General features: G+C 68.0%; 458 protein-coding genes, 4 tRNA genes and 2 pseudogenes (2 of these 464 running past the window's edge). 149 read left to right on the forward strand and 315 right to left on the reverse strand.

The window, feature by feature from the left end; genetic code table 11:
- The 5 genes from EV645_RS07685 to EV645_RS07705 form a co-directional block, all read left to right on the forward strand.
- A protein-coding gene (locus EV645_RS07685) for an extracellular solute-binding protein (RefSeq protein ID WP_130441130.1) crosses the window boundary here: on the forward strand, positions 1-49 show its final stretch. Its footprint begins 1,574 nt before the window's first position; the window shows 49 of its 1,623 coding nt (coding positions 1,575-1,623); its start codon lies off the left edge, out of view; it ends in the stop codon at positions 47-49.
- A complete protein-coding gene (locus EV645_RS07690) occupies positions 49-1,011 on the forward strand; it encodes an ABC transporter permease subunit (protein ID WP_130441132.1) in 963 nt (320 codons plus the stop codon). The genes EV645_RS07685 and EV645_RS07690 overlap by 1 nt, the downstream gene beginning before the upstream one ends.
- Complete coding sequence (locus EV645_RS07695; RefSeq protein ID WP_130441134.1) at positions 1,008-1,895, forward strand: carbohydrate ABC transporter permease; 888 nt, start codon at positions 1,008-1,010, stop codon at positions 1,893-1,895. Before EV645_RS07690 ends, EV645_RS07695 begins: the two co-directional genes overlap by 4 nt.
- A 100-nt stretch (positions 1,896-1,995) precedes the next feature.
- Positions 1,996-2,784 (forward strand): phosphatase PAP2 family protein, encoded by a 789-nt coding sequence (locus tag EV645_RS07700; RefSeq protein WP_130441136.1) that lies wholly within the window; start codon positions 1,996-1,998, stop codon positions 2,782-2,784.
- A 38-nt stretch (positions 2,785-2,822) separates the two neighbouring features.
- Positions 2,823-4,835, forward strand: a complete 2,013-nt coding sequence (locus tag EV645_RS07705; protein WP_130441138.1) for a HelD family protein — start codon at positions 2,823-2,825, stop codon at positions 4,833-4,835.
- On the opposite strand, the gene EV645_RS07710 is transcribed toward EV645_RS07705, so the two are convergent.
- The 3 genes from EV645_RS07710 to EV645_RS07720 are packed head-to-tail and all read right to left on the reverse strand — an operon-like array spanning position 4,832 to position 8,473.
- The gene (locus EV645_RS07710) at positions 4,832-6,250 is read right to left on the reverse strand and encodes a hypothetical protein (protein ID WP_130441140.1); all 1,419 of its coding nucleotides are present in this window, start codon (positions 6,248-6,250) and stop codon (positions 4,832-4,834) included. The two genes, EV645_RS07705 and EV645_RS07710, sit on opposite strands and share 4 nt — an antisense overlap.
- Positions 6,247-7,251: a hypothetical protein gene (locus EV645_RS07715; protein WP_130441142.1), complete on the reverse strand. Its 1,005-nt coding sequence runs from the start codon at positions 7,249-7,251 to the stop codon at positions 6,247-6,249. Before EV645_RS07715 ends, EV645_RS07710 begins: the two co-directional genes overlap by 4 nt.
- Before the next feature lie 31 nt (positions 7,252-7,282).
- Entirely contained in the window at positions 7,283-8,473 is a 1,191-nt protein-coding gene (locus EV645_RS07720) for an MFS transporter (RefSeq protein ID WP_130441144.1), read from the reverse strand.
- Between the two features lie 89 nt (positions 8,474-8,562).
- Here EV645_RS07720 and EV645_RS07725 point away from each other — a divergent pair, with 89 nt between their 5' ends.
- Both EV645_RS07725 and EV645_RS07730 read left to right on the forward strand, forming a co-directional pair.
- On the forward strand, positions 8,563-8,874 hold the full coding sequence (locus tag EV645_RS07725) for an ArsR/SmtB family transcription factor (protein WP_130441146.1): 312 nt from the start codon (positions 8,563-8,565) through the stop codon (positions 8,872-8,874).
- Between the two features lie 97 nt (positions 8,875-8,971).
- Positions 8,972-11,218: an outer membrane protein assembly factor BamB family protein gene (locus tag EV645_RS07730; RefSeq protein ID WP_130441148.1), complete on the forward strand. Its 2,247-nt coding sequence runs from the start codon at positions 8,972-8,974 to the stop codon at positions 11,216-11,218.
- Here EV645_RS07730 and EV645_RS07735 read toward each other — a convergent pair.
- Positions 11,202-12,119, reverse strand: a complete 918-nt coding sequence (locus EV645_RS07735) for a Gfo/Idh/MocA family protein (RefSeq protein WP_242000266.1) — start codon at positions 12,117-12,119, stop codon at positions 11,202-11,204. The two genes, EV645_RS07730 and EV645_RS07735, sit on opposite strands and share 17 nt — an antisense overlap.
- Before the next feature lie 143 nt (positions 12,120-12,262).
- On the opposite strand from EV645_RS07735, the gene EV645_RS07740 reads away from it, so the two are divergent.
- Together EV645_RS07740 and tuf (EV645_RS07745) are read left to right on the forward strand one after the other, a co-directional pair.
- Positions 12,263-14,644 (forward strand): PQQ-binding-like beta-propeller repeat protein, encoded by a 2,382-nt coding sequence (locus EV645_RS07740; RefSeq protein WP_130441150.1) that lies wholly within the window; start codon positions 12,263-12,265, stop codon positions 14,642-14,644.
- Between the two features lie 295 nt (positions 14,645-14,939).
- Positions 14,940-16,127, forward strand: a complete 1,188-nt coding sequence (gene tuf / locus EV645_RS07745) for an elongation factor Tu (protein ID WP_130441152.1) — start codon at positions 14,940-14,942, stop codon at positions 16,125-16,127.
- A 15-nt stretch (positions 16,128-16,142) separates the two neighbouring features.
- Here tuf (EV645_RS07745) and EV645_RS07750 read toward each other — a convergent pair whose 3' ends face one another.
- Both EV645_RS07750 and EV645_RS07755 read right to left on the reverse strand, forming a co-directional pair.
- On the reverse strand, positions 16,143-16,409 hold the full coding sequence (locus tag EV645_RS07750; RefSeq protein WP_130441154.1) for a DUF4031 domain-containing protein: 267 nt from the start codon (positions 16,407-16,409) through the stop codon (positions 16,143-16,145).
- Positions 16,406-17,110, reverse strand: a complete 705-nt coding sequence (locus EV645_RS07755) for a copper homeostasis protein CutC (protein ID WP_130441156.1) — start codon at positions 17,108-17,110, stop codon at positions 16,406-16,408. Before EV645_RS07755 ends, EV645_RS07750 begins: the two co-directional genes overlap by 4 nt.
- A 109-nt stretch (positions 17,111-17,219) precedes the next feature.
- On the opposite strand from EV645_RS07755, the gene EV645_RS07760 reads away from it, so the two are divergent.
- Together EV645_RS07760 and EV645_RS07765 are read left to right on the forward strand one after the other, a co-directional pair.
- Positions 17,220-18,257: a LacI family DNA-binding transcriptional regulator gene (locus EV645_RS07760; RefSeq protein ID WP_130441158.1), complete on the forward strand. Its 1,038-nt coding sequence runs from the start codon at positions 17,220-17,222 to the stop codon at positions 18,255-18,257.
- Positions 18,258-18,330: 73 nt separating this feature from the next.
- Positions 18,331-18,546 (forward strand): hypothetical protein, encoded by a 216-nt coding sequence (locus tag EV645_RS07765; protein WP_130441160.1) that lies wholly within the window; start codon positions 18,331-18,333, stop codon positions 18,544-18,546.
- A gap of 48 nt (positions 18,547-18,594) precedes the next feature.
- Here EV645_RS07765 and EV645_RS07770 read toward each other — a convergent pair whose 3' ends face one another.
- Together EV645_RS07770 and EV645_RS07775 are read right to left on the reverse strand one after the other, a co-directional pair.
- A complete protein-coding gene (locus EV645_RS07770) occupies positions 18,595-18,915 on the reverse strand; it encodes a hypothetical protein (RefSeq protein WP_130441162.1) in 321 nt (106 codons plus the stop codon).
- A gap of 114 nt (positions 18,916-19,029) precedes the next feature.
- A complete protein-coding gene (locus EV645_RS07775; protein WP_130441164.1) occupies positions 19,030-19,374 on the reverse strand; it encodes a hypothetical protein in 345 nt (114 codons plus the stop codon).
- 109 nt (positions 19,375-19,483) lie between these two features.
- Between EV645_RS07775 and EV645_RS07780 the strand changes: the two genes are divergently transcribed.
- From EV645_RS07780 to EV645_RS07790, 3 genes are read left to right on the forward strand one after another with little or no spacing between them, the layout of a single operon-like run.
- On the forward strand, positions 19,484-19,864 hold the full coding sequence (locus tag EV645_RS07780) for a hypothetical protein (protein ID WP_130441166.1): 381 nt from the start codon (positions 19,484-19,486) through the stop codon (positions 19,862-19,864).
- Positions 19,861-20,292 (forward strand): hypothetical protein, encoded by a 432-nt coding sequence (locus EV645_RS07785; RefSeq protein ID WP_130441168.1) that lies wholly within the window; start codon positions 19,861-19,863, stop codon positions 20,290-20,292. Before EV645_RS07780 ends, EV645_RS07785 begins: the two co-directional genes overlap by 4 nt.
- Entirely contained in the window at positions 20,289-21,806 is a 1,518-nt protein-coding gene (locus EV645_RS07790) for a multicopper oxidase family protein (protein ID WP_130441170.1), read from the forward strand. Before EV645_RS07785 ends, EV645_RS07790 begins: the two co-directional genes overlap by 4 nt.
- Here EV645_RS07790 and EV645_RS07795 read toward each other — a convergent pair.
- From EV645_RS07795 to EV645_RS07805, 3 genes are read right to left on the reverse strand one after another with little or no spacing between them, the layout of a single operon-like run.
- Entirely contained in the window at positions 21,803-22,438 is a 636-nt protein-coding gene (locus EV645_RS07795) for a DUF998 domain-containing protein (protein WP_130441172.1), read from the reverse strand. The two genes, EV645_RS07790 and EV645_RS07795, sit on opposite strands and share 4 nt — an antisense overlap.
- Complete coding sequence (locus tag EV645_RS07800) at positions 22,438-22,920, reverse strand: Clp protease N-terminal domain-containing protein (RefSeq protein ID WP_130441174.1); 483 nt, start codon at positions 22,918-22,920, stop codon at positions 22,438-22,440. Before EV645_RS07800 ends, EV645_RS07795 begins: the two co-directional genes overlap by 1 nt.
- Positions 22,920-23,144, reverse strand: coding sequence for a hypothetical protein (locus EV645_RS07805; RefSeq protein WP_130441176.1), 225 nt, complete (start codon positions 23,142-23,144; stop codon positions 22,920-22,922). The genes EV645_RS07800 and EV645_RS07805 overlap by 1 nt, the downstream gene beginning before the upstream one ends.
- Positions 23,145-23,347: 203 nt before the next feature.
- On the opposite strand from EV645_RS07805, the gene EV645_RS07810 reads away from it, so the two are divergent.
- Genes EV645_RS07810 through EV645_RS07830 form a run of 5 tightly spaced genes read left to right on the forward strand, consistent with a single transcriptional unit; the run spans position 23,348 to position 26,013 of the window.
- Positions 23,348-23,674, forward strand: a complete 327-nt coding sequence (locus EV645_RS07810) for an ArsR/SmtB family transcription factor (protein ID WP_130441178.1) — start codon at positions 23,348-23,350, stop codon at positions 23,672-23,674.
- A complete protein-coding gene (locus EV645_RS07815) occupies positions 23,671-24,141 on the forward strand; it encodes an SRPBCC domain-containing protein (RefSeq protein ID WP_130441180.1) in 471 nt (156 codons plus the stop codon). Before EV645_RS07810 ends, EV645_RS07815 begins: the two co-directional genes overlap by 4 nt.
- Positions 24,142-24,144: 3 nt before the next feature.
- Positions 24,145-24,744 carry a dihydrofolate reductase family protein gene (locus EV645_RS07820; RefSeq protein ID WP_130441182.1) on the forward strand — a complete coding sequence of 200 codons (600 nt, stop codon included), beginning with the start codon at positions 24,145-24,147 and terminating at the stop codon, positions 24,742-24,744.
- Positions 24,745-24,746: 2 nt separating this feature from the next.
- A complete protein-coding gene (locus tag EV645_RS07825; RefSeq protein ID WP_130441184.1) occupies positions 24,747-25,334 on the forward strand; it encodes a dihydrofolate reductase family protein in 588 nt (195 codons plus the stop codon).
- 10 nt (positions 25,335-25,344) lie between these two features.
- Positions 25,345-26,013: a DUF6928 family protein gene (locus tag EV645_RS07830; RefSeq protein WP_130441186.1), complete on the forward strand. Its 669-nt coding sequence runs from the start codon at positions 25,345-25,347 to the stop codon at positions 26,011-26,013.
- Here the strand turns inward: EV645_RS07830 and EV645_RS07835 are convergent.
- On the reverse strand, positions 25,998-26,678 hold the full coding sequence (locus EV645_RS07835) for a peptidyl-tRNA hydrolase (RefSeq protein WP_130441188.1): 681 nt from the start codon (positions 26,676-26,678) through the stop codon (positions 25,998-26,000). The two genes, EV645_RS07830 and EV645_RS07835, sit on opposite strands and share 16 nt — an antisense overlap.
- A 131-nt stretch (positions 26,679-26,809) precedes the next feature.
- On the opposite strand from EV645_RS07835, the gene EV645_RS07840 reads away from it, so the two are divergent.
- From EV645_RS07840 to EV645_RS07900, 13 genes are all read left to right on the forward strand, one after another.
- A complete protein-coding gene (locus tag EV645_RS07840; RefSeq protein WP_130441190.1) occupies positions 26,810-27,601 on the forward strand; it encodes a thymidylate synthase in 792 nt (263 codons plus the stop codon).
- Entirely contained in the window at positions 27,598-28,053 is a 456-nt protein-coding gene (locus EV645_RS07845; protein ID WP_130441192.1) for a dihydrofolate reductase, read from the forward strand. Before EV645_RS07840 ends, EV645_RS07845 begins: the two co-directional genes overlap by 4 nt.
- Before the next feature lie 121 nt (positions 28,054-28,174).
- The gene (locus tag EV645_RS07850) at positions 28,175-29,434 is read left to right on the forward strand and encodes a toxic anion resistance protein (RefSeq protein WP_130441194.1); all 1,260 of its coding nucleotides are present in this window, start codon (positions 28,175-28,177) and stop codon (positions 29,432-29,434) included.
- Between the two features lie 31 nt (positions 29,435-29,465).
- The gene (locus tag EV645_RS07855; RefSeq protein WP_130441196.1) at positions 29,466-30,062 is read left to right on the forward strand and encodes a hypothetical protein; all 597 of its coding nucleotides are present in this window, start codon (positions 29,466-29,468) and stop codon (positions 30,060-30,062) included.
- A complete protein-coding gene (locus EV645_RS07860; RefSeq protein WP_130441198.1) occupies positions 30,059-31,495 on the forward strand; it encodes an AAA family ATPase in 1,437 nt (478 codons plus the stop codon). The genes EV645_RS07855 and EV645_RS07860 overlap by 4 nt, the downstream gene beginning before the upstream one ends.
- Positions 31,492-32,817, forward strand: coding sequence for a hypothetical protein (locus EV645_RS07865; RefSeq protein ID WP_130441200.1), 1,326 nt, complete (start codon positions 31,492-31,494; stop codon positions 32,815-32,817). Before EV645_RS07860 ends, EV645_RS07865 begins: the two co-directional genes overlap by 4 nt.
- Positions 32,814-33,815, forward strand: a complete 1,002-nt coding sequence (locus EV645_RS07870; RefSeq protein ID WP_130441202.1) for a glutamate ABC transporter substrate-binding protein — start codon at positions 32,814-32,816, stop codon at positions 33,813-33,815. The genes EV645_RS07865 and EV645_RS07870 overlap by 4 nt, the downstream gene beginning before the upstream one ends.
- Positions 33,812-34,927 (forward strand): hypothetical protein, encoded by a 1,116-nt coding sequence (locus EV645_RS07875; protein WP_130441204.1) that lies wholly within the window; start codon positions 33,812-33,814, stop codon positions 34,925-34,927. Before EV645_RS07870 ends, EV645_RS07875 begins: the two co-directional genes overlap by 4 nt.
- Positions 34,924-37,266 carry a serine/threonine-protein kinase gene (locus EV645_RS07880; RefSeq protein ID WP_130441206.1) on the forward strand — a complete coding sequence of 781 codons (2,343 nt, stop codon included), beginning with the start codon at positions 34,924-34,926 and terminating at the stop codon, positions 37,264-37,266. The genes EV645_RS07875 and EV645_RS07880 overlap by 4 nt, the downstream gene beginning before the upstream one ends.
- Positions 37,251-38,315 carry a PP2C family protein-serine/threonine phosphatase gene (locus tag EV645_RS07885; protein ID WP_130441208.1) on the forward strand — a complete coding sequence of 355 codons (1,065 nt, stop codon included), beginning with the start codon at positions 37,251-37,253 and terminating at the stop codon, positions 38,313-38,315. The genes EV645_RS07880 and EV645_RS07885 overlap by 16 nt, the downstream gene beginning before the upstream one ends.
- Positions 38,316-38,362: 47 nt before the next feature.
- Positions 38,363-39,640 (forward strand): vWA domain-containing protein, encoded by a 1,278-nt coding sequence (locus EV645_RS07890; protein ID WP_130441210.1) that lies wholly within the window; start codon positions 38,363-38,365, stop codon positions 39,638-39,640.
- A complete protein-coding gene (locus EV645_RS07895) occupies positions 39,637-40,386 on the forward strand; it encodes an FHA domain-containing protein (protein ID WP_130441212.1) in 750 nt (249 codons plus the stop codon). Before EV645_RS07890 ends, EV645_RS07895 begins: the two co-directional genes overlap by 4 nt.
- Before the next feature lie 174 nt (positions 40,387-40,560).
- Complete coding sequence (locus EV645_RS07900; protein ID WP_198681511.1) at positions 40,561-41,748, forward strand: Fic family protein; 1,188 nt, start codon at positions 40,561-40,563, stop codon at positions 41,746-41,748.
- A gap of 6 nt (positions 41,749-41,754) precedes the next feature.
- On the opposite strand, the gene EV645_RS07905 is transcribed toward EV645_RS07900, so the two are convergent.
- Both EV645_RS07905 and EV645_RS07910 read right to left on the reverse strand, forming a co-directional pair.
- Complete coding sequence (locus tag EV645_RS07905) at positions 41,755-42,210, reverse strand: hypothetical protein (RefSeq protein ID WP_130441216.1); 456 nt, start codon at positions 42,208-42,210, stop codon at positions 41,755-41,757.
- A 121-nt stretch (positions 42,211-42,331) separates the two neighbouring features.
- Positions 42,332-43,270 carry a GNAT family N-acetyltransferase gene (locus tag EV645_RS07910; protein ID WP_130441218.1) on the reverse strand — a complete coding sequence of 313 codons (939 nt, stop codon included), beginning with the start codon at positions 43,268-43,270 and terminating at the stop codon, positions 42,332-42,334.
- 214 nt (positions 43,271-43,484) lie between these two features.
- Here EV645_RS07910 and EV645_RS07915 point away from each other — a divergent pair, with 214 nt between their 5' ends.
- A complete protein-coding gene (locus EV645_RS07915; protein ID WP_130441220.1) occupies positions 43,485-43,898 on the forward strand; it encodes a guanyl-specific ribonuclease in 414 nt (137 codons plus the stop codon).
- 122 nt (positions 43,899-44,020) lie between these two features.
- Positions 44,021-44,956, forward strand: coding sequence for a glycoside hydrolase family 6 protein (locus EV645_RS07920; protein ID WP_198681512.1), 936 nt, complete (start codon positions 44,021-44,023; stop codon positions 44,954-44,956).
- A 121-nt stretch (positions 44,957-45,077) separates the two neighbouring features.
- On the opposite strand, the gene groL (EV645_RS07925) is transcribed toward EV645_RS07920, so the two are convergent.
- On the reverse strand, positions 45,078-46,703 hold the full coding sequence (groL, locus tag EV645_RS07925) for a chaperonin GroEL (protein WP_130441224.1): 1,626 nt from the start codon (positions 46,701-46,703) through the stop codon (positions 45,078-45,080).
- A 233-nt stretch (positions 46,704-46,936) separates the two neighbouring features.
- Between groL (EV645_RS07925) and EV645_RS07930 the strand changes: the two genes are divergently transcribed.
- On the forward strand, positions 46,937-47,521 hold the full coding sequence (locus tag EV645_RS07930) for a GNAT family N-acetyltransferase (RefSeq protein WP_157997026.1): 585 nt from the start codon (positions 46,937-46,939) through the stop codon (positions 47,519-47,521).
- Here the strand turns inward: EV645_RS07930 and EV645_RS07935 are convergent.
- From EV645_RS07935 to EV645_RS07950, 4 genes are read right to left on the reverse strand one after another with little or no spacing between them, the layout of a single operon-like run.
- Entirely contained in the window at positions 47,481-47,816 is a 336-nt protein-coding gene (locus EV645_RS07935; RefSeq protein ID WP_130441228.1) for an MmcQ/YjbR family DNA-binding protein, read from the reverse strand. The genes EV645_RS07930 and EV645_RS07935 overlap by 41 nt on opposite strands.
- A gap of 33 nt (positions 47,817-47,849) precedes the next feature.
- Positions 47,850-48,698: a PASTA domain-containing protein gene (locus EV645_RS07940; RefSeq protein WP_130441230.1), complete on the reverse strand. Its 849-nt coding sequence runs from the start codon at positions 48,696-48,698 to the stop codon at positions 47,850-47,852.
- Positions 48,695-49,186, reverse strand: a complete 492-nt coding sequence (locus EV645_RS07945) for a SigE family RNA polymerase sigma factor (protein ID WP_130441232.1) — start codon at positions 49,184-49,186, stop codon at positions 48,695-48,697. The genes EV645_RS07940 and EV645_RS07945 overlap by 4 nt, the downstream gene beginning before the upstream one ends.
- A gap of 49 nt (positions 49,187-49,235) precedes the next feature.
- Positions 49,236-49,976, reverse strand: a complete 741-nt coding sequence (locus EV645_RS07950) for a PASTA domain-containing protein (RefSeq protein ID WP_130441234.1) — start codon at positions 49,974-49,976, stop codon at positions 49,236-49,238.
- 119 nt (positions 49,977-50,095) lie between these two features.
- Between EV645_RS07950 and EV645_RS07955 the strand changes: the two genes are divergently transcribed.
- Entirely contained in the window at positions 50,096-50,443 is a 348-nt protein-coding gene (locus EV645_RS07955) for a PspC domain-containing protein (protein ID WP_130441236.1), read from the forward strand.
- 75 nt (positions 50,444-50,518) lie between these two features.
- Here EV645_RS07955 and EV645_RS07960 read toward each other — a convergent pair whose 3' ends face one another.
- The gene (locus EV645_RS07960) at positions 50,519-51,484 is read right to left on the reverse strand and encodes a glycerophosphodiester phosphodiesterase (protein ID WP_130441238.1); all 966 of its coding nucleotides are present in this window, start codon (positions 51,482-51,484) and stop codon (positions 50,519-50,521) included.
- Positions 51,485-51,642: 158 nt separating this feature from the next.
- On the opposite strand from EV645_RS07960, the gene EV645_RS07965 reads away from it, so the two are divergent.
- Together EV645_RS07965 and EV645_RS07970 are read left to right on the forward strand one after the other, a co-directional pair.
- The gene (locus EV645_RS07965) at positions 51,643-53,364 is read left to right on the forward strand and encodes an ABC transporter ATP-binding protein (RefSeq protein WP_130441240.1); all 1,722 of its coding nucleotides are present in this window, start codon (positions 51,643-51,645) and stop codon (positions 53,362-53,364) included.
- Positions 53,361-55,097 (forward strand): ABC transporter ATP-binding protein, encoded by a 1,737-nt coding sequence (locus tag EV645_RS07970; RefSeq protein ID WP_130441242.1) that lies wholly within the window; start codon positions 53,361-53,363, stop codon positions 55,095-55,097. Before EV645_RS07965 ends, EV645_RS07970 begins: the two co-directional genes overlap by 4 nt.
- A gap of 134 nt (positions 55,098-55,231) precedes the next feature.
- Here EV645_RS07970 and EV645_RS07975 read toward each other — a convergent pair whose 3' ends face one another.
- The 3 genes from EV645_RS07975 to EV645_RS07985 form a co-directional block, all read right to left on the reverse strand.
- Entirely contained in the window at positions 55,232-55,774 is a 543-nt protein-coding gene (locus EV645_RS07975) for an rRNA adenine N-6-methyltransferase family protein (protein WP_130441244.1), read from the reverse strand.
- Positions 55,775-55,835: 61 nt separating this feature from the next.
- On the reverse strand, positions 55,836-56,993 hold the full coding sequence (locus EV645_RS07980) for a CapA family protein (protein WP_242000268.1): 1,158 nt from the start codon (positions 56,991-56,993) through the stop codon (positions 55,836-55,838).
- 70 nt (positions 56,994-57,063) lie between these two features.
- Positions 57,064-57,348 carry a helix-turn-helix domain-containing protein gene (locus EV645_RS07985; protein ID WP_130441246.1) on the reverse strand — a complete coding sequence of 95 codons (285 nt, stop codon included), beginning with the start codon at positions 57,346-57,348 and terminating at the stop codon, positions 57,064-57,066.
- A gap of 64 nt (positions 57,349-57,412) precedes the next feature.
- Here EV645_RS07985 and map (EV645_RS07990) point away from each other — a divergent pair, with 64 nt between their 5' ends.
- Positions 57,413-58,180, forward strand: a complete 768-nt coding sequence (gene map / locus EV645_RS07990) for a type I methionyl aminopeptidase (protein WP_130441248.1) — start codon at positions 57,413-57,415, stop codon at positions 58,178-58,180.
- A gap of 415 nt (positions 58,181-58,595) precedes the next feature.
- Here map (EV645_RS07990) and EV645_RS07995 read toward each other — a convergent pair whose 3' ends face one another.
- From EV645_RS07995 to EV645_RS08015, 5 genes are all read right to left on the reverse strand, one after another.
- The gene (locus EV645_RS07995; protein ID WP_130441250.1) at positions 58,596-59,372 is read right to left on the reverse strand and encodes a GNAT family N-acetyltransferase; all 777 of its coding nucleotides are present in this window, start codon (positions 59,370-59,372) and stop codon (positions 58,596-58,598) included.
- Between the two features lie 247 nt (positions 59,373-59,619).
- Entirely contained in the window at positions 59,620-60,741 is a 1,122-nt protein-coding gene (locus EV645_RS08000; protein WP_130441252.1) for an Rv2578c family radical SAM protein, read from the reverse strand.
- A 183-nt stretch (positions 60,742-60,924) separates the two neighbouring features.
- Positions 60,925-62,094 carry an IS110 family RNA-guided transposase gene (locus EV645_RS08005; protein WP_198681513.1) on the reverse strand — a complete coding sequence of 390 codons (1,170 nt, stop codon included), beginning with the start codon at positions 62,092-62,094 and terminating at the stop codon, positions 60,925-60,927.
- Positions 62,095-62,411: 317 nt separating this feature from the next.
- Positions 62,412-63,122, reverse strand: a complete 711-nt coding sequence (locus EV645_RS08010; RefSeq protein WP_130441254.1) for a hypothetical protein — start codon at positions 63,120-63,122, stop codon at positions 62,412-62,414.
- A gap of 207 nt (positions 63,123-63,329) precedes the next feature.
- Positions 63,330-63,851, reverse strand: a complete 522-nt coding sequence (locus EV645_RS08015; protein WP_198681514.1) for a nucleotidyltransferase domain-containing protein — start codon at positions 63,849-63,851, stop codon at positions 63,330-63,332.
- Positions 63,852-64,308: 457 nt separating this feature from the next.
- Here EV645_RS08015 and EV645_RS08020 point away from each other — a divergent pair, with 457 nt between their 5' ends.
- Positions 64,309-64,662: a YciI family protein gene (locus EV645_RS08020; protein WP_130441256.1), complete on the forward strand. Its 354-nt coding sequence runs from the start codon at positions 64,309-64,311 to the stop codon at positions 64,660-64,662.
- A gap of 34 nt (positions 64,663-64,696) precedes the next feature.
- On the opposite strand, the gene EV645_RS08025 is transcribed toward EV645_RS08020, so the two are convergent.
- A complete protein-coding gene (locus tag EV645_RS08025; protein WP_130441258.1) occupies positions 64,697-65,530 on the reverse strand; it encodes an NmrA family NAD(P)-binding protein in 834 nt (277 codons plus the stop codon).
- Positions 65,531-65,600: 70 nt separating this feature from the next.
- On the opposite strand from EV645_RS08025, the gene EV645_RS08030 reads away from it, so the two are divergent.
- On the forward strand, positions 65,601-66,425 hold the full coding sequence (locus EV645_RS08030) for a TetR/AcrR family transcriptional regulator (protein WP_130441260.1): 825 nt from the start codon (positions 65,601-65,603) through the stop codon (positions 66,423-66,425).
- Between the two features lie 9 nt (positions 66,426-66,434).
- Here the strand turns inward: EV645_RS08030 and EV645_RS08035 are convergent, their stop codons facing one another.
- The 10 genes from EV645_RS08035 to EV645_RS08080 form a co-directional block, all read right to left on the reverse strand.
- The gene (locus EV645_RS08035; protein WP_130441262.1) at positions 66,435-67,397 is read right to left on the reverse strand and encodes an endonuclease/exonuclease/phosphatase family protein; all 963 of its coding nucleotides are present in this window, start codon (positions 67,395-67,397) and stop codon (positions 66,435-66,437) included.
- 57 nt (positions 67,398-67,454) lie between these two features.
- Positions 67,455-68,441 (reverse strand): ArsR/SmtB family transcription factor, encoded by a 987-nt coding sequence (locus tag EV645_RS08040; RefSeq protein ID WP_130441264.1) that lies wholly within the window; start codon positions 68,439-68,441, stop codon positions 67,455-67,457.
- An 87-nt stretch (positions 68,442-68,528) separates the two neighbouring features.
- A complete protein-coding gene (gene guaA / locus EV645_RS08045; protein ID WP_130441266.1) occupies positions 68,529-70,079 on the reverse strand; it encodes a glutamine-hydrolyzing GMP synthase in 1,551 nt (516 codons plus the stop codon).
- A gap of 9 nt (positions 70,080-70,088) precedes the next feature.
- Positions 70,089-70,286 (reverse strand): hypothetical protein, encoded by a 198-nt coding sequence (locus EV645_RS08050; protein ID WP_130441268.1) that lies wholly within the window; start codon positions 70,284-70,286, stop codon positions 70,089-70,091.
- A gap of 19 nt (positions 70,287-70,305) precedes the next feature.
- The gene (locus tag EV645_RS08055; protein ID WP_198681516.1) at positions 70,306-71,415 is read right to left on the reverse strand and encodes a cytochrome P450 family protein; all 1,110 of its coding nucleotides are present in this window, start codon (positions 71,413-71,415) and stop codon (positions 70,306-70,308) included.
- Positions 71,412-72,068: a dethiobiotin synthase gene (gene bioD, locus EV645_RS08060; protein ID WP_130441270.1), complete on the reverse strand. Its 657-nt coding sequence runs from the start codon at positions 72,066-72,068 to the stop codon at positions 71,412-71,414. Before bioD ends, EV645_RS08055 begins: the two co-directional genes overlap by 4 nt.
- Complete coding sequence (locus tag EV645_RS08065; RefSeq protein ID WP_130441272.1) at positions 72,065-73,186, reverse strand: 8-amino-7-oxononanoate synthase; 1,122 nt, start codon at positions 73,184-73,186, stop codon at positions 72,065-72,067. The genes bioD and EV645_RS08065 overlap by 4 nt, the downstream gene beginning before the upstream one ends.
- Positions 73,186-74,457, reverse strand: coding sequence for an adenosylmethionine--8-amino-7-oxononanoate transaminase (bioA, locus tag EV645_RS08070; RefSeq protein ID WP_479684496.1), 1,272 nt, complete (start codon positions 74,455-74,457; stop codon positions 73,186-73,188). Before bioA ends, EV645_RS08065 begins: the two co-directional genes overlap by 1 nt.
- A 132-nt stretch (positions 74,458-74,589) precedes the next feature.
- Positions 74,590-75,531, reverse strand: coding sequence for a zeta toxin family protein (locus EV645_RS08075; RefSeq protein ID WP_130441276.1), 942 nt, complete (start codon positions 75,529-75,531; stop codon positions 74,590-74,592).
- Positions 75,532-75,533: 2 nt separating this feature from the next.
- On the reverse strand, positions 75,534-75,938 hold the full coding sequence (locus tag EV645_RS08080) for a hypothetical protein (RefSeq protein WP_130441278.1): 405 nt from the start codon (positions 75,936-75,938) through the stop codon (positions 75,534-75,536).
- 196 nt (positions 75,939-76,134) lie between these two features.
- On the opposite strand from EV645_RS08080, the gene EV645_RS41790 reads away from it, so the two are divergent.
- On the forward strand, positions 76,135-76,278 hold the full coding sequence (locus EV645_RS41790) for a hypothetical protein (protein WP_157997028.1): 144 nt from the start codon (positions 76,135-76,137) through the stop codon (positions 76,276-76,278).
- A 100-nt stretch (positions 76,279-76,378) separates the two neighbouring features.
- Entirely contained in the window at positions 76,379-76,570 is a 192-nt protein-coding gene (locus EV645_RS08085) for a hypothetical protein (protein WP_130441280.1), read from the forward strand.
- Positions 76,571-76,671: 101 nt separating this feature from the next.
- Here EV645_RS08085 and EV645_RS08090 read toward each other — a convergent pair whose 3' ends face one another.
- The 5 genes from EV645_RS08090 to EV645_RS08110 form a co-directional block, all read right to left on the reverse strand.
- A complete protein-coding gene (locus tag EV645_RS08090) occupies positions 76,672-77,811 on the reverse strand; it encodes a tRNA (adenosine(37)-N6)-dimethylallyltransferase (RefSeq protein WP_130441282.1) in 1,140 nt (379 codons plus the stop codon).
- 20 nt (positions 77,812-77,831) lie between these two features.
- On the reverse strand, positions 77,832-78,020 hold the full coding sequence (gene bsaP, locus EV645_RS08095) for a biotin synthase auxiliary protein BsaP (protein WP_130441284.1): 189 nt from the start codon (positions 78,018-78,020) through the stop codon (positions 77,832-77,834).
- On the reverse strand, positions 78,017-79,012 hold the full coding sequence (gene bioB / locus EV645_RS08100) for a biotin synthase BioB (RefSeq protein WP_130441286.1): 996 nt from the start codon (positions 79,010-79,012) through the stop codon (positions 78,017-78,019). Before bioB ends, bsaP begins: the two co-directional genes overlap by 4 nt.
- Before the next feature lie 540 nt (positions 79,013-79,552).
- Positions 79,553-81,253, reverse strand: coding sequence for a GMC oxidoreductase (locus EV645_RS08105; RefSeq protein WP_130441288.1), 1,701 nt, complete (start codon positions 81,251-81,253; stop codon positions 79,553-79,555).
- A gap of 235 nt (positions 81,254-81,488) precedes the next feature.
- Positions 81,489-83,081 carry a succinic semialdehyde dehydrogenase gene (locus EV645_RS08110; protein ID WP_130441290.1) on the reverse strand — a complete coding sequence of 531 codons (1,593 nt, stop codon included), beginning with the start codon at positions 83,079-83,081 and terminating at the stop codon, positions 81,489-81,491.
- Between the two features lie 92 nt (positions 83,082-83,173).
- Here EV645_RS08110 and EV645_RS08115 point away from each other — a divergent pair, with 92 nt between their 5' ends.
- Both EV645_RS08115 and EV645_RS08120 read left to right on the forward strand, forming a co-directional pair.
- Positions 83,174-84,622, forward strand: coding sequence for a hypothetical protein (locus tag EV645_RS08115; RefSeq protein WP_130441292.1), 1,449 nt, complete (start codon positions 83,174-83,176; stop codon positions 84,620-84,622).
- 48 nt (positions 84,623-84,670) lie between these two features.
- Positions 84,671-85,579 carry a TIGR03086 family metal-binding protein gene (locus EV645_RS08120; protein WP_130441294.1) on the forward strand — a complete coding sequence of 303 codons (909 nt, stop codon included), beginning with the start codon at positions 84,671-84,673 and terminating at the stop codon, positions 85,577-85,579.
- On the opposite strand, the gene EV645_RS08125 is transcribed toward EV645_RS08120, so the two are convergent.
- From EV645_RS08125 to groES, 10 genes are all read right to left on the reverse strand, one after another.
- Positions 85,576-85,965, reverse strand: coding sequence for a hypothetical protein (locus EV645_RS08125; protein WP_130441296.1), 390 nt, complete (start codon positions 85,963-85,965; stop codon positions 85,576-85,578). The genes EV645_RS08120 and EV645_RS08125 overlap by 4 nt on opposite strands.
- 51 nt (positions 85,966-86,016) lie before the next feature.
- Complete coding sequence (locus tag EV645_RS08130; RefSeq protein ID WP_130441297.1) at positions 86,017-86,727, reverse strand: alpha/beta fold hydrolase; 711 nt, start codon at positions 86,725-86,727, stop codon at positions 86,017-86,019.
- Between the two features lie 118 nt (positions 86,728-86,845).
- Positions 86,846-87,952: a GuaB3 family IMP dehydrogenase-related protein gene (locus EV645_RS08135; protein ID WP_130441299.1), complete on the reverse strand. Its 1,107-nt coding sequence runs from the start codon at positions 87,950-87,952 to the stop codon at positions 86,846-86,848.
- Between the two features lie 29 nt (positions 87,953-87,981).
- Positions 87,982-89,493, reverse strand: a complete 1,512-nt coding sequence (guaB, locus tag EV645_RS08140) for an IMP dehydrogenase (RefSeq protein ID WP_130441301.1) — start codon at positions 89,491-89,493, stop codon at positions 87,982-87,984.
- A 129-nt stretch (positions 89,494-89,622) separates the two neighbouring features.
- The gene (locus EV645_RS08145; RefSeq protein ID WP_130441303.1) at positions 89,623-90,993 is read right to left on the reverse strand and encodes a hypothetical protein; all 1,371 of its coding nucleotides are present in this window, start codon (positions 90,991-90,993) and stop codon (positions 89,623-89,625) included.
- Positions 90,986-91,609, reverse strand: coding sequence for an RNA polymerase sigma factor ShbA (gene shbA / locus EV645_RS08150; RefSeq protein WP_130441305.1), 624 nt, complete (start codon positions 91,607-91,609; stop codon positions 90,986-90,988). Before shbA ends, EV645_RS08145 begins: the two co-directional genes overlap by 8 nt.
- A gap of 100 nt (positions 91,610-91,709) precedes the next feature.
- A complete protein-coding gene (locus EV645_RS08155) occupies positions 91,710-92,261 on the reverse strand; it encodes a TetR/AcrR family transcriptional regulator (protein ID WP_130441307.1) in 552 nt (183 codons plus the stop codon).
- Between the two features lie 12 nt (positions 92,262-92,273).
- Positions 92,274-92,729 carry a GNAT family N-acetyltransferase gene (locus EV645_RS08160; RefSeq protein ID WP_422386620.1) on the reverse strand — a complete coding sequence of 152 codons (456 nt, stop codon included), beginning with the start codon at positions 92,727-92,729 and terminating at the stop codon, positions 92,274-92,276.
- Between the two features lie 62 nt (positions 92,730-92,791).
- Complete coding sequence (groL, locus tag EV645_RS08165) at positions 92,792-94,411, reverse strand: chaperonin GroEL (RefSeq protein WP_130441309.1); 1,620 nt, start codon at positions 94,409-94,411, stop codon at positions 92,792-92,794.
- Between the two features lie 128 nt (positions 94,412-94,539).
- The gene (gene groES / locus EV645_RS08170; protein ID WP_130384566.1) at positions 94,540-94,836 is read right to left on the reverse strand and encodes a co-chaperone GroES; all 297 of its coding nucleotides are present in this window, start codon (positions 94,834-94,836) and stop codon (positions 94,540-94,542) included.
- Between the two features lie 213 nt (positions 94,837-95,049).
- Between groES and EV645_RS08175 the strand changes: the two genes are divergently transcribed.
- Genes EV645_RS08175 through EV645_RS08185 form a run of 3 tightly spaced genes read left to right on the forward strand, consistent with a single transcriptional unit; the run spans position 95,050 to position 97,595 of the window.
- Positions 95,050-95,631, forward strand: a complete 582-nt coding sequence (locus EV645_RS08175) for a peptidoglycan-binding domain-containing protein (protein ID WP_242000270.1) — start codon at positions 95,050-95,052, stop codon at positions 95,629-95,631.
- A gap of 10 nt (positions 95,632-95,641) precedes the next feature.
- A complete protein-coding gene (locus tag EV645_RS08180) occupies positions 95,642-96,808 on the forward strand; it encodes a class I SAM-dependent methyltransferase (RefSeq protein WP_130441313.1) in 1,167 nt (388 codons plus the stop codon).
- On the forward strand, positions 96,798-97,595 hold the full coding sequence (locus EV645_RS08185; RefSeq protein WP_130441315.1) for an AraC family transcriptional regulator: 798 nt from the start codon (positions 96,798-96,800) through the stop codon (positions 97,593-97,595). The genes EV645_RS08180 and EV645_RS08185 overlap by 11 nt, the downstream gene beginning before the upstream one ends.
- Before the next feature lie 197 nt (positions 97,596-97,792).
- Here EV645_RS08185 and EV645_RS08190 read toward each other — a convergent pair whose 3' ends face one another.
- From EV645_RS08190 to EV645_RS08235, 10 genes are all read right to left on the reverse strand, one after another.
- Positions 97,793-98,506: an alpha/beta hydrolase gene (locus EV645_RS08190; protein ID WP_130441317.1), complete on the reverse strand. Its 714-nt coding sequence runs from the start codon at positions 98,504-98,506 to the stop codon at positions 97,793-97,795.
- A complete protein-coding gene (locus tag EV645_RS08195) occupies positions 98,503-98,949 on the reverse strand; it encodes a GNAT family N-acetyltransferase (protein ID WP_130441319.1) in 447 nt (148 codons plus the stop codon). The genes EV645_RS08190 and EV645_RS08195 overlap by 4 nt, the downstream gene beginning before the upstream one ends.
- Entirely contained in the window at positions 98,946-99,995 is a 1,050-nt protein-coding gene (gene tsaD / locus EV645_RS08200; RefSeq protein ID WP_130441321.1) for a tRNA (adenosine(37)-N6)-threonylcarbamoyltransferase complex transferase subunit TsaD, read from the reverse strand. Before tsaD ends, EV645_RS08195 begins: the two co-directional genes overlap by 4 nt.
- Positions 99,988-100,437: a GNAT family N-acetyltransferase gene (locus EV645_RS08205; protein ID WP_130441323.1), complete on the reverse strand. Its 450-nt coding sequence runs from the start codon at positions 100,435-100,437 to the stop codon at positions 99,988-99,990. The genes tsaD and EV645_RS08205 overlap by 8 nt, the downstream gene beginning before the upstream one ends.
- Entirely contained in the window at positions 100,434-101,093 is a 660-nt protein-coding gene (gene tsaB / locus EV645_RS08210; RefSeq protein WP_130441325.1) for a tRNA (adenosine(37)-N6)-threonylcarbamoyltransferase complex dimerization subunit type 1 TsaB, read from the reverse strand. Before tsaB ends, EV645_RS08205 begins: the two co-directional genes overlap by 4 nt.
- Before the next feature lies 1 nt (position 101,094).
- Positions 101,095-102,021, reverse strand: coding sequence for a tRNA (adenosine(37)-N6)-threonylcarbamoyltransferase complex ATPase subunit type 1 TsaE (tsaE, locus tag EV645_RS08215; protein WP_130441327.1), 927 nt, complete (start codon positions 102,019-102,021; stop codon positions 101,095-101,097).
- Entirely contained in the window at positions 102,018-103,136 is a 1,119-nt protein-coding gene (locus EV645_RS08220; RefSeq protein ID WP_130441329.1) for an alpha/beta fold hydrolase, read from the reverse strand. The genes tsaE and EV645_RS08220 overlap by 4 nt, the downstream gene beginning before the upstream one ends.
- A gap of 6 nt (positions 103,137-103,142) precedes the next feature.
- Complete coding sequence (gene alr, locus EV645_RS08225; RefSeq protein WP_130441331.1) at positions 103,143-104,321, reverse strand: alanine racemase; 1,179 nt, start codon at positions 104,319-104,321, stop codon at positions 103,143-103,145.
- 15 nt (positions 104,322-104,336) lie between these two features.
- Complete coding sequence (locus EV645_RS08230; protein ID WP_130441333.1) at positions 104,337-104,978, reverse strand: HAD family hydrolase; 642 nt, start codon at positions 104,976-104,978, stop codon at positions 104,337-104,339.
- A 67-nt stretch (positions 104,979-105,045) separates the two neighbouring features.
- The gene (locus EV645_RS08235; RefSeq protein WP_130441335.1) at positions 105,046-106,263 is read right to left on the reverse strand and encodes a GH12 family glycosyl hydrolase domain-containing protein; all 1,218 of its coding nucleotides are present in this window, start codon (positions 106,261-106,263) and stop codon (positions 105,046-105,048) included.
- 223 nt (positions 106,264-106,486) lie between these two features.
- Between EV645_RS08235 and EV645_RS08240 the strand changes: the two genes are divergently transcribed.
- Positions 106,487-107,263 carry an META domain-containing protein gene (locus tag EV645_RS08240; RefSeq protein ID WP_242000271.1) on the forward strand — a complete coding sequence of 259 codons (777 nt, stop codon included), beginning with the start codon at positions 106,487-106,489 and terminating at the stop codon, positions 107,261-107,263.
- 5 nt (positions 107,264-107,268) lie between these two features.
- On the forward strand, positions 107,269-107,754 hold the full coding sequence (locus tag EV645_RS08245) for a hypothetical protein (protein WP_130441337.1): 486 nt from the start codon (positions 107,269-107,271) through the stop codon (positions 107,752-107,754).
- Here EV645_RS08245 and EV645_RS08250 read toward each other — a convergent pair.
- From EV645_RS08250 to EV645_RS08285, 8 genes are all read right to left on the reverse strand, one after another.
- Positions 107,703-110,630, reverse strand: coding sequence for a PIG-L family deacetylase (locus EV645_RS08250; RefSeq protein ID WP_130441339.1), 2,928 nt, complete (start codon positions 110,628-110,630; stop codon positions 107,703-107,705). The two genes, EV645_RS08245 and EV645_RS08250, sit on opposite strands and share 52 nt — an antisense overlap.
- Positions 110,631-110,753: 123 nt before the next feature.
- Positions 110,754-112,499, reverse strand: a complete 1,746-nt coding sequence (locus tag EV645_RS08255; protein WP_130441341.1) for an ABC transporter ATP-binding protein — start codon at positions 112,497-112,499, stop codon at positions 110,754-110,756.
- Positions 112,496-114,247 carry an ABC transporter transmembrane domain-containing protein gene (locus EV645_RS08260; protein WP_130441343.1) on the reverse strand — a complete coding sequence of 584 codons (1,752 nt, stop codon included), beginning with the start codon at positions 114,245-114,247 and terminating at the stop codon, positions 112,496-112,498. The genes EV645_RS08255 and EV645_RS08260 overlap by 4 nt, the downstream gene beginning before the upstream one ends.
- Positions 114,248-114,315: 68 nt before the next feature.
- Positions 114,316-115,197 (reverse strand): alpha/beta fold hydrolase, encoded by an 882-nt coding sequence (locus EV645_RS08265; RefSeq protein WP_130441345.1) that lies wholly within the window; start codon positions 115,195-115,197, stop codon positions 114,316-114,318.
- Entirely contained in the window at positions 115,197-116,606 is a 1,410-nt protein-coding gene (locus EV645_RS08270) for an NAD(P)H-hydrate dehydratase (protein WP_130441347.1), read from the reverse strand. The genes EV645_RS08265 and EV645_RS08270 overlap by 1 nt, the downstream gene beginning before the upstream one ends.
- Before the next feature lie 2 nt (positions 116,607-116,608).
- Positions 116,609-116,959 carry a holo-ACP synthase gene (locus tag EV645_RS08275; protein ID WP_130441349.1) on the reverse strand — a complete coding sequence of 117 codons (351 nt, stop codon included), beginning with the start codon at positions 116,957-116,959 and terminating at the stop codon, positions 116,609-116,611.
- Between the two features lie 124 nt (positions 116,960-117,083).
- Entirely contained in the window at positions 117,084-118,085 is a 1,002-nt protein-coding gene (locus EV645_RS08280; protein WP_242000272.1) for a LacI family DNA-binding transcriptional regulator, read from the reverse strand.
- A gap of 32 nt (positions 118,086-118,117) precedes the next feature.
- Positions 118,118-119,956, reverse strand: a complete 1,839-nt coding sequence (locus EV645_RS08285; protein WP_130441353.1) for an alpha-glucuronidase — start codon at positions 119,954-119,956, stop codon at positions 118,118-118,120.
- Between the two features lie 153 nt (positions 119,957-120,109).
- On the opposite strand from EV645_RS08285, the gene coaA reads away from it, so the two are divergent.
- Positions 120,110-121,063 carry a type I pantothenate kinase gene (coaA, locus tag EV645_RS08290; protein WP_130441355.1) on the forward strand — a complete coding sequence of 318 codons (954 nt, stop codon included), beginning with the start codon at positions 120,110-120,112 and terminating at the stop codon, positions 121,061-121,063.
- Here the strand turns inward: coaA and EV645_RS08295 are convergent.
- Genes EV645_RS08295 through EV645_RS08320 form a run of 6 tightly spaced genes read right to left on the reverse strand, consistent with a single transcriptional unit; the run spans position 121,044 to position 127,985 of the window.
- On the reverse strand, positions 121,044-122,222 hold the full coding sequence (locus EV645_RS08295; protein ID WP_130441357.1) for an MFS transporter: 1,179 nt from the start codon (positions 122,220-122,222) through the stop codon (positions 121,044-121,046). The two genes, coaA and EV645_RS08295, sit on opposite strands and share 20 nt — an antisense overlap.
- 31 nt (positions 122,223-122,253) lie before the next feature.
- The gene (locus tag EV645_RS08300) at positions 122,254-123,531 is read right to left on the reverse strand and encodes an aminotransferase-like domain-containing protein (RefSeq protein ID WP_130441359.1); all 1,278 of its coding nucleotides are present in this window, start codon (positions 123,529-123,531) and stop codon (positions 122,254-122,256) included.
- On the reverse strand, positions 123,513-124,589 hold the full coding sequence (locus EV645_RS08305) for an alpha-hydroxy acid oxidase (RefSeq protein WP_130441361.1): 1,077 nt from the start codon (positions 124,587-124,589) through the stop codon (positions 123,513-123,515). The genes EV645_RS08300 and EV645_RS08305 overlap by 19 nt, the downstream gene beginning before the upstream one ends.
- The gene (locus EV645_RS08310; RefSeq protein ID WP_130441363.1) at positions 124,582-125,499 is read right to left on the reverse strand and encodes an alpha/beta hydrolase; all 918 of its coding nucleotides are present in this window, start codon (positions 125,497-125,499) and stop codon (positions 124,582-124,584) included. Before EV645_RS08310 ends, EV645_RS08305 begins: the two co-directional genes overlap by 8 nt.
- Before the next feature lie 4 nt (positions 125,500-125,503).
- Entirely contained in the window at positions 125,504-126,703 is a 1,200-nt protein-coding gene (locus EV645_RS08315) for a cytochrome P450 (RefSeq protein WP_130441365.1), read from the reverse strand.
- Position 126,704: 1 nt separating this feature from the next.
- A complete protein-coding gene (locus tag EV645_RS08320; protein WP_130441367.1) occupies positions 126,705-127,985 on the reverse strand; it encodes an SGNH/GDSL hydrolase family protein in 1,281 nt (426 codons plus the stop codon).
- Positions 127,986-128,250: 265 nt separating this feature from the next.
- On the opposite strand from EV645_RS08320, the gene EV645_RS08325 reads away from it, so the two are divergent.
- Genes EV645_RS08325 through EV645_RS08335 form a run of 3 tightly spaced genes read left to right on the forward strand, consistent with a single transcriptional unit; the run spans position 128,251 to position 131,635 of the window.
- Positions 128,251-129,720 (forward strand): class I adenylate-forming enzyme family protein, encoded by a 1,470-nt coding sequence (locus tag EV645_RS08325; RefSeq protein WP_242000273.1) that lies wholly within the window; start codon positions 128,251-128,253, stop codon positions 129,718-129,720.
- Positions 129,717-130,934: an MFS transporter gene (locus EV645_RS08330; protein WP_130441371.1), complete on the forward strand. Its 1,218-nt coding sequence runs from the start codon at positions 129,717-129,719 to the stop codon at positions 130,932-130,934. The genes EV645_RS08325 and EV645_RS08330 overlap by 4 nt, the downstream gene beginning before the upstream one ends.
- Positions 130,931-131,635, forward strand: a complete 705-nt coding sequence (locus EV645_RS08335; RefSeq protein WP_130441373.1) for an SGNH/GDSL hydrolase family protein — start codon at positions 130,931-130,933, stop codon at positions 131,633-131,635. The genes EV645_RS08330 and EV645_RS08335 overlap by 4 nt, the downstream gene beginning before the upstream one ends.
- Here the strand turns inward: EV645_RS08335 and EV645_RS08340 are convergent.
- The 12 genes from EV645_RS08340 to EV645_RS08390 all read right to left on the reverse strand — a co-directional run bounded on the left by EV645_RS08340 (position 131,586) and on the right by EV645_RS08390 (position 142,654).
- Positions 131,586-132,914, reverse strand: a complete 1,329-nt coding sequence (locus EV645_RS08340) for a hypothetical protein (protein WP_130441375.1) — start codon at positions 132,912-132,914, stop codon at positions 131,586-131,588. The genes EV645_RS08335 and EV645_RS08340 overlap by 50 nt on opposite strands.
- A complete protein-coding gene (locus EV645_RS08345) occupies positions 132,911-133,885 on the reverse strand; it encodes an alpha-ketoacid dehydrogenase subunit beta (RefSeq protein ID WP_130441377.1) in 975 nt (324 codons plus the stop codon). The genes EV645_RS08340 and EV645_RS08345 overlap by 4 nt, the downstream gene beginning before the upstream one ends.
- Positions 133,885-134,826, reverse strand: a complete 942-nt coding sequence (locus EV645_RS08350; protein ID WP_130441379.1) for a thiamine pyrophosphate-dependent dehydrogenase E1 component subunit alpha — start codon at positions 134,824-134,826, stop codon at positions 133,885-133,887. The genes EV645_RS08345 and EV645_RS08350 overlap by 1 nt, the downstream gene beginning before the upstream one ends.
- Positions 134,827-134,830: 4 nt before the next feature.
- Positions 134,831-135,616 carry a DUF3050 domain-containing protein gene (locus tag EV645_RS08355; RefSeq protein WP_130441381.1) on the reverse strand — a complete coding sequence of 262 codons (786 nt, stop codon included), beginning with the start codon at positions 135,614-135,616 and terminating at the stop codon, positions 134,831-134,833.
- Positions 135,617-135,627: 11 nt separating this feature from the next.
- Positions 135,628-136,560 (reverse strand): phytanoyl-CoA dioxygenase family protein, encoded by a 933-nt coding sequence (locus EV645_RS08360; protein ID WP_130441383.1) that lies wholly within the window; start codon positions 136,558-136,560, stop codon positions 135,628-135,630.
- Positions 136,557-137,624, reverse strand: coding sequence for a 4-hydroxyphenylpyruvate dioxygenase (hppD, locus tag EV645_RS08365; RefSeq protein WP_130441385.1), 1,068 nt, complete (start codon positions 137,622-137,624; stop codon positions 136,557-136,559). The genes EV645_RS08360 and hppD overlap by 4 nt, the downstream gene beginning before the upstream one ends.
- A 125-nt stretch (positions 137,625-137,749) precedes the next feature.
- Complete coding sequence (locus EV645_RS08370; RefSeq protein WP_130441387.1) at positions 137,750-139,051, reverse strand: beta-ketoacyl-[acyl-carrier-protein] synthase family protein; 1,302 nt, start codon at positions 139,049-139,051, stop codon at positions 137,750-137,752.
- Entirely contained in the window at positions 139,048-140,622 is a 1,575-nt protein-coding gene (locus tag EV645_RS08375; protein WP_198681517.1) for a class I adenylate-forming enzyme family protein, read from the reverse strand. The genes EV645_RS08370 and EV645_RS08375 overlap by 4 nt, the downstream gene beginning before the upstream one ends.
- Entirely contained in the window at positions 140,619-141,050 is a 432-nt protein-coding gene (locus EV645_RS42175; RefSeq protein WP_198681518.1) for a hypothetical protein, read from the reverse strand. Before EV645_RS42175 ends, EV645_RS08375 begins: the two co-directional genes overlap by 4 nt.
- Positions 141,047-142,177 carry a beta-ketoacyl synthase N-terminal-like domain-containing protein gene (locus tag EV645_RS42600; RefSeq protein WP_130441391.1) on the reverse strand — a complete coding sequence of 377 codons (1,131 nt, stop codon included), beginning with the start codon at positions 142,175-142,177 and terminating at the stop codon, positions 141,047-141,049. The genes EV645_RS42175 and EV645_RS42600 overlap by 4 nt, the downstream gene beginning before the upstream one ends.
- Positions 142,170-142,400, reverse strand: coding sequence for an acyl carrier protein (locus tag EV645_RS08385; RefSeq protein WP_130441393.1), 231 nt, complete (start codon positions 142,398-142,400; stop codon positions 142,170-142,172). Before EV645_RS08385 ends, EV645_RS42600 begins: the two co-directional genes overlap by 8 nt.
- Positions 142,400-142,654, reverse strand: a complete 255-nt coding sequence (locus EV645_RS08390; protein ID WP_130441395.1) for an acyl carrier protein — start codon at positions 142,652-142,654, stop codon at positions 142,400-142,402. The genes EV645_RS08385 and EV645_RS08390 overlap by 1 nt, the downstream gene beginning before the upstream one ends.
- 18 nt (positions 142,655-142,672) lie before the next feature.
- On the opposite strand from EV645_RS08390, the gene EV645_RS08395 reads away from it, so the two are divergent.
- On the forward strand, positions 142,673-143,266 hold the full coding sequence (locus EV645_RS08395) for a 4'-phosphopantetheinyl transferase family protein (RefSeq protein ID WP_157997030.1): 594 nt from the start codon (positions 142,673-142,675) through the stop codon (positions 143,264-143,266).
- On the opposite strand, the gene EV645_RS08400 is transcribed toward EV645_RS08395, so the two are convergent.
- A complete protein-coding gene (locus tag EV645_RS08400) occupies positions 143,197-144,594 on the reverse strand; it encodes a class I adenylate-forming enzyme family protein (protein ID WP_130441399.1) in 1,398 nt (465 codons plus the stop codon). The genes EV645_RS08395 and EV645_RS08400 overlap by 70 nt on opposite strands.
- A 412-nt stretch (positions 144,595-145,006) precedes the next feature.
- On the opposite strand from EV645_RS08400, the gene EV645_RS08405 reads away from it, so the two are divergent.
- The 5 genes from EV645_RS08405 (at position 145,007) to murQ (ending at position 152,455) form a co-directional block, all read left to right on the forward strand.
- Entirely contained in the window at positions 145,007-147,556 is a 2,550-nt protein-coding gene (locus EV645_RS08405) for a glycoside hydrolase family 3 N-terminal domain-containing protein (RefSeq protein WP_157997031.1), read from the forward strand.
- A 10-nt stretch (positions 147,557-147,566) separates the two neighbouring features.
- Positions 147,567-148,850 carry an exo-beta-N-acetylmuramidase NamZ family protein gene (locus EV645_RS08410; protein ID WP_242000275.1) on the forward strand — a complete coding sequence of 428 codons (1,284 nt, stop codon included), beginning with the start codon at positions 147,567-147,569 and terminating at the stop codon, positions 148,848-148,850.
- The gene (locus tag EV645_RS08415) at positions 148,847-150,571 is read left to right on the forward strand and encodes a serine hydrolase domain-containing protein (RefSeq protein WP_130441403.1); all 1,725 of its coding nucleotides are present in this window, start codon (positions 148,847-148,849) and stop codon (positions 150,569-150,571) included. The genes EV645_RS08410 and EV645_RS08415 overlap by 4 nt, the downstream gene beginning before the upstream one ends.
- A 36-nt stretch (positions 150,572-150,607) precedes the next feature.
- Entirely contained in the window at positions 150,608-151,495 is an 888-nt protein-coding gene (locus EV645_RS08420; protein WP_130441405.1) for a MurR/RpiR family transcriptional regulator, read from the forward strand.
- 66 nt (positions 151,496-151,561) lie between these two features.
- Positions 151,562-152,455: an N-acetylmuramic acid 6-phosphate etherase gene (gene murQ, locus EV645_RS08425; RefSeq protein WP_130441407.1), complete on the forward strand. Its 894-nt coding sequence runs from the start codon at positions 151,562-151,564 to the stop codon at positions 152,453-152,455.
- A 134-nt stretch (positions 152,456-152,589) separates the two neighbouring features.
- Here the strand turns inward: murQ and EV645_RS08430 are convergent, their stop codons facing one another.
- The gene (locus tag EV645_RS08430; RefSeq protein ID WP_198681519.1) at positions 152,590-153,756 is read right to left on the reverse strand and encodes a low temperature requirement protein A; all 1,167 of its coding nucleotides are present in this window, start codon (positions 153,754-153,756) and stop codon (positions 152,590-152,592) included.
- Positions 153,757-153,766: 10 nt separating this feature from the next.
- Positions 153,767-155,251, reverse strand: coding sequence for a ketol-acid reductoisomerase (locus EV645_RS08435; RefSeq protein ID WP_130441409.1), 1,485 nt, complete (start codon positions 155,249-155,251; stop codon positions 153,767-153,769).
- A gap of 213 nt (positions 155,252-155,464) precedes the next feature.
- On the opposite strand from EV645_RS08435, the gene EV645_RS08440 reads away from it, so the two are divergent.
- The gene (locus EV645_RS08440) at positions 155,465-156,037 is read left to right on the forward strand and encodes a hypothetical protein (RefSeq protein WP_130441411.1); all 573 of its coding nucleotides are present in this window, start codon (positions 155,465-155,467) and stop codon (positions 156,035-156,037) included.
- Between the two features lie 73 nt (positions 156,038-156,110).
- Here the strand turns inward: EV645_RS08440 and EV645_RS08445 are convergent, their stop codons facing one another.
- Genes EV645_RS08445 through EV645_RS08465 form a run of 5 tightly spaced genes read right to left on the reverse strand, consistent with a single transcriptional unit; the run spans position 156,111 to position 160,971 of the window.
- Positions 156,111-157,202: a Gfo/Idh/MocA family protein gene (locus EV645_RS08445; RefSeq protein WP_130441413.1), complete on the reverse strand. Its 1,092-nt coding sequence runs from the start codon at positions 157,200-157,202 to the stop codon at positions 156,111-156,113.
- Positions 157,195-157,965 (reverse strand): ThuA domain-containing protein, encoded by a 771-nt coding sequence (locus EV645_RS08450; protein ID WP_130441415.1) that lies wholly within the window; start codon positions 157,963-157,965, stop codon positions 157,195-157,197. The genes EV645_RS08445 and EV645_RS08450 overlap by 8 nt, the downstream gene beginning before the upstream one ends.
- 18 nt (positions 157,966-157,983) lie before the next feature.
- Complete coding sequence (locus EV645_RS08455; protein ID WP_130441417.1) at positions 157,984-158,784, reverse strand: carbohydrate ABC transporter permease; 801 nt, start codon at positions 158,782-158,784, stop codon at positions 157,984-157,986.
- Between the two features lie 9 nt (positions 158,785-158,793).
- The gene (locus EV645_RS08460) at positions 158,794-159,732 is read right to left on the reverse strand and encodes a carbohydrate ABC transporter permease (RefSeq protein ID WP_130441419.1); all 939 of its coding nucleotides are present in this window, start codon (positions 159,730-159,732) and stop codon (positions 158,794-158,796) included.
- Positions 159,733-159,735: 3 nt separating this feature from the next.
- Positions 159,736-160,971: an ABC transporter substrate-binding protein gene (locus EV645_RS08465; RefSeq protein WP_130441421.1), complete on the reverse strand. Its 1,236-nt coding sequence runs from the start codon at positions 160,969-160,971 to the stop codon at positions 159,736-159,738.
- A 147-nt stretch (positions 160,972-161,118) separates the two neighbouring features.
- Between EV645_RS08465 and EV645_RS08470 the strand changes: the two genes are divergently transcribed.
- Complete coding sequence (locus EV645_RS08470; RefSeq protein WP_130441423.1) at positions 161,119-162,183, forward strand: LacI family DNA-binding transcriptional regulator; 1,065 nt, start codon at positions 161,119-161,121, stop codon at positions 162,181-162,183.
- Here the strand turns inward: EV645_RS08470 and ilvY are convergent.
- From ilvY to rplM, 4 genes are read right to left on the reverse strand one after another with little or no spacing between them, the layout of a single operon-like run.
- Positions 162,113-162,934: an HTH-type transcriptional activator IlvY gene (ilvY, locus tag EV645_RS08475; protein WP_130441425.1), complete on the reverse strand. Its 822-nt coding sequence runs from the start codon at positions 162,932-162,934 to the stop codon at positions 162,113-162,115. The genes EV645_RS08470 and ilvY overlap by 71 nt on opposite strands.
- Positions 162,934-164,280, reverse strand: a complete 1,347-nt coding sequence (gene glmM, locus EV645_RS08480; RefSeq protein ID WP_130441427.1) for a phosphoglucosamine mutase — start codon at positions 164,278-164,280, stop codon at positions 162,934-162,936. The genes ilvY and glmM overlap by 1 nt, the downstream gene beginning before the upstream one ends.
- Before the next feature lie 7 nt (positions 164,281-164,287).
- On the reverse strand, positions 164,288-164,809 hold the full coding sequence (gene rpsI / locus EV645_RS08485; RefSeq protein ID WP_130441429.1) for a 30S ribosomal protein S9: 522 nt from the start codon (positions 164,807-164,809) through the stop codon (positions 164,288-164,290).
- 35 nt (positions 164,810-164,844) lie between these two features.
- Entirely contained in the window at positions 164,845-165,288 is a 444-nt protein-coding gene (rplM, locus tag EV645_RS08490; protein WP_130441431.1) for a 50S ribosomal protein L13, read from the reverse strand.
- A 276-nt stretch (positions 165,289-165,564) separates the two neighbouring features.
- Here rplM and EV645_RS08495 point away from each other — a divergent pair, with 276 nt between their 5' ends.
- Both EV645_RS08495 and EV645_RS08500 read left to right on the forward strand, forming a co-directional pair.
- Positions 165,565-166,851, forward strand: coding sequence for a citrate synthase (locus EV645_RS08495; protein ID WP_242000276.1), 1,287 nt, complete (start codon positions 165,565-165,567; stop codon positions 166,849-166,851).
- Positions 166,852-167,249: 398 nt separating this feature from the next.
- Positions 167,250-167,333 (forward strand): annotated as a pseudogene (locus EV645_RS08500) (short-chain dehydrogenase); the annotation flags it as partial.
- A 341-nt stretch (positions 167,334-167,674) separates the two neighbouring features.
- Here EV645_RS08500 and EV645_RS08505 read toward each other — a convergent pair.
- On the reverse strand, positions 167,675-168,130 hold the full coding sequence (locus EV645_RS08505) for a nuclear transport factor 2 family protein (RefSeq protein ID WP_130441436.1): 456 nt from the start codon (positions 168,128-168,130) through the stop codon (positions 167,675-167,677).
- A 122-nt stretch (positions 168,131-168,252) separates the two neighbouring features.
- Between EV645_RS08505 and EV645_RS08510 the strand changes: the two genes are divergently transcribed.
- Together EV645_RS08510 and EV645_RS08515 are read left to right on the forward strand one after the other, a co-directional pair.
- A complete protein-coding gene (locus tag EV645_RS08510; protein WP_242000277.1) occupies positions 168,253-168,801 on the forward strand; it encodes a TetR/AcrR family transcriptional regulator in 549 nt (182 codons plus the stop codon).
- Positions 168,798-169,805, forward strand: coding sequence for a glycoside hydrolase family 18 protein (locus EV645_RS08515; protein WP_130441438.1), 1,008 nt, complete (start codon positions 168,798-168,800; stop codon positions 169,803-169,805). The genes EV645_RS08510 and EV645_RS08515 overlap by 4 nt, the downstream gene beginning before the upstream one ends.
- A 36-nt stretch (positions 169,806-169,841) precedes the next feature.
- Here EV645_RS08515 and EV645_RS08520 read toward each other — a convergent pair whose 3' ends face one another.
- Positions 169,842-171,524: an ABC-F family ATP-binding cassette domain-containing protein gene (locus EV645_RS08520; protein WP_130441440.1), complete on the reverse strand. Its 1,683-nt coding sequence runs from the start codon at positions 171,522-171,524 to the stop codon at positions 169,842-169,844.
- A 53-nt stretch (positions 171,525-171,577) separates the two neighbouring features.
- Here EV645_RS08520 and EV645_RS08525 point away from each other — a divergent pair, with 53 nt between their 5' ends.
- From EV645_RS08525 to EV645_RS08535, 3 genes are read left to right on the forward strand one after another with little or no spacing between them, the layout of a single operon-like run.
- Positions 171,578-172,684, forward strand: a complete 1,107-nt coding sequence (locus EV645_RS08525; RefSeq protein WP_130441442.1) for a hypothetical protein — start codon at positions 171,578-171,580, stop codon at positions 172,682-172,684.
- Between the two features lie 31 nt (positions 172,685-172,715).
- Positions 172,716-172,916, forward strand: coding sequence for a hypothetical protein (locus EV645_RS08530; protein WP_130441444.1), 201 nt, complete (start codon positions 172,716-172,718; stop codon positions 172,914-172,916).
- On the forward strand, positions 172,913-174,079 hold the full coding sequence (locus EV645_RS08535; RefSeq protein ID WP_130441446.1) for a hypothetical protein: 1,167 nt from the start codon (positions 172,913-172,915) through the stop codon (positions 174,077-174,079). The genes EV645_RS08530 and EV645_RS08535 overlap by 4 nt, the downstream gene beginning before the upstream one ends.
- Here EV645_RS08535 and EV645_RS08540 read toward each other — a convergent pair whose 3' ends face one another.
- The 60 genes from EV645_RS08540 to EV645_RS08835 form a co-directional block, all read right to left on the reverse strand.
- A complete protein-coding gene (locus EV645_RS08540; RefSeq protein WP_130441448.1) occupies positions 174,080-174,847 on the reverse strand; it encodes a hypothetical protein in 768 nt (255 codons plus the stop codon).
- Positions 174,840-175,394, reverse strand: coding sequence for a SigE family RNA polymerase sigma factor (locus tag EV645_RS08545; RefSeq protein WP_242000278.1), 555 nt, complete (start codon positions 175,392-175,394; stop codon positions 174,840-174,842). Before EV645_RS08545 ends, EV645_RS08540 begins: the two co-directional genes overlap by 8 nt.
- 20 nt (positions 175,395-175,414) lie before the next feature.
- The gene (locus EV645_RS08550; protein WP_130441452.1) at positions 175,415-176,029 is read right to left on the reverse strand and encodes a class I SAM-dependent methyltransferase; all 615 of its coding nucleotides are present in this window, start codon (positions 176,027-176,029) and stop codon (positions 175,415-175,417) included.
- Positions 176,022-176,834 carry a tRNA pseudouridine(38-40) synthase TruA gene (truA, locus tag EV645_RS08555; RefSeq protein ID WP_130441454.1) on the reverse strand — a complete coding sequence of 271 codons (813 nt, stop codon included), beginning with the start codon at positions 176,832-176,834 and terminating at the stop codon, positions 176,022-176,024. The genes EV645_RS08550 and truA overlap by 8 nt, the downstream gene beginning before the upstream one ends.
- A gap of 70 nt (positions 176,835-176,904) precedes the next feature.
- Positions 176,905-177,591 carry a 50S ribosomal protein L17, sunset domain variant gene (gene rplQ, locus EV645_RS43345; protein ID WP_130441456.1) on the reverse strand — a complete coding sequence of 229 codons (687 nt, stop codon included), beginning with the start codon at positions 177,589-177,591 and terminating at the stop codon, positions 176,905-176,907.
- A gap of 68 nt (positions 177,592-177,659) precedes the next feature.
- Complete coding sequence (locus EV645_RS08565; RefSeq protein WP_130441458.1) at positions 177,660-178,685, reverse strand: DNA-directed RNA polymerase subunit alpha; 1,026 nt, start codon at positions 178,683-178,685, stop codon at positions 177,660-177,662.
- Between the two features lie 103 nt (positions 178,686-178,788).
- Positions 178,789-179,397: a 30S ribosomal protein S4 gene (gene rpsD, locus EV645_RS08570; RefSeq protein ID WP_130441460.1), complete on the reverse strand. Its 609-nt coding sequence runs from the start codon at positions 179,395-179,397 to the stop codon at positions 178,789-178,791.
- A gap of 26 nt (positions 179,398-179,423) precedes the next feature.
- The gene (gene rpsK, locus EV645_RS08575) at positions 179,424-179,831 is read right to left on the reverse strand and encodes a 30S ribosomal protein S11 (RefSeq protein WP_130384622.1); all 408 of its coding nucleotides are present in this window, start codon (positions 179,829-179,831) and stop codon (positions 179,424-179,426) included.
- Positions 179,832-179,866: 35 nt separating this feature from the next.
- Entirely contained in the window at positions 179,867-180,238 is a 372-nt protein-coding gene (rpsM, locus tag EV645_RS08580; protein WP_130441462.1) for a 30S ribosomal protein S13, read from the reverse strand.
- A 182-nt stretch (positions 180,239-180,420) separates the two neighbouring features.
- Complete coding sequence (gene rpmJ / locus EV645_RS08585; RefSeq protein WP_008361054.1) at positions 180,421-180,534, reverse strand: 50S ribosomal protein L36; 114 nt, start codon at positions 180,532-180,534, stop codon at positions 180,421-180,423.
- Between the two features lie 33 nt (positions 180,535-180,567).
- The gene (infA, locus tag EV645_RS08590; RefSeq protein WP_012923661.1) at positions 180,568-180,789 is read right to left on the reverse strand and encodes a translation initiation factor IF-1; all 222 of its coding nucleotides are present in this window, start codon (positions 180,787-180,789) and stop codon (positions 180,568-180,570) included.
- Between the two features lie 98 nt (positions 180,790-180,887).
- The gene (locus tag EV645_RS08595) at positions 180,888-181,697 is read right to left on the reverse strand and encodes a hypothetical protein (protein ID WP_130441464.1); all 810 of its coding nucleotides are present in this window, start codon (positions 181,695-181,697) and stop codon (positions 180,888-180,890) included.
- A complete protein-coding gene (locus EV645_RS08600; RefSeq protein WP_130441466.1) occupies positions 181,694-182,140 on the reverse strand; it encodes a DUF1707 SHOCT-like domain-containing protein in 447 nt (148 codons plus the stop codon). Before EV645_RS08600 ends, EV645_RS08595 begins: the two co-directional genes overlap by 4 nt.
- A gap of 64 nt (positions 182,141-182,204) precedes the next feature.
- Positions 182,205-183,026 carry a type I methionyl aminopeptidase gene (gene map, locus EV645_RS08605; protein ID WP_130441468.1) on the reverse strand — a complete coding sequence of 274 codons (822 nt, stop codon included), beginning with the start codon at positions 183,024-183,026 and terminating at the stop codon, positions 182,205-182,207.
- Between the two features lie 26 nt (positions 183,027-183,052).
- Positions 183,053-183,625: an adenylate kinase gene (locus EV645_RS08610; RefSeq protein ID WP_198681520.1), complete on the reverse strand. Its 573-nt coding sequence runs from the start codon at positions 183,623-183,625 to the stop codon at positions 183,053-183,055.
- Positions 183,625-184,926, reverse strand: coding sequence for a preprotein translocase subunit SecY (gene secY / locus EV645_RS08615; RefSeq protein ID WP_130441470.1), 1,302 nt, complete (start codon positions 184,924-184,926; stop codon positions 183,625-183,627). The genes EV645_RS08610 and secY overlap by 1 nt, the downstream gene beginning before the upstream one ends.
- A 135-nt stretch (positions 184,927-185,061) precedes the next feature.
- The gene (rplO, locus tag EV645_RS08620) at positions 185,062-185,502 is read right to left on the reverse strand and encodes a 50S ribosomal protein L15 (protein ID WP_130441472.1); all 441 of its coding nucleotides are present in this window, start codon (positions 185,500-185,502) and stop codon (positions 185,062-185,064) included.
- A 1-nt stretch (position 185,503) separates the two neighbouring features.
- Positions 185,504-185,686 (reverse strand): 50S ribosomal protein L30, encoded by a 183-nt coding sequence (rpmD, locus tag EV645_RS08625; RefSeq protein ID WP_020388092.1) that lies wholly within the window; start codon positions 185,684-185,686, stop codon positions 185,504-185,506.
- Positions 185,686-186,285 (reverse strand): 30S ribosomal protein S5, encoded by a 600-nt coding sequence (gene rpsE / locus EV645_RS08630; RefSeq protein WP_130441474.1) that lies wholly within the window; start codon positions 186,283-186,285, stop codon positions 185,686-185,688. The genes rpmD and rpsE overlap by 1 nt, the downstream gene beginning before the upstream one ends.
- Positions 186,286-186,313: 28 nt before the next feature.
- On the reverse strand, positions 186,314-186,697 hold the full coding sequence (gene rplR / locus EV645_RS08635) for a 50S ribosomal protein L18 (RefSeq protein WP_130441476.1): 384 nt from the start codon (positions 186,695-186,697) through the stop codon (positions 186,314-186,316).
- Between the two features lie 3 nt (positions 186,698-186,700).
- Positions 186,701-187,243, reverse strand: a complete 543-nt coding sequence (rplF, locus tag EV645_RS08640; protein WP_130441478.1) for a 50S ribosomal protein L6 — start codon at positions 187,241-187,243, stop codon at positions 186,701-186,703.
- Between the two features lie 27 nt (positions 187,244-187,270).
- On the reverse strand, positions 187,271-187,678 hold the full coding sequence (gene rpsH, locus EV645_RS08645) for a 30S ribosomal protein S8 (protein ID WP_130441480.1): 408 nt from the start codon (positions 187,676-187,678) through the stop codon (positions 187,271-187,273).
- Positions 187,679-187,769: 91 nt separating this feature from the next.
- Positions 187,770-187,955: a type Z 30S ribosomal protein S14 gene (locus tag EV645_RS08650; protein ID WP_012923674.1), complete on the reverse strand. Its 186-nt coding sequence runs from the start codon at positions 187,953-187,955 to the stop codon at positions 187,770-187,772.
- 1 nt (position 187,956) lies between these two features.
- Positions 187,957-188,529, reverse strand: a complete 573-nt coding sequence (gene rplE, locus EV645_RS08655) for a 50S ribosomal protein L5 (protein WP_130441482.1) — start codon at positions 188,527-188,529, stop codon at positions 187,957-187,959.
- The gene (gene rplX / locus EV645_RS08660) at positions 188,529-188,918 is read right to left on the reverse strand and encodes a 50S ribosomal protein L24 (RefSeq protein ID WP_130441484.1); all 390 of its coding nucleotides are present in this window, start codon (positions 188,916-188,918) and stop codon (positions 188,529-188,531) included. Before rplX ends, rplE begins: the two co-directional genes overlap by 1 nt.
- A 1-nt stretch (position 188,919) precedes the next feature.
- Entirely contained in the window at positions 188,920-189,288 is a 369-nt protein-coding gene (rplN, locus tag EV645_RS08665) for a 50S ribosomal protein L14 (protein WP_012923677.1), read from the reverse strand.
- An 89-nt stretch (positions 189,289-189,377) separates the two neighbouring features.
- Complete coding sequence (gene rpsQ / locus EV645_RS08670) at positions 189,378-189,674, reverse strand: 30S ribosomal protein S17 (protein WP_130441486.1); 297 nt, start codon at positions 189,672-189,674, stop codon at positions 189,378-189,380.
- Entirely contained in the window at positions 189,671-189,949 is a 279-nt protein-coding gene (gene rpmC, locus EV645_RS08675; protein WP_130441488.1) for a 50S ribosomal protein L29, read from the reverse strand. Before rpmC ends, rpsQ begins: the two co-directional genes overlap by 4 nt.
- Positions 189,949-190,368 carry a 50S ribosomal protein L16 gene (gene rplP, locus EV645_RS08680; protein WP_130441490.1) on the reverse strand — a complete coding sequence of 140 codons (420 nt, stop codon included), beginning with the start codon at positions 190,366-190,368 and terminating at the stop codon, positions 189,949-189,951. The genes rpmC and rplP overlap by 1 nt, the downstream gene beginning before the upstream one ends.
- Before the next feature lie 3 nt (positions 190,369-190,371).
- Positions 190,372-191,235 carry a 30S ribosomal protein S3 gene (gene rpsC / locus EV645_RS08685; protein ID WP_130441492.1) on the reverse strand — a complete coding sequence of 288 codons (864 nt, stop codon included), beginning with the start codon at positions 191,233-191,235 and terminating at the stop codon, positions 190,372-190,374.
- A gap of 1 nt (position 191,236) precedes the next feature.
- Positions 191,237-191,836, reverse strand: coding sequence for a 50S ribosomal protein L22 (gene rplV / locus EV645_RS08690; RefSeq protein WP_130441494.1), 600 nt, complete (start codon positions 191,834-191,836; stop codon positions 191,237-191,239).
- Between the two features lie 50 nt (positions 191,837-191,886).
- Positions 191,887-192,168: a 30S ribosomal protein S19 gene (gene rpsS, locus EV645_RS08695; RefSeq protein ID WP_130441496.1), complete on the reverse strand. Its 282-nt coding sequence runs from the start codon at positions 192,166-192,168 to the stop codon at positions 191,887-191,889.
- Between the two features lie 15 nt (positions 192,169-192,183).
- On the reverse strand, positions 192,184-193,017 hold the full coding sequence (rplB, locus tag EV645_RS08700) for a 50S ribosomal protein L2 (RefSeq protein ID WP_130441498.1): 834 nt from the start codon (positions 193,015-193,017) through the stop codon (positions 192,184-192,186).
- The gene (rplW, locus tag EV645_RS08705) at positions 193,017-193,322 is read right to left on the reverse strand and encodes a 50S ribosomal protein L23 (protein WP_130441500.1); all 306 of its coding nucleotides are present in this window, start codon (positions 193,320-193,322) and stop codon (positions 193,017-193,019) included. Before rplW ends, rplB begins: the two co-directional genes overlap by 1 nt.
- Entirely contained in the window at positions 193,319-194,011 is a 693-nt protein-coding gene (gene rplD, locus EV645_RS08710; protein WP_130441502.1) for a 50S ribosomal protein L4, read from the reverse strand. Before rplD ends, rplW begins: the two co-directional genes overlap by 4 nt.
- Positions 194,008-194,667 carry a 50S ribosomal protein L3 gene (gene rplC / locus EV645_RS08715; RefSeq protein WP_130441504.1) on the reverse strand — a complete coding sequence of 220 codons (660 nt, stop codon included), beginning with the start codon at positions 194,665-194,667 and terminating at the stop codon, positions 194,008-194,010. Before rplC ends, rplD begins: the two co-directional genes overlap by 4 nt.
- Before the next feature lie 16 nt (positions 194,668-194,683).
- Entirely contained in the window at positions 194,684-194,992 is a 309-nt protein-coding gene (rpsJ, locus tag EV645_RS08720; RefSeq protein WP_012923688.1) for a 30S ribosomal protein S10, read from the reverse strand.
- Between the two features lie 359 nt (positions 194,993-195,351).
- Complete coding sequence (gene tuf, locus EV645_RS08725; RefSeq protein ID WP_130441506.1) at positions 195,352-196,545, reverse strand: elongation factor Tu; 1,194 nt, start codon at positions 196,543-196,545, stop codon at positions 195,352-195,354.
- Between the two features lie 74 nt (positions 196,546-196,619).
- Positions 196,620-198,731 (reverse strand): elongation factor G, encoded by a 2,112-nt coding sequence (gene fusA / locus EV645_RS08730; protein ID WP_130441508.1) that lies wholly within the window; start codon positions 198,729-198,731, stop codon positions 196,620-196,622.
- 71 nt (positions 198,732-198,802) lie between these two features.
- On the reverse strand, positions 198,803-199,273 hold the full coding sequence (rpsG, locus tag EV645_RS08735) for a 30S ribosomal protein S7 (RefSeq protein WP_130384648.1): 471 nt from the start codon (positions 199,271-199,273) through the stop codon (positions 198,803-198,805).
- Positions 199,273-199,647, reverse strand: a complete 375-nt coding sequence (rpsL, locus tag EV645_RS08740) for a 30S ribosomal protein S12 (RefSeq protein WP_130384649.1) — start codon at positions 199,645-199,647, stop codon at positions 199,273-199,275. The genes rpsG and rpsL overlap by 1 nt, the downstream gene beginning before the upstream one ends.
- Before the next feature lie 278 nt (positions 199,648-199,925).
- The gene (locus tag EV645_RS08745; protein ID WP_130441510.1) at positions 199,926-200,675 is read right to left on the reverse strand and encodes a maleylpyruvate isomerase N-terminal domain-containing protein; all 750 of its coding nucleotides are present in this window, start codon (positions 200,673-200,675) and stop codon (positions 199,926-199,928) included.
- A 3-nt stretch (positions 200,676-200,678) separates the two neighbouring features.
- The gene (locus EV645_RS08750) at positions 200,679-201,800 is read right to left on the reverse strand and encodes a nuclear transport factor 2 family protein (protein WP_242000279.1); all 1,122 of its coding nucleotides are present in this window, start codon (positions 201,798-201,800) and stop codon (positions 200,679-200,681) included.
- A 311-nt stretch (positions 201,801-202,111) separates the two neighbouring features.
- Positions 202,112-205,972, reverse strand: a complete 3,861-nt coding sequence (locus EV645_RS08755) for a DNA-directed RNA polymerase subunit beta' (RefSeq protein ID WP_130441514.1) — start codon at positions 205,970-205,972, stop codon at positions 202,112-202,114.
- Between the two features lie 68 nt (positions 205,973-206,040).
- On the reverse strand, positions 206,041-209,523 hold the full coding sequence (gene rpoB, locus EV645_RS08760; RefSeq protein ID WP_130441516.1) for a DNA-directed RNA polymerase subunit beta: 3,483 nt from the start codon (positions 209,521-209,523) through the stop codon (positions 206,041-206,043).
- A 262-nt stretch (positions 209,524-209,785) separates the two neighbouring features.
- On the reverse strand, positions 209,786-210,454 hold the full coding sequence (locus EV645_RS08765; RefSeq protein WP_130441518.1) for a hypothetical protein: 669 nt from the start codon (positions 210,452-210,454) through the stop codon (positions 209,786-209,788).
- Positions 210,454-210,924, reverse strand: a complete 471-nt coding sequence (locus EV645_RS08770; RefSeq protein ID WP_130441520.1) for a hypothetical protein — start codon at positions 210,922-210,924, stop codon at positions 210,454-210,456. The genes EV645_RS08765 and EV645_RS08770 overlap by 1 nt, the downstream gene beginning before the upstream one ends.
- Positions 210,925-210,941: 17 nt before the next feature.
- Positions 210,942-212,231, reverse strand: a complete 1,290-nt coding sequence (locus EV645_RS08775; RefSeq protein WP_130441522.1) for an MCE family protein — start codon at positions 212,229-212,231, stop codon at positions 210,942-210,944.
- Positions 212,228-213,475: an MCE family protein gene (locus tag EV645_RS08780; protein ID WP_242000280.1), complete on the reverse strand. Its 1,248-nt coding sequence runs from the start codon at positions 213,473-213,475 to the stop codon at positions 212,228-212,230. Before EV645_RS08780 ends, EV645_RS08775 begins: the two co-directional genes overlap by 4 nt.
- Complete coding sequence (locus EV645_RS08785; RefSeq protein ID WP_130441526.1) at positions 213,472-214,662, reverse strand: MCE family protein; 1,191 nt, start codon at positions 214,660-214,662, stop codon at positions 213,472-213,474. The genes EV645_RS08780 and EV645_RS08785 overlap by 4 nt, the downstream gene beginning before the upstream one ends.
- Positions 214,662-215,675, reverse strand: coding sequence for an MCE family protein (locus tag EV645_RS08790; RefSeq protein WP_130441528.1), 1,014 nt, complete (start codon positions 215,673-215,675; stop codon positions 214,662-214,664). The genes EV645_RS08785 and EV645_RS08790 overlap by 1 nt, the downstream gene beginning before the upstream one ends.
- A complete protein-coding gene (locus tag EV645_RS08795) occupies positions 215,672-216,703 on the reverse strand; it encodes an MCE family protein (RefSeq protein ID WP_130441529.1) in 1,032 nt (343 codons plus the stop codon). The genes EV645_RS08790 and EV645_RS08795 overlap by 4 nt, the downstream gene beginning before the upstream one ends.
- Positions 216,700-218,028 carry an MCE family protein gene (locus tag EV645_RS08800; protein ID WP_242000281.1) on the reverse strand — a complete coding sequence of 443 codons (1,329 nt, stop codon included), beginning with the start codon at positions 218,026-218,028 and terminating at the stop codon, positions 216,700-216,702. The genes EV645_RS08795 and EV645_RS08800 overlap by 4 nt, the downstream gene beginning before the upstream one ends.
- On the reverse strand, positions 218,025-218,843 hold the full coding sequence (locus EV645_RS08805; protein WP_130443647.1) for an MlaE family ABC transporter permease: 819 nt from the start codon (positions 218,841-218,843) through the stop codon (positions 218,025-218,027). The genes EV645_RS08800 and EV645_RS08805 overlap by 4 nt, the downstream gene beginning before the upstream one ends.
- A 13-nt stretch (positions 218,844-218,856) precedes the next feature.
- The gene (locus tag EV645_RS08810; protein WP_130441531.1) at positions 218,857-219,630 is read right to left on the reverse strand and encodes an MlaE family ABC transporter permease; all 774 of its coding nucleotides are present in this window, start codon (positions 219,628-219,630) and stop codon (positions 218,857-218,859) included.
- A gap of 115 nt (positions 219,631-219,745) precedes the next feature.
- A complete protein-coding gene (locus tag EV645_RS08815; RefSeq protein WP_130441533.1) occupies positions 219,746-220,693 on the reverse strand; it encodes an ABC transporter ATP-binding protein in 948 nt (315 codons plus the stop codon).
- Positions 220,694-220,929: 236 nt separating this feature from the next.
- Entirely contained in the window at positions 220,930-221,319 is a 390-nt protein-coding gene (rplL, locus tag EV645_RS08820) for a 50S ribosomal protein L7/L12 (protein ID WP_130441535.1), read from the reverse strand.
- Between the two features lie 67 nt (positions 221,320-221,386).
- Positions 221,387-222,010, reverse strand: coding sequence for a 50S ribosomal protein L10 (rplJ, locus tag EV645_RS08825; RefSeq protein ID WP_130441537.1), 624 nt, complete (start codon positions 222,008-222,010; stop codon positions 221,387-221,389).
- A 193-nt stretch (positions 222,011-222,203) separates the two neighbouring features.
- Positions 222,204-223,388, reverse strand: coding sequence for an MFS transporter (locus tag EV645_RS08830; protein ID WP_130441539.1), 1,185 nt, complete (start codon positions 223,386-223,388; stop codon positions 222,204-222,206).
- The gene (locus tag EV645_RS08835; RefSeq protein ID WP_130441541.1) at positions 223,388-224,197 is read right to left on the reverse strand and encodes an IclR family transcriptional regulator; all 810 of its coding nucleotides are present in this window, start codon (positions 224,195-224,197) and stop codon (positions 223,388-223,390) included. Before EV645_RS08835 ends, EV645_RS08830 begins: the two co-directional genes overlap by 1 nt.
- Before the next feature lie 52 nt (positions 224,198-224,249).
- On the opposite strand from EV645_RS08835, the gene EV645_RS08840 reads away from it, so the two are divergent.
- Positions 224,250-224,846: an SMI1/KNR4 family protein gene (locus tag EV645_RS08840; protein WP_242000282.1), complete on the forward strand. Its 597-nt coding sequence runs from the start codon at positions 224,250-224,252 to the stop codon at positions 224,844-224,846.
- On the opposite strand, the gene EV645_RS08845 is transcribed toward EV645_RS08840, so the two are convergent.
- Genes EV645_RS08845 through EV645_RS08855 form a run of 3 tightly spaced genes read right to left on the reverse strand, consistent with a single transcriptional unit; the run spans position 224,843 to position 226,968 of the window.
- Positions 224,843-225,247, reverse strand: a complete 405-nt coding sequence (locus tag EV645_RS08845; RefSeq protein ID WP_130441545.1) for a RidA family protein — start codon at positions 225,245-225,247, stop codon at positions 224,843-224,845. The genes EV645_RS08840 and EV645_RS08845 overlap by 4 nt on opposite strands.
- Positions 225,248-225,262: 15 nt before the next feature.
- Entirely contained in the window at positions 225,263-225,997 is a 735-nt protein-coding gene (locus tag EV645_RS08850) for an IclR family transcriptional regulator (protein WP_130441547.1), read from the reverse strand.
- A complete protein-coding gene (locus tag EV645_RS08855; RefSeq protein WP_130441549.1) occupies positions 225,994-226,968 on the reverse strand; it encodes a sugar kinase in 975 nt (324 codons plus the stop codon). The genes EV645_RS08850 and EV645_RS08855 overlap by 4 nt, the downstream gene beginning before the upstream one ends.
- 131 nt (positions 226,969-227,099) lie before the next feature.
- On the opposite strand from EV645_RS08855, the gene EV645_RS08860 reads away from it, so the two are divergent.
- The 3 genes from EV645_RS08860 to EV645_RS08870 are packed head-to-tail and all read left to right on the forward strand — an operon-like array spanning position 227,100 to position 230,640.
- Positions 227,100-228,404, forward strand: coding sequence for a type III PLP-dependent enzyme domain-containing protein (locus EV645_RS08860; RefSeq protein ID WP_130441551.1), 1,305 nt, complete (start codon positions 227,100-227,102; stop codon positions 228,402-228,404).
- A 1-nt stretch (position 228,405) separates the two neighbouring features.
- Positions 228,406-229,995 carry an N-acyl-D-amino-acid deacylase family protein gene (locus EV645_RS08865; RefSeq protein WP_130441553.1) on the forward strand — a complete coding sequence of 530 codons (1,590 nt, stop codon included), beginning with the start codon at positions 228,406-228,408 and terminating at the stop codon, positions 229,993-229,995.
- A gap of 12 nt (positions 229,996-230,007) precedes the next feature.
- Positions 230,008-230,640, forward strand: a complete 633-nt coding sequence (locus EV645_RS08870) for a bifunctional 4-hydroxy-2-oxoglutarate aldolase/2-dehydro-3-deoxy-phosphogluconate aldolase (protein ID WP_130441555.1) — start codon at positions 230,008-230,010, stop codon at positions 230,638-230,640.
- Here the strand turns inward: EV645_RS08870 and EV645_RS08875 are convergent, their stop codons facing one another.
- The 3 genes from EV645_RS08875 to EV645_RS42185 are packed head-to-tail and all read right to left on the reverse strand — an operon-like array spanning position 230,641 to position 233,256.
- Entirely contained in the window at positions 230,641-231,333 is a 693-nt protein-coding gene (locus EV645_RS08875; protein ID WP_130441557.1) for a DUF4097 family beta strand repeat-containing protein, read from the reverse strand.
- Positions 231,333-231,986: a response regulator transcription factor gene (locus EV645_RS08880; protein WP_130441559.1), complete on the reverse strand. Its 654-nt coding sequence runs from the start codon at positions 231,984-231,986 to the stop codon at positions 231,333-231,335. Before EV645_RS08880 ends, EV645_RS08875 begins: the two co-directional genes overlap by 1 nt.
- Complete coding sequence (locus tag EV645_RS42185; RefSeq protein ID WP_198681521.1) at positions 231,979-233,256, reverse strand: sensor histidine kinase; 1,278 nt, start codon at positions 233,254-233,256, stop codon at positions 231,979-231,981. Before EV645_RS42185 ends, EV645_RS08880 begins: the two co-directional genes overlap by 8 nt.
- A 166-nt stretch (positions 233,257-233,422) precedes the next feature.
- Here EV645_RS42185 and EV645_RS08890 point away from each other — a divergent pair, with 166 nt between their 5' ends.
- Positions 233,423-233,965 carry a hypothetical protein gene (locus tag EV645_RS08890; RefSeq protein WP_130441561.1) on the forward strand — a complete coding sequence of 181 codons (543 nt, stop codon included), beginning with the start codon at positions 233,423-233,425 and terminating at the stop codon, positions 233,963-233,965.
- Here the strand turns inward: EV645_RS08890 and srmL are convergent.
- Positions 233,952-235,073: a PheS-related mystery ligase SrmL gene (gene srmL, locus EV645_RS08895; RefSeq protein WP_130441563.1), complete on the reverse strand. Its 1,122-nt coding sequence runs from the start codon at positions 235,071-235,073 to the stop codon at positions 233,952-233,954. The two genes, EV645_RS08890 and srmL, sit on opposite strands and share 14 nt — an antisense overlap.
- A 226-nt stretch (positions 235,074-235,299) precedes the next feature.
- Here srmL and EV645_RS08900 point away from each other — a divergent pair, with 226 nt between their 5' ends.
- Together EV645_RS08900 and EV645_RS08905 are read left to right on the forward strand one after the other, a co-directional pair.
- Positions 235,300-236,337: an alpha-hydroxy acid oxidase gene (locus tag EV645_RS08900; protein ID WP_130441565.1), complete on the forward strand. Its 1,038-nt coding sequence runs from the start codon at positions 235,300-235,302 to the stop codon at positions 236,335-236,337.
- On the forward strand, positions 236,334-237,173 hold the full coding sequence (locus EV645_RS08905; protein WP_130441567.1) for a methionyl-tRNA formyltransferase: 840 nt from the start codon (positions 236,334-236,336) through the stop codon (positions 237,171-237,173). The genes EV645_RS08900 and EV645_RS08905 overlap by 4 nt, the downstream gene beginning before the upstream one ends.
- A 54-nt stretch (positions 237,174-237,227) precedes the next feature.
- Here the strand turns inward: EV645_RS08905 and rplA are convergent, their stop codons facing one another.
- From rplA to EV645_RS08930, 5 genes are all read right to left on the reverse strand, one after another.
- A complete protein-coding gene (rplA, locus tag EV645_RS08910; RefSeq protein WP_130441569.1) occupies positions 237,228-237,950 on the reverse strand; it encodes a 50S ribosomal protein L1 in 723 nt (240 codons plus the stop codon).
- A gap of 110 nt (positions 237,951-238,060) precedes the next feature.
- Positions 238,061-238,492, reverse strand: a complete 432-nt coding sequence (gene rplK, locus EV645_RS08915) for a 50S ribosomal protein L11 (RefSeq protein WP_130441571.1) — start codon at positions 238,490-238,492, stop codon at positions 238,061-238,063.
- A gap of 12 nt (positions 238,493-238,504) precedes the next feature.
- On the reverse strand, positions 238,505-239,392 hold the full coding sequence (gene nusG, locus EV645_RS08920; RefSeq protein ID WP_422386623.1) for a transcription termination/antitermination protein NusG: 888 nt from the start codon (positions 239,390-239,392) through the stop codon (positions 238,505-238,507).
- A 360-nt stretch (positions 239,393-239,752) separates the two neighbouring features.
- Positions 239,753-239,995 (reverse strand): preprotein translocase subunit SecE, encoded by a 243-nt coding sequence (gene secE / locus EV645_RS08925; protein ID WP_130441575.1) that lies wholly within the window; start codon positions 239,993-239,995, stop codon positions 239,753-239,755.
- 55 nt (positions 239,996-240,050) lie between these two features.
- A tRNA-Trp gene (locus EV645_RS08930) sits at positions 240,051-240,123 on the reverse strand.
- A 354-nt stretch (positions 240,124-240,477) separates the two neighbouring features.
- Here EV645_RS08930 and EV645_RS08935 point away from each other — a divergent pair.
- The 4 genes from EV645_RS08935 (at position 240,478) to EV645_RS08950 (ending at position 244,764) form a co-directional block, all read left to right on the forward strand.
- Positions 240,478-241,671: a pyridoxal phosphate-dependent aminotransferase gene (locus EV645_RS08935; RefSeq protein WP_130441577.1), complete on the forward strand. Its 1,194-nt coding sequence runs from the start codon at positions 240,478-240,480 to the stop codon at positions 241,669-241,671.
- A gap of 55 nt (positions 241,672-241,726) precedes the next feature.
- The gene (locus EV645_RS08940) at positions 241,727-242,761 is read left to right on the forward strand and encodes an adenosine deaminase (RefSeq protein WP_130441579.1); all 1,035 of its coding nucleotides are present in this window, start codon (positions 241,727-241,729) and stop codon (positions 242,759-242,761) included.
- A complete protein-coding gene (locus EV645_RS08945) occupies positions 242,728-243,330 on the forward strand; it encodes a histidine phosphatase family protein (RefSeq protein WP_130441581.1) in 603 nt (200 codons plus the stop codon). The genes EV645_RS08940 and EV645_RS08945 overlap by 34 nt, the downstream gene beginning before the upstream one ends.
- Before the next feature lie 63 nt (positions 243,331-243,393).
- Positions 243,394-244,764, forward strand: a complete 1,371-nt coding sequence (locus EV645_RS08950; protein WP_130441583.1) for a TrpB-like pyridoxal phosphate-dependent enzyme — start codon at positions 243,394-243,396, stop codon at positions 244,762-244,764.
- On the opposite strand, the gene EV645_RS08955 is transcribed toward EV645_RS08950, so the two are convergent.
- Positions 244,761-245,264: a hypothetical protein gene (locus EV645_RS08955; RefSeq protein WP_130441585.1), complete on the reverse strand. Its 504-nt coding sequence runs from the start codon at positions 245,262-245,264 to the stop codon at positions 244,761-244,763. The genes EV645_RS08950 and EV645_RS08955 overlap by 4 nt on opposite strands.
- A gap of 278 nt (positions 245,265-245,542) precedes the next feature.
- On the opposite strand from EV645_RS08955, the gene EV645_RS08960 reads away from it, so the two are divergent.
- From EV645_RS08960 to EV645_RS08970, 3 genes are read left to right on the forward strand one after another with little or no spacing between them, the layout of a single operon-like run.
- Positions 245,543-246,853: an NsdA family TPR-like regulatory protein gene (locus tag EV645_RS08960; RefSeq protein ID WP_242000283.1), complete on the forward strand. Its 1,311-nt coding sequence runs from the start codon at positions 245,543-245,545 to the stop codon at positions 246,851-246,853.
- A complete protein-coding gene (locus tag EV645_RS08965) occupies positions 246,850-247,494 on the forward strand; it encodes a 2'-5' RNA ligase family protein (RefSeq protein ID WP_130441587.1) in 645 nt (214 codons plus the stop codon). Before EV645_RS08960 ends, EV645_RS08965 begins: the two co-directional genes overlap by 4 nt.
- On the forward strand, positions 247,491-248,150 hold the full coding sequence (locus EV645_RS08970) for a hypothetical protein (RefSeq protein WP_130441589.1): 660 nt from the start codon (positions 247,491-247,493) through the stop codon (positions 248,148-248,150). The genes EV645_RS08965 and EV645_RS08970 overlap by 4 nt, the downstream gene beginning before the upstream one ends.
- Here the strand turns inward: EV645_RS08970 and EV645_RS08975 are convergent.
- The 10 genes from EV645_RS08975 to EV645_RS09020 form a co-directional block, all read right to left on the reverse strand.
- Positions 248,144-250,363, reverse strand: coding sequence for an FAD-dependent oxidoreductase (locus EV645_RS08975; protein ID WP_130441591.1), 2,220 nt, complete (start codon positions 250,361-250,363; stop codon positions 248,144-248,146). The two genes, EV645_RS08970 and EV645_RS08975, sit on opposite strands and share 7 nt — an antisense overlap.
- An 11-nt stretch (positions 250,364-250,374) precedes the next feature.
- On the reverse strand, positions 250,375-251,286 hold the full coding sequence (locus EV645_RS08980) for a MurR/RpiR family transcriptional regulator (RefSeq protein WP_242000284.1): 912 nt from the start codon (positions 251,284-251,286) through the stop codon (positions 250,375-250,377).
- 52 nt (positions 251,287-251,338) lie between these two features.
- Positions 251,339-252,715: a hypothetical protein gene (locus tag EV645_RS08985; RefSeq protein WP_130441593.1), complete on the reverse strand. Its 1,377-nt coding sequence runs from the start codon at positions 252,713-252,715 to the stop codon at positions 251,339-251,341.
- Positions 252,712-253,527, reverse strand: a complete 816-nt coding sequence (locus tag EV645_RS08990; RefSeq protein WP_130441595.1) for a carbohydrate ABC transporter permease — start codon at positions 253,525-253,527, stop codon at positions 252,712-252,714. Before EV645_RS08990 ends, EV645_RS08985 begins: the two co-directional genes overlap by 4 nt.
- Positions 253,520-254,449, reverse strand: coding sequence for a carbohydrate ABC transporter permease (locus EV645_RS08995; protein ID WP_130441597.1), 930 nt, complete (start codon positions 254,447-254,449; stop codon positions 253,520-253,522). Before EV645_RS08995 ends, EV645_RS08990 begins: the two co-directional genes overlap by 8 nt.
- Positions 254,449-255,621: an ABC transporter substrate-binding protein gene (locus EV645_RS09000; RefSeq protein ID WP_242000285.1), complete on the reverse strand. Its 1,173-nt coding sequence runs from the start codon at positions 255,619-255,621 to the stop codon at positions 254,449-254,451. Before EV645_RS09000 ends, EV645_RS08995 begins: the two co-directional genes overlap by 1 nt.
- Positions 255,622-255,908: 287 nt before the next feature.
- Positions 255,909-256,775, reverse strand: a complete 867-nt coding sequence (locus EV645_RS09005) for a type IV toxin-antitoxin system AbiEi family antitoxin domain-containing protein (RefSeq protein ID WP_130441601.1) — start codon at positions 256,773-256,775, stop codon at positions 255,909-255,911.
- 150 nt (positions 256,776-256,925) lie between these two features.
- Positions 256,926-257,951 carry a UDP-N-acetylmuramate dehydrogenase gene (locus tag EV645_RS09010; RefSeq protein ID WP_242000286.1) on the reverse strand — a complete coding sequence of 342 codons (1,026 nt, stop codon included), beginning with the start codon at positions 257,949-257,951 and terminating at the stop codon, positions 256,926-256,928.
- Positions 257,948-258,352 carry a MaoC/PaaZ C-terminal domain-containing protein gene (locus EV645_RS09015; protein ID WP_130441603.1) on the reverse strand — a complete coding sequence of 135 codons (405 nt, stop codon included), beginning with the start codon at positions 258,350-258,352 and terminating at the stop codon, positions 257,948-257,950. The genes EV645_RS09010 and EV645_RS09015 overlap by 4 nt, the downstream gene beginning before the upstream one ends.
- A complete protein-coding gene (locus tag EV645_RS09020) occupies positions 258,346-258,768 on the reverse strand; it encodes an FAS1-like dehydratase domain-containing protein (RefSeq protein WP_130441605.1) in 423 nt (140 codons plus the stop codon). Before EV645_RS09020 ends, EV645_RS09015 begins: the two co-directional genes overlap by 7 nt.
- A 67-nt stretch (positions 258,769-258,835) precedes the next feature.
- Here EV645_RS09020 and EV645_RS09025 point away from each other — a divergent pair, with 67 nt between their 5' ends.
- Positions 258,836-259,585 (forward strand): (2Fe-2S)-binding protein, encoded by a 750-nt coding sequence (locus EV645_RS09025; RefSeq protein ID WP_130441607.1) that lies wholly within the window; start codon positions 258,836-258,838, stop codon positions 259,583-259,585.
- A 58-nt stretch (positions 259,586-259,643) separates the two neighbouring features.
- Here the strand turns inward: EV645_RS09025 and rpmG are convergent, their stop codons facing one another.
- From rpmG to EV645_RS09045, 4 genes are all read right to left on the reverse strand, one after another.
- Positions 259,644-259,811 (reverse strand): 50S ribosomal protein L33, encoded by a 168-nt coding sequence (rpmG, locus tag EV645_RS09030; RefSeq protein ID WP_130384703.1) that lies wholly within the window; start codon positions 259,809-259,811, stop codon positions 259,644-259,646.
- A gap of 63 nt (positions 259,812-259,874) precedes the next feature.
- A tRNA-Met gene (locus EV645_RS09035) sits at positions 259,875-259,951 on the reverse strand.
- 44 nt (positions 259,952-259,995) lie between these two features.
- Positions 259,996-260,068, reverse strand: a tRNA-Thr gene (locus tag EV645_RS09040).
- Between the two features lie 122 nt (positions 260,069-260,190).
- A complete protein-coding gene (locus EV645_RS09045; RefSeq protein WP_198681522.1) occupies positions 260,191-261,132 on the reverse strand; it encodes an NAD-dependent epimerase/dehydratase family protein in 942 nt (313 codons plus the stop codon).
- A gap of 125 nt (positions 261,133-261,257) precedes the next feature.
- Between EV645_RS09045 and EV645_RS09050 the strand changes: the two genes are divergently transcribed.
- On the forward strand, positions 261,258-261,881 hold the full coding sequence (locus EV645_RS09050) for a DUF899 family protein (protein WP_130441611.1): 624 nt from the start codon (positions 261,258-261,260) through the stop codon (positions 261,879-261,881).
- Here EV645_RS09050 and EV645_RS42605 read toward each other — a convergent pair.
- From EV645_RS42605 to EV645_RS43350, 13 genes are all read right to left on the reverse strand, one after another.
- Positions 261,878-262,072: a hypothetical protein gene (locus tag EV645_RS42605; protein WP_242000288.1), complete on the reverse strand. Its 195-nt coding sequence runs from the start codon at positions 262,070-262,072 to the stop codon at positions 261,878-261,880. The genes EV645_RS09050 and EV645_RS42605 overlap by 4 nt on opposite strands.
- On the reverse strand, positions 262,045-262,920 hold the full coding sequence (locus tag EV645_RS09055) for an LLM class flavin-dependent oxidoreductase (RefSeq protein ID WP_242000289.1): 876 nt from the start codon (positions 262,918-262,920) through the stop codon (positions 262,045-262,047). Before EV645_RS09055 ends, EV645_RS42605 begins: the two co-directional genes overlap by 28 nt.
- Entirely contained in the window at positions 262,917-263,696 is a 780-nt protein-coding gene (locus EV645_RS09060) for a DUF1684 domain-containing protein (protein WP_130441613.1), read from the reverse strand. The genes EV645_RS09055 and EV645_RS09060 overlap by 4 nt, the downstream gene beginning before the upstream one ends.
- Entirely contained in the window at positions 263,693-264,778 is a 1,086-nt protein-coding gene (locus EV645_RS09065; RefSeq protein ID WP_130441615.1) for an LLM class flavin-dependent oxidoreductase, read from the reverse strand. The genes EV645_RS09060 and EV645_RS09065 overlap by 4 nt, the downstream gene beginning before the upstream one ends.
- Positions 264,768-266,645 (reverse strand): FAD/NAD(P)-binding protein, encoded by a 1,878-nt coding sequence (locus EV645_RS09070; protein WP_130441617.1) that lies wholly within the window; start codon positions 266,643-266,645, stop codon positions 264,768-264,770. The genes EV645_RS09065 and EV645_RS09070 overlap by 11 nt, the downstream gene beginning before the upstream one ends.
- Positions 266,642-267,958 (reverse strand): NtaA/DmoA family FMN-dependent monooxygenase, encoded by a 1,317-nt coding sequence (locus EV645_RS09075; protein WP_130441619.1) that lies wholly within the window; start codon positions 267,956-267,958, stop codon positions 266,642-266,644. Before EV645_RS09075 ends, EV645_RS09070 begins: the two co-directional genes overlap by 4 nt.
- Positions 267,955-268,992, reverse strand: coding sequence for an LLM class flavin-dependent oxidoreductase (locus EV645_RS09080; RefSeq protein WP_130441621.1), 1,038 nt, complete (start codon positions 268,990-268,992; stop codon positions 267,955-267,957). Before EV645_RS09080 ends, EV645_RS09075 begins: the two co-directional genes overlap by 4 nt.
- Complete coding sequence (ssuE, locus tag EV645_RS43120) at positions 268,989-270,044, reverse strand: NADPH-dependent FMN reductase (RefSeq protein WP_130441623.1); 1,056 nt, start codon at positions 270,042-270,044, stop codon at positions 268,989-268,991. The genes EV645_RS09080 and ssuE overlap by 4 nt, the downstream gene beginning before the upstream one ends.
- Before the next feature lie 9 nt (positions 270,045-270,053).
- A complete protein-coding gene (locus EV645_RS09090; RefSeq protein ID WP_130441625.1) occupies positions 270,054-271,010 on the reverse strand; it encodes an ABC transporter substrate-binding protein in 957 nt (318 codons plus the stop codon).
- A gap of 10 nt (positions 271,011-271,020) precedes the next feature.
- Positions 271,021-271,953, reverse strand: a complete 933-nt coding sequence (locus EV645_RS09095) for an ABC transporter substrate-binding protein (protein ID WP_130441627.1) — start codon at positions 271,951-271,953, stop codon at positions 271,021-271,023.
- Positions 271,953-272,705, reverse strand: coding sequence for an amino acid ABC transporter ATP-binding protein (locus EV645_RS09100; protein ID WP_130441629.1), 753 nt, complete (start codon positions 272,703-272,705; stop codon positions 271,953-271,955). The genes EV645_RS09095 and EV645_RS09100 overlap by 1 nt, the downstream gene beginning before the upstream one ends.
- Positions 272,702-273,595 (reverse strand): amino acid ABC transporter permease, encoded by an 894-nt coding sequence (locus EV645_RS09105; protein ID WP_130441631.1) that lies wholly within the window; start codon positions 273,593-273,595, stop codon positions 272,702-272,704. Before EV645_RS09105 ends, EV645_RS09100 begins: the two co-directional genes overlap by 4 nt.
- 111 nt (positions 273,596-273,706) lie before the next feature.
- On the reverse strand, positions 273,707-273,781 hold the full coding sequence (locus EV645_RS43350; RefSeq protein ID WP_355483003.1) for a putative leader peptide: 75 nt from the start codon (positions 273,779-273,781) through the stop codon (positions 273,707-273,709).
- 341 nt (positions 273,782-274,122) lie between these two features.
- On the opposite strand from EV645_RS43350, the gene EV645_RS09110 reads away from it, so the two are divergent.
- The gene (locus EV645_RS09110) at positions 274,123-275,040 is read left to right on the forward strand and encodes a M23 family metallopeptidase (RefSeq protein WP_242000290.1); all 918 of its coding nucleotides are present in this window, start codon (positions 274,123-274,125) and stop codon (positions 275,038-275,040) included.
- Between the two features lie 42 nt (positions 275,041-275,082).
- Entirely contained in the window at positions 275,083-275,775 is a 693-nt protein-coding gene (locus EV645_RS09115; RefSeq protein ID WP_130441633.1) for a hypothetical protein, read from the forward strand.
- Here the strand turns inward: EV645_RS09115 and EV645_RS09120 are convergent.
- Genes EV645_RS09120 through EV645_RS09130 form a run of 3 tightly spaced genes read right to left on the reverse strand, consistent with a single transcriptional unit; the run spans position 275,772 to position 278,062 of the window.
- Positions 275,772-276,278, reverse strand: coding sequence for a GNAT family N-acetyltransferase (locus EV645_RS09120; RefSeq protein WP_130441635.1), 507 nt, complete (start codon positions 276,276-276,278; stop codon positions 275,772-275,774). The two genes, EV645_RS09115 and EV645_RS09120, sit on opposite strands and share 4 nt — an antisense overlap.
- A 42-nt stretch (positions 276,279-276,320) precedes the next feature.
- On the reverse strand, positions 276,321-277,403 hold the full coding sequence (locus tag EV645_RS09125; protein WP_130441637.1) for a sensor histidine kinase: 1,083 nt from the start codon (positions 277,401-277,403) through the stop codon (positions 276,321-276,323).
- Positions 277,400-278,062, reverse strand: a complete 663-nt coding sequence (locus EV645_RS09130) for a response regulator transcription factor (RefSeq protein ID WP_130441639.1) — start codon at positions 278,060-278,062, stop codon at positions 277,400-277,402. The genes EV645_RS09125 and EV645_RS09130 overlap by 4 nt, the downstream gene beginning before the upstream one ends.
- Before the next feature lie 87 nt (positions 278,063-278,149).
- Between EV645_RS09130 and EV645_RS09135 the strand changes: the two genes are divergently transcribed.
- Complete coding sequence (locus EV645_RS09135) at positions 278,150-278,713, forward strand: M15 family metallopeptidase (RefSeq protein WP_130441641.1); 564 nt, start codon at positions 278,150-278,152, stop codon at positions 278,711-278,713.
- Here EV645_RS09135 and EV645_RS09140 read toward each other — a convergent pair.
- Positions 278,710-279,231, reverse strand: coding sequence for a GNAT family N-acetyltransferase (locus EV645_RS09140; RefSeq protein WP_130441643.1), 522 nt, complete (start codon positions 279,229-279,231; stop codon positions 278,710-278,712). The two genes, EV645_RS09135 and EV645_RS09140, sit on opposite strands and share 4 nt — an antisense overlap.
- A 38-nt stretch (positions 279,232-279,269) precedes the next feature.
- Here EV645_RS09140 and EV645_RS09145 point away from each other — a divergent pair, with 38 nt between their 5' ends.
- Positions 279,270-279,833: a helix-turn-helix domain-containing protein gene (locus EV645_RS09145; protein ID WP_130441645.1), complete on the forward strand. Its 564-nt coding sequence runs from the start codon at positions 279,270-279,272 to the stop codon at positions 279,831-279,833.
- Here the strand turns inward: EV645_RS09145 and EV645_RS09150 are convergent.
- Both EV645_RS09150 and EV645_RS09155 read right to left on the reverse strand, forming a co-directional pair.
- A complete protein-coding gene (locus EV645_RS09150; protein ID WP_130441647.1) occupies positions 279,800-281,341 on the reverse strand; it encodes an FAD-dependent monooxygenase in 1,542 nt (513 codons plus the stop codon). The two genes, EV645_RS09145 and EV645_RS09150, sit on opposite strands and share 34 nt — an antisense overlap.
- 65 nt (positions 281,342-281,406) lie before the next feature.
- A complete protein-coding gene (locus EV645_RS09155) occupies positions 281,407-282,015 on the reverse strand; it encodes an acyl-CoA-like ligand-binding transcription factor (protein ID WP_130441649.1) in 609 nt (202 codons plus the stop codon).
- Between the two features lie 101 nt (positions 282,016-282,116).
- Here EV645_RS09155 and EV645_RS09160 point away from each other — a divergent pair, with 101 nt between their 5' ends.
- On the forward strand, positions 282,117-283,325 hold the full coding sequence (locus EV645_RS09160; protein ID WP_130441651.1) for a TerC family protein: 1,209 nt from the start codon (positions 282,117-282,119) through the stop codon (positions 283,323-283,325).
- A 57-nt stretch (positions 283,326-283,382) separates the two neighbouring features.
- Here the strand turns inward: EV645_RS09160 and EV645_RS09165 are convergent, their stop codons facing one another.
- The 4 genes from EV645_RS09165 to EV645_RS09180 are packed head-to-tail and all read right to left on the reverse strand — an operon-like array spanning position 283,383 to position 288,230.
- Positions 283,383-284,213: a carbohydrate ABC transporter permease gene (locus EV645_RS09165; RefSeq protein ID WP_130441653.1), complete on the reverse strand. Its 831-nt coding sequence runs from the start codon at positions 284,211-284,213 to the stop codon at positions 283,383-283,385.
- Positions 284,213-285,094: a carbohydrate ABC transporter permease gene (locus EV645_RS09170; RefSeq protein ID WP_130441655.1), complete on the reverse strand. Its 882-nt coding sequence runs from the start codon at positions 285,092-285,094 to the stop codon at positions 284,213-284,215. Before EV645_RS09170 ends, EV645_RS09165 begins: the two co-directional genes overlap by 1 nt.
- Positions 285,091-286,401 carry an extracellular solute-binding protein gene (locus EV645_RS09175; RefSeq protein WP_198681523.1) on the reverse strand — a complete coding sequence of 437 codons (1,311 nt, stop codon included), beginning with the start codon at positions 286,399-286,401 and terminating at the stop codon, positions 285,091-285,093. Before EV645_RS09175 ends, EV645_RS09170 begins: the two co-directional genes overlap by 4 nt.
- Positions 286,402-286,403: 2 nt before the next feature.
- Positions 286,404-288,230, reverse strand: coding sequence for a glycoside hydrolase family 127 protein (locus EV645_RS09180; RefSeq protein WP_130441657.1), 1,827 nt, complete (start codon positions 288,228-288,230; stop codon positions 286,404-286,406).
- Positions 288,231-288,366: 136 nt separating this feature from the next.
- Here EV645_RS09180 and EV645_RS09185 point away from each other — a divergent pair, with 136 nt between their 5' ends.
- The 3 genes from EV645_RS09185 (at position 288,367) to EV645_RS09195 (ending at position 291,441) form a co-directional block, all read left to right on the forward strand.
- Positions 288,367-289,365, forward strand: a complete 999-nt coding sequence (locus tag EV645_RS09185; protein ID WP_130441659.1) for a LacI family DNA-binding transcriptional regulator — start codon at positions 288,367-288,369, stop codon at positions 289,363-289,365.
- Positions 289,366-289,443: 78 nt separating this feature from the next.
- Positions 289,444-290,622 (forward strand): hypothetical protein, encoded by a 1,179-nt coding sequence (locus EV645_RS09190; protein WP_130441661.1) that lies wholly within the window; start codon positions 289,444-289,446, stop codon positions 290,620-290,622.
- A gap of 9 nt (positions 290,623-290,631) precedes the next feature.
- On the forward strand, positions 290,632-291,441 hold the full coding sequence (locus EV645_RS09195) for a TrmH family RNA methyltransferase (RefSeq protein WP_130441663.1): 810 nt from the start codon (positions 290,632-290,634) through the stop codon (positions 291,439-291,441).
- Here EV645_RS09195 and EV645_RS09200 read toward each other — a convergent pair.
- Positions 291,424-292,218: a methyltransferase domain-containing protein gene (locus EV645_RS09200; protein ID WP_130441665.1), complete on the reverse strand. Its 795-nt coding sequence runs from the start codon at positions 292,216-292,218 to the stop codon at positions 291,424-291,426. The two genes, EV645_RS09195 and EV645_RS09200, sit on opposite strands and share 18 nt — an antisense overlap.
- 159 nt (positions 292,219-292,377) lie before the next feature.
- Here EV645_RS09200 and EV645_RS09205 point away from each other — a divergent pair, with 159 nt between their 5' ends.
- Positions 292,378-292,680, forward strand: coding sequence for a putative quinol monooxygenase (locus EV645_RS09205; protein WP_157997032.1), 303 nt, complete (start codon positions 292,378-292,380; stop codon positions 292,678-292,680).
- The gene (locus tag EV645_RS09210) at positions 292,677-293,426 is read left to right on the forward strand and encodes an isocitrate lyase/PEP mutase family protein (RefSeq protein WP_130441669.1); all 750 of its coding nucleotides are present in this window, start codon (positions 292,677-292,679) and stop codon (positions 293,424-293,426) included. Before EV645_RS09205 ends, EV645_RS09210 begins: the two co-directional genes overlap by 4 nt.
- On the opposite strand, the gene EV645_RS09215 is transcribed toward EV645_RS09210, so the two are convergent.
- On the reverse strand, positions 293,405-294,673 hold the full coding sequence (locus tag EV645_RS09215; RefSeq protein WP_130441671.1) for an AlkA N-terminal domain-containing protein: 1,269 nt from the start codon (positions 294,671-294,673) through the stop codon (positions 293,405-293,407). The genes EV645_RS09210 and EV645_RS09215 overlap by 22 nt on opposite strands.
- Positions 294,674-294,756: 83 nt before the next feature.
- Between EV645_RS09215 and EV645_RS09220 the strand changes: the two genes are divergently transcribed.
- The 3 genes from EV645_RS09220 to EV645_RS09230 all read left to right on the forward strand — a co-directional run bounded on the left by EV645_RS09220 (position 294,757) and on the right by EV645_RS09230 (position 296,976).
- Entirely contained in the window at positions 294,757-295,296 is a 540-nt protein-coding gene (locus tag EV645_RS09220) for a P-loop nucleotide/nucleoside kinase family protein (RefSeq protein ID WP_242000291.1), read from the forward strand.
- A gap of 109 nt (positions 295,297-295,405) precedes the next feature.
- Complete coding sequence (locus EV645_RS09225; RefSeq protein ID WP_130441673.1) at positions 295,406-296,089, forward strand: RraA family protein; 684 nt, start codon at positions 295,406-295,408, stop codon at positions 296,087-296,089.
- Positions 296,086-296,976, forward strand: coding sequence for an oxidoreductase (locus EV645_RS09230; RefSeq protein ID WP_130441675.1), 891 nt, complete (start codon positions 296,086-296,088; stop codon positions 296,974-296,976). The genes EV645_RS09225 and EV645_RS09230 overlap by 4 nt, the downstream gene beginning before the upstream one ends.
- On the opposite strand, the gene EV645_RS09235 is transcribed toward EV645_RS09230, so the two are convergent.
- Complete coding sequence (locus EV645_RS09235; protein WP_130441677.1) at positions 296,969-297,853, reverse strand: LLM class flavin-dependent oxidoreductase; 885 nt, start codon at positions 297,851-297,853, stop codon at positions 296,969-296,971. The two genes, EV645_RS09230 and EV645_RS09235, sit on opposite strands and share 8 nt — an antisense overlap.
- Before the next feature lie 91 nt (positions 297,854-297,944).
- On the opposite strand from EV645_RS09235, the gene EV645_RS09240 reads away from it, so the two are divergent.
- Together EV645_RS09240 and EV645_RS09245 are read left to right on the forward strand one after the other, a co-directional pair.
- Positions 297,945-298,367, forward strand: coding sequence for a MarR family winged helix-turn-helix transcriptional regulator (locus EV645_RS09240; protein ID WP_130441679.1), 423 nt, complete (start codon positions 297,945-297,947; stop codon positions 298,365-298,367).
- Positions 298,364-299,059, forward strand: a complete 696-nt coding sequence (locus EV645_RS09245) for an alpha/beta fold hydrolase (protein WP_130441681.1) — start codon at positions 298,364-298,366, stop codon at positions 299,057-299,059. The genes EV645_RS09240 and EV645_RS09245 overlap by 4 nt, the downstream gene beginning before the upstream one ends.
- Here EV645_RS09245 and EV645_RS09250 read toward each other — a convergent pair.
- From EV645_RS09250 to EV645_RS09275, 6 genes are all read right to left on the reverse strand, one after another.
- Positions 299,031-300,638 carry a purple acid phosphatase family protein gene (locus tag EV645_RS09250; RefSeq protein WP_130441683.1) on the reverse strand — a complete coding sequence of 536 codons (1,608 nt, stop codon included), beginning with the start codon at positions 300,636-300,638 and terminating at the stop codon, positions 299,031-299,033. The two genes, EV645_RS09245 and EV645_RS09250, sit on opposite strands and share 29 nt — an antisense overlap.
- 42 nt (positions 300,639-300,680) lie before the next feature.
- Positions 300,681-301,199, reverse strand: a complete 519-nt coding sequence (locus EV645_RS09255) for a YciI family protein (protein ID WP_130441685.1) — start codon at positions 301,197-301,199, stop codon at positions 300,681-300,683.
- On the reverse strand, positions 301,196-302,281 hold the full coding sequence (locus tag EV645_RS09260; RefSeq protein ID WP_130441687.1) for a hypothetical protein: 1,086 nt from the start codon (positions 302,279-302,281) through the stop codon (positions 301,196-301,198). Before EV645_RS09260 ends, EV645_RS09255 begins: the two co-directional genes overlap by 4 nt.
- Before the next feature lie 132 nt (positions 302,282-302,413).
- Positions 302,414-305,833 carry a phosphodiester glycosidase family protein gene (locus tag EV645_RS09265; protein ID WP_130441689.1) on the reverse strand — a complete coding sequence of 1,140 codons (3,420 nt, stop codon included), beginning with the start codon at positions 305,831-305,833 and terminating at the stop codon, positions 302,414-302,416.
- 87 nt (positions 305,834-305,920) lie between these two features.
- Positions 305,921-308,068, reverse strand: coding sequence for an outer membrane protein assembly factor BamB family protein (locus EV645_RS09270; protein ID WP_130441691.1), 2,148 nt, complete (start codon positions 308,066-308,068; stop codon positions 305,921-305,923).
- Positions 308,069-308,121: 53 nt separating this feature from the next.
- A complete protein-coding gene (locus EV645_RS09275; protein ID WP_130441693.1) occupies positions 308,122-308,475 on the reverse strand; it encodes a YciI family protein in 354 nt (117 codons plus the stop codon).
- A 119-nt stretch (positions 308,476-308,594) separates the two neighbouring features.
- On the opposite strand from EV645_RS09275, the gene EV645_RS09280 reads away from it, so the two are divergent.
- Complete coding sequence (locus tag EV645_RS09280) at positions 308,595-308,981, forward strand: hypothetical protein (RefSeq protein ID WP_130441695.1); 387 nt, start codon at positions 308,595-308,597, stop codon at positions 308,979-308,981.
- Here the strand turns inward: EV645_RS09280 and EV645_RS09285 are convergent.
- Both EV645_RS09285 and EV645_RS09290 read right to left on the reverse strand, forming a co-directional pair.
- Positions 308,971-309,249, reverse strand: coding sequence for a YggT family protein (locus tag EV645_RS09285; protein WP_130441696.1), 279 nt, complete (start codon positions 309,247-309,249; stop codon positions 308,971-308,973). The genes EV645_RS09280 and EV645_RS09285 overlap by 11 nt on opposite strands.
- 455 nt (positions 309,250-309,704) lie before the next feature.
- Positions 309,705-309,787: transfer RNA gene (locus EV645_RS09290), tRNA-Tyr, on the reverse strand.
- 82 nt (positions 309,788-309,869) lie between these two features.
- On the opposite strand from EV645_RS09290, the gene EV645_RS09295 reads away from it, so the two are divergent.
- Together EV645_RS09295 and EV645_RS09300 are read left to right on the forward strand one after the other, a co-directional pair.
- Positions 309,870-310,361, forward strand: coding sequence for a YajQ family cyclic di-GMP-binding protein (locus tag EV645_RS09295; RefSeq protein ID WP_130441698.1), 492 nt, complete (start codon positions 309,870-309,872; stop codon positions 310,359-310,361).
- 67 nt (positions 310,362-310,428) lie between these two features.
- Complete coding sequence (locus EV645_RS09300) at positions 310,429-311,367, forward strand: phosphotransferase enzyme family protein (protein WP_157997033.1); 939 nt, start codon at positions 310,429-310,431, stop codon at positions 311,365-311,367.
- Here the strand turns inward: EV645_RS09300 and EV645_RS09305 are convergent.
- Both EV645_RS09305 and EV645_RS09310 read right to left on the reverse strand, forming a co-directional pair.
- On the reverse strand, positions 311,351-312,598 hold the full coding sequence (locus EV645_RS09305; RefSeq protein ID WP_130441702.1) for a vanadium-dependent haloperoxidase: 1,248 nt from the start codon (positions 312,596-312,598) through the stop codon (positions 311,351-311,353). The two genes, EV645_RS09300 and EV645_RS09305, sit on opposite strands and share 17 nt — an antisense overlap.
- Positions 312,595-312,885 carry a hypothetical protein gene (locus tag EV645_RS09310; protein ID WP_130441704.1) on the reverse strand — a complete coding sequence of 97 codons (291 nt, stop codon included), beginning with the start codon at positions 312,883-312,885 and terminating at the stop codon, positions 312,595-312,597. Before EV645_RS09310 ends, EV645_RS09305 begins: the two co-directional genes overlap by 4 nt.
- 141 nt (positions 312,886-313,026) lie before the next feature.
- Between EV645_RS09310 and EV645_RS42515 the strand changes: the two genes are divergently transcribed.
- The gene (locus EV645_RS42515) at positions 313,027-313,779 is read left to right on the forward strand and encodes a helix-turn-helix transcriptional regulator (RefSeq protein WP_206751445.1); all 753 of its coding nucleotides are present in this window, start codon (positions 313,027-313,029) and stop codon (positions 313,777-313,779) included.
- Here the strand turns inward: EV645_RS42515 and EV645_RS09320 are convergent.
- Positions 313,776-314,510 carry a hypothetical protein gene (locus EV645_RS09320; RefSeq protein WP_130441706.1) on the reverse strand — a complete coding sequence of 245 codons (735 nt, stop codon included), beginning with the start codon at positions 314,508-314,510 and terminating at the stop codon, positions 313,776-313,778. The genes EV645_RS42515 and EV645_RS09320 overlap by 4 nt on opposite strands.
- Positions 314,511-314,520: 10 nt before the next feature.
- The gene (locus EV645_RS09325; RefSeq protein ID WP_130441708.1) at positions 314,521-315,300 is read right to left on the reverse strand and encodes a helix-turn-helix domain-containing protein; all 780 of its coding nucleotides are present in this window, start codon (positions 315,298-315,300) and stop codon (positions 314,521-314,523) included.
- A gap of 101 nt (positions 315,301-315,401) precedes the next feature.
- Between EV645_RS09325 and EV645_RS09330 the strand changes: the two genes are divergently transcribed.
- Together EV645_RS09330 and EV645_RS09335 are read left to right on the forward strand one after the other, a co-directional pair.
- Positions 315,402-316,268, forward strand: a complete 867-nt coding sequence (locus EV645_RS09330; RefSeq protein WP_130441710.1) for a phytanoyl-CoA dioxygenase family protein — start codon at positions 315,402-315,404, stop codon at positions 316,266-316,268.
- Positions 316,269-316,344: 76 nt separating this feature from the next.
- Positions 316,345-316,641 (forward strand): hypothetical protein, encoded by a 297-nt coding sequence (locus EV645_RS09335; protein ID WP_198681524.1) that lies wholly within the window; start codon positions 316,345-316,347, stop codon positions 316,639-316,641.
- Here EV645_RS09335 and EV645_RS09340 read toward each other — a convergent pair.
- The gene (locus EV645_RS09340) at positions 316,638-317,651 is read right to left on the reverse strand and encodes a lactonase family protein (RefSeq protein WP_130441712.1); all 1,014 of its coding nucleotides are present in this window, start codon (positions 317,649-317,651) and stop codon (positions 316,638-316,640) included. The genes EV645_RS09335 and EV645_RS09340 overlap by 4 nt on opposite strands.
- Positions 317,652-317,669: 18 nt before the next feature.
- Positions 317,670-318,203, reverse strand: a complete 534-nt coding sequence (locus EV645_RS09345) for a GNAT family N-acetyltransferase (protein WP_157997034.1) — start codon at positions 318,201-318,203, stop codon at positions 317,670-317,672.
- A 19-nt stretch (positions 318,204-318,222) separates the two neighbouring features.
- Here EV645_RS09345 and EV645_RS09350 point away from each other — a divergent pair, with 19 nt between their 5' ends.
- Positions 318,223-319,074, forward strand: coding sequence for an arylamine N-acetyltransferase family protein (locus tag EV645_RS09350; RefSeq protein WP_130441716.1), 852 nt, complete (start codon positions 318,223-318,225; stop codon positions 319,072-319,074).
- On the opposite strand, the gene EV645_RS09355 is transcribed toward EV645_RS09350, so the two are convergent.
- From EV645_RS09355 to EV645_RS09410, 13 genes and pseudogenes are all read right to left on the reverse strand, one after another.
- Positions 319,061-319,852: a hypothetical protein gene (locus tag EV645_RS09355; RefSeq protein WP_157997035.1), complete on the reverse strand. Its 792-nt coding sequence runs from the start codon at positions 319,850-319,852 to the stop codon at positions 319,061-319,063. The two genes, EV645_RS09350 and EV645_RS09355, sit on opposite strands and share 14 nt — an antisense overlap.
- 21 nt (positions 319,853-319,873) lie before the next feature.
- A complete protein-coding gene (locus tag EV645_RS09360) occupies positions 319,874-321,325 on the reverse strand; it encodes an NADH-quinone oxidoreductase subunit N (protein WP_130441721.1) in 1,452 nt (483 codons plus the stop codon).
- Entirely contained in the window at positions 321,322-322,875 is a 1,554-nt protein-coding gene (locus EV645_RS09365) for a complex I subunit 4 family protein (RefSeq protein WP_242000292.1), read from the reverse strand. The genes EV645_RS09360 and EV645_RS09365 overlap by 4 nt, the downstream gene beginning before the upstream one ends.
- Complete coding sequence (locus EV645_RS09370) at positions 322,872-324,638, reverse strand: NADH-quinone oxidoreductase subunit 5 family protein (RefSeq protein WP_130441723.1); 1,767 nt, start codon at positions 324,636-324,638, stop codon at positions 322,872-322,874. The genes EV645_RS09365 and EV645_RS09370 overlap by 4 nt, the downstream gene beginning before the upstream one ends.
- Entirely contained in the window at positions 324,635-324,970 is a 336-nt protein-coding gene (nuoK, locus tag EV645_RS09375) for an NADH-quinone oxidoreductase subunit NuoK (protein ID WP_130441725.1), read from the reverse strand. Before nuoK (EV645_RS09375) ends, EV645_RS09370 begins: the two co-directional genes overlap by 4 nt.
- Before the next feature lies 1 nt (position 324,971).
- Entirely contained in the window at positions 324,972-325,466 is a 495-nt protein-coding gene (locus tag EV645_RS09380; protein ID WP_130441726.1) for an NADH-quinone oxidoreductase subunit J family protein, read from the reverse strand.
- A 149-nt stretch (positions 325,467-325,615) separates the two neighbouring features.
- Positions 325,616-325,831: pseudogene (locus EV645_RS42620) on the reverse strand (4Fe-4S binding protein); the annotation flags it as partial.
- 181 nt (positions 325,832-326,012) lie between these two features.
- The gene (locus EV645_RS42625; RefSeq protein ID WP_242000293.1) at positions 326,013-326,240 is read right to left on the reverse strand and encodes a hypothetical protein; all 228 of its coding nucleotides are present in this window, start codon (positions 326,238-326,240) and stop codon (positions 326,013-326,015) included.
- Positions 326,237-326,770, reverse strand: coding sequence for a methylenetetrahydrofolate reductase (locus tag EV645_RS09390; RefSeq protein WP_242000294.1), 534 nt, complete (start codon positions 326,768-326,770; stop codon positions 326,237-326,239). The genes EV645_RS42625 and EV645_RS09390 overlap by 4 nt, the downstream gene beginning before the upstream one ends.
- A gap of 9 nt (positions 326,771-326,779) precedes the next feature.
- Positions 326,780-327,985 carry an RNA polymerase sigma factor gene (locus EV645_RS09395; protein WP_130441730.1) on the reverse strand — a complete coding sequence of 402 codons (1,206 nt, stop codon included), beginning with the start codon at positions 327,983-327,985 and terminating at the stop codon, positions 326,780-326,782.
- Positions 327,982-328,326, reverse strand: a complete 345-nt coding sequence (locus EV645_RS09400) for a YciI family protein (RefSeq protein WP_130441732.1) — start codon at positions 328,324-328,326, stop codon at positions 327,982-327,984. The genes EV645_RS09395 and EV645_RS09400 overlap by 4 nt, the downstream gene beginning before the upstream one ends.
- A 41-nt stretch (positions 328,327-328,367) precedes the next feature.
- Positions 328,368-329,663, reverse strand: coding sequence for a sensor histidine kinase (locus EV645_RS09405; protein WP_130441734.1), 1,296 nt, complete (start codon positions 329,661-329,663; stop codon positions 328,368-328,370).
- Entirely contained in the window at positions 329,660-330,316 is a 657-nt protein-coding gene (locus tag EV645_RS09410; protein ID WP_130441735.1) for a response regulator transcription factor, read from the reverse strand. The genes EV645_RS09405 and EV645_RS09410 overlap by 4 nt, the downstream gene beginning before the upstream one ends.
- Before the next feature lie 106 nt (positions 330,317-330,422).
- Between EV645_RS09410 and EV645_RS42190 the strand changes: the two genes are divergently transcribed.
- From EV645_RS42190 to EV645_RS09425, 4 genes are read left to right on the forward strand one after another with little or no spacing between them, the layout of a single operon-like run.
- Complete coding sequence (locus EV645_RS42190) at positions 330,423-330,932, forward strand: hypothetical protein (protein WP_198681525.1); 510 nt, start codon at positions 330,423-330,425, stop codon at positions 330,930-330,932.
- Positions 330,932-331,984, forward strand: coding sequence for a peptidoglycan-binding protein (locus EV645_RS42195; RefSeq protein ID WP_198681526.1), 1,053 nt, complete (start codon positions 330,932-330,934; stop codon positions 331,982-331,984). The genes EV645_RS42190 and EV645_RS42195 overlap by 1 nt, the downstream gene beginning before the upstream one ends.
- Positions 331,981-332,646: an ABC transporter ATP-binding protein gene (locus EV645_RS09420; RefSeq protein WP_130441739.1), complete on the forward strand. Its 666-nt coding sequence runs from the start codon at positions 331,981-331,983 to the stop codon at positions 332,644-332,646. Before EV645_RS42195 ends, EV645_RS09420 begins: the two co-directional genes overlap by 4 nt.
- Positions 332,643-333,908, forward strand: a complete 1,266-nt coding sequence (locus EV645_RS09425; protein ID WP_130441740.1) for an ABC transporter permease — start codon at positions 332,643-332,645, stop codon at positions 333,906-333,908. The genes EV645_RS09420 and EV645_RS09425 overlap by 4 nt, the downstream gene beginning before the upstream one ends.
- Here the strand turns inward: EV645_RS09425 and EV645_RS09430 are convergent.
- Positions 333,905-334,852 (reverse strand): complex I subunit 1/NuoH family protein, encoded by a 948-nt coding sequence (locus EV645_RS09430; RefSeq protein ID WP_130441741.1) that lies wholly within the window; start codon positions 334,850-334,852, stop codon positions 333,905-333,907. The two genes, EV645_RS09425 and EV645_RS09430, sit on opposite strands and share 4 nt — an antisense overlap.
- A gap of 60 nt (positions 334,853-334,912) precedes the next feature.
- Between EV645_RS09430 and EV645_RS09435 the strand changes: the two genes are divergently transcribed.
- Positions 334,913-336,097 carry an NAD(P)H-binding protein gene (locus EV645_RS09435; RefSeq protein ID WP_242000295.1) on the forward strand — a complete coding sequence of 395 codons (1,185 nt, stop codon included), beginning with the start codon at positions 334,913-334,915 and terminating at the stop codon, positions 336,095-336,097.
- On the opposite strand, the gene EV645_RS09440 is transcribed toward EV645_RS09435, so the two are convergent.
- The 4 genes from EV645_RS09440 to EV645_RS09455 are packed head-to-tail and all read right to left on the reverse strand — an operon-like array spanning position 336,073 to position 339,164.
- On the reverse strand, positions 336,073-337,005 hold the full coding sequence (locus tag EV645_RS09440) for a GNAT family N-acetyltransferase (RefSeq protein WP_242000296.1): 933 nt from the start codon (positions 337,003-337,005) through the stop codon (positions 336,073-336,075). The genes EV645_RS09435 and EV645_RS09440 overlap by 25 nt on opposite strands.
- Positions 337,002-337,766, reverse strand: coding sequence for an NADH-quinone oxidoreductase subunit C (locus tag EV645_RS09445; RefSeq protein WP_130441743.1), 765 nt, complete (start codon positions 337,764-337,766; stop codon positions 337,002-337,004). The genes EV645_RS09440 and EV645_RS09445 overlap by 4 nt, the downstream gene beginning before the upstream one ends.
- The gene (locus EV645_RS09450) at positions 337,763-338,314 is read right to left on the reverse strand and encodes an NADH-quinone oxidoreductase subunit B (RefSeq protein ID WP_130441745.1); all 552 of its coding nucleotides are present in this window, start codon (positions 338,312-338,314) and stop codon (positions 337,763-337,765) included. Before EV645_RS09450 ends, EV645_RS09445 begins: the two co-directional genes overlap by 4 nt.
- Before the next feature lie 4 nt (positions 338,315-338,318).
- Complete coding sequence (locus tag EV645_RS09455; protein WP_130441747.1) at positions 338,319-339,164, reverse strand: alpha/beta fold hydrolase; 846 nt, start codon at positions 339,162-339,164, stop codon at positions 338,319-338,321.
- Between the two features lie 130 nt (positions 339,165-339,294).
- Between EV645_RS09455 and EV645_RS09460 the strand changes: the two genes are divergently transcribed.
- The 7 genes from EV645_RS09460 (at position 339,295) to EV645_RS09480 (ending at position 346,280) form a co-directional block, all read left to right on the forward strand.
- On the forward strand, positions 339,295-340,752 hold the full coding sequence (locus EV645_RS09460; protein WP_130441749.1) for a purine-cytosine permease family protein: 1,458 nt from the start codon (positions 339,295-339,297) through the stop codon (positions 340,750-340,752).
- A complete protein-coding gene (locus tag EV645_RS09465; protein ID WP_130441751.1) occupies positions 340,752-341,267 on the forward strand; it encodes a cysteine hydrolase family protein in 516 nt (171 codons plus the stop codon). The genes EV645_RS09460 and EV645_RS09465 overlap by 1 nt, the downstream gene beginning before the upstream one ends.
- The gene (locus EV645_RS09470) at positions 341,267-341,974 is read left to right on the forward strand and encodes a GntR family transcriptional regulator (protein ID WP_130441753.1); all 708 of its coding nucleotides are present in this window, start codon (positions 341,267-341,269) and stop codon (positions 341,972-341,974) included. The genes EV645_RS09465 and EV645_RS09470 overlap by 1 nt, the downstream gene beginning before the upstream one ends.
- A gap of 272 nt (positions 341,975-342,246) precedes the next feature.
- Complete coding sequence (locus EV645_RS41795; protein ID WP_157997036.1) at positions 342,247-342,399, forward strand: hypothetical protein; 153 nt, start codon at positions 342,247-342,249, stop codon at positions 342,397-342,399.
- 518 nt (positions 342,400-342,917) lie between these two features.
- Positions 342,918-343,046, forward strand: a complete 129-nt coding sequence (locus EV645_RS43125) for a hypothetical protein (RefSeq protein WP_277876998.1) — start codon at positions 342,918-342,920, stop codon at positions 343,044-343,046.
- Positions 343,047-343,059: 13 nt separating this feature from the next.
- On the forward strand, positions 343,060-343,230 hold the full coding sequence (locus EV645_RS41800; protein WP_157997037.1) for a hypothetical protein: 171 nt from the start codon (positions 343,060-343,062) through the stop codon (positions 343,228-343,230).
- Between the two features lie 131 nt (positions 343,231-343,361).
- Entirely contained in the window at positions 343,362-346,280 is a 2,919-nt protein-coding gene (locus tag EV645_RS09480) for a helix-turn-helix transcriptional regulator (RefSeq protein ID WP_130441755.1), read from the forward strand.
- On the opposite strand, the gene EV645_RS09485 is transcribed toward EV645_RS09480, so the two are convergent.
- The 3 genes from EV645_RS09485 to EV645_RS09495 all read right to left on the reverse strand — a co-directional run bounded on the left by EV645_RS09485 (position 346,277) and on the right by EV645_RS09495 (position 349,060).
- A complete protein-coding gene (locus tag EV645_RS09485; protein WP_130441757.1) occupies positions 346,277-346,492 on the reverse strand; it encodes a hypothetical protein in 216 nt (71 codons plus the stop codon). The genes EV645_RS09480 and EV645_RS09485 overlap by 4 nt on opposite strands.
- A gap of 174 nt (positions 346,493-346,666) precedes the next feature.
- Complete coding sequence (locus EV645_RS09490) at positions 346,667-348,022, reverse strand: serine hydrolase domain-containing protein (protein ID WP_130441759.1); 1,356 nt, start codon at positions 348,020-348,022, stop codon at positions 346,667-346,669.
- A 30-nt stretch (positions 348,023-348,052) separates the two neighbouring features.
- Positions 348,053-349,060: a dipeptidase gene (locus EV645_RS09495; protein WP_130441761.1), complete on the reverse strand. Its 1,008-nt coding sequence runs from the start codon at positions 349,058-349,060 to the stop codon at positions 348,053-348,055.
- Positions 349,061-349,082: 22 nt separating this feature from the next.
- Here EV645_RS09495 and EV645_RS09500 point away from each other — a divergent pair, with 22 nt between their 5' ends.
- On the forward strand, positions 349,083-349,982 hold the full coding sequence (locus EV645_RS09500; protein ID WP_130441763.1) for an ornithine cyclodeaminase family protein: 900 nt from the start codon (positions 349,083-349,085) through the stop codon (positions 349,980-349,982).
- A gap of 92 nt (positions 349,983-350,074) precedes the next feature.
- On the opposite strand, the gene EV645_RS09505 is transcribed toward EV645_RS09500, so the two are convergent.
- Both EV645_RS09505 and EV645_RS09510 read right to left on the reverse strand, forming a co-directional pair.
- Entirely contained in the window at positions 350,075-350,431 is a 357-nt protein-coding gene (locus EV645_RS09505; RefSeq protein WP_130441765.1) for an NADH-quinone oxidoreductase subunit A, read from the reverse strand.
- A 10-nt stretch (positions 350,432-350,441) separates the two neighbouring features.
- Entirely contained in the window at positions 350,442-351,194 is a 753-nt protein-coding gene (locus tag EV645_RS09510) for a hypothetical protein (RefSeq protein ID WP_130441767.1), read from the reverse strand.
- Between the two features lie 269 nt (positions 351,195-351,463).
- Between EV645_RS09510 and EV645_RS09515 the strand changes: the two genes are divergently transcribed.
- Entirely contained in the window at positions 351,464-353,458 is a 1,995-nt protein-coding gene (locus EV645_RS09515) for a 2-oxoacid:acceptor oxidoreductase subunit alpha (protein ID WP_242000297.1), read from the forward strand.
- Positions 353,455-354,534, forward strand: a complete 1,080-nt coding sequence (locus EV645_RS09520) for a 2-oxoacid:ferredoxin oxidoreductase subunit beta (RefSeq protein WP_198681527.1) — start codon at positions 353,455-353,457, stop codon at positions 354,532-354,534. The genes EV645_RS09515 and EV645_RS09520 overlap by 4 nt, the downstream gene beginning before the upstream one ends.
- On the opposite strand, the gene EV645_RS09525 is transcribed toward EV645_RS09520, so the two are convergent.
- The 6 genes from EV645_RS09525 to EV645_RS09550 are packed head-to-tail and all read right to left on the reverse strand — an operon-like array spanning position 354,531 to position 360,232.
- Positions 354,531-355,274: an alpha/beta fold hydrolase gene (locus EV645_RS09525; protein WP_130441769.1), complete on the reverse strand. Its 744-nt coding sequence runs from the start codon at positions 355,272-355,274 to the stop codon at positions 354,531-354,533. The genes EV645_RS09520 and EV645_RS09525 overlap by 4 nt on opposite strands.
- 7 nt (positions 355,275-355,281) lie before the next feature.
- Entirely contained in the window at positions 355,282-356,430 is a 1,149-nt protein-coding gene (locus EV645_RS09530; RefSeq protein ID WP_198681528.1) for a serine hydrolase domain-containing protein, read from the reverse strand.
- Positions 356,431-356,481: 51 nt separating this feature from the next.
- Positions 356,482-357,126 carry an HAD family hydrolase gene (locus EV645_RS09535; protein WP_130441771.1) on the reverse strand — a complete coding sequence of 215 codons (645 nt, stop codon included), beginning with the start codon at positions 357,124-357,126 and terminating at the stop codon, positions 356,482-356,484.
- Positions 357,123-358,145, reverse strand: coding sequence for an alpha-hydroxy-acid oxidizing protein (locus EV645_RS09540; protein ID WP_242000298.1), 1,023 nt, complete (start codon positions 358,143-358,145; stop codon positions 357,123-357,125). Before EV645_RS09540 ends, EV645_RS09535 begins: the two co-directional genes overlap by 4 nt.
- On the reverse strand, positions 358,033-359,664 hold the full coding sequence (locus tag EV645_RS42630; protein ID WP_130441775.1) for a nitrilase-related carbon-nitrogen hydrolase: 1,632 nt from the start codon (positions 359,662-359,664) through the stop codon (positions 358,033-358,035). Before EV645_RS42630 ends, EV645_RS09540 begins: the two co-directional genes overlap by 113 nt.
- Complete coding sequence (locus tag EV645_RS09550) at positions 359,648-360,232, reverse strand: TetR/AcrR family transcriptional regulator (RefSeq protein WP_198681529.1); 585 nt, start codon at positions 360,230-360,232, stop codon at positions 359,648-359,650. Before EV645_RS09550 ends, EV645_RS42630 begins: the two co-directional genes overlap by 17 nt.
- Positions 360,233-360,395: 163 nt before the next feature.
- On the opposite strand from EV645_RS09550, the gene EV645_RS09555 reads away from it, so the two are divergent.
- From EV645_RS09555 to EV645_RS09570, 4 genes are read left to right on the forward strand one after another with little or no spacing between them, the layout of a single operon-like run.
- A complete protein-coding gene (locus tag EV645_RS09555; protein ID WP_198681530.1) occupies positions 360,396-361,394 on the forward strand; it encodes a hypothetical protein in 999 nt (332 codons plus the stop codon).
- Positions 361,384-362,580, forward strand: coding sequence for an MFS transporter (locus tag EV645_RS09560; RefSeq protein ID WP_242000300.1), 1,197 nt, complete (start codon positions 361,384-361,386; stop codon positions 362,578-362,580). The genes EV645_RS09555 and EV645_RS09560 overlap by 11 nt, the downstream gene beginning before the upstream one ends.
- Before the next feature lie 35 nt (positions 362,581-362,615).
- Positions 362,616-363,863 (forward strand): DUF445 domain-containing protein, encoded by a 1,248-nt coding sequence (locus tag EV645_RS09565; RefSeq protein WP_130441783.1) that lies wholly within the window; start codon positions 362,616-362,618, stop codon positions 363,861-363,863.
- Positions 363,860-364,417 (forward strand): ribonuclease FAU-1 family protein, encoded by a 558-nt coding sequence (locus EV645_RS09570; protein ID WP_130441785.1) that lies wholly within the window; start codon positions 363,860-363,862, stop codon positions 364,415-364,417. The genes EV645_RS09565 and EV645_RS09570 overlap by 4 nt, the downstream gene beginning before the upstream one ends.
- 185 nt (positions 364,418-364,602) lie before the next feature.
- Here the strand turns inward: EV645_RS09570 and EV645_RS09575 are convergent, their stop codons facing one another.
- Positions 364,603-365,355, reverse strand: coding sequence for a sugar phosphate isomerase/epimerase family protein (locus tag EV645_RS09575; RefSeq protein WP_130441787.1), 753 nt, complete (start codon positions 365,353-365,355; stop codon positions 364,603-364,605).
- A gap of 63 nt (positions 365,356-365,418) precedes the next feature.
- Complete coding sequence (locus tag EV645_RS09580) at positions 365,419-366,012, reverse strand: hypothetical protein (RefSeq protein WP_130441789.1); 594 nt, start codon at positions 366,010-366,012, stop codon at positions 365,419-365,421.
- A 110-nt stretch (positions 366,013-366,122) separates the two neighbouring features.
- Here EV645_RS09580 and rarD point away from each other — a divergent pair, with 110 nt between their 5' ends.
- From rarD to qcrB, 5 genes are all read left to right on the forward strand, one after another.
- Complete coding sequence (rarD, locus tag EV645_RS09585; protein ID WP_130441791.1) at positions 366,123-367,040, forward strand: EamA family transporter RarD; 918 nt, start codon at positions 366,123-366,125, stop codon at positions 367,038-367,040.
- Positions 367,041-367,096: 56 nt separating this feature from the next.
- Positions 367,097-367,579 (forward strand): RrF2 family transcriptional regulator, encoded by a 483-nt coding sequence (locus tag EV645_RS09590; RefSeq protein ID WP_130441793.1) that lies wholly within the window; start codon positions 367,097-367,099, stop codon positions 367,577-367,579.
- A 91-nt stretch (positions 367,580-367,670) separates the two neighbouring features.
- Positions 367,671-368,132 carry a cupin domain-containing protein gene (locus EV645_RS09595; protein ID WP_130441795.1) on the forward strand — a complete coding sequence of 154 codons (462 nt, stop codon included), beginning with the start codon at positions 367,671-367,673 and terminating at the stop codon, positions 368,130-368,132.
- A gap of 20 nt (positions 368,133-368,152) precedes the next feature.
- On the forward strand, positions 368,153-369,667 hold the full coding sequence (locus EV645_RS09600) for a phospholipase D-like domain-containing protein (protein ID WP_130441797.1): 1,515 nt from the start codon (positions 368,153-368,155) through the stop codon (positions 369,665-369,667).
- Positions 369,668-369,745: 78 nt separating this feature from the next.
- On the forward strand, positions 369,746-371,137 hold the full coding sequence (gene qcrB / locus EV645_RS09605) for a cytochrome bc1 complex cytochrome b subunit (RefSeq protein WP_242000301.1): 1,392 nt from the start codon (positions 369,746-369,748) through the stop codon (positions 371,135-371,137).
- On the opposite strand, the gene EV645_RS09610 is transcribed toward qcrB, so the two are convergent.
- The 21 genes from EV645_RS09610 to EV645_RS09710 form a co-directional block, all read right to left on the reverse strand.
- Positions 371,096-372,208 carry an XdhC family protein gene (locus EV645_RS09610; RefSeq protein ID WP_130441800.1) on the reverse strand — a complete coding sequence of 371 codons (1,113 nt, stop codon included), beginning with the start codon at positions 372,206-372,208 and terminating at the stop codon, positions 371,096-371,098. The two genes, qcrB and EV645_RS09610, sit on opposite strands and share 42 nt — an antisense overlap.
- Positions 372,201-372,683, reverse strand: coding sequence for a (2Fe-2S)-binding protein (locus EV645_RS09615; RefSeq protein ID WP_130441802.1), 483 nt, complete (start codon positions 372,681-372,683; stop codon positions 372,201-372,203). The genes EV645_RS09610 and EV645_RS09615 overlap by 8 nt, the downstream gene beginning before the upstream one ends.
- A gap of 7 nt (positions 372,684-372,690) precedes the next feature.
- Positions 372,691-375,036: a molybdopterin cofactor-binding domain-containing protein gene (locus EV645_RS09620; RefSeq protein ID WP_130441804.1), complete on the reverse strand. Its 2,346-nt coding sequence runs from the start codon at positions 375,034-375,036 to the stop codon at positions 372,691-372,693.
- Positions 375,037-375,162: 126 nt separating this feature from the next.
- Positions 375,163-376,386, reverse strand: coding sequence for a PucR family transcriptional regulator (locus EV645_RS09625; protein WP_130441806.1), 1,224 nt, complete (start codon positions 376,384-376,386; stop codon positions 375,163-375,165).
- 94 nt (positions 376,387-376,480) lie between these two features.
- Positions 376,481-377,503 (reverse strand): polyprenyl synthetase family protein, encoded by a 1,023-nt coding sequence (locus tag EV645_RS09630; protein ID WP_130441808.1) that lies wholly within the window; start codon positions 377,501-377,503, stop codon positions 376,481-376,483.
- On the reverse strand, positions 377,500-379,080 hold the full coding sequence (gene nuoN / locus EV645_RS09635; RefSeq protein ID WP_130443679.1) for an NADH-quinone oxidoreductase subunit NuoN: 1,581 nt from the start codon (positions 379,078-379,080) through the stop codon (positions 377,500-377,502). The genes EV645_RS09630 and nuoN overlap by 4 nt, the downstream gene beginning before the upstream one ends.
- A 5-nt stretch (positions 379,081-379,085) precedes the next feature.
- Positions 379,086-380,609, reverse strand: coding sequence for an NADH-quinone oxidoreductase subunit M (locus EV645_RS09640; RefSeq protein WP_130441810.1), 1,524 nt, complete (start codon positions 380,607-380,609; stop codon positions 379,086-379,088).
- Positions 380,606-382,477, reverse strand: coding sequence for an NADH-quinone oxidoreductase subunit L (gene nuoL, locus EV645_RS09645; protein ID WP_130441812.1), 1,872 nt, complete (start codon positions 382,475-382,477; stop codon positions 380,606-380,608). Before nuoL ends, EV645_RS09640 begins: the two co-directional genes overlap by 4 nt.
- Before the next feature lie 11 nt (positions 382,478-382,488).
- Positions 382,489-382,788, reverse strand: a complete 300-nt coding sequence (nuoK, locus tag EV645_RS09650; protein WP_130441814.1) for an NADH-quinone oxidoreductase subunit NuoK — start codon at positions 382,786-382,788, stop codon at positions 382,489-382,491.
- Positions 382,785-383,585: an NADH-quinone oxidoreductase subunit J gene (locus EV645_RS09655; protein ID WP_130441816.1), complete on the reverse strand. Its 801-nt coding sequence runs from the start codon at positions 383,583-383,585 to the stop codon at positions 382,785-382,787. The genes nuoK (EV645_RS09650) and EV645_RS09655 overlap by 4 nt, the downstream gene beginning before the upstream one ends.
- Positions 383,582-384,130, reverse strand: coding sequence for an NADH-quinone oxidoreductase subunit NuoI (gene nuoI / locus EV645_RS09660; RefSeq protein ID WP_130441818.1), 549 nt, complete (start codon positions 384,128-384,130; stop codon positions 383,582-383,584). The genes EV645_RS09655 and nuoI overlap by 4 nt, the downstream gene beginning before the upstream one ends.
- Positions 384,123-385,448, reverse strand: a complete 1,326-nt coding sequence (gene nuoH, locus EV645_RS09665) for an NADH-quinone oxidoreductase subunit NuoH (RefSeq protein ID WP_130441820.1) — start codon at positions 385,446-385,448, stop codon at positions 384,123-384,125. The genes nuoI and nuoH overlap by 8 nt, the downstream gene beginning before the upstream one ends.
- Positions 385,449-385,521: 73 nt before the next feature.
- On the reverse strand, positions 385,522-387,960 hold the full coding sequence (locus tag EV645_RS09670; RefSeq protein ID WP_130441822.1) for an NADH-quinone oxidoreductase subunit G: 2,439 nt from the start codon (positions 387,958-387,960) through the stop codon (positions 385,522-385,524).
- Positions 387,957-389,267 (reverse strand): NADH-quinone oxidoreductase subunit NuoF, encoded by a 1,311-nt coding sequence (gene nuoF, locus EV645_RS09675; protein WP_130441823.1) that lies wholly within the window; start codon positions 389,265-389,267, stop codon positions 387,957-387,959. Before nuoF ends, EV645_RS09670 begins: the two co-directional genes overlap by 4 nt.
- 2 nt (positions 389,268-389,269) lie before the next feature.
- Positions 389,270-389,998 (reverse strand): NADH-quinone oxidoreductase subunit NuoE, encoded by a 729-nt coding sequence (gene nuoE / locus EV645_RS09680; protein ID WP_130441825.1) that lies wholly within the window; start codon positions 389,996-389,998, stop codon positions 389,270-389,272.
- Positions 389,999-391,336 carry an NADH-quinone oxidoreductase subunit D gene (locus EV645_RS09685; RefSeq protein WP_130441827.1) on the reverse strand — a complete coding sequence of 446 codons (1,338 nt, stop codon included), beginning with the start codon at positions 391,334-391,336 and terminating at the stop codon, positions 389,999-390,001. It abuts the gene before it with no gap.
- Positions 391,336-392,043: an NADH-quinone oxidoreductase subunit C gene (locus EV645_RS09690; RefSeq protein WP_130441829.1), complete on the reverse strand. Its 708-nt coding sequence runs from the start codon at positions 392,041-392,043 to the stop codon at positions 391,336-391,338. Before EV645_RS09690 ends, EV645_RS09685 begins: the two co-directional genes overlap by 1 nt.
- The gene (locus tag EV645_RS09695; RefSeq protein ID WP_130441831.1) at positions 392,040-392,594 is read right to left on the reverse strand and encodes a NuoB/complex I 20 kDa subunit family protein; all 555 of its coding nucleotides are present in this window, start codon (positions 392,592-392,594) and stop codon (positions 392,040-392,042) included. Before EV645_RS09695 ends, EV645_RS09690 begins: the two co-directional genes overlap by 4 nt.
- Before the next feature lies 1 nt (position 392,595).
- Positions 392,596-392,955 carry an NADH-quinone oxidoreductase subunit A gene (locus EV645_RS09700; protein ID WP_130441833.1) on the reverse strand — a complete coding sequence of 120 codons (360 nt, stop codon included), beginning with the start codon at positions 392,953-392,955 and terminating at the stop codon, positions 392,596-392,598.
- A gap of 107 nt (positions 392,956-393,062) precedes the next feature.
- Positions 393,063-394,376: a geranylgeranyl reductase family protein gene (locus EV645_RS09705; RefSeq protein WP_130441835.1), complete on the reverse strand. Its 1,314-nt coding sequence runs from the start codon at positions 394,374-394,376 to the stop codon at positions 393,063-393,065.
- Positions 394,377-394,529: 153 nt separating this feature from the next.
- Positions 394,530-395,228, reverse strand: a complete 699-nt coding sequence (locus tag EV645_RS09710) for a demethylmenaquinone methyltransferase (RefSeq protein ID WP_130441837.1) — start codon at positions 395,226-395,228, stop codon at positions 394,530-394,532.
- Positions 395,229-395,357: 129 nt separating this feature from the next.
- Here EV645_RS09710 and EV645_RS09715 point away from each other — a divergent pair, with 129 nt between their 5' ends.
- Both EV645_RS09715 and EV645_RS09720 read left to right on the forward strand, forming a co-directional pair.
- Complete coding sequence (locus tag EV645_RS09715; protein ID WP_130441839.1) at positions 395,358-396,620, forward strand: isochorismate synthase; 1,263 nt, start codon at positions 395,358-395,360, stop codon at positions 396,618-396,620.
- Between the two features lie 3 nt (positions 396,621-396,623).
- Positions 396,624-397,241 carry an MBL fold metallo-hydrolase gene (locus tag EV645_RS09720; RefSeq protein WP_130441840.1) on the forward strand — a complete coding sequence of 206 codons (618 nt, stop codon included), beginning with the start codon at positions 396,624-396,626 and terminating at the stop codon, positions 397,239-397,241.
- Here EV645_RS09720 and EV645_RS09725 read toward each other — a convergent pair.
- The 4 genes from EV645_RS09725 to EV645_RS09740 are packed head-to-tail and all read right to left on the reverse strand — an operon-like array spanning position 397,199 to position 402,064.
- Positions 397,199-398,338: a hypothetical protein gene (locus EV645_RS09725; protein ID WP_130441842.1), complete on the reverse strand. Its 1,140-nt coding sequence runs from the start codon at positions 398,336-398,338 to the stop codon at positions 397,199-397,201. The two genes, EV645_RS09720 and EV645_RS09725, sit on opposite strands and share 43 nt — an antisense overlap.
- Positions 398,335-400,584, reverse strand: coding sequence for a xanthine dehydrogenase family protein molybdopterin-binding subunit (locus EV645_RS09730; protein ID WP_130441844.1), 2,250 nt, complete (start codon positions 400,582-400,584; stop codon positions 398,335-398,337). The genes EV645_RS09725 and EV645_RS09730 overlap by 4 nt, the downstream gene beginning before the upstream one ends.
- A complete protein-coding gene (locus tag EV645_RS09735) occupies positions 400,581-401,573 on the reverse strand; it encodes an FAD binding domain-containing protein (RefSeq protein WP_130441846.1) in 993 nt (330 codons plus the stop codon). The genes EV645_RS09730 and EV645_RS09735 overlap by 4 nt, the downstream gene beginning before the upstream one ends.
- The gene (locus EV645_RS09740; RefSeq protein ID WP_130441848.1) at positions 401,570-402,064 is read right to left on the reverse strand and encodes a (2Fe-2S)-binding protein; all 495 of its coding nucleotides are present in this window, start codon (positions 402,062-402,064) and stop codon (positions 401,570-401,572) included. The genes EV645_RS09735 and EV645_RS09740 overlap by 4 nt, the downstream gene beginning before the upstream one ends.
- Positions 402,065-402,201: 137 nt before the next feature.
- Here EV645_RS09740 and EV645_RS09745 point away from each other — a divergent pair, with 137 nt between their 5' ends.
- Positions 402,202-404,946, forward strand: coding sequence for a helix-turn-helix transcriptional regulator (locus EV645_RS09745; protein WP_130441850.1), 2,745 nt, complete (start codon positions 402,202-402,204; stop codon positions 404,944-404,946).
- Between the two features lie 122 nt (positions 404,947-405,068).
- On the opposite strand, the gene EV645_RS09750 is transcribed toward EV645_RS09745, so the two are convergent.
- Complete coding sequence (locus tag EV645_RS09750; protein ID WP_130441852.1) at positions 405,069-405,896, reverse strand: GNAT family N-acetyltransferase; 828 nt, start codon at positions 405,894-405,896, stop codon at positions 405,069-405,071.
- A 56-nt stretch (positions 405,897-405,952) separates the two neighbouring features.
- On the opposite strand from EV645_RS09750, the gene EV645_RS09755 reads away from it, so the two are divergent.
- The 4 genes from EV645_RS09755 to mptB are packed head-to-tail and all read left to right on the forward strand — an operon-like array spanning position 405,953 to position 409,864.
- Entirely contained in the window at positions 405,953-406,582 is a 630-nt protein-coding gene (locus EV645_RS09755; protein ID WP_130441854.1) for a PadR family transcriptional regulator, read from the forward strand.
- 52 nt (positions 406,583-406,634) lie between these two features.
- Positions 406,635-407,627, forward strand: a complete 993-nt coding sequence (locus EV645_RS09760) for an ATP-binding cassette domain-containing protein (protein WP_198681531.1) — start codon at positions 406,635-406,637, stop codon at positions 407,625-407,627.
- A complete protein-coding gene (locus EV645_RS09765) occupies positions 407,624-408,388 on the forward strand; it encodes an ABC transporter permease (RefSeq protein WP_130441856.1) in 765 nt (254 codons plus the stop codon). Before EV645_RS09760 ends, EV645_RS09765 begins: the two co-directional genes overlap by 4 nt.
- 51 nt (positions 408,389-408,439) lie before the next feature.
- A complete protein-coding gene (gene mptB, locus EV645_RS09770; protein ID WP_198681532.1) occupies positions 408,440-409,864 on the forward strand; it encodes a polyprenol phosphomannose-dependent alpha 1,6 mannosyltransferase MptB in 1,425 nt (474 codons plus the stop codon).
- On the opposite strand, the gene menD is transcribed toward mptB, so the two are convergent.
- The 3 genes from menD to EV645_RS09785 are packed head-to-tail and all read right to left on the reverse strand — an operon-like array spanning position 409,851 to position 413,508.
- Positions 409,851-411,491, reverse strand: coding sequence for a 2-succinyl-5-enolpyruvyl-6-hydroxy-3-cyclohexene-1-carboxylic-acid synthase (menD, locus tag EV645_RS09775; protein ID WP_130441858.1), 1,641 nt, complete (start codon positions 411,489-411,491; stop codon positions 409,851-409,853). The two genes, mptB and menD, sit on opposite strands and share 14 nt — an antisense overlap.
- Positions 411,488-412,414, reverse strand: coding sequence for an o-succinylbenzoate synthase (locus EV645_RS09780; protein WP_130441860.1), 927 nt, complete (start codon positions 412,412-412,414; stop codon positions 411,488-411,490). Before EV645_RS09780 ends, menD begins: the two co-directional genes overlap by 4 nt.
- Positions 412,411-413,508 (reverse strand): AMP-binding protein, encoded by a 1,098-nt coding sequence (locus EV645_RS09785; protein ID WP_130441862.1) that lies wholly within the window; start codon positions 413,506-413,508, stop codon positions 412,411-412,413. Before EV645_RS09785 ends, EV645_RS09780 begins: the two co-directional genes overlap by 4 nt.
- A gap of 108 nt (positions 413,509-413,616) precedes the next feature.
- On the opposite strand from EV645_RS09785, the gene EV645_RS09790 reads away from it, so the two are divergent.
- Positions 413,617-414,489, forward strand: coding sequence for a 1,4-dihydroxy-2-naphthoate polyprenyltransferase (locus EV645_RS09790; RefSeq protein WP_130441864.1), 873 nt, complete (start codon positions 413,617-413,619; stop codon positions 414,487-414,489).
- On the opposite strand, the gene EV645_RS09795 is transcribed toward EV645_RS09790, so the two are convergent.
- Entirely contained in the window at positions 414,460-415,662 is a 1,203-nt protein-coding gene (locus EV645_RS09795; protein ID WP_130441866.1) for an FAD-dependent monooxygenase, read from the reverse strand. The genes EV645_RS09790 and EV645_RS09795 overlap by 30 nt on opposite strands.
- A gap of 78 nt (positions 415,663-415,740) precedes the next feature.
- On the opposite strand from EV645_RS09795, the gene EV645_RS09800 reads away from it, so the two are divergent.
- The gene (locus tag EV645_RS09800) at positions 415,741-416,205 is read left to right on the forward strand and encodes a MarR family winged helix-turn-helix transcriptional regulator (RefSeq protein WP_242000302.1); all 465 of its coding nucleotides are present in this window, start codon (positions 415,741-415,743) and stop codon (positions 416,203-416,205) included.
- A gap of 103 nt (positions 416,206-416,308) precedes the next feature.
- Positions 416,309-417,490, forward strand: coding sequence for a PDDEXK family nuclease (locus tag EV645_RS09805; RefSeq protein ID WP_130441868.1), 1,182 nt, complete (start codon positions 416,309-416,311; stop codon positions 417,488-417,490).
- Between the two features lie 398 nt (positions 417,491-417,888).
- Here the strand turns inward: EV645_RS09805 and cds1 are convergent, their stop codons facing one another.
- Entirely contained in the window at positions 417,889-418,998 is a 1,110-nt protein-coding gene (cds1, locus tag EV645_RS09810; RefSeq protein WP_130441870.1) for an L-cysteine desulfhydrase Cds1, read from the reverse strand.
- Between the two features lie 82 nt (positions 418,999-419,080).
- On the opposite strand from cds1, the gene EV645_RS09815 reads away from it, so the two are divergent.
- Positions 419,081-419,377 (forward strand): hypothetical protein, encoded by a 297-nt coding sequence (locus EV645_RS09815; protein ID WP_130441872.1) that lies wholly within the window; start codon positions 419,081-419,083, stop codon positions 419,375-419,377.
- Between the two features lie 40 nt (positions 419,378-419,417).
- Here the strand turns inward: EV645_RS09815 and EV645_RS42200 are convergent, their stop codons facing one another.
- The gene (locus EV645_RS42200; protein ID WP_198681533.1) at positions 419,418-420,212 is read right to left on the reverse strand and encodes an SLATT domain-containing protein; all 795 of its coding nucleotides are present in this window, start codon (positions 420,210-420,212) and stop codon (positions 419,418-419,420) included.
- A 139-nt stretch (positions 420,213-420,351) separates the two neighbouring features.
- On the opposite strand from EV645_RS42200, the gene EV645_RS09825 reads away from it, so the two are divergent.
- Both EV645_RS09825 and EV645_RS09830 read left to right on the forward strand, forming a co-directional pair.
- Positions 420,352-421,371, forward strand: coding sequence for a M48 family metallopeptidase (locus tag EV645_RS09825; protein WP_130441874.1), 1,020 nt, complete (start codon positions 420,352-420,354; stop codon positions 421,369-421,371).
- Positions 421,372-421,408: 37 nt separating this feature from the next.
- On the forward strand, positions 421,409-421,885 hold the full coding sequence (locus EV645_RS09830; RefSeq protein WP_130441876.1) for a GNAT family N-acetyltransferase: 477 nt from the start codon (positions 421,409-421,411) through the stop codon (positions 421,883-421,885).
- Positions 421,886-421,941: 56 nt separating this feature from the next.
- Here EV645_RS09830 and EV645_RS09835 read toward each other — a convergent pair whose 3' ends face one another.
- The 9 genes from EV645_RS09835 to hemL form a co-directional block, all read right to left on the reverse strand.
- Positions 421,942-423,507 (reverse strand): MFS transporter, encoded by a 1,566-nt coding sequence (locus EV645_RS09835; RefSeq protein ID WP_130441878.1) that lies wholly within the window; start codon positions 423,505-423,507, stop codon positions 421,942-421,944.
- Positions 423,508-423,567: 60 nt separating this feature from the next.
- Complete coding sequence (locus EV645_RS09840) at positions 423,568-424,170, reverse strand: TetR-like C-terminal domain-containing protein (protein ID WP_242000303.1); 603 nt, start codon at positions 424,168-424,170, stop codon at positions 423,568-423,570.
- Between the two features lie 179 nt (positions 424,171-424,349).
- Positions 424,350-424,601, reverse strand: a complete 252-nt coding sequence (locus EV645_RS09845) for a DUF4229 domain-containing protein (RefSeq protein WP_130441882.1) — start codon at positions 424,599-424,601, stop codon at positions 424,350-424,352.
- 1 nt (position 424,602) lies between these two features.
- Entirely contained in the window at positions 424,603-425,577 is a 975-nt protein-coding gene (gene ccsB / locus EV645_RS09850) for a c-type cytochrome biogenesis protein CcsB (protein ID WP_130441884.1), read from the reverse strand.
- A complete protein-coding gene (resB, locus tag EV645_RS09855; RefSeq protein WP_130441886.1) occupies positions 425,574-427,160 on the reverse strand; it encodes a cytochrome c biogenesis protein ResB in 1,587 nt (528 codons plus the stop codon). Before resB ends, ccsB begins: the two co-directional genes overlap by 4 nt.
- Before the next feature lies 1 nt (position 427,161).
- Positions 427,162-427,905: a cytochrome c biogenesis CcdA family protein gene (locus EV645_RS09860; protein ID WP_130441888.1), complete on the reverse strand. Its 744-nt coding sequence runs from the start codon at positions 427,903-427,905 to the stop codon at positions 427,162-427,164.
- Between the two features lie 4 nt (positions 427,906-427,909).
- On the reverse strand, positions 427,910-428,473 hold the full coding sequence (locus EV645_RS09865) for a TlpA family protein disulfide reductase (RefSeq protein WP_130441890.1): 564 nt from the start codon (positions 428,471-428,473) through the stop codon (positions 427,910-427,912).
- On the reverse strand, positions 428,473-429,096 hold the full coding sequence (locus EV645_RS09870; RefSeq protein WP_242000392.1) for a histidine phosphatase family protein: 624 nt from the start codon (positions 429,094-429,096) through the stop codon (positions 428,473-428,475). Before EV645_RS09870 ends, EV645_RS09865 begins: the two co-directional genes overlap by 1 nt.
- 37 nt (positions 429,097-429,133) lie before the next feature.
- Positions 429,134-430,456, reverse strand: coding sequence for a glutamate-1-semialdehyde 2,1-aminomutase (gene hemL / locus EV645_RS09875; protein WP_130441894.1), 1,323 nt, complete (start codon positions 430,454-430,456; stop codon positions 429,134-429,136).
- Between the two features lie 256 nt (positions 430,457-430,712).
- Here hemL and EV645_RS09880 point away from each other — a divergent pair, with 256 nt between their 5' ends.
- Positions 430,713-432,071, forward strand: coding sequence for a lytic transglycosylase domain-containing protein (locus EV645_RS09880; protein ID WP_130441896.1), 1,359 nt, complete (start codon positions 430,713-430,715; stop codon positions 432,069-432,071).
- Positions 432,072-432,174: 103 nt separating this feature from the next.
- On the opposite strand, the gene EV645_RS09885 is transcribed toward EV645_RS09880, so the two are convergent.
- The 3 genes from EV645_RS09885 to EV645_RS09895 form a co-directional block, all read right to left on the reverse strand.
- Entirely contained in the window at positions 432,175-435,858 is a 3,684-nt protein-coding gene (locus tag EV645_RS09885) for a S8 family peptidase (RefSeq protein WP_130441898.1), read from the reverse strand.
- 158 nt (positions 435,859-436,016) lie between these two features.
- On the reverse strand, positions 436,017-436,979 hold the full coding sequence (locus tag EV645_RS09890; protein WP_130441900.1) for an LLM class F420-dependent oxidoreductase: 963 nt from the start codon (positions 436,977-436,979) through the stop codon (positions 436,017-436,019).
- A gap of 87 nt (positions 436,980-437,066) precedes the next feature.
- Positions 437,067-438,905, reverse strand: coding sequence for a S8/S53 family peptidase (locus tag EV645_RS09895; RefSeq protein WP_130441902.1), 1,839 nt, complete (start codon positions 438,903-438,905; stop codon positions 437,067-437,069).
- A gap of 247 nt (positions 438,906-439,152) precedes the next feature.
- Here EV645_RS09895 and EV645_RS09900 point away from each other — a divergent pair, with 247 nt between their 5' ends.
- Together EV645_RS09900 and EV645_RS09905 are read left to right on the forward strand one after the other, a co-directional pair.
- Positions 439,153-439,677, forward strand: a complete 525-nt coding sequence (locus tag EV645_RS09900) for a hypothetical protein (RefSeq protein WP_130441904.1) — start codon at positions 439,153-439,155, stop codon at positions 439,675-439,677.
- 94 nt (positions 439,678-439,771) lie between these two features.
- Entirely contained in the window at positions 439,772-442,906 is a 3,135-nt protein-coding gene (locus EV645_RS09905; RefSeq protein ID WP_130441906.1) for a glycoside hydrolase family 3 N-terminal domain-containing protein, read from the forward strand.
- Between the two features lie 18 nt (positions 442,907-442,924).
- Here the strand turns inward: EV645_RS09905 and EV645_RS09910 are convergent, their stop codons facing one another.
- The 3 genes from EV645_RS09910 to EV645_RS09920 all read right to left on the reverse strand — a co-directional run bounded on the left by EV645_RS09910 (position 442,925) and on the right by EV645_RS09920 (position 446,710).
- Positions 442,925-445,069, reverse strand: a complete 2,145-nt coding sequence (locus EV645_RS09910) for an MMPL family transporter (RefSeq protein ID WP_130441908.1) — start codon at positions 445,067-445,069, stop codon at positions 442,925-442,927.
- Between the two features lie 107 nt (positions 445,070-445,176).
- Entirely contained in the window at positions 445,177-446,106 is a 930-nt protein-coding gene (locus EV645_RS09915; RefSeq protein WP_130441910.1) for a GlxA family transcriptional regulator, read from the reverse strand.
- Positions 446,107-446,110: 4 nt separating this feature from the next.
- Positions 446,111-446,710, reverse strand: coding sequence for a cysteine hydrolase family protein (locus tag EV645_RS09920; protein WP_198681534.1), 600 nt, complete (start codon positions 446,708-446,710; stop codon positions 446,111-446,113).
- 192 nt (positions 446,711-446,902) lie between these two features.
- Here EV645_RS09920 and EV645_RS09925 point away from each other — a divergent pair, with 192 nt between their 5' ends.
- Complete coding sequence (locus EV645_RS09925) at positions 446,903-448,126, forward strand: aldose epimerase family protein (RefSeq protein ID WP_130441912.1); 1,224 nt, start codon at positions 446,903-446,905, stop codon at positions 448,124-448,126.
- Positions 448,127-448,193: 67 nt separating this feature from the next.
- On the opposite strand, the gene EV645_RS09930 is transcribed toward EV645_RS09925, so the two are convergent.
- Together EV645_RS09930 and EV645_RS09935 are read right to left on the reverse strand one after the other, a co-directional pair.
- Positions 448,194-449,600, reverse strand: a complete 1,407-nt coding sequence (locus tag EV645_RS09930; protein WP_130441914.1) for a sensor histidine kinase — start codon at positions 449,598-449,600, stop codon at positions 448,194-448,196.
- A gap of 63 nt (positions 449,601-449,663) precedes the next feature.
- Positions 449,664-450,578 carry a phosphotransferase enzyme family protein gene (locus EV645_RS09935; RefSeq protein ID WP_130441916.1) on the reverse strand — a complete coding sequence of 305 codons (915 nt, stop codon included), beginning with the start codon at positions 450,576-450,578 and terminating at the stop codon, positions 449,664-449,666.
- Positions 450,579-450,759: 181 nt separating this feature from the next.
- Between EV645_RS09935 and EV645_RS09940 the strand changes: the two genes are divergently transcribed.
- Complete coding sequence (locus tag EV645_RS09940; protein WP_130441918.1) at positions 450,760-452,151, forward strand: hypothetical protein; 1,392 nt, start codon at positions 450,760-450,762, stop codon at positions 452,149-452,151.
- A gap of 24 nt (positions 452,152-452,175) precedes the next feature.
- Here the strand turns inward: EV645_RS09940 and EV645_RS09945 are convergent, their stop codons facing one another.
- The 4 genes from EV645_RS09945 to EV645_RS09960 form a co-directional block, all read right to left on the reverse strand.
- Entirely contained in the window at positions 452,176-453,369 is a 1,194-nt protein-coding gene (locus EV645_RS09945) for a cytochrome P450 (protein WP_130441920.1), read from the reverse strand.
- Positions 453,370-453,404: 35 nt separating this feature from the next.
- Positions 453,405-454,106 (reverse strand): hypothetical protein, encoded by a 702-nt coding sequence (locus EV645_RS09950; RefSeq protein WP_130441922.1) that lies wholly within the window; start codon positions 454,104-454,106, stop codon positions 453,405-453,407.
- Entirely contained in the window at positions 454,103-454,894 is a 792-nt protein-coding gene (locus tag EV645_RS09955; protein ID WP_130441924.1) for a CPBP family glutamic-type intramembrane protease, read from the reverse strand. The genes EV645_RS09950 and EV645_RS09955 overlap by 4 nt, the downstream gene beginning before the upstream one ends.
- Positions 454,895-455,078: 184 nt before the next feature.
- Positions 455,079-455,260, reverse strand: partial view of a response regulator transcription factor gene (locus EV645_RS09960; RefSeq protein WP_130441926.1) — the final stretch only. The gene runs 463 nt beyond the window's last position; 182 of the gene's 645 nt are visible here — the last part of the coding sequence; its start codon lies beyond the right edge, outside the window — the gene reads right to left on this strand; it ends in the stop codon at positions 455,079-455,081.

Consider the following 455,260-nt stretch of genomic DNA (forward strand, 5'->3'; position numbering starts at 1 on the left):
GATCCGCGGCGAGCTGCAGGACGCTTTCACCGCGACAGGCGGGAAGTAATGCTGCAACGATCGTCGCTCCTCCGTAGATCCAAGACGGGTCCGCAGCAGCAGCTGAGCCTCGGCCGGCGGCTGCTGCGGGATCGCGTGCTGCTGCTGTTCGCACTGCCCGGCTGCGCGCTGATCATCGTGTTCCACTACGTGCCGCTGCTGGGCAACGTGATCGCGTTCAAGGACTACCAGCCGTACCTGGGCATCACCAGCAGCGACTGGTCGGGCTGGGCGAACTTCAGCGTGATCTTCAACGGCGACCCGGCGTTCCTGCGGGCGCTGAAGAACACGCTGATCCTCACCTGCCTGCAGTCGGTCTTCGTGTTCCCCGCGCCGATCCTGCTCGCGCTGCTGCTGAACTCGCTGTTCTCCGAGCGGATCAAGCGGATCGCGCAGAGCATCCTGTACCTGCCGCACTTCATGTCGTGGGTGATCGTGGTCGCGCTGTTCCAGCAGATGCTCGGCGGCAGCGGGTTGCTGAACAACTACTTGCGGTCCCACGACCTGGCCACCATCAACATCATCGGGAACTCCGAGCTGTTCCACGTGTTGCTGACGTCGCAGATCATCTGGAAGGACACCGGGTGGGCGACCATCCTCTTCCTGGCCGCGCTGTCCCAGATCGACTCGCAGCTGTACGAGGCGGCGAGTGTGGACGGCGCGAGCCGGATGAAACAGCTGTGGCACGTCACGCTGCCCGGACTGCGCGGGATCATCATCCTGCTGTTCATCCTGCGGCTCGGTGACTCGCTGACCGTCGGGTTCGAGCAGATCATCCTGCAGCAACAGGCGGTCGGGCGCGACGTCAGCGAAGTCCTGGACACGTACGTCTACAACAACGGCGTGCTCGGTGGCGCGTGGGGTGTCGCGGCCGCGGTCGGCCTGGTCAAGGGCGTCGTCGGCGTGATCCTCGTCCTCACCGCGAACAAGGTCGCCCACATCTTCGGCGAGCAGGGGGTGTACCAGCGATGAGTACCAAGATCGTCCAGGGCGTGCCGATGCCCGGCTGGCCGATGCGGATCTTCAAGGGACTCGTGCTGCTGGTCTTCTGCGCGGTCGTGATCATCCCGTTCGTCGGCGTGATCTCGACCAGCGTGGCGCCGAACAAGCAGATCAACGAGTCCGGCGGCCTGGTGCTGTTCCCGAAGTCGGTCAACTTCGCGGCGTACGAATCGCTGTTCGCCGGCGGCGTGGTGACGCAGGCACTGTTCGTCAGCATCTTCGTCACCGTCATCGGCACGGTGCTCAGTCTGACCGTGTCGTGTCTGCTCGCGTACGCGCTGGCGCGGCCCAGCTTCACCGCCGGGCGGCCGATCCTGCTGATCGTGCTGTTCAGCATGCTGTTCTCACCAGGCATCATCCCGACGTACCTGACCGTGAAGGGCGTCGGGCTGCTGGACAGCATCTGGGCCCTGATCGTGCCGACGATGATCAGCGCGTTCAACGTCGTCGTCCTGCGGGCGTTCTTCATGAACCTGCCGAACGAGATCACCGAGAGCGCCCGGATCGACGGCGCGGGTGAGCTCAAGACGTTCACGTACATCGTGCTGCCGCTGTCGAAGGCAGTGCTGTCGGTGATCGGCCTGTTCTACGCGGTGGCCTACTGGAACGCGTTCTTCTCCGCCCTGCTCTACCTCAACGACTCCAAGCTCTGGCCGTTGCAGCTGGTACTGCGGACGTACGTCATCAACGACACCCAACTGGGCAGCGCCGAGCTGGGCACCGAACTGCTCCCGCCGCAGGCCTCGATCCAGATGGCGATCCTGGTCGTGTCGATCGTGCCGATCCTGATCATCTACCCGTTCCTGCAGCGCCACTTCGCGAAGGGCGTTCTCACCGGCGCCGTCAAGGGCTGATCACAGCCCCGTCTCAAAGTGCCTTTCGGGGGTTGCCCAGGGCAACGCCAGGGTTGCGCCTGGGCAAACCCTGTGGGAACGGCAGGTACCGTCGAAAAGTATGGGGATCGAAGCGCTGGAGCGGGTGGGGCAGGGTGGGGAACAGCAGCAACGAGGAGTCCAGGTCTTCTGGAGGGTGGTACGGGAAGCAGTCCTGTTGGCCACCCTCTTCCTCGTCTACAGTGCGGGCCGGCAGATCGCGGCCCGGCATACCGGCTCCGCGCTCGACCATGCACACGAAGTGCTGTCGTTCCAGAACTGGCTGCACCTGCCGAACGAGGCCACGATCCAGCACTGGGCGCTCCAGTTCCCTCATCTGGTCCAAGGCGCCAACCTGTACTACGCGAGCGTGCATGCACCGCTGACTGCCGCCGTGCTGCTGTGGCTGAGCATCTGGCGGCCGAAGGCCTATTCGCATGTCCGGTGGACGATGGTGTCGCTCACCGGATTGGCACTGGTCGGTCACATCGCGTTCCCGCTGGCGCCGCCGCGGATGATGCCGGGCTTCGTCGACACCGGGCTGCGGTTCGGTCAGTCCGTGTACGGGCCGGACCACACCGGCGGGCCGACGAACCAGTTCGCCGCCATGCCGAGCCTGCACGTCGGCTGGGCGGCCCTGATCGCGCTGTCGATGATCCTGATCACCAGGTCGCGCTGGCGCTGGCTGTGGCTGCTGCACCCGATCGTCACGTTCAGCGTGGTCGTCGTGACCGGCAACCACTACTGGCTGGACGGCATCGTCGCACTGCTACTGCTCGCGGCCAGCCTGCCGTTCCTGCTTCGGTCCGGCCTGCACGCCGACAGGCCGCGCTCGCGTAATTCGGTACCACCGCGGAAGGTGCTCAAGTAACGTAGCTGGGCTCCCCCACTGCTGCCGGAGGTTTCTGCATGCCCCCCGATACGTCTGACACCCTCCAGGCCGAGAAGGACTACCTCAAGAACTCCCGGGCCGCGCTGGCCGTGATGCGGGAGAAGACCGGCGCACTGGAGATCCACAGCGCCGACCGGGTCAACCAGGAGTTCCTGAAGGCCGCCATCTACCGGCGGATGAAGGAGCTCGAGGACGACCCCGACGTACCGCTGTTCTTCGGGCGGCTCGACTACCTCGAGCCGACAGACGAGACCTTCCACATCGGCCGCCGGCACGTGAACGACACGCTGGGTGAGCCGCTGGTGGTGGACTGGCGAGCAGACATCTCGGTGCCGTTCTACCGGGCCAGCAAGACCGAGCCGATGGGCGTGGGGGTACGCCGTCGGTTCGGCTTCACACACGGCGAGATGACGGCGTTCGAGGACGAGGACCTCACCGCGAGCGGGCAGGTCGAGCAGCACAGCAACATCCTGGACGCCGAGATCGAGCGCCCGCGTTCCGGCCCGATGCGGGACATCGTGGCGACCATCCAGCCGGAGCAGGACGTGATCGTCCGGGCCGGCGTCGACGACACCATCTGCGTGCAGGGAGCGCCCGGTACCGGTAAGACAGCGGTCGGGCTGCACAGGGCGGCGTACCTGCTCTATGCGTACCGGGACCAGCTCAGTCGGGCCGGCGTGCTCGTGGTCGGCCCGAACGCGAGCTTCCTGCGCTACATCGGCGACGTCCTCCCCGCACTGGGTGAGATCGAGGCGAAGCAGACCACAGTCGAGGAGCTGGTCGGGCGGGTGAAGATCGCCGGGCCGGGGCCTGCGCTGGTCGACGTGCTCAAGGGCGACGCGCGGATGGCCGAAGTACTGCACCGCGCCGTCTGGTCGAGCGTCAATCTGCCCCAGGAGTCGCTGGTCGTGCCGCGTGGGGCGCACCGCTGGCGCGTCGCGGCGTACCAGGCCGAGGAGCTGATCACCGAGCTGCGCAACCGCGGCATCCGGTACGGCGCGGGCCGGGCGATGCTGCCCCAGCGACTGGCCCATGCGGTCCTGCTGCGCATGGAAGCGGCGGGCGACTCACCCGACGACCGGGTGCAGGACTCGGTGGCGCGGAGCCGACCGGTCAAGCAGTACGCCGAGGCGCTCTGGCCGGCCGTAGACCCTGCGAAGCTGCTGTTCCGTCTCTTCACCGACCCCGAGCTGCTGGCTGAGCACGCCGACGGCATCCTCACTGCAGACGAGCAGGCGATGCTGATCTGGGACAAGCTGCCGCGGTCCGCTGGTGCGGCCAAGTGGTCCGTCGCCGATGCCACTCTGATCGACGAGATCGCAGATCTGGTCGACCGTACGCCGTCACTCGGCCACGTCGTGCTGGACGAGGCGCAGGACCTGTCCGCCATGCAGCTGCGCGCCGTCGGACGACGCTGCTCGACCGGCTCGATGACTGTCCTCGGTGACATCGCGCAGGGCACCACACCGTGGGCCACGCCGTCCTGGGACGAGGCGTTGAAGCACCTGGGCAAGACAGGCGCCCACACCGAGGAGCTGACCGCGGGCTTCCGCGTCCCCGGCCAAGTGATCGAGTACGCCGCCCGCCTCCTCCCGACAATCGCACCGCACCTCAAGCCCCCGACGGCGGTACGACGGGCGCGTGGTGAGCTCACGATCTCCCGCGTACCGGACAGCCTCGCCGCCGCGGTCACCGCCGTACGTGAGGTGTCTGAGCGTCCCGGGTCGATCGGGCTGATCGTTCCGGACGCACTGGTGGTTGCTACCCGGAAAGCGCTGCACGGCATCCCGTTCTCGGTTCTGGGCGACGAAGACGACGTTGACGCCCACCTGGACGTCGTGCCGGCGTCGCTTGCCAAGGGTCTCGAGTTCGACCATGTCGTGCTGGTGGAGCCGGCCGGCATCGTGGCGGGTGAGGCCGACGAGCGGACCGGTCTCCGCCGGCTCTATGTCTGTCTGACCCGTGCGGTCACCTCACTGGTCGTGGTCCACAACGAAGACCTCTCCGAGGTTCTAACTGCGCATATTTAGAACCCGCGGGACCCACCGGACCGGCGCGACGAACGCCGGGACGAGCCGCCACCGCTCGAGCGGGTCCGCGACGAGAAGGAACTCCGCCGGCTCGAACCGCTGTACCAGCTGCTCCCACCGTCGTCATCCGAGCTGCTGCTCGACGAGGCTGCCCAATCGCCGACGGAGCTGCTGAGGTCCGAGCTGAACCGGCTGAAGCGTGAACCTGGCCGACGGGACCGCCAGCGCGACCGCATCTCCTCGCCACGGCGCCGGAAGTCGGAGTCCGGGAACCACCACACGCGGCCGTCGCCCTGTGACCAGTAGCCGTCGACGTACGCGGCGAGGTCCTCGGCGTGCTCCCAGTACGGCGTCGAGAGCTGCCAGCCCTTCACCATTCGGATCTGGGGCTCCTCGCCGGCCTCGTCCCGTTGCTTGCAGGCCGCGCAGACGTCGATCGAGCGAGCCGCTCCGTCCTCGGGCTTCCACTCGATCTCGTCCGTGCTCGGTCCGTGCCGCGGGTCGAAGAAGCAGGGCGCTGTCGGCTCCGGGATCGGCTTGCCGGCCCGGACCGCGTCCAGGCAGACCAGTCCGTAGCGGGCTGAGCCGAGCAGTGTCGTGACTGCCTCGATGTCCTTGTCGCCCTGTGCCTCGTCCAGCCGGTGCCGCGCCTTCTCTACCGTGTCGAGCACGTCCTTCGACAGCTTGGACTGCTGCGGCTCGGACACCGTCGGCAGCGCGGAGACCTGCTGCGACAGCGCGATGATCTCTTCGTCCAGCAGCGGCTTGCTGACGCTGAGGTGAGCCTTCTCGTCCTTCCGTCGCGTCCTGCGAGCACCCCACGCGGTCAGGCCGTACCAGAGCCCTATCACGCCGGCCAGACCACCGGCGTACGGCGCGGCGTCGACGTAGAACGGCTTGTTGACCACCTGAGCCCGCTCGATGAACCGCTCCAGCATCGGCTCGTACTCCGGCGCACAGCAGTCGACCGCCTGGTCCACCGCGTCGCCAACGAAGTACGTCGGTCCGTGGTCGGCCCGCTGTACGGCGTGGAACCCGCGTCCCGCGGACTCCGAGTTCGCATCGACGAGTACGCCGTAGACGCCCTCGACGCCGACACGGTCGTACAACTGGTCTGCGATCTCCTCACCCTCCCAGGCGAGGTTCACGTAATACCCGCTGTCCGACGTGTTGATCTTCGATGCAGGGATGACGGCGATGCGGATCGGAGCGGACGCCTTCTTGGCAGCGGCGTCGAGCTCCGCGACCTCGCTGCTCGTCAGCTCCTTCACGTCCGGGTCGACCCAGACACCGGCGTCGCCCAGGTGACTGGCGACGGTGTTCATGTACGCGTCAGGGTCCGTGGCAGCATGCGCCGGCAAGGCGGGCAGGGCCGACAGAGCGATGATGGCGAACGCGCCGAGCAGACGTTTCATCGTGATCCTCCCGAGAGGCGGTCGCGGCAGGCACTACAGACCGGGACTTCCCGTGGCTTGCCGCCGGGTGGCGTGTACATCCAGTCGGTCACGGACGTGCCGTGGCTGGGATCGAAGAAGCACGCGGCTCTGCGTGCCGGAGCAGGTGTGCCGGCGACCTTGGCCTGCGCACTGGCCAGTCGCCAACGCCCGTACTCGACCGTGGCCCGGACTTCGCGCAGCTTGTCGTCGTCAGGCTCTCCGTCGACTACGCGACCGGCGTCGGCGTACGCATCCATCGCCGCCTGCACATCCGCCGCTGTATCCACGCCGACCAGACGCACGTCCGCCGCATCCAGTTCCTCACCGAACCGCGTCACGTCCTCGCGGGCAGCCGAACGCCGCTCGGCAACGGTGTCCACCTCATCCGGCAGCACCTCGTACGACGGCCGGTAGAGCGCGGGTCCTTCGTCCTTCTTGCGCGACCACGAACGTATCGAGCGAGCGAGGAACAGAGCAGCCAGGAGCATCACCAGGACGCCCGCCCCGGCCCATAACCATCCCGGGCCTGACGACGTCTTCGGTACGTCGAGTTGGTCGAGCACTCCGTTGAGCGTGCCGACCGGATCGGAACGGCTGTGCTTGCCCAGCTCGTCGGTCAGGATCTCCGCGATCGGGGTGTCGACACCGACCGCACTCCCCCAGCTGATGGCGCCGCCGAACACCACCAGATAGATGCCGTCCGCCTGCTGGCGATCGACCAGCTGGTCGACGTACGTATGGGCTGCCGCACTCTGGTCGCCAGGACCGAGTACGGCGGCGGGCACGACCGCGATGCGAATCGCCGGGTCGTGCCCGTTCACCCGTTCAGCCAGCTCGGCGGCGTCCTTGTCCGGTACCAGCGACCGCTGCGCCGGATCGACGTACACCGGTGAGGTCTTCCAGCTGTCGACCACTGCCGCCGGATCGCTGGAGCCCGTCAGAGTGGAGGCGAGCAACAGCACACCGGCAAGCAGACGCATGGGCAGAAGCCTGCCCTACCGCAGGTCCTCGTCAGTCAGCAGCCGCTGTGACGAAGATGTCCTCGTCGCGCTCAAGCTCCTCGACCCGCTGGAGCGCAGAGTCACGCCAGAGCGCGTAGACCAGGCCGAGCACGACCAGGGACAGTGCGCTGGCCAGCACTGGCAGATAGCCGACGCCGAACGACTGGATGACCAGTCCGCCCACCACGGCCGACAGTCCGGCTCCGAGGTAGATGGCGGACGCGTTGAGCGAGATCAGCAGGCCACCGCCGAGCTCGAGCAACAGGTTCTGGATCGGCGGGTTGAAGGCCCAGGTCAGCATGCCCCACACCACCAGTGCGGCACCGGCACCCACCTCGGTTGTCAGCGTGACGTCCAGTGTCGCGAGGACTGCGGTGATGCCGATCATCAGCACGGCGAGAGTACGCAGACTGCCGAAGCGGTCCGTGATCCGGCCGCCGAGGAAATTGCCGATGACCGCGCCCACGCCGTACAGCAGAAGGAGCAGACCGGTCACATTGCCGGTCAGGCCGGCGGTGTGCTTCAGCAGCGGGACGATGTAGATGTACACGCTGAACGCGGCGAGCACTGCGAGGACTGTGATCGCCAGGATGATCTGCACGCGCCGATCAGTCACACCGGCGAAGCGTTCACGCAGGCTGACCGCTGGAGGCGCGTCGACCGTGGGCAGTGCGGCCCGCTCGGCGATAGCAACCAGCACGGCGACTGCGGTGATGAGAGCGAACACGCCCTTGTAGCCAAGGCTCGGGCCAAGCAGGGTGCCAGCAGGTACGCCGAGGACCAGCGCGAAGGTCAGACCGCCGAACACGATGGCAACTGCTCTCCCGCGCTCCTCCGGTCGCATCAGGCTCGTGGCGAACAGAGTGGCTGCCGGCGTGTACATAGCGGCGCCGAACGCAGCCACGACCCGGCCGGCGATCAGGATCGGGTAGTTGACGGCCAGCGCGGCGATCAGGTTGCCGAGCGCGGCCAGGACCAGTGCTGCGATCAGGAGCGTACGGCGCTCCCACCGGCCGGTCAGCGTGGACAGGATCGGCGCACCGATCGCATAAGACAGGGAGAACGCGGTGGCGAGCTGGCCCGCGGCGGTCAGCGAGACATGCAGCTCGGAGCTCACGTCGGGGAGCACACCGGACACGACGTACGCGCTGGTGCCGACCGCGAACGCACCGGCGCCGAGCAGGTAGATCCGTGCGGACATCGAAGGCCTTCCGGGAAGAGGTTCACTAGTTCGATCGTCATCGTACTACGATCTTCATCGAACTTCGACCGACGTCGTACTATGGACACATGGCCACAAAAGTCCTCCCGCAGCCGGAGCGGGAAGAGATCCGCGTCGAAGCGGTTCTGCAGGCGCTGGGCGAGCCTGTCCGGCTCACGATCGTCCGCGCATTGGCCGACAACCCGGCAGGCGTCTGCTGCGGTGAGATCGAGCTCCCCGTCACCGCGTCCACCCGCGCCCATCACCTCAAGACACTGCGCGAGGCCGGCGTGCTGTCCACCCACACCGACGGCACCCGCCGGATCAGCATCCTCCGCCGCGAGGACCTCGAGGCGCTGTACCCGGGCCTGCTCACGGGGATCCTGTCCGCCAAGCAGTAACCATCTGCACACACCCGGTGAACCTGCACGCCAACCGCAAGGTGGCGGTGGGGTGATCGAGGGCTGGTTGTAGAGGTGCTGCTGGCAGACTGAAGCAGTGGTGGAGCTTCGGGCGCGGTGGGCTGACCTGGTGCCCGGGTCTGCCTCCCTCGCGGACGAGCTGATCGCGCGGTACGTCGACCGCAACCGCCGCGCGTACCGCGACCAGTACCTCGGCATCGTCCTCACCGCGCTGGACTCGTTCATCCAGCTCTCCACCGACCCGACCAGCGTCCGGCTCGCGGCGTGGTTCCACCGTGCCGTGCACGAGCCGGGTGGCACGCCATCCGAAGACGCCGAGGCTTCAGCCCGGTTGGCCGAGCAGCTCCTCCCGCAGTACGGCGTACCGCCGATCCGCATCGCCGAAGTCGCCCGGCTGATCCGTCTGACCGGTGACCTCGCCGCACCACCACCGGACGCGTACGCACCACCTCGCCGCGACGCGAACGGCGACGTACTGCTCGATGCCGTCAACGCGATCCTCGCCGCCGACCCCAGCCGGTACGCCGTCCACACCGCCGAGGTACGTCGGGACGCCGGCGACCGCAAGGTCGCACTCGAGCACCGGTACGACGAAGTACGCGAACTGCTCGACGGCCACCTCTACCGCACGCAGCTGGCGCGGCAGCGACTCGGACCGGTCGCACGCGTCAACCTCGAGTCGGAGCTGGCCGGACTGGACAGCGAACTCCCCGCTCCGTGGCGTGGTTGGCAACAGGCCGCACTGACCGCGACCGCTACCTTCACCGCGATCGCCGCCGCTGTGGTCGCCATCGCCGCCTCTGGTGCGTCCTGGCAAACCCCAGCAGCACAAGACGAAGCCGGCTGGCCACCTATCGCGCTGGCTGTCCTGTCGTTCTTCAGCGCACCGATCCTGTTCCGCTGCGCCCGTAGCGCCAGTCAGCGCGCCCGCCTCATCGCCGGCGCCGTACTGGCGATCGCGGTGACCGGACTGCTCGTCGCCTGGGCGCAGGCACCTCGGACGAACGTTGCCGTTGGGGTCGGTCTCCGCGTCCCGTTGATGATCTCCGCACTGCTCCTGCTGCTGATCGCCAGCGCTGCAGCCCTGGTGGCCTCGCTGCTCCGCACCAGGACGGCCCGCTTTCTCCCGGCGCGCAACCTGGGCCAACAACTCGCGTGGCTGGCAGCACCGGTCGCGGTGGCTCTCGCGCTGCTGCTGATCATCCAGCCGCTGTCGCGCGGCTATGTGCTCAGCTCCAACGAGCGGGTCGAAGGAACACCAGGCCAAGCGGGCAAGGCGACGCCGTCCGTCCTCGACGGCAACGTCGCGTGGGTCAGTGAGTCGGTTGCCGGCACCGGCGCAGAAGAAGCGATCGGCACCCGCTACGGCATCGCGATCCCTCGTCCGAGCGGCGTGGTCGAGATGCTCGATGCGGCCACCGGCGAACTGCGCTGGCGGTACAGCCGATCCGATTCCGACGAGAAGCCGGTCATCGCTGCGACCGGCAACGGCGACTACGTCCTCGCCCAGTTCGCCGACGTCGGCTACCTCCTGCTCGACGCGAACACCGGCGAGCGCAAGGCCGCTTGGCCCGGCCGAACGCGGGACCGGTTCATCCAGCAGTCCCAACCCCTCCTGACCGGTGATCGCTCCGGCAAGCTGCACGGCGTGGACCCGAGCGGCCACGAACGCTGGACGTACGACTCGGGCGACTGCACCGACCTGGGCGCGATCGCCACGGCCGAGACGGTGGTCACGTTCGTGAGTCACACCTGCGACGACCGCCCTGACGAGATGGCTGCGCTGGACGTCCAAACTGGCAAGAAGCTGTGGACGAAGACGTCGGACACGTACCGGCGACCTGTCGTTGTCGCCGGTCTGGTTGTCGTGGCCGAGCCCGGCGGGGACGCCGACGTACCTGCCGCACTGACGGCGATCGAACCGCGGACCGGCGACGTCCGCTGGCGTTGGGAAGTGCCGAGGACCTGGTCGTGCCGCACGCTGCTCAACGGTGCCGGGAAGTACCTGATCGTCGTCGACTGCCCCGGCCCGAGCAGCCTGGAGAACCGCAGGACCATCGTCACGGCGATCGACGCGAACACCGGTCTGACCGCCTGGCAGACCCAGGCACCTGTCAGCCCACGCGTGAAGGTCACGGTGACAGCGGACGGCCGTGTCATCTCGTTGGGCCGCGGTCCGACCAGCTGCGTCGCAAACGTGATCAGCCAGACCGGCTTCCGTCAGGTCCGCCTGCCCACCGGCATCTCCTGCAACCGCGATCCGCGTGCCGTCGGGAATCTGGTCCTCACGTCCGGCACGGGCACGGTCATCGCCCTGCGCTGAGCTGCTTCTGCGCGGAGGCCAGGAGCTCGACGATGCGGGTGCCGAAGGCTACGTCGGTCGGATGGGACTCGCCTGACTCCGCTGCCACGACCAGCTCCTCCGCGGCGAGGCGGAGTGCGTCCGAAGCAAGGGTGGTGCGCTCCGGGAGCAGCGCCGTACCGGACTCTCCCCAGACTCCGGTCTCAAAGTTGCTGCCGGCCGGTGGGGCGAGCAGTGTGATGCTGCACGTGCTGGTCGCGCCGGACTCGTGCGTGAGGACCATATGGATCAGACCGTCGCCACCACCGACAGCCGTGAGCTCACCGATCGGACCGAGCATCGCGGCCAGGTTGGACAGCGCGTGCGGGCCGACGTCCCAGAGCGATCCCCACTCCTCGCGCCGCCAGACCGAGTTCGTGTAGCGGTTGCCCGGCGCATCCAAGGAGGCGAGCATCCGGCTCCAGCCGCCCTTCCAGCCCCCGGTGGCCTCCAGACCGGCGAAGAACTCGCGCATCGGCGGCTCGAACCGCTGGGTGAGGAACACGACCGACGCGATGCCCTCGTCCTCGGCCTCCTCGACCAGCGCGCGGGCGTCGTCCAGCGAGTCGGAGACCGGCTTGTCGAGCAGCAGATGCTTCCCGACGGCTGCCGCTTCGAGCGCCATCGACGCCTGAACCCTCGGCGGTACGGCGAACGCGAGCGCGTCGACGGACTCGAGTAACTCCGCGTAGTCGTCGTATGCCGCCAGCCCGAACTCACCCGCGAAGGCGGCCGTTTTCTCCGGATGCCGCCCCCAGACGCCGGCCAGCTCGACCCCGGCCGCCGCCGTGAGCCCCGGAGCGTGCGTACGCGCCGCCCACCCGCCCGTCCCCACCAGACCGAACCGCATCTCGCCCTCCAAGGCCGAAAGTGTGATCTGCACCGCAATTCCACCGGTGGAATTCGATGCCGGACGCACCTGTCGAACCGGTCAGGTGACGAGCCGATATCGCTTTGGCCACGACCCTATCCGGGAACCCCGGATCGGTCGGTAGAGGCTCCGATAGGGTGCCAGACTCCTTAGCCATGGACCTGCGCGACCAGTGGAATCGCCTGCTGCCGCACGCGCAGCCGTTGGGCGACGATCTGCTGGCTCGTTACGCAGAGCAACATCGCCACTATCACGACCAGCGCCACCTGACCGAGGTGCTGGAGACCATCGACGATCTGGCCGAGTACGCCGACGACGCGGACACGGTCCGGCTGGCGGCCTGGTTCCACGACGCGATCTACGACCCGCAGGCCGACCCCGGTGAGAACGAGGAGGTCTCGGCCCAGCTGGCCGAGCTCGAGCTGGCGGCGTACGGCGTCGAGGCCGCGCAGGTCGAGGAGATCGGCCGCCTGGTCCGGCTGACCGCGAAGCACGACTGCGCACCGGACGACCGCAACGGCGCCGTGCTCTGCGACGCCGACCTGCGGATCCTGAGCCTGCCGCAGCACCGCTACGACGAGTACGCCGCCGGGATCCGGCAGGAGTACGCGCACATCGCGGACCGCGACTTCGCCCGCGGCCGGATGACGTTCCTGCAGGGCCTCAGCGAGACGCGCCTGTACGTGACGCCGAGAGGCCACGAGGAGTGGGAGAGACCGGCCCGGGACAACCTGACCCGGGAGGTCGGGTCCCTGGGCCCTAGAGCGGCCCGACCGATCGGCGGGCTGATCCCGATCATTTACTTCGGTGCTGCCCTCGGTGCAGTCGTCGCGTCCTCGGTCCTCCTGGGCCGCGGCCTCGGTGCGGCTGCCAAGTGGCCGGCCGACCCGACCGACGCCGGTGGCTTCCCGGTGTGGGCTCCGATCGCCGGTACGGCGGTGGCGGCCGCCCTGACCTGTGCGTGGTTCCGGCGTGCTCAGCAGCGACTGGTGACCATTCCGGCCGTTGTCTTCGCTGTTGTCGGTGTGGTCGCGATCGGCTTGTGCTGGTGGCGTTGGCCGGCCGCACAGCCCGGTGCAGCCATGTCGGAGCGCTGGCCGTACCTGATGCTCGCTTCGGTGGCTCTGGTGCTGGCCGGCGCACTGCTGGCGCTGGCGCGACGGTTGCGGCTCGCACCGCCGTACGCACAGGCTCCTCCGCGGTGGCTGGGCGTCGGCGCGACCGCGATCTGCGGTGCGCTGCTGGCGTGGGTCGTCGTGTCGGCCGGTGAGCCGTTCGTGCAGGCCCGGCTGGAGACTGCCAACACAGTCAGTACGACGACCACGATCGAGCCGACCCAGCTGCCGGTGCAGCTCGACGGCACGCTGGCCTGGAGTCGCGAGGTCCCCGCGACCGGTGCGATCACGGGTACTGCGGGTGGAGTCGCCGAACTGCGGTCGGACGGCGTGGTGATGTCCGACGCGGCCACTGGCCAGATCCGCTGGCGCTACTCGCGTGCCGACGTACAGGACGCCGCATCGAGTGGTGCGAAGGGTCTGCTGGTGTCGGCGGATACCAGGACGATCGCGGCGCATCTCCCGCACTCGGAGTACCGCGAGCCTGCGGGTATCGACCTTCCGACCTACGCCGTACTGGATGCGGTCAGCGGGAAGGTGCTGACCGAGGTACACACCGACGGTACGGCGCTGGCGGTCGACGAGAACCAGCTGCTCGTGGCTGAAGGCAACTACGTCGTCGCACATGGCGTGAGCAGCCCGACGCACTGGCGGGCGCAGGTGCGCTGCAACGTGACCCAGGGCGAGCTCGTCGGCGACCAGGCGGTCGTCGTGGATGCATGCGCGGGGAACAGTGCCGTCGTACGCGGACTGGATCTCAAGACCGGTGCTCAGCGCTGGGAGGTCGACCTGGGCGCACGGATCGACCTGAGTGCGGAGCTGGACCCGTCCACGTGGGTCGGGGACCTGGTCGCCGTACCGGACACCCGTGAGGTGTCTGGTCTGATCTGGACCGGGGCAGCCGGCGGGACGCTGTACCAGTGGAGCGTCGACGTCGGCGAGGGCCGCGTCATCTGGACCACGCCGGTGCCGGGCACGCCGCGGCCGCGACTTGGATCGTCGTCGTGCGACGCGCAGCTGGCCGCAACGCACGCGTCGCTGGTGCTGGTCACCTGCCGGACCGGGAACGACCCTGGACAAGCACAGACGTACGACGTGTCGTCGTCGAGCCCGGCCGATGGCACGCCGCAGTGGCATCACCTGCTGCAAGTGCCGCCGAAGCTACAGCAACCGGAGTACCCGCGGAACGGGTTCGGGCTGCTGCCGGACGGGCGCGTAGTCACACTGATGCCGCAGCCGAACGGCAGCTGCTCCCCCGTCATGATCGGCACCACCGGCGTACAGCCGCGACCGATCCTGCCGAGTGTGAACGCCCAGCCGGTCGCGAAGTCCGAAGAGGTCACCTGCAACAAACCCGCCGTCGCCGTGGCCGCCGCCCGTCCGGTCTTCTCCGACGGCACCCGGCTCTTCGCGCTGAACTAACCCGTCGGGAATTACGTTGCCCAGGGCAGCGTTGACATCTACCGTGATGCCCATGTCCCGCGTGGTTTTCTTCGAGCACGACCTGTCAGGCACCGGCCTGACGGGCGCTCCCACGTGCGCGACGTCAGTCGATTCAGCAACCTTCACCGGTACTCGAAGCTGACCCTCCTCCTGCTGAGCAGGACCCGCGGAGGAGGGTGGCTCTCACCGGCCCCCTCCGTGTGGTGACAGCACTGAAGGGCTTGCCGGAGGGTCCTGGCTCTCATCGAATCCTCTGACATACAAGGGAAAACTCATGGCCAAGAGCCAGTTCGTGCGGACCAAGCCGCACCTCAACATCGGCACGATGGGTCACGTCGACCACGGCAAGACCACACTGACCGCCGCGATCACCAAGGTGCTCGCGGAGCGCGACCCGAGTGTCAACCGCTTCGTCGCCTTCGACGGCATCGACCGTGCGCCGGAGGAGATCCAGCGCGGGATCACGATCAACATCTCGCACGTGGAGTACGAGACCGCGACCCGGCACTACGCGCACGTCGACATGCCCGGGCACGCCGACTACGTGAAGAACATGATCACCGGCGCCGCGCAGGTGGACGCCGCGATCCTGGTCGTCTCCGCACAGGACGGCGCCATGCCGCAGACGCGGGAGCACGTGCTGCTCGCGCGCCGGGTGGGCGTGCCGTACCTGGTGGTCGCGCTGAACAAGGCGGACACCGTCGACGACCCCGAGTTGCTCGACCTGGTCGAGCTGGAGGTCCGTGAGCTCCTCTCGGAGTACGGCTTCCCGGGCGACGACGTACCGGTCGTGCGCGTGTCCGGTCTGAAGGCGCTGGAAGGCGACCCGAAGTGGACCGCCGCGATCGGTGAGCTGCTGGACGCAGTCGACAGCTACGTGCCGGTGCCGGACCGTGAGCTGGGCGAGCCGTTCCTGATGCCGATCGAGAACGTGCTCACCATCAGCGGCCGCGGCACAGTGGTCACGGGCGCGGTCGAGCGCGGTTCGCTGAAGCTCGGCGACGCGGTCGAGGTCGTCGGCCTCGGTCCGACAGTCACCAGCACGGCGATCGGCATGGAGACGTTCGGCAAGTCGCTGGAGTCCGCGGACGCGGGCGACAACGCGGCGGTGCTGCTGCGTGGCGTGAAGCGCGACGAGGTCCGTCGCGGCCAGGTGGTGGCGTTGCCGGGCAGTGTGCAGCCGCACCGGAAGTTCCGGGCGACCCTGCACGCACTGTCCACGGCGGAAGGCGGTCGGCACACCCCGTTCGCTGCGGACTACCGCCCACAGTTCTACTTCCGTACGACGGACGTGTCCGGCGGCATCGACCTCGGTGAGATCACCCTGGTGATGCCCGGCGACACGATCGACCTCGGCGTGGAGCTGGAGAAGCCGATCGCGATGAACGTCGGCCTCGGCTTCGCGGTCCGCGAAGGCGGCCACACCGTAGCCGCCGGCACCGTAACCGAAGTGCTCGACTGAACAACGGCCCCCGATCTACTCGGTCGGGGGCCGTTTCCTGTGCCGGAGCCCCGCCGCGGTGATGCGGCGGACGAGCTCTCGGCTGGACACCGGCACGGCGCCGGCGGCGATCAGGTCGTCGTACCGGTCGCTGGGTACGTCGTAGTGGTCGCGGTCGAAGCCGCGGGACGGGATGCCGGCGGTCTTCGCGAATGCGTGCAGCTCCTCGTAGGACTCGTCGCTGACCAGGTGGGACCAGACTCTGTTCCAGGCCGGCCAGGCGGGTGGGTCGATGAGGATCATTCGCGGGCGTCCTGGGCGTCGAGCAGATTGCGCCAGGAACGCACGAACCGGGAGTTCACGTACGCCTTCGTCCACGAGCCGTCCTGGCGCACCGAGGTACCGACGTGGAACCGGCGTACGCCGCTCTGGAACAGCCACGGGACATGCTCCGGCTGGAGACCACCGCCGGCCATCATCACGCCGGCCACGGCGGAGTCCGCCTTCGCCAGCTTGCACAGCTCATCCAGCCCGTGGCTGACGCCGATCGACGAGCCAGCGGTCAGTACGCAGTCCAGACCGGGCAGGGTGCGCAGTGCGCTCCACGCCCGCTGCTGCTCGAGCACGGCGTCGATAGCGCGGTGGAACGTCCACGGCGTACCGGCGAACGTACTGGTCAGTGCAGACACCGACTCGACGTCCACCTGATTGTCAGGTGTCAGGAAGCCGAGCACGAACCCATCCGCACCGGCAGACAGGTACGACTGCGCCATGGCGGTCAGCCGGTTCAGCTCGGCGCCGTCGGTGGTGAACGAGTTCTCCAGCCGCAGCATGACCCGCAACGGCAGATCGGTGACGCGGCGGATCGCACTGACCGTCGAGACCGACGGGCACAACCCGTCCGCCTCCATCGAGGCGCACAGCTCCAGCCGGTCCGCCCCACCCTCCTGCGCCGCCTCCGCATCCGCCGGATGCAGGGCGATGATCTCCAGCAACGAACCCATGCCCGCTATCTTCTCGCACCTTCGCGGAATTGGTGTTGCACTCGCCGCCAGCCTTCTGTATCGTTTTTCTAGAACGATTTAGAAGAACGATACAGAAGAGGTGAGCGAGATGGCCGGAGTGACGCTGAAGACGGTGGCCAAGGCCGTCGGCGTTTCGCCGTCGACCGTCTCCAACGCGTACAACAAGCCCGACCAGCTCTCCACCGCGCTCCGCGAGCGGATCCTGGCCACCGCCCACGAGCTCGGGTACTCCGGACCGGACGCATCGGCCCGCGCCTTGCGGAGCGGGAAGGCCGGCGCGGTCGGGGTGCTCTTCACGGACAAGCTGGCCTACGCCTTCTCGGACCCGTACGCGGTCGGCTTCCTCGCCGGGCTCGCCGAGGTCGCGGAGGAGTTCGCCACCAGCCTGCTGCTGATGCCGCTCAGTTCGACCGACATCGCCGGCGGGAGCAACGCAGTACAGCAGGCAGCCATCGACGGGGCTGCGATCTTCTGCGTCCCGGGTGGGCACCCGGCGCTGGACATCCTCGCCAACCGCGGGATCCCTGCCGTCTCGACCGATCGAGGCGACCACCCGGACCTGTCGTGGGTCGCGATCGACGAGGTAGAAGCAGCTGCACAACTGGGCGAGCACCTGACCCGGCTCGGTCACCGCGACGTCGTCGTGCTGGTCGACAACGCCGAGGCCGCCGGCGGTCGACCGGTCGAGCTGACCCTCGACGAGGTCGGGTACACCGACTGCGAGCTGCGGATCCAAGGACTGCACAAGACGATGCCGGACGCGCGGCTGCGCATCGTCTCCGGCGGACACAACGCGTTCGCGTCCGGAGTGCGCGGCGCGGAGTACGTGCTCGACTCGCAGGACCGCCCCACCGCGATCGTCGGGCTGAGCGACGTACAGGCCCTCGGCGCATTGGAAGCAATGAAGGTCCGGGGGCTCACCCCCGGTCGCGATCTGACCCTGGCCGGGTTCGACGACATCCCGGCCGCCGAAGCTGCCGGGCTGACCACGGTCCGCCAGCCGATCAAGGACAAAGGACGCGCGGTCGGACGGATCCTGCTCGACCCGTCAGCCACCGAGCGCCAAGTACTGATGCCGACGCAGCTGATCGTCCGCTCCAGCAGCGGACCGGCTCCGAAGCGCTGACAACTCCACACACCCACCTGGAACCGTCCGGTTCCCAGGTTGATCAACCACGCTCTCAGGAGGGAGCAGAACCATGACGTACTTCACCCCCGGCAACACCGCGGTCGAAAACGCCCGCAACCTCGCGCAGTCCGCTCTCCCGAACGCTCCCCAGGTACACGACGAGCCCGCCCCGCGCCGTACCGCCCCGGTCCGCACCCGGCTCAGCGCCGTACTCCGCGCCGCCGCCGAACGCGAGATCCGCCTGGCCAACCGCATCGACCCCACCTGCACCACCGCGGCCGGCTGACCAACCGAACCCCACGTCCCAGCCGGGCCGTGGGGTTCGGTCTGCTGGTCAGCTGGGATGGGTGAACGAGATCGGCTTGCCGGTGGCCTGGGCGTAGGCGATCTCCCGGCTCGTGGACTCGCCGATGTACCCGCCTGGGTTGACGACCAGAACCCGGTCGGCCAGGTCGATCTTGCGCAGGTGGAGGGCGCCGAGCGCGGCCTTCTGCTCGTCGGTGATCGACTCGTCTGCTTCGTGATTCTCGGCGGGAAAGACGCCTGGCGCGACGACGATGACACCTGCGAAGGTCAGATCACGGTTCGCCGCGCGCATCTCGTCCGCGAACCGGATAGAGCCGCAGATGCAGACAATCTCAGGTCGGTCGGGCACGGCTCAGTCCTTCGGGTCGAACGCGAAACCGTCAGTATGCGCGTAGCGGGCATGCGAGCCAGCAGTTTACGCAGCGAGACGGACACCACCACCGGCCTCCGTCGGCAGCACGACCTACGTCAGGTGGCCTAGTGGCGCGACTGCGATGCCGGCTCGTTCGCAGACCCAGTGGGGGTCCGGGCCGAGCTCTGGTTCGATGCGGAGCTCGTGGTCGTGCAGGTCGTCGCAAGCGGTGCAGCGGGGCCAGCGGACTCCGGAGTCGACCAGACGGTCCTGTACGTCCTGGGCGACCAGACCGGCGATGTGCTCGGCGCCGTCCGGCCACTGGTCGAGCCACCACTGACGACCGGCCACGGCGTCCTCCAGCAGCGACACCATCACCGCGTCGTCGAAGCCCCGCGCGGCAAGGTCGTGCAGCACCATCGCCCGCGCAGTCAGCAACACCCCTGGCTCGTTCATCGCCATTCAGAGTGCCAGACGACACCGACAAAACCCCACCGCAGCACCCGCCGACTCCGGGGGATACCTGATTGCGCTACATGTAGACACACTACTATTGTCTGTCTACATGAAGGCTTTGATGGTGCTCCGGGTGACGGCCGGGCTGCATGCGGTGGTGATCTGCCTGCAGCCGGTGTTCGCGGGGATCTACCTGGACGGTTCGCCCGGCGGGATGCGGATGCACGAGCCGACCGGACTCGCGATCGTCTTCCTGGGTCTCGCGCAGTTGCTGGTGGCAACGATCTGGTGGCGAGCCGGTGGGCGGTGGCAGGCGGCCGCAGTGAGCCTGTTGATCTGGGTGGGCGAGGTCGTCCAGGTCTCGATGGGCTATAGCCGGCAACTGGCGATCCACATCCCCCTCGGCATCGCACTGGTCGCAACCACAGTCGCCCTCGCCTTCTGGATCAACCGTCGCCGGCCGGCCGGCCGTGAGCAGGTGGCGGCATGACGGCGACCATCGACCAGCCGGTCAAGGTACGGCGTCCGCGCGCCACCCTCCAATTGCTCCGCATCACGCTCGTCGTGCACGCAGTCCTCGTGATCGCCCAGCCGATCGCCGCCGGCTACTTCCTGGCCGGCAACGTCGACGCGATGACCGACATCCACGCGACCGTCGGCGGATCCGTCTGGATGGTCGCGTTCCTCCAGACGATCGTCGCCGCGTGCTACACGATCGCGGGTCGCGGCCGGCTCTGGCCGACCATCGCGTCCGCCGTACTCGTCGTGGCCGAGTTCGTCCAGCTCACGTTCGGCTACCTGCAGAACTTCGCCGTACACATCCCGCTCGGGACCGCCATCGTGACCGCCGTCGTCTGGATGACGGTCTGGTCGTTCCGCCGCACCGCACGCCTGAGTCGCCGGGAGGCCAAGCGATGAAGATGTCCCGCCGAGGTTTCCTGGCCGCAACCGTCACAAGCGCGGCCCTCACCTTGACCAGCTGCGGACAGGAGGCGAAGCCGGCCCAGGCCGGAGAACTCCTGCGCAGCAAGGCGAAACTCCCCGCACCGTTCCAGGTCCCGCTCCCGATCCCGCCGGTCAAGAAGCCGATCCGCTCGGACGCGAAGGCCGACTACTACCGTGTCGTCCAGCGCAAAGCGAGCCTTGAGATCCTCCCCGGCCTCAAGACCGAAGTGATGGGGTACGACGGCCTGTTCCCCGGACCGACCTTCGACGTACGCAGCGGCCGCACGACCGTCGTCGAGCAGGTCAACGAGCTCGACGTGTCGACCGTCGTCCACCTCCACGGCGGCCACACGCCGGCCCCGAGCGACGGTTGGCCCCTCGACCTGATCATGCCCGCGAACGGCGGCCACACCGAACACCACATGATGGCCGGCGGCGACATGACGATGGGCAAACGCACGTACACGTACCCGAACACCCAGCGCGCCGCGACGCTCTGGTACCACGACCACACGATGGACTACACCGCACCGCAGGTCTATCGGGGCCTGTTCGGACTGCACCTCATCCGCGACGACGAAGAGGACAACCTCACGCTCCCGAAGGGTGATCGGGAGATCCCGCTCGTGATCGCGGACCGCGCCTTCGATGCCGACGGCTCGTTCCTCTACCCCGCCGCGAAGGACGGGCCGGGTGTCGAACCGGCGTACATGGAAGGGGTGGTCGCGGACGTCACGCTGGTGAACGGCGCGCCGTGGCCGGTGCACGAGGTCGACGCCGTCCGGTACCGCTTCCGCATCCTCAACGCCAGCAATGCCCGCCGGTACGAGCTTGCCTTCAGCAACGGACCGGCGAAGTTCGTCCAGATCGGCAGCGACGGCGGACTGCTCGACGTACCGCTCGAACACCAGACCGTCGTGATCGCGCCGGCCGAGCGGTTCGACGTGATCGTGGACTTCTCGCAGTACCACCCGGGCGACGAGGTGACGCTGGTCAACAAGCTCGACAACATCGCCAACATCATGCGTTTCAAGGTCGCTCGCAAGGCCGTTGACGAGAGCAACATCCCGGCCAAGCTCTCGTCGTACGCCGTGACGCCCCGGCCGACCGGCGTCGTCCGACGGGAGTGGCGGTTCCGCCGCGGCAGCGCCGGCGACCATCGGGGCTGGACGATCAACGGGAAGGCGTTCGATCCCGCGGTCATGCAGGCGCAGGTGAAGCTGGATCAGTACGAGATCTGGACGTTCGTCACCGACGTACACCATCCCGTGCATGTCCATCTCGCGCCGTTCCAGGTGCTCAGTCGCGGCGGGAAGACGAAGGTCGCGGAGTACGACCACGGCTGGAAGGACACCGTCGACATCCGCCCCGCCGAGGTTGTCGAGGTACTCGTGAAGTTCACCGCCCACAAAGGCAAGTACCTGATCCACTGCCACAACCTCGAACACGAGGACATGGCGATGATGGCCGCCTTCGAAACGATCTAGGTACGACGCAACCGCACCGCGAGCGCGACCGTGAACCCCCACCCGACGACAACCGCGAGCCGCTGGAACAACCCGCCCACAGCGACCAGCCCCGCCGTCTGGTTGAAGCCAGCACTGGCCAGGAAGAAGCAGACCAGATAGGCCATTGCGCTGAGCAACGAATACACCAACCACCTTCGGCCGTTGCCGCGGGACAGAACGATCTGCGCAACGAACAAAGCCAAGAACGCCGGCAACGAGAACCCGTCATGCAGTGCGCCGGAGGTGGTGTAGTCGGACGTCGCCGGCGTACCGAGGGGAAAGCCACTCACCGGGTCGGTCGTGAACACACCCGCGCCGAGCAGCCCGACTCCCCAGACACCGATCAGTACGGCGCCTGCGCGATGGCCGGATCGCCAGACGCCAAGGGCGAACGCCATCGTGAGCACGCCCGCGACGAGGAAGTTCAGGACCTGCACCCACCCGCCGGCACCGAGTGACAGTGAGCTGACCGGATGGCGAAGCGCGCTGTACCCGGCGCCCTTGAACGCACTCTCGAGCATGAAGACGACCACGAAGAGCGGGCCGGCAATCAGGCCGCAGGCCAACAGCCGATCCGTCAGGGTCCGGCGCTCGATGACCGGCGCGGCCATCAGCGCGCGCCTGCCGCTAATGCTTCGGCGGCCCTGGTTCGAAGGGCGGCGCGGTCTACCCCGGCGGCCTCGAGGGCGCGAGCCACGCGGCCACGTTCGGTGGCGAGGAGACCTACCAGCATGCGCATCGGGCCGATGCGGCCGCCGCCCAGCTTCGGCGCGGCGTCCATCGCCCGGTGCAGCAGAAGTTTGGTCGACTCGCCGATATGCGGGTCACGGCCTTGTTCGGGTGTTGCTTCTGGCAACAACCCCATCCGGACCGCGATCCCGGCAACGGCGAGGCTCTGCTCCCACTCGCGATTCAGCGCGGTCCGGATCGCGTCCTCGGTCAAGCCGACCTCGGCCAGTAACTGCGCGGCCGCAGAATCGTGCAGCCCCGCCAGCGCGAGCAGTACATGCTCGGCCTCAATCGTCCGGGAGCCGTCGCGGCGGGCCTCGGCGCGGGCCGACCGCACCAGGATCGAGCGAACATCGGTCGACATCAGCGCCTCCTCAGGGCAACGCCGGCGGCGAGCAGCCGCCGGGCATGTTTCTTGTGCACCGCCTGCCGGGTGACCCCCAGCACCTCGGCCACCTCGGCCCAGCTCCAGCCGGACCGCATCGCGCGCTCAACCTGGCTGTCCTCCAGCCGGTCGGCCAGCCGGCGCAACGCCACCACCGCGGCCAGCCCGGCCGCGGGGTCCTCGGGATCCACCAACTCGGTCATGCAAGCAACCTAAGTTGACAACCCCGATCTGTCAACCCAGGTTGCTAACCGCAGGTGGGTTCACCTATCGCGTGGTGGGTTCGCCGCCGGTACTCCGGGGCGCGAACCCACCACGCGATGGGTTGACCCACCCAGGGTTGACGGCGGGGGCGGGGTCTGGGTATGGTCAACGTGTTGGTTGATCAAGGGAATGGTTGATAAACATGATGGTTGATGATGATCAGCTCGATCGGTCGTTCGCGGCACTTGCCGACCCGGTCCGGCGGGCGATGATCGCGCGGCTGTCGCGCGGACCGGCCACGGTGAACGAGTTGGCCGAGCCGTTCCCGATCACCAAGCAGGCGGTGTCGCGGCACATCCAGGTGCTCGAGGCCGCCGGGCTGATCACCCGGAGCCGGGACGGCCAGCGCCGCCCGTGTCACCTGGTGCCGTCGGCCCTCGAAGCACTGACGAGCTGGATCGACGAGTACCGGCTCGAAACCGAACGCCGCTTCCGCCGGATGGAAGCACTACTGAAGGAGAACCAATGACCGGCACCGTCATCAACACCCCGACCGGGACCCCGTTCGTCGAGGTCACCCGGGAGTTCGCCGCCACGCCGGCACAACTGTTCAGGATCATCTCCGACCGCGACCTGGTCGCCGAGTGGCTCGGCCCGCGCGACCTGGACGCCACCGTCGAGGAGTACGACGCCCGCACCGGCGGCGCCTACCGCTACATCCACCGCGACGAGTCCGGTGAGTATGCGTTCCGCGGCGTCTTCCACACCGTGGAGCAGGACAAGATGATCATCCAGACCTTCGAGTGGGAAGGCGCGCCGGGCGAGGTGTGCATCGAGAAGCTGACGCTCGAGCCGACCGGGACCGGCGTCCGCTTCCACCAGCAGTCGGTCTTCCCGTCGATCGAGTCGCGGGACCAGTTCATCGAGCACGGCATGGAGCACGGCATCAACGACTCGATGGACCGTCTCGCCGAGCTGCTTGCGAAGGAGAGCTGACCGATGAGCCAGGTCGTGGTGGAAATCTCGGTGTCACTGGACGGATACGTCACCGGCCCCAACGTCGGAATCGACAACGGCCTCGGCGACGGCGGCATGGCCCTGCACGACTGGGTCTTCCACGGCACCGACGCGGATCGCGCCGTACTGGACGCCGCCTTCGAGGCGACCGGCGCGGTCGTCCAGGGGCGGAACCTGTTCGACATCATCGACGGCCCGAAGGGGTGGAGCGACGAGATGGGGTACGGCGCGAAGCCGACCGGGGAGGTGAATCCGCCGGTCTTCGTCGTCACCCACACGGCGCCCGAGAAGACCCGGCTGGGCGACCGGTTCCGGTTCGTCGGCAGCCCGTCGGAGGCGGTCGCGCAGGCCAGAGAAGTTGCTGGCGGCAAGGATGTGAACGTGATGGGCGGTGGGCAGATCTGTCACGAGGTGCTCGCGGCCGGGCTGGCCGACGTACTGCGGCTGCACCTGGCGCCCGTCGTGCTCGGGAGCGGGACCCGGCTGTTCCCGGCAGACGCCGCACCGTCGTACGCGTTGGAGCTGATCGAGGCTGTGTCGACGCCGGCCGCGCAGCACCTCACCTACCGCGTGGTGAAGTAGCCATGGGCAACGTCATCGCGACCGCAGCAGTATCGCTGGACGGGTTCGTCGCGGACACCGAGGACGGGGTCGGCCCGCTGTTCGACTGGTACAACAACGGCCCGGTCGAGGTCTACGGGACCGACCCGGGCCGGCCGTTCCACCTCAGCCAGGCGAGCGCCGACTACATCAACGCGACCTGGCCGAACGTCCGCTCGTGCGTGATCGGACGCCGGCTGTTCGACATCACCAACGGGTGGAACGGCGTACCGGCGGTCGGCGAGCACGTCTTCGTCGTCACCCACGAGCCACCGACGGACTGGCCGTTCCCGGACGCGCCGTTCACGTTCGTCAACGGCATCGAGGAAGCGATCACGCAGGCGCGCGACTACGCCGGCGACAAGGACATCAGCATCACCGGCGGCAACCTCACCGGCCAGGCCATCGCGGCCGGCCTCGTCGACGAGATCGCCTACAACGTCGTCCCGGCCCTCTTCGGCACCGGCGTCAAGTTCTTCGGCGAGTACGTCGGCCCGCAGGTCCTCCTCGACAACCCCCGAATCGTCGAAGGCGACCGCGTCACCCACCTGCACTACCGCGTCATCCGGTAGAAAGTCCCGCATGGGCGCCAAGGACTGGATGATCATGTACGCCGAAGCGGACATCGCCGACGTACTCCGTGAACACCCGCCGCAGGACCGCACCGCCACGCGGGCATTCGTCGAACGGCTCCATCCGGGCGCCAGCGTGATCTCCTTCGAGGACGGCACTCTCGCAGAGCAGTCGAATCCGGAAGACGGGACGGTGTACGCCGCGGTCTATCCCGGGCTCACCGTGCTCCTGACCGAAGAGGCTGCTCAGGAATGCCCCTCCAAGCTGCCTCAGCGGTTCATCGACGAGGCGCAGGGGCGGACGGTCTACCTGCATGCGATGCACAGCGTCGTGGGTTGGTTCGCCTACGCGGTCTGGGAGAACGGCGTACTGCGGCGGTCGCTGAGCCTGTCGCCGGACGACGGGATCTTGGAGAACATCGGCGATCCGCTGCCCTTCGAGCAGCCGTACTGGGCCGGCGAGCGGGCCGAAGAGGACGATGCCGACTGGGCCGAATTCACCAAGTTCGTGGTCGTCGACCGGCCCGTCGCGGTGAAGCAGCAGCCGTTCAACTTCAACCCGTTGGAGCTCGGCGAGGACGCGCTGAGCGCGCTGTTCGGCTTCGTGTACGAGGGGATGCCTCCGGACAACGCGCCGGACCTGGAGCGGATCGTGCTGGCGGGTTATCGCCTGAGTTGAGGGTGGTCGGCGATCACGGTCCGGGAGCCTGGCTCGATCTCGGTGAAGCCGGCGTCCTGGACCACGGGGAGACCGCTCCGCAGCAATTGCGTCCACTGCGCGGAGGTCGCCGTACGAACGGCCAACGCGAAGTCCGCCGCCTCCCACTCCTTGCGGGCCTCGTCGGACAGCGCCCACCACGCGAGTTGCGCGGCGTGACCGCATTGCGCCATCGCCTTGCCGCTGGACATTTCCAGCTCCGGATTCACCCAGAGCACAGGTACGCCGGCCTCGACCGGTGGCAGCTCCCGGGCGTCCACGAAGTCCGTCCCACTCACCTGCAGGTTGGCGATCTCAGCCGGCACCACATCAATCGGCGTCGGCGGAAACACCCGAACCTGAGCGGCCGCGGCCTCCGGCTCCTCAGCGCCAACCCCGCGGCCGTGCACGGTGATCCCCGGCAGCGCCTCGGCCCGGCGCCACTCAGCCCCACGAGACCGCTTCACGATCTTGCGGATGCGGTCGTCCTGCCAGGACGTCATCGCCTCGGCCCACTCCCCCTCGCCGAACGACCGCTCGTCCGCGAGGATCGCGAGCACCGCGCGAGCGGCCGTCTCCAAGGCGTCGGTCTGCGCCGGCCGCGCGTTCTTCTCGACCCGGACCACCAACGTCAGCACGTGTTCCACACCGCGAGTCTGCCAGTGCGGATCCCCAGGCCATCACAAAGGCCACGCACCGCGGGGCTTGAGCGGGGACACGACGGTCGGACGCAATTGTGATGGCCTGGAGATCCGCCACCCCGGTGTAAGTTGGCGCCATGCGGCAGTACCTGGACCTCTTGAGGCATGTGTTGGACAACGGGGCGGAGAAGGGGGACCGGACCGGGACGGGCACGTTGAGTGTGTTCGGGTACCAGTCGCGGTACGACCTCACCCAGGGCTTCCCCGCGGTGACGACGAAGAAGCTGCATCTGCGGTCGGTGATCGGGGAGCTGATCTGGTTCCTCAGCGGCTCCACGAACATCAAGTGGCTGCACGAGAACAACATCTCGATCTGGGACGAGTGGGCCGACGCAGACGGTGAGCTGGGTCCCGTCTACGGCTACCAGTGGCGCTCCTGGCCGACGCCGGACGGGCGGCACGTCGACCAGATCGCCAAGCTGATCGAGTCGATCAAGAACAACCCCGACTCGCGCCGCCACATCGTCAGCGCGTGGAACGTGGCCGACGTGGACGACATGGCGTTGCCGCCGTGTCACACCATGTTCCAGTTCTACGTCGCGGACGGCCGGCTCTCCTGCCAGCTGTACCAGCGGTCCGCCGATATCTTCCTGGGCGTTCCGTTCAACATCGCGTCGTACGCGCTGCTCACCCACATGGTCGCGCAGCAGACCGGGCTCGAGGTGGGCGACTTCGTACACACGCTCGGCGACGCACACCTGTACCTGAACCACCTCGACCAGGCCCGCCTGCAGCTGACCCGCGAGCCGCGCCCGCTGCCGACGCTGCAACTCGCCAAGCGCGATTCGATCGACGGCTACGAGATCGCCGACGTCGAGCTGATCGGCTACGACCCGCACCCCGGGATCAAGGCGCCCATCGCCGTATGAGCGTCATCCTGATCGCCGCGGTCGGCCGCAACGGCGTGATCGGGCGGGACAACGATCTGCCCTGGCGCATCCGCGAGGACCTGCAACGGTTCAAGCAGCTCACGCTCGGCCACACGCTCGTCATGGGCCGCAAGACCTACGACTCGATCGGCCGCCCGCTACCGGGCCGCCGTACCGTCGTCGTCACCCGCCAGCCCGACTGGTCCGCCGACGGCGTCGCCGTGGCTCACTCTCTCGACGAAGCCCTCCAGTACGACGGCACCCTGTACGTCGCCGGCGGCGGCGACATCTACCGCCAGGCTCTCCCCCGCGCCCACACCCTCGAACTCACCGAGGTCGACCAATCCCCCGAGGGTGACGTTACGTTTCCGCCGATCAGCGCGGCAGACTGGTCGGAAACCGCCCGCGACCCCCGCGACGGCTTCAGCTTCGTTAGTTACCGTCGCTGCTAACAACGAGTAGGCAACAGGCCAACCACAGGGACCTGGAACCGACTAGATTGTGTGCGCGTCACGGAGGTGACAGGGCGCGGGCGCGGGGACGCTTCGCGGAGGCCACCGGAGGGGAACGACGATGACCGAGGCAGACAACACAGCAGGCGCCGCTCAAGCGGCCGCGGCGCAGGCGCCGTTGCAGCCGCCCACGGCTACCGCGCCGGGGCTCATACTGACCGCTCCGCCGCCGTCACAGCCTGTCGCCGAGACGGCCGCGCCGAGTATGGCGCCCTCCGTCGACGCGGCCGCGCTGCCGGGGCTCGACGCGAAGGTCGACACGTTCCTGACCTCGCTGATGGCGGCCGAGCCGCGGTCCCCGGAGTTCGCGGCGAAGGCGAGTGACGTCCGCAGCATGGGTGACGTCGACATCCGCGCCGCGGCCGAGAGCTCGAACCGGTTGCTGCAGCAGCCCGTGAAGGCGCTGCAGAGCGGTGGCCTGTCGGAGGGTTCGACCGTCGGCAAGACGCTGCTCGAACTGCGTCGTACCGTCGAGGACCTGGACCCGAAGGAAGCCACCGGGCCGAAGAAGCTGCTCGGGATGATCCCGTTCGGCGACAAGATCGAGGACTACTTCCGCAAGTACCAGAGCGCGCAGACCCATCTCGAAGGCATCCTGCACAGCCTGCGCAACGGCCAGGACGAGCTCGGCAAGGACAACGCCGCACTGAACCTGGAGAAGCAGAACCTCTGGGACGCGATGACCCGGCTGAACCAGTACGTGTACGTCGCCGAGCGCCTCGACGCGCGGCTGTCCGCGGCGATCGCGGAACTCGAGGCGACGAACCCGGACAAGGCGAAGGCGTTCCGCGAGGACGTGCTGTTCTACGTCCGGCAGAAGCACCAGGACATCCTGACCCAGCTGGCCGTGTCGATCCAGAACTACCTGGCCATCGACATCGTGATCAAGAACAACATCGAGCTGATCAAGGGCGTCGACCGCGCGTCGACCACCACGGTCTCGGCTCTGCGTACGGCGGTCATCGTGGCGCAGGCGCTGGGCAACCAGAAGCTCGTGCTGGACCAGATCACCGCGCTGAACACGACCACCGGCGGCATGATCGAGCGCACCTCGCAGATGCTGCGGGACAACTCGGTGGCGATCCAGCAGCAGGCCGCGTCGGCGACGATCGGGCTGCCGCAGCTGCAGGCCGCGTTCGCGAACATCTACGCGACCATGGACGCGATCGACACGTTCAAGGTCGAGGCCCTGGACAACATGGCCGCCACGATCGGCACGCTGGAGACCGAGGTGACCAAGTCCCGCAGCTACCTGGACCGCGTCGCCCAGCAGAACCAGCAGGTCGTGCACGGCAGCCTCGACCTGAACCTGGGTCGCTGATTCCGGCCTCGGCCGGTGGACGGGAAACTGCATGGCACTCGGTGACTTCTTCGCGCGGCTGACCGGTCGCAAGCAGGAGGCGCCCGAACCTGCCGCGGTCCCCCGTCCGCCGACCACCGAGGACCTGCTCGCGTCCCTGGTCCGCGTCGAGCAACTGGTTGCCAACGGCGCCGTACCGGCCGTCGTCGCGTCCCGGGTCGGCCGCGTGGTCCGCGTCGTACGGGACACGATCCCGCGGCTCGGCAACCTGGGCGGCAGCGCACAGGCGTACTCCGTGATGGCGACGGCGACCGACTACTTGCCGGAGGCGATCGGCGGGTACCTGCGCCTGCCGCGGCAGTGGGCGGACACGCGGCCTGTCGACCGGGGCAAGACGTCGCTGATGATCCTGATCGATCAGTTGGACCTCTTGGCCGCGACGATGGACAAGGTGTTCGACGCGGTGAACCGGGCCGACGCGGCGGCATTGATCGCTCACGGCAGGTTCCTGCAGGAGAAGTTCGGCACCGGCTCCACCGGCGGAGGCTTGGCTCTCGGCCCGACCGAATCGACCCCGCCACCGGACCTCGGGCCGAGCACAGGCCCGGCGGGACCACTGGCACCACCACCTGGACGAGGAGGGTCATGAGCACCGCGGGGGGACTACAGGACGCGTTGTCCGGGCTGCTGACCGTCGCGGCTCGTGCCGGCGTCGCCGAGGAGCAGGCCCGCACCGAGGCGCTCTCACTCGCCGCCGCTCTGGCCGAGTCGGCGCCAGGCGCGCCCTCGGACTGGGCCAAGGCCGTGCCTGGCGGGACCACGCAGGACTTCTTCGACGCCGCGGTCCGTGGACGACGCTGGCGGGGCGCGCCGACCGCGGTGCTGACCGAGCTGATCGCCAGCAGCTCCCCGGAGAAGGCGGCGTACGCCGAAGCGCTGGCGGAGATCGCGTCCGCGGCGTGCACGCTGGGCGAGCCCACCATGCGGGTTGTGGGAAACGCATCCGTGGCAGCTGCTGCACAACTGCAGGCCGCGGGCGCACGCACGCTGCAGGTAGGCGCTGGTCTGATGGCCCCACGTGCTGACGCAGCCCGACCAGCGACTGGCCCGACTGCGGCACCGGCTGCCACAACCCAAGCGGAGGCGGAGGCGGTGGAGGCCGTGGAAGTGGCGGCTGAGCCGGCGAAGACGGTTGAGGAGCTGCTGGCTGAGCTGGACGAGTTGACCGGGCTGGCGCGGGTGAAGCGGGAGGTGCACCGGCAGGTCGCCGTACTGCGGGTTGAGAAGCTGCGGGCCGAGGCGGGGCTGAAGAGTCCGACAATCACGCGCCACCTGGTGTTCGTGGGCAATCCGGGGACCGGGAAGACGACCGTTGCGCGCCTGGTGAGCGGGATCTACAAGGCACTCGGCCTGCTCTCCAAGGGGCAACTGATCGAGGTGGACCGGTCGGAGTTGGTGGCCGGCTATCTCGGGCAGACCGCCACGAAGACGGCTGAGGTGGTCGCGTCGGCGGTGGGTGGCGTGCTGTTCATCGACGAGGCGTACAGCCTGACTGCGGGTGACACCGGCGCCGACCAGTACGGGCGGGAGGCCGTCGACACGCTGGTCAAGGAGATGGAGGACCGGCGCGACGACCTGGTCGTGATCGTTGCCGGGTACCCCGAGCCGATGGAGGCGTTCATCGCCGCGAACCCGGGGCTGGCGAGCCGGTTCCGGACCACGATCGAGTTCGAGAACTACACGGACGAGGAGCTGAGCGACATCCTCACCGGGCTCAGCGAAGCGGCCGACTACGAGCTGGTCCCCGAGTCGCTGGAGAAGTTCCGGGAGATCCTGGTCGCGACGCCGCGGGACAGCTCGTTCGGCAACGGCCGCTTCGCCCGCAACGTCCTCGAAGCCGCCATCGGCCGGCACGCCTGGCGCCTCCGCGACGTCACGGCACCAACCACGGACCAGCTGCGTCAGATCCTCCCCGAAGACCTCACCGACGAGCCCGAACCCGTTGCGTCCGAAGATCCGAGTGCTACAGCCCTCACATCTTCGGACGTAACCGGAGACGAAGACCAAGGAGATCAGGCGTGACACAGACTCAGAGTGCGCCGCCCGCGACCTGGTCGCCGCCGGCCCCACCCGCCGGTACGACGCAGCCGGCCGCCCGGACCGCGAGCCGCCGCAACGCCATCGCCCAATGGTTCCAGGGCACCCCCGGCCGCATGCGTACCTTCCTCATCCTGGCCGCAGCGGTCAGCATCCTGTTCGGCATCGCCGCCGCCCAGGGCCACGCCCAGTCGAACGGCGCCCTGGAGCGCGCCGAAGCGAACGCCGCCCAACTGGTCCGGATCCAAGGGATCCACACCAACCTGGTCAGCGCGAACGCCGACGCCACGAACGCCTTCCTGGTCGGCGGTCTCGAGCCGCCCGCGCAGCGCCAGCACTTCGTCGACTCGATGGCCGCGGCCGCCCGGCTGATCTCCGAGGCCTCCACCGCCCAGCCCGCCGACCAGAACGTCCTCGGCCAGCTGAACACCACGCTGATCACCTACAACGGCCTGATCGAGCAGGCCCGCGCGAACAACCGCCAAGGCCTGCCGATCGGATCGCAGTACCTGAGGGACGCGAACTCCGTGCTCCAGGACGACTCGCTCCCCCTCGTGAACGCGCTGGTCCAGGCCAACGAGAAGCGGGTCGATACGGAGTTCAACGGCGTCGGACGCGGGATGATCTGGGTCCTCGTCGGCGGACTGCTGGCACTGGTGGTCTTCGGGATCACGCTGCGCTGGCTGGCTCGGCGTACGCATCGCTATCTGAACATCCCGATCGTGGTCGGCGCCGCGCTCGTCCTGATCGTCACGATCATGGGCGGCGTCTCACTCTCGTCGGCCTCGAGCGCCGCATCCGACACCCGGTCCGACTCCTACGCGAAGACGCTGGCGCTGTCGACGGCCCGGATCGCGGCGTACGACGCCCGCTCGAACGAGAGCCTGACCCTGATCGCCCGCGGCTCCGGCGACGCCTTCGACAAGGCGTTCAACACCGCATCTGCCACGGTCGACGACCAGCTCGGCAAGGCATCCGGTACGACGGACGGCTTGCAGGGCCTGTGGTCCGAGTACAAAGCCGTCCATAAGAAGGTGCGCGACACCGACACCAGTGGCAACTGGGACGAGGCCGTGAACATCGCCGTCGGTACGTCGAAGTCCGCGAACAACTCCGTCGAGACCTTCAAGGCCTTCGACACCCAGTCCGCCGGCCAACTCCAGTCCACCAGCGACGACGTCTCGACCAAACTGTCCGACGCCCGATCCAGCATCCGCTTCTTCGGCTGGCTAGGCCTCCCGATCGGCATCCTCGCCGCCCTACTGGTCGCCTGGGGCATGTCCCAACGCCTGGAGGAGTACCGATGAAAAAGCTGATCCCGATCGCCGTCGCCACCGCCCTCCTCCTCACCGCCTGCGGCTCCGGCAACTATGCGGCCACCCAACTTCCGGCCGAGCCCCAGGCTGCTCCGACCACGTCGACCACGCCGGTGGCTCCTAGGCCGTGCACGGACGGTCTGAACGCGCTTGCGTCGTACGCACCGGATTCCAGCACGCCGGCTCCCGGCGGCGCGATGCCTGCCGGTTCGTGGATGGAAGAGATCCAGAAGCGTGGCCGGCTCATCGCCGGCGTGTCCGCGGACAGCCTCAACCTCGGCTACCGGGATCCGATCACCGGCAAGATCCAGGGCTTCGACATCGACATGATCAACGCGGTCGCGGCGGCGATCTTCCCGGACGCGCCGACGAACCCGAGGCGGGTCGAGCTCCGGGTCATCTCCAGCCCGCAGCGCATCCCGTCGCTGAAGGCCACCAACAATCCGGTCGACATCGTGGCCCGGAACATGACCATCAACTGCGACCGCTGGCACGACATCGCGTTCTCGGCCGAGTACTACCGGTCCGGGCAGAAGACGCTGGTGCCTCTGGATGCGCCGGAGAAGAGCGTCCAGGAACTGTCCGGCAAGACCATCTGTGCGCCCGCAGGCTCTACCAGCCTGGACAACCTGAAGAAGGCCAACCCGAAGGTCGTGCCGATTACCGCCGACACCGACACCGGCTGCCTGGTGTTGTTCCAGCAAGGCAAGGCGTACGGCATCAGCGGCGACGACACTGTCCTGGCCGGCGACGCCGCACAAGACCCGTATGCGCGGGTGATCACAACACAGCGCTTCAGCGAGGAGCCGTACGGCCTGGGCGTCAGCCTGCTGCACCCGGAGTTCGTCCGCTTCGTGAACGTCGTCCTCCAGCAGATGAAGGACAGCGGCGCCTGGAAGATCTCCTACGACAAGTGGCTGAAGGCGGCGCTGGGGCCGGCCCCGGTTCCGCCGAAGGCGATCTACGGCCGGGTCCCGGTGAAGCAATGACCGTTCGTACGCCGACTGTCTCCGCGCCGGCGCCGCCGGGGCGGATGGGGAGCAGTGTTCCGGCGACGGAGCTGCTTTCGTTTCTCGGTGCGCTCGGGGAGTGGCGGGATCGGCGGAAGGCTGAGCTGGACGAGCTCGACCAGGCTGCGCTGCACTCGCCGGACGCGGATGCGTTGAGTGCGGATGTTGTGCTCAGCATGACCGTGTGGAAGGCCGTGTCGGATCGGTACGAGTTGATCCTGGTGACGTGGGACTCGGGTCGCGTCGGACCGACGGAGACCGAGCGGATCTCAGCACTGATCTGGGGCGGGCTGGATGCCGGCGGCGCGGGCGGATCACTCGCGGTCTCGTTGCCTGAGGCATGTAAATTGTCGGATGCGCTGGCGGCGACGCTGCGCGCGAAGCTGGCGCTCGACCCCGGTGACGCCGACCTGGCCGCACGGCTGCGAGAACTGCGGGCGCAGGTCGAGCGGATCAGCGACCTGGTGAAGCTGGAGCCCGCCAACGTCCGCGACCAGGCGCTCGCGCATCACCACGACCTCGATCGCCGCCTCACAGATCTTGCCGACCGCAACAAACGCGGCGCGGACATCGGCGGCCTGATCGGGCCGTTCGAGATCGACGCCGCCCGCACCGAACGCGACCTCATCGTCGGCGCCGCCACCCGCAAAGAACGAGCCGCCGACGTCGCTCGAGCGCGGACGCTGCGCGGCGAGCTCGAAGCTCAAGGTACTGCGGTCCGCGCGCTCGCGGACAAGGCCGTCGCCACGGTGACGCCGGCGCCGCGCCTCGCCGTACCGGATGTCACTGCGCTGGGACCGGTGCCCAACACGCCGTCCGAGCTAGAGAAGTACCTGACCCGCTTGGACGCCGTACGGCGGGCTCTCGGACAGGCGCAGGCGGCGTACGGCTCTGCGCTGGGGAAACGTGACGAGCTGAGCCAACTGCTGGACGCCTATCAGGTGAAGGCGGCAAGTGTTGCCAAGGGCAACGAAGATCTCGCCGAGCTGTACCGGCGCGGCCGAACGGTGATCGAGGCGGAGCCGGTGGACCTGGCTCGCCTCGGTGCACTGGTAGCGGCCTACCAGGCCTACCTGGAAGGGACGAAATGACGACCTGCACTCAACCGGGCTGCACCGGCTCCATCGTTGACGGGTACTGCGACGTCTGCGGCTCCCCCGCCGCGCCTAGCCAAGCAGCAAGCGCGCCGGCAGCCGGTGCCTGCACCCAGCCCGGCTGCACCGGCACGTACGTCGACGGCTACTGCGACGTCTGCGGCTCCCCGGCATCGTCCAGCCCCAGCGCAGCCGCAGCAGACCCGGACCCGATCAGCTCGGTCTCGACCGTCTCGCGCGCGTCCAACCGCCTGGCCTCCACACCGCTCGGCTCCGCCCGCGCTGCCCAGGCCGGCTCGAAGCTGACCCGCAAACTCGGTACGTCGTCCACCCGCCTGCGTGGCGCACGACTCGGCGCCGGCCTGACGCACGTGCCGTCGATCCCCGCGATCGACGCCAGCAAAGCGATCCTGGCCAACCCGATGGTCCCCGAGGACCGCCGTAACTGCCCGACCTGCGGCAACGCGGTCGGCCGCTCCCGCGACGGCCAGCCCGGCCGGACCGAGGGTTTCTGCCCGCACTGCCGCAGCCGGTACTCGTTCTCACCCAAGCTGAAGGCCGGCGACCTCGTCGGTGGGCAGTACGAGGTGCGCGGTTGCCTCGCGCACGGCGGTTTCGGCTGGATCTACATGGCTCAGGACCGCAACGTGTCCAGCCGCTGGGTCGTCCTGAAAGGCCTGCTGAACTCCGAGGACCCGGACGCCGTCGCGGCGGCGATCGCGGAGCAGCAGTTCCTGGCCCGCGTCGAGCACCCGCTGATCGTCGAGATCTACAACTTCGTCACCCACGACGGCGCCGGCTACATCGTCATGGAGTACGTCGGCGGCACCTCGCTGAAAACGTTGCTCAAGCAACGGATGACCGCCAACAACGGCCAGTACGACGCACTCCCGATCGACCAGGCCATCGCGTACCTGCTGGAGATCCTGCCCGCGTTCTCGTACCTGCACGATCTCGGCCTGGTGTACTGCGACTTCAAGCCGGACAACATCATCCAGGTCGGCGATGCGGTCAAGCTGATCGACCTCGGCGGCGTCCGCCGGATCGACGACCTCGACTCGGCCATCTATGGCACCGTCGGCTTCCAGGCGCCCGAGGTCGCCGAGGTCGGCCCGTCCGTTGCCTCGGACATCTTCACGCTCGGCCGGACGCTCTGCGTGCTGGCGATGGAGTTCCGCGGCTACCAGGGCCGGTACGTCGACTCGCTGCCGCCGGTGGCCGAAGTACCGCTCTTCCAGAAGTACGACTCGGTGTACCGCCTGCTGGCGAAGGCCTGCGCGAAGGACCCGGCGGACCGCTTCCAGTCAGCGGACGAGTTCCGGGTACAGCTCCTCGGCGTACTGCGTGAGGTCGTGGCGGACAAGCAAGGCACCAAGGCTGCCCAGCACTCCGCCTCGTCGCTCCTCTTCGGCACTCCAGGTGACAAGTCGACCGGGCTGGGCGACACCGTAGTAGAGCCGTGGCAGCAACTGCCGTCGCTGGCGCCTGACGAGAGCGACAAGATGGCAGGCTGGCTGAAGACCGTCAGCGTGCCGGACGCGGCCAAGCGGCTCGAGCTGCTGATCGACGCGCCGGAGCAGTCCGCGCAGACGTTGCTGGAGGTCGCAGAGGCCGCACTGGAGGTCGGACCCGAGCGGTACGACATGGTCGACACTGCGGTCGCTGACCTGCTCAACGCCGACCCGTGGGAGTGGCGGGCGGTCTGGATGGCCGGACTGGTCGCTCTGGCTCGCGGTGACTCGGCAGCTGCGCAGTCTGCGTTCAACGCCGTCTACGGCCAGGTGCCGGGCGAGCTAGGCCCGAAACTCGCGCTGGCGATCGCCTGTGAGCAGAGCGGCGAGTACGACGTTGCCGAAGGCCTCTACCTGACCTGTGCACGCACGGACGCCAACTACATCGCACCGTCCGCGTTCGGCCTGGCCACGATCCGCACGTCGCGCAACGACCTCGACGGTGCGCTCGGCGCACTGGACCTGGTCCCCCGCACCAGCGGCGCGTATGTACGGGCCCGTCGCCAGCGAGCCGGTCTGCTGGCAGGATCGGGGCGTGGCCTTCCCGCGCTCGCCCAGGCGATGGACAGCATCACCGCGCTGACCATCGACCCGGTCGACCGGGCCAACCTGGCCGCGGACGTGTTCCGGACCGCGCTGGCCGAGGTCCAGCAGTCCGGTCCGCAGGAGGCTCTGCGGATCGACGGGCGGGCAGCGACCGAGTCGGCCCTGCGGGACGGGCTCGAGGCGACCTACCGGTTGCTGGCCGACCAGGCCGAGACCCGGCCGGAACGGATCGCCCTGGTCGACCAGGCCAACGAGGTTCGAGGATGGACGTTGCGATGACGAGTACGACCGAGACGGTCTGCCCCAGCTGCGGCGGGCCGGTGTCCGAGACCGATCGCTTCTGCGAGGCCTGCGGCGCCGAGCTCACCCCGGCGACCACGCCGAGCTCGACAGCGCTGGACACCGACACCGAGCCGACGATCGAGATCACCGCGGCCACGGTCGAGGAGGTCGGTCCGTGCAAGTCGTGCGGCGGCGTCGTCGGCGCGGACGGGTACTGCGAGACCTGCGGCGTCAAGGCAGCCAAGCTGCGGGACCACTTCGAGGAACAGCCCGCACCGTGGGTGGCCGGAGTATGCGACCGCGGCATCCGGCACAGCCGGAACGAGGACGCGATGGCGATCGCGGCGGACGCCGAGCCGGGCAGCCGGGCGCTGCTCGTGGTCTGCGACGGCGTCAGCTCATCGCTCGACTCCGACGTGGCGTCACTGGCCGCTGCGCGGGCAGCGTGCGAGGTGCTGCAGGCTGGGCACGCTCAGGGCCTCGGCACCGAGTCGTCGCGGGGCAGTGCGATCGCGGCTCGCCTCAAGGCGGCGGCTGACGCTGCGAGTGACGCCGTACTCGACAACACCAGTCCGGACAGCCCTAACCCGGCGTCCTGCACGTTCGTGGCGGCTGTCCTGGAGGACGGGCTGCTCGTAGCCGGCAACGTCGGGGACAGCCGCGCGTACTGGTTCCCGGACGAGGCCGAGCCTGTCGCGCTGACCGTCGACGACTCCTGGGCGGCCGAACTGATCGCCACCGGGGTCTCGCGCGAGGAGGCCGAGTCCGGCCCGCACGCGCACGCGATCACCCGCTGGCTCGGCAAGGACGCGCCCGACCACACACCCCGGACCACTACGCTCCACGTCACCGGGCCGGGCTGGCTGGTGGTCTGCTCGGACGGCTTGTGGAACTACTGCTCCGAGGCGGCACCGCTGGCCGACCTCGTCCGTCAGACTGCTGCGGGGTGTGATGGCGAGCCGAAGGCCACCGCGTCCGCACTGGTCGACTGGGCCAACGCCCAGGGCGGCCAGGACAACATCACCGTCGCGCTCGCACGCATCTAGCCTGAATACCTTCCCCGCCCCACAACCCCAGTCGAGAGGGACCCGAGATGGCCGACTTCACCGCCAGCGTGTACCAGAACGAGTTCCTGCCCGACGGCGGGACCGACGTACACGCGATCGTCACGGTGAACTGCACCGGTGCCGGCGCGGCCGGGCAGTCCGGTAGCGGAGACGCGGGCGAGATCATCATCGTCGACACGTCCGGCTCGATGGGCCGCGACGGCGTACAGGCAGCGGCGTACGCCGCACAGACCGCACTCGACCAGATCCTCGACGGGGTCTGGTTCGCGGTGATCTCAGGCAACGACCGGGCGCAGCTCGCGTTCCCGCCGTCCTCGGAGCCGGTGATGGTCAAGATGGACCCGTACACCCGGCAGGCGGCCAAGGACGCGGTGTCCCGCTTCTACGCCGACGGCGGTACGGCGATGGGCACCTGGCTGCGACTGGCCTCGCGGGTCTTCGCGACCGTGCCGTCGCTGTCCCAGAAGCACGCGATCCTGCTGACCGACGGCGAGAACCAGCACGAGACGCCGGAGGCGCTGACCCAGGCGATCGAGTCGGTGACCGGCCAGTTCCAGTGCGACACCCGCGGCGTCGGCGTGGCCTGGCAGGTGGACGAGGTACGGCGGATCGCGCAGGCGCTGCTCGGCACGGTCGACATCATCCCGGCCCCTGACCAGCTGGCCGCAGAGTTCTCCAAGCTGATCCAGAACGCGATGAGCCGCGGTGTCGCCCAGGCAGACCTGCGGGTGTGGGCGCCGCAGGGCGCCGAGGTGCTGTTCGTGCGGCAGGTCGCGCCGACGGTCGAGGATCTGACATCCCGTCGTACGGCGATCAACCCGCTCACCGGCTCGTACCCGACCGGCTCGTGGGGTGACGAGTCCCGCGACTACCACGTGGCGATCCGGCTGGCTGCGAGGGCGATCGGGCAGGAGCAGCTGGCCGCCCGCGTGCAGCTGGTGATCGGCGATCAGACCGTCGCGCAAGGCCTGGTCAAGGCGCTGTGGTCGGCCGATGAGGCGCTTACCACCCGCATCAGCCCGGAGGTCGCTCACTACACCGGACAGACCGAGCTGGCGCAGGCGATCCAGGACGGTCTGGCTGCCAAGGCCGCCGGCGACACGGCGACTGCGACCACGAAGCTGGGCCGGGCGGTGCAGCTCGCGGCCGCGACCGGCAACGAGGAAGCAACCACGCGGCTGCGCAAGGTTGTCGACATCGACGACCAGGAAACGGGTACGGTGCGGCTGAAGCGGACTGTGGAGAAGGCCGACGAGATGGCACTCGACACGGCCTCCACCAAGACCACCCGGGTGAAGAAATGACCGTCAACTGTCCGAGTGGGCACCCGTCCACCTCGACCGACTACTGCGACGTCTGCGGGCTGCCGATCGGCGCCGCCGCGACTCCGGCGGCAGCCGCCGTACCAGCGCCCGCTGTCGCAGCGCCTGGTCCGGCTGCCACGCCGGCTGCTGCCACGCCGGCTGCGGCCCCGGTCGGCCAGTCGTGCCCCAACTGCCAGGAGCCGGCGTCCGCCGACGCACTGTTCTGCGAGAACTGCGGCTACGACTTCACCACCGGCACCATGCCGCGAGCCGCGTCGCCGCTGGACCTTTCATCGTCCGGCCCGACACCGCCGGCGCCGCCCGCTGCCGTTGCGGAGTGGGTCGTCGAGCAGTGGGTCGACCCCGACTGGTACGCCGTACAGCAGAGCGACGACCCGTGTCCGTCGCCCGGTCTGCCGACGGTGATCCCGTTGACCGAGAAGAGCCTGCTGATCGGCCGCCCGTCGCGCAGCCGGAACATCCACCCGGAGATCGACTGCGGTGACGACACCGGCGTCAGCCGCCGCCAGGCGCAGCTCACCACGGACGGCCAGCGCTGGTGGGTCGAGGACCTCCAGTCCTCCAACGGCACGTACGTCGCCTCCGCCGCCGGCCCGCTCCCGGAAGACCCGATCATCCCCGGCCAGCGCCAGGAGCTGAACCCCGACGACCGCATCTACGTCGGCGCCTGGACCCGCCTCGTCGTACGCAAAGCCACCCCAGAAGAACAGGCCGGCCAGGCCTGAAAGTTCGTGCTGCACCGGGATCAACTTTCGGTTTAAGTCCAGGTTGTTACGATAACCTGGACTTAAACGAGAGGAAGTCCAGGTTTGAGCCAGCAACTAACGGCCATTTGGCGAGGTGCACCAGATGCTTTCGGGCCGCGCAAGTACCGCCGACCGTGTGAATATTCAGCGTACGTGCCGGACCTTCTGGGCACACACGTTCTCGATCTGAGCACGGAACTGGCCGCTGACGTGGCCGACACGGAACGCGCATTGGCGGCATTCGAAGGAGCTCCGGACCAAGGGCTCGAGCAACTCGCACGCTTCCTGCTTCGCGCGGAGGCGGTGGCCTCATCCAAGATCGAGGGGTTGCAGGTCAACAGCAGGCGCCTGGCCAGACATGAGGCACGGATCGCAGCCGGCATCCCCGACCGCGATGCCACCGCAGACGCGGTCCTGGGCAATGTCATGGCGATGCAGCATGCGGTGGACAACGTTGCGAACGCCGCGACAGTCGAACTGCAGCACCTGCTGGACATCCACTCGGCATTGATGGAGCACTCGGACCAGCCGGAGATCAGCGGACAGGTGCGCACGACGCAGAACTGGATCGGCGGTAACGACTTCAACCCATGCCAGGCTGTGTTCGTCCCGCCGCCACCCGAGTACCTGCCGCAACTGCTCGCCGATCTTTGTCTCTTCATGAACCGGGACGACCTTCCCGGCACAGTTCAGGCGGGTCTCGTGCACGCGCAATTCGAGACCATCCACCCCTTCGCCGACGGCAACGGCCGTACCGGACGCGCTCTGATTCACGTGGTGCTCAAACGCCGAGGCCTCGCCCGGAACTACGTCCCACCGATCAGTCTCACCCTGGCCACCCGCGCCTCCGCCTACGTCGGCGCTCTGACCCGGTTCCGGTACGTCGGCGACGCCGCCGGCACAGAGGCGCTGGCCGGCATCCGCGACTGGCTCGACCTTTTCCTCAGTGCAACTCGCAGAGCGACGGCCGATGCCGTGAACTTGCTAGGTCTGCTCGAACAGGTACAGCAGGACTGGCGGACGCACGCTCGGCCTCGCACCGGAAGTGCCGCTGATCGACTGCTGCCCCAACTGATTGCCAACCCCGTTGTGACCGCGGACGACGTCATCCGGCTGACCCGGGCCAGTCGGTCCGCCGCCTTCGCGGCGATCGACAGCCTGACCGCTGCTGACGTCATCCGACCAGTTGGCGACCAGCAGCGCTACCGAATGTTCGAAGCTCCTCAGGTATTCGACGTGCTGACCGACTACGAACGCGCCGCGGCGACCGAGTCTGGAAACACCCGGGAAGAGCGGCCCAAGCGAGCGGTTCCTTACCGGCAAGACCCCAACAAGACCTAAGGTTTCTCACCCGCCGGGTTGGGGCTGCCTGATCCAGGTCGGCGACGGGTTGAAGCAGAGCCATTCGACGACGGTCGAGCCGACGACGATCGGGATCGCCCAGGCCCACGGGTGGTGCGGGAGGCTGACGATCGCGATGGCGGTCCAGAGCGCGATCCAGCCACCGCCGTACCCACGGAGGACGCCGCGGTACCAGAGTCCGCCGGGCGCCTCCGCGGAGCGCTGGCCGAGGTAGACGAACAGGTACGACGCGATGGTGATCGGCCAGAAATACCAGAGCCGGCCCCAGTCGTACGGAACCATCACCAGCGCGGTCAGGCAGACCAGCGCGATCGTCCAGTGGTAGACCTCGCCGGCCCAGTTCAGCCCGCGCCGCCGCAACGTCAGCACGATCGCGAGCGGGCCGAACAGCACGGCGAGAATCCCGGCCGCGACATGCAGAATCAACGCGATGTCACGCATCGCAGCGACTCCCCCGCTCCCCGCTCCCCCCGGAGCTATCTGACATGTCAGGGAGCATAGGGCGCGAGGTCGTCGCTCGTCTGCACCTCGGCCGGGCGAGTTCAGCTTCGGCCGGGCGAGTTCAGCTCTCCGGGAAGGACAGCACCCGGCGGACTGCGAAGTTCCGATATCCCATGCGTTCAAAGGACTTCGCCATCGGTACGTTGCCGAAGTCCGTGTCGGCCCTGATGTGCTCGGCACCCAGCTCGGCGTGCATGTGGGTGATCTCGGCGAGCAGCTCGTCGATGTAGCGGTGACCGCGGTGTTCCGGCAGTACGCCGAGGTACCCGACCGTCGGTCCGCCCGCGTTCGCGGACGGAATCGCGAACCCGATCAGCTTGCCGTCCTCGTTGTACCCGAGCCGCCACCAGGCGCGGTCGCTGTTCGGCATCGCCTTGTACAGGTCGAGCTCCTCGCGGGCTGCGGCCTCGACCCCGACCCGGGCGATCTCCCGCGCCGTGGCGGCATCCAGACTGCCCTGGCTGACCTGCATGAACACGTCGACGAACGCCTCGTCGTCGGCCGGCTCGAACCGCAGCCGGGTCGAGCGCGGCGGCAGCCCGTACTCCGGCTTCCACTCGTACCGCAGCCGATCGGTGATCGCAGTGAGCCCGGCCGCAGCGGCCGCCTTGGCCCGTGGTTCGACGGCGGCGACAACGTCCGGCTGGTCCTGCCAGTCGCTGGTCAGGAAGAAGTGGTACTCCGGCGGCTCGGCATCGGCAGGCCTCGACGCCAGGGCGTGCTTGATCAGGTCGGTCCACGCGGGGACCGGGTCGCCGTCGCCGGTGTAGTACAGGCCGTCGATGCTGAACGGCAACTCCTCGCCCGGAGCGCCCCACCAGATCGCGAGGGCCTGGATCGCGCCGTTCTCCTCCACGACCCAGTTCCAGTCGTGCCGGTAGTAGCCGTCGGCAACATACTCGACGTACCGCTCGTGGGTGACGGTGTTGACGGACTTCTGCTGCTCGATCAGAGCAAGGATGGTGTCGAGGTCGGCCTCGACGGTGTTGCGAATCGTCACAGATCCTCCAGCAGGAGGCGCGGATCCGCTCAGTGCGAGCTGGAGGAGCGGATCGGGTGCGCCGGGAAACAAGTCGGTGTGCTCATCGGTCGCTCCTTCCACTCCTGGATTGGTCTCGCCGGGCCAGACTCTAAGGTGCGGACGGGGTCATAGTCCACCTGTTATTCACACCTGGGATGTACGAACGTTTGTCTGCCGGGGCAGCGTCCCCACCATGAGAACCCTCATCGCCGCCGTGGTCCTGGCGACCACCGCCGCCTTCGGCTCCACGGCCTACGCCGCCCCGACCTCCACCCCGACCTCCAGCAGGTACGTCGTCAGCGCACCTGCTGCGATCGACACCTGTGCGCTCAGCTCCCTGCCTTCGCAGGCCGCCAACACCCTGGCCCTGATCCACTCCGGCGGACCGTTCCCGTACCGGCAGGACGGGACCGTCTTCCAGAACCGGGAGGGCATCCTCCCCGACGAGTCGAGCAGCTACTACCACGAGTACACCGTGAAGACGCCTGGCTCGTCCGACCGCGGCGCCCGCCGACTGATCGGCGGCGGGGCGACGACCGACCCCGAGCACGTCTACTACACCGGCGACCACTACGCCTCGTTCTGCGAGGTCGACGAGGACAGCTGAAACCCAGAGAGTAGTCTCGTCGGCACGTTGAGTGATCACTCCACAGATGGAAGGACGCCTCACCGATGCCGACTCCGCGACCGGGCCGCCGCCCTGGTGCTCTTGCTGGCCGAGCTGGCCGTTTGGTAGCTGCTGGTCTGTTGCTGTCCGCCGCGCTGCTCGCCTTCGGCCGGCCCGACACCGGGCTGGCCGAAGCGAGCGGCGATCCGCTGAAGCTGACCAACGGCTTCTACGTCGACCCCGGCTCGGCCGCGGCGGCGTACGTACGACGGCATCCCGAGGACACCGAGCTCGCGTCGAAGATCGCCGGGCAAGCGTCGGCGCGATGGTTCGGCACGTGGAGCGGGGACGTGAAGGCGGCTGTTGCGGCGTACACGATGGCTGCTGACCGGGCCGACAAGCTGCCGGTTCTCGTCGCGGACAACCTCCCCGGCGGACCCTGCGGCGTCGGCGGCGGGGCGGCGACTGCGGCGGCGTACCGGGCGTGGATCGCGGGCCTGTCCGACGGGATCGGCGTACGGCCGGCCGTCGTCGTACTCGAGCCGGATGCGCTGGCGCGACTCGACTGCTTCCCGCCGGCGCAGTGGGACGGGCGGATCGCGATGCTGAAGTACGCCGTGGGGCTGCTCGCGGTGAAGAACGTGAACACCTGGGTGTATCTGGACGCGGGGAACGTGGCGTCCGGCGACGCGAAGGAGATAGCTCGGCGGCTGCGACTAGCCGACGTCGGCAAGGTCCGCGGCTTCGCACTGAACACTGCGAACTACTTCACCACCTCCGAGTCGGTCAGCCGCGGTACGGCGATCTTGCAGGCGCTCGGCGGCGGCTCCCACTTCATCGTCGACACCAGCCGCAACGGCAACGGCTCCGACGGCAGCTCCTGCAACCCACCCGCCCGCAAACTAGGCACTCCCCCCGCCCGATCCACCGCCCCAGCAGACCTCAACCTCTGGCTCCGCACCCCCGGCGAATCCGACGGCCCCTGCGGCCAAACCCCCACCCTCCCCGTCCGAACCTTCTCCCCCGTACTCGCCCACCACCTAATAACCGGCACCTGAGCCACGCCACGACTCGGCGAAGACGGGGATGTGGGTGGACCTCCCCAGCAAAAAGGAGCGGTCCCGGGCATCGCCCGGGACCGCTCTTTACTGCCTGTGCTGTGTGCTGTCGGACTTCAGGTCAGAAGTCCATGCCGCCCATGTCGGGCGCGCCGCCCGGGGCGGCTCCTGCCTTCTCCGGCTTGTCGGCGATGACGGCCTCGGTGGTGAGGAACAGGGCCGCGATCGACGCTGCGTTCTGCAGCGCGGAGCGCGTCACCTTGGCCGGGTCGATGATGCCGGTCTTGATCAGGTCCACGTACTCACCGGTTGCGGCGTTGAGGCCCCAGCCCGGCTCGAGGTTGCGAACCTTCTCCACCACGACGCCGCCCTCGAGGCCGGCGTTCACGGCGATCTGCTTCAGCGGCGCCTCGACCGCGGACCGCACGATGGCGGCACCCGTGGCCTCGTCACCCTCGAGGTCCAGCTTCTCGAACGCGATCACCGACGCCTGCAGCAGAGCCACGCCACCACCGGCGACGATGCCCTCCTCGACGGCAGCCTTCGCGTTGCGAACGGCGTCCTCGATGCGGTGCTTGCGCTCCTTCAGCTCGACCTCGGTGGCCGCGCCGACCTTGATCACCGCAACGCCACCGGCCAGCTTGGCCAGCCGCTCCTGCAGCTTCTCGCGGTCGTAGTCGGAGTCCGACTTCTCGATCTCGGCGCGGATCTGGTTGACCCGGCCGCCGATCTGGTCCGCGTCGCCCTCGCCCTCGACGATGGTCGTCTCGTCCTTGGTGACGACGATCTTGCGGGCCTGGCCGAGCAGCTCCAGGTCGACCGAGTCCAGCTTGAGACCGACCTCCTCGGAGATCACCTCGCCGCCGGTGAGGACGGCGATGTCGACCAGCATGGCCTTGCGGCGGTCACCGAAGCCCGGCGCCTTGACGGCGACGGCCTTGAAGGTGCCCTTGATCTTGTTGACGACCAGGGTCGCCAGCGCCTCGCCCTCGATGTCCTCGGCGATGATGGCCAGCGACTTGCCGGTCTGCATGACCTTCTCCAGCACCGGGACCAGGTCCTTGATGCTCGAGATCTTGCTGTTGACGATCAGGATGTACGGGTCGTCGAGAACCGCTTCCATCCGGTCGGTGTCGGTCACGAAGTACGGCGAGATGTAGCCCTTGTCGAAGCGCATACCCTCGGTGAGCTCGAGCTCGAGGCCGAAGGTGTTGCTCTCCTCGACGGTGATGACGCCTTCCTTGCCGACCTTGTCCATCGCCTCGGCGATGATCGAGCCGACCTGGGTGTCCGCGGCCGAGATGGACGCGGTCGCCGCGATCTGCTCGCGGGTCTCGACCGGCTTCGCGAGCGCCAGCAGCTGCTCGCTGACAGCCTCGGTCGCCTTCTCGATGCCCTTCTTCAGGCCCATCGGGTTGGCGCCGGCCGCGACGTTGCGCAGACCCTCGCGGACGAGAGCCTGGGCCAGCACGGTGGCCGTCGTGGTGCCGTCACCGGCGACATCGTCGGTCTTCTTGGCAACTTCCTTGACGAGCTCGGCCCCGATCTTCTCGTACGGGTCCTCGAGCTCGATCTCCTTGGCGATGGAGACACCGTCGTTGGTGATCGTGGGGGCGCCCCACTTCTTCTCCAGCACGACGTTGCGGCCCTTCGGGCCGAGCGTCACCTTCACGGCGTCGGCGAGGGTGTTCATACCCCGCTCGAGGCCGCGGCGCGCCTCTTCATCGAAAGCAATCAGCTTGGGCATTCTCCGCGAGTCCTCCCGCGTCGAGTCAATGTGGTCCAGCCGGCCCGGATGCCCGCGACGGACGGCACCGACCCGCGACGCTCATGTCCCGCCGCGCTCCGGCACCTCATCGAGGCCGTCTTCTTGCACACTCCCGAGGCGCGAGCACTTATCACTCTCGCCCTTGGAGTGCTAACCAAGTATTAGCACTCGACCCAAGCGAGTGCAAGCCGGACCCCGGCTACGGTGAACCCATGGTGACGCTGTGTCCGGCCGCCCCGGACTCCTGGCCCGACGTCGCGACGGTGATGGGTGAGCGCGGCGACCCGTCCCGCTGCTTCTGCCAGTACTTCCGCCTCCGCGGCAAGGCCTGGTCCGACAGCCCGCCGGCCGCCAACCGCGCGCTGCTCCGGACGCAGGTCGTCGACGGTGAGCGTCCCCCCGGCGTCCTCGCGTACGACGGAGGTACGCCGATCGGCTGGTGTGCGGTCGCCCCGCGTACGGCGTACCCACGCATCGTGGCGTCCCCCAACTGGCGCACCGATCACCCGGACGCCTGGGTGATCACCTGCTTCGTCGTACCGGTCGGCAACCGCCGCAAGGGCGTCGCTGGGGAGCTGGTCCACGGCGCGGTCGAGCTGGCGCAGTCGTACGGCGCCTCCAGCGTCGAGGCCTGCGCCGTCGACACCGGCGTGGCGGGCCGGATCCCGTCCGCCGACCTGTACCGCGGCCCGCTCTCGGTCTACCTCAGCGCCGGCTTCACCGAGGTCAGCCGCACCAGCCCGCAGTGGGTCCTGGTCAGGCGCTCAGCTGAGCAACCAGATACTTCGGGGCGGTGAGGCGGTAGGCCTCGGTGATGAGCTCCTGCAGCTCCTCGCCGTCCGCCAACTCGAGCCGGATGAGCACCCAGGCGAACCGCCCACCTGCCCAGGACGGCGCATACGCCTCCGGATCCTCCGCTACCAGCGCTTCCTGCTCCTCCCGGAGGGCCTTGAGATGCAGGTGCGTCTGGTCCTCGGACATGTAGGCGAAGCTCTTGTTGCGGACCTTGAAGACCGGCTGCCCGGCCCACCCCTCATGCTCCTCGGCGCCCGGCAACCCAGTCATCACCTTCACCACCGCCTGCGCATCCATACCCCAACGCTAGGCACCCCCACCGACAGTTTCTCAGCGCGCGATCGTGACTGTCACCGTCGAGCCGACAGGCAGCATCGTGCCCGCCGCAGGCGAAATACTGATGATCGTGCCGGTCGGGTAGCTCGGCGACTTCACTCGTTTGTACTGCGCCTTCAGCCCGGCAGCGGCCAGCAGCGGCGTGTAGTTGCCCACCAGTGGGCCTGTCGGCGGCCCCGTGACCGTCCAAGGGCTGAGCACGCCGGACCGGCCCGGCACGATCTGGATCCGGCTGAGCATGCGGTCGACGTCCGCGGCGCTCGTGGACGACTCGGCGCGGAACCACACCTTGAGGGACGGGATGCTGACCGTGCCGCCACAGGTCGTCGTGTTCCTGTTGGCCTTCGGGTAGTTGGACGTCGAGCAGGTGGTCCGCTGCCGCTCGGCGCGTACTCCGCCGATCTCGAACGTCTCATCCGCACGGAACTCGGCCCGCGGGCTGCCGTAGTACAGCCCCACACTCTCGACCCCGGCGGGACGGAACGCCATGCAGTACAGCCGAGCGCTCGGGTCGTCGATCTGGACCGTGTCCTGCATCGGAGTACCGCACTGGCTCCTGTTGGTCGGCCAGTCTGCCGGAATAGCGATCGCAGCGTGGCCGAAGCCGACCAGTCTCATCGCAGGCGGGACAGGAGTAGGCGAGGTGACTGGGGCGGTCGGCGTACGAGAGGTCAGCAGGGTCGACGCACCGATGACAGACCCGACAGCTACTGCGGCCGCGGCGACGACTCCCGCAGTACGGCGGTGGCGTCGGCGGGCTGCTCCGGCGTACAGGGTGTCCAGTGGGGGTGGGCCGACCGGGGTTTGCTCGGCAGTGCGTTCCAGTAGGTCTGTCAGCTTCATCGGGGGTCTCGCAGTTCTGCCAAATGTGGGTCCTGTGCGAGGGCCTTCACTGCACGGGACAGGCGGCTCTTGACCGTGCCGGCGGCTACGTCCAGGACAGTCGCCATCTGTAGTTCGGTCAGGTGCGCGTAGTACCGCAGTACGACGGCTGTCCGTTGGTCGTCGGGCAGTCCGTCGAGTGCGCGCATCACAGCGTCCGTTTCGTCGATACCAGCGGTCGGATCGACGTCGGCGTGCTCGGGTAGCACTGCAGACGGCCGCTCTCCGTGCCACCGGCGCCGTCTGGAGGAGCGGAAGCAGTTGACCAACACCCGGTGCACGTACGCGTCGCGGTCGTCGGCGGCGCGGACCCGGTTCCACTTGACCAGGCAGCGCTCCAGTGCGGTCTGGACGAGGTCTTCGGCTTCAGGCGGAGTACAGCCGAGCAGGACCGCGCTGCGGACCAGCGTGGGCCAGCGTGCGGTGACGTACTCGCTGAAGTCGTCCATACCCCCTCCTCACCCGTACAGACAGGGTGATGGCCGCCGCAGGTTCCCTCTACTTGATCACTGTCAGCGTGACTGTTTCGCCTGGGCTCAGGAGGGTTCCGGGAGACGGGGAGATGCTGACCAGGCGGCCAGGCTTGTAGACGGTCGATGTCCTGGTGCTGATCTCGGTCTTGAGCCCCAGCTCCCGGAGGCGCTCCACGTACGCCGTACTGTCCCGGCCGTCGTCCAGCGACCGGGAGCTCGGTACGCCGACCCGGTCCGGCAGGATCTCGATCCGCGCGAGGATGTCGTTCACCTCGCCCACACTGGTCGACGACGAGGCACGGAACCAGACGTGCAACGACGGCAGGCCCACTGCGCCCCAGCACACTCCGTCGCTTGCACAGGTCGTCCGACGGCGCTCAGCCGGTACTCCGTTCAAGGTGAACGTCTCGTCGACCCGGAAGCCGCTCGGCGGGTCAGTGCCCAGCTCCACGCTGTCGACGTCCGGCGGACGCGGCAGGTCGCAGTACGAGGCCGCAGCCGGATCGTCGATCAGCACAGTGTCGCGGTGCGGGATGCCGCAGCGAGAGGCGTTCGTACCCCACACCTTCGGTACGGCGATCGCTGCGTGCCCGTAGCCGACCATCCGCATCGCCACCGGCCCCGGGGGCGGCTCAGGGGTGGTGATCAGCGTCCCGCTGCCGTTGGAGCTCAGTGCGTTGGTCACGCCGATCACGGCCAGCACGGTTATCGCGGCGGCAGCCGATGCCAGCACGCCGCGGGTCCGACTGGTGCGCAGGGGCTCCACACCCTTAAGTGTGGGTGCTGACGGCGTACTCCGGTAGCGAAAGTCGTCAGGGGCGGATCAGGGGTCGGTCGGTACCGATCCGGATGCCGTGAACGGTGCGGAAACGGGACAGTGGAGCCATGACGAACTCCAACGCACCGTTCCAGAACCTGTCCGGCAAGGTCCTCCGTCGTTCCTCGAACCAGCGGATGCTCTCCGGGGTCTCCGGCGGCATCGCCGAGTACCTCAACGTCGACGTGACCCTGGTCCGCCTCGGCTGGGTCGGCCTGACCCTCATCACCGGCGGCGCCGCGATGATCGGCTACGCGGTGGCGTGGATCGTGATCCCGGAGTCCGACGGCAAGGCCGTGTGGCAGAACGTTCAGCAGTCGGTCAACCAGAACCAGCAGCACGACTCGACCGAGAACGACATCGCCTCCCGGATCTACGACGACACCACGACCAACAACAAGCCCCCGGCCGCATGACTCACTCTGCGCCTGTAGAAGGCGCAGAGAACCCGGCGGGGTGACCGCAGCGGCGGTCACTCCGCCTGCGGCTGTCTAGACCTTCAGTGCGGGCCAGCGGAGTGCAGCCAGCGCCTGGTCCGGGTGGTCGGCGAAGACACCTTGCAGCCCCAGAGCGGCAAAACGCTTCAGCTCTGTCGAGTAGTCCGTCGCAGTAGGCAGGAAGCGGCGCTCCGCGCGGAACGTCCACACCTGCACAGCCAGACCGACGCGCTGAGCCTGCTCCACCAGACGGGTCGGCTCCCCCAGGCAACCGTCCGCAGTACGTGGAATGACCAGGTCCTTGTGCGGGGCCAGCACGTGAGCGTACGTCGCTATCTCCCGCAGTCCGGCCGGCTCGATCAGGTCGGCGTACGTGCGGCCGTCACCGGTACGCAGGAAGTCGTTCGGCGCGCTCTCCGAGTCGATCAACTGCACCAGCGGCACCCGCGTCATCACCGACAGCCGTCGCAGGCTCGTCGGCTCGAACGACTGCACCATGACCTCGTCGTCGCGCAGTCCGAGCGCCAGGATCCGCTCCGTCAGCAGCTCCTCCAGCGGCAGTCCGAGCCGCCGGAAGTACGCCGGGTGCTTGATCTCGGGGATCACCCCGATCGGATGACCGAGCCGCGCCGACTCCCGCCGCGCCAGCTCGACCACCTCGTCGAAGGTGGGGATCGCTTCCAAACCGTCGTACGCCGTGTTGTTCGCCCGGAGCGCGGGCATCCGTTCCCGCGCGCGGAGGGTGCGGAGCTCGGCGAGCGTGAAGTCCTCGACGAACCAGCCGGTGACAGCTGTCCCGTCAACGATCTTGGTGATCTTCCGGTCGGCGAAGACCGGGTGCTCGGCGACGTCCGTCGTACTCGAGATCTCGTTCTCGTGCCGGCAGACCAGGGCGCCGTCGAGGGTCGCGACCAGGTCAGGTTCCAGGTAGTCGGCGCCTTGTGCCGCGGCCAGCCGATAGGCCGCCGGCGTGTGTTCCGGGCGGTAGCCACTCGCTCCCCGATGCGCGATCACCAACATGGATCCAGGACAGGGGCCGGACATTGCCCAGCGGGAACCCGTTGCCCAACGCAAGGTGAAGGTCTACCGACTGTCACCGTCAGGGACATTCGCGGGGGTCCACAGACGCGAGTAATTCGCATGCGACTGTCGGTGCCGGGACCTAGCCTGAGGGGGCCATGAGACAACTTCCGCTCGCCGACCCTGGCGTCCCGAATCACCGCTCGCCGGCCCGCTACCTGTGGTGGGTCGCCGGCGGTCAGGCCCGCACGCTCGCCGGCGGGATGGCCTTCGGCATTCTGTGGATGGGAGCGCAAGCATTCATCCCGGCGATCCTCGGCCTGGCGATCGACGAGGGCATCGCGGCGAAGGACGGCGAGCGGCTGCTGCACTGGACGGCGCTGCTGTTCGCGGTCGGTGTGGTGCAGGCGCTGGCCGGCATCATGCGGCACCGGTTCGCGGTGACCAACTGGCTGATGGCGGCGTACCGGACCGTCCAGGTCGTGACGCGGAAGTCCGCCCACCTCGGAGCGACGCTGCCGAAGCACCTGGCGACCGGCGAGGTGGTCAGCGTCGGTGCCGGCGACCTCGCCTACGTCGGGAACCTGATGGAGGTCTCGGCCCGATTCGCCGGCGCGATCGTCGCGTTCGTCGTGGTCGCGGCGATTCTGCTCTCGTCGTCGACGGTGCTCGGCCTGGTGGTGCTCATCGGCGTACCGATCATGCTCTTCTGCCTCGGACCGATGCTGCGGCCGCTGCACCGGCGGCAGTCCGCGCAGCGCGAGGCGGTCGGCGAGCTGAACTCGTTGGGTTCGGACATCGTGGCCGGGCTGCGGGTGCTGCGCGGTATCGGCGGCGAGGAGTCGTTCTCCCGGCGATACCGCAGTGAGTCGCAGGAGGTGCGGAAGGCGGGTGTGCGCGTCGCCGGCATCCAGTCGATGCTGGACGCGGCCCAGGTGCTGCTGCCAGGGATCTTCGTGGTGCTCGTGGTCGGCCTGGGTGCGCACTTCGCACTGCGCGGCGACCTGAGCGCCGGGTCGCTGGTCGCCTTCTACGGGTATGCGACGTTCCTGGTGCTGCCGCTCCGGACGGCGACGGACTTCGCCAACCAGCTGATGCGTGGGCTGGTCGCGGCGGGCCGAGTGATCCGCGTGCTGAAGCTGGAGCCGGACGTCACCGACCCTGCGGCGCCACTGCAGCTGCCGGACCACGGTGACCTGGTCGATCCGGTCTCCGGCGTGCGCGCCCGCGACGGACTGCTCACCGCAGTCGTCTCCGCCGAGCCGGACAGCTACGCCGAGCTCGCGGACCGCCTCGGGCGGTATGACGACGCCAGCGAGGTCAGGTACGGCGGCGTGACGCTGGCCAGCGCTACCCGGGCGACTGTGCGGGAGCGGATCCTCGTGAGCGACACCGGCTCCCAGATGTTCACCGGCGTACTGCGGACCGAGCTGGACCCGGACGGCCGGCGTACTGATGACGAGCTGATGGCCGCGCTGCGGACTGCATCTGCCGAGGACGTGCTGGTCGCGCTGCCGGACGGGCTCGACTCCGAGGTCGAGGAGAAGGGCCGCTCGTTCTCCGGTGGTCAGCGTCAGCGGTTGGTGCTTGTGCGGGCGCTGCTCGCGGACCCGGCCGTGCTGGTCATGGTCGAGCCGACCTCGGCCGTCGACGCACACACCGAGGCGCGGATCGCGGAACGGCTGCGCGACCACCGAGCCGGCCGGAGCACCGTCGTACTGACCGCGAGCCCGCTGCTGCTCGACCGCGTCGACGAGGTGATCTTCGTCGCCGCCGGCCGGGTTGTTGCCACCGGCAAGCACCGTGACCTGCTCGAGAACGAGCCGCAGTACCGCCGTACCGTCACCCGCCAGACCGAAGAAGAGGAGGCCCTCCGATGAGGCAGATCCTGCCCGTTGCCGGGCCGGCCGAGATTCGGCAGCACGCGCGCCGACTGGCGCTGCGGCACCCGCGCAACCTGCTGATCGCGCTGGTGCTGCACGTGTTGGCGGCGGTGTCCGGGCTGGCGGCGCCACGGCTGATCGGCGACCTGGTGGAGGACGTGCAGAACGGCACGACCGCCGCGAAGGTCAACGAGGTCATCGTGGTGATCGCGGTCTTCATCGTCGCGCAGTCGCTGCTGACCCGCTGGGCGCGATACCGCTCGTTCGCTCTGGGCGAGCAGGTACTGGCCGAGCTGCGTGAGGAGTTCGTCGACAACGCGCTGGCGCTGCCGATCGGCACGGTCGAGCGGGCCGGCACAGGTGACCTGCTGTCGCGGACGTCGCGGGACGTCGACACGTTGTCGCGGACGGTGCGGTTCGCCGTACCGGAGACGATCATCGCGTTCGTCACCGTGATCTTCACGGCTGTCGCGACGGTGCTGGTCGGGGTGTGGGTGCTGGTCCCGCTGGTCGCGATGGTTCCGTTGCTGTGGCTGAGCACGAAGTGGTACCTGCGTCGCGCGAAGGACGGCTATCTTCGCGAGAACGCGGCGTACGCGCAGATGACGAGCTCGCTGGCGGAGACGGTCGAGGGTGCGCGGACGGTCGAGGCGTTGCAGCGGTACGACGATCGCGTGCGGCGCGGGGATGTGGACATCCGCGGGTCGTATCTTGCCGAGCGGTACACCTTGTTCCTGCGGACCGTGTACTTCCCGGTCGCGGAGCTGGGCTATCTCGTGCCGGTCGTGGGCACGCTGCTGTTCGGCGGCTGGCTGCATCTCAACGGTCATGTTTCGCTCGGCGCCGTGACGGCTGCCGTGCTGTATGTGAACCAGCTGATCGATCCGGTCGACCGGTTGCTCTCTTGGCTGGACGAGCTTCAATCCGGCGGTGCCGCGTTCGCGCGGCTGCTGGGCATCAGCGACGTACCGGACGACCGGACGCCGTCGGGGCAGAAGCCTTCGTCGGAGTTGGTCGAGGCGCGTGATGTGCGGTTCTCGTACGTCGATGGTCGCGACGTGCTGCACGGGGTGGACCTGACCATCCAGCCTGGTGAGCGGATCGCCATGGTGGGACCGTCGGGCGCTGGCAAGTCGACGTTGGGGCGGTTGGTCGCGGGCATCCACCCGCCACGGACCGGTTCGGTGACCGTCGGCGGTGTCGGCATGACGGAGCTGCCACTGGACGAGCTCCGCAAGCAGGTCGCACTGGTCACCCAGGAACACCACGTCTTCGTCGGCACGCTCCGAGACAACCTGTCGATGGCACGCCCGTCTGCCACCGACGCCGAACTGTTGGAGGCCCTAGAAGCGGTCGACGCCCGTGAATGGGCGCAGGCGCTACCGGACGGCCTCGACACCCGAGTCGGCTCCGGCCAGCTCGCGCTAACACCTGCCCAGGCACAGCAGCTGGCACTGGCCCGGCTGGTCCTGGCCGACCCACACACCCTGGTCCTGGACGAGGCAACGTCGCTGATCGACCCCCGAGCCGCCCGCCATATGGAACGCTCCCTGGCTGCGGTCCTCGAGGGGCGCACGGTCATAGCAATCGCCCACCGCCTCTACACCGCCCACGACGCCGACCGCGTAGCAGTAGTAGAAGACGGCCAAATAACAGAACTAGGCAGCCACGAAGACCTAGTAGCCCGCCAAGGCTCCTACGCCGCCCTCTGGACCTCCTGGCACGGCTAACCCGGGGAGGGGTGAAAGCCCTCTCCCCGGCAGGCTGCGTGTCATCCGCCAGCAACCAGCCGCCTGCCACCTCCGCTCGAGCGGTCGGCCGTCCTCCTCCCCCGCCCCCGAGCGGAGCGAGGGGGCGGGTTCTCTTAGCGTTTTCGTAGTTGGAGGACTGCTGAGTCGACGTGTGGGGGTGGGGTGAAAGCCTTGCGGGGAAGGCGTAGCCCGATCGACGGGTCGTAGTGGCGGAACCACCGGTTCGCGCCGGGTGCCTCGCCACGCGCCCACCGGTTCGCCACCTGCCGTTGGAGCACGAGGTCCGCCGACACCAAGCGTGAGCCCGGCGCGAGCAACCGCTTCAACAACAAAGTAGAGATGTTGTACGGCGGACTGGACACCACCCGGAACGGCCGTGACGGCAACCGGAGGTCACCAGCATCGGCGCGGACCACCGTCACCGGCGCATCCGCGAACCGTGTCCGCAACCGATCGGCACGACCGGGATGGAGTTCGACGGCGACCACCCGGGCGCCGGCCCGGACCAGCGGCGCAGTCAGCGCACCGAGTCCGGCCCCGACGTCGAGGACGAGCTCACCGGGTTTGACCCCGGCCGCGTCCACAACCCGTTGGGCCCAACGACTATCGAGCGGATGCCATCCCCAGGCACCCCTCGCCTGCCCGGAGCCGGGCACGACGGACCATCACGAAGTACGTAATCATGCAATGGACCCTAGACCGTCGAACCCCAACAGCTCAAAGCATTTTCGGCGCCGCACCGAGCGACAGAACCGTCTCCGTCGTACGCCGCTGTGCCAGCTCGAGCCGGCTCTTCTTCGCCACGGACGTACCCTTCGCGAGCTCACGCCGTACGTCGAGAACCCGCACCGGCAGGACATCGGTCATCAGCAGCGGCGCGAACTCAGCCTGCTCGGTCGACCACCGATCCCCGTCACGCTTGAACGTGAACCGGACAAGCAGCCCTTCCGCCTTCGTGCTCTCGGGTTCGCGATGCGCGGCCACCAGGTTGCCCAGACCGTAAGCGACCCACTTGCCGTTGATCTGCTCCATCGGCTGCACGACATGCGCATGATGCCCGATCACCAGATCAATGTTGCTATCAGCAAGCAGTTGCGGTGCGACCTCCCGCTGCTGGTCGTTCAGCTTGCTCGAGTACTCCATACCCCAATGGCAGCTGACCAGGACGAGATCGGCGCCGCGATCCTTCGCCTCCTGCGCCTTTCGCGCGATCGTCTTCACGTCGATCGTGCCGGCGCGCCAGGTCTGACCGTTCGGGTACGGCAACCCGTTGAACCCGAACGTGAAACTGAGCGAAGCGATCTTCACCCCGCCGACATCGACGATCGTCGTCTGCTCCGCCTCGGCCCGCGACCGCGCCGTACCCGCATGCTTCAGCCCCACCTTCTCCAAGGTGTTCAGGGTCCGGTCGACGCCGTTCGCGCCGCCGTCGAAGCTGTGGTTGCTGGCGGTCGTGCACAGGTCGTACCCGGTCTGCTTGAGCGCGGTCGCGATCTGCGGCGGACCCTGGAAGAGCGGGTAGCCGTGGTACGGACCACCGGCAGGTGCGAGCGGGGTCTCCAAGTGCGCGATCGATAGATCGGCCTTCTGCACAAGGGGTTTCACGCTGCCCATCAGCGGCGCGAAGTCCCAGTCCCCACCCTTGCCGTCACGTTTCGCCGTGGTCCACAGACGTTCGTGCAGCAGTACGTCGCCAGTCGCGACCACGGTGATCCGATCGGGCTGGTCGCCCTGCTTCGGATTTGTGGCCTGCGCGGTCTTCGTACCGTGATTGCCGGTCGTATCCGCGTAGGTGTCCGCGATACATCCGGTCGTAGCCATCGCCGCGGCGCCGGCCAGCATGCCCCCGAGCACCGCACGTCGTCGTACTGCCATCCCCACCCCCTCGTCGCCGATGAAGACGCGGCACCGAGGGCTTTGGTTGGGACGGAGATCTGATCGTGTCCTACGCGATCAGATCGGAGCTGCCGGCTCTACCTTCCGGCCGGCTGTCCTGGCACGCGTCGACCAGGTCGTCGAGGGAGATCTCGAGGGTGGCGGCGACAGCGGCCACCGTGAACAGGGCCGGTGTCGGGATGCGACCGGTCTCGATCTTGCGGAGCGTATCGACCGAGACACCGCACGCCGCAGCCACCTCGACCATGCTGCGCTCGCCGCGCGCCTCGCGGAGCAGACGGCCGAGCTGACGACCGCGTTCGCGGTCCCAGGTGGACAGAGGTGGTCGGACCATGAGTGTGATAATAGTACCGGTATAGTTATCCGGTGAAGTCGAGTCGTGAACGAGGAAGCAAACGATGGTCGAGTTGAAGACGGCGGCGGAGATCGAGCAGATGCGCGAGGCCGGCCGGGTCGTCGGTACTGCGTTGGCCGCGGTGAAGAAGCAGGCCGCGGCCGGGGTCTCGCTCCGCGAGCTCGATGAGGTCGCCCGCGACATACTGCGCTCCGCCGGAGCGGTGTCGTTGTTCGAGGGGTACCAGCCGGGGTTCGCGACGTCGCCGTTCAGCGGGGTGATCTGCACGTCGGTGAACGACGCCGTACTGCACGGGCTGCCGAGTGACCTTCGCCTGGAGGACGGGGATCTCCTCAACGTCGACTGCGGCGCCTCGATCAACGGCTGGTGCGCGGACGCGGCGACCAGCTTCTGCATCGGTACGCCGCGACCCGAGGACCTCGAGCTGATCGCGACCACCGAAGAGGCACTCGCCGCGGGCGTCGCGGCCGCGGTCGAAGGCAACCGCATCGGCGACATCAGCGCCGCGATCGGACGCATCGGCAAGCGCGACAACGTCGGCACCAACCTCGACTTCGGCGGCCACGGTGTAGGCCGCCGCATGCACGAAGACCCCCACATCGCCAACGGCGGCCGCCCCGGCCGAGGCCTCAAACTCCGCGCCGGCCACGTCTTCGCCATCGAGCCCTGGTTCTGGTCCGGCCCCGGCTCCACCTACATCATCGACGAAGACGGCTGGACCCTCCGCTCCGCCGACCACACCCGAGGCGCCCACGCCGAACACACCGTCGCCATCACCCCCGAAGGCCCCCAAATCCTCACCCTCCCCTAGATACGACGACCAACCCACGCCCCGCCCGTCGGCGCGGTCAACCCACGCTCCGGACTACGCGCGGCTCCTTCGTCGCCGTGCTACGCCGTCATCGGCGTCGGCATCGGCGGCATCGGCGGCATCGGCTGCATCGGCTGCATCGGCTGCATCGGCTGCATCGGCTGCATCGGCTGCATCGGCTGCATCGGCTGCATCGGTGGAGCAGCTAGTGTCTCGCCAGCCAATGTTCGGGTTGTATTCCCCGCCCCGGGGTTCTCCCCTGCTGTTGTGCCCTCTCCCCTCGTACACCAGCAGAGAAGGCCCAACACGCGCGGATAACCCTTCCTGTTGCGAGCGTCGGGCCGCAGGGCTAGGTGGGGCTGGGTGCTGTCGCGTCGATCCGCCTGCGAGGTCCTCGCCGCCTGCTTGCCATCTGTCAGCGGCTATCCAGGCGTCCTCGGTAGAAGGTCACACGCGCAGCAGGGTGGAATCCGACGGATTGGTAGAGCGTGGCGGCAGGCGGGGATTCGAAGCCGATTTTGAGGCGGCGAGCGCCTCTGGCTGCTAGGCGTTCGATGCCTGTGGTGAGCATGGCTCGAGCCAGGCCTCGCCGGTGGTACTCGTCTTCCACTCTCACCGGCTCTACGAGACCAACCTGCGTCACCGGGTCGAACCAGTAGAGCGAGTACGCGACGGCTCGGCCATCGAGCGTCTCGATGGCGAGGTCGAGCGCTGGGTCGTACGAAGAACATCGCCGAAGGCGCTCGCCAACCTGGTCGCCGTTGCGGTGGCGCATCGGGTGCGGAGTCCCCGGTCGTTGAGTGCGATCGACGAGAACGAAACCCTCGGGAAGCAGGTCGACCCGCGGTCGTTCGGTGGCATCCATCCAGGCAATGCTTGATCGCTCACCGGCAACGAGCCCAGCTCCGTCAACCAGTTCGCGCAGGCGGCGATCGTCATCACGCACAGGAACCCCGAATGAGCCCGCAGCGTGACGCCCGACCTGCACCAACGCGCCCGCCCAAACCTGATCCACAGAAGGGGTCGTCACGCCCGGGACGATGATCGGGTCACACTGCCAGACATCGTCGGCCCAACTCGTCAACAGAACCCCGGCCACCGGCACATCACCGTCGACCCAGAACAATTGGTCGATCGCGTCCGACCGGCGCGCCTTCCGGGACCACCACTGCACATCCGCGGCCTCCCACACACCGACCCCGCCCTCAGCCAGGCGGACCCGCTGCAACAACGCAGTGGCCAGCGCAAGTGCCTCGCCCCCAGCAACCCTGATCTCCCGCACAGGCAGACCGTAGCGCGAGCCCCACTGCGACCAATGAGTTCGTGGCGCACTAGCCGTTCGGCTACGAAGCACCCAGCCCCGGGAGGAAAGTCTTCTATGGACGCTGAGTGCGAACCTGACGATCGCTCCTCCAACGCCTCAGCAACGAGCGGCGGCCTCAGAACAGGGGTTGTTGGGTCGGGGGTTCGGGCTGCGGTTGCCGGCGGGGTGGGGCGCGGAAGCGGCTGGTGGTGGGGTCGGGCTCGCCCCAGCCGGAGTCGGAGATGGAGCCAGGGACCTCGACCACGCCAGTGGGGTGCATGCCGTTGATTGGTTTGGAGCGGTGGGAGGAGCCTCGGCCGAAGCCGTGTTTGTCGAGGAGGGGGCGGGCTTTGTCTTCGAAGGCTTTGCGGTAGCTGGGGCCGGCGTAGGAGCCGTGGGCGTAGAGGGATTCGTAGCGGGAGACGAGGTCGGGGTGGTCGCGGGCCAGCCAGGTCATGAACCAGTCTTTGACGCCGGGGCGTAGGTGGAGGATGAGAGTGGTTACACCGGTGGCGCCGGCTTCGGACAGTTGGCCGAAGAGGTGGTCCAGGTGGTCGACGGAGTCGGTCAGCCACGGGAGGACGGGCGCGACCATCACGCCGCACGGGAGGCCGGCGTCGCGGATGGCACGGATCAGGTCCAGGCGGCCGCGGACTGATGGGACACCGGGCTCTAGCCGGCGGCGGAGTTCTTCGTCGCCCAGAGCCAAGGAAATGCCGATGCCGACTCGCACCTCGGAGGCAGCCGCGGACAGTAGGTCCAGATCCCTGCGGAGCAAGGTGCCCTTGGTCAAGACCGACAGGGGTGTACCAGACGCGGCGAGGGCATCGATGATGCCGGGCATCAGGCGGTAGCGGCCCTCGGCGCGCTGGTACGGATCGGTATTGGTGCCCAGGGCAACTTGCTCGTGACTCCAGGACGGGCGGGCGAGTTCACGCCGAAGTACGTCGGCGACATTGGTCTTCACCACGATCTGCCGATCGAAGTCCTGTCCGGTGTCGAGCTCCAGATACTTGTGGGTCGGTCGGGCGAAGCAATACCGGCAGGCGTGCGTGCAACCGCGATACGGATTGACCGTCCAGTTGAACGGCAGACCCGTGCCGGGCACCGAGTTCAGCGCCGAGCGCGCGACCACCTCATGGAACGTGATGCCCTGGAACTCCGGCGTCGTCACCGACCGAACCAGGCCCGCGATCGATCCGAGCCCCGGCAACGTGCCCGGCGTCTCGACGTCCAACTGCTGACCCGCCCATCGCATGCCCAACAGTCGAACACATGTTCCCATGGATGTCCAATATTATGTCCGGGCCGATGTCATGTCTCAAGACATCGGTGACGAATCTGTATCAGGACATCGGTAACGCTTCCGGGGCGCTTGGTGGTGACACTTCTTCGGCCCGGCGTGCAAGACATGTCCTTCCGGATCTGGCTCCCCTCTGTGTCAAGAGGCGGCCGGCAGTGGGGTCGTAGGCTGTTGTTCGGCGGGTCCGGGAAGTGACTTGTCCGAAGAGCCGGCATGGGGATGTGAGCTGGTCACGCTGGAGTCAGTAGACGTTCCCCGGTGTCCTCCCGGGCCCGTCCGTGTCTGTCTCAGGGCGTCGTTGAGCATCTGGTGGTAGACGATGTCGGACAGGCGTCGCTTCACGCAGCGCATTGCCTCCATGGGTGCCTTGCCGTCGGCCTTCTTGCGTTCGTAGTAGTCGCGGCCCTGGCTGGGGTTGCGGATCTGGACGCGGGCCATGATGCGTAGCACGCGGTTGATCTGCCGGTTGCCAGCGCGGGAGAGCCGGTGGCGGACCTGGTCGCCGGAGGAGGCGTCGATGGGTGCGGTGCCGTTCCAGGACGCGAAGTGGGCCTTGGTCGGGAAGCGGGTGATGTCGCCGACCTCCACTAGGAGCCGGGCCGCGCCGGAGGGGCCGATGCCGGGCAGGTCCGGCAGCCCGGTGCCGGTGGCTGCGACGAGTTCGGTGAGCTCTTTGTTCGCGGCCTTCTTGCGCGCGTAGATCCGCTCGAGGTCGCTGATCAGTTCCGCGGCGACCCGTCGGCGGGCCTTGCCTGCGGCGTCGCGTGGTCGGACCTTGGTCAGCAGGGCCTTGGCTTGGCGTGCGGACAGGTCCTTCTTCGCCCCGCCCGGGATGAGTTCCAACAGCAGCTGGTGGAGCTGGGAGATCATCCGGGTGTGGTCCTCACCCAGCGAGCGGCGCCGGTCGACCAGGATCCGCAGGACCGCGAGTTGCTCGTCGTTGACCACCGGACGCAGCCCGGTCATCCGGGTGCCGACCAGCGCGACCGAGTGCGCGTCGGTGGCGTCGGTCTTGCGGCCCTGCCCGGTGGCGAAGACGCGTGCCCGTGCCGACAGCTTGGGCGGGACGTCGACGACCTGTTCGCCGTCGGCGAGCAGCCGGTTCGCGATGTGCTTGCCGATGCCGGCACAGCCCTCGATCGCCCAGACCCGGTCCGGCCACTGCCGGCCGTAGCCGAGCATCGCGGCGTAGCCGTCACGGTCGGTGCCGAACCGGCCCGCGCCCTGGATGGTCTCCTCGGCGGACATGATCTCGATCGTTGCTGAACGCTTGTGCGGGTCCATGCCGATGACCACGCGATCCGACATAGATCTCATGGAAGTCCTCCGATGCTCGATGCACTACTGGTTATCGAGCCGGGAGGGCAACGCTGCTTCGAGCCACACAAACCCCTCTTGAGCCTCTCCTGGCCCTAGCGACGCCCGGCCCGCGCAGGCCAAATGAGAGCCACACGACCCGCGTGGGCAGCCGAAATGAGAGCGACAAGCCGGGCGCCTGGACCGAGCCTCGCCAGGATCGGTCCTAGGAGCAATACAACAAGCAGGCGATGAGCGGTCGTGTCACTTCGGCTCGCCCAGATGGACGCAATCTTTGTGTCGGGGCTGCCGCGCGGCGGGAACGGTTCCTAGGCAGCGCCGACCTTCCCGGGCATCCGAACCAGCCGTACCCCGGTCACCAGCAGCCACACGAGCCAGGCGGCGTAGCCGAGCAGCCCCACGAACAGGATCGGCGAGCCGTCAGCGATCGCGAGGTTGGCCACCCCGGCGGCGATCAGCAGGCCTCCCCCGGCCACGCCGAGCACACGCTGCCACGGCGCCGCCAGCCGACTCGCATGCGCCGCCAGCGCCGCGCCGATGAAGGTGGTGCCGAGCGCCGACAGCGCCAGAGCGAATGCTCCTGCATGCAGCTGCCAGACCAGCTCGAACAGCGGGCTCGGCTCGGCGAGACCGCCGGCGGACAATACGACTCCGTCCCACAGAACGGCGTAGAGCGCGAAGACCGCCGCGAGAGTCGCGCCCGCGGCCACCGCGAGGCGCGACCAGTCGGCGCCCGCACCCCCGCGACGCCCGACCAGCCCGTGGAGACCGGTCACGAACACGAGCAGCAGCGGCAGGTTCAGCGCCTCTGAGCCGACCGCGATCGCGACCACGCCCCGGTGAACCGCGTGCCAGGCGAGCACCTTCTCGATCGGGTCGCCGTAGCCGGGCGCTCGGGCCCAGACGAACACAGCATTCTGAATGACCAACGACGCTACCAACGCGATCGCCGCCGCGCCCACGACCCGCTCCCCGAACGCAAGGGTCGGGATCGGCCCCCTTTTGTGCGGCGATCTCATCTCTTACTCCTTCGGGCGCCGTCAGCGGAACCTTGTTCACGGCCACAGCATGCGCTTGTGTAGCCGCAATCAACATAGGGATCACCCAGATCTACGCCCGGGCCTACCCTGCCGCTGCTGTGGCGCTACTAAACGCTGACTCGGGAAACGCACTCATCTGCCGCATTCCGCGCGGTCGTGCCGATGAGCGCGCAGCGGCCAGGGTCTCTAGTGGAAGTTCTCGGGCGGCTGGAGTCCGAAGCGTTCGCACAGCACAGCGACGTCGTGTCGGTCGACCTCGCGCAACTCGTATCCGGTGTGGTTCTGCAGGGCGAACTCGGGACGTTCGCATCGGACTGAGATACCTGCAATCTCACCCTGACCGGAAAGATCATCGCGGGTGAACATGAACGGCGCTTTGAGACTGCCATAGTGAAGTCGGCCGTCGCTCAGAGTCTCGTACAGGTGAAGATCTACGCGACGACTGTGGCCGTCATGCAGGACGAAGTTCCAGGGACGGTCGCCGGGCCACGGGTAGATCCGATCGACTCCTTGGTCGGCGAAGGCTGCGACGAGACCTTCGAAGTCATCCGCGTCTACCCAGACGTCGAGATCCAGATGTTCCCGAGTCTGTTTCCCGACCAAGGCATCGACAGCCCAACCTCCGCCGACGCATGCTGCGACTCCGTACCCTTGCAAGGCAGTCATCAACGTGCGCACCGTTTCCGGCGGCATAGCGTATTCGCTCACGCCCCAGAGTCTCAGGCGAGGCAACTCATTACTGCCGTCCCGCCCATTCGGACATGCTGCGATCAGATCACTGAACTGGCGTCATCAGTGAGGCCGTCTGGCAGGTCGATGCACGGACCTTCGTCGGTGAGGCACGTCGTACAGCCGACGGGCGCCTTGCGAGCCGTCGTCGTTCTCGCCAACGCTCGAAGAGTCGCGTCACGGGTTCAGGATGCCTGATCGAAACGTCCTCAACTGCCGCTGAGCGAGCGCGGCCGGTCGGGCTGAGCAGATGCCGTGGTTGGCCATGAGTGTCACCGATGTCTTGAGAGATCGAGTGTCACCCATGTCCTGACACAGAGCTGTCACCGATGTCCTGAGACATCACATTATGTCCGGGCCGATCGTCGGATCCTGCCGCCGGTGTTCGTTGCAGGAGTGAGAGGCGGGTGGCCGCCCGGACAAGGAGTGCTGAGACATGAGCCTGTACCTGATCTCGTTCGAGAAGGGTGCGATGGACCACATCCCCGCCGAGGACTTCCCCGACGTCGGCAAGGCTGCCCACGCGGTGATCCGGGAGAGCAAGGACGCCGGTGTGTATGTCTTCGGCGGCGGGCTGAGCTACGAGGACGGCGACGTGGAGTGGGGCGTCGTGGCCACTGACGGCAGCGTCACCGACGGCCCGGACCCGGAGGGCAAGGAGCTCGTCGGCGGTCTCACGATCGTCGACGTACCCACCCGTGCGGCCGCCTTGGAGTGGGCCGCCAAGATCGCGGTCGCCTGCCGCTGCGCGCAGGATGTCCGCAAGTTCGGGGACGACCCGGAGCGTTGATCACCCGGGCTCGGCGGGTCCGGGTGATCGCAGTTCAGCGGAAAGCGTCCGCGTTCGCCGCTGCCCACTCGCGGTAGGTCACCGCGGGCCGGCCGGTGAGTTCGGGCACAGCGGGCTCGGGCTTCATCGGCCACTCCGCCATCATCCGGAAGCCGTCCAGCAACCATTGCGCCGTCTCCAATCCGATCGCCGGCGCGAGCTCGTCGAGGTACTCCTGCGGCGTCTGCTCGACGAACCGGACCTCGCGCCCGATCGCCTCGGCGATCCGCTCGACCTCCTCCGGCGGTGTGAGCGCTTCCGGTCCGCTCATCATGATCTTCTGACCGTTGAAGCGTTCGGACAGCAACACGACCCGCGCCACCGCGGCAATATCGCCGAGGTCGATCGGCGTCTGAACGGCCCCGGCGTACGGCGCTCGCACGACGCTCTCGGCCTTGATCGACGGCGCCCAACCGAGCGTGTTGTTCATGAATTGCCCCGGTCGCAGGAAGGTCCAGTCGAACCCACCCGACTCGATCGCACGCTCGATCCGGTAGTAGTGCCACGCCGACGGATCCCCTTGCGCCTCATACTCAGCCGGCTCTCCGGACAGTACGACGACTCGCCGCACACCGGCCTCCTGAGCGCAGCGGACGAAGTCGTCGACGTACGCCGGAAGCGGCGCGAGGTAGACCGTGTCGATGCCGGCCAGCGCGGCCGGCAGCGTCGAAGGCGTCCCGAGATATCCGTGGGCGATCTCCACCCCGTCCGGCAGCGCCGCGCGCGCCGGGTTGTTGGTCAAGGCCCGGACCGCCGCGCCCGCCGACACCAACTCGTCCACGAGCAACCGACCCACACTGCCGGTCGCCCCTGTCACCAAGATCGTCATGCCGTTCCTCTCTCACCGACAATTCTCGTAGGGTATACGAGAATTCAACCGAGCGCCTATCGTTGTCGGCGTGAGCGAGCGGCGAAGCGGTCAGGGTCAGCCAGACAAGACGCTGGCCTTGCTGTGGCGCAACCACCGCCGCCCCGCGGCCGAACCGCCCGCGAACGACCCGGCCAGACAGCGCGGCGCGGGCCAGGAGCCCGGCGCAGGGCAGCGGCGTGGCGCGGGGAGGCGGCCGTCGCTCAACGTGGACGACGTCGTGCGGGCAGGCATCCGGCTGGCGGACGAGCAAGGACTCGCGGCGGCGTCGATGGGTGGGCTCGCCAAGGAGCTCGGCGTCGGCACGATGACGCTGTACACGTACGTGCCGTCGAAGGACGAGCTGCTTGACCTGATGGTCGACCAGGTCCTCGTCGAACGCGAGCTCCCCGGCCCAGATGCGTCACGCCCCGAAGACTGGCGCGAGCAGGTGGAGATCTACTCACAGCAGACCCGCGCGATGTTCCAGCAACACCTGTGGCTGTCGCAGGTCTCGACGATCCGTCCCCCGGTCGGGCCGGGCATGCTGGCCGGCCGCGAGTACCTGTTGTCCGCAGTGCTCGGTCTCGGCCTCAGCGCGACCGAGACGAACACGGCTGCCCTCGCCATCACGACGTACGTCGACTCCGCGGCTCACCTCGAGGCGGAGAGCCGACTGGTCGAGCGCACCACGGGGCAGACCAACGATGCCTGGTGGTTCGAGCGGAACGACCTGTGGGAGACGTACTTCGACGTCGACAGGCATCCCGCGATGACGGCGATCTGGCACGCGAAGGGATACGACTCAACTGCCGCCGACTCGTACCGTTACGGCCTGGAGCGCCTCCTCGACGGCATCGAGGCCATGAAACCCTAACGAAAACCCTTATAAATCAAGGGAGATCCAGGCCGGATCGTGATCCGTCCCGTCCCGCGCCAGCTTGCGACGACGACCGATGAACGACCCCGTCAACCGCGGCGCCAGCGCCGCCGACAACCAGATCTGATCGATCAGATCGAACGACCGCGGTTGCCCCGACTCCTTGAAGGTCGACGTCCACGCGGGATTCGCCGGCAACTCGACCGTCGTCTGCACAGTGCCCACCTCGGTCGGCGCCATGAGCGCGCTGACGAGCCCAGCCTTCTCGTAGGCGACCAACGCGGACGAGTCCGGAGTGTCGTTCATGTCGCCGCACAGCAGATACCGCTGACGCGTGCTCATCCGCGACCCCATGATCCGCACGATCGTCTCGGCCTGCTGCGTCCGCAGGAGTTGCGCCGCCGCCTCGGCCGCAGCCTGGTCCGCCACCTTGAAGTCGACGAACTTCGACTTCAGGTGCGTACCGAACACCGTCAGGATCTTCCGCCCGCGCGCGTCCAGGATCTCCGCCTCGACCAGATCACGCGAGAAGATCGGCCGATCCGGTACGTCGGGATGGAACGTCCGCTGATAGCTCGTCACCCCGCCGAGAGGACGGCGCGACAGCAGCCCGATGTCGATGAACCGCGTCGAGTCGTTGCCGTCGATCACCATCACGTGCTGATACGTGCCGTTCAGGTGGTCGCGGTTGAACTCCCGCAGTACGTCGACATTCTCGATCTCCTGCACGATCCACACATCGACGTCCGCGCCGAGCAGACGCTCCGCCACCCGGTTGGTGTCCTCGGGCTTCTTCGCCGTCAGCAGCTTGCCGTTCCCGTCGAGCTGCAGCCGCCGCCGGTGCTCGTCGTCGAACGTGTACGTCGCCGGCACCGAACTGGTCCCGCTCGCCAGCACGTCGACCGCACCCTCGAAGTTCCACCGGTCGAACAAGTTGTTCAGGTTGAACGTGCCCACCGTGAGAGCCATGTCCCCCACCTCCCCTAACGGAAACGTACGCCGCCGTCACGAACTCCGGACGAACATTCAGGTGCGGATACCCGACAAAACATCGGCGCCGACCGGATTGAGGCTGTGCCGGACGGAGCTGCCGATTCGATGCGTGGTGACGAGGCCCGTGTCGTGAAGGATCCGGGCGTGCTCGCTGGCCGACGCCAGCGAGATGCCGACGCGCGCCGCCAGCTCACTGGTCGAGCACGCGCCGACCGAGATCCCCTTCAGAACAAGCGCTCTGGTCTTCCCGAGGAGATCGGCGACGGCACGATCGCGATCGGGGCGCCGGACGACGACCTCGGGCTGACCGGGGTCGGGCCGCACCGGATACACCAGCACCGGCGGCAACGAAGGATCGAGCAGCATCACCGGGTACTTCCAGCAGAAGAACGACGGCACCAACCGCAGGCCGCGGCCGTTCAGGTAGAGGTCGCGGTCGATGTGCGGCGTGTCCACCGAGAGCACCGGCGCCGACCAGCGCAGCGACTGATGCAGCTCCGGGATCAACGACTCGAAGCCGTTGCTGGCCACGGTGTCGTTGTGTCGCGCAACGGCCGGCTGGATCGTGGTCGCGATCATCGGCATCTGCGGCGCGATCTTGGTCCGGTGGAACGAACGCAGCCCATGCACGAGCCGCGTCATCACCTTCGTGTCACCGGTCGCGAGCCGCCGGGTCCAGCCCGGCAACCGCACGCTGTCCGACAACCGCCGCAGCTCCGACCTCAACTGAACGGCCGGTGTTGCCGCGACCGCGGTCAACCCCGCGTCAAGTCCGTCCCCCGCCGCACGCGGCGTGAGGAAATCCGGCGAGTACCCGACCGGCGGCGTCAACGCGAGCAACTCCTGCTCGAGCGCACTCAAGCGGGACCGAGCCCGCTCCCGCCAAGCCCCGTAGACCTCCGGCTCTTCATCCCCTTGCAGGATATGAAGCCCGAGCAGGACCTCCCACAACGGATCCGGCCGCTGCGCGATCGTCGTCCTGGCCAGGTCCGAGCATTCGAAGTGAATGCGGAACACCACGACCCCCTCCCCCGAGGAAGTCACCCACCGTGGTCAGTAGGCGACTGTTCGACGATAACAGTCGCCCGGTTCACCCGCTGTGACGAATTACTCCCACTCGATCGTGCCCGGGGGCTTGCTCGTGACGTCGACAGTGACCCGGTTGATCTCGTCGACCTCGTTGGTGATGCGCGTCGAGATGCGTTCGATCACGTCGTACGGCAGGCGGGCCCAGTCGGCGGTCATCGCGTCCTCGCTGGTGACGGGACGCAGTACGACGGGATGCCCGTAGGTGCGGCCGTCGCCCTGGACGCCGACCGAGCGTACGTCGGCCAGCAGGACCACCGGGAACTGCCAGATCTCGCGGTCGAGGCCGGCCGCGGTCAGCTCGGTGCGAGCGATCAGATCGGCCGCGCGGAGGATGTCGAGCCGCTCGCGGGTGACCTCGCCGATGATCCGGATGCTCAGGCCGGGACCCGGGAACGGGTGCCGGTAGACCATCGTCTCCGGCAGGCCGAGTGCCAGGCCGAGCTCGCGGACCTCGTCCTTGAACAGCGTCCGCAGCGGCTCGATCAGGCTGAACTGCAGGTCGTCGGGCAGACCGCCGACGTTGTGGTGCGACTTGATGTTCGCCGCGCCGGTGCCGCCGCCGGACTCGACCACGTCCGGGTACAGCGTGCCCTGGACCAGGAACTCGATGTGCCGCTCGGCGTCCACCTTGCGCGCGGTCGCCTCGAAGGTCCGGATGAACTCCCGGCCGACGATCTTCCGCTTCTGCTCCGGGTCCGTCACCCCGGCGAGCGCGGTCAGGAACTGCTCCTCGGCGTCGATCGCCTCGAGCCGGATCCCGATCGCGGCGACGAAGTCCTTCTCGATCTGCTCGGACTCGCCGGCCCGCTGCAGCCCGTGGTCGACGTACACGCAGGTCAGCTGGTCGCCGATCGCCTTGTGGACCAGGGCTGCCGCGACCGCGGAGTCGACGCCGCCGGACAGCGCGCACAGCACCTGCTTGTCGCCGACCTGCTTGCGGATCAGCTCGACCTGCTCGTCGACGACGTTCGTGGTGGTCCAGTCGCCGGCACAGCCTGCGATCTTGTAGAGGAAGTGCTCCAGCACAGCCTGCCCGGCCTGCGAGTGCAGGACCTCCGGGTGCCACTGCACGCCGGCCAGCCGCCGGTCCAGGTCCTCGAACGCCGCGACCGGCGCACCCTCGGACGCCGCGAGTACGGCGAACCCGGCGGGCGGCGCGTGTACTGCGTCGCCGTGCGACATCCACACGTTCAGGTCCTGGGGGATATCCGCGAGCAGCGTGCCCGGCTCGCTGACGGTGACCGGCGTACGGCCGAACTCTCGCAGTCCCGTCCGCCGGACGTCGCCGCCGAGCGTCTGCGCCATCGCCTGGAACCCGTAGCAGATCCCGAACGCCGGTACGCCGGCCTCGAACAGCCCGGTCTCGACCCGCGGCGCGCCGTCGGCGTACACCGACTGCGGACCGCCGGACAGGATGATCGCCTTCGGCTCGCGCGCCAGCATCTCCTCGACCGGCATCGAGTGCGGCACGATCTCGGAGTACACCTTCGCCTCGCGCACGCGGCGCGCGATCAGCTGCGCGTACTGCGCTCCGAAGTCGACAACCAGTACCAACTCATGCTCTGCCACCCGCAAAGCCTATCGGTGCAGGTCAGCAGGGCTGTAATCCGCCGGCCGCGCAGTCACCGGCAACGGGTCGCTGGTGATCTCGAGCCCCGGGAAGCGGCGTCGCATGGCTGCTTCGTAGCGCGTCGCGCCGGCCTGGTCGCCGATGTAGTCAGAGATCTGATGCGGACCGAACCACAGGCGCACTCGGCACCGGGAGGTTGAACTCACGAGCGCGACGCTAGCGGCGTTAGTTGTCCCCGGTGTTACCGTCCGTTACAATCAGGAGACGCTTCGGGGCGCGGAACGACAGCAGGTCGATCATCGGCGGCTCGTCCACCAACCGCACACCACCCAACAGCTCCTGAGCACACTCCAGCGCCACCCGCGCCTCCAGCCGCGCGAGGCCGGCCCCGAGGCAGCGGTGAACACCGATCCCGAAGGCAAGATCTGCCGGCCCGCCGTGTCCTGAGAGCCCGAGCAGCACAGGTGCGCCCGCAGGAAGCTCCACGTCGCCAACGGCCGTCGGACGCGAGGTCACCCGCCGCCAGGTAGGAACAGAAGACGCACACCGCAGCGTCTCCTCAACAACGTCGATCGAATCACCCGGCGCGGAACGCCTGCTCGGCTCGTCCGGCGGGGCGGACGATTGGGTGAGCGACCGGTGGAAGGCGGTGGAGATGAGTTGGGTGGTCGTTTCCTGGCCGGCGATCAGGAGGAAGTAGGCGACGGCGCAGATCTCCTCGTCGGTCAGGCCGAGGGTGACCAGCACACCGAACAGATCGTCGGCGGGCTCGAGCCGCGCCGCCGTCGTTCGGGCGCGCAACCAGGCGTAGAACTCGGCCGCGCTGTGCGCCAGCTCCAACTGCCGATCCTCGTCCGGCCAGCCCCAGAACAGCTCGAGCGAGTCCAGGCTCCAGGCCTTCAACGCAGGTACGTCGACATCGCGCAGACCGAGCAGCTGCAGTACGACGAGCGCCGGCGGCTCCGCGGCAATCGCCTGCACGAGGTCGACCTGTTCACCGGCCGCGAGACGCGCCGAGGCCGCAGAGACCCGCGCTGACGTCAACTCCCTGGTCAGCGGCTCAACAGCAGCAACCCGAGCAGGGCTGAAGAACCGGGCAACTGCAGCCCGGATCGGCCGATGGGACTCTCCCGCGTTGTTCGCCAGCGTCGGCGGCAGAGCGAACCCGGCCCCCGACAGCACCCGCAACGCCTTCACCGACAGCGGGGTATGCGCGAGTACAGCGTTGTCCGGCCGGAACGTCTCCGGATCCAGCAGCACCTCACGCGCCAACGCCGGATCGTCGACAACCCAGTACCCCAGGGCCTCGTCGTACCGGGCCGGGCAACCGCTCACTCGAACCAACTCGGGGCCGCGGCCTTGAACGCTTCCTGGTCGAGCGACCCCGCACCGGCAGGAATCCGGCCGATCACCGGCACGCCGGTCACCGCGGGCAGATCCTCCAGGTTGCACTCCTCGGCGAGATCCGGCTCTGCGGGCAACGAGCCGATCACGAGCCCTTCGATCGGCAGTCCCCGCGACCGCAACGCCTCGACGGTCAGCCCGGCATGGTTCAGCGTCCCGAGACCGGCGCGCGCGACGACGACGAAACCGAACGGTGTCGTCAGGTGCGCGGCCAGGTCCGCCAGGTTGTTGCCCTCGGCATCCAGCCCGACGAGGATCCCGCCCGCGCCCTCGACCAGCACGGTGTCGTTCGTGCGGGCGAGCTCGTCGATCGCCTTGGCGTGCACGGCAACCGGGGGCAACCTGACGCCTTCCCGCCGCGCGGCGGTGGTCGGCGCCAACGGATCGCGCAGCCGGATGCCCTCGTGCAGTTTGGTCAGCCCGCTCAGTCGGTGAATGTCGTCGAGATCTCCCTGCTCGTCCGGCGCGACTCCGGTCTGCGCCGGCTTGACGACGGCAACCGAACCGGTCGCCCGGACGGCCAGGGCCGCCGTGGTGACGGTCTTGCCGACTCCGGTGTCGGTGCCGGTGATGAGCAGGATCATGAGACCTGCCCGATCGCGTCGGCAATCACCGCGCACGCGCGGTCGAGGTCGGCGCTGGACAGACCTGCGTGGGCGGTCAGCCGCAGGCGAGAGATTCCGTCCGGCACCGAAGGCGGCCTGAAGCTCCCGACACGTACGCCGTTGCTACGGCACACGTCGGCTGCCTCAACCGCTTGCTGCGGGCCGGGCATCGGAATCGAGACCACCGGTCCGGCAGGGAGCGGTACGTCGAAAGCAGTGGCCAGCTGCGCAGTTGCAGCGTGGATGCGAGCGGGTCGATCCGGTTCGTCCTCGAGGACGCGGAGGGCAGCGAGGGCTGCGGCACAGGCTGCCGGGTTCAGGCCGGTGTCGTAGATGAACGGCCGCGCACGGTTCACGAGATGGTCGCGCACCAACCGCGGACCGAGGACGACACCGCCCTGCGACGCCATCGACTTGGACAGCGTCATCGTGACGACGACATGGTCGAGACCGGCCAGCCCCGCAGCGTGCACCGAGCCCCGGCCGCCGCCGGTCACCCCGAGACCGTGGGCCTCGTCCACCAACAGCAGAGCCCGATGCGCCTCAGCGACGGCCGCCAAGTCGGACAGCGGCGCGCTATCGCTGAGCACGCTGAACACGGACTCGGTCATCACCACCGCGTGCGGTTCGTTGCGCTCAGCAAGCACTTTCTCGACGGCTTCCACGTCGTTGTGCGGGACGACCTCGACGCGGGATCGGGACAAGCGGCAAGCGTCCACCAGCGAGGCATGGACGTGGTCGTCGGACACGAGCAGGGTTCCGGGGCCGCCCAGAGCGGTGACCACGCCGAGGTTGGCGAGGTAGCCGGACGAGAACACGAGCGCGGACTCCTGCCCCACAAAGGCAGCCAGCGCGGACTCGAGCTCCTCGTGCAAAGCCGTCGTACCGGTCACGAGACGGGATGCCGTTGCACCAGTGCCCCACGTGCGTACGGCGTCGGCGGCAGCCGTCACTACGCGCGGTTCGCGCGCAAGGCCAAGATAATCGTTGCCTGCAAGGTCGATCAGGTCGTCGTCCGCAGCACGCGCACGCAGCCGTCGGGTGAGCCCCCGCGCTTCCAACGCCGCCGCCTTCGGGGCAAGCCAATCCTCGAGCATCAGCCGGCCTCCTCGATCGCACCGGTGATCCCCGCCGCGATGGTCGCGATCTCCTCGTCGGTGCACACGTACGGCGGCATCGTGTAGACGAGGTCCCGGAACGGCCGCACCCACACCCCGCGCCGCAAGGCCGCCTCGGTCATCCGCGGCAGATCGACCGGCCCACCGAGTTGTACGACGCCGACCGCGCCCAGCACACGCACGTCCTTCACCGCAGACAACTCCCACGCCCCTGCCAGCCCGGACGACAGCCCTGCGGAGATCGCAGCGACGCGAGCAGCCCAGTCCTGGGACAACAACAGATCGATCGAGGCCAGGGCGACCGCGCAGGCCAGTGGATTCGCCATGAAGGTCGGGCCGTGCATCAGGGCGCCGCCCGGGCCGTCGGAGACCGTTTGCGCGACGTCCGTCGTACAGAGCATGGCTGCGAGGGTGAGGTAGCCGCCGGTCAGGGCCTTGCCAACGCAGAGGATGTCGGGCTCGACGTCGGCCTGTTCGGAGGCGAAGAGCGTGCCGGTGCGGCCGAAGCCGGTAGCGATCTCGTCGAGGATGAGGAGGAAGCCGTGCCGGTCCGCGAGCTCGCGCAGTACTCGCAGGCAGGCGGGGCTGTACGGATACATGCCGCCAGCGCCTTGGAGGATCGGCTCGACGATGATGGCGGCGATCTCGTCCGAATGGTGCTCGGCGAGGTCACTGATCGCGGCGGCCCAGGACTGCAGTTCGGGGTCGTCGGCCGGGCGGTCGAAGTCGGCTGGAGGCTGGGGTCCGAAGACTTGCTCCTTCAGGGCGCCGGTGAAGAGCGAATGCATGCCGTTGACCGGGTCGCAGACGCTCATCGGGGCGAAGGTGTCGCCGTGGTAGCCGCCCCGAACGGTCAGCATCCGGGTCCGGCCATTGTTGCCGCGGGCAACCTGGTACTGCAGCGCGAGCTTGATCGCGACCTCGACCGAGACCGAGCCCGAGTCGCAGAAGAAGACATGCTGCAGCGGTGCGGGCGTGATCTCGACCAACCGCTCCGCCAGCCGGATGGCCGGCTCATGCGTCAGCCCGCCGAACATCACGTGGCTGAAGTCATCGACCTGGCTCTTCACCGCGGCGTCCAGCACCGGGTTCCGGTAGCCGTGGATCATGCACCACCAGGACGCCATCGCGTCGATCGCCTCGACGGTCCCGCCGGCGCCGTCGTCGAGCTGCAGCCGTACGCCGGACGCGCCGCGGACCAGCCGCACCGGCGACGGCGCGGTCAGCGACGAGTACGGATGCCAGAGCAGCTCCGAATCCCGCCGTAGCAGCGCATTGACCGACTGTGACACCGTGTCCCGCCTCCATCCTGAGGACCCACCACGGTAATCGCTGCGCGCCGCAGGCGGCGTGACGGGTGGTCAGGATGTGGGCGACATCTCCTACTGCTGGGTCCCGGCCGTTGCGATATGCAACGTCACCGCATCCGGATGCAGCCGCGACCGTGCCATCGCGGTCACCGTCTTCCCGCCCTCGACCGACTCGTCGCGGATCCACTGCACCGGCGCTGCCAGCCCGATCCGGGCGACCTGCGAAGCGGTCTCCAGGAAGTTCCGCGACTCCACCACGGTCCACGGACGATCCCGCTCGTAGGTGATCGCCTCGGCGGTCCGGACCGGTCGCTGCCACTGCCCGTCGGCCGTACGCTGATTGCCGTACAGCAACTGCCCGTCGGGACGCAGTACGGCGATCCGGTCGGCCCAGTCACCCGCGTCGATCAGCTCGGCGGCACGCAGCACACCGGCGTACCCGGCGTCGTGAACGCTTTGCGGCGCGAGCCGGGCGAATCCGTAGGCTTCCAGAGCACGCAGGTGACGCTCGAGGACGCCGAGGCGGCTGAGGGCCTCGGGCACGGCGAGGATCGCGACCTCGACCTGGAAGCCGGCCGCCTTGTAGCGCTGGGCCGAGTCGGCGAAGGCGGCTGGGTCGAGGAGCTCGGTCTCGACGATCACGTCGTACCGCTGCTCGATCACGTGCGCCTCGGCCATCCCGTACCAACGCTGCCCGTCGGCCTCGACGTCCGGGCTCGGCGTCGGCGGTTCGTCGGTGATCGGCTGGTAGAAGCGCGGGTGGTACGGCTCGTAGGCGGCGGGGTTCAGGACGATCGGACGACCGCGGTGGCGCAGCAGACCAGCGACCAGCGCGGTGATCGTGGCTTTGCCGTCGCCCGGCTGACCGCCGACGAGCACGACGACCGGCTGCTCCTGCCGACTCCCGGCGAGCTGGTCGGGCACGATCAGCTCGCGGAAGATCCGCGTGCTCTCCCCGGCATCCAGCAACTCCCGGTCGGCCGCCGCCGGCCCGGTCCCCCACAGACTCGTCACGACTACTCCAGTGTCCCGTCGTCGTCCTCGTCCTCGTCCTCGTCGCCCTCGGCGAGGTCGTCGTCCGCATCAACGTCCGCACCGTCGTCGTCAGCTTCCTCATCATCGTCTTCGTCTTCGTCGTCGATGATGAGGAGGTCGTCGGCCTCTTTGCGGATCCGCTTGATTGCCCGGATGTCCAGCGGGGTGAGCTCCTGCCCACGCGCCGCCCAGGCCTGCTGCTCCGTGCGCCGGCTCACTGCGACCTCGGGATCGGCAGCCGCTTCCTCGGCCGTGATCGGCCGGGCGTAGAAGCCGATCGCCTGTCGCACACCCTCCTGCGCGATCTCGAACGCCATCGCCTCCGGCGCCGACCATCGCGCCGTACCGAGCTCGGTCAGCACGTTGACGGCGGCGACGTTAACCACGCCCAAACGATAGCCGACGAGCCAGGTCAATCATTCACTCGGCCACCCACCGATGTGAACGCAGAGTGAACCCTGCTCGTGGTTAATCTTCCGATGCTTCGAACCAGCGGGGAACCGGCCGGCGACACCCGACGTCTGCTGGAGACATGACCGATCACGAGCGGCATCCCGCAGCTCGCGTCGAGAGGAGCAACACATGCCGTACGGCGCCAAGGACACGAACAAGGACAAGTCCCAGAGCGGCAAGACCGAGAAGGGCGGGAAGGCAACGACCCCCCGCGATCTGCCGATCCTGACTCCGGCCCGTCCGCCCCGGCGCGAGGGACAGGGCCGCGGCTAGGTCCTGCCCCGCCCTGCGACCGGCCCGCGGTTCGGGCCGTCTGCTGGAACCCGACCGATCATGTGCCGCGGCTCGCGGCTTCGACAGAAGGAAACCGGATATGCCCTTCAGCAAAAAAGGCAAAGACCAGGAACACGACGCCAACCAGCGCGAGAGCAACCGCAACAGGCACGAGCGGGGCGCGTCGCGAAAGCAAGCCGACCAGTCTCGTTCCACCAACCCCAACACCCGACGCGGCCGCGACGCAGCCGCCGCGAAGAAGGCCGAGGGGAAGAAGGGCAAGGGCAAGTAAGAGGCTGACGCCGGCGGCCGTCCACGACGGACGGCTGGTGCGCGACCAAGGCGACCGGGGCGACCGCGTGCGGTCTGCCCCGGCTTGCTGTCGGGGCGAGGTCAGCGGCGGCGGGAGCCGCGTTTGGAGTCGGGCCGGGCCGACTGACCAGGCTGGGCGCCGCGGCCCGACCGGCCACCGGCACGCTTGCCGCCCGAACCGCCGGCTTTGCTGCCCGACTTGGCAGGCTTGCCACCGGAGTTGCCTGGCTTGCCTCCAGCCGCCCGCTCGACCGGAGCTTCGAGGGCCGACTTCACTGCAGCGAAGGCGTCATTGGCATTGCGGGCCGGGCGTACGCCGGTGAGTTTGGGGATGGCCGCGCGCTGGCGGCGGGTGTGGGTCTGGATCCGTTCGACCACCCGCTTGCGGACCTCGTCCTGATCGTCCGCGTTCAGATTCTCGACCGCCTTGCCCCGGTCGAGCGCCACGTCGAACCACTCGGTGTATCCATGGGTGTGGACGACCTGGTTCGGCGACTTCTGACCCAGCCGGCGGTACTGCGGAAGCAGGTCGTACCGCTCGTCCAATCCGAGGACCTCGTCGCGGAGCCCGCGCTCGACCTGATGGTCGTACGTCGCGGCGACCCGCTGGTCGATCTCGCTCGCGGACCTGTCCACCGAGAACACGACCTGCCGGGTCGCCGGTGCGACGGCCCGCTCGGGATCGTTGCCCATGGCCCGTGCCAGCGCGTTCACGATCGCGTCGTAGTTGTTCTCGTGGATCTTCGCGGCGCCCTTCGGGTCGAGCCGGCTGAGTACGGCGTACGCGTCCTCGGCCATGCTGCGCGGAAAATCGCGGCGGATCGCGTTCCGCGCCTCGGCGACCGCATCCACCTCCCAGCCCTCCAGCAGCGAGCGGACATAGACGCTCGTACCCCCGACGATCACCGGCACGCCGCCGGACGCCCAGGTCTGCTCCATGTGCCCGCGCGCCTGTGAGACGAACGTCTCCAGCTCGAGCTTCCGGACCGGCTCGGTGACGTCGATCATCGTGTGCGGGATGCCGCGCATCTCTTCCGGCGTCGTCTTGCTGGTGCCGATGTCCATGTACCGGTACACCTGCCGCGAGTCCGCGGAGACAACCATCGTCGGCAGCCCGAGCTCGTCCTGGATCCGCAGACACAGATCGACCGACACCGCGGTCTTGCCCGCCGAGGTCGGCCCGTAGAGAGCGACCAGCAGGCGAGGCGCGGGATGAGGCATACCCACCAGCCTAGCCGGGCTCAGCCTGAGGTCAGTTCACCGTGGACCGAGCAGCGGGCCGACCAGCCCATCGGGTGGACCTGGACGACCATCCGGCGGCGGCACTCGGCGCAGTACCTCGGCGGCTCCAGCGCCAACGCCCGGCGGCAGTCGTCGTGGTCGCCATCGTCCACGGAACGGCCGCAGCGGCCGCAGTAGATCTCGGTCACAGCGTCTTCTGCAGCTCTTTCACCGGCATCTTCAGCTCGGCGAGCAGGTCGAGGTCGGCGGTCGCCGGGCGGCCCAGCGTCGTCAGGTAGTTGCCGACGATCACGGCGTTGATCCCGCCGAGGAGCCCGTCGCGTGTCCCCAGGTCGCCGAGGGTCAGCTCGCGGCCGCCGGCGTACCGCAGGACGGTGCGAGGCATGGCCAGCCGGAACGCGGCGATGGTCCGCAGCGCGTCCTTGCCGTCCATGATCTCGAGGTCGCCGAACGGCGTACCCGGTCGCGGGTTGAGGAAGTTCAGCGGGACCTCGTGCGGGTCGAGCTCGGCCAGCTGCGCGGCCAGCTCGGCGCGCTGCTCGAGCGTCTCGCCCATCCCGACCAGGCCGCCGCAGCACAGCTCCATGCCCGAGTCGCGCACCATCAGGCAGGTCTCCCAGCGCTCCTCGAACGAGTGCGTGGTGACGACGTCGCCGAAGTACGACCGGGCCGACTCGAGGTTGTGGTTGTAGCGGTGCACGCCCCACGACTTCAGCTCGTCGACCTGCTCCTGGGTGAGCATGCCGAGCGAGCAGGCGATGTTGATGTCGACCTCGGCGTTGATCGCCTCGATGCCGGCCTTCACCTGGCTCATCAGCCGCTCGTCCGGACCGCGCACGGCGGCGACGATGCAGAACTCGGTGGCGCCGGTCTTCGCGGTCTCCTTGGCGGCCTCGACCAGCTCGGGGATGTTCAGCCAGACCGCACGCACCGGCGAGGTGAACTGACCGGACTGCGAGCAGAAGTGACAGTCCTCCGGGCAGCCGCCGGTCTTGAGCGAGATGATCCCCTCGACCTCGACCTCCTCGCCGCACCACTTCACCCGGACGTCGTGCGCGAGTGCGAGCAGTTCGGGCAGCCGGTCGTCGGGTGTGCCGAGGACCTCGACCAATTGCTCCTGGCTCAGCCCCCTGCCCTGCTCCAGAACCTGCTCACGTGCCACGTCCAGGATGTCGCTCATACCTACTCCTGCCTCATCAGAACGGTCGGCTCAGAGTAGGTCAGGTCGGTACGCCGGTTCTGCGGCGGGCGTCACGTGGAACACCACGGGCCGAAGTGCCTCACGACCACTCTCCGCACTTCCCGCAAAAAGAATCTGGACTTTTCTTCGGAACCTCGTAACCCCCCGTAGATGGGCTCGTTGATGTGTACGAAGGCGGTTACCGCAAGGAAGACCGCCACCCGGTTACCAGGAGCAACAAAAGCTGATCATTACGATCAGCACGCAGAGTGGTCACAAGGCCTCGAAGCGCTGGGAATCGGATGTAAGGTAGTAACCAAGAGCTCGGGTCGCCAGCCATGGTTGGTGACCCGATCCCAAGCGCCGGGCGCCTCACCCCGGCTTGAGTGGGTCCCTCGGGAAACGATTTGGGCGGAAACGTTCCCGAGGGACCTGCTCCCTTTTCCGGACCTTTTCACTAAGCCTCAGCAAACTTACTGCTGAGGCTTATTCATTTCCCCATCCGCGCATTCTTTGCGATCACCGGAGATCGCGAATGCGTTACGGCTTCGTCACAGACTGTTTCGGGACGATCGGAAGCCGCAGAGCGCCGGGGGCATCAGCCGGGACGACCGGATTCGACGGCTTCACCGGTTGCACCCGTCGGTACGCCGAACCGATCGCCGGCCGCGGGTCGTCGCCGTCCTTGTTCGGCCAGAAGGACAGCGCCCGCTCGGCCTGGGCGGTGATCGTCAGCGACGGGTTCACGCCGAGGTTCGCGGAGATCGTCGAGCCGTCGACGATGTGCAGGCCGTCGTACCCGTAGACCCGGTGGTACGGGTCGACCACGCCCGTCTCGGCCGAGTCGCCGATCGCGCAGCCGCCGATGAAGTGCGCGGTCATCGGCACGTTGAACGGCTCGCCGATCGTGCCGCCCGGCGTACCGTTCATCAGCTTCGCCATCCGCCGGACCACCTGGTTCGCGACCGGGATCCAGGACGGGTTCGGGGCGCCGTGCCCCTGCTTGGACGTCAGCCGCCAGCGGCCGAGCCGGTCCCGCTTGCCGTACGTCGTGATCGAGTTGTCCGCGGTCTGCATCACCAGCGCGATCACGGTCCGCTCGGACCAGTGCTTCAGGTCGTACAGCTTGCGGATGTTCTTCCGCTGTACGCCGAGCTCCCGCAGCCAGGTCCGCCAGCGCGGCTTGTCCCCGTCGCCGTCGGTCAGCACGGTCTGCAGCAGCGACATCACGTTGCTGCCCTTGCCGTACCGCACCGGCTCGATGTGGGTGATGTCGTCCGGGTGGAACGACGACGTGATCGCGACGCCGCGGCTGTAGTCGACGTCGCGGTCCTTCGAGATCGCGCCGAGCAGCGACTCCGAGTTGGTCCGGGTCAGTACGCCGAGCCGGTCGGACAGGCCAGGCAGCTTGCCCTCGTCGCGGAGTCGGTGCAGCAGCTTCGCCGTACCCAGGGCCGACGCGGCGAAGATGACTTGCTGCGCGGTGAAGCGGCGGGTGAGCTTCTTGTTCGATGTACGGCGGGTGTCCACGGCGTACCCGCCGTCGGCCAGCGGCTCGACCGAGGTCACGGTGGTCAGCGAGTAGACCTCCGCGCCGGACTTCTCGGCCAGGTACAGGTAGTTCTTCGTCAGCGTGTTCTTCGCGTTGTGGCGGCAGCCGGTCATGCACTCGCCGCAGTCGATGCAGCCGGTACGGCGCGGTCCCGCGCCACCGAAGTACGGGTCGTCGACCTCGACACCGGCCTCACCGAAGAAGACGCCGACCGGCGTCGGGTGGAACGTGTCCCCCACGCCCAGATCGTCGGCGACCTGCTTCATCACCTTGTCCGCCGGCGTGAAGCCCGGGTACGTCGTGACGCCGAGCATCCGCTTCGCCTGGTCGTAGTACGGCGCGAGCTCGGACTTCCAGTCGGTGATGTGCGCCCACTGACGGTCGGTGTAGAACGCGGGCAGCGGTTCGTACAGCGTGTTCGCGTAGACGAGGCTGCCGCCGCCGACTCCGGCGCCGGACAAGATGATCACGTCACGCAGCGCGCTGATCCGCTGGATGCCGTACATCCCGAGCTTCGGCGCGAAGAGAAACCGCTTGGTGTCCCACGAGTTCTTCGCGAACGCGGCGTCCTCGAACCGCGCGCCCGCTTCCATAACTGCGACGCGGTACCCCTTCTCGGTCAACCGCAGCGCCGACACGGACCCGCCGAAGCCGGACCCGACGATGACGACGTCGTAGTCGAAGGTCATGGAGCCTCCCGGTCTGGGCTGAGGAGCGGCGGGAGCCCGGTCCTGGGGCCTCCCGGTCTGGACTGAGGAGCGGAGGGAGCGAAGCGACCGGAGCGACGAGGGAAGACCGGGAGCAACAGCCCCAGGACCTGCCGCGACGGAGTCGCGGCATCCAGCACAGCGACCAGAGCGACGAGGGAAGACCGGGAGTAACAGCCCCATGACCCGCCGAGCGGCAGCGAGGCATTCAGCACAGTCACGGCCGGCCGATCTTCTTGAGCACCCGTAGCGCGCCGGTCATCAGCTCGGCGAACCTCTCGTCGGACAGCCCGTGCGAGGCGGCGATCGGGATCAGCCGTTGGGTGGCGATCGCCTGCGGTTCGACGTACCGGCGGATGCCTTCGACACCCTGGCGGCGGCCGAGGCCGGACGACCGCATGCCGCCCATCGGCGTGTCGATCGAGCCGAACGTCGCGCCGTACCCCTCGTTGACGTTGACCGTTCCGGCCATCAGCTGCGCGGCGACCGCACGACCGCGCCGGCCGTCGCGGCTCCAGACGCTCGCGTTCAGGCCGTACTCGCCCTCGTTCGCGCGCTGGATCGCCTCGGACTCGTCGGAGAACCGGTAGATCGAGACGACCGGCCCGAAGGTCTCGTTGTCGAAGCACTCCATCGCCGGGGTGACGCCGGACAGCACGGTCGGCTCGTAGAAGAGCGGCCCGATGTCCGGGCGCGGCTTGCCGCCGAAGAGCACGGTGGCGCCCTGCGAGCGGGCGTCCTCGACGTGCCGGGTGACCGTCTCGAGCTGGGCCTTCGAGATCAGCGAGCCCATGTCGACGTCCCAGCCGGTGCCGGCGCTCAGGCGGAGCTTCTTGACCCGGTCCACGAAGGCGGTGACGAAGGCGTCGTACACCTGGTCGGCGACGTACAGCCGCTCCATCGAGACGCACAGCTGACCCGCGTTCGCGAAGCAGGCCCGTACGGCGCCCTCGGCGGCACGGTTGATGTCGGCGTCGCGCAGTACGAGCATCGGGTTCTTGCCGCCGAGCTCGAGGCTGCAGCCGATCAGCCGCTCACCGCATTGCTTCGCGACCAGCCGGCCGGTCCTGGTCGAGCCGGTGAAGCAGATGTAGTCCGCGTTCTGGATCAGCGCGCCGCCGACGGTCGGGCCGTCGCCGTTCACCGCCAGCCAGGCCTCCCGCGGCAGACCGGCTTCGTACAGCAGCTCGATCCCGCGGAGCGCGGTCAACGGGGTCTGGCTGTCCGGTTTGTGCACGACCGTGTTGCCGGCCAGGATCGCGGGCAGGCCGTCGCTGATCGCCATCGTCAGCGGGTAGTTCCACGGCGAGATGATGCCGATGACACCCTTCGGCACGAACCGCTCCTCGGCCCGGGTGAGCACCGGGAAGATGCCGAGCTTGCGCTGCGGCTCGAGCAGCTCCTGCGCCTTGCGGCCGTAGTACCGCGCCGTCAGCGCGACGTGTGCGAGCTCCTCGAACGCCTGCTTCCGCGCCTTGCCGGACTCGCGGATGATCAGGTCGACCAGCTCGTGGCGGTGGTCGAGGACCAGGTCGTGGTACCGCAGCAGGATCGCGGCGCGCTCGGCGAGCGGCACCCGTCGCCAGCTCTGCTGCGTCTTCCGGGCCAGCCGGACCGCCGCGACCACGTCGTCCTCGCTCGACACCGGCAGGTCCGCGATCGGCTGCCCGGTCGCCGGCGCGTACGACGTCCGGGTGCCCGCCGTCGCCCGCAGCAGCCCCGACAACCGGCGGATGACCGACTGATCGGTCGCGTACGACGCGGTCGGATCGAGCTCCGGGTCCGCGGGAATCGAGGTCTGCTCACTCATCTGCCTAGGCTACCTGCCAGTAATCGACAGTGTCAGTATCAGATCCCCATTAAGCTCACCCTCTGGAACCTGCGAAGGGGTGGAACGTCAAGATGGTGGACAGCGGGGGGCTCTGGACGCCTCCTGAGGACGAGCTCGGCGAGGCGCTGCAGACAGCCCAGGTGCTGATCGAGGAGGGCCGGGCCGACGAGGCCGGGCCGTACCAGCAGCGGGTCATCGAGCTGGCCAGGGAGCGGGCCGAAGGGTCCCCGAACCACTACGAGGCCAAGCACCTGATGGCCGCGACCCAGTACGAGCTGGCCGGCTCGCTGAACGCGTCGGGCCGGCACGAGGAGGCGCTGGTCGCGCTGCACGAGGCCCAGCTCGGCTACACCGAGCTGCAGGATGCCGGCGTGCTGGACGCCACCAGCTTCCTCGCCGACATCCGTGCCCGGCGCGCGATGACGCAGGCGCACCGCGGTCACGGAGCCACCGCCGTACTGGAGATGGACGGCGCGGTGATCGCCTACGGCCAGCTGGTCGGCGGTGCGGACGGGCTCAAGCATCAACCGGACTTCGCCCGGGTGCTCGCGATGAACGCGCTGATCCTGCGGCGGTACGGCGACCCAGCGCTGGCGGTCGCCTCCGCGGACGCGGCAACCCAGCTGTTCCTGCAGCTCGCGGACCAGATCAACGAGAGCCCGCAATCCCTGTCGTACGCGCGCTACCTGTGTACGGCGACAGCGGTGTCGGCCGACGTCCACGCGGCCGAGGGGCGGCTGGACCTCGCGCTCGAGGCGGACGAGATCGGGCTGACGACGGCCGACACGCTCGCCGACTCGGACTCGCCGACCGACATGCGCACGCTGGTCGCGGCCCTGGTCAGGAAGGGCAAGCATCTCGGCATCGTCGGCCGGCTCGAGGGAGAGGCATGCCTGCGTACAGCGTACGACACCGACGGCGAGACGGCCGTCCGGGTGGTCGAGGAGCTGGACCGCGGGCTGCCGCTGACGCTGGTCGCGGCGCTGGAGAACGCGGAGATCAAGCTCGGGCCGTTCGAGCAGTACCACCGGCTGCTTGCGCTGAGTGAGCCGGCGCCGGGGATGACGCTGGCGACGGTGTCGGGCCGGACCGACCCGGAGTCGGCCGCGGTCCGTGCGACCGAGCTGGCCGAGCTGGTCCGGCCGTTGCTGATGCAGGACGCCGATGCCGGGTTGACGCTGGGGCTCGAGGCGCACTACCTGTTCGCGATCTCGTCGGAGCGTGAGTCGCACCGGATGCGCTACCAGACCAGCACGTACGTGCCGATCTGGGCGCAGCTCCTGCTCGACGTCTCGGCGGCGTACTACCAGGCCGGCCGGACCGAGATGGCGCTCGACCTGGGCGGCTGGTGCGCGGAGGTCGCGACCGCGCTGATCCCGTTCACCGACGACAACGAGACCATGAAGGACCTGGCCGGGTCCTGCTACCGGCACCACGGCGACCTGCTCGCGGCCGCCGGCGACCTGACCGCCTCCCACCACGCCCACGAGGCCGCCCAGCAACTCCAGCTCGGCGGTTGACGTCCTGCCCGGCCGGGCGGACGCTGGCGCTGGGAGGGGGTGCGGGTGATGGATGTCGTAGAGCTACACAACCGCACGGTCACGAACTTCGCGGAGCTGGTCGCGGAAGTAGCAGACAACCAATGGGCGGAGCCGACGCCCTGCTCGGACTGGAACGTCCGGGCGCTGGTGAACCACGTGGTCGGCGAGGAACTCTGGACCGTGCCGCTGATGGAGGGCAAGACGATCGCGGAGGTCGGCGACGCCCTCGACGGTGATCTTCTCGGCGACGATCCGGCCCGTACGGCGTCAGCCGCTGCCCGCGAGGCGACGGCCGCGGCGTCCTGGTCCATCGACAAGGTGCATCTGTCGTACGGCGACGAGGACCCGCACGAGTACCTGCGCCAGCTCGCGGCCGACCACCTGATCCACGGGTGGGACCTGGCGATGGCGATCGGCGCTCAACCGCGGCTCAACGCCGACGTGGTCGCCGAGGTCGCGACGTGGTTCGCGGACCGCGAGGAGATGTACCGCTCGGTGGGCATGATCGGCCCACACCTCGAAGGGTTCACCGCCCAAGCCGACCAACTGCTGGCCGCCTCGGGGCGTGACCCACGCTGGAGCCCGGTGTTCGGTGTGGTGGAACGGTTCGGGAACGCCTTCGACACGGGCGATCTGGAGACGGTGATGTCGCTGGCCACCGACGACATCGTGTTCGAGTCCACCTCGCCGGCCCCGGACGGCACCCGCTTGGAGGGCGCTGACGCAGTACGGGCGGAGTGGGCGCGGCTGTTCGCGAACACCGACGACCCGCACTTCGAGACCGAGGAAACGGTGGTGCTCGGTGAGCGGGCAATCGTGCGGTGGCGGTACTCGTGGCGTGAGGCTTCCGGCGACCGCGGGCACGTCCGCGGGGTCGACGTACTGCGGCTCCGCGACGGGAAGATCGCCGAGAAGCTGTCGTACGTGAAGGGTTAGTCCGCGCGGAGGGCGCCGACGAAGAGGCCGGCCTCTTCGTCGGTCATGCCGGTCTCGGAGACGACCAGGGCGGTGGCCTGGTGGAGTTCACCAGCGGCCTTGAGGGCGCGGGTGCGCTCGGCCAGGTTCGTCCCCGGGCGGCGGACGAGCGGCGTACCGGTGGTCGGCGGCACGTAGCGGCCGAGGCGGATGTCGTCGACCAGCTCCTTGGACTGCTTGAGGTCCAGTCCGGTGCGATCGCGGATCAGCTTGACCGCGTGCACCGCCTTCTTCGTGGTGATCAGGAAGCGCACCTGGTCCACGTCATCGGGAGACAATTGGCCCCGCGCTGCGGCGAGGGCAACATTGTCCGTGTCCTGGCTGCTCCGTCGGCTGAAAAGTCCCATGCCGCAATCCTTCCAGAACCCTCCAAGCTGTGGGGACTCAGAGCATTTCGCTCACACTGCGAGCAGATTGCGGATCTCGTCCCAGGCGCGCGCGCCGAGCTCGCGATCGGCCGCCTCGGTGCCGCCGCGCGCCATCCGCTGGCCGGCCGACTTCGGCTCCTCCCCCGGCAGCACCGGCCGATGCCCGGCCTCCGGCCCGACCAGAAGACGGGTCGGACGCTCACCGCGCCGGCGGACGATCTCCTCCGCGAACTCCACAGCCGGCCACACCTGGTCGTCCCCGCCGGCGATCAGCAGTACTTCGCCGATCTGCTCCACCGGGATCCGTGTCTCTTCGGCCGCGCCGAGAAGGCTTTGGCGGTACAGACCGGTGTAGCTCGGCGGGTCCTCGTCTGCCTTCCAATCCTGGTCGAACGGCACGAACGGCAGCGGCGCGCCCCGCCAGGTCCACGCCGACCGCTGGCTCCCGTCTTCCAGGACCCGGCCCCAGACGTAAGCGCTCGGGGCGAACGCGACGACCGAGTCCACCCGCTCGTCGAGCGCACCCAGCAGCAGCGCAGCCTCGGCACCCCACGAGCTGCCCATCACGACCAGCCGGTCGTTGCGAGCCGCCAACTCGTCGAGTGGGAACGACTCCAGCGGCACCTCGTGCGTGACGGTCCACCGCGGCGCGAGTACGTCGTACCCCTCCGCCTCGAGCAGACGGGCGCGCTGGACGTCCGGCGCACCACTCGAACCGTGCAGGAGCAGTACGCCGGTCATGGGGCCTCCCGGTCTGGACTGAGGAGCGGAGGGAGCGAAGCGACCGGAGCGACGAGGGAAGACCGGGAGTTACAGCCACATGACCCGCCGCGACGGAGTCGCGGCATTCAATACAGGCTCAACCGACTACTACCTCGACCCGCTGGAACTCCTTGAGCTCCGTGTAGCCGGTGGTCGCCATCGCGCGCTTGAGGGCGCCGACCAGGTTCATCGTGCCGTCCGGGACCCAGGACGGGCCGAACAGGATCTGCTCCATCGTGCCGGTGACGCCGACCTCGACCCGCTCGCCGCGCGGCAGGTCCTGGTGCCAGGCCTCGGCGCCCCAATGGAACCCGCCACCGGGTGCATCGCTCGCCCTCGCCAGCGGCGAACCGACCATCACCGCGTCCGCACCGCAGGCGACCGCCTTCGCCACGTCGCCGGACCGCCCGACCGAGCCGTCCGCGATGACGTGCACGTACCGGCCGCCGGACTCGTCCATGTAGTCCCGCCGCGCCGCGGCCACGTCAGCCACCGCACTCGCCATCGGCACGGCAACACCGAGCACCTTGCGAGTCGTGTGCGCCGCGCCGCCGCCGAAGCCGACGAGCACGCCGGCCGCACCGGTCCGCATCAGGTGCAACGCAGCCTGGTGCGTCGCGCAGCCGCCGACGATCACCGGTACGTCGAGGTCGTAGATGAACTGCTTGAGGTTGAGCGGCTCTGCCTGCCCGGACACGTGCTCGGCGGACACCGTCGTACCGCGGATGACGAACAGGTCGACGCCCGCGTCCACGACGTGCTTCGCGAACTGCTTGGTCCGCTGCGGCGACAGCGCACCGGCCACGGTCACGCCCGAGTCGCGGATCTCCTGCACCCGCTGGGAGATCAGCTCGGGCTTGATCGGCGCCGCGTAGATCTCCTGCAGCCGGTGCGTGGCCTGCTTCTGATCGAGGCTGGTGATCTCCTCGAGCAGGCTGGTCGGGTCTTCGTAGCGCGTCCAGAGACCTTCGAGGTTCAGTACGCCGAGACCGCCGGCCTTGCCGATCGCGATCGCGGTGGCCGGCGACATCACCGAGTCCATCGGCGCGGCCAGGATCGGCAGCTCGAACCGGTACGCGTCGATCTGCCAGGCGACCGAGACCTCCTCGGGGTCCCGCGTCCGGCGCGACGGCACGATCGCGATGTCGTCGAACGCGTACGCCTGCCGCCCACGCTTGGCACGGCCGATCTCGATCTCGGTCATCTGGTTCCTAACGGGTTGCAGGCGGTTTGTCAGCGACCCGAGTAGTTCGGGGCCTCTACCGTCATCTGGATGTCGTGCGGGTGGGACTCCTGGAGGCCGGCGGAGGTGATGCGGACGAAGCGGCCGTTCTCCTGGAGCTCCGGGACCGTGCGGGCGCCGGTGTACCACATCGACTGGCGCAGGCCGCCGATCAGCTGGTGCGCGACCGCCGACAGCGGACCCCGGTAGGGGACCTGGCCCTCGACGCCCTCGGCGATCAGCTTCTCGTCCGATCCGCCGTCGTGCTGGAAGTAGCGGTCCTTCGAGTACGACTTGCGCAGGCCGCCGGACTGCATCGCGCCGAGCGAACCCATCCCGCGGTACGCCTTGAACTGCTTGCCGTTGATGAACACCAGGTCGCCCGGCGACTCCTCGCAGCCGGCCAGCAGCGAGCCCAGCATGACCGTGTCCGCGCCGGCGACGAGCGCCTTGGCGATGTCGCCGGAGTACTGCAGGCCGCCGTCGCCGATGACCGGGACCCCGGCCGGCTTGCACGCCAGCGACGCCTCGTAGATCGCGGTGACCTGCGGCACGCCGACGCCGGACACGACCCGAGTCGTACAGATGGAGCCCGGGCCGACGCCGACCTTGACGCCGTCCGCGCCCGCGTCGACCAGCGCCTGGGCGCCCACGCGGGTCGCGACGTTGCCGCCGACGATGTCCACGCCGCGGGTCGCCGGGTCGGCCTTGAGCTTGCGGATGATCTCGAGCTGCGCCTGGGAGTGACCGTGCGCGGTGTCCACGACGAGCACGTCGACACCGGCCTCGACCAGGGACATGGCCCGCTTGTAGGCCTCGCCGAAGAAGCCGATCGCGGCGGCGACCATCAGCCGGCCGCTGGCGTCCTTGGTGGACAGCGGGAACTTGTCCCGCTTGACGAAGTCCTTCAGCGTGATCAGGCCGGTCAGCTTGCCGGCCTCGTCGACCAGCGGCAGCTTCTCGACCTTGTGCTTGTGCAGCAGCGCCATCGCGTCGTCGGCCGAGATGCCCTGCTTGCCGGTGATCAGCGGTTGCTTGGTCATCACCTCGCGCACCGGGCGGGACAGGTCGTTCTCGAAGCGCATGTCACGGTTGGTCACGATGCCGACCAGCACGCCGGCGTCGTCCACGACAGGCACGCCGGAGATCCGGTACTGCGCGCAGAGCGCGTCGGCCTCGCCGATGCTGGCATCCGGGCCGATCGTGATCGGCTGGGCGATCATGCCGGACTCGGAGCGCTTGACCAGGTCGACCTGCTGGGACTGGTCCTCGATCGAGAGATTGCGGTGAAGGACGCCGAGGCCGCCCTGGCGGGCCATCGCGATCGCCATCCGGGCCTCGGTGACGGTGTCCATCGCGCTCGACATCAGCGGGATGTTCACCCAGACGTTGCGGCTGACCCGGGACCGGGTGACCGCCTCGGAGGGGATGACGTCGGACTCGTTCGGCTGCAGCAAGACGTCGTCGAAGGTGAGGCCGAGGACGGCGAACTTGTCGGGAACTCCAGCGGGTGTGATGTCCATGGGTAAAACGAGCACCTTTACACGGCGAGTACGGAGCCCCATCCTATCCGCGCGCCCACGGACCCCCGAATCGGCCGTCCACAGCACTCCGCCCGCCGCTGACGAGCGGCGGGCGGAGCGGGTGGTCGGTTACTTGTTGACCGGCGCGTTGACGACCTGCAGGATCGCCAGGACGTCGGCGTCGGCGGTGGATCCGTGGGTCCGCTCGATCGCCGCGTGCTTGCCCTCGGGGTACGCACCGGTGGAGTGCTTGCCCTTCGGGTAGGCCTTGCGGACCGAGCCCGTGGTGGTCTTCCCGCTCGAGTGCTTCCCCGTCGCCTTCTTGGCCGACGCGGTCTTCTTCACCGTCGGCGGCTTGCCTGCCACCTGCGAGTCGCCGAAGAACTGCTGCGCGCTCTCGATCGTGATCGGCCCACCGGTCGGGGTCGGCAGCACCGGCAGGACCTTCTCGAGCGCGTCCGACACGGCCTGCGGGATGTCCGGGATCTGGGTGACCTCGTCGCTCGGCTTCTGATCGTCACCCGGCGTGCTCGTGTCCGAACCGCTGGTGTCGCTCGCACCGGTCCCGTCCGCCCCGGAGCCATCGGTCTGGCCCGTGTCGCCGGTCGGCGTGGTGGTCGGCGTACCCGTCGGGTCGCCGGACGCCGTGTTGTCGCCCGTGCCGGTGTCGACGCTCGGCGGGGTCGTCGTGGTGGTGTCGGTCGGCGTCGACGGCGGGTCCGTCGGCGTACTGGTCGGCGTATCCGTCGGTGTGGACGGAGGCGGCGTCGGCGTGGTCGTCGTACCGTCCGTGCCGTCGCCGGTGGTGTCCGTCGGCGGATCCGTCTTCGTGTCGGTCGGCTTGTTGACGTTGTCCGGGTCGTCCGTCTTGATCCCCGCCGGCACCGGGATCGTCGGCTTCTCCAGGACCGCGGACGGCTTCTCCGGCACGACCGCCGACGGCGTCGTCCTGATCTCCATCGAGTTCGGGTCGAGAGCGGAGAGCGAGCCGACCTTGCCGGTCGCCTGGGCGGCGTGCTCGGCCTGGGCCTGCTTCTTGTAGTCCTTGCCGACCTTGACGATCTTGGTCTTGTCCATCACCGGCAGACCGTCGAGGTCTTCCTTCGGGAAGCTGGTCTGCGGGCGGACCGCGTCGACCATCTTCTCGATGACCTTCTCGTACGGCGAGAGCGGGTCACCGTTGACCGCCGCTGCCACCCCGGAGACCGACAAGGCGGCGACCGCGGCAACTCCGAGCGCCAGACCGCGCGTCGCCATCTTGCGGGCGAACGGGTCGGTGATCGGGTTGAGCGCGGCGCAGCGCGCCAGGAAGCTCTCCGGATCGTCGATGGTCTCCACCGGGAGCTCGTCCTCGACCTCTACCGCCAGCCGCAGATCGGCCAGCAGCGCGACGGCCAGGTCGTGCTCGCCCGCCGCACGGGCGGACTCCCCGCCGGCGGCCAGAAGATCGAGCAGTGCGTCATCAGCCTCGATCGCGTCCAAGTCGAAACGGTCAGCCATGATGCCCCTCCCCTGCTCTTCCTCGTTCCAGCTGTGCTTCATGCCCCACATACCCCCTGAGCGTGTTCAACGCCCGATGCTGTGCGACCCTCACCGCCCCCGGTGTCATCCCCAGTGCCCGGCCGGTCTCCTCGGCTGACATCCCCGCAACGACCCGAAGGCGCAGGATCTCGCGCAGTTTCTCCGGCAGCTTGTCCAGCAGGCCCATGATGTGCTGGACCTCGGACTGCCGAACCGCGCGCTCCTCCGGTGTCGGTGACTCGTCCGCGCCGTCTGGCAGGTCCGGCGTCGAAACGTCGGCCACCGCGAACGCACGCTGGGCATCGGCGACCTTGCGGGCCGCGATGCCGTAGACGAAAGCCTCGAAAGGCCTCCCCTCGTCACGGTACCGGCCCAGCGCGCCGAATACTGCGACACAAACCTCTTGTGCGACGTCGTCGACCATGTCGGCGCCGCCGGGATAGGTCCACAGACGGGACCGTACGTATCGGTGCGCCACAGCGCGCACTCTGGTGAGCAGGTCGTTGAGAGCTGTTCGGTCCCCGTCGCCGGCCAGCGCGGCAAGATCCCTAAGCTCGACCCGGTCGTGGGTGTCAGGTACTCGTACCTCGGTCACCCCTCGCCCCCTCGTGTTCAGACCGGTTCAGCCTGAAAGATGGTACGGCGCTCAACTCTTCTTGCCTAGTGGCAATTCGTGGTCACCACCGGCCACTTGATCACGATCTGTCACTACTGATGAGTTCGCCGATCTCGCTGTCGACCAGCCCGGCCGTATCGATCTCCATCCCGGCGAAATGACCCGCCAGTTCGAGCGACAGTACACCGTGTAACCGGGTCCAGAACGAGACTGCTCGGTCCGATCCGCCGGTGGCCTCGATCAGCACCGTCATGAGCTCGTCGGAGATCGCGGTGGTGTCGTCGGGCGGGTGATAGCCGGGTACGGGCGTCCCGTAGATCAGCAGGTACCGCTGCGGGTCGGCGAGCGCCCATGCGCGGATCATCCGCGCAAGTCCGATCACGTCCGCGCCACCGTCGTACGCCGATCTGACCGTGTCGGCGAGGCTGCGGTACGCGTCGCGGATCAGCGCGGCGATGAGCTCGTCGCGACTGGCGAAGTACCGGTAGAGAGCCGGCCCGCTGACCCCCATCTGTTTGGCGATCGCATTCAGGGACAGGGCGGAGACGCCGGCCTCGGCGATCTGCGTCCAGGCGTGCTGCTTCACCTCGTCACGCACCTGAGCGCGATACCGCTCCCGTGGACCACCCATAGTTAGAACATCTCACGGTGCGGCGAAGCGGATGAGCTCAGAGGCGTGCTCTCCGCCCCAGTCGATCGGCGTACGGCCGGTCTCCAGCCAGCCTGCCCGTCGATAGAGGTGTACGGCGGCGCCGCGGTTGTCGACCACCTCGAGCGAGAGCGGCCGTCCGAGGCCGGCGGCTGCGGTCACACAGTGGTCGAGCAACTGGCGGCCGATCCCCCGGCCGGTCGCCTGCGGGTCGACGAAGAGGCGCTCCACCTCAGCGTGATCACGCACCGCAGTCAGCACCACGTGCCCGACAACGCGGTCGTCGACGGTCGCCACCCAGCACCCGAGAGCGGATTCCGGTGTCAACCACCGGGCCGGGTCAGCGGGCCAGTTGATCGGGTACCCCGCTTGTTGGTGTACGTCGCGCAGCAGCTGCACGCAGACGGCAAGGTCTTCGTCACGACGCTCTCGAATCAGCACAGGCCACATACAAGCACCGCCCAGCAGGTGACCTGCCGGGCGGTGCTGTGTACTACGCGAACTGCGAGGAATCAGTGACCGTGGCCGTGGCCGTGACCGGCCGCCGCGGGCTCCTCTTCCTCGGGCTTGTCGACCACCAGCGTCTCGGTGGTCAGCAACAGCGCGGCGATCGAGCCGGCGTTGGCGAGCGCGGACCGGGTCACCTTGACTGGGTCCAGCACGCCCTGGGCCAGCAGGTCGCCGTACTCGCCGGTGGCCGCGTTGAAGCCGCTGCCGACCTCCAGGTCGGCGACCTTGGCGGTCACGACGTAGCCCTCGTAGCCACCGTTCTCGGCGATCCAGCGCAGCGGCTCGACGATCGCCTTGCGGACGATCCGGACGCCGGCGAGCTCGTCGCCCTCCAGGTCCAGGCCGTTGTCCAGCACCGCGGCGGCGTGCACGAGAGCGGAGCCGCCGCCGGCGACGATGCCCTCTTCGATCGCGGCCCGGGTCGCGGACACCGCGTCCTCGATCCGGTGCTTCTTCTCCTTGAGCTCGACCTCGGTGGCCGCGCCGACCTTGATCACGCAGACACCGCCGGCCAGCTTGGCCAGCCGCTCCTGCAGCTTCTCGCGGTCCCAGTCGGAGTCGGTGCGCTCGATCTCGGACTTGATCTGGTTGACCCGGCCCTCGATGTCGTCGGCCTTGCCGGCACCCTCGACGACGGTCGTGTTGTCCTTGGTGACCACGATGCGGCGCGCCGTACCGAGCACCTCCAGACCGACCTGGTCGAGCTTGAGGCCGACCTCCGGGGCCACGACCTGCGCGCCGGTGAGCGCGGCCAGGTCCTCCAGCATCGCCTTGCGGCGGTCACCGAAGCCCGGCGCCTTGACGGCGACCGAGGTGAAGTTGCCGCGGATCTTGTTCACCACGAGGGTGGACAGTGCCTCGGCCTCGACGTCCTCGGCGATGATCAGCAGCGTCTTGCCGGACTGCACGACCTTCTCCAGCAGCGGCAGCAGGTCCGCGATCGCGGAGATCTTGCCCTGGTGGATCAGGATGTACGGGTCCTCCAGCACCGCTTCGCCGGCCTCGGCGTCGGTGATGAAGTACGGCGAGATGTAGCCCTTGTCGAACTGCATGCCCTCGGTGAACTCGAGTTCGGTCCCGAAGGTGTTCGACTCCTCGACGGTGATCACACCGTCCTTGCCGACCTTGTCGAACGCGTCCGCGATCAGCGCACCGATCTCGCCGTCGCGGGCGGAGATGGTGGCGACGTGGGCCATGTCGCCCTTGTCGTCGACCGGCCGCGCGGTCTCGATCAGCCGCGCGGACACGGCCTCGACGGCCGCCTCGATACCGCGCTTGAGGCCCATCGGGTTGACGCCGGCGGCGACCGCCCGCAGGCCCTCGTGCACCAGTGCCTGCGCCAGCACCGTCGCGGTGGTGGTGCCGTCACCGGCGATGTCGTTGGTCTTGGTGGCGACCTCCTTGGCCAGCTGCGCACCAAGGTTCTCGAACGGGTCGTCCAGCTCGACCTCACGGGCGACGGTGACACCGTCGTTGGTGATGGTCGGGGCGCCCCACTTCTTGTCCAGGACGACGTAGCGGCCCTTCGGGCCCAGCGTCACCTTCACCGTGTTCGCGAGCTTGTCGACGCCGCGCTCAAGCGCGCGCCGGGCGTTCTCGTCGAACTCGAGGATCTTCGGCATGAAAAATCCAGTCCCTCTCTGAAATCGCTAAATCGTTGCAGGCTCGAACCATCGCCGGTCCAGCACCGACTCCGCCCCGGCGCCAGTGGGGCACCAGGGCGGTGTCGGTCAGGAACAGCGAGCGGTCGTCACTTGCTGACGACTGCGAGGATGTCGCGGGCGCCCAGGATCAGGTAGTCCTGGCCGTCGTACTTGACCTCGGTGCCGCCGTACTTGGAGTAGATGACCTTGTCGCCGACGGCGACGTCCAGCGGGACGCGGTTGCCGTTGTCGTCGATCCGGCCGGGGCCGACGGCGAGGATCTCGCCCTCCTGCGGCTTCTCCTTGGCGGTGTCCGGGATCACCAGGCCGGACTTCGTGGTCTGCTCGGCTTCGAGCGGCGCGACGAGGACGCGGTCCTCGAGCGGCTTGATCGTGACCGACACTTGCTGACCTCCACGGTCGATTTGCTTGGCTGCGTTCATGGTGGTCGCGCTCCCCTGCCGTCGCGGGGGTCAAGGGCCGGACCGCTGGCACCCTCGCATCGAGAGTGCCAACACCGAATCTAGGCCGCGATTAGCACTCGGTCAACTCGAGTGCCAAAGGATTCTCAGGCTGAGACGTAGGACCCGGTGACCATGCGGGTACAGAATGTGGTCATGGCTCTGCCCAAGCTGTCCGGCCGGACGATCGCACTCCTGGCCGCTGTCGCCGCGGTCGCGGTCGGAGCCGTGGCCGCCAACGCGTCGAAGCACGAGTCACCGGCGGCCGCTGCACCCGCGGCCGCTCCGGCGCCGAAGCCTTCGACCGACCAGAACGTCTCCCACGACGCCACCGCCGCCGAGCTGAAGGCGGCCGCTGCCCTACCGCAGTGCCGGTCCGCCCGGCTCGTCCCGGTCAACCGCAGCTGGGGCATCCCGATGCCGTCGATCTACGCCAGCACCAGCACCACCTGCAACCTCATGTACGGCGACGACCCGTACCGCGGCTCCAACCGGTACGGCGACCCGGACACCGCCATCCGGGTCCTCCAGCGCAACCTGAACTTCTGCTACGGCACCAAGCTCGCCGTCGACGGCATTTATGGCAGTAATACCCGCGCGGTGATCAAGACGGTCCAGCGCAAGCACCACCTGGTCGTGGACGGCATCTACGGCCCCAAGACCCGCTCGGCGATGAACTGGCGGCTCTACTCGATGGCAACGCGAAGCTGGAGCAGGAGCTGTTCCAGCCCCCTCTAGAGTTGCGCGGGTGACAGTCACGGCGTTGCTCGACGGGCCGGGCGCGGACGTGCTCGCGGCGGCGTGTGCGGAGTACAAGCCTGGGCGTGAGCTCCAGTTGGTCGAGAAGCTCCGGCGCCGGTACGACGCGACGCTGGTGACTACTGCTGTCACGCAAGCCGCACTGCGGCACCGGGCGGTCGCCAAGTTCGGTGCAGACGCTTCACGGATGTTCTTCACCCCGGACGGCCTCGAGCAGGCGACGCGGACCACGGTCGGCACCCATCGCGCCGTACGCCTCGCAGCCGCCATGCCGGGCGCCAGCGTGGTCGACCTGGGGTGCGGGATCGGCGGTGACCTCATCAGCGCCGCACGCGCCGGACTCCGGGTAACAGGTGTCGAGCGTGACCCCGAGACTGCAGCTACAGCCCGCGCCAACCTGGCCGCCCTCGGCCTGGCCGGTGAAGTACTAGTAGGTGAAGCCGAGTCGACCGACCTCACGCCGTACGACGTGGTGTTCGCAGACCCGGCCCGGCGCGCGGATGGTCGACGAGTGTTCGACCACAACGCCTACTCGCCGCCGTGGACGTTCGTACTTGAGCTGCTGCAGCGCACTGCCTGCGTGAAGGTAGCGCCCGGCATCCCGCACGACGCGATCCCCGCTGGTGTGGAGGCGGAGTGGATCAGCGACTCCGGCGAGGTGAAAGAGGCCGCCCTGTGGTCCGGCCAGCTCTACGGGGGTACGCCGCGCCGCGCGACGCTCCTGCCCAGCGAGGCCACTGTCTCGGACGCACCGGAGGCGGAGGTCGGTCCGGTCGGTCAGTACATCTACGAGCCCGATGGTGCGGTTGTACGAGCCGGCCTGGTCACTGCGGTCGCCGCAGCAGTGGACGGCTGGCTGCTGGATCCACGCATCGCTTACGTCACCGCAGCGGAGTACGTCGCGACTCCGCTCGCTTCGGCGTACGAGGTGGTTGAAGAGCTGCCCTACAAGGAGAAGGCGCTGCGCTCGTGGGTTCGTAGCCAGGACATCGGGACGCTGGAGATCAAGAAGCGCGGCGTGGACCTGGACCCAGCCCAACTGCGGAAGAAGCTCGCCCCGAAGGGCTCGGCGTCGGCGACGCTGATCATCACGCGCATCGGCCGGGACGCGGTCGCCTACTCCTGCCACAGACTGGTCGACCGCTATGGCCGATGACACCCAACCACTCCGTTCAGAGCTCTTTCCTTCTGCCGGCGCGCACGAGTGGGCCTCCGGCGGCACGAGCTCCGTGCAGACGCACGAGGAAGGGCATCTGGTGTACGCCGCCCGCGGCGTACTGTCCGTGCACACCGAGCGGGGTACGTCGATCGTCCCCGCCAACCGAGTCGCGTGGACGCCGGCCGGGTTCACACACCAGCACCGCGCGCACGGCGAGACCGACATGCGGATCGTGTTCCTGTCCGCCGCGCTCGCCCGGCACATCCCGGACCGCCCTGCCGTATTCCTGGCCTCCGGCCTGGCCCGCGAAATACTGCTCGCCCTCACCAGCCGTCAGCTTGACGACGCCGCTCGTGCCCGCCTCCAGCGAGTCCTCGTCGACGAGCTCCACGAAGCGACCGAGCAGCCACTCCAGCTCCCGGAGCCACGCGACGATCGCCTGCGCACGATCGCCCAGCACCTCCGCGAGAACCCGGCGGACAACACCTCACTGGCCGAGCTGGGACGCAAGGCCGGCGCAGGCGCCCGCACCCTCAGCCGCCTGTTCCGCGACGAACTCGGCATGACGTACTACGAATGGCGCACGCAGCTGCGGATCTACCACGCCCTCGTGCTGCTCGCCGACGGCCACGACACGACGTACGTCGCGCATGCCTGCGGCTGGGCGAACCCGAGCGGTTTCATCGCGGCGTTCGCCGCCGTCGTCGGAACAACTCCGGGACGCCACTTGCGTTCGACGCATATTCGAACATATGATCGATCTCGCGAGCGGGTCTCCGGGTGACAAGCCGGCGGGCGAGGTGCTGCGTCTGCTGCTGCTGTACTCACCCGGAGGCCCGCCACTAACTGCTACAGCGCGTTCAACCGTGATTCACCTGGGTGCGGGAGGCTGGCATGAGAACCGGTTGGCCGCTGACCGTTCGCCTGGGGAGCAAGCGGTGCGCGTTACCCCCGGGCCTCTGCCACCACGCTCGGTGCGAGCTATCCCGCCACGCGGAAGCGTTCCTTCACCGGCAACCGGAGCCGCGCCAGCGCAATGCCGCCGATCGCCGACGCCACCTGGGCGCCGACCTCCGGCAACTGCTCGCTGCCACCGCCACCCGGCGTCTGCCTGACGAAGTCGGCCACCAGGCGATCCCAGTCCTTCGGGCGCCGCAGCATCGCATGCCCTTCACCCGCGAGCGAATACGTCGTCACCGCCACCCCAGCCGCCCGTAGTCTCCGGGCGTACGCCGTCGTGCCGGCCGGATCGGTGATCGTGTCGTCAGTGCCGTGCACGAACGTGACGGGCGCCCTCAGCGCGACGAGCGGTTCGCCGGCAGGCAACCACGGGGCCAGTGCGAGCACACCCCCGACCCGCGGATGATCGCCGGCAGCGACAACCGCACGCCCACCCATGGAATGCCCGATCAGAAACACCTTCGAGATCACCGGCGGCAGCTCGTCCAGGACGGTCCGCAGATCAACGGCAGCGTCACCGCCGTCGTTCCATCCCCGGAAGCGATACCTCAACAACCCCACACCGGCGTCCGGTGCGGCCGAGCTCGCGACCGACGCGAAGGGCCACATCCGCAGCAGCGCGGGCCGCCACAGGTGCGGATCGGCGTGTGAATGTTCCTGCCCGCCATGCGCGAGCAACACCAGATCAGTCGCCCCTGCCGGGTGCCGGACGAGATCGACACCCGGAGACCTCACGGCTGCGTGTACAGCTCGGTCGGATCCTGCCGGATGGCCATCATCCGCCCCGGCTGCGTCTCGGTGAAGCCGTACGAACGGTAAAGCTCGTGCGCGTCGGCAGTCGCCAGCAGCACCTGCCGCAGGCCCTTCAGCTCCGGATGGTCGAGCAAGGTCGAAACGACGAACCGTCCCAGACCGTGTCCACGGTGCGACTCCAGGACGAACACATCGGCCAGCCACGCGAACGTGGCCCGGTCGGTCACCATTCGCGCGTACGCGACCATCGCTCCGTCCGCGTCGTACACCCCGAGGTTGAGGGAGCCCGCGATCGCCTTCTCCACGATGTCGCGCGGGATCCCGGCCGCCCAGTACGACGTACTCAGGAAGCCTTGCACCACGCCCGCGTCGATGCGCTCCGCGTCGTCGTCCGCCTCGAAGCCGTCCGCCCCGGTCCATCTCACTTGTTCAGCACCTCCGTGATCGGCATCGACGAGTCAGCCGGAAGATCCAGCGGCGACGGCGCCTTCCCGGCCCGGACCAGCTCCGAGCCCAGCGCGGCGACCATCGCACCGTTGTCGGTGCACAGCCCCGGTCGCGGCACCCGTACGGCGATACCTGCCGCGGAGGCGCGCTCCTCGGCCATCACCCGGAGCCGCGAGTTCGCCGCGACGCCGCCGCCGATCAGCAGGTGCTCGAAGCCGCGGTCCTTGCACGCGTCGATCGCCTTGCGGGTGAGTACGTCGCAGACCGCCTCCTGGAAGGCCGCCGCGACATGGTTCACCGGCACGTCCTCACCGTCCCGCCGCCGCGCCTCGACCCAGCGCGCGACCGCGGTCTTCAACCCGGAGAACGAGAAGTCGAACCGGTGCCGCTCGAGATCGCGCTGCGATGTCAGCCCGCGCGGGAAGGTCACGTACAACCGGTCGCCGCCGTCCCGCGCCGCTTTGTCGATGTACGGGCCACCGGGGAACGGCAGCCCGAGTACGCGCGCGACCTTGTCGAACGCCTCACCCGCTGCGTCGTCGATCGTGCTGCCCATCGGCACGACGCCGTCGGTGATGTCCTCGACCGACAGCAGCGACGAGTGCCCACCGGACACCAGCATCGCGACGCAGCCCTTCGGCAGATCACCGTGCTCCAACGTGTCGACGGCGACGTGGGCCGCCAGGTGGTTCACGCCGTACAGCGGCTTGCCGAGCGACAGCGCCAAACCCTTGGCGGCGGCGACTCCGACCAACAGCGCGCCGGCGAGCCCGGGCCCGCTGGTCACGGCGACCGCGTCGACGTCGGTCGGCTTGATGCCGGCCGTCTCGCACGCACGCCGGATCGTCGGCACCATCGCCTCGAGATGCGCGCGACTGGCCACCTCCGGTACGACGCCGCCGAACCGGGCGTGCTCCTCGACACTCGACGCGATCGCGTCGGCGAGCAGCGTCTGCCCGCGCACGATCCCGACGCCGGTCTCGTCGCACGACGTCTCGATCCCCAGGATCAGGGGCTCACTCATCGATCCTCCACCGCATGATCACCGCATCCTCGCCGTCACCGTAGTACCCACGCCGCCGGCTGATCTCCTCGAACCCGAAGCCCGCGTACAGGCCCCGCGCCGATTCATTGCTCAAGGCAACTTCTAGTAGAACCGTCCGGCCCGCACAGCGGTCCAGGGCCGCCGTCATCAGCTGGCCGCCGATCCCGGTCCGCCGCTCGTCCGGGGCCACCGCGATCCGCAGTACCTCGACCACGTCCTCGACCACCGGCGGCAGCAGCAGTACGACGTACCCGACGACAGCGCCTTCGTCCGCGACCAGGATCACCCGGTCCTCGGACAACCGCTCGAACTCGTCCGACCAGCCGACCGTACTCCAGGCCTGCGGCCCGAAGCAGAGCTCGTCCAACGCGACCAGCGCGGGTTGATCGTCCGCACGAGCCGCTCTGATCGCAGGTCTCACAGCACGCTCTTGGGCCCGGCAGACATCGTCACGTCCGGCCGGCGCAGGTACAGCGGATCCGGAGCCACAACCTCGAGCGTCCGAGTCGCCACGCCCGTCGCGAGCACCTCGGCCGACGGGTACTCCGCAACGTCGGCATCCGCCACGCCCAGCACGTCGGCGTACAGCGCTGCTCCGCGACCGATCACCGGCAGACCGGACAGCACATGCGCGACCTCGGCCGGCTTGTCGACCGCGGGTCCTTCCAGCCGACGACGGCTGCCGTCCGCGGCCGGGCCGTCGTACAGCGCCCAGTAGATCTCCTTGCGCCGCGCGTCCGTCGCAACCGCGACAGGCAGGGTCAGCGACGACTGCCGCGCGAGGATGTCCAGGCTGCAGACGCCGGAGACCTCGATGCCCAGCGCCTCACCCATCGTCCGCGCAGTCACCAGGCCGACCCGCAACCCCGTGAACGGACCAGGACCGACGCCGACTGCAATGCCAGTCAGGTCGCGCGGCGTCGCGCCCGCGGATTCCAGCGCCGCTGCGATCGCGGGCGCAAGCAACTCTCCATGGCGCAGCGCGTCCACGGTTGTCGACGAGGCAACGATCTCGCCCGTCGGGGTGGCCAGCGCGACCGTGACCGCGGCGCTCGAGGTGTCAAAGGCAAGCAACATGTCAGTTCTTCTCCAGTACAGACACCCGTACGCCGGACGCCGCCCAGCGCGAACCCACCGCCGTGATCCGCAGCGCTCGCGTCTCGTCGGTGTCGTCGTCGCCGCGGGTGATCACGATCTCGATGCGGTCCTGCGCCAACGACTCGGCGATGCCGTGGCCCCATTCGACCACCGTGACCGCATCCTCCAGACTCGCGTCCAGATCAAGGTCGTCCAGCTCGGCGAATCCACCGAGCCGGTAAGCGTCGACGTGCACCAAAGCCGGCCCGCCCGACAACGAGGGATGCACCCGCGAGATCACGAAGGTCGGCGACGTCACAGCGCCCCGCACCTTCAGTCCGGCACCGAGTCCCTGGGTGAACGTCGTCTTGCCCGCTCCCAGATCGCCGGACAGTACGAGCAGGTCGCCTGCCCGGAGCTGACCGGCCAGTTCTTCGGCGATCGCCTGCATGTCCTCGGCCGTCGGAACAGTCAGCTCGATGGGCAGAGCCTTCGCATAGATCAGGTTCTGCGCTTGCTGGTCGACCACGGAGTACCCACGGCGCCGCCAGAACTCCACGGTGTCCGGCAGCTCGACGCGCGCGATCAGGTTCACCCGGCTGAGCCCACGGCGTACGGCGACCTCCTCGGCGCAGCCGACCATCGCCGAGGCGACGCCGCGGGCCTGGCTGCGCGGGTCGACGGAGACGCGTCGCAGGTTGAGGACGTCGCCGGTCTGCTCGAACAGCATCGCGCCCACCGGGGCGCCGTCGATCAGCACCAGCAACCCGCCGTGCTCGGCAACGGCCGCGGCAACGGTGGTCGCGTTCTCGGACAGCGCCGTCGACGGCGGGTCGAGCACCCGGCGTGCAGAGAAGGCGTGGTGGATCACGGTCACGATGTCGTCGACGTGCTCGGCTGTTGCGTCGACGACGTGCAGGTCGGTCATACGTGTCCTAAGGATTGTTCGGCTCGTTCGATCATCCCAAGGAGGGCTGCGGTGAATTCACGGTGGTGCTCGATCAGGCCCAGGTGGCCGCAGTTCTTCACCTCGACGAGCTCGGCGCCGGGCACCCGCCGGACGATCTCCTCGGCGTGCGCGAACGGCGTCAGCTGATCCTTGTCGCCGCCGATCACCACGCACTCGACCTTCTGCAGCGGCTCGAGGGAGTCGAACTTGTCGTGCAGCGCGAAGATCGGGTAGAACTCCGCGATCACCTCGATCGGCGTGGCCGCGATCATCTCGTTGACGAACTCGGTGAACGCCGGCGGCACCTCGGAGCCGAACGAGTACTTCCGGGTCAGCAGGTAGCTGATGTCCGAGCCGGCCTTCCGGCTGCGCTCGACCACATCGGGGATCCGCGCCAGTGCGGCGACCGTCGGCGTCGCGAGGGACCGCGCGAGCATGCCGAGCTTGCCCGGGAAAACGATCGGTACGCCGTCCAGCCCGCCCGCGCTGGTCGAGCACAGGCCGACGCCGATCACCCGGTCGCCGAAGAGCTCCGGGTGCTGCTCGGCCAGCGCCATGATCGTCATGCCGCCCATCGAGTGACCGATCAGGATCACCGGCCCGGTCGGCGCGAACCGCTCGATGATTCCGTACAGGTCCATACCGAGCTGGTCGATGCTGACGTGCGACTTCGGCGACCGCCCGGACCGGCCGTGCGAACGCTGGTCGTAGAACACCATCGTGCCGATGCCGGCCAGGTCGCGGCGCTCGAAGTGCCAGGCGTCCATGTTCAGCCCGTAGCCGTGCGCGAAGATCACGGTCAGGTCCTCGGGCGGCAGCGGTAGCTTCCGGCCGAGTCGGCGCTTGGGCGGCGGAGCAGGTCGCCGGGATCGCTTCAGCTCGTCCACTTCGACGTACAGCTCGACGCCGTCGTCAGCGGTGAAAATGTGCGCCGTACCTCGTTGCGAGCCGAACGGCTCCGCCTCGAGTTGCTTGCGCTGACCCGATCGCCGGCCGATGACTGTGCGCTCGACCGCGACTCCGGCCGCGGCGCCGGCAGCGAGCACACCGACCGCGGCCCCGATCAGACCAGCAGTCCGCCCTGCTTTGGACATGCTGGTCTACCTTTCGGCTGGGGCGGTGGGGCGGGGAAGGAATTCAGCGCTGTCGACGTACCTGCGCGGGATCCTTGCGCCCAGGCGGGTGACGATCTCGTAGTTGATGGTGCCGGCCGCGTCGGCCCAGTCGTCCGCCGTCGGCTCGCCCGACGTACCCGGACCGAACAGCACGACCTCGTCGCCCGCGGCGGCCTCGTCGTCCTCGAGGTTGACCACGCACTGATCCATACAGATCCGGCCGACGACAGTACGGCGCCGGCCGCCCGCCTGGACCGGAGCCCCGTTCGACGCGTGCCGCGGCAGACCGTCGCCGTACCCGAGCGGGATCAGGCCGAGCGTCGACGGACGCGGCGCGGTCCAGGTCAGGCCGTACGAGACACCCGCACCGGCCGGCACGCGCTTGACCATCGCGAGCCGCGCCTTCAACGTCATTGCCGGCCTCAGCCCGAGCTCGGACGACGGCAGCGCATGCCCGAACGGCGACAGGCCGTACGTCGCGACGCCCGGCCGGACCAGGTTGAAATGCGTCTCCGGCAGCGCGAGCGTCGCACCCGAGTTCGCCAGGTGCTTGAACTCGGCGTCGATGCCGAACGACTCCGCGACCTCGACCGCCTCGGTGAACGTCGCCAGCTGGGACTCGTTCACCGGGCTCTTCGGCTCGTCGGACGACGCCAGATGCGACCAGATCCCCTTGACCTCGATCCGCCCGGCCGCCTGCTCGCGCACCGCGGCCCGGATCAACGCCGGCCACTCCTCGGGTACGGCGCCACCGCGCGACATGCCCGTGTCGATCTTGAGGTGCACGCGGGCGGGCCGGTCCGTGACGCCCGCCGCCAGCTCGTCGATCTCCCACGGAGCCCCCGCGGACAGGTCGATGCCGGCGTCGATCGCGTCGGTCAGCGGCTCGCCCGGCGTGGTCAGCCAGCAGAAGATCGGTCCGGTGTCACCGGCCTCGCGCAGCGCGAGTGCCTCCTCGAGCACCGCGGCACCGATCCAGCCCGCACCGGCCTCGCGGGCAGCACGGGCGACCTGCACCATCCCGTGCCCGTAGCCGTCGGCCTTGACCACGGTCATCACCTGCGCGCCCTCAGCACGGGCACGCAACGTGGTCACGTTGTGGCGGATCGCAGCGAGATCGACGACCGCCTCAGCGCGGACCGGACGTGACTGAGGAGTAGACATGGTTGGTCCAGTGTCTCAGGCGGCGTCGATCAGGTCGGCGAGGGCCGCCATGTTGTGGAAAACCGTATCCGCATCGGAAAGTTTCGCCCTGTCCGTCATGCCTGCGTATCCGAACACCTTCATACCGGCCGCGACGGCCGCCGAGACACCCAGCGGGCTGTCCTCGATCACGAGGCATTCGGCCGGCTTCACACCCATCGAACCGGCCGCATGCAGGAACAGATCCGGCGCGGGCTTGCCGTGCGCAACGTCCTCGGCGCTGAAGATCCGCCCCTCGAACCGGTGCAGGAACCCGACCGCGGTCAACGCCGTACGGATCCGCTGATGGGTGCCGGAGGAGGCCAGGCAGTAGGTGACGCCGCGGGCGTCCAGGTGATCGAGGACAGCCTCAACGCCCTCGATCGCCTGGAGCTGGGCGAATCCCTCGAAGAGCCGCTGGTGGTACCGGTCCTCGAGGTCCGCCGGCAGCGGGTGCCCCAACTGCGCCTCGGTCTTCTGCCGCATCGAGGCCATCGAGCCGCCCATGAAGTCCCGCACGGTTTCCTCGAAGGTGTACGGCAGCCCGGCCTCGGTCAGCAGCTCGGCCAAGATCGTGTTGGCCAGCCGTTCGGAGTCCACCAGCACGCCGTCGTTGTCGAAAATCACGAGTCCGATCACACCGGAAACCCTAAGCGGCCACTGCGAAGTGCAGTGGCCGCCGGGGTACGCGAGAGCTATCCGGGGGTCAGTTCTCCTGGATGGAGAAGTCGGTGAAGTTGAAGCGCTGCTTGGTGTTACCGGTGGAGACGACCTCGACGCCGTAGTCGACCTGCCAGGTGGTGGCCTTCGGGGCCCAGCCACGGGTCTGCATGTCGTTGAAGAAGCTCGCCAGCGGCATCGTGCCCGACTTCTGCGTCACCTGGGACACGTACGCCGTGTAGCCGTCCTCGTGCCAGACGTCGTAGGTGAACCCGCCGAACGTCACGGTGCCCATCTTGCGGCCGGCCGGGACCTGCTTCTGGTTGTCGGTCCAGATCATCAGCTCGTTGTTCAGACCGTCGCCGATCCAGGCGTCGAACGCGACGTTGTAGATGCAGGCGGAGCAGTTGGCCGGCGTGGTCGCCGCGAACTTGGCCGACTGGATCTTCGACAGCGGTACGTCGTTGTAGTCCTTGTGCACGTTCGGGTACGCCTGAACACCCTTGTCGCCGGGCAGCGGCTGGGTCACGTCGAGGAACCAGTTGTTGTAGTTGCAGGCGCTCAGCGTGTAGGTGCCGTTGTCGTTGTTCCACATGTTGTTGTGGACGTAGTAGGCACCGAACGTCCGGCCGTCACCCTGGTTGTTCGTCGAGGTGGTGACGAACGACGGCTTGGTGCAGGTCGCGCTCGGGCTGCCGGTCGACGTGGGGGTCGTCGTGGTCGGCGGGGACGTCGGAGGGGTCGACGTGGTCGGGGGCTTGGTCGGGGTCGACGTGGTGTGCGTCGGCGTCGCCGTGGGAGTGGTCGTCGCCGGCGGCTTCGTCGGCGTCGACGTGGAGGTCGGCGTCGGCGTGGTCGGCTGGGCCGGTACGGCGGCGAAGTCGTAGTGAACCGTGTACGTCAGCTTGGTGCCGGCGCGGTACTTGTTGCCGTCGTACCGCACGGCGCGCAGCCGGTAGCTCTTGTCGGTGGTGCGGCTCGGGTCGATCGACACCATCGCGGGTCCGGAAGCGGTCGCGGTGATCGCGACGGGCTTCTGGCTGAAACCGTGCAGGACGGTGCAGCCGGAGTACGCGTCGATGACGCAGGTTTCGACGCGTCCGACGTTCGGGAGGGCAGTTACCGTGCTGTCCGCTGCGTTCGCAGTCGAGACCGGTGAGTCCTTGGCCGCATGTACGACGATCGGCGCGGCCACGAGCGCGCCGACTGCGAGGACCACCGCCGGGACGAGCTTGCGACTCCGGGCAGTTCGGGTGGGGGGCATGCGAAGAGTTCCTTAGTGTGCTCGACGGGTCGCGCTGTTGCCCCAGAACTCCAGCGCGGCCCTACAACTGTTCGATTGAATCCCCAGAGGGGCCGGTTTGTCCGGCCTTGTCGTGCTATTCGCTCTCGCGTACGGCGGTGACGTTATCGAACCGTGATCAGGCCTGCCAACCCTGGGTCCCGATTTAACGCAACGCGAACGTGCGGGGAGACGTCCTCCGGGTGTGAACAAACGGATGATCGCTCTGGCCGGAACCGTGCTTCTGCTGGCGGGCTGCGGCCAGAACTCAGACCCTGGCGCCGGCGCCTCGCCCGTCGGCAAGACGTTCCTGTCGACCTCGGTCAGCGAGGACGGGAAGCCGAAGCAGCTCGCGCCGAAAACGCGTGTCCGGCTGCAGTTCACCGACGACGGCCGGCTGGTCGCCGACGCCGGCTGCAACTCGATGCAGACGACGGTGTCGACCAAGGACGGCAAGCTCACGCTCAACGGCGAGCTGGCATCGACCGCGATGGGTTGCCCCGGTCCGCAGCAGGGCCAGGACCAGTGGCTGGCCGGCATCATCAGTGCGAAGCCGACATGGAAGCTGGACGGCAGCAAACTCGACGTCACCGCGGGTAGTACGACGATCTCCCTGACCGACCGGGAGATCGTCGAGCCCGACCTCGCCATCGACGGCACCAAGTGGGCACTCTCCTCGGTGATCACCGGCGAGGCCGCTTCGCACCAGGCCGGATCCGAGAAGGCATGGATCACTTTGAACGGCGAGCGTGTTACCGGTTCAACCGGTTGCAACGACTTCCAGGGCACGGTCGCGCGGTCCACCGGCAAGCTCACCTTCGGAGAACTCGCTACCACTCGCCGGGCCTGCGCCGGCGAGCCTGCGGCGCTGGAATCCCAACTGCTGAAGGGATTGAAGGGCGAAATGACGTACGAGGTCGACGGCTCGACACTGAAGCTGCGCTTCTCCGGCGGCGGCCTGGACTTCACGGCGGTACGCTGAGGCAAGTGAGTGAGGAACACTGGACAGGTCTGGTGATCGCACCGGACGACCGGTTGGACAACGACTTACTACTCGCGATAACCCTCGCGACCGGCAGCACCTTCGAGCCCCTCGGCCGCGACGACCTCGGCATCGTCTACGCAGCCGGTCCCGAACGAATCATCGAGGTCGAGTGCGCCGAGGTAGGCGCCAAGGCACTCTTCATCCGCACCCGCTCGCTCGAGCGCACGTCGGCGATCATCGACAGCATCGATCGCCACACCCGCACGTGGACCGAGCAACTCCTCTGCACCCAACTCGAGCAGTCGCTGGCCGAGGATCCCTACGCCCTCGTTTCCTTGCTGATGGCAACAGGTGGGATGCCGCCCCGGCCTGCCACCTCAGCCCTGCTCGCCCGGGCCGTGGAGCACCCGGACGAGCAGGTCCGAAAGGCAGCCGACTACGCGATCCGGATATCGAAGGCCTGGACCTCGTTTCGCGTCGTTTCGTAGGAGACGAGCAGGTGGCCCTGGTCCTTCAACTGGGCGCGTTGAGCGGCCGTCAGCGGGATTGTCCAGTGCTGGACGCCGCGGGTGATGGCTTGCGTCGCCTGGTTGACCAGGTGGCCGCTCATGTTGGGGGACCACGGCGGGGTAGCGCCGTCAGTGATGGCGCACGGGGTGAAGCCGTAGTCCGGTGGCGGGTCGGTGGTGCAGGAGGTCGTCCAGACCGGGATCGCTGCTAGTTGTCCGCTGGTCAGGAAGGCCCTTGCGGTGCCTGTGCCCTTGGACGAGGTGACCAGGTCGACTCCGGTCGGGCGGACCTTGCTCGACAGGATCTTGAGGTCGTCGGTCGGGACGCGGCCGGAGATCGGCACGCCGTTACGTGCGGACTGCGCGATCGTCTGCGGCGACAGCGCGCCGTTGAGGTTCGGGTTCGAGACGTTCGGCGGCGTCGGTGTGGTCGAGCGATCGGACGGCGGGGTGTAGCCCGGGAGCGTCGCCAGACCCCAGCGGTACGGGTCGGACTGCACGGACCCGAGCGCCGACCATGCCAGCCGCGTGCTCATGTCGATGTGGCGCAACGTCGTCGTACCGGGTGCTGACGTGTCGTCGTTGTCGTACGGCGTGATGTTCAGACCGAGCCGTGACGGGTCGACGGCCGCCGGGAGGTCTGCGAGCGGGATCTTCACCTCGAGGTCGTACCCGCCACCGGCGTACGCGTGCGGCACGGTCGTCTCGTTGCTACCGACCCACTGCGCGGTCGACGCGACCTGGACGCCCGGTGCGTTGCCTGTGTCGAGGGCGCCGCTCGAGTAGCCCTGATGGTTGTCCGCGTCGCGTTCCCAGCACGGTCCGCCGCTCTGGGTGAACGGGAAGACGCCGAGCTTGAACGTGTTCGCCGTGTCCTTCAGCGCTTCGGACGCATTGCCGCGCGGGTCGAGCAGGATCTCGACGGAGTCGGCCTGCCAGTGGCCCACGCATTCCGCCGGGGTCACGGCGTACGACTGGTAGTCGTCGCGGACGTGGATGAAGAAGAACAGCGCGTCGTCGGACCAGCTGACCTTCGCAGTACTGCCTTCCCCTGTTGACGAAACGCCGCAGTCGTCGACGCCGGTGCAGGTCGCTGCGCCCTGCCAGATGCGGCCGAGGTCGAGGGTCTGACCCGGATACTCACCCGGCTCGGCCTTGCCGTCGACCACCGGCGTCGCCTGCGGGATGACGGTGGTCGGGACGAGCGTAAGAGTCAGCGTCTCAGTGCCGGTCGCGGTGTGGATCGGGATGCTGACGTTCTGGTTTGCGGGCAGGGTTGTGTCGGTGTTGGTCAGCTTGAACGTGACCGTCTGGTCGGCTCCGGGCTGCACGTCGTACGGCTTGGACGCCGCGTCGATCGTGAAGTCCGCCGGCAGATCGAGCGAGACCGCGCCGGTCTGCGGCTGCGTGGACCAGTTGTGGACGACGACCGGTACGTCGATCGTCTGGCCGATGCCCATCGACTGGATCGCCTGCGAACGGCCGAGGCGGTTGGCCTGCGGCGCGGTGTTCTGCAGCCACTGGTCGTACTCGGCCCAGTTGCCCCACCGCTGGAAGCGTCCCTCGGCGGCCGCGACGATGCGTACGACGTTGTCGGTGTAGCCGGTCGCGTGCTTGGTCGTGTAGAGCGCGGAAACCTTCGCGTTCTGATCGACCGTCGCGTTGGCGGCCGGGGTCACGGTGAACGTCAGGTCGGCGGACGGCTTCTCCTTCACCTGCTGCGGACCGCTGACCGACCAGCCGGCCGGCACCGTCAACGCAACGTTGCCCTTGGCAAGCTTTCCGTGTGGCGCCTTGAGGTGGACGGTCGCCTGGAACGGCTCGCCGGCGACGTTGTAGAAGCGGCTGAAGGTGATGTACTCGAGCGTGCCGAGCGGGAGTCCGCCCGGGTCCGGCTTCTTCGCGCCGAACAGGATCGCGTCGTCACGTCCGGCCGCGGTGCTGCTGTTCGGCTGGAACGGTACAAACGACTCCGTCATGCCGAACCGCGGACATGCCGGGACGGAGACGCCCTTGTACATCACGCGACTCTGCGTCGGGTACGCCGCGCGTCCCTCGTCGGCCACCTGCTGCCAGATCTTCGGCGTACCAGCGGTCTGCGCCTGCGAGTTGCCGGCCGGCCAGGTGTACGGCGAGTTGTAGCCGGTCCACACGCCGGCCACGGTGTCGACGCCGGTCGGGGTGAATCCGGTGGTGCAGTTCGCGGCGGTCGTCGTACCGCCGGTCCCTGCCGTGCTGCCTCCGGAGAAGACCTTCTTGACCTGCCACGTGCTGAGCGCGTGCGGGCCTTTCAGTTGCTCCGGGAACATGGTGGGGTCGGCGGCCGCGAGCACGCCTTCCCAGATCAAGCGGCCGGCCTGCTGGTGGTTGCCGTGACCGGCGGCCAGCGTCGGCGTGAAGCCGATGTAGATCTCGGGTTGCGTCTCGCGGATCACGCGGGTGACCCGTCGGAGCGTCTCCTGCTCGTCCCAGAAGTACTGCGTCAACGGCGCACTCTGGTTGTAGAAGAAGTCGATCCGGTCGAGGTTGAAGATGTCGACGGTGCCGGAGCGGTAGTGCGCGACACGGTCCTCGTTCTCCCGGCGCAGGCCGAGATCGGGCCCGAGCTCGTTGCCGGCCGCGTTCCCACCACCCTCACCGCGGGTCACTTGGATCACGCCACACTTCACGCCGTACAACTGATGCCACACCCCACACGGCCCGATGATGCTCGTGTCGTCATCGGGATGGGCCCACTCCCCCATCACATCAATCTTCGTCTGGCGATCAGCCACATAAGGCCGCGCCGAGGCAACTGCCGGAACCGGCAGCACCGCTAGTAGAACCAGAACCAAAAACCCCACAAGTCGCTTCACGTGCACACTCCAAAGGCGGCGGAGGCACTAGCAAACCCAGTCCTACGTCCGACCCACCCACCCGCGCAACAGGAATCGCGCGCCCGCATGCGTCGACCAGCCTGATCAGGTCGTTGCAGACGGTCAGTTTTCGGTGTGCCAGGTTTGCCAGAGTTGGCCGTAGGGGCCGTGCGCGGCGACGAGTTGGTGGTGGGGGCCTAGTTCTACTAGTTGGCCGGCTTCCATGACGGCGATTCGGTCGGCGTCGTGGGCGGTTTGCAGGCGGTGGGCGATTGCTATCACGGTGCGGCCTCGGAGTACGGCGGCCAGGGACTGTTCTGTTTGGCGGGCTGTTTTGGGGTCCAGGAGGGAGGTGGCTTCGTCCAGGATCACCGTGTGGGGATCGGCTAGGACCACTCGGGCGAGCGAGAGTTGCTGGGCACTGGCGTCGTCGAGTTTGGTGTCCTCGCCGAGCTCGGTGTCCAGGCCGTGCGGCAGGTCGTTCCACCAGGTGGCGTCGACGGCGTTCAGCGCGGCGTGCAGCTCGTCGTCTGTCGCGTTCGGCTTTGCGATGAGGAGGTTGTCGCGGACGGTGTCGTGGAAGACGTGATGGTCCTGGGTGATCAGCACGACGTGCTCGCGCAGCTGATCCGGCGGGAGATCGGCAACCGGCGTACCCCCGATCGTCACCGACCCGATGTGCGGACGATCGAGACCAGCGAGCAGACGCGCGAGGGTCGACTTGCCGGCGCCGGACGTGCCGACGATGGCCAGGCGTTCGCCAGGCTGCACCACCAGATCGATCCCGTGCAGTACGTCGCGGGCACCGGTGTAGCTGTAGTGCGCATTGTCGACTCGGATGCGGTCGCCGGCGACGTTCTCGGCCCGCGGCGTCTGCTCAGCCTGCGGGATGTCCGCGAGACCTTCGACACGGGCGTACGACGCTCCGGCGCCTTGCAGCTGTTCGATCCAGACCATCAGGGTGTCCAGCGGACCGACGAGCTGGCGCAGGTACACCGTCGCGGTCACCACGACACCGAGGCTGACCAGATCATGGAGGTAGAGGGCGCCACCGATCAACAGGACTCCCACCACCGGGAGCGCCAACGCGACCTCGGACCACGGGAACAGAACGGTCCGCAGCCACAGCGCCGCCAGCCGCGCGGACCGGGCTTGGGTGATGGACGCTTCGGTGGCCTCCGTACGGCGGCGCTCCAGCCCGAGCAGTTCGACCGTACGGGCGCCCTTCGCCGTACTGGCGACGACATCCGCCATCTCCGCACCCGTCCCCGCAACCGCCAGGTAGACCGGTCGCGCGCGTCGCATGTACCAGCGCACCGCCGCGCCAACGCCGAGCAAGCACACGAGCCCGCACAGCCCCAGCCGCACTTCCAGAACGAGCACGGCGACGATGAGGAACAGAGCGTGGACGCCGGCCACGAGCACCTCAGGCACAGCGGATCGCAGCGTCACCGCGACGACGGACGCATCTGTGCTCCCGCGCGCGATCAGGTCGCCGGTCGGAAGATGGTCCGCAACTCGCGGGGGCAACACCAGGGTCCGCTGCAAGAAGCGCTCCCGGACCCGCGCCGCCGTACGCTCGCCGAACCGATAGCCGATCTTGAGCGCCCACCACGCCAGCACTGTCTGTACGACGGTGAACACCAGCGCACCGAACGCGAGCCGATCCACCGCGCTGAGCACGTCACCGGAGCCGGCTCGGATCGTGTCGATGATTCGGCCGAGCAGCCATGGACCGACCAGACCTGCCGCGGCGGCAAGCCCGTTCACCAGGACGACCGCGACGACAGAGCGACGGTCCGCGCCCAAGTCACGGATCAAGGCAGCGCGTACTTCGGCGGGCCCCGCAACCGGCAGCTGCGTACTCATTGGGCCTCACCCTGGGCTCGCGATACGAGGTCGCGATAGTAGGGATCGCTGCGCAGAAGGTCCGCGTGTGTCCCGGCCGCCGACACCTTCCCGTCGACCAGGACGATGACGTCGTCAGCACGGTCCAGTACGAGGGGCGACGTCGTCGTGATGACCGTTGTCGTGTCGCGCCTGAGTTCGCGGATGCGGTCGATCATCGCCGCCTCGGTGTTAGCGTCGACCGCGGAGGTCGGTTCGACCGCGAGCAGTACGTCGGGCGTTGCGTAGATGGCGCGAGCGAGCCGGATTCGTTGCCGTTGGCCACCGGAGAGATCGCTTCCGCCGGCGGCGATCGTCGCATCCAGGCCACCGGGCAGCGCCTCGACGATGTCCTCGGCGACGGCCACGCGGAGCGCCGTACGAATCCGGTCGTCGTCGGGCTCGATGCGCCCGGCAACTACATCTCGAACCGTCCCGGCGAAGACCTCGGCATCGTTGTCGGCAACAACTAAACGGCGCCTGAACTCCTCACGTGCTGGCTCGTCGATCTCCATGCCTGCTTGGGAATCGGTGTGTACCTGCCCGAGTCTCTCGATCACGGCGACCGCCTCTGCCGGGCGCGCAGTGACCAGTGCGGTCAGAGCGCCGGGCCTGATGACCACTCCTGACTCCGGGTCCGCCAATGGGACGGTGCCGATCGATGCAGGATCGCCATCGTTGCGCTTGGCAACTGGCAGGTTGAGCAGATTGATGATTCGTTGCCCCGCCACCCGAGCGCGGGCGATGTCCCCGCCACCCTCGATGAAGAACGACACGGGCACGACGAGCACGGCGACGTACCCGTAGACGGCGACGACATCGCCGATTGTGATCGCCCCAGTGGCCGCCATTCGCGCCGACAGCCACACGACCGCGGCGAGGAACAGCGCCGGCAGACCGGTCGACAACGCGACGACCCAACTGGTCGGGCCGGCGACCCGGTAGCCGCGTCGTACCAATCGCTGCGACTGGTCCTGATAGCGCTCGGCGACGAACTGCTTGCCGCCGAGGCCGTTCAGGACGCGGAGTCCGGCGAGTACGTCGACCAGGCGGATCGTCAATCGTCCTTGGTGCACGCGGTACTCGCCGCCGGTGCGTTCGATGCGTTGGAGGAACGGGCCGACTGCGATGGCGAGCAGCGGTACGCCGGCGAGGACCACAGCGGCGAGCAGGGGGTTAATGGTGAACAGCACGACCGCGACAACGGCGTACGCGATGACCGCGCCGACGCCGGGGCCCGTGACGGTAAGTGCCATAGCGACCGTGTACACATCGGCGATTCCGACGGTGACGACCTCACCGGCGCTCACCCGCTTCGCCAACGACGCACCCAAGCGGCTCGTGTGCCAGACCGTGGCCCGCACTGCGCGGAACGACGCGTCCATCCGGATCTTGGTCATCGTCCTGTGCCGCGCGATCCCGAGCAGCGCGTTCATCACGCTGACCGCCAGCAGGAGCAGAGCCCAGCCCACGAGGGCGGAGGAATCGCGCGCGACAAGTCCGTCGTCAACGGCGCGGGACAGCACCCATGGCGGCACGGTCAAGCCGACCGTCCAGCAGGTGCCCAGCACCGCACCCAACGCGATCCGCCGACCCTGCGAGCGGGTAAGCCAGTAGAGGAAGCGCAGGGGGCTCGCGAGATCTGTTGCGGTCGGCGGGACCCACGTCTCGGTCATCTTGTCCAGCCACGCGCGTACGACCGCCCCTCGCCGCCCACGGTCGCTGGCCATGCCCCAGATCCTTCCAGCTATATCGGACCATCCGCGCCTTTGTGATTGGCTTCACAAAGGCGTTGCGCTCAGCTGTGCCGGTCGAGGAACGAGGCGAGTTCGGCGACGTACTGCGGGCGCTTGTCGCGTCGTACCGAATGGCCTGCGCCGGCGATGTGCGCTGCTTGGAACTCGCCTGCGGCTGCTCGGGCGCAGCGTTCCGCGTACTCGGTGGAGATCAGACCGCCGCGGTCGGTATCCCCGTGGATCAGCAGCACCGGGCAGGTGATCTGGGCCAGCAGGTCGGTCAACGGCACCGGGTCGCGATACGGCAGCTCGAACAGCTGCGGGTTGACCTGCGCCTTCGACACGGCCCACGGCTCAAACTCGTCCTCAGCCCAGCCAGGATCCCCCGCCCGACCCCGCGCAATCCGCGCCGCCACATCCAGCTCCCGCAACTCCGCAAGCCAACCCGGCATCAACATCGGTCCATCCCGACGGTCGCCGCCCGGCGATTCCTGGTCGGCACCAGGCGCCTCCTGGTCGCCGGCGTGCGGTTGCTCGTCGCGGGGCGGCGGTCCGGTTGGCGGGTCCTCCAGTACAACCGCGCGGACCAGGTCCGGCCTCGCCGCGGCCAAGTAAGCGGCTGCCATCGCGCCCATCGAGTGACCGACCACGACCACCCCACCGTCAGCCGGCTGGCCCGACAGCACCAGCGCGGCATCGTCGCGATGTGCGGTGTAGCTGACAGGTTCCTGCGGCAGCCCGGACTCCCCGTGCCCGCGCGCATCGATCGCGAGCGCCCGGATCCCCGGCATCGCCCCGATCAACGGCTCCCAGCACTGCGCAGAGTCAGAAAACCCATGCAGGAACGCAACCTCAGCCCCTGCCTCATCCGTCCGATACCACGCCAGATGACCAGTCCTACCGCGCACGCTGAACATGCCTGCGGACGATAGCGCACCCCGCATCAACCGCCCAGAAGATAACGCGTGGCTTCAGGGAGGGCGGCGGCTACGGACATTGCGGTGATTGGGCCTGCGGAGGACGCGAGGTTGGCGGCGGCGGCGTGGAGGTAGGCACCTACGCTGCCGGCGTCTAGAGGGGTCAGGCCGCTGGCTAGGAGGGAGCCGCAGAGGCCGGCTAGGACATCGCCGGCGCCGGCGGTGGCGAGCCAGGGGGTGGCGTTGGTGTTCACGCGGACCTGGCCGTCGGGGGATGCGATGACGGTGGTGCTGCCTTTGAGGAGGACGGTTACGTCGTAGCGTTCGGCGGCCAGGCGGGCGTGTTTGAGGCGCTCGGCTTCGACCGTCGCGCGGTCTACATCGAGGAGCCGAGCCAGTTCGCCGGCGTGAGGAGTGGCTAGTACGTCGACGTGGTCGCCGGAGTCGTCCAAAGCCTTGAGGCCGTCGGCGTCGAGGACCACGGGCTCCTCGGCGTCGAGCAGTTCACGGATGCGTGGGATGTCGAGCTCGTCGCCCAGGCCTGAGCCGACCGCCCATGCCTGCACGCGGCCGTTGCCGGCGACGATCTCGGGATGCGCGGCGCGAACAGCTTCCGCGACCGCGTCGGGGCCGACGTACCGGACCATGCCTACAGGTCCGCCGAGGGCGCCGGAGGTTGCGATGACGGCGGCGCCTGGGTACTGCGTGGAGCCGACCATCAGGCCCAGTACGCCGCGGGAGTACTTGTCGGACTCGCCGTGGGGGACGGGGTAGAGGCGGCGGATGTCGGAGGTCTGGAGGGACTCGACTTCGGCGGGTGGGAGGTCGAGGCCGATGTCGATGAGGTGGACCGGGCCGCAGGCGGTGGCGGCGGGGTCGATGAAGTGGCAGATTTTGTGGGTGCCGAAGGTGACAGTGAGGGCGGCGTTGACGTGGGGTTCGGGGGTCTCGCCGGTGTCGACGTCCACGCCGGATGGGGTGTCGACGGCAACGATCGGTACGCCGAACCGTTCCGCGAGCCGCACGACCGCCAAGGCGTCCGGGCGGAGTCCCGGTCGCCCGCCGATCCCCACAATCCCATCCACAACAACATCCGCGCCCTGAATCAGGCCTTCGACGTCGGACGGGGAGATGAGGCGGCCGCCAGCTGCGTGGAGGGCTTCGGCGCCGGCTTGGTGGGCTTTGTCTGACAGGAGGATGGCGGTGACTTGAGCGCCGCGACGGGCTAGCCGGGCGCCGGCGTACAGGGCGTCGCCGCCGTTGTCGCCGGAGCCGATGAGCAGGACCACCCGGGCGCCGTACGTGCTGCCGAGGAAGTTGCTGATGGCAACTGCCAGGCCGGTGGCGGCGCGTTGCATCAGGGTGCCCTCGGGAAGGCGGGCCATCAGGTCGGCCTCGGCGGCACGGACCTGCTCGACGGTGTGCGCGCTGCGCATGGTCAGCCCTCCAGGATCACCACGGCCGAGGCGATGCCCGCGTCGTGGCTGAGCGACAGGTGCAGGTTCTGTACGCCGAGCCGCGACGCCTGCGCCGCCACGGTCCCGCTGATCTCCAGCCACGGCCGGCCGGTCTCGTCGGTCTGTACTTCGGCGTCGTGCCAGTGCATGCCCGCGGGTGCGCCGAGCGCCTTGGCCAGCGCCTCCTTGGCCGCGAACCGAGCCGCCAGCGAGGCCGGCGGCTTCACCGCCTCGAGCGGCGTGAACACCCGCTCCCGCAAATTGGGCGTCCGCTCCAACGTCCGCATGAACCGATCCACGTCGACCACATCGATACCCACGCCGACGATCATGCCGGCCAGCCTAACGGAGCCGGGCAGCTCGACAGGAGGTCTCCCGCGATCGAGCCGGATTCCCGACGTGCCCAGGCGTGAAGCCGGCAGCAGTGGGCGTATACGTCCTGTCGAGCTGCACGACCTACGCAGGAGCTGCAGTGGATTGGCGGATCCGCATGTCCACGGCCAGATCCAGGCGGAGGGCGGCGGGGGTCCGGCCGCGGGAGAGGTCGATGACCACGCGGGCTGCGAGCTCGGCCATCTGGTGGAGCGGTTGGTGGACGGTCGTGAGAGCCGGCGTGACGAACTGGGCGACCGGGAGATCGTCATACCCGACGACGGACAGATCGCGCGGCACATCCAGGCCGAGTTCGCGAGCGGCCTGGTAGACGCCGAGGGCCTGCATGTCGCTGCCGGCGAAGATCGCGGTGGGGCGATCGGGCAGGCGCAGCAGGGCGAGCGCCTCGCGGTGCGCGCCGCCGACCTCGAAGTCGCCGTACCGGATCAGCGCCGGATCGACCTCGATGCCGGTCGACCGCAAGGCGTCGGTGTAGCCGTCCACGCGTTGCCGTGAGCAGAGCGTCTCGATCGGGCCGCCGATCATGCCGATCCGGGTGTGGCCGAGCGTGCGGAGGTGGGTCGTGGCCATCCGGCCGCCGTTCCAGTTCGCCGAGCCGATCGACGGTACGTCGTCCCCCACGTCCCCGACCGGATCGACGACGACGAACGGGATCCGCCGCGCCTCGAGCTGGGCACGCTGGTCCGTGTCGAGGTCCGAGAAGACCATGATCACGCCGAGCGGCCGCCGGTTCAGCACGGATTCGATCCACTGCTGCCGCGGCCGCAGCGCGCCGCCGCACTCCGACAGGACGAGCTCGACGCCCTCGGCGCGGGCAACCTCCTCGACACCGCGGATCAGCTCCATCGCCCATTCGCCGCCGAGCTGGTTGAACACCAGGTCGATCATCGGGCTGGCCGCCGTGCCCGGGCTGCGCCGCCGGTACCCGTGCTCCTGGATCAGGCTCTCGATCCGGGCCCGGGTCGCCTCGGCCACATCCGCGCGCCCGTTCAGCACCTTGGAGACGGTCGGCACCGACACGCCGGCCTGTTCCGCAATTTTCGCAATGGTCGGTCGCTCGCTCACCACACCCCCTGGCTCGAAACTTTCGAACCAGCTTAGCCGTGGATCGTGCGCCTGTGGGTATCCGGTACGCCGCTGAGCCGGTAGAAGAAGGTGTTGACCTGGTCGCGCCACTCCCGCGCGTTCACGAGCTGCGCCTCGAACCGGGCCGTGATGTTCTCCCGCACCACCGGCTCGAACCGCTCGGCGATCACCCGCCAGCGCGCGACCATCGCCTCCACCTCGGCGTACCCCTGGAAGTGCGTGTCGTAGATGTGCTGCAGCACTGTGCTGCCGTTGTGCAGAACGTGGTCATAGGCAACGTGATGGAAGAACAGCAACAACTCGTCCGGACAGGTTGTGACATCTTCGTAGGTGCCGGCGAGCGGCTCCGGATATTGCCCGGTGAACCCCGATCCGGTCTTCACGGTCCGGTCCACGCCGACGCCGTACCGATCGGCGAAGTGATACGTCCCCCGCCCTGAGTACTCGTACCCGTTGACGCTCGGCCCGTAGTGCGTCTGCGGCGTGACCATGAACCCGACGCCCAGCGGGGCGGTGTACCGCTCGTACGTCCGCCACGATCCGGACATGATCGTGACGAGCTCGCTCCGGGTCCGATCGTCCATCGCGAACGTCGCCGCGGCCCACTCGTGCAGCAGGCTGACCGGATCCGCAGCCGGCTCCCAGGCCAACCGGCCGAACGCATAGAGATTGCTCTGAGCAAGTTTGTGACCGGTCCAGTTGGGAGCATCGCCAACGTTGGACACGGCAACGATCGCGCCGATGCGGTCGGCAACCGTCGTACCGCCGCCGCCCGTGGTGTCGAACTGCAGGATCTCCCGCCACCACGGCGCGAGGTAGCAGAGATCCTGCTGCTGTCCGGAGTACTCCTGCGTCACCTGCAGTTCGAGCGCGAACACGGTCTCTTGCAGCTCACCGAGCAGCGGCGACATCGGCTCGCGGACCTGGAAGTCCGTCGGTCCGTGCTTGACCTGCAGTACGACGTTCTCCTCGAACCGCCCGTCGAGCGGGATCAGGTGGTCGTACGCCGCCCGCGCGCGATCCGTACCGCGATCACGCCAATCGTGCGCCTGCTCATCACCGGAGTACCGCCAGAACACCGTCCCGCCGTACGGCGCAACCGCCCGCGCGAGCAGGTTCGCGCCCTCGGCGTCACGGCCCGCCCGAACTACGAGGCCGCCGAAATCCGGTACGGCGTCGTACACGCGGCTGATCGTTGCCGACCACCAGCGAGCCACCCGCTCGTCCGACGGGTCGTCGGTGAACTCGACCGACAAACTGACCGCAATTCCGTACTCGCGGAACACTGCGGCAAGGCGGGCCACCTCGGGCAGGTCGGCGTTCGCGAGCGCGACCGCGTTGATTCCGATCGACGCCAGCAACCGCGCGTACGCACGCACCCTGGTCAGATCGGGCACCACGCTGCCGTCGCGGAAGAATATCGATCGACCTGAGTACCCGCGTTCGACCGCGCCCGACAGCTGGTCCCAGTGGTCCAGCATGCGGATCGGCACGGCCGGCTGTTCGACGACAGTGAAGTCGCCGCTCATCCACTCGAAGTACCGGAGCAGGTAGAAGTAGCCGTAGAGCAGTCCGTGTCCGCCCTCGGCCGCGACGACGAGATCGTTGCCGCGTCGTACCACCACGAATCCCTCCACGCCGAGGCCATGCTCGGGCAGTGCAGCCTCAACCTCCCGCCACAACGGGGTCTCGCGGACGCGGGTCATGATGCACACGGCAACTTGTACGTCGGTGCGGACGCGGCGGGTCTGCCGGAGCTCGGCCCGGATGGTCTGGGCAAGCGCTCCCGAGGCATGCACCGTCACCTCGGGCAGCCTCTGGAAACCGAGCCAGGCGGAGTCGCCGGTCATGGGTCCTCCCGGCCTGGCATCAACACGGTCATCGGTCGGTGATCCTTCCACACCAGGCGGTCACCGAAAGTTTCGACGTTGTGCCACAGCTGAGACAAAGGCCACGTCGGCCCGATGTGGGTGCAATCCGCACCGGTGGGAAGAATGGGCCACATGCTGCAGCCGTCGCGGGAGGTGACTCCCTACACCGAGCTCGACCGGGCCACCTGGGCGCAACTGGCCGAAACCACGGTCTCCCCGCTGACGGCGGACGAGGTCGAGCGGCTTCGCGGTCTCGGTGACGAGATCGACATGGACGAGGTCCGCGAGGTGTACCTGCCGCTGTCGCGGATCCTCTCGCTGTACGTCCGGCACGCCCGCGCGCTGCACGCCGACACCGAGAGCTTCCTCGGCAAACCGGCCGCGACCCGCACCCCGTTCGTGATCGGCATCGGCGGATCGGTTGCCGTCGGCAAGTCCACGACCGCCCGTCTGCTCCGCGAACTGCTGGCGCGCTGGCCCGAGCACCCGCGGGTCGCGCTCGTCACCACCGACGGTTTCCTCTGGCCGAACGCCGAGCTCGAACGCCGGAACCTGATGCAGCGCAAGGGTTTCCCGGAGTCGTACGACCGCAAGTCCTTGCTCCGCTTCGTGGTCGAGGTGAAGTCGGGCATGGACGCGGTCGAGGCGCCGGTCTACTCGCACCTGCATTACGACCGCATGCCCGGCGTCCGGACGACCGTCGAGCAGCCGGACATCCTGCTGCTCGAGGGGCTGAACGTCCTCCAGCCGGCGCCTCGGCACGCGGATGGGAAGAGCGGGCTCGCGGTCAGCGACTTCTTCGACTTCTCGGTGTACGTCGATGCCGCCGCCGACGACGTGCGCTCGTGGTACGTGGCGCGCTTCCTCAAGCTGTGGGAGACGGCCTTCCGCAACCCCGAGTCGTACTTCGTCCGGTACGGCGAGCTGAGCCGCCAGGAAGCGATCAAGAAGGCCGAGTCGCTCTGGGACGGGATCAACGGCCCGAACCTGCGCGAAAACATCCTCCCGACCCGCTCCCGCGCGACCTTGGTCCTCCGCAAGGGCCCCGATCACGCCGTGCGCTGGGTCAGGCTGCGGAAGCTCTGAGCGCCGGTACGACGGCAACCGCGACGACTGCTGCGGTCAAGGCGAACGCGATCGAGAAGCCGACGCCGCCCACGACAGCGCCGAAGATCAGTGCGCCGGCGCCCCAGCCACCGTCGTACGCGAGGTTCCAGAGGGCGCTGACCTGGCCGTAGCGGGAGCGATCGACGCGGTTGTACATCAGGGTCAGAGTGAGGTTCTGAGCAGCCCCGAAGCCGATGCCGAAGCAAGTGGATCCGATCAGGATCGCGACGGCACTGGGGAGGAAGACCAGCGATCCGGCGCCGACCGCGGCGAGGATCAGCGCGGGTGCGAGCAGCTTCGCCGGGCCCATGCGGTCGGCGTACCGACCTGCCAGCCAACGTGCGATGGGTGCTGCGATCGCCTGCAGCAGAAGGGCTGTAGCGACGAGTGACTGCTTGTCTCCGGCAACGGCCAGCGGTAGGAAGGTGACGCTGATGCCCGCGGCAACAGTCACAGCAGCGAAGATCAGGGTCGGGGTCAGCAGCCCGCTACGCCGTACGCCGCCGAGCACCTTCACGTGCTGCTCTTCTTCAGAAGTGTTCACCCTCGCGGGCAGACCGACCAAGGCGACCAGCCCGGCGAGTGAGGCGATCGCGGCGAAGACGAACAGTGCGCCGAAGCCGATCACGTTGGTCAGGTAGACGCCGAGCGGGAGACCGATCACCGCAGGTACGCCGACAGCCACGCCGTACACGCCGAGCGCCTCGCCGCGGCGGGTGGATGGGGTGAGGTCGGCGACCAGCGCGACCGCTCCGACGACCAGGATCGCGAGGCCGGCGCCGCGGACGATGCAGACGGCGAGCACGACCGGCAGCGCTGCGGAGGTCAGCAGAACCAGCGAAGGTGCGCCGAGGAGCACCAGCCCGAGCCCGAGGACGACCTGGTATCCCCAGCGAGCCAGCATCCGCGGCACCAGCAGCTCCACGGCCACCGCGGAGAACATCATCGCGGCAGTCGACAGCCCCGCGCCGACGCCACCGGAGCCGTTCGCGGCCAGGTAGAGCGGGACGACCGAGGTGAGCAGATACATGCTCAGGCCGGAGCCGAAAACCATCGCCAACAGCCGAACGAACTGCCTGGTCAGCAGCCGGTCAGCAGCAACAACCTGGACTGTGGGGATCTCGCACGCGGTGGCCATGACACTCACGCTAGAGACATACCGGTCCGCCCTACAGATCCAGTTCTGGACCACCGGAGAGGACCAGTTGATCGGTAATGAAGGCGCTCAGGCGGTTCAGGGCGGCGTCGATCTCGGGCAGGGTGACCGCGCTGCACGACAGGCGGAGGGCGTTGATCGGGGTGTCGCCGTCGTAGAAGTGCGTCATGGGGGTCCAGAGGACGCCGTACTCGTGGGCTGACTTCTCGAGGAGAGCGTCGTCGACCGGGAACGGGACCGTGACGACGACGAAGAAGCCGCCGGCGGGGACGGTCCAGGTGATTTCGCCGTTCGGGAAGCGGGTGGCGAGACCGTCGGTGATCGCCTGAAGGTTGGCGGCATAGACGGCGCGTTCGCGTTGGTTGGCCGCGACGAGGCTGCAGTCGTTGGCGAGCAATTTGCCGCCGACGACCGCCTGGGCGACCGGTGAGGTGTTGACGGTGAGCATGCTCTTCAGCTTGGAGAGTTCATCCGCCAGGAGGCCTGTGCCGACCGTCTGGTCCGCGACCGCATAGCCGACCCGCGCTCCGGGGAGACCGGTCTTCGCGAACGAGCCTAGGTAGACGACTCGACGGGATGTGTCGAGGGACTTCAGAGTGGGCATCCGCTGATGGCCCTGGACTGGGAACAGACCATACGGGTTGTCCTCCAGCAGCAGGATGTTCTCGGCTGCGCCGATCTCCAGCAGCTTGTGCCGGGCAGCGAGGTCCATGCTCAGGCCGGACGGGTTGGCGAAGTCCGGCATCACGTAGCAGGCGCGCGGACGCCGCCCCTCCGCGCGGACCGACTTCAGCACGGTGGCCAGATCGTCCTCCTCCCCCACCGGAACGACGGGGAGGTTTACGAGGCGGGCCGCGCCGGTGATGCCGACGTACGTCGGGGAGATGGCGAGCATCACGTCATCGGGGCCGGCGCAGAGGGCGCGCAGCGTGAGGACCATCGCCTCCTGGCAGCCGACCGTGACGACGATCGCTTCCGGGTCGACGTGGATGCCCTCGTCGATCGCGAGGTTGCGGGCGACCAGGTCCTGGATGATGCCCTTCGTCCGCCCGTACTGGAAGATCGTCCGCCGGACCGCGGCCTCGTCGTACCCCTGGTCCCGCAGGTACTGCGCGAACAGGTCGAGATACCGATGCAGGTCCTCGAGCGCGAAGAACTCCTCGGTCGGCCGTCCCGCCGCGAGCGAGATCGCGTCCGGGTAGTGGTGCGAGATCTCGTTGAGGAAGTTCATCGAGTTCAGCGCCCGGTCGGTGAGCGAGCCGTGCAGGTCGCTCAGCTCGAGATCGGCCATGTCGCTCTCCCCACGCTCAGTTCCCGTACGGCGGCCAGGTCCGCGCACCCCGCCAGCAGCATCGCGTCCCGCACTTCCCGGCCGAGCAACGCCAACGCCTCATCCGCGCCTTCCACAGCGAGTGCCCACAGCAACGGCCGTCCGACCAGTACGCCGGAAGCGCCGATGGCAACCGCCTTCAGCACATCGAGCCCACTCCGTACGCCGCTGTCCAACAACACCGCGCAATCCTTGCTGACAGCATCGACAACCGGGCCCAGGGCGTCGATTGACGCGACCGCGCCGTCCAGCTGCCGCCCACCATGGTTGGACACGACGACTCCGTCCACACCCACTTCAACGGCCCGCCGAGCGTCCCGAGGATCCAGAATTCCCTTCACCACAAGGGGAATCGGACACCGCGTCCGCAACCACTCCAGATCCCGCCACGACACGGCCGGCTCGAATGCGGAAGCCGTGTGCGCGGCCACCGCCGACAACCCCGGCGCCCCGGCGTGCGCTTGTGTCACTTTGTCGACAAGGTTCTCCGGGGCGACGTCCGGAGGGAGCGCGAACTCGTTGCGTATGTCCCTCAACCGGCGGCCCATCACCGGTACGTCGACGGTCACCATCATCGCGCTGCAACCCGCGTTCACCGCTCGCTCGACCAGGCTTGTCACCACGTGACGGTCTCGCAGCCAGTAGAGCTGGAACCAGGACGGGGTCACCCCCGCGATCTTTTCCAGAGGGACGCTGCTCAGGGTGCTGATGGTGTACGGGATGCCGGCTCGCGACGCGGCCGCGGCCAGGAGCAACTCGCCCTCGGGGTGCAGGAGCTTCTGGTAGGCCATCGGAGCAACCGCGAACGGGAGCTCCCACCGCGTGCCCAGGACTGTCCAGAAGGGGTTCGGCTTCGCCGTACCTGTGAGGATGCGGGGGGTCAGCGTGATTGCGTCGAAGGCGGCACGGTTGAGGCGAAGGGTGTGTTCGGAACCGCTGCCACCGGCAACAAAGTCGTACACAGCCGCCGGCAGAACCTCACGAGCAAGCGGCTCGAAGTCGGCGAGAGTCTCAGGCATCTGTGAAGGTTCTGGCTAGCCAGGTCGATGCCTCGGCCATCGCCTTCTTGCCGCCGTCGAGGATCCCGGACATGGCGAAGAAGCCGTGGACCATGCCGTCGTAGCGGCTGAGAGTGGTCGGTACGTCGGCAGCGTGGAGCTTCTCGGCGTAGTACTCGCCCTCGTCACGGAGCGGGTCGTACTCGGCGGTGATCACCAGCGCAGGCGGCAGCTTGGCGTGCGACTCCGCGAGCAGAGGCGAGGCCAGCGGGTTCTGCCCGTCTGCGGGATCGGCGAGGTAATGCTTCCAGTACCAGCCGACCGAGGTGTTGTTGAAGAGGTACGGGTCGTTGCCGTTGCGCATCGAGATCGTGTCCGAGCCGTACAAGGTGTTCGGGTACACCAGCAGCTGACCGGCCAACGCCGGACCGTTGTCGCGGGCAAGCAAAGTCACCGCTGCCGCCAAGTTGCCGCCGGCACTGTCTCCACCGACAACGAGCCGCGCGGGATCAACTTGCGGCTGCGCTGCGATCCACTGCGTCGCCTTGTGGCAATCGTGGACGGCCGTCGGAAACGGATGCTCGGGCGCCAGCCGGTACCCGACGGTGATCACCTGACAAGGTACGGCGTTCGCCAGCTTGCGGCTGATGCCGTCAGCGGTGTCGATGCTGCCGAGCGTCCATCCACCGCCGAAGAAGTAGACCAACGTCGGCAGCGGACCCGCCAGGTCAGGGCGATAGACCCTCAGCGGCAGCCCGTCGTCGGTCGTGACGTCCTCGACGGAGTGGACCGGTTCGACCTCGCCGCCCGCGGCCCGGATCGAGGCGAGGTCCGCCTCCCGAGCCTCGGCCAGCGTCTGGGTGTAGAGCTGCGGCACCTGGTGAGACTCACGTTCGGCGCGCATCGCCTCGACCTGTGGGTCCAACGGCATCGGTTCACCCCAATCGGATCGGCATGGACGCATGTCCACGCAGCAGCAAGCTATGACTGCGAACCGGCTCCCCCGCCAGCTGCAGCTGCGGGAATCGCTGGAACAACTGTCCGAACGCCGCCCGTCCTTCCATCCGAGCCAGCCCGGCGCCGACGCAGTAGAACGGCCCCGCACCGAACGACAGGTGCTGCAGATCCACCCGATCCGGATCGAACGTGTCAGCGTCCGGATGCTTGGCCGGATCCCGGTTCGCAGCGCCGGGCAGGATCAGCACCAGACTGCCCGCGGTGATCGTCTCCCCGGCCAGTTCGAGGTCGACCGACGCCTTCCGGCTGATCAGCTGGACCGAGCTCTGATGCCGCAGGATCTCCTCCACGCAGTCGGCCGCCCGGACAGGTTCGTCGCGCAGGGCATCGACCAGGTCAGGCTGAGCGAGCAGCAGCTCAAGCCCGTTCGTGAGCAGGTTCATCGTGGTCACGAAGCTGGCGTTGACGAGGACCAGCAGGTTGTCGATCAGCTCCTGCTCGGCCAGGTCCGAGTCAACCAGCGAACTCACGAGATCGTCGCGCGGCTGGACCCGGCGGTCGGCGAGCATCCGCGCGTAGTAGTCGTTCAGCTCGTCCGCGGCCTGGTTCGCGGCCGCCAGTCGCTCCGGCGCCTTTCCGCCGAGGTCGAGGTAGTCGTCGATGGCCTTCGTCCGGTCCCGGAACCAGCCCAGGTCCGACCGCGGAATGCCGAGGAACGTGCCGATGACGGTGATCGGCAAGCGATACGCGAAGTCCACGAAGTCGATCACTTGACCGTCCCGGCCGGCCTTGCCCAGGTCGTCGAGCAGCTCGGTGGCCAACGCCTCCACGACAGGTTCGAACCCGGTCAACCGACGCGGCGTGAGTACCGCCTGGAACACCTTGCGCATCCGCAGGTGCTCCGGCTCGTTCTTGAACATCATCGACCCGCCGAGCCGCCGCAGTACGGCGTCCTGCGGGTCCGGGTCGGCCGTCAGCAGCCGGCCGAATCGCGTATCTTTCAAGGCCTCCTGCGCCGCGTCGTACCCGTTCACGACGACGGCGTACGGCGAAGTGCCGGGCTCGAGGCGGCAGACCGGGCCGATCCGATGCAGCTCCGCGAAGAGCGGCATCGGATCGCGACGGCCCTGCTCGGAGCCGAGGGCGGCGAGAATCTCGTTCGCACTCCGAGCAGCCATGTCAACGCACCAGGTTCAGCGGGACCGAGGCGGCCATCAGTTGGTAGCCGACGTCGTTCGGGTGGATGTGGTCACCCGAGTCGATGTCCGCACGCAGCTTCGACGGCGCCGCCGGGTCCCGCACTACCTTGTCGAAGTCGAGCACACCGTCGAACTCGTGGCTCGACCGCAGGTAGCTGTTCACCGCCTGCCGAGTCGCCTCCTTGGCCGGTGTCCAGCTGTCCGTGCCGGAGAGTCCTTCGAACGGCGTGATCGTCGTGACCAGGCTGCGGATACCGCGCTCCTTGGCTTGCGCGTTCACCTGCCGCAGCGCCCCGATGATCTCGGCGGCGGAGTCGTCGGACATCCAGATGTCGTTGATGCCGAGCTCGGTGATCACGGTGCGTACGCCGGTCTGCGCGAACACGTCCTCGTTCAAGCGGGCCAGCGAGTTCACGCCGACCTCGCCGAAGCCGGGGAACGCGCCGTTGTCGGACGGCTCGGTGCCCTCGTGGTTGAGCCGGCTGCCGGCCAGACCCGCGTTCAGCACACTCGGGAACGGCTTGTGTCCGGCCGATGCGGCCAGTCGCTCGGCCAGCTGGTCCGGCCAGCGGTTGTTGGCGTTGGGGGTGCTGTTCGTGCCGTCGCTGATCGAGTCGCCGAGTACGACGATCGAGCCGGCGTCGTCGTCGGTCTGGACGTCGACACCCGACAGGAAGAACCAGCAGCACCGACGCGTCGTCGGGTAGTTCGCGCCGCCCGGGTCGCTGACATGGTTGCCGACGCCGACGAAGTTGTCCTGGATCGACGAGCCGTGGAACGTCGTCGGGCCGGTGTTGTCCTGGAAGTACAGGCTGACGACGAGGTCGTCGAGTGTGCCGATCCGCAGGTTGACCGGGTCGCTGAGCAGCTCGCTGCCCTTGACCATCGACGCGCTCCCCGATCCGTTGAACGTCAACGTCCGCAGGGATGCCGGGTCGATGTCGGACAGTTCCGGCGTCGCCTTGTTGGGCTTGGCAACGGTTGCGGCGGCGACCGTGACGGTCTTCTCGCCGTAGATGTTCGACAGCCGGACGCGGATCCGGTTGCCGCCGACCGTCGGGCGGATGTTCAGCCGGACGCTCTGGTCGGTCAGCCCGAGATTCGTCGAGCCGGTCGCGTCGCCGTGGGTGACCGCGGTCGCCCAGGTCCCGACCCATCGGGCGTCGTTGTGGCCACTGAGGGTCGAGCCGGCCAGGCTCGATCCGGCGAGAGTGAGAGCCGCGGTGACCGCAACCGCGCGCCAACTGCTGGAAATGGACATGGACTGACCTCCAGGCGGAATGGATGCGGACGGAACGTAATACGCCAGAAGGAATCCGGTCAATGAATCAGAATGCATTTCTTTCGGGCCCGGAACAGCGGTTAGCGGCTCAGTTGCACCCACGAATCGCAGGGGTATTCCTTCACACCGCGCGGGGCGCCGATCGAGTAGAGTCACAAGGGACGGCTGGGGGTGGCCGGAGCCTGAGGGGAACCAGACGAAAATGCCGCCTGAATTCGTCCTGCCCGAAAACAGTAGCAATTACGTGGGTCAAGTCCTGGAGCTGTTCCAGGAATTCTCCGATCGGCCGGCGCTGGCCCGCGGTGACCGGACCGCGACGTACAGTGAATTGATCGCCGACGTACTGCGTTTCGCCGCCGCTTTCCGCGATGCCGGCGTCCGGCCTGGCGGCAAGGTGCTCGTGATGGCGGCGAACTGCTTCGACGCGCCGGCGCTCCAACTGGCCCTGCACCTGCACGGTTGCCGGGTGCTCTGGAGCGCGCCGATCACGTCCCGCCGCGAGATCGACGCATTCGCGGCGCTGGCCGACGCCGACCTGTTCGTGTACGACGATGCGAGCGAGCTCGGCCAGGCGTTGGCGGACTCGCTCGCGCCGATGCCGACATACCGGATCGCCGAGCTCGACTCGCCGACGCCGTACGAGATCAGGGCGACGCCGGCGCCGGACTCGGTGTTGCAGACCAGCGGGACGACCGGCGATCCGAAGCTCGTGCATCACACGCAGGCGTTCTACGAGCAGATCCTCGAGCTGGCCGCGGCCTTTGTCGCACAGGGTTTCCCGATGCTTCGGCACTACTCGGGGTCGCCGCTGTGGCTCGCGAGCGGGCAGATCACCACGTTCTTCAACCTGTTCACCGGCGGCGTGCTGTTCCTCACCGACACGTGGTCGCCGGACGAGTTCTACCGGATCGTGCCGGCCGAGCGGATCACGTCGACGTATGTCACGCCGCCGATGTTGTACGAAGTGCTTGATTATCCCGGTGGCGCGGACGTCGATTGCAGCAGCTTGTTCATGTTCAACGTCGGCGCGGGTCCGGCGACACCGGCGCGCTTACGGCAGGGGATCGAGCGCTTCGGTCCGGTACTGCGGATCGTGTACGGGCTGAGCGAGTGCGTCGTGGTGACGGCACAGCCCGGGTTGACGGCGGACGCACGGCTAGCGTCGGCGGGCACGCCGTACGGCGATGTGCGGATCGAGATCCGGGACGGCAACGGGAAGGTGCTGCCGAACGGGCAGACCGGCGAGGTGTGGGTGCACAGCAATCTGGTCTTCGCCGGGTACCTGAACCAGCCGGAGCTCACCGCCGAGACACTGGTCGACGGTTGGCTCAGGACACGTGACCTCGGGTACGTCGACGACGACGGCTTCCTGTTCCTCGTCGACCGGGTGCACGACATGATCGTCACCACCCGCCGCAACTGGGCGATCTTCTGCCGGCCGATCGAGGACGTGCTGAGCAGTCACCCGGCGGTCCGCACGGCGGCGGTCATCGGCGTCCCCGACCCAGTGGTGGGCGAAGCGGTGCATGCGTTCGTCGTCGTGCGCTCGTCGGTGGCAGCAGAAGAGCTGCAGGAGCTGGTGACCACGACGCTGAACGAGATGTGGGCGCCGGCCGCGATCGACTTCGTCGGCGAACTGCCGCTGACGAAGATCGCGAAGGTCGACAAGATTGCCCTCCGCAAACTCTACGCCGAACTGCACCCGCAGTCATGACGCCCAAACGCGGTCTCGTCATCCTGTTCGTGGCGGACGTGCTGTCGGCGGTCGGCAGCCGGATCACCATGGTCGCGATCCCGTGGCTGGTGCTCGTCACCACGGGCAGCGCGGCCCGGATGGGTCTGGTCGCCGCGGTCGAGCTCGTGCCCTACATCATCGCGAGCATCATGGCCGGCCCGATCATCGACACCCTCGGACCCCGCCGTACGTCGATCCTCGCGAATCTCTCGAGCGCCGTCGCGGTGGCAGCGATCGCCGCAACCACCAACCTGGGCTTCGCCGCCCTGCTCGTCCTCGTCGCGGTCGCCGGCGCACTCCGCGGCGCTGCCGACCGCGCGAAGGATCTATTGGTACGTCCAATGGCCGAGGCTGCGAACGTCGAACTGATCCGCATCACCTCACTCCACGAAGCCTTCGCTCGCGGCGCGACTCTGCTCGGCGCACCGCTCGGCGGCCTGCTGATCTTCTGGACCGACGCCGCCCGCGTGCTGTGGATCGATGCGGTGACGTTCGTCGTCTGCGGGGTCCTGATCGCCGCTTTCGTCCGCCCGCCCGAGGTCGTCGCGGACACCCGCCGGGACAAGTACTTCCGCTCCCTTGCCGAGGGCTTCTCGTTCGTACGACGGGACGAGCTGCTCGCGACGATGCTGATCACGACGTTCACGATCAACATCTTCGCCAGCGCGAGTACGGCGGTCTTCATCCCGGTCTGGGTCCGCGACGAACTCGGCTCGCCCGCCGGTCTCGGTCTCACGCTCGGGGCGTTCTCCGCCGGTGCCCTGCTCGGCAGCATCACGTTCGCCGTACTCGCCACGAAGGTGCCGCGCTACCTGACCTTCGCGATCGGCGCCTTCGTCGGCGGTAGTCCGCGGTTGCTCGTCCTCGGTCTCAGCGACAACCTGGCCCTGGTCATGGTGGTGACCTTCCTCTCCGGCATCGGGATCGCCGCGATCAACCCCGTCTTCGGCGCCGCCCTCTACGAACACGTCCCGAAGCATCTTCAGGCCCGAGTCATCGGTCTGGTGGCCGCGACGTCATTCGCCGGCCTTCCACTGGGTGCTTTGCTGGCCGGTGAGTTGGTCAGCGCCCTCGGACTGATCCCGGCTTTGATCTGGTCAGGCCTTGCCTGCCTGGTCGTCAGCGTGTTCCCCTTGGTCCGCCGCCGCCCCGGGAAGGTTCTCGACGCACCGAGCACAGTGGAGGCAACGTGAACGAAGCCACCGACCCCTACTGCCTCCGCCCCGGCGAGAGCCTCGAGCTCGTCGCAAACCACCCGTGGCGGAGGTTTGTCGTTCTGGGCGACAGCGTCGTCGAGGGATTGTGCGAGCCGGTCGAGGGATACAGCGATCTCCAGTGGGCGGACCGGATCGCCGCGGAGCTGCGCGCCGTACGCTCCGAGCTCGCCTACCTCAACCTCGGCGTCAGCGGACTGCGGACTCGCGAGATCCTTTCCACGCAGCTCGAGCCGGCTCTTGCCTTCGGCCCGGATCTCGCGCTGGTGGTTGGCGGAGGCAACGATGCGTTCCCGGCAACGTACGACGCGGACCGGGTCGATCGCGAACTGACCTTGATGATCACCACGCTGCAGGGCGCCGGCGCGGAGGTGATGACGCTCGGTATGTTCGACATCTCGTACAGCCCGGCCGTCGTCGAGTGGCTGCGTCCGGGCCTCAGGCAACGAATGCGAACCCTCTCCGATCACACGGCCGAGCTCGCCGAGCAGCTTGGCACGATCCACATCCACCTCACCGACCACCCGCTCTCGACCGATCCGAGCCTCTACAGCAGCGACGGACGCCACGGCAACGCCAGGAGCGATGCCGTCGCGACCGCCGAAACGCTCCGGGCGATCGGGCGCCGGCTCAAGGCACCAGCAGCAGACCACTCGTCAGCGCGCCCTGGCCCACGTTGACCACCGGCCCGGCGCCGGGAACCGTGAAGCGGAGGTAGGCGCCGGCCGGAGTACCTCCGAACAAGTACGGCGCGACGCAGAACGGCACGTCCGCCTCCTGCGTCTCCTCGGTCTCGAGGTTCACGAACTGCATGGTCAGCCGGTCCACGTCGATGTGCTGCTGGACGATGTACCCGCCCTCGCTCAGAGCTTCCTCGATTGCGTTCGCCCAGGTCGCCTCATCGACCTCGGGACCGACCACCACGCCGACGCCGCCGTACGAGCCGTTCGGCTTGAGCACCAACTGGTTGCGATCGGCAAGTACACGATCCCGCAGTCCGGCCGACAGGATCTCGGTCCGCGGCACATGCTGTCGGACGACCTCGGCGTCGGCCGGGTCGAGCTCGTAGAGATCGCTCCACAGCCAGGCCAGGATCGTCTTGCTCGCCAGCAACCAGCTCGCGGTCGCTGTGAACATCCGCACCGACCCGCCGGCGACGGCAGTCCCCAGCGCATCCAGACCGTCGCTCGGCTTCATACCTTGCGGGACGAACATCCGCAGTACGGCATCGATCGGGCCGTCGTCGACGCAGAGTCGACCGTCGGCGTCCAACGTGAGCCACTCGACCGGATACACCCGCATGTCCATGCCGAGCTCGCGGCCGCGCTCACTGAACGGTTCGAGCAGCTTGATCATCGCCATGCCGTCCTGCGAGCCCGGGTACGTCCCGCCGGTGGTGAAGACCATCGCCAGCCGATCGTTCCCGGTCAGCTGTAACGCAGACCGGACGGCCTCGTACCGCGCGTCGACCGCCGACGCCGGCGCGGTCAACCCGAGCTCGTCCAGCACAGGGTCGCCCGCGTAGGCGTTGAGGAACCGATGAGCGACTCCATCGGAGTCGTGCGCCCCACCGAGCGCGCTGTCGATATTGGCCTCCACGACGTACGGCGTCCCGGTGCTCAGCAGGATGTCCGCGCGTACGCCGCCGAGCAGGTCCTCGCTCAGCGGCAGGCCCTCGTCCAGCAGGTCGATGTACCCGACCGGCATCCCGAGCGCCCGCCGCAACTCCCCCGCAGTCGTCGCCCGCCGCAAACACGCGCCCAGGATCAACCGCGCAACCGTTGCCGACAGCTCCGTCATCGATCGGTAGCTGGTTGCAGACATGATCGGCGGCCGGAGCGGTCGCCACTCCTTGTTGTGCGTCGCGACACCGTCAAACACCTCCCGCCACGCAGCAGTGCCCCGCTTCACCAGCGCCGTACGGGTTGCTTCGGGCAACTGGTTCCACACGTCGGTCATCGGTCCTCCAGTACGGCGTTGATCGCGGCGACGAGTTGGTCCCGGTCGGGCTGGATCGCTCGGTCGAGGGCAAGTGCGAACGGCAGAACGGCGCCGTCGGGTCGCGTCACGCGGCGGGGTGGCGCGTCCAAGGTGAAGCGCTCGGCGGCGACCGCGAGGATCTCGGCGGCGAATCCGCTGGTGCGGTTGGAGTCGTCGATCACCACCAAGCGGCGGGTCTTCGCGACGGATGCGGCCAATCCGTCGAGGTCGAGCGGGTACACGGTCCGAGGATCGAACACCTCTACGGAGATCCCGTGACCGGCCAGCTCGTCCGCGACAGACAATGCATCGTGCACGAGGTGGCCGATAGCAACGACTGTCACGTCGTCGCCAGACCGCGCTACTCGTCCGACGCCGACTGGAACGGGTGCCAGGGTGGTGAAGTCGACGTCTTCGCGGACTCCGAGCGCGGCTGAGGGTGCGAAGAAGACCACCGGGTCGTCGTCGCGGATCGCCGACACCAGGAGACCGTAGGCGTCCGTGGGGGCTGCGGGGACGACGGTCTTCACGCCGACGTGGGCGAGCAGGGTGTAGGGATGATCCGAGTGTTGACCGGCCCAGCCGGTGCGCGAGCCTGATCCGGTGACGACGTACGTCACGGGGACCCTGCACTGGCCGCCGGTCATCAGGGAGAACTTGTGAGCCTGGTTCGCGATCTGTTCGAAGACCAGGAACAGCAGCGACGGGATCTGGAACTCGATCACTGGGCGCATCCCGGCGAGCGCCGCGCCGGTCGCGAAGTTCGTGAAAGCCTGCTCGGAGAGCGGGGTGTCGAGTACTCGGTCCGGCCCGAAGCGGGTGAGCAGGCCGGCGGTCAGGTTGGACGCGGCGACGCGGATGTCCTCGCCGAGCAGGAAGACGGACTGGTCGCGGTCCAGGGAGTCGGCGAGGGCGCGGTTCATCGCCTTCAGGTACGAGAGCTTCGGCATCAGGGCATCACCGCATACAGGTACTTGAGCGCCTCGGCCGGATCGGGGTGAGCGCTCCCCAGCGCGAACCCGGCCGCCGCATCGAGGACCGCCTCGATCTCAGCGTCGACGGCCGCCCGCTCGTCGTCCGGCAACCGTGCGCCCTGGATCACGACCGGATCCCGCGACCGACCGAACGCCACCTGATCGGCCGAGCGATAGTCGAGCCGGGCCCGGTGCTCGAACGTGTGATGCGCGTCGAACCGGTACGTCATGCACTCCATGAACGTCGGCCCCTCGCCTGCCCGAGCGCGCTCGACCGCAGCCGTCGTTGCCTCCAGCACCGTCTCCGGATCCTGCCCGTCCACGATGTACGCCGGGATGCCGAACGCCTCGGCCCTTCCGGTGATGCTCCCGGCCACGGCCGACTCGACCGGCATCGTCGTCGCGTACCCGTTGTTCTCGCACACGAAGATCACCGGGACCCGCCAGAGCGCAGCCAAGTTGAGTGCCTCCAGCAACATCCCTTCGTTCATCGCCCCGTCACCGAAGAACGTGACTGCAACCGTGTCGCGCCCTTGCCTGCGATGAGCCCACGCGGCCCCTGTCGCGATCGACGCGGCCGCGCCGACGATCGCGTTCGCCCCGAGGATCCCCAAGCTGAAGTCGGCCGCGTGCATCGAACCGCCGCGCCCCTTGTTCAGCCCGCTCTCCCGCCCCATCAGCTCGGCGAGCAACTGCCGCGGGTCGACGCCGCGGGCAAGGACATGGCCGTGCCCTCGGTGCGTGCTGGTGATCACGTCGTCCGGCGTCAACGCCGCACACACGCCCGCCGCGATCGCCTCCTGCCCGACGTACGGGTGGATCCCACCGACGATCTCGCCGGACCGCACAAACTCGATCGCCCGCTCCTCGAAGCGACGGATCAAGCGCACGGTCCGGTAGAGATCGGCAGTGCTCACGTGGTCAGCCCTTCACCGCAGCGAGGATGGCGTCCCAGAGCCGGGCGCGGGCGGCAAGCGCGCTGTTGATGGTGTCCGCGCAGGCGTCCCATTTGGTCTGGTCGTCGCCGCACAGGTCAGTGACCATCTGCATCGCCATCGGGGTGTGCTGCTCGCCGTCAACCTCGATGTGCCGCTCGAGGTAGTCGACGAAGGTGTTGAGCCGGTTGGACCGTTCGTTCACAGCGACGACCTGCTGGAACATGTCCGGGATCAGGTCCTCGCGCCCGAACGCGAAGGCCGCCGCCTGGCAGTGGATCGGCGCGTTCTCGATGATGTCCCAGGTCGTGCCGGCGAAGTCGACCGACGCCTGCGGAACTCCGGCGGCCTTCAATGAGTCGACCACCGCGCCGCCATTCCGGAGCAGATCGACCAGGCGCGTGATCGCCGAGGTGTCGGCGCCGGCTTCCACCATGCCGTTCACGTACAGCTCGAAGTGGCTGATGAAGCCGTCGCCGAGCTCGTCGCTCTCCTCGACCATCACGATGTCGTTGATCAACCTGCGGCTGCTGGTGTGTGCGGTCGGAATCCACGGGACCGTGACGCAGGTGAGCTCGCGCTGCAGTGACTTGAGCAGCGACATGAAGTCCCACACCGCGAACACGTGATACTCCATGAAGGTCACGAGTGCCTCGTGCGTATCCAGGTTCGCGTACAACGGGTGCTGGACGACCTTGTCGCGCGCTTCGCCGACGGCCTTTTCGAGTTGCTCGATCCCGGGATGCGTCTGACCCCAGTCGTAACGGGACATGTCCTGATCTCCTAGCGGTCGGCCCATAGCGTCGGGCAGTAGTCGGGGTCGGCGTAGTCCGGGTGGCCGGCGGTGGTGCGGCGTACCAGGACGTCGTGGTTGTAGGCGGCAAGGGTTCCGTCGCTGAGGGGGAACTCGCGGTAGGCGTTGGCTCCGTCCTGGAGGTGCAGCGAGATGGCGCGGCGCGGGCGGTCGGTGACGTTGGCGCCGCTGCCGTGGTACGTGCGGCAGTGGTGGAAGTTCATGTGACCGCGCGGGATCGTGATCGGCAACTTGGTCACCTCGACGCCGTTGTACGCCGCGTTCTCGGCCAGCATCTGGTCGAGCTGCGACCGGTCCCGTTCGGCGAAGTGGCGTACGACGGTGTCGTCGGAGCCGATCTCCTGCCAGCGGTGGCTGCCGTCCACCATCGTGATCGTGCCCATCTCCGGCGGGCAGTCGTGGAACGGGATGAACGCGGTCAGCATCCGGTCCGACAACGAGGACGACCAGTAGTGCTTGTCGAAGTGCCAGGGGACGATGTTCGAGGGCTCACCGGAGATCGGCGGCTTGTAGATCAATGTGGACTGGAAGATCCGGATCTCGTCGGTCTGCGCGAGCCGGGCCGCGACCGCGCCGATCAGCGGCTTGCGGAGGATCTTGGCGAGACCGTCGTGCTCGTAGTGCACGTAGTCGTTGTGCCGCTGGACGTCGCCCTTCGACGGGTCCCAGTAGGCGAGCTTTGGCGGTGCGAGCGGGAGGGTGCGGTCGCGTTCGCCGGCGTAGTACCGCTCGCTGGCGTTGACGAGCTCGTCGGTCTCGTCGTCGGTCAGCAGCTTCTTGGACAGGTACCAGCCGTGCTCGTTGTATGAGGCAACATCTTCGTCGGTGGGGAGGAGCTCGATCTCCTCCTCGGACAGCTTGAAATGGCTGTACCTTTTGATTCCCTCGCTTCGCTCGGTCATGAGACCCCCTCGAGCTCGCGCTCCTTCGCCTCGTACAGCGCCTTGATGTTGCCGCTGCCGAACGTCATCGCGCCGCGGCGCTCGATGATCTCCAGGAACAGCGTGCGGCGTACGTGCATCGACTCGGTGAAGATCTGCAGGAGCTGACCCCAGTGGTCCCGGTCGACCAGGATGCCGAGCTTCTCCAGGTCCTCGATCGGCGTCTCGACCTCGCCGACCCGCTCCGGCAGCGCCTGGTAGTACGTCGACGGCGACGCGAGGAAGTTGACGCCGCGACCGGCCAGCGTGCTGACCGCCTCGACGATGTTGCTGGTCCGCAAGGCGATGTGTTGTACACCGGCGCCCGCGTGCCAGCTGAGGAAGTCGTTGATCTGCCCCGGACGGCGGTTCGGATCCGGCTCGATCAGCGTGAACGTGACGTGCTTCGACGGGCTCTGGACGACGGTCGACTCCATTCCCTGCCCCGCGACCTCGATCGTTTCCTCGAAGATCGGCAGGAACCCGAAGACCTGCTCGTAGAACTCGACCGTCGGCTTCAGTTGGCCCGACGGTACGCAGATCGCCAGGTGGTCGATCTCGCTGAACAGCTTCTCGTCCGGCCCGCCGGCCGGCTCGGTGAGCTGGATCGCGCCCGGCAGGAACTCGTACCGCGGTCCACGCCGTTCGACGAGTCGATGGATCACGTCGCCGAACCCACCGACCTCGGCGATCACGACCGTCGTCTCCTGGTCGGTGTAGATCACCGGCGCGGCGATCGATTCGGCGCCCCGGGCAAGCAATTCGTTGTAGGCGCCCGCCGCGTTGTCGACCTCGATGCCGACCACGGCGACACCGTCACCATGCCGCTGCACGTAGGCAGCCGCCGGATGCTCGGCGGCCAGACCGGACGTCAGCACGATCTGTACCGCATCCTCGCGCAGCAGCAACGAGCGCTGGCCGGGCAGACCGGTCTCGGGTCCGCCTTGGCCGTGTATCTGCAGGCCGAACGCGTGCCCGAGGTAGAACGCCGCCTGCCGAGCGTCGCCCACGTACAGCTCGACGTGGTCGATCCCGTAGATCTCCATTACGCCCTCTCCTCACTGTTGATGCAGCGCCTCTTGTCGGTGGTCGTTCGAGCGATTTCGGTGTTCAGGTGCGTGCATCGCGGTGCTTGAGGAGCGTCCTCGATGCGGAGCATCGTGGATGCTCGTCAAGTGCCGCGAGGTGCGTGCCTGGGCGCCGAAATCGCCGAAGGACCGCCGATAAGAGGCGCTCGCCTGATCGGCGTACTGGCGGTGCCGAGGAGCAGGCTGACGTTCTGACCGCCGAAGCCGAACGAGTTCGACAGCGCATACTCGAGCCGGACGTCGCGGGGTTCCTTACGGACGTGGTCCAGCGGGCAGGCCGGATCCGGGTCGTCCAGGTGGTACGTCGGTGGCAGCAAGCCGGTCGTGATGGCACCGACCGCGGCCACGGCCTCGACCACACCGGAGGTGCCGAGCATGTGGCCGGTCAGCGCCTTGGTCGAGCTGACCGCCGGCCGGTGCTCGCCAAAAGCCTTGCCAATAGCAACCGACTCGGCCACGTCCCCGAGCTTCGTGCTGGTGCCGTGCGCGTTGACGTAACCGACCTGCTCGGGCCGGATCCGGCCACTTGCCATCGCCAACCGCATGCACGCCGCAGCGCCTTCCCCATCGGGTCTCGGAGCAGTCGGATGATGCGCGTCGGAGTTCACCCCGTAGCCCGCCACATCCGCATACCCGGCGGCACCTCGGGATGCAGCATGCTCGGTGCTCTCCAGTACCAGGAGAGCGGCGCCTTCGCTCAGGACAAACCCGTTCCGCCGTACGTCGAACGGGCGGCTCGCCTCGGCCGGGTCATCCCAGCCACGAGCCAGGGCCCGCGCGTTGGCGAAGGTCTCCGCGAAGGTGGGGAAGAGCGGCGCCTCACTCGCCCCGCACACGACCACGTCGACCTCACCGGAGCGGATCAGCCGTACGGCGTCGGCGATCGCCTGTGCGCCGGATGCGCACGCCGTACCGACTGAGGACGTGTACCCGCGGATGCCGTGGCGGATCGCGACTCGGGCGGCCGGCATGTTCGGGAGGATGCCGGTGAGGAGGTACGGGCTGACGGCGGCACGGCCGCGTTCGGCGCGGGACAGGACTTGCTGCTCGAGGGTCGCCATGCCGCCGACACCGCCGACGATGATGCCGATCCGCTCGGGATCGACGTTGTCGCCGACGACCAGCCCGGCATCGGCGAGCGCATCCGCGGCGGTGAGTTGGGCGAGGATGACGGTGCGGTCCATCACCTTGCCGTCGGGGCCTTTGGTGAGGTCGCCGGCGTCGAAGGGCGGCAGGATGCCCGCCAGTTCGACCGAGTTCGCGATCGGGTGGTCCTCGGGTGGCTTCACGATGCCGGATCGCCCGTGCAGCAACGCGTCGTACGCTTCGCTTGGGGTGCGGCCGACCGGCGTCATCAGGCCGATTCCCGTGATGGTGGCGTTCATGAGCGAGCCTCCCGGAGGGCGACCTTGCGGACCTTTCCGGTCACCGTGACCGGCACCTCGCCCGTGCCGACCACCGTGACGTTGCGAAGAATTGCGGCGACCTCTTCCCCGACGGCTGCGCGTACGTCGGCGGTGCGGTCGCGGTCGGGCGCGTCCGGGGAGAGTTCGAGCAGTACGTCGGCGACGTACCGACCGTCGTCCGGGGTGATGATCACCGTACAGTCGTCGACTTCGCGGAGCGCCGCGAGGATGCGTTCCTCGGACATCGACGTGAAGAGCTGCGGGCCTTCGAAGCCGGCGACGGCGTCCGGTACGCGATCGAGGTGGAAGTAGTGGCCGGTGTCGTCGCAGTACACGAGATCGCCGGTGAGGAACCAGCCGCTCAGGCGGAAGCGGTACGTCGTGACCGAGTCGTTCCAGTAGCCCGGTGACACCGATGGCGAGCGGAAGCCGAGCATGCCGACCTTGCCCGGTGGCAGCTCCTCGCCGGTCGAACTAAGCACAGCTGCCTCTGCGAACTCGTACGGCTTGCCGATGCAGCGGCCGTAGTGGTCGCTGTCGATCGTGTGCGTGATGTGGAAGCCGTTGTGGCCCATCTCGCTGGAGCCGAGACCGTCGATGAAGTGGCTGCCCGGGACGGTCCGGCGGCCTTCGCGGGTGACCGTCTCACGGGTGCCGACGGCAACGAGTTTGCGGATATGCGGTTCGTGCGCGCAGTCGCCGGTGTTGAACCACATCCGGACCGAGTCGAGGTCGTGCTTGCTCAGGTCCTCACGGGCGAGCCCGGGCCAGGTGACCGCGAATCCGTAGACCGAGTGCGGCTTCCAGCGCTCGATGTTCCGCAGGACGTACGGCGCGTCCTGGCTGGAGAGCAGCAGCATCTCGGCGCGGTTGCCGAGGACCTGGTTGACCATCAGGACCGTCGCGGTGTGCGGCATCGGCAGGGCGTTCAAGATCCTGTCGGTGCCTTGCGCCTGCGGCATGGTCAGGAGGTGTTTCAGGGCGGCGTACAAGGTGGTGTGGGTGTGGAGGACTGCCTTCGGTACGCCGGTGGTGCCGCTGGTGTGCGTGATGACGACCGGGTCGCCCGCGTGATGCTGGTAGTGCTCGGGGGCCTTTGTGGGATCGCCGACGGCCTCGGCCGGCTCGGCGAGGACGTCCGTTTGCAGGAGCGGTTTGTGAGCCGCATCCGCGAGTACCGCGGTCGCGCGCATCCGGCGGATGTACTCGTCGGCGATGGCCGGTGCCATCTTGCCGTTCATCAGGGCCGGGATCGCGCCGATGCGGGTGAGGGCGAGGAAGCTGAGCACAACGTCTTGCGCCTCGGTGGCCCAGACTGCGATCACGTCGCGGCGGGTGATGCCGTGTTCGTGCAACCACGCCGTACGCGCTTGGACGCGTTCGTCGAGTTCGCCGAGGGTCAGTGGGTGCTCGGCCGGGAAGTGGTCGACGGGAGTGTCGAAGGTCAGGCCGGGGCCGCTCGGGTCGGCACCGTACTTGAGGACTGTTGCCAGGACGTTCCCGGTGCCGATGTCCGGGTCGGCGGCCAGTTGGGCTCTGAGACTCTTCACGTCGGATCTCCCCCACTCACGATCTGCGCGAACGCCCGGTCCGCGGTCACCTGTACGATCAGCACCTGCTCGGCGTCCCCGTCGGCGAGCAACAGCTCGGCCTCGTCGGGTCCGCCGTTCGTCACGCACACCACCGGGCCGCGCAACTCCCACTTGGCCGCGATCCATCCGGCGATGCTGTTGGGCACCGACTGGAAGAAGTACAGCGGGCCGATACGCTTGCCATCGGCAACTGCCTGTTTCACATGCTCCGCGCCGGCACGATCGCCCTCACTCACGAGCACGATCCCCGTCAGCGGTTCGGTGTCGACCTGAGCCAGACACCGCTCAGCAGCCGCAACCACCATCGGATTGAACGCCGACCCCACAAACCCCGGCACCCCCGGTAGCTCGCCCCCATCCCAACGCCCCTCAGCCAACGTCTTCATCCGACCCGCACCACCAATGCCGTATTAGCCCCACCGAACGCAGAGTTGAGCGACATCGCATACGGCGAGCTCACCAGCCGAGGCGCATCCAAGATCAGATCAACCCCACAAGGAGGATCCGCCTCCAGGAAACCCGCATTAACAGGCAACTTCCCGCTCCGGAGAGCCGCAACAGTCACCACGAACTCCACCAACCCAGAAGCCTCCAACGCATGCCCATGCACCCCCTTGGTAGAAGACACAGCAGGCCCACCCCACCCCGCTCGCCCCGCCAGCGCCCGAACCGCGCCCTCCGGCCCCGCTTGATGGGTTAACCCATCCCGTTGCGGGTCCCCACCCCGTGCTCCGGGGGTGGAACCCTCGCTCCGGTGGGTTAACCCATCAAATGCGCGAGTGAGGGCGGCGGATTCGGCGGCGTCGGCGTAGGTGGTGCCGGTTGCGTTGGCGTTGACATAGCCGATGTCGGCCGGCGCCAGGCCGGCTTTGTGGAGGGCGGATTGGATGGCGGTGGTTAGGCCTTGGCCGTTGGGGGCTGGTTGGACGGGGTGGTGGGCGTCGCCGGTGCGGGAGCAGGCCAACAGCTGGGCAAGGCCTTCGCCGGGTTGTAGGACTACTGCGGCTACGCCGTCGCCTAAGAGCGTGCCCGTGCGGTTCAAAGAGAACGGGCGTACGGCGCCGTCGGTTGAGAGAGCTCGACCGGTGTCGAAGAGGGCGTACTGGTAGGGCTCGACCAGGTAGGCGGCGGCAACTACGACCCGGTCGAGGCGACCTAGGCGGATGAGAGTGGCGGCGTCGGCCAGGGCTGTGGTGGCGGAAACGCAGGCTGAGGTGTACGTGCGGAGTTGGCCGAAGTCGCGGGTGGGCGGCTCGTGGAGGGCGAGCAGGAGCGGTGTCGTGTTGCGGTCGACACCGGCCTGCGCGCACGCCTCGGCGATTGCTTGGTCGAGTTCTTCTTCCAGCGTGCCGGCGTCCGCGGCGATCGCGGCGTGGTGTGTACGGCGGTTGCTCGTGTCGAAACGCGTGACCTCGGCGAAGGCCGGCGTACCCGACAACTGCGCCGACGGACCACGGCCGAGCGCAGTCATGATCGACATACCGGTGACGGCGACCGGCAGCGATTCAGACATGGCTGGTCAGCACTTCGGCGAGTACGGCGACCGCGTCGTCGATCGTGCTCATGCGTTCGAGCTGGTCGTCGTCGAGCGCGACGCCGTACTGCTGCTCGACCTGATGGACCAGCCAGGCCAGTTCCATCGAGTCGAGCCGTTCGGCGTCCGGCGGGCGCGGGCCGAGGCCGGCCAGCCAGGTGAGGATCTCGGCCCGCCCGGGCGGGGGTGGGGTCAAGGTCATCAGACCTGCTGAGCTACCCGGCCGGCGACCTCGGTGGTGAACTCGCCGACGGTCATCAACGCCAACTGCTCGGACTCGTCATCGGAGAACCTGACCCCGTACTTGTCCTCGACCCGCACCGACAGGTCCGCCAGCGCTAGCGACTCCAGGTCCACCCCGGCCGGGCCGAGCGTGGTGTCGTCGTCGATGCCCTCGGTGTCGTAGTTCATGTCCTGCAGCTGCGCAATGACGAATGCGCGAACCTCGTCCTTCATCGGGGTTACCTTCTTTCGGTGGGAGCTTCGGTACATGTCTGGGTGGCGCCGGCCGGCGCCGAGCCGCGCGCGGCGGCCCACACACTTCTGCTCGACTTGGCGGGCACGCTCGTCCCCAGCCCTCGGCTCGGCCACAGCCCGGAGGGTCAGCCGCTCGTCCCGGGGCTGGCGGTGAGCGTCAGCCACACGCATCACCTGGTCGCCGTCGTTGCGTCGTACGACGGGCCGCTCGGCGTGGATCTTGAGGAGGTGTATCCCCGCGAGGTGCAGGCGTTGGCCATGCGGTGGTTCAGCGCGGAGGAGCTGGCGTGGATGAAGCGGCAACCTGATGAACTGATCGCCTTCCTTCAACTCTGGACGGCGAAGGAAGCCGTGGGGAAGGCGCTTGGGAAGGGATTGCGGGGCGCGGGTTTGCGGCGAGCGATGCCGCTTGGAGGTGGAGTGGTGGAGTCGGAGCCGCACCTGCTGGTGACGTATGTGCCGTGGCTTGGTGCCGTGCTGGCCCTTGCGGCGCCCGTCGGCCTGACGGAGATCGTCGTCCATCACGAGACCGCTTTGCGCAGCGTGGACACGTCGCGGACGAGCTTGCCGGTGGTTGTCCGAGGCAACTGATTGAGCAGGTGCACGCTGCGCGGCCGCTTGTACGTCGCAAGCTGCTGCGCCAGCTCCGCCTCGAGATCCACCAATGACCGCGGCTGGTTCAGCTGCACGTACGCCGTGATCGCGCCGTCGAAGGCGACCACCGCGGCCTCGACCCCGCGCAACGATGAGAGCGCCGCCTCGACCTCCGTCAGATCGACCTTCAACCCGCCGACCGAGACCTGCGAATCCAGCCGGCCCTTGATGCTGACCAGCCCCGTCTGCGAATCGACGACGCCGGCGTCCCGCGTGTGCAGCCAGCCGTCGGACCAGCGGGTCGGATCGGACAACCCGAGGTACGGCGACTCCGCGCGAGCCACCTGCAGTTCGCCGTCGACGACGCGGACCGAGATCCCGGGCGCCGGCCGGATCGCGGGCCGATGCGCGCCGTACAGGTCGGTGCCGATGACCCCGACCTCGGTCATCCCGTACATGTTCCCGAGCGGTACGCCGTACTTCTCCTCGAACGCGCGCGACACCGCCGCCTGCACCAGCTCCCCACCCGTGGTCATCCGCTTGAACTGCGGCAACCACGGCGGGTCCTGCACCGACGCGAGCAGCCCGATGTGGAACGGCACCCCGAGCACCGTCGCCGGTGTCGTCGCCGCCCCGATCGCCTGCACGATCGCATCCCCCGTGAGACGAGCAGGCGGCTGCAGTTCGACGCCGGCATGCAGCCCGTAGAGCAGACCGCCGACCAGACCGAGGACGTGGACCATCGACGGCAGCAGGATCAGTCGCTCACCACGCTGCGGTACGCCGTCGATCTGCGTGTACCGCAGTACCTCCGTGACCAGGTCGTCCGCAGTACGCCCGATCACCTTCGACGGCCCGGTCGATCCCGAGCTCAGCTGTACGACGGCATGCGAGGTGCCGGCCGGGTGACCGGAGTAGCTCGCCAGATCCGTGTCGACCTCGACGAACGTCCGCAGCCCGGACTGCACCGGACGCTCCGGCGAGACGACGACCTGCGGCACCAGCCGCTCGATCGCCCGCCGGACCTCGTAGTCGGTCAGCCGGTGGTCGAGCAGAATGGCTTGCCCGCCGCCACGCCAGATCGCCAGCAAATGCGTCACGAACGCCATCGACGGTGGCAACCGCAACGCCACCGCACCACCCGGCCGGAAACCGGACTGTGCCAATTCCGTTTGCCGTCCGAGCACCAAACGGCGTAAATTCAAACGATCAATAGGGTCGGGCAACCGGAAGCAAACCTCGTCGTCCGGCCCGGCCAGCAAGACATCGTCGACCCACTCTGCCCCTAGGGTGGCCCCAGGCACAACGACAGCATCTCTGCTCATGCTTTCCCCACCCCACCGCCCCGGTCAGGGGTCATCCGAGCTCCAAAGTTCTTTACACACAAAGGATTCGAAGACCAGTGCCCCCACCAAGGCCTGGCGATGACGCGACGATACGACACGATCACACAACTGCGCCATGAACCGAGGGCATTCAAAAGCCCTCGATCGAGTCGTTCAAATAGGCTAATTGCAAACCGCTCGAAATCCTGAGACGGGTTAGAAATGCAGTCGCCCGCATCGACTGGATGCAGGGTTCTCCCGCACCGGGCGGGTCGGCCCGGCAGACCGCCCCGCGTCACCGACTCTTGACCCACCGTGCGCGCGTGGGTAACTTTCGCGTCGCGGGGGAGTATCTGTAATTCAATTACCTTGGCGCCCACCCCTGCCCGCCCGCACAGAGTTGGTGACCCCCATGGAACTGACCCGCCGCCAGACCCTCGGCCTCGCTGCGGCGACCGTCGCCGGGACGACGGTCGCTGCCGGCACGAGCGCCGAGGCCACCCCGAACCGCTGGGTCCGCGAGACGATGCGCCGGATGACGCTCGAGCAGAAGGTCGGCCAGCTGTTCGTCTGCTACGCCTACGGCCCGACGGCCGGCACCTCCGACGCCCGCAACACCAGCCTGTACGGCGTGGCCACGCCGGCCGAGGTGGTCGCCAAGTTCAACCTCGGCGGCGTCATCTACTTCACCTGGACCGACTCGACGAAGGACCCGCAGCAGATCGCCCGCCTGTCGAACGGCCTGCAAGAGGCGTCGCTCGCCGGCACCGGCATCCCGCTGCAGATCGGCACCGACCAGGAGCACGGCTCGGTCGTCCGGGTCGGTCCGCCCGCAACCCAGTTCCCCGGCGGGATGGCGCTCGGCGCGACCCGCTCAGCGGCGTACGCGCGTTCGGCCGGGGCGATCGCCGGCCGCGAGCTGAAGGCAATCGGCATCACCACCGACTTCGCCCCGGATGCCGACGTCAACGTCAATCCGCTGAACCCGGTGATCGGCGTCCGCTCGGTCTCCTCCGACCCGGCGTTGGTCGCCCAGCTCGTCGCCGCACAGGTGAAGGGCTACCAGCGCGACGGTCGCGTCGTCTCGACCGCGAAGCACTTCCCCGGCCATGGCGACACCGCGACCGACAGCCACACCGGCATCCCGGTGATCGGCCACACCCGCGAGGAGTGGACCCGGATCGACCTGCCGCCGTTCCAGGCCGCGATCCGGGCCGGCATCCGGTCGATCATGACCGCGCATATCGTCGTACCGGCGCTCGATCCATCCGGCGATCCGGCGACGTTGAGCCGGCCGATCCTGACCGGGATCCTGCGCGAGCAGCTCAAGTTCGACGGGGTCGTGATCACCGACTCGCTGGGGATGCAGGGCGTCCGCGACAAGTACGGCGACGCCGAGATCCCGCTCCGGGCGATCGAGGCCGGCGTCGACCAGTTGCTGATGCCGGTCGATCCGGGGCTCGCGTACAACTCGGTCCTCGACGCGGTCCGCAGCGGCCGGATCAGCGAGACCCGCATCGACGAGAGCGTCGAGCGCATCCTCACGCTCAAGCACAACACCGGTTTGGTCGACCACCCGTACGTCGACCTGGCCCGCGTCGCGAAGATCGTCGGTACGCCGGCCAACTACGCCGAGGCCCAGCGCATCGCGGACCGCAGTACGACGCTCCTTCGCGACGACGCCGCCCTCCTGCCGCTCTCCCCCGCGCCGCGGACGATCCTCGTCACCGGCTACAGCCCCACGAACCTGGCGACCGCGCTGCAGTCCCGCGGCGCGACCGCAGTCGTGAAGGACACCGGCACGACGCCGACCGACGCCAAGATCGCCGACGCGGTGGCGACGGTCGCGGATCTCACGGTGGTGCTGACCAACAAGGCATGGGACACCGAGGTCACCGACAAGCAGGCCAAACAGCAGAAGCTCGTCAACGCGCTGCTCGCGACGGGCCGACCGGTCATCGTCGTCCCGGTCCGCGACCCCTACGACGTCGCGTACTTCGACCCCGCGCCGACGACCCTCGTCACCTACGGCAGCACCGCACCGTCCATGGAGGCGCTCGCCAAGGTCCTGTACGGCGAGATCGCGCCGACCGGCAAGCTTCCCGTCGAGATCCCGGCCAAGGCCGACCCGACCGAGATCATGCACCCGTTCGGCCACGGCCTGACCTTCGACGCGAAGCAGACCCGCCTGACCGTTGCCTCATACAACATCCACGCGGGAGCCGGCGAGGACAACGTCTTCGATCTCGACCGCACCGCCCAGGCCCTGAAGGCGCTCGATGCGGACGTGATCGGCCTGCAGGAGGTCGACGTCCACTGGGATGTTCGCAGCCAGTGGCTGGACACTCTCGCCGAGCTCGCGACCAAGCTGGGAATGCACTCGGCCTTCGCGCCGATCTACGACCTTGACCCACCCACGGCCGGTCAGCCGAGGCGTCAGTACGGCGTCGGGCTGCTCTCCCGCTTCCCGCTGATCCGGACCGAGAACCATCCGATCACGCGACTGTCCACGCAGGATCCGAATCCGGTCCCTGCGCCCGCGCCCGGCTTCCTCGAGGCCGAGCTCGAGGTGCGCGGACGCCGGCTGCACGTCTACTGCACGCATCTGGACTACCGAGCCGATCCGTCCGTTCGGCAGCTGCAGGTAGCGGACACGCTCAAGATCCTGGCCCAGGACCGTAAGAAGGATCTGCAGGTGCTCGTCGGCGACTTCAATGCGGAGGCGTCGGCACCTGAGCTGGCCGGGTTGTGGTCGCGTCTCACCGACTCGTGGTCCGCGGCCGGTTCGACGACCGGCGGGCCGTACACGTACCCGGCGGTCGCCGCCACCAAGCGGATCGACTTCGTCACAGTCGGTACTAACCTGAATGTGCTCCGTGCCGAGGTGCCCGCCGAAGTCCCTGTGGCTGAGGCTGCCAGCGACCACCGCCCGATGATTGCTGACCTCTCGTTCCGTCCCTGAGGAGATGCCCATGAAGCGACGTAGTTTGCTCGCCGGCGCCGGTGCGCTGGCCGCCGCACCGCTGATCGACGTACCGGCCGCCCAAGCCGCAGACCCCGCGTCGAAGCGCAAGGTGATGACCGGTGCCGAGGTGCTGGCGAAGGACGGCTGGCGGGCGCTGGCCGGGCAGAAGGTCGGTGTGATCAGCAACCCGACCGGGATCCTGCCGGACTACCAGCACATCGTCGACACGATGCACGCGTCCGGGAAGGTGAACATCGTCGCGGTGTTCGGCCCCGAGCACGGCTTCCGCGGCAGCGCGCAGGCGGGCGGTTCGGAGGGCGACCACGTCGACCCGCGCACCGGGATCATGGTCTACGACGCGTACGGCGCGAACGCCGACAAGCTGGCCGGCCTGTACGCGAAGTCCGGCGTCGAGACCGTCGTCTTCGACATCCAGGACGTCGGCGCGCGCTTCTACACCTACATCTGGACGATGTTCGAGGCGATGCTGGCCGCGGTCCGCACCGGCGCGAAGTTCGTCGTACTCGACCGCCCGAACCCGGTCGGCGGCTACGCGCGCGGTCCGATGCTGAAGCCCGGATACACCTCTGGCGTCGGCAAGAAGGAGATCGTCCAGCAGCACGGTATGACCGTCGGCGAGCTGGCCCGCATGTTCAACGCGGAGTACCTGCCGCTCGAGCCGAACGGCGGCCGGCTGAAGGAACTGCAGGTCATCGAGGTGTCGAACTGGAAGCGCGACCAGTTGTACGACGACACCGGGCTGACCTGGGTGATGCCCAGCCCGAACATGCCGACCCCGGACACCGCACTGGTGTACCCGGGCCTGTGCCTGTTCGAGGCGACCAACATGTCCGAGGGCCGCGGTACGACGCGGCCGTTCGAGCTGATCGGCGCGCCGTACGTCGACTACCGGTGGGCCGAGGCGCTGCAGACCAAGCACATCCCGGGTGTCGCGTTCCGGGAGGCGTACTTCACGCCGACGATCAGCAAGAACGCCAACGTGCTCTGCGGCGGCGTACAGGTCCAGATCACCGACCCGCACAGCGTCGAGGCGATCACCGCGGCGACGCACATGATCGTCGAGGCCCGTAAGCTCTACCCGGAATTCACCTGGCGGGAGGAGACCCCACCCGGCCGGTGGATCGATCTCCTGACCGGCTCCGATCGGTTCCGGACCATGCTTTTGGCGGATGCGACCGCCGAGGAGATCGTGGCAGCCTGGAAGCCCGACACCGACGCCTGGACGGCGCGGCGGGCGAAATACCTTCTGTACAAGGGCGCGCACCGATGAGACGGCTGGCGGCGCTCACGATTGCTTCGGCGGTGATGGTGACGATGGGAACGCCTGCAGTTGCTGGCGGCAACAATTCGGGCCGGTTCGACCACCCCTACGACGGGTACGCGCCGAAGTCGACGCTGCTGCGTGACTCGACCCCGGCTGCCGCGGGTCTCGACCCGGCGCCGATCGACGCGGCCCTGGCCCAGGTCGCGGGCTGGACGAAACCGAGCGGTACGACGAAGCCGCTGTACGCCGGCGCGGTCACGCTGCTCGGCCACGACGGGAAGGTCGTCACCCGGACGGCCACCGGCATGGCGCTGAAGTACGCCGACGGCGCCGGCACCGAACTGCCGCCCGACCAGCAGATCCCGATGCGGACCGACACGATCTTCGACATGGCGTCGGTGTCCAAGCTGTTCACGTCCATCGTCGTGCTGCAACTCGTCGAGAAGGGCAAGATCGACCTGGACGCGCCGATCGCGACGTACGTCCCGGAGTTCGCGGAGAACGGCAAGGAGACCGTCACGGTCCGGATGGCGCTGACGCACACCAGCGGCTTCCCGTCCTGGCTGCCGCTGTGGAGCTCGCAGCCGGACCCGGCGTCACGGCTGCACATGGCGCTGACCGCGAAGCTGCAGAACCCGCCCGGCTCGACGTACCTCTACAGCGATCTGAACCTGATCTCGCTCGGCGAGGTCGCACACCGGGTGACCGGCAAGACGCTGGACAAGCTGGTCGCCGACGGCATCACCAAACCGCTGCAGATGCGCGACACCGGCTACAACCCGGACCCGAAGAAGAAGCCCCGGATCGCGGCCACGGAGTACCAGACCTCGCCGCCGCGCGGGATGGTGTGGGGCGAGGTGCACGACGAGAACGCCTGGTCGCTGGGCGGAGTCGCCGGACATGCGGGCGTTTTCAGTACTGCGGACGACCTCGCCGTACTGGCGCAGACGTTCCTGAACGGCGGCAGCTACCGCGGCGCGCGGATCCTCAAGGAATCCTCCGTCACTGCGATGATCACGAACTTCAACCAGGGCTTCCCGGGGAACGACCACGGCCTCGGCTTCGAGCTCAACCAGCGCTGGTACATGGGCGGACTGTCCGGACCGCGCGCGGCCGGCCACACCGGGTACACCGGCACGTCGATCGTGATCGACTTCGACTCGCGGTCGTTCGCGATCCTGCTGACCAACCGGGTCCACCCGAGCCGCGACTGGGGCAGCAACAACCCAGCCCGTCGCGCTGTCACCCAGGGGCTCGCATTGGCCCTCGGCGTCGGCCCGCGCCACGGCAAGGACGCCTGGTTCTCCGGTACGACGGACAACGCGACGACGACGCTCTCCACGAAGGTCGCCGTACCGGCGGGCGGAGCGAAGCTGGCCTTCGACCTGTTCGTCGACACCGAGGACTCCGATCTGCTGTATCTGGAGTCTTCGACCGACGGGGCCACTTGGAACAAGGTGCCTTTCACAGTGCGCGATCGCGGGTCCGTGGTGGACCACGACGGGTCGATCAGCGGCTCCGGCGACCGGCACTGGCATCAAGTCACAGCGGAGCTCGGCGCCGGTGACCAGACGATCCGCTGGCGGTACACGAGCGACCCGCTGTACCAGGGCCGCGGTGTCTACGTCGACGGTGTGAAGATAACGAGCGGGAATGGTGAACTTCTCGACGGTGAACGAACGCCTGAATCATTTACCGCAACAGGTTGGAGACTTTCGCGTCGGTGACCCCACTTCGTGCATAGTCGCCGTACCGTGGCTGTCATGAATTCAACAACCTCTCCAGAACCCACGGGGCCGCTGCTGGTCCGGGTCCGCGCGGTGATGCCCGCGCTGGCCCCGGCCGAGCAGCGGGTGGCGAACGCGGTCCTCGCTGACCCGGGCGGAGTGGCGGCGATGACGATCTCCGAACTGGCCGAGGTGGCCTCCACCTCGGAGACCACGGTCATCCGGTTCTGCAAGCAGATCGGGGTCCCCGGCTATCCGCAGCTCCGCCTGCAGCTGGCGGCGCAGTCGGCGACGGAGAGCCTCCGTCCCGAGGTGGGCGGGGACATCGAGCCGGGCGACTCGCTGGCCGACGTGGTCAGCAAGGTCGCGTTCGCCGACGAGCGGGCGGTCCGCGAGACGGCCCAGCAGATCGACGTCGACGCGCTGGCCAAGGTCGTCGACGCGGTGGTCAAGGCACCGCGGGTCGATCTGTACGGTTTCGCCGCGAGCGCGTTCGTGGCGCTGGACCTGCAGCAGAAGCTGCACCGGATCCGGCGGGTGGCGTTCGCGTGGTCCGACGTACACATCGCGCTGACCAGCGCCGCGCTGCTCGGTGAGGGCGACGTCGCGATCGGTATCTCGCACACCGGCACCACGGTCGAGGTCGTCGAGGCGCTCGAGGAGGCGGCCAAGCACGGCGCCACCACGGTCGCGGTGACAAACTTCCCACGCTCGCCGCTCGCCCGGACGGCGGATCTCGTGCTGACCACGGCCGCGCGCGAGACGACGTACCGCTCGGGGGCGATGGCTTCGCGGATCGCACAACTGACGGTGATCGACTGCCTGTTCATCGGGGTCGCCCAGCAGGTGCTGCCGGACGCCCGGAAGGCGCTCGAGGAAACCGCCAGCGCGGTCCGCGGGCACCGACTCAAGGGATCCGAGTGAGATCTACTGTTCCGTCAAAGATCAACGGAATTGAAAATCCTTCAGTAGAAAACTAACATCGATCCTGTGACCTCACCGACCGAGCAGCGCAACCCGAGGACGCTCGCCATCGATGCGGTGGGCACGTCCGAGATCCTCCAGATGCTGAACAACGAGGACGCCCGCGTCGCGGGTGCCGTCAGTGCAGTGATCCCGGAGCTGACCAAGGCCGTCGACGCCGCCGTCGAGGCGGTCCGCGGCGGCGGCCGGGTGCACTACTTCGGCGCTGGTACGTCGGGACGCCTGGCGGTCCTGGACGCCGCCGAGCTGCTGCCCACGTTCCACGTGCCCGACGGACTGGTGGTCGCCCACCACGCCGGCGGGATGGAGGCGCTGCTGCGCGCGGTCGAGAACGTCGAGGACTCCGAGGACGGCGGCGCCGCTGATGCGGCCGCGGTCACGGGTCAGGACCTCGTCGTCGGCCTCGCCGCTTCCGGAAGCACGCCGTACGTCGCCGGCGCTCTGAAGGCCGCCCGCGCGGCCGGGGCGACCACCGTGCTGGTCACGTCGAACCCGGACGCCCCGCTGGCGCCGCTGGCCGACGTCGTGATCGCCGCGGACACCGGCCCCGAGGTCATCGCCGGCTCGACCCGGCTGAAGGCCGGCACCGCGCAGAAGATGATCCTGAACGCGTTCTCGACGACGCTGATGATCAAGCTCGGCCGGACCTGGTCCAACCTGATGGTCGACCTGGTCGCGACCAACAAGAAGCTCCGCGGCCGGATGCTGCGCATCCTCGCCGAGGCCACCGGCGCCGACGAGGCCGCCTGCGAAGCGGCCCTGGCCGAGGCCGACGGCGAGCTCAAGCCCGCCCTCGTCCACCTCCTCACGGGTACGCCGATCGCCGCGGCTCGCGCCGCGCTGGAGTCCGCGCACGGCCGGGTGGCCACCGCCCTCGCCGAACTCGGCACCCACGCCTGACCCCCGCCCACCCGGCCCCGCACCGCGCGCCTCACCGCACCCGCTCGTCTCAGGGGTTGACCCCTGAGCTTGCCGCTTGCCCCCTCGTATTCAGGGTGGGCAACCGACCATCTCAGGGGTCAACCCCTGAGACGTCAGCCGGCGGATTGGGTGATTGGCGGGTGGATCACGAGCGTGGCGACAATCGCTGCCATGAAGACGGCGGTGAGGGCGAAGGGGATCGGGATCAGCGGATCCAGCAGGACCAGGACAGCACCGAGCGGTACGACGAGGTTGACGGTCCGATCGGCGTTGTCGCGAATCGCGATCCACCAGATGCCGAGGACGAAGATCGCGATCGGGATCGTCACCGTGTAGGACGCGGCGACCTCGCTCAGCTCGGTGTGGTGGGTGATGCTGTCGATCTCCACCTCGATCCCGGCCGAGAACGCACCGGCCGCGGCGAAGACGAAGTAGTGCGTGTACCCGTACCGCAGCGAGCTCGCGAACGACCTGATCGCGGTGTGGTGCGGCGGCCAGAAGTAGATCCACCACATCGCCGCCGTGACGACGAGCGTGAGCACCGAGAGGGCGATCAGCGGCCCGAGCGACTCGTGGTCGTGGACGGCCTCGATGATGGCGTTGGCGGAGGCGAGCAGGCTCTCGCCGAGGAGGATCAAGGTGAACAACCCGTACCGCTCGGTGATGTGGTGCGGGTGCCAAGGCGTTGTCCAGCGCCGCTCAGCCACCACCGGTACGGCGAGCTCGGCGAGCACGAACAGGCACCAGGCGACGATCACCGTCGTCCCGGACATGACCAGCGTGGTCAGCCACAACACCTGCACGATCGCGATCAGGCCGGCGTAGCGCAGTGCCACCGGCCGACTCTCCCCGGCCGTGTGGGACGCCCGCAGCCATTGCGCGATCATCGCGACCCGCATCACGACGTACCCGAACACCACCACGGTGAAGTCGCGGTCGGCGAAGACCTGCTCGATCCCGGCGGCCACCACCAGGACGCCGCTCATCTGCACGATCGTGAGCACCCGGTACAGCCAGTCGTCGGTCGCGAAGGACGTGGCGAACCAGGTGAAGTTCATCCACGCCCACCAGATCGCGAAGAACACCATCCCGTAGGACATCAGGCCCTCGGCGATGTGCTTGTCGGACAGCGCGTGGTGGAGCTGCGCCGCGGCGACGCTGACCGCGACCACGAACACCAGGTCGAAGAACAGCTCCAGCGACGATGCGGTCCGGCCGGGCTCGTGCGGATCCCGCGGCCGCATCGGAACCAGCCGCGACCGCGTCGTACTTGGCGTCATGGCGCCTAGGCTAGACGGAGATATCCACCGATGGGCGGAGCTTGGCGGCCGCGGCCAGGGCGTCGTGCGCCGGGTTGTCCTCGAAGTCCTTGACCAGCGTGGGGTCCGCGGGGCGGTCGAGGTGCGGGAGCGCGATCTGCTCGTACGCCGCCTGGAAGCGCGGGCCCCAGCGGCGAGTGCCGAGGCGGGCGGTGCGGGAGCAGTTGTCGACCATGTACGCGACGTCGCGGGCGTGCATGTACGGCAGCAGCGAGTCGACCGCCTCGATCACCGACTCGTTCACGATCTCCGACCACGCGTGCCCGCGGGCGGCGAACTCGTCGACCTGCGCCATCATCGTCGCGACGAACAGCCCGGCAGTCACGGCATCCACGCCCGCGACGCCATCGCCCTCACTCCCGCCATACCAAACCGTATGGTCTGGTGTTCCGCGGCGGGCGTGGACCTCAGTGCTGTGCGACCACATCGGGCTGCCGCCGATCTCGGTCATCGGCCGGGTCGCGAGCCGCTGCTCGGCCAGGATCACGCTCCGCAATTCGGTGCCGTCGGCAACTTCATCGTAGATCTCCGCGACCAGGTCACGCGCCGGCCGGTACGCCGCGGAGTACGCGCGATCGAACAGGTCCTGATCCCCGCAGGCCGCGCGGACAGCGACCAGGCCGTCGTTCGAGATCGTCCGCGCGATCGGCCCGGTGATCGCCTCGGTGGAACGCTCGTACGCCGTCACCGGATCAGCCCCGTCGATCCGGAAGTACCTGTACATCGCCTCCACCAGCCCGTGGACGGCGCCGAGCAGGATCGCCCGCTCACCGACGATGTCGGACCGGTACTCGTCGGCCAGCGTGGTCGCGAACGTGTACGGCGACCCGAGCCCGATCGACCACGCCAGCGCCCGATCCCACCCGTGGCCGTCAGGATCCGCATGGACGGCGATACTCGCGTTGATCCCGGCCCCGTTGACCGTCGCACCCTGCTGGTACAGGCGCCGTACCGAATCGCCCATCCCCTTCGGACACACCGCGATCACCGGATGTCCCGCCGGGAAGTCGCTGCCGATCGCCGTCAGGTGCCCCAAGAGGAAACCGTGGGACAGCCCAATGGTCGCGCCGGGCTTGAGCACGGCGAAGATCTGCTCGTGGTTCGCCGCCAGCGCCGCATCCGCGATCAGCAGAATCACCAGATCCGAAGCCGCGGCGACCTCCAGCCAGTCCCCCAGCGTCCCGTCGTCCTCGCTGAAACCCTGCGCCCGCGCGTCCTCCGCCGACGCCGAGCCCGGCCGTAGACCGACGCTCACAGTGATCCCGGTCCCGGCGAGCGAGTCCCGCAGATTCAACGCCTGCGCCCGCCCCTGCGGCCCCCAGCCCAGTACACCGATGCGCTCCACCCCATGCAGCGCTTCCGGCAGCAGCGGGAACAGGTCCCGCCCACCCCGGACGATGGACTCCGTCCCACCCGGCACGACCATGCTCTCGACCTGAAACACCGAACTCTTCATGCCTTCAGTCAAAGCCGATCAGGGACGTTGCAACAAGCGCAACTTCTGCATCACCCCGTTGCAGCTTGCGAAACACAGTCCGTACCGGAGGACCTTTGGCGGCCAGGAAGAGGGCTTGCGGCCTTGGCACTCGACGTCATCAGCCGCTTACTTTGAGCTTGGTTCTCCCCGAGCACGGGGAGCCGCCATCAGAAGGTCAACGGGGAGCACAGCATGTCTCAGCAGTACCCGCAGGCACCGAACAATCCGCAGCAGCCAGGCCCGCACCATCCGGCAGGACAGATGGCGCCACCACCCGGCTATGTACTCAAGAAGAAGACCCACCGGTTCCGCAACTTCGTGGTCTTTCCGTTCTTCGGCTTCATCGCCCTGATCGTTGTCGTCGTGGTTGCCTCGAACAGCGGTGGGGGCGGCGGCAGCGCCACCACGGCAGGTGAAACGAAAACCACGGCGCCGGCCGGCCGGAACGAGCCGTACGCCGTTACCCCGGGGAAGGCATTCCAGGTTCCTGGCACCAAGCACCGGATCGACGCCGGCTGGAAGATCAACTACCAGCAGTACATCGGCTCCCAGTTGGTCGGCTCGGTGACCAATGTCAGCACGGACACCAGTACCGCGTTCTTCAGCGTGAAGTTCCTCAAGGGCAACAAGGTGCTGGCCAACTTCCAGTGCAACACCGCCGAGCTGGAGCCCAACCAGACGGAGCACATCGAGTGCTACAACGAGGTGACGACCACGCAGCGCCTCACCGGCTGGGACAAGGTCACCGCCGAGGCAACCCTCTGATCAGTAGACAGTTTGTGGGGACCTCGGACAAGGCACTGCCTGTCCGAGGTCCCCACCAACTGTCCAGGCCGGGCTAGCCTTCGAGGCCGACGACCTTCAGGACGCTCGGCCAAGCTTTCATGGCAGCGACCAGAGCGGGGTCCTGGATCGTCGCCAGCGCCTCTGCGTACGCGCCTTCGAGTACGTCGGCGACGCGGACGATCTCGCCGGTGTCGGCGGAGCGTACGGCGGCTTCGACCATGGCGAGGCTTACCACGTTGGAGTGGACTTCGGATTGCGGGGTTGTCGACGTACGGACCGCGTTGACGAACTCGACCAGCGAGCCGGCGATCTCCTGGGGCTCGTCGGACATGGTGGCGGGGAGGGGCTCGCCGGACGTGAGCTCGGCGACGGGTGCGTTGTCGCCGTCCCAAGTCGCCGTACCGCCGGCGGTGCTCGCGCGCCAGAAGCCGTTCCAGGACGTCTCCAGGCCGGGCGCGCACCAGCTGCCGTCGAAGGAGAAGCGGGTGCCGTCGGCGTACGTGAAGATCGCGGACGCGGCGGCGTTGCCGTCGAACCAGCTCCACGGCGGGTTGTACGAGTCGCAGTACACCGAGACCGGCTCCGACCCGATGAGCTTGCGGGAGAGGTCGAACTGGTGGATCGCCATGTCGACGAGGAGCGGCTCGGCCATGCGTTCGCGGAAACCGCTGAAGTGCGGTGCTTTGTAGAACTCGCACGACAGCGTGCCGATCGGGCCGAGCTCGGCGAGCTGACGTTGGAAGGCTGCTACGGCGCGGAAGTAGCGGCGGGACTGCGAGACCATAAGGAGTTTGCCGCTGACCTCGGAGGCCGCGACCATCTGGAGGCACTCGCGGACTGTCTCGGCCAGTGGCTTCTCGCACATCACCGGGAGGCCGCGGAGCAGTGCGTCGACGCTGACTTTCGGATGCGCTACCGGGACGGTGACGTCGATGACCGCCTCCGCATCCTTGCTCAGTTCGTCGATCGAGGTCGCGATGGGGAGGTCGGTGAAGCCGTGCTGGTCGGCGGCGGCGCGGGCGGTTTCGAGGTCGAGGTCTACGAGGCCGACCAGTTGTACGTCGGGATTGGCGGCGATCGTGCGGAGCCAGGCGCGGCCCATGCCGCCGGCGCCGACCTGGAGGAGACGCAAGGGGTCAGGCATCCGCAGGCTCCTCGATCGGACCCTTGTAACCCTGACCGTTGAAGAAGTCGTCGGTCTCGTACCGCAGCAGCGTCGGCAACGCCCGCTCCGGCAGATCGGTGCGAGCCCACTTCACGCCGTTCGCGATCACCCTGCGGACGTCCTTGTGGTGGTACACCGGGAAGTCCTGGTCGCCGGGTGAGAAGTAGAAGATCTTCCCGTGCCCGCGGCGGAACGTGCAGCCCGAGCGGAACACCTCGCCGCCGGAGAACGACGACACGAAGATCAGCTCGTCGGGCACCGGGATGTCGAAGAACTCGCCGTACATCTCCTGCTGCTCGATCACGATCGGGTGCGGGACGCCCTGGGCGATCGGGTGCGTCGGGTTCACCGTCCAGACCAGCTCGCGGTCGCGTTCACTGCGCCAGCGCAGGGTGCACGTCGTACCCATCAGCTTGCCGAAGATCTTGGACCAGTGACCGGAGTGCAGCACGACCAGCCCCATCCCCGAGAGCACGTGCTGGTACACGCGGTCGACCACCTTGTCGTCGACCTCACCGTGCGCGGCATGCCCCCACCACACGAGTACGTCGGTCTCGGCCAGCACCTCCTCGGTCAGGCCGTGCTCCGGCTCGTCCAGAGTCGTGGTCGCCACCGTGGCCTCGAGGTTCTCGCGGATGCCGGCGGCGATGGTCTCGTGCATGCCGTCCGGGTAGATCTCGCGGACGTGCGGCTCGATCTGCTCGTGCCGGTTCTCGCCCCAGACGAGTACTTTCAGCGTCATATTCGTTGTCCTTAAGGATTATTTGACCGCTCCGCCGATGGCACCGGCGGCGATGTACTTCTGCGCGACGACCAGCAGCACGATGGCCGGGATCGCCGAGAGCACCGCGGTCGCCATCACCGCGTTCCAGTTCTGCACCTGCGTGCCGAGGTACTGGTAGATCCCCAGCGTCACCGGCCGTACGCCGCCCTTCGTGGTCAGCGTCAGCGCGAACAGGAAATCGCTCCAGGAGAAGAGGAAACTGAACAGCCCCGCGGTGATGAGCGAGTTCTTGCTGATCGGCAGCACGATCGCCACGAACGCCCGGAACAGCCCGGCGCCGTCCACCCGCGCGGCCTCCACCAGTGACGGCGGCAGCGACATCATGAACGAGCGCAGGATCAGGATCGCGAACGGGATCCCGCTGCTGCAGTTCGCCACGATCAGGCCCGGGATCGAGTTCAGCAGCCCGATCCGTTCGTAGGCCGTGTACAACGCGTTCGCGATCACGATCCCCGGGATCATCTGCGAGATCAGGATCGCCAGCAGCCCGATCGACACCCAGCGGGACCGGAACTGCGAGAGCGCGTACGCACACGGTGTCGCGATCGCGAGACTGAGTACGACGGTCCCGGCCGCGATGATCATGCTGGTGACCAGGTTGCCGCCCTGCTCGTCGAGGGCGCGTTTGTAGCCGGTGAACGTCGGGTGCAACGGCAGGAATCCCGCGGTCAACGTGTTCCCGGACGGCTGCAGGGACGCGTTGACCATCCAGTAGACCGGGAACAGCATCACGGCAAGGATCACGATCCCGATGACGGTGTACGCCGTACGTCGCATGCTGCCCTCCTACTCGTCGACTGCGCGGCGGGTGCTGCGCAGGTAGAAGATCGCGAACACGAACGAGATCGCGATGAGGATGTTGCTCAGCGCCGCGCCCTGCCCGAACTTGAAGTCCACAAAGGACTTCTCGTACGACTGGGTCGCGAGCGTCTGCGTCGCGTTCGCCGGCCCGCCGCCGGTCAGGCCGAGGATGATGTCCAGGACCTTGATCGTGTAGACGACCCCGAGCATCAGCACCACGCCCGCCACCGAGCGCAGGTTCGGCCAGGTGATGTGGACGAACGCGCGCCATCCGGTCGCACCGTCGAGTTGGCCGGCTTCGTACAGCTCGTCCGGGATCTCGCTGAGACCGGAGTACAGCAGCGTGACGTTGAACGGGATGCCGATCCAGATGTTCACGCCGATCACCGCGATCAGCGCGACCGACGGCGAGTTCAGCCACGGCACCGGATCGTCGACGATATGCAGGCCCATCAGGGTCCGGTTCAGGATGCCGCTGTCCTGCTCGAGGATCGAGCGCCAGGTCGCACTCGACACGATCAGCGGCAGCAGCCACGGCAGCAGGAGCAGTGAGCGCAGCAGGCCGCCGAGCGGGAAGCGATTCCGGAAGAACAGTGCCAGGCCGAGCCCGATCACGAACTGGAACGCGATCGACCCGACCGTGAACAGCGCGGTGTTGAGCATCGCGTCCGCGAACAGCTTGTCGTGCACGACCGTGGAGTAGTTCTGCAGCCCGACCCACGGCGCGGCCCCGGTGAAGAACGTCTTCAGGGTGTAGTCCTGCAGACTCATCAGCAGGTTCTTCACCACCGGGTAGCCGAACAGCGCGACCATCGCCACCGCGGCCGGCAGCACGAACAGGAGCTTGGTCAGGTCCTCGCCCCGGCGGCGCCGGCCGCGAACTCGCTCGCGGCCGGCCACCGTCGTACGTGTCAGCGCCACCATGGATCAGCCTCCGGACGCCTGCTTGAAGGCGTCCTGGGGCGAGGCCTTACCGGTCAGCGCCAGCTGGATGGCCTGGTAGATCACCTTCGCCGCATCCGGCCACTTGTCGCCGAGTTTGCCGGTGCGGGACCGGGCGGTCTTCACCTGCTCGGTGAAGGCCTTCATCGACGGCACTTCCTTGACGTACTGGTCGAGCAGCGCGGTCTTGGTCGGGATGGTGAACCGGGCCTTCGCCCAGTCCAACTCGTTCTGGTCCGAGTTCAGGCACTTCACGAAGTCCGCGGCCTTCTGCTGCTTGGCCTGGTCCTTGTTCAGCGGGACCGTCCAGGCCTCGCCGCCGAGCGGCGCGACCGGCGTCTGATCCGGCTTGTTCACCGGGAACGTGACCACGTCCCACTTGATCTTGGGGTTCTTGTTCAGCGACGGGATCTGCCACGGGCCGTTGACCATCATCGCGGCCTTGCCGGCGATGAACTGGTCGTTGACGTCGCCCTGGGTCCAGTTGATCACGCTCTTGCTCGCGGACCCCGACTTGACCAGATCCGTCCACAATTGCAGGGCTTCGGCCACCTGCGGGCTGGTCAGGTCGGTCTCGTCGCCGCCGTTGGTCCACATCGCCGGCAGGAACTGCCAGGAGCCCTCGTACGTCGCGTTGGCGTTGAACGCCATCCCGTACCGGCCGGGCTTGGTGAGCTTCTTGGCCGCGGCCTTCAGCTCGTCCCAGGTCTTCGGCGGTTGTACGCCGGCCTCGGCCAGCATGTCCTTGTTGTAGAACAACGCGATCGTGTTCGTCACCGGGGCCAGCCCGTAGAGCTTGCCCTGGTACGACGTCGCGTCGACCATGCCCTTGATGACTCCGTCGCCGGTCAGACCCAGGTCGTTCAGCGGCGCGAGCGCACCGGTCGCGGCGATCTGCTGTACGTCGGGGTTGTCGAGCATCAGCACGTCGGGCAGCGTCTTCGAGGACGCCTGCTGCAGCACCTTCTGGATCAAGGTGTCACCAGGCACCGTCTCCCGCTGGATCGTGATGCCGAGCTGCGTCGCGCACGAGTCAAGTCCCTTCTGCACAAGGGATTTGTCCGGGTCGTTGTTGTAGTAGTCCAGGATCGTGAGGCTCTTGACGCTGTCGCCGGACGAGGACGACGACTTGCTGCCGCCGCCGTTGTCGCCGCAGGCGACCAGCAGGAGCGACACCGTCGTCGCACCCGCCAGCGCGGCGGCGATCCGCTTGCTGATCATGACATCGGACTCCTTCTAAGCGTTTAACCAAGGGACGAGGAAAACCTGTGATGCTCTTGTCGATTGGGCGGTAAACCGCTTAACTGAGGCGTTGAAGGACTATGTTCCGTAGGTCACATCGCTGTCAAGAGTTCAGAGAGGGAATCGATGGTCACGATGCGGGACGTCGCTCAGCGTGCCGGTGTTTCGATCGCGACCGTCTCGTTCCTGCTGAACGACACCAAGCCGGTGACGGCTGCGACCCGGGCGCGGATCGAGCAGGCGATGGTCGAGCTCGGATACCGCCGCAACATGGTGGCCCGCGCGCTGGCCAGTCGGCGTACCCACATCATCGCGATGGCGTACCCGGCGCTCGAGCACAAGTTCGGGATGTCCACGGCCGAGTTCTTCACCAGCGCGGCCGAGGCGGCCCGCAAGGAGGATTACCACCTGGTGCTGTGGCCGGTCGGCAACGACGGGGTCGAGCTACGCGAGCTGCTCGGGCAGGGCCTGGTGGACGGCGTCGTCCTGATGGAGGTGCAGCTGGACGATCCGCGGGTCGACGTACTGCAGCAGGCCGGGACGCCGTTCGCGTTGATCGGCCGGACGACCGAGCTCGAGGGTTTGTCGCACGTGGACATCGACTTCGACACGACGGTCGAGGATGCGGTCAAGCATCTGTACGACCACGGGCATCGCGAAATGGCCTTGATTTCGGGCGATCTGGACGACCCGCGCTTCCACGATTACGGTCCCTGGGTTCGGACCGAGGACGCTTATCGCCGGGTCGCGGCGTCGTACGGGCTGCCGGTCGTCGTACTGCCCTGCTCGGACACCACTCAGGCCGGCAAGCTCGCCGCGGAACGCTTACTGGCCGAGCATCCCGAGACGACAGCGATGCTGGTCCTGAACGAGTACGCCGCGCTCGGCGTCGTGTCCGGCCTGCGGCGCAGCGGCCGCGACATCCCGGCCGACATGTCGGTCCTGTCCCTGCTGATGGTCCCGGAAACCGCGGCGATGACAGACCCCGAGCTCACGATGATGCGGACCCCGGGTCCCGAACTCGGCCAGCTCGGCACCGAAGCCCTCATCCGCGAACTCGAAGGCGCCGACCCACTCCCACCCCAACTGGTCCCGGCCAAACTGTTCCCGGGAGCGACGGTCACAGCCCCCAAAGCGCCGCAACCAAAGGCCTCCGCAGGTCGCCGCGCCGCACGCAAAGCCCGATCGTAAGCGGCTCCAACTCCCCCGGCACCTCGACGAGCTGCTCCCGCACAACCGACGACTCCAGCACCAGCCGCGGCACGACTCCTGTCCCACATCCGAGGGCTACCAGGGCGAGCAGCGCTTCATGCCCATCCGGCTCGGCTGCAATCGTTGGCTTCGTCCCAGTCTTGCGGAACCAGCGGTACGCCGCCTCGCGGACGAGCCCTCGCGCCGGCACGACGTACGAGCCGTCTGGTTCGGTGTCCCGCGTGTGGACCAGCACGAGATCTGTGACCGCGACCGTTCGACTTACCAACGTCTGCGGCAGGCGCTTCGGGATGCCGGCGACTGCCGCATCCACCTCGCCCTCGTCGAGTCGCGCGAGCGCGGCGGCCGCGTCACCCGTCCGTACGTCGAGCCGGATCTGCGGATGCGTTGCGCGCAAGGGCTTGAGAAGGTCAGGCAGCAGTGTCTGGCATGCCGTGACTGTGGCGAAGATCCGCAGGTCGCCGGTCAGCCCGACCGGCTCGTCGGACGCCGCTCGATAGTCGTCCCACAGCTCCAGCGCCTGCTCGGCGTACGCCGTGAACCGGCGACCCTCTTCGGTCAGTACGACGCCCCGCGGTCCCCGATCCAGCAACCGCGCGCCGACCCGCGTCTCCAGTCGCTGGATCGTGCGGGTCAGCGTCGCCGCGCTGACGTGGCATTCGAGGCTGGTGCGTCCGTAGTTCAGCGTCCGCGCCAAATGCAGGAACAGCTCCAGCTCTCGATGCTCCACTACAACTTCAGCGAAGTCGCAACCACGTCGGCCAGTGAATGGGCGATCTCGTGTGCGGTGTCCGAGGACTCGGCCTCGACCATGACGCGGACGAGCGGCTCGGTGCCCGACGGGCGCAGCAGGACCCGGCCGGTGTCGCCCAGGCGGTTCGTCGCCTCGGCCACGGCAGACTGGACCGCGGCGTCGGTGCCCGCGCGGTCCTTGTCCACGTCCTTCACGTTGACCAGGACCTGCGGGAGGCGGGTCATCGCGCCGGCCAGGTCGGCCAGGCTCTTCCCCGTCTGCGCGATCCGGGCCAGCAGCATGACCGCGGTCAGCGTGCCGTCGCCGGTGGTGGCGTGGTCGGACAGGATCACGTGCCCGGACTGCTCACCGCCGAGCTTGTGGCCGCCGGCCTTCATTGCCTCGAGCACGTACCGGTCGCCGACCTTGGTCTGCTCGACCGCAATCCGCTCCCGCACCATCGCCTGGACGAAGCCCAGGTTGCTCATCACGGTCGCAACGACCGTGTCGTTCGACAGCCGGCCGCTGTCGCGCATCGCGAGCGCCAGTACGGCGAGGATCTGGTCGCCGTCGACGAGCTCGCCGCTCGCGTCCACCGCCAGGCAGCGGTCCGCGTCGCCGTCGAGCGCGATGCCGACGTCGGCGCGGTGACCGATCACCTCACGCTGCAGACCCTCGATATGCGTGGATCCGCAGTTCAGGTTGATGTTCAGGCCATCCGGAGCCGCGGCAACCGTGACCACCTCGGCGCCGAGCCGGCGCAGTGCCTCCGGCGCGGTCTGCGAGGCCGCGCCGTTGGCGCAGTCGATGACGACCTTGAGACCGTCGAACCGGTTCGGGGCCGAGCGGACCAGGTGCGAGACATATGTCTCGAAGCCCTGCCCGTCGTCGGTGACCCGGCCCACGGCAGCGCCGGTCGGACGCTGCCACTCCTCGTTCATCCGGGCCTCGATGGCGTCCTCGATCACGTCGTCGAGCTTGATCCCGCCGCGGGCCAGGAACTTGATGCCGTTGTCCGGCATCGGGTTGTGGCTGGCGGACAGCATCACACCGAGATCGGCGCCGGTCGAGCCGGTCAGGTACGCGACGGCCGGGGTCGGCAGTACGCCGAGCCGGACGACGTCGACGCCGGCGCTGGCAAGACCAGCGACAACGGCGGCTTCGAGGAACTCACCACTGGCACGAGGATCCCGGCCCACAACGGCGCGCGGCCGGTGCCCTTCGAAGGCACCGGCCTCGCCGAGTACGTGAGCTGCCGCGACCGAGAGGTCGAGCGCCAGCTCCGCGGTCAGGTCCACGTTCGCCAGGCCACGGACTCCGTCCGTGCCGAACAAACGCCCCATCAGGTGATCAGCGCTTGCTGTACTGAGGCGCCTTACGGGCCTTCTTGAGACCGGCCTTCTTACGCTCCTTGATCCGCGCGTCGCGGGTGAGCAGACCGGCCTTCTTCAGACCCGGGCGGTTGGCCTCGAGGTCCGCCGCGTTCAGGCAGCGGGCGACACCGAGCTGCAGCGCACCGGCCTGACCGGTGATACCGCCGCCGTTGATCCGGGCGATCACGTCGTACGAGCCCTCGAGGCCCGCGACGACGAACGGCTCGTTCACGTGCTGCTGGTGGACCTTGTTCGGGAAGTAGACGTCGAGGTCCTTCCCGTTGATCTTCCACTTGCCGGTGCCCGGGACGATCCGGACGCGGGCGACGGCCTCCTTGCGGCGACCAGTGGCGCCGGCCGGGTTGATGACCGCGACCCGACCCTGCTCGGCGCGCTGCTCCGGAGCCGGGTTGGTCTCGGAGGTGTAGGCGACCGGGCCCTCGGTGTCGATGGGGACCTCGGTGTCGAGTTCTTCGGTCTCGGTGGTGATGTCGCTCACGCTGTGAATCCTCGTTTACCTGGTTCGTCGATCGCTTACTGGGCGATCTGGGTGATCTCGAACGGCTTCGGCTGCTGGGCCGTGTGCGGGTGCTCCGGGCCGGCGTACACCTTCAGCTTGGTCAGCAGCTTCCGGCTCAGACGGTTCTTCGGCAGCATCCCCCAGACGGCCTTCTCGACGGCCTTACGCGGGTCCTTGTCGAGGATCTCGCCGATCGGCGTCGCGGTCAGACCACCCGGGTGACCCGAGTGGCGGTACGCCAGCTTGTCGGTCCGCTTGGTGCCCGACAGGGCAACCTTGGAGGCGTTGACAACGATGACGAAGTCGCCGCCGTCCACGTGCGGTGCGAACGTCGGCTTGTGCTTGCCGCGCAGCAGGGTGGCGATCTGGACGGCGAGCCGACCGAGCGTGACGTCGGTGGCGTCGATCACGTGCCACTCACGAGTGACGTCAGCAGGCTTCGGGCTGTACGTGCGCACGGTCGTTGACCTTCGTTTCTCAGAGGTTGACTAAAACTGGACGTCGGCGAGCGGTCAGCCGACACGGCATCGACCTGGAACGCACAACAGCAGCCCAGAATACCGGCGACGGCACGCGTGGGTCAAAGCGAGCCCACACGCCGAGGGGACCCCGGCTTGGAAGCAGCTGAGGACCGCACTAGTTTAGCGGTGAAGATTGCAGTCCGAACCCGCGTCCCGCCGGCTGATCTACCCTCATTCATCCAGGCGATGACGCCAGCTTCCGAAGAGGGCATTGTGACCGAACAGTCGCTCACCGTCCGGGACAACCGGACCGGCAAGGACTTCGACCTTGCCATCACCGATGGCACCATCCGTGCCGCCGACCTCAAGCAGATCAGCGCATCCGACGGCGACGGTGGCCTGGCCACCTACGACCCGGGCTTCGTCAACACCGCGTCCTGCCGCTCCTCCGTCACCTTCATCGACGGCGACAAGGGCATCCTGGAGTACCGCGGGTACCCGATCGAGCAGCTCGCCGAGCAGTCCAACTACCTCGAGGTCGCATACCTCCTGGTGAATGGCAAGCTGCCCAACAAGGCGGAGTACGAGGCCTGGGCACACGACGTGACGTATCACACGTTCGTGCACGAGAACCTGAAGACCTTCATGCAGGGCTTCCGGTACGACGCGCACCCGATGGGCATGCTGCTGGCCTCGGTCGGCGGGCTGTCCACGTTCTACCCCGAGTCGCGCAACATCTTCGACGAGGAGTCGCGGGCGCTGCAGATCCGCCGGCTGATCGCGAAGATGCCGACGCTCGGCGCGTTCGCGTTCCGGCACGCGCAGGGCAAGCCGTACGTGTACCCGGACAACGAGCTCAGCTACACGGCGAACTTCTTGTCGATGCTGTTCAAGATGAGCGAGCCGAAGTACGCCGCCGACGACCGCCTGGTGCGGGCGCTGGAGATCCTGTTCATCCTGCACGCCGACCACGAGCAGAACGCGTCCACGAACGCGGTCCGCGCGATCGGCTCCACCCAGGTCGACCCGTACACCGCGGTGGCCGGCGGGATCGGCGCGCTCTACGGCCCGCTGCACGGCGGCGCCAACGAGGCGGTGCTGAAGATGCTCCGCCGGATCGGCTCGGTCGACAACGTCCCGTCCTTCATCGAGGGCGTGAAGAACGGCGAAGAGCGGCTGATGGGCTTCGGCCACCGGGTCTACAAGAACTACGACCCGCGCGCCAAGATCATCAAGAAGGCCGCCGACGACGTCTTCGAGGTCACCGGCATCAACCCGCTGCTGAAGATCGCCGTCGAGCTGGAGAAGATCGCGCTGGAGGACGAGTACTTCGTCTCCCGCAAGCTCTACCCGAACGTCGACTTCTACTCCGGCCTGATCTACGAGGCCCTGCAGTTCCCGCCGGAGATGTTCACCGTCCTGTTCGCCATCCCCCGCACCTCCGGCTGGCTCGCCCAGTGGCTGGAAATGCTCGGCGACGGCGACCAGAAGATCGCCCGCCCCAAACAGATCTACACCGGCGAACGAGGCACCCAGTACGTCCCCATGGGCGACCGCTGACCTTCGCTTGAAACAGCCCCCTCGACCATCTGGTCGAGGGGGCTGTTGTCGTCAAGCGACGTACTCGACCCGCGGCGCACCCCCTTCGCGGCGACCCGCCTCCTGCCCGCACCCACCGCCGCTCCTGCAGCCCCCTCCTGCAGCCCCCTCCTGCAGCCCTCTCCGCAGCGCCTCCGCAGCCCTTCCGCAGCCCCTTGCCTCGCTCGGCCGACGCGGTCGCCCCCCTTCTCGCCGAGTCGTGTGATTTGGCGACCACCCGTTTCGCCGAGTCGTGGATTTGGGGCCTCTCCGGCCGCCTGAATCGACGACTCGACAATCGGGGTCCTCGCCAAATCACACGACTCGACAGGTGGAGGCACGTCGGCGTTTTCTGTCTGTGGGGGCTGTTAGTTCGGTGAATGGCGACGTTGGTGGGGAAGGTTGCGCTCGTCACGGGGGCGAGTCGTGGGGTTGGGAAGGGAATCGCTCTCGGGCTCGCCGAGCAGCGCCACCCGAGCGGGTGCGAGGCCAGCTCCACCAGGTCCTCGACGGGCAGCACCCCGGCGCCGATCACATCCAGGCGCATGCGGTCCGGGTACGCCGCCGGATGCAGTCGACGGCGCAGCCCGCGCAGCGGCGTGCTTTCCCGCCCAGGACGTGCAACACCCGCACCAACCACATCCACCCGGAAATGCGATTCGCGCAGGCCGCCGGAGGCGGCCTGCAAGACAGCCGCGGCGGAGCGGTGTCCTTTCGGCGGCGCCGGTGGGCGGAGTGTGGTGAATTGGAGATGGCCCCGGGCGGGCTTGGTGCTCGGTCCGGGGCCATCTGGCGCCTCTGGGGACTAGGACGCTGCTGGAGCGGTGGCTGGTTCCCGTAGGTGGGTGATGAGTTGGTCGACCTGCCCGCGGGCTCGGATCATTGCCAGGTGGTCGATGTAGTCGCGGGACTCGACGATCAGGCCGTCGCGGACGCGGAGTACGAAGATGGCGGGGGCGGTGAAGGGCTCACCGGTGGCGAGCACGGTACCGGCGTAGTCGAATTCGGCGACGATCACCTCGGGGTCGGCGGTCTGGTGGACCCGGATGTTGGCCGGCTGGAAGCGGACCAGCTCGCTCACCCGGGGACCGTTCACGCCGAAGTGTTCTGCGAGGGCGGCGCGGGACAGCACCGGGTGGTCGCCGTACGGGTTCATCGGGTGCCGTACGTCGGTCTGCTCGGCGTACAGCTCGGGCAGTACGGCGAAGTCGCGGTCGGCGACGCCGTGGACCAGCTTCAGGAAGACCTCTTCGGGAGTCATCGGGTTCCTCACAGGAGATAAACGGAGTGATGACTATCGAATATATGGAGTAACGACTTCGTTTACAACCCCGGGCCGGTTCGCGGCGTCTCTTAGGCTGAGGGCGACGAAGGGGAGCTGGGGTGCGAGCAGACGCGCGCGACAACCGGGCGAGGATCATGACCGCGGCGGACGATGTCTTCGGGCAATCGCCGAGCGCGTCCACCGACGATGTCGCGCGGCTTGCGGGAGTCGGCATCGCGACCGTGTTCCGGCACTTCCCGACCAAGACCGAGCTGCTCGAGGCCGTGCTGACGTTGCGACTCGAGCGCCTGCGGGACCGCGCGCTCGAGCTGGCCGGCAGCGACGATCCCGGGAAGGCGTTCTTCGAGTTCTTCACGCAGGTCGTGTCCGAGTCGGCGTCGAAGCTGGCGATCGGCGAGGCGCTGACGGCGGCCGGAGCAGCTGCCGGCGAGGAAGCGCGGGCGGCGGGTCGCGGCATGCGAGAGGCATTCAACGGCCTACTTACCGCAGCGCAGCGGACCGGCTCAGTGCGGTCGGACGCGGAGATGGCCGAGGTGTATGCGCTGATGATCGGCGCTTCCCGCGGCGCGACCGCGGCCAAGCTCGAGCCGCCGGTGCGCGACCGGATGCTCGCCCTGATCTACGACGGCCTGGCGCCGCATTCGTGAGACGCCGTTGGCGCTCCTGGTCCCGCCTCCGCCGAGTCCTCGTCTCGGTCACGCTCGCCGTCGTGGTTGTGGTGATCGCCCCCCTCACCACCTATGCGGCCTCACTGCGACTGCAGTACGCCGGTGAGCCGTCCGCAGAGGCGCGCACCCGCAACCACGACGCACTCTGGCTCGGCCACGCGTGGGTCGACGGCCGCAAAACCGCCGCCGACGTCACCGCACTGGCCCAGCGCCTGCAAACCACCGGCATCCGCGATGTATACGTACACACCGGCCCGCTCGAGCACGACGGTTCGTTGCCGTTGGCAAAGGTTTCGCCGAAGGCGCGCTGGTTCGTCGACGCGATGCACGCGGCGGCCCCCGCCGTACGCGTGCAGGCCTGGCTCGGCGACGTCGTACAACCGGGCAAGAACCCCGGCATGAACCTCGACGATCCCGCCGTACGCCGACAGGTGGTCGAGTCGGCGAAAGCCGTGCTGGCACAGGGTTTCCAGGGCATCCACTACGACTTCGAGCCGGTCCGCTCCGGCTCGAAGGGCTACCTGGCGGTCCTCGACGAGACCCGCGCGCTCAAAACCACGCTCTCGGTCGCAGCCGCGCAGATCGACCCACTCTGGTACCTGCACGCGATCCCGATCGACAAGTGGTGGTCGCAGGAGTACTTCGCCAAGGTGGCGAGCCGGGTCGACCAGATCGCCATCATGTCCTACGACACCGCCATGCCACTGGAGTCCTTGTACGGCGGGTACGTCGCCAAGCAGACCAAGCTGGCGCTAGAGGTCACTCCCCCGAACACCGTCCTCCTCATGGGCCTCCCGGCGTACTGGGAGAGCAATCCGTCCCACTGGGGTCACGCCGAGACGGTCACCGCAGCAGTCCGCGGCGCCCGCCTCGGCCTGAGCAACTCAACCCGCCAGAACTTCGGACTGGCGCTGTACGTCGACTTCGCCGCCACCGAAGACAACTGGACCGCCTACCGCGACGGCTGGTGCGCCGCGCCCTAGCAAGCCCTAGCGAGCCCTAGCGCGCCCTAGCAAGCCCTAGCGAGCCCGCTCGACGCGGCCCTCGTCCCAGACTGGTTCGTCCGGCTCGTAGACAGAGCCGTCGGCGCCGAAGACGAGGTAACGGTCGAAGCCGCGCGCGAACCACCGGTCGTGGGTCACCGCGAGCACTGTGCCGTCGAAGGCGTCCAGCCCCTCCTCCAACGCCTCCGCGGACTCCACGTCCAGGTTGTCGGTCGGCTCGTCGAGCAGGAGGAGCGTTGCACCGGACAGCTCGAGCATCAGGATCTGGAACCGGGCCTGCTGCCCACCGGACAGGCTGTCGAACGTCTGCTCGGCCGCATGCGCCAGCTCGTACCGATCCAGCTTCCGTGACGCCAGCTCACGCCCCATGCCCTCACGGTGGTCGTCACCGCGGTGCAGGATCTCCAGCAACGTCCGGCCCATCAACTCCGGATGCTCGTGCGTCTGCGCGAACCAACCGGGCCGTACGCGCGCGCCGAGCTTCGCGTGACCGGTGTGCGCCACCGGAGCAATCTTCACCTCACCGACCGGCTGGTGCTCCACATCCGGATCCGACCCACCGTTGGCGAGCAGCCGCAGGAAGTGTGACTTCCCGGACCCGTTCGATCCCAGCACGGCGACACGTTCGCCGTACCAGACCTCCAGGTCGAACGGCTTCATCAGACCGGTCAGCTCGAGCTGTGTGCACACAACGGCCCGCTTGCCGGTGCGACCGCCGGTGAGGCGCATGCTGACCTTCTGCTCGCGCGGCAACGCCTGCGGCGGCCCAGCCTCCTCGAACTTGCGCAGCCGGGTCTGGGACGCGCGGTAGCGCGACGCCATGTCGGAGTTGTACGCCGCCTTCTGCTTGTACATCAGCATCTGCGCGCGGAGCTTCGCATGCTCCTCGTCCCACCGCTTGCGCAGCTCCTCGAACCGCTCGAACCGGTGCCGCCGCGCCTCGTGGTACGTCGCGAAGCCGCCGCCGTGCGTCCACGCCGTATTGCCGGCGGCCCCCAGCTCGACGGTGACGATCCGGGTAGCGGTGTTGGCCAGCAGCTCCCGGTCGTGGCTGATGTAGAGCACGGTCTTGTCGCTAGTACGCAGCTGTTCCTCGAGCCAGCGCTTCCCCGGTACGTCGAGGTAGTTGTCCGGCTCGTCCAGGATCAGCACCTCGTCCGGTCCGCGCAGCAGGGCCTCCAGGACCAGGCGCTTCTGCTCGCCGCCAGACAGCGTCTTCACCTCACGCCAGCGACACCGGTCGAACGGCACGCCGAGCGCAGCCGTCGTACACACGTCCCACAACACCTCAGCGTCGTACCCGCCGACCTCGCCCCAGTCCGACACGGCCTGTGCGTACTTGAGCTGGGTCTTCTCGGTGTCGTCCTCCATCATCACCAGCTCGGCCTTGTCCAGCTTGGCCGCGGCCTGCTGGATCCGCTCCGGCGCGACGGCCATCAGCAGGTCGCGAACGGTCGACGAGTCCCGCACCGAGCCAACGAACTGCCGCATCACCCCCAGCCCACCGGACCGGGAGATGCTGCCGCTGTGGGCCTTCAGGTCGCCCGCGATGATCCGGGTCAGCGTGGTCTTGCCCGAGCCGTTCGCACCGACCAGTGCGACCTTCGCGCCGTCGCCGACGCGGAACGTGATGTCGTCCAGCAACACCCGCCCGTCCGGCAGCTCGTACCCGACTCCACCTACATCCACGTGACCCATCCCCCCAGTCTGACCGCCCGGCCCCCGCCCCGGCGACCGGTTATCGTTTGCCGGTGCCGCGCAACGTGAGAGGACGCGAGATCCTCCCCCACACGCGGGAGTACCAGTGGGTCGCAAGCATCGTGGCCGCGGTCGAGCGCCGTGCCGGCGTGCCGTCGTCCTGGAACCGCCGGCTGTACGACGAGCACAGCGGCACCGGTGCGACGGCGGAGTACAACGGGCCGATGACGGTCAGCCGGGAGCTCGTCCTCGAGCCGGTGATGCGCGCGTACGACGCAACCGGGCCGCTCGACCTCGACACGGTCGGCTGGGCCCGGATCGGCGCGATGACCGTGATCCACGAGACCGACCACCACCAGCACCCTGCCGGCGACGAGCACGCACCCGATGCGGTCCGCTTCTACTCGCCGGAGGCGGAGGCGGTGATCGAGGGCCTTGCCGACAGCAACAGGGACCGGATCGCCGACCCGGTCATCCAGGACATCGGGATGGACAAGGCTGTCCCGAGGATCCTCGAGGTGCACGCGGTGATGCCGTACGCCGGGTACCAGGCCGGCATCGAAGGGGTGCTGCACGGTCTGCACACGATCAGCGGCCGGTCGCAGCACGAGGTCTGGACCGCCGTCGACCAGACTCCGTTCGTGCAGCGGTACAACGCGATGGCCGATGTCGTCATCGACTCCCGGCTGGCGGGTCTGATGCCGCCGGAGCACCGGTCGCAGATCAGGCTCCAGCTGAGTCAGCCGTTGAAGGAGGAGCTCGGCGGGCTCGCTGCCTACACGGCGGAGACGGAGCTCCCGGTCCAGCTGGCCGCACGGGGTCGTGAGAGCGCAACCAGGGCGGTGCAGCGGCTGGAGCAGGAGCTGGGCACGGTCGAGCAGCACTACCGGCAGTACGGCGAGCACCCGCCGCGGATGCCGATGTCAGCAGAGCAGACGGCGCTGGTACAGCGCATCGAGGCGCACTACGGGCGCTCGACGGACCTGGAGACTGCACACCTGCGCCGGTTCGTGGACAGCTCGGCCAGTGGGCGACTAGGCGGTGCCGCGGGCGGGACTGGTGCTGCCGGCGGCGCTGCGGCGGCGGCGTCAGGGCCTGCAGTGGCCTGGGGCGGCTGGCGGCCGGACAGGTCCCGGACGGATGGCGGAGCGGCCCGGTAGGCGACCCTCTGACGCGGAATGATCGGCGCCGATGGACGCATATCAAGAGGCGCAGCGGCTGTACGCCGAAGCAATGTTGTCGACTGCCACGGGGCAGGAGCGGATCGCCGTACTGCAGCAGACACTGCAGCGGATCGGCGATCTGGTACCGCAGGCCGCTCCGGACGAGCGGCCCGCAGTACTGCTCATGAACAGCTCGATCGCCCAGCTGATCGCCGGGGAGAGCCGATGAACGGGATGCCCGAGCGCGGTGAGGAGATCCTCCCGGGCACCTGGGAGTACCAGTGGTTCGCCTCGGTCGTCACCAAGACCGAGGAGTTCGCCGGACGGCCCTCCCATTGGAACGGGAGGCTGTACGACCAGCCGGGAGCGATCGCCGGCGTCATCGAGGCCGACGGCAGCATGACGATCAGCCGGGAACACGTCCTCGACCCGGCCCGTCCCGGTTACACCGAGGGCCATTCGCTTACCCACGACGAGCGCTACGCGGCCGGGGGTGCGACGAGGATGGCGGTGTTCAGGGCGCGAGCCTCGCTGTCCGCCCTAGGAGACGACACCGGCCCCGGTGCGTCGCCGATCGGGTCGCTCGAGGACATCGCCCTCGAGAGCGCCCTCGCCGACCGCTTCACGAGCACGTACGGCGGCCGGATCGCTGAGAGCCTGACCGAGCAGGACCTGCCGGTGGACAGCTTCCCGGCGTTCCCGGCGTACACGACGGCCACGGACCGGCTGATGTCCTCATTGAGCAGACCGACCGATCTGGGACCCGGCGAGCTCCGCGACCTGCTCGAGAGCACGGATCGTTCGCAGCGGTTCAACGTGATCGCCGACCGGGTGATCGAGACCCAGCTCGGCGACCGGGTGCCCGAGTCGCACAGGGATCAGCTGCGCCAGGACCTGACCGGATCACTGCGGCGCGGGCTCAGCGGCCTGACCATGACCGAGTGGAGCCAGCTGACGCACCAGGGCTCGAAGCTGAACTGGGGCCACGACGCCGCCGAGTTGACCGCGATCGAGTTCGACCTGAATCTCGAGGACATCAAGGCCCACTACGACTCGTGGAACACGAAGCACCCGGGGGTAGAGCCGCCCGAACTGCCCGATTCGCTGCGGGAGACGTTCCTCGACCGGGAGGAGGGCATGCGGCAGGTCTGGGCCGAGCGGGGTTGGCCGGCGCAGCAACCGGTCGCCGGCCGCGAACAGGAGAACTACGACGGGCTGCGCACGCAGATCTACCCGAACGAGCGCGAGCAGGAGATTGCCAAGCTGCAGCAGTTCCTGTGGTCGCACACGGCACCGAGCCAGCACACGGATTCAGCGGCTGGTGCCGGTGAGCGACCCAACAACGTGCGCGAGATCGGCTCGACCCGCAAGGGACAGCGCGGAGTCGAGTAGCTACCAGTCCTTGAGCGCGTCCAGGTAGGTGCCGCCGGACGGGCGGACCGACCCGGTCATGAACAGCTTGAGCGGCGCCGAGAACAGGCCGTACGTGTGCGTGCCGGTGAAGAACCCGGCCGACTCGCAGCCGTCGTACCAGACCCAGATCTCGCGGATGCCGGCCGCGGTGTCGAACCGGAGCACGATCGCCTCGGACGGCTTCGAGACCTGCGGCGCGCACTTGAACACCGGGAGCTTCGCGTTCCGTTCCGGCAGCACCTTGATCTCGTTCACCACCTGCTGCGCGGTCGCGGCGTTGAACGACTCCTGCCCGAGCAGCCCGGTCTCGCCCTCGGCGAAGCCGTAGCGGCAGGCACGCAGCCCGGTCACCATCGTGTTCAGGTCGAGCCCGGTGCCGGCCGGCACAGCGTCCGGACCAGGAGCCGTCAGGACCGGATGGTCTACCGGACACCCAACCTGTGCCTGCACAGAGGGCGCCACTCCTTCCGGTTTGTTCGTAGCCGCGGCCTTGCTGTCCCCGCTGGAGTCGCTGTTGCTCGTGGCAACCGGCGACTCTCCGCCGGCAAAGCTCCACACACCACCGATCGCACCGGCAACCAGCACGGCACAGGCTGCCACCGCCCACGTCTGACGACGCCGGTGGACACGTCGACGGGCCTCCTGGGCCAGTCCGGTCGTCTGCAGGTCGTTCTGTACGCCGGCCTGGTTGTGCAGGGCAGACGTGAACTTGGGGCCGAGCTCCTGCTCAGGGTCGTGCTCAGGCATCCTCGGCTCCTTCCGTGCTCCTAGTGTTCTCAGTGCTCTCAGTGTTCTCAGTGCTCAGCGTGGTCTTCAATGCAGCCAATGCTCGATGGACATGCGACCGTGCGGTCGCCTCGGCGCAGTGCAGCAGCTGCGCGATCTCGGCGTACGACAGCTCCTCGTAGAACCGCAGTACGACGGCTGCTCGCTGTTTGTCCGGCAGGGTCGCGCACAGCGCCCAGATCGCCTCCGACTCGGCGCGTGCCGACGTACCGTCGGAAACAGCTCGCGCAGTCCGCACCGGATCCGCAGCGGGCGCCTCACGGCGACGGAACTTGCGCCACCAGGAGATGTGCGCATTCACGACCATCCGCTTCACGTACGCCTCAGGATCGTCGGCCCGGCTCACCCGGCCCCAACGTGCACAGGCAGTCGTCAGCGCATCCTGTACGGCGTCCTCCGCCAGGCTGGCGTCTCCGGTCAGGACATAGGCGAACCGCAGCAGGGCGTCCGCCTTCTCGCTGACCCACACCTCGAAGTCAAGCGGCCCTGTCCGTGCCTCCGCTGCCACCAAGGCTGCCTCCATACCCCTCAGGACGGCGCCGGGGCCGCGTTCGTTGCACGCAGTACCCGGAACCCTTTGGCGCTGCCGATCCGCTCGCAGGGGTAGCCCTGCTCGGTCAGCCAGCGCTGCAACGAGTCGCCGCCAAGGTTCTTGCCGACGACGAACCATGCCACGCCGCCGGGGGCAAGGCGAGTCAGCCAGCGCAGCAGCATCTTGTGCAGCTCCGGCTTGCCGATGTGGATCGCCGGGTTGGACCAGATCTGGTCGAACAGCACGTCCCCGGGTACGTCGTCCGGCAGCGCCGCATGCACCCGCTCGGCCACTCCAGCGGCCGCCGCGTTCACCCCGGTCAGCTCGAGCGCCCGGTTGTTCACGTCGACCGCCCACACCGTCGCCTTCGGGACCTCCACTGCCAGCGCACACGCGATCGGCCCGTAGCCACAGCCCAGGTCGAGGAACGTACCGGCCTGCTTCGGCGGCTCGGTCTCCCGCAGCAACACCGCCGTACCGATGTCCAGACGGTCCCGGGAGAACACACCGGTCGCCGTCGTGAAGACATACGGCTTCCCCCAGATCCGCGCCTCGACGGTACGCCGTACGTCCGCCGACTGCGGGTCCGCAGAGAAGAAGTGGTCACCCACGCTGATGCACCTCTCCCCTGACCTGCCTGGCCTGCAATGCCCGTGCGGCCAGCTCGTCGTCCGCCGGGTATCGCACTTCCTCCAGCGTCAGCCCGTGCGCCGGCAGCACGGACACAGCCGAGTCCCGCACCTTCCCAGCCAGTACGACGCCCGGCCACTCCACGTCCCGCCGTCCGTCGCCCACCGGAATCATCGAACCGACCAGGGCACGCACCATCGAGTGACAGAAGGCATCCGCGATCACAGTGCCCTCCAGCTGGCCGATACCCGTCCGGTGCCACGAGAAGTCCAGCAGCGCCCGCACTGTGCTGGCACCCTCCCGCTTCTTGCAGTACGCCGCAAAGTCGTGCTCACCGAGCAGACCGGCCGCGGCGGCGTTCATGCGGTCCACGTCGAGCGGCCGCCCTACCCGGAGTACATGTCCCCGGGTCAGCGGGTCCCAGCCGGCCGGGTCGTCACACAGGCGGTACACGTACCGGCGGGCCAAAGCGGAGAACCTGGCGTCAAAGCCCTCTGGAGCCGCCGTGACGGCTGTGACAGCTACGTCCTCGGGCAGGACGCCATTCAGCCCTCTCAGCAGCCTCAGCGGGTCTACAGCGCCTTCGACGTCCACATGGGTGACCTGGCCGCGAGCGTGCACGCCCGTGTCAGTCCGGCCGGCACAAGTCACGGTCAACGGCTCCGGGAGCCGCAGTACGACGCGGATCGCTTCCTCCAGCGTGCCCTGCACGGTACGGAGTCCCTCTTGACGCGCCCAGCCGTGGAAGCCCGTTCCGTCGTACCTGAGGTCTATCCGCCAACGCACACGGCAATCTAACGCAACAGGGCCCCCTCACCGTGCGGTGAGGGGGCCCTGAGGAGCACTGAAGGAGTGCTTACTTGTCGTCGTCCTCGGTCTCGCCGGCCTTGGCGAAGCCCGCGGCCTCGGCGTCCGCCTCGGTCTTGAACCAGACCTCGGCGACCGTCTGGTCGTACCACGGCGACTCGGTGGTGTGGAACTTCATCGAGTTCTCGTTGCCCTTGATGGTGAAGCCCTCGGGCGCGGAGCCGTCCTCGAGCGGGGCGGCGGAGTTGTCGAACTTCCCGGCCACGACGTCCTGGACTGATCCGTCCTGCGGCTCGTCAGCCTTCTCCTCGGCCTTCGGAGCTGCCGCCTTCTTGGCCGGAGCCTTCTTGGCGGTCTTCTTCGCCTTCGGCGAGTCGGCCAGCGCCTCGACCAGCTCGATCTTCGCCATCGGGGCGTTGTCGCCCTTGCGCGGACCGAGCTTGGTGATCCGGGTGTAGCCACCCGGACGGTCGGCGTACCGCTCGCCGATCTCGGTGAAGAGCACGTGCACGACGCTCTTGTCCTTGATCCGCTTCATCACCTGACGGCGCGAGTTCAGGTCACCACGCTTCGCCTTGGTGATCATCTGCTCCGCCAGCGGCTGCAGGCGCTTGGCCTTGGCCGCGGTGGTGGTGATGGCGCCGTGCTCGAACAGCGACGTCGCGAGGTTGCTGAGGATCAGCTTCTCGTGCGCCGGGCTGCCGCCCAGCCGGGCACCCTTGGTGGGGGTTGGCATCTCATAACTCCAGAATTCTAAGGCCCGTCGGGCCGAAGGGGTGTAGGGCCCGACGGGCCTTGGTCAGCTCAGTACTGCTCGGTCTCGGCGAAGCTCTCGTCCTCGTCGTCCGCCTCGTTGCCGTAGGCACCGGACGCGGCGCGGAGGTCGAACCCGGGCGGGGAGTCCTTCAGCGACAGGCTCATCTCGGCCAGCTTCAGCTTGACCTCGTCGATCGACTTGGAGCCGAAGTTCCGGATGTCCAGCAGGTCCTGCTCGCTGCGCGAGATCAGCTCACCCACGGTGTGGATGCCCTCGCGCTTCAGGCAGTTGTACGACCGGACGGTCAGCTGCAGGTCCTCGACCGGCAGGGCCAGGTCGGCGGCCATCTGCTCGTCCACCGGCGACGGGCCGATGTCGATGCCCTCGGCCTCGACGTTCAGCTCGCGAGCCAGACCGAACAGCTCGACCAGGGTCTTACCGGCCGACGCGACGGCGTCGCGGGGCAGCATCGACTGCTTGGTCTCGACGTCGACCACGAGGCGGTCGAAGTCGGTGCGCTGCTCGACACGGGTGGCCTCGACCTTGTAGGTCACCTTCATCACCGGCGAGTAGATCGAGTCGACCGGCATCCGGCCGATCTCGGCGTCAGCGGACTTGTTCTGTACGGCGGACACGTAACCGCGGCCGCGCTCGACGACCAGCTCCATCTCGAGCCGGCCCTTCTCGTTCAGGGTGGCGATCTTCAGGTCCGGGTTGTGCACCTCGACACCGGCCGGCGGCGCGATGTCGGCGGCGGTCACGTCACCGGGGCCCTGCTTGCGCAGGTACATGGTGACCGGCTCGTCGTGCTCGGACGAGACGACCAGGTCCTTCAGGTTCAGGATCAGCTGGGTGGCGTCTTCCTTGACCCCGGCAACGGTCGAGAACTCGTGCAGGACACCGTCGATCTTGATGCTGGTGACGGCTGCACCCGGGATGGAGGACAGCAGGGTCCGGCGGATCGAGTTACCGAGGGTGTAACCGAAGCCCGGCTCCAGCGGCTCGATCACGAACCGCGAGCGGTACTCGTCGACGACCTCTTCGGTCAGGGTGGGGCGTTGTGCGATAAGCAACTTCGTGTTCCTTCTCTGTCGCGACGACCACTATTTGAGGTCGCGAGGGGTGAAGAAGACACCGGACCGGCCGGCGGCCCTGGGGCCACCGGCCGGCACGCGGTCAGTTCTTCGAGTAGAGCTCGACGATCAGGTGCTCGGCGACCTGGGTGTCGATCTGCTGCCGGGTCGGCAGCTGGTGGACGAGGATCCGCAACCGCTCGGGCATCACCTCGAGCCACGCGGGGACGACACGCTCTGCGTGCGCCTCGCGGGCGATGATGAACGGCGTCGTCTCGACCGACTTCTTCTTGACATCGATGATGTCGTGAGCAGCCACCCGGTACGACGGGATGTTCACCTTGACGCCGTTCACGGTGAAGTGACCGTGGACGACGAGCTGACGGGCCTGCCGGCGCGTCCGGGCCAGGCCGGAGCGGTAGACCACGTTGTCCAGGCGGGACTCGAGGATCTGCAGCAGGTTGTCACCGGTCTTGCCGGAGCGCCGCGAGGCCTCCTCGTAGTACCGGCGGAACTGCTTCTCGAGAACGCCGTACGAGTAACGCGCCTTCTGCTTCTCGCGCAGCTGGAGCAGGTACTCGCTCTCCTTCGGGCGGCCGCGGCCGTGCATACCCGGCGGGTACGGACGACGCTCGAACGCCTTGTCGCCACCGACGAGGTCGACCCCGAGACGGCGCGACTTCTTGGTCATAGGTCCGGTGTAACGGGCCATGGTTCGCTACCTTCCTCTCTCTGGGGTCAGACCCGGCGCCGCTTGGGCGGGCGGCATCCGTTGTGGGCGACTGGGGTGACGTCCTGGATGGTGCCGACCTCGAGGCCGACGGCACCCAGCGAACGGATCGCGGTCTCACGGCCGGAGCCGGGACCCTTGACGAACACGTCGATCTTGCGCATGCCGTGCTCCATCGCGCGGCGTCCGGCAGCCTCGGCGGCCATCTGCGCGGCGAACGGGGTCGACTTGCGCGAACCCTTGAAGCCGACGGTTCCCGCGGAAGCCCACGAGATGACCGCGCCGGTCGGGTCGGTGATCGTCACGATCGTGTTGTTGAACGTGCTCTTGATGTGCGCGTGGCCGGCGGCCACGTTCTTCTTCTCCTTGCGGCGCACCTTCTTCGCGCCGGCCGCGCTGCGGCTCTTGGGAGGCATAGGTCAGTTGCTCCTGGGGTCGACGGTCATCCGGGTCACTTCTTCTTCTTGCCGGCGATCGCCTTACGGCGACCCTTGCGGCTACGGGCGTTGGTCCGCGTGCGCTGACCACGCACCGGCAGGCCGCTGCGGTGCCGGCGACCCTGGTACGACCCGATCTCGATCTTGCGGCGGATGTCCGCGGTCACCTCGCGACGGAGGTCACCTTCGATCTTGTAGTTGCCTTCGATCCAGTCCCGGAGCTTCACCAGCTCGTCGTCGCCCAGTTCGTGGACGCGCTTGTCACCGGAGATACCGGTGGCTTCGAGCGTCTTCAGGGCGCGAGTACGACCTACACCGAAGATGTAGGTGAGAGCGACCTCGATGCGCTTGTCGCGCGGCAGGTCGACCCCTACGAGGCGTGCCATGTGGCGGTGTTCCTTTCGTCAGCAGAGGTGTGGTGGCGCGCCGCGTCCCCGCCCGCCTCGGTGAGAAATTGTTTTCACCGGCAGGGCCCCGGCCTCTGTTCCGGGGGCAACATCCGGGAAGTTCTCCCGGATGAGCGTGCGCGCTGTGGTGCGAAAGTGCCTGTGTACTGCGTCGAGCTTTGTCAGCCCTGCCGCTGCTTGTGCCGCGGGTTCTCGCAGATCACCATGACCCGGCCGTGACGGCGGATCACCTTGCACTTGTCGCAGATCTTCTTGACGCTCGGATTGACCTTCATCGAGCTACTTTCTTCGACAGGTGTTGGTGGGTCTTACTTGTACCGATAGACGATCCGACCCCTGGTGAGGTCGTACGGCGACAGCTCCACGACGACCCGGTCCTCGGGGAGGATCCGGATGTAGTGCTGCCTCATCTTGCCGCTGATGTGCGCGAGCACTTTGTGCCCGTTGGACAGCTCAACACGGAACATCGCGTTCGGCAGGGCCTCGACGATGGTGCCCTCGAGTTCGATTACTCCCTCTTTTTTGGGCATGTCCTCGCACTTCTGTAGACGTGACTGGCTATGGCTACAAAGAGCCAAGGAAAAAGTGTACGCCACGCACCCACAGGAAACCCAATCGAGCTCTCCGGTCAGGTATTGGTGGCCGCCCACTGCTCGCCCGCGCGCCACACCTGTTCGGGCATCAGATCCAGAAGATCACAGGCTGCATCCAGCTGTGCGAGCGCAGTGACGGAATCGCGGTACGCCGGGAGGATCGCGACGAATCGCCGCCCTTCGCAGCTGAAGCCGAACGGCGGCACGTCGGCCAGCGCCTCGACCGCCCGCGGGTGCAGCATCGCCATCGCGTGGTCCTCGCGGCCGTTGAACAAGCGGTACTGCGCCGACAGCCCGTCGAGGGTGAGCGGCAGAGGCAGCAGGCTGGCCGCCGCAACGGGCGAAAGACCCGCGGGCAGCACCTGCAGCGGCGGCAGTGGCCTATCCACCTGGAGGTCGAGGAAGTCGAAGCCGAGCTCACGTCGCCGTACCTTGTGCCGGAACCGGCCGGTCCAGAACTCCCGGCCGCGGTGCCGGCCCGTGGTCACGTCCACGATCGCGGCGCCCGGATCGACGTCGAACGGTGGGAACGGCCAACGATCCCGCAGTTCCTCCCCCGATGCGCTGATCCGCCAGCCGAGCTGGTGCGCCGTGTCGGCCCACGACTGCTTACGGCGGCCGTCACCGATCCGCAGCGCCAGCGTGAACCCGATCAGCACCAGGAACCAGATCAGCACGAACCAGCCGACCCAGCGTGGCTCCAGCAGCAGACCGACGATCGCCAGCGGCACGGCGATCGCGAACCAGATCACGTAGACGACCGCGGATCCGTGATGCAGCTGCCACGCCCAATCCGGCCGAAGCCGTGGGGCGGCGACGCGGCGACTGACCGGGGCCGCCGTCAACGGCGCCTGCCGAGGCCGCCGAGGGCGATGATCGCCCAGGGAATCAGCAGCCAGACCGGCCAGAACGACGGCCAGTGGCCGCCGTTGCCGAGACCGATCACGAACCAGATCACGACGTTGATCAACACCACGCCGGTGAAGCCGCCGACCGCGTTACCGCGCTTGTGCGGGTGGCTGTCCTTCTTCCGCTCCGGGAAGTCACCGGGTGCGGGGGCCGGCTTGGTGTCCTGCACGACCTCGGGCGTCTTGTACGTGCTCACCGGCGGCAGGTCCCGCACCAGCGGCTCGAGCTCGCCGTACGTCTGGACGGTGTAGAGCCGGTCGAGGCGGGAGGAGAACTCGGGTTGATCCAGCCGGCCGTCCGCGAACGCATCCCGCAACCGTCCGGCGATCTTGTCGCGGTCGGCTTCGGTGAAACGCTGGTACGGCTGGTACTGAGGCATGTCTCAAGTGTGCCTCAGCTACGGTCCGATCCGCGTCCCCCGACGGGTGGACCCCCGGGGTCCGTCAATCAGCCAGTGGGCCGAACTTGACCCCGAGCTCGGCCAGCTTGGACTCGCCGCCGTCGATCGCGGTCAGCACCCACGGCCCTTGCGGAGTGAGAGTGAACGAGTGCTCGGTGTGCGCGGCCGACCGGCCGTCGTCGGTGACGACCGTCCAGTCGTCCTCGAGCGTGTGGTTGTCCTGCTTGCCGAGCGTGAGCATCGGCTCGACGGCGAGCGCCATCCCCTCGACCAGCTTCGGACCGCGGCCCGGGCGGCCGAAGTTCGGCACGTTCGGCGGCTGGTGCATGGCCGAGCCGATCCCGTGCCCGACGAAGTCCTCGACGATCCCGTACGACGAATTGGCGCGGACATGCGCCTCGATCGCCGCCGAGATATCGGTCAGCCGGCCGCCGAGCCGCGCCGCGGCGAACCCGCGCCACATCGACTCCCCGCAGATCCGCGCGAGCTCGAGAAGCTCGTCCGCGGCTTCGCCCACCGGGACGGTGATCGCGGCGTCGCCGTGCCAGCCGTCCACGATCGCGCCGCAATCGATCGAGATCAGGTCGCCGTCGGCCAGCACCCGACCGCCCGGGATGCCGTGCACGATCTCGTCGTTCACGGACGCGCAGATCGAGCCGGTGAAGCCGTGGTACCCCTTGAACGACGGGGTCGCGCCGGAGGACCGGATGTTGTCCTCGGCGATAGCATCCAGCTCGCCGGTGCTGATCCCGGCCTTGACCTGCCCGCGGAGCAACTCCAGCGTGCGGCCGACCACCAGGCCGGCCTTGCGCATCGCCAGAATCTGCTCGCGGGTCTTGATCTCGATTCCGCGGTCCCTGAACATCTCGCCTTACTTACTCGGTGACGGTCTTACTCGGTGACGGTCTTGAGAGCGGCGAGCACCCGCTCGCTCACTTCGTCGATCTCGCCGACACCGTCGACCTCCACCAGCAGGCCGCGCTCGGCGTACACCTGCAGCAGCGGCTTGGTCTCGGCGGTGTAGACGTCCTGCCGGTGCCGGACGACCTCTTCGGAATCGTCGGTCCGGCCTTCGATGTGCGCCCGCTTGGTCATCCGCTCGACGAGCACGTCGATATCGGCGACCAGCGCGACCACGGCGTCCAGCTTGTGGCCGTGGTCGGCCAGGATCTCGTCCAGCGTGCCCACCTGGGCCAGCGTCCGCGGGTACCCGTCGAGCAGGAAGCCTTCGCCGGCGTCGGCCTCGGACAGCCGGTCACGCACCATCGAGTTCGTGACCTCGTCCGGGACGTAGTCGCCGGCATCCATGTACCGCTTGGCCTCGACGCCCAGCGGTGTCTCGTCCTTCACGTTCGCACGGAAGATGTCGCCGGTGGACACGGCCGGGATATTCAGGCGATCCGCAAGCACCTTTGCCTGCGTGCCCTTGCCCGCCCCGGGCGGACCCATCAGCAACATTCTCATCAGCGCAGGAACCCTTCGTAGTTTCGCTGCTGCAGCTGAGACTCGATCTGCTTCACCGTGTCGAGTCCGACGCCGACCATGATCAGGATCGACGTACCACCGAACGGGAAGTTCTGGCTCGCGTTCAACAGGACGAGAGCGACCAGCGGGATCATCGAGATCGCCGCGAGATAGATCGCGCCCGGCAGCGTGATGCGGTCCAACACGTACTTGAGGTATTCCTCCGTCGGCCGACCCGCCCGGATCCCGGGAATGAAGCCGCCGTACTTCTTCATGTTGTCGGCGACCTCCTTCGGGTTGAAGGTGATCGAGACGTAGAAGTACGTGAAGAAGATGATCAGGGCGACGTACGTCACCATGTAGATCGGGTGGTCGCCCTTGACCAAGTTGCCCTGGATCCAGTTCGACCAGCCCTTGCCTTGCTGGAACTGACTGACCAGAACAGGGAGATACAACAGGCTCGACGCGAAGATCACGGGGATGACGCCGGCCTGGTTGACCTTCAGCGGGATGTACGTCGACGTACCGCCGAACATCTTCCGGCCGACCATCCGCTTGGCGTACTGCACCGGGATCCGGCGCTGGGCCTGCTCGATGAAGATGACCGCGGCCATGATGACCAACCCGATCGCGATCACCACGACGAACGTGGTGACGCCCTTCTGCTTGCGGATGCTCCACAGCTGGGTCGGGAAGGTGGCGACGATCTGGGTGAAGATCAGGATCGACATACCGTTGCCGACGCCGCGGTCGGTGATCAGCTCACCGAGCCACATGATCATGCCGGTACCGGCGGTCATGGTCAGCACAATCACGCTGACGGTGAACCAGTCGTCCTTGTACAGCAGCGGCTCGGTGCAGCCCTGGAACAGCCGGCCCGGCGTCCGGGCGAGTGCCACGAACGCGGTCGACTGCAGGATCGCCAGACCGACGGTCAGGAACCGGGTGTACTGGGTGATCTTGGCCTGTCCCGCCTGGCCCTCCTTCTTCAGCGACTCCAGCCGCGGGATCACCACGGTGAGCAGCTGCAGAATGATGCTGGCGGTGATGTACGGCATGATGCCGAGCGCGAAGATCGCGAGCTGCAGCAGCGCACCGCCGGAGAACAGGTTGATCAGGTTGTAGAGGTTCGCGTTCGCGCCACCCTGCGAGATCTTGATACAGGTGTGCAGCGACTGAACGTTCACGCCCGGGGCCGGCACGACCGAGCCGATCCGGAAGATCACGACGATGAAGAGCACGAACAAGATCTTCCGGCGCAGGTCCGGAGTCTTGAACGCGTTGGCAAAGGCGCCTAACACCCTGTCCTCCCACAAGTTTCCCTCGCCGCGGGCACGGCAGGGGCCTAGCTAAGCCGCTGGGCAAGAGACGAGCCAGGGCTCGTCCGACCGGCGCAGGATATCAAGCACCGGGCGTTACGAGCCCTGGACCACGTGTCACACCTCGGTCGTGGTTCCCCCGGCCGCCTGGATCTTGTCCGTGGCGGACTTGGAGAACTTGTGCGCCGAGACCTGCAGAGCCACGGTCAGTTCGCCGTCACCCAGCACCTTGACCGGCTGACCACGACGGACCGCGCCCTTGGCGACCAGTTCGGCTACGCCGACCTCGCCGCCTTCGGGGAACAGTTGTCCGAGCTTGTCCAGGTTAACGACCTGGAACTCCACCCGGTTCCTGCTCTTGAAGCCCTTCAGCTTCGGCAGCCGCATGTGCAGCGGCATCTGGCCACCCTCGAACCACTCGGGGATGTTGTTGCGGGCCTTGCTGCCCTTGGTACCGCGGCCGGCCGTCTTGCCCTTGCTGCCCTCACCACGACCCACGCGGGTCTTGGCGGTCTTGGCACCGGGCGCCGGACGCAGGTGATGAACCTTGAGCGCCATGTCAGTCGACCTCCTCGACGGTGATGAGGTGGCGAACCGCACGGACCATACCGCGGACCTCAGGCTTGTCCTCGTGGACGGCGGTGTCGCCGATCCGCTTGACGCCCAGGGTGCGCAGCGTGTCGCGCTGGTTCTGCTTGCCACCGATGCCGGAACGGGTCTGGGTCACCTTCAGGCGTGCCATCAGGACGACACCTCCGCCCGAGCCCTCAGCAGGGCCGCCGGGGCAACGTCCTCGACCGGCAGACCACGGCGCGCGGCCACGGCCTCCGGGGTCTCCAGGCTGCGCAACGCCTCAACGGTGGCGTGCACCACGTTGATGGAGTTGGACGAGCCCAGCGACTTGCTCAGGATGTCGTGGATCCCGGCGCACTCCAGTACGGCGCGTGCCGAGCCACCCGCGATCACACCGGTACCGGGAGCGGCCGGACGCAGCATGACAACGCCTGCGGCCTTCTCGCCCTGGACCGGGTGCGGGATGGTGCCCTGGATCCGCGGCACCTTGAAGAACGCCTTCTTGGCCTCCTCGACACCCTTGGCGATCGCCGCGGGCACCTCCTTGGCCTTGCCGTAACCCACACCGACGGTGCCGTCACCGTCACCGACGACCACGAGGGCGGTGAAGCTGAAGCGACGACCACCCTTCACGACCTTGGCGACACGGTTGATGGCTACCACACGCTCGATGTAGGCGGTCTTGTCCGCCTGCTGACCGCGACCACCGTCGCGGCCACGGCGCTCACCACCGGCGCCGCCTCCGCGACGCTGCTGGCCTCCGCTCATTTCGAACTACCTTCTTCCCTTGTCGCCATCAGAAGCCGAGCCCGCCCTCGCGGGCGGCGTCGGCCAGGGCTGCAATGCGGCCCTGGTACTTGTTCCCGGCCCGGTCGAACACGACCGAGTCGATCCCGGCAGCCTTGGCACGGTCGGCGATCAGGCCGCCGACGGTCTTGGCCTTGTCGGTCTTGTTGGCCTCGGCGCCGCGCAGGTCGGCCTCCATGGTGGAGGCTGAGACCAGCGTCTTGCCGGCCACGTCGTCGATGACCTGAACGAACAGGTGCCTCGAGGACTTGGTGACCACCAGCCGCGGCCGCTCGGCCGTGCCGTTGATCTTCTTCCGGACCCGGATCTGCCGACGCAGCCGGGAAGCCGTCTTCTTGGCGGAGTGCTTGTGCGGACGCAGTCCGATCGCCATGGGTTACTTACCAGCCTTTCCGACCTTGCGGCGCACCTGCTCGCCGGCGTACCGCACACCCTTGCCCTTGTACGGCTCGGGCTTACGCAGCTTGCGGATGTTGGCGGCGACCTCACCGACGGACTGCTTGTCGATGCCGATCACCGAGAACCGGGTCGGCGCCTCGACGTTGAACGTGATGCCTTCCGGCGCGTCCACCGTGATGGTGTGGCTGTACCCGAGCGAGAACTCCAGCTGGGTCGGTCCCTTGGACAGGACGCGGTACCCGACGCCGACGATCTCGAGCTTCTTCTCGTAGCCGTCCGTGACACCGGTGACCAGGTTGGCGATCAGGGTGCGGGACAGGCCGTGCAGTTCCTTGCTCTTGCGCAGGTCGTCCGGACGGGTCACGGCGATCGCGCCGTCCTCGTCGCGGTCGACCGCGATCGGCTCAGCGACGACGTGCGACAGCTGACCCTTCGGACCCTTCACAGTGACCGTCTGGCCGTCGATCGTGACGTCGACGCCGGACGGGACCGTGACCGGGAGTTTTCCGATGCGAGACATTTCAGTGGTCCTCCTTCCGGTTCTTCGTCACCAGACGTAGGCGAGGACTTCCCCGCCAACGCCCTTGTTCTTCGCCTGACGGTCGGTCAGCAGTCCCTGGGACGTCGAGATGATCGCGACGCCCAGGCCGCCGAGGACCTTGGGCAGGCCGGTCGACTTCGCGTAGACCCGCAGGCCCGGCTTGCTGATCCGGCGGACGCCCGCAATGGAGCGCTCCCGGCTCGGGCCGAACTTGAGGTCCACGATGAGGGTCTTGCCGACGGCGCCCTCCTTGGGCTCCTCCACCTTGTAGGAGGCGATGTAGCCCTCCTGCTGGAGAATGTCGGCGATACCCTGCTTGATCTTGCTGTACGGCATCGCGGTCGACTCGTGGTACGCCTGATTGGCGTTCCGCAGACGCGTCAACATGTCTGCGATCGGGTCGGTCATCGTCATGGCCTGGGGCCTCTTTCCCGCCGTGGTTTCGCCGGCCGGCGACCTACGGTGACTAGATTTTGAATGGGGAGAAGTTCGGGGGTGGAGACGGTCACCAGCTGGACTTGGTCACACCGGGCAGCTCGCCCCGGTGCGCCATCTCCCGCAGGCAGATCCGGCACAGGCCGAACTTGCGGAAGACCGCCTTCGGCCGGCCGCAGCGCTGGCAGCGCGTGTAGCCACGCACCGCGAACTTCGGCTTCCGGGCCTGCTTGACCTTGAGTGCTGTCTTCGCCACGTCAGTTCTCCTTGAACGGGAAGCCGAGCGCCCGCAGCAGGGCCCGACCCTCGTCGTCGTTCTTCGCGGTGGTCACCACGGTGATGTCCATACCCCGAACCCGGTCGATGCGGTCCTGGTTGATCTCGTGGAACATCACCTGCTCGGTCAGACCGAAGGTGTAGTTCCCAGTGCCGTCGAACTGCTTCGGCGACAGCCCGCGGAAGTCGCGGATCCGGGGCAGCGCGAGCGCCAGCAGCCGGTCCAGGAACTCCCACATCCGGTCGCCGCGCAGCGTCACGTGGGCGCCGATCGGCATCCCCTCACGCAGCTTGAACTGCGCGATGGACTTGCGGGCCTTGGTGACCTGGGCCTTCTGACCGGTGATCGCGGCCAGGTCCTTCACCGCGCCGTCGATCAGCTTGGAGTCGCGCGCCGCCTCGCCGACGCCCATGTTCACCACGATCTTGGTGAGCCCGGGCACCTGCATGACGTTGGCGTACTTGAACTCGTCCTGCAGCTTGCCGACGATCTCCTCGCGGTACTTCGTCTTCAGCCGCGGCTGGACCTTGGTCTCGGTAACTGCCGTGCTCATCAGATCTCCTCGCCGGTACGCCGGGCGATCCGGACGGACCGGAAACCGGTGTACGTCGAACCGTCGGGACGGCGCTTCTGCACCTCGACGCGGTTGTAGCCGACGCGGGTGGTCACCTTCTGCTTCTTGCCGTCCTTGTCGACCTCGACCAGAAGCGCCACGTTCGAGACGTGGATCGGGGCTTCCTGGGTGACGATGCCACCGGTGGTGCCGCCGCGCTGGGCCTGCTGCACCTTGGTGTGCTTCTTCACCCGGTTGACGCCCTCGACGATGACCTTCTCGTCGTCGGGGAAGACCTGGATGATCTTGCCCTCGAGGCCCTTGGACTTACCGGCGATCACACGGACCTGATCGCCCTTCTTCACGTGCAGCTTCTTCTGCTGGGCCATCTCAGAGCACCTCCGGCGCGAGCGAGATGATCTTCATGAAGCGCTTCTCCCGCAGCTCCCGGCCGACCGGCCCGAAGATACGGGTGCCGCGCGGCTCGCCGTCGGCCTTCAGGATCACCGCGGCGTTCTCGTCGAAGCGGATGTAGGAGCCGTCCGGACGCCGGCGCTCCTTCACGGTCCGCACGACGACCGCCTTCACGACGTCACCCTTCTTGACACCACCGCCGGGGATCGCATCCTTGACGGTGGCGACGATCGTGTCACCGACACCGGCGTAGCGCCGACCGGAGCCACCGAGAACGCGGATGCACAAGATCTCCTTGGCACCCGTGTTGTCGGCGACCTTCAGTCGCGACTCCTGCTGGATCATCTGTTGATCTCCTGGTTGTCTCGCTGGTTCTCACTCACGTGAGCCTTGCGGAACGAATAATTTCGATTGGTTGCCGGCCGGAGCCGGAACTACTTCGCCTTCTCGAGGACCTCGACGACGCGCCAACGCTTGGTCGCCGACAGCGGCCGGGTCTCCATCAGGAGGACGCGGTCGCCGATGCCGGCGGCGTTCTGCTCGTCGTGCGCCTTGAGCTTGCTGGTACGGCGGATCACCTTGCCGTACAGCTTGTGCTTGACCCGGTCCTCGACCTCGACGGTGACGGTCTTGTCCATCTTGTCGCTCAGCACCAGACCCTCACGGGTCTTGCGGCGGCCTCGCGCCTCGGGGGTCGTGCTCACGGTCTCGTCCTTCACGTTCTCGGTCATGCGTTGGCCTTCTCACTGTCGTCCGCAGTCTCGTCGGCCTCCGCCTCGGCAACCGGGGCGTCGACCTCCTCGGTGATACCGAGCGCACGCTCGGACAGCACCGTGTAGATGCGGGCGATGTCCTTGCGGACGGCGCGCAGCCGGCCGTGGGACTCCAGCTGGCCCGTGGCAGCCTGGAACCGGAGGTTGAACAGCTCCTCCTTGGCTTCACCGAGCTTGGTCATCAGCTCGTCCCGCCCGAGGTTCCGCAGCTCGGCGGCGGTCAGGGTAGCCATCAGTTCTCACCTGCCTCTCGGGAGATGAAGCGGCACTTCATCGGCAACTTGTGGATCGCGCGGCGCATCGCCTCGCGAGCGATGTCCTCCGGAACGCCGGAGAGCTCGAACAGCACGCGTCCGGCCTTGACGTTGGAGATCCACCACTCCGGCGAACCCTTACCGGAACCCATCCGGGTCTCGGCAGGCTTCTTGGTCAGCGGACGGTCCGGGTAGATGTTGATCCACACCTTGCCGCCACGCTTGATGTGCCGGGTCATCGCGATACGCGCGGCCTCGATCTGCCGGTTGGTGACGTAGTGGTTCTCCAGCGCCTGGATACCGAACTCACCGAACGCCAGCGTCGTACCGCCCTTGGCGGCGCCGGAGCGCCCCGGGTGGTGCTGCTTGCGGTGCTTGACCTTGCGGGGGATGAGCATGGTTCAGCTCTCCGTTCCGGTCGTCGCGGCCGGCTTCTCGGCCGCCGGGGCGGCCTCGGCCTTCGGTGCGTCGTTCCGGGCGTTGTTGTCGTCGCGACGACCGCCACGGTCACCACCGCGACCGCCACGGTCTCCACCGCGACCACCACGGTCGCCGCGGTCGCCACCGTCACGGCGGGCCGGACGGCCACGCTGCTGGGTAGCGGCGCGGGCAGCAGCCTGCGCCTCCCGCTCGGCGCGGGTACCGGCGACGTCGCCCTTGTAGATCCAGACCTTCACGCCGATCCGGCCGAAGGTCGTCCGGGCCTCGTAGAAGCCGTAGTCGATGTCGGCCCGCAGCGTGTGCAGCGGGACGCGGCCCTCGCGGTAGAACTCCGACCGCGACATCTCCGCGCCACCGAGCCGGCCGGAGCACTGGATCCGGATGCCCAGGGCGCCGCCACGCATGGTGGTCTGCATCGCCTTGCGCATCGCGCGGCGGAACGCCACGCGGCCGGACAGCTGCTCGGCCACACCCTGTGCGACCAGCTGAGCGTCGACCTCGGCGTTCTTCACCTCGAGGATGTTCAGCTGCACCTGCTTGCCGGTCAGCTCCTCCAGCGAGCCGCGGATGCGGTCCGCCTCGGCGCCACGGCGGCCGATCACGATGCCCGGACGGGCGGTGTGGATGTCGACCCGGACCCGGTCACGGGTGCGCTCGATCTCCACGCGGGAGATGCCGGCGCGCTCCATGCCCTTGCTCAGCAGACGACGGATCTTGACGTCCTCGCCCACGTAGTCCTTGTACAGCTTGTCGGCGTACCAACGGCTCTTGTGGTCGGTGCTGATGCCGAGACGGAACCCGTGCGGGTTTACCTTCTGTCCCACGTCAGGACTCCTTCTTCTCAGCGGTGGCCTTCTTGGCGGCCGACTTCTTCGCGGTCGCCTTCTTGGCCGGCTTGTCGGCGGCTTCTGCCTTGTCGGCGGCCTTCTTGGCCGTCTTCTTGGCGGGAGCCTTCTTCGCCGTGTCCGCGGTGTCCGCGGACTTCTTGGCGGCCGTCTTCTTGGCCGGGGCCTTCTCGACCGGCTCGTCGGTGACGCGCGGGGTGACCACGATGGTGATGTGGCTGGTCCGCTTGTCGATCCGGGTGGCCCGGCCCTGCGCACGCGGGCGGTGACGCTTCAGCGTCGGACCCTCGTCCACGAGGACCTTGGCCACGACCAGGTCGGCCCGGCTCAGGTGCTCGGTGCCCTCGGCGTTCGCCGCGGCGCTGTCGACGACCTTGTACACGGTCGCGGCAGCGGCCTGCGGGGCGAACTTCAGAGTGGCGAGTGCGTCGTCGACGCCCAGACCGCGCACCAGATCACCCACGCGGCGCGCCTTCATCGGCGTCACGCGGACGAAGCGCGCGACCGCGAAGGCCCCGGGCTGCTCGCCCAGCAGGCTCTCGCGACGGGCGCTGATCGCCCTACGCTCTTGAACGCTCATGATGTTCGAATCTCTCCGTAGGTTGCTTTCGCTTCGTCACTGACCATGGGTCAGCGACGCCGTGACTTCCGGTCGTCCTTCTCGTGACCCTTGAACGTCCGGGTCGGTGCGAACTCGCCGAGCTTGTGCCCGACCATCGCGTCCGTCACGAACACCGGCACGTGCTTGCGGCCGTCGTGCACCGCAATCGTGTGGCCGATCATGTCCGGCACGATCATCGATCGGCGGGACCAGGTCTTGATGACGTTCTTGGTGCCCTTCTCGTTCTGCACCTCCACCTTCTTCGCGAGGTGGTGGTCGACGAACGGGCCCTTCTTCAGGCTGCGTGGCATTCTGGCCGGCTCCTATCAGCGCTTCTTGCCGGCCTTGCGGCGCCGGACGATCATGCGGTCGCTTTCCTTGCGGGTGCGGGTGCGGCCCTCAGGCTGACCCCACGGGGACACCGGGTGGCGACCACCCGAGGTCTTACCCTCACCACCACCGTGCGGGTGGTCGACCGGGTTCATCGCGACACCGCGGACGGTCGGGCGCTTGCCCTTCCAGCGCATCCGGCCCGCCTTGCCCCAGTTGATGTTCGACTGCTCGCCGTTGCCGACCTCACCGAGGGTGGCGCGGCAGCGCACGTCGACCATCCGGACCTCCCCGGACGGCATCCGCAGGGTGGCCATCCGGCCTTCCTTCGCGACCAACTGGATGCTGGAACCGGCGGAGCGGGCCATCTTGGCGCCACCGCCCGGCCGCAGCTCGACCGCGTGGATGGTGGAACCGACCGGGATGTTGCGCAGCGGCAGGTTGTTGCCGACCTTGATGTCCGCGGCCGGGCCGTTCTCGACGACCGTGCCCTGCTGCAGGTTGGACGGGGCGAGGATGTAGCGCTTCTCGCCGTCCACGTAGTGCAGCAGCGCGATCCGCGCGGTGCGGTTCGGGTCGTACTCGATGTGCGCGACCTTGGCCGGCACGCCGTCCTTGTCGTACCGCTTGAAGTCGATCAGCCGGTACGCCCGCTTGTGACCGCCACCGTGGTGCCGGGTGGTGATCTTGCCGGAGTTGTTCCGGCCGCCCTTCTTGGGCAGCGGACGCAGCAGCGACTTCTCGGGGGTCGAACGGGTGAGCTCGACGAAGTCGGCCACACTCGAGCCACGGCGGCCCGGGGTCGTCGGCTTGTACTTGCGGATTCCCATTACGACTGGCCTCCGAAGATATCGATGCGGTCGTCACCCTTGAGGGTCACGATCGCCCGCTTGGTGTCGGGACGCTTGCCGAAACCACTGCGGGTCCGGCGGCGCTTGCCCTTGCGGTTCAGCGTGTTGACGTCGGCGACCTTGACCTTGAACACCTTCTCGACCGCGAGCTTGATCTCGGTCTTGTTGGCGTCCGGGTCGACCTCGAACGTGTACTTCTGCTCGTCCAGCAGGCCGTAGCTCTTCTCGCTCACGACCGGCCGGCGCAGCACGTCACGGGGGTCCTTGTTGACTCCGTGGCTCATGCCTCTACCTCCTCGGCCTCAGTCGACGTAGCGACGGCCTTGACGGACTTGCCCTTGGGCGCGCCGGCGACGAACGAGTCGAGCGCGCTCTTGGTGAACACGACCGCGTCGCTGCACAGCACGTCGTACGCGTTGAGCTGGTCGGCCGCGATCAGGTGCACGTGCTGCACGTTGCGCAGGCTCAGCCAGGTCAGCTCGTCGGCGCGGTCGACCACGACCAGCGCCTTACCCGGGTCGGTGACCTGGGAGAGCACCTTCAGCGCCGACTTGGTGGAGGGCGTGTCGCCGTCCACGAAGCTCTCGACGACGAACACGCGGCCGTCGCGGGCCCGGTCCGACAGCGAGCCGCGGAGCGCGGCGGCGATCATCTTCTTCGGGGTCCGCTGGCTGTAGTCGCGCGGCACCGGGCCGTGGACGACGCCACCGCCGGTGAACTGCGGCGCGCGGGTCGAACCCTGGCGGGCGCGACCGGTGCCCTTCTGGCGGTACGGCTTGGCGCCACCGCCGGACACCTCGCCCCGGCTCTTCGCCTTGGCCGTACCCTGACGGGCCGCTGCCAGCTGGGCCACCACGACCTGGTGGATCAGCGGCACGTTGACCTGTACGTCGAACAGCTCGGCCGGAAGCTCGGCGGAGCCCTTCTTGCTGACCTTGTCGCCCTTCACGACGACGACGTCGACGGTGCTCACTTCGCAGCTCCCTTCGCGGCGTTGCGGATCAGCACCAGACCGCCCTTGGGGCCGGGTACGGCGCCCTTGAGCAGGATCAGGCCGCGCTCGGTGTCGATCGCGTGCACGCTGATGTTCTGCGTCGTGATCTGCTCGGCGCCCATCCGGCCCGCCATCCGCAGGCCCTTGAAGACCCGGCCCGGGGTGGCGCAGCCGCCGATGGAACCCGGCGAACGGTGCTTCTTGTGCACACCGTGCGTGGCGCGGAGGCCGTGGAAGCCGTGCCGCTTCATCACACCGGCGAAACCCTTGCCCTTGCTGGTCGCGGAAACGTCGACCCGCTCACCGGCCTCGAAGGCCTCGGCCTTGATCTCCTGGCCCAGGGTGTACTCGCTGGCGTCGGCGGTGCGCAGCTCCATCAGGTGGCGCCGCGGCGTCACGCCGGCCTTGTCGAAGTGGCCGCGCAGGGGCTTGGTCACCTTGCGCGGGTCGATGTCGCCGAAGGCGATCTGGACGCCGTCGTAGCCGTCCCGGTCCGCCGTGCGGACACCGGTGACGACGCAGGGCCCGGCCTGGATCACGGTGACGGGGACGACACGGTTGTTCTCGTCCCAGGTCTGGGTCATGCCGAGCTTGGTGCCCAGCAGACCGCGCGTGTTCTTGGTAGCAATGCTCATTGGCTGTTCGCGTCCCTCAGAGCTTGATCTCGATGTCGACGCCGGCCGGCAGGTCGAGACGCATCAGCGAGTCGACGGTCTTCGGCGTGGGGTCGATGATGTCGATGAGCCGCTTGTGGGTGCGCATCTCGAAGTGCTCGCGGCTGTCCTTGTACTTGTGCGGCGAGCGGATGACGCAGAACACGTTCTTTTCCGTCGGCAACGGCACCGGGCCAGCAACCTTCGCACCAGTACGCGTCACCGTGTCGACAATCTTGCGTGCCGAACTGTCGATGACCTCGTGGTCGTAGGCCTTCAGCCGGATGCGGATCTTTTGTCCCGCCATCGCTTCGCTTCGTCCTTCTCTATCGTCTTTCGGTGCGTTGCTCCGACCCCCGCGGTCGGGTGTGTCGCGTACGCGGCACGCGCGTGACCCACCGCTTCTTCGACCTGGGATGGTGATCGGGGCCCGGTCTCGGACCGGACCTCGGCATGGTCTCCGGTCCGGCGCACCAGCCAGATCGGAATGATCTGGGGCGCGCCCCGGCGGCCTCGCCTGAGCAACCTGAATATTGTGCCAGAGATCGGCGCCGAAACGCCAATCGGTTGGCTCCACGCCCGATCCGGTACCACCTGAGCGCCGGATCAGGCGCAAAGCAGAGGTCCGCGGGGCTCAGACTGCGAGCCCTCGCGGACCTCGTGGGATCACTTGAGGATCTTGGTGACCCGGCCGGCGCCGACAGTGCGGCCACCTTCACGGATCGCGAACTTCAGACCCTCTTCCATGGCGATCGGCTGGATCAGCTCGACCGACATGTCGGTGTTGTCGCCCGGCATGACCATCTCGGTGCCCTCGGGCAGCGTGACGACGCCGGTGACGTCCGTGGTGCGGAAGTAGAACTGCGGACGGTAGTTCTGGAAGAACGGCGTGTGCCGGCCGCCCTCCTCCTTCGAGAGGATGTAGACCGAAGCCTCGAAGTTGGTGTGCGGGGTCGTGGTGCCCGGCTTGATGACGACCATGCCGCGCTCGACGTCCTCGCGCTTCGTGCCGCGAAGCAGCAGACCGACGTTCTCACCGGCCTGGCCCTCGTCGAGCAGCTTGCGGAACATCTCGATGCCGGTGACCGTGGTGGTCTGCTTCTCCGGACGGATGCCGACGATGTCGACGGTCTCGTTGATCTTGACCACACCGCGCTCGATCCGGCCGGTGATGACCGTACCGCGACCGGTGATGGTGAAGACGTCCTCGACCGGCATCAGGAACGGCTTGTCGACCTCGCGCTCCGGCTGCGGGATGTAGGAGTCGACCGCGTCCATCAGCTCGATGATCGACTCGCCCCACTTGGCGTCGCCCTGCAGCGCCGGGTGTGCGGCAACCCGCACGATCGGCGCGTTGTCGCCGTCGAACTCCTGCTCCGAGAGCAGCTCGCGAACCTCGAGCTCGACGAGCTCCAGGATCTCCTCGTCGTCGACCATGTCGCACTTGTTCAGCGCGACGACCATCGCCGGCACGCCGACCTGACGGGCGAGCAGCACGTGCTCACGCGTCTGCGGCATCGGGCCGTCGGTGGCGGCGACGACCAGGATCGCACCGTCCATCTGGGCCGCACCGGTGATCATGTTCTTGATGTAGTCCGCGTGACCCGGGCAGTCGACGTGCGCGTAGTGCCGGGCCTCGGTCTGGTACTCGACGTGCGCGATGGAGATGGTGATACCGCGCTGACGCTCTTCGGGCGCCTTGTCGATCTGATCGAAGGCCGACGCCTCGTTGAGGGTCGGGTACTTGTCGTGCAGCACCTTGGTGATCGCCGCGGTAAGCGTGGTCTTACCGTGGTCGATGTGACCGATGGTACCGATGTTGACGTGCGGCTTGGTCCGCTCGAACTTCGCCTTCGCCACTGGGGCCCTCCTGGATAAATGTTGACTACGCCGTACGCCGACGCGCTTTGGGTGTGGTGGTCAGGAGCGAGAGATTACTCGCCCCGGGCCTTCTTGATGATCTCTTCCGCCACGTTCTTCGGAACCTCGGCGTAGGAATCGAACTGCATCGAGTAGGACGCGCGGCCCTGGGTCTTGGACCGCAGGTCACCGACATACCCGAACATCTCGGACAACGGCACCAGAGCCTTCACGGCCCGGCTGCCACCGGGGCCCTCGTCCATCGACTGGATCTGGCCACGGCGTGAGTTGAGGTCGCCGATCACTTCGCCCATGTAGTCCTCGGGGGTGATCACCTCGACCGCGAACATCGGCTCGAGGATGACCGGGGTCGCCCGCCGCGCCGCGTCCTTGAACGCCATCGAACCGGCGATCTTGAAGGCGAGCTCGGAGGAGTCGACATCGTGGTAGGCGCCGTCGGTCAGCGTGACCTTGACGTCCACCATCGGGTAGCCGGCCAGTACGCCGAACTCCATCGCTTCCTGCGCGCCCTCGTCCACCGACGGGATGTACTCCCGCGGGATCCGGCCACCGGTGACGGAGTTGACGAACTCGTAGCCGCCTTCGCCGCCGGCCTCGACCGAGGTCGGCTCGATGTTGATGATCACACGCGCGAACTGACCCGAACCGCCGGTCTGCTTCTTGTGCGTGTAGTCGACCTTCTCGACCTTCTTCTTGATCGTCTCGCGGTAGGCCACCTGCGGCTTGCCGACGTTGGCCTCGACGCGGAACTCGCGCTTCATCCGGTCGACCAGCACCTCGAGGTGCAGCTCGCCCATACCGGCGATGATCGTCTGGCCGGTGTCCTCGTCGGTCCGGACCTGGAAGGTCGGGTCCTCCTCGGCGAGCCGCTGGATCGCGACGCCAAGCTTCTCCTGGTCGGCCTTCGACTTGGGCTCGATGGCGACCGAGATGACCGGAGCCGGGAACTGCATCGACTCCAGCACGACCGGCTTGGCCGGGTCGGACAGGGTCTCACCGGTGGTGGTGTCCTTCAGGCCCATCACGGCGACAATGTGGCCGGCGCCGATCGACGCGATCTCCTCACGCTTGTTCGCGTGCATGCGGTAGATCTTGCCGATCCGCTCCTTGCGGCCCTTGGTCGGGTTCAGCACCTGGGTGCCGGTCTCGAGCTTGCCCGAGTAGACCCGGATGAAGGTCAGCTTGCCCAGGTGCGGGTCGGCCGCGATCTTGAACGCCAGCGCCGAGAACGGCTCGTCGTCGGCCGGCTTGCGCAGTACGACCTGCTCCGAGTCCTTGACGTCGTGGCCCTCGATGGCCGGAACGTCGAGCGGGCTCGGCAGGTACGCGTTGATCGCGTCGAGCAGCGGCTGGACGCCCTTGTTCTTGAACGCCGTGCCGGTCAGCACCGGGGTCAGCTTGCTGGCGATGGTCGCCCGCCGGATACCCGCGACGATCTGCTCCTGGGTGGGCTCGTCGCCCTCCAGGTACATCTCCATGATCTCGTCGTCGGCCTCGGCCAGCGTCTCGATCAGCTTGTCGCGCCACTCGGCGGCGATCTCGGTGTGGGTGGCCGGGATCTCCTCGACGGTGTAGTCCTCACCCATCGTGGTCTCGCCACGCCACGTCAGCGCGCGCATCCCGACCAGGTCCACGACGCCGATGAAGTCGGCCTCGGAACCGATCGGCAGCTGCAGCACCAGCGGCACCGCGGCCAGCCGGTCGACGATCATGTCGACACAGCGCATGAACTCCGCGCCGGTCCGGTCCAGCTTGTTGACGAAGCAGATCCGGGGCACGCCGTACCGGTCGGCCTGGCGCCACACGGTCTCGGACTGCGGCTCCACACCGGCGACACCGTCGAACACGGCGACAGCGCCGTCGAGGACGCGCAGCGAGCGCTCCACCTCGACGGTGAAGTCGACGTGGCCCGGGGTGTCGATGATGTTGATGGTGTGGTCTTTCCAGGTGCAGGTCGTCGCGGCCGACGTGATCGTGATGCCGCGCTCCTGCTCCTGCTCCATCCAGTCCATCGTGGCGGCGCCGTCGTGGACCTCACCGATCTTGTAAGTGATACCGGTGTAGAAGAGGATCCGCTCGGTCGTCGTCGTCTTGCCGGCGTCGATGTGGGCCATGATCCCGATGTTGCGAACCTTGGCCAGGTCGGTGGTGATTTGTACGGCCACCTCGGTGGTCTACCTCTCGATTCTGTACTGCTGTCAAAGGGTGAGCGCTGGGGTCCGGATCGGACCCCGGATCACCAGCGGTAGTGGGCGAAAGCCTTGTTGGCTTCGGCCATCTTGTGCGTGTCCTCGCGACGCTTCACCGACGCACCGAGACCGTTGGACGCGTCCAGGATCTCGTTCATCAGGCGCTCGGACATGGTCTTCTCGCGACGGGCGCGGGAGTACGACGTCAGCCAGCGCAGCGCCAGCGTCGTGGAGCGACCGGGCTTGACCTCGATCGGCACCTGGTAGGTGGCACCACCGACGCGGCGGCTCTTCACCTCGATGCTCGGCTTCACGTTGTCCAGCGCACGCTTCAGCGTGATCACCGGGTCGGTGCCGGTCTTGGTGCGAGTGCCCTCGAGCGCGTTGTAGACGATGCTCTGCGCGATCTGCTTCTTGCCGTCGACCAGGATCTTCGAGATCAACTGGGTGACGAGCGGCGAACTGTAGACCGGGTCGATGATGACCGGGCGCTTCGGGGCGGGGCCCTTGCGCGGCATTAGCTCTTCTCCTTCTTCGCGCCGTAGAGGCTGCGAGCCTGCTTCCGGTTCTTCACACCCTGGGTGTCGAGCGAACCGCGGATGATCTTGTACCGGACACCGGGGAGGTCCTTCACGCGGCCGCCGCGGACGAGCACGATCGAGTGCTCCTGCAGGTTGTGGCCGACGCCGGGAATATAGGCGGTGACCTCGATACCGCTGGTCAGGCGGACACGCGCAACCTTACGAAGCGCCGAGTTCGGCTTCTTCGGCGTGGTCGTGTAGACGCGCGTGCACACACCACGACGCTGAGGGGAACCCTTCAGGGCCGGCGTCTTGTTCTTGGACACCTTGTCCTGGCGGCCCTTGCGGACCAGCTGGTTAATGGTGGGCACCGCGTGGGTCTCTTTCTGTCGTCCGGCTGGGTTTGTAGCTCTTACCTGACCCCCGCGGTCGGGTGTGTCGCGTGCGCACGGGCACACCGAGGCCTTAATCTCAAGACTGTCGGCAAGAAGTCCCGTGCCACGCGGCCCGACCCGTTGGACGAGGGGCACGCATGACGGCCCAAGGAAGACCCCGGGCACGATCGTTAAGACTAGCGGGTGCCTCAAGCACGGTCAAAATGAGTAATCAACCGCCGTCAAGGAGCTTCCGCTTTTCTAGTGTACAAGGCCTACGCAGTGGCCCTCGCAGCGAGGAAATCCGCCGCCGCCCCGGCGTCTCCCTCGACCGTCAGGACAGTAGCCGGCAAGCGCTTCCACAGGCATAGCTCGAGCTCCGACGCGGTCCCCGACAGGACCGCTTCGCCGTCCGCCCGGCCGCGCTCGACCCGCGGCCGATCGCCTTGTGACACAGGGCTCAGCGTCCATTCGTGGCCGGAATCGATGGCGCGTACCCCGATCGGCCGGGTCACCGCCGGCGCGAATCCGCGGGCCGCCATCCGGGGCAGGAACACCTCGAACACTTCGTCCACCCCGTCAGCCGCGATCTCCGCAGGCACTACGGCCAGACCGGGATCGACCTGCTCACCCGCGGCCAGGCCGGCCTGAGTCAGGTCCACAAGGTGGATCACCGTCTCATTAAGCCGTCGCCGGGCCCAGAACTCCGCGCGCTGGTCCACCGGCGCGAAATTCCAGCACGGTTCGTCCGGGTCGACCGCGCGGATCGCAGCCAGGAGGGCGGCGGACGTACCTGCGTACCAGTCCGCCCAGGAGATCGTCGTACGCAGAACCTGCGGGACCTTCTGCGACCTACCGCTGAGCAGCACCGACGCTGCCCAGCGCTGTCCTGAGCCCAGGTGCAGGGCCAGGTCGGCGACTGTCCAGCCGGGGCACGCCGGCACGACGGCATCCGGATCGACCCAGCCGAGGGCGGCCGAGAAGTCCTCGGCCGCCCGCTCGAACTCGGAAGGGTGGTCGAGCACGTGTCAGGCGCGGAACTCGACGTCGGTGATCAGGCCGTCGATGACGCGGTACAGGCCGAGTTGCGGGGTCGGCCCGCCGTCGTCGTACGACACGACGTGCTCGACGACCCACTCCCCCAGCATCAGACGCTGGACGACTTCGGTCTTGCACTGGCCGGCGTCGAAGCGCGGGCGGTAGTGCTCGCGCAGGAACCGCCGGCCCTTCAGCTCGGTGCCGTCGGCGAGCAGGATCCGCGCCGTCGGCGAGTACATGGCCAGGAAGGCCTCGAGGTCATGCGCGTCGAACGCGGCGTGCTCGCGGCTGATCACCCGGGCGGCCGGGGTGTCGGCGGTGACGGCCGCGACCGTCGCCATACCCAGATCGGCCAGCGGGGCCTGCGCGGAAGCCGCAGGAGGGGCTGCAGAAGGGGCTGGAGTGGCTTTGGGGGCAGGGGGCGGGGTCTGCCGGGTAGCGGGGCCGGCAGGTGCCTCCTTGACCGTTGTGGCCGGTTTGGCGGCTGACGTCGTCCGCCGGGTCGAGGTCGTCTTCTTGGCGGCCGGGGGTGGGACGAGGAGCTTGCCGTCGTCACCGGGCTCCTCGCCGAGGTGGGCAATAGCCCAGTCGAGAGCCTTGGTGACGGCAGCGCGTGATTCTTCGGTGTGGTCGAGCATGTCGAACCCGTGGTGCCCTTTCGGTACGTCGATGATGTCCAGCGCGGCGCCTCCCGCGGAAACGAACTCCGCGACCGGACCGGCGAGCTCCTCACGCTCGAGTCCAGCTCTGGTCAGCAAAACCGGCAGGTCCTTGTGTTTGCCGATCACTTCGGCGGCGGTTACCAAATCGTCGACACCGGGCGGGGTGGCGAGCAGGGGGTAGGTCAGGGCGACGAACCGCAACCAGTCGGGGCGGCTGTCCAGCCACTCCCCGGCCAGCAGGCCGGCGCCGGAGAAGAACCACAGGCCGACCCGATCAGGGTCCACCCGCGGATCCGAACGCAGTACGCCGACCGCGGCCTCCACCTCGTCCGCGGCCGCGACCAGTCGGTCGAGACCGTGGATCAGGCTGTGGTCGACGACCGCCGCGACCAGGCCTCGCCTGGCGGCCGCGGTCGCATAGCCCTTGTAGACCGGCCACTCCCGAGGCATGACCTCGAGACCGGCAGGTCCAGGACCCCCGTGCACAAAGAGAATTGCACCGCCTCGGGCGGTCCCGGGCGGGCGGTACAGATCGATCTCCCCCAAGCGATCGACACGTACATCGGGACCATCCAGAACCCCCAAGACGAAAGGCCGCAGGTAGGCCGGCAGATCCGTCATGCACCAATCTTGGCCTATCCCGCCCACACTTTCAGCCGCCACCCCGAGTGTCTTGTCCAAGCCTCGTCGTACCGGCGCGTAAATGCCGCGAGGGCGGCACCCCCGGATGGGGATGCCGCCCTCGGCGGTGTGACTGCGAATCAGTTCTGGTAGGAACCGAGGTCGAAGTCGTCGAGCGGGACCGACTGGCCCGAGGACGGGCCGAAGTCGTAGTCGTACGACTCGTAGCCGACCATCGAGTACATCGCGGCCTTCGCCTCCTCGGTGGGCTCCACCCGGATGTTGCGGTAACGGTCCATGCCCGTACCGGCCGGGATCAGCTTGCCGATGATGACGTTCTCCTTCAGACCGACCAGCGAGTCGGACTTGCCGTGGATCGCGGCCTCGGTGAGGACGCGGGTCGTCTCCTGGAAGGAGGCGGCCGACAGCCACGACTCGGTCGCCAGCGAGGCCTTGGTGATACCCATCAGCACCGGACGACCCGAGGCCGGCGTACCGCCCTCGGCCACGACGCGACGGTTCTCCGCCTCGAACATGATCCGGTCCGCGAGCTCACCCGGCAGCAGCTGGGCGTCGCCCGACTCGATCACCGTGACCCGGCGCAGCATCTGCCGGACGATGATCTCGATGTGCTTGTCGTGGATGGCCACACCCTGCGACCGGTACACCTCCTGGACCTCGTCCACCAGGTGCTCCTGCGCCTTGCGGACACCCAGGATCCGCAGAACCTCCTGCGGGTCCGGCGTACCCTGCGTCAGCTGCTGACCGACCTCGACGTGCTGACCCTCTTCGATCAGCAGGCGGCCACGCTTCGACACCGGGTAGGCGACCTCCTCGGAACCGTCGTCCGGGGTGAGCACCAGCTTCCGGGTCTTGTCGGTGTCCTCGATCGAGATCCGGCCGGCGGCCTCCGAGATCGGCGCCTTGCCCTTGGGCTGGCGGGCCTCGAACAGCTCGACCACACGCGGCAGACCGTGGGTGATGTCATCACCCGCGACACCACCGGTGTGGAAGGTACGCATCGTCAGCTGCGTACCCGGCTCACCGATGGACTGGGCCGCGATGATGCCGACCGCCTCGCCGATGTCGACCGGCTTGCCGGTCGCCAGCGAACGGCCGTAGCACTTCGCGCAGGTACCGGTCTTGGCGTCACAGGTGAGCACCGACCGGACCTTGACCTCTTCGATCCCGGCCGCGACCAGCTTCGCGATCGACACGTCGCCCAGGTCGGCGCCGCCGGCGAGCACGACGTTGCCGTCGGCGTCCAGGGCGTCGGTGGCCAGGGTCCGCGCGTACGCGCTGGTCTCCACGTTCTCGGCGTGGACGACCTTGCCGCTCGGGTCCTTCTCGCCGATCTGCTTCGGCAGGCCCCGCTCGGTGCCGCAGTCCTCCTCGCGGATGATCACGTCCTGCGAGACGTCCACCAGACGACGGGTCAGGTAACCCGAGTCGGCGGTCCGCAGCGCGGTGTCGGCCAGACCCTTCCGCGCACCGTGGGTGGCGATGAAGTACTCGACCACCGACAGGCCCTCGCGGAAGTTGGACTTGATCGGCCGGGCGATGATCTCGCCCTTCGGGTTGGCCACCAGACCACGCATACCGGAGATCTGCCGGATCTGCATCATGTTGCCTCGGGCACCGGAGTGCACCATCATCCAGATCGGGTTGTCCTTGGCGAAGTTCTCCTCCATCGCCTTACCGACCTCGGCGTTGGCGCCGGTCCAGATCTCGATCAGCTCCTGACGCCGCTCGGATGAGGTGATCAGACCCCGCTCGAACTGCTTCTGGACCTTCTCGGCCTGAGCCTCGTACCGAGCCATGATCTCCGGCTTGGACGGCGGCGTGCTGAAGTCGTCGATCGACACGGTGACACCCGAACGGGTGGACCAGTAGTAACCGAGGTCCTTCAGCGCGTCGAGGGCGTGTGCGACCTCGACCTTGGTGTACCGCTCCGCCAGGTCGTTGACGATCCCGCCGAGCTGCTTCTTGCCCACCTCGGTGTCGACGAACGGGTAGTCCGCCGGCAGCGCCTCGTTGAACAGCGCCCGGCCCAGCGTGGTCTCCAGCGCGAAACCGCCGTCGGCCAGCTCGGCCGCGTCGGCCGGTGCCGCGGAACCGCTCAACCGCAGCGAGATCTTGGCCTGCAGCGCCAGCTCGTGGCGGTCGAAGGCCATGATCGCCTCGGCCACCGAGCTGAAGGCCCGGCCCTCGCCCTTGGCGCCGTCCTTGAGCATCGTCAGGAAGTAGATGCCGATGATCATGTCCTGCGTCGGCATCGTGACCGGACGGCCGTCGGCCGGCTTCAGGATGTTGTTGGTCGACAGCATCAGGATCCGGGCCTCGGCCTGCGCCTCGGCCGACAGCGGCAGGTGCACCGCCATCTGGTCACCGTCGAAGTCCGCGTTGAACGCGGAGCAGACGAGCGGGTGGATCTGGATCGCCTTGCCCTCGATCAGCTGCGGCTCGAACGCCTGGATACCCAGCCGGTGCAGGGTTGGTGCACGGTTGAGCAGAACCGGGTGCTCGGTGATGACCTCTTCCAGCACGTCCCAGACCTGGGCGCGCTGACGCTCGACCATCCGCTTGGCGGACTTGATGTTCTGCGCGTGGTTGAGGTCGACCAGCCGCTTCATCACGAACGGCTTGAACAGCTCCAGCGCCATCGCCTTCGGCAGACCGCACTGGTGCAGCTTCAGCTGCGGGCCGACCACGATGACCGAACGGCCCGAGTAGTCGACGCGCTTGCCCAGCAGGTTCTGCCGGAAACGACCCTGCTTGCCCTTGAGCATGTCGGACAGCGACTTCAGCGGCCGGTTGCCCGGGCCGGTGACCGGACGACCGCGGCGGCCGTTGTCGAACAGCGCGTCGACGGCCTCCTGCAGCATCCGCTTCTCGTTGTTGACGATGATCTCCGGCGCGCCCAGGTCGAGCAGCCGCTTGAGCCGGTTGTTCCGGTTGATCACCCGGCGGTACAGGTCGTTCAGGTCCGAGGTGGCGAACCGGCCACCGTCGAGCTGAACCATCGGCCGCAGATCCGGCGGGATCACCGGGACGCAGTCGAGCACCATGCCCATCGGGCTGTTGTTGGTGGCCAGGAACGCGGTGACGACCTTGAGCCGCTTCAGGGCACGCGTCTTGCGCTGGCCCTTGCCGGTCTTGATCGTCTCGCGCAGGTTGTCCGCCTCGGCCTTCAGGTCGAAGGTCTCCAGCCGGCGCTGGATCGCGGCGGCACCCATGGCGCCCTCGAAGTACTTGCCGAACCGCTCCTTCATGGCGCGGTACAGGATCTCGTCGCCCTCCAGGTCCTGGACCTTGAGGTTCTTGAACCGGGTCCAGACCTCGTCGAGGCGGTCGATCTCGCGCTGCGCACGGTCGCGCAGCTGCTTGACCTCACGCTCGGCGCCTTCCTTCACCTTGCGGCGTACGTCGGCCTTGGCGCCCTCGGCCTCGAGCTGCGCCAGGTCCTCCTCGAGCTTCTTCATCCGCTGCTCGATGTCGTTGTCACGACGGTTCTCGAGCTGCTTGCGCTCCACGTCCACCCGGCCCTCGAGCGAGGACAGGTCGCGATGCCTGGCCTCGTCGTCGACGTCGGTGATCATGTACGCCGCGAAGTAGATGACCTTCTCCAGGTCCTTCGGGGCGAGGTCGAGCAGGTAGCCGAGCCGCGACGGGACACCCTTGAAGTACCAGATGTGGGTGACCGGCGCGGCCAGCTCGATGTGGCCCATCCGCTCGCGGCGCACCTTGGAGCGGGTGACCTCGACGCCACACCGCTCGCAGATGATGCCCTTGAAGCGAACGCGCTTGTACTTGCCGCAGTAGCACTCCCAGTCCCGGGTGGGACCGAAGATCTTCTCGCAGAAGAGACCGTCACGCTCGGGCTTGAGCGTCCGGTAGTTGATCGTCTCCGGCTTCTTGACCTCGCCGTGCGACCACTGGCGGATCTCATCCGCGGTCGCCAGGCCGATCCGAAGCTCGTCGAAGAAGTTCACGTCGAGCACGATGTGTTATCTCCCGTTGCTAAAAGTGGTCTGAGTGAGTTGGTTGTTGATGTCAAGCGGCAACCCGCTCAGACCTCCTCGACACTGTTCGGCTCGCGCCGGGACAGGTCGATGCCCAGTTCCTCTGCCGCCCGGAAGACGTCCTCCTCGCTGTCGCGCATCTCGACCCGGCTTCCGTCGGACGAGAGCACCTCGACATTGAGGCAGAGGGACTGCATTTCCTTGACCAGAACCTTGAACGACTCCGGGATACCCGGCTCCGGAATGTTCTCGCCCTTGACGATCGCTTCGTACACCTTGACCCGGCCGACGACATCGTCGGACTTGATCGTCAGCAGTTCCTGCAGCGCGAAGGCGGCACCGTAGGCCTCGAGGGCCCACACCTCCATCTCGCCGAACCGCTGGCCACCGAACTGGGCCTTACCGCCCAGCGGCTGCTGGGTGATCATCGAGTACGGACCGGTCGAACGCGCGTGGATCTTGTCGTCGACCAGGTGGTGCAGCTTCAGGATGTACATGTAGCCGACACCGATCGGGTCCGGGAACGGCTCACCCGAACGGCCGTCGAACAGGCGTGCCTTGCCCTGCCCGTTGACCATCCGGACACCGTCGCGGTTCGGCAGCGTGGAGGACAGCAGGCCGGTGACCTCGTCCTCGGTCGCGCCGTCGAAGACCGGGGTGGCGACGTTCGTCATCGGCTCGGCCGCGCCGGCGCCGATCTTGATCAGCCGCTGCGCCCACTCCTCCTCGTTCTCCGGGTCGACCTCCCAGCCGCGGGAGGCGATCCAGCCGAGGTGGGTCTCCAGCACCTGTCCGACGTTCATCCGGCCGGGCACGCCCAGCGGGTTGAGGATCACGTCGACGTGGGTGCCGTCCTCGAGGAACGGCATGTCCTCGACCGGAAGGATCTTGGAGATGACGCCCTTGTTGCCGTGCCGGCCGGCCAGCTTGTCGCCGACCGAGATCTTCCGCTTCTGGGCCACGTACACGCGGACCAGCTGGTTGACGCCCGGCGGCAGCTCGTCGCCGTTGTCGCGGTCGAAGACCCGGACACCGATGACGGTGCCCTCCTCGCCGTGCGGCACCTTCAGCGACGTGTCGCGGACCTCGCGCGCCTTCTCACCGAAGATCGCACGGAGCAGCCGCTCCTCCGGGGTCAGCTCGGTCTCGCCCTTCGGCGTGACCTTGCCGACCAGGATGTCGCCGGTGGTGACCTCGGCGCCGATCCGGATGATGCCGCGCTCGTCCAGGTCGGACAGCATCTCGTCGGAGACGTTCGGGATGTCCCGGGTGATCTCCTCCGGACCCAGCTTGGTGTCGCGAGCGTCGACCTCGTGCTCCTCGATGTGGATCGAGGTCAGCAGGTCCTGCTGTACGACGCGCTGGCTGAGGATGATCGCGTCCTCGTAGTTGTAGCCCTCCCACGTCATGAACGCGACGAGCATGTTCCGGCCGAGGGCCATCTCACCCTCGTCGGTGCACGGACCGTCGGCCAGCGGCGTACCGATCTCGACCCGCTGACCGGCGTCGACCAGCGGGCGCTGGTTGATGCAGGTGCCCTGGTTCGAGCGGCGGAACTTCGCCATCCGGTAGGTCTGGTACGTGCCGTCGTCGGCGGCGATCTCGATCAGGTCGGCCGAGACCTCCTTGACCACACCCGCCTTGTCGGACACGACCACGTCGCCCGCGTCGACAGCACCGCGGAACTCCATGCCGGTGCCGACCAGCGGCGCGTCCGAGGTGATCAGCGGCACCGCCTGGCGCTGCATGTTCGAACCCATCAGCGCGCGGTTGGCGTCGTCGTGCTCGAGGAACGGGATCAGGGCCGTCGCGACCGACACCATCTGGCGCGGCGAGACGTCCATGTAGTCCACGTCGTCGACCGGCACGAGCTCGACCTCACCGTGGCGGCGACGGACCAGCACGCGCTCCTCGGCGAACCGGTTCTCGTCGTTCAGCGCGGCGTTGGCCTGCGCGATGACGAACCGGTCCTCCTCGTCCGCGGTCAGGTAGTCGACCTGGTCGGTGACCTGGCCCTCGACGACCTTGCGGTACGGCGTCTCGACGAAGCCGAACGCGTTCACCCGGCCGTACGACGCGAGCGAGCCGATCAGGCCGATGTTCGGGCCTTCCGGGGTCTCGATCGGGCACATCCGGCCGTAGTGGGACGGGTGCACGTCGCGGACCTCGAAGCCGGCCCGCTCACGGCTCAGACCACCCGGGCCGAGCGCGTTCAGCCGGCGCTTGTGGGTCAGACCCGCGACCGGGTTCGTCTGGTCCATGAACTGCGAGAGCTGGGAGGTGCCGAAGAACTCCTTCAGCGCCGCCACCACCGGACGGATGTTGATCAGGGTCTGCGGCGTGATCGCCTCGACGTCCTGGGTCGTCATCCGCTCGCGGACCACCCGCTCCATCCGGGCCAGGCCGGTGCGGAGCTGGTTCTGGATCAGCTCGCCGACCGTGCGCAGACGGCGGTTGCCGAAGTGGTCGATGTCGTCTTCCTCGACGACGATCTCGCCCTTCGGGGCCGGCAGCTCGGTCTTGCCTTCGTGCAGCGCGACCAGGTACTTGATCGTCGCGACGATGTCGTCGACGGTCAGCACCGCCATGTCGTGCGCCTCGTCACGGCCGAGCTTCTTGTTGATCTTGTAGCGACCGACCTTGGCCAGGTCGTAGCGCTTGCCGTTGAAGTAGTAGTTCTCCAGCAGCGCCTGCGCGGCCTCGCGGGTCGGCGGCTCACCCGGACGCAGCTTGCGGTAGATGTCCAGCAGCGCGTCGTCCTGACCGGAGGTGTGGTCCTTCTCCAGGGTCAGCCGGATCGACTCGTACTCGCCGAACTCTTCCAGGATCTGCGCGTCGGTCCAGCCGAGCGCCTTGAGCAGGACGGTGACGTTCTGCTTGCGCTTGCGGTCGAGGCGGACGCCGACCATGTCGCGCTTGTCCACCTCGAACTCCAGCCACGCACCGCGCGACGGGATGATCTTGGCGGTGAAGATGTCCTTGTCGGACGTCTTGTCCGGCGTGCGCTCGAAGTACACACCGGGCGAGCGGACGAGCTGGGAAACGACGACCCGCTCGGTGCCGTTGATGACGAAAGTGCCCTTGCGCGTCATCAGCGGGAAGTCGCCCATGAAGACGGTCTGGCTCTTGATCTCACCGGTTTCGTTGTTCATGAACTCGGCGGTGACGAACAGCGGCGCGGAGTACGTGACATCGCGCTCCTTGCATTCGTCGACCGTGTTCTTCGGAGGCTCGAAGCGGTGGTCGCGGAACGACAGCGACATGGTGCCGCTGAAGTCCTCGATCGGGGAGATCTCCTCGAAAATCTCTTCCAGGCCGCTGGGGCCGGACAGGTCCGACCGCCCCTCGGCCTCGGCGGCGGCCACACGGGCCTGCCACGTTTCGTTACCGACCAGCCAGTCGAAACTGTCCACCTGAAGCGCAAGCAGATCCGGAACCTGGAGGGGCTCGGAGATCTTTGCGAAGGAGATGCGGCGGGGGCCGGTGACGTTGGAAATGCTGTCGGACTGGGGGTTGCGCGAGGCGACCAAGGGGCGTCCTTCCACGGGCTCGCAAAATCACATCGGTGCTGGGAGCGCACGCCAAGCCGCCCCAGTCAAGTCGAGACCCGAAGCCGAGGCGAAGAAAAGGCAGCGCAAAGCAATAGGCTACATGATCCAGGCAAGCCTGTCCAATGGGGTCCAATAGTCTGCCGTTGGACCACCCACTCCGTCAAGGACCGACCCGGGATCTCCAGCAGGTAGATCACCCACGAGCCACCCGGCGTCCTCTTGGTGCGGAGTCACCTAGAGATTACAGTCCGGCGATCTCCTGGACCAGCCATCGGTCCCCGTTTCGGACCATTGTGAAGCGGGTCCGGTTCAGATCCACCCGGGGACTACCCTTCGTGATCGTACTCGTGGTGGTCTGGTTGACGAAGATGATCAGCGTGACCCGGTCGGCGTCGCCGTCGCGGACCCCGACCTCACGGACGTCGGCCTTCACCGTGGCCTTGGTCTTGGTCGCCAGCTCGCCGGCCACCTTGGCGGTCGCGTCGAACTTCTGGGCGAAGTCCGGGGTCATCGTCGCGCGGGCCGCGGCGAAGCTTTTGTCCAGGTCACGGTAGTCATAGCTCAGTGCGGTCTCGGCCGCCTTCCGGCCCGCGACGGCGGCCTGGTCGCGGGCGTCCTCGGCCTGCTTCCCGTGCCACGCCTTGACCCCGAGCACAGCCGCGACCACCAGCGTGACGACCACGACCAGACCGAGGGCTGCGAGCAGTACGTCGCTCTGCCGGCGCTCACGCTGTGTGACGACCGGGGCCTTGGGTTTGGCCTTCGGGGGCTCGGGTGTGGCTGGTGTCACATCCTCCGGAGGGGTATCGGACACGTTTTCTTCGACGACCGGAGTCTCGTCCAGCGTGGGAGTCGCCCCGGAGGTGCGGCGCTGGCCGGCGATGCGGGGGCGATTGCGGCGGTCTGCCATCAGCCCACCACCTGCAGGTCGGCGGTCAGCCAGTGGTTCTTCTCCCGGACCAGGTCCAGCTTGATCCGGTACCGGCGCTCGACCCCGTCGGTCGAGGCCGTGTTGGTCACCACTGCGTTCACGATCACCAGCACCTGGGCAGAGTCCTTGTCGTTCGAGACCACGGCGGCCTCCTTCACGTCCCCCTTGGAGGTCGCCTTGTTGGTCACCACGTCGGTCTTCACGGCGTCGATCCCGGACTGGAACTCCTGTTTGAACTGCCCGGTCGAGTCGTCCAGCACCCGCTTCGAGTCCGCGTCCCAGGTCTGGTAGTCGTACGTCGTGAAGTCCAGCGCCAGCTGCCGCGCCGCCTTCATCGCGCCGTCGCGCTGTGAGTCGGCGGCCCGCTGCTTGCTCAGGCCGACCACCGACAGCGTCAGCCCGGCGAGCGCCACCAGGAGCAGCACGCTGAGCGCCCACGCCAGAATCATCCGGCCGTTCCGTGCGATCACTTGCTCGTCACCGGTCCGAGGATCAGGGCCTTCCAGGAGTCGCTGCCGAGCAGCTCCTCCTGTCCGCCGGTCGAGCCGAGCGTCAGCGCCGGCATTCCGTCCGACCCGCCGGCCTCGCCGGTGACCGGGTCGTACCCGACGCCGTAGCCGGTCCGGTTCAGCTCGCGCGACGACGGCGCCGGCTTGTTCTGCGAGCCGCGGACGTTGATCCCGCTCGACGGGCTCGCCGTACAGCCGGCCTTGGTGTTGGCCGGGGTGTTCGTCGTCGCCTGCGGGACCCGCTTGGCCGTGCCGCCGTACCCGGGCCGGCAGGCCGGCGGGGTCAGGCCGACGACCAGCCCGAAGTGCGCGTCGTAGTGCCCGGTGCCCGGGTCCTTGGCCGGTACGACGTACCCGCCCATCGCCACCGCCGGGTAGACGACGAACAGCTGCTCGACGGCATCCAGCCGGACCGCGGTCAGTTCGCTCACCGTCAGCAGGTTACCCAGCAGCACCGCGATGTCCGCGCGGTTGTCCTGGATCAGGCCGGTGATCTGGGTCGATGCGAGCGAGCCCTGGTCGATCACCTTGCGCAGGTTCGCGTCCGAGCTGACCAGGGTGTCGGACAGCAGCGCGAGGTTCTTCGCCCAGGTCTTGATCGCGTCGCCGCTGGCAACCTGGGTGGCGAGCACGGTGTCGCCGTCGTCGATCAGCTTGATCGTCTGCAGCACGTTCGCGTCCGCGGTGTCGATCAGCTGGCCGGAGCTGTCGATGATCTTCTGCAGGTCGGTGCCCTTGCCCTTCAGGGCCTCGCCGAGCTCGCGGACGGTCGTCCTCAGGCTGTTCTTGTCGACCGAGTTCACCAGCTGGTCGAGGTTCAGCAGCAGCTCGGTGGTGTCGATCGGTACGGCGGTGTCCTGGCGCGCGATCTTCGAGTTGTTCTGCAGGTACGGCGATCCGTCGCGGCGCGGCTGCAGGTCGACGTACTGCTCGCCGATCGCCGACCGGTTCGCGACCACTGCCATCAGGTCGTTCGGGATCTTGAACTTCTTCTCGATCACGAGGTTCACGTCGACGCCGTCGGACAGCAGCTTGAGCTGACCGACCCGGCCGACCGGCTGGCCGCGGTACGTCACCTCGGCGCCGGAGAAGATACCGCCGGACTCGGCGAAGCTCGCACTGACGGTGTAGTCGGTGTCGACGATCAGCTTGTCGACCTGCGCGTACTTCGCGCCGACGAACGCGACGCCGATGACGGTGATCAGCAGGAACACCATCAGCTGGATCCGGACCCCTTTGGTGATCATTCGACCGCCCCCGGCATCAGCGCGCGGGCAAGGTCAGGATCGAACCCGGACCGCTTCAATTGCGGCGTACAGACCGGCAGCCCGAGCACAGTGATGCAGGTGGTCGCCGTACCGGTCGGGACCGGGAGCGTCGGCAGCACGCCGCCGCTCTTGCCCGGGCTCGTCGGCAGGTGCACCGGGAGGCTGATCCGGCCGGTCGGCAGCGCGGTCGGGCCGACTGTCGGCAGGTTCAGACCGAGCAGGCCCTTGAGTGCCTTCTGCGTATTCACGTCGACGGTGATCCCGAGGTTGGTGAAGTCGCCCTTCGCGGCGTTGGCGGCCTGGTCCGGGAACGGATAGGTGAACAGCAGCTCCAGCGACTTCGGCAGGTTCGCCCCGGCCTCGGCCAGCTTGGTCAGGATCGGGTACAGCGACTGCAGGTTGGCCACCAGGTCCTTCTGCGCCGAGGTGATCACCCGGGTCGCGGTGTTGCCCAGCGTCGCCAGCGCCTGCAGCGTCTTGACCAGCGCGGCCCGCTGCTTGTCCAGGGTCGCGATCGACTTCGGCAGCGAGTCGATCGCGGTCGCCAGCGTCGCCTTCTGCGCGTTGAGCTTCTTGGCCAGCGCGTCCACCGAGGTGATCGCGGTGACGATCCGGGCCTTGTTCTGGTCCAGGGTGCCGACGAAGGTGTTCAGCTGCGTCAGCACGTCCCGGATCGCCGGCTCGTTGCCGGTCAGCGCCTTGTTGAGCTCCTGGGTGATGATCTGCAGTTGCGCGACACCGCCGCCGTTCAGCAGCAGTGAGAGCGCCGACAGGACTTCCTCGACCTCGACATTGCTGGTCGTCCGCGACAGCGGGATCAGCTCGCCGTTCTCGAGCTTGCCGCGCGGCTGCTCGGAGCCGGTCGGCCGCGACAACGACACGAACTTCTCGCCGAGCAGGCTGGTCTGGCGGATCGTGGCGTGGGTGTTGTCCGGCAGCGCGAGGCTCTTCGGCAGCTTGATCCGCACCTTCGCGATGTACCCGTCCAGCCAGACCTTCTCGACCGTACCGACGGTGACGTCGTCCACCTTCACCGTCGACTTCGGCACCAGGTCCAGGATGTCGGCGAACTCGACGGTGACCGTGTACGACGGACCCTTGATCTTCGCGCCGCCCGGCAACGGCAGCGAGTACACGCTGAAGTCGCACCCGGTCAGCAGGGTCGCAAGCGCGAGCACTCCGGCGACGATCGACGTACGGCGTTGGATTCTGGGGCGTCTCACTTGACCAGCCCCCCGAGCGTCGGATCGACCGGGTCGGGGCTGTTCAACGGGGCCTTCGGCGTCGGTGCCCATGGCGTACCGGCAGGGCCACCGCTCACGGGCGCGTTGGCGCCGGTCAGCTGGGTGATCAGCGGCAGCTTCGCCAGCGCGTCGAGGACCGGCTTCAGCGCCGAACAGGTCGACATCGACTGGTTCGCCTGCAGCAGCAGCGAGCAGATGAACGTCGCCGGATCGTCGAGCTGACCCGGGTTGATGCGCTGGTCCAGCGTGCCGAACTGCGGGTTGTAGATCCGGGCCAGGTTGCCGAGGCCGAGCGGCGCGGTGTCGAGCACCTCGGCGATCGCGGCCTTCTCCTTGACCAGGATCTGCGACAGCTGAGTGGCACTGCTGACCGTGGTCTTCACCAGACCGCGGTTGTCCTTGACGAACGTCGCGACCTCGCCGAGCGCGGTCGCCAGCAGCGACAACGCGGAGCCGAGGTCCTGACGTTCGCCGGCCAGCGTGGTCGAGACCGCGGCGAAGTTCGAGTTGAACTGCCGGACCAGCTGGTCGTTCGCCGCCAGCGCGGACACGAACGTCTGCAGCTGCCGGATCGTGTTGAACAGCGCCGAGGAGTTGCCCGACAGCGTGCTGGTCAGCTTCGAGACATCGGTGATGGTCTGGTTCAGCTTCGCGCCCTGGCCGTTGAGGTTCTTCGCCGAAACGTCCAGCAGCCGCGCCAGCGCACCCTGGTCGTTCGCGCCCTTCGGCCCGAGCGCCACGGACAGGTCGTTCAGGCTCTGGTAGATCTGGTCGAGCTCCAGCGGTACGGCGGTGCGCTCGATCGGGATCTGCGCGCCGTCGGCCATCACAGCACCCTTGGAGTACGCCGGGGTCAGCTGGATATACCGGTCGGCGACGATCGACGGTGACGCGATGACGGCCTTCGCGGTCGCCGGCACCTTGTGCTTCGCGTCCCACCAGAACTTCACCCGCACGGTCCGCCCGGCCGGCGTGATGCTCTCCACCTCGCCGACCTTGATGCCGAGGATCCGGACGTCGGACCCGGGGTACACCGAGACCGCACGCGGGAAGTAGGCCGTCGCAGTCACCCGGTCGGGCTTCGGCCACAGCGTCACGGCACTGACCGCGAGGATCACCACGACGACGCCGATCGCGATCAGCCGGGACAGGGCGTTGACCTTCATCAGCCGCCACCTCCCAGGATCGCCGGCAGGCCGGGAATCGGCACCTTCGGCAGCGGGATCTCCGGGACCGGCGCCAGGTTCTGCAGGTAGGTGTCGAACCACGGACCGGTGCCGAGCGTGTTGGTGAAGACCCGGACGAACGGCGCCAGGCCCTTGATGCTCGCGTCCAGGGAGGTCTGGTTCTGCAGCAGCACGGCGAGGACCGCGTTGACCTTCTGCAGCGTCGGCGCGAGGTCCTTGCGGTTCTCCCGGACCAGCGCGGTGATCTGCGAGGCCAGCTGCTGCGTCGACACCAGCAACTGGTGGATCAGCGCCCGCCGCGCCTGCACGGCCTGGAAGACGGTGTTGCCGTCCTTCATCAGCTTGATCAGCTGTTGGTTGCGGTCGGCAAGGACCTTGGTGACCACGTTCGAGTGCTGGAGCAACAATTTCAGCTGCTCGTCGCGGGCGGCCACGTTGCGCGACAGCCGGGACAGCCCGGTCAGCGAGGCCTGCACCTCTTCCGGCGTGTTCTTGAAGGTCGCCGACAACGTGTCCAGCGCTTTGGCCAGCTGGGCGGTGTTGATCCGCTCGGTCGTATTGGCCAGATCGGTGAACGCGTCCACGACGTCGTACGCCGAAACCGTCCGCGCCAGCGGGATCTCCGAACCGGGCTTGAGCTTGCCCTGGCCGGCCGGGTCGAGCTTCAGGTACTTCTGCCCGAGCAGGGTCTTGATCTTCATCTCGGCGCCGGTCTGGTCGCCGAGCTTCACGCCCTTGTCGACCACGAAGTCGACCCGGACGTGGGTGCCCTCGAGCTCGACCTTGCGGACCTTGCCGACGCGGACGCCGGCCACCCGGATCTCGTCGTTCGGCTTCAGGCCGCCGGCCTCGGAGAACTGCGCGGAGTACTTCGTGCCGCCGCCGATCAGCGGCAGGTCCTGCGCCTTGAACGCGGCCAGCATGATCAGGCCGATGACGGTCAGGCCGATCACGCCGATCGTCACCTGGTTCTGCTCGCGGAACGGCTTCACTTCTTACACCTCGCCGAGTTGAGGTCGTACGCGACCGGAACGCGGGTCCCCGTCGGCAGCGTGACGTTGCCGTCGAAGTTGCACAGGTAGAAGTTGAACCAGGAGCCGTACGACGCGGTGCGGGTCATCGTGTTCAGCTTCTGCGGCATGAACTGCAGGGTCTTGACCCAGATCGCCTGGGTGTCGTCGAGCGTCGAGGCGGTGATCCGGAGTTTGTCCAGGTCGGCCTTGATCGGCACCCGGGTCTGCTGCAGCAGGCCGGCGGTCTTGGTGTTCAGCGAGTTGATCGAGCCGAGCGAGTTCAGGATCGGGGTGACGTCCTGACTCAGGCCGGTGATGAACTGCTGCAGGTTGACCAGCAGCTGGGAGAAGTTCTGCTGCCGCTGCGAGACGATCTGCAGCGTCGAGGTCAGGTTCGTGATCAGGTCGCCGATCACCTGGTCCGCGTCGGCCAGCGTGGTGGTCAGCGACGCGGTCTTGGCCAGCAGCGACTCGATCGTGCCGCCCTCGCCCTGCAGCACCTTGATCACCTCGAACGCGAACTGGTTCACGTCGGCCGGCGTCAGCGCGGTGAACAGCGGCTTGAAGCCGTTGAACAGCACCGACAGGTCCAGCGCGGGGGTGGTGTGCTCCTTCGGGATGATCCCGTTCTTCTTCAGCCGGTCACCGCCGCCGACGCCGTCGGTCAGCGCGATGTAGCGGTTGCCGACCAGGTTCCGGTACCGCAGCGTGGCGTGCGTCGAGGTGTCGACGACCTGGTCCGAGTCGACGCTGAACGTCACCATCGCGAGCGTGTCCTGGTACAGCTGGATCTTGTCGACCTGACCGACCTTCACACCGGCGATCCGGATGTCGTCACCCTGGTTCAGCCCGACGGCATCGGTGAACACAGCCCGGTACTTCGTCGTCGAGTTGAAGGTGATGTTGCCGATCGTCACCGCCAGCAACGCGGTCGCGATCGTGGTGATCACCACGAAGATCCCGAGCCGGACGGTGTCGAACGTCGTCTTCTTGTCGAAGAAGCTCATCCTAGGTTCACCTGGCCTCCGCGGAGCAGCGGTCCGACCATCAGCGTGGTCAGATCCGGTACGTCCTCCGGCGCGACGCCCATCTCGGGGCCGACGACCGAGTCGACGACCTTCTGCTCGGCGGGCGTGCCGACGCCCTGGGTGTCCATCGCGAACCCGGGCATCGCCCGGTTCAGCTGCAGGTCGAGCGGGAAGCGCTGGTTCTTGTTGTGGTCGCCGATCACGCCGTCGTCACCGGTGATGTACGGCGCCGGGTTCTCCTGCGTGTACGGCCCGGGCTTCGACCCGGGCTGGCTGTAGTTCTTGCCGACGCAGGTCGGACCGCGGTGGTCCTTGTAGGCCGGGAGCTCGTTCGGCTCGTACGGCGTCGGCTGGTTGGTGATCAGCTCGAGGTTGATGTTCAGCCGGCCGTCGCGGAACGTGTCGTTCAGGATCGGGGCGGTGTCGCTCATCACCTGGAGGAAGCACGGCACCTCGGGCGAGTACTTCTCGAGCAGGTCGAGCACCGGGCGGCTGACCTGGCCGAGCCGGATCACGCGGTCCTCGTTCTCCTTGAGGAACGCGTTGCCGGTCGTCGACAGGTTCTGCACGTTGCCGAAGAACTGCTGCAGTTGCTGTTCCTTCTCCACCACGGTGTTGCCGGTGATGGTCAGGTTGCGCAGGGCACGGACCAGGTCGGGCGTCGCGTCGCCGTACAGATCGGCGGTCTGGGTGAGCTTGACCAGGGCGTCCATCAGCTTCGGGATGCTCGGGTTCAGCTTCTTCAGGTAGCCGTCGAGCTGGGTCAGCGTGCCGGCGATCTCGGTGCCGCGGCCCTCGAGCGCGGTCGCCAGCGTGTTCAGCGTCGCGTTCAGGTCGGCCGGGTCGACGGCCTGCAGCAGCGGCAGCGCGTCGTTCAGCACCTTCTCGATCTCGATGCCGACCGCGGTCTTGTCCCGGCTGATCACGTCGCCGGCCTTGATGTGCCGGCCTTCGGGGCCGTTCGGCGGTACGAGTGCGACGTACTTCTCGCCGAACAGCGTCTTCGGCAGGATGCGCGCGCTGACCGCGCTGGAGATCTCGTCGACCTGGTCGGGCTTCAGCGACAGCTTGACGGTCGCCTCGTCGCCGTCGGTGGAAACCCCGCGGACCTCGCCGACGATGATCCCGCGCAGCTTCACGTCCGCGTGGTTGTTGAGCTGCAGGCCGATGTGGCTGGTCTTCAGCTCGATGTCCACGGTCTTGGTGAAGACCTTCGCGTAGAACGCGTAGGTCAGCCAGAGCAGGAAGCACAGCACGCCGATGAAGGCGACGCCGAGGATCTTGTGCGAGATGAATCTGCTCATCCGGCCAACCTCACGGTTGTCGTCGTACCCCAGATGGCCATCGACAGCAGCAGGTCGACCACGTTGATCACGACGATCGACGTCCGTACGGCGCGACCGACCGCGACGCCGACGCCGGCCGGACCGCCGGTCGCGTGGTAGCCGTGGTAGCAGTGCACCAGGATGACCAGCACCGAGAACACCAGCACCTTGCCGAACGACCAGAGCACGTCTCCGGGTGGCAAGAACAGATGGAAGTAGTGGTCGTACGTGCCCGTGCTCTGCCCGTAGAACGTGGTCACCGTGAGCCGGGTCGCGAAGTACGACGAGAGCAGACCGACGACGTACAGCGGGATGACGGCGACGAGCCCCGCGATGATCCGGGTGGTGACCAGGAACGGCAGCGACGGGATCGCCATCACCTCGAGGGCGTCGATCTCCTCGCTGATCCGCATCGCACCGAGCTGCGCGGTGAAACCGCAGCCGACCGTCGCGGCGAGCGCGATACCGGCGATCAGCGGGCCGATCTCACGGGTGTTGATGTACGCCGACACGAAGCCGGCGAACGCCGACGTACCGATCTGGTTCAGCGCCGAGTAGCCCTGCAGGCCGACCTCGGTACCGGTGAAGAAGGCCAGGAACGTGATCACGCCGACGGTGCCGCCGATGACCGCGAGCGCGCCGGTGCCGAGCGTCACCTCGGCCAGCAGCCGGAAGATCTCCTTGCGGTACCGGGTGACGGACTTGCCGGACCAGGCGAGCGCCTTGATGTAGAAGGCGAGCTGTTCACCGAGGTGGTCGAGCGAATTCAGCGGCTTCTTGACCAGGTTGTCCATCAGGGCCGACACGTCACGCACCCTTCGGCGGGACGAGCTGGAAGTAGATCGCGGTCATCGAGAAGTTCGCGACGAACAGCAGCATGAACGTGATGACGACGGACTGGTTGACCGCGTCGCCGACGCCCTTCGGGCCGCCGCCCGCGTTCACACCCTTGTACGCCGCGACGACCGCGGCGATGAAGCCGAAGACCAGCGCCTTCACCTGGCCCTGCCACAGGTCTGGCAGGTGTGCGAGCGCGGTGAACGACGCGATGTAGCTGCCTGGTGTGCCGTCCTGCAGGACGACGTTGAAGACGTAGCCGCCCATCACGCCGACCACACTGACGAAGCCGTTCAGGAAGAACGCGACCAGCATCGTCGCCAGCACGCGCGGCACGACCAGGCGCTGGATCGGGTCGATGCCGAGCACCATCATCGCGTCGAGCTCTTCACGGATCTTCCGGGAACCGAGGTCCGCACAGATCGCGGAGCCGCCGGCCCCGGCGATCAGCAACGCGGTCGCGATCGGAGACGCTTCTCGTACGACGGCCAGCACCGCGGCGGAGCCGGTGAACGCCTGCGCGCCGAACTGCTTGATCAGGCCGCCGACCTGCAGCGCGATCACCGCGCCGAACGGGATCGCGACCAGCGCGGTCGGGATGATCGTCACGCTCGCGACGAACCAGGCCTGCTGGAGGAACTCCTTCACCTGGAACGGCCGGCGGAACGTGGCCCGGCCGGTGTCGAGTGCGAAGGCGAACAGCGAACCTGCGTGCTTCAGCGGGGCGGTTGCAGACACGGTCACGGGGCCTCCCGGTCTGGACTGAGGAGCGCAGGGAGCGCAGCGACCGGAGCGACGAGGGAAGACCGGGAGGTAAAGCCCCGTGAGCGGCCGCGCGGCAGCGCGGCATCCAGTACTGTCACCTGGCGCCCACCACGTTCGATTCGAACGAGCCCGGCGGCGGAGTCACGCCGTTGTCCCGGCACCAGGCGCCTGGCTCCCGCTGGGTCGGCCGGAGCATGCCGCTGCTGGGCAGCTGCTGGATCGGGATCGGCGGCAGCGGCGGCAGCTCCTGGCCGGCCTCGGCGGCCAGCTCGTCGGCGTCCTTCTCCTCGGACATGCCGATCGGGCCGACCATCTGCGCGTTCAGGAACTGGCGGACCACCGGCTCCTCGCTGGACAGCAGCATCTCCCGCGGGCCGAACATGGCCAGGTGGCGGTGGTACAGCATGCCGATGTTGTCCGGGACCGTCCGCGCGGTGTTCACGTCATGGGTGACGATCAGGAACGTCGGGCTGAACGCCTCGTTCAGGTCGATCATCACCTGGTTGAGGAACGACGTACGGACCGGGTCGAGGCCGGAGTCGGGCTCGTCGACGAGCAGGATCTCGGGGTCGAGGACCAGCGCGCGGGCCAGGCCGGCCCGCTTGCGCATCCCGCCGGAGATCTCGCCGGGCAGCTTCCGCTCGGCGCCGACCAGGCCGACCATCTCCATCTTCTCCATCACGATGGAGCGGATGTCGGACTCGGACTTCTTGGTGTGCTCGCGCAGGGGGAAGGCGACGTTGTCGTACAGGTTCATCGAGCCGAACATCGCGCCGTCCTGGAACAGCACGCCGAACAGCCGGCGGATGTCGTACAGCTCGCGCTCGCTGCAGGTGGCGATGTCGGTGCCTTCGATCCAGACATGCCCCTTGTCGGGCTTGAGCAGCCCGATCAGCGTCTTCAGGAAGACCGACTTGCCGGTGCCGGACGGGCCGAGCATCACGCAGATCTCACCGGCCGGCAGGGTCAGGGACACATCGCCCCAGATCAGCTGGCTACCAAAGGACTTGGTGAGACCTTCGACGCGGACTTCGACGCCCACCTGGCCCTCCAATCGGCTCTGCCTCACGGGGATGTTCTGGCTGCCCCGAACCGACGAGTACGTGGGTCCAACGAGGGAGCAGTGGCCTAGGTTACGCACGAGTACGTTTTTTCGTAACCCCTGGCTGTCAAGCGGTTGCGATACTAACCATCACGTAATGCCAGAAGGGCGGCCCCCTTGCGGGGACCGCCCTTCTCTACACATTCGTTACGCTCCTTGACGGAGCGTAAGCGAGGTCACTTGAGGGTGACGGTGGCGCCGGCGCCTTCGAGGGCCTCCTTGGCCTTCTCCGCGGCAGCCTTGTCGACCTTCTCGAGGACGGCCTTGGGGGCCGACTCGACGAGGTCCTTGGCCTCCTTCAGCCCAAGGCTGGTGAGACCGCGCACCTCCTTGATGACCTGGATCTTCTTGTCGCCGGCGCTCTCGAGAACGACGTCGAACTCGTCCTGCTCGGCGGCCTCTTCGGCCGGGGCGCCTCCGCCCGCAACCGGGCCGGCGGCAACGGCGACCGGGGCGGCGGCGGTGACGCCGAACTCCTCCTCGAACGCCTTAACGAACTCCGACAGCTCCAGCAGGGTCAGTTCCTTGAACTGGCCGAGGAGCTCTTCGGTGCTGAGCTTCGCCATGATGGCGGTCCTTCCTGACAAATGTTGCTTGGTGATCACTGATGGGGTGTTACGGATGAGATCTGCTTCAGCTTTCGGCTGAAGCGGTCTCCTCGGTGCTCGCCTCGGCAGGTGCCTCGACCGTGTCCTGCACGGCCGGCGCCTCGTCCGCCACTGCATCCTGCACAGGTGCGGCTTCGGCCGGCAGCTTGTCCTGCAGCGCCGCGAACAGGCGCGCGGCCTGCGACAGCGGAGCAGCGAACAGCGACACCGCTTGCTGCGGGGCCGCCTTCATCGCACCTGCGAGCTTCGCGAGGAGGACCTCACGCGACTCCAGGTCAGCGAGCTTGCTGATCTCGTCAGAGCCGAGTGCCTTACCGTCAAGCACTCCACCCTTGATGACGAGCAGGGGGTTCGCCTTGGCGAAGTCACGCAGTCCCTTGGCCGCAACCACCGGATCGCCCTTGATGAAGGCGATCGCGGAGGGGCCTTCGAGCAGCGAGTCGAACGTGTCGACACCTGCGTCCTTGGCCGCGATCTTGGTCAGCGTGTTCTTCACCACGGCGTAGTTCACGTCGTCACCGAGCGCAGTCCGCAATTGCTTGAGCTGCGCAACGGTGAGACCGCGGTACTCGGTCAGCACGGCGCCGTTGGAGCTACGGAACTCGTCCGTCAGCTCCGCGACAGCGGCTGCCTTGTCCGGCCTCGCCATGGGGGTCTCCTTCTATCGGCTTCCACGCCAAGGACCCCTGAACAAAAGAAACGCCCCTGCGCAGGCGCAAGGGCGTGAACATACGTGCTTCACTTTCCAAGTCACCTGCGCGGGCCGCCCACCTGAGTGGGACTTTCAGCTACCTAGGGCAGCAACCAGCGGTCTTCGGCAAGGTCCAGAGTAATAGCTGAAGTCACTCTGACAAAATCGGTTGTGGATGAGGCGGGATCCACCGGTGCATCGCTGTCGCCGCGGCCCAGCCCGTTCCGGCCATGATGACGATCGCCGGCCCCAGCCCGAGGAGTGCCGTCGCCCCCGCCAGCAGCAACGGCCCGGCGCCGTTCCCGGTATCCGCGAAGAGCCGGAAGGCGCCCAGGAACTGGGCCCTCCCGACGGGCGGCGACGCATCTGCGCCCAGGGTCATGATTACGCCCGCGCCCAGCCCGTTCCCGATCCCCATCAGCATGGCGACCGCAGTCAGCGTGACAGTCGTGTGCGTGAGCGGTAGTAAGAGGTGCGCCAGCCCGAGCACGAACATCGATGGTACGGCGACCCACTTGCGTCCGAGCCGGTCCATCACCGAGCCGGCTGGATAGAACAGCAGCATGTCGACCGCACCGGACAGTCCGAAGATGATGCTGGTCGTCTGCGGATCCAGTCCGATGTGTAGCGCCCACAGCGGGATCACCACCTGCCGGGACGCGCGGACGGCTCCTACAAGTAGTGCTCCGACGCCGAGAGTTCGCAGTACCGGGAAGTGGTCGCGGATGACGACCCAGGTCGACTGCGCGGCGACTGGCGAGCGCCCGCGGGTGTGTGCGACATCAGGCAGGCTCACCAGGACCGCACAGGCAAGCAGCGCGGCGACCAAGTGCACCCAGTAGGCGCCGTCGGTACCGAGGAACTTCATCACCAGCGCACCGAGGAACGGGCCGATGAAGGAGCCGATGCGCTGTACGCCGCCCAGCGTCGACAGTGCGCGAGCGCGGAGCTCGATCGGTACTGCCTCGCTGAGATACGCCTGCCTAGCAAGGCCCCAGACCGCACCGGCCAGTCCGGTGCAGCCGATGGCGATGGCTAGTCCCCAGACGCTTTGCACGAGCAGACAGGCGGCCAGTGCGAGCGCAACAAGGACGGTGGCGCCCAGCATCGCTTTGCGTTCACCAATGCGGTTCGTCAGCGCGCCAGCTGGGATGTCGCCGATCACCTGCCCCAGTCCGGCTGCTGCGACGACCAATCCAGCCACAGCTACCGATGCGCCGAGATGAGTTGCCGAGAGCGCTACAACCGGAGCGATCGCGCCCTGACCGATTCCGTACAGCAGAGCGGGCAGATAGACCGCCGGTGCGATCTTCCAGAGACTTCGAGCCTGGGACATCACCGGCCGCCGGCCAGCGCCGTACTGCGGTCCCGTGCGGCCGGGGTGGCGCCCAGCAACTCCGACACCGACCAGGCACCCGCGACGACCCGCATCCCGAACTCCTCCATCCGATCCACCGGCATCCGCATCTCGGGGCCGGACACACTCAGACAACCCGCGACCTGTCCGGAGTAGCCGAACACCGGCGCCGCCACACTGCAGATCCCTGCGGTCCGCTCGGTCCTCGACATCGCGTACCCGCGCCGGCGGATGTCCGCGAACTGCTCGGCCAGCACGTCGGGGTCAGTGATGGTGGCCGGCTGCACCTGCTCGAGCGGGCCCTTCAGAACCTCCTGCTGCCGCTCGAACGGCAGGAACGCGAGCAACGACTTCCCCGGCGCACCGAGCGGCAACGCGACCGGCAGGCCGAATTCCGTGTAGGTCCGGCGCAGCTGGTGGTGACTCTCGACCTGGTCCAGTACGACGCGCTGCCCGGACGGCAGCAGCTCGTGCACAGCCGCGGTCTCCCCTGTGTCATCGCGAAGTGCACGGAGCACTGGCATCGCAGCGTCCCGCAGGCCGGCCGGAATCCCACCGCTGTGCGCGAGCTGCACGACCAGCGGGCCGATCGCGTACCGCCGGTGAGCCGTCTGCCGGACGAGCCCGTTCTCCTGCATCGCCAGCAACAGCCGATGCACCGTGCTCGTGGACAGTCCTGTTGCCCGGGCCAGATCACTGATCCCGAGATCGGGAGTACGCGCGTCGAGACACCGCAGGATCGCCACAGCCCGGTCGATCGACTGCACCGAACCACGGGTTTCCTGCATCGTGAAATCATATCCCGCGATGCGGGAAGCGTGTCGAGATAGTGTCCACCCGGTGAGCGTCACCGACTCTTGGACCGCCATCGACCGCTGGCTGTCGCAGCACGCGCCCGCGACGTACGCCGTCCTCGCGCCGCCGGCCAGTGACGCGGACCTGCGGGCCGCTGTCGAGGTGGTCCAGTTGCCAACCGAGCTGATCGAGTCTCTGCGCTGCCACGACGGCATCACGACGTGGGCGAACCTGCTGCCGGAGGCGCAACCGTCGAGTGCCGCGCAGATCGCCGAGAGCTGGCAACTGCGGATGGAACTGGCGGCGGACTTCGACGGCTTCGTCGTCCGGCCGCCGTCCGAGGAGCCCTATTGGCATCCAGACTGGATCCCCTGGGCCGACAGCGAGGGCGACCTTCAGGTCATCGACGTCCGCACCGGCCGTCTCGGCATGGCAGCCCACGACGGCATCGGCGACTTCGCGACAGGTTGGCCGGACCTCACGGCGTACCTCAGCGAGGTGGTGCACTCGCTGCACCACGGCACCGGAGTCAACGGCTGGTACCCGTATCTCACCACCCAGCAGGAGCTGTGGTGGGACCGCGGCCCGGACCAGCTGGCCGTCAACGACGAGCCGCTGGTCCGGGTCCCTGCACAGAGCTAGCTGAGGACGGCGAGTGCGTCGATCTCGACGAGCATCTCCGGCAGGGGCAGGCCGGTGAACACGGTGGTGCGGGACGGGAGCACGCCGCTCGGGGTGCGGGTCGACACGAACTCGGCGTACGCCTCGTTCATCGCGGCGAAGTTGTCGCGCTCGGTGAGGTAGACGCGCAGCATCACCACATCGTCGATACTCGCCCCGCCGGCCTTCAGGATCGCTTCGATGTTCTGCAGGACGCGGGTGGTCTGGGCCTTCACGTCGCCGTGGAACACGAAGTCGCCGCTGGCCGGGTCGACCGAGCCCTGGCCGGACACCTGCAGGATGTTGCCCTTGCGGACGCCCTGCGAGAACACGGGCATCGGCGACGGCGCGTCGGTGGTGGAGACGACGGTCTTGTCGGACATCAGGTCTGACACCTCTCAGTTGTAGTCGGCACTGATCGCGTTGGCGGTGGCGAGCAGCTCGGGTAGCAGTTCGAGCACCTGCTCATAGTTCAGCAGTACGTCGGGAACCGACAGCGACACGGCCCCCACAACGCGCCCCGTGCTGTCCTTCAGCGGCGCACCGATGCAGTTGATGAACGCCTCGTGCTCCGCCTTGTCCTGGGCCCAGCCACGCTCCCCGACCGCGTCCAGCTCGTCCCGCAGCCGGTCCGGGTCAGTGATCGTGTTGGGCGTGTACACGTGGTAGTCCAGCGACTCGACGATCGCCTCACGCCGCCGCTTGGGCTGCGCGGCAAGCAGGACCTTCCCGACGGCAGTGCAGTGCAAAGCGGCCGGTACGCCGATCTGCGAGTACATGCGGACCGATCGCACACTGTCGAGCTTGTCGACGTAGATGACCTCGCCGTTCTCCCAGGCCGCCAGGTGGACGGTCTGGCCGGTCTTCTGGTTCAGCTCACGCAGATGCGGCGCGGCGACTTCGCGTACGACGTGTTGCTCGCGGGCCAGGTCCGCGAGAGCGAACAGCTTCGACCCCAGCCGGTAGCGGTGCGCGGCGTCCCGGCGTACGAATCGGTCAGCCTCCATCGTGCGCAACAGCCGCAGCACTGTGGTCTTGTGAACGCCCAGCTCGGTGGCGAGCTGGTCCAGCGAGCGCTCGCCCTCACCGAGACTGGTGAGGATCTGCAGCGCCCGACCGAGGCTCTGACTCATGCCGGGCCGATCTTCGTAGCAGCCCACTCCTCGTCGGAGCAGTTCAGCAACCGCTCCCGCACCTCCGGCGCTGGAGGTGGTGCGTGATCCTCTGGTGCCGTCAGCACAGCCGCCGCCGTCAAATGCCCCAACCGCAACCGCTGCACCATCGGGAGTTCCTGCAACGTGCCGGTGAGGAATCCCGCAGCAAACGCATCGCCTGCCCCGACCGTCTCGACCACGTCGACGGACAGTGCTGGGACCTCATGGCGTCCGTCCTGCTCAAGGACCATCGCGGTGTGCGCGTCGTCCTTCACCACCAAGGTCTTCGCCCCCAGACGCTCGTACAACTCGTCCGGATCACTCGTCCCGGCGAAGACCTCTGCCTCATCCGCCCCGATCAGCACGATGTCGGCCGCCTTCAGTAACCGCCACAGCGGCGCCGGATCCTTGTCCCGCCACAGCATCGGTCGCCAGTTCAGGTCGACACTCAACATGAACGACCGCGGCTCCGTGGCCAGCCGCTCCAACATCTCCGCACTGCTTGCGGAGATCGCCGCAGTGATGCCGGTGGTGTGCACCAGCCGCGCTTGCTCGAGCCGTTCGCGTACAGCGGGCCGGTCCAGGAACGCAGGGTCCATAGCGGCAGCTGCAGAGCCGGTCCGGTAGTAGTGCATCCGCGACCGACCGTCCTCCGACTCTTTCACATACAGGGCCGTCGGCAGGACCGCGTCCACCTCCACGCCCCCGACATCGACGCCTCGCTGCTGCAGGTCCCGCAGTACGTGCTGACCGAACCCGTCGTCCCCCAGCCGTGAGATCCACGCCGTCGGAACCCCCAGCGCAGCAAGCCCGCCGGCCACGTTGCACTCCGCGCCGCCGACCGACCGCCGGAACGTCTCGACGTCCGCGAGCGCGCCCGGCCCGCCGGCCAGCATGATCATCGCCTCGCCGATGCAGACTGCTGCCGTCTCAGGGAGCGGTTCGGGCATCGGCACTCCTTGGCGACGGGGTGTGGGATGGGGGTGCGCGTTGACGCAACTTTGGCCGCGATGCTACAACCGACGAGTCAGAATACGCAATGAGCGTTGCGTATTCTGCAACTTCGACCCCAGGGGATCAGATGCCTGCTTACGATGCCGCCGCCGTCGCCGCTCTCGCTGACCAGCAGGTGAGCTGGCGGGACAAGGCCCTGCCGCCAGGTTTCTGGGGCCGGACCGTCGCCGAGCTCGTCGCCGACCGGCCACGGCTCTCCCAGCTGCCCACCCCGCTGATGACGCTGTCCGCGCCCGGCCTGCGGCACAACGTCGACACCCTCGACACCTGGTGCAAGCGCCACGGTGTCGAGCTCGCGCCGCACGGGAAGACCACGATGGCGCCCGCGCTCTGGGCGATGCAGCTGGACGCCGGCGCCTGGGCGATCACGCTCGCCAACGGCTTCCAGCTCGGCGTCGCCCGCGCGTACGGCGTACAGCGGGTGCTGATCGCGAACGCCGTGATCTCCCCGCTGCAGCTGCGCTGGATCGCCGACGAGCTCGCGGCGGACCCGTCGTTCGAGGTGATGGTGTGGGCGGACTCGGTCCGCACCGTCGAGATCATGGAGGCAGCCCGGTCGGCGTACGTCGGACCAGCTGCGCGCCGGCTCGATGTGATGGTCGAGGTCGGCGGCATCGGCGGCCGGACCGGTGCCCGCGACGCAGAGACCGCTCTGGCCGTCGGCCATGCGATCGCGGACGCATCGACGCTGCGACTCGTCGGCGTCGCCGGGTACGAGGGTGCGATCGGGCACGGTGTCGACGAGGCCAACCTCGAGGAGGTCCGCGCCTACCTGCGCGACCTGGCCGAGGTCCACCACCGGCTCAAGAGCGTGTACGACGCGGACGTCGTACCCATCGTCAGCGCGGGCGGAAGCCAGTACTTCGAGCAGGTCGCGAAGGTCCTCGCATCGGAGGCCGGCAACGGCGCCCGGGTCGTACTGCGATCCGGTGCGTACATCACCCACGACGACGGGCTGTACCGCCGGGTGTCCCCGCTCGGCGAGCACCCGCGGACCGACGGCGAGCAGCTCGTCCCGGCGATGCACGGCTGGATGCGGATCACGTCGCAGCCCGAGCCCGGCCTCGCGATCTTCGACGGCGGGCGCCGCGACTTCCCGTTCGACCAGGACTGGCCCGAGCCGCAGCTGATCCGGCCGCGGTCCGAGGGATCGCCGATCCTGCCGGCCACCGGGATGACCGTCACGAACCTGAACGACCAGCACGGCTACCTGCGCTTCGGCGACGAGCAGTCGGTCGTGATCGGCGACGAACTCCGCGTCGGCCTCTCCCACCCCTGTACGGCGTTCGACAAGTGGGGCCTGATCCCGGTCATCGACGACCCCGACGCGGCCGATCCCGTCATCGTCGACCTGGTCCGGACGTTCTTCTGAGATGACAGATCTCCTCATCACGGGGGCGCTGGTCATCGACGGCTCCGGCTCCCCCGGGTACCACGCCGACGTCGCGGTCGACGCCGGGCGGATCGTGGCCATCGGCAACGACCTGCCCGGCGCGGACCGGACGATCGACGCCGACGGGCTGGTGCTGGCACCCGGGTTCATCGACATGCACTCGCACTCCGACCTGCAGATCCTGGTCAACCCCGACCACACCGCGAAGGTCAGCCAGGGCGTCACGCTGGAGGTGCTCGGCCAGGACGGGCTCTCATTCGCGCCGATCGACGATCCGACGCGGGCCGTCGTACGTCGTCAGATCGCCGGGTGGAACGGTGAACCGGACGACTTCGACTTCACCTGGTCGACCGTCGCCGGATACCTCGGCCGCCTCGACGAGGGCGTCGCCTGCAACGCGGCGTACCTGGTTCCACAGGGCACGCTGCGGATGATGGTCGTTGGCACGTCCAACCGTCCGGCGACCGCTTCGGAACGTGCGACGATGAAGCAACTACTCGCGGACGGCCTGCGGGACGGCGCGGTCGGGATGAGCAGCGGGCTGACGTACACGCCGGGCATGTTCGCCGACACCGACGAGCTCGTCGAGTTGTGCGAGGTCGTCGCGCAGTACGGCGGGTACTACGCCCCGCATCAACGCTCGTACGGCAAGGGCGCACTCGAGGCGTACGCCGAGATGGTCGAGGTGGCACGCCGGTCCGGATGTGCGCTGCACCTCACGCACGCAGTCATGAACTTCGCGCCGAACGCCGGCCGCGGAGTCGAACTGGTCGCGATGATCGACGAGGCGCTCGCCAGCGGGGTCGACCTCACCACCGACACCTATCCGTACTTGCCTGGGGCAACCACCCTGGCCGCGATCCTGCCGAGCTGGACCGCCGAGGGCGGGCCCGACGCGTTGCTGTCCCGGCTTCGCGATCCGGAGGCGCGGTCGAAGATCACCTATGAGCTCGAGCAGGTCGGCTCGGACGGCTGTCACGGCTGCGTCGTCGAGTGGGACACGATCGAGATCGGCGGCGTACGCAACCCCTTGCTGTCCGACGCGGTTGGCCACACCGTCGCCGAGCTTTCGGCGCGCTCCGGCACTCCCGCCGCCGACATCTTCTTCGACATCCTGGTCGGCGACGATCTCGCCACGTCGATCCTGCAGCACGTCGGCCACGAGGAGAACGTCCGCGCGATCATGCAGCACCCGTCACACACCGGCGGTTCGGACGGGATCCTGGTCGGCGGCAAGCCGCACCCACGTTCGTGGGGCACGTTCCCCCGATACCTCGCGCATTACGTCCGCGAGCTCGGCGTACTCGAGCTGGCCGACTGCATCCACCACCTGACCGGCCGCCCGGCGCGCCGCCTCCGCCTGCCGGACAGGGGCTTTGTCCGCGAGGGCTACGCCGCCGATCTGGTTCTGTTCGATCCCGGGGCCGTTCGCGACGCCGCCACCTTCCCCGAGCCTCGCCAACAGGCCGAGGGCATCCCGTACGTCTTCGTCAACGGCACGCCCGTCATCGACGACTCGCACCGAACGACCGCCCGCCCCGGCCACGCCATTCGCCGTACCACCAGCTGAGAGGAACTTGTTGTGAACACCGTGGAGCTGCTTCGAGCCGACCGGGTGCTGACCGTCGTCCGCGCCCCGGAGATCTCCGACGCCCGCGACCTCTGCGCCGCACTGGTTGCCGGCGGCATCCATGTCGTCGAGCTCACCTACACCACCCCCGACCTCCCCCGGCACCTGGAACGCGCCGCGTCCACCGCCGCCGAGACAGGGGCAGTTGTCGGCGCCGGCACCGTGCAGACCGCAGACCAGGCAACTCAGGCGATCAACGCCGGCGCCCAGTTCCTCGTCACCCCGGGCCAGGGCCCCGAAGCCGCCGCCGTCGCCGAGGCAGCGCGCGCCGCTGGGATCCCCGTCGTACTGGGCGCCTTCACCCCCTCCGAGGTGATGACCGCGCTCGCCCTCGGCTCGGCCGCGGTCAAGATCTTCCCGGCGCACCACCTCGGCCCGAAGTATTTCAAGGACCTCAACGGCCCGTTCCCCGGCGTACCGCTGATCCCGTCCGGCGGCGTCAACGCCACCAACGCCCACGACTTCCTCGCCGCCGGCGCCCTGGCCGTGAGCGCGGGCACCGACGTCGTCTCACCCGCCGACGTCGCGGCCGCCAACTGGTCGTCCATCACCGCCAAGGCGAAGACCTTCAGCGCAGCGCTGTAGCTATTGGACGGTGATGCTGCCGTAGCTGGTCCGTAGGTAGAGGCGGCTCGACGAGCTGGGGTCGTTGGGAATGTTGACCTCGGTCGACCCTCGAGCCGCCAGGGCGTCGATCGCGTACGTCGTCGTCCGTGGGAGCTGAACCGTCAGAGAACCGTCGCTGGTTGTGGCGTTGACCTGGTCCGGGGCGCTGTCGAAGAGGATGTCGACCGAGCCGTGCACCGCGTCCACAGAAACCCGCGGACTGCGCACCCGGGTCAGCGTGATCGAACCGTCGGTGGCTTCCACGGTCAGTGGTGAGGCAACCCCGACCGCATCCACGGACGTCCGCTCGGCCTTGGCCTGTACGGCGGACGCGCCGGGCACCTCCACAGTCACCTCTACGTCGCAATGCACATCGGGACACCCGGTCGCGACGTCGAGCACGCCGCCGACCGTCGACACCTTCACACTCGGCTGCGCGACGGCGTACGTCCCGTCGACCGTCACGTGTACCTGTCCGTCCGCGCTGGCCAGCAGTTGCAGCGGTACAGCCGACACCACCTTCACGCCCTGCGGTCCGGGCGCGTACGAGGCCGAATAGCTGTACGGCAGCTTGCCGCGGATCAACGACACCGTCACTGCGGCGCCGGTGATGACGAGCACCAGCACCGGCACCAGCCCGATGATCAGCATCCTTCGCTGCGCGCTCGTCATCACGTGTCCAGGAACTTGAGGACAGCGAGCACGCGGCGATGCTCTCCGTCGGTCGGCGTGAGGTTGAGCTTCAGGAAGATGTTGCTGATGTGCTTCTCCACGGCACCTTCGCCGACGACCAGCGCCTGCGCGATCCCGCCGTTCGACTTGCCCTCCGCCATCGCGCGGAGAACGTCCTGTTCCCGTGGGCTCAGCACCGCCAGCGGATCGACGCGCCGCGAACGCACCAGCAGCTGCGAGATGACCTCCGGGTCCAGCGCCGCGCCACCGTCCGCAACCCGGCGCAGTCCGTCGATGAACTGATCCACATCGGCGACCCGGTCCTTCAGCAGGTACCCGACGCCGCCTGGGTTCCCGCCGATCAGTTCGCTCGCATACCGCTCCTCGACGTACTGCGAGAGCACCAGTACACCGACGTCGGCGTACTGCTCGCGGATCACCAACGCCGCCCGCAGTCCTTCGTCGGTGAAGGTCGGCGGCATCCGTACGTCGACCACACACACGTCGGGCCGATGCGCCTCGACAGCCTTGAGCAGAGCGTCGCCGTCACCGACAGCCGCGACCACCGTGCAGTCCTGCTCCTCCAGCAACCGCACGATGCCTTCACGCAGCAGCACCGAGTCTTCCGCGATCACCACCCGCGTCTCAGCCACAGGGCACCTCCGCGATCAGCGTGGTCCCGCCACCGGGCGGGCTGTCCACCGTGAGTCGTCCGTCCACACCGGCCACGCGATCGGTCAGTCCGCGCAAACCACTGCCCCCGGCCGGATCGGCGCCACCTTGTCCGTCGTCGCGTACCTCGACCCGCAGTACGTCGCCGACCCGTGTCACCTTGACCTCCGCTTGTGCCGCCTCTGCATGTTTGGCCACGTTGGCGAGCGCCTCCGTCACGACGAAGTACGCGATCGACTCGATCGTCAGCGACGGCCGGGGCTGGACGTCGACGCTCAGCCGGACCGGTACCGGTGACCGGGCCGCGACCGCGGACAGCGCCGCGTCCAGACCGCGATCGGTCAGCACCGGCGGGTGCAGTCCTCGCGTCAGGTCGCGGATCTCGGCGATCGCCTGCATCGCCTCCGAATGCGCTTCCTCGATCAGCGTGCGCACGGCGGGCTCCTTGTCGCCCAACCGGTTCTTCGCCCGCCCGAGCGTCATCGCCAGCGACACCAGCCGCTGCTGCGCGCCGTCGTGCAGGTCGCGCTCCATCCGCCGCCGCTCGACCTCGACCGAGTCGACCACCTGCTGCCGGCTCGTCACCAGCTGCGTGACGCGTTCGGACAGGGCACCGGTCTCGGAACGGCCGAGCAGGACTCGCGCGAGCTCCCCGTCCAAAGCCGATGCCATCCGCATCAGGAACGGCGACGCCACCAGCAGGAACACCGCAGCGCCGACCGCCACCATCGCGGCCGTCTTGGGTGAGTCGATCACGAACGGTCCGAGCTGCGCCTGACCGGCGGCGAACCGGTTGTAGAACAGCGGCAACGCGATCAGCACCGGGGGCACCGCCCAGACGAGCAGGATCAGCACGAACCAGGTTATTGCTAGCGGCAACAGCAGCACGTAGTACAGGAACTGCCGCCACATCCCCCGGTCGGCCACCGCGAGCCTCGCGTCGGCGAGCCGTGATCCGGCCCTCGGCGGCGGAATCAACGGCAGGATCTCCTGCTCGCGAGTGATCCGCGCCCGCGCGCGTTCCCATCCGGCCACCACGTACACGAACCGGTTCGCGCCGACGGTCAGCGGGATCCCGACGTACGCGAGCGGCAACGCCAGTAAGGCCACGCAGACCGTGAGCAGAACCAGCAGGCCGGAGGTGAGCACGACCACCGCGTCGCCGAGCAGGTGGATCGTTGCCAACCACAAGTACGGCGAACGCCACAGCCGCCACGGAGCCCGGGGGACCGGGTTCGCAGCAACCGTCATCCGGACCACCTCCCCGTGTCAGCGCCTGCTTGCCGTCACAACTTACGTCGTCGGGACGGGCGGCCGGCATGAGGACATCCCACGGACCTGACCGGGGGTTATCCCCACCCCGGTTCGTGGGCTGACCGGACTGTGCCGGGCGGCCGCCGCCGGGATGCTCGAAGACATGACGACGACACTCGGCAACAGGCCATACAAACACCTTGCCCACCCCACCGCCCCGGTCGCTGACACCCTGGACGGCAAGCTCGGCGACGCGATCGACGACCGTGTGGCCGACGCCCTCGAGGACTACATCGCCGAGGGCCGGCTGGACGGCCGGATCCGTCCGCGCCGATCCCCGGTCGGTCTGGCCACCGCCGTCGCCGCCGGAGTCGCGGCGGTGCTCCTGCCCTGGTGCCTGATCCTCGCGGCCACGCTGCCGAGCACCTACCAGGCGGGCCATTGGAAGCTCACCTGGATCGGGCTCGACTGCGGCACCGCGATCGCCGCGGGCCTCACGGCGTACCTGCTGCACAAGCGCAACAGGTACGCCGCTCTGACCGCGATGGCTGCCGGGACACTGCTGACGGCCGACGCCTGGTTCGACGTTAGTACGGCGTCGGCCGGCTTCGACCGCACCCTCTCGCTGACCGAGGCTCTGCTGCTGGAGCTGCCCCTGGCCGTGTGCGCCTTCGTGGTCGCAGCCCGAGAGCTCAAGAGGCGATGAGCTCCATCACCGGACCTTCGTGCAGCGCCCGGTACACCTTGTCCCGCAGGGAATTGGCCTCTGCATCTGTCAGGGTGCGATCCACGGGCCTGAGGACCAGCCTGACCAGCAGATTGCGTTGACCCGGCGTCAACTGGAGGCGTTCGCGGGCAGCCGTCGGCAAGTCGTCGTACGACGTTTCGCCCAGCACCTCCAGTGACTCCGCCGCATCGGCATCCGGCCCGAGCGCGGCACGGACCTTGTCACCAAGCACCTCCGCCGAGACGTCGGCTGAGGCGCCGACTACGACCGACAGGTCGCGTCGTACCGGCGGCATCGACGAGACCGGCTTGTACGGCGACAGATCCAGCATCTGGCTCGCCACCCGCGGCTCCGTCGACCTGAGCAGGCGGATGTCCCGGATGCCCTTGCGGAGCATCATCAGCCGGTCGAGACCCGGTCCCATCGCGAGCCCGGTCCAGCTCTCGTCCAAGCCGGCCATGCGCAGGACATGCGGCGCCGCGACCCCGCACTCGCCGATCTCGATCCACTGATCGTCCAGCAGAACGTCGATCTGGCGGCCGTGGATCGTGTACGGGTGCACCGCCGGCACAGTGCGGTAGGTCTGGCCGGGGAGGATCGTGTCGACCAGGCGGGCGATCATCTCCTCCAGCTCCGGCTCCCCCAGCGTGACGTTGCGGCTGACCCGCCACAGATCGAGCTGGTGCGGGGTCCCGGTGTGCTGCCAGTCGACGGAGTCGCGGCGGTAACAAATGCCCGCGCAGATCATCAGCACATCCGACGCGTCGGACTTCGCCAGCTCACGCAGCGCGGGCGGGATCATCGCCGATGTGTGACTTCGCAGTACTTCGGCGTCGGAGACGTAGCGGGTGTAGCGCGCCTCGCGGGTCACCGCGTCGGTCGCGTACCCGAGGTTGTCGTAGTTGTCGGCCAGCGGTACGACGGGATGATCGCGGCGCGTCCAGATCTCGGTGTACGGCCAGGCCGCGCCGAGCGACGTACGGATCGACTCGACGACCAACTGGACGGCGTGTGGTCCCTGAGCAGGGTCGGTGAGGTCGCGGAGGGCCAGGGCAGCGTGCAGTTCTTCGGCAGTGAGGACAGACATGAGTTTCTCTCCAGGATGACGGTCTCGACGGGGGTCCACCCCGGTCGGCCGCGGTCACCTCAGGAGAGAGCGCAGCAGCAGCTCACCCCGTCGGCACCGTCGTGCCGGCCGGGGCGCAGAAATCGCCGCCCGTACTGCGTCATGCCGTCCACTGTACCGGCCGCACACCAGCCCCGCCCGCGAAATTCATCCCGCCTGGGCCGGAGCGAGTGCGACGATGGGCCGCATGCGATGGATCGACACTCTGGAAGCTGCCGCAGCCGAGAAGCTGCCGGAGGCCGTGCACCGCTACTTCCGGCAGGGCTCGGCGGGCGGGGTCAGCGTCGGCGAGGCGACCGCGGCGTGGTCGGCGTACCGGTTCCGGCCGCACGTGCTGAACGACGTCTCCGCGATCGATCTCAGGACGACGGTGCTCGGCGTACCCGTCGACGCACCGATCCTGGTCTCGCCGTCGACAATGCACCGGATGGCCGACCCGGACGGCGAGCTCGCGATGGCGCGTGGCGTTGGCGCGGCGAACTCGCTGCTCGGGATCTCCAGCAACGCCGGCACAAGATTCGCGGAGCTCGGTGCGACCGGGGTGCCATGGTGGCTGCAGATCTATGTCCTGCGGAACCGCGAGATCACCCGGCGCATGCTCGACGCCGCGGTCGAGGCCGGCGCGCGTGCCGTCGTACTCACCGTCGACACACCGGTGGTCGGCCGGAAGGAAGACGACGGCGACACGGTCTGGGATCTGGCGCAACCCGGACAGTTCCTGGCCAATCTGCCCGACGGCGAGTGGAGCGACGACGACCTCGACAAGGCCGACGACCTGAACCCCGACGTGATCGGCTGGCTCGCCGATCGGACCGGTCTGCCGGTGGTGGTGAAGGGCGTCCTCCGCGGCGACGACGCCAAACGCTGCGCAGATGCGGGTGCCGCCGGAATCATTGTCTCGAACCACGGCGGCCGTCAGCTCGACGCGTCGATCCCGACCGCCCAGGCCCTGCCCGAGGTCGCCGAAGCCGTGGCCGGAACCGGGGTCGAGCTGTACGTCGACGGCGGGATCCGTCGCGGCGAACACATCCTCGCCGCCCTGGCCCTCGGCGCTCGAGCGGTTTTCGTCGGCCGGCCGGCGCTCTGGGCACTGACTGTCGATTCGTCGGCCGGCGTCACGCGGCTCCTGACCGATCTCGGCGAAGAGCTCGAGCACACCCTGAGCCTGGTCGGCCAGCCGACGCCGTCATCGCTGACCCCTGACCTTGTCACGCTCAGGAGATGAGGTTGCGGATCGTTGGCCTGAACGCGTTCCTGCCCGGCTTCCGGCTCGTCCACGAGTTCGCCGAACAGAACGGGCACGAGCTCGTGCTGGTGGTGACCCTGCCCGAGACCGGCAGGTACGGCGCTGCCGATCCGATGGTCGCCGGCCTGCCGGACGACACGAATGTCCTGATCACCCGTAAGCTCCGCGCCGTCGCCGCCCCGGCGATCGCAGCGCTCCGGCCGGACGTGGTCATCTCGGCCGCCTTCCCCCGGCTGATACCGGACGAGATCCTCGAGATCCCGAAGTACGGCGCGATCAACTGCCACCCGTCGCCGCTGCCCGCGGGACGCGGACCGACACCGCAGCGGCTGATCTACGAAGGTGACGAGCGGGTCGGGGCGACGGTGCATCGGACCGCGTCGGAGTTCGACACCGGCGCGATCCTGGCCCAGCGCATCACGCCGCTGCCCGACGATCTCAACGGCACCGGGCTGATGCAGTCCTGGGGCACGATGCTGCGCGAGTGCCTCGCCGAAGCTGTACCGCGTCTGGTGGCCGGCGATCCCGGTGAGCCACAAGATCCTGCTTCGGCCTCCGAAGCGCCGTTCTTCACCGACGCCGAACGAGTTCTGGATCTGACCGAGCCGGCCCGCGTCATCCGCCGCAAATGCGCCGCCCTCAACGTCACGTCACCCAGTGCCCAGGCGGACCTGGACGGCGCGACCCACCTCATCATCCGCACCGACCCGGCCGACCTCTCCCGCTCAGGTGCACCGGGCACCATCCTCGAGCGCCATGACGACGGCTGGACCGTCCAGACAGCCGACCACGCCCTCCGACTGACCCGAGGCTGACAAGCAGAAAGCCCCCAGGAGAACCCGAGGGCTTTCTGTGTGAAGAGGTGAGGCTCAGGCCTCGACCGACTCCTCGGTCAGGTTGCGGGACAGATTGGGGTCAACCTGGACACCCGGTCCCATCGTGGTCGAGAAGACCGTCTTCTTGATGTAGCGGCCCTTCGAGCTGGCCGGCTTGAGCCGCATGATCTCGTCGAGCGCGGCGCTGTAGTTCTCCACCAGCTGGGTCTCGTCGAACGACGCCTTGCCGATGATGAAGTGCAGGTTCGCGTGCCGGTCGACCCGGAACTCGATCTTGCCGCCCTTGATGTCGTTCACGGCCTTCGTCACGTCCGGCGTGACCGTGCCGGTCTTCGGGTTCGGCATCAGACCACGCGGGCCGAGGACGCGGCCGAGCCGGCCGACCTTGCCCATCAGGTCAGGGGTCGCGACGACGGCGTCGAAGTCGAGCCAGCCGTCGGTCACCTTCTTGATCATGTCGTCGTCGCCCACGAAGTCGGCGCCGGCGGCCTTCGCCTGCTCGGCCTTCTCACCGGTGGCGAAGACGAGGACCCGTGCCGTCTTGCCAGTGCCGTGCGGAAGGTTGACGGTGCCGCGCACCATCTGGTCGGCCTTGCGGGGGTCGACCCCGAGCCGCATCGCGACGTCGATCGTCGAGTTGAACTTCTTGCTGCCCGCCGCTTCCTTGGCCAGCTTGATGGCCTCGAGCGGGGTGTACAGGTGATCGAAGTCGATCTTGTCCGCGATCGCGCGGTATGCCTTGCTGCGCTGTGCCATTTCTTTGGTCTCCTGTGTGCGAACGGTGTTCATCGTTCGCGGGGTTGTGGTGATCGGGCGAGTTTGCGCCCTGCCACTCCTGCTGGTCCGCCGCGGCGGACCGGGTGACGTTACTTGTCGACGACGACGCCCATCGAACGGGCGGTGCCCTCGATGATCTTCATCGCGGCGTCGATGTCGCGGGCGTTGAGGTCCGGCATCTTGGTCGTGGCGATCTCGCGGACCTGGTCCTTGGTGATCTTGCCGACCTTGTCGCGCTGCGGAACGGCGGAGCCCTTCTGCAGACCGGCGGCCTTCTTGATCATCTCCGGCGCCGGCGGCGTCTTGGTGACGAACGTGAAGGAACGGTCTTCGTAGATCGTGATCTCGACCGGTACGACGTTGCCACGCATGGACTCTGTCTGGGCGTTGTACGCCTTGCAGAACTCCATGATGTTGACGCCGTGCGGGCCGAGCGCGGTACCGACCGGCGGAGCCGGCGTCGCGGCACCGGCCTGGAGCTGCACCTTGACCAGGGCAGCGATCTTCTTCTTGGGAGGCATTCTGTCGGGTCCTTAGACTTTCTGGATCTGGTTGAAGCTGAGTTCCACCGGGGTCTCCCGGCCGAAAATCTCCACCAGGGCCTTGATCCGCTGGGCCTCGGCGTTGATCTCCGTGACTGTGGCGTGCAGGGTCGCGAACGGCCCGTCGACCACCATGACCGAGTCGCCGACTCCGAAGTCGGCGACCTCGACCTTCTTCTTGGCCGCGGTCTTGGCGGGTGCGGCACCGGCTTCGGCTGCCGCCGCTTCGGCCGCCGCCACGACGGCCGGAGCGAGCATCTTCTCAACCTCTTCGAGGCTGAGCGGGACCGGCTTCTGGCTGTTCCCGACGAAGCCGGTCACCGACGGCGTGTGCCGCACGGTCGACCAGGACTCGTCGGTCAGGTCCATCCGGACCAGCACGTAACCGGGGAGGACGGTGCGCTTGACCATCCGGCGCTGACCGTTCTTGATCTCGGCGACCTCTTCGGTCGGCACGATGATCTCGAAGATGTAGTCCTCCATGTTCAGGGAGTTGATCCGGTTCTCCAGGTTGCCCTTGACCCGGTTCTCCATCCCTGAGTACGTGTGGACGACGTACCAGTCGCCGATCTGCGAACGCAGCCGGCTGCGGAGCTCCTCGAGCGGGTCGCCCGGCTCCTCCGGCTCCGGTTCCGCCTCTTCGGCGTCCTCGTCGTCGGCCTCCGCAGCGGCGGCGGCTGCCGCCAGCGCGTCGGCGTCGGCGTCGTCATCGTCGGCCTCACCGCTGGAGAAGACCACCTCGTCGGCAGCGGCGGGCTGCTCGGCAGTGGTCAGCGGCGCGGTCTCGGCGGTCTGCTCGGCCAGCTCCTCGGCGGCGTCCTCGACGTCCTCCTCGGTCACCACCTCGGCGTCCTCGGCCTCGTCGGCGGCAGCGACCACGACGACCGGCTCGTCGTCGGACGTGTCGTCGTCCGCCGGCGGCGTCTCCGACTCGTCGTCGGCGGCGTACTCGTTGTCGGACTCTTCGTCGACCACGTCCTCGTCGCTGTCCTCGTTGTCGAGGTCCGCGAACGGGTCGTCATCGTCGTCGTCGTCACCGAACAGGTCGTCATCGTCGGTGGCGTTCTCGTCGAAGTCGACCTCGAGGTCGACGTCGGAGTCGGATACGTCGAACTCGTCCTCGTTCTCGAGGATCTCGTCGTCGCGCTCGGACACGTCGTACTCCGTCATCTGGATCGGGGTCTGTCTGCTTCGGGTCGGGCCGGGGCCCTGGGCCTACGGTGGGTCGTTCGGCGAACCTCAGCCGAAGATCTTGAACATCGCCCAGCCGAAGGCGAGGTCGAGGACCGAGACGATCGCGATGACGAACACCACGAAGGTCAACACGACCGCGAAGTAGGTGGAGAGCTGCTTGCGGGTCGGCCAGACGACCTTGCGGAGCTCGGCCACCACCTCGCGGTAGAAGCGCACCAGTCCACGGCGCTGCTTGCCTTCCGCAGGCTTGCCGGCGCCGGACGGTGCCGGGGTGCGCGTCTCCGTCACGACCTACCTCTTTCGCTAGCGGCGGCCTGACCGGCCCTGCGCCGGTCAGGATTTGCAGGGCACGAGGGACTTGAACCCCCAACCTTCGGTTTTGGAGACCGATGCTCTGCCAGTTGAGCTAGTGCCCTCTGCAATCCATCCGGACGCCGCGTCGGACCTGATCTCAGGCATGCCGGATCAGGGCCACCAACGCCCGGACTAGAAGAGTGTACGGGCTCCGAGCCACCTGGTCGAACTGAGGCTCCACCCGAACGACCCCTTACCCGGGCGCCGCACCGCGACCAGAACCATACAGCCTCCAACCGGTCCCAACGGACCGCACCCCCCGCGTGTTCCCGGATCCCCAGGCCATCACAATCGGCCCACCCGGCCCCGTTTCCGCGTGGGCCGACCGGAAACTGCTGATTGTGATGGCCTGGGGATCCGCGTCACCTGGTGGTACCGCCAGGTGAGCGACACCGGACCGGTGCCAGGATGGCCGCATGGGTTCCAGGATCTCGGCGCGGATCGGCGCCATCAGTGAATCGGCGACGCTGGCGGTCGACGCCAAGGCGAAGGCACTCAAGGCGGCCGGACGGCCGGTCATCGGGTTCGGCGCGGGTGAGCCGGACTTCCCGACGCCGGACTACATCGTGGAAGCAGCGGTCGAGGCGGCGCGGGATCCGAAGAACCACCGGTACAGCCCGGCCGGCGGCCTGCCGGAGCTGAAGCAGGCGATCGCGGTCAAGACCAAGCGGGACTCCGGCTACGAGATCGAGGCGGCCCAGGTACTCGTCACGAACGGCGGCAAGCATGCGGTCTACAACGCGTTCGCGACGCTGCTCGACCCAGGCGACGAGGTGCTGCTGCCGGCGCCGTACTGGACGACGTACCCGGAGACCATCCGGCTGGCAGGCGGTGTGCCGGTGGAGGTGCTCGCGGACGAGTCGCAGAACTACTCCGTCACGGTCGAGCAGCTCGAGGCGGCCCGGACCTCGCGGACGAAGGCGCTGCTGATCTGCTCGCCTTCGAACCCGACCGGTGCCGTCGACAGCCCGGAGACGCTCGAGGCGATCGGCCGCTGGGCGCTCGAGCACGACCTGTGGGTGATCACCGACGAGATCTACGAGCACCTGACGTACGGCGATGCCCGGTCGACCTCGATCCCGGTCGTCGTACCCGAGCTGGCCGACAAGACCGTCGTACTGAACGGTGTCGCCAAGACGTACGCGATGACCGGCTGGCGGGTCGGCTGGATGATCGCCCCGGTGGACGTGATCAAGGCCGCCACCAACCTGCAGTCGCACCAGACCTCGAACGTCTGCAACGTCGCCCAGCGGGCCGCACTCGCCGCGGTCTCCGGCGATCTGAGCGCTGTCGAGGAGATGAAGAAGGCGTTCGACCGCCGTCGGCGGACCATGGTCCGGATGCTCAACGACATGCCCGGCGTCGAGTGCCCGGAACCGACCGGAGCGTTCTACGCGTATCCGTCGGTCAAGGGTGTGCTCGGTCGCGAGATCGCCGGACGTACGCCGACCACGTCGTCGGAGCTGGCCGATCTGATCCTGGACGAGGTCGAAGTGGCAGTGGTGCCGGGTGAGGCGTTCGGTGCGCCGGGGTACCTGCGGCTGTCCTATGCGCTCGGCGACGACGACCTGGCCGAGGGGCTGAGCCGGATCGCGAAGCTGCTCGGCTAACGCGGATCAGCCGGCGGATTTCGTCCGGCGGGTAGGGCCTCGGTAACCTTCGGTAATGACGCAGCGGGATCTGCGGGTGCTGCCGAAAACACACCTGCATCTGCACTTCTCCGGGTCGATGCGGCATCTGACGCTGGTCGAGCTGGCGGACAAGCACGGGGTCCGGCTGCCGGACGCACTGCGGACCGACTGGCCGCCGGAGCTGTCGGCGGCCGACGAGCGCGGCTGGTTCCGGTTCCAGCGGTTGTACGACATCGCCCGTTCGGTGCTGCGGACCGAGGACGACGTACGGCGTCTGGTCCGTGAGGCGGCCGAGGACGACCGTGCCGACGGATCGCGCTGGCTTGAGATCCAGGTCGACCCGTCCGGGTACACGAACCGGTTCCACGGGATCACGGAGTTCACGGACCTGGTGCTCGACGCCGCGCGCGATGCGTCGGAGTCGACAGGCATCTCGGTCCAGGTGATCATCGCCGCGAACCGGACCCGTCACCCGCTGGATGCACGGACGTTGGCGCGGCTGGCATCGCAGTACGTCGGCCGCGGGGTGGTCGGGTTCGGCCTGTCCAACGACGAGCGCCGCGGTACGACGTCCGAGTTCGCCCCGGCCTTCCGCATCGCCCGCCACGCCGGGCTCCTCGCCGCACCCCATGGCGGCGAGCTGTGCGGTCCGGCCACGGTGCGCACCTGCCTCGACGAGCTCGGCGCCGGCCGCATCGGCCACGGCGTACGTTCCGTCGAGGACCCGGACGTGTTGAAGCGCGTGGTCGACGCCCAGATCGCCCTCGAGGTCTGCCCCGCCTCCAACGTCTCCCTAGGCGTCTACCGCCGCCCCGAAGACGTCCCCCTCCGCTACCTCTACGAGGCCGGCGCCCGCATCGCCCTAGGCGCCGACGACCCCCTGCTCTTCGGCTCCCGCCTGGCCGAACAGTACGAAACCGCCCGCGCCGTCCACGGCTTCACCGACCCCGAGCTAGCCGACCTGGCCCGAAGCTCGGTCCTAGCCTCCACCGCCCCACCAGAAACCCAAAAATCCCTCCTAACCGAAATAGACCAATGGCTAGGAACCCCAGCAACAGTCCCAGCCTGACCGTCTACCTCGCTCGGCACGGCCAGACCGAGTGGAACGTCACCGGCCGCCGCCAAGGCCGCTTGGACTCACCACTCACCGCCCTCGGCCTGCAACAAGCCGGCCAGAACGCCGAACTGCTGTCCGAAGAGGGCATCGACGCAGTCTTCGCGAGCCCGCTCGGCCGGGCGGGACAGACAGCTTCGATCATCGGCTCGGCGCTCGGTCTGACCGTGACGGTGCTCGACGAGCTGTCCGAGATCGACCACGGGCTGTGGTCGGGGCTCACGTCGGCCGAGATCGACGCGGGGTGGCCGGGGCAGCGTGGCGTTCGTGAGCGGGACAAGTACGGGTTCCGGTTTCCCTGCGGTGAGAGTTATGCGGACGGAGATGTGCGGGCCGGTCGGGCGCTGGCTGAGGTTGCGCGGACCGGCGTACGGCGGCCGTTGCTGGTGTCGCACGAGATGATCGGACGGATGCTTCTGCGGCAACTCGGCGTACCGGATGCGCTCGGGACGCAGCAGCCGTCCGACGTGGTCTACCGCGTGCAGACCGGTGGCACGGTCGAACGGTTGACCAGCGCAAATTAAGTGCCGGGAGAGTTCCGGTTCAGGTCGTTGCCTGGGGAATTGGGCGGGCCTAACTTTGCTGGCATGACGCCGACGAAGATCCTGCTGCCAGAAGACGAGATGCCGACGCGGTGGTACAACGTGCTGCACGATCTGCCGACGCCTCCGCCGCCGGTGTTGCATCCGGGGACGGGGCAACCGATCGGGCCGGATGATCTGGCGCCGCTGTTCCCGATGGACCTGATCATGCAAGAGGTCTCACCGGAGCAGTACGTCGATATCCCGGGCGAAGTGCTCGACGTCTACCGGCTCTGGCGACCCAGCCCGCTGTACCGCGCGCATCGGCTGGAGAAGGCGCTCGATACGCCGGCACGCATCTACTACAAATACGAAGGCGTCTCCCCGGCGGGATCGCACAAGCCCAACACCGCCGTCCCACAGGCGTACTACAACGCGAAGTCCGGCGTCCGGAAGCTGACGACCGAGACAGGCGCAGGCCAGTGGGGGACGGCGTTGGCCTTCGCCTGCGCGCAGTACGACTTGGAGTGCGAGGTCTGGCAGGTGCGGGCGTCGTACGACCAGAAGCCCTATCGGCGGACGATGATGCAGGTCTTCGGCGCGACCGTGCACCCAAGTCCGTCGGACCTGACCCAAGCCGGACGGAAGATCCTTGCCGAGCACCCCGACTCCCCCGGTTCACTCGGGATCGCGATCAGCGAAGCAGTCGAGGCCGCGGTTCAGGATCCGCAAGTGCACTACGCCCTCGGCTCGGTGCTCAACCACGTGCTGCTGCACCAGACGATCATCGGCGAGGAAGCGCTGATCCAGCTCGCGATGGTTGGCGAGACCCCCGACTTGCTCGTCGGCTGCACAGGCGGCGGGTCGAACTTCGGCGGCCTGGCCTTCCCGTTCCTGCGCGAGAAATGGGCCGGCCGGATGTCACCCGTCGTCCGCGCGGTCGAGCCCGCGGCCTGCCCGTCGCTGACCCAGGGCACGTATGCGTACGACTTCGGCGACACCCTCGGCATGACGCCGCTGATGAAGATGCACACGCTCGGCCACGACTTCATCCCCGACCCGATCCACGCCGGCGGTCTGCGGTACCACGGGATGAGCCCGCTGATCAGCCACCTGTACGAGTCCGGCGAGATCGAGGCCGTCGCCAAACCCCAGTCCGAGTGCTTCGCGGCGGGCGTCCAGTTCGCCCGCACCGAAGGTATCGTCCCGGCCCCCGAGCCGACGCACGCCCTCGCCGCTGCCATCGAAGAAGCCCAACGCTGCAAGGAGTCCGGCGAGGAGAAGGTCATCCTCACCGCCCTCTGCGGCCACGGCCACCTGGACCTCGCGGCGTACGACGCCTACCTCTCCGGCGCGATGACCGACCGCAGCTGGGACGACGCCGAGATCCAATCAGCAGTCGCCGAAGCCCTGACGCGTCTGCCCGCCCTTGGCTAGCGTCCGCCGCGCTTCCACCACGGCTTCGGGCGCTTGGCGACAGCGGTGAGCCAGTCCGGCGGGATGGCCCAACCGCGCGAGCTCAGCGCCTCGAAGTAGTCGGTCTTCAGGCTGTCCGGCAGCCAGTACGTCGCTCTGCGCTGCCCGGACACCTCGAAGTACGTCGTCCGTTGGCGCTGGCTCCACACCGTCGCCTGGCTAGAGCTGTACGCCAGCCGCACGTAGTCCCAGCGCGCCTGCTCATCGTCCATATCGAACTCGCGCTCAGGCACGCGTGCCGAGCCGCGGGGCTCCTGATCGATCTCGTCGATCAGCTTCTGTACGACGGCGCGGTCGTCGGTCATCTCCTCCGGCAACCGCAGCCCGACCGGATCCAGCACGACCGCGCCCAACCGCGGCCGAGCCACCTCCAGAAACACCTCGAGCAGCGCGAACCCTTCCTCGGCCCGCCCGAACAGCTCCAGCTCGGCACGCAAGGTAGTAACGGCTTCCTCGACCACCCGACAACCCTAAGGGCTGCCCGCCCCGAACGGAGGGGCTGCCCCTATCTGCCCCGGGTTGCCCCGCGATGCCCCGCCGTGCTCACGCTCAGCAAGCACGACGGCGAGGCACCACCGGCGTACCTGCCCTGATTTACGGCCACGAAGCGGTCCACGATTGCGGCCAAAACCCTTTCCCAGCAGTGTTTTCGGGGCAGCTCGGGGCATCGTGGGGCAGATCATCCACAAGGCCCGATTTCGTGGTCGCAGAGGGTGTTCGGCGTCTTACAGTTACCGCCATGTCAGAGCCCAACGAGATGTTGCGCGGCGCGCGAGAGAGCACGCCCTCGCGCCGCGCGCCGGGCGAACACATGTCCCGGGCCGAGCTCGCCGACGCGATCTGCGCCTGGCTCTGGGACACGACCGAGATCAAGTACGAGCTCGACGGCCACTACATCGCCAAGCTGGAACGCGGCGCCGTCCGCTGGCCCGGCGCCGCCTACCGTTCCGGTCTGCGTCATGTCCTCGATGTTGCCGCCGACAACGAACTCGGGTTCTTCCCGCCGTCCGGCATCGCCGTTACCGAGCCGGAGCCGACACCGCCCTCGATGGTCGGTCACGACGACGACCTGATCCACGCGAGTGACGAGTCCATCGCCCTGCTGTCGTTCGCCGAGGAGTCCAACGTCGGCGAGCTCACCGTCGAGCAGCTGCAGGCCGACATCGAGCGCATCGCACAGTCCTACCTCCGTACGCCGACCAGACCGCTCTTCGCCAAGAGCCGCGCGATCCGCGACCGCGCCTTCGCACTACTCGCCGGCAACCAATCCCCACGCCAATCCCGCGACCTGTACTCCGCGGCCGGCTGGGCGATCACCATGCTCGCCTGGATGTCCGTCGACCTCGGCCGCCCCGACATCGCCGAGAGCCACACCCGCACCGCCTGGGCCTGCGCCGAGGCCGCGGACCACGACGTACTGCGGGGCTGGATCCGCGCCACCCAACACACCGCCGCCTTCTGGCAGGAGGATTTCGTCCGCGCCGCGGCGTACGCCGAAGACGGACTGCGGTACTCCGCCGGCACCTCACGCCTGTTCCTCGCCAGCGCGGCGTCGGTCGACAACGCCCGCGCCGGCCAACCCGACAAGGCCCGCGACATGCTCGAGCTGGCCCAACAACTGTCCGTGCGCCAGGCCGACTCCGAGCCGGGCGGCCTCCTGCTGTGTACGCCGGAACGCGCCGAGGGATTGTGGGCGGATACCTATCTCGCCTTCGGCCAACCGGAGCACACGTCGACCCACGCCGATCACAGCGTCGCCCTGTTCGAGGCAGCGCCGTACGTCCTGCGGAACCAGGGATCCGAACGCATGGCCCGTTTGCAGCAGGCCAAAGCCCGGCTGCTCCTCGGCCAGCTCGACGGTGCGATCGAGGCCGTCGAGCCGGTGCTGGAGCTTCAGCTGGAGTACCGCGTTCGTCCGCTGATTCATCGCCTCGCGGAGGTCGCGGCGCTCACGTCGCCGTACGCCCGAACGCCGAAGGCGCGCATGCTCCGCGCGCGCATCGCCGAGTTCACCCAGCTCCCGGCACGCAGGAAAGAGGACCAGACATGATCAAGGACGTCCGCGATCATTGGTACTGGCGCCCCAACTGGCGGCCCGGGCGATCGTTCTACACCTGGCATGTCGTCTTTCCGGAAGACTCCGTGGTGACGGAGGTCCACGCGGCGTACCAGCACCTGGTCGACTCGCTGCCCGGGATCACGCCGGTGGCGGTGAGCCGGCTGCACCTCACGGTGCAAGGAGTCGGGTTCACCGACAAGGTGCCGCGGGCGGATCTCGACCTGATCGTCGAGGCCACGCGTCGGCGGCTCGAGCACTTCCGGCCGTTCGAGATCAAGCTCGGTTCGGCCGTCGTCGATGTCGAGAGCCTGCAGCTCCCGGTGGAGCCCGTCGACCGGATGCGCAGGCTCCGCGCCCAGCTGCGTGCCGCGATCACCGACGTGTGGGGCCGCGACTCGGTGCCGGCGCTGCCGGAGCTCGATCCACACATCTCGCTGGGCTACTGGAACCAGGTCGCCCCGGCCGAGCCGCTCGAGAAGCGCGTGAAGGCACTGGGCGGCGGTGTCGCCAGGACCGAGCTGACCGACGTCACGCTGATCGAGCTCAACCGCGACCACAGCCAGTACGAGTGGACGCCGTACGCGACCGTGCCGCTGGGCATCCAAGTGTCACGCGACGGGACCGGCGGATGAACGCCACCGCAACCAGCCTGTACGCCGGCGACGCGGCGGCACGCGTCATCCGAGCCCTCCTGGACTTCCGCAGCCTGTGGACAACCCATGACCTGGTCACGACCAGCGGCGTGCCGGCCCAATCGGTACGCGGAATCATCGACGCCCTCGACCAAGAAGATCTGGTCGAACGCCGAGCCCCCGGAGTAGTCACTGTCCCCAGCTGGCTGGCCCTGGTACGCCGCTGGAACGAGGACTTCCGCTTCACCCGCAACACCCACCTCACCTACTGGCGCACCAAACCCGGCACCCCACCCCTCCTGGACCGAATCCCCACCACCCCAATCCGCCACGCCGTCACCGGCACCACCGCAGCCCACCACTGGTCCCCAGCAACCCCCACCGGCCGCACAGTCATCTACACCCCCGACGCGCAAGCAGCCGCAACCCTCTGGGAACTAATCCCAACCAGGACGAGGTACAAGTCGGTCGTGCTGGCCGAGCCCGAGTCAGACGTCGTCTACACCCGCTCCCGCAAAACCCCCACCGGCCTCCGCCTGGCCGCTCCCGCCCAGGTCCTCGCAGACCTACTCACAGGAGCCGCCACACCCCGGACTCCGGCCGCAGCCCCCTTGACCCACTGGATGCAACAACACGAACTCGACTGGCGCTACTGACCGTAGGCACGGATGGAGACGACGTGGGCTCGGGGGGCTCCGTTGGTGCGGTTTGTGGTTAGGCGGAGCTGGGTGGTTTGGGTGGGGGTTTGTAGGTGGTGGTGTTGGGTGCGGTGGTGGTTGGCGGTGACGGTGGCGATGGGGTGCCAGGGGGCGTCCCGGCCGTTGCGGGATTCGAGGGTGTAGTCGGAGAGGAGGGTGGGGAGGGACTCGAAGGGGGTGCGGTGGTGGTGGAGGTTGATGAGGTCTTCTTGGACGTCGGCGTCGAGGATGACGACGACCTCCGAGAGTTCGACCGGCTCGGGCCAGGTGAGCTCGAGCCACGGGTTCGGGTCCCACGCGAGGTCTTCGGAGGACCAGAGGTTGGGCCCGCCGTACGGGCGCGAGTAGCCGCCGATCACCTTCGAGGGTGCGTACGCCGCGGTCTCGCCGAGGCGGATGCACAGCCCGCCGCGGGGCAGGATGTGCTTCCAGGCGCGGAACTGCTCGGTCCATTGCTCATCCGGGCCCGGCTCACGGTGGGCAAAATGCACCATGCCCGGCAGCGCGGTCGACGCTGTGTGGACGGAGATGTCCGGCGTCTTCCGGAGTACGACGAAGGCGTTGGTCGGGGCGGACGGGTGCCACGACAGCGGCACCTGGATCCAGCGCTTCTCACCGGCGGGTACGTCGATCGTGCAGGAGTCGACGAGTGCGGCGGGCAGGTAGTTCTGCGGCTTGACCGGATCGTGCAGCTCGACGGTCAACGAGCCGCCGGCGGAGTCGACGAGCAGCTCGAAACCGTCCAAAGCCGGGTCAACCGGAACGACCATGCCAAGGTCATCGGTCAGCGCCAGAGTGCCCGACGAAACCTCGACCACCGGGCGGGTCAAACTCGAAGACGCACTCACCGACGCAGACAAAGCAAGGTTCGCAGGATCGTCATCGACCACGCCGAGGACCGACGAGTCGGCGCGGGTCAGTGCGTGCTTGACCAGATCGAAACGCGAGCCCGCCACCTCCCGCGGCGACAAACCGTTGCGCAAGGCAACAGAAGCGCCGACCCCGGCCGCCTCACCGAGTAGCGCGCACGTCGCCATTACCCGCGTCGTACCGAACGCTACGTGACTCGCGCTGATGTTGCGCCCGGCCATCCACAGGTTCCGCACGTTCCGCGAGTACAGCGACCGCAACGGGATGTGGTAGTTCCCGTCCGGATGCCAATGCTTCGACCCACGCTCAGCCGCATACACCCCACCAGGCGGATGCAGGTCGATCGACCATCCACCGAAGGCAACCCGGTCCTCGAACAGAGTCTGTTCCAAAACATCTTGCTGGGTCAGGACATGATCTCCGAGGAACCGCCGGTACTCGCGCTTCCCCGGCACCGACCCGATCCACTCCAGCGTCAGGTTGTCCGCATCGAACCGCCCGGAGTTCTTGATGTAGTCCCAGATGCCGTACACCACGCCCTGCAACTCGTCCCGGATCGCCTCGTTGTCGTCGACGACGTCGAGCGAGCCGCCCCACTCGATCCACCAGAACGCGCACCCGTTCATATCGGTGCGGATCACCCGCCGCTCCGGGATCGCAGTCTCGGTGACGTCCTTCGCGAACGACGGCGGCACGAACCGCACCGGCTCGCCGGCGTCCTTCGTGTAGAAGAGAATCGTGCTGCCGAGCGTGTTCGAGTCCGGTACATCCGGCGCCCACGACTCGTCGTACAGAGATCGAGGCTCCCGCCCGGTCCGAAACTCGGCCCCGGCAAGCACCCCGACCAGCCCGTCACCCGAGCAGTCGACGTACGCCGGACTGACGAAGCGGATCTCCTTCTCCGAGCCCATCTGCCACCCGGTCACCGAGCTGATCACACCGTCGGAAGCCTGCACCGAGCGGACATCGGTGTTCAGGTAGAGCGTGATCAGCGGCTCGGCGCGGACCGCCTCGAGCAGCACCAGATCCCAGTAGTACGGGTTCCCCAGCGGGTTCTGGTACTGGTTCTCGACGAACAGCTCGCCCATGATGCCGGTCTCGCGGGCGAAACTCTGGACGCCGTGCGCGGTCGCCCCGCACACCCACACCCGCACCTCGCTGGACGAATTGCCGCCGAGCACCGGCCGGTTCTGCACCAGCGCCACGCTGCTCCCCTGCCGCGCGGCGCCGATCGCCGCGCAGATCCCGGCGAGCCCGCCGCCGACGACGGTCAGATCGGTCTGGACCTCGAGCTGCTGCATGCAGAAACCTTTCAGGTATCAGGATTGACGAAGGTGTCGGGATGGAGATCGGCGTCCGGATGTACGACGGGCTGCCCCGGCCCGTTCGGGTGATTCGCGGTGAGGTGATCGGGCACCCGCTGCGCGACCAGCACGAACAACAGGCCGGCCGTCAGTACGTCGCTCGCGCGGCCGGCGAAGAACTCGGTCCAGTTGGCGCCGTTCGGCGTACCGGTGTCGAAGGTGACGTCGGCCAGCCGCGCGATCGGTGAGTCGACCATCCCGGTGATCGCGACCGTCAGCGCACCCTCCTCGTGCGCCCGGCGGACGAACTCCAGCGTCGTCGGGTCGGTCCCGGAGCGCGTGACGGTCAGCGCCACATCCCCGGAGCCGAGCAGACCGGCGCCGATCTGCGACGACTGCGGCCCGTCGAAGAACCACACCGGGATCCCGATCCTCAGCAACCGGATGTAGAGCTCCCGGGCCGGGACCGCGTCACCCCACTCGCCATAGATATGAGTACGGCGTGCGCCGGCGATCGCGTCCGCGACCCGCGTCGCCGCGGCGAGATCGATCGCGGCCAGCGCGTTGCGCAGTGCGTTCGCCTGGGTCGACGCGAGCACGTTCAGCACCTGCTCGGGCGGATCGGCCGGACCGATCGCCATGCCGATGTCGCTCGCCCACCCGGCCTCCAGCCCGCGGCCGACCTCCATCGCCAGTGCGGCCCGTAGCGCGGGATAACCGGCGTACCCGAGGTGCGTCGACAGGCGCGTCACCGTCGCGGCCGACGTCTGGGCGACCTCGGCCAGCTTGGTGATCGATCCGCGCGCGACCTCGTCCGGGTTCGCCAGGATGTGCTCGGCGACCCGCTGCATCGCACCGTTCAGCTCGGGCAGCGCTCGTTTGACCAGCTGCAACGGGCTCGGCGTACCAGCTCTCTCCATGTGAAATTCCTTCCCCACGCCACTGCCCCGGTCGTCTGCCATCCAGCGATCATCACGTATAGACGAACTGGGCACTGGCCACACCGTCGGTGTCGCTCACCACCCGCACCCAGTGCGCACTGAAACCGGGCGGGAACACATGCGTCCGGATCTGCCCCGGTTCAACCGTCAGCGTCTCCACCGCGCCGAACCGTCCGTGGCCGTGGAAGTCGATCTCGACCGTCAGGTTCATCCGCGAAGAGCCGAAGTTCTCCAGGTGAAGGCACTTCCCGTCGAACCCGGTCATCAGGTACGGATCCGAGGGCACTCCGGCCTCGACCGGCGTCTCCCACCACGGCCCGCCCCAACCGGCCGGCTTCCCGAAGTTCCACAGATCGTCGGTCTTCCCGAACCACAACCCCGACTGCGGCTCGGCCGTCGTCGGGTTCAGCCCGTGGCTTGGCGAGGCGTTGTCCGCGCCCGCGACCAGCATCCCGCGCCAGGAGCAGAAGTCACCCAGCACCCACAAGTGCGTCGAGATCGGCCGCACGCCCCAGATCCGCCCGCCGTACGCCCACGGTGACAACTCGTAGAACATCCCGTGATGGTCGAGCAGCAGCCGCTCGTGCTCGACCTCCCGGATCCGCGGCCATTCGGTCTGCCATTTGTGGTCGAAGCAGTGCGACGCCTTCGGCAGCCGGTACCGCGTCCACTGCTGATCCGCCTCGGTGAACACCTCGAGGATCGCCGAGGCCCGGTCCCACCCGGTCGCGAAGATCGTCCCGCCGAATTCGTGCCGCCCGCCGATCGCGGTGAACGGATCCTCCCGCAGTACCTTCCACGCGCTCCCGTTGTACTCCGCCAGCCGGCCCCGCGACCGCTCGCCGGCCCACTCGGGCTCGGCGTACTCGTTGGAACACACGACGAGCCGGCCGAACGACGTGTAGCAGTCCTTGTAATGCACCTTCATCTCGCCGTCGGTGCCGAGCTCGTCGTTCAGGTCGAAGAGCTGCGTGCACTCGTACGTCGTGAGGTCGAGCTCGAGCAGTTCGCCCTCCATCGCGAGCACGTACACATGCGTGTCGGGCTTGGTCAGGTGTCGCGACGTGCCGCAGACCCGGAGCGGCTGGAGCTCGGGGATCGTGACGATCTTGTGGTGCTCGTCGATCACGTGCGGCCCGAGCACCAGCTTCGACGTCGGGAAGTGCACGAACCGGTTGGTGTACGTGCCGTCGACGCCGAGTGTCTCGGCGACGATCTCCATCGAGAAGTCGGCGTCGATCCGGCGAAGGCTGACGCCCGCGCCGGACGGAGCCTTGTGGGAGTTGTAGTTCTGGACGTAGAGCTTCCCGTTCCACGGCATCAGCGAACCGACGCCGAGCTCGCTGCGCGGCGGACCGAAGTCGCCGATCTGGGCGAGATGCGGGAAGACACCTGAGACGTTGTTCATTTGATCCCTGTGTGAGTCATGGCGGCGATGAACCGGCGTTGCAGGACGACGAACACGATCAGCACCGGGACGATCGAGATCACCGAGGCGGCCATCGTCAGGCCGGGGGCGATCTGTCCCTGTTCGTCGACGAAGTTGGTCAGGCTGAGCGGGAGCGTGTAGCGGTCCGGGTTGCTGATCAGCACCAGCGGCGTCTCGTAGTCGTTCCACGACCAGACGAACGCGAGGATGCCGAGCGCACTCATCACCGGCGTTGCCAACGGCAAGTAGATCCGGGTGAACACGCGCCACTCGTTCGCGCCGTCCATCCGGGCCGCTTCGGCGAACTCGGCCGGCTGGCTGATGAAGAACTGCCGCATCAGGAACGTACCGAGGACGGTGAACATGCCCGGCAGGATCAACGCCCACAACGTGTCGTACAGCCCGAGCTTCTGGAAGTAGATGAACCGCGGCACGAGCAGCAACTGCGCGGGGATGATCGCGGTCGCGAGGTAGAGGAGGAACAGCTTGTCGCGGCCCTTGAACGACATCCGCGCGAAGGCGTAGCCCGCCATCGTCGCGGTGATCAGCTCGCCCGCGACCCGCAGTACTGCGACGAAGATCGAGCGGCCGAACGCCGGGAGGACCGAGGTCGCGCCGGTCAGCACCGTGGTGAAGTTGTCCCACTGGAACGGGTTCGGGATCCATTGCATCGGGATCTTGTACGCGTCCACGTCCGGCTTCAGCGCGGTCGAGATCATCCACGCGAACGGCGCGAGGAACGCCAGCGCCAGGATCCACAGCGGGATCCCCCACATCCACTTCTTACTCATTGAGGGCCCTTCCTCGCTGTGCACGCCAGGTCAGCAGCGTCAGGACGAGTACGCCGACGAACGTCACCAGGCCGATCGCGGACGCATAGCCGAACCGGTAGAACTGGAAGCCTGTTTGGTACATGTAGTACGAGATCGTCGTGGTCGAGTCGCCCGGGCCGCCCGCGGTGATCAGCGCGATCAGGCCGAAGCCCTGCGACGCCCCGATGATCAGCGTGACCAGCAGGAAGATCGTTGTCGGTAGCAACGACGGCCAGGTGATCACGCGGAACTTCGCCCACGCGGACGCGCCGTCGATGTCAGCCGCTTCGTACAGCTGCCGCGGGGCGTCCTGCAGCGCGGACAGATAGATCAGCGAGCAGTACCCGACGCCGCCCCAGATCGCCATCACGATCAGCGCGGGCAGCGCCCAGTGCGAGGAGGCGAACCAGCCCGGTTGGATGCCGAAGGCATCGAGGACCTGGTTGACCAGGCCGGCCTTCGGGTTCATCAGCATCAGCCACGTCATGCCGATCGCGACCACGTTGACGATGTACGGGAGGAAGAAGATCGCCCGCAGTACGGCGCGGCCTGGCAGCGGGCGGTTGAGCGCGATGCCGAGGGCCAGTCCGAGTACGACGGTCAGCGGGACCGACACCACGACGTACACCAGCGTCAGGCCGATCGCGTGCCAGAAGCCGGGGTCGCGGGCGATCGCGACGAAGTTGTCGATGCCGTTGAAGGTGATGCCGCCGAGACCGGACACCAGGTTCCAGTCGGTGAACGCGAGAACCACCACGCTGATCAGCGGGATCAGCGTGAACGCGATGACGCCGAGCAGGTTCGGCGCGATGAACAGGAAGCCGATCCAGCCGCGCGGTTTGATCCCGGGCGCCTTCTCGGTCCGGACCCGCGAGGCGGTGGCGACTGCGGCGGTGGCCATCAGGGCCTCCTCTCGTTACGGGCGATCGCGGCGTCGGCGAGCCGCCGTACCTCACGGATCGCGACGCCCGGGTCCTTCTCGCCCAGCCAGCACAGGTCGCGCTGCTGTTTCACGGCGAGAGTGATCTCGGGGAACCCCGTCAGCCGGGTATCGGTCGCGAGCTTGGGATCCGCCTCGAGGACGACGCGGCGGAACGAGTCCATGTCGAAGTACTTGTCCGGCTCCTTGCCGAGCATGCCGGTGATCACCTGGTCATCGGTGACGCCGCCGAGCGCGGGCAGCTTGCCGCCCTTGAGCATCGGCGTCGCGCCCTCGGTCAGCCAGAACTTCACGAACGCCCAGGCCGCCTCGAACTTCGGCGACTTCGGGTTGATCATGATGAAGTTGCTGTACGAGCCGCCGTTCCAGTCCTTGCCGTCGACGGTCGGCGAAGGGGCGAACGAGACCTTGAAATCGTGCGGGTACTTCTTCGCGTCGTACAGGTAGCGCAGGTTGAACGGCGCGGTCGACCAGAGGTGGAACTCCTCGGTCAGGAACGAGTTCTGCTGGTACGCGTCGAGATGGCGGGCGAGGACCTCGGTCCACGGGAACGCCGTACCGTCGGCGATCATCTCGCGACCCACCCGGAACCCTTGCTCGAAGTGCGGGTCGCCGAAGTTGCTGCGGTTGCCGTCGTACCAGTAGTTGGGTCCGAGGGCGATCCGGGCGATGTCCGGGACGGTGTAGGCGCCGACGGTCTTGTCCGTGGTCAGCCGCTTCGCCGTACTGCGGAACTCGTCGATCGTCCACGCTTGCGGAAGCTCCACGCCGGCCTGCTGCCGGAGCTTCTCGTTGAACAGCACGAAGAACGGCTCGCGGGCGGTGGCGAGCGCCTTCACCTTGCCGTTGTCGATGTACGACCGCGGCTGCTCGGTGTCGAGGAACACCTTCAGCTCCGGATCGTTGGTGACCCGGTCGGTCAGGTCCGCCGCGAGTCCGGACCCGGCCCTGAGTGCCATCGCGCCTTGCGAGTAGGTGAAGTACACGTCGATGTCGACGCCGCCCTGCAGCGCGGTATCGAGCTTGAGGTTGCCGCGATCGTCGTTCACGAACCGCGTGTAGTCCACCGCGTACTGCGGAAACTTCGCCTGAAACGCCTTCACCACATCCCCCGGCCCAGACGCGGCCGGCACCCCACCCCAAACCTGCAAAGCCCCCGACCGCCCGCCACCACTCCCACACCCCGGCACCAGAGCCGCCGCCCCCGCCGCCCCCAGCCCGGCCAACACCTCCCGCCGAGAAAATCTCTTGCGCCTCACTACCCACCTCCCATCAGATTGCGCAAAAGATTATCTAGCCAGGCACTGATTGTGAAGTCCAACTGAAAAACTTTTTCAGGCCCGAGCTAACGACAGGAGGTAGTCCCCTCAGAGGCCACTGCTCACGCTCAGCCGACCATCAGAAGCGCCCGCTACGGGCACTACCTCCTGTCGTTAGCGGTCCGCTGCTCCAGCGCACTCCGCACGGTCTCGACCACCCAGGCGGGCTCTCCGATCACCTGCTGATAGGTGAACCGCAATACCAGCCAGCCCGCCGTGACCAGATCGTCGTACCGCCGACAGTCCGCGGCGAACGCCGTCGCGGATCCGTGGAACGCGTACCCCTCGGCCTCCAGAGCGAGGCGTGCCGGTCGATGACCGAGATCCACCCGGACTCGGACGCCGTCGATGTGGACAACCACCTGCGGCTCGAATCCGTCGACCCCGGCGCTGATCAGCAAACTCCGCAGCATGGACTCCAGAAAGCTCTCCGACAGCCTGGTCGCCTTGTCCGCAACCCACACAGCATTCGGGCGGCCCGGTCCGCGCATCGCAACGGCAGCCGACTCCAGCTCGTCTTTCATCAGCCTGCCGGTGGCGAGCGCAGCGTCGGCGACCGCGAGGGCTTCGCCGAACGGGAGGATCCGGGCGCAGTCGAGGACCGTTCGCTCCAAGGACGTGAGCCGGTCCGCACGCTCAGCCGTGGAGACCGCAGCCCAATGCAGCTCGGCCGGGCGCCCGGCTCTCGGTCTGCGGTGCGCGGGCACCGTGATGTGCGGTTTCTCCGGGCGCACCAGCACCGGCAGTCCCCAGGCAATCGCTGCGCTGGTGTGTGACACGACCCCGTCGTACCCGATCGCGGCAAGGCGGTCCTGTCCGAGACTCGGCAGCCCGTAGACCCCGCGGGCCAGTCGCTCGACCTCACCCCGCTGCAGCGCGGCCTTCAACGCCCCGGCCGGCACCCCCGACAGCTGGGCAGCCGTCGCACAGCCGCCCAGGCGCGCCAGGATCTCGACAACAGATGTCACCCATAGATCGTGCTGGATTCGGCCGGATCCTCGCTGGAGTTGTCCACAGGGCCGCTAACGACAGGAGGTAGTGGTGCCGGCGACCTCCGGCCACGCTCAGCCGACCGCGGCGAGTGCCCGTTCCGGGCACTACCTCCTGTCGTTAGCCGCTCAGAGGGAGCAGTTCACCAGGACTGGTTCGTTCACGAGGGTGATGTTGAAGGAGTGTTGGACCTGGGTGCGGACGTGGGTGGCCAGCGTGAGGAGTTCTTTGGCGGTGGCTCCGCCCTGGTTGGTCAGGGCCAGGGTGTGTTTGGAGGAGACTGCGGCGGCGCCGATTGTGTAGCCCTTGGAGACGCCGGCGTGCTCGATGAGCCAGGCGGCGCTGGTTTTTACCCGGCCGTCGGGTTGGGGCCATTGGGGGGCGCCGGCGGGGACCGCGGCGGGGGTGTCGAGGATGGGGTTGGTGAAGAAGGAGCCGGCGCTCCAGGTGTCGTGGTCGGCGGGGTCCAGGACCATGCCCTTGCTGCGGCGCAGGCCCAGGACGGCCTCGCGGACCTCGGCCATCGGCGCGCGGGAGCCTGGTTCTACGTCTAGGACACGGGCCAGCTCGGCGTACCCGACTTCCGCCGACAGATCGCCCAGCGTCAGCTGGAAGGTGACCTCGAGCACGACGTACCGCGAAGGGTCGGCCTTGAAGCGGGAGTTGCGGTAGCTGAATCCGCAGTCCGCGGCGAAGATCGTCTCGACCTTCCCCAGAACCCGATCCCACACCCGCACGGAAGCGATCGTCTCGGCGACCTCGTGACCGTAAGCCCCGACGTTCTGCACCGGTGTCGAGCCTGTCAGCCCAGGGATCCCGGACATCGACTCGAGGCCGCTCCACTCCTCGGCGATCGCCTGCTGTACGACGCCGTCCCAGTCCTCACCTGCAGCGATGTTCACCATCGCGCCGGAGCACATGTCCGCGTCGACCCGGATCCCCGAGGTCGCGACCTTGATGACGGTCCCGCGGAATCCGTCATCGCCGATCACCACATTGCTGCCGCCCGAGAGCAGCAGCACCGGCTCGCCGGCGGTGTCCGCGTCGCGGACCGCCGTGATCAGGTCATCCTCGGTGCTGACCTCGACGAACTTGTCGGCCGGCCCGCCGATTCGCAGCGTGGTGTAGTCGGCCAGCGACACATGCGTTCTCACTGGACGCGCACGACCGCCCTGGCCCGGCCGAGTACCTTCTCCTCGCCGGCAACTGCGGTGATGTCGATCTCGGCCCGTCCGTCCGCGACCTTGTCGACCTTCGCCGAGAACGTCACGTTCACGCCCTTGTCGTCATCCGGTACGACGACAGGCTTGGTGAACCGTACGCCGTACTCCAGCAGATCAGCCGGATCCGGGATCCAGTCCGTGACCACGCGTACTGCGGACGCCATCGTGAGCATGCCGTGTGCGATCACGCCGGGCAGACCGAGCGCGCCGGCCATCCGGTCGCTCCAGTGGATCGGGTTGAAGTCGCCGCTCGCTCCGGCGTACCGGACCAGGTCCTCGCGCCGGAACGTCACGGTCAGCGGCGGGAGCTCGGTGCCTACCTCGATCACGATTCACCCCGGTTGTGCGAGATCGTCGATGTCGACGTGGCGATCGGGTCGCCGTCGACGGTGGTCAGGGCGGTCTCGTACATGATCACCTCGACGTCACCGGCCTTGCGCACGGTGGTGATGGTCGCGGTCGCGGCGATATCGTCGCCGGCCTTGATCGGGCGGGTGTAGCTGAACTTCTGCGCGCCGTGCACGATCCGGTCCAGCCGCAGGCCGAGCTCCTCGTCGTTCAGCAGCTGCTCCAGCGCGCGGCTGCCGAGCATGAACGCGAACGTCGGCGGCGCGACCGCGTCATCACCGGTGTACGCCGGGTTGGGGTCGCCGATCGCGGCGGCGAACTCGCGGATCTTCTCCCGGCCGACCTGGTAGGACTCGGCGGCCGTGTAGCTCCGGCCGACCATCGTGGCGTCGATCGTCATATCCGCTAACCCTACTGGCAGACTGTCCCACGGGTGCCGCCGCCCACGATCCGACTGGGGAAGGTTGATGGTGACGGCAGTCGCAGGGCTGGCGCAGTACGCGCCCAGGTACAAGCTGGAGATCGGTGCACCGGAGGGTGACGACTGGCTCCGGGTGGACCGGATTCTCGAGCCGGGCAGTCCCGAGCTCACCGAGCTGCTCAAGCGCGACGACGAGGCCAGCAACCACCGCACCGCCCACGCGAACGCGCTCAGCATGATGTCGTTCTACGCCGGCCGCGCACCGGCCACCGCGCTCCTGCTCTGGGCGCTGGAGGGCCGCGTCCTCGACATCCGCCCGCAGAACCTTTGGGTCCGCCCGCACGAAGGCCACGGCCTCGCAGCCGTCGCCGTACGCTCCGCCACCTTCCTCCCCGGCGGATTGGAGACGCTGTACGACGTCGTACTGCGTCAGCACCTGCTCCCGCTCTCCGAGGAGCTGCACCAGCGGACGCGGGCCGGGCTCCGGCAGGTACACGGTGCGGTCGCGGCCGGATGCGCGATGGGATTCTGCGCGGCGACCCGCGAGGAGATCACCGTGGAACCGGCCTATCTACTCGACCGCTGGCGGACCTTCGTGGCGAAGGCACCCGGCGGCCTCGAGCGCCTCGGCGACGTGGAGATCGCGGCCGGGAAGCTCGTCTATCTGCGGAACACCTGCTGCCTCTACTACACGAGCGAGGTCGGCAAGGGCACGCTCTGTGGCTCCTGCTGCCTCACTCCGCGTGACGAGCGTCTCACCGCTTATGAGGGCGGCCGCCCGATCCTGACCGTGTGAGGGCACAGCAAAAGGGCCGCTTCGGCAATCCGAAGCGGCCCTCGCGAAGCTGCTGAGATCAGCGGGTCTCGCGGTGGTCGGTGTGGTCGTTGCACCGGTGGCAGTACTTCTTCAACTCAAGACGGTCCGGGTCGTTACGCCGGTTCTTCTTGGTGATGTAGTTCCGCTCCTTGCAGACCGTGCACGCCAGCGTGATCTTCGGGCGAATGTCGGTTGACTTGGCCACTGCTGCCTCTTCTTGTCAGGAGTGCGCAACTGAGGTGATCGCACTCTCGAGATACTGCATCGGTGGTAGCGGGGGCGGGAGTCGAACCCGCGACACCACGATTATGAGCCGTGTGCTCTAACCACCTGAGCTACCCCGCCGGGAGAGTTCGTCATCCCACCCGGAGGTGGGACGCCGTTCTCAGAGCCCCTTTACGGAATCGAACCGTAGACCTTCTCCTTACCATGGAGACGCTCTGCCGACTGAGCTAAAGGGGCGGGCCGAGGAGAGAGATTACACGGTCCGCCACCTCGATGTGAAATCGAGCCGGCCAACCCTGCATGCCCCTCAGTCCGTCCCGGAAAGCATACCGGTTCCCTGGAGTGCTTCTGACCAATTTTCACCTCAGTACGGCGTCGTCCGCGGAGAAGTCGTCGGACGCGTCAGCCGGCGGGTTCGCCAGGTGCCATCGGACCGAAGTCTGCAGGGTCCCGGCCGGCTCCGCGGGTGCCCAGCCGAGCACCTTCCGCGCCTTCGATGAGTCGACCAGCAGATGCTGCGCGACGGTCCCGGTGAGCGAGAGATCCTCCGGCAGCAGGTCGTCCCGCACCTTCACCAGCTCCACGTCCGCAGCGTCCGCCGCAGCCAGGATCTGCTCGGCAAACAGCCGGTACGGCGCTGTGGACGGTTCCGCCAGGTTGAACGCGTCCGGGAAATCCCCCGCGAGCGCCAAGGACACCGCGGCGGCCACGTCCCCGACGTACACGCGGCTGAAGAGGAACTGCCCCGATCCGACCGGTATCCGCTTCCGGCCGGCCCGCACACGACGCAGCACGAACTCGAACCGCGTCTGGTAGTCGTGCTCGCCGTAGACCGCGCCCAGCCGCAGCACAGTCGCCCCACGCGGCAGGTACCGCTCTTCCATCTCCAGGTTCTCGTACTGCGATCCGTCGACGAACCGGCGCTCCCGCAGCGGCGACTCCTCCGTTAACGGCAGGTCATCCGTCGTACGGTCCGAGTGCACACCGTCGTACGCGCGGTAGACGTCACAGCTGGAGATAGCGACCAGCTTCACCGCCGGTCCGACCGCACCGAGCGCCGCGTCGGCGGCTGCCGCGTTCATGCCGGAGATGTCGACCAGCGCCTCCGGGTCGAACGGCTTGAGCGCTGCAGCCAGCGCCGCGCCGTCGTGGCGGTCCACGTGGGCATGCTCGACGGGCGCCAGGCCGGACGGCTCGTGGTCGCCGCGGTGGACCACCAGCAGCGTGTGGCCCTCCGCGGTCAGGCGCTCCACGACAGCCCTGCCGATGAACCGGGTTCCACCCAGAATCGCGATTCTCATGCGCACAGTCCTATCGGTCCGGGCACCGGGAACCCAGACTCGTCTGCGACCGGCAGAAATCATGTCGAGAACCGCCGGACGGCTTCGTCGTAGGAGTAGGACCTAGTAGAAGGGAAGGACAGCTCATGACTGCAATGCCGACAGTTGTCTCGGCTGAGGAGTGGGAGAAGGCTCGTGCGGAGCTGCTGGTCGCGGAGAAGGCGGCCACCCGCGAGCAGGACCGGATCGCCGCTCAGCGACGGCGGCTGCCGATGGTGGAGTTCCCGGAGTACACGTTTGCGTCGGTGGACGGGCCGGTGACGCTGCTGGACCTGTTCGGCGACCAGCAGCAGCTCGCGCTCTACCAGTTCATGCACTCCGGCCCGGACCACTTCTGCCCGGGCTGCACGCACTTCACGAAGCACGTCACCAACCTCGACGTGCTGGCCCGGAGCGGACTGGCCTGGGCGACTGTCTCGGACATGCCGCTCGACCAGATGGCCGGCTACTGGAAGCAGATGGGCTGGAGTGTCCCGTTCGCGTCCTCGGCGGGTACGACGTTCTCCGCGGACTGCGGCGCGGGCGGTGGATTCCTCCTCAGCATGTTCCTGCGCGACGGCAACACCGTTTACCGCACCTATTCGACCGGCCAGCGCGGTGTCGACCGGTTGCTGTTCGTCAACCACCTCCTCGACCACGCGCCGTATGGCCGCCAGGAGGACTGGGAGGACTCCCCCGAAGGCTGGCCGCAGGACCCGACGTACGGCTAGGCCCAGACTCGGCTCGGGTAGGACGAGCGCAGTACTGGCAGGACCTCTGTGACGAAGGTCTCGACGGACTCCCGGTTCTCGTCCTCCGGGAGTCCGGCGACCTCCAGCGAGACGCCGGACAGCTCATGCCCGAACGCCTCCTGGTAGCGGCCGAACTTGTCGATCACCTGCTCCGGCGACCCGACCAGCACCGATCCGCCCTCGAGGAAATCCTCCAGCGTCCGGAACGGCAGCTGGTTGTGCCGCGCACCCGGTGAGTCCATGAACGCATCGAAGATCGGCCGGTCCCCTCGACCGCGTCCTGCGAGCTCTTGCGAACGTAGAGCCCGTTGAACCCCGCACCGACCACGGCGTCGGCCGGATCCCGCCCGTATGCCTCCCAGCGCTCCCGGTAGTGCCGGATCAACCCGGCGTACTTCTCCAGCGGGTGGAACCCGTTCGCCGAGAACAAGGGGTCACCCCAGCGGGCCGCCAGCTCAGTGGACTCGGTCGACGACGCCGACCCATGCCAGAGCGGGATGCCATCCGCTCGGTACGGACGGGGCTGCGTGGTCGCGTCCGTCAACGCAGGGCGGTACTGACCCGACCACGACACTCCTGTCTCCCGCAGCAGCCGCCGGAGCAGCTCGTACTTCTCCCGATTACGGTCCCACTGCCCGTCCAGCTCGTATCCGAACAGTGCGTTCTGGTCCGGGTCGTTCCCCTTGCCGATGATGATGTCCAGCCGCCCACCCGACAGCTGGTCCAGCGTCGCGTAGTCCTCGGCCACCCTCACCGGGTCCAGCAACGACAGAACAGTCACCGTGGTCAGCAGACGGATCCGCGACGTCACGGCAGCGATGTAGGACAGGACGACCGGCGGTGACGATGAGATGAAGCGCTGCGCATGCCGCTCCCCCACGCCGTACCCGTCGAAGCCCAGCTCCTCTGCCCACTGTGCCTGTCGTACGACGTGGTGGAACCGTTCTGCCGGGGTCAACTGCACCCCACTGATCGGGTCCGGCGAGTTGTCGATCAGCGTGTAGGTACAGAACTTCATCGGGGCTTCTTCTCGCCCGCGGTGAGCGGGAGGCCGAGGCGGTTGCCGGCTGGTGGTGCGGGGCAGGTGCCGTACGCCGTGAACGCGAAGGGCAGGTTGATCGTCCGGTTGAAGTCAATGACCACAGACCCGTCCCGCCCGACCGGTCCGGTCGTCACAGTGCGCCAGGGGGCCGTCTCCTCGCCGTTCGTCTTGTCGTGGAAGGACAGGTTCAGTCGCCCGTCTCCTGCCGCAGTGGCAACCAGTTCGTACGCCGTGCCGCCCAGTGCGACATGCACCGCGCCGACCGCGGTCACATGCTGACGCAGGTCCTCCCGCGCGGTGGACACCTCCACTCGCTGCGGCTTCGCGGACGGCGTGAAGTACCCGGTCACGACCCAACGGTCATCCAGCGGATACGTCGGTACGCCGGTGAACTCCTGCCTCGTCGCAGCACGTGGGTCCCGCTGCCGTACGGCGTACTGCCCGCCGCGGAGCACCAGCTCGACCAGGCGGTCGCCGTACAGCAGCCAGCTGAGCGAACCAGCTTCGGGGACGCTGGCCGACACTGTGCCGTTCACCGGTTCACCACTGAGTGTCAGCTGCCCGTCAGCCGTCATGTGCGCACGCTGGTCGTCGGACCACCAGATACCTGGCAGACCGGGCAGTGCGACCGGGGAGGTGGGCAGCCAGTCGAAGGCGACGACGGACAGCCAGCCGTAGTCGGTGTCCAGGTCGCGTTCGCGTGCCGCGTGCCAGGTGTGCCAGTCCTGTTCCAGATCGGAGATGACTGTCATGACGCCTTCCTCTGTTCGCGGTGGGCTACCTCGGAGCGGACCAGCGGGATGACGTAGCGGCCGAAGTCGACCGCGTCGTCGTAGATGTCGTAGCCGCGGGCGGAGAAGATCCGGATGCCGAGGTCGTAGTAGTCGAGCAGCGCGGCCGCGACGGTGTCCGGCGTACCGACGAGTGCGGTCGAGTTACCGCCTCCACCGGTAACACCGGTGGGCGCGGTCCACAGCGCGCGGTCGTGGCGCTCGCCTTCCGCGACGGCCTTGAGCAGTCGCTGGGAGCCGGCGTTTTCCGGCGTCTTCGAGCGGAGACGTGCCGGAGCCGGCCCGTTCTTGATCCGGCCGAGGATGCTCTCCGCCTTCTCCCAGGCGAGCTCCTCGGTCGGCGCGACGATCGGCCGGAACGCGATCTGGATGGTCGGCCGGTCCGCCCGGCCCGCACGAGCGGCCTCGGCGTCGATCGTGGCGACCTGTTCGCGAGTCCCGGCGAGCGGTTCGCCCCAGAGCGCGAAGATGTCCGCCTCGGCGGCACCGACCGCGTAGGCGGCTGCCGACGAGCCACCGAACGAGATCCGTGGCCGGGGCTGCTGGAGCGGTTTGATGTCGGCGAGGAACTGCTCGAAGCGATAGTGCTCGCCGTTGAAGTCGAATCGGGAGTCGGAGGTCCAGGCCTGCTTGAGGATCTGGATGAACTCGCGCGTTCGCCCGTAGCGGTCGTCCTTCGCGAGGAAGTCGCCCTCGGCGGCCTGGTCCGCGGTCGAGCCGCCAGTGATCACATGGACTTCGAACCGGCCACCGCTGATGTGGTCCAGCGTCGCGAACGTCTTCGCGGTCAGGGTCGGGTAGGCGACGTTCGGCCGGTGCGCGACGACCAGATTGATGCGCTCGGTGCGGCCGGCGACGTACGCCGCGACCTGGGCCGGGTCGGGCGATCCGGAGTGATACGCGAACAGGATGCGGTCCCAGCCGTTGTCCTCGTGAGCACGGGCGAGCTTGGCCGTGTACTCCAGGTCCAGCGGGCCGCCGGTTCGCGGCGTGACCTCGCTGGCGGGGTTGGTCCCGGCGATGCCCAGGAACTCAACTGGCATGGCGTTCTTCCTTCCGTACGGTGGGTGCGAGCAGCTTGAGCAGGTCCCGCGCCACGGCGTCGTTCTGCCGGAAGCCGGGACCGTTGAAATGCGGCCGGGAGAATCCGGACGAGCCGGCCGAGCCGGATACCGACGGCCCGAGCAGGAACAGCGCGTCGTGGGTGGACCCGTCGGCACGGATCGCCCGGGACCGGGAGTCGGCCTTGAGCTGCCCGCCGCCGAGGCTGGTCCCGTCGGCCGCGAACAGCTCGTCGGCCGCGAGCGCACCAGAGTCGAGCAGGCCGCGCAGCAGCGGATCGGTCGTCGCGAGTACGTCGGGCCGCGGCAGCCGCGCTTCGACGAAGGCCCGCGCGCGGATCTCCCCGCCGGCATCGGGGCTCATGGCAACGAATTGATCGTTGTCGATAGCAACATCAAGGTCGGGACCCGCGAACCGGACAATCCCGGCCCGATGCAGTGCGAGCAGCTCCTCCAACCGTCGCGGCGGCGGTCCACTGGCAACGAACGAGAAGAAGCCGTGCCATTCGGTCTCGACGCGGCGGACGCGATCCTCGTCCGTCAACTGCCCGTCGGTGATCGCCCGGGACAACACGCTGTAAATACTCAGCAATGCGTTGAACACCGCGAGATCCGCCGAGTACGCCGGATCCGCCCGCCGCAGCAGATCACCTTCGATCAGCTCGGTCATGAACCGCTCGAAGCTCGCTCGGTCCTCGAAGCGCAGACCGGCCAGCGGCCGATCCACTGTGCGCCGCACAAACCGATCCGCGGGATCAGGCACAGCAGCAGCCACAACAGCCTCGAACTCCGGGGACCAGGTCTCCAGAGCATTCGCGAACTCGGCCCACGACCATCGGACTCGTTCGGGGTGGGCTGTGAACAACTGCTTGTAGTGGGCGTACGCCAGCTCCTTCTCGATCAGCGGTGCGACATCCCGATCGAAATCAAGCAGCCCCTCACCAAGTGCCTCGGCCGTCAAGTACCGCGTCGGCACCGGCTTGGTACCGGCGACGGTGTAGCCGAGCTTCGCGTGGTACGGCACGCCGCGCCGCGACCCGACGTACAAGACCGGCTCCTCGCCGGACGGGTGATAGGTGAGCAGCCCGGAGCACTCGTCGTACCAGCCGCCTCGACCTTCGGTCAGCAGGACCATCAGGTCGATGAATGCCTGACCGAACCCGCGCACGATCACCGGCGCCTTCGGCCACAACCCGTCGAGGTCGACGTCCGCGGTGTAGCCGGGCGGGATGTACGTGAGGCCGGCATCCGCAGCCTGCGCCGCCCACGCCGACTCCGATGCCGTGGGCAACCGATCCAAGTAGCCGAGGGCAAGTACTACCGCGTCGGCCGCGATCTCCCGACCCGACTCGAGCACCACCCGCCGGTCCGCGGTGAGCTCGACCGCGCGCTCGCGATGGGTGGTCAGGGTCGCGGGGAGATCGCGGACGACGCGCTCCCACACCCACGCCAGGTACTCCGCCTGTACCAGCCGCGGCGGGAAGTCCATCGGCCCCGGCGGCTCGAGCCCGGCCTTCTCCAGGATCACCGCCCCCTCACCGGCGACCCAGGTCGCGAGGTCCGGACCCGGCACGATCGGCCCGTCGCACTCGACCGACTCGTCGGTGAAGATCGTGACGTCCGACGTCATCGAGTTCATCCACAGCAGCCGCGACTGCGCACGCCGCCAGATCCGCCCGCCACCGACCGGATACGGATCCACCACATGGATCTCGACCTCACGCCCGTCGAGCAACTCCGCCGCACTGGCCGCGAACCGCTCGAGCAGGCCGACGGTCCGCGGTCCTCCGCCGACGAACACGATGGTCGCCGGCGGCTCCTTCCACGGATGCAGCTCGGCCACGCTCATGCCTGCAGCCCGAGGTGCGAGCGGAGCGTCGTACCGGCGTACTCCGAACGGAAGACGCCGCGCTCGCGTAACAACGGCACCACCCGGTCGACGAACTCGTCGAGGCCGCTCGGCGTGAGGTGCGGGACAAGCACGAAGCCGTCCGCGGCGTCCTCCTGGACGTGATGGTTGACGGCCTCCGCGACCGTCGTCGGCGAGCCGATGAACGTCTGCCGGTTCTGCTGGTTGATGACCGTCTGCCGCAGCGACCAGCCGTGCGCCTCCGCCTGCGCGCGCCACTCCGCGACGATCGGGACCGGATCGTTGTACCCGACCCGCCCCTGCGTCACCGACGACCCCACCACCGGGTCCTCGGCCGGCAGCGGACCGTCCGGGTCGTACGCCGACAGGTCGCGTCCCCACAGCAGTTCGGCGAGCACGAGTGCGGTCGGACCGGACACCTGCTGATCCCGGATGTAGGCCGCCTTGTCGATCGCCTCGTCGTCCGTGTCAGCGACCACGACCGTCACCGCCGGCATGATCTTCAGCGAATCCTCGGTCCGCCCGTACTTCGGCAGCCGCGACTTCACGTCCTTGTAGAAGGCCTTCCCGCCCTCGAACGTCCCGTGCCGGCTGAAGATCACGTCCGCGTCGGACGCCGCGAACTCCCGCCCCTGGTCGCTGTCACCAGCCTGGATGATCACTGGCCTGCCCTGCGGTGACGGCGGTAGTCCGAACCGTCCGCGGATGGTGAAATGCGCGCCTTCGTCCGCGAAGGCCCCAGCGCCCTCGCGGGCGAACGCACCCGCCGCCTGGTCGAGGACGAGCTGGTCCGCGGTCCAGGAGTCCCAGAGTTTGCGGACGATCCGCAGCGATTCCTGAGCGCGGACGTATCGATCGGCCTTGTCGAGGTACCCGCCGCGGCGAAAGTTCTCGCCGGTGAACGCATCCCACGAGGTGACGACGTTCCAGGCCGCGCGACCGCCCGACACGTGGTCGAGGGTCGACAGTCGCTTCGCCAACTCGTACGGCTCGTTGAATGTCGAGTTCACCGTCGCCGCCAGACCGAGGTGCGTTGTCACCGCCGCCAAGGCACTCAACAAGGTCAACGACTCAGGCCGGCCGACCACGTCGAGGTCGTGGATCTTTCCCTTCACCTCACGCAGCCGCAAACCCTCGGCCAGAAAGAAGAAGTCGAACGTCCCACGCTCCGCCGTCTCCGCCAGCTGCCTGAAAGACTCGAACGCGATCTGCGACCCCGCCTGCGGATCCGCCCACACGGTCGTGTTGTTCACACCCGGGAAATGCGCAGCCAGATGGATCTGCTTACTCATGGCCGCACCAACCCGAGCCGCCCCCGCAAACTCCCACCCCGTTCAGCCGGTCCGACCAGCCCACGCTCCCGCAGCAACGGCAGCAGTTGATCGGCAATCACCGGCACATCCAGCTCGAGCGACCCCGGCCGCAGATGTACGCCGTCGGCACCCGCCGCCGCCCACCCCTCGATCAGCCCGACGAGGCCGTCCACGCCGTCGACGTGCGGCCGAACCTCGACCGACACCAGCACCAGTGGGCCGGAGTGCCGGATCGCCAGGCCATCACAATCGCCCGGCGCCCGCCCCTCCCCCGCTCCGGACGCCCGAAGGCGCGTGATTGTGATGGCCTGGAGATCCGGGTCCGGCAACAACACCACCTCCGCGTCAGCGGCTGCCTCCAACGCGTCGGGCGTGTTCGCCCGGATCGCGGTGACAGGATGGCCCTGCGGTGGCCGCGGGACGATCGACGGACCCTTGACGCTGAACGTAGGGGACTCGAAGTCGACGTAGTGCAGCTTCTCGCGGTCGACGTACCGACCCGTCGACGCGTCGCGGATGACGGCGTCGTCGTCCCAGGAGTCCCACAGTTGCCGGCTCGCGTCGAGGACGTACCGCGCCTCCCGCCAGGTCTCCGCAGCAGGCGCGGGCTCACGGCGACCAACCACCGCAGCCGCAGCGGCCGACGACGACACCTCCGCGACCCATCCACCCCGTCCGCCCGAGATGTGATCCAGCGTGGCCACCGAAGCCTGCACGTGGAACGGCTCCGTATGCGTGACGGTGATCGCCGGCAGCAATCCGATCCGCTCCGTCAGCGGCGCGATCCGCGCGGCCAGCCCCAACGCATCCAGCCGCACGCTCACCCGATCGGGTACGTCGTCCGGCGCCTCCAACGCGTCGACGAGCGTCACGAAGTCGACCCCGGCCGCCTCCGCCCGCTGCACCGCCCGCAGCGCCAACTCACCGGTGAGGATCGCGCGCGGATCAACCTCGGCCCCGCGCCACGCAGCCGGATCCGCTCCCGCACCATCGATCTCGAGACCAACGATCATGACGCCACCTTCAAGGCCACCGGAATCTCCTTCGTGAAAGGCAGCGGACCGATCGACTCGGGATCAGCCGACGTGTCGAACTGCGGTTCGAACCCGGTCGCCAGATACAACCCGGCCGCCTCCGGCTGACGCGGCCCCGTTGTCAGGTACAGCCGCCGATACCCGAGATCCGCAGCTGCCGCCTCCAGCTCCGCCAGCACGCGACGCCCCAGCCCCTGCCGTCGATGCAGGTGCGACGTCCACATCCGCTTCACCTCAGCGGTCTCGTCGTCATACCGGCGGATGGCGCCTCCGGCCACCGTCTGACCGCCGTACCGCAGCAGCACGAACGCCCCGCCGCTCTCGACCTGAAAGTCAGACGCCGGTACTTCGGTCAGCTGCGTATTCGCAGTGGTCCGCCCGTAGCGCGTGCTGTACTCGACCACGAGATCCGCCAGCAACGGCGCCGCCTCAGGATCGTCCGGCCGTACTCGGACCGCCTCGACGGCAGCGGCCTGCACCGCGCCGCCCTCGACAACCTGCTCGCCCTCGATCGTCGCGAGAAACGCCTCGGTCACGCCGTACAACGGAACAGACGCGGCCGGATCGAGCAGCAGTCCGCCCCCGTCGTACAACCGGATGTGCGACGACAGCACGAACCACCCCTGCCCGATCGCCTCCGCACCGAGACTCGTCAGCACCGGCCGGAGCGCATAGTCGATCACCAGCACATGCGCCGGCGTACCGCCCGTTGCCAACGGCAACACGGTCTTGCCCTTCAGCGCGTACTGCGGCAGCAGGTCGAGGAACACCTTCAGCAGACCGGAGTACGCCGCCTTGTAGACCGGCGTCGTGACGACGACCGCGTCCGCAGCCGCGAGTACCGCAGCCGCCGCAGCGATCGCCGGGTCATCGGCCTGACCTCGCAGCAGCGGCTCGGCCGGAAGATCGCGCAACACGATCGGGGTCACGGTGTGGCCGTGGCTGATCAGGCGCTTGGTGACATAGTCGAGAACGGCGTCCGTGCGGGAGGGGACCGACGGACTGCTCGAGACAGTTGCAATGGTCGCCATCGAGTTCTCCTATTTCTTCGGCAGACCGGGCGGGTTGATCAACGACTTCGGCACGGCCTCGGCCTGCAGGCCCCACTTGGCCAGGACCTTCGCGTAGCTGCCGTCCGCGATCGCCGCGTTGAGCGCGTCGGCGAGCGGCTTGACCAGGCCGTCGTTCTTCTTGGTGGTGATGCCGACGAGACCCTGTACGGGGTAGCTGGACGAGACCGTGCCGACGATCTCGGTCTGATGCTGCGTCGCGACGTGGTACGACGCGTTCGGGTTCGGGCCGAGGTACAGGTCGATACGGCCGGACTGCAGCGCGAGATACGTGTCGGCGGCCTGCTGGTAGTACTTGAGGTTCGCGGGTTTACGGCCGGCTGCGACGTTCTGCTTGTTCCAGTCGACCAGGATCGCTTCCTGGAGCGTGCCGGAGCTGACCGCGACGGTCTTGCCGGAGATGTCGGCCGGGCCGGTGATCTTCAGGCCGGACCCCTTCTTCGCCTCGAACGCGTGCAGACCGAGCCGGTACGTCGCGAAGTCGTACTTCTCCTTGCGCAACTCGGACACCCCGATGTTCGAGATCCCGACCTGGTACTTCCCGGAGTCGAGCCCGAGGAACAAGTTCTCCCAGCTGGTGGTGTCGATCTCGGGTTGCAGCCCGAGCACACTCGCGACCAGGTACGCGATGTCGATCTCGACCCCGATCGGAGTCTTGTTGTCATCCGCCGTGAACCCCAGCGGCGGCAATCCACCACCCGCAGACCCGTTCCCTACAACGAGCTTCCCACTCTCCCGCACCGCAGCGGGCAACTCGGCCGCGATGCTGTCCACCTTGGCCGAGGTGATGTGCGTCTGCTTCGCGGACGTGTCGAAGGCGACCTGCGATGCGTCGCCGCCCGTCGCGGGCGGGCTGGTCTGCGGGTCAGCACAGCCGGCGAGCACCAGCACAGTGATCCCGAACAGCAAACTCCAACTTCTTCTCATCAGTCGTCCTTCAGCTCGTCAGTGGGAGGCCGGGTGGGTTCACCTCGGATGTGGTGACCGCTTCCGTGGAGACGTTCCAGCGGTTGAGGACTTTCGCGTAGCTGCCATCTGCGATCACCGCGTTCAGAGCCGCCTGGTAGGCCTTCACCAGGCCGTTGTCCTTCTTCGTCGTCGCGGCGATCAGGCCCTGCAGCGTCGGCCCCGCGCCGGAGAACTTGCCGATCGTCTCGGTCTCGCCCGACGTCTTCACGTGGTACGCGATCGACGGGTTCGGCCCGAGGTACGCGTCGATCCGCCCTGAACTCAACGCCAGGTATGTATCAGTGTTCTTCTGGAAGTACTTGATCGTTGCTGCCGGCAACCCAGCCTTGACGTTCGCCTCGTTCCAGTCGACCAGGATCTTCTCCTGGTTCGTGCCGGACCCGACCGCGATCGTCTTCCCGGCGATGTCCTTGGCGCCGGTAACCCGCCAGGTCCCGCCCTTCTTCGCCTCGAACGCGATATCGTCCTTGCGGTACGTCGCGAAGTCGTACTTCTGCTTCCGCTTCTCCGTCACGGTGATGTTCGAGAACCCCACGTCGTACTTGCCGGAGTCGAGCCCGACGAACAGGTTCTCCCAGCTCGTCACCTCGATCTCCGGTTTCAGCCCGAGCGCCTCGGCGACGAGATACGCGATGTCGACCTCGAGACCGATCGGGGTCTTGTTGTCATCCGCGTAGAACCCGAGCGGCACGCTGCCGGACCCGAACCCGCCGCCGACGATCAAAGTCCCGCGGTCGCGGATCTCGGCCGGCAGCAGTGCGGCAGCGGAATCGTTGCGAGTGGCGGTGATCCGGTTCTGCTCGGCCGACGTATTCACGCCGGTGTCCGAGGCAGCCGTTGCCTGCGCGCCGCATCCGGCAAGCGTGAGCAGCGCAAGGGAAAGGACAAGAAGCCGTTTCATCAGAGAACCTTCGAGATGAAAGCGCGGGTGCGCTCGTGGACAGGGTTGTCGAGCACCTCGCGCGGTGCACCCGACTCGACGATCCGGCCGTCGTCCATGAAGATCACCGTGTCGGCGATCTCCCGGGCGAAGCCGATCTCGTGGGTGACGACGACCATCGTGGCGCCGTCGCGGGCGAGCTCCTTGATCACGTCGAGGACCTCGCCGACCAGCTCCGGATCGAGTGCGCTGGTGGGCTCGTCGAACAGCAGGACCTTCGGTTTCAGTGCCAGCGCACGGGCGATCGCGACGCGTTGCTGCTGGCCCCCGGACAACTGCCGCGGGTACACGTCGGCCTTGTCGCCGACCCCGACCCGCTCGAGCAGTTCCCGCGCGTACGGCTCGACCTCGCTGCGCTTGCGCCGTTGCGCGGACACCGGCGCCTCGACCACGTTCTGCAGCACTGTCAGGTGCCCGAACAGGTTGAAGGTCTGGAACACGAACCCGACCTGCGACCGCTGCCGCAGGATCTCCCGCTCACGCAACTCGTGCAGTTTGTCGCCGCGCCGCTTGTATCCGATCAGCTCACCGTCGATCCGGACCAGCCCGCGATCTACCTTCTCCAGATGGTTGATCGACCGCAGCAACGTCGACTTGCCCGATCCGGACGGCCCGAGGATCACCGTGACCGCGCCGGCCGGCACGTCGAGATCGATCCCCTTCAGCACTTCGAGATCGCCGAAGCTCTTGTGCACACCCTTCACGTCGATCATCGCGTCGTACCTCGTGCGAAGCGGCGCTCCACGTAGTACTGCACGATCGACAGCAGCGTGGTCAGCACGATGTACCAGACCGTCGCGACCATGAGCAGCGGTACGACGCGACTGTTGCGGCCGTAGATCACCTGCACCTGGTAGAACAGCTCGGGAATCGCCATCACCGAGACGATCGACGTGCCCTTGAACAGGCTGATCACCTCGTTGGCGCCGTTCGGCAGGATCGACCGCATCGCCTGCGGCAGCACGATCCGGAAGAACTGCCGGATCCGTGGGATCCCCAACGCTGCCGCGGCTTCCAGCTGGCCGGCGTCGACCGAGATGATCCCGCCGCGAATGATCTCCGCGGCATACGCCGCCTGATGCAACGCGAGTCCGAGTACGGCGGCGCCGAGCGGGCCGAACAGGTTGTTCGTACTGAAGTGCACGAACTCCGGGCCGAACGGGATGCCGATACTCAACTCCTTGTACAGGTACGCGATGTTGAACCAGAACAGCAGCTGCACGATCAGCGGGATCGAGCGGAACGCCCAGATGTAGCCCCAGGCAACTACTTGCAGGAACGGGCTGCTGGACAAGCGCATCGAGGCGAGGACCGCACCGAGCATGAACCCGAGCACTGTCCCGTACACGGTCAGCTGCACGGTCACCCAGAGTGCGGAGAAGATCGTCCTGGTGGCGAAGAACTGGAAGAACGTCGGCCAGTCCCAGCCCGGGTTCGTGGCGAGACCGTGCACGAACATCGCAACCAGGACGAGCACAACGGCAACACCGACCCAGCGCCACGGATGCCGGCGGGCGACAACGGGCAGATCGGCGTCAAGCGGTACTGCGGACGCCGGCGGTCCGGATGCACCGGACACAGACGTGACTGACGTGGTGGACACGATGAGACTCCCTGGCGGTGGGCAGGCTTCGCGGGCCCTGCGGCGGCGGAGGGCAAGGGGCAGCAGGCGCCCGCACGCGGACGCCGTCAGCTGGAGACGCGGTGACTCAGGTCAGCGCAGACACAGCGCGCTGGAGACCCGGAGAAGGTCGATGTGGAGGCGGTAGTACGGCGGCTTGCGCGTCATCCCCGTCTCCTCTCGTCGCTCGTGTCATTTCAGTATGGGACGCCATTGAAAGTTTAGTAAGTCGGTCGACAAAGCTCTCAATATATGGACGGCTTATACCGGCGCGGAGGGCCTGGTCGGCGCCAATTCGGCGGTGATCCGCGTCACGCCGATAGTTGAGTCTTCACTGGGCAGGTTCACGCCTGAGCGCGTACACGGCGGCAGGACGCTCTCACCGAGCGTGTTCGATTTCGTTCATCTCGTCGCAACTTGTGTTTGAGGCGTTTGAGAGCTCCTCGTTATGGTCGTTGAGGTCGCCGTACCCCCTCAACGGCGAACGCCCCTCCCTGGAAGGTTTTCTCGTGCCTACGCACCAAGACGTGCCGGAAGCTGATCGGCCGGCACCGCGTCGTCCGGCTGCCCCGCGCCGGGTGGCCAAGCACCGCTCACTCAGTCGACTCGCAACCCGCCGTACCCAGCTGATCGGTCTGACCGCCGCTCTGGCTGCCGCAGCCGGGACCACCGCCGTCGGGCTCAGCTCGTCGGCCGCCGGTCCGGCCGCCGCGAACGAAGGCACCGGCCTGAGCCCCTCACAGGCCGGCGCCCTCACCTCGGCGCGGATCGACCGCCGGGACCTCGGGTCCCGCGACGCGTCCCGGATCGACCTGTCGCTGGCGGCGACCCAGAAGGCAGCGGCCGACAAGGCCGCCAAGCAGCGCGCCGCGAAGCTGGCCGCGAACGCGACGCTGACGCAGCGCCGGGCACTCGCCCTGGCAGCCGCGAAGGCGGCCTCGGCGAAGAAGGCAGCCGCCTCGGCCAAGGCCCTGGCCGTGGCGAAGCAGGCGGCGATCGCGAAGGCGGCCGCCATCGCGAAGGCCGCGCCGAAGATCGTCCTCCCGACGACCGGCTACCACCTGACCGCCCGCTTCAACCAGGCCGGCGGCCGCTGGGCCCACAACCACACCGGCCTCGACTTCGCGGCCCCGATGGGTACGCCGGTCCGTTCGGTGATGGCCGGCGAGGTCATCCAGGCCGACTGGGAAGGCGCCTACGGCCGCCAGGTGAAGGTCCGTCACGCCGACGGCACGGTCACGTCGTACAGCCACATGGAAGAGTTCGACGTTTCTGTCGGCGACTCGGTCCAGGCCGGCTCGATGGTCGGCCGCATCGGCATGACCGGCAACACCACCGGCCCCCACGTCCACTTCGAGGTCCTCCCCGGCGGCGGCGCCCCCATCGACCCCGAACCCTGGCTCCGCAAACACGGCCTCAAACCGTAGATCCGCTAGCGTTCCCCCACACACTTCCAAGAGGGGGAACTCTTGAAGCTCTACAAGACGACGCTGGCTCTGCTTGCTCTGATGGCATCCAGCCTTGTCATGGTCCAACCGGGCCAGGCGGCCACCACGCGCGCCACGGCGGCGACCTGCTCGTTCAAGGTGCCGCCGAGGCTCGCGATGAGCGCAGCTAACACGCACTACGCCGTTCCACTCGGGAGCGACTGTCCGGCCACGATGGTCAAGGGTGCCTGGACGGCGACCTTCAAGAACGGCAACGTCGAGAGTGTCCTGTGCCAGAACGGCAAGTGCCCGGGCGTCCAGCTGCCGACGAACTACGTGCCGGTCGGCAAGGTCACCTGGGTGGGCGACGCCTCCGGCGGCGTCGACCAGAACAACCAGAAGGTTGCGACCCTGCTGCCTGCCTACACGGAGGTCCGGTTCGGCTCGTCCGCGAGCGTCAACGCCGGGCGCAAGGGCACGAGGACCGCCTTCCTCACGACGGTCTGGTACTTCAACCCGACGACCAACACGTACTCGCGCTGGGCCGGTCGCAAGCTCCTGCTGCAGTACCAGGAGATCGGTACGACGACCTGGAAGGGCCTCGCGTACACCACCACGAACGCCAGCGGGCAGGCGGCGTACACCTATTACCCCGGTCGGACCCGCAGGTATCGCGTGTACGTGCCGGCGTCGACCTCCGTCTGGGACTACTACAGCCCGACCATCAGCCGCTAGAGCATCTTCGCCATGTCGAGGGCGGCTATCAGGTCGCCCTCGATGAGGAATTCGTTGGGGTGGGTGCCTTCGACGATGTAGCCGTGGCGTTCGTAGAGGCGGCGGGCTGCGGCGTTGGTGCTGTGGACGTGCAGGCTGATCTTGCGGGCGCCGCGGAGCCGGCCCTCGGCCGTGGCCGCATCCAGGAGCGCGGATCCCACACCCAGGCGGCGCGCGGTGGGTGCGGTCGCGAGACCGTTGATCGTCAGTACGCCGGCGCCTTCCGGGAACGGGTACTTGTTCTGCAAGCGCAGATACCCGACCACCTCGCCGTCGTACTCCGCGACCAGATGCGCCTCCGGACCGCTACGCGCGAAGAACGTGTCCGTCAGATTGTCCTGGTACGACGGGAACCCCGACGACGCGTCCCACGAGATCTTCTCGATCGCCAGCAGCGCGGCGTCGTCCTCCTGGACCGCACGTCGTACGGTCACCTCATGGTCGGCTGAAGGTCGTTCACTCACCGCACCATCCTCTCCCGCACACCGGGCCAACCGCTTGCCGGGTCAGGTATCGACCGGAGCCTGAGGCAGTACGACGGTCGCGGTCAGCCCGCCGTCCCCGTTCGCGACGAGCTCCAACCGCCCGCGATGGACCTCTACGATCCGATCCACCAGCGCCAACCCCAGCCCGTGGCCCGCCCCGTACCTGCTCTTCGCGAACGGCTCGACGAACGTCCGCACCACGGCCGGGTCGAGTATCGCGCCGTCGTTCCGTACGACGAGACTCCCGCGGGCGACCGTGACCGCCACGGCGCCGCCACCGTGCCGGATCGCATTCTGCACCAGATTTGTTACCAGTTGATGCAGTAACACATCGTTGCCCTCGACGACGGACTCCTCGAGCTCGGACGAGAGCCGCACCCCCGCCTCGGCCGCCTCCGACGAGAGCGCCGGCCACGCAGACCGCAGTACCGTGGCCAGATCGACCGGATCCAGCTCCACTTCCCGGTTGCTCAGTGCCGTCAGACTGAGCAGCGTTTCCACGATGTTGATCCCGCGCTGATTGGTCTCGGCCAGCCGCTTCACCAGCTGCGGCACGTCCTGATGCTCGGGATCCGCCTGCGCCACATCGAGCATCGTCTTCATCACCGCGTGCGGCGTCCGCAACTCGTGCGAGGCGTTCGCTGCGAACCGCCGGTACTGCTCGAACGACCGCTGCAAACGCTCCAGCATCTCGTCGAACGTGTCCGACAGGTCGGTGAATTCGTCCCGGATGCCGGTCAGCCCGATCCGGTGGTCGAGCGAGCCACTCGCCGCCTTCCGCGCCGCGGCAGTGATGTCCTGCAGCGGTTTCAGCATCCGGCCCGCCAGGAACCACCCGCCGACCAGCCCGATGATCGCCAAGACTCCCAGCGCCCATCCGGACAGCGTCACCACCAGGTCGAGGATCTCGCCGCGGGTCGGCGCGGGCTGTTGGTCGCGCGGGTTGGCGGCGGTGAGCGGGTAGTTCGGCACGATCCGGAAGACGAGCCAGATGATGCATGCGACCACGGCGCCGGCGACGACCAAGAGACCCGCGTAGCTCAGCGTCAACCGCAGCCGGACTGTCAGTCGGGGCCGCCAAGTCATCAACCGTTCGTCGCTCATGGTTCACCGATTCGGTAGCCGACGCCGGGCACGGTGTGGATGACCCAGGGGTCGCCCAGCCGCTTCCGCAACGCCGAGATCGTCAGCCGGACCGAGTTGCTGAACGGGTCGGCGTTCTCGTCCCAGGCTTTCTCCAGCAGCGTTTCCGCGCTGATGACCCCACCCCTGGCCGCCATCAGCACCTCCAGTACGGCGAACTGCTTGCGCGCGAGCTTCACGTAGCGGCCGGAGCGGTACACCTCGCGCCGGTACGGGTCGAGCCGCACTCCGGCGTACTCGATCACCGTCGGTGTGGCGGCAGCGGGCCGTCGTACCAGAGCCCGGAGGCGTACGACGAGCTCGCGCAACTCGAACGGCTTCGTCAGGTAGTCGTCGGCGCCGAGCTCGAATCCGGCGACCTTGTCGTCGAGATCTCCGGCCGCGGTGAGCATCAGCACCCGGCATCCGATGCCTTGCGCAACGATCTGCCGGCAGACCTCGTCACCGCTGATCCCGGGCAGGTCGCGGTCGAGGATGACCACGTCGTACGCGTTGACCGTGACCGATTCGAGCGCGGCGTTGCCGTCGAACGCCAGATCGGCCGCGATCGCCTCCAGCCGCAGCCCCGCCTGGATCGCCTCGGCGAGATAGACCTCGTCCTCGACGACCAGCACCCGCATACCACCCATTGAACCAGGCCGGGCGTATCGAAAACGTATCCGGATTTGCAGACGCTCTCGCAACATCACCTTGGATGAACTGTCAGCATGCTGATCGATCACCGCACCGCCGTCGTGGCGATTGTTGCCGCAGTCACCTGTCTGGGGCTGGCCTCGTGTACGGCGGCCTCGGCCCAGGACGACGCAACCCCGTCTACCTCAGGCTCGAGCGGCCCGCCCCGCGCGGCAGACGGCGTACTCCCCGACCACACGTCGGCGTACGACACCGACCTGCCCGGCATCGCCAAGCTGGACCCGACGCTCCGCAAGGCTGTCCAGCAAGCCGAAACCGCCATGCAGGACGACGGAATCACGATGCAGGTCACCACGGGGTGGCGCAGCAAGAAGTACCAGGAAGAGCTGCTGGACAAGGCAATCCGCAAGTACGGCAGCAAGAAGAAGGCCCTCGAGTACGTCGCCGAACCCGACGCCTCCCACCACGTAACCGGCCATGCCGTAGACATAGGCCCCACCAACGCCGACGACTGGCTCTCCCGCCACGGCAACCGCTACGGCCTCTGCCAAACCCTCACCAACGAAATCTGGCACTTCGAACTGGTCACCAAACCAGGTGAAGATTGCCCACCGATGACGGACCCCGCGAAGAGCTAGCTGGGTTCTTGGGGTGGGTCGGGGAGGATGGCGAGGGGGCGTTGGACCCAGGCGACGTCGTGCCAGGTGTTGAGTTTCCAGCCGATGTTTCGGTAGGTGCCGATCGGTTCGAAGCCCAGGGACTTATGGAGGCCTTCGCTGGCTGGGTTCGGGAGGGTCATGCCAGCTACGGCGGTGCGGTAGCCGCGTGCAGTTAGGCGAGCGAAGAGAGCCTCGTAGAGGGCGCGGCCGGCGCCGGTGCGGCGGCGGCCCGGTTCTAGATAGACGCTGACTTCGCAGGACCAGCGGTACGCCGCGCGCGGTTTCATCGGTCCGCCGTACGCGTAGCCGATGACGCGATCCTCGTCCTCGACGACCAGCCAGGCATGGGTCGACTGGGCCTGAGCGATCCGCGAGGCCATCTCGGCAGGACCGGGCGGGTCGATCTCGAAGGTGATGGCGGAGTCGGTGACGTAGGGGGCGTAGATCGCCGCGCAGGCCTCGGCGTCGGCTGCCGAGGCGTCTCTAACCTGAACCATGGCACGATAGTAGCCACAACTGCCGCTATAGTGGCAACGTGATTGACGATCTGTCTCGTTCTCTGGCCTCTACCGTCCAGCAGGCCCGCACCGCGCAGGACCTGTCCGTCAACGCATTGGCGGAGCGGTCGGGGGTATCGCGGGCGATGATCGGCAAGATCGAGCGCGGCGAGGCGCAGCCCACCGCCGTACTGCTGGGAAAGCTGTCCGGAGCACTCGGCATGACGCTGTCCGAGCTCGTCGCCCGCGCGGAGAACACCGGCGAGCTGCTGCGACGAGCAAAAGACCAGCCCGTCTGGACGGACCCGGTCACCGGGTACCACCGCCGCGCAGTGTCCCCGGTGACCGAATCACCGCTCGAGCTGGTCGAGGTCGAACTCCCGGCCGGCGCATCGGTCTCCTACCCGGCCGACGCCTACATCTTCAAATATCAGCAGCTGTGGATCCTCGACGGCCAACTCCGCTTCTACGAAGGACCACAAGTCCACGAACTGCACACCGGCGACTGCCTGCAGCTCGGCCCACCCTCGGCGACAACCTTCCACAACCCAGGTACGGCGCCGTGCCGCTACCTCGTCGCACTCGTCAAAGGCCGCGCCTGAAACCACTGCGCCAGCGCATCCCGCAATCCATCCTGCTCGGCAGCCCCGTCCCGCTCAGCCGCCCACGCGACATACCCATCAGGCCGAATGAGCATCGCGATCGGCCGCTCCCCCAGACCAGTGACGACGTCAACCTCATCAGGCACAGCGGTTGCGGCGAAGGCGCCGTCCGGTGTCAGGTCGAGCAGGAGCGGGCGGGCCGCCCGCATCAACTCAGCCAACCGCACCCCCGCCTGAGAAGGCGCCGCGTCCTGCACCGTGAAGTCCGGTGCCCACCGGCCCACCAGCGGATGCGGGCCGTCGTAGTACCGAATGTCCGCGCCCGTGATCAGCTCCGCGATCCGCTGGACGTTCCGCGGCTCGGTCAGCAGCTCGCCGAAAAGCTCCCGCAACGCCGTCACTTCATTGCCCGGAGCAACCAATGCGGTCTGGGCCTGCGTCTGCATCACGACCCGCTCCCCCACCGGCCGCCGCTCGGACTCATAGGTGTCGAGCAGCCCCGCCGGCGCGCGCCCCTGAACCTCCGCCGCCAGCTTCCACCCGAGGTTGATCGCATCCTGCAACCCGAGGTTCAACCCAGGCCCGCCCATCGCCGAGTGAACGTGGGCAGCATCGCCGACCAGCAGCACCCGACCTTCGCGGTACCGGTCGGCCAGCCGGCTGTTGCCGCCCTCGAGCCGGCGCAGCAGCCGCGGTCCGTCGCCGGTCGGCGGCGTCAGCGGGAGATGCACACCGAGCACGCGATCGACGCTCGCCTGCAGTTCCGCGAACGTCATCTCGACATCATCGGCAGGATCGTCCCACTCGGCCGTACTCACCGCTTGCCGGCCGGGGAACGGTGCGAACACGAACATCCCGCGCTCCGTCCGGTGGTGCATGAACGGCGGGATCACGCCGTACCCCGGAATCGTGAGCGCACCGGTCTCCGGATCGACGAGCTCCGGCGGCACCAGGGCACTCGCCGTACGGGAGACCGTGCGGTCGTTGGTCACGCCGGGGAAATCAATCCCGGCCAGCTTGCGGGTGAGGCTGTGGCCGCCGTCGGCACCGACGAGATAGCGGGTCCGCAGCTCGTACACACCGTCCGGACCAGTGACCTGCACCGTGACCGAGTCCGCATCCTGCGACAGGCCGGACAACTCGTGGCCCGGACGAATCTCGGCACCGAGCTCGAGGGCACGCTCGCGGAGTACAGCCTCGACCCGGACCTGAGGCACCGGCAGCAGATACACAGGATTGTCCTCGAGCTCCGCGAGCGGCAACTCCATCGCCCCGAAGATGTACGCCGCTTGCGGTTGCGGCGGACCCGGCGTACCGGCGAGACGCGCGTACAGCCCGCGTCGGTCGAGCATCCGCACAACCTGGCCGACGAGGCCGTTGGCCCGCGGGGTGGAGTTCGGTTCGGGCAGCCGCTCCAGCACCAGAGGCTGGACCCCGGCCAAGCGCAGTTCGATGGCGAGCATGAGGCCGTTCGGTCCGGCCCCGGCAATGACGACTTCGGCATCCATGACGTTCCTCCATCTAGGCATGACTGACCACCCCGGCGACTGACCGGGGGAATCAAGAAGTTGGACTATTCAGGCACTGGTAGGCCGGCCTCGATCTGGTCGAGCGCCTCGGCCAGCAGGTCGGCGATCGAGCGGGGCGGATCGGCTCGCATCCACTCGGCCATCACTACCCCTCGGGCTGCGCCGATGACGTCAGCGACGAGCCGCGGATACATCCCGGTGATGCCGGTCCGCTCGGCGATAGCGGCCGCCATCTCCTCGCCGACCCGGGCGTAGGCGAGCATGATCGCACCCTGCAGCGCAGGCTCGGTCATCATCAACCGGATGCCCTTGAGCCACTGCTCGTCCGGCGGTCGCCGCCCGCCGTGCCCCTCTTCGCCGAGCGCGAAATGGGCCTCGATCGCGGCCCGGATCGCCACCCACAACGGCTCGTCGGCGGGCCGGGCCCGGAGCTCCTCGGCGATCTTCAGGCTGCGCTCCACCTCGCGCGCGGCGATCGCGTCCGCCTTGCTGTCGAAGTAGTTGCGGAACGTCCGCAGTGAGACCCCGGCCTCCGCGGCGATGTCCTCGATCCGCACCGCGCCGTACCCGCGCTCGACGGCGAGCCGGACCGCCGCCCAGCTCAACGCGATCCGCGTCTCCTGCTTCTTCCGCTCCCGCAACCCTTCGGCCATGACACGACCGTAGCAGAAGTTGCCGAAAGAGCAAAGATGCCTTTTAGGCAAATTCACCACAACGCGGGAATCCCACCAGCCCGCCATGGTTGGGTTACGACATGACGGTGTCCCCGCTGGTCTGGGTGCTGACCTTGCTGGCGATTGTCGGCCTGCTGCTGTTCGACTACTTCTTCCACGTCCGGTCGGCGCACGTCCCGACGCTGCGCGAGGCCGCGGTCTGGTCCGCGCTGTACGTCGGGATCGCGGTCCTGTTCGGTCTCGGCGCGCTGATCATCGGCGGCACCGAGATGGGTTCGGAGTACTTCGCCGGGTACGTCACGGAGAAGGCGCTCTCGGTCGACAACCTGTTCGTGTTCCTGATCATCATGACCGGCTTCCGGGTGCCCCGGGAGAACCAGCAGAAGGTGCTGCTGGTCGGGATCGTGGTCAGCCTGATCGCCCGCGCGGGGTTCATCTTCGCCGGCTCGGCGCTGCTGCACACGTTCTCCTGGGTGTTCTACCTGTTCGGGGTCGCGCTGCTGCTGACCGCCGGCAACATGCTCAAACCGGAGACCGAGGAGTCGCACCAGGCTCAGAACATCGTGGTCCGGCTGGCCCGCCGCCTCTTTCGCACCAGCGAGGAGTACGACGGCGACCGGCTGATCACCGTGGTCGACGGCCGCCGGATGCTGACGCCGATGCTGCTGGTGATGGTCGCGATCGGCGCCACCGACCTGCTGTTCGCGCTCGACTCGATCCCGGCGATCTTCGGCCTGACGCAGAACGTGTACGTCGTCTTCACCGCGACCGCGTTCAGCCTGCTCGGCCTGCGGCAGCTGTTCTTCCTGCTCGACGGCCTGCTGGACCGGTTGATCTACCTGTCGTTTGGACTGGCCGCGATCCTGATGTTCATCGGCGCGAAGCTGATCCTGCACGCGCTGCACGAGAACAACCTGCCGTTCGTGAACGGCGGCGAGCACGTCGAGGTGGTCGAGATCAGCACCGGCCTCTCGCTGGCGGTGATCCTGGTCGTCCTGCTGATCACGATCTTCGCCTCACTGTTCAGCACCCGCGGGCGGACGCAGACCGCGATGGCCCACATCCGCCGCGACGCGAACGCGTACCTCGACCCGGAGTACACCGACGACCCGGACGAGCGGGAGCGGGTCTTCCAGCGACTGCTCCGCGCTCGCGACCACATCACCGAGCTGGGCCCGAAGGCCAAGCAGCACGTCCTGAACGAGGACGACCTGATGGCCCTGTGCCGCCAGGTCGGCGAGGCCCACGCCGCCGCCCACGCCGACCACGAGATCCGCCCCAGCCTTTGACCTTGTGCACGCACCAACCACTTCGGACGCAATGAAATGGTTGGTGCGTGCTCAAAGTCAGCCTTTGACGGCTCCTGACGCGAGGCCGCTGACGTAGAAGCGCTGCAGACCGATGTAGAGGACGACGCACGGGATCATCGCGATCACCGCGCCGGCCACGAGGGAGCCGAAGTTGATCTCGCCGTACGCGCCGGCCTGGACGTTCACCAACGCGACGGGGAGCGTGTAGAGCTCGTCCTTGGTCAGGAAGGTGAGCGCGCCGAGGAACTCCGTCCAAGCAGCCAGGAACGCATACAGCGCGACGGTCGCGGCGCCCGGCATGATCAGCGGGCGCAGTACCGAGCCGAGCATCCGGAACGTGCCGCAGCCGTCCACGTGGGCCGAGTCCTCGAGCTCGACCGGGACCGAGGCGAACGAGTTCCGCATCACGAAGACGCCGAACGGCAGGTTGACCGTCGTATAGAACAGCACGAGCCCGAACAGACTGTCCGTCAGCCGGAGCGTGTTCATCTCGAGGTAGAGCGGGGTCAGGATCGCCTGGAACGGGATCATCATCGACACCACCACGAGCGCGAACAGCACCGGCGCACTCCGGAACCGGAACCGCGCGAACCCGTACCCGGCGAACGTCGCCAGCAGCGCCGTCAAGATGGCGGTGCTCAAGGCAACGATCAGGCTGTTACCGACAGCCCGGACCAGGTTGCCCGGTCCCTCGATCAGCGTCCGGAAGTTGTCCCAGGTCAAATGGAAGAACGTCGACGCGTTCGGCGCCGCAACGATCACGTCGTTCGGCTGCACCGACCGGAAGAGTGCCCACAGCAACGGTACGGCGAAGACCAGGAAGGCGCCGCCGCCGCCGATCACGTAGAAGGTGTTCTTGAGTCTCATCAGTCCTTCTCCCGAAGCAGCCGGAACTGGGCCGCGGTGACGAGGCCGACCACGATGACGAGCACGATCGACAGCGCGGTCGCGGCACCGAGCTGCAGCTGGACGAAGGCCCGGTTGTAGATGTACTGGACCACCGTCGTGGTGTCGGTGCCCGGACCGCCGCGGGTCAGGATGTAGAACTGCGAGAACGCGAGCAGCGAGCCGATCACCGAGATGATCACGGCCATCGCGATCGTGCGTCGCAGGATCGGGATCGTGATCTCCCGCTCTGTCTTCCACCAGCCTGCGCCGTCCAGCTCGGCCGACTCGTAGTACTCCCGCGGGATGGCCTGCATGCCGGCCATCAGCAGCATCATCGTCAGCCCGCTGACCGCCCAGATGACCAGTACGCAGATCAGCCCGGTGGCGAGCGGACCGTCCACCAGCCAGGCCGTCGTACCGTCGGTGATGCCGAGCTTCTTCAGGACGATGTTGATGATGCCACTTTCCGGCTGAGCCTCCAGGACCGTGACGAAGCTGAGCGTCGAGAGTCCGACGACGAACGGGAGGAAGAAGACCGTTCGCAGAAATGTCGAGCCACGGCGCTTGCGGCGTACCAGGACTGCGAGGGCGTAGCCGAGCACCAGGATCGGCCCGGTCACGATGACCGTGTAGAGCAACGTGTAGAGGACGGACTTGGCGAAGGCGGCGTCAGAGACGATCGCGGTGTAGTTCTTCAGCCCGCTGAACTTCACCGAGCCGATCAGCGGCCAGTTGGTCAGCGAGATCACCAACGCGAACGCCAACGGCACCAGCACGAAGACGCCGACGAAGAGCACCGCGGGGGTGACCAACAACAACCCGGTCCGTCCCGGATGCGTCAACGAGCGCGGCGTGCTCATGCCTGCCCCTGTTTCAGGATGCGGTCGTAGTTCTGCTGGGCTTCCTTCATGGCGGCCTCCAGTTCGCCGTCGAACACGGCGCGGCGGAACATCTGTAGCCACGGCCCGTCCGGCTGGTTGTAGAGGAGGTTGTAGGACAGCGTGGTCGGCGCGTACCCCTCCTGGATGCGCTCCAGTGGCAGGGTCGCCAGCGGATACTTCTTCGCGAACTCCGCGGTCCGCGCATCCGACCGCACCGGCGTATAGCCACCGGCCGGCAGATCGATCTGCTGTGGCAGATCCAGCGCGAACCGCACGAACTCCCACGCCCCCGACGCATTGCGCGCACCGCGTGGGATACACATGTTGTCGCCGCCGTCGAAGAACGCTGCACCGCCGTCGGGCCCGGACAACAGCCGCGGCGTGACCTTCTTGTGGAACGCATCGTCGGATGCCGACACGACCACGCTGTAGTTCGACGGGAAGATGCCGATCTTGCCGGCCCGGAAGTCGCTGCCCCACCGGGACGCATCGTCGGAGAAGTTTGCCCTCGGCACCAATCCGTCGACCCACAACTGCCGGTGCAGCTCGAGCATCCGCTGGACGACGTCGTTCCCGACGATGTGCCCGGACTGGCTGCCGATCGTGCCCTGGATCAGGTCGGTGTCCGCGGCCCACACCATCGGCTGTACGACGAATCCGAGCGCGCCCGGGCTGTTCGCCGGGAAGCTCCACGCGTAGATGTCGTCGCCGAGCTTGCGGAGCTTCTTGGCCGCGTCCAGCAGGTTGTCGAACGACTTCACCGCCTCGTCCGGATCGACCTCGGCGCGGTCGCACAGCTCGGTGTTGAACCAGAACATCGAGTTGTCCGCGAGGTACGGAACGCCGTACACGCGCTCGTTCTTCGTTGCCAGCCGCAAGTGGCCCGGGCTGAGTTTGTCCCGGAAGTCCAGTGCGGCAAGCGGTTCCGTCAGATCGGTGAACGCGTCGCGGTAGATGAACAGCATCGAGTTGATGTCGTCGATGTCGACCAGGTCCGGCACGCTCCGGCCGCGGATCGCGGTCGCCAGCTTGGTGACGTACTGCGCATCCAGGACCGGCGTCAGCTCGACGGTGAGCCGGTCCTGGGACGCGTTGAACTTCTTCACCAGGTCGGTCAGACCGGTCTGGGTCGCCGCCCGGCACCACACCTGCACCGTGCCGGTGGCCTCCTGCCCGAAACCCGCCGCCTGGACGTCGGGTTCGGGCAGGACCGAGCTACAGCCCGGGAGCAAACCGGCCGTGGTCGCTCCGGCTGCGAGGCCGAGGAACTGCCGACGCGTGACCACAATCAGCCCCTGGGCAGCCAGACACGCATGGCACCGATCTCCCGGTTGGCCCACGCGTAGTACGGAACCGCCACAACCTCAACCGCATCCCCGGTCGAGTCCACCGCGCCAGGCTCGAACGACCAGCCCGGCTTGTGGCCAGTACCTGCAAGTCCCTGGGCCTTGAGCACAGTCACCCCACCCAGCAGCTCCGACTCCTCCGCGGTAGGTGCCTCTAGCAACAGATGGAGGTCGTCGACGTCGGCGGAGTTGTCCACCTGCTCGACCGCGTACACCAGCGGGCCGCGTTCGAGAGCAACACAACCGCGAACCGCGTCGATCCGAGGATCTGCTCCGACCAGCCTGGACTGCAGCGGTAGCTGGAGGACGATGTCGGTGGCGGTGACGCGGGCGTAGGTGCCGGGCTCGGCCGGCTCTCCGTTGACGGTGGCGCCTTCAGCCCACGCCGGAATGCGGAGCTCGACAACAGTCGATTCCGGAGCCGTGATACGGACCGTGCCGTCCCACGGGTAGGCCGTCTCCACCCGCAGGTCGCCGATCACACCGGTTGCGTACTGGTGGATCTGGATCGCGTCATCCGTAGTCGTGGCCAGGTAGCCGTCGAGGCTCGACAAGGTGCGCATGATGTTCGGCGGACAGCAGGCGCAGTCGAACCAGCCGCGTCGACCGTGCGCCGGACTCCGCCCGTTGTCCGGGTGTGCCGAGCCGCGCAACTGCAGCGGATTCACATAGAAGTACTCCGTGCCGGCCAGCGACACACCAGCGAGGAAGCCGTTGTAGAGCATCCGCTCGATCGCATCGGCGTACGACGCTTCGCCCGTCGCGAGCAGCATCCGCCATGCCCACTGGATGCCGCCGATCGCCGCACACGTCTCGGCGTACGCGCGGTCCGCCGGCAGCTCGTACTCGTCGCCGAAGGCCTCGCCCTCCCAGCGTGCACCGAGGCCGCCGGTGATGTAGGTCTTCGTCGACCACATGTGGTCGAACTGCCGCTTCAACGCTTCGAGCAGCTGCGCGTCGTCGGTCTCCAGCGCGACATCGGTCGCACCCGCGGCCAGGTAGACCGCGCGAACCGAGTGCCCCTCGACCGTGGTCGCCTCGCGGACCGGGACGCGGTCGGAGAAGTACGTCGGCGAGTGGCCGTGGTTCTCGATGATCCCGTGCCCGCGCGCCTCGACGAACCACTTGGCCAGGTCCAGGTACGCCGCCGTACCGGTTTCTCGATAAAGCTCGACCAGGGCCATCTCGATGACCGGGTGACCGTCGACGTCGACGGTCTTGCCGTCGCCGAACGTCGCCACCAGATGATCCGCGAGCTTGGTCGCGACCTCGAGCAGGGCGGTGTCGCCGGTGCAGCGGACCTGGGCGACCGCAGCCTGGATCAGGTGGCCGGCGCAGTAGTGCTCGTGGCTCCAGACGAGCTGCTGGTAGCGCCCCTCGTCGCCGTACCGGAGCTGGACGACCGAGTCGAGGTACCCGTCCTCGCGCTGCGCGGCCGCGACCACCGCGGTCAGATCGCGGATGCGCTTGAGCAGGTCCTCGTCGGGGGTGCGCCCGTACTCCCAGGCCGCCGCCTCGAGCCATTTGTAGACGTCGGAGTCGGCGAAGACCGGACCGATCGCCTCGCCCTCGCCGATACCGGCGGCCAGGCGGAGGTTCTGCAGGTTGCCGGCCTTCTCGAGCTGGTCCTGGCCGCTGGGGATCGCGTCCAGACCGTTGCGGGTCTGCCGCGGCGCCCAGAAGCCGCCGGTGATCGTGGCCTGGCCGAGTCCGAGGGGACGCCGGCGCCCCTTGGTCGTGGCGGCCGGGCTGCGGGTGGGTGCGCTCATATGTCGTGGCTCCTGAGTGAGGACTGAGTTTTCAGGAAATTCCGGAACACGTTTTCCTGCACGAAGGTAGAGCGGATGATGGCGGCGGTCAACCCTTCAGGCTAGACTCCCGGAAACCTCGGAAAGGAGTTGCCGGATGGCGTCACCGCTGCGCTCACAGCCGCGGATCACCGACGTGGCCGCGTTGGCGGGTGTCTCCACGAGCACGGCGTCGAAGGCGCTCAACGACACCGGCCAGCTCCGCGAGGAGACCCGCGAGCGAGTACGCCGGGCCGCCGAGCAGCTCGGATTCACGCCCGACAGCCGGGGCCGGGCGTTGTCGTCCGGGCGGAGCTTCACGGTCGGGCTGATCACGACCGACAGCTCCGGCCGGTTCAGCATCCCGATCATGCTCGGCGCCGAGGACGCGCTGAGCGCCGGCGAGATGGCGCTCGTGCTGTGCGACACCCGGGACGACCCGCTCCGCGAGCAGCACTACCTCAAGTCCCTGGTGTCCCGCCGGGTCGACGGCATCATCGTCACCGGTCGCCGGACCGAGCCGCGGGCGCCGATCGACGTACCGATCCCGGTCATCTACGCGTTCAGCCCGTCGACCGATCCCGACGACACGTCGGTGATCGTCGACGACCACGGCGGGGCGGCCTCGGCCGTGCGGCACCTGCTGTCGCTCGGCCGCTCGAAAATCGCGCATGTCACCGGCCCGGACTCCCACCACAGCGCGCAGGTCCGCGCCGCCGCAACTGTCGAGGCGGCCGGTGACGCGTTCGCCGGCGAGCCGCTGCACGGCGAGTGGAGCGAACGCTGGGGCCGGCACGCGGTCGACGTACTGCTCCGGGCCCAACCCGCCGTCGACGCGATCGCGTGCGGCAGCGACCAGATCGCCCGGGGGGTCTGCGACCGGCTTCGCGAGCTCGGTCGCTCGGTCCCGGACGACATCGCGGTCACCGGCTACGACAACTGGTCGGTGATGGCGCTCGCGAGCCGGCCGCCGCTCACCACCGTCGACATGGAGCTCGAGGAGCTCGGCCGCCGGACGGCGAACCTTCTCCTCGACGCGATCGCCGGCTCGGCCCACCCCGGCCCGATGGAGCTCCCCACCCGTCTCATCACCCGGGAGTCGACGCTCGGCACCTGACCTGACATCTGGCTTGGGCACCTGAACGTCACCTCGGCGACTCCCAGTAGTCGCCGAGCGGGCCCTAGATTGGTGCGGGTGCTGCGCAAGCTCCTGATCGGCGTAGCGGTGATCGCCACATTCGTGGCGGGGGTGGGCACCGCACGCCTGGTTCTTGATCCCACCGGTGGCGTGATCAAGCAGCTCGCATTCCTGCGAGCCGAGATCGAGGACGGAGCGGATCGAGCTGCGCAGAAACAGTTTCCGGAGGGGTACTTCTTCCTGAACGTGCTGTACGGGCTCAGCTGGGTCCAGGTCGGTCTCGACGACTCGGCGCAGTCGGCCGACGCGACCGCGGAGGTCCGCTGGTCCCTCGATCGACTCGCCTCCACGGACGGTACGGCGCCGTTCGACCCGTCGCTGCAACCGCAGTACGGCGTTTTCTACGCGGGGTGGACGAACTGGCTGCGTGGCGGTCTGATCGCCCTCGGCCACTCCGACGCGGCCGATCTCGACACATTCACGAGCGAGTCGGTCGAGCTCGCCACCGCGTTCCGGACTGCGAAGACGCCGTTCCTCGCGTCGTACCCAGGTCAGGCCTGGCCGGTCGACTCGGTCGTGGCGATCGCCTCACTCCGCCAGTACGACGCCTTGGTCGCGCCGCGGTTCGGGCAGATCGCGCGGAACTGGGTGACGACGGCGAAGACCAAGGTGGACCCGGCGACGGGTCTGCTACCACATCAGGTGGCGCCGGAGGAGTCCGGTGCGCGTGGTTCGTCGCAGGCGATGATCCAGCGCTTCCTCGTCGACATCGACCCGACGTTCGCGCGAACGCAGTACGAGCTCTTCAAGGACAAGTTCGTCACCCGGGTCGGTGTCCGCGAGTACCCGAAGGGCACCACCGGCAACGGCGATGTCGATTCCGGGCCGCTGGTGCTCGGGATGAGCCTGTCGGCGACGGTGGTTGCGATGGGTGCGGCGCGGGTGCACAACGATCCACTCGGGGATCGGCTCGGGCGGGAGGGTGAGCTGCTCGGGCTTCCGCTCTCCGGGTTGAAGACCAAGCGCTACGCGTTCGGCGCGGTGCCGATCGGGGACGCGTTCCTGGCCTGGTCGACCTCCGCGCGACCGTTGGTCGCGCCCGAACAGCCGAAGCTCGACGGCGGCTCCGGGTGGTGGCGTCTTCCTTGGTTGCTGGTGCTCTGGCTGCCCGCGTTGCTCCTGTGGGGCGTACTCCGCCTCAGACACCGGGGCCGGAGACGGAGACGTGGACACTAAGGTGATTGTGTGCAACGGATCTCGTCGCGGAACGCCAGGTTTCAGGTGTGGCAGGCGTCGCTGACCAATCGGACCAAGCGGCAGCGCGCCGGCGAGTTCCTGGTCCAGGGCGTGCGGCCGATTTCTGTTGCCGTAGACAACGGTTGGCCGGTGCGGGCGCTGATCACCGACGCCTCCCGACCGCTGTCGAAGTGGGCGTCGGAGTTGCTGCAGCGACTCCCGGACGTGGAGCGGGTCGCGATGGCGCCGGAGTTGCTGGCCGAGCTCGGCGAGAAGGACGAGGCGGCGGAGCTGATCGCCGTACTCGAGCTGCCTGCCGATGATCTCGATCGGATCCCGGTCGGGCCGGACTTCCTCGGGGTCGTCTTCGACCGGCCGACCGGGCCGGGGAACATCGGGTCGATCATCCGGTCCGCGGATGCGTTCGGCGCCGACGGGCTGATCGTCACCGGACATGCGGCCGATGTGTACGACCCGAAGGCGGTCCGCGCGACGACGGGATCGCTGTTCGCGGTTCCCGCCGTACGCGCGGCATCCCATCGCGAGGTCCTCGATTGGGTCCGCCGTTCGTCGATCCCGATCGTTGTCGTCGGCACCGACGAGCACGGGTCGACCGACGTCTACGACTTCGACTTCACGCAGCCGGTCCTGCTCCTGATCGGCAACGAGACGGCCGGCTTGAGCTCAGCCTGGAGAGAAGCGGCCGACCACCTGGTCCGCATCCCCATCACCGGCTCGGCCAGCTCGCTCAACGCGGCCAACGCCGCGACGGCAGTCCTGTACGAGATCTCTCGCCAGCGTTCACGCCCGGCACAGTAGCTCGCCGTGCAGGATGGAAATGGTCGCGTCCGGCGTGGCCGTCCAGGTCTGCCAGGCTTGCGAGATCGCTTCCAGCTGCTCCTCCGGTACGCCGGACGCGCGCGCCTGATCCGCGAGCGCTGACTTGAGGATGCGATCCGCCCACATGCCGCCCCAGAAGGCACGGTCCTCGGGGTTGGTGAACGCCCAGGTCGAGGTGGTCGCATCGACATTCTCGAAGCCTGCCGCCAAGGCCCAGGACAGGAGGCGTCGACCGGCATCCGGCTCGCCCCTGTTGGCGCGGGCCATCCGCTGGTAGAGCGCCATCCACTCGTCGAGCTCGGGCAGCTCCGGGTACCAGACGAAACCGTGGTAGTCCGAGTCGCGGACCGCGACGATGCCGCCGGGCTTGCAGACCCGACGCATCTCGCGCAACGCCTGCACCGGATCCCCGACGTGCTGTAGGACTTGGTGCGCGTGTACGACGTCGAACGTGTCGTCCGGCAGCTCCAGCGCATGCACATCGCCGACGACGAACTCGACGTCGAGGTCCAGCTCCGCGAACGTCGCCTTGGTGATGTCGAGGGCGGCGGCGTTGGCTTCCAGCGCGGTGGTCCGGCCGGGTTCGACCAGGCGGGCGAGGTCGGCGGTGATCGTGCCGGGACCGGCGCCGACGTCGAGCAACGACATCCCGGGCCGCAGGTGCGCCAGCAGATAGCCGGCCGAATTCTCCGCAGTACGCCAGCTGTGCGATCGCAGTACCGACTCGTGATGTCCGTGCGTGTAGACGTTGTTCATCCCAGGCTCCTTTGCCCTCTCTCGACAGTCTCCACGCTAATCCACAATCTTGATTTATGAGACATATTGTCTTGAGATACGAGACGACGTACATGACCGAATATGGCCAGACCAACGGCCGGCCGGCGGGCGAACCTTGAGGAACAAACCCTCAGGAGGATGCAGATGTTGGCAAAGGTGTTTCCGATCAAGCTGAAGGACGGCAACCAGGCCGCCGCCGAGGCGATCGTGCAGGAGTTCGGCCCGATGGGGCCGGGCGCGGAGGAGGGCACGCTGTCGTTCCGCGTGTACCGCGATCCGGCGACGCCGGACTACCTGTTGTTCGTCGAGCACTTCGCGGACCAGGCGGCGTACGACGCGCACACCGGGTCGTCGGCGTACAAGGAACTGATCGCGGGCCGGTTCGCCGACCTGATCGTCGAGTTCGTCGAGGTCGACCACGAACTGCTGGTCAGCCTGTGAGCACGCAGAACGAGTTGGCGCGGCAGTTGCGTGCGTTGCACGAGGGGCAGCCGCTGGTGCTGCCGAACGCGTGGGATGCAGGTTCGGCGCGGGCGATCGAGGCGGCGGGGGCGAAGGCGATCGCGACGACGAGCGCCGGTGTTGCTTGGGCGCATGGTGTTGATGACGCGGGCGGCTTGGATCAGGAGTCGGCGGTCGCGGCGCTGCGGCTGATCTGCGCGGCGGTGTCGGTGCCCGTGACGGCTGATATCGAGGCTGGGTACGGCGATGTCGCGGGCACGGTGAACGGCGTACTCGAGGCCGGGGTGGTCGGTGTGAATCTCGAGGACAGCACCGGGCGGGTGCTCGACGATCCGTTGGTGCATGTCGAGCGGATCAAGGCGGCACGGGCGGCGGCTGTTGCCGCGGGCATCGAGCTGGTGATCAACGCGCGGACCGATACGTACCTGTTCGGCGACAAGACCGGGACGCTGGAGCGCGCGAAGATGTACGCCGATGCGGGTGCGGACGTGCTGTTCGTGCCTGGTGTGGTCGGCGCGGCAACGATCGCCGAACTGGTCGAGGGCTCGCCGCTGCCGCTCAACGTGATGGTAGGCCCGGGCGCTCCCACGGTCGGCGAACTCGCGGAATTGGGTGTCGCGCGAATCAGTCTCGGCCCGGCGATCACCGGTGCCGCCTATGCGTTGGCAACTACCGCTGCAAAGGAACTGTTGACCAGCGGCACCTACGAGGCGTTGGTCAGTTGATAGACGGCGGCGAGCGAGCGCCAGGGGTTGAGGCGCTCGCTCTCGCCGGGCAGGGGCCACGCGTCGCGGGCACCGAGGCGGAGGGCGATCTCTTGTGCTGCACGGTTGCTCGTCACGGTCTCGAGCGATCGCACCAACGGCTCCAGGTCACCGTCGAGCACGATGTTGCCGTCAGCCACTTCCCGCGCGAGCGGCCCGACCAGCTCAGCATCGGTCAAGGCGGCCGGCCCCGGAAATGCGTGGGTCAGACCATGACCGAGCCCCGGCACAGGTACGCCGTACACCTGGACGAGCTTGTGCAACGCCTCGGACGCGTCCTCCGGCGGCAGCTCAGCCCGCACAACAGCAGAAACAGCAACCTCGAACGGACCCCACGCCCCAGGCACCCGAACCCCGGGCCGAGCCGCAACCAGCGGGCCGAACTCCGGGTCCGCGGCCAGATGTCCACGGGCCGAGACAGGCTCGCAGTCCAGACCGACCAAGCACGCGGCCCGGTCGACGACATGCATGACGCCCTCCCAGAACGGAAGATGCGCGCGAAGGAGCAGATGATCATCGCCGCCCGCGCCCAGCTCCAGCACACCCGGCTCACCGTCGATCGAGATCGTCCGCCGATACACACCGCCCTCGACCGACTCGACGCCTGGGATCGCGCGCGCGTGCAGGAACGCACACATCGCCTCCCAGTCGTACGGCGGCGTGAATGGCAACCGCAGCACCAAACCGCCGTCCGCGGCCAGGCGATCGCCTCGACGCCGGCGATCGCGGAGCTCACGTGGTGACGCCCGGAAGATCTCCCGCATTGCCCGGTTGAACTGCCGCAGACTGCCGAAGCCGGATGCGAACGCGATCTCCGCGATCCCGAGGTCGGTGTCGTCGAGCAACCGCCGCGCGAAGTGCGCCCGCCGCGACCGCGCGAACTGATCCGGCGTGACACCGAGGTGCTCGCTGAACATCCGTCGCAGATGCCGCGCCGACACCCCGAGCCGCGCCCCGAGCGCCTCTTCACCGGACTCGTCCAGCAGACCGGCGATGATCAACCGCACCGCGCGACAGACCAGCTCCGGCGCCTCGTCCGCAACCGTCCCGGCCACCCGGTACGGACGGCAGCGCAGACAGGCCCGATACCCGGCCGCCTCGGCCGCGGCGGGCAGCTCGAACGTGCTCACGTTCTCCGCGAGCGGCTTGGCACCACAGCCCGGCCGGCAGTAGATCCCTGTCGTGCGCACCGCGGAGTACGTCGTCACGGATCCAACGCTAATCACGCCCACCGACAGTTCTGACACGCTCCTTACACCGCGCGCCGACGGTCACCGCTAAGGTACAGCGGGTGCATTCGAAACCGATGCTTGTCGTGATCAGCGGTCCGCCCGGGACCGGGAAGACGACGTTGGCGCACCGGCTCGCGACCGCGATCGGCTGCCCGGCGATCTGCCGCGACGAGATCAAGGAAGGCATGGCGCACGCGACGCCGGGATTCGTCCCCGGGCCCGGCGACCCGCTCACGATGCGGACACTGTCGACGTTCTTCGACGTGATCGGTCTGCTGATCGGCCGCGGTACGACGGTCGTCGCGGAGGCGGCCTTCCAGGACCGGCTGTGGAATCCCGGACTGACCCCGCTGCTCGGCCGCGCGGACATCCGGATCGTGCACTGCGTCGTACCGGCCGAGGTCGCGCTCGCGCGGATCACCGCCCGCTCATCCTCGGACCCGCGCCGATCGGCGCACGAGGATGCGCAGATCAGCTCCGACGCCCGCCTGCGGACCCACAACTCCTTCCAGGCCGTTGATCTACCGGTCCCCTCCATCACCCTCGACACCACTGCCGAGCCGCCACTCGAGGACGTGCTGGCGTTCTTGTCGCGCTAACGACAGGAGGTAGTCGCCTCACGGCGGCTGACGAGGAGTCGCTCAGGCGGGAGTTGGACGAGCGTGGTGGACTACCTCCTGTCGTTAGCACTTCGCCGAGAGGATCCACATGCTTGAGCGGTTTGCAGGGTTGACCACGGCACATGTCGCCGACGCCTGCGTGCGGGCGGGTGTGCCGGTGCGGACGGTTTCGTTGACGGCGGTCGTTGGCGAGCGGCTCGCGGGGCGGGTGTTGCCGGCTCAGCATGTGGGCAGCGTGGACGCGTTCCTGGAGGCGTTCGAGTCCGCGGCTGCGGGCGACGTGCTCGTGGTGGACAACGGAGGCCGGCGAGACGAGGCCTGTGTCGGCGATCTGGTTGCGCTGGAGGCTGCGGCTGCCGGGATCGCGGGGATCGTGATCTGGGGACTGCACCGCGACACGGTCGACATCACCGCGATCGGGATGCCGGTGTTCAGCCTCGGTGCGTTGCCGACCGGGCCGTTGCGGCTCGATCCGCGGCCCGCGGATGCGTTGTCCAAGGCAACGATCGGCGAGTGGACGGTGACCCGCGAGGACGTCGTCCTCGCGGATGAGGACGGCGCGATCTTCGTACCGGCGGACCGGGTGGACGAGCTTTTCGGGCTGGCGGAGTCGATCCGGGACACCGAGCATCGGCAGGCGGACGAGATCCGGGCCGGCCGGTCGTTGCGGGCGCAGGTGCGGTTCGGGGAGTTCCTCACCGCGCGGGCGGCAGATCCGTCGTTGACGTTCCGGCAACATCTCCGTGCGGTGAGAGGGGCGATCGAGGAATGACCACAGAAGCTGCGGCCGGCACCTGGAAGCTCGGCGACGTGACCGTCAACCGGATGGGCTTCGGCGCCATGCGGATCACGGCGAACCCGGATCGGTCGGTCGCGATCCAGGTACTGCGTCGCGCGGTCGAGCTCGGCGTGAATCACATCGACACGGCCGCGTTCTACGTGTCGCCGGGCGGAACGCTGCGGGTGGGTGAGGGCGAGAAGCGGTACGCGAACGAGCTCATCCGCGAGGCGCTGTCGCCGTACCCGGACGGTCTGGTCATCACGACGAAGGTCGGGCCGGGTGAGAACGCGGAGCGCGGCTTCTACCACGCGACGACGGCCGCGGAACTGCGGGAGCAGGTGGAGACGAACCTGCGGCAGCTCGGCGTCGACGCGCTCGACGTGGTGAACCTGCGGATCATGAAGAAGCCGGGCGAGGACTCGCTCACCGAACGCTTCGGCTGGCTCGCAGCCCTCCGCGACGAGGGCCTGATCCGGCAACTGGGTGTCTCGAACGTCCGGATCGATCACGTCGAGGAGGCGCTCGCGATCGCGCCGGTCGTCTGCGTACAGAACAGCTACGCCGTCGACCTACGCCGCGACGAGGACCAGCTCATCGCCTTCTGCGCAGAGCGCGGCATCGCCTACGTGCCGTTCTTCGCCATCGCCGGCTCGTCCCGCGAAGGCGGCGCCACGACCGACCACTCGACCGTCGTCGAGAAGCTCGCCGCCACCCACAACGTCACCCCACAACAGGTCCGCCTCGCCTGGACCCTCCACCACTCCCCCAACATCCTCGCCATCCCCGGCACCGGCAACCCCTCCCACCTCGAGGACAACATCGCCGCCGGCGCCCTACAGCTCTCCCCCGAAGAACTCGCGAGCCTGGACCTCAACTGATCGCCGCGCGGATGGCGGGGACTACCTCCTGAGACCAGCGGGTCAGTTGTACGTCGTAGGGGTCGGCCCCGCGGGGGAAGAGGGTGAAGCCGGCGGCGTTGTGGTTGAGGATGGCGTCGGTGAGTTCTTCGATCCACTGGGACGGGGAGCCGCCGATCCAACGGCCTTCTTCGTCCCGGGTACGGCGGAGCGGGGTCGCGGTGATCGTGCCGGGGAAGTTGTAGATCGTGGCGACGTCGGATGGTTTGCGACCGACGGACAGCGCAGCCTCGTCGACGATCGGGCGGGACCAGCGGTAGCGGTCGCTCAGCCAGTCGGCGGCGTGGCCGGGGATCCAGCCGTCGGCTTGGCGGCCTGTCGCGGCGAGTGACTTCGGGCCGTTCGAGCCGGTCCAGATGAACGGCGCTGGTACGGCGGCCGGGCGCAGCGTACCGATCGGGTAATGCTTCGTCGGCTTGGGAGATCCACCGTCGGACATCGAGTGCACCAACTGCATCGCCTCCTCGAACGCCTCGACGGCCTCGGCCGGACGCAGCTCCGGCACGCCCATCGTCGTGATCCGGTCCCACGCCCCGCCGGCACCGAGGCCAAGCACGAATCGCCCACCTGACAATGCCGACAACGAGGTCGCCGTACGCGCGAGAACCGGCGCGGGACGCAGCGGCAGGTTGGTCACGTTCACGAACGCCGACAGCCGCTCGGTCCGGCCCAGGATGAACGCGATCGCGGCGTACCCGTCGAGCATGTCCGGGACGTACGGATGGTCCGCCAGGCTGACGTGATCGAGCCCGTCTCGGTCGGCGTGCTCAGCGAGCCGCAGAATCGCGGCGACATCCCGCACACCGTCCGGTGACCCGTACCCGAATCGCACGTCCATCTCGACTCCTCAGATAGTTCGCTGTCCTAACTAGTAGTACCACGAATCATTAGAACAGCAAACTATTAGGCGACCGGACTACCATGGGGTCATGGTGACGACGACGGCTCGGGATTCCGACCTCGCGAGTGCGCTGGTCCAGACGATGCACCGGCTGCAGGACCTGCACGCCGAGACGAGCCGGCCGCTCGGCCTGACCCCGCAGCAGGCCCATCTGCTGTGCGTCCTGATCACCGGCCCGCTCGGCATGACCGAGCTCAGCCGGATCCTGAGCATCGAGCGCTCCAGCCTGACGAGCATGGTCGACCGCCTCGAACGCCGCGACCTCGTCGCCCGCGTCGCCAACCCCGCCGACCGCCGCGCCTGCCGGATCGAGCTGACGGCCGCGGGCAAGGACCTCGCCCACCAATGTCACGACGCTGTCGTCGATCGGATCCAGGAGATGACCGCCGACCTCCCCGCCAGCGCGCGCGGGACCCTCATAACAGCCCTGCAATCGATCCTCACCCGATGACCTTCCAGTACGCCGACCTGGCCGGCGCCCGCATTGCCTACCGGGCAAGCGGTTCCGGACCGGCGCTGGTACTGATCAAGAACAACCGCCGTCCGCCGGACCATCCGATCGCGGCCTGGCTCTCCCAGCGGTTCCGGATCCTGCAGATCCACCCGGTCGGCTTCGGCGCGAGCGACCGGCCGAACAAGTACGACTTCGGCAGCATCGGCGACCAGATCCTCACCGTGCTGGACCGTGAGGGCGTCGATCAGTTCGCCGTCTGGGGCTTTTCGCAGCCGGCCTGCATGGCCGCGATCGCCGCCCGGTCGACGGATCGCGCGACCGCGCTTGTGATGGGCGGTGTCAGTCCGATCGGCTTTCCGTCCGACGGAGAGATGGGCCGGATGGAGCACGAGCCACGGCTCCCCCGGCCGGCGTTGGAGTTCTGGCGGAGCTATCGCTCGTTCGACTGGCACCACGAGCTTCGGCTCTATCCGGGTGCGAAGATCGCCTACCTCGGCACGGAGGACCCGGCGATCCGCCGGCTTCGCAAGCTCAAGCCGGTCCTGGAAGGCATCGGCTTCACGTACTTCGAGTTCGCCGGCCTGACCCATTCCACCTGCGGGCTGGGCGACGCGTCGGCCGATGGTCGGCGCGTCGCCCAGACTGTCGTGGATTGCCTGATCAGCCGCGGCGCGGTCGCTTCAGAGTGAACGACTCGAACTCCGCGAGTTCACCGCCGGGGCCGAGTACGTCGTAGTACGTGACTGCCATCGTCGTCTGGCCGCCGGGGTGGCCGGGGTCGACCGTGAACGCTGCAAAGCCGTACGGGTGGGCGGCGTTGCGCGAAGCGGACCAAGGTGCAGGCTCTGTGACGTAGACCGGCGGGCGCTTGCCGGTGGTCGGATCAGGTGCGCCGACCGACGTGATCACGCGGCAGGCCGGCGGGTTGAACAGGACGCCGTTCGAGCCCACCGACGTACCGCCGCCACCGATGACCATGTGGACGGTGCCCTTCGACGTGTCCACGAGGTCGGTCCGCGTCGCAGTCGGGATGGGGGTCAGCGTCGGGTTGGGCTGCTGGCCGCGGATCGGGTGCGAGCGCTCGTAGTGGTGCTCGTGCCCACAGACGACGAGGTCGACGCCGTACTTGTCGAACAGCGGCACCCATTCCTGCCGGATGCCGAGGTCGGCGCCGTTGGCCTGGTCCGCGCTGCTGACCACGACCTGGTGCATGCAGACCACGATCCAGTCGATCCCGCGGTCGGCATTCGTTGCCTTGAGCTCCTTTTCGAGCCAGGCCTTCTGCGCGCCGCCGGAGTACCCGCGGACGTAGCTGTTGCCGCCGTCCTGGTAACAGACGTCGTCGTTCGCCAGGCTGATCACGCGCACCGAGCCGACCGTGAACGCGTACCAGAGGCCGCGCGTCACGTCCGTCTGACCGGCCTGGCGCGGCAGCGAGAAGTACGTCTGGTACGCCTCGTAGCCGATCGGGCCGTTGCCGAGCTCGTTCTCGTGGTTGCCGGCCGACGGCATCCACGGGCGGTTGCGGGCGCTGCGGGTGTTGTTCTCCCAGAAGTCGTTCCAGGTCCGCACCCGGTCGTCGGCCAGGTTCGCGTAGCAGAGGTCCCCGTTGAACAGGTGGAACAGCGGGCGAACCCGCTCCACCCCGGCGGTGACGTCCCCCGCGGCCGGCGAGCCGAGGTTGTCGTTCACGAACGGCGGGTTCGGGATCGTCACGCCGGCCGGCGGCACGTACCGCTTGCCCAGCGTCGGCGTGCCCTGGTCACCGAAGCTGGTGAAGGTGAACTTGGCCCGGCCCTTCGGCGCGGTGTGGAACGTCCCGAACTCGGCCTCGGCTCCTTCGTGTACGGCGGCGTACACGTACTCGTTGTCAGCGCGCAGCCGGCTGATCCGGGCGTGGTGGACGTACACGTTCTGCCCGGACTTGGCGTCGGTGTAGCTGGTGCTGACCGCGGTCACGGTCCGCTCGAAGTCCCCGTCCGGACCACCGAGCAGTACGCGCGGCCGACGTACCGGCTGGCGGGTGTGCCAGGAGACGACCACCTCCGACGCCGCGTCGGCGCCGAACTGCAGGTGCAGGCCGCCGACCCGGGGCGTGGTGACCGGGTTGGCGGCCGGTGCGGACTGCAGGACCGGAGCGGCCTGTTCCGTAGCGGCCTGGGCGGGCGCTGCAGTTGTCAGCAGCGCACCGCCGGTTACGACCGCGGCAGACGCGAGAATTCCACGTCGTGAGAAGTGCGACTCGAACAGCTCTTCGTCATCGATCACCTCTCCACGCTGGGCGCGGGAGGTGAATCCGGGACCAATTCGCTACCGCCTGCCGCCGAACTCCCAGGGATGTACTTCGGCATCCGACGCCTGGACGAGTACGGCGGCAGCCGCGGCGTCCGGCGCCTCAACCAGCGCCGCACGACCCACGTACACGTCGCCGTCGAGCAGGTCGCCGTACACGATCAGGTGGTCCGACGTCAGCGGTCGCGGGCCGTCCTTGGTGAGGACGAGGTAGCGGCCGAGGCCCTCGACCGCGGTCGTGAACTCCCACATCGTGCGACCGGTGTGGTTGTGGAAGCGGTACAGCTCGACCGTGTCGAACGCACCGCCGACGTAGTACGGCTCGTCGTACGCGAAGATCTTCAGCGCCTCGTCGTCCGGGAGCTCGACGATGTGCAGGCTCCCGGTCGACTCCTCGCGGTCCTCGGTGAGGGTCGGGCCGCGCGCGATCAGCTCCTCGGCGTACCCGTCCATGAAGGCCCAGTGCTCCTCGGTCAGCTGGGCCTTCAGGTCGCCGGCACCGGCACGATCACGGCCGTAGACGAAGTACTGCGTCACTTGCCGGCCAGGTGGAGGCGCAGGATCGTGTCGTAGTCGACGATCTCCACACCCACCGCGGGCACCACCGTCTCCTGGCTCGGCACGATCAGCAACTGCCGCGGGTCGGCGACGTCGACGTCGTACTTCGACTTCACCTGGGACCGGTTGTCCGCGGTGCCGAGGTACTCCGTGTAGCGCTCGAGCTCGGCGGCGCTCTCGAGAACCGGCGTACGGAAGGAGCGGCGGCGCTTCTTGCCGTTGACCACGTCGACGACCGGGAGCTCGAGGCGGCCGACGATGTGACGGCCATCGGCGCGCTCGAGGATGAAGTCGGGCTGCAGGTCGTCGAGCGACGGCTGCCGGAGCAGGCGGGTCGCGCCGAACGCCGACAGCAGGATGCTCTCGTGCTTGCCGAGGAACTCGTCGACGGTCGAATCCTGCAGACCGTGCGCGAGGTAGGTGCTCTCGAATGCGTCAGCCTTCAGCTCGGCCGGGTCGACCGGCAGGCTGATGGTGCCGATCGGGTCGAGGTGTGGCTGGGAGTTGGAGTAGTTCCGCAGGAAGTCCAGGTACTTGTCGACCGGCTCCGAGCGGTGGATCGCCAGCGCGAAGAACACCCAGTGCGCGCGCAGCGAGTCGCCGCCGCCGTGCACGAGCAGCGTCCGGTCGAAGGTCGAGTAGTTGCCCGGCGCGAACCGCAACAGCTCCTCCGCCGGGCCGACCAGCTCGTTGCCCAGCATGTTCGCGGCCGTCGGGAACCGCTTGTCCAGCGAGTTCCGGCCGGTCTCGGTCGCGATCGTCGCGTCCTTGAACCAGTTCTGCCCTTCGAGGTTCGCCACCACGGTGCCGTCGCCGACTCCGAAGTACTCCTCGACGCTTGCGCGCTTCTGCCGCCGGACCTCGGGGCTGCGGTACTCGCGGCTCAGTCCGACCAGCTCGAGGATGTTCCAGTCCGGCGTCTCGGTCAGCACCATCATCCGCGGGAACAGCATCGGCCCGGGCAGCTCACCCCGGTGGCTCACCGGCAGGTGCCCGGCCGCCTCCTTCAGGTGCTCCCCCCAGAACTGCGCGTTCACCTTCACGAACTCAGTGGGTTTCATTGCTCTCCTCGCTCGGACACTCCGTCATAACCGACAACTCCCGCCCAAGCAGACCCTATTCCCCAGCGGATCGCCGAAAAGGCCGAGGCCCGGCCGGGGGCGTTCCCGGCCGGGCCTCGACGGGTGCGTGGATCAGCGAACGACCTTGATCGTCGTTGCCGTCGTGATCGGCGCGAGCGACGCGTCGCCGGTGAACGCACGCATCGAGTCGTTCGTCACCGACACGGTGACGGTGCCCGGACGCAGCGCCGTCAGGGTGCGGGTTGCCGGATCCAGTACGGCGATCTTTCCGGCGTACCGCGCCTTCTTGATCGCGTCTGATCCGGATCCGATGGCGAGGCCGGACGAGCCGCTCCAGTGCACCGACATCGGGTAGCGCACCGGTACGACGCGAGTACCGGTGCCGACGCCCTCCGGCTGGACGATGCTTCCGCTGAGCTGGGTGGACGTTCCGGCCGGCAGCGAGGTCGGAGCGTTGAGCGTGATCGACTGCGCGAACGCCCGTACGTCGGCCTCGAGCCACTGCTGGTCGGCGGGCTTGTGCGCGTCGATCGACCAGTCGACCCATCCCGTGAAGCCGCCGCGGTCCGGCGTACCGTACGGGTCTTTGCCGGACGACGGGAGCACCGTGTACGGCACGCCCTCGACCCGGTGCACGTTGGCGACCTGTGCGTGCGAGCCGACCATGGCGGCGCCCTTGTCGGTCTTGCCGCGGAAATCGGTCAGCATCTTCTCGATCAGCGCGACCTCGTCGCGGTCACCGAGCTGGCTCGCCTTGGTCTCCTCCGGGTCGTCGACCGGGTGGTGCGCGAAGACCATCACGTTGTGGATCGACTTGTCGCGGGCGGCAGTGTCCAGCGCCACCTTCAGCATCGGGAGCTGGTCCCAGGCCGAAGTACGCAGGGTTCCGAGCGAGCTGGCGAGCAGGATGAAGCGGGTGCCCTTGTGGTCGAACGTCCGGTACGGCTGACCGAACTCCTTGGTGAAGTTGGTCAGGTCCTGCTGGACGTTGTTGAGACCGTACGACTCGTGGTTGCCCGGCACGTAGTAGCACGGGACCGTTGGGCCATGCGGCGTACTGTTCGGCGCCGGCTCCTGACCGACGGGGATCAGGTCGCACCCCGCGTCGGTGAGCACCTTGCGCGCGAGCGACAGGTCCTCCGGCAACCCGCGGTCGGTGATGTCGCCGTTCAGGACGACGAGATCCGGGTGCGTCTTGCGGATCCGGGCGAGCGCCGCCGTCGCGACCTGCGACAGGGCCGGATTGTCGGCGGTGAACTGGACGTCCGACAGCGTCGCGAACTTCCACGTGTCATGACCGCCGGGCAGGCTGCCGTCGGTCGAGATCAGCGGGTCGGCGACCAGATCGGGCTGAGCCGGCAGGTCGACCGACGTCGGTACGTCGGCCTCGAACCGATCCAGGACGAACGTGCCCGCCTTCTGCTGGGCGACCGCGGTGTTGATCCCCTGGAACGACGCGATCGAGATCGGGTACGCCGTGTTCGCCGGCAGCGTCCAGGTGATCGTCTGGTAGTCCGGGCTCGCCTTCAGCCCCGGGCCGTACACGCCGAGGGACTTGCCGTTCCCGTCGACGAGACCGAGGTAGTCCAGCCCGCTCGGCACGTCGATGCTCGACTTGATCCGCAGCCGCAGCCGAAGCGGCTGGCCCGGGATCTGGATCCGGTTCGCGGCGCCGTTCGCCGAGATCCCGACGTTCCGCATCGCGGGGAAGTCGATGCGCAGTCCGTCGGGGTCGACCGAGCGCGTGGTGGCTGCGGTGCTGTTGTTGTTCCACCGCGCCAGTACGTCGTCGTCGAACTCGTAGACGACCTTCGTCTGCACGCCGACCGTGATCGGCAGCTTGACCTCCTTGCCTGCGGCGGACACGGTCAGGACCGTGCCGGCACTGGTGAGCGGCGTGATCTTGAGCTTGCCGTCGACCGGTTGCACGTCGACCACCGCGTGGTCGTAGTCGAGCTTCAGGTCGCGCGGGTCGATCGGCGCCGTGTAGCCCTGGCCGTCGCGGCCGGTGATCGCCACGCTGACGGCGTCGGCCGCGGTCGCCTCCGGAATCGACAGCTTGCCGGTCGACGGCTCCAACGTCTTCAGCGGCCCGAGTACGTCGACCTGCTGCGAGGCGTGGACCTTGCCATACGTCGTACTGACGGTGATCGGGCCGCGCGTGCCGGCCGTGAGTGAGCCGTCCTTGATGCTGGCGCCCTTCGCCTTCCACACCAGCTTCTTCGGGTCGGGCGTGACCGGGGTCAGATGGTTGTCCACGGCTTTCACGGCAACCCTGCGGTGCATGCCCGGGAAGACCTTGAGGCCACCGTCCGCGGCTGCCTGGCCGGCGCCCGGCTTCAGCAGCAGCTCGTCGACCTTGCCGTCACCCGGGCTGACGAAGACGCCGACGCCATTGGGGTCGTTGCGCTCCTGGCCGTCGGACGGGGTGTTGCGGACCGAGACGCCGTCCTCGCCGAGGGCACGAGCGACCATCGTGGTCGAGCCGCCGCCGTCGAGGTTCACAGCGGTCTCCACGCCGCGGGCCACGAGTTCCTGGGCCTCGCGGTCGATGCCGATACCGCCCTTGCCGGTGCCGCCCGGGCCGTCCCAGGTGGCGAGCACGAGGGTGCGGCCGCCGTTCTTGAGGCCGAGCGCGGTTCGCGGGGCGACAGACGTGTCGAGGCCGGGAACAACCTGGCCCTTGTTGACGATCGTGCCGCCCTGGCCGAGCGCGAACTTCATCGTTTTCGCGACGTCGTTGGCGAGCTCGTAGTGCAGCGTGAGAGCGTCGCCCGGCTGAAGCGCCCGGAGCGCGGTCGCGGCTGCGTCGCGGCCGACGAGGTAGAAGCCGTCCGCCGGGATCGGGCCGGAGCCGGCCGTCGGGCTGACACTTACAACCTTGCCGTTCTGAACCAGCACCTCAGCGAGATCGGTGACGCCGGTGAATCCGCGGCCGCGGCTGTACTCGCCCCAGGCCGGGGTGTACGCGACCAGACCGTTCGCCGGGACTCCGCCACCATTGGCAGCGTTGAGGGTCAGCACCTTGTGGTCGGCGCCGGCGAACGTCGCGGTCGCATCCACAGCCAGATCGACCAGCTGTGCGATGCCGTCCTTGCTGACTCCGACGTGCTGGCGGCCGCCCGCGTCGGCGGACTTGATCAGCTGGCCGTTCTGGACCTCGCCGCCGAGGGCGGCGTTGCTGTTGCCGATGTCGAAGAACTCTCCGTTGACGCCCGCGACCGCGCCGGCCTTGTTGGCGGAGACGCTCAGCGGGCCACCGGATGCGACGGGGCCGGAGGTGAGCAGATCGGTGCTGACCGCTTTGTCAGCGAGATCGATGCTGAGGTACTGCGCGTCGACCCAGCCACGCTGATCGACGCTCTTCACGTGGTTGAGCGCGATGCCGGGTCCGACGGGTTCGGTCGTGTTGACCAGGGCGAGTCCGCCGACCGGCGCGTCGGCGGCGTACCCGGGCGCCGGGAGGGACCATAAGGATGCGGCGGCCGCGGCGGCCACGATGCCGGTCGCCAAGCGATGAGGAGATTTCACTCCGCCACCGTCGACCCGCGGGGCAACGCCCCGGTTAACCGTTGTCGACGTACGAGGGTCTCCCCGTAGGCTACTAACGTTGCCGGCCTATCTGAGGGCGATCAGCCCGTCGTCGCCGCTGACCAGGACCAGGTTCCCGGCGGCGACCACGCCGTACCCGCAGGAGACGGACCGGTCGAGGTCGTGGTACGCGACGACGCCCTCGGTGACCGTCGCCAGCCGGCAGAGCCCGCCGTTGTACGGACCCATCGCGACCACCACGCCGGCCGCTGTCACGGCGTACCGCTGATCGAACCGGAACTTCACCGAGGCCGTCGACACCACCTGCCCGCTGCCGGCGTCGACGATGCGTACGACGGTGTCGGTCAACTTCTGCGCCTCGCTCGGACAGCTGATCAGTACGACGCGGTTGCCGGACGCCTCGGTCTTGAGCGGGCACGCCCACTCGTTCGGGATCTCCGAGCGCCACTTGATCTCGCCCGAGCGCGGGTCGACTCCCACCAGCGTTTCCGCTTGGACGCCGACGACCAGGCCGCCGGCCGCCGTCAAGTCAGTCAATGAGCCGTTCTGGGTCCACAGCTTCTTGCCGTTCTTCAGGTCGAGACCAACCAACTGGTCCGCGTCGCTCCCGCAGCTGTGGTCGAGCTGCGTGACGACTATGTCGGCGGTGGCGGTCGCGTTGATGCCGGTGCAGCGGCCGGGTTCGTAGGTCCAGCGGTTCGAGCCGTCGATATTCGTGCCGTACAGCTTGTCGGAGCCTTTGCTCACCGACTTTCCGGTGACGAGCGGGTCGGTGTTGTCGATGTCGTAGTCGCGGGTGCCCAGCGGCCAGACGGCTTTGCGTTTGCCCGTGTCGGCGTCCAGCACGACGTACCCGAGGTCGTCGTACGACGCGAGCACCTGCTGGCCGCCGTTCAATGCATAGAGATGCGGTACGTCGTCGGTGTCGGCGCGGGTGTAGCGCCAACGCGACTGGCCGGTTGCCGGGTCGAGCATCTCGATGAAGCCGCGTGCGCGGGCGACCGCGATCCCATGGGCGGTCGCGACGAGGTTCTGCAGGTTGCCCGGGCCGGCCCACAGCGATCCGCCGGCGAGGGTCGAGCGAACGTCGACATCGGCGGGCCGGTTCTGGCTTTCGAGGTACTCGTTCGCGCTGACCAGGTAGGCGCGCTGCGCTGGGTCGATGACCAGGAGGACGGCGAGGACCACGACGACGACTGCGCCGAGACCTGCGAGCACCTGGCCGCGATTCCTGCTGTCGTTGCGGGTGAACCTGGTGGCGGCAAAGGCCGCCGTACCGGCCAAGATCAGCATGATCGACACGACCATCAGCATCGGGACCCGCTCGCCGACCCCCGAGGCGCCGTTGGTCTCGGGGGTTGTCAGCCATACGACCACCACTCCGATGACGCCGACCACGGCCGGGGCGGCTGCCGTGATGCGGGCGTTGCGGCGTACGGCGCTGTAGACCACGGCAACGGTGACGAGCGCGGCGAGCATGAGGATGACCGCGGGCCAGGCCGAGTCGCCGTCGTACTCCGGGTTCCGCCAGGGCGCCCGCACGGCGGCCACTCCTGCGACGAACGCTACGAATGCCGACAACCCGGCCGTCACCGCCAGCGCGGCCCGCTGCCAACCGCGCCACGGGTGCGGTGTCAGGCCGTCGAGGGTGGCGAGCTCTTCGGTGAGATTGGCGCGGGCCGCGGCCTCGTACCGGTCGTAGGCGAGCTGCGTGTGATAGATCCGGTCGGCCGCGAGCAAGGCCTCAACCTGCGGACGCCGGCTTTGTACGTCGTACCGGCTGTCGCGTCGTACTTCGGACGCATGGGTCGGGTAGCGCGGATCGGCGTACACGGCCTGAACCGCGTCGAGCAGCACGCGGCCGTTGGCATCTGTCTCGGTGACGTCCAGGGTGCCGGTCAGCTTGATCAGCCGGGCGATCTCGGCGACGCGCACCGGGCTCACGTCGTACTTCGGCAGCAGCTGCTCGGCCAACCGGGCCGACGCCTCGGCATCGTCCGTCCTCCCCTTGGCATGCTCGGCCCGATGGAACCAGGCCGCCAATCGGACCGCCGCCGGATCCGTACACAGCTGCGTCAACGCATCAAGTGCCGTCAGCACGCCGACGAGATACCGCTCCCGGTAGGCGACCCGCTTTCCGCCGTACCGCTTGATCACCTCGTCCCTCAATGCCTCCGGCAACGACCCGTCCCACAACTCCCGAAGCCCAGCCACCCACAGATCCTGGCAGACACCCAGGATCAGGCTGTACGTCGGAGCGGGCCCGACTACTTGCGCTGAGGCTTGAAGCGGCGGACCTCCTGCGGCCAGCCGCAGCCCTCGGCGACCTTGGCGGCCCACATCTTGGCGGTCTCGTCATCGGGCACGTCGACCAGCGCGAATCCGCCCAGGTACTCCTTGGACTCGAGGTACGGCCCATCGGTGATCAGCACCTCGCCGCTCGTCGGGTCGGCGCTGAAGAGCGGGACGTCATCCTCTTCCAGCCCACCGGCAAAGACGTACACGCCGGCCGTCTTCATGTCCTCCACAACCGCTCTGGCGAGCGGCCCGCGCCCGGCGAACCACTCCTCGCTGTGGTCGCCCACCCACTGCTGGTTGAAGTAGATGAGGTACTCAGGCATGCCCTGCTCCTTAGCTAGAGCGGACCCCACGTCCGCCTCCACCCACGCTACGAACGCCATCCCCCAATTCCGACAACCGACCCCGAATTTCGCCGAATCAGGCCCGTTACGATCTCGACATGGCCCACTACCTCTTCAACCTCACGAAGACGGCCCCGGGCCAGTCCCTCCCGGACCAGGCCGCAGCCTTCCTGCGCTCCACCAGGTGGCCCATCGACCCCACCGAGCCGCACGCCCAGGCCCTCACGTCCGGCGACCAGGTCCTCATCTACCTGGGCCCGCCCGACCGCGTCTTCATAGCCCACGCCGAACTAGCCTCCCCGTGGACCGACGCCACCCACGACGTACTCCTGACTCACATCGAGCACTGGACCCCACCCGTCCCGATGGAAACCGTCCTGGCCGCGATCCCCCCGACCGAGAACGCCCAAGCCGACTTCCCCAGAGCGGTAGTCCGCATCACCTGCACCGAATACGAATCCGCCCTGTCCGCAGCTACAAACTGAACGCAATCCCCCGCAGAATCAGCGCCGCCACGAACACCGCCGTAAACGCAAGATCAAACGCCATCCCCCCAGCCCGCACCGGCCGCAACCGCCGCCGCACCGGCGCAATCACCGGCTCGGTCCAAGCATGCGTAACCCCCCGAACCCGCCCCACCCACGCCGCCCCGTTACCGGCGAACACTCCCGTCCAGTCCAACACCATCCGGACGATCAGCAGCAAGATAAATGCCGACAGGATGTACCCAACCAGGGCACCAATGAGGCTCATAACCCACACTCCTCCACCACGACCAACCCGGCCGTCTTACCAGTATCAACGGCCCCCACCCGTCGAAATGCCCCCAACCCCATCTTCTTAGCCGACTATCAGCCGCCGAGCGAAGCGAACGCGCAGGCAACCGACCACCCACTCCAAGCAGGTGACCTAACTACCCAACCCAGCCACAGCCGCCGAGCGAAGCGAAGGCCCCGCCCCAGCGGTGACCTAACTACCCAACCCAGCCACAGCCGCCGAGCGAAGCGAAGGCGCCGACAGCCGACCAACCCGCCCCAAGCAGGTGACCTAGCGACCCAACCCGACCCAAGCCGCCGAGCGAAGCGAAGGCGCAGGGGGTGCGGGTGGCGGAGCCCCCGCGGCGCGGCGAGCGAAGCGAAGCCGCACAAATGACGAGGGCGAGGCGGTCAGCGCAGGAACTGCGCGACACACCTCGCCCATCGCACTCGTGGCGGGTGCAGGGTTCGAACCTGCGTAGGCATAAGCCGACAGATTTACAGTCTGCTCCCTTTGGCCGCTCGGGCAACCCGCCAGGGTGCTGCCGGTTCGTGAACCGGCGTGGGAGACGATACAACAGGTAGTGGCCCTGACAGCAAATCGGAAAGGATGTGCCCATGGCTTCGGAGTCCTCCTTCGACATCGTGAACAAGGTGGACCGTCAGGAGGTGGACAACGCCGTGAACCAGGCGGCGAAGGAGATCAGCCAGCGGTTCGACTTCAAGAACGTGGACGCCGGGATCAAGTGGTCCGGCGAGGCGATCGACATGCAGGCGAACACCGAGGAGCGGGTGAGCGCCGTGCTGGACGTGTTCAAGGACAAGCTGGTCAAGCGGCAGATCTCGCTCAAGGGGCTGGAGGCCGACGAGCCGAAGCTGTCCGGGAAGATCTACAAGATCAACGCGACGATCGACGCCGGGATCACGCAGGAGAACGCGAAGAAGCTGTCCAAGCTGATCCGCGACGAGGGCCCGAAGGGCGTCAAGGCGCAGATCCAGGGTGAGGAGCTCCGCGTCTCCAGCAAGAGCCGCGACGACCTGCAGGCCGTGCAGGCCCTGATCAAGGGCCAGGACCTGGACTTCGCCGTCCAGTTCGTCAACTACCGCTGACCCGCCAAGGCCGCCACGTCCGGTAATCGGGTCGCACCCGAGTCGGTTGCCGGGCATGCTGGCGGGCGTGGGTGAGACGTTGTTGCGGAAGTGGTTGCTGGCGGACTTCGGGCTCGAGGTGGTGGAGCTCACACCGGTGGCGTACGGCGCTGACATCGCCGCGCAGGTGTGGAAGGCCGGTACGGCGACCAACACGTACGCCGTGAAGTGGAGCGCCGCCGGGACGAACACGGGCCATCAGGTGGCGGCGTTCCTGGCGGACAGCGGGCTGCCCGGCGTACCGGAGCTGATCCGGACCACGGAGGGCGGGCTGTGGTCCGTCCATGCGAAGAAGCGGCTGACGATCACGCCGTGGATCGACGGCGTACGGGCGGCTCAGTCGGGGCTGACGGACGAGCAGTGGTCGGAGTACGGCGCGCTCATCCGGCGGGTGCATGACTCGGAGCCGCCGCATCGCCTGCGGGATGCGCTGCCGAAGCACAGCCACATCGACGCCCGGACGCCGGCGATCGCGGAGGAGGTCGGCGAGCGCCTCGAGACGCCCGAGGGGGAGGTCGAGGAGGAGCTGGCCGCGGTGTGGAAGCAGTTCGCGTACGTCATCGCGGACCTCAAGAACAACCGCCCGCCGGCGCCGGAAGGCCCGCGGGTGATCTGCCACGGCGACCCGCACCTCGGCAACGTCCTCGTCGACGCCAGTCTCCACCTGATCGACTGGGACGACGTCATCTACGCACCTCGCGAGCAGGACCTGATGTTCATGCTCGGCGGCATGGGCGACGTCGGTCCGACCACGTCCAGCCAACTCGAGGCATTCCTCAAGGGCTATGGTCCGCACCAGATCGACCAGGACGCGGTCCATTACTACCGCCACGTCAGAGCCTTCGAAGACGTCATCGGCTGGGCCCACCAGGCCATCACCGGCCCCGACGAGTCCTATGCGCTGGCCGTGGTCAAGGGCATCCTCAACCACGGCCTGGCAGCTTTGGCGGTCAGTGCCGAGCACTGATCCAGCCAGCGACCTGAGTGCCCAGTACGTCGCCATCCACCATCGAGTGACGGAAGTGCAGCCCCGAGACGATCCGGGCCTCCCGTACGTCGCTCCGTACGGCGGACAGGTCCGGGTACACACGCGTCGTACCGGTGACCAGGCTGGACATCACCAGACGCACATGTGATGTGTGGAAGAACGCCTGCAGCGCCCCAGCCGCTCCAGCCGTGAAGCAGGCGTGGCCGGACGGGTACTCCGGGTGGTTCACGTTCAGCAGCGACTGCCAGCTCGGATCAGCCTGCGTCCGCGGGTTGCCGTCGGTGTCGGCTCGCTGCACAGCATGCACCGGCCGCCAGGACACATAGTGGAACTTGGCATCCCAGCACGCGATCACCGAGTCACCAGCCGACACATGCGCCAGTGCGAGCATCTGCGCCGCACCGGACAAAGACAGGTGCCGGTCAGCCGCCAACTGCACCAGCGCCCGACTCCACTGCTGTGCAGTCTGCTCCGACCAGAACCGCGCCGTCTCGGTCTGCTGAGCAGTCCGCGTCGTACTGTCCGCCCGCCCAAGCGAAGCGACCTCAGCCACGTCCCGTGCGTACCGCTTGCTGGTCAGCGCATCCGGCCCGTCCGGACGGAACTGCGCCCGATACCGCAGCGCCAGCGGACGAACCTGCGTCAGCACGATGTCCACCGGTGGCGTTGGCAGCGTCGGCTCCCACACACCCGGCCCCGGCGTCCTCTGCACGTACGGCACGATGTTCCCAAGCCCATCCCCCGCACGCCACGCCAGCACTGCGGCCGCCACCGACCGCCCCAGAGCCACGCCGCGGTCCTTCGCGCGCCCGGCAGGCACACCGGCCAGATAGTCGGCGTACGTCGCGTCCAGCCCAGCAGCATTAGGCACGCGAGCCCGCAGTACGTCGTACGCCGCCGTGGCAACCGCCGCCGCAGGAGACGCCCCACGATCCGGCCGTACGGCGAACTTGAACGGCCGGCCGTATCCGAGCCCGGCCACGGCATCCGCGATCGCGATGTGCACGATCCCGAGCAGCACCTCCGAACTGGCCGGCGGACGACCGGCCACGATCGCCTGCGTCGCATACCGGCTCCAATAAAGCACCGGCGCAGCACCAGCCGAACTCACCCCGGCCGAGCTGGCCGGGGCCGGTGGCGACAATCCCGCCCCAGCCAGAACCAAAGCTCCACTGACCAGCAACGCGACACGGCGAGGCAGCAGCTTCATGAGATCCCCTGCGCGTGCATATGGGGCCGGTGCAGGACGATCGCGGTCAGGATCGACGCGATCACGGCCGCACACAGCATCAGGCCGATCACCTGCAGTGTCGACGGCCCGACAGTGTGAACGATCGACGGCGCGACATTCGACGGCGGGGCACTCGCGGGCACAGCAGCAGGGACTGAATGCCCCGAAGGATCACGCGGCTGCATCGCGAACGCCGTACCGGACAAGGCCACCCCGGACAGCACCAGCGTGCCGAACATCGCGGCAAGACGAGTCAGTAGTTTCATGGTCGTTCCTTCCCGAGAACGAGCGGCGCAGTACCGCCCTCATCCACCGTTGCCGCGAGCAGACCCGGCGGGCCATACGCAGTTCGGCGTATTGCCCCGTGACGGATCGGGCCTAGGCTGAATTCCAGGGGGAGAGCAGCCATGGAACAGTTGACGGTCACCGAACGCGATCTGCGCAGGATGCTCGACGTCGTCGATCACCAGCGGTGGGGCGGCGCCGGGCAGGAGTTCCCGCGGGAGGTACTCCGCGCGCTCCGCGAGCTGATCCCGGCCGACGACATCACGTTCCAGGTGAGCCGGCCGCACGATCGCGTCTTCATCGGCCTGGAGGAGCTGAGCACCCTGCCTCCGGAGGACGAAGAGGACGGCTGGGACGACCTGTTCTGGAAGTTGTACTGGCGGCACAAGACCTGTAGCCGGCCCCAGCGAACCGGTGACCACGAGAGCGTCTGGATGCTGTCCGACTACCTGTCCGTGCGTCAACTGGTGAACAGCGAAGAGGGCCTGTGGGATCGGATGCACGGGGTCCGCAGCGAGATCGCAGTGCCGTTCCCGGAGCACGACGGCGAGGACCGCCGGATGCTCCTGTTCCGGACCGACGGACCTGGTTTCTCGGAGCGTGAGCGGTTGATGCTTCAGCTGCTCCGGCCGCACCTGGTCGAGATCCGCCGCGACCTGGAGCGCCGCCGCGCAGGCATCCCCGATCTGACCAGCCGCCAGTGGGAGCTGCTACGCCTGGTCGCGGCGGGGCACAGCAACACCCAGATCGCCCGCCGGCTGTTCGTTGCCGAGGGCACCGTTCGCAAGCATCTGGAGAACATCTACGAGCGCCTCGGCGTGAACAGCCGCACCGCCGCCGTCGCTACGGCGTTCCCGGTCGCCGACACCGCTTAGGCGTGGCGGAGCCAGATGTTGGGTTCGACGTACGTGCCGAGGTCGGCGTCGCGATCGACATCGAGCGTCGTCAGGCCGGCAGGGATCGTGTAGGTGCCGGTGGACGGGAACTGCATCCCAGTCCACTTCTCCCATTCGGACACGCTGCCGGTCATGGTTTGCGATGCGGGTGCCGGAGCCAGAAGAGTCGCGCCGAGGCGGACATGCGTGCGGAGCCAGGGGTCCAGAGGTAGACCGTCGGAGCGGGTCCAGGTCATGAAGGTTTCGATCGGGGTCAGCGGATAGCTTGACTTCAGCGTCGGGCGGACCGGCGCGATCACCTGCGGCAGTCCATTGGCGACTGCGCGGTCGCGGACGGCGGTGATGACCCGGCCCGCGTGGCCCTGGCCCTGCTCGTCGGAGCGTACGGCGGCCGCCATCAGCACGAAGGTGTTCGGTACGACGCCTTCCTCGTACGACGTCACCGACCGCGCCAGCGAATCCGTGAACCCGCCGGGTAGATCCGCGACCGTCCCGTCCCACGCGATCGGCACTCCCCAGCACCCCGCGATCAGCCGCTCGTCCGACGACACGAGATAGAACTCCCACTGCGGGAAGTACTGCAGGCGCCGATCCCGGTACGGCTTCACGCCCTCGTCGTGGAAGATGAACTCCGGCCACTCCTCGAGGAAGCGCTGCTCGGCCTCTTCGTCGTACTGCGGACCGTCGGCGGCCGGGATCAGCTCATACATGCCTGGAACGCTAGCCCGCCGACGTCGCACCGGCCACCGCATTACGCACCGCACGCGGCGACGCGCCGAGCTCGCGGTGGCAGGTCTTGTTGAAGGCCTGCAGGTCTGCGATCCCGACCGATGCGGCCACCGCGGGGATGGACAAGGTGGAGGACACCAGGAGGTGGCGGGCGCGGTTCATCCGGCGGGTGCGGATGTAGGCGATGACGGTCTGACCGGTCTCGTGCTGGAAGAGACGGGTCAGGTGGTTGTGCGAGACGCCGGCCAGCCGGGCCAACGCGGGCACGGTCAGCGGCTGGGCCAGGTTCGCCTCGATGTAGGCGATGGCGGTGGCAACGGCTGGATGCCCGGTCTCGGTGGTCGCAGGCGTGAGGTCGGCGATGCGCCACAGAGCGGTCCAGACCTCGGCGGTCGTGCGGCCGGAGCCGGACGGGGAAGACTCGATGGCGGACCGCAGCAGCGTGGAGAGCAGAGGCGCGATCGCAGCCGCGTCCTGTACGACGGGGATGTGCGAAGGCTGGCCGGTCATACGGGGTCGGAAGTGCGCGTACAGGTGTTCCGAACGACCCAGGTAGTCGAACTGCACCAAGGCCCCCGCGGGTGTCAGGGAGACGCAGCCCGGGGTGACGGGGTACGTGGTGCCGTCGACGGTCAGCTCGGCTGTGTAGTTGTACACGTGCAACTGCCACAGGTCCGGCAGCCGGAAGACATCCCTGCGCTTGCGGACCCCGTGGATCCCCGCGCCAAGGTTCACCACTTCGGGCGGAGCGGCCAGATGCAGCTCGATCATGGTGAGAAATTACCACTAGTGGTGATCACAGCCCACGCGAGACAACGCTGTCCAAACTTACGCTGGAGGAGTAGTAACCACTATCCACCATGGGAGTCTTGATGCCCCATCCGCATCGCAAGCACCTACTCACCTCGGTACAGATGGCGCATTTCGTGGCCACCGGCGCGTTCCGGATGGACGCCGTCGTACCGGACGAGATGAACCAGCAGGCGATCGAGGTCCTGAAGAACGGCATCCCGGGGGTCCCGTACGGCACCCCGCTGTCGGAGGCGTTCACGGACAGCGAGTTCGTCCAGCGGCTGGTGGAGTTGCCGGAGGTCGCCGGCGCCATCCACAGCCTGGTCGGTCCCGAGCCGACCGTCGACCACCACGCCGTACACATCCGCAAGGCGCACGAGGGCGAGGCGCAGAACCTCCACGGTGACGCGATCATCGACGTCCGCACCGACGCCTTCGACGTACAACTCATGTACTACCCGCAGGACGTGACGCTCGAGATGGGCGGCACGCTCAGCGTTCCCGGCAGCCACCTGCGCCGGACCAACGAGTCCGACACCGGCCGCTACCAGAACCTGCTCGGCCAGACCCGGCTGGTCTGTCCGGCCGGCACGGTCCAGCTGCTGCACCACGGCATCTGGCACGGCGGCCGCAAGAACGACAGCGACATCGACCGCTACATGTTCAAGATCCGCTTCAACCCGACCGTCCGCCAGGTCCGGCTGTGGAACACCGACGACCTGTACGACGACGCGGTCGCGGCCGAGCTCGACCAGAGCTTCCCGTGGTACGAGAACGCCACCGGCCGGCTGGAGAAGTACAACCGCATCGTGATGTGGCGCGCGATCAGCGGCGACGACACCTACGACCCGAACTACTGGGTCACCCGCGTCTCGAACCGTCCGCAGCGTGTCGTGTCCGACCGCGCCAACAACCCGCACGCCAAGGGCAAGAAGGAGATGGCGTGAACGAGCGCAGCGAGTTCACCATTCAGCACAGTCCATTTCGCGCCTCATCGGCGCCCGGAGCGAAGCGAGGACGTCGATGAGTACCACGGCAGAGACCCCGGTGCAGACCGGACTGCGCCAGCAGGTGCTGGTGCTGTACCTGGCCTCCTCCGCGCTCGACGCGCGCGTGGTCGGCTGGTCGACGTACGACGGCACCGGCGAGACCCACCCCACCACGGGTGACTCCGACGAGCCGCCGTACGCGACCGGACTGGACGCGCTCAAGGACGGCTGGCGTCTGTTCCAGGCGTCGCAGCTGAACCCGCCGCACCCGGGTCACGAGTACGACGTGTCGTTCCTCAAGCACGAGTTCTTCTTCGAGAAGCTCGTCTAGACAGGCAAGATGCAGACCGGCTTCGGCCAGCTGACCGGCTCACCCTGAGCGGTCAGCTGGCCGTTGTCGATGCCGAAGGTCGCGATCTGGTCCGAGCGCTCGTTGGCGGCGTACAGCGTCTGCCCGTCGTTGCTGAAGGCAAGGTGTCGCGGCCAGTCGCCGCCCGAGCCGATGGTCTGCACCAGCTCCACGGACAGGCCGTCGGCCGCGGTCGCGAAGACCGCGATGGTGTCGTCGCCGCGGTTCGAGCCGTACAGGAACCGGCCGTCGGCGGAGATCAGCAGCTCGGCCGGGAAGTTCTCCCCCGGCGAATCGGCCGGCCTCGTCGAGGCGGTCTGCACGGTCTGCAGCTTCCCGTCGGCGTAGCTGCAGACGGTCAGCGTCGAGTCGAGCTCGTTGATCACGTACGCCGCGCCCGCGGTCGGGTGGAACACCATGTGCCGCGGCCCCGCACCCGGGTGGATGTGCAGTTGGTCGACCTCCTTCAACTGCCCGTCCTCGGTCAGCGTCGACGAATACACGGTGTCGGACCCGAGGTCGATGTCGAACACGTACTCACCGGCCGGGTCGAACGCGATCTGGTGCGCGTGCGGCCCTTCCTGGCGCTCGGCGTTCGGTCCGGTCCCGGATCGCTGGATGAAGTACGCCGTCTCGCCGAGCGAACCGTCCTCGTTGATCGGATGTACGGCGACCGACCCGGACGTGTAGTTGGCCGACAGCACGAACCGGCCGGACGGGTCGACGGCCACGTGGCAGGGGTGCACCCCGCCGGTCGGCTGCTGGTTGAGCAGCGCGAGTCCGCCGTCCGGCTGGATCGCGAACGCGGCGATCCGGCCGTTGTCCTCCTCGTCGGTCGAGTAGAGGAACCCGCCGTCCGCGGACCTGGCCAGGAACGACGGGTCGGCGATCGTCGCCACCGTTTCGATCCCGTCCAGCGGGCCGAACGCGATCCCCTCGCCGCCGCCGGCCTGACTGGTGTAGCTCCCGACATAGATCCGCTCAGAAGTCATGAGCCCTACCCTGCCAGGTCAGCGGCCTTCCGGCACACCTCTGTCCAAACCGTAGAGTGCCGACCCCCAGCCGAGGTCCGGGACCAGCACCTGCCATCCCAACCGTCGGTACAGCCGCGGTGCCGGACGGTCATCGGAGTACGTCGTGAGCAGCGCCCTGCGATGCGGCAGACCGGACAGCAACGCCGTCATCAGCTCCGTGCCGAGACCGTTGCGCTGGGCATCGGGGCGGACGGCGAGCTCGACCACCTCGAAGTGACCGCCGATCCACGCGTCGGCCAGCTCGGCGGACACCGCTTCGGCGATCCGGTCCGGCCACCACTGCCCGCGCCGCCCGGTGAAGCCGTACGCGAAACCCGTCAGCCGGCCGTCCGCCCGCGCGGTGACCAGTCTGAAATCCTCGCGGTCCGCGTGGGTCGGGAGCTGGTCGGTCGCGAAATGCTCGGCGTCGGGCTCATCGTCGTACCCAGGTGCGCTGAAGGCCGCGGCGAACACCTCGCCGAGCTCAGGAGCTATCGCAAGCGCTGCTGTTCGGTCGAGGACGTCGATCACCTCGCCTAGCCTAAGGCGCATGGATACCACGGCGTTCTTGCAGCGGATCGGTGTCGATGAGTACGACGGTCCGCCGCGGCTGGAGGCGTTGACGCGACTGCACGAGGCGTTCGTCGACCAGGTGCCGTACGAGTCCATCCAGTACCAACTGACCCCGGGCGGTCCGCTGGAGCCGGAGGACGCGGTGAAGCGGATGATCACGCGGGAGGCCGGCGGGTACTGCTTCCAGATGAACGGGTCCTTCGCGCTGCTGCTGACGGCGCTCGGGTACCGCGTGCGGATGCACCGCGGCGGCGTACAAACGGCCAACCGCCCCGGCGGAGTCGACGCCAGCCACATGGTCCTCACGGTGACCGGACTGACCGAGGATCCGGACCGCGTCTGGTTGGTCGACGTCGGTCTCGGCGACGGTCTGCGTCAGCCGATGCCGCTCGAGGCCGGGGAGGTGTATCAGTACCCGTTCACGCTGCGCCTCCGCCCGTCGGACCTGACCGACGGCTGGCGCCTCGACCACGATCCCCGCGCAAACCTCATCGGCATGGACTTCGAGTCGGCACCGGTCGAGCTCGACGCGTTCGCCGCCCAGCACGCTCGCCTGTCGACGGATCCCACCTCGCCTTTCGTCCGGCTCGCGTCCGCGTTCCGCCGCACGCCGAAGTCCGTCGTCGTACTCCGCTCCATCGGCCTCAGCGAAACCTCCGCCGACCGAGTCGACAACACCCTCCTCGAAACCCCGACCGACTACTTCACCGCCCTGGCCGACATCTTCCAACTCCCGCTCCCCCACCACACCGCTGCCGATCGCGACCAGCTCTGGCGCCGCGTCTGGTCGCAGTACGAGGACTTCCTGGCGCGGACTACTCCGTCGTGATGGACAGCACCGCATCCTCCCCGTCGTAGGCCTTCAGGTTCGCGTCGTACATCACGCCGCCGGGCTCGTCCGCCCAGCCCGCTCCGCCGGAGCCGTCGAGGTGGAAGTCGTAGCAGTCGAGCGGATTGTCCTGCTTGCACGACAGCATGTGCACGGCACCGTTCGCGACGGTGAAGTCGAACGCCAGCTTGCCGATGGTGATCCGTGCGGATCGATGCAGCAGAACCTCGCACTGGCCGTCGCGACAGGCCTCGTAGTTCGTACCGTCGGCCGGCTGATAGATCGGCAACTTCGTGGGCGTCGGGGTCGTGCTCCGGGGTGAGGCACCCGGGATCGGCGTACGAAGTCGCCTGGGCGTCGGGGTACCGACCGTCGTGATCGCCACGACGGCGGTATCGCCTTCGTGGAACGGGACCTTGAGCGTGGGACTGGCGCCGGTGAAGCCACCTACGGGGAACGGCCCACCGGTACCTGACAGGTGCAGGAAGCCGTCGCCGCCGCGCTCGTCGAACGTGTCCCCGGCGACCTTGAAGGTGAACTGCACACCGTAGACGGTGATCACGGCCGAACCGCGGATCAGCACCTCGCAGTTGCCGTCGGCACAGGCCTTGTAGTTCTGCCCGTCCTTCGCCGCAGGCGGGGTAGAACTCCGCGCCACAGGCGTCGCCGAAACGGACTCGACCTGCACTGGGGTCGGTCTGGTCGCGGTGATGTCCGAAGTTCCGCATCCCACCAAGGCCCCCAGCGCCAACAGAACCACCAGATGTCGAGCGCTCACCCGCCGAACGTTAGCCGGTGGTCAGGTCGATAGGGCGAACAGGATGCTGGGGAGGACTGAGAGGACGGCGGTGAGGGCGGCGCAGAGGGAGATCATGGCGACGGCTGGGGTCTCGATGTCTACCGAGAAGGGGTCGTCGGCGGGGAGGCGGAAGAGTTCGGCTATCCAGCGGAGGTAGACGGCGAGGCCGATCATCACGTTGATGGCCATCACGATCGCCAGCCAGCCGAGGTGTGCGTCGATGACGGCCTGGAAGGCGGCGAACTTCGTGAACAGGCCCGCCAGACCCGGCGGCAGACCGGCGAGAACGACCAGGAAGAAGATCAGCGCCGCGGCGAGACCGGGCTCGGAGCGGACCATGCCGCGGTAATCGGTCAGCAGACCGCCGGGGCGGTGACGCTGTACGACGGCGACCGCTCCGAAGGCGCCGAGCGTGACCACGACGTACGCCGCCAAGTACCCGACGACCGCCTGCGCATCACCGACGGCCAACGGCGCGAGCAGGAAGCCGACCTGGCCGATCGACGACCATGCGAGCAGCCGGACCGCCTCGACCTGACGCAGCGCGGCCAGATTGCCGACCGTCATCGTGAGAGCCGCGAGGATCGCGATCACGGTCCGCAGATGCGAGCCGTCCGGAGCGATCCCGGCCGTCACCAGCACGAGCAGTCCGGCGACCCCGGCCGACTTCGAGACAACCGCCAGGAACGTGGTGACCTCGATCGGCGCCCCGACGTACGTGTCCGGCAGCCACGCGTGGAACGGCACCGCCGCGATCTTGAACGCGAACCCGACGATCACGAACAGCCCGGCCGCGAAGGCCACCCGCCCGAGGTCGGGGTCGAGACCGGTCAGCCGGTTCGCGATCGTGGTCAGGTAGAGCGAGCCGGTCACGCCGTACAGGTAAGAGACGCCGAAGAGCATGACCGCGGTCGACAGCACCGACACCAGGAACGCCTTCATCGCGCCCTCGGAGCCACGCCGGTCGCGCCGCAGTCCGACCATCGCGAAGCTCGGCAGCGACACCACCTCGAGCGCGATCACCAGCGTCGCGAGGTCCCGCGCACCCGCCAGCACGGTCGCGCCGGTCAGCGCGCTCAGCAGCAGGAAGTGGTACTCGCCGATCGGCACATCCGAGGCGAGGAGCCGGTACGTCGACAGGCCCACCACGCCGAGCCCGCCGACCAGCAGCACCGCCCATAACCCGGCCGTCAACGGCTCGAACACGAAACTGCACTCCGCCGGCCCTTCGACCGCCGGCTGGCAGAACGCGGGTTTGAAGCCGCCCCGCTGAGCCCACACGAACACGAGCCCGAACAGGATCACAGCACTCGTCAGCAGCGTGACGACGGTATGCCGCAACTCCGCCGATGCGCTCTTCCAGAAGCTGTCGACCAGCAACACCGCAACCGCGCCGATCGCCAGCACCAGCGGTACGGCGATCGCCTGCCAATCGGTCCACGTCAGCGTCATAGGAACGTCCACTGGTTGAGCAGCGTGAAGGGCCAGAGGCCGAGGAACACCGTCAGCACGACCAACGGTGCGAAGGTCACGAACTCGATCCGGCTCAGGTCGACGGCGAACGCGGCCGGCGGGTTCTCGGCGGGATCTCCTTGGCACAGCTCGCGGATCAACCGCAGGAAGTACGCGGCGGTCAGTACGGCGCCGAGCCCGGCGATCACCATCAGCACGATGAAAGTAGCCCGAGGCAACCAATCGGCCGGATGGTAGGCGCCCAGCAGAACAAGCATCTCGCCCCAGAACCCGGCCAGGCCGGGCAACCCGAGCGAGGCAAGACAGGCGTACGTGAGCAGTCCACTGATCCGGGGCAGCCGCGCGTACAGCGCCCGACCGATCGCCCGCAGGTCGCTGGTGTCGTGCCGGTCCTTGATCGCCCCGGCCAGGAAGAACAGCAGGCCGGTGATGATGCCGTGGGCAAGGTTCGCGTACAGCGCGCCGTTCAGGCCCTCCGGCGACATCGTCGCGATCCCGAGCCCGATGAAGCCCATATGTCCGACGCTCGAGTACGCGATCAGCCGCTTCACATCGGTCTGCGCCAGACACGCCAGCGACCCGGCGATGATCGCGACCACCGAGAACCCGGCCAGGTACGGCGCGATAGTGGCCGTCGCGTCCGGCAGGACCGGCAGCAGGATCCGGATCATGCCGTAGCTGCCCAGCTTCAGCAGTACGCCGGCCAGCAGCACCGAGCCGACCGTCGGCGCCTTGGCATGGGCGTCCGGCAACCAGATGTGCAACGGCCAGAGCGGCATCTTCACCGCGAGCCCGACCGCGATCAGGATCGCCGCGGCCAGCGGAACCCCGTGGCCGCCCTTGATCGGATGCTGCCCGAGGAACACCAGATCGAACGTCCCCGCGTGCCGGTGGATGAGCAGGAAGCCCAGCAACATCAGCGCCGACCCGAGCACCGTCATCAAGATGAACGTGGTCGCGGCACGCCGTCGTCCGGCCCGGTCGTGGTCGTCGCCCCAGATGTCGATCACGAGCCACATCGGGATCAGCACGATCTCGAAGAACACGAAGAACAGCACGAGGTCAGCGGCCGCGAACGTGCCGATCACGCCGGTCTCGATCACCAGCAGCAACGCGATCAGCGACCGGGTCCGGCCGATGCGCGGCGTGATCTTCAACGAGTACACGCAGCACAGCAGGACCAGCAGCGCCGTCAATGCGATCAGCGGAAGCGAGATCGTGTCGACCGCGAGATGGAAGCGCACACCCAGCGACGGGATCCACGGCACGTTGATGTCGACGTCCGGCATCAGCTTGCCTGGCACGGTCCTCGGCGGAGACCCGTAGGTGTCGACAAGCTGATAAGTGCATGGACAGTGCGGCCGGCGCATGTCCCACCAGAGGACGAACGACACGACCAGCAGAACCCCGGACACGATCGTCCCGACGAGCGCCGCAATACGATCGCCGGTCACCACCGGCAATGCCCACAGGACCACGGCGGTCAGCGTCGGCACCGCGATCAGGGCGATCAGCAACCATTCGCTCACGAGCCGATCACCCCCGCCAGGATCGCGAGCGCGACCGCGCCGACCACGGCCGCGGCCAAATACGTCTGCACGTTGCCGGTCTGCAGCTTCCGGAAGCCCTGCGACGCCAGTACTCCGGCCCGCCCGGTCGCCCGTACATAAGCCCCGATCACGTCCCGATCGTTGCCGACCGCGAGCTTCGCCAGCCATCCCACCGGTACGACGAACAGCCGCTGGTACGCCGGATCGACGCCGTACTCACGCTCCAGCACGACCGGTCGCGGATCGGCGCCCCGATGCCAGAGCGAGTACGCCGCGAGGCCGCCGAGCAGGGCGAGGACGGTCGTGATCAGCGCGATCACCACGTTGAGGTGCACGCCGTCGGTGTAGCCCAAGCCGATCGCACCGATCGCGAGCAGCACCATCGGCGCGAGCATCAGCCACGACCCGTCGCGGAGCTTGTTGGCGTCGGGCTCGTCGAGATCCGCCATCGGGTCGTCGCCTTCGAACGCGCCGACCGCACCCGCGAGGGCCGGCGTACGGAAGAACACCCACAACCACATGCGCACGCAGTAGAACGCCGTCATCGCCGTGGTCACGCAGACCGAGACGAGCACGATCCAGCCGACCGTCGACCCGTCCTTGGCCTGCTCCCACGCGGCCTCGACCACGGAGTCCTTGGAGAAGAAGCCGGCGAACCCCGGCACGCCGGCCAGCGCCGCGAGGCCGATCGTCATCGTCACGAACGTCACCCGCAACTGCTTCCGCGATGCGCCCCGGCGGGTGTAACGACGCAGTACGACGAAGGCGGCGCTGCCGACCTGATGCAGCAGCACGCCGGCGCACAGGAAGAGCAGGCCCTTGAACGCCGCGTGCGTCAGCAGCTGGAAGAGCGCGGCCCGGCGACCGTCGTGCGTGCCGAGCGAGAGCCCCGCGAACATGATCGCCAACTGGCTGACGGTCGACCAGGCCAGCACCCGCTTGACTTCGACGGCCGCCATCGCGCAGGACGCGGCGAACAGCATCGTCACGCAGGCGACCACGGCCAGCACGGTGAGGGTGGTCTGGGCCTCGACGAACACGTTGTACAGCCGGGCGATCAGGAACACACCGGCGGCAACCATCGTCGCCGCGTGGATCAGCGCGCTGACCGGGCTCGGACCGGGCATCGCGTCCGGAAGCCAGGTCTGCAGCGGGACCTGCGCGGACTTGCCGATGACACCGACCAGCAGCAGGATCGTGCCGATCGTCAGCGTGTGCGGCTCGATCGGGCCGCTGCCGAGCTCGGAGATCCGGAACGTGTGATAGCCGACGCCGAGGACGAAGATCCCGAACAGGAAGCCGACATCGCCGAGCCTGGTCATCAGGAACGCCTTCATCGCGCCGGCCCGGGCGTCGCGGCGCTCCCAGTAGTGACCGATCAGCAGGTACGAGCAGACGCCCATCACCTCCCAGCCGATCAGCAGGAGGAACAGGTTGTCCGAGATCACGACCGTCACCATCGCCGCGGTGAACAGCGTGACGAGAGCCGTGTACGACGCGATGCGCTCGCGGACGTACCCGATCGAATAGACCTGGACGCAGGTGGAGACGACACCGACGATCGCGAGCATCAGCACGGTCAGGCCGTCGGTGCGGAACTCGTACGAGAACCAGAAGTCCTCGCCGATCATCGCGCCGCCGGCCATGGTCTGCTGCGGGTCCACGCCGTACAGGAGAGCAGCGGCCAGCACGACGAGGAGCGAGAAGCCGACGCCGGCCACCCGCCAGGCGGTCGCGATCACGTGGCCTTCTCCTGTTCGACGAGCTCGTCCTGTTCGGCGAGGTCCCGGGCGGCGTCGGCGTCGACATGACCGTGGCCGCGGAACAGCAGGAGGACGATCGCCAGGCCGAGACCGATCTCGGCCGCCGCCAGCGTGATCACGAAGACGGCCAGCGTCTGACCGGTGGCGTCGTTGATCCGCCAGGCGTCGAAGGCGACGAGGTTGAGGTTGACCGCGTTCAGCATCAGCTCGAACGACATCAGCAGGGTGATCACGTTGCGGCGCGCGAGAACGCCGTACACCCCGATGCAGAACAGCACGACGGCCAGCAGCAGCGGGAGGATCAACGGCACGTCAGTCCTCCTTCTTCCGCACCGACAGGGCGATCGCTCCGATCAGCGCGGCCAGCAGGAGGACCGAGAGAACTTCGAACGGGAGCACCCAGGTCTTGAAGACCTGCGTACCCACGGCCTGTGCGGATCCGTCCGCCACCGGCTTGATCTTCTCGTTGCCAAAGGCAAGAACCACGCCGGTGCCGAGGATCAGCGCGAGCACGGCGGCGACGACGGCCGCGAACGGGCTGCGGCCGGTCGTCAGGCTGGGCAGCGGGTTGGTCGGTGCCTTGGTCAACATCAGCGCGAACAATACGAGTACGACGATCGCGCCGACGTACACCAGGATCTGCACCAGCGCGACGAACTCGGCGTGCAGTACGCCGAAACAGCCGGCGATCGCCCCGAGCGCGACGACCAGCCAGAGCGCGGCGTGCACGATCCGCTGGGAGGTCACGACGAAGAGGGAGGCGATGAGGGCTACGGCTCCCGCAACGCTGAAGAGGGCAGTCGTCACGCCTCGTCCTCTTGCGTCGGGCCGGGGGGCTCTGCCGTCGGGCCGGGGTCGATGGGCTGCGGCGCGGGCACGGTCCACATCCAGTCGCGGAGGCGGTCCTTCTCGTGGGTCAGGTTGCGCAGGTCGGTCTCGGCGTACTCGAACTCCGGCGACCAGAACAACGCGTCGAACGGGCAGGCCTCGATGCAGATCCCGCAGTACATGCAGAGGCTGAAGTCGATCGCGAACCGGTCCAGCACGTTCCGGCTGCGCTCCCGCGCCTGCTCACCGACCGACGGCGCGGTCTCGGTGTGCGAATCGATGTAGATGCACCAGCTCGGGCACTCGCGGGCGCACAGCATGCAGGAGGTGCAGTTCTCCTCCATCAGCGCGATCACACCGCGACTGCGCGGCGGCAACTCCGGCAGAACATCCGGATACTGCTCAGTCACAGACCGACGGGCCAGCGTCCTCGCGGTGACCTTCAGCCCCTCGACCAGTCCCTTGCCCGGCACCCCCATGCTCCACCTCCCGTCTCTAAGCAGGACACTAGCTGATCTGCCGCGCTTACAGGTCCCGTTCCAGGCGGGCCGCGACCTGGCGGTACCGGCTCACCGGTATCAGATGAACGCCGTCGAAGGCACCCGAGTCACGGATCTTCAGGATTTGCTCGCAGGCGTGGTCGACGCCGGCGTCCGGGTCGCGCTCCACCGCCTCGATCAGTTCGTCGGGGATCGTGAGCTGGGGCAGGGCGGCGAGGTTGTGGGCCATCTTCGCCGAGGCGAGCACCATCACCCGGCGTACACCGGGATGTCCAGGTCGACCGACTCGCGCCAGCGGAGGAGCTCGTCGAGGTCGTAGCTGACCTGCACGTACAGGAAGTCGGCCTCGGCCTTCCAGCGCGGGACCTTCGTCAGGCGGGACGCGGCGCCGACCTGGAAGGGGTTGCAGCCGGGGTACGTCGTGTCGCGCGCCTGCTCGATCATCGTGCGGACCGTGAGCTGGCTCGTCCGAGCACCTTCCGCGGGATCGTCGCCGTGGACGAACAAGAACTGCTCCACGCCGTACGCCGCCGCCGTCAGGAGATCCCGGCGGAAGCCGAGCAGGTTGCGGTCCCGTGAGTTGAGGCAGGCGATGCCCCGGGCACCCATCAACTGCACCTCGTTGGCCACCGCGACGCTGGACACGGTCGCCCGGCCGATGTGGTTGTCCGGGATCAGGAACCCGTCCGCGATCGGACTCATCACCCCGATCTGGTGCCGAACCCGCTTCAGATCGGGCCGAGTAGGCGGCTCCACCTCACAGACCAGCTCAAATCCCCGCACGGGTGGACCCTACGCCAGACGGGTGCGAAGGAAGTTTTGTTCGGCCTGATTGGGGGTCAGCTCGAGAGCGCGTCGGTACGCGGTCTGTGCCTCGGAGGCGCGATCCAGCTGGGTGAGGAGGTCGGCCCGGATCGCGTGGAAGAGGTAGTACGTGTCGAGGTCGAGCGCGTCGACGAGGGTCAGCGCCGCCGCGGGGCCGTCCACTTCGGCGACTGCAACAGCTCGGTTGAGAGCGACCACCGGAGAGGGCTCGAGGGTGAGCAGGTGGTCGTAGAGCTGGACGATCTGGCGCCAGTCCGTGGCCTCGGCGGTCGTCGCGTCGGCGTGGACGGCGTTGATGGCGGCCTGGAGTTGGTACGGGCCGGGGTGGTCGCGGCGGAGGCATCGGCGGACCAGTGCTTGGCCCTCGTCGATCAACTCCCGGTCCCAGAGTGTGCGGTCCTGCTCGCGGAGGCGGATCAGCGCGCCGTCGGGGCCGACTCTTGCAGGGCGGCGGGAGTGCTGAAGGAGCATCAGCGCGAGTAAGCCGACGGCCTCGGGTTCATCGGGCATGAGGTCGGCCACCAGCCGGCCGAGGCGGATCGCCTCCTTCGACAGCTCGTCGCGGACGAGCGTTTCGCCCGACGACGCGGCGTACCCCTCGTTGAAGATCAGGTAGACGACCGCGAGTACGCCGCGCACACGCTCAGGCAGGTCGGCCTCATACGGGACGCGGTACGGGATGGCGGCCGCGCGGATCTTCGCCTTCGCGCGGACCAGGCGTTGCGCCATCGTCGGCTCGGGCACGAGGAACGCGTGGGCGATCTCGGTGGTGGTGAGGCCGCCGAGCATGCGCAGGGTGAGCGCGACGCGGACGTTGAGCGCGAGGGCCGGGTGACAGCAGGTGAAGATCAGCCGCAGACGGTCGTCGTACACGGCACCCACCTCCTCCGGCTCGTCCTCGGCATGCAGCAGTGCCACCTGGGCCGCCTGGGCCTGCTTGTCCGCCCGCGCGGACTCGCGGCGCAGGCGGTCGATCGCCCGGTTCCGGGCGGTTGTGATGATCCAGCCGGCCGGACTCGGCGGTACGCCGCTCTCCGGCCACTTCTCCACCGCCGCCGCGAACGCGTCCTGGACGGCGTCCTCGGCGATCTCCAGATCCCCGAACACGCGCGTCAACACGGCAACCGCCCGCCCGTGCTCGGCCCGGAAGATCGCCGCGAGATCGGATGTCACGACTGGAAGGGACGGACTTCTACGGAGAGGTTGCGGAGAACCATGGCCAAGCGGCGGGCCCAGTGCAGGGCTGCGTCGAGGTCGTCGACCTGGATGACGGTGAAGCCGCCAAGGTGCTCCTTGCCCTCGGTGAACGGACCGTCGGTGATCAGCACCTCGTCACCTTGAGCCTTCAGGACGGTCGCCGTCTCCGGCGGGTGCAGCCCCGCCGCGAACACCCAGACGCCGGCGGCCTGCATCTCCTCGTTCAGCGCCTTCAGCTCGCGCATGATCGGGTCGAGGACCTCAGGCTCGGGGATCACGCCGTCAGGCTGGTAGATGCTGAGCAGGTACTGGTTCATCACAACCTCCTAGTCAGTCTGTACCACCTACACGAACGCGATCAGCCCCGATCGACAGGCAGCACCACCGTAATCTCCAGGCCGCCGCCGCCCCGCGGTACGGCGGTAACCGCGCCGCCGTGGGCCTCGGCCACCGAGCGGACGATCGACAGCCCGAGCCCGGCGCCCTTCCCGCCAACCAGCCGCTCGGCGCCCAGCCGGTAGAACGGCTTGAACAGGCTCTCCACCTCGTACGGCGGGATCTCGGGCCCGGTGTTGGCCACGACCACCTGCACCTCGTCCCCGACTGTCTTACTGATCACGCGAACCCACCGGTCGGACCCGGATCCCAGGCCCATCACAATCGACAACTCCCCGCCGTCGCCCGCGTGATCGACCTGCCGCGGCCCGATTGTGATGGCCTGGGGATCCGCGTTGTGCCGGATCCCGTTCTCCACGAGGTTGTGCACGAGCCGCTCGAGGAGCAGCGCGTCGCCCCGGGTCGGCGCGTCTCCGGGGCCGCGGACGAGCTCGACCCCGGCGGCGGTCGCCTCCGCCGCCAACTGACTGGCCACGTGGGTCACGACGTCGCTCAGGTTCACCGGATAGACCGTCGTGAGCTGCTTCTCGGAGTCGGCGAGGATCAGCAACCCCTCGATCAGTTGCTCATGCCGGGCGTTGATCGTCAGCAGGCTCTCGCCCAGTTCCTTCACATCGGCAGACGCCGTACGTCGGTGCATCGCGACCTCGACCAGCGCACGTCCGAGGGTCAACGGCGTACGCAGCTCATGCGATGCGTTGGCAACGAACCGGCGCTGACCGTCGAACGAATGGTCCAGCCGCTCGACCATCGTGTCGAACGCATCAGCCAGGTTCTTCACCTCGTCGTCAGGACCCTTCAGCGCGATCCGCTCATGCAAAGCCGCAGGTGAAGCCGAGATCCGACGAGCGGTATCGGTGACCCGATGCAGCGGCGCCAGCACCCGCCCGGCCACCAGCCACCCGAATCCAGCCGCCAACCCACCGACCGCGACCAGCGCGATACTCCCCTGGATCAGCAGCGACTTGATCGCGGCCTGCCGGACCTGCTCGCGCTGCTGCTCGAGCACCTTCTCCGCGTCCGAACCGGTCAGTACGGCGCCGTCCTTGTTCATCACGTAGACGTCGTTGGTCGGCGGCGGCGGCTTCTGAGCGCCCGGCCCTGGGCTCAGATACGTCCCCTTCACGATCACCCGGTACTGCTGGCCGAGGTTCGCGTTGAACAGCGCATACGTCACCCCGAGCAGCAGCACCCCGGCCACCATGAACAACCCGCCGTACAGCAAGGTCAGCCGGCCCCGCAGCGTCAGCCGCCTCATGGGATGCGGTACCCGACGCCGGTGACGGTCTCGACCACCCCCGGCTCCCCCAGCTTCCGGCGCAGCTTGAGGATCGTCAGTCGCACCGCCCCGGTGAACGGATCCACGTGCTCGTCCCATGCTTTCTCCAGCAGTTGTTCGGCCGACACGGTCGCGCCGTCGGCCCGCAGCAACTCCGCGAGTACGGCGAACTCCTTCTTCGACAACGGCACGTACCTGCCATCGCGGAACACCTCGTGGCGTGCCGGATCCAGCGTCACCCCGGCACGCCGCAGTACGGGCGGATCGGCCGGACGACTCCGCCGCCCCAGCGCCAGGACCCGGGCAGCCAGCTCGGCGAACGCGAATGGCTTGGTCAGGTAATCGTCCGCACCGAGTCCGAGCCCTTCCACCCGGTCCGTGACCGCGGCAGCGGCCGTCAGCATCAGCACCCGGGTGTCCGACCCGGACTGCACCAGTTGCCGGCACACCTCATCGCCGTGCACGACCGGGATGTCGCGGTCCAGCACGAGTACGTCGTACGCGTTCACCGACAGCCGTTCGAGCGCAGCGCCGCCGTCACCGACCACGTCGACCGCGTGTGACTCGTCACGCAGCCACTCCGCGATCGCTGCCGCCAGCAACGGTTCGTCCTCGACCACCAGAACCCGCACGCACCCATGATCCCCGACGCCCGTGTTTCCCCCGTGTTAGCGCACTCGGAAACGGCCGGGAAACGGCGTCCGGCGAAGGCTTCGGGGAAACGAGAGGAGCGCACCGATGCGCAAGACCATCCTGGCCGCCACCGTGCTCGCGGCCGCCGTACTCATCACCGGCTGCGGAGCGGACAAGCCCGACGCCCAGGTCGCCTCTGGCTCCGGCGCCCAGCAGTCCACCACACCGACCAGTGCGCCGGCCAGCCTCAGCCAGGACGAGATGGCGGTCAAGTTCACCCAGTGCCTGCGGGAGAACGGCCTGAACGTCCCGGACCCGGAGCCGGGCAAGGGACCGATGCTCAAGTTCGACAAGAACTCTGGGGTCACCCAGGAGCAGGTCCAGAAGGCGATGGAGGCGTGCCGCGAGTACGACCCGCAGTCGCAGGGCAGCGCCAACCCGCAGCAGGCGGAGAACGGCCGCGAGTACGCCGAGTGCATGCGGAAGAACGGTGTCGAGAAGTTCCCGGACCCGAAGCCGGACCAGCGCGGCATCATGATCGGCCCGGGCGTCGCCGACGACCCCGACTTCCAGAAGGCGCAGGGCGCCTGCCAGAGCATCCTGGCCGCGCGGTGATGCGTAAGGCACTGACGGCTGTCGTCGTCCTGGCCGCCGGGGGCGCCGCGAGCGCGTTCCTGGTGAACCGGGGCGACACCAGCCAGGCTACGAACCAGGCCGCGCAGGCCTTGCCGGTCAACACCACCAAGGTCACCCAACAGACCTTGAAGGACACCGAGACCGAGGACGGCCAACTCGGCTTCGGTACGACGTCCTCCGCCGTCAGCCGGATCGCCGGCACCGTCACCGCCGTACCGGACAGCGGGCAGGAGCTGCGGCGCGGGAACACCGTCTACAGCATCGACAACAAACCGACGATCCTGCTGTACGGCGCGCTGCCGGCGTACCGGAAGCTGTCGATCGGGGCCGAGGGCAACGACGTGTTGCAGCTCGAACAGAACCTCAAGGCGATGGGGTACACCGGCTTCACCGTCGACGACGAGTACACCGACGCCACTGCCGAAGCGGTCGAGGAGTGGCAGGACGATCTCGGCCTGGACGAGACCGGGGTCGTCGAGCTCGGCAGCGTGCTGTTCGCACCTGGTCACATCCGCATCGACAGCGTGCAAGGTCAGGAGGGTACGCCGCTCGGCCCGAACCAGCCGGTGCTCTCGTACACCGGCACGACCCGGGCCGTCACGGTCCAGCTCGACGCGGCGGACCAGCGACTTGCCGTGATGGGTGCGGCGGTCACGGTAGCGCTGCCGGACGGCAAGACCGTGCCAGGCCGGATCGAGAAGGTGTCGACGGTGATCATCCCGGCGGAGAGCCCGGACAAGGACCCCGAGACCAAGGTCGAGGTGATCGTTGCCATCGCCAACCAAAAGGCCGTGGCCGCTTGGTCGTCAGCGGCAACTGATGTCACCTTCACCGCCTCGGAACGCAAGAACGTCCTGACCGTCCCCGTCGCGGCTCTGGTCGCGCTCCGCGAAGGCGGGTTCGGAGTCGAGGTCACGGACGGTACGACGTCGCACTACGCGCCTGTGAAGACCGGGTTGTTCGCGAGCGGCCAGGTCGAGGTCAGCGGCACCGGGATCAAGGCCGGCACGACAGTCGGGATTCCGAAGTGATCGAGCTGAGCGAAGTGACCAAGGTGTATCCGGGCGGCGTGAACGCGCTCGGCGGAGTCAGCCTGCGGATCGATGCGGGCGAGCTGGTCGCGATCGTCGGCCCGTCCGGCTCCGGCAAGTCCACGATGCTGAACGTGCTCGGCACCCTCGACCGCCCGACCTCCGGCACCGTCCACATCGATCGGTACGACGTGGCGCGGCTGTCCGACGCCGGGCTGTCGGCGTTGCGGGCGACCCGGATCGGCTTCGTGTTCCAGCAGTTCCATCTGGCCGCGGGCGTCCGTGCGGTGGACAATGTCGCCGACGGGTTGTTGTACTCCGGTCTGCGGCTGGGCGTACGACGGCGGCGGGCTGCGGCCGCGCTGGTACGGGTCGGGCTCGGGCACCGGCTGGATCACGAGCCGCATGAGCTGTCCGGTGGCGAACGACAACGCGTCGCCGTTGCGCGAGCAGTCGCCGGCGAACCCGCCGTCCTGCTGGCCGACGAACCGACCGGGGCCCTCGACTCCGCATCCGGCGCCGGCGTGATGGAACTGCTGCGCGACCTGCACGCCGCCGGTACGACGGTCGTCGTCATCACGCACGACCGGGACATCGCCGCCTCCCTCCCCCGCCAGGTCCGCATGCGCGACGGCCGCATCATCGAGGAGATCCGCTCATGAAAGGCGACTTTGCGCACCGGGTCCGCACGCCTGCGGCCGAAACGTACGGACGCCGTGCACAAAGTGCGCGGGAGCTCAAGCCTCGGGCGCTGGGGCTGCGCGACGTCGTCCGGGTCGGCGCCGTCGGCCTGCGGACCCGGCCGACCCGCGCGTTCCTGTCCGCGTTGGGGATTGCGATCGGGATCGCCGCGATGGTCTCCGTCGTCGGGATCTCGTCGTCCTCGCGGGCCGACCTCGACGGGCAACTCGATGCCCTGGGCACCAATCTTCTAACGGTTGCCCCGGGCACCCGACTGACCGGCGAGCAAGCTCAGCTGCCGCTCACCGCCGAAGCCATGGTCCGCCGGATCGCCCCGGTCCGGGCCGAGTCCGCGGTCGGCAAGGTCGACGACACTTCCGTCTACCGGACCAGCAAGATCCCGGACGTCGAGACCAACGGCATCATCGCGTACGCCGCCCGTACCAACCTGCTCGACACGATCGGCGCAACGGTCCGCAGCGGCAAGTGGATCGACGCGGCGACCGGCTCGTTCCCCGCGACCGTGCTCGGCTCGAGCGCTGCCGACCGGCTCGGGATCACGAAAGCCGGGCCGGATACCCAGGTGCTGATCGGCAACATCTGGTTCACGGTTCTCGGCATACTCGACCCGGCCGCGCTGGCGCCCGAGCTCGACAGCGCGGCCTTGATGGGTTGGCCGGCCGCTGGTCGGCTCTCCTTCGACGGGCATCCGACCACGATCTACACCCGGTCGGACGACGCCCAGGTGCCGGCGGTCCGATCGGTGCTCGGGGCAACGGCCAACCCCGAGGCGCCGAACGAGGTCGAGGTCTCGCGGCCGTCCGACGCGCTCGCCGCGAAGCAGGCCGCCGGACAGGCGTTCACCGGTCTGCTACTCGGACTCGGCGCGGTCGCGCTCCTGGTCGGCGGTGTCGGTGTCGCCAACATCATGGTGATCTCGGTGCTCGAACGCCGCGCGGAGATCGGCCTGCGCCGGTCGCTCGGCGCGACCCGCGGTCAGATCCGCACGCAGTTCCTCACCGAGTCGCTGTTGCTCTCAGCGCTAGGCGGAGTCGGCGGCGCGGCGCTCGGATCGGCGGTCACGGCGGCGTACGCGTCGTACCAGAACTGGTTGACGGTGATCCCGGTCTGGGCTCTCGCCGGCGGTGTCGTGGCCACGCTGGTCATCGGCGCCCTGGCGGGCCTGTACCCCGCCGTACGCGCCTCTCGACTGTCGCCGACCGAAGCGCTGGCCACTCCCTAGAAAGCGACGACGCCGATGCCGGTGAGCGCGAGCTGGGCGAGCGCCACCGGCACCAGGCCCTGCCAGGCGAGCTTCTGCAGCTGGTCGGCGCGCATCCGCGGGAACGACACCCGCACCCAGATCACCACGAGCGAGACGAGTGCGACCTTCAGGATGGTCCAGATCCAGCCGATCGACTCCGGTCCCGGTCCGCTCCAGCCGCCGAGGAACAGCACCGTGGTGAGCCCCGCGAGGACGACGATCCCGGCGTACTCGGCGAGCAGGAACATCGCGAACCGCAGGCCGGTGTACTCCGTGTACGGGCCGAAGATCACCTCGGAGTCCGCGACCGGCATGTCGAACGGCGGCCGCTGCAACTCGGCCAGACCGGCGATGAAGAACACGATCATGCCGGGCAGCTGCCAGAGCAGCCACCACGGATTCCACGCGTGCGCGATGCCGGTCAGGCTGAGCGAACCGGCCGCGACCGCGACACTCGCGGCGGACAGCACGAACGGCAGCTCGTAGCTCATCAGCTGCGCTGCGACCCGGAGTCCGCCGAGCAGGCTGTACTTGTTGCCGCTCCCCCAGCCCGCCATCAGCGACCCGAGTACGCCGATGCTCATCACAGCGAGCACGAAGAACAGACCGGAATCCAGGTCGGCGCCGACGATGCCGGGCGCCAGCGGGATTGCGGCGAGGGCGGCGAGGTACGGCAGGATCGCGACGACCGGGGCCCACTCGAAGACGCGCTTGTCCGCGGCCGCCGGGACGACGCTCTCCTTCTGGACGAACTTCACCCCGTCCGCGACCAGCTGCGCCCAGCCGTGGAACCCACCGGCGTACATCGGGCCGAGCCGTGACTGCATGTGCGCCATGACCTTGTGCTCGGCCTGACCGACCAGCAACGGCGCCACCAGGAAGGCGACCAGAACGCCCACCACCCGCACCACGAACTCCAGCATGTGCGCAGCCTATCGACTCCGGCTTGACCTCAACCAACGTTGAGGTCGAAGGATCGTGTCATGACTACCGTTCTTGTCACTGGAGCCACCGGTCGGGTCGGCCGGCACGTCGTCGCCGGACTGCGCGCGGCGGGGGTGACCGTTCGCGCCCTCGTCCGTACGCCGGACCTCGCCGGATTCCCGCCCGACGTCGAGCTGATCCAGGGCGATATCACCGACGCCTCCGCCGTACGACGGGCCGCGGCCGGGGTGGACGCAGCGTTCCTGCTGTGGCCGTCGTTCAGTGCGGACGGGGCGTCGCAGATCGTCCCGTCGTTGCCTTCGCGAGTGGTGTATTTGTCTTCGCTCAATGCCGCCGAGGGTGGCGTGTGGGGTGATGTCGAGCAGTTGCTGCGGGATGCGGGCAAGGCGTGGACGTTCCTTCGGCCGAGCGGGTTCGCGGTCAACGCTCAGGGGTGGGCCGGCGACTTCCGCTCCGGCGACAGGCTGCGGCTTCCGTACCCGGAGGCGTCGCGGTCGATGATCCACGAGCGCGACATCGCGGCGGTCGCCGTACTCAGCTTCGTCAACCCCGGCCACGTCGGCCAGATCTACGAACTCACCGGCCCCGAGGCGCTGACGCAGGCCGAGCAGGTCGCCACCATCGGTCGTGCCGTCGGCAAGGACCTGCACGTCGTACCGCTCACCTCGGATGCGGCCCGACAGGCCATGCTCGACCAAGGCGCCGACCCAGCCCTCGCCGCGAGCGCGGTCAGCTACTGGGCCTCGCTCGTCGACAACCCCGAGCCTGTCACTACCACGGTCGCCGAACTAACCGGCCGCCCTGCCCTCACCTTCGCGGAATGGGCTCGGGAGCACGCCGACGAGTTCCGCGTCCTCTCCACCGCCGAGGTCGCCCAGGGGTACGTCGACGCACTGTCGGCCGGCCGCCTGGACGAGGCCTTCAACTTCCTGTCCCCCGACGTCATCCGCTCCGCCCCACTCGAGTCCCCCACCGACCTCAAAGGCACAACCGCCATCCTCGAAAACGCCCAGCGCCTCACCACCGACCTCGAATACCTGGCCGTAGAAACCCTCGGCCCCCTACTCCACGAGGACCACTTCGCCATCCGCTTCACCTTCGACCAACGGAACACGGTCACCGGCCTGCGATCCCAAACCACCAAGCTGTCGCTATGCACGGTCGACTCCGGCCAAATCACCCGCGAAGAGGTCTTCTACTACACGCCGCCGAGCGGGAGTTGAAGCCAGCCGCCTACGTCGTGGCGGCCGGCGGATAGGGCGGCGGTGCGGGCGCCTTGGTTGGCGGAGTGGATGGTGCCGATGAAGATGCGGGTCGGGTCGGGGAGGGCCTGGGCGAGGAGCGTGCTCAGGTGGGGGCCGTATCCGTGGCCGCGGTGGTGCTTGGCGAGGATGAGTTCAAGGACGACGTACGCCGGGAGGCCCAGGGCGTCGTCGGGCTTGATGATGGCGGCGGCGTACCCGGCCCACTCGTCGTCCACCACGATCTCGAAGAGCAGACCGTCGTCGGCGGACTCCTGGAGATCCTCGAGGTCCTGGATGGTGGCTTCTTCGGTGTGGTGCGGGTGGTCGGCGTCCACGGCTTCGTACGCGCGGCGGGCTTCGTCGTAGTGTTCGACGCTCTTCGCGGGGCGGAGCGCGAGGCCGGGCGGTACGTCGTGTGGTTGCAGCTCGCTGATCGGTGCGGCGAGGAAGCGGCGGTCCGGCACGGTGCCGTCGACGGCAGGGGCGGCGCTCCAGAGGCGGAGGTAGAGCGGGTTGTGGATGCCGTAGTACTGCTGGGCTGCCTCGGCCAGTGCTGGTAGGTCGCTCGGCTCGGGTGAGCGGCTCATCGGGGTGGCGTCGACGAACGGCTTGGCGACGTTCATGTTCTCGAAGCGCATGCTGAACATCACCTGGAGGTCGTTGCCTACGGCAACCCAGTGGTTGAGCATCGCCTCGACCGGCTTGCCCGGCGCCAGGCGCGCGGTCCGCTGGGTCGCGATCTCCAGATCCTCGGCCAGCAAGATGTCCAGCGCCGCATGCTCCTCGGCCAGAATCGCCAGCCGGCGTCGGTCGTCCACCCACGTACGCGTCAACGGATGCTGACGCTCCAACGTGTACTGAGCCAACACCTCAGCCGAAGGAATCACGACAACTCGCCCGACTCATCCCCCGACTGCCCGCCGGCCCCAGGATCTTCGGGGGTGGGATCTGGAGATGGAGTGGGTGGTGGGGATTGCCGGCGGGCACGCCTCTCGCCTCCCGCGCCTGCTCGGCGGGGACGGGCGGGAGTTGCAGCCGCCTGCGCAGCTGCCAGAGGGTCGGGGTCCGGCGAGCCGGGTGGGCGGGGGCCCCAGGTTTCGGGGTCGGGGACGCCTGGGGGGAGGGTCCGGCGGCGGCTGGGGGCGCCGGTGGGGGCGTGGTCGGATTCGCCGGGTTCCTTGGCGCCGGGCCACGGCTTGGCGACCCGGGACGCGAGGACGAACTCCTTCCGGAGCGGGTGGCCCTCGAACTCGTCCGGCAGTAGCAGCGTGATCAGGTTCGGATGACCCTCGAAGCTGATCCCGAACATCTCGAACGTCTCGCGCTCGTGCCAGTTCGCCCCCGCGTACACCTCGGACAGCGTCGGCAGCACCGCCTTGTCCCGCGGCACCAGCGTCCGCACCAGCACATGCTCGACGTGCGACCCACCCCAGAAGTCCGCGAGATGCGACACCACCCGGAAGCCATCGGTCAGCTCGTCCGAAGCGCTCAGGAAATCGAAGAACGTGAACCCGACGGCATCCCGCAGTACCTCATGCGCCGCCACCCACGACTCCGGCGGTACGTCGATCGCGGTCGGGCCGAAGCTGTCCGTAGACGTCGCGGTGATGCCGGCACTCGTCAGCGCCTCCACTGCGTCCGCGCTCAAGGCTGCACCAATCCGCGAGTCAGCGCCGCCGCGGACGGTTCCTCGTACCGGTCGGCAAGCGCCTCGCCCGCGATCTTCTCCTGCAGTTTGAGGATCCCCTGCAGCAACGCCTCCGGCCGCGGCGGGCAGCCGGGCACGTACACGTCGACCGGGATGATCTGGTCGACGCCCTTGGTCACGCAGTACGAGTCCCAGTACGGACCGCCCGAGTTCGAGCAGGAGCCGAACGAGATCACGTACTTCGGCTCGGGCATCTGGTCGTACAGCCGCTTGATCGCCGGCGCCATCTTGTCCGTCACCGTGCCCGACACCACCATCAGGTCGGCCTGCCGCGGTCCGGGCGCGAACGGGATCACGCCGAGCCGGATGAAGTCGTGCCGGCCCATCGACGCCGCGATGAACTCGATCGCGCAGCAGGCCAGCCCGAAGTTGAACACCCAGAGCGAGTACTTGCGCCCCCAGTTCAACAGGTACCGGACCGGCTCCGGCGCGAGCCTCGCCAGCGCGCCGACTGCCGGTCGCACCGTCGGCATCCCCAGCTCGGTCATGCGCTCAGCCTAGTCCGACAATCTCCTCCGCGAGGACCTCCGGGTATTCGAGTGGCGCGTAGTGCCCGGCGCCGTCGACGTACCGCACCCGGACGTCGCTGAAGAAGTCGTCCACCCGGTCCGACCACACCCTCGGAAATAGCGGGTCGAACTCCGGCCACAACACCACGGTCGGTACGGCGATCCGGTCGTACGACGGTGGCGCCGTCTCCGCCGCGGACACTGCGACCGATCCGGCACCCGCCCGGTACCACTGGATCGACGCCGTGAACGCACCCGGCTGTGAATACGTATCCACGAGGTGATCGAGCTCCGGCTCGAACCCCGGCCCGGACCAATGCGTCCAGAAGTGGTTCAGGTACGAGCGGACCGCGTCCGGCTTCCCGTCGATCAGCTCCTCGATCACCGGCAGCCGATGGAACGCCTGGTACCAGAACTCCGCCTGCGCCTGCTCGGAGAACACCCGCTTGCCGATCCCGGGCAGCGGCGGCGCGACCACGATGCCATCGATCAGTTCCGACTGGTTCCGCGCGATCCCCTGCGCGATCCGGCTGCCGACGTCGTACCCCGCGAGTACCGGACGCTCCAGCCCGAGCTCCTCCATCAGACCCACGATGCTCCGCCCCTGCGCGGCAACGCCGTACTGCGCCGGGTCGGTATCGGCTGCGTCGGACTCGCCGAACCCACGGAGATCCGGCACCACCACCTCGAAACCACGCTCCGCGAGCATCGGCGCCAGCAGCCGGTAGTCGGTGCGATCCCCCGGCCAGCCGTGCAGCAGCACCACCGCCGGCCCCTCGCCGATCCGGTCGTAGGCCAGCCGGAATCCGTCCACCGCTTCAGTCAGCATGGCCTCAGTTTTCGACGACCGCGCATTGTTGACCACCCCGACACCCGGGCTTACCGTGATTGAACAGGACTGAACAGGTCCACTCCGCTGGGGAGCTCCCTCCGCTCCTCAGTCCAGGCCGGGAGGCCCCATGACAGGCCAGCACGATGTGCAGCAGACCCGCGCGCTCTCGGTGGAGAGCAACGGGCTGAACGTGATCGCCGACGCGGACCGGAAGGGCCGCCCGAGTCAGCTGTTCTGGCCGTGGTTCGGAGCGAACGTCTCCGTGCTGGGGCTGAGCTACGGCGCGTTCGCGCTCGGCTTCGGGATCTCGTTCTGGCAGGCGGTGATCGCCGGCGTGATCGGGGTGGTGTTCTCGTTCCTGCTCTGCGGGCTGATCGCGCTGGCCGGCAAGCGCGGTTCGGCGCCGACGATGGTGCTCAGCCGCGCCGCGTTCGGTGTCCGAGGCAACAAACTGCCGTCGCTGGTGTCGTGGTTGCTGACGGTCGGCTGGGAGACGGTGCTGACGATCCTGGCGACGCTAGCGACCGCGACCGTGTTCGAGCGGCTCGGCTGGGGCGGGGGCAACCTCACCAAGGTGATCGCGCTGGTCGTGGTCGGTCTGCTGACGGTGGCCTGCGGCGTACTCGGGTTCGACCTGATCATGCGGGCGCAGACGATCATCACCGTTGTCACCGGCGTACTCACCGTCGTGTACATCATCCTGGTCGCCGACCAGATCCACTGGAGCACGGTGTCCGCGCTGCCGAGCGGTTCGTCGCAGGCGGTCATCGGCGCGCTGGTCTTCCTGATGACGGGCTTCGGACTCGGCTGGGTGAACGCGGCCGCGGACTACTCGCGGTACCTGCCCCGCCAGGCGTCGAGTCGTGGCGTGGTCGGCTGGACGACGTTCGGCGGTTCGGTGGCTCCCGTCGTACTGCTGGTCTTCGGTCTGCTGCTGGCGGGTTCGTCGGCGGACCTGAGCAAGGCGATCGGCGCCGACCCGATCGGTGCGCTCGCGGAGGCGTTGCCGACGTGGTTCCTGGTGCCGTTCGTGATCGTCGCGGTGCTCGGCCTGGTCGGTGGCGCCGTACTCGACATCTACTCGTCCGGTCTCGCGCTGCTGTCGCTCGGCCTGCCGGTCAAGAGGTACGTCGCGGCGTTCATCGACGGTGTCGTGATGATTGGTGGGACGATCTACGTCGTCTTCTACGGCGGCGATTTCCTCGGGCAGTTCCAGGGATTCCTGATCACACTCGGCGTACCGATCGCGGCCTGGTGCGGGATCATGCTCGCCGACATCGCCGCCCGCCAGCGGAACTACGCCGAGGGCGACCTCTATCGGTCGAACGGACGGTACGGCGACGTGCAGTGGTTGCCAGTGGCCACGATGCTCGTTGCCACCGGCATCGGCTGGGGACTCGTCACGAACACGCTGGCGTCGTGGCTGACCTGGCAGGGGTACCTGCTCGGGCCGTTCGGCCTCGGCGGCAAGGACGGCGCGTGGGCGTACGCGAACCTCGGCGTACTGGCCGCACTCGTGATCGGTTTCCTTGTGCAGTGGTTCGGCCGCGGGCCCGCAGTACGTCGGCAGGAGGCGACTGCCTGATGGTCCTGGCGCTCATCGACCTGCAGCGGATCTTCGCGGACCCGGAGTCCGGCTGGGCGACTCCGGGCTTCGAGCGGGTGATCTCGCCGACCAAGGACTTGCTGGAGATCTTTGGGTCTGATGTCGTCTTCACCCGGTTCGTGGCGCCGGAGGAACCGTTCGGTGCCTGGGTGCCTTATTACCGGGAGTTCCCGTTCGCGTTGCAGTCGCCGGACGCTGACGACTACCAACTCGTCGATGAGTTCAAGGGAGCTCGAACTCTGGACAAGACCACCTTCGGCGCCTGGGGGCCAGAACTCGCGGCTCGGGCGGGTGGGCGGCTGGTGCTGGGCGGCGTGACGACGGACTGCTGCGTGATCAGTACGGCGCTGGCCGCGATCGACGCCGGCGTACAGGTCCAGGTCGTCGAGGAGGCGTGCGCCGGATCGACCGACGAGAACCACCGCAAGGCGCTCGACATCATGCGGCTGTACGCGCCGATGATCGAGATCGTGCACCTGGAGCAGTTGCGGTGATGCGCCGGGTCTCCCTGAAACACGAGCGGGTCGCACGGGTGCTCGCGCGGGAGATCAGGTCCGGCGTCGTACGGCGTGGTACGCAGCTGCCCGGCGAGGTGGAGCTCGCTCGCCGGTTCTCGGTCAGCCGCAACACCGTCCGCGCGGCGCTCGCCGTGCTGGCCGAGGACGAGCTGATCGCGACGCACACCGGCAAGGGCTCGTACGTGCTGTTCGACGGGCGACCGCTGGACGGCCGGCTCGGGTGGACGCATGCCCTGTCCGAGCAAGGCGTGGAGACCCGGATGCGAACGGTGCGGATCGAACGCTCGACCGATCCCGGGCTGGCGTCCCGGCTCGGTCTGGAGTCGCCCCGGGTGGTGGTGATCGAGCGGGTCCGGCAGCTGACGGACGGTACGGCGATCTCCCTCGAACGCAGCCGGATCCCGGCGCTCGACGCGCTACGCGACCTACCGGAACGCGGCCTCGACAACGGGTCCATCAGCGTGACGCTCAACCGCGCCGGCCTGTACCTGGACCACTGCGAACAACGCCTCCGCGGCCGCCCCCTAACCCCCGTCGAAGCCGGCCACCTCAACCGCCCCGACGGCACCTGGTTCCTCCACACCACCCGCACCAGCTGGACCTCAGACGACCGCTTCGCCGAACACGCCGACGAACTCCTGGACCCCGAACACTACGAACTAAGCCTCACCTACCGCAGCTGATCCCGCGCGCGCTGCATCGCACCGCGACCGCTCGGGCGCGCTCTCATGAACCTTGGACACCCGGTGGCGACCTTGGATAAGCCATTGGATGTGCACAGTCACCGTCGGCTATCCCCAGTCCCACTCAGGCCACCCCCGAGCAGGCGCCGGGGTGCCCGAACCACCGACTAAGGCATTAGTTGCCCTTGGCATAGGGAGTTGTGCGGATGTGGGGGGCCTCCTCAGGCGCGCACTGTCTACTCATCGACAGGAGCTCGGAGGAGATCATGTTCATGTACTCGACCGACGCGGTGCGGGCCGAGATCAAGTACCGGCAGGACCGTATCCGGCACGACTTCCAGCGTCCGTTCTGGTTCCAGCGCAAGCCTAAGCAGCAGCCGCCCGCGCCCTGTGCGCCCGAGCTGCGTGCCCGTCCGGCGATGTGACCGCGAGGTCACCGCCCCAGGCCCCCTCCCCCCAGGCGCGGGGGGGGGGGGGGGGGCCGGCGCCCCCCCCCCCCCGGCCCCCCCCCCCCCCCCCCCCGCCCGCCCCCCCCCCCCCCCCCCGGGCGCGCGCCCCCCCCCCCCCCCCCCCCGCCGCGCCCCCCCCCCCCCCCCCCCCCCCCGGGCGCGGCCCCCCCCCCCCCCCCCCCCCCCCCCCCCCCCCCCCGCCCCCCCCCCCCCCCCCCCCCCCCCCCCCGGGGGGGGGGGGGCCCCCCCCCCCCCCCCCCGCCGCCGTCATTCCAGGCCCCACTCCACGCGTCGCACAGTCCCGCTCCAAGGGCCTGTTCCAGGTGTCGGCTAGGGCCCGTTCGGGGGTCCCTAGGCGGTGACTAGGACCCCCTAGGGACGGCTAAGGCAGTGAGCCGGGTGGGGATAGGGAGGAGTTCCGATGTGCGGGCCCTCCTCAGACGAGCAGATTTACACCTGTCAGCAAGAGCCGGCAGCGAAAAGCGGAGGAAGACATGTACACGAACGACTCGGTCAAGGCAGAGGTTGCTTACCGCAGGGAGCGTCTCAGCCGTGACTTCCGGCAGCACCGGACCACCGGAGCCCGCCGGACCATCAGCCACCTGTTCGGCCGGAAAGCCTGAAGGGAGGGAAACCATGTTCAACACTCCACTGAGTCAGTATGCGATCAAGGCGGAGGCGGCGTACCGGTTGGAGCGGACCAAGCGTGAGTTCGGGTCCGTGAGCCGCAAGCAGCGCCCGGCGAAGGGCTCGAAGCCCGAGTCGCGGCACTCGCGCCGTGCCCTCCGACCCACCACGGCCCGATGACCGCCCCAGCCGCCGTCCCTGATCAGACGATCAGGGACGGCGTTCTTTTTCCCGCGAAAACCCAGGCTGACAGCAGAACCGGGGCTCAGCGGACGGGATGCCGTCGATTTGTGTCGGCTCCAGGGGCGAAGATGGACGACGTGCCCTGGAATTCGACACCTCTCGTCGGCCGCTCGTCCGAGATGGCGGCCCTGCTGAGCGCCGTGGACGACGCGAAAACGCGTCGCGCCGGCGCCGTACTGCTGTCCGGTGATGCCGGCGTCGGCAAGACCCGGATGCTGGACGAGGTGGCGACCGGTGCGCACGAGCGAGGTTTCGGCGTACTGGTCGGGCACTGCACCGACTTCGGCGATGCCGGCCTGCCGTACCAGCCGTTCTCCGAGATCTTCGGCCGTCTGGCCGGCGACCGTCCCGACCTCGTCGAGAGCGTGCTGACCAACTTCCCGGCGATCAGCCGTCTGCTCCCGGCCCACCGCCTGCTCAGCGCCCAGCCCGCGCCGCAGGAGGGCCAGCTCGACCGCGCCGCCCTGTTCGACGCCGTCCTCGGCGCGTTCACCGCACTGTCCACCAGTGAGCCGATCCTGGTGATCATCGAGGACGCCCACTGGGCCGACGACTCGACCCGGGACCTGATCGGTTTCCTGATCACCCGACTGACCTCGCAGCGCCTGGCGCTCGTCGTTTCGTACCGCAGCGACGACCTGCACCGTCGCCACCCGCTCCGCCGGCCGATCGCCGAGTGGTCCCGCAACCCTCGGGTGCGCCGGGTCAACCTGCTCCCGCTCGACGCCGACGAGTCCCGCACTCTCCTCAACTCGCTGCTCACCGAGCCCCTGTCCCCGATCGAGGAGCGTCGCATCCTCGAGCGTGCCGGCGGCAACGCGTTCTTCACCGAGGAGTTGGCCGCCGCGGCCTCGATGGGTGACGGCGACACCGTGCCGCCCGATCTCGCCGACCTGCTCCTGGTCCGCCTCGACCCGGTATCGGACGACGCCCGGCAGGTCGCCCGCGTGATCGCCGTGGCCGGTCGTCGCGTCCCGCACGATCTCCTCACCGCTGTCGCCAAGCTGCCGGATCGCGAGCTCGACGACGCCCTGCGTGAGCTGATCGACGCGCACATCATCGACGTACCGACTAACGATCGGTACTACTTCCGCCACGCCCTACTGGCCGAAGCGGTGTACGACGACCTCCTGCCAGGCGAGCGTGTCCGCGAACACGCGGCGTACGTACAAGCACTCGAAGACAAGACCGTCGCAGGTACGGCGGCTGAGCTGGCGGGGCATGCAACTCGATCGCACGACCTGGCCACTGCGTTCGACGCCCGCGTCCGAGCCGGCCAGGAAGCGCTCTCGGTCGCCGCGCCGCAGGAGGCGTTGAAGCACTACGAGATGGCGCTCGAGCTGTTCCCGAATGCCGCGCCGACGAGCACGGTCGACAAGACCTGGCTGATCGTCGACACGGCGACAGCCGCAACGCTGTCCTCACAGCATCTGCGCGCGCTCAAGCTGCTCCGGAAGGCGCTGGCCGATCTGCCGGCCGACGCACCGAAGCTGCAGCGCGCCGAGCTTCTCCTGCCGCTGGCCGATATCGCGCTGATCATCGACCAGGACAAAGAGGCCAGCGAGGCGATCTCGCAGGCGCTGAAGTTGGTCCACGACGAGCCGTCCAGTGTGTTCAAGGCGCAGGTCGCCTCGCTGTACGCGCGGGTGTCCGACGCGCTGGGCCGGCCGATGGAGGCCGAGCGCTGGGCGCATCGGGCGCTCGAGATCGCCCGCGAGGCTGGCCAGGAGTCCGCGGCCAGCGACGCGGGCATCACGCTCGCCCAGCTCCGCCGACGGGCCGGCGATCCGGAGACGGCCGCAAAGCAGCTGGAGGAGGCCGCCGTTCGCGCACAGCTCACCGGCGATCCCGCGGCCGAAGTGCGGAGCCGGTTCTTGCTCGGGTCGACGCACTACGAGCAGGGCGACCTGCTGAATGCGAAGGCTGCCTTGTCGTTCGCGGCGAAACGGGCCGGTGAGCTCGGGCGGCAGTGGGCGGCGTACGGGTTCGACGCGCGGCGGATGCTCGCGCTGACGCAGTTCATGCTCGGCGAGTGGGACGAAGCGACCGTGACCGCCCGCACCGACTCGATGACGCCTGCGGCGGCCGCGGCGGCGCTGCGGGCGGTGGAGTTCTCGGTGCGGAGCGGGCGGGGTGACACCGCGGTCGCCGAGGAGTTCGAGCTGTCCCGGAAGTGGTGGGATCTCGACATCATGCTGCCGCTCATCGGGCTCCAGCCGGCCGTCGAGGCGTACCTGCAGCTGGATCAGCCGGCCGAGGCGGAGAAGCTGATCGCCGACGTGTCCGCACTGTGCGCCGACCTGTTCCAGACCGAGTGGTTCTTCGCCCGGATCCGGTTCTCGGCGTTGGGCCTGCAGTTGCTGTGCCACCGCGCCGTCGGCGAGCCGTCAGCTGCCGCCGAGCTGGTGGCGCGCGGCGCGGAGCTGGTTGCGCTCGGGCAGGCGACGGCCGAGAAGGGTCTGCCACCCGGACGGTTGATGGGCGTCGAGGGACTCGCCTGGCTGGCGCGGCTGGAGTCGGAGTGGGATCGACTGCGGTGGCTGGCCGGGGTCGACGCGCCGACGCCGCAGGAGCACGTCTCCGCTTGGGAGCGGACCACGGACGCCTTCGGGTACGGGTACGTCTACGAGCAGGCGTGGTCGCGGGTCCGGTTGTCGGCGGCGCTGCGGGCCGCGGGCCGGGTCGCCGAGGCAAACGAGCAGACGGCGCTGGCCGCCGAGGTCGGCCGCGAGCTCCGGGCGAAGCCGCTGATCGCCGAGACCGGTGGCGGTGAGACGGCCGGCGCGAGTGCGCTGACGTCGCGGGAGACCGAAGTACTGCGGTTGCTTGCCGAGGGCCGCACCAACCGGCAGCTGGCGCGCGAGCTGTACATCAGCGAGAAGACCGTCAGCGTGCACGTGTCGAACATCCTCGCCAAGCTCGGCGTCCGCTCGCGGACCGAGGCCGCGGCGGTCGCCCGTCGTGACGGCCTGCTGGACGCCGACTAGCCGTGTTTGCGGTGGCGATCCGGCTCGGGGTGCGCGTGCCGTGCGCGAGCCCGGGCCAAGTCGTCAGCTGTGACCGGCGGCGTGAAGAGGATAGGCCGGTTCAGATCGGTGATGTCGTCGAAGACTTTACGGGCGTGCCGCATCCGCGCCGCGGCCAATAGCACCAGCCCGGCCGCAGCGAGTGCAATCACTACCCACAGTTGCCACGACATAGCCTCACCGTCCGGTATTCGCCCCGTACCCCCGTGTAATCACGATAGCCCCGAACCCACCAGTTGGCGACCGTTCGTACGCATACCGTTAGACAAGCCGATTCAAACTCACGTTTGTTGCCGATCGCAATCACAAACGGTGATCAGGCAACGAGTTGGGATTCGGCGCGACAACTACTTTCCGTCACCGCGCGGGGAGAGCCGGCCGCCCCGGAACAGATACGTCGCGCGACCGTCGACCGGTTCACTGAACGCCATCACCTCGTGCATTCCGTGCTCCGGCTCGGCCGCGATCAGCCGCGACCCGTCGAGCGGTACCAGCCGGGAGCGCTCCGGCTCGGGCAGCAGCAGTTTCGCCTCGTCGCTCAGCGGCTCGTCCAGCAGCCAGAACTCGCCGTCCTCCACGCCGACCGTTGCCCGGAACAACACCCCGTCGTACCGTCCGACGACGAGTTCAGGGGCGATCTCGGCCGGCTCCGCGGGTGGGACCAGCCGTGCCGGTAGTTCGATCCCGGCCGTCTCGCGCAGGACGTGACCCATCAGTTCGTCGTACAGCGCCGAGACCCTGCCGCCGTTGGTGAGCAGGGCGACGGCCACGTTCCGATCCGGGACCAGCCGGAAGAACGCGGACTGCCCGACCGTGCCGCCGTCGTGCCCGAAGTACGGGCCGTGTTCGCTGTCAAAGATCATCCAGCCGAGGCCGAGCTGGTGCAGATCGCCGCCGGTCGGGGGTACGTCGACCTGGGCCTGCCAGAGTCGATCGATCGTCGCCCGGTCGAGCAATGTCGCGTCGAGGAACGCCCGGCCGAAGGTGATCAGGTCGCTCGCGCTCATCGCCAGCAGCGATCCGGCCGGCGCCATCCCGTGGACCAGGCTCCAGACCGGTGCGACCTCGGGCGGCGCGCCCGGCTTCGGCGAGACATGACCGACCGCAGCCCGATAGAGGAGCGCCTCGTCCGGAATCGTGGCGACGTGCCCGAGCTCCAGCGGTACGGCGATGTGCTCGCGGATCAGCTCGTGGAACGGCTTCCCGCGCAGCACCTCCGCGATCCGGCCGAGGACGACGAATCCGGCGTTGTTGTACGAGTACCCGGCGCCGAGCGGGACCTCCTGTGCCAGGCCCGGCACGACGTCGCGGACGAACAGCTCGACGCCGTCGTCACCGCGCGACGTCGGGATGAACGCATCACCGGAGAAGCCGCTCGTGTGGGTCAGCAGGTGCCGCGGGGTGACCGCCGCCGCGGTGGCCTCGTCGGTGAGCTTGAAGTCCGGTAGGTAGTCGCGGACCGGGCGGTCGAGGTCGACCTTGCCTTCCCCCACGAGCTGCATGATCAGCGTCGTCGTCCACAGCTTGGTGATCGAGCCGACCTGGAAGACCGAGTCCACTGTTGCATCGACCCCGGTGTTCCGGTTCAGGACGCCGGCCGCCGCCGTACTCAGCTTGCCGTCCGCGAACACCGCGATCGACGCGGCGGGTACGTCGTGCTTGGCGATCAACCCGGTCAGGTTCTCGTCGAGCCACTGCTGCATGAAGCGCTCCTTACAGAAGGCGGATGGGGCTCAGCCGAGGACGCGGACCAGGTTCTCGCCGAGGACCTTGCGGATCGTTGCTTCGGGCAAATCTCGGCGTACCAAGGCGTCCGTGACGAGGGGCATGCCGGCGGGACCCTCGAGGCCGGGGATGTACAGCTCGGCGTCGAGGCCCTGGATGATCACCGGTCGGTCGCAGGCGGGGATCTTCTCGCCGAAGACCTCTGCGACGAAGTCGCTGCCCAGGCCGACGTGGTCCTCGCCGGCGATGTCGAGGATGTGCAGGATGTGGTCGGCCAGGTGTTCGACGGTCGGCTTCTCGGCGGTGGTGAGGAAGCCGGCGAAGAAGTTCACGCAGACCACACCGCCGGTCGCGGCCATCCCGCGGAGCTGCTCGTCGGTCAGGTTGCGGTGGTGGTCACGCAGCGCGAACGCGCTCGAGTGCGACGCGACGACGGGCTTGGTCGCCAGTTCGAGGATGTGCTCGACCCCGGCGCGGCCGACGTGCGAGACATCGACCAGTACGCCGAGCTCCTCGAGCAGCCCGACCGCCTCGACGCCGGCATGCGTCAACCGGCCGCCGGTCGCGTCCTCGCCGGAGCCGTCGCCGAGCGCGCTGCGGCCGAAGTGGGTGAACGAGGCCATCCGCACGCCGAGCCGGTGCAGCGTCTGCAGGAGTTCGACGTCGGTATCGATCTGCGGGCAGCCCTCGAGTGCGAGCACCAGCGCGATCTTGCCCGCGGCGGTGGCGGTCTCGACGTCGCCGGGCGCCGTACACAACGCGACCTCGTCGGAGTTCGCCGCCGCGATCCGGTGTGCGGCCTCGATCATCCGCAGAGTCTCGCGGAGCGCGCCTTCGGGCAGGAACTCCGAGTCGATGAACACCGGCAGCACCTGTACGTCGATCCCGCCGTCGCGCAGCTGCGGTATCCACCGCTCCCGGAAGTACGCCGACCAGACGTCCTTCGGCCGCCGCGCCACCAGCATCAAGAGGTCGTTGTGTCCGTCAGCGACGATCGCGTCGCGGTGCAGATCCATCGGCCCAGAATATGCTCGCCGGGTGAAGGTGCTTTCTGCTGAGGATGTTCGCCGGCTGGTTCCGATGAGTACGGCGGTCGACGCGGTGCGGGACGCGTTCCGCGAGCTGGCGGCCGGGAACTTCGTGCTGCCGCCGCGGCAGATCTTCGGCGACGGGACGGTGCTCGTGATGTCGGCGTACCACACGCCGACCGGGACCGCGGTGGTGAAGAAGATCGGGATCGCGCTCGACCAGGTCCCCGCGATCCGCGCGACCGTGATCTGGACCGGGAGCGGTGAACAGCTGGTCGCCGACGGCGGCTCGATCACCACCTTGCGCACCGGCGCCGTCGTCGGCGTCGCGACCGACCTGCTCGCTCACGCGAACGCGTCCCGGCTGGCGCTGATCGGGACGGGCGCGCAGGCGCCCGACCAGGTTCGCGCGGTTCTCGCCGTACGACGCATTGCCGACGTCACCGTCACCGGGCGCTCGGCCGACCGCGCCGCCGCCCTCGCCCGGCAACTGGGCGACGAGTTCCCCGACGTGAAGTTCACCGCCGGCACGAACATCGACGAGGCGATCGCCGTCACCGACATCATCTGCTGCGCCACGTCCTCGACCACCCCGCTCTTCTCCGTCGACGCACTTCCGGACACGGTTCATGTCAACGCCATCGGCGCCTTCCGCCCCACCATGCGCGAACTCCCCCGCGACCTCCTCGCCACCGCATCCACAGTCCTGGTCGACCAACGCGAAGCCGCCCTCGAAGAGTCCGGCGAAATCATGGACGCCGTCACCTCCGGCGTCCTGTCCGAAGGAGACCTGGTCGAGCTCGGCGCCGCTCTCTCCACCCCGCCAACCCCACAAGGCCGCACGGTCTTCAAGTCCGTCGGAGTCGGCGCGCAGGACTGGGCGATCGCAGCAGCCCTCGCCCGGAGCTAGCGGATCTCCAGGCCATCACAATCCGCCTCTCGCGGGCAGCTTGAGCGTGGCCGCAGGCCAGGCCGTCGATTGTGATGGCCTGGGGATCCGCGTCAGGTCCAGCGGAGGACGCCCTTGCGGTAGGCGTAGAGGAGGCCGACGGCGACGAACGCCAGGAAGATGAACATCTCGATCAGGGTGGCGTAGCCGAGAGTGCTGAAGATGGTGGCCCAGGGGAAGAGGTAGATCGCGTCTACGGCGAAGATCACGTAGAGGTAGGCGAACAGGTAGTAGCGGATGTGGACCTGGGCCCAGCCCTCGCCGACCGGGTCTACGCCGGACTCGTAGGTCTTGAGTTTGTTCTCGGTCGGATAAGTGACAGTGAGCGCCTTGTTCAACGCGAACGCGCCGATCAGCCCGACCAGGCCAAGGGCGACCACCGCGGCGACGACGCCATAGCTGTCCGACACAGGCAGCAGCTTAGTTCGTGCAGAGCAGCAGTGAGTCGATCGAAACGTACGGGCCGTATCCGGACCGGATGTCCGCGACCTGCAGCCGGAGTCGGGTCACGCCGGAGATGTCGTAGTTCAGCCAGGTCTCGGTCTCCTGCTGCATGCGGATCGAGGTCATCGCCGTCGTCCCGTTGTGCAGCGACACCCGCACGAGCCCGTCGGTCAGGTTCCCGAGCCAGTTCCGCACGTAGCGGCAACCGGTCGAGTCCACCTCGCCCCAGACGTACCCGCCCTGGTTCGCCAGCAGATCGGCCTCGGCCCGCCGCGGCCCTTCGTTCGGCGGTACGACGGTGAACTGCGGCTGGCCGGCCCCACCCGCAGCGACCAGCCCCTTCTTGAACATCCCGCGCCACACGTAGTGCTTGAAGCTGATCATCGGTGAGACCACCGCGGCGTACGGCGCCTGCGCACCCACCGCGATCCGGTAGGTCCGAACTGACCCGGGCTGGACCGTGGTGATCGTCACGCTGCTGCCGGACGAGTACCCGTGCGCGACCTCCTGCCACCGCTTCAACGACGGGATCCACTGGTGCAACGGGATCCGCGTGCCGGCTGCGGGCGCCGGCGTCAACGTCCCGACAACCGTGATCACACCCTTGGTCGCGTCCGTCGTCCGAATGCTCGCGATCTTCGCCGTCCGCGTCGGCGCCGCAACAGCCGCGATCGGGGCCGCACACCCCACGACGAGCAACGTCAGCAGTCCGGCTAGCACACGACGCATGAAGACAACTCCTCGAAGTCACAGCTTGATGACGACACCCTGCCGGTTCTCACTTCGGATCGCAAGCGAGCCGCTGCGGAGTGTGACACTGGGAGATTTCGCCTCTACCTGACCCAACGACCCGTTAACACCGCGTCCCAGGCTGTGGACCACCGGGGCTTCCGCATGGTTCTGTTCTAAGGGCGAACTAATATTGGGGTTATCGCCCTGACGGGGGGATCGGCCTGTTGCCCACAAGGCGGCCGGACGACCCAAGCTTCGACTTGGAGATGAAAAGAACAGTGACCATCGAGGTCAAGCAGCTCGACCGCGTGGTGATCCGCTTCGCCGGCGATTCCGGTGACGGGATGCAGCTCACGGGGGACAGGTTCACAGCGGAAACGGCGTCGTTCGGCAATGACCTGTCGACGTTGCCCAACTTCCCAGCCGAGATCCGCGCACCAGCCGGAACCCTGCCGGGAGTGTCGTCCTTCCAGCTCCACTTCGCCGACCACGACATCCTCACGCCGGGCGACGCGCCCGACGTGCTGATTGCTATGAACCCGGCAGCGCTGAAGGCGAACCTCAAGGACGTCCCCCGCGGCGCGACGCTGATCGTCGACACCGCGGACTTCACCGCCCGCAACCTGAAGCGGATCGGGTACGACGAGAACCCGCTGGAGACCGGCGAGCTCGACGCGTACCACGTGGTCCCGCTCAACCTGACGGGCATGACGGTGGAGTCGGTCAAGGAGTTCGGGCTGACCCGCAAGGACGCGTCGCGGGCGAAGAACATGTACGCGCTCGGCCTGGTGTCCTGGTTGTTCCAGCGGCCGGTCGAGTCGACGATCACATTCCTGCAGACGAAGTTCGCGGGCAAACCGGACATCCGGGACGCGAACATCGCGGCCTTCCGCGCGGGCTACAACTTCGGTGAGACCGCCGAGGAGTTCTCGGTCCGCTACGAAGTGAAGCCGGCCAGCATGGCCACCGGCACGTACCGGAACATCTCCGGCAACCTCGCGCTGGCGTACGGCCTGGTGGCCGGTGCCCAGCGAGCCGGCTTGCCGCTGGTCCTCGGTGCGTACCCGATCACCCCGGCGTCCGACGTACTGCACGAGCTGTCGAAGCTCAAGCGGTTCAACGTCACCACGGTCCAGGCCGAGGACGAGATCGCCGGTATCGGCGCGGCGCTGGGTGCATCGTTCGGCGGCGCGCTCGGCGTGACCACGTCGTCCGGCCCGGGTATCAGCCTGAAGTCCGAGACGATCGGCCTCGGCGTGATGCTCGAGCTGCCGCTGGTCGTCTGCGACATCCAGCGCGCCGGTCCCTCGACCGGTATGCCGACCAAGACCGAGCAGGCCGACCTGCTGCAGGTGATGTTCGGCCGCAACGGCGAGGCCCCGCTGCCGGTGCTCGCGGCCCAGTCCCCCGCGGACTGCTTCGCGATCGCGGTCGAGGCGGCCCGGATCGCGATCACCTACCGCACCCCGGTGATCGTGCTGTCCGACGGCTACCTGGCCAACGGTTCCGAGCCGTGGAAGATCCCGGTGGTCGCGGACCTGCCGACGATCGACCCGAACTTCACCGTCGAGCCGAATGCGACCGACGACAAGGGCCAGCCGACGTACCTCCCCTACCTGCGCGACCCGGAGACCCTGGCCCGTGCCTGGGCCGTCCCGGGTACGGCGGGTCTGGATCACCGGATCGGTGGTCTGGAGAAGGAGGACAAGACCGGCAACATCTCGTACGACCCAGCCAATCACGACCTGATGATCCGCACCCGACAGGCCAAGGTCGACGGCGTCGACGTCCCGCCGATCGAGGTGGACGACCCCGACGGTACGGCGAAGGTGCTGGTGCTCGGCTGGGGTTCGACGTACGGCCCGATCGGCGCCGGTGTCCGCCGGGTTCGCGCGGTCGGCGGGAAGATCGCCCAGGCCCACCTGCGGCACCTGAACCCGTTCCCGTCGAACCTCGGCGACGTGTTGAGGTCCTACGAGAAGGTCCTGGTTCCGGAGATGAACCTCGGACAGCTCGCGATGCTGCTGCGGGCGAAGTACCTGGTCGACGTCGTCTCCTACGCACAGGTCCGCGGTATGCCGCTCGGCGCCGCGGAGCTGGCCGAGGTGATCGGCAACCTGGTCGAGGAGACCGAGGGCATCGACGACGACGCCCGTCACCTCGGTTCGGCCGCCGCCGGTCTGAAGCACGGCGAAGCGCTGCACGCCGAGGCCAACGGCCGGCCGAAGGGGCAACTGCACGAATCGGAGGGAGCACGATGAGCACGGTCGACCTCGGCCTGCCGAGTCTGCCCGGTGGCCTGCGCGGCGTACCGGCCGCGACCGAGCCGCAGAACCGCAAGGAATACGTGTCGGACCAGGAGGTCCGCTGGTGCCCGGGCTGCGGCGACTACGCCGTACTCGCGGCCTTCCAGGGGTTCCTGCCCGAGCTCGGGATCAAGCGCGAGAACGTCGCGATGGTCTCCGGGATCGGCTGCTCGTCGCGGTTCCCGTATTACCTGTCGACGTACGGCATGCACTCGATCCACGGGCGTGCGCCGGCGATCGCGACCGGGCTCGCGGTGGCGCGGCCCGACCTCAGCGTCTGGGTCGTCACCGGTGACGGCGACGCGTTGTCGATCGGCGGCAACCACCTGATCCACACGCTGCGGCGCAACGTGAACCTGAAGATCCTGCTGTTCAACAACCGGATCTACGGTCTGACCAAGGGTCAGTACTCGCCGACCTCGGAGCCGGGCAAGGTGACGAAGTCGACGCCGATGGGCTCGGTGGACAACCCGTTCAACCCGGTCTCGCTGGCGCTCGGTGCCGAGGCGACGTTCGTGGCCCGGACCGTCGACTCCGACCGCAAGCACCTGACGTCGGTACTGCGCGCCGCCGCCGAGCACCGCGGTACGGCGTTCGTCGAGATCTACCAGAACTGCCCGATCTTCAACGACAACGCGTTCGAGGCGTTCAAGGACCCGGAGACCCGGGACGACGCGATCATCCCGCTCGTCCACGGCGAGCCGATCCGCTTCGGCAAGGACGGACATCTCGGCGTGGTGCGGGACGGGTTCGCGTCCCTCGCCGTACGGGAGGTCGCGGAGCTGCCCGGCGGCGAGGCGGATCTCGTCGTCCACGACGCGCACACGGAGGACCCGGCGTACGCGTTCGCGCTGTCACGGCTGACCGATGCGGGCGTGCTCCACCAGGCCCCGATCGGCGTGTTCCGCTCGGTCGACCGCCCGGCGTACGACGACCTGGTCCGTCAGCAGATCACCACCGCCCAGGAAACCCAGGGCACCGGCGACCTCCAGGCCCTCGTCACCGGCGCCGACACCTGGACGATCAACTAGTCGAGGAATTCCCGGACGGCTTGCTCGAAGCCGTTCGGGGCCTCGATCCATGGGTAGTGCCCGACACCGTCGAGCACTACCCGTTCTGCGTTGGGCAGCGCTTTGAGCAGGCTGTCGGTCACGTGCGGCGGCCGTAGATCCTCCGCACCGTGCACGAGGAGCGTCGGTACGACGACCTTGGCGCAAGCGCTCGCCCGATCTGTCAGCGTCGTCAGCTCCGCTCGCAGTGCATCCGCACAGACCTGGTTGGGCTCGAACCACGGCGTGTTCAGCCTCCGGGCCAGGTCCAGGGCTGTCGCCCGATCGGCGAGGTTCACGGAGATCTGCGCGATCCACGGATCAGGTTCCGTAGTACCAGCGAGACGCTCGGCGACGCGCGCGCGGTAGTCGGCCGGCGGACCGTCGAGGCCGACCGATGAGACGAGCACCAACCGGGACACGGCCTCCGGATGTGCTTGAGCAAACTCCAGTGCGAGCGAGGCTCCCCAGGAATGCCCGATCACAATGCACGGATCGGGGCCGCACACAGTGGCCAGGTCGGCGACGTAGCGGGCGAGGGTGTACGGGCCGCGACGGTCCGAGCGGCCGCAGCCTCGTTGGTCCCATCTGTGCAGCGTGAACCCGGGCAGCGACAGGTCGTGGAACACGTCCCACCAGCCAGGACCGCCGTGGACCAGGACAACGCGTGGGCCGTGCCCGGTGACGTGGGTCCACAGGTAGCAGCCGTCGTCGGTGATCACCTGCGGGTCAGTCCAGCGCGCCGTACACGGCAGCCCGGAGTTCGCGGCGGATCGGGTATCTGGCGGAGGGGACGAGTTGGGTGAGGAAGACGACGACGAGCTCGTCGGCCGGTGAGACGAAGAACGCCGTCGACGCCTTGCCGCCCCAGAAATACTCGCCGGGCGTCCCGATGGTCTGCGCGACGATCGGGTCGAGCAGCACTCCGAAGCCGAGCCCGAACCCCTGCCCCGCCCGCTTGGTCTCACCGCCGAAGTCCGCGAACGCGGCGAGATCCTGACCACCGGGCAGATGGTTGGCGGTCATGAACCGCAAGGTCCTGGGCCCGATGATCCGCGTCCCGTCGAGCGAACCGCCGCCGGCGAGCATCCGGGCGAACCGCAGGTAGTCGTTCGCTGTCGACACCAGTCCGGCGACCCCGGAGAGGAACGTTCGCGGCCCGATGTAGGGGCTGGTCCGCGGATCATCGGTCAGCTGGAAGCCGCCGTCGTCGTACCCGTAGCACGCCGCGAACCGGGAGATGCTTGCCTCGGGCACCGAAAAGCCGGTGTCGGTCATGCCGAGCGGTTCGAAGATCCGGGTCCGCAGGTACGCGTCCAGCGGTTGCCCGCCGATCACCTCGCACAGCAGGCCGACGAGATCGGTGGAGACCCCGTAGATCCAGCGCGTCCCGGGGTCCGCCTGCAACGGCAGGCCGGCCAGCCGGCCCGGCAACTCCGACAGCGGTGCGTCCGAGTCCATCCCGGTCAGCCCGGCCTCCTGATGGAGCAGGCTGACCGGATGGTTGCCGTTCGACGCGGCGAGTCCGGACGTGTGCATCAGCAGATCCCGCACGCTCATCTCGCGGGTCGACTCGCGGAGCGCGCCGTCGTCGTACACCTTCGGCCGGCCGAGCTCCGGCAGGTACTTCGCCACCGGATCGTCGAGCTGGAAGCGTCCCTCCTCGTAGAGCTGCATCAGCCCGAGGCTCACGATCGGCTTGGTCATCGAGTAGATCCGGAAGATCGTGTCCGCGGTCATCGGCAGCTCGCGCTCGACGTCGCGACGCCCGTACACATCGAACAGCAGGACCTCGTCGCGGTGCGCGACCGCGGTGACCGTGCCCGGGAAGCGGCCGTCGTCGACGTACCGCCGGACCAGCGCCGTCACGTTCTGCACCGCGACCTCCTGTAATGATTGCTTCAGAGAGTCGGATATCTGTCGCAAAGACTACATTAGGTCGAGCAGATTCGTCCCTACCGTGCGATCCAGGTGCCGCGCGACCAGCCCGGCCGCCTGCGCCCCGAGTACATCGTTCTCGAGGTTGTCGCCGATCATCAGGACGTCGGCCGGCTCGGCTCCCAGTGCCTCACAGGTGCGCAGGTACGCCTCCGGGGCCGGCTTGCTGAAGCCGAGCGCCTCCGAGGTGCAGACCACGTCGATCAGGTCGGCCAGCCCGATCGCCGCCAGCTTCGCGTTCTGCTGCACCGTGTTCCCGTTGGTGAGTACGCCGGTCCGCCAACCGTTGCCCTGAGCAACTTCCAGCGCGGGACGCGCGTCCGGGAAGGCGATCCAGTTGCTCCGGTACTGCGTCAGGTAGCCCTCGAACATCTCGTCCAACCCGGCCTCGGTCGCCGGGACCGGGCGATCGATCACCGGGAGGAAGGCCTGGAGGCGAGCACGGCGCTGGCCTTGATGGGTGAGCTCTCCGGACAGCCAGCGGGGGTACTGCTCGTCCTCGATCACGAACCATTGCGCAACCAGCTCGTCCGTCGGCGTGAGCCCGAGCTCGGTCACCCAGCTGCGCAGCGCACGTTCGGCGGAGCCGGTGTGGTCGAACAGGGTGTTGTCGAGGTCGAAGATGACCGCCTTCACGCGCGGACCACCGAGTCGCGGTTGAGTTCGCGGTGATTCGCATACCCGGACAGCGCCAGCGTCAGATCGAGCTCGGCCAGGAAGCAACGCAGTACGTGCTCGACACCGGCCTGTCCCGCGAGCGCGAGGCCGTAGAGCAGCGGACGGCCGAGAAGCACGGCCTTGGCACCGAGGGCGAGCGCCTTAGCTGCGTCGGAGCCGGTGCGTACGCCGGAGTCGAACAGGACTGTCAGTTGCTCGCCGACCGCATCCGCGATCGCAGGGAGCGCGTCGAGCGAGGCGACCGCGCCGTCGACCTGACGGCCGCCGTGGTTCGAGACGACGATGCCGTCGACGCCGTGCTCGGCCGCGAGTTTGGCGTCCTCGACCGCGGTGATGCCTTTCAGGACGATCGGGCCGTCCCAGTTGTCGCGCAGGAACGACAGGTCGTCCCACGACAGGCCGACGTTCGGGAAGATCTGCGCCCACAGCATCACCGCGGCGCCGGGATCCTCCGCGATCGGCTTGGCCAGCTTCGATTGGAAGACCGGGTCGCTGAAGTAGTTCGCGAGCCCCTCCCCCTTCAGGAACGGGAGGAACCCGCGATCCAGGTCGGCCGGCCGCCACCCGATCGTCCCGGTGTCCAGCGTAACGACGAGTACGCCGTACCCGGCGGCCTTGGCGCGTTGCAGGAAGCTGAGGCAGACGTCGCGGTCGGTCGGGTAGTACAGCTGGAACCACTTGTTGCTCGCCTCGATCTGCTCGATCGCGTGGCTCGCCTGGGTCGAGTGCGTGTAGGTCAGACCGAGGGTGTCGGCGGCCCGGGCCGTGGCCAGCTCGCCGTCGGGGTGCGCGAGGGTCTGGACACCGATCGGTGCGACTAGGACCGGCGCTGGCATCGCCGTACCGAGGATGGTGCAGGACAGGTCACGTTCGGTGCTGCCGCGGAGCATCCGGGGCGCCAGCCGCCAGCGGTCGAACGCCGCCTGGTTGGCCCGGGCGGTCGATCCGCCGCCCGCGCTCGGCCCGATGTACCCCATCGCCTCCAGCGTGAGCTTCCCGGCCGCCTGCGACTCCAGCCGGGCCAGGTCGGTCGTGATCTCCGGCGTCGTCCCCTGCAACATTCCCTGCAGGTAGATCTGCAACTGGTAGTCCCCGAAGTTGGCCATGCCGGATGTTTTCACGCCCGCCGCGGGACCTCAACAACAGCATCCCGGCCAGCGCCACCAGGCCGCACAACCAGGCGAACCAGTCACCCCAGGCGGTGTAGAGCGTGTGGTCGATACCCGGTCGGAGCTCACCGATCAGGACGGCCTGTCCGTTCGCCGGGGCGATGGTTTCGGCGACGATGCGGCCGTTCGCATCGGTCAGGGTAAGGCGGCCCTGGCTGCCGTCGCGGGCGATCGGGATGCCGTTCTCGATACCGCGCAGCAGGGCCATCCGGCTGTGCAGCCAGCCGTCGTCGACGAAGTCGAGCGCGGGGACGAGGAGTAGAGAGGTATCGAGTTCGCCGTACTGCCGGGCGAGCGCCGGGAAGTCGAGGTCCTTGCAGATCATCAGGCCCCAGGTGTTGTACGTCGCGAGTCGGTCGCCCGGCGTGTACGGCTCGATGCCTGGGATCAGGTGGTGCTTGTCGTACGACGTGGGCGCGGCACCGTCGGGGTGGAACATCAAGGCGCGGTTGTGGTCCCCGTCGCCGAGCACCGTGAACCCGACGACCAGCTCGATCTTGTTGCTCATGGCAAGCGTTTGGAATTGCTGTGAGATTTGCGGGAGGTCGGTGGCCCGGACGTCGACGATCTTCTCCGGCAGCAGGACGATCTTCGCACCGGCCCGGGCGGCGTCGGCGATCATCGGGCGGTAGCGGTCGATGATCTGCGGTCCGGCAGCGTTGGGCCAGCCCGCGTTGTCTGCTCCTTGTGCGGAGAGTACGGCGATCTTCACCGGCGCGCTCTGCGGTGTCCCCTGCAGCCGCACCACGCCGTACAAACAGGTGCTAGCAGCAACAACCGTGAGGACGCCGATCAGTGCGAGCTTGCGCGCGGCAATCACCGCGGCCGGGAACAACAGCAGGAAGCTGAGCCCCCAAGGCCCGGTCAACGACACGATCTGGTTGACCGGAGCAACCTCCACCTGCGTATACGCCAAACTCGTAAACGCACCGTGCGGCGAGACGCTCGCAATCCCATAGTCAAGCGCAGCCCACAAGGCCGGCGTCGCAAACGCAGCCATCACCGGATGCCCCCGCACCACAAGCGCCCTGAAAAACAAGACAGTCCCGGCAAACACACCCGCCAACGCCACCAAGAACCCCAACACAACCACCGGCAACTCAAGATCCCCGAGCAAGTACCGCGCCAAATTGCCAAGCCCCAGAAGCCAACCCACAAACGCAGCCAAAGCCGCAACACGAGCCCGCAGCCGAACCGCCACCAGAAACACGGGGATGGGAGCAAGCCAGGTCAGCGCCGGGATCGTGTGCAAACCGGACCCGAAGTACAACAGCACCCCCGTTGCGAGGGCCGCCGCCACCGCAACCCATCTAGATACGTAATTCATTGATCATCCTTTCGCCCAGGCGTAGGCAGAGGGATCGGAAGGCTGGTTCCGGCATGCCTATGCGGTCGCCGTGGTGGAGTTGGATCAGGCCGTGGAGCAGGGCGGCGAACATCAGGCTGGTTTCCCAGATGTCTGTGTCGGCGCGGAAGAGCTCCTGCTCGACGCCGGCGGTGATCGCGTCGGCGACGAGGTTGAGCGTGGGTGACTTGCGAGCCCGGAAGTCCGCGGGGAACTTGCGCGCCTGGTCGCGGCGCTCGGTGAACATGTAGTCGTAGAGCCGGGGATGCTCGAGCGCGAAGTCGACGTGGTCGATCAGCATCTCCCGCAACAACTCATCTGCCTGAGCAGGACGCTCCGCCGACTCCCAGCGCCGTACCAGTTCGACGAACGCCGCGTCCGCGATCGCGTTCAGCAGCGTCTCCCGGTCCGGAAAGTACTGGTAGATCGCCATCGGCGTGATCCCGACCGCGGCCGCCACCTTCCGCATCGACACACCGGCCGCGCCGTGCTCGGTCAGCAGGTACGTCGCCGCCGCGGTGATGCGGTCCTTCGTCGTCACGTCGCTCATGACAACCATTAAAGACACATTCCCTATACGTCGTATAGGCAGAATTACCCTGACTGAACCCTGAGCCATGACATCCGTCAGGCCCGGGCCCCGACGTCCGTCAGCGCCGGAACCGGACGGATCGCATCCGCACCGCGGCCCGAAGCGCCCGAGAGTTGTAGACATGACGAACCCGAACGTGGTGACCGCGCCGAAACACAGCAGCGTGAAGCGGAGCTTGCCCGCCCTCGGCCTGTTCTTCCTGTCGCCCCTGGTCGCGGAGTTCCTGCTCGGGAACATCCCGGTCAGCGCGTTCTACGCGATCCTCACCCTGGCACCGCTGTACGGCGGCGGCGCGGTCCTGATCCGCGAACTGGTCCGCCGTCGCGGCTGGGGCTACCCCAGCGTGATCGTCCTCGCCCTCGCGTACGGCGTGATCGAGGAAGGCATCACCACCCAGTCGCTGTTCAACCCGAACTACGCCGACCTGCGCCTGCTCGACCCCGGCCACATCTCGGCGCTGGGTATGGGCGCGCCGTGGACCGTGTTCGTCCTCGGCCTGCACACGGTGTGGAGCATCACCGTCCCGATCGTCCTGATGGAGTCGGTCTCCCGCCGTCCCCGCGAACCGTGGCTCGGCAAGGTCGGCCTCTGGGTGTACGGCATGCTCTTCCTCGCCGGCATCGTCGCGACCACCGCGTTCGGCTACTCGAAGGACTCGTTCCGCGCATCGACTGGCCAGGACGTGGGTGTCGGCATCGCGATCGTCGTCCTGATCGCCCTGGCCGTCTGGATCGGCCGCCGGGCACCTCGCCGTACGACGGGAAGCGTGCCGTCAGCCTGGATCGTCGGGGTGGTCGCACTGGCGCTCAGCTCCGGCTGGATGGTCGTCAACGACCAGGTCAAGAACGGCTGGCTCGAGGCGGTCCTTCTGCTGGCGATCGAGGTACTGACGGTCTTCGTCATCGTGACCTGGTCCCGGCGGACCGGCTGGACCCGGATGCACACGCTGGCCGCAGCGGGCGGCGCATTGCTCACCTATGCGTGGCATGCGTTCCCGGAGAAGCCGGTCTTCGACGCCCCGCACAGCACCGACCTGATCGGGAATGCGGTCTTCGCCCTGTTGGCGGTGGCCCTGCTGATCTCTGCGACAATCAGGCGTGACAAGTTCGGTGACTCCTGACACACGCGGTACTTCGCGGCACGTCAGCCTGGCGTTGTTCGCGCTGGCGACCGGTGGTTTCGCGATCGGGACCGCCGAGTTCGTCACGATGGGGCTGCTGCCGCAGATCGCGGACGGCGTGCACATCTCGATCCCGACCGCCGGCCATGTCATCTCGGCGTACGCGCTGGGGGTCGTGGTCGGCGCTCCCGTGATCGCGGCCCTCGGCGCGCGGACCGGGCGGAAGCGGTTGCTGCTCGGGCTGGTCGCGCTCTTCGTGATCGGCAACGTGCTGTCGGCCGTTGCCTCGAGCTACGAATTCCTGATGGCGGCGCGGTTTCTGTCCGGCGTACCGCACGGAGCGTTCTTCGGGATCGGCGCGGTCGTCGGCGCATCGATGGTGGCGCCCGAGCGGCGCGCGCGGGCGGTGTCGATGACGATGGTCGGGCTCCCGGTCGCCAACATCATCGGCGTACCGCTGACGACGTTGCTGGGCCAGCGGCTCGGGTGGCAAGTACCGTTCCTCGCGGTCGGCGTGCTAGGGACACTGACACTAGTTGCAGTGTGGCTATGGGTGCCGGCACAGCCGGTCGGCAGCGACGTGAACGTCCGCAGCGAGCTCAGCGCCCTCAAGCGACCGCAAGTGTGGATGGCCCTGCTGGTCGGGATGGTCGGATTCGGAGGCATGTTCGCGACGTACTCGTACATCACGCCGACGATGACGGACCTGGCCGGCTTCTCGGAGTCAGCGGTGACGATCGTCCTGGCCGTGTACGGCGTGGGCATGACGGTTGGCACCGTCGTCGGTGGGCGGCTCGCGGACCGATCGCTCATGGGCAGCGTGTACGGCGGACTGATCGCGGTAGCCGTCGTACTCGGAGCGTTCGGCTGGCTCGCGCAGACGCGGCCCGGTGCGCTGATCGCGGTGTTCGCGTTGGGGTGCTCGGCGAGCATCCTTGTACCGGCGCTGCAGACCCGCCTGATGGACGTCGCGCACGAGGGCCAGTCACTGGCCGCGTCGCTCAACCACTCCACCTTGAACATCGCCAACGCGCTCGGCGCCTGGCTCGGCGGCGTCGTACTCGCGGCCGGCTACGGCTACGAATGGCCGAGCCGACTGGGCGCCGTACTCGCTGTCGCGGGTCTGCTGCTCGCACTGATTTCCGGTCTGATGGAACGTCGAGGGACAAATCAGGTGCTTGCCTGACCTGCTGATCACCGCCCACTTGATTGAATCGGGGTATGGCGACCATGACCCTGAGCGCGGCCGATCAGGTACGGCGGCGCGGGCTGCGGCAGATGCGGTCCGTGGCGTTGGCGCTGCTGGTGCTCGCAGCGGTGATCTACGTGGCGACGCTGCACCTCAGCGGCGGCTGGGCCTACCTGAACGCGGCGTCCGAGGCGGCGATGGTCGGTGCGCTGGCGGACTGGTTCGCGGTCACCGCGCTGTTCAGGCATCCGCTCGGGCTGCCGATTCCGCACACCGCGATCGTGCCGACCCGCAAGGACAGCCTGGCCGAGAGTCTGGAGCAGTTCGTCACCGAGAACTTCCTGTCCGAGGAAGTCGTCGCGGAGAAGATGCGTACGGCGGAGGTGAGCCGCCGGGTCGGTGAATGGCTTGCGGACGGCAACCACGCCGAGCGGATCGTGGCGGAAGGCGCGCGGACGATCGGCGCGGCGTTGCCGAAGCTCGGCGATGAAGACGTGTCCGCGTTCGTGCGGGGGTCGTTGCTGCCGCGGTTCGTGAAGGAGCCGTTGAGCCCGATCGCGGGGCACTTCGTGCAGTCCGTGGTCGAGGACGGCGCGCATCACGCGTTGTTCGACCTGCTGATGGTCGAGGCGTACGACTGGCTGGCGAACAACCGCGAGCTGCTCGCGGACGTGGTCGGTCCGCGAGCGCCGCGCTGGTCGCCGCAGTGGGTGGACCGGCTGGTGATCGACCGGATCCACCGCGAGGCGCTGGCCTGGCTGGCCGACGTACGCGACAACCAGGCGCACCCGGCGCGACGGGCAGTCGACCGGCTGCTGGCGCAGCTGGCGGACGATCTGCAGCACGACCCGGAGACGATGGAACGGTTCGAGGCGTGGAAGGCGCGGATGCTGACCCATCCGGACATGGGCTCGAGCCTGACTGCGGTCTGGGACGCGATGCGTACGGCGCTCATCGACTCGATCAACGACCCGGACAGCACGCTGCGGACGCGCGCGGTCAAGGCGATCCACGAGCTCGGCGGCCGGCTCCAGGACGACGAAACGCTCCGCACCAGCGTCGATGCCCGTGCCGTCGAGGCCGTCGGGTACGTCGTCCGCACGTACGGCACCGAGATCGTTTCCGTCATCTCCGACACGATCGAACGCTGGGACGGTCGCGAGGCGTCCGCGCGGATCGAGCTCCACGTCGGCCGGGACCTCCAGTTCATCCGGATCAACGGCACCGTGGTCGGCGCGCTCGTCGGGCTGCTCATCCACACGGTGAGCCAGTTGCTGTGAAGACGACGTACATCCGCAAACGCAAACGGCCTTCCGGGTCCGGGCTGTGGTCGGCGTACCCCTTGACCACAGACGAGTTCGGCACGTGGTTCTACACGCCGGCAGGTTCCCACTTCCGCGCCGGCAACGGCGAGATCTGCGAGGTCGCCCAACTCGGCCCGGGCGGTCCGGGCGAGCATTGCGTCCAGCTCGCACCGCACGACGGCTGGTGGTTCGCCTACTTCCGCCAAAGCGGACTCCTCCACGTAGACGTAAGCACCCAACCGATGCTCGTCGGCGAGGAGTGGACCTTCGAGGACCTCGAACTGGATCCCTTCCGCCGAACCGACGGCACCATCGGCACCGAAGACTGGGACGAACTAGCCGCCGCCCACGCAGCAGGTCTGATCACAGACGCCGAACGCAACGCAGCCGAGCAAGCCGCCCGCACCCTGGAACACCAGTTCCAGGCTGCCATAGAACCCTTCGGCCAAGTCGGCTGGGACCACTTGGCAGCGGCGATAGAACTCTGCCTACCGCCACTCACCAACTTCGGACACCACCCGCTCGACTAGATGCCGCAGTTGTGATCGCGCCGCCTACCGAGTTGTTGCAAGGGATGCTGGACCAGTAGCTGGCCCGCTGGCGGGTTGTTGCGCTCCTGACGTGCTTGAACCCGCCAGCGGGCACAAAGCCGGCCATCCACCCCCTGCCGCCCACTGCGGGGCAGGTTAGGACCTCAACCTTCGTTGACGCGGATCTAGACCCAGCTGTGCAGGTCGGCGGCGTCCTTGGAGAACTGTTCCGTGGAGTCGTCGGCGACGAACTCGAGGAGGGCGTTGATCTCGCGGGGCTCGGCGGCGAGGCGGTCGAGGACCGGGCGCCACAGGGACTCGCGAGCCGCGAGCGGCAGCCGGTTGTTGGACGGCCACCAGGAGAACACGTGGACCGTGCTCAGCCAGGGCATCAGCGACTCCAGCTGCTGGAGGCACTGCGCGTCATCCAGGTCGACGGGCGGCTGCCAGTAGGTCTTGAGGTTCGGAGCGCCGACGTCGAGCAGCAGCGTGATCGTCGAGTCGACCTCGTCGGTCAGCGTGTTCCGGTGGAACTCCATCGCGATCTCGATACCCGCACCGGCGGCCATGTCGGCGAGTTCGCCCAGTCCGCGAGTCACGGCCATCCGGTCGCCGACGCCCGCTTCCGCCGTACCGACGTTGCCGGCCCAGACCCGGATCCGGGGAGCGCCGAGCGCCTCGGCGGTGGCGACCGCCGAGCGCATCTCCTCGCGGTCCACGTTGCCCGCCCGGAGATAGGAGCCGTACGCCGCGACCTGCAGGCCGTGTACTTCGGTCAGGTTCCGCACCCGCTTGGCGTTGACGAGGTTGCCGAGCGGGACATGCACATCACCACCCCACTCGATCGCCGCGAGCCCGGACTTCGCCGCTACCTCCACCACCTGGTCGACCGGCAACTGCCGAAACGTCACCGAGACCAGACCGGTCCTCACACCCACGCGCGCCTCCTGGTGTTCACACCACCATCCAACCCCATCACACCAGCCCACTCACGCCCCACGTCACCCGATGGACGGTCCACGTCTGTTCGCGCCTTGTGCTCTGAGATCCATCAGACGGCTGTTGGCGATGTCCACCGGAGCAGCCACCACACCAGCGGGACCAGCCACCACACCAGCAGGACCAGCCGCCGCACCGACGGCGGCAGCGGCACCAGCTGCGGCGGCAGGCGCCTGTGACGGACCTCTGGACGCCTTCTGCGCCTCGCTCACCGCCGCGGCCGTGACCGAGTGCGCGATGTAGGCCTCCGCCCGGTCCCGCAGCGCCGGATGGAAGCGGTTCGTACGGTCGTCGGACGCCACCAGCTCCGCCGCAAGCTGCCCCGCCGCGGAATCCCTGACCGCGGGGTCCGGCCCACCGTGCTCCTGGTAGCTGCTGTTCATGTGCGCGGAAAACCGTTCCGCCTCAGGGCCCGCACTATCGCCATGGGCAAGCGCGACCACATCACCCTGCGCCCGCGTCGCAGTCCGCTGGATGGCCTCCTCGACCCGCTGCCGCGCCAGAACGCGATCCTCCGGCCCCAGCTCGGCCGATCGGAGCGTGGTTCGCGTCACGTCGTCGACCAGCGCATCGAGCAGTTCACGTCGGGACGGCATCGGTTACCTCCTGTGGTTGTGGCAGGTCGCCGGACAGACTAACGGCACTGCGTCTCACGTCATGAGCAAAGTAGTTGGATGCGGCTGTCGGGCGGGCTTACGCTGACGCCGTGCCGGAACAGCGAAGAGGATTCACCTACGGGTTCACCGCCTACCTGATCTGGGGTCTCTTCCCGCTGTACTGGAAGCTGCTCGACCACTCCGGCGCGGTCGAACTGCTCGCCCACCGCATCCTCTGGTCGCTGATCACGATCGCGATCCTGGTCGCCGTACTGCGGAAGTTCGGCAGGGTGAAGGCGCTCCTCGCGGAGCCACGCCGGCGCTGGCCGTTGATCGCAGCGGCCTTCCTGATCTCGGTGAACTGGGGCACCTACATCTGGGCCGTCGGCCACGGGCATGTCGTGGAGACCTCGCTCGGATACTTCATCACGCCGCTGTTCACGGTCCTGCTCGGTGTCTTCGTCCTGAAGGAACAGCTACGACCGATGCAATGGACCGCGCTGGGGATCGCCTTTGTGGCCGTCCTCGGGCTTGCGATCGAGAACGGGAAGCCGCCGTGGGTGGCGATCATCCTGACGCTCTCGTTCGGGTGCTACGGCCTGGCGAAGAAGCAGGCCGGCGCCGGCGCGATCGAGGGCATGGCCGTCGAGTCCGGCACGGTCGCTCCGCTGGCGATCGTGGCGATCGTCGTTCTCGGACTGCAAGGCCACGCGACGGTCACGCACCACGGGACGGCGTACCTGATCCTCGTCCTGCTGACCGGCCCGATCACCGCAGTACCCCTGCTGCTCTTCGGCGCCGCGGCCACTCGCATCTCGATGACGACTCTCGGCCTGCTGAACTACATCGCCCCGATCATGCAGTTCATCTGCGGCCTGCTGATCTTCCACGAACAGATGACATCGATGCGCTGGGCCGGCTTCGGCCTGGTCTGGGTGGCGCTGGCCCTGTTCACGTTCGACAGCATGCACACCCGCCGCCGCACCCTCGCCCTCGAACGCGCCGCACTCACCGCCTCCGCAATCTGACCCCGCACCCTCAATCTGCTTGACGACGCCTATTCCGGATATCTAATATCCAGGTTATGAAGATGAACGAGGGGGTCGAGTGGGCCATGCACAGCTGTGTGAATCTCAGCTGGGCGTCCGGCGAGGCCGTTACCGCCAAGCGGCTCGCCGCCTTCTACAACCTGCCCACGGCGTACCTGAACAAGCAACTCCAGGCGCTGACCCGGGCCGGCATCCTCACCTCGGTCTCCGGGCCGAAAGGCGGCTTCCAGCTGGCCCGCGACCCGCGCAACATCAGCCTGCTCGACATCGTCGTCGCGATCGACGGACCGGACGACGCGTTCCGGTGCATGGAGATCCTCAAGGAGGGTCCCGGCGCCGACGCGCGGGCCGACTACACCAAGGTCTGCGTGATCTCACAGGCAATGCGCGGCGCCGAGCTGACGTATCGCCGCGAGCTGGCGAGCAGGTCGATCGCGGATATCTCCGACGAGGTCGTCCGCCTCACCCCGGCCGCCCCGGACAACACCCGGAACCGATTCGCGAACCTCAAATCCTGACGCCGTCCGCCATCCTTCTCGCAGACGTTGATTCTGGACATCAAATGTCCCCAATAAGACTTGCCTTCAGCAACTACAAGGAGAAACCGTCATGACCGTTCTGATCCGCGCCGACGAAGCCGAAGTCCTGTCCGCGAGCGGTGTCACGCTGCTGGCCGACATGACCGACACGGACGGCCACCTGACCAGCCACCGCTCGATCTTCCAGCCCGGCAAGGAGGGTGCTCCCCCGCACCTGCACCGCGAGGCCGCCGAGCTGTTCTTCGTCCTGAAGGGATCGCTCCGCGCTCTCACCGGCGACAAGCTGAACGTCCTCGAGCAGGGCGACTTCCTGCTCGTCCCGCCGAACACCCCGCACGCCTTCGAGGCCGCCGGCGACGAACAGGCCGAGGTCCTGTTCGTCCTCACCCAGGCCAAGCCCCGCTTCGGCTACTACCGCCTACTGGAAGGCGCCTACCGCGGCGACACCGACTGGGCCGAGGTCGCCAGGACCAGCGACCTCTACGACAATCACTACGTGGAGAGCCCGGCCTGGCAGACGCGTCAGTCGTGAGCTGATGGGCACAGGGAACCATGGCGCACGACTGGTTCCTGACGGCGGCCGAACGTGGAAACCCCGGGACAGACATCGACTCCGACGGTGCCTGGTCCGAGGGGAACCTCGTCCGGCCGCTGGTGCACGGGGCGACGTACTTCCGGTGTCTGTACGACGAGCTGTGCAGGTTGCAGCCGGGTGATCGGGTGTACTTCACCGACTGGCGCGGCGATCCCGACGAGGTGCTGTACGACGGGGGTCCGTCGATCGGCGAGGTGCTCTGCGACCTGGCCAGATCCGGGGTCGAGGTGCGCGCGTTGCTGTGGCGCTCGCACTCCGACCACCTCAGCTTCAACGCCCAGCAGAACCAGCACCTCGGCACCGAGCTGAACGAGGCCGGCGGCGAGGTGCTGCTGGACCAACGGGTACGGCGGCTCGCCTCGCATCACCAGAAGCTGTTCGTGATCAGGCATCGCGACGATCCGGCCGCCGATGTCGCGTTCGTCGGCGGCATCGATCTGTGCCACGGCCGGCGCGACGACGAAGGCCACCTGGGTGATCCGCAGACCGCGCCGATGGATCCGCGGTACGGCGACCAGGCGCCCTGGCACGATCTGACGCTCGAACTCCGCGGACCTGTCGTCGGCGACCTGCTGCGTACCTTCGTCGAGCGGTGGGACGATCCGCATCCGCTCGACCGGCGTACGCCGTACCGGATGGCGATCCAGCGAATGGCCCGGATGCCGCGACATCCTGGCGACCTGTCGGAGGCGTTCCCGGATCCGCCGCCGGCCGGGAAGGACGCCGTCCAGGTGCTGCGGACGTACGCGCACAAGCATCCCGGATTCCCGTTCGCACCGCGTGGTGAGCACAGCATCGCGCGCGCCTACCTGAAGGCGTTCGGACGGGCGAAATCCCTTATCTACTTGGAAGACCAGTACCTGTGGTCCGCACCGGTGGCCGAAGCGCTCCGGGAAGCGCTGGAACGGTCGCCGGATCTGCACATCATCGCCGTCGTCCCGCGATACCCGGACCAGGACGGCCGAGTCAGCGGACCGCCCGCACGGCATGCCCAGCTGGAGGCGCTGCGCCGACTGGACTCCGACCGGGTCGCGGTCTACGACCTGGAGAACGAGAACGGCGTACCGATCTATGTCCACGCGAAGGTCTGCATCGTCGACGACACCTGGATGACCTGCGGATCGGACAACTTCAACCGCCGGTCGTGGACCAACGACAGCGAACTCACCTGCGCGATCGACTCCCCCGACCTCGCCCGATCCCTCCGCGCACAACTCTGGTCCGAACACCTCGGCGTACCCGACCCCGACCTGGACCCGATCACCGGCTTCACCCACTGGCAGACAACGGCCGCGACCCTGGACCAGTGGTACGCCGACAACCGCCGTGGGCCACGCCCCGCCGGACGGATCCGTGCCCATCGCCCGCAGCCCGTGGGCCGGTTCGAGTCGCTGTGGGCCGGCTGGCTCGCCGACCACGTCTACGATCCCGACGGCCGCCCGCGCGCGGCCCGCCGCCGGAACACCTTCTAGCAACATGTGAGGTCTGACACGACACGTCACAATCTCGGTCGCTGCGGGGTCGTATGTATGACCGAGGAGGGCCGAATCGTGCCGGGTCCCTTGAACAATGTGCGCAATCTGCGCGGGAGAGTATTCCCTGATCACTGGTCGCTGCTGTTCGGCCAGATCGCCTTCTACAGCTTCGTTCTGGTGACACTCACCGGCCTCGTGCTGATGGTGCCGTACCAGCCGTCGGTCGGACACGTTGTGTACGACGGTCCGTACGCACCGCTGCACGGCGTGCAGATGTCACAGGCCCTGGACTCGACGATGAAGATCAGCTTCGAGATGCGCGGCGGCCTGCTGATCCGCCAGATGCACCACTGGGGCGCGCTGATCATGGTGGCGGCGATCCTGCTGCACCTGTTGCGGCTGTTCTTCACCGCGGGGTTCCGCCGGCCGCGGCGGCTGAACTGGCTGGTCGTCTTCGGGCTGCTGATCATCACGCTGGGCGCCTGTCTGACCGGTACGTCGCTCCCGGACGACATGGCGTCCGGCACGAGTCTCGCCGTACTCGACGGGGTGCTGCAGGCGACTCCGTTCGTGGGTACGCAACTGTCGGCGCTGCTGTTCGGGGGGGACTTCCCGGGCGATGTGATCAGCCGGTTCTACCCGCTGCACATCATCGTCCTCCCTGCCCTGCTCGTCGTGCTCTTCATCGTCAGCGGGATCCTCGCGCTGAAGAACAAGCCGGCGCAGTTCCCCGGCCCCGGGCGTACCGAGGAGAACGTGGTCGGAAGCCGGGCGACGGTCGCCGTGGTGAAGGGCGCGGGCCTGTTCTGCTTCGTGGCCGCAGTGGTGACCCTGATGGCCTCGCTGGCCACCATCAACCCGGTGTGGCTGTTCGGTCCGGCCGATCCGGCGGACACCTCGGCCGGAGTCGGTCCGGCGTGGTACCTCGCTTTCCTGGACGGTGCGCTGCGGCTGGCCCCCGGGTGGGAGGTCGTCTGGTGGGGCCGGACCATCAGCTTCGCCATCCTGGTCCCGGTCGCGGTCTGCACGCTGTTCCTGGCGCTCCTCGGGATCTACCCGTTCATCGAGGAGCGGGTGACCCGCGACCGGCGGGAGCACCACCTTCTCGAACGCCCCCGCAGCAACCCGATCCGCACCGGCATCGGCGTAGCCGGGGTCGTCTTCTACGGCACCCTGTGGGCCGCAGCCGGCGCCGACACGATGGCCGTCCAGTTCCACCTCTCGGTGAACGCGCTGATCCACCTGTTCCAGGCACTACTGATCCTCGGCCCGCCGATCGCCTTCAGCATCACCCGCCGCCTCTGCCTCGGCCTGCAGTTGCACGACGCCGAGGTCGCGGCGCACGGCATCGAGACCGGCAAGATCCTCCGGCTTCCCAGCGGCGGGTATGTCGAGGAGCACGGCCCGGCCAAACCTCAGCTCACATCATCGGAGGACAGCCGCGTGGATGCGGCCGGTAGTCGTTGACAGCGGCCGGGCACTCGCCGCGCTGCGCGTGGCGATGATCTCGGCCGCGATCGAGATCGCGGTCTCCTCGGGAGTTCGCGCGCCGAGATCGAGACCGGTCGGCGACAACAGCCGGGCCAGCTCGTCCTCGGTCAGACCCGCGGCCCGCAACCGCGACAGCCGATCCTCGTGGGTACGCCGCGAGCCCATCGCGCCGATGTAGCCCGCGTCCGTCCGCAAAGCCAACTCCAGCAGCGGCACGTCGAACTTCGGATCATGCGTCAGCACACAGATCGCCGTACGGCGGTCGATCGCGTCGAGCTGACCGGCGAGGAACCGGTGCGGCCAATCGACCACGACCTCGTCGGCCTCGGGGAACCGCAGCCGTGTCGCGAACACGCCGCGGGCATCGCACACCGTCACGTGATAGCCGAGGAACTTGCCGACCCGGGCGACCGCGGCCGCGAAGTCGATCGCGCCGAACACGAACATCCGCGGCGGTGGCGCGAGCGCCTGGACGAACACCGCGATGTCCGTACGCCGGCATTCGCCGTGAGCGCCGTACTCGCGGATCGCAGTCGAGCCGGTGTCGAGCATGGTCACCGCGTCCTCGACCACGGCCGCGTCCAGACCCGGATCGCCCAGACTGCCGGTGACCGCGTCCGCCTCGACGACGATGCGCCGCCCCAGGCCTTCTCCCGGCGTGACGACGGTCGCGACCGCTACCGGTCGGCCCGAGGCTACCGCGGCGGTCACCGTGCCGAAGTCTGCGAACGACCCCGCGTCGACAGGCTCGACCAGGACCTCGACCACACCGCCACACGTCAGACCGATCGCAAAGACGTCGTCATCGGACACGCCGTACCGGCGTACCTCGGGCCGGCCCGTCCGGATGACGTCCTGCGCCACCGCGTAGACGTCCGACTCGACGCAACCGCCGGACACACTGCCGACCGCCACGCCGGCGCCGGACACGGCCATCGCCGCGCCGGGCTGACGAGGTGCCGATCGGAACGTGTCGATCACCGTCGCGATCGCGAACCGGTCACCCTCGGCGTACCACCGGCGCACGTGGGGCAGGACGTCACGCACCCATGTCCTCCGCGCCCGCCTTCACCGCTTCGCGAATCCGCGAGTACGTGCCGCAGCGGCAGATGTTGCGCAGCTCGTCGAGGTCCGCGTCGGTGATGTCGCGGCCCTCCTTCCGGGCCTGCTTCACCTTCGCGACCGCGGCCATGATCTGCCCGGGCTGGCAATACCCGCACTGGGCCACGTCGTACGTCAGCCAGGCCTCCTGCATCGGATGCAGATCCTTGCCGACGGTCGCCGGCAGCCCTTCGATCGTGGTGACCTCATCGGTCGGCTCGATGTCCTTGACCTGTACCGAGCACGGATTGAACGCCTTGCCGTTGATATGCGAGGTGCACGACTTGCAGACCTCGAGCGCGCAGCCGTACTTCGGTCCGGTGACGCCGAGCAGGTCACGCAGGACCCACAACAGCCGGACGTTGTCCTCGGCCTCGACGCTGATCTTCTTGCCGTTGAGCTTGAACGTGTGCGTTGGCATGGATTCCTCAGAACGTGTGGTCGAGGCCGTCGGTCGGCGACTGCGGAGTGGACGGCTGCAACGGCAGCGGCTCGAAGCCGAGCGTGCCGTGGTTGATCGGGAAGTACGTCGGCATCGTGCCGGTCGCCCGCGCATAGGCACACGCGACCGCCGCGAAGGCCGGAGCCACCGCGAGCTCACCGGCGCCGCTCGGGCTCTCGCTCGTGTTCGGCATGATCACCACCTCGACATCCAGCGGCGTGTTCCACTCGCGGGTGTAGAAGTAGTTGTCCCAGCTGCCCTCGAGCGGGATGCCGTCCTTGATGTGCAGGCTCGACGTCAGAGCCAGCGCGATCGCGTCCTGCAACCCGCCGATCATCTGGGCCTCCAGACCCCGCGGGTTGATGCAGAACCCGGGATCGACGACGATCACCGCCTTGGTGACCCGCGGACCGGTCACGCCTTCGCCGTCGACCGGCCGGTTGACCGTCGCCGGCCGGCAGTCGATCTCGACCAGCGTCGCGACCGCGGCCCGGTACTCCGAGTGCACGCCGACACCCTGCGCCGTACCCTTCGGCATCGCCTTGCCCCAGTTGCCGACCTCGGCCGCCTTGTTCAGTACGGCGAGCAGTCGCTTGTCCTTGAGGAAGCTCCGCCGGAACCGGACCGGGTCCTGCCCCATCTTCGCGGCGAGCCGGTCGACCATCAGTTCCTCGGCGCAGACCACGTTCGGCGAGTAGATGTTGCGCATGCTGCCCGTGTTGAACTTCAGCGGGACCTCGTTGAGCAGCTGGGTGGTCACACCGAAGTTGTACGGCGACGACTGGCTGAGCTCGAAGATCGTCTCGGCGAACGACAGGTTGCCGCCGACCGGCAGATCCGCGGCGAACGCGGTGATCATCTCGCCGAGGCCGTGCCCGAAGTCGGTCTGCACGCTCGTGTGCCGCTGCTCGTAGCTGAGCACATTGCCGGCCAGGTAGTTCACCCGGACACGGGAGGTGCTCATCGGGTGGGTGCGTCCCTGGCGGAAGTTGTCCGTCCGCGACCAGGACAGCTTCACTGCCTTGCCCATCTTCTGCGAGATCTCCGCGGCCTCCGCCGCGACGTCGTGGAACAGGTGCCGGCCGAACGATCCGCCGCCCTGGATCACATGCACCTTCACCGCGTCGATCGGCAGACCGAGCTGTTTGGCGATGTCCTCCTGGGCCACGATCGGCACCTTGAGGCTGGACCAGATCTCGGCGCTGTCCGGCCGGACGTCAGCGATCGCGCAGTCCGGCTCGAGCGGGCTGTTGCTGGCGAACGCGAAGACGAACTCGGCGTCGATCGTCTGCGACAGCACCGGCGGCACGACCATCGGCAACTGGGCCGCGCGCAGCTTCGCCAGCACGGTGGCGTCGGACTCGTCGTCCACCGTGCCCGGTCCCCAGGTCGCGTCGACCTTCTGGATGGCGTCGATGCACTGACCGAACGTGTCGCCCCTGATCGCAACACCGTGGGTGATGCCAACGACATCGGAGATCCCCGGCATCGCACGCAGGGCGGCGAGGTTGTTGATCGACTTCAGCGTCCCGTTGATCGTCGGCGGCCGGGCCACCATGGTCGGCTTCGCGCCCGGAACCTGCAGGTCCATTGCGAACTGCTTGCGACCGGTGACGATGTCGTGGCCGTCGACCCGGTTGCGTGGCCGGCCGAGAACGCTGAACTCGGACGGTGACTTCAGCTCGGCGGACACCGCGATCGTCTTGATGCTCGCTGCGGCCTCGGCCAGCGATCCGTACGTCGCAGTAAGGCCTCCCGGACCCGTGAGCACGCCGGCCCGCGCCGTCACCTTGCCGGCAGCGACGCCCCAGTGCGCCGCGGCCGTGTCCACCAAGCGCTGCCGGGCGATCGCGGCGGCGGTCCGGACCGGCAGGTACATGCTGCGCATCGAGTTCGAACCGCCGGTGAGCTGGTTCATCAGCAACTCCGGCCGCGCGTCCGCCAGGCCGATCTCGACCTTGTCCATCGGCAGATCGAGCTCTTCGGCAACCATCATCGCGAACGCGGTGGTGATGCCCTGGCCGACCTCGGCCCGCGGTACTGCGAAGAACGCCGTACCGTCGGTCTTCAGCTCGACCGTGATCAGGCCGGAGGTCGGCGCGGCCGCGAGGTTCTGCAGGTCGCCGAGGTCGAAGATGTCCTCCGGCTGCGGCAGCGACGGTACGGCGGCATCGGCCGCCCGCGGGTCGGTGTCGTTGACCAGCCAGCTCACACCGACGGCCAGGGTCGGCGCGGCGATCAGGTATCCGAGGACGCGACGCCGGCCCAGCAGTCCGCGCCCGCCGCTCGGCTGATCGGTTGGTCGGTCCAACGAACGGGGGCGTTCGGCCATCAGGGTCCTCCGTGCTCGAGCAATGCTGGGAACGCAGTCTGGCACCGCCGATCGCGCGGCGGGATGGCCACGATGCCTACGTTTCGCGCGGTTTCACTGTGCACAACGCACAGGACCACCGTTGGGTCACGGCGTCGGAGGGAACAGCCTGAAGGCACGCAGTGCGAGACCGAGCTCCAGCTGGAAGCCTTCGTCGGTGAGGTTACGCCCAGTGATCTGGTGGATCCGGTGCAACCGGTTGATCACCGTGTTCCGGTGACAATGCGCGAGTTCGGCGGTACGACGGACCGAGCCGGCCGCCGTCACCCAATTGTCCAGCGTGCGGAGCAGGAGCTCACGTTCGGCCGCGGGCACCGTCATCAGCGGCACCAGCCAGGTCTGCACCAGTTGCTCCGCCAACTCCGGTGCACTCAGCAACAATGCCTCAGGGAGCCGCTCCACCAGCGCCACAACGTCGATCTGACCGGCCGGCAGGGTTCGGCGGGCCATCATCGCCTGACGATAGGCGACATCCACCTCGGCCAGGCCGGACACGACGCCGGACAAGCCTGCCGGCACATCCACGAGCTCGCGTAGGATGCCGAGCACCTTCCCGGACGATTCCGTGCTCAGGGCAAGCAGGCCGACGACTGCCTGCGGCCGCACCTGCCAGGCGGAACTGACGCGGATACCGGCGAGGCGGCGCGCGAACGAGGTCGTCGTACATTCGTCGTCGACCAGGTTGTCGATCGCCACCACCAGGTAGGGTCCGCCCACCGGAAGGTCGAGGACCGTCGCCGCCTCCTGGACGAAGGCACGATTCGCCCGGCCCTCCAGCAGCCCTTCCCACAGCGTCGATCTGCGTTGTTCGTCGGCGCGGACGAGGTACCGCTCGGCGGCGTGGTACGCGTCGGCGACCTGCGACGACGTACGGTCGACGACCTCCCACACCTTGCCGGCAACGTCCAGCAGGACTTCGGACTCGGCCATCCCCTGGGCGCGCGCCTCGTCGATCAACGCCTCCCAGACCAGCCGGCCACCGAGGCGGAAGGACTTGAGTACGTCGTCCAGCGGCATCCGTTGCTCGGCCCGCCGGCGCCCGGTCGCGAGTGCGGCGTCGAAGAAGTGAACCCCCGGGTTGTCGCCCGCGGCAATCATCTGCACGACCCGGGCAACGTTGTCATGACACGAACGCCACAGATCCTGCCGCGGCACCGATCCCATCTCGCGGTACGCCGGATTCTGCTCGTGAATGGTCTCGACCAGCGCATCGGTCAACGCCGGCAGGTGAAGCAGCACGCTCTCGGCGAGCGACTCCACGGTCAGCGTCGCCACCGGCAGCACGACGTCCCGACCCGAAGCCCTACTCATAGTTGGCACAGCATCGCACAGAGTCGCCACGCCGACCAGACCCCGGCCGCAACGACTCCAGCAGCGGAGTTCTTCTTCTTCTTGAAGGGACGGATCAGACGGAGCGGGTGGCTACCAGGTCGCAGAGGGTGTCGAGGGCTTCTCGGCCGGGGCCTTCGGGGAGGGTGCTGAGGAGCTTGCGGGCGTCGGCCGCGCGGCGGCGTACGTCGTCCTCGGCTTGCTGGAAGGACGGGTGGGAGCGGAGGAGGTCCAGCGTCTCGGACAACCGTTCGTCGTCGGAGAGGTCGGAGTCCAGGAGCTCCAGCAGGCGGACGTCCTTGGGATCGGTGGGATCCGCCTGGGCGCGGAAGATCAGCACCGGGAGCGTCGGCACGCCCTCGCGGAGATCCGTGCCGGGAGTCTTGCCTGACTGGTCGGACTCCGAGGCGATGTCGAGCAGGTCGTCGGCGAGCTGGAAGGCGACGCCGATCTCCTCGCCGAACGCGCGCAAGGACTCCTGCACCTCCTCCGAGGCACCGGCGTACCGGGCACCGAAGAGGGCGGACGTCGCGATCAGCGAACCGGTCTTGTCGGCGACCACCGACAGGTAGTGCTTCAACGGGTCCTGGCCTTCGCCGACACCCATCGTCTCGCGGATCTGGCCCTCGACCAGCCGGCCGAAGGTCCGGGCCTGGATCCGGACCGCCTCCGGCCCGAGGTCCGCGACCAGGTCCGACGCGCGGGCGAACAGCCAGTCGCCGGACAGGATCGCGACCGAGTTGTCCCACCGCGCGTTCGCGGTGGACGAGCCGCGACGCAGCGCCGCCTCGTCCATCACGTCGTCGTGGTGCAGCGTCGCGACGTGCGTGAGCTCGACGACGACCGCCGCCTTCACTACCTCGTCGGAGGCGACATCAGCGCCGAACTCGGCCCCGAGCAGCACCAGCAGCGGCCGGAACCGCTTGCCGCCGGCAACCATCACGTGCTGGGCGGCCGCAGTGACGAACGGCGCCTCGGACTGGGTCGCGTCGAGCAAGGCCTGCTCGACCCGTTCCAGCCCAGCACGAACCCGGGACTCGAGCGCCGCATCGGCGAACTCGAATCCCAGGCTCTCGGCCGGCAGCGGGGTCGGACTCAACGGATGAACTCACCAGCTCGGGCCGCCAGGTCGAGCACCGGTCCGGGAACCAGACCGAGAACCACCGTGGCAGCAAGACCCAGCGCGACCGCCGAAGTGGTCTGCCAACCCGGCAGCGCCACGTCCGGTGCGTCGGCCGGCAGGTCGGAGAAGAACATCAGCACGATCACGCGGACGTAGAAGAACGCGGCGACCAGGCTCGACAGTACGGCGACGACGACCAGCGGCCACGCGCCGCCCGTCCACGCCGCGCTGAAGACCGCCCACTTGCCGGTGAAGCCCGCGGTCAGCGGGATGCCGGCGAACGACAGCAGGAAGAACGCGAAGATGCCGGCCAACAGCGGCGACTTCTTGCCCAGGCCCGCCCAGCGGGACAGGTGCGTCGCCTCACCGCCGGCGTCGCGCACCAGCGTGACGACGGCGAACGCGCCGATGGTCGGGAAGCCGTACGAGACCAGGTAGAACAGCACCGCCTGGGTCGAGGTGATCCCGTTGTGTACGCCGCTGCCCGCCTGCGCGAGGCCGACGAACGCGGTCAGCAGGAAGCCTGCGTGCGCGATCGACGAGTACGCGAGCATCCGCTTCACATCGGTCTGGGTGATCGCGACGATCGAACCGACCACCATGGTGAGGATCGCGACGATCCACATCATCGGCGCCCAGTCCCAGCGCGTGCCGCCGAGGGCCACGTAGAAGACCCGCATCAGCCCGACGAACGCGGCGATCTTGGTGCAGGCCGCCATGAAGCCGGTGACCGGCGTCGGGGCGCCCTGGTACACGTCCGGCGTCCAGGAGTGGAACGGCACGGCGCCGACCTTGAACAGCAGGCCGACACCCACCAGGCCGGTCCCGGCCAGCAGGATCGTGTCGCCGCCGGTCTGGGTGGACAGCGCGTCCGAGATCCCGCCGAGCGACATCGTGCCGGCGTACCCGTAGAGCAGCGCGATCCCGAACAGCAGGAACGCCGACGAGAACGCACCGAGCAGGAAGTACTTCATCGCGGCTTCCTGCGAGATCAGCCGGCGACGGCGCGCCAGGCCGCAGAGCAGGTACAGCGGCAGCGAGAAGACCTCGAGCGCTACGAACAGCACCAGCAGGTCGTTCGACGAGGCGAACAGCATCATGCCGCCGACCGCGAACAGGGTCAGCGGAAAGATCTCGGTGTGCTCGATGCGAGCCGCCGTCCCCTCCCGCTCGGCCTCGGAGCCCGGTACGGCGGCCGCCTGGCCGGCGAACGCGGACAGGCCGCCGTCGATCGAACGCTCGGCGAACAGCAGCACACTGATCAGCGTCAGGGCCAGCAGGATGAGCCAGGTGAACAGCGCGGGGCCGTCGACCGAGATCGCACCCTGCGCGGCGATCAGCTCCTTCTTGTCGTTCATCAGGATGCCGGTCAGGACCCCGGACACGACCACGGCGACCACCGTGATCGCCAGCTGCACCAGGTGCCGCATGGGCCGCGGCAGGAACGCCTCGACCAGGACGCCGACGCACGCCGCACCGAAGACGACGAGCAGCGGCATCAGCTCGTTGTACTCGATCTTCGGCGCCGTGAAGTCCGCCAGCGGCAGCAACATCGCGCTCACTTCTGTCCCTCCGTCACGGGGATCTGCGGTGCCTTGTCGGTCACGCCGACCCGCTGCATGGTCGATTCGACCGCGGGCTTGATGATGTCGACCACCGGCTTCGGGAAGATGCCCAGGCCGATGATCAGGATCACGAGCGGCGCGATCGCGAGCAGCTCACGCGGGTTCAGGTCTTTCAGTTTCTCGATCCCGTCGCGGACCGGACCGGTCATCGTGCGTTGGTACATCAGCAGGATGTACAGCGCGGCCAGCACGATACCGAGGACGGCGATCACCGCGATCACCTTGTGCCGGCTGAAGGTCCCGGCCAGCACCATGAACTCGGAGATGAACGGCGACAGGCCGGGCAGCGCCAGGCTGGAGAGGCCGGCGAACAGGAACGTACCGGCGAGCACCGGCGCCACCTTCTCGACCCCGCCGTAGTCGGCTATCCGTGCGGACCCGCGCCGGGAGATCAGGTACCCGGCGACCAGGAACAGTGCCGCGGTGGAGAGACCGTGGTTGAACATGTACAGCGTCGACCCGGTCAGGCCCTGCGACGTCAGCGCGAAGATACCCATCACGATGAAGCCGAAGTGCGAGATCGAGGTGTACGCGATCAGTCGCTTGATATCGGTCTGCCCGATCGCCAGCAGCGCGCCGTACAGCACCGAGATCAGCGCCAGCACCATCACGACCGGGGTGGCCCACTGGGACGCGTTCGGGAACAGGCCCAGGCAGAACCGGATCATCCCGAAGGTGCCGATCTTGTCCAGGATGCCGACCAGGAGCACCGACGTACCCGGCGTCGCCTCACCGGCCGCGTCCGGCAGCCAGGTGTGGAACGGCACCATCGGCGCCTTCACCGCGAACGCGAACATGAAGCCGAGGAACAGCCAGCGCTCGGTGTTCTGGCTCATGTCCAGCTTCACCATGTCGCTCAGCAGGTACGACGGAGCGCCGTGCTTGGCCGAGACGACGTACAGGCCGACGACCGAGGCCAGCATGAGCAGACCGCCGAGCAGCGAGTACAGCAGGAACTTGACCGCGGCGTAGGAACGCTGCGGACCGCCGAAGCCGCCGATCAGGAAGTACATCGGGATCAGCGTGGCCTCGAACAGCACGTAGAAGAGGAACACGTCGGTGGCGGCGAACACGCCGATCGACAGAGCCTCCAGGCCGAGGATCCAGGCGAAGAAGGACTTCTCCGACCAGCGGCCGTTCTGTGCGTCGTTCCAGGACGCGATGATCACGATCGGCGACAGCAGCGCGGTCAGCACCACCAGCACCACGCCGACACCGTCGAGGCCGAGCGCGTAGTGCGCGCCGAAGGCCTTGATCCAGGTGTACGTCTCGGCGTAGTCCTCGGCGCCGTTGCGGTGGTAGCCGATCGCGACGATCGCGGTCAGCACCAGCGTGACGAGCGAGAACCCGAGCGCGACCTGCTTGGCCAGCAGGCCTTTCGCCTTGGGCACCAGCATCGTCGCGATGGCCCCGACGAACGGCAGGAGCAATAACAGGGTCAGCCAACCGATGTTCACGACAACCTCACCGCGAGGAGGGCGACGACCACGAATGCGGCGCCGAAGACCATGCTGAGTGCGTACGAACGGACGAAGCCCGTCTGGACCCGGCGGAGCCGGCCGGACAGTCCGCCGAACAGTGCGGCCAGGCCGTTGACCAGGCCGTCGACGCCCCGGTTGTCGAGCCAGACCAGGGTCCGGGTCAGGTACTGGCCCGGACGCATGAAGAGAGCCTCGTTCAGCGCGTCGCCGTACAGGTCACGCCGCGCGAAGGTGGTGACCGGCGAGACCCGGACGGGCGCTGTGCGCGGGATGTCCCGGCGGAAGAGCATGACTCCGACGCCCGCGCCGACAAGTACCACCGCGAGGATGATCAGGCTCATCGCCACGTCGCTGATCGGCAGCTCGGCTTCCTCGAACCCGGTCACCGGGGTCAGCCACTTCACGATCCAGTGACCGACGAAGTACAGCGCCCCGCCGACGAGCGAGAGGATCGCCAGCACGACCAGCGCACCGGTCATCACCTTCGGGGACTCGTGCGGATGTACGTCCTCCTCCCAGCGCTTCTCGCCGAAGAAGGTCATCATCATCAGCCGGGTCATGTAGAACGCGGTGATCCCGGCGCCGAGAAGCGCGCACAGACCGACCACCGTGTTGTCCGCGAACGCGACCTCGATGATCTTGTCCTTGCTGAAGAAGCCGGAGAACGGCGGGATGCCCAGGATCGCCAGGTAGCCGAAGGCGAAGGTGACGTAGGTGATCCGCAGGTACTTGCGCAGGGCACCGTAGCGCCGCATGTTCACGTCGTCGTTCATGCCGTGCATGACCGATCCGGCGCCGAGGAACATGTTGGCCTTGAAGAAGCCGTGCGTGAGCAGGTGGAAGATCGCGAACACGTACCCGACTGGGCCGAGGCCGGCGGCCAGCATCATGTAGCCGATCTGGCTCATCGTCGAACCGGCCAGCGCCTTCTTGATGTCGTCCTTGGCGCAACCGATGATCGCACCGGCGAGCGCGGTGACCGTACCGACGATCACCACCGCGGTGGACGCCGCGTCGGACTGCTCGAAGATCGCGTGCGAGCGGACCACCAGGTAGACACCCGCGGTGACCATGGTCGCCGCGTGGATCAGCGCCGACACCGGGGTCGGGCCTTCCATCGCGTCCAGCAGCCACGACTGCAGCGGCACCTGCGCGGACTTACCGCAGGCCGCCAGCAGCAGCATCAGGCCGAGCAGCGTGGCCCAGGTCTTCGACAGGTGCTCGGCGCCGGCGTTCACGGTGGCGAAGGCCGACGAGCCGAACAGCGCCCACATGCTCATCACCGCGAGCGAGAGGCCGATGTCACCGACCCGGTTCACGACGAACGCCTTCTTCGCGGCGACCGCTGCCGACGTCTTGTACTGCCAGAAGCCGATCAGCAGGTACGACGCCAGACCGACGCCCTCCCAGCCGACGAAGACCAGCAGGTAGTCGGCGGCCAGCACCAGCAGCAGCATCGAGGCGATGAACAGGTTCAGGTACCCGAAGAACCGCCGCCGGCGCTCGTCGTGCTCCATGTAGCCGATCGAGTAGATGTGGATCAGCGAACCCACACCGGTGATCAGCAGCACGAACAGGATCGACAGCGGGTCGATCAGCAGTGAGAACTCCACCTTGATCTGACCGACCGAGAACCACTCGAACAGCCGGACCGTCTCGGCCCGGTTGTCGCTGGGCTTGGCCTGCATCTGGATGAACAGGACGACGCCGAAAGCGAAGGAGATCAGCGGCGCCAGCGTGCCCAGCAGGTGACCCCATGCGTTGGTGGCCTTGCCACCGAGCAGCAGGATCGCCGCGGACACCGCCGGTACCGCGACCAGCAGCCACGTCAGCTCATGACTCATCGGTGCTTACCTCAGTACTTGAGCAGGTTGGCGTCGTCGACCGAGGCCGAGCGACGGGTGCGGAAGATGGCCATGATGATCGCCAGCCCGATCACGACCTCGGCCGCGGCCACCACCATCACGAAGAAGGCAGCGATCTGACCGTCGAGGTTGCCGTGCTGACGGGCGAAGCTGACGAACGCGAGGTTGGTCGCGTTCAGCATCAGTTCGACGCACATGAAGACGACGATCGCGTTCCGGCGTACCAGCACGCCGAGCGCGCCGATACTGAAAAGGATCGCCGCGAGCACGATGTACGGCTCGGTGCTCATTTCTTCGCCCCTTCGTCGTAGTCGTCGCCCGCGTCGAGCTTGCGGACCTCGTCGACGTCCGCGCGCTCCTCGGTTTCGGGGAACACGGTGCCACGTGCCTGGAGTACGCGCGAAACCGAGGTCGGTGCGATCGACCCGTCCGGCAGCAGCGCCGGCGTGTCGACGGCGTTGTGCCGGGCCAGTACGCCAGGAGTCGGCAGCGGACCCGGGTGGATGCCCTGCTCGGCGTACTTGCGGATCCGCTCCTCGGCGTGGTCGCGCTGCGTCTTCTTCTTGGTCAGCCGCTCGCGGTGGGCCAGCATCATCGCGCCCATCGCCGCGGTGATCAGCAGCGCGGAGGTGACCTCGAACGCCCAGACGTACTTGCCGAACAGCAGCGCGGCGATCGCCTTCGGGTTCCCGTCCGGCTGCGCGTCGCCCAGCCCGGTCGGGTGCCCGAACGTCGCGTTGCCGACCGCGGCGAGCAGCAGGACGCCGAACGCGATGAACGCGATCGAGGCCAGCAGCCGCTGACCGCGGATCGTCTCCACCAGCGAGTCGGACGCGTCGACGCCGACCAGCATCAGCACGAACAGGAACAGCATCAGGATCGCGCCGGTGTAGACGATGATCTGTACGGCGAACAGGAACGGCGCGTCCTGCGCGGCGTACTGCACCGCGAGGCAGATCATCACGGTCGCGAGCAGCAGCGCCGAGTGCACCGCCTTGCGGACCAGCACCATGCCGATCGCGGCCAGGATCATCACCGGGGCCAGCATCCAGAACGCGACCTGCGGTCCGGTAACCAGGCTGATCACTTCGCGTCACTCCCCTCGGCCGGTACGGCGGCACCGGTCAGACCGAGGTAGTAGTCCTTCTCGGTCGCGCCGAGCTGCATGTCGTGCGGCGGCTCCTGCATCCCCGGGAGCAGCGGCGCCAGCAGGTCCTTCTTCTCGTAGATGAGGGACTCGCGGCTGGTGTCGGCCAGCTCGTACTCGTTGGTCATCGTGAGTGCCCGGGTCGGGCAGGCCTCGATGCACAGACCGCAGAGGATGCAGCGCAGGTAGTTGATCTGGTAGACGCGCCCGTACCGCTCACCGGGCGACATCCGGCCGCCCTCGGTGTTGTCGGCGCCCTCGACGTAGATCGCGTCCGCGGGGCAGGCCCACGCGCACAGCTCACAGCCGATGCACTTCTCCAGCCCGTCCGGCCAGCGGTTCAGCTGGTGCCGGCCGTGGAAGCGCGGTGCGGTCGGCTTCTTCTCGAACGGGTACTGCTCGGTGAACACCTTCCGGAACATCGTCCGGAAGGTGACCCCGAACCCGGCTACCGGGTCCCAGAGGGACTCTTTGACACTAGCCACGGCTGCCTTCCTTGCTCCGGATGTCAGTCTCGCTTCGGCCCGCCGTGCCGGCGAGCGGTGGGGGGACCGGGAAGCCGCCGGCGAAGGCGTCGAACTCCTTGCCGTCGGCAACCTCAGGCTTGTCTTCGTCCTTCGGCTTCTGCGGGACGAACATGCTCACGACCGCGATCACCAGCACCACGGCGGCCGCGACCAGCAGCGTCGTCCGGCTGAAGTTGGTCTCCCGGCCGACCGCGCGAACGGTGGCGACCAGCAAGATCCAGGCCAGCGAGATCGGGATCAGGATCTTCCAGCCGAGCTTCATGAACTGGTCGTAGCGCAGCCGCGGCAGCGTTCCGCGCAGCCAGATGTAGAAGAAGATGAAGCCCATCAGCTTGCCCATGAACCACAGCACCGGCCAGTAGCCGGAGTTCGCGCCGTCCCAGAGCGAGATCGGCCACGGGGCCCGCCAGCCGCCCAGGAACAGTGTGGTGGCCAGTGCGGACACGGTCGCCATGTTGATGTACTCCGCCAGGAAGAACATCGCGTACTTGATCGAGGAGTACTCGGTCAGGAAGCCGGCCACCAGCTCGCCCTCGGCCTCGGGCAGGTCGAACGGCGCCCGGTTGGTCTCGCCGACCATCGAGATCACGTAGATCACGAACGACGGGAACAACAAGAACGCGTACCACCCGGGCAGCGGGATCGCCGCCCCGAACCAGTGCACGGTCTGGTGCGACTGCGCCGCCACGATCTCCGAGGTGGACATCGAGCCGGCGAACAGGAACACGGTCACCAGGGCCAGGCCCATGCCGACCTCGTAGGAGATCATCTGCGCGCTGGACCGCAGGCCGCCGAGCAGCGAGTAGGTCGAGTTCGACGACCAGCCGCCGAGCACGATGCCGTAGATGCCGATCGAGGCGACCGCCATCACGTACAGCACCGAGACCGGCAGGTCGGTCAGCTGCAGCCGGGTGTAGGTGTCGGTCCAGGGGATCCTCACCGTCGGCCCGAACGGAATCACCGCGAAGGTCAGGAAGGCCGGTACGGCGACGATCGCGGGCGCCAGGACGAAGACGAGCCGGTCGACGCCCTTCGGCATCAGGTCTTCCTTGAGCATCAGCTTGACGCCGTCGGCCAGCGACTGCAGCAGACCGAAGGGTCCGTGCACGTTCGGCCCGATCCGGTGCTGCATCCGGGCCACGACCCGGCGCTCCCACCAGATGTTGAACAGCGTCAGCACCACGAGGAAGACGAAGATGAAGAGAACCTTGATGAGGATGACCCACCAAGGATCGTGCCCGACCCCCGCATCCGGCACGGCAAGTGGGATTGTCATGCGCGTCCTCGCTTCGCTCCGGGCGCGCATGACAATCTTGTGCTGCGCCTGATGATGAACTCGCTGCGCTCGTTCATGAGTTCCCTCCGGCGATCGTCACGATCGAGCCATGGTCTGCGTGCAATGACCGGCGGACGTGGGAGTCGGCCGAGTTCGTCGGCAGCCAGACCACGTTGTCGGTCATCGGGGTGATCACGACCGGCAGCCGGATGCTTCCGGCGTCGGTGCTCACCACCAGCTCGTCACCGTCGGCGACACCGACCCGGCGCGCGGTGGTGAGCGAGACCCGCGCGACCGGCGTACGGGCGGTCGCGGTCAGGTGCGGCTCACCGTCGCAGGCCCGGCTGTCGTCGATCAGCATCCGCCAAGTCGCGAGCCGGGTGGAGTCGAACGCACCGAGCGCCGGAGCGGCCTGGTACGTCGGCTCCTGCGCGCGGTCGCCGTCCCAGCGGCCGAGCTCGTCGAACTCGCGCTTGGCGGCTTCCGGCGTACCGAACCCGATCGAGCGGCCCATCTCCTGCGCCAGCGCGGCCAGCGCGCGGACGTCCGGCATCGCGGTCTGCACCTTGAGCACGACCGGGAACGACCGCTCGCGGCCCTCCCAGTTCACGAAGGTGCCGGACTTCTCCACCGGCGGTACGACGGGGAAAACCACGTCGGCGTACTCGGTCACCTGGGAGTTGCGGACCTCGAAGCTGACCACGAACGGCGCCGCCTCGAGCGCGGCCAGCGCCGCGGCCGGGTCGGGCAGGTCGTCGATCTCGACACCCGCGACCACCAGCGCCTGCAGCGATCCGGCGGCGGCGAGGATCTCGGTCAGGTCCTTGCCGGTCTCACCCGGCAGGTGGTCCACGCCCCACGCGGCCTGCAGGTCGACCCGCGCCTGCGGGTCGCTCACCAGCCGGCCACCGGGCAGCAGACCCGGCAGGCATCCGGCCTCGAGCGCGCTCCGGTCACCCGCACGGCGCGGGATCCAGGCCAGCTGCGCACCCGTGTCGAGCGCCAGCCGCAGTGCGGCCGAGTACCCGCCCGGGACGCTCGCCAGCCGCTCGCCGACGACGATGATCGAGTCCGCGCCGAGCGCGGCCCGGGCAGCTGCCCCGGCCTCACCGGCGTTGCCGAGATCACCGAGTACGGCGGCCTCGGTGCCCGGCGACGTCAGTACGGCGACGCCGTCCAGCTTCTCGATGCCTCGCGAGCGGTGCGCCGCGACCGTGAACACCTTGGTCCCGTGCGCCCGGACGCCCTTGCGGACCCGGAGGAAGACCGACGGGGCCTCCTCCTCGGGCTCGAACCCGGCGAACAGTACGGAGCCGGCGTTCTCCAGGTCGGTGAACGTCGTACCCAGGCCGGTGCCGGCCACCGCGGCGGCGAGGAAGTCCGCCTCCTCCGCGGAGTGCGGCCGGGCCCGGAAGTCGATGTCGTTGCTGCCGAGTGCGACCCGCGCGAACTTCGAGTACGCGTAGGCGTCCTCGAGGGTCAGCCGGCCGCCGGTCAGCACCGCCGCGTTGCCGCGGGCCGCGTTCAGCTTCTCGGCCGCGAAGGTCAGCGCCTCGGGCCAGGACGCGGGCCGCAGCTCGCCGTCCTCGCGGATCATCGGGTGGGTCAGCCGGTCGCCGGTGTTCGCGTACTGGAACGCGAACCGGTCCTTGTCGGAGATCCACTCCTCGTTGACCTGCGGGTCGTCGCCGGCCAGCCGGCGCATCACCTTGCCACGCCGGTAGTCGATCCGGATCGCCGCACCGGACGCGTCGTGCTCGGCCACCGACGGCACCGACACCAGGTCGAACGGCCGCGAGCGGAAGCGGTACGCCGCACTCGTCAGCGCACCGACCGGGCAGATCTGGATCGTGTTGCCGGAGAAGTAGCTCTCGAAGGGCTCCTTCTCGTAGATGCCGACCTGCTGCAGCGCGCCGCGCTCGATCAACGCGATGAACGGGTCACCGGCGATCTGCTCGGAGAACCGGGTGCAGCGCGCGCAGAGGATGCAGCGCTCGCGGTCCAGCAGCACCTCGGCCGAGATGTTGATCGGCTTCGGGTAGGTCCGCTTGATCCCGTGCGACTCATGGAACCGGGACTCGCCGCCGCCGTTGGACATCGCCTGGTTCTGCAGCGGGCACTCGCCGCCCTTGTCGCAGACCGGGCAGTCCAGCGGGTGGTTGATCAGCAGGAACTCCATGTTCCCGTGCTGTGCCTTGTCGGCCACCGGCGAGCTCACCTGGGTGCGGATCACCATGCCGTCGGCCACCGTCAGCGTGCAGGACGCCTGCGGCTTGGGCATACCCCGGCCGTTACCGGCGTCGGTGACCTCGACCAGGCACTGCCGGCAGGCGCCGACCGGGTCGAGCAGCGGGTGGTCGCAGAACCGCGGGATCTGGATCCCGATCTGCTCGGCGGCCCGGATCGCCAGGCTGTTCTTCGGAACCTTGACCTCGATGTCGTCGATGGTCACGGTGACCAGGTCGGTCCGCTCCACCTCCGACCCGGCCGGCGGGTTCGCTTGGATCGTCATGCGCTAGCTCCAGCGGTCGCGAAGACAGTGCTTGCCATCGGGTCGAACGGGCAGCCGCCGTTCTCGAAGTGCGCCAGGTACTCGTCCTTGAAGTACTTGATCGAGCTGGTGATCGGAGCGGTCGCACCGTCGGCCAGCGCGCAGAACGAGCGGCCGGTGATGTTCTCGCACAGGTCCAGCAGCGTGACCAGGTCTTCCTCGGTGCCCTTACCGTGCTCGAGGCGCTCGAGGATCTGCACCAGCCACCAGGTGCCTTCCCGGCACGGCGTGCACTTGCCGCAGGACTCGTGCTTGTAGAACTCGGTCCACCGCAGTACGGCGCGGACCGCGCACACCGAGTCGTCGAAGATCTGCAGGGCCTTGGTGCCGAGCATCGAGCCGACCGACCCGACGCCCTCGTAGTCCAGCGGTACGTCGAGGTGCTCGCCGGTCAGCAGCGGCGTGGACGAACCGCCCGGCGTCCAGAACTTCAGCGTGTGGCCCTCGCGGACCCCGCCGGCCAGGTCGATCAGCTCGCGCAGCGTGATGCCCATCGGGGCCTCGTACTGGCCCGGGCGGGTGACGTGCCCGGACAGCGAGTACAGCGTCATGCCCTTGGACTTCTCGGTGCCCATCGAGCCGAACCAGTCCGCGCCGTTCTTGATGATGGCGGGAACCGACGCGATCGATTCCACGTTGTTGATAACAGTGGGGCAGCCGTACAAGCCCGCGACCGCGGGGAACGGAGGACGCAGACGGGGTTGACCGCGACGTCCTTCGAGCGAGTCCAGCAGTGCCGTCTCCTCGCCGCAGATGTAGGCGCCGGCGCCGGCGTGCACGACCACGTCGAGGTCGTAGCCGGTGCCGAGGATGTTCTGGCCGATGAGGCCCGCGTCCTTGGCCTCCTGCACGGCCTGCTGCAGCCGGCGGATCACGTGCAGCACTTCACCGCGCACGTAGATGAAGGCGGCCGAGGCGCGGATCGCGTAGGACGCGATGATGACGCCCTCGACCAGCGTGTGCGGCGAGGCCATCATCAGCGGGATGTCCTTGCAGGTGCCCGGCTCGGACTCGTCCGCGTTCACCACGAGGTACTTCGGCTTCGGGTTGTCCTGCGGGATGAACGACCACTTCATCCCGGTCGGGAAGCCCGCGCCGCCACGGCCGCGCAGACCGGAGTCCTTGACGGCGGCAACGACATCGGCCGGCTGCATACCGAGCACCGTACGAAGTGCGTCGTACCCGCCGGAGCGCTGGTACGACGCCAACTGCCAGGACCTGATCTGGTCCCAGTTGTCGGACAGCACCGGGGTCAGCGTGTCAGCCATGGTCAGCCCTCCCTCTGGGTGTCGGCGTTGGAGGAGCCGCCGGGAGCGGTCCAGTTCCGTTCGCGGGCGAGCCGGAGACCGGCCAGCGTGGCCTTGCCGCCGGTCGGGCCCTCGTCGGCGCGGCCGTCGGAGAACCCGGCCAGCACCCGCTCGGCCTCGCGCCAGGTGCAGATCGTGGCGCCGCGCGGGGACTTGACCTCGGTGCCCTCGCGCAGGTCGTCGACCAACTGGGTAGCCGTCTCCGGCGTCATGTCGTCGAAGAACTCCCAGTTCACCGTCATCACCGGCGCATAGTCGCAGGCGGCATTGCACTCGATGTGCTCGAGGGTGATCTTGCCGTCCTCGGTGGTCTCGTCGTTGCCGACGTCGAGGTGCTGCTTGAGCCGGTCGAAGATCAGGTCGCCGCCCATCACCGCGCACAGCGTGTTCGTGCAGACGCCGACGTGGTAGTCGCCGACCGGACGGCGCTTGTACATCGTGTAGAAGGTCGCCACCGCCGACACCTCGGCGCCGGTCAGCCCGAGCAGCTCGGCGCAGATCTCGATGCCTTCCGGGGTGACCCGGCCCTCGACCGACTGCACCAGGTGCAGCATCGGCAGCAGCGCCGACTGGGCCTGCGGGTACCGCGCCATGATCTCGCGCATCTCCGCGATGGTGGCGTCGGTGATCTTCGAGTCGCCGGTGCTGTAAGGCACCGGCACGTCGGTAGCAGTCGCGTGGTTCTCGGCCATTTAGCGGTCCACTCCACCCATCACCGGGTCAAGGCTGGCGACGGCGACGATCACGTCGGCGACCTGGCCGCCCTCGCACATGATCGGCATCGCCTGCAGGTTTGCGAAGGACGGGTCACGGAAGTGCACCCGGTACGGCTTGGTGCCGCCGTCGGAGACGACGTGCGCGCCGAGCTCGCCGCGCGGCGACTCGATCGCCACGTACGCCTGGCCGGCCGGGACCCGGAAGCCCTCGGTGACCAGCTTGAAGTGGTGGATCAGCGCTTCCATCGACTCGCCCATGATGTGCTTGATGTGGTCGAGCGAGTTGCCCATCCCGTCGGCGCCGACGGCCAGCTGGCTCGGCCAGCCGATCTTCTTGTCGGCCACCATCACCGGCTGGCCTTCCATCTTCTCCAGCCGGTCGGCGCACTGCTCGACGATCTTCAGCGACTCGTGCATCTCCTGCAGCCGGACGCGGAACCGGCCGTACGAGTCCGAGCTGTCCCAGGTCGGTACGTCGAAGTCGTACGTCTCGTAACCGCAGTACGGCTGGGACTTGCGCAGGTCCAGCGCGTAGCCGGTCGAGCGCACCGGCGGGCCGGAGATCCCGAGCGCCATGCAGCCGGCCAGATCGAGGTAGCCGACGTTCTGCAGCCGGGCCTTGAAGATCGGGTTGGCGTTGCAGAGCTCGGCGTACTCCTTGAGGTGCTTGTTCATCCAGGTGATGTACTCGCGGATCTTGTCCAGCGCACCAGGCGGCAGGTCCTGCGCGACACCGCCCGGCCGGATGAACGCATGGTTCATCCGCAGGCCGGTGATCAGCTCGAACAGGTCCAGCGTCTTCTCACGCTCGCGGAAGCCGATCGTCATCACGGTCAGCGCGCCGATCTCCATACCGCCGGTGGCGATGCAGACCAGGTGGCTGCTGATCCGGTTGAGCTCCATCAGGAGCACCCGCATCACGTTGGCCTTGTCCGGGATCTGGTCCTCGATCCCGAGCAGCCGCTCGACCGCGAGGCAGTACGCCGCCTCGTTGTAGAACGGCGAGAGGTAGTCCATCCGGGTGACGAACGTGACGCCCTGCACCCAGGAGCGGAACTCCATGTTCTTCTCGATACCGGTGTGCAGGTAGCCGATTCCGCAGCGGGCCTCGGTCACCGACTCGCCCTCGAGCTCGAGGATCAGCCGGAGCACGCCGTGCGTGGACGGGTGCTGCGGGCCCATGTTGACGACGACGTGCTCTTCCGGCTCGTCACCGAGACCGGAGACGACCGAGTCCCAGTCCTGACCGGTGACGGTGAAGACCTTGCCCTCGGTGGTGTCCCGAGTCGTCGCGTAGGGATCTGTAGCGGTCATTAGTTGTACGACCTCCGCGTGTCGGGCGGCGGGATGACGGCGCCCTTGTACTCGACGTCGATGCCGCCGAGCGGGTAGTCCTTGCGTTGCGGGTGGCCCGGCCAGTCGTCGGGCATCTGGATCCGGGTCAGCGCCGGGTGTCCGTCGAAGACGATGCCGAAGAAGTCCCAGGTCTCCCGCTCGTGCCAGTCGTTGGCCGGGTAGACCGCGACGATCGACGGGATGTGCGGGTCGCCGTCGGGCGCCGACACCTCCAGCCGGATCCGGCGGTTGTGGGTGATCGACAGGAAGTGGTAGACGGCGTGCAGCTCGCGGCCGGTCTCCTCGGGGTAGTGCACCCCGCTGACACCGGAGCAGAACTCGAACCGCAGCGCCTCGTCGTCGCGCAGGTGCTGGCAGACCTCGACCAGCTTCTCCCGCTTGATGTGCAGGGTCAGCTCGCCGCGGTCGACCACGACCTTCTCGATCGCGCCCTCGCCGACCAGCCCTTCCAGGCGGTCGGTGGCGCCGTCGAACCACGAGCCGTACGGCTTCGGCGTACTGCCGGGAAGCGCGACCTGGCGCTTGAGCCGGCCGAAGCCGGAGGTGTCACCAGTACCCCGGACGCCGAACATGCCCTCGCGCTGCTCGATGACCTCGGCCTGCGGCGTCTGCGCGTCGCCGGCCGCGGACGTCGCCGGCAGGTTCTCGGGTTGCGTGTCGCTCACCGGAGCAGACCCTTCATCTCGATCGTCGGCGCGGCGACCAGGGCCGCGGCCTCCTGCTCGGTCTGCAGCGCCTTCTTGTGCGCGCCGAGCTTCATGTGCTGGATCTGGTCGTGGATCTTCAGGAACGCGTCCAGCAGCATCTCCGGCCGCGGCGGGCAGCCGGGCAGGTACATGTCGACCGGTACGACGTGGTCCACGCCCTGGACGACCGCGTAGTTGTTGAACATGCCGCCCGACGACGCGCACACACCCATGGCCAGCACCCACTTCGGGCCGGGCATCTGGTCGTAGATCTGGCGCAGTACCGGGGCCATCTTCTGGCTCACCCGGCCGGCCACGATCATCAGGTCGGCCTGCCGCGGCGACGCGCGGAAGACCTCCATGCCGAACCGGGCGGCGTCGTAGCGCGGCGCGCCGGTCGTCATCATCTCGATCGCGCAGCACGCCAGCCCGAAGGTTGCCGGCCACAACGACGCCTTGCGCATATAGCCCAGCAGGCCTTCGACCGTGCTCAGCAGTACGCCGGCCGGAAGCTGTTCTTCAAGACCCATGTCAGTCCCACTCCAGTCCGCCACGACGCCATACGTAGGAGTACGCGATGAAGACGGTGACGATGAAAATGACCATCTCGATCAGCCCGAACAGCGCCATCTGGTCGAAGGCGACGGCCCAGGGGTAGAGGAAGACGATCTCGATGTCGAAAACGATGAACAGCATCGCGGTGATGTAGTACTTCACCGGGAAGCGCCCACCGCCGACCGGCTGTGGGGTCGGCTCGATGCCGCACTCGTAGGAGTCCAGCTTGGCCCGGTTGTAGCGCTTCGGGCCGACCAGCGCGCTCACGGTGATGCTGCCTGCGACGAAGAGCGCCGCGAGCACACCAAGAGCGAGAATCGGTGTGTAGGGGTGCATCGCTGGGTGCTCCCTCCTTCAGCCGGTTGATTCAGTCGATCGGGTCAGCCCAGTTACCAGGACTGTGTTATCAGTACCGCTGTGGCTCGGCTCACTCGCCCCGCCGGTCAGGCCGTCGGTGCGAGCTTCGTGAGACCGTTGATGATCTTGTCCATCACGTCCCCGTCACGCGGGTCGGTGAGGTTCGCGAGCAACTTCAAGGTGAACTTCATCAGCGTGGTGCGCGGCAGACCGTACTTCGTGCACAGCCGCATCACCTCCGGATTTCCGATCAGCTTCACGAAGATCCGGCCGAGCGTGTAGTAGCCGCCGTACTCCTGCTTCAGCGCCTTCGGGTACGCCGTCAGCGCGCGCTCGCGCTGGTTCGGCTGCCGGCGCAGGGCCTGGGCGGCGACCTCGGCGGCGAACGCCCCGGACTCCATCGCGTACGGGATGCCCTCGCCGTTGAACGGGTTGACCATGCCGCCGGCGTCGCCGAGCAGCATCAGGCCGCGGGTGTAGTGCGGCTGCCGGTTGAAGCCCATCGGCAGGGCCGCGCCGCGGATCGGGATGGTCTGGAACTCGTCGCGGAACTGCCACTCGTCCGGCGTGACCTTCAGCCACTGCTTCAGCAGGTCGGCGTAGTCGACCTTGCCGAACGCGTCGGAGGTGTTCAGGATGCCGAGGCCGACGTTGACCGTGCCGTCGCCCATCCCGAAGATCCAGCCGTACCCGGGCAGGAGCACCTTGCCGCCGGGCTGCTTCGGGTCGTCGGCCCACAGCTCCAGCCAGGACTCGAGGTAGTCGTCGTGCGTGCGCGGGCTGGTGAAGTACGTCCGGACCGCGACACCCATCGGCCGGTCGTCGCGCTTGTGGATGCCCATCCCGATGCTCAGCCGGGACGAGTTGCCGTCGGCCGCCATCACCAGTGGCGCCCGGAACTCGAGGTCGGCGCCGGCCCGGCGGCCGTTGTCGTCGACCGGCTTCGCGGTGACGCCGACGATGAAGCCGCGGTCGTCGAGGATCGGGGCGCTCACGTTGGTCCGCTCACGCAGCCGCGCCCCGGCCTTCACGGCCTGCCGGGCGAGCATGTCGTCGAAGTCCATCCGGTTGCGGGTCAGGCCGTAGTTCGGGTGGCTGGCCAGATCCGGCCAGTCCAGCTGCAACTGATGCCCGGCGCCCTGGATCCGCAGACCGTAGTTGCGGATCCAGCCGGCCTCTTCGGAGATGTCGATGCCCATGTTGATCAGCTGCTTGGTGCCGCGCGGGGTGAGCCCGTCACCGCACACCTTCTCCCGCGGGAACGCGGTCTTCTCCAGCAGCAGTACGTCGAGTCCGGCGTTCGCCAGGTGGTACGCCGCCGCTGATCCGGCGGGCCCGGCACCGACGACGATCACATCGGCGGTCTCCACCTGCTGCGCGCTCGGCACGCTCTGGCTCATCTCGATTCCTGGCCTGGCTGAGGGGGCTGGTGCGCTCGTGAATCGCTTCACGAGCACTCGTCACCTGACAGTCTAGGACTGCCTGACACGGACACGAAACTCGCCCCAACCCCCTTGCCAGCAAGCAAATTACGCTTAAGTTCCGTTGCGTAATTAAACGGGCTTCACGCCTCTGTGGATCGCGACCAGACCACCGGTCAGGTTGCGCCATTGGACGTGGGTCCAGCCTGCTTGCTGGATGGTGCGGGCCAGGGGTTCCTGCGGGAGCCAGGCGCGGGTGGACTCGGCCAGGTACTCGTAGGCCTCGGGGTTGCTCGAGACCACCTTCGCGACGGCCGGTACGGCGCGCATCATGTACTCCAGGTACACGAACCGGAACGGCTTCCAGGTCGGGTGCGACTGCTCGAGTACGACGAGGCGCCCGCCGGGACGCGTCACCCGTAGCATCTCCTGCAGCGCGACCGTGACGTCGTTCACGTTCCGCAGCGCCCACGAGATCGTCACCACGTCGAACGTGTCGTCGGCGAACGGGAGCCGGAGCGCGTCGCCGGCGATCAGGTCGAGCTCGGGGTGGCGGCGCTTGCCGACCCGGAGCATGCCGACCGAGAAGTCGCACGACACCACCTCGGCGCCGGCCTCGCGCAGTTTGATGCTCGACGCACCGGTCCCGGCGGCCAGGTCGAGGATCTTCATCCCCTTCCGCGGCGCGATCTCGGTGAAGGTCTCCGGCCGCCAGTAGTACTTCTCCAGACCCATCGTCGCGACCGCGTTGGTCCGGTCGTAACCCTCGGCCACGTTGTCGAACATGGCCGCCACCGCATGCGGTTCTTTGCTCAGGTCTGCGCGCGTCACCTGTCTAGTTCATCACGGGTGAGGCGGTCCGCCGACGGGCAGGCATACGCTTGCATCTCGTGAGTACATCTCTTGGGAGCCGTCCGGCCGCCGCAACCCGGGGCCGCAGCACGCGCGAGGAGTGGTCCCGTGAGCTTGTCTGAGCCGGTTCGCAACCAGGCTCCGCGCCTGGTGATCCGCAGCCAGGTGGTCGACGATGTGTCCGCGCAACTGCTGGACCATCTGCCCGCCGAGGGCGGACTCGCGTGGGTCCGGCGGGGCGACGGCCACGTCGGCTGGGGCGTCGCCGCCCGGCTCGACGTTGCCGGTGGCAACCGCTTTCAGGACGCGATGCGCTGGTGGCAGGAGGTCACGTCCACGGCGGTGGTGCGCGACGACGTCGGCGTACCAGGGTCCGGACTGGTCTGCTTCGGATCGTTCGGCTTCACCGACCAGGACCCGAGTGTTCTGGTCATCCCCGAAATCATCGTCGGCCGCCGCGCCGGCACCACCTGGGTGACCACGGTGTCGCCGGCCAGCTCACTGGCCGCGCCTCCCGAGCTGGTCAAGCACGAGCCGTCACCGGTGTACGACGTAACGTTCGCGGACGGCGCCCGGACCGGGACCGCCTGGTCGAGCATCGTCGCCGAGGCCGTACGCCGGATCACCGCCGGCGAGCTCGACAAGGTGGTCCTCGCCCGCGACCTGATCGCGATCGCGGCGCAGCCGATCGATCTGCGCTGGCCGCTGCACCGGCTCGCGACGTCGTACCCGAACTGCTGGACGTTCTCCGTCGACGGTCTCATCGGCGCGACACCGGAGCTGCTCGTACGCCGGGAGAAGGGGCTGATCACGTCCCGCGTACTGGCCGGCACGATCCGCCGTACCGGAGACGACGCGCACGACCTCGCCTTGGCCGCGTCGCTGGCTCGGTCGTCGAAGGACCTCGAGGAGCACGAGTACGCCGTACGGTCGGTCGCCGAGGCGCTCGAGCCGCACTGCAAGTCGATGAACGTGCCGGAGACGCCGTTCGTCCTCCACCTGCCGAACGTGATGCACCTCGCGACCGACGTGGCGGGTGTCGCCAACAACGGCGCGTCCGCTCTGGGCCTGGCCGCCGCGCTGCATCCTTCTGCCGCGATCTGCGGTACGCCGACGCCTGTCGCGCGCGACCTCATCGGCGAGATCGAGGGCATGCACCGCGGCCGCTTCAGCGGACCGGTCGGGTGGATGGACGCGTCCGGTGACGGCGAGTGGTGCATCGCCCTCCGCTGCGGCCAGGCCGACCCGGACAACCCCCGCCGCATGCGCCTGTTCGCCGGCGCCGGGATCGTCGCCGGCTCCAACCCCAACGCCGAACTGGCCGAAACCAACGCCAAGCTGGTCCCGATGCGAGACGCCCTAGGAGACTGAGAAGTGAAGCTGACGAAGTTTGCGCATGCTTGTGTTCGGCTGGAGAAGGACGGGAAGGTTCTGCTGATCGATCCCGGATCGTTCAGTGAGGACGCCGCATTCGAGAAGGCGGACGCGATCCTCGTCACCCACGAGCATCAGGATCACCTGGACGTCGACCGGGTTGCCGCGCTCGACGTACCCGTGTACACGAACGCCGGTGTCGCCGCGCAGCTGACCGCACTCGGCGAGCGGGTGCATGTGGTCGAGGGCGGGCAGTCGTTCGAGGCCGCAGGCTTCTCGGTGAGTGCCTATGGCAAGGACCACGCGGTGATCCTGCCCGAGTGGGGCGTGCCCTGCGAGAACATCGGCTTCCTCGTCGACGACGCCGTGTACCACCCGGGCGACTCGTTCACGCAACCCGATCGCGCCGTACACACGAACCTGGTGCCGATCTCCGGCCCGTGGTTCGCACTCCCGCCGGCCGTCGACTATGCCCGCTCGATCAAGGCCCAGCAGACCGTCGGCATCCACGACGCCCTGCTCAGCCCGATCGGCCAGAGCATGTTCTCCCGCTTCCTCAACGCCGACGACCGCCCCTACCTCGGCCTCGCCCCGGGCGAGTCCACCGAGATCAACTGAAAGGGCCAGCGGCGCCCGATCGCAACATGCAGGATGGTGGAGACCGCGAGGGCGTTGAGGGTGGCGTGGCCGACCCATTCGTCCGCGGCGCTGTGCGTCAGCTGCATCGCGCCGGCGGTCGCCTGCAAGGCCACCGCTAATACGGCCGTCAACGCGAGCGTGACCACCAACGCGGCCGCGCGATTGCTGAGCCAGCCCTCGAACAGCATGCCGGACAACAGGCCGGCGGCGATGAAGCAGCCACTGAGCGCGGCGATGCGCGAAGGAGTCAGCTCCAGCAGTTCACGCAGTATGAGGTAGCTGACGATCCCGCCGCCGATCACCGTCACGTGGGCGATCGTGAGGCGAACCGCCCGACTCACGACAGTCACGAACGGCCACCCGCTCCAGACGACGTAACAGAGCACCTGCCAGGCGCCGATCAGGACCAGCACCGCGCCGAGTACGGCGCCTGGCACCGGCCCGTCCCGCGCGATCACATCCGAACCGGCCGGCGACTCCACCCGTACGACGGTCAGGTAGCCGGCGATCGCGATGGCCCAGGAGATCCCGAGCGCGATCGGACCGCCGACCAGCGGCGGGAGGCGCCGCAGCGGCCACCCCTCACCGACGAGCGTGATCTCGAGCATGAGGACGAACGCCAGGCCGGCCAGTGGCATGGTCGCGGGAAACGTCGGTACGTGGCCCGGACCGGGTGAGGCGTCGAAGAGAGCCACGGGATCCAGACGACCGGCAAGGGTCTGACCGACCGCGGTCAGGACGATCGCGCCCGCAACGATCAGCACGGTGTCGGCCCAGCCGGCCCAGCTACTGCGTAGCCGGGTACCGGGCCAGTCCTCCCACCAGAAGGCGACCATCACGACGAGCGGCAGCGAGAAGGTGACGACCGGTCCGAGGACACGGGCCGAACCGTTGCCTCCAGCACCTACCGCCAGCAGTACGGCGATCGGAACGACGAGCAGCAGGCCCAGCAGCCCGAGTGCGGGCTGCTGGGACGACCGCGAGACGGTACTGCGTGGTTGTGAGAGCGGCGGTCGTTCCGGCAACCGGGACCGGCCGGCGGGCAGCGCGGAGCCCGCCGGCCCGGTGTCGCTCATTGCCCGCCGGCTGCCGGATCCATCACGAGCTCCGGCGCCATCGGCAGGCTGCGGACCCGTCGGCCGGTCGCATGGAAGACCGCGTTCGCGATGGCGGCCGCCACACCGACCTGACCGATCTCGCCCACACCCTTGGCACCGAGCGGGCCGACCAGTTCGTCGTTCACATCGACGAAGTCCACGTGCACGTCGGGGGCGTCGGCGTTGACCGGGACGAGGTACTCCGCCAGGTTCGTCTCGGCCCAGCGGCCGTAACGAGGATCCATATGGTTGCCCTCGAGGAGCGCCTGACTCATCCCCCACAACATGCCGCCCATCAGCTGGCTGTGGGCCAGCAGCGGGTTGAGCACTCGCCCGGGCGCGAACGCGCCGTTCAGCCGGCGTACGCGGACGAGGCCGAGCTCCGGATCGACAGCGACCTCGGCGAACTGCGCCCCGAACGTGAGCAGCCCGTGCGGCGTGTCCAAGGGCGGCGGCCGCCACGTCCCGAGCGCCTCGGCGTCGGACATGTGATTGCGCGACAGCAGCTCCCGATACGTGTCGACCGCCCCCGGACGTTCGGCCGACGTCAGGTGTCCGTCCGCCACATTCACAGAGGCCGGTCCGGCTCCGTGCAGGGGCGACTTCTCGTCGCCGACGGCCAAGGCGATCAGCTGCTCGCGTAGCGCCGTACCGGCTGCGTGGACGGCGGAGCTGACCATGCCGGCACCGGCCGAGCCGACGGCCGCCGTACTGTTCGGCAGGTCGCTGTCGCCGGCCTGGAACTCCATGTCGCGCAGCGCCACGCCGAGGGCGTCGGCGCCGACCTGGGTGGCCATGGTGAGTACGCCGGTGCCGAACTCCTGCGTCGAGGTCTGCACGATCGCGCTGCCGTCGGCGAAGATCCGGGCCCGCGCCCGTTGCGGCGGCATGAAGAACGCGATCGGGTACGCCGCCGACGCCACCCCGGTGCCGATCAGCCACTCGCCGTCCTGGGTCGCCCGTGGAGCCGGGTTCCGTTCGGACCACCCGAACCTCTCGGCGCCGAGGCGAAGACACTCCATCAGCCCGTCGCTGGACCAGGGATTGCCGAACGGATCGACCGGCGTGTGGTTGCGCAGCCTCAGCTCGACCGGGTCGATCGCCAGCTGGTAGGCGAGCTCATCCATTGCCGTCTCGAGTGTGAACACGCCGAGGGACTCGCCGGGGCCGCGGGTGAACGTGGGCGTCATCGTGTTGCCCTTGATCAGCCGGTGGATGCCGAGGTAGTTCTGGCAGCCGTAGAGCTGCGACGAGACACCGGTGGCCGGCTCGGCCCAGTCGTCGAACGGCGAGGTGATCGACAACTTCTCGTGCCGGATCGCGGTCAGCCGCCCGTCCCGCGCGGCGCCGAGCGTGATCCGCTGCTCCTGCTCCTCACGGTGCCCGTTGGAGGTGAACATCTGCGGCCGGGTGAGCATCAGCTTCACCGGCCGGCCGATGTGCCGGGCGGCCATCGCGGTGAGCGTCACGTTCGGCCACACCATCGCCTTGGCGCCGAACCCACCGCCCACGAACCGGGTGATCACCCGGACGCGGGCGATCGGCAGACCGAGTAGGAGGGCCACGGTCTGCTGGGTGGCGCGGATGCCCTGGGTCGACTCGTACAGCGTCAGGTTGCCGCCGTCCCAGGTCGCCACCGTCGAGGGTGCCTCGATCGGATTGTGGTGGTTGGCCGCCATCTTGTACGCGACCTCGACCCGCACATCCGCTCCGGCCAGGCCGGCCTCGACATCGCCGCGCTCGCTGCGCGCCGGCATCAGGCCGCCGAAGAGCCGATCCGCTTCGTAGGCCTGGTCGCGGCCCTGCTCGATCGTCGTGACCGACCTGGTCGGTTGGTACGAGATCCGCACCAACGACGCCGCGTGGTGCGCCTGTTCGTACTCCTCCGCGATCACCAGCGCGACCGGCTGTCCGGCGTACTGGACAATGTCGTCCTGCATCGGGAAGAAGCTCTCGCCCGGAGCCGGGCCGCCGACCAGGGACGGCAACAGATGGGGCTCGGCCGCGATCTTCGGCAGATCTTCCGGGGTGAGTACGGCGAGCACGCCCTCGGCGGCCCGCGCCGCCTCGGCGTCGATCGCCGTCACCCGCCCGCTGGCGATCGTGGCCCCGACGACGGCCAGATAGGTCATCCCGGGCAGGCTGATCTCGGCGGAGTACCTCGCCGCGCCGGTGACCTTGGCCGGGCCGTCCACGCGCGTGACCGGCGTACCGACGGCATTCATGACTGGCTCCTGTTCAAGCTGTGGACGAGGCCCCGCACCATCGCCCGCTGGGCCAGCTCGACCTTGAACGCGTTGTGCTCCCGTACGACGGCTTCCGCCAGCTCGGCCGCGGCGGCGTGCCGGAACGACGTCTCGTTCGCCGGCCTTCCGACGAGTGCGGCCTCGGCCCGGCGCGCCCGCCAGGGCTTGGTACCGACACCGCCCATGGCGATCCGCACGCCCGTGACCAGGCTGTCGTCGACCTCGATCGCGGCGGCGACCGATACCAGGGCGAACTCGTACGACTGCCGATCGCGGAACTTGAGATAGATCGAGCCGCGGGCGATCGGCGCGCCGGGTACGTCGATCCCGACGATCAGCTCGCCCGGGGCGATCGGATGCTCGAGGTGCGGTGTGTCGCCCGGGAGCAGGAAGAAGTCGTCGAAGGGGATCGCGCGCTCGCCGTCCGGCCCGACCGTTCGGATGACGGCGTCGAACGCCGCCAAGGCCACGGCGACGTCGGACGGATGCGTGGCGATGCAGTGCTCACTGGTGCCGAGGATCGCGTGGCCGCGGTTGAACCCGTCGAGCGCGGCGCAGCCGGACCCCGGCTCGCGCTTGTTGCAGGGCGAGACGCCGTCGCGCAGGTAGGCACAGCGGGTGCGCTGGCGGAGGTTGCCTCCCATCGACGCCATGTTGCGCAGTTGCTCCGAGGCGCCCAGCAGCAAGGCCCGGGAGATCGCCGGGTAACGCTCGACGACACTCGGCGTACGCGCGACGTCGCTCATGCGGGCGAGGGCACCGATCCGTAAACCGCCGTCGGGCTGGTCCTCGACTTCGCGCAGCGGGAGCTCGTTGATGTCCACGAGGTGCTCGGATTGGGAGATTCCGGCCCGGATCAGGTCCACCTCGGTGGTGCCGCCCGCGAGGAATGCGCTCGCCGGGTTCGCGGTCGCCAGCGCGATCGCGTGCTGGACATCGCCTGCCCGGCTGTAGGTCAAGGGCCTCATGACCTTCCTCCCGCTGCGTCGCGGACGTGCCGGATGGCCGCCCGGATGTTCGGATAGGCCGCACACCGGCAGATATTGCCGCTCATGAACTCGCCGATGTCCTCGTCGGTGCCGGCATTGCCCTCTTCGATCACCTTGACCGCGGACATGATCTGGCCGGACGTGCAGTAACCGCACTGGAACGCGTCGTACTCGATGAACGCTCGTTGCATCGGATGCAGCTGGTCGCCGTCGGCGAGGCCTTCGATCGTGACGATCTCGTGCCCCGAGGCAGCGGCCGCCAGCGTCAGGCAGGCGAGCACCCGGCGGCCGTCGATCCACACCGTGCACGACCCGCACGTCCCCTGGTCGCACCCCTTCTTGCTACCGGTCAGATCGAGGTGCTCACGCAACGCGTCGAGCAGACTGACGCGCGGCTCGAGTACGACGACGTGCCGGCGGCCGTTGATCTGGAGCGGCACCTCGGTCGTTGCTGCTTCGACAGTGGTCATGGCGCGATGTACCTCCGCTGCTGGTTCGTCGTCCGAAGCCTTCCGCGTCGTCCCGCCCTTCGTATCCGGGAGTCCCGGGGTTCGATCACCGGGCCGGGGTCATGGTCCCGGAGGTCGAACCGGTCTATTTTCGGACCATGCTGGTTGACCGGCTGGTTGATCGGTTCGTCGAGCGCCGGCAGCTCGACGAGCTCCTCGATCACGTCCGGAGCGGCCTCAGCCAGGCCCTTGTGATCCGCGGGGAGGCGGGGATCGGCAAGTCGGCGTTGCTCGAGTATCTGGTCAGCGAGGCGTCCAAGTGCCGGGTCATCCGTGCGGCCGGCGTACAGGCCGAAGCCGAGCTCGCCTTCGCCGGCCTGCACCAGCTGTGCGCAGCACTGCTGCACCGGCTCGACCACATTCCGTCCCCACAGGGGGAGGCGCTCGGCACCGCCTTCGGCCTTCGAACGGGTCCGCCGCCGGATCGCTTCCTGGTCGGCCTGGCCGTCCTCAGCCTGCTGGCCGACGCCGCGACCGACGAACCACTGCTCTGCGTCGTCGACGACGCGCAATGGCTCGACGACACCTCCGCCCAAACTCTCACCTTCGTGGCCCGGCGGCTGATGCACGAGTCCGTCGCCCTGGTCTTCGCCCTCCGCGACTCGGCCGACGCCGGGCCATTCTCCGGCGTACCCCGGCTCGACCTCGGTGGCCTCCCGCCACCCCACGCACGAGAGCTGCTCAGCGCGGCGATCCCCGGACCCATCGACGAGCGGGTCCGCGACCGCATCCTGGCCGAGACTCGCGGGAACCCATTGGCGCTCCTGGAACTACCGCAGGACCTCAGCTACGCCGAACTCGCCGGTGGCTTCGGCCTGCCCGACGCACAGCAACTCACCCATCGGATCGAGGGCACCTTCCAGCGCCGGCTCGCACCGTTGCCGTCCGACACTCGCCGGCTGCTCCTGATCGCCGCGGTCGAACCGGCCGGGGACGCGGCCCTGGTACGCCGTGCCGCGCAGCGGCTGGGCATCGCCGTCGACACGGTCGATCCAGCCGAGTTCGCCGGCCTGGTGCAGTTCCATGAGCGGATCACCTTCCGGCATCCGCTGGTGCGCTCGGCGATCCATCGGGAGGCGACGCCGGAGGAACGCTGGGAGGCGCACCGTGCGCTGGCCGAGGTCACCGATCCGGCACGCGACGCGGACCGCCGGGCCTGGCATCTCGCCCACGCGGCGAGTGGACCCGCCGACACCGTCGCCGCGGAACTGGAGCAGTCCGCCGGCCGCGCCCAGGCCCGCGGCGGTCTGGCCGCCGCAGCCGCGTTCCTCGAGCGTTCCGCGCGGCTGACCATCGATCCGGCACAGCGGGCCACTCGGGCACTGGCGGCGGCGCAGACGAAGAGCCAGGCCGGAGCGTTCGATGCCGCGCTGGACCTGCTGGTGATGGCCGAAGCGGGACCGCTCAGCGAACTGCAACAGGCTCGCGTCGACCTCCTGCGCGCGCAGATCACCTTCGCCACCAACCGGGGCCGAGGCGCCGCGCCGCTGCTGCTCAAGGCCGCGAAGCGCCTCGAGCCGATCGACACCGCGCTGTCTCGGGAGACGTACCTGGACGCACTGACAGCTGCCATGTTCGCGGGCCGGCTGGCCGGTCCGGATGGCAACACCCTGGCCGTGGCGCGGGCTGCCAGTACGACGCCCCGACCGCACGAGCCCACCTCACCGGATCTCCTGCTGGCCGGCCTGGCCGCCAATTTCACCGAGAGCTACGCGGCCGGCCTGCCGCTGTTGCGGCGAGCCGTGACCTCGTTCGGCGACGACATGTCCGCCCCGGAGGAGCTGCGCTGGTCGTGGCTGGCGTGCGAGGCGGCTCTGCATTTGTGGAACGACGGGTGCTGGGATCGGCTTTCCGCCCGGTACCTCGAGCTCGCCCGCACGACCGGCGCTTTGAGTGAGCTGCCGCTCGCGCTCAGCATGCGCGCGTATCTGCTGCTGTTCACCGGCGAACTCGGCGCCGCGGGGGCACTCGTCGACGAGATCCAGACCGTGACCGAGGCGACCGGCAGCAACCCGTCGCCGTACGCCGGACTCGCCGTTGCCGCGCTGCGCGGTGCGGACGCTGAGGTGTCCACGCGGATCGAAACCACCATTCCGGACGCGACCCACCGGGGCGAGGGCATCGGGGTCGTTGTCGCCGAGCGGGCGACGGCGGTACTGAGCAATGGCCACGGCCGCTACCGCGAGGCGATGGCCGCCGCGCACCGCGCACTCGGCCAGGTGAACGTTCCCTTGGCGCGGACTCCGGGCGCGATGAGCTGGGCCGCGCCCGAGTTCGTCGAGGCGGCTGTCCGCAGCGGGCAGCTCGAGGCGGCGAAGGAAACGCTCGGCTGGATCACCGCGATGACCAGCGCGAGCGGCACCGACTGGGCCCTCGGGATCGAGGCCCGATCCCGCGCGCTGGTCAGCGACGACCGGACGGCAGAACCCCTCTACCGTGAAGCGATCGAGCGACTCGCCAGGACGCGGGTCCGCACCGAACTCGCCCGCGCCATCCTCCTGTACGGCGAATGGCTGCGCCGGCGACGCCGTCGCCACGACGCCCGGGAACAACTCCACACCGCCCACGACCTGTTCACCGAGATGGGAGCCGAAGCCTTCGCCGAACGCGCCCGCCGGGAACTCCTCGCCACCGGCGAAACCGCCCGCAAACGCACTCCCGCCACTGCCACCCAACTAACGGCCCGCGAAAGCCAGATCGCCCGCCTGGCCGGCGACGGTTTCTCCAACCCCGAGATCGGCAGCCGGCTGTTCCTCAGCCCCCGCACCGTCGAGTACCACCTCGGCAACATCTACACCAAGCTCGGCATCACCTCCCGCCACGACCTGCGCCCACACCCCTGACGGTCAGCGCTCCCCCGGCGTCCGGCTCCTCCAAGAGTGCGTAAACAGCCGCACCGACTCCTCCTGCCCGCCCACGGGAACAAGCTGCCGGAACGCGACCGGATCACTGGTGGTACGGGCGATCATGCACCGAACTCCACATCGACGAAGTCGGCCACCGGCCGGTAGCCGGCCTGGTGGTAGATCTTGTTGGAGGTCGGATTGGCCAGGTCCGTGTACAGGCACGCCTGGTTGCCGTCGGCAAGGATCAACGCGGACACGTGACTGGTCAGCGCACCGGCGTACCCGTGACGCCGGCGCTCCGGTGGCGTGTAGACCGGGCCGACCCGGCAGACGCCGAAGAGCGGGAGGTGGTAGCCGACCATGCTCACCGCCTCGCCGTCGACCTCCCACATCCACATCGTTCCTCCCGCCAGGCGGGCGGCGGCCCACTCGTGATGGCCAGTGGACAGCTCTTCCGCGAAACCGTCCTTGCCCCAGGCGGCGACCAGGTCCACCTCGTCGGCGTTCATCGGGCGCGGCGTTCCGCCGTCCGCCGAGAGCGGGGTGAAGTCGATCAGCTTGTGCAACCGGGTGCCGCGCGTCTCGGCCAGGCTGCCGCCGCGTCGCTCGACCCACCGCTGCGCGAACCTGTGCGCCGCCGGGCGGTCGCCCGCGACACCGTGGAGTTCGGGCAGTACGTCGGCGTACGCGTCGGCGATCGGTACGGCGAGCTCCTCGCGGAGCGCACCGAGGTACACACCGCGACCCGGCGTACGCATCGCGACGCCGATCACGTCCGGATCGTGCACGGAGACGAAGTACGACGGCTCGGACTCGGCCCGCGCCGTACCGTTCGCGCGCTCGTGCACGTTGCTCATGATGATCGTGTGCAGCACCGGATCCTGTTGCAGGAAAGGGAACACGGTCTGCTCGAACGCCTGCGGATCGCTCGTCACCCGGACATCCATGGCCCGGATCGTACGCCTGGAGACGGTTGCGGGTCGTCCGGATTTACACTGCGACCATGTCCACCACGCGGTTGTTGCTGCTCGGGGTCGTGCGGATCTTCCAGCCGGCGTACGGGTACCAGCTGCGCCGCGAGCTGATGACGTGGAACGTGCAGGCGTGGGCGAACATCAACCCCGGCTCGATCTACACCGGCCTGCGGACGCTCGCCAAACACGGCTACCTGCTCGAGCTGGAGCAGGACGGTGGGCATCGACCCGGCCGTACGTCGTACAAGCTGACGGCCGACGGCGAAACGGAGTACTTCTCGCTCCTCCGCGGCATGCTCTGGACCGTCGACGGCTTCCACCCCGACAAGATGCAGGCCGCCCTGGCCTTCATGTGGTCGCTCCGCCGCGACGAGGTGGTGGACGCACTGGAGGCCCGCATCTCCCAGCTGGAGTCCTGGCTGAAGTCCGGCCCGTACTCCGAACGCCAGATCCGCGAGGACCCCGGCACGCCGAACCACGTCGTCGAGATGTTCCGCATCACCACCGCCCGCGACAACGGCGAACTCGAGTGGACCCGCCAGTTCCACACCCGGATAAAGTCCGGCGCCTACGCCTTCGCCGGCGAACCCGCCGACTGGAAGCCCTACCCCGGCATGGTCACCCACTGGGGCGAAATCCCCGACCCACCCACCAGCTGACCAAGAGTTAATCAATGTTGACTAGTCAAAGTTGATTAGTCAGACTGGCCGCATGATGATCGAAGCTCGTGGGTTGGTGCGGACGTTCAAGACCAAGCGTGGGCCGGTGGAGGCCGTGCAGGGTGTTGATCTGGAGGTGGCTGACGGGGAGATCGTCGGCTTTCTCGGGCCGAACGGGGCCGGTAAGACCACGACGATGCGGATGCTGGCGACGCTGATCAAGCCGACCAGCGGGACCGCGACCGTGGCCGGCTGTGATCTCGCGAAGGACCCGGTCGGCGTACGCCGCGGTATCGGGTATGTGCCGCAGAGCGGATCCACGCTCCCCGAGGCGATCGCCGGCGACGAAGTGGTCGACCACGCGCGGCTGTACGGCGTACCGAAAGCGAAGGCGTCCGCGGACGGGCAGCGTCTGTTCGAGGAGTTCGACCTGCCCGGCCTCTGGCGGCGGCAGTGCAAGACGCTCTCCGGCGGCCAGCGCAGGCGGCTCGACATCGTGATGGGCCTGATCCACGACCCGAAGCTGATCTTCCTCGACGAGCCGACGACCGGCCTCGACCCGCAGGCCCGCGCCAACCTGTGGGACCACATCCGCGGCCTCCGCGACCGCGGCGCGACGATCTTCCTCACCACGCACTATCTGGACGAGGCGGACGCGCTCTGCGACCGGATCCTGGTCATCGACCACGGCAAGATCGTTGCCTCCGGCACCCCGGAGAACCTCAAGCAGCAGGTCTCCGGCGACGCTGTCCGGCTGAGTCTCGCCGACACCACCCAGGCGCCGGCGGTGATGAAGATCGTCCGCGAGCTCGACGGCGCGGTGGAGGTCGAGACCGACGCCGAGGTGGTCTGTTTCCGCATCCAGCGCGGCGGTTCGGTGCTCCCCGGCCTGCTCCGCTCGATCGATGCCCAAGGCATCGAGTTGCACGGCGTCGAAGTACACCGCCCGACTCTCGACGACGTGTTCCTGACCATGACCGGCCGCTCGCTGCGCGACGAGGCCATCGCCGCCCCCGCCGACGAGAAGGAAGAGGCCGTCGCATGACCGTCCTGCGCGAGACCTGGATCGTGTTCCACCGGCAGATGCGGCTGTCGCTGCGCAACCCGATGTGGTCGATCCTGATGCTCAGCCAGCCGCTGATGTACCTGTTCTTGTTCGGCCCGCTCCTCAAGCCGCTCACCGCGCAGATCAGCCAGGGTCAGGCCACGAACGCCTACCAGGTGTTCATCCCGGGTCTGATCGTCCAGCTCGGCATGTTCGGCGCGATGTTCGTCGGCTTCGGCCTGATCGCGGAGTACCGCGCCGGTGTGATCGAGGCCGACCGCGTCACCCCGGCGTCCCGGATGGCCTTGATGGCAGGCCGCGTACTGCGCGACGTCGTCGTGCTCGTCGTCCAGTCGATCCTCCTGCTGCTCGCCGCGCTCCCGCTCGGCCTGCGCGCTCCGTGGGGCGGCGTGCTGCTCTCACTCGTGATCGTCGCCCTCCTCGGCGCGACGTTCGCCTCCCTGTCGTACTCCGTCGCACTCATCACCAAGAGCGAGGACGCACTGGCCCCGCTGCTCAACGGCATCGCCATGCCGTTGCTGCTGCTGTCCGGCATCCTGCTGCCGATGCAGATCGGCCCGACGTGGCTGCAGCGGCTGTCCGACATCAGTCCGCTCAAGCACGTCGTCAACGGGGTTCGTGCCCTGTTCCGTGGCGACATCAGCAGCTCGGCGTCGCTGTGGGGCCTGTTCTGGGTCGTGCTGCTCACAGTGATCGGCCTGGCCGTCGGAGCGCGCACTTTCCGTAAGGAGTCCGCCTGACGCTAGGCACTGTTCATTTGGTGGTCGCTCAGCGCCACTAGCGTTTCGCGTATGCGTTCGCCGATGGTCCGTGGGCTGGTCGGCTCTGTCGTCGTTGCTCTGGCCAGCCTGGTGACCTCGGTAGTGCCCCAGTCCTCCTGGGTCGCCAGCCTGCCGATCACCGGCGATCTTCGTCACTCGCTGCTCGGCCGGATGGTCGGCCTCACGTTCATGGTCGCTGGGCTCGGGCTGATGGCCTGGGCCTGGCTGGCCGTGGGCCGCCGGGTCATGGCCGGCGAACGGCTCCCGCTGCTTCGCATGACGGCGTACTGGAGCGCACCGCTGCTGCTGGCCCCGCCACTGTTCAGCCGTGACGCCTGGAGCTACGCCGCGCAGGGAGCGCTCGTCGCCAACGGCTACAACCCGTACGACGTTGGCCCCGGCGTACTGTCCGGCCACATCGTCGAGGCAGTCGACCCGATGTGGATGCAGACACCCGCGCCGTACGGGCCGTTGCCGCTCGCGTACGGCGGACTGGTCGCGCACGTGACCATGAACCCGTACACGCTCATGCTGGCGCACCGCCTCCTCGCCGTACTGGGCATAGTGCTCATCGCCTGGGCCGTACCGCGTCTGGCGAGTGCCTGCCGGGTCGACCCGGCCTTCGCGACCTGGCTGGTCGTACTGAACCCGATGCTGATCACCCATGGCATCGGTGCGGCCCACAACGACGTACTGATGATCGGACTGGCCTGCAGCGCGTTCGCAATAGCGCTGACCGGCAGGTGGGGTACGGCGGCTGTCATAGCGGGCGCCGCAGCAGCGGTGAAGCTCCCAGGCGGACTCGTGGTGATCGCTATCGCCGCAGTGATGAGCCCACTGGCCGGACGGCTGCTCCGGTTCGCCAGCCTGGCGATCGCTGGGGCTGTGTCGGTGCTGACGCTGTTCACCATCGGTGCACTGACCGGTGTGGGGTCTGGGTGGTTCGGTGCCCTGGATGTGCCCGGGCTGGTCCGCTCACCGTTCTCCATCGCCAATCTGATCGGCATGGCGGCGTCCGGCGTACTCGGCTGGCTAGGTGAGGACACTGCGGCCGCGCAGGCACTCCAGATCGTCCGACTGGTCGGAATGGTCGCTGCGCTCGGGCTGATCGCAGTGCTGAGTCTCCGGTCGTCGATCCACTACGCCGCACGGGCAGTCGGCATCGCACTGCTCGTAGTCGTCGTGCTGGGTCCGAGTGCGCACGACTGGTACTTCCTGTGGTGCCTGCCGTTCCTGGCCGTGGCACGACCGGGTCGGAAGCTGACGATGATCATGACCGCGGTCAGTCTGATCTTCACGATCGCCGCGCCGCTGAACTCGTCGCTGCGCGGCGCGACGATTCCGATCCTGACGACGACCGCACTGGTGATCGCGGCGGCGCTGCCGCTGCTCAACCACCTCCGCACCATGCACCCGGCCCGGAAGCCGGCGAAGGTCCCGGTTACAGCCGCTTGAGTGCGGTGACCATCGCCTCACCCAGCGGGCGGTGGTCGTCGCGTGAGATCTTCACCTCGACGACGTCCATGCCGGCCACCGTCGGCGTCAGCGCAGTACGCAGCTCGTCGACCGTCGCGACGCTTGTGTACGGCGTACCTGTCGCGGCACACAGCGCGCCCAGGTCCACGTTGTGCGGCGTACCGAAGACTCGCTCGAAGTGCGTGGCATGCGTCGGATCGCCCTGCTCCAGCGTGGAGAAGATCCCGCCGCCGTTGTCGTTGACGACCACGATCCGCAGATCAGGACGAGCTTCGTCCGGGCCGATCACGAGCCCGTTGCTGTCGTGCAGGAACGCGAGATCACCGATCAGCGCGTACGTCGGACCCGCGTTCGCCAGCGCCGCGCCGACGGCCGTCGAGATCGTGCCGTCGATGCCGGCCAGGCCGCGGTTCGCGATCGTGCGGATCGGGACGACCGGGGCGAGGTCGAGGTCGCGGATCGGGTTCGAGGACGCGACGACAAGCATGCCGTCCGCGCCGGCGGCCTCACCGACAAGGGCTGCGACGCGCGGTCCGCTCAAGCTGTCCGCGAGTACCTTGTCGATCTCCGGACGGGCCAGCTGGTCGGCGTGCTGCCACCGCTCGAGCCAGTCGGTCGTGTCTGCGCCGGTGACCTCGAGCCCGGTGACGACGGACCTCGCGCGCCGAGCCGGATCCGGCCACAGACCGGTCGGCGAGACCACGATCATCTCCACCTCGGGCCGGGCCAGCAGCTTCGAGATCGGCCGGGACAGAGTCGGGTGCCCGAACACCAGCACCCGTTCGATCTCCGACCCCAGAGTACTTGCCTGCAGCAACAAGCGGTACGCCGAGATGACGGACGGACCGATCCGCGCCCGGCTGGACGGCTCCGCGAACAGCGGCCACTTTCCTGCCTCTGCGGCCAACCGCGCCGCCTGCGATGCACCATCACCCGCGACCACTACCGTCTTCGGTCCCGGTGAAATGACCGACGGCTTCCCAGCTGCCGCATGTATCGCAGTCCACGGCCCAGTGCTGCGGCCCTGCAACGACTCGGGCCACTCCGGACCGTCTGTCGGCACCAGCGGTTCACTGAGCGGGCAGTTGAGCTGCACGGGTCCTGGGTCAGCAGAGCGGGCCCCTGTTGCGTTGGCGACTGCCCGCGCGACCTGGGACCGCCAGTACGCAACCTGCCCGATCTCGCGGACCGGCGTACCCATCTCGTGGAACAGCCGGACCGCAGAGCCGAACACCTTGATCTGGTCGGTCGTCTGGTTCGCGCCGCTACCTCTGAGGGCCGGCGGCCGGTCCGCACTCAGGACGATCAGCGGGAGCCCACTGTGCGATGCCTCCAGTACGGCGGGGTGCAGGTTCGCCACCGCCGTACCGGACGTGGTGACCACTGGGACCGGCAGACCGGTGCCGCGCATCAGTCCGATGGCAAGGAATCCCGCCGTACGCTCGTCGATCCGTACGTGCAGCCTGAGCCGCCCACTGCGATCGGCCTCGGCCATCGCCAACGCCAGCGGCGCACTCCGGGAGCCCGGGGAGACCACTGCCTCCCGTACGCCGTTGCGGATCAGCTCATCGACCACAACAGTCGCAAAGGCCGTGGACGGGTTCATCCCGCACTCCTCACTCGCATCAGGCGTTCTTCCCACACTTTGGTCCGCTCCGCATCGGCAAGTGCCGCTTCCACCAGGTGTGCATCCGGCACAACGCGCTTGACCGGCAGGAAGCCGTCGACCGCAGCTAGTGGCTCTGTAACTAGTTCGGATGTGAACATCGACACCGTCGCCAAGCCACACGCATAGGGAAGCTCCGGCAGCGCCGCCGCCAACGCCACCCCCGCAGCAATCCCCACCGAGGTCTCCAACGCCGACGACACCACCACCGGCAGTCCGATCTGCTCGGCGATGTCGAGGCAGGCGCGAACGCCGCCGATCGGCTGCACCTTCAGTACGGCGATGTCCGCGGCGTCGAGCTTCTTCACCAGCAGGGGATCCTCAGCCCGCCGGATCGACTCGTCCGCCGCGACCGGCACGTCGGTGCGCCGCCGTACCTCGGCCAGCTCCTCCACGGTCGCCGACGGCTGCTCGACGTACTCGAGGTCGAAACGCCGCAACTCTCTGAGGCTCCGCACGGCCTGATCGACGGACCACGCGCCGTTCGCATCGATCCGCACCCGTCCGGCGCCGATCGCGTCGCGCACTGCTTCTACGCGGGCGATGTCGTCGGCCAGCGTCTGTCCCGGCTCGGCCACCTTCACCTTCGCCGTACTGCAGCCGCTTGCTCTCACGATCTCCGCGGCCTTCTCGGGACCGAGAGCAGGCACGGTGCAGTTGACGGGAACGCGGTCGCGCACCGGCGCCGGCCAACCGACCTCGGCGGCTTCGCGCGCGGCGCGTAACCAGGACACGCAGGTCGCGTCGTCGTAGTCCAGGAACGGGCTCCACTCCGCCCACCCCGCCGGACCTTCGAACAGCATCCCCTCGCGGACCGTGATGCCGCGAAACTTGTTCTTCAGTCCGATCGAGTACGTGATCACCGCACGCCCTCCAGCAGCCCCTGGCGATCAACCTTGCCCGAGGCAAGCATCGGCAACGCGTCCAGCCTGATCACGTCCCGCGGAGCCCATGCTCGAGGCAACGTCTCACTCACCCAGTCGCGCAACTCATCCCGCTCGATCCCGACCCCGACCACGAACGCGACCACTCGCGTCCCCCACTCCGCATCCGGAACGCCCAGCGCCACAGCATCCTTCACCCGCGGATGCTCGAGCAGCCGCGCCTGGACCGTGGTCAGCGTGACATTCACTCCACCGGAGATCACCACATCGTCGACCCGGCCAACGACCCGCAGCCGTCCGTCCACCAGCTCGCCCCGGTCCTGCGTCCGGAACCAGCCGTCCTTCAGCACCTCGGCCGTCAGCTCCGGCCGCAAGCGGTACCCGGAGAACAGCGTGCTCCCCTTGATCAGGATCCGCTGTTCGGCGTCGAGCGAGATCGACGTACCGTCCAGCGGCACCCCGGCGTACACACACCCGCTCCCGGTCTCGGTCATCCCGTACGCCGGGATCGCCGCGACTCCCGCCTCCGCCGCCTTTACCTTCAACGGCTCCGGGGTCGACGCACCACCGATGATGATCGCGTCGAACGACCGCAGCGCATCCGCGTCCGTCTCGAGATAGCGCGCCAGCTGCGTCGGCACCATCGCCGTGTACCGCCGCGCACCCGTCATCGCGGCGGCGCTCTCCGTGAAGCTCTCGCCGAGCATGACCGGCGTCGTGCCCGCGACGAGCGATCGCGTGAGGATCTGCAACCCGCCGACGAAGTACGGCTTCATCGGTAGCAACCACTGCCCAGGCCCGCCGAGCCGATCGTGGGTCGCGTGCGCGGACGCGATCAGCGCTTCCCGGGACAGCAGCACGCCCTTCGGCTCACCGGAGGAACCCGAGGTGGTGAGCACCACAGCGCACCCGTCCTCCAGCGGCCGGTCCGGCGCCGCAGCCTGCTCGACCCGGGCTGCACCCGCCGCATCGTCCGGCAGCGGCGCGAACGGCGTACCGCTGCCGTCCAGCACACCGGCAAGCGCCGCCAACACCTCATCCGGCGTCCCCGGAACCAGCCGCAACCTAGCCATAACAACCCGAGCGTACGGCCCGCCGCCCGGACGCCCGCTCACGGCTCGGCCATCCGCCGACCGGCCCGCTTCCCGCGTTCGGCCTCGCGGCTGACAGAATCGACGGTCATGGCCACACCTGCCCAGTGGATCGAAGGCGCCCGCCCCCGCACCTTGCCCGCCGCGATCTCCCCCGTCCTCGTCGGAACCGGCGCGGCCGCGTACCTCGACGGCTTCGTCTGGTGGAAGGCGCTGCTGGCCCTCGGCGTCGCGCTGGCGCTCCAGATCGGCGTCAACTACGCCAACGACTACAGCGACGGCATCCGCGGCACCGACGAGAACCGCGTCGGCCCGCTGCGCCTCGTCGGCTCCAAGGTCGCCTCCCCCGGCCAGGTCAAGACCGCCGCGTTCACCTGCTTCGGCATCGGCGCCGCGCTCGGCATCGTCCTCGCCGCGACCACCACCTGGTGGCTCCTGGTCGCCGGCGCCGCCTCACTCCTCGGCGCGTGGTTCTACACCGGCGGCAAACGCCCGTACGGCTACCGCGCGCTGGGCGAAGTCAGCGTCTTCCTCTTCTTCGGACTGGTCGCCGTCCTCGGTACGACGTACGTGCAAGCCGAAACCATCACCTGGCCCGCCGTCGCCGGTGCCGTCTCGATCGGCTCGATCGCCTGCGCGCTCCTGGTGGCCAACAACCTCCGCGACATCCCGACCGACTCCGTCACCGGCAAACGCACCCTCGCCGTGGTCCTCGGCGCCCAGCGCTCGCGCCAGTTGTACGCCGCCCTGGTGATCCTCGCGTTCGTCCTGGCCGCCGTCTCCGCGATCGCCACACCCTGGACCCTGCTCGCCTTGATCGCCGCACTCCTCGCGATCAAGTCGATCCGAGTAGTCCTCAGCGACGCGGTCGGCCCCGCCCTCATCCCAGTCCTCAAAGCCACCGGCCAAACCGAACTCCTCTACGCCATCGGCCTAGCAGCCGGCCTGGCCCTCGGCGGCTGACAGCGGCAGGTAGTCCGGCAGGGTCAAGCTGCTGTTGGCTTCGCGGCCCTGATCGCCCGTCATGCTTGCCGCCCTGAGCTGCGCATTGCGTGCGTCGAGGATCTCTTGTGTGCTGGGGGCAACAACCTGCTTGCCGATCTCGACCAGGGCTTGGTTCTCCTCGACGAACGAGCGGATCCGCTTCTCGTACGCCGCGAACGCGTCGGCGTGATCGGCGTACGTCGCCAGCTCGCCGGCCAGCACGTACGCCCCGACCAACGAAACACTCGAGCCCTGACCGGACATGAACGAGGTCGCGTACGCCGCGTCGCCGACCAACCCGACCCGACCGCGGGACCACGTCGGCATGTGGATCTGACTGACCACGTCGAAGAACAGATCGTCGGATTCCCGCATCGCGGCGACCAACCGCGGCACGTACCAGCCCTGATCCGGGAACGTGGCCGCGACCAGTTCGCGCTGCGCCTCGGGATCGCGGAAGGCGTCGTACGGCGGCTCATCCAATCCGAACGTGAGGAAACCGTGCATGGGCTCGCTCGGCTCGTGCGCATACAGCACGGCGGCCCGGCCGGCGACGTTCCAGGAGACGCCTTCGTGGGCGAGCCCGAAGTCGTTGCCGATCGTGAAGCCGGCGAAGGCGTAGCCCTGGTACGAGTGAAACTCATCCTCCGGGCCGAAGACGAGCCGCCGTACATTCGAGTGCAGGCCGTCGGCGCCGATGACCAGGTCGAACGTACGCCGGATGCCGCTGTCGAAGAGGACGTCGACGCGATCGCCCCGATCGTCGAGCTGCGCGATCGAGTCATGGAACAGGAACTCGACCTTGTCCCGGATCGGCGTGTAGAGCGCGTCGGCCAGATCGCCACGGCGTACCTCGAGATCGAGCCCTTCCGTGCCACCGGTCATCGCCTCCGGCCGGATCGCGGCGATCAGCTCCCCGTCGGCATCCACGAACGAGATCCGACGCGTGCCGACATGCGCCTTGCGGAGTTGCGGCAGCAGTCCCATCCGGTCGGCGACGTCCCTCGCCGTACCGCGGACGTCGATCGCATACCCGCCGCCCCGGACCTCCGCGGCCTTCTCCACCACGGTCACCTCGAAGCCGTACCGATCCAGCCAGTAGGCCAGCGCCGGCCCGGCGATGCTCGCACCTGAGATCAGAACAGTGGTCATGATGGTGATCCCTTCCAGAAGTATGTACCTTAGGTATCTAACTTCTGGATCATAAACATACCTAAGGTAGGTAATCAAGTGGCCGCTGACTCCGGAGACGAGCTGGCGCTGCTCCCGCGCCTGGCCCAGCTCGGTACGGCGATGAACCGCGGCCGCATCGCCCAGCAGGCAACAGAGGCGACGGGGCTGGCCCTGGACCGTCCGGCGATGACGATCCTGCTGACCCTTTCCATGGCAGACACCCCCCTCCGCGTCGGCGAAATCGCGGACCGCATGCAGGTCGTCGGCCCCCACGTCACCCGCCAGGTCCAGGCCCTGGAACACCGCGGCCTGATCCGCCGAGTCGCTGACCCCAACGATCGCCGAGCCAGCCTCATAGAACCCACCCCCACCGGCACCGAAGCCGCCAACCGCTACACCGCAACCATCGCCACCTGGTTCCGGGACCTCATCGCCGACTGGCCCCCCGAAGACCGCGCAGACCTGAACCGCCTCCTAACCAAGCTCACCGACGACATCACGGCCCGGTTAGCCGACTCCTAAGGGTCGAAGCCACCCCACGGGTCCCGTGCTCACCGCCCACTTCGTCGAGAAGTCGGACATCCAACCGCCCGACCGCTTCGACAAGCGCAACTAGGCGTCCGTCGTGGACTTCGCAAACGGCTCGAACGACGATGACCAACTGACAGGCGTGAGAGAAAGTCTGACCGACGTAGGGGAATTGATGTCAGGAATCTGGGGCCTCGGCAATGAAGGCCAGTGGCGACCGTTGACCTCTGCTGGATTCGCACTCGAAGCCGACTTGCACGATTTGATCGAGCAGACGCCGGCTATGTTGCCGCTGGCCGGCGTGCCACGCTTGGCAGTTGTCGGCAGAGAGGTCAGGTGCGGGCCTGAGCGCGCGGATCTCCTGGCAGTGGAGGTCGAGACCGGCAGGCCTGTCGTGATCGAGGTAAAACTTGCCGCAAACACGGACCGACGGCGTTCTCTGACTCAGGTGCTTGGCTACGCAGCCTACCTTCGCCGGCTCGACAGCGAAGGGCTGTTCATCTTGCTGCAGGACTATCTCGAACGGCACGGCTATTCATCGATCGCCGACGCCGCAGGAGCGGCCACAGAAGGCGATCCGAACTTCGACGAAGACTCATTCAACGTGCGCCTCAACGAGGCACTGTCGGATGGTCGTTTGCGAGCTGTCGTCGTACTCGATGAAGCGCCGGCCGATTTGGTCGACCTCGTCGGCTATCTGCAGGACGTGACCAGCGATCGCCTGGCTCTCGACCTGGTGGTCGTCACGGCGTATGAGGTGGCGGGACAGCGCCTCCTAGTGCCCCAACTGGTGGAGCCGGACCGCACGCAACTGACCGCCGAATCAGCCGGAACAGGCAAACCGTCCTCCGCCAGTGAGATCCTGCTTGGCTCCGACGAGTTCGAAGGGTCCATCGGCACAGTCGCTGCCGAGCAGCAACCATCACTGCGACGACTGCTGGAGTGGGCTCAGGGGCTACAGAACGACCGCCTCGCAACCCTCTACACATCGATCGGCAAGGGACGATGGGTTCTCAACCCACGCCTGCCAGGACAATCCCGCGCCATGGTTTCGATCTGGAACGACAAGGGGGCGTATCTGTCTCCGTATCGCACAGTCTTCGAGCAGGAAGCACCGACCACACTCGCAAAACTCGACAACGTCGCTCCGAACGAAATTGGCCGAGGTAACTACATCCATGCCCAGCTCGACGATGCACTGCTGGGGCTCTTGCGCGAGGCGTACGTGGAGTCCAGAAATCGACGCCACCAGGCGGCAAGCCCATCGAGCAGTGCGTAGGAGCGCGCGTAGTTGCCGCGCCGGAGGAGCGATGCGACCACACGGCGGCTGCGTCTCACGCGTGGGCCAACAACTATCGTCGTTCTCCACAGCCGCCCAGCGAGCCCCCGCCGGCGCCGAGCAGTCACCGCGAGCGGAGCGAGCGCACCGCGGCGGCAGCCGCCACTCGCCGGCGGCAGCCGGCAACACCCCGGCGATAGCCGGAAACACGGCGCTGAGCCGGGGGTGGGTGGGAGCGAGCGGAGCAGGCGCGCTGAGGAGCGGAGCGACGAGGGAAGCGCCTGCGTAGCACGCGGGGGCTGACCACCTTCCCCGATCACCACAGTCCGCCCGGCCGCAGGCGCCCGCCAGACAGTCACACGCGAGCGGAGCGCCTGCGTAGCGTGCGTGGGGGAGATTTACTCGGGTTCGGTCCAGATGCCGGTGCGGGCGAAGGTGTCGAGGGTGACGGTGTACGGCGTGATGTCTATGCCGCTCGTCCGCAGCCAGGCGTCGTCGTAGTACGTGTTGCCGTAACGTTCGCCGCTGTCGCAGAGGAGGGTGACGATGCTGCCGCGGGTGCCGGCCTTGCGCATTTCGGCGGCCAGCCGGAGCGATCCCCACAGGTTGGTGCCAGTCGAACCGCCGACGAGTCGCCCGGTGACGCGGGAGCAGAAGCGCATCGCCGCGATGGACGCGGCATCAGGGACCGAGATCATCCGGTCGACGACGCCCAGCACGAAGGACGGTTCGACGCGCGGACGGCCGATGCCTTCGATGCGGGACGGGCGGCCGGTGGAGAACTCGTGGTCGCCGGCTTCGAAGGCGGGGAAGAACGCGGAGTTCTCCGGGTCGACGACCGCGACGCACGTGTCGTACCGCTGGTAGCGCACGTACCGCCCGATGGTCGCCGACGTACCACCCGTGCCCGCACCGACCACGACCCACGTCGGGATCGGGTGCTGCTCGAGCGACAGCTGCCCGAAGATCGACTCGGCGATGTTGTTGTTGCCACGCCAGTCGGTCGCGCGCTCGGCGTACGTGAACTGGTCCATGTAGTGCCCGCCGGTCTCCTCGGCCAGGCGCTTGGCCTCGCCGTAGATCTGACCGGAGCGTTCGACGAAGTGGCAGCGGCCGCCGTAGAACTCGATCAGCTCGACCTTCTCGGGGCTGGTCGAGCGCGGCATCACCGCGATGAACGGGAGCCCGAGCAGCCGCGCGAAGTACGCCTCGCTGACCGCCGTGGAGCCGCTGGACGCCTCGATGACCGTGGTGCCTTCGTGGATCCAGCCGTTGCAGAGGGCGTACAGGAACAGGGACCGGGCGAGCCGGTGCTTGAGCGAGCCGGTGGGATGTACGGACTCGTCCTTGAGGTACAGGTCTACGCCGGTACCTTCCGGCATCGGGAACACGTGCAGATGGGTGTCCGCGCTGCGGTTCGCGTCGGCGTCCACGATCCGGATCGCCTCGGACACCCAGGCGCGCGCCTTCTCGTCCCGCCGATCGACCTCACGACATACCTCACTCATGCGGGCCAGGCTAGGACCTCGGGCCCGATTTGAGTATTCCTACGCTCGGTGACCGGCGCCCGCAGGCGACAGGATCAGGCACATGATCCCCCTCGGAGCGGTCGAGTTCTCCCCCGGCGACGTCGCCCTGATCCTCGCCGTACTGACCCTCGGCGCAACCGCCCTCGCCCTCCCGGCAACCCTCACGCTGGCGTGGGTCGGGCACCGGCGAGCAACCCAGCACCCGGGCTGGGCAGCGTTCGGATATTGGCTGACAGGTACGGCGATCTGCCTCGCCACGACCGCACTCGCAGCGGGCCAGGGCCTCGGCTGGTGGTCGGTACCCCTCGGCTGGCTCCCTACCCTGCTGCTGGCCCTGGCGCTCAAACCTCGATCGTGACGCTGCCCACGGTTCGACAATGTGTCTACCGACGCCAGGTTCAGCCGTCGTTTCGCTCGGGTGGTTGGTCGATGTTCTGCTCTCGCTTGCGTTGTTCGGTGCGGAGGCGTTCGACCTCCTCCACCAATTCAACCAAGGCCTCCTGATCTGATCGCCCCTTGTATCTTCCGATCGCAAGGTCAAAACAGTTCCGCTCGTGCTCGATCGCATCAGCCGTCTGCTGCAAGTAGAAGCTGCGTTCTCTGAACTTGAAGTAGCCAGTAAAGCCCGCAGCAAGACCAACCGCGAAGGTTGTCCCGACACTCGCCCATCGTAAAGTCTGCTCGGCCAACGCAAGGCTGGTGATGGAGGTAGCGGCGAGTGAACCGACAATGATGACTGCCTGCAGGTAGTTGTTGATTCGTCGATAGAATGCAGCACCCTTGCGCAGCGCGCCTAAGTCCGACGCGATTTCCTCGTGGTAGGAGTATTGGCGAAGCTTGACCTGATGCGACTGCTGCGACAGCAAATACGCCTTCCGCTCGCGCTGAACCACAAGCTCCAACTCGATATCATCAGGAGCTTCCGTGTCGCCGCCCTCGTACCTCCAAACCACATAAGCCAGCAGGCCGACGGCGAGAAGCGCTATAGCAATGCCCAATGGCGTGCCTATCAACTTCTTACCGACGCCGAAATCCGGAGATACATACAGCGCATATGCACCGAACGACAGGCAAGGCAGCGCCACAAATGCCAAGCGCGCCGCACGGCGTAGCGACCGGGCTGTACGCAGCCGTCGCTCAAGCTCCAGCAGAGTGCGGTTGACATCCAGTAGTTCCTCGGCACGATTCGCCACGCACTCTCCTCCGCCTCACCACCGATCCGGGAAGCTGTCACGCTAACTGTCCGACCGCTCCAGAGCATCTCGACTCGGGCGCCCGCCCCCACGGCGAGCTAAGTTGGGGGTCCATGACGACCGGGAAGCAGGGGGAGCGATGAGCGAGAACGGCGATCGGCCGACGCGGCAGCGGGTGACGCTGACCGATATCAGTTCGCGGGCGTGGGAGCACCCCGCGGACCGCGGTGCGCTGGTGGCCCTGCGGCAGTTGAAGGGCTTCGACTACGTACTGCGGAAGATGTCGGGGATGATCAACGAGCGCGCGTTCCGGCTGCAGTTCCTCGGCGGGGCGATCCGGGTGGACGAGCGGCAGTTCCCGACCGTGCACCGGCTCTACACCGAGGCCGGCGCCACCCTGGACGTCCGCAAGCTCCCCGAGCTGTACGTCACCAACAGCCCGATCTGGAACGCGATGACGATCGGCATGGACAAGCCGTTCATCGTCGTGAACAGCGCGCTGATCCAGGGCATGGACGAGGAGGAGCTGCGGTTCGTCCTCGGTCACGAGCTCGGTCACGCGCAGAGCGGCCACGCTCTGTACCAGTCGCTCCTGCTCTGGCTGATGCGTCTCACCGGCGCGTTGAACTGGATGCCGATCGGCGCTCTCGGCCTCCGCGCGATCATCGCCGCCCTGCACGAGTGGTCCCGGAAGGCCGAGCTGTCGGGTGACCGCGCCGGTCTGCTCGCGGCCCAGGACCCGGCCGTCGCCCTGCGCGTCCAGATGAAGCTCGCCAGCGGCGGTCAGCTCGGTGAGCTCGACACGACGACGTTCCTTGCCCAGGGCACGGAGTACGAGAGTGCCGGCGACCTGCGCGACAGCGTGCTGAAGCTGCTGCTGCTCGAGGCGCAGTCGCACCCGATGGCTGTCATCCGCGCGCACGAGCTGCGCCGCTGGGTCGACGAGGGCGAGTACACGACGATCGTGTCCGGCGACTACCCGAAGCGCCAGGACGATGCGAACGCGTCGATCTCGCAGGAGGCGAAGAACGCCGCGAAGTCGTACACCGACGCGTTCAACCGCTCGCAGGACCCGCTGGCCAAGCTGCTCCGCGACCTCGGCGACGGCCTCGGCGGCGTCCGCGACTGGGTCTCGTCCAGGTTCCCACCCCGAAACTGACTGGTCGATCGTCCGGGCCGAGTGCGATCCTGTCCGCGTGATCGACATACAGGCCATCGGCCCGGACGACTGGAAATCCTGGAGCCGGCTCCGGCTCGCCGCCCTGGAAGAAGCGCCGTTCGCCTTCGGTTCGCAGCTCGCGGACTGGATCGACGCCCCCGAGGAGCGCTGGCGGGAGCGGCTCAGCGCGCCCGGCGCGTACCAGGTGATCGCCTCGATCGACGGTACGCCGACAGGCATGGCCGGCGGGTTCCCGGACGACGACCACGCTGAGCTGGTGTCGATGTGGGTCGCGCCGGCCGGCCGCGGCAAAGGCGTCGGCAACGCGCTGATGACCGCCATCGAGGACTGGGCCCGCAGCATCGGCGCCACCGTCCTCAAGCTGTCCGTTGTCCCAGGCAACGATCCCGCGCACGACCTCTATCTACGCCACGGCTACGTCGACACCGACGAGCCCGGCGACCTGATGCCCGACGGCGTACGCCGCGAGATCGTGATGCAGAAAGCCTTGTAAACAAAGACGAAGGGCCCGCTTCCCCCCTCCCGGGAAGCGGGCCCTTCGAGCATTACCTATCCCATGTGGACCGGGGCCTGGCCGTCGTTCGCCAGGTCCTTGTGCTTGATCGACAGGCCGATCAGCGTGATCAGCGCGGCGCCCAGCGCCAGGAACGCCGACCAGACGAACGCCCGGGTGAACCCGTGCGTCGTAGCGAGGGCAGTGAACTGACCCTGCAGCTGCTTGATCTGTTCCGGTGACTGCCCGGACTCGGCCGCCTTCTGCAGGCCCGGGGCCAGCTCGGCGAACTTATCCTTGATGGCGCTGGTGGAGATCGTGCCCAGCAGCGCCAGGCCGACCGCACCACCGATCTGCTGCACGGTGTTCAGTACGGCGGATCCGACCCCGGAGTCCTCCGCGGCGACCCCACTGACGGCGGTCAGCGTGAGCGGCACGAAGATCAGGCCCATACCGAACGAGAGCACCAGGATGTACGGCAGCAGGTGCGTCCAGTACGTCGAGTCGACCTCGAGCCGGCTGAACCCGAACATGCCGGCCGCCACGAACACGCCGCCGGTGCCGGCGAGCCACCGCGGGTCGACCCGCGCCACCAGCGTCGACGCGACCTGGGCCGCGATCACGATGCCGAGGCTGAACGGCAGGAACGAGATACCGGTCTTCAGCGCGCTGTAGCCCATGATGCTCTGCACGAAGATGCCCAGGAAGTAGAACATCGAGAACATCGCCGCACCGACGATCAGCATCACGAAGAAGCTGACCCCGCGGGTCCGGTTCGCGAGGATCCGGAACGGCATCAGCGCGTGCTTCGACCGGGCCTCGATACCGAGGAAGATCCCGATCAGCGCCAGGCCGCCGAGGATGTAGGTCAGCGTGAGCGCGTCGCCCCAGCCGTTGGTCGCGGCGTGGGTCAGGCCGTAGACCAGCGAGGTCAGACCCAGCGTGCCGGTGATCGCACCGGGCAGGTCGAACTTGCCGGACTGCCGGGCCGACTCACCCAGGAACCGGAAGGCCAGTACGGCGACCAGCAGACCGATCGGCGTGTTGATGAAGAACGTCCAGCGCCAGGACGCCTCGGTCAGCGCGCCACCGAGGATCAGACCGACGGCAGCACCCGCGCCGGACATCGCGGCGTACACGCCCATCGCCCGGTTGCGCTCCTTGCCGGCCGGGAACGTCGTGGTGATCAGTGCGAGCGCGTTCGGCGAGGCCGCCGCGGCCGCGAGGCCCTGCAGGATCCGGCTGACCAGCAGCACGGTCTCGCTCTGCGCGATACCGCCGACGAACGACGCCAGGCCGAACAGGATGACGCCGAACACGAAGACCTTGCGGCGACCGAGGATGTCACCGATCCGGCCGCCGAGCAGCAGCAGACCGCCGAACGCCAGCGCGTACGCGTTGACGACCCACGGCAGCGACGCGTCGCTGAAGCCGAGCGCGCCCTTGATGTGCGGCAGCGCGATGTTGACGATCGTGCCGTCCAGCACGACCATCAGCTGCGCCATGCAGATCAGCGCGAGCGCGATACCGAGATTGCGGTGACCGTGGCCGTTGGGCTCACCGACCGCATCGGCCGGCCTGCCTTCCTCCGGCGGATCGGCCTTGATGACTTCTTCGGACATAAGAGAACTTCCCCTCTTGGGCAGACTGTCTTGCTTTGTCGCGGACCGGCCCCTCACCGGTCAGCTCACCTGCGACCCCCGCGCCGCAGGCAGGATCACGTTGTCGATCACTCGGAGGATCAGATCGTCGGTCGGCTCGACGCCGAGGATGTAGGCGTGGTGGATGATCACCGCGGGCAACGTCACCGACAGCAGGTCGACGTCGACGTCCGGCGCGATCTCGCCGCGCTCGACGGCACGCTCGTACACCTTGTTGGTCAGGGCCTGCCGGGGCGCCAGGAAGCGCTCACGGAAAGCCTTCTGCAGCTCGTCGTCGCGATGCAGCGCGGTCAGCAGACCGGCGATCACCGACATCGGAAGCTCGTCGGTGAAACCGCCCGCGCCGCAGGCCATCGAGATCAGGTCGCCGCGCAGGCTGCCGGTGTCGACCTCCTCCGGCATCGGGCACCCCTTGGCCCGGCTGATCGCATCGACGACCAGCTCGGCCTTGGTGGACCAGCGCCGGTAGAGCGTCGCCTTGCTGGCCTTCGCCGCCGTCGCCACCGCGTCCATCGTGAGCCGGTCGTAGCCGAGCTCGGCCACCACCGCCACGGTCGCATCGAGGATCTCGTCCTCACGACCGCCCTCGACCCGCGGCCGCTGCCGTACGCCTACGTTGTCCACCTTCATCACCTTGCGTAGCTACAAGAACACCGATAGAACGAAACTGTTTCGTTTCATCCATCACTCTACGACTCATGTGAAGGGATGCACAAAGGATTTTCTGAGGAATTCACAAGTGGCATAGGTCACTCTCCGTACCAGTGGATCACTGGTACGGCGTGGTCACGCCGGACGGAGGCTCAGTCGTCGTCTTCGGCGGTGCGGGCCTGCTCGAGGCGCTGCGAGATGTTCGCGGCGCGGGTCTCGATCTTGCCGGCCAGCCGTTCGCGGGCGGCGCGCAGTACGAAGATCGAGAGGATCGACGACAGGATCAGGGCGACCAGGAGCAGCGGGAAGATCGTCAACCAGTTGTTCAGTGCGAGCCAGAGCGCGCCGAAGCAGACGGCGAACAAGACCGCCCGCAAGCCGGTGTAGATGGCGAACTCTTTCATCTCAGACCCCAGCGTAGGAGTGCAGGCCCGAGACCAACAGGTTCACGCCGACGAAGTTGAAGATGAACACGAACCAGCCGACGATCGCGATCGTCGCGGCCCGGCGGCCACGCCAGCCGGCGGTCGCACGGGCGTGCAGGTAGGCGGCGTACACCACCCAGGTCACCAGCGACCAGACCTCCTTGGGGTCCCAGCCCCAGTACCGGCCCCAGGCGTGCTCGGCCCAGATCGGACCGGCCACGAGTACGCCGAACGTCCACAGCGGGAAGGCGAACGCGAGCACCTTGTACGCCGTACCGTCCATTGCCTCGGCGCTCGGGAGCCGGCGCAGTGATGCCGACATCGTGCCGCCGGCGAGGACCTTGCGCTCGGCGCGGGCCTTCACGAGGTACAGCACGGAGACGAGGCCGCCGACGGTGAACGCACCACCGGAGATCGCGGCCGAGGAGACGTGGATGACGAGCCAGTACGAGTGCAAAGCCGGGACGAGCGGGCCGGCCGGGGTGTAGAGGGCCAGGGAGGCCAGGCCGAGTACGGCGGCGATCACGAAGGTCACGCCGAGGCCCAGCCACTGCAGCTTGTACTTCGATACGAAGATCAAGTAGACGATCGCGACGGCGAGCGATGCGGTGATGGAGAACTCGTACATGTTCCCCCACGGCACCCGCCCCGCCGCCAGCCCACGGGTGACAACGCCACCCAGGTGCAACACAAACCCGAGCCAGGTCAGCAGAAGCCCGATCCGGCTGGCCGCATCCATCCGCTCGCTCGCCGCCGGAGCAACCGGTTCGTCGGCTTCGGCGGCCGGCTGCTCGCCGGCGGACCCGACCAGCACCTCTTCCTTGACCTCGGCCTTGGCGACAGACGCGCGGCCGAGGGCCCACTCCATGGCGTGGGAGATGAGGGCCAGGACGTAGATCACCGTGGCTGTCGGGATCAGCAGGTTGGAGACTTGTGCGTAGGTCTCCGGGCTCATGGCTGCTCCTGTTTGCTCGGGCCGGCGGGTTTAAGACTCTTGGTAATGGCTTGGATCTCGTCGCCTAGGCCGCGTTCTGGGCCGCGGTCCAGACCGGCGACCTCGACAACGGTACGCCCGTCCTCGTCGCGGACGCGCACCCAGGTACGACGCGGATGGATGAACAGGGAGCCCATCAGCCCGAGGATCGCCAGCAGGATGCCTGCCAGCGCGAGATCCGTGCCGGGAGTGTGGCTGACCTGCAGCTTCACCCATCGGCTGTATCCGTTGAACGTGATCGACCCGGCCTTGTCCGGCAGTGCGACGGTCTGCCCGGGCGCGAGCTGGAACCGCCACTTGTCGCCGTTCTGCTGGAACTGCGTCAGCTTGCTCTTGTCCAGCTGGTACACCGACTCCGGCTTCCCGGTCTCCGGCTGCGGCCGGCCGTAGTACCCGGTCATCACGAGCTGCGGGTTCAGGTCGTCGGGGAAGACCGACACCGGACCGTCCGGACCGATCACCGCGGTCGGCAGGAAGAACCCCTCGAAGCCCAGCGTCATCGGCCGCGCGTCCGGCGCCTTGACCACGCCGAACGACGAGAAGTTCGAGTCCTGCGGCAGGAACGGCGCCGGCCCGGAGAACGCGACGTTCCCCTGCCCGTCCTTGACCGTCACCCGCGGCGCGTACCCGTGCCCGAGCAGGTAGACACTGCTGCCGTCCAGCTTCAGCGGATGGTTGACCAGCAGGTCGTACGACTTCTCCGGCGCGTCCGGCGTCTCCTGGTAGGCGAGCTGCGCCTTGAACTCCCGCGCCGCGCCCTTCTGCGGCCCGTCCTCCTGGAACTTCACCTCGAAGTTCTTGACGGTCAGCGAGAAGGGCGGCAGGTCGTCGTCGCCGCTGAACGCGCGCCCCGGCGTGAAGTCGTCGTACTGCGCGACCGTGTTCGAGAACCCGTTGCCCACGACAACCAATACCGTGCCGCGATACCCGAACAGCGAACCCCAGGCGACGCCGACCAGCGCGAGGATCAACGAGAAGTGGAAGAGCAGGTTGCCGGCCTCGCGCAGATAACCACGCTCCGCGCCGACCGCTCCGTCGTACGTCTGCACGCGGAAGCGACGCTTCCGCAGCTCGCGCGTCGCGGCCGCGAGTACGTCGTCGCCGCCGTCGACCTCGAACCGTTCGTACCCGGGCAACCGGTTCAGGTTCCGCGGCGGTTTCGGCGGCCGGGCCCGCAGACCCTTCGCATAAACGGAAAGCCGGGGTACTACGCAACCGATCAGCGAGATGAACAGCAGCAGGTAGATCGCCGAGAACCACGCCGATTTGTAGACGTCGAACAGCCCGAGCTTGTCGTAGATCGGCCCGAGCGTCTTGTGCGCGGTGAGGAAGTCGGAAACCTTGATCGGGTCGATCGGCGTCTGCGGCACGAGCGATCCGGGCACCGCGCCGAGCGCGAGCAGGAACAGCAGCACCAGCGCGGTCTTCATCGACGTCAGCTGCCGCCAGGTCCACCGCAGCCAGCCGACCAGTCCCATCGCCGGCGGAGTCGACGGCTCCTCGGGCTTCGAGGACGCCGCGATCCGGTCCTTGACGTCGCTCATCTCAGACCGCCGATCCGAAGTTGGCGACCCACTGCCGCAGGTCCGCGGTCATCGCATCCCACACTCCCGTCAGCAGCAGCAGTCCCACCGCGATCATCAGTACGCCGCCGATCCGGATCACCAGCAGCTGGTGCCTGCGGACCCACGCCACCGCGCCCAGCATCCGCCGGAACGCCAGCGCCGCGACGATGAACGGAATGCCCAGCCCGAGGCTGAACACCAGCGCCAGCGCCGCGCCCCGCCCGGTGCTGCCCTCGGTGGTGGCCAAGGTCATCACGGTCCCGAGCGTCGGACCGATACACGGAGTCCACCCGAATCCGAACAGTACGCCGAGCAGTGGCGCCGCCGCGATCCCGACCGCCGGAACCCGGTGTACCCGCAGGTCTCGCTGCATGAAACCGAACCCGCCGAGGAAGACGATGCCGAGCACAACAGTCAGTGCGCCGAGCACCCGGGTGATCGCGGTCTGGTGATCGATCAGCAGATCACCGGCCTTGCCGAACACCACCCCGGTCAGGATGAACACCGCCGAGAACCCGGCCACGAACAACGCCGTACCGGCCAGCATCCGGCCGCGCTTGGCCGAGTCCAGCTCGGCCGCGGACAAACCCGTGACGTAGGAGAGGTAGCCGGGCAGCAGCGGTACGACGCACGGCGAGAAGAACGAGATCGCACCGGCGAGCACTGCGATCGGCAGTGCTACCAGCATCGACCCCGTCATCGAGTCGGCGAACCACTGTCCCATCAGCTCAACCGGCGTCCTTGACCATGCCGAGCAGGGTCTGCTTCGTGACTTCGCCGACGACCCGGCCGGCGACCTTGCCGGTCTTGTCGATCACCAGCGTGGTCGGGATGGCGGCCGACGAGATCTGGCCGCGGAACCGCAGCAGGCCCTTGCCGTCCGGGTCGTAGAGGTTCGGGTACGGCACCGCGAACTCCTGGACGAACTTCTTCGCCTGTGCCGGATCGAGGTCGCGGGTGTTCAGCCCGATGAACTGCACCGACGGGCCGAGCTCCTTCGACGCCGCGACCAGGTCAGGCGCTTCCTTGCGGCACGGCGGGCACCACGAGCCCCACACATTCAGTACGACGACCTTGCCGGACTGGTCGGACAGCGTCCAGGTCTTCCCGTCCAGCGTCTTCCCGGTGAGCTCCGGCGCGGCCTTCCGGTCCCCGGCCGCGAACACGGACACATTGCCGTTGCCGCTGACGAAGCCCGACTGGCCCTGCCGGTTCTGCGAAGCCTGCTGACCCGAGCTGCACCCCGCGACGAGGAGCAGACCGGCCACCGCAACCGCCGTACGACGGATCATCACGCACCGCCGACAAACTTCTTCGGAGGCTTGACCGGCAACAGGTCCTTCGCGGGCTCCGAGTATCCGACCGAGACGATCTGGTCGCCGTGGAAGGTGAACGAGGTCAGGCTGGCCAGGCTGCACTGCCGCTTGCGCGGGTCGTGGAACATCCGCCGGCCCTCGATCGCGGACCTGACGATCCAGATCGGCAGCTGGTGCGACACGATCAGCGCCTCGTGCCCGGCAGCCTTCTCCCGGGCGGTCTCGATCGCGTCGCGCATCCGCCGGACGATCTGCTGGTACGGCTCGCCCCAGGACGGCTTCCACGGGTTCCGCAGCAGCCACCACGCGCTCGGGTTCTTCAGTGCGCCGTCGCCGACGCCGAACTTCTTGCCCTCGAACAGGTTCGCCGCCTCGATCACCCGCTCGTCGATATCGGGGGTGAGCCCGAACACCTTGGCGATCGGCTCCATCGTCTCCTGGGCCCGCTCCAGCGGTGAGCTGACCAGGTGCACGATGTCGCGGCCCTTGACGTGCTCGGCCACGCGCTCGGCCATCGTGCGGCCGAGCTCGGACAGGTGGAAGTCGGGGATCCGGCCGTAGAGCACGCCGGTCGGGTTGTGCACCTCGCCGTGACGCATCAGGTGCACGACCGTCGTTTCGGTCACCGCTGTCCCTTCAGTCTTGTACTGCGGCTGCTGCCCGAGCAGCCGGGGCGAGGGCCGACTCCAACGCGGCCAACGCGTCGTCGTCGATGGCCGCACTGACGAACCAGGCCTCGAAGGCGCTCGGCGGCAGGTAGACGCCGGCGTCCAGCATGGCATGGAAGAACGCCGTGAACCGGGGCAGCACCTGAGCGTTGGCACCGGTGAAGTCCCGGATCTCGGCAGGTCCCTCCGAGGACTCCACGAAGAAGACGCTGAAGAGGTTCCCGGCCGCCTGGATGACGTGCGGCACACCCTCCTTGTCCAGCGCGGTCGACACCAGCCGCTGGATGGTGAGCGACGTCTCGTCGATCTTGGCGTAGACCTCGTCGGTCGCCAGCCGCAGCGTCGTCAGACCTGCCGTGGTCGCGATCGGGTTCCCGGACAGGGTGCCCGCCTGGTAGACCGAGCCCTCGGGTGCCAGGTGGGCCATCACATCGGCCCGGCCGCCGAACGCCGCGGCCGGGAAGCCTCCGCCCATCACCTTGCCGAACGTCATCAGATCCGGCTGTACGCCGTCGACGCCGTACCAACCGGAGCGGGTGATCCGGAAGCCGGTCATCACCTCGTCGGAGATGAACAGCGCTCCGTTGTCGCGGCAGGTCTGCGCCAGGAAGGCGTTGAAGTTGTCGCGCGGCGGGACGACGCCCATGTTGCCGGGCGAGGCCTCGGTGATCACGGCCGCGATCTGGTCGCCGTACTCCGCGAACGCGGCGGTGACGGCGGCCTGGTCGTTGTAGGGCAGCACGATCGTGTCGGCCGTGGTCGCCTCGGTGACACCCGGCGTACCGGGGATGCCGAGCGTGATGACACCGGAACCGGCCTGGGCCAGCAGCGCGTCCACATGTCCGTGGTAGCAGCCGGCGAACTTGATGATCTTGGCGCGACCGGTGAATCCGCGGGCCAGCCGGAGCGCGGACATCGTGGCCTCGGTCCCGGACGACACCAGCCGGACCTTGTCCACCGGCGTCCGGGCGACGATCTCCTCGCCGAGCAGTACTTCGGTCTCGGTCGGCGTCCCGTACGACGTACCCCGGGCGACCGCGGCCTGGACGGCGGCGATCACCTCCGGGTGCGCGTGTCCGAGCAGCAGCGGACCCCAGGAGGAGACCAGGTCGACATAGCGGTTGCCATCGACATCGGTCATGTGACATCCGTCACCAGATGCCATGAATCGCGGTACGCCGCCGACGGCGCGGAACGCACGTACGGGAGAGTTGACCCCTCCCGGAGTGACTGCGGACGCCCTGGCGAAGAGCTCGGCGGACTGTTCTGTGTGTGCGGGCACGCCGGACATTCTCCCCGACCGGCCACACGGGCCGGTGGGCAGGGCAGTCCGAATTACACCGGTGGATCGTGCGCAGGGGGTTCACAGGCGCTTTGTTACGCGCCAGTATGGATACCTGGTGACCGCACGTACACGGTCTCGTCCGGCGCGTAACCCACGCAACGGGGCGGACGTTAGACCTATTACGACGGCAACCGAGGAAGACTACGAGACTGTCCGCGGCGTGGGGCCGGGCTGGTCGATGAGTCACGGAGGGGAATCATCGATGGCGAAGGGCAAGCGCCGCGCCACGGGTAGCGGCTGGCGTCAGGTGGCGCCGCTGATCCCGGTGGCGTTGTTCGCGAGCGCATTCACCGTCAGTGCCACGGATGATCCGGCGGTCGCCACGGCGTCGCTGGAGCAGGGTCTGTCCGGAGGTAACTCGGTCGTCGTTCCGAAGCAGCCGATCTCCCAGCCGGCCAGCGTGCCGCAGCCGGGTGTGGTCGGTCCGGGCGTCGATCCTGGCGAGCAACCGACCCAGGTGGTCTCCGGACTGTCGAAGAACGGCATCCCGAACGCCGCCTTGAAGGCGTACTCCCGGGCCCAGCAGGTGCTGGCCCAGGCAGACCCGGCGTGTCACCTGCCCTGGACGCTGGTGGCTGCGATCGGCCGGGTCGAGTCCAACCACGGCCGCTTCGGCGGCAACGCGCTGAACTCGCAGGGCGTCGCGGTCCCCGGCATCTTCGGCCCGCGACTGGACGGCTCGTCCGGCATGGCCCGGATCTCCGACACCGACGCGGGTGCATTCGACGGCGACGGTGCGTTCGACCGCGCGGTCGGCCCGATGCAGTTCATCCCGGGCACCTGGCGAGCCATGGGAGTGGACGGCGACGGCGACGGCGTGCGGAACCCGCAGGACATCGACGATGCGGCCATGTCGACCGCGGTCTACCTGTGCTCCGGCAAGACCGACCTGTCCAACGCCTCCGACCTCAACGCGGCCGTGCTGCGCTACAACCACTCCCAGCAGTACGTCGACCTCGTGGTCAGCATCGCCAAGGCGTACGCCGGCGGCAGTTGGATCGCCGTCGGCAACGGGACGTCCGGTGACGACGTGGACGACGCCGGCCAGCAGATCGGCGGCGGGGACATCAACGCGCCGTCGGACAAGAACCTGCCGAAGACGATCGACCTCCCGACCCCGCCGCCCACGGTGATCACGACGCCGACGGACGAGCGGGACGAGACCCGGCCGACCGTCGTTCCGACCGACCGCCCGACGTCGAAGCCCACGCCCGGCAAGCCGACGTCGAAGCCGACGCCCGGTAAGCCGGACCCGACCAAGCCGACGTCGAAGCCGACCATCCCGACCACGACCACGCCCGGGGTCTCGACCCTGACGACGGCGGTCGGCCTGATCGTCGGCACGGTCGGCTCCACGGTGGCCGAGCTGCAGACGGCCACGACGTACTGCCAGTCCGAGATGGCGAAGGTGACGATCACCAAGCCGACCCAGGACCAGCTGCAGAAGTGCGTGACCGCCTACCAGACCGGTGGGGCGAAGGCGGTCGACCAGGTCATCCGCAACCTGCTGTCCCTGCTCGGACTGCTGGGCGTTCTCGGTGGAGGCATCCTCGGGAGCTGATCCCCCACAGACCGGCGCGCCTGCCCCCACCCCTCCCTAGGCGCGCCCCTGGCGACGCCACGGAGCACATCCCCCCGGCTTCGTGGCGTCGCCTCTTTAACGTTCAGTTCTCCCAGGCTCTATCGATGGTCTGGGTGATGCTGTTGCCGATCAGATCCTTCGCCGTCACCCGGATGCTCGGGTAGGAACCGGCCGGGACCTTCGCCCGGCCGGTGCCTCCGATCCCGCTGAGCGACAGCTTCTGCCAGGTCTTCCCGTCGAAGGAGATCTCAGCGGTCGTGCGGAAGATCGGGACCCCACGCACGCCTGGCTGGTAGGCCGGCGTGAGCTCGAGCCATCCGTTGGTGTGCTTGTAATCGACCTGGACCAGCGGCAGCACCGCCCGGCTCTTCGTCGGCACCGACAGGAAGTGCCAGGTCGTGTGGGTCGACGTCGACGTGGTCGCCCAACTGTTGGCGCCACGCTTCTGGTCCAGCGTCAGGTCGTACCACGCGGCCCGCGCCGGCACCGCCCACTGCGCCACCGACCAGTCCGCACTCCCGAGCTCCACGCCGTTGCTGCTGAGCTTCATGCTCGTCACGTCGCCGCGATCACCCCAGCCGAACACGCTCCGATCACCGCTCACGTACTGCGGAATCGCGATCCGCAACGCGTTCTCGAACCGTGCCGGCGGCCAACCTTGCGCCACATCTCCAGCGGAGTCCGACAACCCTGGTACGGCCGGACGCATGAGCGGCTCCCACCAACCACGCGTGACCTGCTCGCCCGGACGGTACGAACGCGGGATCGTGGACTCGTACCCGCTCTCGTTCCACTCCCCTGCCGACGTCGTCTCGTCCCAGGTCACACCCTTGAGGTCGGTGACGAGGTAGTCGGTTCGGCTGACCGGTCCGGTCACCGCTCGCGTCGACGTCAGCCCAGTGGTGATCCCAGGCAGGTGCGCGATCCGCTGGTCGGTGTGCAGGAACCACGCGGCGTTCCGCTGGAAGTTCGTGGTCACCACGGCCGGGTGCATCTTCGCGACGTCGTACGTCAGCGGTCCCTTCACCGTCGACGGTCCGACCGCGACGTCGTACCGGTAGGTGCTGTCGAGGACACCGCTCAGCTTGAGCGAGACCGGGCCGTTCGCGAGCGTGGCTAGCAGTTGCTTGCCCTGTTCGGAGCGCAGGAGGTAGAGCGGGATGTCTTCCTCGGTCCCGGTCGACCAGTAGCCGGGCGCTTCGTTGTAGAGGAACACCACCTTGGCCCCGGCCGCCTTCGCTGCCTGGACCTGCGCGGTCGTGTCGTCGGGCGACGTCCAGCGGATCAGCGCGATCTTGCCTTTGGCACCGGTCAGCTCCCCCGGCGTACCGTCGCCGCCGTTGTAGAGCGGGAGGTTCTCGTTGCCGACGTACACGGTCCGGTAGGCACCCGGGCCGGGTGTCGGCAGCCGGCCGGCACCCGGTACGTCGACGGTCAGCTGTGGCTGGGCGAGGTCCCAGCGCTGCGCCACCTGGAAGGTGCCGTTGGCAACCTTCCCGAAGTCCTGCACATAGATGCCGTTGGCAACCTTGCCGTCGAACCCCCAGCCGGACACAGCATCCCGGTCGCCGACCTTGCGATGCCAGGCGATCCCGATGCTCTCGGCGTCGGCCGGTCGCGGCGTCCTGATCGTCACCTTGTGCGCGGTCCGGGCGTCGAACGTGAAGGTACGGTCGGTGCCGATCCACGCGTCGGGATCGCCGAGCAGCGTGATCGAGTTGGCCCAGTTCGCCTCGTCGCCGCCCACGGCGTACGCCATCACGCTGTAGCGGCCGGTCGGTACGTCGAGGGTGCGGCTGCCGTTCTCGTCGAAGGCGATCGCGTTGACGTCACCGGTGTCCTGGTTCCACAACTGCACGCCGCTCGCACCGGCCTCGGTGGTCGCAGGCTTGCCGTCGCGGCCGATCGCCTTCACCGTCACCTGGTTCAACCGGCCACCGGCGGCAAATCCGATCCCCGTGCGGACCGACTCGCTTCCGGCCGCCATACCAGACCGTATGGTACGGGCGGTCACAGCGCCGGCGTAGTTGGCGGGCTGGGTCTTGGCGAGGTTCAGCGTGACCAACGCGAAGGCGGAGCCGTGCGCCGGGACAGTCAGGTGGGACGGGCTCACCGAGACGGCGGCCTTGACGCCGGCCGGGGACCGAACGTCGACGGACAGATCGAGGCTCACCGGCCGGTTCGAGTTGTTGCGGTAGGCAACTTTCCGCGCTACTGGTGCGGGTGCGGCCGGGCCGGTCCAGGAGAGGTCGCCGAAGAACAGGTTGGCGGCGTCCGGGAGGACCTTCGGGTCGAGTGCGTTCGGGATGTCGATCCGGCCGAGGCTTTGCTGGTCGGTGCGGGCGCCGGCGGACGGGACCGCGGTCGAGGCCAGCGCGGCCTTCAGCTGCGGGCCGGTCCAGTCGGGGTGGCGCTGGGCCAGGATCGCGGCGGCACCGGCCACGTGCGGCGTCGCCATCGACGTACCGCTCATCGCCGTGTAGTACTGGCCGAGGACGTGGCCCTGCTCGGTGCCGGCGGCGCGGGCGGCGGGGATCTCAACGCCTGGTGCGGTGACCTCGGGCTTCAGGGCGCCGTCACCGAGGCGCGGGCCGCGGCTGGAGAAGCTCGCGAGGCTGTCATCGCGGTCGACCGCACCGACGGTCAGGGCCTCGGACGCCGCGCCCGGAGAGCCGACGGTTTCCTCGGCGCCGGAGTTGCCGGCCGCGATGACGAACAGGGTCCCGCTGGACTTCGACAGCCGGTCGACGGCCTCGCTCATCGGGTCGGTGCCGTCCGACGGCAGACCGCCGAGGCTCATGCTGACGACCTTCGCGCCCTGCTGGACGGCCCACTCCATACCGGCGATCGCCTCGGAGTCGTAACCACCGCCGCTGTTGTCGAGCACCTTGCCGATCAGCAGCTCCGCGCCGGGCGCAACGCCCTTCCGCTTGCCGGCGGACGCAGTACCGAGGCCGGCGACGATCGAGGCGGTGTGCGTGCCGTGGCCGTGCAGGTCCTGGACCGCCTCGTCCGGGACGAAGCTCTCCGACGCGACGACCTGCTTGGCGAGGTCGGGGTGCCCGGCGTCGTACCCGGTGTCGAGAACGGCCACCTTGACGCCGTGGCCGTCGTACCCCTGCTTCCAGGCGGTCGGGGCGCCGATCTGCTGGTCCGACTGGTCGTCGGTGGCGTGGGTGCGGCCGTCGAGCCAGATCTTGGTGACCTGGCTGGTCTTGAAGGTCGTCGGTCCGCTGATGCCGTCCCAGAACGCCTTCGCGTCGGACTTCTGCACGGTGACCGCGGAGCTTCCGACACTGGTGAGCGTACGGCGGAGTGTGGCGGCCGTCGGGGTGGTTGGCGCGCTGCGCAAGGTGGCCGGCGCGGTGAGGAGGAGGGGCAGCCGATCGCTGCTCGCGTCGTCGTACCCCTGCGCAGCGAGTTCGGTGAGGTTGAAGAGGCGCTTGTCCAGGCGGCCCGCTGTGAGCATCGGGTACGCCTCGGACGGGATCAGGCTGAGCTCACCGTCGAACGTGCCGAAGTAGTACGGCTCGTCGTCGGTCAGCCGGGCCGACACCTGCCCGTTCGCGCTCGTGGTCAGCTCGGCGACGTCGCCGGTGACGAGCGTGATCCGCTTGACCGACGCGCCCGGCGCCGGGTTGACGGCGCCGGCGGGCTCGATGGCGCCGGGGCCGGCGGCGTGCGCCGGGGTGGTCGTCAGCAGCAGGGAACTGACGACCACCGCGGCGAGCAGGCCGGACGCGGACCGGGACGATCGGGGAAACACAGGCGGACACCTCCCGATGCCCCGACCCACGCGAGGCCATCATCGGGAGCCTGTCAGTTGCCGTCAGCCCCGGTCCACCGGTCCGTCTGACGTACACCCGCCATGACCGGTACCGGTCAGACGAAGCGCGTCCCCCACCGCCTTCTTCTTTCCTTCCTTCAGCTGAAGCGCTTCGTGATGTTCTCGACGCGCTCCAGCAGGTCGAGGTCGTAGGCGACGCCGGGGATGTAGAAGATCACGTAGTCGGCGCCGGCCTCGAGTGCTGCGTCCACCTTGTCCGCGATCTCGTCCTCGGTGGCGATGGTGTTGTCCCGGTCGAACTTCTCCCGGTCCATCGGGCCGAGCGCCTTCTCGGTCGCCTTCTGCGGGTCGTCGCCCTTGTCGATCGGGAACACATTGAGCCCGGTCGACTTGATGATCTCGTCGTAGTCGCGACCGATCTTGCGGCAGTGCTCGCGGAGGATGTCGCACTTCTCCTTGATCACCTCGGGGTTACCCCCGCCGATGTTCGCGGCGTCGCCGTACTGCGCGACCAGCTTCAGCGTCACCTTCGGGCCGCCGCCGCCGATCCAGAAGCTCGGGTGCGGCTTGCGGACGCCCTTCGGCTCGTTGATCGGCGCGTCGATCGAGTAGTACTTGCCGTTGTAGACCGGCTTGTCCTCGGTCCACATCTTGTAGATGATCTCGGTCGCCTCACGGAACGCGGCCATCCGCTGCGGGATGTCGGTCCACTCGTAGCCGTACGCCTTCCACTCGTGCTCGTACCAGCCCGCGCCGATCCCGGCGTACAGGCGGCCGTGGCTGGCGACGTCGACGGTGGACGCGATCTTCGCGTACAGCGACGGGTTGCGGTAGCCGTTGCAGCCGACCATCTGGCCGATGTTCACCCGCTTGGTGTCGCGGGCCAGCGCCGCGGTCGCGCTCCAGCACTCGAAGGTGGTGTTGTCACTCGGCTCCGGCACCGTGTGGAAGTGGTCGAAGAGCCAGATCGAGTCCCAGGATTGCTCGTCGGCGCGCTTGGCGACATCCGTCATCGCCTCCCACTGCTCGATCGGATCGGCGATCTGGGCCAGATCCATCTTCCAGCCCTGCGGGACGAATACCCCGAAACGTGTAGTCATGCCGCCATCCTTTCCATCGATGGCGGCATCGGTCCATGAATATGAGTACTGAATTTGCACTCAATCGGACCACTACAGCTTCTTAATTCATCTGGCGCTCAGGACTCCCGCTCCGACGCCGGGGCCGGGACGATGGACAGCCCGCGCCGCGAGGATCGCGTTCAGGGCGATCGGCGCGAGGCGTCCGCCGAACTCCTGCCGGGTCAGTGCCGCCACGCCCGCGGCGCTCGGCGCGGAGGCCGACGTACCGAAGAAGAGGCAGTTGCCGGTGACCGTGGTCGGGCAGGTACCGGAGCCGAAGCCGCCGGCGCCGCTCACCGAGACTCCGTCGGACGCGAGCCAGTACGGCGCCGGGAAGCTCACCGAACCGGGACCGGAGACGCCCTTGCACGGACCGGGCTTACCGCCCGGGCAGCGGGTCGTGGTGATCAGCTGCGTCGGACCGGCCGCGCTGTACGACTCCAGCGGGGTGGTCTTCGGGTCCACCGAGGCGTTCGCGTTGACGGCACCGGCGCTGGTTGCGAAGCCGACGTAGTTCGAGTCCGGGTTCATCGAACCTGCCCGCTCCGGCGGATCGATGGTCTGGACGCCCGCCGACAGGGCCCGCCAGCGGAGGTCCAGGATCGGCGCCTTCTTGGCGGTCGAGGTGCCCTGGACGTCGACGACGAGCTTCACGGCCTGCGCCGCGGTGGTCGTGTTGTCGTACTCGAACTGCTCGATGGTGTCACCGACGCCGTTGGCCTGGACGCCCGTGCTGGACGCGAGGCACTTCGTACCGGTCGAGTCCATCAGGTACAGGTTGAGGTCGGTGAAACCGCCCTGGCCGGCGGTCGGGAAGACGGCCCGCGGCTCGCTCCACTGCAAGGTCGGCAGGATCGACGCCCCCGGCAGCAGGTTGAGGTCGTACGACGTGTCGTCGCCGCGCAGCTTCACGACGTTGTCCGGGGCGAGCGGACAACCGGTGTACGGTCCGGCGGCTCCGTCCGCGCCCTTGCCGGTGCCGACCGCGGCGACGCGCGGAGCGTGCCGCCCGCCGAGGTTGCCGGCCGACGAGCTGATCCAGATGCCGTGCTTGGCGAGTCCCTCCGCGGTCGCGGCGCCGATGCCCTGCTGGAACGCCGGCTCGTCGTCGAGCGCGATGTCCTCGGCGATCATCGTGACGCCGGCGTTGGCCAGGGTGTGGAAGGCCTCGACGTACTGCGCGGTGGTGTCCTGCGTGCTCGCATACGCCAGCTTCGCGCCTGGTGCGAGGTCGTGGATGATCTCGAGCATCGCGGTGCCCTCGTCGTCGACGTACGACGCCGCCTGCTGCAGGACCTGGACATCCGCGGGCAGCTCGCCCTGGGCTATCGCCGCGGCGATGTGGTCGACGTCACCGGAGATCGCGCCGACCTTCTGGCCTTTGCCGCTCAGACCGCGCGCCTGGGCCTTGTCGGCCTTGTGCAGCTGAACGGCCTCGGCCGTGACCGGTCCGACGTCAACGGCCGGTCGAAGCGACGGGCGCAGAGCGGTCACCCAGCCGAGACCGGCGACCGCGTCGAGCCTGTCGTACGGCACGGATGCGGACACGAGCCCGGTGGTCGGGAGGTCGGCTCCGGGGACGGCCTTGAAGTCGGCGGAGTTCTTCTCGACCGTGACACCGAGCGCGGTGAGGGCTGCTTCCTGCGCGGCGGTGACGGGCGCGGCGGCGTACACCTGGACGCCGAGGCGACCTGGACTCTCCACGCTCATCGAGCGCGGCTGCACGGCGGTCGTCTTGCTCTTCGCCGCCGCGGCCGCCTTGTTCGCGGCGTCCCGCAGCATGCTCGGGACCTTCGACGCTGTCTGTGGTGAGGCTGTTGGGGCCGCCGTCGCCGGTGACACCACCGCAACCACAGCCATCGGAACGATAAGCGCCACGCTGCTCAGCACATAACGGAGCTTCATGGAATCCCTCCCCCTCGTCGCCGCGACCACACTCACCCAACCGACAACCAACTGTCCAGACTTCGCGTCCTAACCCGAACCGACTCAAGGGAGAACTCTCATCAACAAGTTCGACCAGCTGTTCACCGACGCTACCGAGCAGATTGCGCAGGGCACCCATCAGCGCGACGAGCTACCCAAGGACGGCGGCCGCTGGCCCATCAGCGTCGTACTGCGCCCTCCGCGGGACTGCGCGCTCGCCCACGCGTTGGACGCGCTGACCGCGGAGGCAGCCGCGCTATCCGGTCCAGGCCACTGGGAAACCGGGCAGCTCGATTCGGCCCACCTGACCGTCCGCGCCCTCGAGCCACGCCGCGATGTGATCCCTCGGGACGACCCCACCCTCGGCCGCTACCAGTCCGCCCTGCACCGCGCGACGAAGGCCAGCACCTGGCCCCTCCGCTTCCGCGTCACCGGTCTGACCCTGACCCGAGGCTCCGTGATGGCCTGCGCCGAGTCACTCGACGCCAGCGCCGACCTCTTCAGCGACCACCTCACCGCCGAGCTGGGCCCCGACGCCCGGCACGAACCCGAACGCCGCGACATCTGGTACCTCAACCTGCTCCACTTCACCACCGACATCGCGCGGCCGACCGAGCTCATCGAGTGGGTCGCTGCCCGCCGCCACACGACCGTCGGAACGACCACCATCGACGCACCGGAGCTGGTCCGTGCCGACCACCGCGCCGGCCCGCGGCCGCATATGCGCCTGGAGCTCGTGAGAGCGCTCTAGTTCCGGAACCGGCGAGGTATTGACCAGTGCGGTGGGAGGGCTGAGAGTCGGGGCCGACGCGGGTGTGAGGCCCGCGCTGAGGTGGGGAGCGCCCATGCGTGGTTTCCGGCGGATTGCTCTGGTTGCGGCGGCGGCTCTGATTGCCGGGCTGTTGCCGTTGGATGCAGTGGCTGATGATCCGACACCGATCACGCTGGCGGCGTTCGAAGGGGGCGAGCCGTTCGCCTATCCGCCGAACGCGGGCATCTTCACCTGGGGCAGCGACGCTGACGACCCACCCACGATGGAGCTGCAGACCCGCGCAGACGCGCCGGCCGGCGAGAAGGTCCTGCACGGCACGTACAACATCAGCGGGTACGGCGGCTTCAGCCACGACATCACGTACGACGTGAACCCCGCGGACTGGTCGGCGTACAAGGGGATCCGGTTCTGGTGGTACGGGCAGAACACCGCTCCGTTGCCACCCGGCTCAGGGAAGCGGATCTTCTTCGAGATCAAGGACGGCGGCGCGAACGCCGAGGCCTCCGAGCTGTGGAACACCAGCTTCACCGACGACTGGCAGGGCTGGCACCAGGTCGAGATCCCGTTCAGCCAGCTCGTGTACCGCGGTGACTACCAACCCGTCGGCGGCATCGACCAGATCCTCAACCTCACGCACATGTGGGGCTACGCGTTCACGATGCCGGTCGGCTCGCCCGGCGAGTTCGCGATCGACCAGGTCGAGGTCTACGGCAAGGCCGACCCAGCGCTCAAGGCGAGCGTCACCACCGACGCCGGCGTGTACCCGGTCAAGGAGGGCGGCACCGCGCAGGTGAAGGTGTCCGTCGCCACCACCGGCAGTACGCCGCTCGAAGAGCCGGTCACCGTCGACTACAAGACCGGCACGGGCAGCGCCGGCGCCAACGACTACACCCCCGTCTCAGGCAATCTCACGTTCCCAGCGGGTACGGCGTCCGGCACCAGCCAGACCGTGGCGGTCACGACGAAGAAGGACCACTCCGCCGAGGCAGCGGAGACCATCCCGCTCGAGCTCACGGTCACCGGAGCGAAGGCACCTTCGAACCCGGTCGTGGTGATCAACGCGCACGACCTCCCGTACCTGAACCCGAAGCTCCCGATCAAGAAGCGTGTCGACGACCTGGTCGCCCGGATGACGACGCCCGAGAAGGTCGGCCAGATGACGCAGGCAGAGCGCAATGCGTTGCGGTCCCGCAGCGACATCGCGTCGTACGCGCTCGGTTCGCTGCTTTCCGGCGGCGGCTCGGTCCCGACGCCGAACACGCCGGCCGCATGGGCCGCGATGATCGACAACTTCCAGCTGAACGCGCAAGCGACCCGGCTGCAGATCCCCTTGATCTACGGGGTCGACGCCGTCCACGGACACAACAACGTAGTCGGGGCAACGATCCTGCCGCACAACATCGCGCTCGGCGCGACCCGCGATCCGGAGCTCGCCCGGCAGGCCGGTGAGGTCACCGCGACCGAGGTTCGCGCGACCGGCATCCCGTGGGACTTCGCGCCGTGCGTGTGCGTGGTCCGCGACGACCGCTGGGGCCGTGCGTACGAAGGATTCGGCGAGGATCCCGCGCTCGTGCAGTCGATGGCGACCGTGATCACCGGCCTGCAGGGCAAGGCCGACGGCAGTCAGCTCAAGCAGAACAACCACGTGCTCGCGACGGCGAAGCACTTCGTCGGCGACGGCGGTACGACGTACGGCAGCTCGACGACGGGTTCGTACAAGATCGACCAGGGCATCACGCAGGTGACCCGGCAGCAGCTGGAGACGTTGCATCTGGCACCGTTCAAGACCGCGGTCGATCTCGGTATCGGCACAGTGATGCCGTCGTACTCGAGTATGTCGATCGACGGTGCGCCGCCGGTGAAGATGCACGGTGACGGCGAGCTGATCAACGGCGTACTCAAGCAGCGGATGGGCTTCGACGGGTTCGTGATCAGCGACTGGCAAGCGATCGACCAGCTGCCGGGCGACTACGCGAGCGACATCCGCACGTCGATCAACGCCGGCCTGGACATGATCATGGTGCCGACGAACTACCAGGGCTTCACCCAAGGACTGACCGACGAGATCGCGGCCGGGCGGATCCCGATGACGCGGATCGACGACGCCGTCCGGCGGATCCTGACCGAGAAGTTCAAGCTCGGCCTCTTCGAGCATCCGTACGCCGACACGTCGAACATCGCGTCGATCGGATCGGCCGCACATCGTGCGGTCGGGCGCGAGGCTGCGGCGAAGTCCCAGGTATTGCTGAAGAACGACGGCAACGTGTTGCCCTTGAAGGCTGATTCGAAGGTTTATGTTGCCGGGAGCAACGCCAACGACCTGGGCAACCAGATGGGCGGCTGGAGCATCACCTGGCAGGGCGGTTCGGGTGCGACGACCACCGGTACGACGATCCTCGACGGGATCAAGCAGGTGGTGCCGACGGCAACGTTCAGCGCCGACGCCTCCGCGCCGCTCGAGGGTCATGACGTCGGCATTGTCGTCGTCGGCGAGCGCCCTTACGCCGAGGGAATCGGTGACGTGGGCAACGGTCACGACCTGCAGCTCACGGCCGCCGACAAGGCCGCCGTCGACAAGGTGTGCGCTGCGATGAAGTGCGTCGTACTGGTTGTGTCCGGGCGGCCACAGGTGATCGCGGACCAGCTCGGCAAGATCAACGCTGTGGTCGCGTCGTGGCTGCCTGGGACCGAGGGCGCGGGTGTCGCCGACGTACTGTTCGGGAAGGTCCCGTTCAGCGGCCGGTTGCCGGTCAGCTGGCCGCGCGCCGAGGACCAGGAGCCGTTGAACGTCGGCGATGCGTCGTACGACCCTCAGTATCCGTTCGGCTGGGGGCTGACGTCGCAGGCCGCCGCACGTCAGGCGTTGACGGACGCACGCAACAGCCTGCTGCGTAAGCACGATCCCTATGCGTTGGCAGCCGGGGTCGCGGCGAGCGTCGCGCTCGGCGTTAAGGACTGGTCGGGGCCGCAGGCAACTATTGCCCTGGCGGCAGCCGCACAGTCCGCCAAGCTCCTCGAGCGCACCAAGGCCGACACCTTCGCCGAGGACGACGCGGTCGTCGGCGTCGCACGCTGGATCGCACAGAACCACATCGGCCAGAACCTCACGGAACCCAGGTCCAAACTCACGTCGGACGCCGACCACCTGCTGCTGAGTGGAAGCTTGAGTGCCGCGGTCAGCAAACTGACCGCGGCGTCCAAGAGCTGACCAGAGGTGGGGGTGGGTTCAGCTCACCCCCACCAGCTCACGGTCGACGGGAGCCGAAGCCTGCTTGTACAGACGGTTGGGCCACCAAGCCCGCCGACCGAGTAGCACCATGATCGACGGCAGCATCACGATCCGGACCAGTGTGGCATCGATCAGGACAGCCACCGCCAGGCCGACACCCATCTGCTTCATCTCCAGCATGGCGAGGGTGGCGAAGACCGCGAACACCGAGACCATCACCGCGGCGGCGCTCGTCACCACGCCGGCGGACTCGGTGATGCCCTTCCGGACAGCCTCCCTCGGGTTCAGGCCCTGGACCACGCCCTCGCGGATCCGGCCGAGGACGAACACGTGGTAGTCCATCGACAGCCCGACCAGGATCACGAACAGGAACAAGGGGATCCAGGACACCACGAACCCGGCCGACGTGAACCCGAGCAACCCTTCCGCCCACGTGTGCTGGAACACCAATGACAGCACGCCGAAGCACGCCGCCACCGATGCGAGGTTCAGCAGCGTCGTCACCACCGCGATCGCCAGGCTCCTGAATGTCACGGCCATCATCACCAGCGTCAACGCCAGCACGAAGGCGATGACCCAGGGCAGCTTGTCCCGCTGGTTGTTGCCATAGTCAACCGATTCGGCCGATTCCCCGCCGACGGCCCAGGTCGTGGATCCCAAGGCGGCCGGCGCCAACTGCTCACGCAGCTGGTCCAGCGCAGCCTCGGCGTTCGCGCTGCTCTCCGGCAACACCGAGGTCAGCCCCAGTACCGCCGTACCGTTCGCCTGCCGGATCGCCTGTCCCGGCGGTACGACGAACTTGCCGCTCTGCACGGCCGATGCCTGCAACCCGGCCAGAGCAGCGACGGCGTCTCCACCCTGTGCCACCACGTCGTAGGTCAGCCCGCCTTGGGACGGGAAGTTGTCCTGCAACGTCTTCAGCGTTCGCACCTCGGGAATGCTCTGCGGCAGCGTATTCAGATCGCTCGACTCCGTCTTCATCCCCAGTGCCGGTACGGCGAGTGCCACCACGATGACCGCGGAGAACGACAGCGCCGCGCGCGGATGACGCAGTACCGGAGCCAGAATGCGGCGGCTGATACCGGCCGGACCGATGCGCCGGTTGAGCCTCCACAGCAGCGGGACGCGGGGCCGGTCGACCCGGTGACCGAGCTTTGCGAGCAAGGCCGGCAGGACGGTCAGCGAACCGAGAACCGCTACCGCGACGACCACGATCGTTGCCGTTGCCATCGAGGTGAAGGTCGCGTCCTGGGCGACGTACAAGCCTGCCATCGACACGATGACGGCCAGGCCGGACACGACGACCGAGTGACCGGACGTCGCCGCCGCGATCTCGACCGCGTCCAGGGTGCTGCGGCCGTTGCGGCGTTCCTCGCGCTCGCGTTTGAGATAGAAGAGCGAGTAGTCGACGCCGACCGCCATGCCGATCAGCAGGACGACATTCGCGACCGAGCCGCCGTCCGGGAAGAGGTACGACAGGGGCGCGTAGAAGCCGAGGGCGGCGCCGACGGCCGAGAACGCCAGCAGGACCGGGATCCCGGCCGCGATCAACGCACCGAAAGCGAGCAGCATCAGCCCGAACGTGATCGGCAGGCTGAGCTTCTCGGCCTTCGCGAGGTCGGTACCGACCTGCTTCCAGACACCTGCGTTCACCGAGGCGTCCCCCGCCTGGGCGATGGTCAGATCCGGATTCGCCTTCTGTACGTCGGCCGTGGTGGCGACGATCGTGTCGATCGAGTCGGCCGCGTCGTCCGCCGTACCTTTGAGCTCCATCGGAACGAGCACGGCCTTGCCGTTCTCGGACCAGACCGGCGTACCGACGGCCTGGACCGAGGGCAGTGCGGCCAGCTTCTGCCGGAGTTCGGTGATGGCCGTGGTCGCCGCGGCCTTGCTCAACGGGCCGTCGGGGTCGGTGATGAGGACGGTTTCGGCGGGGCTGTCGCCGAGGCCGGCCTTCTCGACCAACTCCGCGGCCTGGCCGGACTGGCCGACCCAGTTGTCCCTGCTCTGCGTGTGCTGTTTCGGGATGACCACCGACATCCCGACGGCTACGACGACGAGCAACAGCCAGAGGCCGATCGCCCGCCATGGATGGACAGCACTCCAGCGCGCGACGCGCACAGTCACTGAACCCCTGGTCATCTACCCCACCTCTCCACGGCCGGGTCGTATGCCCGGTCAGGAAGAGCCTGACCCGGTTGACCGCGGATCTCAGGAGTCCTGAGCCCCCGGCCGAGGGGGAGGTAGGCCTACCCAGCTGCTGGTTCGGTCGTTCGGCTGCGGAGGCGGCGGAGCATGCGGGCGTCTTCGAAGCCGACAGTCCGGGCCGCCGTTTCGATCGTGGTGCCGTGGCCGATGAGGTGTTCGGCGCGCTCGACGCGGAGGAGTTGCTGGTAGCGCAGCGGGGTAAGGCCGGTCGCGGTGGTGAAGATGCGGGTCAGGGTGCGTTCGCTGACGCCTACCTGGCCGGCGAGGTCGGAGAGCAGCAGACGATCGGCGTACCGGGCGTCGATGACGTCTTGGATGCGATGGGCCAGATCGTTGAGGTGGTCGCGGTGGCGGAGCATGGCCGACTCTTGCAGTTCATCGCCGTTGCGACGGGCGTAGACGACCATCTCGCGGGCGACGCGGGCGGCCGCCTCGGCTCCGTGGGCGACCGCGACCAGGTGGAGGGTGAGGTCGATACCGCTGGCGATGCCGGCGGAGGTGATGACGCGGTCGTCCTCGACGTACAGCACATCGCGGACGATGGCCGCCCGCGGGTAGCGGGCGGCCAACTCGTCCGTCAGGTCGTGGTGGGTCGTGAACCGCCGGCCGTCGAGCAGACCGCTGGCCCCGAGCGCGTCGGCGCCCGAGCAGACACTCGCGACGGTGCCGCCTGCCGCGTGGTGGTCGCGCAGCCGCTCACGGGTCGCCGGCCCGATCGGCGGGACCGGCGACAACCGCGGCGATCGCCACCCCGGCACGACGATCAGGTCGTCGGGGCCGATCTCCGGCCAGTCCAGTTGTGCCCGTAAAGGCACGCCCTGCGCAGTTGTGACCTCTTCGGACTCGGCGACGTAATGGACCTCGTACCCGTACCCGAAGTCGTTCGCGGTGGTGAACACCTGCGCCGGCCCGGCGAGATCCAGCAGGTGCACCTTGGGCACCAGCACGAAGACCACCCGAGTGGGACGCATTCGGTCAGGATGTCACGGGTACGGCGGTGAGCTCGTCGAGTGTCCGGATCGTGGCGAACCGGCCGGCCAGCACGTACTCCGTACGCCCGGCGACCTGCTCCGCGGTGAGGGTCCGCGGATCGGCGAGGATCTCCTCGACCGACGCCTCGTCGCGGATCGACCAGTGCGCCAGCGCCATCGTCGCGGTCGCCTCGGTCACGAAGACGACGTCGTACCCGAGGTCGGAACCGACGCGGGCCGTCGTCTCGCAACACTGCTCCGTACGGATGCCGCTGACAACGATCTCGGAGATGCCGTGCTGGGTCAGCAGCTGCTGCAGATTCGTTGTGGTGAACGCATTGTGGGAGGTCTTGGTGATCATCGGCTCATCGGGCAACGGTTCGAGACCGTCGATGAGCCGGACATAGCCGTTGGCCGGGTCGAACGCGCCGCCGGTGCCGGGCTCGGTGTGCAGCACCCACACGACGAGGTCACCCTTGTCGCGGGCGGCCCGGACCAGACGGTTCACCCGCTCGGCGATGTCCGGGTGGTTCACCAGCTGCCAGTTCGGGCGGGTCCGGAAGGATTCCTGGACGTCGATCACGATCAGTGCGGTTCGGCTCATGGGGCCAGGATCGCGCGCGGCCGGCGTACTCGAGAAGGCTCGATCGGGGCCGGGACCGGACCGATCTGGTCATCACACCGAGCACCGTGAAGAGATCGGACGAATTCACACCGATCCGAACTGTTCCAAACACTGGTCTGGCGCGCTTATCGTGCCAAGGTCCTGCTTTCTACAACGATTGAGGGGATTGCGATGCCCGATCACCTGCCCCGCCGCCAGGTCCTCCGGACCGCCGGCGCACTGGGCCTCGGTGCCGCCGCCGCGGGCGCACTCACCAGCACCGCGGACGCCACGACCCGCACCACCGGGACGCCGGATAGGTTGGCCGCCATGGGCGAACACCACGGCAAGCTCGAGATCCGCAAGGACCCGTTCGGCACTACCCCGGACGGCCAGGGAGTGGACGTGTACACGTTCACCAACGGCCGGGTGACGATCTCGATGCTCACCTGGGGCGCGACGATCCAGAAGGTCATCACGCCGGACCGTCGCGGTAGGAACGAGAACATCAGCCTCGGCTTCGACAACCTGCCGGACTACGCGGCGCTCAGCCCGTACTTCGGCGCCACCATCGGCCGCTACGGCAACCGGATCGCCAAGGGCCGGTTCACGCTCGACGGGACGACGTACCAGATCCCGATCAACAACGGCGAGAACGCGCTGCACGGCGGCACGATCGGCTTCGACAAGAAGGTGTGGAAGGCCGAGGTCGTCAAGTCCGGCAAGGCCGTCGGCGTCGCGTTCACCTACGTCAGCCCGGACGGCGAGATGGGCTTCCCCGGTGAGCTCACCAGCACCGTCACCTACACGCTGGACAAGCGCGACAACCTGCGGATCGACTACCACGCGACCGTCGCGGGCAAGCCGACCATCGTCAACCTGACCAACCACGTGTACTTCAACCTGCTCGGCGAGGGCAACGGCACGATCTACGACCACGTGCTCGAGCTGAACGCCGCGAAGTACACGCCGGTCGACGTGAACCTGATCCCGACCGGCGAGATCGCACCGGTCGCCGGGACGCCGTTCGACTTCAACCGGCCGACCGCGATCGGCGCCCGCCTGCGCGGCGACCACCAGCAGCTGATCTTCGGCCGCGGCTACGACCACAACTTCGTGATCGCCGGTCAGGCCGACCATGACGGCCTGCGCCTGGCCGGCCGCTTCACCGAGCCCGAGCACGGCCGCACGATCGAGGTCCACACCGACCAGCCCGGCGTCCAGTTCTACAGCGGCAACTTCCTCGACGGCACGTTCCTCGGCATCGGCAACAAGGCCTACCGCCAGGGCGACGCCTTCGCCTTCGAGACCCAGCACTTCCCCGACTCCCCCAACCACCCCAACTTCCCGTCGACGGTCCTCCGCCCCGGCGAGACCTACAAGTCCACGACGATCTACAGCTTCGGCACGAAGTAGCGCCGGCCGGCGGGTGCGGTACGCCGTACCCGCCGCGCCCCCTGAGCACGCGACTCACGATGGCGACTCACGCAGACAGCGTCACGGCGAACGTTGTGTTCCCGGGGGTTGAGGTGACGGTCAGGGTGCCTTGGTGGGCTTCGGCGATGGAGCGGGCGAGGGAGAGGCCTAGCCCGGTCCCGCCGGTGGTGCTGGTTCGGGCTGTGTCGGCTCGGGTGAAGCGTTGGAAGACGTTGGGGAGCAGCTCGGCGGGGATGCCGGGGCCGTCGTCGTGGATGGTGAGTACGGCGGAGCGATCGGCCAGCTTGGCGGCGACGGTGACCGTGGTGCCGGCGGGGGTGTGGCGGCGGGCGTTGGTGAGCAGGTTGGTGACGACCTGGTGGAGGCGTTGCTCGTCACCGATGATGACGATCGGGTCGGGTGGCAGCTCCAGCTCCCAATGGTGGCTGGGGGCAACTATCTGGGCGTCGGTGATCGAGTCGCGGGCGAGCCGGGACAGGTCGACCGGGCGGCGGTCGAGCGGGCGGCCGGCGTCCAGGCGGGCGAGCAGCAAGAGGTCCTCGACCAACGACGCCATGCGAGTGGTCTCGACCATGACCTTTCCCATGGCGTGCCCGTAGAGCTCGGGATCGCGTTGGCGGAGGCTCAGCTGCGCGTAGCCGTGGATCGTCGTCAGCGGCGTACGGAGCTCGTGGGATGCATCGGCCACGAACTGCCGGACCTGCTGCTCACTGCGGTGTCGTGCATCGAGCGCGTTCTCCATATGACCGAGCAGCGTGTTGAGTGCGACCGCGACCTGGCCGACCTCGGTGCGCTCGTCGGTCAGCTGGTCGGGTACGCGTGCGGTCACCCCGATCTCCCCGGTGTCGAGCGGTAGACCGGCCACCTCTCGAGCGGTCTGCGCGACGCGGCGCAGTGGCCGCAGCTGACGCCGTACGACGAGAACACCGACGCCACCCGCGGTCAGTACGCCGATGCCGCCGAAGAGCACTTCCCAGCCGATCAGGCTGTTGACGGTGTTCTGGATGTCCTTCGTCGGCAGCCCGGTGATCACCGTGATCGAACCGACGCTGGACGCGTACACGCGGTACTCGCCGAGCGCTGGTAGGTCGACCGTGCTGTTCTGGCCGGCGGTCAGGTCATCGAGTACGCCAACCGCTTGATCGCTCAGCTCGGTGAGCGTGCCGTCGGCGGTGATCACGTTGCCCGCGGCCCCGGACGGACCGACGTACACGGTCACCGTGCCCGCGTCCTGTCCGTGCGGAGCGTCCTTCGGCGGTCCGCCCGGATTGCCGTTCGTCAGGGCGTTGATCGCGCGCCCCTGGGTCGCGGCCACCTTCCCGTCGAGCTGCCTGGTCAGGTACGAGCTGATCGCGGCGGTCGTCAGCGCGCTGATCACGAGACTCACCACCGCAACCAGCACCACCATCGCCGCCGCGACCCGCACACTCAACGACCGCGCCGCAACCCTCATGCACCCAGCATGTGCGGCAACCCCTCAGACGGCCTCCACGTTTGCTGGCACCTTGCTGTGAACTCAGAGCAGTACCGCGGCCGCCGCGCGCAGCCCGTCGAGCTCCGCCGCGGCCCACCCCTCGGCCCGCGACTCAGTACCGCGGAACTGCGGCTTGTCGACGAGGTGGAAGCGCAGGTTGAAGATGCTCCCGACAACCTGCAGGTACGGGATCACGGACTCGTCCTCTTCGCTGATCCCGCCGTACCCGGCCTTGAACGCATCCCAGTGTGGCGTCGGCGCGACGCCGGTGAAATCCGCCGCCAACGGGCCGACCGCCGCGAGGTCGAAATCGAGGAGCAGAAGTCCCTGCTCGGTCAACAAGACATTGTCCATCGTGACGTCGCCGTGGCAGGTTCCTGCCTTTGAGTACTGCGCGAGGTTGTTCCGTACAGCACCCGCGAGCGTGCGGAGCAGGTTTTCCTCCGAGTTATCCACAGCGAGAATCTGCTCGAGCGGTTCGTCGAGCCGGTGGACGACGTCGGCCGGCCGCCGGAAGTACGGCGACGTGTAGTTGCCGGCGGCATTGTGGAATGCGGCGAGTTGCGCACCGAAGGCGGCGTACAACTCGTCGGTGAACGGTCGCTCCGGCTTGCTCCCCTCGACGTACGACGAGAGAGTGAACGCCCGGGGTCCTTCCGGTGTGTCGAGCAGCCCGACAGTGTCGCCGTCGAGCAACGGAACCACCGACGGGACGGGGACGCCGGCTGCCAGCAGATGTGCCGAAAGCCCTGTCTCCCAACGGATTTCGTCCGGGTGGCGGCCGTCGTACCGATAGAGCTTGAGGACGTACCGCGTGCCGTCGGCGGCGGTCACCTCGTAGACGTCGTTCACCAGTGACCGGAGCAGTACGGCGCCGGTGAAATCGAGACCGTAGCGTCCGGCGAGGTGCGCGGCGAGGGCGTCGGGGTCGGGGAGGCTGCGCACGGACGGGACCATGGGTGCGAGGATATGAGTCGTTTGAATGAGAGCTGTCGTGGGGAGGTTCGAGACGTTTCCGGATTCGCCTCCCCTTATGGGGCCGGAAACCGGTAGCCTCGTGCAGCGCGCTATATGGGGGCCGCCGTTCCACCCACCCGACGAACTGCCGGAGAGCCCAAACCGGTCAGGAGTGCACGTCTTGCAGGAGAACACCAGCAGCACCAGTACTGGCGAACTGGTCAACGTACCCCTTACCGGTGCGGACAAGGTTGCCTACGCTTTCTATGCGACCGCGGCTGCCGCGGCGCTGGTCGGCCAAGTCTGGGCCGGCGTGACCCACATCCCCTGGCCGGACAGCGGCTTCTCGCAGCTGCTCAAGATCGTCCTCGTCACGCCCGCGGTCGCGGTGCTCGAGCTCGGTGGCGTCGCCACCGCAGCGCTCGCCGACCTCCGCCGGCGTAAGGGCGAACAGGCCTATGCCTACCGCGCGATGTCGTTCTTCGCGGCGCTCGTCGCGGTCGTGTTCAACGTGGTCGGCCACTGGCGGCCGGAGGAGCGGTTCCTCGCCTTCGGCTTCGGCGGCCTGTCCGCGTTCGCGTACGTGCTCTGGCTGATCCACAGCTCGGCCCGTCGTCGTGACGCACTGCGTCGCGCCGGGCAGATGCGCGAGACCGGTCCGGTGTACGGCGTCGTGCAATGGGCCCGCGAACCGCGAGTCACCTGGCTGGCGCGTTCGCTGGCGATCGAGCACGGCTACGGGCTGTACGAGAGCCTGCGTGCGGCCCAGCACCAGATCCGCAACCGGAGTCGTCGCGAGGCGATCGCCGGCACCGTCGCGGAGTACATCCGGTCCGAGCACCAGGACGAGCGGCTGGCGAAGATCGCCGAGACGACGTACGACCCGGACCGGCTGGCCGGGATGCTCGAGGAGCGGATCAACTACGAGGTCATCACCAACAAGCTGACCAAGGCGATCTCGCCGCCGCCCGAGCCCGAGGAGGGTCCGGCGGTGCCGGCCGCTGTCTGGGTGCTCGAGGGCGGACAGCCGCGGCGCGTGGACAACACCGGTGTGTCGCTGCGCGACGAGGATGCCTGGACCGGCGAGCTGATGGCGATCGTCGACCAGCCGCCGGAGGGCGACGAGTCGGTCGCCGAGGCGGTCGTGGTCGAGGACGCCGGCGAGCCGCAGCATGTCGTCAACGGCAACACCAACGGCAGCACCAACGGTGCTTCGGGCAAGCTCAAGCCGTTCGCGCCGCAGCCGAAGGCCGAGCCGACGGTGGAGAAGCCCAAGCCGCCGTCGCCGTTCGCCGGTCCGGCCGACCCGCAGCCGCCGGCGCTGATCACCACGCCGAAGGTCGAGCCCGTGCTGCGCGACCCGGAGCCGGTGGTCGTGGAGGACCAGCCGGAGCCGACCGCGCTCGAGAAGAAGCGGATGCGCGCATACGCGCTGCTGTCCGACTGGCCGGCCGGCCATGAGCGTACGGCGAAGACGCTGGCCGACGCGATCGCGTCGAGCGAGCCGATGGCCGCGCGCTTCATCGAGCAGTACGAGACCGAGCACGGAGTCGTGTTCGCCTCGCAGAACTGAGCAGCGCTGACCTGCCGGTGGACCTCAGAGGTTGAGGTTCACCGGCAGTTCTGCGAGACCGCTCACCAGCACGCGACGCCACTCGAGCTCTTCGGCCGGCTTCGCGAGGCTCATCCGCGGGAACCGGCGTACGAGCGCCAGCAGCGACTCCTGCAGCTCGATCCGCGCCAGCTGTGCGCCGAGGCAGAAGTGCGGCCCGAAGCCGAACGACAGGTGCTTGTTGTCCTGCCGATCCACCCGCAGCTCGTCCGGAGCGTCGTACGCACGCGGGTCGCGGTTCGCCGAGTTGAGCGCGGCCATCACGCCCTCGCCGGCCTTGATCTGTACGCCGTGCAGCTCGATGTCCTCGACCGCGATCCGCAGCTGACCGACCTCGCTGAATCGGTTGAAGCGCAGAAGCTCCTCGATCGCGGTCGGGACCAGCCCAGGCTCCGCGACCAGCCGGGCCCAGTTCTCCGGCCAGCGCAGCAGCGTCGCGACACAGCTCGAGATCTGGTTGGCCGACGTCTCGTGCCCGGCGACCAGCAGGTTCACGCCGAACGCGATCAGCTCTTCCTGGCTGAGCCGGTCGCCCTCTTCGCGTGCTCGCACGAGCTCGTCGAGCAGGTCCTCGGCCGGCTGGTCGGTGTTCGCCAGCTTCTTCGTGACCAGGTCCTCGATGTACGCCGTCAGGTTGGTCATCGCGTCCTCGACCAGGTCCTTCTCGGCCATCTTCATGCTGTACCCGAGCTCGGTCCACTCCCGGAACTGCGCACGGTCGGCGTACGGTACGCCGAGCAGCTGGCAGATCACCTGGATCGGCAACGGCAACGCGACGAGCTGCCGGATATCGGCACCGTCGCCGGCGCGGGCGACGTCCTCGGCCAGCTGTGCCGACAGCTCCGCCACCCACGGCCGGGTCCGCTCGATCTTCCGGTGCGCGAACGTTGGCACCACCAACCTTCGCAGCCGGGTGTGCTCCGGCGGGTCGGTCGTGGTCAGACTGTTCGGCATCGGCTTCGCGAGCGCGACCCGCGGTGCTCCCTGCTTCACCACCGCGGCCCGCGAGAACCGCGGATCCGCCAGCACGAGCTTCACGTCGTCGTACCGCGTCACCAGCCAGACCTCAGCGCCCGCGAGCGTCCGCACCCGAGCCACGGGCTGGTTCTCCCGCAGCTCGGCGAACGTAGGCGACGGATCGAACTGAAAAGCATCCTCGAACGGAATCTCCAGCACCATGACCCCAACCCTAAGCAAGTTAGGTAACCCTTGCTTCAGGCTCCCGCGCGTCGCGGACCGGTGACGACAGCCGGCACGATGAAGGCGGCGGCGATGATCAGCAGCACGACTCCGCCGATCAGGGAGCCGATCGTGATGCCCTCGACGACCGGCAGGGTCGCACCCATGCTCAGTTCGGCGTCGACGTTCGACGATCCGTCGGCGTTCATGATCACGACGGACCAGTCGCCTCCGGTGGCGTTCCAGCGCACGGAGCCGGTTCCGCCGGCGACCCAGAAGGACTGGTCGGCGGGAGCGGCGGCAGGCTTGTCGCCGGCCCGTGCCGTCGTCGAGAGCTTGAACGGATCGACGTCGAAGTCCGCAACCTCGTCGTACCCGACACCCTTCAGGTACGCCGCGACCTCCGCCGCCGGGCCGATGCCGATGAACACCGGGGTGCCGTTCTTCGAGGTGGCGTCGATCTGAACCTCACCGAGGAAGTCGTCGCTGTAGAACGCATCCGGCCCGGTCCCGCCGATGTCGAGGGAAGGCGCCAGCAGCGCGGACGTACTGGTGGTGACCCGCTCCGGTCCCACGGTGAAGGACCCGTTGTCGCGCTGCTGCTGAGCCCAGAGGCCGAAGCCGCCGATCGCGAACAGGATGAGGCTGACCATGCCGAACAAGCCGCCCACGACGACGAGCACGGTGCGCCCGCCGCCCCACGTGCGTCGGGCCGGCGGAGAAGAGATGGCGGTCATGAGACTGGCTCCTTCACGATGGTCGTGCTGACGGCTGCGGCTGGTGCGGGACTTGTCCAGAAGCGACGGCTGACGATCAGCAGGACGATGGCGACCGCGCACCACACGGCGACGTACAGCCAGGTCTCGCGGGTCGCGTCCGTGCCGGCCGGCCAGAGGTCCTCGGTGTTGATGCTGCCTTCGGTGGCATGGGCGATGAGGGTGATGAGGGCACTGCCGGCGGCGTGGTTGAACAGCCACGCGTACCAGATGGTGACGGCGACGGTGGTCAGCGCTTCGAAGGGCTTGAGACCGAACGACGGCATCAAGAACAGCGGCAGATGCCAGCCGGTGATGGCAACCGCCATGATCGCGGTCGCGGCGAGCGGAGTGCGGTTCGCCTGGAGTCTCGGCTGGGCGAAGCCGCGGAAGCTCGGCTCCTCACTTAACGGGCCGCCGGTCGGGTTGACGATGTTCATCCCGACCACGACCGCGAGTCCGTACCACGGGGTGAACTGACCGGTGTCCGGGGCCGGCGCGCCCATCGCCCGGTTCGCCGAGATCGTCACGAAGTGCACGATCAGCGGTACGGCGATCGCGACGGCGTACCAGATCCAGCTGACGCGCCAGCGGATCAACCGGGCTCCGACGGAACGCAAACCGGCGAGGCCTTCGGTCAGGGAGACGACCACGAGGGCAGCGACCAGGGCGCCCGGGGCGAAGAAGCTCCCGAACGGGACCCCGCCCCAGGCGAGGACGTAGGCGAGCACGAAGAAGCTGAGTACGGGGTGACTGCGGATAAAGGTCATGACGGATCTCCTCTGCTGCGGATCGGGGCTTGGTTCCTGGCTGGGCCGAGGGTCGGGCTCGGGCTGGATCACGCGGGACTTGTGCACTGCTCCTCCAGGGACTCGGTCTACCTCCGAGACTCGCGCCCGCGGGCGCGTTCGGGAGACCGGTCGACCGGTGGAGGAGGGGTTCGGGTTTCTGGTGTCAGGCCCGCAGATAGAGCAGTACGGCGAGCACCCGGCGGGACTCGTTGCGGGTGGTCGGGATGCCGAGTTTGGTGAAGATGCCGGAGACGTACTTCTCCGCGGCCCGCAACGTGATCGTCAGGGCGTCGGCGATGCCCTGGTTGGAGGCGCCGGTGGCCATCAGCTCGAGTGCCTCCCGTT

Source organism: Kribbella rubisoli (assembly GCF_004217145.1).
GTDB classification, from domain to species: Bacteria; Actinomycetota; Actinomycetes; order Propionibacteriales; family Kribbellaceae; genus Kribbella; species Kribbella rubisoli.

Coding starts and splice junctions, on each gene's coding strand:
- EV645_RS42515 (WP_206751445.1), top strand. CDS start 313,027: ATGGAACAGTTGACGGTCACCGAACGCGATCTGCGCAGGATGCTCGAC.
- EV645_RS09815 (WP_130441872.1), top strand. CDS start 419,081: ATGATCCCCCTCGGAGCGGTCGAGTTCTCCCCCGGCGACGTCGCCCTG.
- rplQ (WP_130441456.1), bottom strand. CDS start 177,591: ATGCCAACCCCCACCAAGGGTGCCCGGCTGGGCGGCAGCCCGGCGCAC.
- rpsS (WP_130441496.1), bottom strand. CDS start 192,168: ATGCCACGCAGCCTGAAGAAGGGCCCGTTCGTCGACCACCACCTCGCG.
- EV645_RS07720 (WP_130441144.1), bottom strand. CDS start 8,473: ATGTCCGCACGGATCTACCTGCTCGGCGCCGGTGCGTTCGCGGTCGGC.
- rplK (WP_130441571.1), bottom strand. CDS start 238,492: ATGCCTCCCAAGAAGAAGATCGCTGCCCTGGTCAAGGTGCAGCTCCAG.
- EV645_RS09580 (WP_130441789.1), bottom strand. CDS start 366,012: ATGCCGTCCCGACGTGAACTGCTCGATGCGCTGGTCGACGACGTGACG.
- rplV (WP_130441494.1), bottom strand. CDS start 191,836: ATGAGCGTTCAAGAGCGTAGGGCGATCAGCGCCCGTCGCGAGAGCCTG.
- EV645_RS09405 (WP_130441734.1), bottom strand. CDS start 329,663: ATGAGGCGGCTGACGCTGCGGGGCCGGCTGACCTTGCTGTACGGCGGG.
- EV645_RS07695 (WP_130441134.1), top strand. CDS start 1,008: ATGAGTACCAAGATCGTCCAGGGCGTGCCGATGCCCGGCTGGCCGATG.
- EV645_RS09075 (WP_130441619.1), bottom strand. CDS start 267,958: ATGAGTAAGCAGATCCATCTGGCTGCGCATTTCCCGGGTGTGAACAAC.
- EV645_RS09495 (WP_130441761.1), bottom strand. CDS start 349,060: ATGGATCTGCACCGCGACGCGATCGTCGCTGACGGACACAACGACCTC.
- EV645_RS09130 (WP_130441639.1), bottom strand. CDS start 278,062: ATGCGGGTGCTGGTCGTCGAGGACGAGGTCTATCTCGCCGAGGCGATC.
- coaA (WP_130441355.1), top strand. CDS start 120,110: ATGCTGCAGCCGTCGCGGGAGGTGACTCCCTACACCGAGCTCGACCGG.
- rpsJ (WP_012923688.1), bottom strand. CDS start 194,992: ATGGCGGGACAAAAGATCCGCATCCGGCTGAAGGCCTACGACCACGAG.
- bioD (WP_130441270.1), bottom strand. CDS start 72,068: ATGATCCTGCTCATCACCGGCACCGACACCGGAGTCGGCAAGACCGTC.
- EV645_RS09150 (WP_130441647.1), bottom strand. CDS start 281,341: ATGGATGCCGAAGTCGTCATTGCCGGGGCCGGACCGAACGGCCTCATG.
- EV645_RS07890 (WP_130441210.1), top strand. CDS start 38,363: ATGGCCGACTTCACCGCCAGCGTGTACCAGAACGAGTTCCTGCCCGAC.
- nuoL (WP_130441812.1), bottom strand. CDS start 382,477: ATGAGTCATGAGCTGACGTGGCTGCTGGTCGCGGTACCGGCGGTGTCC.
- EV645_RS08235 (WP_130441335.1), bottom strand. CDS start 106,263: ATGCCCCCCACCCGAACTGCCCGGAGTCGCAAGCTCGTCCCGGCGGTG.
- EV645_RS08610 (WP_198681520.1), bottom strand. CDS start 183,625: ATGAGAATGTTGCTGATGGGTCCGCCCGGGGCGGGCAAGGGCACGCAG.
- EV645_RS07785 (WP_130441168.1), top strand. CDS start 19,861: ATGACGGCGACCATCGACCAGCCGGTCAAGGTACGGCGTCCGCGCGCC.
- EV645_RS07930 (WP_157997026.1), top strand. CDS start 46,937: ATGGTGACGCTGTGTCCGGCCGCCCCGGACTCCTGGCCCGACGTCGCG.
- EV645_RS07790 (WP_130441170.1), top strand. CDS start 20,289: ATGAAGATGTCCCGCCGAGGTTTCCTGGCCGCAACCGTCACAAGCGCG.
- EV645_RS09465 (WP_130441751.1), top strand. CDS start 340,752: ATGGTCCTGGCGCTCATCGACCTGCAGCGGATCTTCGCGGACCCGGAG.
- EV645_RS09070 (WP_130441617.1), bottom strand. CDS start 266,645: ATGAGCGTGGCCGAGCTGCATCCGTGGAAGGAGCCGCCGGCGACCATC.
- EV645_RS08410 (WP_242000275.1), top strand. CDS start 147,567: ATGAAGCGACGTAGTTTGCTCGCCGGCGCCGGTGCGCTGGCCGCCGCA.
- EV645_RS08900 (WP_130441565.1), top strand. CDS start 235,300: ATGCGATGGATCGACACTCTGGAAGCTGCCGCAGCCGAGAAGCTGCCG.
- nuoN (WP_130443679.1), bottom strand. CDS start 379,080: ATGTTGCTGCCGCTGGCGGACTTCACGGCGCCGAAGATCGAGTACAAC.
- rpmD (WP_020388092.1), bottom strand. CDS start 185,686: ATGGCACGCCTGAAGGTGACCCAGACCCGTTCCGGCATCGGTGGCAAG.
- EV645_RS09890 (WP_130441900.1), bottom strand. CDS start 436,979: ATGACTACACGTTTCGGGGTATTCGTCCCGCAGGGCTGGAAGATGGAT.
- infA (WP_012923661.1), bottom strand. CDS start 180,789: ATGCCCAAAAAAGAGGGAGTAATCGAACTCGAGGGCACCATCGTCGAG.
- rplP (WP_130441490.1), bottom strand. CDS start 190,368: ATGCTCATCCCCCGCAAGGTCAAGCACCGCAAGCAGCACCACCCGGGG.
- EV645_RS08255 (WP_130441341.1), bottom strand. CDS start 112,499: ATGAGTACGCAGCTGCCGGTTGCGGGGCCCGCCGAAGTACGCGCTGCC.
- EV645_RS08875 (WP_130441557.1), bottom strand. CDS start 231,333: ATGACGAGCGCGCAGCGAAGGATGCTGATCATCGGGCTGGTGCCGGTG.
- EV645_RS09865 (WP_130441890.1), bottom strand. CDS start 428,473: ATGATCCGTCGTACGGCGGTTGCGGTGGCCGGTCTGCTCCTCGTCGCG.
- EV645_RS08405 (WP_157997031.1), top strand. CDS start 145,007: ATGGAACTGACCCGCCGCCAGACCCTCGGCCTCGCTGCGGCGACCGTC.
- ccsB (WP_130441884.1), bottom strand. CDS start 425,577: ATGAGCCCGGAGACCTACGCACAAGTCTCCAACCTGCTGATCCCGACA.
- EV645_RS41795 (WP_157997036.1), top strand. CDS start 342,247: ATGTACTCGACCGACGCGGTGCGGGCCGAGATCAAGTACCGGCAGGAC.
- EV645_RS07740 (WP_130441150.1), top strand. CDS start 12,263: ATGGACCTGCGCGACCAGTGGAATCGCCTGCTGCCGCACGCGCAGCCG.
- EV645_RS08505 (WP_130441436.1), bottom strand. CDS start 168,130: ATGACTCCCGAAGAGGTCTTCCTGAAGCTGGTCCACGGCGTCGCCGAC.
- EV645_RS41800 (WP_157997037.1), top strand. CDS start 343,060: ATGTTCAACACTCCACTGAGTCAGTATGCGATCAAGGCGGAGGCGGCG.
- EV645_RS08310 (WP_130441363.1), bottom strand. CDS start 125,499: ATGCCGTTGGACCCACAGGTCGAGGCGATGCGCGCCGAACGTGAGTCT.
- EV645_RS09480 (WP_130441755.1), top strand. CDS start 343,362: ATGGACGACGTGCCCTGGAATTCGACACCTCTCGTCGGCCGCTCGTCC.
- EV645_RS09245 (WP_130441681.1), top strand. CDS start 298,364: ATGACCTTCCAGTACGCCGACCTGGCCGGCGCCCGCATTGCCTACCGG.
- EV645_RS09860 (WP_130441888.1), bottom strand. CDS start 427,905: ATGGGACAGTGGTTCGCCGACTCGATGACGGGGTCGATGCTGGTAGCA.
- EV645_RS09725 (WP_130441842.1), bottom strand. CDS start 398,338: ATGAGCGACACCGGGCCGGCGGGCTCCGCGCTGCCCGCCGGCCGGTCC.
- EV645_RS07940 (WP_130441230.1), bottom strand. CDS start 48,698: ATGAAGCTGACAGACCTACTGGAACGCACTGCCGAGCAAACCCCGGTC.
- EV645_RS07805 (WP_130441176.1), bottom strand. CDS start 23,144: ATGACCGAGTTGGTGGATCCCGAGGACCCCGCGGCCGGGCTGGCCGCG.
- EV645_RS08125 (WP_130441296.1), bottom strand. CDS start 85,965: ATGGGACTTTTCAGCCGACGGAGCAGCCAGGACACGGACAATGTTGCC.
- EV645_RS09225 (WP_130441673.1), top strand. CDS start 295,406: ATGCTTGAGCGGTTTGCAGGGTTGACCACGGCACATGTCGCCGACGCC.
- EV645_RS07960 (WP_130441238.1), bottom strand. CDS start 51,484: ATGTTGGTGATCGCGCATCGGGGAGCGAGTGGCTACCGCCCGGAACAC.
- EV645_RS07825 (WP_130441184.1), top strand. CDS start 24,747: ATGGGCAACGTCATCGCGACCGCAGCAGTATCGCTGGACGGGTTCGTC.
- EV645_RS09280 (WP_130441695.1), top strand. CDS start 308,595: ATGGCCCACTACCTCTTCAACCTCACGAAGACGGCCCCGGGCCAGTCC.
- EV645_RS09895 (WP_130441902.1), bottom strand. CDS start 438,905: ATGAAGCTCCGTTATGTGCTGAGCAGCGTGGCGCTTATCGTTCCGATG.
- rpsG (WP_130384648.1), bottom strand. CDS start 199,273: ATGCCGCGCAAGGGCCCCGCCCCGAAGCGCCCGGTCATCATCGACCCG.
- EV645_RS07980 (WP_242000268.1), bottom strand. CDS start 56,993: ATGGCAGTACGACGACGTGCGGTGCTCGGGGGCATGCTGGCCGGCGCC.
- EV645_RS09400 (WP_130441732.1), bottom strand. CDS start 328,326: ATGAACCAGTACCTGCTCAGCATCTACCAGCCTGACGGCGTGATCCCC.
- EV645_RS09750 (WP_130441852.1), bottom strand. CDS start 405,896: ATGGATGTCCGGGTGACGAGCGATCCGCAGGCGTTCGAGCAGACCGTG.
- EV645_RS09870 (WP_242000392.1), bottom strand. CDS start 429,096: ATGCGTCACGGCGAGGTGCACAACCCGACCGGCGTGCTCTACGGCCGG.
- rplF (WP_130441478.1), bottom strand. CDS start 187,243: ATGTCTCGCATCGGAAAACTCCCGGTCACGGTCCCGTCCGGCGTCGAC.
- EV645_RS07970 (WP_130441242.1), top strand. CDS start 53,361: ATGAGGCAGATCCTGCCCGTTGCCGGGCCGGCCGAGATTCGGCAGCAC.
- EV645_RS09350 (WP_130441716.1), top strand. CDS start 318,223: ATGGATACCACGGCGTTCTTGCAGCGGATCGGTGTCGATGAGTACGAC.
- EV645_RS09485 (WP_130441757.1), bottom strand. CDS start 346,492: ATGTCGTGGCAACTGTGGGTAGTGATTGCACTCGCTGCGGCCGGGCTG.
- EV645_RS09295 (WP_130441698.1), top strand. CDS start 309,870: ATGGCTTCGGAGTCCTCCTTCGACATCGTGAACAAGGTGGACCGTCAG.
- EV645_RS08355 (WP_130441381.1), bottom strand. CDS start 135,616: ATGTCCCGTTACGACTGGGGTCAGACGCATCCCGGGATCGAGCAACTC.
- EV645_RS08940 (WP_130441579.1), top strand. CDS start 241,727: ATGACGCAGCGGGATCTGCGGGTGCTGCCGAAAACACACCTGCATCTG.
- EV645_RS08385 (WP_130441393.1), bottom strand. CDS start 142,400: ATGACCTTGACCCCACCCCCGCCCGGGCGGGCCGAGATCCTCACCTGG.
- groL (WP_130441224.1), bottom strand. CDS start 46,703: ATGCCCAAGCTGATTGCTTTCGATGAAGAGGCGCGCCGCGGCCTCGAG.
- EV645_RS09135 (WP_130441641.1), top strand. CDS start 278,150: ATGCTGATCGATCACCGCACCGCCGTCGTGGCGATTGTTGCCGCAGTC.
- EV645_RS08535 (WP_130441446.1), top strand. CDS start 172,913: ATGAACGGGATGCCCGAGCGCGGTGAGGAGATCCTCCCGGGCACCTGG.
- rpsE (WP_130441474.1), bottom strand. CDS start 186,285: ATGAGCGGAGGCCAGCAGCGTCGCGGAGGCGGCGCCGGTGGTGAGCGC.
- EV645_RS08160 (WP_422386620.1), bottom strand. CDS start 92,729: ATGTGGCCTGTGCTGATTCGAGAGCGTCGTGACGAAGACCTTGCCGTC.
- rpsD (WP_130441460.1), bottom strand. CDS start 179,397: ATGGCCCGTTACACCGGACCTATGACCAAGAAGTCGCGCCGTCTCGGG.
- EV645_RS09050 (WP_130441611.1), top strand. CDS start 261,258: ATGACTGCAATGCCGACAGTTGTCTCGGCTGAGGAGTGGGAGAAGGCT.
- rpsM (WP_130441462.1), bottom strand. CDS start 180,238: ATGGCACGCCTCGTAGGGGTCGACCTGCCGCGCGACAAGCGCATCGAG.
- EV645_RS07985 (WP_130441246.1), bottom strand. CDS start 57,348: ATGGTCCGACCACCTCTGTCCACCTGGGACCGCGAACGCGGTCGTCAG.
- EV645_RS09670 (WP_130441822.1), bottom strand. CDS start 387,960: ATGACGATCCAAGCGAACCCGCCGGCCGGGTCGGAGGTGGAGCGGACC.
- EV645_RS09540 (WP_242000298.1), bottom strand. CDS start 358,145: ATGGGGTACATCGGGCCGAGCGCGGGCGGCGGATCGACCGCCCGGGCC.
- EV645_RS09045 (WP_198681522.1), bottom strand. CDS start 261,132: ATGAGAATCGCGATTCTGGGTGGAACCCGGTTCATCGGCAGGGCTGTC.
- mptB (WP_198681532.1), top strand. CDS start 408,440: ATGCGTTCGCCGATGGTCCGTGGGCTGGTCGGCTCTGTCGTCGTTGCT.
- EV645_RS09765 (WP_130441856.1), top strand. CDS start 407,624: ATGACCGTCCTGCGCGAGACCTGGATCGTGTTCCACCGGCAGATGCGG.
- EV645_RS08330 (WP_130441371.1), top strand. CDS start 129,717: ATGACGCCCAAACGCGGTCTCGTCATCCTGTTCGTGGCGGACGTGCTG.
- tuf (WP_130441152.1), top strand. CDS start 14,940: ATGGCCAAGAGCCAGTTCGTGCGGACCAAGCCGCACCTCAACATCGGC.
- hppD (WP_130441385.1), bottom strand. CDS start 137,624: ATGGAGATCTACGGGATCGACCACGTCGAGCTGTACGTGGGCGACGCT.
- EV645_RS07775 (WP_130441164.1), bottom strand. CDS start 19,374: ATGAACGAGCCAGGGGTGTTGCTGACTGCGCGGGCGATGGTGCTGCAC.
- rplE (WP_130441482.1), bottom strand. CDS start 188,529: ATGAGCACGGCAGTTACCGAGACCAAGGTCCAGCCGCGGCTGAAGACG.
- EV645_RS09100 (WP_130441629.1), bottom strand. CDS start 272,705: ATGATCGACGTGAAGGGTGTGCACAAGAGCTTCGGCGATCTCGAAGTG.
- EV645_RS09200 (WP_130441665.1), bottom strand. CDS start 292,218: ATGAACAACGTCTACACGCACGGACATCACGAGTCGGTACTGCGATCG.
- EV645_RS08320 (WP_130441367.1), bottom strand. CDS start 127,985: ATGTCCATTTCCAGCAGTTGGCGCGCGGTTGCGGTCACCGCGGCTCTC.
- EV645_RS07870 (WP_130441202.1), top strand. CDS start 32,814: ATGAAAAAGCTGATCCCGATCGCCGTCGCCACCGCCCTCCTCCTCACC.
- EV645_RS08995 (WP_130441597.1), bottom strand. CDS start 254,449: ATGGCCACCGCCGCAGTCGCCACCGCCTCGCGGGTCCGGACCGAGAAG.
- EV645_RS09515 (WP_242000297.1), top strand. CDS start 351,464: ATGAAAAGAACAGTGACCATCGAGGTCAAGCAGCTCGACCGCGTGGTG.
- EV645_RS07915 (WP_130441220.1), top strand. CDS start 43,485: ATGAGAACCCTCATCGCCGCCGTGGTCCTGGCGACCACCGCCGCCTTC.
- EV645_RS07810 (WP_130441178.1), top strand. CDS start 23,348: ATGATGGTTGATGATGATCAGCTCGATCGGTCGTTCGCGGCACTTGCC.
- EV645_RS08800 (WP_242000281.1), bottom strand. CDS start 218,028: ATGAGCAGATTCATCTCGCACAAGATCCTCGGCGTCGCCTTCATCGGC.
- EV645_RS08530 (WP_130441444.1), top strand. CDS start 172,716: ATGGACGCATATCAAGAGGCGCAGCGGCTGTACGCCGAAGCAATGTTG.
- EV645_RS09745 (WP_130441850.1), top strand. CDS start 402,202: ATGCTGGTTGACCGGCTGGTTGATCGGTTCGTCGAGCGCCGGCAGCTC.
- EV645_RS08105 (WP_130441288.1), bottom strand. CDS start 81,253: ATGACCTTCGACTACGACGTCGTCATCGTCGGGTCCGGCTTCGGCGGG.
- rplX (WP_130441484.1), bottom strand. CDS start 188,918: ATGGCCCAGCAGAAGAAGCTGCACGTGAAGAAGGGCGATCAGGTCCGT.
- EV645_RS09620 (WP_130441804.1), bottom strand. CDS start 375,036: ATGGCCGAACGCCCCCGTTCGTTGGACCGACCAACCGATCAGCCGAGC.
- EV645_RS09520 (WP_198681527.1), top strand. CDS start 353,455: ATGAGCACGGTCGACCTCGGCCTGCCGAGTCTGCCCGGTGGCCTGCGC.
- map (WP_130441468.1), bottom strand. CDS start 183,026: ATGTTCAGGGACCGCGGAATCGAGATCAAGACCCGCGAGCAGATTCTG.
- EV645_RS08010 (WP_130441254.1), bottom strand. CDS start 63,122: ATGAGATCGCCGCACAAAAGGGGGCCGATCCCGACCCTTGCGTTCGGG.
- EV645_RS08460 (WP_130441419.1), bottom strand. CDS start 159,732: ATGGTGGCGCTGACACGTACGACGGTGGCCGGCCGCGAGCGAGTTCGC.
- rpmJ (WP_008361054.1), bottom strand. CDS start 180,534: ATGAAGGTCAATCCGAGCGTCAAGAAGATCTGCGACAAGTGCAAGGTG.
- EV645_RS42175 (WP_198681518.1), bottom strand. CDS start 141,050: ATGAAGACGTTGGCTGAGGGGCGTTGGGATGGGGGCGAGCTACCGGGG.
- groL (WP_130441309.1), bottom strand. CDS start 94,411: ATGCCGAAGATCCTCGAGTTCGACGAGAACGCCCGGCGCGCGCTTGAG.
- EV645_RS07845 (WP_130441192.1), top strand. CDS start 27,598: ATGAGCGTCATCCTGATCGCCGCGGTCGGCCGCAACGGCGTGATCGGG.
- EV645_RS09430 (WP_130441741.1), bottom strand. CDS start 334,852: ATGCTGGAGTTCGTGGTGCGGGTGGTGGGCGTTCTGGTCGCCTTCCTG.
- EV645_RS08970 (WP_130441589.1), top strand. CDS start 247,491: ATGAACGCCACCGCAACCAGCCTGTACGCCGGCGACGCGGCGGCACGC.
- EV645_RS08860 (WP_130441551.1), top strand. CDS start 227,100: ATGCCTGCTTACGATGCCGCCGCCGTCGCCGCTCTCGCTGACCAGCAG.
- rplN (WP_012923677.1), bottom strand. CDS start 189,288: ATGATCCAGCAGGAGTCGCGACTGAAGGTCGCCGACAACACGGGTGCC.
- EV645_RS09945 (WP_130441920.1), bottom strand. CDS start 453,369: ATGGTGCTGGAGATTCCGTTCGAGGATGCTTTTCAGTTCGATCCGTCG.
- EV645_RS09305 (WP_130441702.1), bottom strand. CDS start 312,598: ATGAAGCTGCTGCCTCGCCGTGTCGCGTTGCTGGTCAGTGGAGCTTTG.
- EV645_RS07750 (WP_130441154.1), bottom strand. CDS start 16,409: ATGATCCTCATCGACCCACCCGCCTGGCCGGCCTGGAACAGAGTCTGG.
- EV645_RS08470 (WP_130441423.1), top strand. CDS start 161,119: ATGGTCACGATGCGGGACGTCGCTCAGCGTGCCGGTGTTTCGATCGCG.
- EV645_RS07895 (WP_130441212.1), top strand. CDS start 39,637: ATGACCGTCAACTGTCCGAGTGGGCACCCGTCCACCTCGACCGACTAC.
- EV645_RS08435 (WP_130441409.1), bottom strand. CDS start 155,251: ATGAAGAGTTCGGTGTTTCAGGTCGAGAGCATGGTCGTGCCGGGTGGG.
- EV645_RS42630 (WP_130441775.1), bottom strand. CDS start 359,664: ATGAATTACGTATCTAGATGGGTTGCGGTGGCGGCGGCCCTCGCAACG.
- rpsH (WP_130441480.1), bottom strand. CDS start 187,678: ATGACGATGACCGACCCGATCGCAGACATGTTGACGCGTCTGCGGAAC.
- EV645_RS09795 (WP_130441866.1), bottom strand. CDS start 415,662: ATGACCACTGTTCTGATCTCAGGTGCGAGCATCGCCGGGCCGGCGCTG.
- EV645_RS42190 (WP_198681525.1), top strand. CDS start 330,423: ATGCGCAAGACCATCCTGGCCGCCACCGTGCTCGCGGCCGCCGTACTC.
- EV645_RS08440 (WP_130441411.1), top strand. CDS start 155,465: ATGTCTCAGCAGTACCCGCAGGCACCGAACAATCCGCAGCAGCCAGGC.
- EV645_RS09205 (WP_157997032.1), top strand. CDS start 292,378: ATGCAGATGTTGGCAAAGGTGTTTCCGATCAAGCTGAAGGACGGCAAC.
- EV645_RS09955 (WP_130441924.1), bottom strand. CDS start 454,894: ATGACCTTTATCCGCAGTCACCCCGTACTCAGCTTCTTCGTGCTCGCC.
- EV645_RS09055 (WP_242000289.1), bottom strand. CDS start 262,920: ATGAAGTTCTGTACCTACACGCTGATCGACAACTCGCCGGACCCGATC.
- EV645_RS08175 (WP_242000270.1), top strand. CDS start 95,050: ATGGCTCTGCCCAAGCTGTCCGGCCGGACGATCGCACTCCTGGCCGCT.
- EV645_RS09455 (WP_130441747.1), bottom strand. CDS start 339,164: ATGCTGACTGAAGCGGTGGACGGATTCCGGCTGGCCTACGACCGGATC.
- EV645_RS09845 (WP_130441882.1), bottom strand. CDS start 424,601: ATGAAAGAGTTCGCCATCTACACCGGCTTGCGGGCGGTCTTGTTCGCC.
- EV645_RS07850 (WP_130441194.1), top strand. CDS start 28,175: ATGACCGAGGCAGACAACACAGCAGGCGCCGCTCAAGCGGCCGCGGCG.
- EV645_RS09935 (WP_130441916.1), bottom strand. CDS start 450,578: ATGGTCCCGTCCGTGCGCAGCCTCCCCGACCCCGACGCCCTCGCCGCG.
- rplA (WP_130441569.1), bottom strand. CDS start 237,950: ATGGCACAGCGCAGCAAGGCATACCGCGCGATCGCGGACAAGATCGAC.
- EV645_RS07885 (WP_130441208.1), top strand. CDS start 37,251: ATGGACGTTGCGATGACGAGTACGACCGAGACGGTCTGCCCCAGCTGC.
- EV645_RS08360 (WP_130441383.1), bottom strand. CDS start 136,560: ATGACCGAGCGAAGCGAGGGAATCAAAAGGTACAGCCATTTCAAGCTG.
- rplW (WP_130441500.1), bottom strand. CDS start 193,322: ATGAGCCACGGAGTCAACAAGGACCCCCGTGACGTGCTGCGCCGGCCG.
- EV645_RS07945 (WP_130441232.1), bottom strand. CDS start 49,186: ATGGACGACTTCAGCGAGTACGTCACCGCACGCTGGCCCACGCTGGTC.
- EV645_RS07820 (WP_130441182.1), top strand. CDS start 24,145: ATGAGCCAGGTCGTGGTGGAAATCTCGGTGTCACTGGACGGATACGTC.
- EV645_RS08600 (WP_130441466.1), bottom strand. CDS start 182,140: ATGCCTCAGTACCAGCCGTACCAGCGTTTCACCGAAGCCGACCGCGAC.
- EV645_RS09950 (WP_130441922.1), bottom strand. CDS start 454,106: ATGACCGCCATCTCTTCTCCGCCGGCCCGACGCACGTGGGGCGGCGGG.
- EV645_RS09835 (WP_130441878.1), bottom strand. CDS start 423,507: ATGTCCGAAGAAGTCATCAAGGCCGATCCGCCGGAGGAAGGCAGGCCG.
- EV645_RS09920 (WP_198681534.1), bottom strand. CDS start 446,710: ATGAGCCGAACCGCACTGATCGTGATCGACGTCCAGGAATCCTTCCGG.
- EV645_RS08750 (WP_242000279.1), bottom strand. CDS start 201,800: ATGCCTCGGGAGTGGCCGGTCTACAAGGGCTATGCGACCGCGGCCGCC.
- EV645_RS09065 (WP_130441615.1), bottom strand. CDS start 264,778: ATGCCAGTTGAGTTCCTGGGCATCGCCGGGACCAACCCCGCCAGCGAG.
- EV645_RS08005 (WP_198681513.1), bottom strand. CDS start 62,094: ATGTCGGATCGCGTGGTCATCGGCATGGACCCGCACAAGCGTTCAGCA.
- EV645_RS08065 (WP_130441272.1), bottom strand. CDS start 73,186: ATGCTCGAGGATTGGCTTGCCCCGAAGGCGGCGGCGTTGGAAGCGCGG.
- EV645_RS08340 (WP_130441375.1), bottom strand. CDS start 132,914: ATGACCGACGTGTGGAACCAGTTGCCCGAAGCAACCCGTACGGCGCTG.
- EV645_RS08775 (WP_130441522.1), bottom strand. CDS start 212,231: ATGATCACCAAAGGGGTCCGGATCCAGCTGATGGTGTTCCTGCTGATC.
- EV645_RS41790 (WP_157997028.1), top strand. CDS start 76,135: ATGCCGTACGGCGCCAAGGACACGAACAAGGACAAGTCCCAGAGCGGC.
- EV645_RS08855 (WP_130441549.1), bottom strand. CDS start 226,968: ATGCCCGAACCGCTCCCTGAGACGGCAGCAGTCTGCATCGGCGAGGCG.
- EV645_RS08265 (WP_130441345.1), bottom strand. CDS start 115,197: ATGCGGGGTGCGCTATCGTCCGCAGGCATGTTCAGCGTGCGCGGTAGG.
- EV645_RS09910 (WP_130441908.1), bottom strand. CDS start 445,069: ATGACCAGGGGTTCAGTGACTGTGCGCGTCGCGCGCTGGAGTGCTGTC.
- EV645_RS08805 (WP_130443647.1), bottom strand. CDS start 218,843: ATGGACAACCTGGTCAAGAAGCCGCTGAATTCGCTCGACCACCTCGGT.
- map (WP_130441248.1), top strand. CDS start 57,413: ATGGTCGAGTTGAAGACGGCGGCGGAGATCGAGCAGATGCGCGAGGCC.
- EV645_RS08025 (WP_130441258.1), bottom strand. CDS start 65,530: ATGACGATCTTGGTGACAGGGGCGACCGGCAGTGTGGGTCGGTTGCTC.
- EV645_RS08090 (WP_130441282.1), bottom strand. CDS start 77,811: ATGCCTCATCCCGCGCCTCGCCTGCTGGTCGCTCTCTACGGGCCGACC.
- hemL (WP_130441894.1), bottom strand. CDS start 430,456: ATGTCCGGCGTGCCCGCACACACAGAACAGTCCGCCGAGCTCTTCGCC.
- rplJ (WP_130441537.1), bottom strand. CDS start 222,010: ATGGCGAGGCCGGACAAGGCAGCCGCTGTCGCGGAGCTGACGGACGAG.
- EV645_RS08120 (WP_130441294.1), top strand. CDS start 84,671: ATGGATGTCGTAGAGCTACACAACCGCACGGTCACGAACTTCGCGGAG.
- EV645_RS08420 (WP_130441405.1), top strand. CDS start 150,608: ATGAATTCAACAACCTCTCCAGAACCCACGGGGCCGCTGCTGGTCCGG.
- EV645_RS08115 (WP_130441292.1), top strand. CDS start 83,174: ATGGTGGACAGCGGGGGGCTCTGGACGCCTCCTGAGGACGAGCTCGGC.
- EV645_RS08990 (WP_130441595.1), bottom strand. CDS start 253,527: ATGAGTAAGAAGTGGATGTGGGGGATCCCGCTGTGGATCCTGGCGCTG.
- EV645_RS09565 (WP_130441783.1), top strand. CDS start 362,616: ATGGCGACCATGACCCTGAGCGCGGCCGATCAGGTACGGCGGCGCGGG.
- EV645_RS09335 (WP_198681524.1), top strand. CDS start 316,345: ATGAGTACCACGGCAGAGACCCCGGTGCAGACCGGACTGCGCCAGCAG.
- EV645_RS09185 (WP_130441659.1), top strand. CDS start 288,367: ATGGCGTCACCGCTGCGCTCACAGCCGCGGATCACCGACGTGGCCGCG.
- EV645_RS09760 (WP_198681531.1), top strand. CDS start 406,635: ATGATGATCGAAGCTCGTGGGTTGGTGCGGACGTTCAAGACCAAGCGT.
- EV645_RS08110 (WP_130441290.1), bottom strand. CDS start 83,081: ATGAGTGAGCAGACCTCGATTCCCGCGGACCCGGAGCTCGATCCGACC.
- EV645_RS08455 (WP_130441417.1), bottom strand. CDS start 158,784: ATGCGACGTACGGCGTACACCGTCATCGGGATCGTGATCCTTGCCGTG.
- EV645_RS07700 (WP_130441136.1), top strand. CDS start 1,996: ATGGGGATCGAAGCGCTGGAGCGGGTGGGGCAGGGTGGGGAACAGCAG.
- EV645_RS07855 (WP_130441196.1), top strand. CDS start 29,466: ATGGCACTCGGTGACTTCTTCGCGCGGCTGACCGGTCGCAAGCAGGAG.
- EV645_RS09905 (WP_130441906.1), top strand. CDS start 439,772: ATGCGTGGTTTCCGGCGGATTGCTCTGGTTGCGGCGGCGGCTCTGATT.
- EV645_RS08770 (WP_130441520.1), bottom strand. CDS start 210,924: ATGATTCTGGCGTGGGCGCTCAGCGTGCTGCTCCTGGTGGCGCTCGCC.
- nuoF (WP_130441823.1), bottom strand. CDS start 389,267: ATGGCTGACACGCTGACCCCGGTGCTGTCCGACAACTGGGACCAGATC.
- EV645_RS09700 (WP_130441833.1), bottom strand. CDS start 392,955: ATGCACCCCTACACACCGATTCTCGCTCTTGGTGTGCTCGCGGCGCTC.
- EV645_RS09140 (WP_130441643.1), bottom strand. CDS start 279,231: ATGGTTCAGGTTAGAGACGCCTCGGCAGCCGACGCCGAGGCCTGCGCG.
- EV645_RS09450 (WP_130441745.1), bottom strand. CDS start 338,314: ATGACCGAGCTGGGGATGCCGACGGTGCGACCGGCAGTCGGCGCGCTG.
- EV645_RS07780 (WP_130441166.1), top strand. CDS start 19,484: ATGAAGGCTTTGATGGTGCTCCGGGTGACGGCCGGGCTGCATGCGGTG.
- EV645_RS07830 (WP_130441186.1), top strand. CDS start 25,345: ATGGGCGCCAAGGACTGGATGATCATGTACGCCGAAGCGGACATCGCC.
- EV645_RS08985 (WP_130441593.1), bottom strand. CDS start 252,715: ATGAACAACGTCTCAGGTGTCTTCCCGCATCTCGCCCAGATCGGCGAC.
- EV645_RS09340 (WP_130441712.1), bottom strand. CDS start 317,651: ATGACTTCTGAGCGGATCTATGTCGGGAGCTACACCAGTCAGGCCGGC.
- EV645_RS08520 (WP_130441440.1), bottom strand. CDS start 171,524: ATGGGTCACGTGGATGTAGGTGGAGTCGGGTACGAGCTGCCGGACGGG.
- rplO (WP_130441472.1), bottom strand. CDS start 185,502: ATGGCGCTCAAGGTTCATCACCTGCGTCCGGCGCCCGGTGCCAAGACC.
- cds1 (WP_130441870.1), bottom strand. CDS start 418,998: ATGAGTGAGGTATGTCGTGAGGTCGATCGGCGGGACGAGAAGGCGCGC.
- EV645_RS09590 (WP_130441793.1), top strand. CDS start 367,097: ATGAAGATGAACGAGGGGGTCGAGTGGGCCATGCACAGCTGTGTGAAT.
- EV645_RS09180 (WP_130441657.1), bottom strand. CDS start 288,230: ATGAGCGCACCCACCCGCAGCCCGGCCGCCACGACCAAGGGGCGCCGG.
- EV645_RS08135 (WP_130441299.1), bottom strand. CDS start 87,952: ATGACCGAGATCGAGATCGGCCGTGCCAAGCGTGGGCGGCAGGCGTAC.
- EV645_RS09060 (WP_130441613.1), bottom strand. CDS start 263,696: ATGACAGTCATCTCCGATCTGGAACAGGACTGGCACACCTGGCACGCG.
- EV645_RS08465 (WP_130441421.1), bottom strand. CDS start 160,971: ATGATCAGCAAGCGGATCGCCGCCGCGCTGGCGGGTGCGACGACGGTG.
- EV645_RS08865 (WP_130441553.1), top strand. CDS start 228,406: ATGACAGATCTCCTCATCACGGGGGCGCTGGTCATCGACGGCTCCGGC.
- EV645_RS09125 (WP_130441637.1), bottom strand. CDS start 277,403: ATGAGCGACGAACGGTTGATGACTTGGCGGCCCCGACTGACAGTCCGG.
- EV645_RS09705 (WP_130441835.1), bottom strand. CDS start 394,376: ATGAGCCAGAGCGTGCCGAGCGCGCAGCAGGTGGAGACCGCCGATGTG.
- EV645_RS08345 (WP_130441377.1), bottom strand. CDS start 133,885: ATGCCGAAGCTCTCGTACCTGAAGGCGATGAACCGCGCCCTCGCCGAC.
- rplB (WP_130441498.1), bottom strand. CDS start 193,017: ATGGGAATCCGCAAGTACAAGCCGACGACCCCGGGCCGCCGTGGCTCG.
- EV645_RS09510 (WP_130441767.1), bottom strand. CDS start 351,194: ATGCGTCGTGTGCTAGCCGGACTGCTGACGTTGCTCGTCGTGGGGTGT.
- EV645_RS08960 (WP_242000283.1), top strand. CDS start 245,543: ATGTCAGAGCCCAACGAGATGTTGCGCGGCGCGCGAGAGAGCACGCCC.
- EV645_RS09755 (WP_130441854.1), top strand. CDS start 405,953: ATGTCCACCACGCGGTTGTTGCTGCTCGGGGTCGTGCGGATCTTCCAG.
- EV645_RS09095 (WP_130441627.1), bottom strand. CDS start 271,953: ATGAAACGGCTTCTTGTCCTTTCCCTTGCGCTGCTCACGCTTGCCGGA.
- EV645_RS09160 (WP_130441651.1), top strand. CDS start 282,117: ATGACGGTGTCCCCGCTGGTCTGGGTGCTGACCTTGCTGGCGATTGTC.
- EV645_RS09285 (WP_130441696.1), bottom strand. CDS start 309,249: ATGAGCCTCATTGGTGCCCTGGTTGGGTACATCCTGTCGGCATTTATC.
- EV645_RS09595 (WP_130441795.1), top strand. CDS start 367,671: ATGACCGTTCTGATCCGCGCCGACGAAGCCGAAGTCCTGTCCGCGAGC.
- EV645_RS07880 (WP_130441206.1), top strand. CDS start 34,924: ATGACGACCTGCACTCAACCGGGCTGCACCGGCTCCATCGTTGACGGG.
- EV645_RS09790 (WP_130441864.1), top strand. CDS start 413,617: ATGGCCACACCTGCCCAGTGGATCGAAGGCGCCCGCCCCCGCACCTTG.
- EV645_RS07905 (WP_130441216.1), bottom strand. CDS start 42,210: ATGCGTGACATCGCGTTGATTCTGCATGTCGCGGCCGGGATTCTCGCC.
- resB (WP_130441886.1), bottom strand. CDS start 427,160: ATGAGCGACGTCAAGGACCGGATCGCGGCGTCCTCGAAGCCCGAGGAG.
- EV645_RS08000 (WP_130441252.1), bottom strand. CDS start 60,741: ATGCGATGGGCGGGTCAGCAGTTGGACGTCGAGACGCCGGGCACGTTG.
- EV645_RS08295 (WP_130441357.1), bottom strand. CDS start 122,222: ATGGCCACCGCGTGCGAGATCCCCACAGTCCAGGTTGTTGCTGCTGAC.
- EV645_RS42185 (WP_198681521.1), bottom strand. CDS start 233,256: ATGACGGTTGCTGCGAACCCGGTCCCCCGGGCTCCGTGGCGGCTGTGG.
- EV645_RS07765 (WP_130441160.1), top strand. CDS start 18,331: ATGACGTACTTCACCCCCGGCAACACCGCGGTCGAAAACGCCCGCAAC.
- EV645_RS08935 (WP_130441577.1), top strand. CDS start 240,478: ATGGGTTCCAGGATCTCGGCGCGGATCGGCGCCATCAGTGAATCGGCG.
- EV645_RS42600 (WP_130441391.1), bottom strand. CDS start 142,177: ATGTCTGAATCGCTGCCGGTCGCCGTCACCGGTATGTCGATCATGACT.
- EV645_RS08845 (WP_130441545.1), bottom strand. CDS start 225,247: ATGTCCGACAAGACCGTCGTCTCCACCACCGACGCGCCGTCGCCGATG.
- EV645_RS08890 (WP_130441561.1), top strand. CDS start 233,423: ATGACGACGACACTCGGCAACAGGCCATACAAACACCTTGCCCACCCC.
- EV645_RS08390 (WP_130441395.1), bottom strand. CDS start 142,654: ATGAAGGACGAGGTTCGCGCATTCGTCATTGCGCAGCTGCAGGACATG.
- EV645_RS09330 (WP_130441710.1), top strand. CDS start 315,402: ATGCCCCATCCGCATCGCAAGCACCTACTCACCTCGGTACAGATGGCG.
- EV645_RS08130 (WP_130441297.1), bottom strand. CDS start 86,727: ATGACCGGCGTACTGCTCCTGCACGGTTCGAGTGGTGCGCCGGACGTC.
- nuoK (WP_130441814.1), bottom strand. CDS start 382,788: ATGAGCACCGAGCCGTACATCGTGCTCGCGGCGATCCTTTTCAGTATC.
- EV645_RS09735 (WP_130441846.1), bottom strand. CDS start 401,573: ATGAGGCCCTTGACCTACAGCCGGGCAGGCGATGTCCAGCACGCGATC.
- EV645_RS09730 (WP_130441844.1), bottom strand. CDS start 400,584: ATGAATGCCGTCGGTACGCCGGTCACGCGCGTGGACGGCCCGGCCAAG.
- EV645_RS08980 (WP_242000284.1), bottom strand. CDS start 251,286: ATGGAGAGAGCTGGTACGCCGAGCCCGTTGCAGCTGGTCAAACGAGCG.
- EV645_RS08185 (WP_130441315.1), top strand. CDS start 96,798: ATGGCCGATGACACCCAACCACTCCGTTCAGAGCTCTTTCCTTCTGCC.
- EV645_RS08020 (WP_130441256.1), top strand. CDS start 64,309: ATGAGCCTGTACCTGATCTCGTTCGAGAAGGGTGCGATGGACCACATC.
- EV645_RS07875 (WP_130441204.1), top strand. CDS start 33,812: ATGACCGTTCGTACGCCGACTGTCTCCGCGCCGGCGCCGCCGGGGCGG.
- EV645_RS43125 (WP_277876998.1), top strand. CDS start 342,918: ATGTACACGAACGACTCGGTCAAGGCAGAGGTTGCTTACCGCAGGGAG.
- EV645_RS08540 (WP_130441448.1), bottom strand. CDS start 174,847: ATGCCTGAGCACGACCCTGAGCAGGAGCTCGGCCCCAAGTTCACGTCT.
- EV645_RS09025 (WP_130441607.1), top strand. CDS start 258,836: ATGGTGACGGCAGTCGCAGGGCTGGCGCAGTACGCGCCCAGGTACAAG.
- EV645_RS08035 (WP_130441262.1), bottom strand. CDS start 67,397: ATGGCTCTCACGGTGGGCACGTTCAACCTGAACAACTTGTTCGACCGG.
- EV645_RS08785 (WP_130441526.1), bottom strand. CDS start 214,662: ATGAAGGTCAACGCCCTGTCCCGGCTGATCGCGATCGGCGTCGTCGTG.
- EV645_RS09170 (WP_130441655.1), bottom strand. CDS start 285,094: ATGAGCACGCCGCGCTCGTTGACGCATCCGGGACGGACCGGGTTGTTG.
- rplR (WP_130441476.1), bottom strand. CDS start 186,697: ATGGCGATCGGACTGCGTCCGCACAAGCACTCCGCCAAGAAGACGGCT.
- EV645_RS07725 (WP_130441146.1), top strand. CDS start 8,563: ATGGCCACAAAAGTCCTCCCGCAGCCGGAGCGGGAAGAGATCCGCGTC.
- EV645_RS09460 (WP_130441749.1), top strand. CDS start 339,295: ATGACAGGCCAGCACGATGTGCAGCAGACCCGCGCGCTCTCGGTGGAG.
- EV645_RS42195 (WP_198681526.1), top strand. CDS start 330,932: ATGCGTAAGGCACTGACGGCTGTCGTCGTCCTGGCCGCCGGGGGCGCC.
- EV645_RS08430 (WP_198681519.1), bottom strand. CDS start 153,756: ATGACGCCAAGTACGACGCGGTCGCGGCTGGTTCCGATGCGGCCGCGG.
- EV645_RS08965 (WP_130441587.1), top strand. CDS start 246,850: ATGATCAAGGACGTCCGCGATCATTGGTACTGGCGCCCCAACTGGCGG.
- EV645_RS09320 (WP_130441706.1), bottom strand. CDS start 314,510: ATGTATGAGCTGATCCCGGCCGCCGACGGTCCGCAGTACGACGAAGAG.
- EV645_RS09020 (WP_130441605.1), bottom strand. CDS start 258,768: ATGACGATCGACGCCACGATGGTCGGCCGGAGCTACACGGCCGCCGAG.
- EV645_RS08400 (WP_130441399.1), bottom strand. CDS start 144,594: ATGAGCAGAGATGCTGTCGTTGTGCCTGGGGCCACCCTAGGGGCAGAG.
- EV645_RS08305 (WP_130441361.1), bottom strand. CDS start 124,589: ATGCCTGAGACTCTCGCCGACTTCGAGCCGCTTGCTCGTGAGGTTCTG.
- EV645_RS07690 (WP_130441132.1), top strand. CDS start 49: ATGCTGCAACGATCGTCGCTCCTCCGTAGATCCAAGACGGGTCCGCAG.
- EV645_RS08085 (WP_130441280.1), top strand. CDS start 76,379: ATGCCCTTCAGCAAAAAAGGCAAAGACCAGGAACACGACGCCAACCAG.
- EV645_RS09740 (WP_130441848.1), bottom strand. CDS start 402,064: ATGACCACTGTCGAAGCAGCAACGACCGAGGTGCCGCTCCAGATCAAC.
- EV645_RS07760 (WP_130441158.1), top strand. CDS start 17,220: ATGGCCGGAGTGACGCTGAAGACGGTGGCCAAGGCCGTCGGCGTTTCG.
- EV645_RS09425 (WP_130441740.1), top strand. CDS start 332,643: ATGAAAGGCGACTTTGCGCACCGGGTCCGCACGCCTGCGGCCGAAACG.
- rpmC (WP_130441488.1), bottom strand. CDS start 189,949: ATGGCTACCCTGACCGCCGCCGAGCTGCGGAACCTCGGGCGGGACGAG.
- EV645_RS07815 (WP_130441180.1), top strand. CDS start 23,671: ATGACCGGCACCGTCATCAACACCCCGACCGGGACCCCGTTCGTCGAG.
- EV645_RS09275 (WP_130441693.1), bottom strand. CDS start 308,475: ATGCCTGAGTACCTCATCTACTTCAACCAGCAGTGGGTGGGCGACCAC.
- rplC (WP_130441504.1), bottom strand. CDS start 194,667: ATGAGCATTGCTACCAAGAACACGCGCGGTCTGCTGGGCACCAAGCTC.
- EV645_RS08765 (WP_130441518.1), bottom strand. CDS start 210,454: ATGGCAGACCGCCGCAATCGCCCCCGCATCGCCGGCCAGCGCCGCACC.
- EV645_RS09310 (WP_130441704.1), bottom strand. CDS start 312,885: ATGAAACTACTGACTCGTCTTGCCGCGATGTTCGGCACGCTGGTGCTG.
- ssuE (WP_130441623.1), bottom strand. CDS start 270,044: ATGGCGACCATTGCAACTGTCTCGAGCAGTCCGTCGGTCCCCTCCCGC.
- glmM (WP_130441427.1), bottom strand. CDS start 164,280: ATGGGGCGTTTGTTCGGCACGGACGGAGTCCGTGGCCTGGCGAACGTG.
- EV645_RS08300 (WP_130441359.1), bottom strand. CDS start 123,531: ATGGCCGATCTCGAGCTGAGCGACCTGCACGGCTCGCTCACCGACCGG.
- EV645_RS09360 (WP_130441721.1), bottom strand. CDS start 321,325: ATGACGCTGACGTGGACCGATTGGCAGGCGATCGCCGTACCGCTGGTG.
- EV645_RS09230 (WP_130441675.1), top strand. CDS start 296,086: ATGACCACAGAAGCTGCGGCCGGCACCTGGAAGCTCGGCGACGTGACC.
- EV645_RS08275 (WP_130441349.1), bottom strand. CDS start 116,959: ATGATCGTCGGCGTGGGTATCGATGTGGTCGACGTGGATCGGTTCATG.
- nuoE (WP_130441825.1), bottom strand. CDS start 389,998: ATGGCCGAGAACCACGCGACTGCTACCGACGTGCCGGTGCCTTACAGC.
- rpsK (WP_130384622.1), bottom strand. CDS start 179,831: ATGCCTCCCAAGAGCCGCAGCGCGGCCGGCGCGAAGAAGGTGCGCCGC.
- EV645_RS08370 (WP_130441387.1), bottom strand. CDS start 139,051: ATGAACGCCACCATCACGGGAATCGGCCTGATGACGCCGGTCGGCCGC.
- EV645_RS08975 (WP_130441591.1), bottom strand. CDS start 250,363: ATGCAGCAGCTCGAGGTCCAGACCGATCTGACCGTCGTCGGCGGCGGG.
- EV645_RS09325 (WP_130441708.1), bottom strand. CDS start 315,300: ATGATCGAGCTGCATCTGGCCGCTCCGCCCGAAGTGGTGAACCTTGGC.
- EV645_RS09785 (WP_130441862.1), bottom strand. CDS start 413,508: ATGGCTAGGTTGCGGCTGGTTCCGGGGACGCCGGATGAGGTGTTGGCG.
- menD (WP_130441858.1), bottom strand. CDS start 411,491: ATGAACCCGTCCACGGCCTTTGCGACTGTTGTGGTCGATGAGCTGATC.
- EV645_RS07840 (WP_130441190.1), top strand. CDS start 26,810: ATGCGGCAGTACCTGGACCTCTTGAGGCATGTGTTGGACAACGGGGCG.
- EV645_RS08315 (WP_130441365.1), bottom strand. CDS start 126,703: ATGGCTGCTCGGAGTGCGAACGAGATTCTCGCCGCCCTCGGCTCCGAG.
- EV645_RS07860 (WP_130441198.1), top strand. CDS start 30,059: ATGAGCACCGCGGGGGGACTACAGGACGCGTTGTCCGGGCTGCTGACC.
- EV645_RS09240 (WP_130441679.1), top strand. CDS start 297,945: ATGGTGACGACGACGGCTCGGGATTCCGACCTCGCGAGTGCGCTGGTC.
- EV645_RS09260 (WP_130441687.1), bottom strand. CDS start 302,281: ATGAAACCCACTGAGTTCGTGAAGGTGAACGCGCAGTTCTGGGGGGAG.
- EV645_RS08220 (WP_130441329.1), bottom strand. CDS start 103,136: ATGTCCAAAGCAGGGCGGACTGCTGGTCTGATCGGGGCCGCGGTCGGT.
- EV645_RS08795 (WP_130441529.1), bottom strand. CDS start 216,703: ATGAGCTTCTTCGACAAGAAGACGACGTTCGACACCGTCCGGCTCGGG.
- EV645_RS09155 (WP_130441649.1), bottom strand. CDS start 282,015: ATGGCCGAAGGGTTGCGGGAGCGGAAGAAGCAGGAGACGCGGATCGCG.
- EV645_RS09435 (WP_242000295.1), top strand. CDS start 334,913: ATGACTACCGTTCTTGTCACTGGAGCCACCGGTCGGGTCGGCCGGCAC.
- EV645_RS08155 (WP_130441307.1), bottom strand. CDS start 92,261: ATGGGTGGTCCACGGGAGCGGTATCGCGCTCAGGTGCGTGACGAGGTG.
- rpsQ (WP_130441486.1), bottom strand. CDS start 189,674: ATGACCGAGAACGTGAAGGACGAGACCGTGAGCACGACCCCCGAGGCG.
- tsaB (WP_130441325.1), bottom strand. CDS start 101,093: ATGTTGCTTGCCTTTGACACCTCGAGCGCCGCGGTCACGGTCGCGCTG.
- EV645_RS09695 (WP_130441831.1), bottom strand. CDS start 392,594: ATGGGTCTTGAAGAACAGCTTCCGGCCGGCGTACTGCTGAGCACGGTC.
- bioB (WP_130441286.1), bottom strand. CDS start 79,012: ATGAGCGACATCCTGGACGTGGCACGTGAGCAGGTTCTGGAGCAGGGC.
- EV645_RS07935 (WP_130441228.1), bottom strand. CDS start 47,816: ATGGATGCGCAGGCGGTGGTGAAGGTGATGACTGGGTTGCCGGGCGCC.
- EV645_RS09550 (WP_198681529.1), bottom strand. CDS start 360,232: ATGAGCGACGTGACGACGAAGGACCGCATCACCGCGGCGGCGACGTAC.
- EV645_RS09685 (WP_130441827.1), bottom strand. CDS start 391,336: ATGACCGCTACAGATCCCTACGCGACGACTCGGGACACCACCGAGGGC.
- srmL (WP_130441563.1), bottom strand. CDS start 235,073: ATGTCTGTCCTCACTGCCGAAGAACTGCACGCTGCCCTGGCCCTCCGC.
- EV645_RS09625 (WP_130441806.1), bottom strand. CDS start 376,386: ATGAGTAGGGCTTCGGGTCGGGACGTCGTGCTGCCGGTGGCGACGCTG.
- EV645_RS08415 (WP_130441403.1), top strand. CDS start 148,847: ATGAGACGGCTGGCGGCGCTCACGATTGCTTCGGCGGTGATGGTGACG.
- EV645_RS07705 (WP_130441138.1), top strand. CDS start 2,823: ATGCCCCCCGATACGTCTGACACCCTCCAGGCCGAGAAGGACTACCTC.
- EV645_RS09615 (WP_130441802.1), bottom strand. CDS start 372,683: ATGCCAACGCACACGTTCAAGCTCAACGGCAAGAAGATCAGCGTCGAG.
- EV645_RS09600 (WP_130441797.1), top strand. CDS start 368,153: ATGGCGCACGACTGGTTCCTGACGGCGGCCGAACGTGGAAACCCCGGG.
- EV645_RS08285 (WP_130441353.1), bottom strand. CDS start 119,956: ATGACCGGCGACTCCGCCTGGCTCGGTTTCCAGAGGCTGCCCGAGGTG.
- EV645_RS08945 (WP_130441581.1), top strand. CDS start 242,728: ATGGCTAGGAACCCCAGCAACAGTCCCAGCCTGACCGTCTACCTCGCT.
- EV645_RS09555 (WP_198681530.1), top strand. CDS start 360,396: ATGACGAACCCGAACGTGGTGACCGCGCCGAAACACAGCAGCGTGAAG.
- EV645_RS09925 (WP_130441912.1), top strand. CDS start 446,903: ATGCCCGATCACCTGCCCCGCCGCCAGGTCCTCCGGACCGCCGGCGCA.
- EV645_RS09470 (WP_130441753.1), top strand. CDS start 341,267: ATGCGCCGGGTCTCCCTGAAACACGAGCGGGTCGCACGGGTGCTCGCG.
- EV645_RS09235 (WP_130441677.1), bottom strand. CDS start 297,853: ATGGACGTGCGATTCGGGTACGGGTCACCGGACGGTGTGCGGGATGTC.
- rplL (WP_130441535.1), bottom strand. CDS start 221,319: ATGGCGAAGCTCAGCACCGAAGAGCTCCTCGGCCAGTTCAAGGAACTG.
- tsaD (WP_130441321.1), bottom strand. CDS start 99,995: ATGAGTGAGCCCCTGATCCTGGGGATCGAGACGTCGTGCGACGAGACC.
- EV645_RS07965 (WP_130441240.1), top strand. CDS start 51,643: ATGAGACAACTTCCGCTCGCCGACCCTGGCGTCCCGAATCACCGCTCG.
- EV645_RS08145 (WP_130441303.1), bottom strand. CDS start 90,993: ATGGCTGACCGTTTCGACTTGGACGCGATCGAGGCTGATGACGCACTG.
- guaB (WP_130441301.1), bottom strand. CDS start 89,493: ATGGACATCACACCCGCTGGAGTTCCCGACAAGTTCGCCGTCCTCGGC.
- EV645_RS09880 (WP_130441896.1), top strand. CDS start 430,713: ATGGCGAAGGGCAAGCGCCGCGCCACGGGTAGCGGCTGGCGTCAGGTG.
- EV645_RS08850 (WP_130441547.1), bottom strand. CDS start 225,997: ATGAGTCAGAGCCTCGGTCGGGCGCTGCAGATCCTCACCAGTCTCGGT.
- EV645_RS08450 (WP_130441415.1), bottom strand. CDS start 157,965: ATGACGCTGAAAGTACTCGTCTGGGGCGAGAACCGGCACGAGCAGATC.
- EV645_RS07955 (WP_130441236.1), top strand. CDS start 50,096: ATGACGAACTCCAACGCACCGTTCCAGAACCTGTCCGGCAAGGTCCTC.
- EV645_RS07715 (WP_130441142.1), bottom strand. CDS start 7,251: ATGCGTCTGCTTGCCGGTGTGCTGTTGCTCGCCTCCACTCTGACGGGC.
- EV645_RS09490 (WP_130441759.1), bottom strand. CDS start 348,022: ATGCAGCAGTGGCTCGACGAGAACCTGACCGGGTTGATCGCCAAGCAC.
- tsaE (WP_130441327.1), bottom strand. CDS start 102,021: ATGACCGACCTGCACGTCGTCGACGCAACAGCCGAGCACGTCGACGAC.
- EV645_RS07755 (WP_130441156.1), bottom strand. CDS start 17,110: ATGGGTTCGTTGCTGGAGATCATCGCCCTGCATCCGGCGGATGCGGAG.
- EV645_RS08830 (WP_130441539.1), bottom strand. CDS start 223,388: ATGTCCCAGGCTCGAAGTCTCTGGAAGATCGCACCGGCGGTCTATCTG.
- EV645_RS08445 (WP_130441413.1), bottom strand. CDS start 157,202: ATGCCTGACCCCTTGCGTCTCCTCCAGGTCGGCGCCGGCGGCATGGGC.
- EV645_RS08950 (WP_130441583.1), top strand. CDS start 243,394: ATGACGCCGACGAAGATCCTGCTGCCAGAAGACGAGATGCCGACGCGG.
- EV645_RS09080 (WP_130441621.1), bottom strand. CDS start 268,992: ATGATCGTTGGTCTCGAGATCGATGGTGCGGGAGCGGATCCGGCTGCG.
- EV645_RS09165 (WP_130441653.1), bottom strand. CDS start 284,213: ATGAGACTCAAGAACACCTTCTACGTGATCGGCGGCGGCGGCGCCTTC.
- nuoH (WP_130441820.1), bottom strand. CDS start 385,448: ATGACAATCCCACTTGCCGTGCCGGATGCGGGGGTCGGGCACGATCCT.
- EV645_RS09825 (WP_130441874.1), top strand. CDS start 420,352: ATGAGCGAGAACGGCGATCGGCCGACGCGGCAGCGGGTGACGCTGACC.
- EV645_RS08270 (WP_130441347.1), bottom strand. CDS start 116,606: ATGCGCAGCGCGCACACCGTCGAGCAGGTCCGTGCCGCCGAGGCCGAC.
- EV645_RS08835 (WP_130441541.1), bottom strand. CDS start 224,197: ATGCAGGAAACCCGTGGTTCGGTGCAGTCGATCGACCGGGCTGTGGCG.
- EV645_RS07800 (WP_130441174.1), bottom strand. CDS start 22,920: ATGTCGACCGATGTTCGCTCGATCCTGGTGCGGTCGGCCCGCGCCGAG.
- EV645_RS09090 (WP_130441625.1), bottom strand. CDS start 271,010: ATGAGAAGAAGTTGGAGTTTGCTGTTCGGGATCACTGTGCTGGTGCTC.
- EV645_RS07710 (WP_130441140.1), bottom strand. CDS start 6,250: ATGAAACGTCTGCTCGGCGCGTTCGCCATCATCGCTCTGTCGGCCCTG.
- EV645_RS07795 (WP_130441172.1), bottom strand. CDS start 22,438: ATGGCCGCGCCGGTCATCGAGCGCCGGACCCTGACGGATCGGCTGTTG.
- EV645_RS09915 (WP_130441910.1), bottom strand. CDS start 446,106: ATGCGTCCCACTCGGGTGGTCTTCGTGCTGGTGCCCAAGGTGCACCTG.
- EV645_RS08905 (WP_130441567.1), top strand. CDS start 236,334: ATGAGGTTGCGGATCGTTGGCCTGAACGCGTTCCTGCCCGGCTTCCGG.
- EV645_RS08260 (WP_130441343.1), bottom strand. CDS start 114,247: ATGGCCAGCGACCGTGGGCGGCGAGGGGCGGTCGTACGCGCGTGGCTG.
- EV645_RS09930 (WP_130441914.1), bottom strand. CDS start 449,600: ATGAGGGTTGCGGCGCGGTCGTTGAGTGTGCGGGTCGCGGCGGCGATG.
- alr (WP_130441331.1), bottom strand. CDS start 104,321: ATGTCTACTCCTCAGTCACGTCCGGTCCGCGCTGAGGCGGTCGTCGAT.